This window comes from Tsuneonella sp. HG222 (assembly GCF_053819185.1).
Window position 1 is genome coordinate 55,122 of sequence record NZ_JBSOQZ010000002.1, and the last position, 443,622, is coordinate 498,743.

Below are 443,622 nucleotides of genomic sequence, written 5' to 3' on the forward strand. Positions count from 1 at the left end.
TCCGCATGGGGGGCCCGCAGGGCCTGCTCGAGATCGCTTGCTAAAGCTCCAACCTCTTCGGCGAACTGGGCCGGCAGGCCTTCCACATCCCCTTCGTCGTCGAAATCGAGCACCGCCTCGACCCGGGCGGACAGCTCCATGAGGCGCGACAGCCAGCCCTCGACCGCACGCGACAGGCTGCCCTCGGCCAATCCCAATGCCGAGCGCCGCTGGATTTCAGTCTCGGCCATGACGAGGTCCGCCAGCCCCTCGACCTGCAACAGGTCCATCCGCCCATTGGCGAAGGCGCGGCGCGTAAACTCGCCCGGCTCCGCCATGCGCAGCCCATCTTGGGCCGCCAGCGCGCGGCATACGGCATCGACCACCGCGCGTCCGCCGTGAAGCTGCAGCTCGGCGCAGTCCTCCCCCGTTTCCGAACTTGGCCCGGGAAACCACAACACCAGCGCCCGGTCGAGCAATTCGCCATCCGCATCGCGCAGCGAGGTGAGCACCGCGCGGCGCGGCTGCGGCAGGCGACCTGTCAGCGCTTCGAGCGCGTGGCCGGCGCGCGGGCCGCTGATCCTGACGACGGCGATCGCGGCCGGCGGAGCGCCGCTGGAAAGCGCGAAGATCGTGTCCATGCCTGCAGCGCGACCGCTCGGCCCCTCAGTCGTCCGACTTCTTACTGCCCGTCGCTGCGGCGGAACTGGCCTTCCCGGCTCCTTCCATGAAGCTCTGGAACACCTTGAGCCCGAACTGCCCCATTGGTGCCAGCTGCTTCGCGTAATCCTCCAGCTCACCCATGTTGGAGACGCCCTTCATCGCCTTCGCGATCGAATCGACGTAGACCGCATTGGCCTTCTCCACGTCGGGCAGGCCCATGAAATGGCGCGCCTCGTCGGGGGTACAATCGATCTCGATATGCATCTTCATGGCGGCACTCCGGAACGGGGTTCGTGGCGGCGCGTAGGAAGTACGCGAGCCGGGAGGACCTATATGCGCGCAGCCATCGCCTTTTCCAACCACGCCCGGCGCAGCGCGGCGTGATCAACAGCGCGATATGGCGCAGTCCGGGCGACACCTTCGCCCGCTACCTCGCCCCGGTCGTCCTGCTCGGACTGGTGGCCGCCGGCGCGCTCTGGCACCCGGCGCGCTGGACGCTGCTGCTGACGGTGCCGCTGCTGCTGATCGCGCTGTGGGACCTCGTGCAGCGCCGCCACACCCTGCGCCGCAACTATCCGCTGATTGCCCGGGTGCGCTGGATAATGGAAGACCTGCGCCCCTTCGCCCGTGCCTACATCGTCGAGGGCGATCTCGACGGCCGGCCGTTCAACCACGACGAACGTGCGCTGGTCTACGCCCGCGCCAAGGGTGAGCTCGATTCGCATCCCTTCGGCACCGAGCTCGACGTCTATTCCAACGAGTACGAATGGCTCGCCCACTCGATCGCGCCGAACGAGGCGGCCCCGGCCGAGTGGCGCGTCACCGTGGGCGCGGGCCGCTGCTCCCAGCCTTACGATGCGTCACTGTTCAACATCTCCGCGATGAGCTTCGGCTCGCTCTCCGCCAATGCCATCCTGGCGCTCAACAAGGGCGCGGCGAGCGGCGGCTTCTACCACGACACCGGCGAGGGCGGCCTGTCGCGCTATCACCGCGAGCACGGCGGCGACCTGGTGTGGGAAATCGGCAGCGGCTATTTCGGCTGCCGCGACGCCCAGGGCCGGTTCGACCCCGCCCGCTTTGCCGAGAAGGCGGCGCTTCCCCAGGTCAAGATGATCGAGATCAAGCTGAACCAAGGCGCCAAGCCAGGCCACGGCGGGGTGCTGCCCGGGGCCAAGGTCACCGCGGAAATCGCGCAGGTGCGCGGCGTGCCCCAGGGCCTCGATTGCATATCGCCGGCGGCGCATTCCGCCTTCTCGACGCCGATCGGACTACTCGAATGGGCCACGCAGTTGCGTGAACTGTCGGGCGGAAAGCCGGTCGGCATCAAGCTGTGCATCGGCCAGCAGCACGAGGTCTTCGCGCTGATGAAGGCGATGCGCGAAACCGGAATGCGGTTCGATTTCATCAACGTCGACGGAGCCGAGGGCGGCACCGGGGCGGCGCCGGTCGAACTGTCGAATTCGATGGGCATGCCGCTGCGCGAAGGACTTATCCTGATGCGCAATGCGCTCGTCGGGACCGGGCTGCGCGGCGATGTGAAGATCTCCGCGGCGGGCAAGGTTCACTCCGGCGCCGGCCTGGCGATGAACATCGCGCTCGGTGCCGACTGGTGCAACGCCGGGCGCGCCTTCATGTTCGCGCTGGGCTGCGTGCAGTCGATGCGTTGCCACACCGACATGTGCCCCACGGGGGTCGCCACGCAGGATGCGCTGCGCCAACGCGGCCTGGTGGTGATGGACAAGGCCGAACGGGTCGCCCGCTTCCAGCGCCATACGCTGCATTCGCTGCGCGAGATCGTGGTCGCCATGGGCCTGGACAATCCGTGGCAGATCCGTCCCGACTTTCTGAGCGAACGGATCAACGGCGCGAAGTCGGATTCGATCGACCGAATCTACCGCTTCCTCGAACCGGGCGAGTTGCTCGATGCGCCCGAGAGCACGCAGTATTACGAGTCGTGGCAGGCTGCCCGCGCCGACAGCTTCAGGTGCGTGGTAGGCTGTGATTCAATTGGAATCAGGAAACTCAAGAAATTAGAATAAAGTTTCTTGACTCGAATCTTTTATAACTGAGAAAGATTCTAGAAGAATGAAACTTTTCATGGTAAGTCACTGGCATCTTTCCGGGACCAGCGCATGCCACACGAAGACGAGATTGAACGCAATCTGTTTGCATTCCAGTCGCAAGTGCCGGGGCTCATCGACGAGTTTCGAGATCAATATGCCGTAATCAGGCAGCAGGAAGTTGTCGGAATCTATGCGAGGCTTAGCCAAGCGCTGTCTTCGGCAGGTGAGCGTTTTGCCGACGGGCTATTTTCCATACAAAAGGTAACAGACAAGCCAATCGATTTGGGCTTTTTCTCGCATGCCTCTGATTCGAGGTGATGCCGGAGGCGATAAGCCCATCATCCGCGTAGCTTTGATCCCCGCCCTCGCCCGGCCAAGTGAAGTTGATGCGAAATCTCAAATCAATTCGCTGGAAATGCTCGAATGTCGAGCACTTCTGGATACTGGTGCGGATGGGACATCAGTCAGCCGATCTGCCGCGCAGGCAGCCAAACTCCGATCCTACGGTAAAATGCCAGTGGTGGGGATTGGAGGACAGAATTATCACCGTACTTGGGGACTTTATCTCGGCCTCTTTTCTGGGGGCAACTCGCCACCGTTCGTGATCTCCGAACCACTTCTCGCAGTAGAAATCCCCGACAATAATTGGTTCGAAGTCATCATAGGGCGCGACATCCTTAACAAGGGCACATTCATCATGCGTCCTGGAGGAACGTTCGAATTCGAATTGCCGGACGAAACGTAGCCGCCCGGCTGAATCCGATCATGCCTACTGATTCATCGTCGCGAAGAAGTCCTCGTTGGACTTCGAATCCTTCATCTTGTCGAGCAGGAACTCCATCGAATCGATGGTGCCCATCTGCATCAGGATGCGCCGCAGGACCCACATCTTGCTGAGCTGTTCCTTGGGAACCAGCAGCTCTTCCTTGCGGGTACCGCTCTTGCCCACGTCGAGCGCCGGGAAGATGCGCTTGTCGGCCACCTTGCGGTCGAGCACGATCTCGGAGTTGCCGGTGCCCTTGAACTCCTCGAAGATGACCTCGTCCATCCGGCTGCCGGTGTCGATCAGGGCCGTGGCGATGATCGAGAGGCTGCCGCCCTCCTCGATGTTGCGCGCCGCACCGAAGAAGCGCTTGGGGCGCTGCAGCGCGTTGGCATCGACACCGCCGGTCAACACCTTGCCACTGCTGGGCACCACGGTGTTGTAGGCCCGGCCCAGGCGGGTGATCGAATCGAGCAGGATCACCACGTCGCGCTTGTGCTCGACCAGCCGCTTGGCCTTCTCGATCACCATCTCGGCTACTTGCACGTGGCGCGTCGCAGGTTCGTCGAAGGTGGAGGAGATGACCTCGCCCTTCACGCTGCGCTGCATGTCCGTCACTTCTTCCGGTCGTTCGTCGACCAGCAGGACCAGCAGGAACACCTCGGGGTGGTTGTCGGTGATCGCCTTGGCGATGTTCTGCAGCAGCACCGTCTTGCCGGTGCGCGGCGGGGCGACGATCAGGGCGCGCTGACCCTTGCCCTGCGGGCTGATCAGATCGATCACCCGCGCGCTCTTGTCCTTCACGGTCGGGTCGACGGTGTCGAGCACCAGCCTCTCGTCCGGATAGAGCGGCGTCAGGTTGTCGAAGTTGGTCCGGTGACGCACGGCATCGGGATCGTCGTAATTGACGCTGAGGAGCTTCGTGAGGGCAAAATAGCGCTCCCCATCCTTGGGGGCGCGGATCTCGCCCTCCACCGTATCGCCGGTGCGCAGGCCCATTTTGCGAACCTGGTTGGGCGACATGTAGATATCGTCGGGCCCGGCGAGATAGTTCGCCTCGGGGCTGCGCAGGAAACCGAAGCCGTCCTGCAGGACCTCGATGGTGCCCTGGCCGATGATTTCCTCGCCATCCTCGGCGACTTCCTTGAGGATCGCGAACATCAGATCCTGCCGGCGCATCGTGCTGGCGCCCTCGATCTCGTATTCCTCGGCCATCTCGACCAGTTCGGCCGGCGCCCGCTTTTTCAGTTCCTTGAAGTGCATGATCGGTATTCCAGTGTCATTCGTTGGGAGCCGGCGGGTCCATATGGGCTTGGAGAAAGCTGACCTGGCCGCTCGGTGCGGCGGCCTATGCCGGTATCGCGGAGATAGGCGCGGCCCGCCAGAGCGTCAATTCGCAATCGGTGGGGCTGGCGGCACGGCCCGTCTCATTGCCCAGTCGGTAACCGGCGCGGCCGGCTCAGAACGGCTTCACGATCACCAGGATGACGATCACCGCCAGCAGCACGCCGGGCGCTTCGCCCCACATGCGCAGCTGCCGTTCGCTCAGCGGGCGTTCGCCGGCTGCCATCGCCTTCGACTTGGCGACCATGAAGCCGTGATAGCCCGACAGCGCGACGACGAAGAGCAGCTTGGCATGAAGCCAGCCGAGACCCGGAGAGCCCGAGAACAGCCCGAGCTGCCAGGCAAGCAGCAGGCCCAGCAGCCAGGTCACGCCGATCGACGGCGTCAGGATGACCTTGCGCAACAGCGCGCTGCGTTTGGCCCAGAGCGCTTCCTCGGCCGAACCGGGCGCCGCGCCGCTCATGTAGATCATCTGCCGCGGCAGCATGAACAGGCCGGCCATCCAGAAGACCATGAAGATCACGTGGCCGGCCTTGAGCCAGAGATAGGTCATGCCGAAGACTTCCTGCATGCGCGCCGTTTAGGCGCTGGACGGGGCGCCGTCACCCCTCTCCTCGCACGACCGCGAGCAGCCGCTCGACGTGTGGGATCGGCGTTTCCTTGTCGATACCGTGGCCCAGGTTGAACACGTGAGGGCGGCCCTGGAAGCACTCGATCAGGAAGCGCGCCCGCCGCTCCAGCGCTTCGCCGCCGGACAGGAGCAGCAGCGGGTCGAGATTGCCCTGCACCGGCATTCCGGCGGGCAGCGCGTGCATCGCCCAGACCGGGTCCAGCGTCTCGTCGAGGCCGACGGCGTCCACCCTGGTTTCGCGGGCATAGGCCGGCAGCTTGGCGCCCGCGCCCTTGGGAAACCCGATTACCGGCACACCGGGATTACGCGCCTTGACCGCGGCGGTGATCGCAGCGTTGGGGGCGATCACCCAGCGTTCGAACTCGTCGGGCGCGAGCGATCCCGCCCAGGAATCGAACAGCTGCACCGCCTCGGCCCCGGCTTCGATCTGACCGCACAGGTATTCCACCGTCACGTCCGCGATCGCGTCGATCACTGCGCCGAACGCAGCCGGATCGCGATAGGCCATTGCACGGGCCTGGTGCTGGTCGCGGCTGCCCTGGCCGGCGATCATGTAGGTGGCAACGGTCCACGGGCTGCCGGCGAATCCCAGCAGCGTGGTGGCCGGATCGAGCCTGGACCGCACCAGGCGAACGGTTTCGTAGATCGGGGCAAGCCGCTCGGGCGCCGGGCGCAGCGAATCGAGCGCTTGATCGACAAGCTTCGGCGCAAGCCTGGGTCCTTCGCCGGCCTCGAACCACAGGTCCTGGCCCATCGCGAAGGGCACGATCAGGATATCGGAAAACAGGATCGCGCCGTCGAACCCGAACCGTCGCAGCGGCTGCACGGTGATCTCGGCCGCCGCCTCGCTGTCGTAGACCAATTCGAGGAAACCGCCCTTCTCGGCCCGCAATGCACGGTACTCGGGCAGGTAACGCCCGGCCTGGCGCATCAGCCAGATCGGGGGCCGTTCGGCCGTTTTGCCGAGCAGGGTATCGAGGAGTGGGCCGGGCATCTCGAAGGGGTCCAATCAATAAAATAATAGATTCTTATAAGGTTTGTTGGAGTCTGTTGGCCCTGTGGAAATCGGGGACAGCGGCGCCCTGCCAAATTTCCCGCGCGCTGAACAGGGCGGGATTTCGCCCCCGACTCGTGGCCGGAGCGGAGTCAACGCAAGGTTTTCCCCGCTGTCAGACCGCTGTGCGAAATGCGTCCCTTGCCAAGGATAAGTGCTCTGCCGAATCGCGGGGCAGTGGGGGTGGATCGTCATCCCGAACTTGTCCCCCCTCCCCTCCCGTGGTTTATGCCGCATCTTGTCCACATGGCCCGGCTGCACCTCCACCTCCTTTCGGACTCGACCGGCGAGACGCTGGAGATGATCGCCAAGGCGGCGCTCGCCCAGTTCGACGACACCGATATCAACCGGCACTTCTGGCCGATGGTCCGCAGCCGGCAGCACCTCGACCGGATCGTCGCCGAACTGGCGCGCAATCCCGGCCTGGTGCTCTACACGCTCGTCAACGCCGAGACACGCCTGCATCTCGAGGAACGGTGCCGCGCGCTCGGCCTGCCGCACGTCGCCGCGCTCGACGCGGTGACCGCCGCGCTGGAGGATCGGCTCGGGCAGGAGGCGCGCGGGCGGCCCGGGCGCCAGCACGCGATGGACGAGGCCTATTTCGCCCGCGTCGACGCGATCCAGTTCACCATCGCGCACGACGACGGGATCGGCTGGGAAAACTGGGAGGAGGCCGACATCCTGCTGGCCGGCGTGTCACGCAGCTCCAAGACGCCGACCAGCATCTACCTCGCCAACCGCGGCTACAAGGTGGCCAACATCCCGCTCGTGGTGGAAAGCCCGCCGCCTCCCTCGCTGTTCAGCCTGCGCCATCCGCTGGTCGTCGGGCTGACCACCGCGCCGCGGCGGCTGATCGAAATACGCCGCAACCGCCTTCTGTCCTTGAACGAGACCACCGAGACGTCCTACGTCGATGAGGACCGGGTCGAGAAGGAAGTGGCCTATGCCCGGCGGCTGTTCGCCGACAACGGCTGGCCGGTGATCGACGTCAGCCGGCGCTCGATCGAGGAAACCGCCGCCGCGGTGATCCGCCTGATGGGCGAACGCGGCGATGGCGCCGATGCGGACCAGGGAATAAAGCCGATATGATAATCCTGGCCTCCAAGTCCGCCTCGCGCCGCGCAATGCTCGGTGCCGCCGGCGTCGCCTTCGACGTCGTGCCTGCAGCGATCGACGAACGCGCGCTCGAGGCCGAGCTTGGCACCGTACCTCCCTCCAGCGTTGCCCTCGCCCTCGCCGAGGCCAAGGCCCTGTCGGTCGAGGGGGCCCGCTGGCCGGTATTGGGCAGCGATTCGGTCGTCTCGGTGGAGGGCCGGCGCTTCGACAAGCCCGAAAGCCGCGGCCAGGCGGTCGAGCACCTGCGGTTCTTCTCCGGCAAGACGATGGATCTGCACTCGGCCGCCGCGCTCGCGGTGGGCGGCCATCTGCGCTGGAGCCATGTCGCGCAGGCGCGGCTCAAGGTGCGCGACCTGTCGGAGGATTTCATCACCCGCTACCTCGCGGCCGAATGGCCCGAAGTCAGCCAGTGCGTCGGCGTCTTCCGTATCGAGGCGATGGGCGTGCAACTGTTCGAGAGCATCGATGGCGACATGTTCACCGTGCTCGGAATGCCGCTGCTGTCCGTGCTGGCGGCCCTGCGCGAGCTCGAAGTCCTCCCGGCGTGACGAAGCCCTACGCCGAGGTGATCGGCGATCCGGTCGCACAGTCCAAGTCGCCCGCGATTCACGGCCACTGGCTCGCCCAGGCGGGAATCGAGGCGGATTACCGGGCCTGTCCGGTCGCGCCTGGCGGGCTCGCCGCCTATCTCGCCGCGCGGCGGGCGGACCCGGCGTGGCGCGGGTGCAACGTCACCATGCCGCACAAGGAAGCGATCGTTCCCCTGCTGGACCGGCTCGATCCGCTCGCCGCGCGTATCGGCGCGGTCAACACGGTCGTTCCGCTGGACGGCGAACTGGTCGGGTTCAACACCGACAGCGAAGGCTTTCTCGAGCCGATCCGCGAAGACCTGTCCAAGACGCATTATTTCCGCATGGCGCGGGTCCTGGGTACCGGCGGGGCCGCTCGGGCGATCGTCGCCGCGCTGGCTGCGGAGGGCGTCGTGATCGTCCTGGCCGGGCGTGACCCTGCCAAGGCCGGCGCGCTGCTGGCGGAGATCGACCCGGCGAACGAGCATCATGCGACCGACATCGCGCATTTCGCGCAAGCGACCGACTTCGCCTTCGACGATCGCGAGGGCTGCTTCGATCTCGTCGTCAACGCCAGTCCGCTGGGCATGGCGGGCCAGCCGCCGCTGGCCTTCGACCTGAGCCATGTTCCGCCCGGTTCGATCGTCTACGACATCGTCACCCACCCGCTCGACACGCCCTTGCTGCAGCAAGCGCGTGCCGCCGGGTTCCGGACGGTCGACGGGCTGGCGATGCTGATCGGCCAGGCCGCCGCCGCGTTCGAGAAGTTCTTCGGCCGGCCGCCGCCGCGTGACGCCGGCGACGCCTCCCTGCGCGCGTTGCTCGCGCGGTGAGCCACCCCTTCGTCCTGGGGCTGACCGGCTCGATCGGCATGGGCAAGTCGACCGTCGCCGCGATGTTCGCCGAACTGGGCGTGCCCGTTTTCGACGCCGATGCCGAGGTCCGCCGCATGCAGGGCGCGGGCGGCGAACTGCTCGCGGCAATCGAGGCCGCCTTTCCCGGCACGACTGGCGCCGCAGGAGTCGACCGGCCGGCCTTGGGCGCGGCGGTGTTCGGCGATCCGCGGGCACTGGCGCGGCTCGAAGCCATCGTCCACCCGGCGGTAAGGGCGGCGCGCGAAACCTTTCTGCTCGAGCACGCCGGCGCGCCGCTCGTGGTGTTCGACATTCCGTTGCTGTTCGAGAAAGGCGGAATCGAGGAGGTCGACGCGGTGGCGGTCGTCTCCGCCCCGCCCGATGTCCAGCGCGCCCGGGTGCTCGCCCGGCCCGACATGAGCCCGGGCCGGTTCGCCGAGATCCTTGCGCTGCAGTTGCCCGATGCGGAAAAGCGCGCCCGAGCCGACTTCGTCATCGATACGGGTACCACGCATGCACAGACGCGGGCCTCGGTGGAGCGGCTGGTCGAACGGCTGACGACGGGCTGAAACACGCTTGCAAGCCGGCGCCCGCGGTCCGATAGACAGGGCGATGCGGGAAATCGTGTTCGATACGGAAACGACCGGCCTCGATCCAAGAACGGGCGACCGGATGGTCGAGATCGGCTGTATCGAGCTGATGAACCGCGTGCCCACCGGCCGGACGTTCCACGCCTATTTCAACCCCGAACGGCCGATGCCGCTCGAGGCGGAACAGGTTCACGGGCTGTCCGACGCCTTCCTGTCCGACAAGCCGCGGTTCCACGAATCGGCTGTCGGGCTGCTCGAATTCATCGCCGATTCGCCGCTGGTGGCGCACAACGCCTCGTTCGATTTCGGCTTCCTCAACTGCGAGCTAGCCGCCTGCGGCCACGGTGAGGTTTCGCTCGAACGGATGGTCGATACGCTGTCGATCGCCCGCCGCCGGCATCCCGGGGCCAAGCACAGCCTCGACGCGCTTTGCGCCCGTTATGGCATCGATCGCAGCCACCGGGTCAAGCACGGCGCCCTGCTCGACGCGGAACTGCTTGCCCAGGTCTACGTCGAGCTGACCGGCGGCCGTCAGATCGGCCTCGAGCTTGCCGCCGAGCGGCGGGAAACGGTGATCGAGGTGGTGCACTTCACGGCAGTTCGCCGCGCGTTCCGCGCGCCGCGTCCGCACAGTGCCTCGCCCGAAGAGATGGCCCGGCACAAAGCGTTTGTCGAAACGTTGAATTCACCGCTCTGGGCAACCTGACCTTCGTCCGGGTCGCCCAGTAAAGAACCATAAAAGCAGGAGACCCCAACAACATGGATATTCGCGTGTCCGGCCACCAGATCGATACCGGAGCCGCGCTCCAGGAACATGCGTCCGAGCGCCTTGGTGGGATTGTCGAAAAGTACTTCAGCCGCGCGCTTTCATCGCAGGTCACTTTTGGCAAGGCGCCTTCGAATGCGTTTGCCTGCGACATCGTCATGCACGTCAACCATGGCTTGATTCTCAAGGCGCATGGTCAGGCGCACGACGCGCACCAGTCGCTCGACCAGGCGGCCGACAAGATCGAAAAGCAGCTGCGCCGCTACAAGCGCAGGCTGAAGGACCATCATGAGCAGGCCGTTCACGCCGCGCGCGAGGAAGATGCCGCCTATCGCATCTTTGCCGACGAGCCCGAAGCGGAAGAAGTGGTCGATGCCCTTCCGGTCATCGTCGAAACGCGGGTCGATATTCCCGAAGTCACCGTATCCGACGCGGTCATGATGCTCGACCTCAGGAACACCAACGCGCTGTTCTTTAAAAATGCTGGTTCCGGACGGCACAATATGGTTTATCGCCGGCCCGACGGCTCGATCGGATGGGTTGAACCGTCCTAAGGCGCCAGCAGCGCATCGCCGAGGATAGCATGCAGGGCGGCGCCAGCAACGGACCGGGCGCGTGATGCGCCGCGGTTTCCACGATGATTCAGGTTGATAGATGAACGCGCATTTTTTCCTCGATCCGACTGCCGTCGCGTTTTCCGACGCGACGACGAGGGACGCGATCCTTGAAGCGGTGGCGGCTGCCTTCGCGCGCAGTTATGCGCTCGATGAGGCGAAAGTGCTCGACGGTCTGCAGGAGCGTGAGAATCTGGGCAGCACCGGGTTCGGCCGCGGCGTAGCCATCCCCCATGCCCGGGTCGAAGGGCTGCGCCGTCCGGTCGCGGTCCTGCTCAAGCTTGCCGAACCGGTCGATTTCGCCGCCGCCGACGGTCTGCCGGTCGATCTCGTGTTCGGCCTCGTCTCGCCGGAGACCAGCGGCGTCGGCCACCTTCACGCCTTGGCGGCGATCTCGCGCCTCGTGCGCGATGAGCGTATCCACGAAGCGCTGAGCCAAGCAACCGATACCGAACAACTTTTCGGCCTCATCAGCAATGCCACGGATCGCAGCGCTGCCTGACGGCGTGCCGGCGCGCGACCCCACGGGCGCCGAACTGCATTTCCGCGCGCTGGAGGCACTCTATGCCTCCGCCCCGGTCAACGCCCTGTTCGCTTCGCACCTGAGCATCGAGCACGAAGGGCAGGCCCGCATCGCGTTCGACGTGGACGAGCGGTTTCATCACGCCGCGGGTGCATCGCACGGCACGATCTACTTCAAGATGCTCGACGACGCGGCCTTCTATGCCGCCAATTCGCTGGTCAGCGATCGGTTCCTCCTGACGACGGCGTTCAACCTGCACTTCACCGCCCCGATCCGCAGCGGCCCGGTGATCGCAGAGGGCAAGTGGATCAGCGGTAAGCGCCGGGTCTTCGTTGCCGAGGCACGCCTGATCGACGCCGAGGGCGAGGAACTCGGGCGTGGCACCGGAACGTTCATGCGCTCGAAGATCGCACTGTCGGGCTTGCCCGGCTATCGCGCCAGGCCCTGAAAGTGGACGACAGGCTTCCCGCGCATCTCGAAGTCAGTGGATTGATTCGCGCCGTCGATGCTGCTGGCGGGTTCGGTACGGTTATCGCAAAAGGTGAACGCGACGCCGGGACATTGCTCGTAATATGTTGCGAAAAAGGCACAAACGCCAAGTTGTACGAGCGAATGCCGCAGCGTGACGGGAGCAGAAGCTGGGTACTCGCCAAGACCGAAAATATTGAAAATCCGACGGAATTTGCAGAATATTGGCAGAGCCGCAGGGTGCAGGACCCCGATCTCTGGGTGATTGAACTGGATATCGCGAATGCTGAACGGTTCATCGGTTTGCCGGGAACTCGCGATTGACGCACTGCAGCATGACGGTATGGGGGCCGCCATCTTCCAACAGCGCAGGCAACTTGGCGGCGCCGGATTTCCCGGCCGTCTTCGGTTAGCGCGCAGACGGGGGACGGCCGGCAGGTTTTTCGCCGCGCCACGCTGACATGATCCCCCTGGCCTGACGGTCGCCCGGGATCAGGCGTGGCCGCACCCTGCGTCGGGGCGTCAACCGCCTTGAGATCAGCGTTCATGATTCTCGCTCTTCGCAAGTCGGCCGCCGTGGCGGTCGCAACGTTTTTCTTCTTCGCGCTGACCGGTGCCGACACTTCGCTGGCCCGGGCGCAGGAAAATCCTTCGGCTGCAGTCGTTGCCGCCGTCGAACTCCAGGTCTCCGACGCGCCGCGCTTCGTCGCCGAGCCCGTCGTCCAGGCGGTTCCGCTGGAGCCCGCAGAGGCCGCTACCGACATTCCCCTGACGCTGGGCGAACTCGTGACCGACATGCCGGTCGACCAGGAACTGTCGCGCGATATGCGCTGCCTGGCCCAGGCGATCTATTTCGAGGCCCGCGGCGAGCCTCTCGCCGGGCAACTGGCAGTGGGCCGGGTGATCGTGAACCGCGCCGAATCGGGTGCCTTTCCGAGCGATTACTGCGGCGTCGTCACCCAGCGGGGCCAGTTCTCCTTCGTGAAGGGTGGCCACATTCCCGAACCGTCCTTCGGCAGCGCCGCCTGGCGCAAGGCCGTGGCCGTGGCGCAGATCGCGCATCGCGAGCTGTGGGACAGCCCGGTCAAGGACGCACTCTACTTCCACGCCACCTACGTCCGTCCGCGCTGGTCGCGCACCAAGGTCGCCCGGGCGACGATCGACCGGCACATCTTCTACCGCTGATCGCCGTCTCCGGCGGAAGGCTGGTCAGTCCCGCAGGTCGACCCAGACCGGGGCATGGTCGCTGGCCTTCTCCCGCCCGCGATACTCCTTGTCGACCCCGGCGGCGACCAGCCGGTCCGCCGCTTCGGGCGAGAGCAGCAGGTGATCGATGCGGAAGCCGTGGTCGCGCTGCCAGGCGCCGGCCTGATAGTCCCAGTAGGTCCACACCCCGCCGCGCGGATTGAGCGTGCCGAGCGCGTCGGTCCAGCCGTCGGCCAGCAACCGGGCATAGGCGGCGCGCGATTCGGGCTGCATCAGCGCGTCGTTCGCCATCGCCGAAACCGACCAGGTGTCGCGATCCTCGGGGATGACGTTGAAATCGCCCAGCACTACAGTGGGCTTCTCGCGCGCGGCAAGTTCGCGCATCCGCGTGCGCAGGCGGCCCATCCAGGCGATCTTGTAGTCGAACTTCGGCCCCGGCTGCGGGTTGCCGTTGGGCAGGTAGAGATTGACGATCCTGACACCCTTGACGTCGCATTCGATGAAGCGCGCCTGCTCATCCTCAGGATCGCCGGGCAGCCCCTTGACCACTTCGAGCGGATCCTCACCGTCGGCCAGGATGGCGACGCCGTTGAATCCCTTCTGGCCGTGCCAGATGGCGCGGTAGCCGATCTTCTCGAAGTCCGCGGCGGGGAAGCCTTCGTCCTGCGTCTTGATCTCCTGCAGGCAGGCGACCGCGGGCCGGGTTTCCTCGAGCCATTCGAAAAGGCGCGGAAGCCGCGCCTTGATGCCGTTGATGTTGAAGGATGCGATGCGCATCCAGCGCTTCTAGATGCCGAAGCTGGAACCGCAACCGCATCCGGCCGCGGCGTTGGGGTTTTCGACCTTGAATGCTGCCCCGCCGAGCGATTCGACGAAATCCACCACGCTACCGGCCACCAGGTCCAGGCTAATTGGATCGACGACCAGGCGCACGCCTTCGGTCTCGCTGACCGAATCGTCCCCCTCCGCCGTGTCGGCGAGGTCGAACTTGTACTGGAAGCCGGAACAGCCACCGCCCTCGACCGACAGCCGCAGAATCGCAGGCTTGCCCTGCCGCTGCGCAATCCACTCGATGCGCTTGGCGGCTGACGGTGACAGGGTGACGGATGCGCTCATGCCCTGCGATGTAGGGACCCTCCGGCCCCGGCTCAAGCGTTCTGGATGTAAAGCCGCATCTGCTGGGCTTCGGCCGTCACCTCGTCCATCCGACTTTTCACGATGTCGCCAATCGAGATGAAGCCGATCATATCCGGCCCCTCCACCACCGGCAGGTGGCGGATTCGGCGATGGGTCATCAACCCCAGCGCTTCGTCCGCCGACGTCGCGGCGCGGATCATGACGGCGGGTGACGTCATTACCTCGCCGACTTCGCGGTCGAGGCACAGTGCCCCTTCCTCGGCGAGGCGGTAGAGAACATCGCGTTCGGAGAAGATGCCCACGACTTCGCCCTGGTGCAGGACGGGCAGGGCGCCGATGCGCTTCTCGGCCAGCAACTTTACGGCGTCACGCACGCTGGTGGAGGTGGTGCAGGTGATGATCGAGCCAGCGTCCCGCGCGGCGATCAGGCGGGCAATGTCCATGGCATTCTCCCTTATGTCGTGCCGCCACTATGCCACAGCATCGCCCAATGCGCCAATCGCGCCGTTGCCAAGGGCTCGCCGGGCGGGCATCAGGCGCGCGTGATCAGGCCCTCCCCCCTCGACAAGCCCGACGAGTCAGCCCACGCTTGGCGCCGCTACCGCCGGCTGATGATGTGGATGGCCGGCTTCACGCTGGTGGTCGAGGTGGTGGTACTGACGGTGCTGGCCAGACAGCCGGGCGAGGTGCCGATCCATTTCTACATCGCGACAGCGCTGGGCATCGGCATCATGATGCTGCTGATGGGCGCGCTGATGGGGCTGGTGTTCCTGTCTAGCGGGACGGGGCACGACGAATCGATCGACCGGGCGACAGATCAGAGGGACGACCTCTAGCCGCATCCGCGTAGGCGAAATTCCTCGACCGGCACACCGCCGATCAGATGCTCCTGTATGATCCGTTCGAGCACGGGTTCGGTGCACGAATGATACCATACACGGTCCGGCCACACGACCGCCACCGGGCCTGCCGCGCAGATCTGCAGGCAATCGGCCTTGGTCCGCTGAATGCCGCCGCTGCCGTCCTCTCGCCGGGGTCCGGCCAATCCCAGTTCCTTCAGCCGCCGCTTGAGGAATTTCCAAGCCTGTTCGCCCACCGTGCGGCTGCAGCATTCCTGCTTCTCGGACATGGCGCAGATGAAGATGTGCCGTTCGATTGTCTCGCCGCCGATCTTGCTTAGCGCGGCTTGGGCCCGCTCCAGATCGGCCCGCTCGGGGACGGTCGGCGGAGACTCGGTCGGCGGACCGGAGACGGTCAGCCTTTCTTGCCAGCGATCCGGGCGATCTCGGCCTGGACCAGCCGGTCGACGATCGGCGGCAGATTAGCTTCGAGCCACTGGGCCAGCATCGGGCGCAGCATATCACGCACCAGGCCTTCGAGCGAGGTTTCGCCCGAGCGAACGATCTGCGGCTGAGCGCCGGGCTCGGCCAGCATGGCCAGCGCGGCGAGCGATTCGCGCATCGCCCCGGCGGTCCGCTCGGTGGTCAGCGGGGCTTCCGGCTGGCTTGCGGCGGTATCCTCTTGCAGTTCGGAATCGAGTTCGAGATCGAGGATTTCCTCGGCCTCTTCATCGTCGACCGGCTCGGGATAGGTATCCGCCACGCCCGCGCTCTCGCGGCGGCGGCGCTCCACGCTGGCCATTTCGCGGTTGTCGCGGGCGATTACCTTCTTGATCGATTCGAGAATCTCTTCGACCGTCGGTTCGCCATCCTGCCGCATCAGTTCGAGTATCCCGTGTTCGGAGCCAACTGCTGTTCGGGCGGAATGTCCGCATCGGGCGCGGGGATGTCAACGGTGCGGGTGCTCTGGGTCACCGGATCGGGCTCCATGTGCCAGTCCCAGATGATCCGGCTGACCCGCTCGTAGTTGTCGACCGGGTCGTAGAGCGGACCGGTATCGCCCAGGCCCAGGTCGCGGGCTTCGGCCCGGCCCATCGCGGCGAGCAGCTGGAATCCGGCGACGTAGGCGTTGCGCCGCGCGGTCACGAGCTGGACTTCGGCGCGCAGCAGTTCCTGCTGGGCATCCAGGATGTTCAGGATCGTGCGGTTGCCCACGCTGTTTTCGGCCCGCACGCCCTCGAGGCTGAGCGAAGCGGCGTCCACCGCGGTCTGGGTGGCGGAAATGATCTCGTTGGCCGAGCGCCACGAGGCATAGGCCGAACGCACGTCGGCAATCACCCCGCGCTCGGTCGCCACGACCTGCTCCAGCGCGGCGGACGCACGGGCCTGCGCCTGGCGCTCGAAGGCTGCCGGACGGCCACCCTGGTACAGCGGCACGGTTGCGCGCACTCCCGCCTGGGCCGAGCTGTTGGAGTTGGCGATGATCGTACCCAGCGAACTGGGCACGGAGCCGAGGTAGTCCGAATAGTTGCCGCCGACGAAGACCGAAACGCTCGGCAGGCGGCTCGCCCCGGCGACCCTGATGTCGTAGCCCGCGGCCTTGGCCCGTTCCTGCGCAGCGAGCAGGTCGGGGTTGTTCTGCAGCGCGACGTCGACCGCTTCGGCGGTGCTTTCCGGCAGGCCGGGCAGCGGCGGCGGGGGCTGCAGGCTGTCGGGCGCCTTGCCGACCAGTGCGATATAGTCCTCGCGCGCCGCGATCAGGCTCGCCTGCGCGCTGCGCAGGTCGCCCCGTGCCAGGGCCAGGCGGGATTCGGACTGCGCGACGTCGGTCCGGGTCAGGTCGCCGATCTCGAACCGGTCGCTCGTCGCCTGCAGGTTGACGTCGAGCACCTGGACGTTGTTGCTCGACAGCCCGACCAGCGCTTCGCCGCGGATCACGTCCATGTAGGCCGCCACCACGGCGAGGAAGAGATCGCTCTCGCTACCGCGCAGGTCGGCGCGGCCGGCCAGGACCCGGGTTTCCGCCGCGCGGATCGAGTTGCGCGTCGCGCCGCCCGAATAGATCGGAAGCGAAACGGACGGGCCGATCGACAGCTGGCGCTTGGGGCCGGGCCCGTCGTCGCTGTCGTAGAGGAACTCGGTCAGCGAAGCGTTGGCGCTGGCCGATGGCAGGGCGTCCGCGCGTTCGATGACGACGTTCTCGTCGACCGCGCGCTGGTTGGCCCGCGCTGCTTCCAGCGAGGGATTGTTCTCATAGGCGAGCGCGAGCGCCTCCTTCAAGGTGTCGGCCTGGGCCGGCGTCGCGACAAGGCACGCACCGGCCAGCAAGGCTATGCGACAGGCCCGGGCATGCACGATCAGAAGCTCCAGCGTTTCGGCCTGGCGAATTCGGTCAGGACCGGCATGCCGATTTCGGCCAGCGGCAGGAGGGCGAGCGCCCCCGCGGCCTTGCGGCCGGTCACCAGCCGGGTCAGACCATTGCGCACGGCCCCGCCGACGACGCGGGCGCCGTCTTCAAGGCGCTTCACCAGCGCTGCCGGGATCTCCTCGGCCGCACCGTCGATCAGCAGCAACGTGTAGCCGCCCTTGCGCGAAGCCTCGCAGGCCTCCGCCGGGGTCACGACGTCGAGCGAGCCCACGAGCGGGCGGACGAGCGCGGCGAGGTAGCCGCTGCCGCCATCGACCAGCAGCGCCTTGTCGGCGATGGTCGGCGCGGCTTCCTGCAGGATCTGGCCGTGGACCAGCGGGGCGGCCAGCGCCTTCCCGTCGGCGAGCGGAATCGCCCGGTCCATGTAGGCGATCGAGCGCGCGGCTTGCGGGACGTGGTCTTCGCGCGGCACGGCGGCCATGCGGGCGAGCACGTACGGGGCGTTGACGCCGCTGGTCCGCAGCTGGCTGTCGATCATCGCCTTGCGGGCGGCGGCCAGGTCTGTCCGCGGGTGCTCTTGAACGGTTGTCACCGGGGCTGAATCTCTCGTCTGTCCAACGCGCGCCGAGCCTTAGGGCAGGCATGCGCCACGGGCAATGGCACGGTTGTCGCAAGTTGTCTTTTGCAACCGATGCGAAGCGCTTTGACCACAGCGGGCGCGCGCGCCTATGGCGCGGCGAAATCTGCCGACAGGAGCCTTTCACCGATGAACGACATGGTCACGATCCGCGAGGACGACCTGATCGAGAGCGTGGCCGATGCGCTGCAGTTCATCAGCTACTACCACCCGATGGACTACATCCGCGCGCTGGGCGATGCCTACGAGGCGGAGCAGGGTCCGGCGGCGAAGGACGCCATCGCGCAGATCCTGACCAACAGCCGCATGTGTGCCGAAGGGCACCGGCCGATCTGCCAGGACACCGGGATCGTCAATGTCTTCGTCAAATGGGGGCAGGACTGCCGGCTCGAGTCCCGCCGCTCGCTGCAGGACGTGGTCGATGAAGGCGTGCGGCGGGCCTACAATCATCCCGAGAACAAGTTGCGCGCCTCGGTCCTGGCCGATCCGGCCTTCACCCGCCGCAACACGCGCGACAACACGCCGTGCGTCCTGTCCGTCGAGATGGTGCCGGGCGGCACCGTCGCCGTCGACGTGGCTGCAAAGGGCGGGGGCAGCGAGAACAAGTCGAAGTTCAAGATGATGAATCCGAGCGACAGCATCGTCGACTGGGTGCTCGAGATGCTGCCGCAGATGGGCGCGGGCTGGTGTCCGCCCGGCATGCTGGGGATCGGCATCGGCGGCACCGCCGAACATTGCGTCAAGCTCGCCAAGCAGAGCCTGATGGAGCCGATCGACATGGCGCAGCTCAAGGCGCGCGGCCCGCAGAGCGACCTCGAGGCGCTGCGGATCGAGATTTTCGACAAGGTCAACGCGCTGGGCATCGGGGCGCAGGGGCTGGGCGGGCTGGCGACGATCCTCGACGTCAAGATCATGGACTGGCCGTGCCACGCGGCGGGCAAGCCGGTGGCGATGATCCCCAACTGCGCGGCCACCCGCCACGCGCACTTCACGCTCGACGGCACGGGGCCGAGCTATCTCGAGGCGCCGAAATTGTCGGACTGGCCCGAAGTGCACTGGAAACCCGACGCGGCGGCCAAGCGCGTCGATCTCGACAGCCTGACCCCGGAAGAGGTGGCGGGCTGGAAGGCCGGCGACCGGCTGCTGCTGAACGGCGCGATGCTGACCGGCCGCGACGCGGCGCACAAGCGGATCAAGGACATGCTCGCCAAGGGCGAGTCGCTGCCGGTCGATTTCCGCGGCCGGGCGATCTACTATGTCGGCCCGGTCGATCCGGTCGTCGGCGAGGTCGTCGGCCCGGCCGGCCCGACTACCGCGACGCGGATGGACAAGTTCACCGACACGATGCTCGAACTCGGCCTGCTGGCGATGATCGGCAAGGCCGAACGCGGGCAGGGCGCGGTGCAGGAAATCGCCCGGCACAAGGTCGCCTACCTGATGGCCGTCGGCGGCGCCGCCTATCTCGTCAGCCGCGCGATCAAGCAGGCCCGCGTCGTCGCGTTCGAGGATCTGGGCATGGAAGCGATCTACGAATTCACGGTCGAGGACATGCCGGTGACGGTCGCGGTCGATTCGGCCGGGAACAACGTGCACGCGCTCGCACCGGCCGAGTGGAAGGCCAAAATCGCCGCCGAACAGCTGTCCGGCGCCCTCTAGGAGCGCTCGATCCGCATCGACCAAGCGCCGAATCGCCTCGACATCCGCGCTGGCGAACCCGCCCCCGCCCCGTCTATGGCGCGGTGATGGACTACGAAAACCTCGACGAGGGGCCGGCCCGCGTTCCGTTCGCCGCCGTGCTCGCATCGATCGTCGGCCTGTGGGTCTGCTACTTCATACTCCTCACCCTGCGCTCGCTGGCGATGGACCTGGGTTTCGAGGAGGAGATGATCTGGCGCCGCGCCCTCGTGTGCCTCGCGGGGGTGCCGGTGATGATCGGGCTGTGGCTGGTCCTGCGGCTGTTCGACCACCGGCCCTTGTGGACCAAGATCACCGCCGCGCTGCTGCTGTCGCTGCCGGTCGCCGTCATGCTGGCGCAGGTCAACCAGATCGTCTTCCGCCCGGTCGAGGAGCGTGCCCTCAGGCGCATGGCCGAGCAGCAGGGCCTGCAGGTCCGGCGCGACGATTCTTCCGGCGACCTCCTGGTCGAAAAGGCGCTGCCCGAAACGCAGGGTGCTGTCACGATCAGCCGCCAGTCCGAAGAGATGCGCGTCTGGCAGAGCATCGCCGAGATCGGGTTCGGCCGGTATTACCTGCTGCTCGCCTGGTGTGCCTTCTATCTCGCCATGCTGACGACCGAGAAGACCCGCGTGGCGGAGCGGCGCGAGGGCCAGTTCCGGCGCGCCGCCAAGGCGGCCGAGCTGCGCTCGCTGCGATACCAGGTCAATCCGCACTTCCTGTTCAATACGCTCAATTCGCTCTCGGCCCTGGTCCTCACCGGCAGGACCGCGGCGGCCGAGCGGATGATCCAGACGATGAGCACCTTCTACCGCCGCAGCCTGGCCGACGATCCGACCACCGACGTGCCGCTGCGCGAGGAGTTCGACCTGCAGCGCCTCTATCTCGACATCGAGACCGCGCGGTTCCCCGATCGTCTCGAAGCGAAATACGACCTGCCCGACACCCTCAGCGGCGCCCTGGTGCCCGGGATGGTGCTGCAGCCGCTGGTGGAGAATTCGGTAAAGCACGCCGTTGCGCCCACCGCGGGCAAGGTGACGATCACCCTGTCCGCGCGCGAGGAATACGGCCGGCTCGTCGTCACCGTGGCCGACGATGGCGGCTCGCTGGCAAAATCGTCCGAGCCGCGCCCGGGCTTCGGCATCGGGCTGGGCAACGTGCAGCAGCGCCTGGCGGCCCGCTTCGGTGACGAGGCGAGCGTCGTTTCGGGCCCGACTTCGGAGGGATACGCCACGCATCTGCGCCTCCCCCTTCTCGGCGAAATGAGGAATGCGGCATGACCGTGATGGACGAACAGGGTAAACGCGAGGACGCGGCGACCGGACCCCTGCGCACGCTGATCGTCGACGACGAGCCGCTCGCGATCGAGCGGATGCAGGTCCTTTGCGCCGAGATCGAGGCGCTGAACGTCGTGGGCACGGCCAGCGACGGCGAATCGGCGCTGCGCCTGGCCGCCAAGCTCGCGCCCGACCTCCTGCTGCTCGACATGACGATGCCCGGCCTCGACGGTCTCGAAGTCGCCCGGCAGATCGCCGAGGCGGGCAATCCTCCGGCGGTGATTTTCGTCACCGCGCACGAGGATTTCGCGGTCGAGGCGTTCGATCTCGACGCGGTCGACTACGTACTCAAGCCCGTCGCGGCGGACCGGCTGGAGCGCGCGGTGTCGCGGGCCGTGGCGCGCGGCGGCAGCAGGCGGCGGGGGGAAAGCCAGTGGCTGCAGGAATTCTGGGTGCCGCACCGGTCCGAACTGCTGCGCATCGAGGCGGCCCAGGTCGACCGTATCGACGCCGAGCGCGACTACGTCAGGCTCCATGTCGGATCGGGCGACGGTGCGCGCAGCTACCTGCTGCTGCAGACGATCGCCGGCCTGGAGGAAAAGCTCGATCCAGACGAGTTCATCCGCATTCACCGCTCGACGATCCTGCGTCGCGAGGCGATCCGGGGGCTCAAGCACGAGGGCCTCGGGGTGTGGGCGGCCGAACTGGAAAGCGGCCAGACGCTGCGCATCGGGCGGACCTATCTGCGGCGCGTCAAGTCGATGGCGGGCCGCTGACGGCTTGGTTCTGGTGGGGAGCGCCGCGACCCGAGGGACTGGGGGCGAGCCGCGGCGCAGGACCGACAATCGGCGTTAACCGCGCAAACCTCGCCTCCGTTTCGACGGGCCGCGCTGCGGCCGCGACGGGCGCCGTGCGGGGCGACGAACAGCATTAAACGGCAGGCGAACGGTTGATTGCAAAGCCCGGAAGGCGTCAGGGTGGCGCGATGCTCCTTGTTGCGCTCGTCTTTGCCCTCGGCACGGCCAATTTCGCCTTGCACAAGGCGGTGCTTGAAAGCGGACATCCCGCCATCGAGCATCTGGCTCCGGCCGTTCGCAAGCTCGGCGGGCGCGGGACGCTTGCCCTCGAATTCATCCTCCTGCTGGCGGCGCTGCTGGCAGTCGCGGGCGGCGCTTCGCTGTGGGGATGGATCTACCTCGGCTATTCGCTGCTCAACGGTCTGGGTGCCTGGCTGATCCTGGCAAAGCGGCGCTGACAGTCGGCGGGCGGGAACCGATAACGCCCATCGCGCGCTTGCACGCCATGGGGAACAAACCGACCGTCTGGCTGATCTGCAACGAGGCCAGCGGCAGTAACGATGAAGCCGTCGTAGGGGACCTGTGCGACCGGCTCGCACCCGACCGGGTTTTCGCGGTCCCGCGCGACGAATTGCCGAGCAAGGACATGCTCGCCGTCGACGGGCCCGATGTCCTGGCGATCTTCACCGGTGACGGCACGGCGAACGCCGCGCTGAAGCTGGCTGAGGGGTTCGGCGGCAAGATCCTCGTACTTCCCGGCGGAACGACCAACCTGCTGTCGCGCTCCTTGCACGGCGAGGGCTCCACCGTGGACGCAATCCTCGCAGGCTTCGAACAGGGCACTTTGTGCGAAGTATCGCGCAAGGTCATCCAGACGTCGCAGGGCTTCGCCCATTCCGAGGTCCTGGCAGGCCCAGGCGCCGCATGGTCGGACGTTCGCGAGACTCTGCGCGAGTTCGATGTGGCCGGGATCGCAAGAACTGCCGGGGAAGCGATCCAGCAGACGACAGACGGGCCCGCCGTCGTGGTCGCCGAACCGAAGATCGGCAGCATCGAAGGCTATCCGGCCCTGCTCCTGACCGCGACGGGCGAGAAGATGCAGGTCGACGGCTATCGCGCAGAAGACGTGGGCGAGGTCCTCCAGCAGGGCCTCGCGCTGCTGATGCGCGATTTTCGGGGCGGCCCGCATGACGAACTGGGGTTGCACTCGCGCGTGCTCCTGCACTCGGAAGCCCCGATCAACCTCATGATCGACGGCGAACGGGCGACCGGCCAGCAGGAGGAATCGATCGCCTTGCGGACCGCGGACCTTGTCTTCCTTGCATTATGTGGCGCGGCCGAGAGTTGAACCGCGGCTTCGCATCGGCCACAGCCCCGGTATGATCCGGCTGTTTCACATATCCGACATTCACTTCGGCCTCGAGCATGAGGGCGCGGTGGCCTGGGCCAAGGAATGCATCGAGCGCGAGCGGCCGGATGCAGTCTGCATCACCGGCGATCTGACGATGCGTGCCCGGCACCGCGAATTCGCCGCAGCCTGCGACTGGATCAGTTCGCTCGACCTTCCGGTCACCGTCGAGGTGGGCAATCACGACATGCCGTACTTCAACCTGATCGAGCGGTTCGTCGATCCCTACCGCCGCTTCCGGGCCATCGAGGCCGTCGTCGAGAAGGAGATCGACCTTCCCGGTCTGGCGATCGTGCCGTTGAAGACCGCGACCCGGGCACAGTGGCGTTTCCCCTGGTCGAACGGTTGGGTGACGGACAGGGCCCTGCGCCAGACACTGGCCGCGATCGACAAGCAACCGCCCGGCACCCGTGTGATCGTCACCGCCCATCATCCGCTGACCGAGCGCGATCCGAAGGGCAAGCTGCTGACGATCAACGGCACCCGCGCGATGGAGGCCCTCGCCGAAAAAGGTGTCGTCGCCGTCCTGAGCGGGCATGTGCACGATGCTTTCGACCTGGTGGTCGAAACCGCCGCCGGTCCGTTGCGGATGATCGGGGCGGGGACCCTTTCGCAGCGCATCCGCTCGAGTCCGCCGAGCTTCAACGATCTGCGGCTCGATGGCGCGGGCATCGAGGTCGCGGTGCGCAACCTGGGCGATGTCCCGACGTCTGCCATGCAGATCGACAAGGTGCCCGAAAATGCGCTCCCGCCGCGTGAGGCCGGGGAGCCGGTTGCCCCGGTGCACACCGTTCCGCCGGTCGATCCGCCGGTCCACTAACGAAAAGGGCGGCCCCTTGCGGGACCGCCCTTCGCATCTCCGCCGTCGCGGAGAGTATTCGTTTAGCGCTTCGAGAACTGGAAGCTGCGGCGAGCCTTGGCGCGGCCGTACTTCTTGCGTTCGACGACGCGGCTGTCGCGGGTCAGGAACCCGGCGGCCTTGACCGCGGCGCGCAGTTCGGGTTCGAACTTGGTCAAAGCCTGGCTGATGCCATGCTTGACCGCGCCCGCCTGGCCCGAGAGCCCGCCGCCCTTGACGGTGGCGACGACGTCGTACTGACCTTCGCGGTCCGCAACCTGGAATGGCTGGTTGATCACGAGGCGCAGCGACGGACGGGCGAAGTAGACCTCCTGCTCGCGTCCGTTGACGACGATCTTGCCGCTGCCCGGCTTGAGCCAGACACGCGCCACGGCATCCTTGCGGCGGCCGGTGGCGTAGGAACGGCCCTGCGCGTCGATTTCCTTCTCGCGCAGCGGGGCGTTGGAAACCGGAGCGACGACATGCTCGGTGCCGTCTTCGGCGGGAGCGGCCGCGGCGGTGGCGCCGTTGCCGGCGATGTCCTTGAGGTCGGCGAGATCCGACACGGTGTTCTTTTCGTCAGCCATCACTTGGCCACCTTGTTCTTGCGATTGAGCGAAGCGACGTCGAGCACTTCGGGCTTCTGCCCGTCGTGCGGGTGCTCGGTGCCGGCGTAGAGGTGCAGCGCGCGCATCTGGTCGCGGCCGAGCGGGCCGCGCGGGATCATGCGCTCGACAGCCTTCTCGAGGACACGCTCGGGGAAACGGCCGGCGAGGACCTTGTCGGCGGTGACTTCCTTCAGGCCGCCGGCATAGCCGGTGTGCTTGTAGTAGGTCTGCGTCTTGAGCTTGTTGCCCGTGAACCGCACCTTGTCGGCGTTGATCACGACGACGTGGTCGCCGCAATCGACGTGCGGGGTGAAGCTCGGCTTGTGCTTGCCGCGCAGGTGGTTGGCGATGATCACCGCGAGACGGCCGACGACGAGACCGTCGGCGTCGATCAGGTGCCACTTCTTGTCGACCTCGGCCGGCTTGATCGACCGGGTCTGCTTGCTGAGCGCCTTCATGGCTTGAGTACCCTAGTTTATGAAATACATCCGTGCGGCCGATTCGATGACCGGTCGCGGGGAGCGCGGCATTTGTGCGCCGATGGCTCCGAAGTCAAGGTATCCGGCGGGTTTGCGGAGAGGTAAAATAATACCTCCAGCGCCGGGGCGGCAATTGAGGCCGGTCCGGCCTAGCCGCCCGCGGCCAGCACCCCTGCGCCGGTTTCGAGCGGGGCCAGCGTCCAGGTTTCGCGCGTCACCCGGCTCTCCCCCTCGATCGTGGTGGTGATCTCGCGCTCGGCGCGCTGCATCACGCCCGAGGCCGCGTCGGCTTGCGCCTGGAACTCGACCTTGACGATCCCGCCAGCACCGTTCGGCAGCTGCAGCGCCCGCTCTTCGACGCGGTGCGCCGCGGAGGGCGCGAAGAGATCGATCGGCAGGCGCGACAGGAAGCTTGCCGCCGAGGTGTGCACCAGCGCCATGAAGCGGGCCGCTTCGGCCTGGTCGCCGGCATCGAGCTGCGCCTTGGCCAGGACCGCGCGGGTCGCGGCGAGCGCCTGTTCGACGCCCGCGGTGGGGACTGTCCTGGCGACGTCGTCGATCAGGCCGGAGGCATCGAGCCGCAGCGGGAACAGGCCCTGCTCGACCCTCTGGCGCTCCAGCCCGGCCAGTTCGGCCAGCCGCGCGGGCGCGTCGACCTCGACGGCGGTCTGCGCTCCGGTCAGCACGAACCCCTCGGGATCGCGGGAGAAGCGCACCGCGAACGCGCGTTCGACCATGAAACGGTACCCGGTCCCCAGCGGCCGTTCGAGCAGGCGGGTGAACTGCATCGGCCTCGCCGGAGGCAGGAAGGCGTCCGCCGGGGTCGGCCGGGCCAGGGCCCTGGTGGCCCCCGTGCCGACGAGCATCGACACGGCGGCCCACCGCAGGAACGAGCGGCGCTGCGCGAGCGCGGGCAGCGAGAGAGAATGCGCCGGCGTCATCGGCGGCCGGCCACGTGAGCGGCCCATGCCGTGGCCGCAACCAGCAGCGCACCCACCAGCTGGTGCAGCACGGCCAGCCACAGCGCCACTCCGGTCAGGACCGTTGCGATGCCCAGCAGGATCTGCACCCCGAAGGCCGAATGAAGCGCCACGGAGGCGCGGCGATTCAGCGGGCGCACCCGCCGCGCCAGCCAGACCAGCATCGCCACGGCCACCCAGGCCCACCAGCGGTGGAGAAAATGGGTCAGGAACGGGTCGTGCGTCGCGGCCCAGAGAACGTTGCCGGAGTATTCGGGCACCAGCCGCCCGTTCATCAGCGGCCAGGTATCGCTGGCCAGGCCCGCGTTCAGCCCGGCGACCCAGGCGCCCAGCAGCAATTGCACGAACAGGACCCCCGACGTCCCCGCCGCGAGCCCGGTCAGCCGTGCCGGATGCTGGGCTGGATCGCGCTCCAGCGCCTTCATGTCGAGCGCGACCCAGACGAGCAGCGCCAGCGTCAACAGCGCGGTCAGCAGGTGGATCGAAAGCCAGAAGTGGCTCACGTCGGTCGAGGTTTCGTTGATGCCGGAGCGGACCATGAACCAGCCGAACACGCCCTGCAGGCCGCCGAGCGCAAGCAACCCGACGAGCGGCGCCTTGTAGCCGCGCGGGATCGCGCGCCGCGCCCAGAACCACGCCAGCGGCAGGGCGAAGGCCAGCCCGATCACCCGCCCCAGAAGGCGGTGCAGCCATTCCCAGAAATAGATGAACTTATAATCCGCCAGGGTCATCCCGGCCGGCCCGTTGACCTGGCGATATTCGCCGATGCGCTGATAGGCGGCGAATTCGGCCTGCCACTGCGCTTCGGTCAGCGGGGGGATCGCGCCGGTCACCGGCTTCCATTCGGTGATCGACAGGCCGGATTCGGTCAGCCGGGTGATTCCGCCCACCGCGACCATCATGACGACGAGCGCCGCAACCACGAATAGCCAGTGTGCGATGGCGCGCGGACGCAATGCCGCGCGTTCGGACCGGTTGCCCAGGGGCAGGTTCTCGGTTGCGGCGACCATGGCTGGCGTTGCGATTTGCCCGTGAAGCGGGCGAATCGCAAGTTAAAGCGCGGTTTTCCGGCCACGCAGCGCTTGCGCGACGATACACCGTCACATATCTAGGCGTCCGGAATGGCCGTTTCCCTCTCCAAGATTCGCCACCGGTTCGACCGGTTGGGCATGACGCTTTCGTGCCTCTGCGCGGTGCACTGCGTGGCGAGCATCGCCATCGTCTCGGCGCTGGGCGTGGGCGGCACCTTTCTGCTCGATCCGGCGATCCATCGCTGGGGCCTGGTCGTGGCGACCCTGGTTGCCGCGGTCGCCATCGGCCTGGGCGCAATCAAGCATCGGCGCGCCGCGCCGTTCGTCACCGCGATGACCGGCCTGTCGTTCATGGGCGGGGCGCTGGCGGTGCCGCACGGTATCGAGGAAGCGGTCCTGACGGTGATCGGCGTGACGCTGGTGGCCATCGGTCACGTGCTCAACCTGCGCGAGGCGCGCTAACCCCCCGTCCGCCCGCGCGGCAATTCCCGCCCGTCGTCATTCATCGCCCGGCGTGACCTCGACGGCAGGCGCGCTGCGCGTGTTGGGCCCGTGAAACACCGCTTCGACATTGTTGCCGTCGGGATCCAGCAGGAACGCGGCGTAATAGCCGGGGTGGTAGTGGCGTTCGCCCGGCGGACCGTTGTCAGTCCCCCCGTTCGCCAGCCCCGCCTCGTACCAGCGGCCCACCGTCTCCCGGTCGGGCGCCTGGAAGGCAAGATGGACGTGGGTGCCCTGGCCCGCGTCGATCCATAGTTCGTCGGCCGAAAGATACGTCTCGGTCACCGTGCATTCCACGCCCAGCACCGCCAGCGTGGCGCGGTAGAAGGCGAACGTCGCGTCGGTATCGCGTGTGCGAAGATGGATGTGGTCGACCAGGCGGCCGCGCTTGTAGGTCATGCGTTAGGGTCCTTCCTTCAGCAGGAAATGACATCGACCCGTCCGACGTTCCCGCGCCTGCGCCGGACCGGCTCGCAGCGCGGACATGAAACATTTGCTGCAACCCCGGAACGGAACAGCCTTCCAGGCGATAGCGAGTCATCAAGAGTGCAACTGGAAGGATGAAGACCATGGCGAGCGAAGAATTCACCGACGCGATCATGCTCCTTCGCGCGGACCACGCAGAGGTCGCGGACCTGTTCGACGAATTCGAGGATACCGAGGACGACGAGCGCAAGCGCGAGATCGCCGAGACGATCTGCACCGAACTGAAGATCCACGCGATGATCGAGGAAGAGATCTTCTATCCGGCGTTCCGCGGCAAGATCGACGACGACATGCTGGACGAAGCGGTGGTCGAGCACGACGAGGCCAAGGTCCTGATCAACGACATCATGGACGGCGGCCCGGAGAACAAGTTCTACGAGGCCAAGGTTACGGTCCTGAGCGAGCTGATCGAGCACCATGTCGAGGAAGAGGAGCAGCCGCACGAAGGCATGTTCGCCAAGTGCCGCGACACCGATGTCGATCTCAAGGCGCTGCTCGAACCGATGCTGGCGCGCAAGGAAGAGCTTTCCGCCCTGGCCGAAAGCGAAGGCCTGCCGCCCGCGAAGCTGAGCGCGGTCGACGCAGGCGCCTAGCCCGACCGGCCAAGGTTGCAAGACGGGGGCATCGCGCTATCTGGATGGCATGGGCCCCCTTCTTTCCCTGACGGTCAACGGCGAGCCGCGCCGGTCCAGTGCCGAAACGATCCGCTCGCTGGTGACCGAACTCGGCCTCAAGCCCGAGAAGGTCGCGGTGGAGCGTAACGGAGTCATCGTGCCGCGTTCGACCCACGCTCAGGCGTCGCTGGCCGACGGGGACGTACTCGAGATCGTGCACTTCGTCGGCGGCGGCTGACGCACGCGGGCATGGCAAGCGAGCCCGCGACATGTTCGCGCCGCACCGGCGGTTAGTTTCTTGCGCCGCATCAATGCGGAGCCTACCTCGCCCGGCATGGACATGCAGACCACCACCACCGCTTCCGACACCTGGACCGTTGCCGGCCATACATTCACCTCCCGGCTGATCGTCGGCACCGGCAAGTACCGCGATTTCGCGCAGAATGCCGCAGCGGTCGAGGCGAGCGGCGCCGAAATCGTCACCGTGGCGGTGCGCCGGGTGAACATTTCCGATCCCACCCAGCCGGTGCTGATGGACTACATCGATCCGGCGAAGATCACCTATCTGCCCAACACCGCCGGCTGCTTCACCGCCGACGAGGCGATCCGCACGCTGCGCCTGGCGCGCGAGGCAGGCGGCTGGGACCTGGTCAAGCTGGAGGTGCTGGGCGAAGCGCGCACGCTCTATCCCGACATGCGCGAGACCTTGTCTGCCTGCGAAGTGCTGGCGAACGAAGGCTTCAAGCCGATGGTCTACTGCGTGGACGACCCGATCGCCGCGCAGCAGCTCGAAAGCGCGGGCGCGGTGGCGATCATGCCGCTGGGCGCGCCGATCGGCAGCGGGCTGGGCATCCAGAACCGCGTGACGATCCGCCTGATCGTGGAAGGCGCCAAGGTGCCCGTGCTGGTCGATGCCGGGGTCGGCACGGCGAGCGACGCGGCGGTCGCGATGGAACTGGGCTGTGACGGGGTGTTGATGAACACCGCCATCGCCGAGGCGAAGGATCCCGTGCTGATGGCCCGCGCGATGAAGCTGGCCGTGGAAGCGGGCCGGGCGGCCTATCTCGCCGGGCGCATGGCGACCCGAAAGTATGCCGATCCCAGCAGCCCGTTGGCCGGGCTGATCTAGCCGAACATCCGCGCCAGCCAGGTTCGCGCCCGCGGTTCGGCCGGGCGCAGGCCCGAGGCCTGGATCAGGTAATTGCCCAGCAGGGCCGCCTGTTGCTTCGTCATCAACAGGCGCAGCATGTCGGGATCGAGCCGGCGGCCGTCCTCGACCGTTTTCACGCTTTCGAGCCGCAGCAGGATTTGCGCCGGCGTGTCCTGATGCGTCCATCCGACGAGAGCGCCATGGTTTTCCATCGACCAACTCCTTCGCGACCGCGCGGCGAAAGTGCGCCAATTGTGCAGGGCCGCCAATTCCCGCCGCTGGTGCAATCCACGAAAAGTTTGCCGCCCTTTACCGAACGCTAACCACAATCGGTGACATTCGCCCCCAGACACAAACGGGGGCACCTATGGCCAGGACCGGGACTGCATCGCTGACGATCGCCGAACTGCGGGAATTCGCCAGCTTCACCGAAGCCGAACAGCTGTTCATCGAGCGCAGCCTCGACATCGCACTGGCGCGCGGCGACGCCTTCAAGACCTGGTCGCACGACGGCGACGGCTCGGCGATTCGCGGCCAGTACCTGGCCTATCGCGAGCTGCGCCTGCTGGCCGACAAGGTGCCGTGCGAAACGACGCTGGACGGGCTGATCGATTTCATGGGTCCGCTGATGCGGATCACCGCGCAGGACCTGGCGCTGGAGCGGATCGAGTGCTTCTCGGCCTACCGCTTCCTCTACGAACGCCTGCTGGGCGCGAAGGCGCGGCCGTGGCTGCCGGCCGCATTCTGCGCCGCCGCGGCGCTGCCGCAGATCCGCCCGGCGCGCCGCAAGATGCTGCTCCAGTCGCTCAGCGAGGCCGCCGCCACCGCGCCCGGCTGGTCGGAGCGCGAGCCGCAGTTCTACCCCGAGAGGGTCGAAGCCGAAGCGGCCTGACGCCGCCGCCCTTTTCCGTTGGCAGCGGGTCTTCCCGCGCTATAGCCGGGGCATGACGGACCCGCGGCCCGCAAGCACCCGACTCCCGACCCTCGGCGGCCTGAGCGCCTGGAGCGTCGTCGTCCCCGTGGTCGCGGTGGCCGCGGTCCTGGCGATCGAGCCGGCCGGCGCCTGGCTGACCATCGTGCTGGCCGTGCTGCTCGGCGGTTCGATCATGGCGGCGGTCTATCACGCAGAAACCGTGGCGCATTACCTGGGCGAGCCGTTCGGCACGCTGGTTCTCGCGCTTGCGGTCACCGTCATCGAGACGTCGCTCATCGTGTCGATCATGCTGAGCGAGGGATCGGGCGCGCAGACCCTGGCGCGCGACACGCTGATCGCGGCGATCATGATCACGATCAACGCCATCGTCGGCCTGTGCCTGCTGGTCGGCGGCGGGCGGCATCACGAACAGAGCTACACCCAGTCGGGCGTGAGCGTGTCGCTGGCCATGCTGGCGACGCTCGCCGTGCTCACCCTGGTGCTGCCCAACTTCACCGTCAGCGAGCGCGGCCCGTTCTACACCGCCGAGCAGCTGATCTTCGTCTCGGTCATCTCGCTGCTGATCTACGGCACCTTCGTGGCCGCGCAGACCATCCGCCATCGCGACCATTTCCAGCACGATCCGGGCGCGCAGGTCCACGCGCCGCACGGCCCGGTGACGCGCAGCAAGGCCGCCGCCGCCGGCCTCGCGCTGGTGGCCGCGCTCATCGCCGTCGTTCTGCTGGCCAAGACGCTGTCGAGCTCCATCGAGGCGCTGGTCTTCGCCCTGGGGGCGCCGCAGGCTCTGGTCGGAATCCTGATCGCCGCGCTGGTCCTCGCGCCCGAGGGGTTCACGGCCGTTGCCGCGGCGCGGGCCAACAAGGTCCAGACCAGCCTCAACCTCGCGATCGGATCGGCGCTCGCCACGATCGGGCTGACCATTCCCGCCGTTGCGGGCACGGCGCTGCTGATGGGGCTCGACCTGGAACTGGGCCTGTCGATGCGCTCGATCGTGCTGCTGGCCCTGACGCTGCTGGTGGCGACCCTGACGCTGGGCACCGGTCGCACCACCATCGTCCAGGGCATCATCCACCTGGTGATCTTCGCGACCTACCTGTTCATCACGATCTTCCCCTGAGGGCGATCACCCCTTGTAGAGCGCGTCGAGCCGGGCCTGGTATTTGTCGCGGATCGGCCCGCGGCGGATCTTCATGCTCGGGGTCAGCATCCCGTTCTCGGTCGTGAAGCCTTCGTCGGCAAAGGCGAACTGGCGGATCTTCTCGATCACCGAAAGCTCGCCGTTGACCCGGTCGATGGCGCTGCGCATCGCGCCGCGGAAGGCGGGCAGGTTCTGCAGCGCGACCATGTCGAACCGCTCCCCCTGCGCCTGCGCCCATTCGGCGGCCCATTCGCAATCGGGCACGATCAGCGCGACGATGTAGGGCCGCTTGTCGCCGCTCACCATCGCCTGCGCGATTTCCGGCTGCAGGGTGAGCATCGATTCGAGCCGCTGCGGGGCGATGTTGTCGCCCTTGTCGTTGACGATTATGTCCTTCTTGCGGTCGGTGATGACGATCCGGCCCTTGTCGTCGAAATGGCCGATGTCGCCGGTGTGCAGCCAGCCGTCGACAACAGTGCGCGCCGTCGCCTCGGGATCGCGCCAGTAACCCAGCATCACGCATTCGCCGCGGGCGAGGATTTCGCCGTCGTCGGCAATTTTGACCTGCACTCCCCGCACCGGAGGCCCGACGGTGGACAGGTCGACGCCGACCGAGGGGCGGTTGACGCTGATCAGCGGCGCCGCCTCCGATTGGCCGTAGCCTTGCAGCGTGACGAGGCCCATCGTCTCGAAGAACGTCCCGATCTCGGGGTTGAGCGGTGCGCCGCCCGAAACCAGCGCCTTGATGCGCCCGCCGAAGCGCGCCTGCACCTTGGGTGCGATGGTGCGGGCCAGCAAGCGCTCGACCGGCCAGTCGAGCATCGAGCGCCGCCCGCTCGCCTTGTTTTCGGACAGGGTCAGCGCCCGGTCGAGCAGCCAGTTGGCGAGCTTGCCCTGCTTCTCCACCGCCTTGACCATGCGGTCGCGGATCAGTTCAAACAACCGCGGGACGACGACCATGATCGTCGGTCGCGCCTCCTCCAGATTGCTCGCCAGCTTGTCCAACCCCTCGGCGAACCAGATCTCCGCGCCCATGCCGATCGGCAGGAACAGGCCCGCGGTATGTTCAAGCGCATGGCTGAGCGGCAGGAAGGAGAGGAAACGCTCCTCGCCCCAGCCGAAATCCTCCACCAGCACGCGCGCGGCGGCATCGACGTTGTGCAGGATTGCGCCGTGCGGCAGCTGCACCCCGCGCGGGGCGCCGCTCGTGCCGCTTGTGTAGATTATGCAGGCCAGATCGCGCCGGCCCACGCTCGCCATGCGCGCATCCACCGCGGCGCGCGCCGGGGCAGCATCGCCGCTCGTCAGGTTCGCCCAGACATGGCACGCGAACGCCCCGGTCTGCCCGGTCCTCAGCGGCTCTATGCCCACGATGTGTTCGGCTTGCCCGGACTGGATCATCGCCTTGACCAGCGGCGTCGCCAGCTTCTGTGTGGAAACGAGTGCCGCCCGCGCGCCGGAATTCTGCAGAATGTGCTCGTGGTCGCGTTCGGTGTTGGTCGTATAGGCCGGCGTGGTCACGCAGCCCGCGGCCATGATCGCCAGGTCGGCAATCGCCCACTCGGGCCGGTTTTCCATCACCAGCATCACGCGGTCGCCGTCGGTCAGGCCCATCGAGCGCAGCGATTCGGCCAGCAGGCAGACGGCGTCGGCTGCTTCGCGCCACGTCATCGGTTGCCACTGGCGGTCGCGCTTGGCGACGAGGAACGGCTTGTCGCCCAACTCGTCGGCCCGCTGCAGGAACAGCGTGACGAGGTTGGGGGCGGCTTCGAAATCGCTCAGCTGCAAGGGCCCGCACTCTCCTTCCAAACGTGGACGCTCTGGCGGCGTCTCTGGCGCGACGGCTTAGGCGGGGCGAGGTTCCCGGGCAAGCTACTCCGCGGCGACTGCCCCGTCGCTGCGCGGGTCCGCCGCGCCGGCCCAGCCGTTCGGGCCGTGGACCGCCAGATTGATCTTCAGCGGCAACTGGCGGGCGGTAACCTGCGCATGGCCCAGCGCGACGAGCCGGGGGATCATCGCCTCGAGATAGCTGCCCTGCTCGACCGCCAGCGCATCGCCGGGCGAGAACAGCACCGGCAGGGCCGCGGCATCGGCGGGCGAAAGGCCGAAGTCGAGCACGCCGATCAGCGCGCGCGCGACCTGCACCGGGATCGTCGCCCCGCCTGCCGCGCCGACGGCCATGACGAGCTTGCCGTCGGGCCCGTAGACCAGCGTCGGGGCCATCGAACTGCGCGGCCGCTTGCCGCCTTCGACCCGGTTGGCCACCGGCTTGCCGCCCTGGTCGGGCACGAAGCTGAAATCGGTCAGCTCGTTGTTCAGATAGTAACCGCCCACGACGATCCCCGAACCGAAGGTGCCCTCGATAGTGGAGGTATAGGTGACCGCGTTGCCCCAGCGATCGATCGCGACGAAGTGCGAGGTACCGCGCTCCTCCGGCTCGTCGCCGTCGGCCAGCGACAGCGCCACGCCCGGCGGGCTCCCTGCTGCCGGCGTCGGCATCGTGCGGTCGGCGGCGATCGCCTGGCCGCGCTGCGCCAGATAGGCCGCATCGGTCAGCCCGGCGACCGGAACGGCGATGAAGTCGCTGTCGGCCAGATACAGCTCGCGGTCGGCATAGGCGAGCCGCTGGGACTCGGCGAACAGGTGCCAGAAGGTCGCGGATTGCGGCCCCAGCGCCTTGAGGTCGAACCGTTCGAGCTGCTTGAGGATCGCATAGACGGTCGTCGCACCCGAGCTGGGCGGACCCATGCCGCAGATGCGATAGACGCGGTATTGGCCGCAGACCTCGGGCCGCTCCTTGGCACGGTAGGACTGCACGTCGGCCACGGTCATCGCGCCCGCGCGGGTCGTCTCGGCCGCCGTTTCGGACGCGATCGCCGCGGCGTTGGCGCCGGAATAGAACCACACCGGGCCTTGCGCGGCGATCTGCCGCAGGGTTTCGGCCAGCGCAGGGTTGCGCAGCCGCGTGCCGACCGGGCGCGCGGTCCCCGCCGCATCGTAATATGTCGCGGCGAGATCGTCCTGGTGCGCCGCGCGGTCCTTCGAGCGGAGCAGGAATTCGCGCCCCCGCTCGGTCAGAGTCCAGCCCCCGTCTGCCAGGGCGATGGCCGGCGCGAACAGCGCGGACCAGGGCAGCTTGCCGTACCGGCGGTGTGCCTCCTCGGCGAGCCGGATGTTGCCCGGGACGCCCACGCTGCGGCCCGAGATCACCGCCTGCATGAAGCCGAGCGGCTTGCCGTCGGGGCCGAGAAACCACTGGCCGTCGGCCCCGGCGGGGGCGGTCTCGCGCCCGTCGAGCGTCGCGACTTCGCCGGCCGGCGTGCCGCGCACGAAGAACCCGCCGCCGCCGATGCCCGAGCTCTGCGGCTCGACCACCGTGAGCGCGAGCATCGTGGCGATCGCCGCATCGGTCGCGCTGCCGCCCTGCCGCAGCATGGCGGCGCCGGCTTCGGAGGCGCGCGGATCGGCCGCGCTGACCAGTCCGCCGCTATCGGCTGCCGGAGCGGTGGGGGTGGGGAGGGTGGCGCAGCCCTGCAGCAGGAGCAGGGAAGCGCAGGCGAACGTCAGGATGCGAGGCGACATTCCCGCCCTGCTATTCGCTCCCGACGGCCTCGGCAATGGTGGCGTAGCCGTCACGCGCCATCAGCCGTTCGAGCCCGTTCACCATGCGGCGGGCGATTCCCGGTCCTTCGTAGACCATCGCGCTGTACAGCTGCACCAGGCTGGCCCCGGCGCGGATGCGGGCCCAGGCGTCCTCGGCCGTGGCGATGCCGCCCACGCCCACCAGCGGGATCGTGCCTGCCGTCGCCCCGCGGAAGTCGCGCAGCCGGGCCAGGGCCAGGTCGCGCAGCGGCGCGCCCGAAAGCCCGCCGGCCTCGCCCGCATGGTGCGAATGCAGTTCGGGCCGCGAGATGGTGGTGTTGGACACGATGAGCGCGCCGAGCTTGCGGTCGCAGGCGAGCCGCGAGATCGCCACCACGTCGGACAGCTCGAGGTCGGGCGCGACCTTGAGGAACACCGGGGGGCCATGCTCGCCGCGCGCCTCGAGCACGGCATCGAGCAGTTCGGCCAGGGCGCCGGCGTCCTGCAGCGCGCGCAGGCCGGGGGTGTTGGGGCTCGACACGTTGATTGCCAGATAGCTTGCCAGCGGGGCCATCGTCCGGGCCATCGCGGCATAGTCGGCAATCCGGTCGGCCGAATCCTTGTTGGCACCCACGTTGACGCCGACGATCCCGGCACGGCCCTTGCGGGCCTCCAGGCGCTTCGCCGCGGTGTCGCCCCCGCCGTTGTTGAAGCCCATGCGGTTGATGACCGCGCGATCCTCGACCAGCCGGAAAAGCCGGGGCTTCGGGTTGCCGGGCTGGGGCAGCGGCGTGATCGACCCGACCTCGGCAAAGCCGAACCCGAGGGCGAGCAGCGCGTCGGGCACCTCGGCGTCCTTGTCGAATCCCGCCGCCATGCCGACCGGGTTGGGGAAGCCGAGACCGGCGACCTCGACCGCCAGCCTGCCCGCTTTCGGGGGGCCGCCGATCCCGGGCCGCAGCTTGAGCGCCGCCAGGGCCAGGCCGTGGGCCTGCTCGGCTTCGAGGGCGAACAGCGCGGGGCGGAGGAGCCGGTAGAGCATTGCGCCGGGCTATGGCAGCGGGGCCAAGTGGTGTCGATTGGCAACAGTGTGTGACAATCGCTGTCAGAATGGCCGCCGGGCGTTTGTCACGGAAAATGTGTCGCTTTTCTACAAGCGCGACGGACCCGGGTGCGCCTATCAGCGCGCTGCGACCCGAAGGGCTCGATGCGAATCGAGTTCTTTTACTTGGATTGGGGCGGCTCCAGCGTGGGCCGCCCCATTTTTTTGGCTCGTCGCTGGCGCTGCGTGCAAACGACTCGCAACAACGGGTTTTCGATTGCAACCCGAGCATCCGTCCCTAGGTGAACCGGACCAAATCCGTCCGATTTCAACCGAAGGGCTCCGATGCGCCTCTCTTCCATGGCCGATTATGCCGTCGTCGCGATGAGCGCGGCCGCGCGCCATTGCGGCGGGGCTCGCACCAGCGCGACCGCGCTGGCGCACGAGACGGGCCTGCCGCTGCCCACAGTGCAGAAGCTCGTCAGCCTGCTCAGCAAGGCCGGACTGCTGCGCAGCGTGCGCGGCGCGGGCGGGGGGCTGCAACTGGCTCGGCCCGCGGCGGCGATCACCCTGGCCGATATCGTCGAGGCGGTCGAAGGCCCGATCGCGCTGACCGCCTGCGTCGAGACCGGCCGGCACGACTGCGCGCTGGAGGGCAGTTGCAACGTTCAGCCGCACTGGGGCCAGGTCAACGCCGCGATGCGCGGGGCGCTTGCCGGGGTGTCGCTGATCCAGCTCGCCCAGAAGGGGCCGGAGGTGCCGGCATGAGCGAGGACATCGACGTGACCGACCGCGCCGCGCGCGACGCCGCTGCCAAGGCGGCCGACTACGAGCACGGCTGGTCGAGCGAGATCGAGACCGACTACGCCCCCAAGGGGCTGAGCGAGGACACGGTCCGCTTCATCAGTGCGAAAAAGAACGAGCCGGAATGGATGCTCGACTGGCGGCTCAAGGCGTTCCGCCTGTGGCAGACGATGGCCGAGCCGGACTGGGCCAAGCTCGGCTATCCGCCGATCGACTACCAGGACGCCTACTACTACGCCGCGCCGCGCAAGAAGCCGACGCTCGGATCGCTCGACGAACTCGATCCCGACATCAAGGCGGTCTACGACAAGCTCGGCATCCCGATCGCCGAGCAGGAAGTGCTCGCCGGCGTCGAGGGCGCGCGCAAGGTCGCGGTCGACGCGGTGTTCGACAGCGTCTCGGTCGCCACCACCTTCCGCGAGGAGCTCAAGCGCGCGGGCGTCGTGTTCCTGTCGATCAGCGAGGCGATCCGCGAATATCCCGACATGGTCCGCAAGTGGCTGGGCAAGGTCGTGCCGGTGCGCGACAACTACTTCGCCACGCTCAACAGCGCGGTCTTCTCCGACGGCACCTTCGTCTACATTCCCGAGGGCGTGCGCTGCCCGATGGAGCTCAGCACCTATTTCCGCATCAATGCCGAGAACACGGGCCAGTTCGAACGCACGCTGATCATCGCCGAAAAGGGCTCCTACGTCAGCTATCTCGAGGGCTGCACCGCGCCGATGCGCGACGAGAACCAGCTCCACGCCGCCGTGGTCGAGCTGGTCGCGCTGGAGGATGCGGAGATCAAGTATTCGACCGTGCAGAACTGGTACCCCGGCAACGCCGAGGGCGTGGGCGGGATCTACAACTTCGTCACCAAGCGGGCGCTGTGCCAGGGCGCGCGCAGCAAGGTATCCTGGACCCAGGTCGAGACCGGCAGCGCCGTCACCTGGAAGTACCCGAGCTGCGTCCTCAACGGCGAGGACAGCGTGGGCGAGTTCTACTCGGTCGCGGTGACCAACAATTTCCAGCAGGCGGACACCGGCACCAAGATGATCCACAACGGCAAGGGCAGCCGCAGCACGATTATCTCCAAGGGCATCAGCGCGGGCAAGTCGAACAACACCTATCGCGGCCTCGTCCGCGTGGCCGCCAATGCCGACGGCGTGCGCAACTTCACGCAGTGCGATTCGCTGCTGCTGGGCGATAGATGCGGGGCGCACACCGTGCCTTACATCGAGGTCAAGAACCCGACCGCGCAGATCGAGCACGAGGCGACCACCAGCAAGATCAGCGACGACCAGCTGTTCTACGCCATGCAGCGCGGGCTGGGCGCGGAGGAGGCGGTGGCGCTGATCGTCAACGGCTTCGCCAAGGAAGTGCTGAAGGAACTGCCGATGGAATTCGCCGTCGAGGCGCAGAAGCTGCTGGCGATTTCGCTTGAAGGGAGCGTGGGGTGACCGAGCGCAAGACCCTCAAGCTCAAGCTCGGCGAAGCGGCCGAGGCGCCGGCCATCAAGAAGAAGGGCCGCGGCTGGGAAATCAGCGAGAAGCGGCTCGACACGCTGCATGAGCGCGCGCGCGACATGCGGCGGCATTCGTCGGAGGCGCACAAGGCGCTGGCCGAGCGGTTCACCAAGGCCGATCTCGGCAAGTACGCCTTCAAGCGGCACGCGGTGGTCGGCAGCGCGATCGTCGACTTCAACTGCCACGTCCTGGGCATGGCGATCGACATCGACGAGGAAGGCGAGGACGAGACGCTCGCCAAGCGGCGCGACAAGAGCCTCGAGGCCGTCGGCATCCGCGTGATGCGGATCAAGGCGGCTGACATCATCGAGAACATCGACGAGGTGCTCGAGCGCATAACGCTAGGCATGCGCAGCCGGATCGCCGACCGCAAGGAAGCCGCCCGCACCCACCGCGAGGCCAATCCCAACCAGAACTACGAGCGGCCCAACCGCCGCCCGCGCCCCGAAAGGAGCGACCGATGAGCCGCACCGCCTTCGCCGCGCTTTCGCTCCTGCTCTGTGCCACGCCCGTGACCGCGCAGGTCGAGGGGCAGACCCCCGCCGAGCTCGAACGCAAGGCGCGCATCTGCCTGACCAGCGGCGCGCCCGGTGCGCCGCGCGAAAGCCTGCTGGCCGCGGTCGTCGCGCTCCGCACGCTATGCGCGCCGCAGATCACCCGGCTGCGCAAGGCGCGGCTCGATGCGGTGGACGCCGCCTATCCGCCGGACGAGCGCATCACGCCCCGCCAGCGCGAGGCGCGCGAGGATGCGCGCGACGACGCCAAGCGCCGCCTCAACGGCGAGATCGCCTACGCCGTCTCCAACTTCACCGGACTGAATTCGTAATGCTCAAAATCGACAACCTTCACGCCACCGTCGGCGGGACCGAGATCCTCCGCGGCCTGACCCTCGAGGTCGGCGCGGGCGAGGTCCACGCGATCATGGGGCCCAACGGCGCGGGCAAGTCGACGCTGTCCTATGTGCTGGGCGGGCGTCCGGGCTACGAGGTGACCGGCGGCTCGGTGACCTTCGCCGGCCAGGACCTGCTTGCTCTCGAACCGCACGAACGTGCCGCTGCCGGCCTGTTCCTCGGCTTTCAGTACCCGGTCGAGATTCCCGGCGTCTCCAACGTCCAGTTCCTGCGCGAGGCACTCAACGCGCAGCGCACGGCGCGTGGGGAAGCGCCGCTGTCGGGCGGCGAGTTCCTCAAGCTGGCCAAGGAAAAGGCCGGGCTGCTCAGGATGGACATGGACATGCTCAAGCGGCCGGTGAACGTCGGCTTCTCGGGCGGCGAGAAGAAGCGCGCAGAGATGGTCCAGATGGGCGTGCTCGATCCGCAGTTCGCCGTGCTCGACGAGACCGATTCGGGCCTCGACATCGACGCGCTCAGGATCGTGGGCGAGGGGATCAACGCGATCATGCGCCAGCCCGGCAAGGGCGTGCTGCTGATCACCCACTACCAGCGCCTGCTCGATTACGTGCAGCCCGACCGGGTCCACGTGCTGGCCAGGGGCCGCATCGTCACCAGCGGCGGGCCGGACCTGGCGCGGCAACTTGAAACCGAGGGCTACGAGAGCATCGCCGGGGCCGAAACGGGGGCCGTCCCCGCGTGAGCCATATGCCGACCATCCGCGACGAGGACTGGCGCTACGCCGATCCCGAGGCCCTGGCCGACCTCGCGCCGGCCGACCTCGACGTGTGGCACGAAGCCACGCTGGCGCCGGGCGAAACGCGCGCGAAGGACCTGATTCTCGACGATGCGCATCCCGGCATCCACCGCGTGCGGCTGGACGTGGGCGAGGGCGCGCGGGCCGAGATCTTCGCACTGGCTTCGGCGAGCGCCTATACCCGGCTGGAAGTCGAGGTGCGGCTGGCCCGGGGCGCGCATTTCCAGTTCGGCGGGGTGACCATCGGCGGCGGGGACGCGACCCGCGAGTTCGTCACCCGCGTGACCCATGCCGAGCCCGACGCCACCAGCGACCAGGTCGTGCGCGCGGTCCACTGGGGCACCGCCACGGGGAATTTCCTCGGCAAGCTTTCGGTCGAGCGCGATGCCCAGAAGACCGACGCGGGGCAGAACTTCAAGGGCCTGCTGCTCGAACGCGGGGCGACCGCCAACGCCAAGCCGGAACTGGAAATCTATGCCGACGACGTGAAGTGCGCCCACGGCGCCGCGATCGGCCAGATGGACGAGACGGCCGCCTTCTACATGGCCGCGCGCGGGTTGCCGCCCGAGGCTGCGCGCAAGCTGTTGGTCCGCGCCTTCATCGCCGACGCCTTCGCCGCGCATTCGGATCCGCAAGCGCAGGAAGCGCTGCTCGATGCGGCGCTGCGCGCGCTGGGGGACATGGCGTGAACGTCATGGCGACCATGAGCCGCAAGGCCGACTTCCCGGGTCTGGTGACCGCTTCGGGCGAGCCGTGGCATTATCTCGATTCGGCCGCCACGGCGCAAAAGCCGCGCGCGGTGATCGATGCGGTGACGCGGGCGATCGGCGCCGACTACGCCACCGTCCACCGGGGCGTCTACGGCCGCTCGGCCGAAATGACGCTGGGCTACGAAGCGGCGCGGCGGCGGGTCGCGGCCTTCATCGGCGGCGCGGAGGACGAGATCGTCTTCACGCGCGGCGCGACCGAGGCGATCAATCTCGTCGCCTACAGCTATCCCGAAAAAGGCCGCGTGCTGCTCTCCGAGCTGGAGCACCATTCCAACATCGTGCCGTGGCAGCTCGCCGGCTGGCAGGTCGACGTCTGTCCGCTGACGGCGGACGGCCGGATCGATCTCGACGCCGCCGAAGCGATGCTGACGTCCGAGCACACGATGGTCGCCTTCGCGCACGTCTCGAACGTGCTGGGCTCGGTGCTCGATGCCGGGCGCGCCGCGCGCATCGCCCATGCGGTGGGCGCCAGGCTGCTGCTCGACGGGTGCCAGGCGGTGCCGCGCCTGCCGGTCGACGTGGCGGCGCTCGACTGCGATTTCTACGCCTTCTCGGGGCACAAGCTCTACGGGCCGACCGGCATCGGCGCCTTGTGGGGCCGGGGCGACCTGCTCGCCGCAATGCCCCCGTGGCAGGGCGGCGGGGCGATGATCGACCGCGTCACCTTCGCCAAAACGACCTTCGCCGCGCCGCCCGCGCGGTTCGAGGCCGGGACCCCGGCGATCGTCGAGGCGATCGGCCTGGCGGTGGCCTGCGACTACGTCGCGTCGATCGGCCTGGAGACGATCCATGCGCACGAGGCCGGGCTGGTCGCGCTGCTGCGCGACGAGCTGGGGCGGATGAACGACGTCACGCTGTTCGGGCCCGGCGACAGCGCCGGGATCGTCAGCTTCGCGCTCGACGGGATTCACCCGCACGATCTCGGCACCATTCTCGACGAGGAGAACGTGGCGATCCGCGCGGGACATCACTGCGCGCAACCGCTGATGGACCGGCTCGGCGTGCCCGCCACCGCGCGGGCGAGCTTCGGGCTCTATTCCGATGAAAACGACGTCGCGGCCCTGGTGCGCGGGATCGAACGGACCAGGAGGATATTCGGATGACCGACACAATCGGCCAAGGGGGCAAGCCCTTCACCATCGAGGAAGTCGATGCCGTCACGCCGCCGCCACGGGGCCGCGTGGAAAATGCGCCGGCGGATGCCGGCGGCGCCGAACCTGCGGCCGAGAAGCTCGAGCGCAAGAAGGACTATCTGGAAGGTTTCCTGTCGCACAAGCCCGCCGCGGTCACTCCGGGCGAGCCGGGCGGTGACCTGTACGAGGCGGTGGTCGAGGCGCTGAAGGAAATCTACGATCCGGAAATCCCGGTGAACATCTACGACCTGGGCCTGATCTACGGCGTCGAGGTCGATGCCGAGGGCGGGGCGCACGTGACCATGACGCTGACCACGCCGCACTGCCCGGTGGCCGAATCGATGCCCGGCGAGGTGGAACTGCGCGTCGCCAGCGTGCCGGGCGTGCGCGATGCCGAGGTCAATCTCGTGTGGGATCCGCCCTGGGGGCCGGACAAGATGACCGACGAGGCCCGGCTCGAACTGGGCATGCTCTGAGCGCGCCCATGCAGACCGTCATCGACCAGCGCCCCGTGCCTTCCGCGCCGCACCTGACCGTCGCCGCGGCGGACTATGCCGATCCGCTCGACGCGGCGGACGTGGTGCTGCTGACCGACGCCTATGCGCGCGATCCGATGGGCGGCGGCGTGCCGCTTGCGCCCGAAGTCACCAGTCGCCTCGTGGCGGGGCTGGCCGCGGCGCCCGGCGCGTTCTCGCTGATCGCCCGGGTCGACGGTCGGCCGGCCGGGATCGCCAACTGCATGGCGGGGTTCTCCACCTTCGCCGCGCTGCCGCTGGTCAACGTCCACGACATGGGCGTCCTGCCCGAATATCGCGGGCGCGGCGTGGGCAAGGCGCTGCTCGACGCGATCGAAGGCGAGGCACGGGCGCGCGGGGCGTGCAAGGTCACGCTGGAGGTGCTTTCGGGCAACCGGCCCGCCCAATCGCTCTACGCCGCACTGGGTTACGGCCCCTACGCCCTTGAAGCGGAGGCCGGGACCGCCCAGTTCTGGGAGAAGAAACTGCCATGACCACCCAAACCACCCTCCGCCCCGCCCCCAAGGCCGCCGTCGCCCTGACCCCCTCGGCCGAGGCGCGTGTCGCGGAGTTGATGGCGAGCGCGCCCGAGGGTGCGATCGGGGTCAAGCTGTCGACCCCGCGCCGGGGCTGCTCCGGGCTCGCCTATTCGGTCGATTACGTGAGCGAGGAAGCCGCGTTCGACGAGAAGATCGAGACGCCCGGCGGCACGTTCTACATCGATGGCGCCAGCGTGCTCTACCTGGTGGGCAGCACGATGGACTGGGTGGAGGACGACTTCGCCGCCGGCTTCGTCTTCACCAATCCCAACGCCAAGGGCGCCTGCGGCTGCGGCGAGAGCTTCACCGTCTGAGGCCGAGCCGTTCGTTTCAGGTGCGGACTGGCGGGCAGATCCCGTCGGCGGCGAGATTGGCGAGCAGGGCCCGCTCCAGCTCGTCCGACCCATCCGGTTCGCTGGCAAGCCCGCCGTCTGCGCCTTGCGCCATGCGGCCGATGAAGCGGCCGACGCGGGTCGCCGTGTCGTTCATGGCGGCTGCGAGTTGGGCGGCGCGTTCGGGGCTGAGCTGGGCGGAGAGCGCGGCGTACCCCTGGAGGTAGTTGCCGACCCCCTCCACGAACAACCTAGGCCACGCGGGCGAATTCTCTGCCGTGCCGGGCGTCAGGTCCTTGAGGCGGAACAGCAGTTCGGCCTCCTCGCGGCTCACCGCGACGGTGCGCTCGCCCCCGGCGGCGAAGAGCGTGCGGCGCAGGACGGTGCATTCGGTATCGGTCACGACCCCCGCCCCCGGAGCGCCGCCGGCACGGGTCGGACCCTCCCCGGTGGCCGCCGCGCGGTCGATCTCGGCGAGAACCACGCGCTTCGGAAGCTCGGGGACATTGTGCGCCCGCTCGCAGACACGCACGAGCAGTTCCAGACCATCGGGCGAGGCGACCCGGCCGCCGGGCGCAATCCGCGCGGCGAGCCATTCGCCCTGTTCCTCGGTGACGTAGTCCCTCGGCTCCCACCCGGTAAGCACGAACCGCGCGATCTCGCGGATCATGAATTCGCGCCATTCGGCGGGCCTGCGGCCCGGCGCGGCGTCGAGCGCGAGGATCGCCTCGGCTTCGGCCAGCTCGATCTGTTCGTCGCCCCGGCCTTCACGGCGCAGCGCGAGGATGTCCGCGGCGGTGACGGTACCGGCGGCAGCCGCCTGGTCGGCGACCTGCGGGAAATGCACGCTCATCCGGTTCCGGCCCTCTCGAGTAAGGGCTCGGCAATGGCGGCATTTGCTTAAGCCGAGGTTACCTGCGCAAGGACTACCGGCGGCGCAGCGCGGCGATGCAGGCGGCGCGGTCGACGTCGAGCCCGTCGCTCGCCCGGCGGGCGTCGAGATAGGTCGCCACCGGCTCCGCATTGGGCCGCAGCGGATAGAGGAAGACGTCGAGCACGCAGGCCTCGCTGGCGAACTGCATCTTGCGCACGTCGCCTTCCTTCACGTCGAGCCGGGGCGGACCGAAGAGGTTGGCGAGCGCCGTGCCGTTCTGTTCGATCACCTGCTCGGTGCCCGGGACGCGCAGGATCTGCGGCACGACGAAGCCCTGCGGCGCGGGCTGCTGCGGGCGGCTGGGCGGCACGACGCGGGCCTGCGGCGGCGGCGGGCCGGGATCGCGCGGGCCCTGCGTCGGGGTCGTCGCGCAGGCGGCGGCAAGCGGCAGCAGGAGCAGGGCGGCACTACGCATGGGCCAGTCTCCGGCGGCCATGGACGAGATGGGTCGCGGCGGCGGCGCCGAGAACCGGAGCGAGGAAATTGACCAGCGGCACGGCCAGCAGCGCCACGATCGCCCCGCCGAGCAGGAACTGCTCGAGCCTGGGGACGGGCGCGGCGACATCGCGCGACGGGCGGTGGCGCTGCCAGACCATGTCGACCAGCTCGCGGCCGAGCAGCCAGGCGTTGACCGCCCAGAACACCAGCGCGGGGCCGACCCCGGTGAACAGCAGCACCAGCGCGAAGGGCAGGGCGACCAGGTTGGCGATCACCGCCCGCGCGGCGCCGCCGAGCGCGTTACGCACGTCTTCGGACAGCGGCAGCTTGCGCGCTTCCTCTGCCGCGCGGGGATAGGACCGGCGCTCGACCGCGACCACGACCTCGTCGGCGAACAATTGCAGCACGGCCAGGGCGACCAGGCGGAAGAGCAGCCACGAGGCGACCACCACCAGCAGCACCGCCACGAGCGCGCCGGCGCCGGTATCGCCCAGCCCCAGCCGTTCCAGCCCGGCTTCGAGCGCGAAGTAGCCGCCGGTGCCGAGCACCGCGAAGACGGCCAGCGTCGCCAGCACCGTCTTGGCCAGCACGCGCAGGACCGCGCGCTCGCCCAAGGCGCCGAAGCCGCGCGCCAGCGATGTGGGAAGGAGCGTCACCCGCGTGCCAGTGCCGCACGGCCGCGGCCCAAGTCAATGGCGCCGCTTGGCCTTGCGTCCATCCGCCGCTAAGGCGCGCCGGTCCGCTCCACCGACAGGAAACTTCATGCCCGACCCCAGCAACGATCCGCGTTACGACGTCATCGCCATCGGCAACGCCATCGTCGATGTCATGGCGCCCTGCGCCGACGAGCTGATCGACGAACTCGGACTCAACAAGGGCGGGATGACGCTGGTCGACGCGGACGGGGCCGAAAGCCTCTATGCCGCGATGGGTCCGGCGCGCGAGATTTCCGGCGGCTCGGCCGCCAACACGCTGGCCGGCCTTTCCGCGCTGGGCGCGCAGTGCGCCTTCATCGGCCAGGTGGCCGACGACCAGCTCGGCGCGGTCTTCGCGCACGACATCCGCGCGGTCGGGATCGATTTCGACACCCCGATGCGCGACCAGGAACCGCCCACCGCGCGCTGCCTGATCTTCGTGACGCCCGATGCGCAGCGCACGATGAACACGTTCCTTGGGGCGAGCCAGTTCCTCCCCGCCAGCGCGCTGGACGAACGGGCGATCGGCGCGGCGAAGGTGCTCTACCTCGAAGGCTACCTGTGGGACCCCGAAGAGCCGCGCGCCGCGATGCGCCGCGCCATCGAGGCCGCCCGCGCGGCCGGGCGCAAGGTCGCCTTCACGCTGTCGGAAGTGTTCGTGATCGATCGCCACGGCGACGATTTCCGCGCCCTGATCGACGAGGGCCTGATCGACATCCTCTTCGCCAACCACACCGAGCTGGCGGCGCTGACCGGCGAGCAGGACTTCGAGGCCGGGCTGGCCGCGATTGCGCCCAAGGTGCCGACGCTGGTCGTGACCCGTAGCGCCGATGGCGCGGTGGCGCTTCAGGCCGGCGAGCGGGCGGAAGTCGGCGCCGAACCCACCACTGTGGTCGACACCACTGGCGCGGGCGACCTGTTCGCCGCGGGCTTCCTTTATGGCCACGTCAACGGCGAGCCGCTCGAAACATGCCTGCGCCGCGGGGCGATCTGCGCCGCCGAGATCATCAGCCACTACGGCGCCCGGCCCGAAGCCGACCTGCAGAAGCTGATGGCCGAAAAGCTCGGCTAGAGGCTCTTGCCGCGCCCCTCGCTCCGGTCCATCTTCCGGGCCGAGGGAGGATGGGCATGACGCACAAGGTTTCGCTCGAGGATCGCCGCGAGATCGACGATCTCATGGCGCGCTGCTGCTGGGCGCTCGATACCGGGGATTTCGAAGGCTACGCGGCGACCTTCGCGTCCGACGGCTGGCTACGGCACTGGCCGCAGGGGCAATGCGTGGGACGCGACGGCCTGAAACGCGCCACCGATTCGCTGTGGTACGACCGGCCCGACCATTACCTCGGCCGCCAGCACCGTTTCTCCGCCGTGCTGATGCAGCATGAAGATGCCGACATCCGCATCAAGGCCTTCTGGTCGATCCTGCAGCACGACGTGAAGACGTTCGAGAACCGCGTGTTCGGCATGGGCACCTGGGACACGCTGGCGGCCAGGGGCGAGGACGGCGAATGGCGCTTCGCCAGCGTCGACGTCGACCTGTGGATCAACGGCCAGGTGCCATGGGTCGGCGAAGACCGCGCCTGGTCCGTCCCGCCGGCGCGGGCAGCCGAATAACTTGACCGACGGCACGCGCGAGGGATTGCGGGCCTTCGGGCTCGTCACGCTCGGGCTGTGCCTGGCGGCGCTGGTGATCGACGGGCTCGATTACCAGCTCCTCGCGCTCACCGCGCCGCTGATCATGTCCGAATGGGGGCTGGCGCGGGCCGATTTCGGCTCCGCTATGGCCGCCGCGCTGTTCGGCATGGCCTTCGGCGCCGCCGGCGGTGGCTGGCTCGGCGACCGGATCGGGCGGGTGCGCGCGCTGGCACTCGCGGTGGTCCTGTTCGGAGTGGCGACGATGGCGGTCAGCCGGGTGGACGACGTCGCGGCGCTGGCGCTGCTGCGCGTGGTCGGCGGGATCGGCTTCGGCGCTGCGGGGCCCAATGCGCTGGCGCTCACCAGCGAATGGACCGCGCTGCGCTGGCGCACCCACGTTGTGGCCCTGCTCGCGGTGGGGACCCCGGCCGGCGGCATGATCGGCGCGGCCATGCTGCCGGTTCTGCTGCCGACATTGGGCTGGCGCGGGGTGTTCGGCGCGCTGGGCACGGTGGCGGTGGTGCTCGGCCTGGTCCTGCTTGTCGTCCTGCGCGAAGCTTCGGGACGCGGCGGCACGGGCCCAGCTTCCCCAGCGGCGGGCGAGCGCACCGAACGGCTGCTCTCCGAGCGTTACTGGCGGCTCAACCTGGGGACCGGGCTCAGTTTCGCGGCGCTGACCGCGATCGTCTATGGCCTGGGCGCCTGGATGCCCTCGTTCCTGTCGGCCGCCGGCTTCACGCTCGACCAGGCGCTGGCGGCGAGCTTCGCGTTCAACGCCTGCTCGATCCTCGGAGCCTTCGCCGCCGGATGGCTGGCGCGGGCGCAGGGCTCGCGCCGGGTCATGCTGGCCAGCGCCGTGCTGACCGCGCTGCTGCTGGCGGCCTTCGGACTGACGCTGGATGCAGCATCCGGCGCGCGTGCCCTCATCTACGGCCTAGCCGCCGCCATCGGCTTTGCCGCCAGCCTCGGCATCACCACGCTCTATGCGATGGCAACCCTGCTCTATCCGGGCGAGGTCCGCGCCCGGGGGATCGGCTTGGGGATGACGAGCGGGCGGATCGGCGGCATCGCCATGAGCTTTGCCGGGGGATACCTGCTCGACCTGGCCGGGGGCTCGGCGGCGGTGCTGTGCGGCGTGCTCGCGGCCTGCGCGCTGGCCGCCACCAGCGCCGGGTGGCTGGTGCGCGACCACATCGTAAAATCTTAGGAATTGCCGGCTAGCCTCCGCGCCAGAAGGGGCTTTCAGGTGTTCCAGACCGCAATCCACCCGCCGGTGCTCGACTTGCGCCGCCCAGAAGGCGCGGCCGCCCTCGCGCGTGGCTGGCAGCACCTGGCCGACCGCGCCAGCTTGCCCACGCAGGATGCCGCTTTCGTCGCCGCCTTGCGCCAATCGCTGCTGATGGGCGACGAGCTGGCGCTGTTCCAGATCGAGAGCGAGAACCGCTACGACGCGCTGCTGCCGCTCGCCCGCAAGGCCGGCCGCCTGGCGCGCTGGCGGCTGGCGGGTGACGACGAGGTGTTCGAGCCGGGCGATGCGCTGTGCCGCGATTCGGTCGCCGCGCGGAGGCTGGCGGACCTGGTGGCGCAGGAGACCCGCCCGCTGATGCTCGCCCGCGTACCGGCCGGGTCGGCCTTCGTCCCCGCGCTGGTCGAGGCGATGAAGGGCCGCGGGCTGGTCAGCATCCGGCCCGCGACTCCCTGTCCGACGATCGCGCTGGACGAAAGCTGGCACGAGCCGGAAAGCCGCTTCACCTCGCGCCGCCGGTCGGATTTCCGCCGCGCCGCGCGCCGCGCCGCCGAGTTCGGTGCGCTCGCCTGCGAAAGCGTCTCGCCCGGGCCGGAGGAGTTCGATCCGCTGTTCGACCAGGCGATCAAGGTCGAGGCCGCGAGCTGGAAGACAAAGGCGGGCACGGCGATCCTGTGCGATCCGGTCAAGGAGGCGTTCTTCCGCGCCTATCTGAAGGATGCGAGCGAGCGCGGCGCCTGCCGGATGGCGTTCCTGCGGCTGGGCGACCGGATCGCCGCGATGCACCTGGCGGTCGAGCTGTGCGGGCGCCACTGGCTCTACAAGATCGGGTTCGACGAACGCTTCGCGCACGGCTCGCCCGGCACGCTGCTGATGCTCCATGCGATCGGCGATGCGGCGCGGCGGGGGATGCGCTCGTTCGAGCTGATGGGCGATTCGGAGCCCTGGATCGCCGACCTGTGGACCCGCGACGAGCGGCCGTGCTGGCAGGTCAGGACCTATCCGCGCAGCCTGCCGGGGGCGGCGGCCTGGCTGGCGGACGCCGGGCGCTGGCTGCAGGAGCGGGTGGTCCCGGTACCGGCCAAGTGAGCGCCCTTCGCGCGCGGCTGTCGGCGGCCCGCCATGCCCTGCCCGAGCTGGTCGAACGGACCGTGCCGGTCGCCGGCGCGGCGGAAACCGCGCGTGCGATCGCCCGGCTGGAGCGGCGCGGCTATGCCACCACGGCGGGTTATTTCCATGCCGACGGGGCGCCGCCCGTGGCCGTGGCCGCCGCCTGCCACGCGCTGGCCGAAGCGCTGCGGGCGCGGGGCCTGCCGACCCTGATGGCGATCAAGTCCAACGCCCTCGACCACGACCGCACCTTGCTGCGGGCCATCGCCGCGACCGGCGTGCCGCTGGTATTCGATGCGATGGCGCCCGAGCACGCCGATCGCATCCATGCCCTCGCACACGAATTCGCCGCCGGGCTGGCGCTTCCCGCGCGCTGGCGGCGCAGCCCCTCCGACGCCGCTGCCCTGCGCGACACGCCGTGCCGGGTGCGGCTGGTGCGCGGCGAATGGGCGGACCCGGACCGGGACGCCGAGGATCCGCGCGGCGCCTATCTCGCGCTTGCCCGCACCCTTGCCGGACGCAGCGCTCCCGTGGGCGTGGCGACGCACGATCCGGCGCTGGCCGGGGAGGCGCTGGCGATTCTCCTTGCCGCGGGCACGCCGTGCGAACTGGAGCAGCTGCGCGGCCTGCCGCGCCGCCGGACCGAGGCGCTCGCGCGGCGGCTCGGCGTGCCGGTGCGGCTCTACTGGCCGTGCGGCCCGGGCTGGTGGCCCTATGCGGTCGACCAGGCGCTCGCCCGCCCGCACCTGCCGCTCTGGGCGCTGCGGGACGCGCTCAGGCTCTAGCGCTTGCTCCGCGCCAGTTCGCGCCAGCCGATATCGCGGCGGCAGAACAGGCCCGGCGCATCGATGGCTTCGACCGCGTCGTAGACCTTGCGCCGTGCCTCGCCGATGTCAGGCGCCCGCGCCGTCACGTTGAGCACGCGCCCGCCATTGGCGACCAGCCGGCCGCCGTTTTCGGTCGTTCCCGCGTGGAACACCAGCGCGCCGTCGCGCTCGGCCTCGCCCACGTCGATCGGGCTGCCCTTCTCGGGCGTGCCGGGATAGCCGTTGGCGGCCATGACGACCGTCATCGCGGTGTCGTCGGAAAACTTCGGCACCGGCAGTGAGGCCAGCCGGCTGGTCGCGGCGGCATAGAGGTATTCGCCCAGGTCCTCCTCGAGCCGCATCATCAGGACCTGGCATTCGGGATCGCCGAAGCGGCAATTGTATTCGACCAGCTTGGGCCCTTCGCGGGTCAGCATCAGGCCGGCATAGAGCACGCCGACGTAGGGCATCCCCTCGTCCGCCATGGCCCTCACGGTCGGGCCGATGATCCGGGCGATCGCCTCGCCGCGGATCTCCGGGGTCAGGATCGGCGCCGGGCTGTAGGCGCCCATGCCGCCGGTGTTGGGGCCGGTGTCGCCTTCGCCCACGCGCTTGTGATCCTGCGCCCCGCCGAACGGCAGGATGGTCGCGCCGTCGGTGATGGCGAAGTAGCTCGCCTCCTCACCCTCCATGAATTCCTCGATCACCACCTCGGCCCCGGCTGGTCCAAATTGGCCGCCGAACATCTCGCCCAGCGCCGCTTCGGCCTCCTCGCGCGTCTGGGCGATGACCACGCCCTTGCCCGCGGCAAGCCCGTCAGCCTTGAGCACGTAGGGCGGCTCGAAACCGCCAAGCGCCTCGCGCGCCTCGCCAAGCGAGGTCGTGCGGACATAGCCGGCGGTGGGAATGCCGGCCCGCTGGCACAGATCCTTGGTGAAGCCCTTGCTGCCTTCCAGCTGGGCGGCTGCCTTCGACGGGCCGAACACCGCGATACCTTCGCTGCGCAATTCGTCGGCCAGACCCGCCACCAGCGGCGCTTCGGGTCCGACAACGACGAAATCGACATCCTTTGCGTGGCAGAATTTCATCACCGCGGCGTGGTCCGCCGGGTCAAGCTCGACCAGCTCGGCATGGTCTGCGATGCCGGGATTGCCCGGCGCGCAGTAGAGCTTGCCGCCGTCTGCGGCGATGAAGCGGGATTGCGCCAGCTTCCACGCCAGCGCATGTTCGCGCCCGCCCGACCCCAGCAGAAGGATGTTCATGCCCGGCTCTCCTGAAATCGACGCCATTGGTAACGCGGGGCTCGTAGCCAAGGGGCAGGCCGGGGACAACGCCGCGCCTCTGACCATCACCGAGATTTCCGCTCGGCTCAAGCGGACGGTCGAGGATGCATTCGGCTTCGTGAAGCTGCGCGGCGAGCTGTCCGGGGTGAAGCGCGCCGCGTCGGGCCACCTCTACTGCTGCCTGAAGGACGAAGGCGCGCGGATCGACGGCGTGATGTGGCGCGGCGGCGTGGAGCGCCTCGGCTTCCGCCCGGAAGACGGGATCGAGGTCGTCGCCAGCGGCAAGCTGACGACCTATCCCGGGCGGTCGAACTACCAGATCGTCATCGAGCGCATGGAGATCGCGGGCGAGGGCGCGTTGCTCGCCCTGCTGGAGAAGCTGCGCCAGCGGCTCACGGCGGAAGGCCTCTTCGCGCCCGAGCGCAAGCGGGCGCTGCCCTATCTGCCGTCGGTCATCGGCGTGGTCACTTCGCCCACCGGGGCGGTGATCCGCGACATCCTGCATCGCCTGGCCGACCGTTTTCCCAGCCGCGTCCTGGTCTGGCCGGTGCTGGTCCAGGGGCAGGGGTCGGCCGAGCAGGTCGCCGCCGCCGTGCGCGGGTTCGGCGCTTTGGCCGAAGGTGGGGCCGTGCCGCGCCCCGACCTGCTGATCGTCGCCCGCGGTGGCGGCTCGATCGAGGACCTGTGGGGCTTCAACGAGGAGGTCGTCGTCCGCGCGATCGCCGAATCGCCGATCCCGGTGATCAGCGCCGTGGGCCACGAGACCGACACCACGCTGGCCGATCATGCCGCCGATCGGCGGGCGCCGACCCCGACCGCCGCGGCCGAGATGGCGGTGCCGGTCCTGCGGGATCTTGCCGCGGCGCTCGACGAGTTCGGGTTGCGTCAGCGCAAGTGCGCGCTGCGGCCGGTGGCGCTGGGCCGCGAGCGGCTCGAAGCGCGGGTCGCGCGCATCCCGCGGCCCGACCAGATCGCGGCGCGCAAGGCCCAGGCGCTCGACGACCTCGGCGAACGCCTGCGGCGCGGGCTGGCCGACCGTGCGGCGCAGGCGCGCCATGTGTTGCAGGACGATCGCCACCGCCTCTCGGGCGCTCTGCTGCGGGCGAACTTGCGCAGCGGGCAGGACCGGCTCGACCGGGTCCGTTCGCCCCTGCCCATGCTGCAGCGGCAAATGGCCGAGGGGGCCGAGCGGCTTGCCGCGCTCGATCGCCTGCGCCTCTCGCTTGATCCGCACTCCCCGCTCAAGCGCGGCTATGCCATGGTGAGCGCGCCCGGCCGCCCGGTGGTGTCGAGCAAGGCGGTGGCGGCCGCCCAGCCCGCCCTTACGCTTCAGTTCGCCGACGGCATGCTCGACGTTTCGACGAGCACGCTGCAACCGCCCGCGGCGCTCAAGGCTCGGCCCGTCCCATCCCGCCCCCGGCCCGCGCAAGACGATTTGTTCGGCTGAACCGGAGTTGCTAAGGTCCTTGCCATGCTGATGAATTCCGGCCGCAGCCCGGCCACCCTGATGTACGGTCCCAACGGTTTTCGCGTCATTCGACCGGGCCATTTCGTCGCCTGCGCGGTAAGCGGCGAACCGATCCCGCTGGAAGAACTGCGTTACTGGTCGGTCGACCGGCAGGAAGCCTACGCCAGCGCGAAGATCGCCACGCGGCGATTGAGCGGAGGGGCATGAGCGGCACCGGTAGCGCGGTCCGCTTCCTTCTCGGCGTTGCTGGGTTGGCCCTGCTGGGCAGTTGCGCCGGTTCGCCCGAGCCTGCCCCGCGGCAGGCGCCCCCGGTCGCGGTGGTGCAGCCCATCCCCTTGCCGGCGCCTTCTCCGGCGCCGCAGGGACCCGCCACCTTCGAATATGCCGGCGAGCTGACGCAGGGGGGATGGCTGCGCGGCCGCGCGCCCGCAGGAACGGTCTCCGCACGGCTCGATGGCCAGGCGCTGCTGCTGGATTCCGCGGGCCGCTTCTTCGCCGCCTTCGACCGCGACGCGGGGCCCTCGGCCCGGCTCGTCGCTACGCTGGCCGACGGGCGGACCATCGCCAGCACGCTGAGCATTTCGCCGCGCGCCTGGAACATCGAGCGGGTCGACGTGCCGATGCGCCCCGGCAGCGGGCCGACCGAGGCGTTCATGGCGCTGCGCCGCCCCGAACTGGCGCAGATCGCCGCCGCGCGCGCGGTCGACCATCCGGTCGATGGGTGGACCCAGCGTTTCGTCTGGCCTGTAAAGGGCCGCATCTCGGGCCGGTTCGGTTCGCAGCGGGTGTACCGCGGCGGCGAGGCGGGAAGCTATCATTCCGGGCTCGACATCGCCACGGGCGGGAGCGGCACCCCCTATGTCGCACCGGCGGACGGCGTCGTCGTGCTGGCGGCGCAGAGCCCCTTCACGCTGGAGGGCAACCTGCTGATCATCGATCACGGTGGCGGGCTCAACAGCGCCTTCCTGCACTCCTCGAAGATTGCGGTCTCGCTCGGCGATCGGGTGCGCCAGGGGCAGTACATCGGCAATATCGGAATGACCGGTCGAGCGACGGGGCCCCACCTGCACTGGAGCCTCAAGTGGCGCGACGCGCGGCTCGACCCCCTGCTTTTCCTGGGGCCGATGGATTAAAGCCATACCGCGCCGCATCATTCTTTCCCGGCCGACCGCAAACGATGCAAGTTTGCAACAAGGTTGATCGTTGCAATTGTAACATTGTTGCAAAAGCCATGGATTCGGTCGATTTGTGACAGTCGTTCGTCCGGTCGCAGGTGACTGTTGCACATTGGTGACATGCACGAATCAATGTCTGCCCGCCGACCGAAGTGCTTTGACCGGACGGTCGATTATCCCGCATTGCGGCACATCATTTTCCGGATGGGATTCGTGTGTTCGACGCGCGCGGATGGGGCCAGGGAGGCCACTTGCCGGGAAATTGTTCAAGGTCCGCCGCAGTTCCGGTGGCGGCCTTCAGAAAAGGGACTGGAACGTGATCAACACCAAATTCTCCATGCTTAAGGCTGGCGTTGCTCCGCTCGCGGTCGGCTTCGCTCTGTTGAGCGCGCCTGCCTTTGCGCAGGAAGCCGTCGACTGCGAAACGAACCCGAACGCTCCGAGCTGCGTCTCCGAAGACGACGGCAGCGCGAACGTCATCATCGTTACGGGCTCGATCGTCCGCAACCCGGCCGCCGCCTCGGCGTCGCCGATCACCACGGTTTCGGCCGACGACCTGCAGACCCGCGGTGTCTCGACGATCGCCGAAGCGGTGCAGACGCTCAGCGCCAACAACGCCGGCACGGTGCAGCCGAGCTGGTCCTCGTTCGGTTTCGCGACCGGCGCGAGCTCGCCCTCGCTGCGCGGCTTCAACAACGCCTACACCCTGACGCTGTTCAACGGCATGCGTTCGGCGCTCTACCCGCTGGGTGACGACGGCTACCGCAACTTCGTCGACATCAACTCGATCCCGTCGTCGATCGTCGACCGCGTCGACGTCCTGCTCGACGGCGCCTCGGCGACCTACGGTTCGGACGCGATCGCGGGCGTGGTCAACGTCATCGTGAAGCGCCAGATCGAAGGCCTGCACCTCAATGCCTCGTTCGGTCAGACGACCGAATACGGCGACGCGACCGAGTACAAGGCAAGCGCGACCTACGGCTACGGCGACATCGACGATCAGGGCTTCAACGTCTATGGTAACTTCGAGTACCAGAAGAACGGCCGCCTGCTGATGCGCGACCGTCCGGAGTTCAACAAGTCGTACCTCGGCGACCTCAGCGGCATCTGCGGCACCGCCGCCCAGGGCTGTCTGACCAGCAACATCGTCAACGGCATCCAGGGTGACAACAGCTACCTGGGCTTCGGTTCGACCTATGCCCCGGCGTTCCGCCCCTACACCGGTGCCGGCACCGGCGTGCAGGGTCCGTACCAGTACGGCCCGGCCGGCTGCCTCGACCTGCCCTCGATCACGCTGACCCAGGCGCAGTTCAATTCGGCTCCGGCCGCACAGCAGGCGGTTATTCCGACCAACCGCACGCTCTGCCAGCAGGATCTTTCGGACTTCACGTACAACTCGCCGACGCAGCGCCTGGGCGGCAACCTGAAGGCCACCTTCTCGCTGGGTGACCGGGCCGAAGCGTTCTTCATGGTCAACTACATGAACGTGCAGACCAGCGGCTACAGCACGCCGCTGAACTACACCGGTTCGACCGCCGCCGGCGGCCCGACCGTGACCGTCTCGCAGATTTACCTCCCGGCCTATATCTGTCCGCAGGGCGTCGCCTCGATCACTGGCGGCATCCTCTCGGCCACCGGTTGTAATGCGCAGAACGGCACGCTGAACCCGAACAACCCGTTCGCGGCGCAGGGTCTCCAGGCTCGCCTGGTCGGCCGTCCGGTCTCCTCGCGCGGCACGGACACCGAAGCCACGACCATCCGCTACAGCGGTGGCATCGACGGTTCGTTCGGTGACTGGAACTATAACGTGGGCGTCGCTGCCTCGGAAGTGGTGCTCGAGCGTACGCAGTTCGGCTACATCTGGCTGCCGGGTCTGTTCACCGCGGTCGCCAACGGCGGTTACAACTTCGTCAACCCGCTCGCCAACACGGAAGCGCAGACGCAGCTGGTCCTGCCGGACAACTTCAACCGGTCGAACTCGAAGGAAACGCAGGTCGTCGTCTCGGTCAACCGCGACTTCTTCGAACTGCCGGGCGGCTCGCTCAACGTCGCCGTCACGGGCCAGTATCGCTACGAAGCGATCCACAACCCGAGCGCCAATCCGCCGAACGCCGCCAGCCCGAACCAGCGCTACTACTCGATCAACGCCGTGGGCGTGGACGGTAGCCGCGAAGTCTGGTCGGCCGGTTACGAAATCTCCGCCCCGATCTCGGACTTCCTCCGGGTGAAGGCGCAGGGTTCGTACGAGAGCTACTCGACCGGTCAGTCGAAGTTTTCGCCGAAGTTCGAAGCGACGGTTCAGCCGATCGAGGAACTGAAGTTCCGCGGCACCTACTCGCGCGGCTTCCGCATTCCGAGCTTCTCGGAAAGCTTCGCCCTGCCGACGACCGGCTTCGTGTCGGCCAACATCAACTGCACCCAGGCCACGTACGCTGCGTTCTGCGCCGCGCACGCCAGCAACCCGTCCTACTACTCGGGTGGCTACAACTACGGTCTGACCTCGTCGGGCAACCTGAACCTCAAGCCTGAGACTTCGGAAGCCTTCACGATCGGTGCGGTCGTCCAGCCGATGCGGAACATCACGTTCACCGCCGACTTCTGGCAGACCGAGATCAAGGACGCGATCGTTCCTGTGACCGCTGGTCTCGATGTGTTCCAGCAGTACTACTCCAACAACGGTGTCGTTAACATTCCGGGCATCACCGTGACCCCGGGCGTTGCCGATCCGCAGAACCCGAACGCGCTGCCGCTGATCGGTACCGTCAACGGTTCGTACAGCAACTCGAACACCTTCCTGGGCCGTGGCATGGACTTCACCCTGGATGCGTCGTTCAACATCAGCGATTCGCTGCGCTGGCGTTCGTACGTCAACGCGTCGTACCTGATGCGTCTGCAGTCGACCCTGGCGAACGGCAATGTCGAGCGTTACGACGGCACGCTGGGCGCCTGCCACATCTCGTCCTGCTCGGGTGCTCCGACGTGGCGTGGTGTGTGGCAGAACACCTTCACCTACAATGACGACACCCGTCTGAGCCTCACGGCTTACTACACGGACTCGTTCAGCGACGTCGCGACCGATTCGGCCGGCGTCTACGGTGACTGCCAGGCGAGCGCCGACAACGGTCAGATCCTGACCTGGAACGACGGTTCGCCGGTGCAGTGCAGCACCCCGAGCACGTTCTACATCGACGGTCACGTGGAACACACGTTCGCCGAGAAGTTCACGCTTTATGCCGATGTTCTCAACATCCTCGGCACCAAGCCGGACTTCGCGCCGAACGCCGCCTACGGCATCTACGGTTTCGCCCCGTCGTGGCAGGACCGCCTGTTCGTGGGTCGTTTCCTGCGCGTCGGTGCGCGGGTCGATTTCTAAAGTTTAGAACTTCGAACAAGAAAGGGGCGGTCTTCGGGCCGCCCCTTTTTTTTGCGGCCTGTGTTGGTATGCGGGCGGCGGTGAAGGTTACTTCCTTCCCCATATCGCAGCTTCTGCGCTAACTCTGGAAACTGTCCTGAACCGGCCCTGCCGCCTCTTCCTCCTGACCTGCCTCGTCATTCTGCTGGTACCGGGACTGTGGGTTCGTTCCACGACGCAGCCGGAGCCCGATTTCTCCGGCAAGCTAGCTTTCGTGCCCCTCACGGAAGAGCGCGCTGCGCATGGGTCCTTGGCCGTTGCCGGCCTGTGGGAACTGGTCGGGCCCGATTTCCGCTTCGGAGGATACTCCGCGCTAGTGCCGCTGCCGGGAAGCCGGCTGCTGGCGCATTCGGATTCCGGCCAGCGGCTGGAATTCTGGCAACAGGACGACGGGACATTCGCTCACCGCTTCTCCTCGGCGCCTGATTCCGGCGACAAGCGCCTGAACGACTTCGAGGGCGGTGCGGCCGACCCGAAGAGCGGGCGCCAGTGGTACTCGCTGGAGATGGCCAACACGATCCGGCGCTACGCGCAAGACGGCTCGTACGAAGGCGAGATCGCCCCGCCGGCGATGGCGCGCTTTCCTCAGAACGGCGGCGCCGAGGCTCTGGCACGCCTGCCCGACGGCCGCTTCATCGTCCTGCAGGAAGTTGCGCGCTGGCCCCACATGATGAACCGCGTTGGGCTTCTATTCCCGGGCGATCCGCTGCTGGGCGGGGCACCGATCGAATTCACGATCAGGCCCCCGGCCGGCTACGATCCGGCCGATGCGGTGGCTCTTCCCGACGGCCAGGTCCTGATTCTGCTGCGGGCGCTGCGCCCCACCAGGCACGGCCTGTTCAGCAGCCGCATCATCGTGGCCGACCCGGCCGACATAGCCGAGGGCCAGGTATGGCCCTGGCGCGAGCTAGCGAATCTCGACGAGTTGCTTCCGCGCGAGAACTACGAAGGCATGACGGCCGTCAGCGACCGGGGACGCACGATCCTGTGGATCGTGTCGGACTCGAACCGCAGCGGCTTCGTCCAGCGGACGCTGCTCGCCAAACTGGAATGGAACGAATGCGCGGCCGCCCAAGCGGCCGACTGCATCGGGGTTAGGCCGCCTCAGCGACCTTCTTGAGCTCGCGCTTCACCTTCAGCGCGCGGGCGCTGAGCTTGATGTCGCTGGTCTTGAGCAGCCAGTTGTCGAGACCGCCATTGTGCTCGACCGAGCGCAGACCGTGCGTCGAGACGCGAAACTTGAAGCTCTTGTCCAGCTTCTCGCTCAGCAGGGTGACGTTCTGCAGGTTGGGCAGAAAGACTCGCTTGGTCTTATTGTTGGCGTGGCTCACGTTGTGGCCGACCTGGCGGCCCTTGCCGGTCAATTCGCAGATACGCGACATGGTTCGTCTCAACTCGTTTATCGGAAGCTATCCGGGAAAGCGGCGCGCATAGCGAGGGCCGTGCGAATCGTCAAGCATTCCGGCACCATTGCGGGCGCAATCGCACACGGGTAGCGCACCGGCATGACCCGCTGGCCCCTCCCCCCACCGATGGAACGCGCGCTCGCGTTGGCGCGCGATGCGGCCGCGGCGGGGGAGGTGCCGATCGGCGCCGTGGTCGTCAAGGACGGCGCGATCGTCGGCGAAGGGCGCAATGCGCCGCGCGAGACACACGACCCGACCGCGCATGCGGAGATCGCCGCCATTCGCCAGGCGGCCGCCGCCCTGGGCAACGAGCGGCTTGCCGAGTGCGACCTGTGGGTCACGCTGGAACCGTGCGCCATGTGTGCCGGGGCGATCGCCCACGCCCGCATCGCGCGGCTCTACTACGCGGCGCCCGATCCCAAGGGCGGCGCGGTCGCGCATGGCGCGCGGGTGTTCGACCACCCGCAAAGCCTCCACCGGCCGGAAGTCTATACAGGGATGGGAGAGGACGCTGCCGCCGCGCTGCTGCGGGAATTTTTCGCGGAACGGCGCTAGAGCCCGCGCCAGATCTTGATCGGCTGAGCGTCTGCCGGCCCCAAGGCGGACCGCTTGCAAGTTCGCGGCATGAAATCCGTGCCGTAGCAAAGCCGCATTCCCTCGAACCACCCGCGTTCGTTGACCTCGACACCGACCTGGTCGGCCCCCCATGCCGGATTTGCCGTGACGAAAGCCTGCCGCAGGTCCCCGGCGGTCGGCTCCCGGCGCGACAGGCGGTCGATATCGGGCCAGCGCAGGCTGTTCCACAGGATGCTCCCGACTTTGAAATAGGCCACCGGGCGCCGGACCATGCAACTGCCATGGCGGGCCCATTCGTGCGCCAGCAGGCGGGCGGACGGGGTCATGCAAAGATGTGGGCGTAGAGCGTCGCCCCGCAGCGGGACTTCGGTGCGGCACCACTGCGGCGAAACGCGCGCTCCCTCAGGCCATAGGCCGTGCAGGACCATGCCGAAGCGCCCGCCCGCGCCCGAACACTGGCGCGCGTCCGCTTTGGAGCCCTTGCGCGTCCGGCAGTACTCGGGCGACCAGCTGACGGCGAGCGTGTAGCCCGTGACCGGTGCCCGGCGCTCGGCACCGCGATCCATGCGCGGCACCGCGATCTGGCCTTGCGGCACCTGGCATTGATAGGCTTGCGCGGACAGCGCCGCCGGCATCGCCAGCAGGGCCGCTGCGAAAAGCCGGATGCCGATCAATCGGCGGGGTCGGCGGGCGCAGTTTCGCGGTTGCCGGCGAACCAGGCCTTCGCATCCGGCTGGAAGAGATACCACACCGCAGCAGCCTGAAAGATCACGCCGAGTAGCGACAGGGCCTCGACCGCGCCCAGACCCCCGGCAAACAGCGAGGGCAGCTTGACGAGGCTGTAGGCGAAGAACAGGACCACGACCCACTTGGCGATCACGAACCCCTTGCGCGAGACCAGGTACCACAGGAGCAGCGAGATCAGGGTGCCGACGGCGATACTGCCGATGACGAGGCCGCTGCCGACTGCGATGCCGGATTCAGCAGCCTGCGCCTCTGCCTGCTCCATGATGGCACCGTAAGCGAGCACCGAAATGAGCAGCGAGACGACGATCGAGCCAAGATAAAACAGGTCGAACTTGCGAATGGAATCAGGCCGCATGACGTACAATCTCCCTCCCCGGAAAAGCGAAGTCTGCCCGATCCGGCCGACTCACGCAATCGGCGTGAAGTCGAGCCCGATATCCGCGGCCGGGGCGCTCTGCGTCAGGCGGCCGACCGAGACGTAATCCACCCCCGTCGCGGCAATCCCGCCGATTGTCTGCAAGGTGACGCCGCCGCTCGCCTCGGTCGGCACCCGGCCGGAGACCAGCGCCACGGCCTCCCGCAGTTCCTCGGGCGACATGTTGTCGAGCAGCAGGTGACTCGCCCCGGCGGCGAGCGCGGGCTCGATCTGGTCGAGCCGGTCGACCTCGCAGATCACGTTCTCGACCCCGGCGTCGATCGCCCGCCGCACGGCCTCGCCGACGCTGCCGGCGACCAGCACGTGGTTGTCCTTGATCATCGCCGCGTCCCACAGTCCCATGCGGTGGTTCTGCGCCCCGCCGGTGCGGGTGGCGTACTTTTCCAGGTGGCGCAGCCCGGGAATGGTCTTGCGGGTGTCGAGCAGGGTCGCGTGCCCACCCATTGCGCGCACATAGGCGCGGGTCATGGTGGCGATGCCCGACAGGTGCTGCACGGTATTGAGCGCGCTGCGCTCCGCAGTCAGCATGGCACGGGCGTTGCCGGCCAGCCGCATCAGGTCGGTCCCGGCAGGAACTTCGGCGCCTTCGCCGACGAGGATCTCGATCTCCATCGCCGGGTCGAGCGCGCGGAAGAAGGCGGCGGCGATCGGCAGGCCCGCGACGACGATGGCATCGCGGCTGTCCATCGCGCCCTGGAAACGCGCATCCGCCGGGATCACGCTCTCGGCCGTCACATCGCGCCCGCCGCCGGGCAGGCCCACGCCAAGGTCCTCGTCGAGCGTTTCGCGAACGAACCGCTGCAGGTCGAAGCCGGGTAGCTGGAACGCCGTCATTGCGGATCGGCCGTCAATGGACGAACCGGGCGACGACATCCCTGTAGCTGCGCGAGACCTTCACTTCGGCGCCGCTGTCGAGCACGAGGAAGCATTCCCCGTTGGTGTGCGGCTTGACCTGGCGCACCTGGTCGAGGTTGACGATGGTCGAACGGTGAACCCGCTGGAAGATTCGAGGGTCGAGCCGCCGCTCGAGATCCTTCATCGTTTCGCGCAGGATCAGCGAATTGTCGCCGGTGTAGATACACATGTAATCGCCCGCCGCCTCGATGTGCTCGATGGTGTCGACGTCGACCCGGAAGATCTGCCCGCGGTCCTTCACGTTGATCAGCTTCTCGTAGCGGCCGGTGCTCTCGTCGTCGGTGGGCATGTTTTCCATGGCGTCGGGCGCCACTTCGGCCAGAACGTCCTGCAGCTTCTTGGCCTCGTCGGCGCTGCGCTTCTCGGCCAGGCGGGTGCGCACCCGCTCGAGCGTGTCGGCCAGCTTGTCTTCGTCGACCGGCTTCATCAGGTAATTGACCGCATTGGCCTCGAACGCGCGGATCGCGTGTTCCTGGTAAGCGGTCACGAAGACGAACAGCGGCGGGTCGATCTCCATGACGCCCTTGACGACCGAGAACCCGTCGAACCCCGGCATCTGAATGTCGAGGAAGACCAGGTCCGGTTTCTCGGTCTTGATCTTGCGGATCGCCTCGCGCCCATTGGCGCAGGTTTCGATGATTTCCACGTCGGGAAACTTCTCGAGACGAAGGCGAAGTCCCTGAATGGCCAGTTTCTCGTCGTCGACGAGGATGGTGCGGATGGTCATGTGTCAAATCCCAAGGCGCGCTGTGCGGGCGCGGGTGTAACGGATGGAACGGCTTGCGGTTTCGCGGGCGCGACCGACGGGGTCTCCGCCGCCCGTTCGAGAGGGACCTCGATCACCACGGTGAAGCCGCCGTCGGCCGGCGTGCGGATCTCGAACAGGTGGTCCTCTCCATAGGCCTGGGCCAGGCGATCGCGGATGTTGGCAAGTCCAACCCCGGTCGATTCATGCTTGCCGAAGGTTGCTTGCGGCAATGTCGCCCGGCGGGAGCGGGCGCGCAATCCCGGGCCCGTGTCGGACACGGTCAGGCGAAGCCGGTGGCCGACGAGTTGCGCCGAAAGGCTGATCCGGGCGCCTTCCTCCTGCGGGCTGACGGCATATTTGATCGCGTTCTCGACCAGCGGCTGGAGCAGGAAGCTGGGGATCATCGCCACCGCCGCCGCCGGATCGATGTCGAAGACCGTGCGCAGCCGCTCCTCGAAGCGCATCCGCTCGATGTCGAGGTACAGCTTCAGGGTCTCCACTTCCTGCGCCACGGTCACCTTGGCGCCCGGCTCGCTGACCAGCGTATGGCGCAGGAAGCCCGACAGGCGGGTAAGCATCGCGTTGGCCGGCTCAGTTTCCTTCAGCAGCACGAGCGTGCTGATCGAATTGAGCGTGTTGAACAGGAAGTGCGGGTTGAGCTGGTAGCGCAGCATGGCGAGTTGGGCCGCGGTCGCCTGCGCCTCGAGCCGTTCGAGCCGCTCGGCCTGTTCCTCGACCTGCAGGAAATAGTTGATCGCATAATAGAGCGCCGACCAGGCTCCGAGCAGCGACAGTGGGAGGATGTAGATGCCCAGCACACGCTGGACGAAGCTGACCGTGTCGTCGGGCCGGTAAAGGCTGAGCGCCCAGGCGTCGATCGCGGCGAAGAGGCTGACGGCTACCAGCAGCAGGGCCGCCGTCGCCACCCAGGTTACGAGGGGCCGCAGGCGGATCAGATAACCGAAGATCACCGCCAGGATCAGGCTGATCGAAAGCCCGGTGATGGCTTCGATCAGGACCAGGACCAGGAAGCTCCAGGGCTGATCGTTGGCCATCGAGGAGACGCTGCGCAGCAGCATGGCGCCGCCCCACCCGGTGAGCTGCAGGTTCCAGAAGGCGCGGTTCTTGTCGGCGAAGAAAGGCGTCGGGCGGAACAGGTGAATGCCCGAATCGCCGGCCGGCGCGGCTGCGAAGCGGGGCCCCGATCGCTGGCTCTTCTGGCGCCGGAACAAGGCGGTCAGCGCGTTCAGGACTTGCGCGCCTCCGCGACCGCCTTGGCCAGTTCCTCTTCGCCCACCGCGCCGTCGATCACGCGGTCGCCGATGACCCAGCCCGGCGTGCCCCCGATGCCCAGCTTGGCGGCCAGTTCGTGGTTGTCCTGCAGGAACGGATCGAATTGCCCGGCCGCGATCGCCGCATTGGCCTTGGCGAGATCGACCCCGGCGGCCCGTGCGGCGGCGGCGATCGTCTCGGCCGTGGGATTGCCCAGGTCGAACATCGCGTCGTGGAAGGCGGCATACTTGCCTTGCTGGGCGGCGGCGAGCGCCATGCGCGCGGCATCCGCACTCTCGGGGCGCAGGATCGGGAATTCCTTCATCACGATCCTGAGATCGGGATTGGCGGCGACCAGCGCCTTTACGTCCGGCACGCTCGCGCGGCAGTATCCGCAGGCGTAATCGCTGAATTCGACCAGGGTGACGGCACCGTCCGGATTGCCGAGCACGGCACCGGGGAAGGCCAGCTCCAACTGGTCGCGCACGGGCTCGATCCGCGCCTGGCGCTGGCGCTGGTCCAGCACCCCCATCGCTTCGGGCAGAATCTCGGGATTTGCCATCAGGTAGGTGCGGGTCGATTGTCCCGCATACGGCGTCAGGCCCCAGAGCGCCGCTCCGGCGAACCCGCCGAGCAACCCGATGGCCAAGGTGAAGTACCAGCGCATCGCTCGCGCTTACTTGCGGTCCTTCTGTCGTTCAAGCCGCGCGCGGGCCTGCATCGCCACGTCCTGCGCGCGAATCCAGTCGGGCGAGTTCTCGGGCAGCGAGGCCATCGCGGCCTGCGAGTTGAGCAGCGCCTCGGGGGCATTGCCCGACATGATCTGCTGTTCGGAGCTGGCCAGCCGGGCGCGCGGAATGTCTCCCTTGCGGCCGTAGACCATGCCCAGCTGATACCAGGCGAAGGGATTCTCGCGATCCTTCGCCAGCGCCGCGCGCAGCACCGTTTCGGCCTCGTCGAGATGCTGGCCGTCCTCGGTCGCGACCAGCGCGTGGCCGAAGGTGCCGGCGATGAGCGGATCGTTGGCGGTCAGCTGGGTCGCCTCGCGCAGCGGCCGCAAGGCATCGTCGGGCTTGCCCGATTCGAGCAGGATCTGGCCCTTGAGCTCGAGGAAATAGGGATCGTGCCCGTCGACCGCGAGCAGCGCGTCGATTTCCTCGATCGCCCGGTCGAGCCGGGCATCCTTGTGATAGGCATAGGCGCGCGCGTAGTGCGCCGGCACGGTCTCGACATAGTCTGGGTACGAACGCAGCGTATCCTCCGGCTTGGCGAGATAACCGTAAAGCTTCGCCTTGGCGCGCTGGAAGCGGTCCTCGATCTCGGCGGTTTCGCGCGGCGCCGACACGCAGGTGCCGGGCTCGACCGGGTCGGTCATGGCGATACTGGCGACGAGGTCCGCAGCGGGGGGATCCCACGCCGGATCGTCCTTCAGCTCTTCCTCCAGCGTCACGGCGCGGTCGCCGCTCATCGGGTGGGTGCGTGAATAGGTCTGCTCGTCCGCCTGGCTGTAGCCGCGGCGCATCTCATAGCTCTGCAGCTTGCGGAAGAACGCGACTGCGCCCTTGCCGCTGATGCCCGAGCACTTGAGCAACTGGACGGCGGCCGCATCAGCGGAGGATTCCTGCGCCCGGGTGAAGGTCAGCAGGCTGCCGAGCGCGACCTGCTGGCCCAGCGCCATCGCGGCGGAACCCGCCTCGGGCGCGCCTGCCGCCATCGCCGCGATCCCGGCGAGGATCGAGAGCACGTTGATCTTCATCGCATTGCCGTAGCCTTCGTAGAAGCGAAGGGCGTGGCCGCCGATGATGTGGCCCAGTTCGTGTGCCAGCACGCCCTGCACCTGGTTGGCGTTGTCGGCCGCGTTGATCAGGCCCGAATGGATGTAGATCGTCTGCCCCTGCTGGACGAAGGCGTTCATCGTGGGGTCGTTGATCAGCACGACGTCGACCGAGCCGCGCGGCATTCCGGCCGCCACCACCAGCGGGTCGACCATGTCCTGCAGCAGCGCCTCGGTTTCGGAATCGCGCAGGATGGACTGGGCGGCGGCCGGCTGGGCCCCGAGCAGGCATGCGGCGGCAAGGCAGGCGAGAAGGCGTGAGAGGATGCGCATGGCCGGGCTTCCGCTAGCGGTTTGTGGGCTGAACGGCGGCTGAAGGCGCGCCCTCCACCACCTCGGCGAGAAACGCCAGCAGGGCGTCGGACGTCCGGCGGTCACGGTCGAAGGGGCGGGCAAGGTGCATCACCACCTGGTTATGCCCGAGGCCGGGGATCTCTACCAGCCGCGCGTCGGCCCCCAGCGCGGCGAGCCTCACGGCCAGGACGCGCGAGTTGCGCGGTTTCACCGTCGTATCGGCATCGCCGGTCAGCAGCAGAGCGGGCGGCGCGTCGGCCCGGGCGAAGGAGATCGGCTGGGTGCTGGCAGGATCGGCGACGTGGCCGAACGCGGCGACGGCTGAAGGGTTGTCGAAGGGATAGAAGTCCGCCGGCCCGGCGAGCGCGGCCACGCCCTTGATCGTCCCTTCGGGCACTCCTGCCCGGCCGAGCCATTGCCGGTCGAGCGCGAGCATCAGGGCGTTATAGGCACCGGCCGAATGGCCCGTCAGGACGAGGCGATCGGCCCTGATCCCCAGTTGCCCGGCGTTGTCGAGCAGCCAGCGCACAGCGGCTGCGCTGTCCTCCAGCATCGCGGGAAAGCGTCCCTCGGGCCCCAGACGGTAGCCGACCAGCGCGGTGGCGTATCCGGCCTGCGCATAGCGCCGGGCGACGAAGGCGTAATCCGCCGGGTCGCCGCTACGCCAGCCGCCGCCGTGGATGAACACGATCAGGTCGGGCCGTTCCACGCCGATCGGGCGGTAGACCAGCAGGCGCTGCTGGCGGTGCGCGCCATACTTGGCGACAACCGGCGGGCCGGTTTCGACCTTGCGCGGGAAGGCGGCATCAAGGCGGTCGAGCGTCGCCACCGACTGGTTGCGCACCGCCCAGGCGTAAAGCGCGATACCGACCACCGCGAGGGCCGCCAGGGTGACGGCGCCCGCGATCAGCCAGGCCTTCATGCCTTTTCCTTGGTCGTGGAGACGATCTGCTCAGTCTCGCCGCCGGGCGTGAACCCGACCACGCGCAGGAAGTCCTGCCCGATCTCGTAGCTGGCGCCCATCCACAAGGGCACGCCCGAAGCCTCGATCAGCGCCTTGGCGGTGAGCTCGGGACCCGACAGGGTTTCCCCGGCCGAGGTGCGGATGAACACCGCGGCCACCCGGCCCGGGTGCTTCTCGATCGCCTCGGCATAGGCGGGCAGGTCGCCTTGGGTATCGTCGCCGATCAGCGCGAAGCGCACCGTGTCGAACATTTCCAGCAGGTGGGCGATGGTGTCGGTCTTGTGCCCCCCATGGCTTGCCGAGCCGAAGGTCGCGCGATTGAAGCCCCAGTCGCGCAGCATCAGCGGACCCAGCGGCAGGTTCTTGGCCTGCATGAAGGCGACCAGATAGGAGAACAGGTTCCACGGGCTCGAAGACACGTAGAAGAACGGCCGGTGCGTTGCCGGGATGCGCTTGCCTGCCCGGATTTCGCCGGGCGGCAGCGTGTGTCCCCCGCCCAGCGCACCATAGAAGGTGTCGGCCCCCGGCGCCGCGATCCGCTCCTCGGGCAGCTCGGCCAGGATCCGCTTCCAGTTGCGCAGCACGGTGCGCATGCCGCCGGTGATCCCGGTCTCGATCACCGTGTCGTCGATGTCGGAGATGACCGCCAGCCGGGCCTTGCGGCCGGGAACGAGGATATGCGCCTCCACGCATTGCGGCCCCTCGCGGTTGGCCCAGCGCAACGCCGCGGTCTCCCACACCGGATCGGGCGGCAGGTCCCATTCGGGTTCGAGTACCAGGTCGAAGCGGACGAAGCCTTCGCCGTCGGTCAGCCCCTCGTGGCGGACGAGCAGCCCGTCGGGGCCGGCGACTTCCAGCGTGACCGCTATGCCGGCTTCCTCGCGCGATGCGAACTGCGAGGCCAGGGTGCGCATCGCCTGCAGGCGTCCGGACTTGGCGAAGTCGCGCTCGCGCGCACGCAGCGCCCGGGCGGTGACGATCAGCCGGGTCCGGCTGCGGTAACCGAAATAGGGCTGGATACGGACCGGCGGCCCGAACAGGGTATCGAGTGGCATTGCCCCGGCCTTAGGCCCTTTCGGGCCGCGGGCAAATCTTGGAGCGGTCAGCCGACGATCCGCTTGCCCGCCTTCTCGACCAGGCCGTCGTCATGCGGCACTTCGCCGACGATTGCGATCCGGCCGTCGACGCGGCGGATCATCACTAGCGCGAACTCGCTTCCGTCGGTGGCCAGATCGGCGAAATCGACCGGGTCGAGCGCGCGCAGCGCGGCGACCAGCTTCTCGCGCGGATCCTCGGCGGGTTCCTTGCCGCTCTCGGCCTTGCGCAGCCGCCGTTCGGCCGCGACCACGGCCTTGAGGCCGCCGTCCGACGTGCGGAGGAATTCGCCCAGCCCGCCGCGCGGCAGGCCGATGCGGTGGGCGTGGCCCAGCGCGGTGGCGTACTCGGTCAGGCGCGTCTTGTCGTAATCCGCGCCGAACACGAGCTTGACCACCGGGGTCAGCGGCGCACGTTCCTGCACGGTCAGGCCCGCGTCGACCACGATCTCGTCGAAATCGGCGGGATTTTCCTGCGCGGCGAGCGAGAAGTCGTAAGCACGCCCGATGGCATCGTAGAGCGTCGCGCGGGTCCGGTCTTCGCTGGTCCGCGCCAGGTCGGCGGTCTCGCGCGCCACGGCGAGCCAGTCGCCCAGTTCCATCTCGGACGGATCGATCGCGGGAAGTTCCAGGCCGGTCTCGGCCTCGCCGAAACTGTCGGTCTCCGGCACGTGGGCGCCGGCGAAATCGTCGTCGGCAAAGCCCTGCGCGGCAAAGTCTTCACCTGAGAAGTCGTCTCCGGCATAGCCGTTCGTGGCATAGCCGGCCGGCGCAGCATAAGCGGCGGCAGCATCGACCTGATCGAGCTCGATGTCGCGGAAATCGTCCTCGCCGGGCGGCAGTTCGGGCAGCGCGGTGGCGCGCGGCTCGCTCTTGCGCAGGCTTGCGCCGATCGAAGTCAGCGACCCGAACGCCGGGCGCGGCAGATCCTCGCCTTCGTCGCCCCAGGTTTCGCCCTCGTCCTCGTCGTAATCGTCGTCGTCGTAGCTGAGGTTGAATTTCTTGGCGTAGTCGATCGGGCTTTCTTCGGATTCGTCATCTTCGTCCCAACCGGCTTCCGTGGTCAGTTCGAGCGGTTCCTCGTCGCCGGTATCGTTGGCCACCAGCGCTCCCGGGCCGTCGGCCCAGTCGGTCATCGGCGCGTCGTCGGCGCGGTGCGGGGCGATCTCGGGCTTCTGTTCCAGCGCCTGATCGACCTGCAGCAGCAGCTCGTCGGACGTATGCTGGTCGGCCAGTTCCTTCCAGTTGATCACGCCGTAGATGAAGTCGATCCGCTCGTCGTCGGTCGAGAATGGCAGCAGGATGCCACGATAGAGAATCGTCGACGCGCGCTGGTTGACGAATTCGGCCTCGAACCCGATCGGCGCCTGGTTGGCCAGGATCTGCATGTAATGGTCGGTGATGCGGCTGAGCAGCGAACGGCTCGGCACGTCGGCCAGCGTCCTGAGATTGCCCACGGTGACATCGCACTCCCCGGCGAGTTCCTGGCCCAGGAAAGTGATGCCCGGATCCTCGATGCCCGAGGTAAAGTCGAGCAGGACGCTATAGGGCCCGAAATCGGGCAGGTCGGCCGGATCGAACCCGTCGATGCCGGGGAAGTTGCGGTCTTCCAGCAGGCTTGCCCAGTGGTTGTAGGCACGCACCTGCATGCGCCGCTCGTCCTGGCCGATCGCGGCCGGCGGGGTATCGCGCACGACCTCTTCGTCGCCCGCGTCGAAGTCGCTGTTGTCCAGCGCTTCGAAATTGCCCCTCAACGTGTCCATGGCACAGATGCCCCCGGTGTCGTGTTACAGGACACGCTTGTGGCGCCGCGTGGTAAATTAACCGTTAAATGCCGGGGAAAGAGGCCGATTTCGGCAAAATTGCTGGCGTCATGGCGGCGCTCAATGCGCTACCGTTCCTTCGCCGATGCGCGGCATCGGGGCGAATATGCGCAGCACGATCAGCGCAAGCAGCAGCCAGGCTGCTGCGGCGAGCAGGGCTGCGGGCAGTCCCGAGACATCGGAAAATGCGCCCCACAGCCACGATCCGACCGCAAACCCGCCGAACACCAGCGCCTGGTAGATCGACAGGCAGCGACCGAGGATGGCATCGGGGCTGCGCAGTTGCATCGCCACGTTGAGGCTGGTCAGCGCGGAGACCTGCCCGGCCCCGGCGACGAAGCTGGCGACCACGGCCAGGGGAACGGTGGTGGCGAAGGCGAGGAAGGCCATCGCGGCGGCCGATGCGGCCATCGCCCCCGTCACGATCGCCTCCGGGCCGAAGCGGCGGCGCAGGCGCGAGATCCACAGCGCGGTCACGACCGAACCGACGCCGAAGGTGCCGAGGATTATCCCGAAGTCGAGCTCCGCGCCGCGCACCTGTTCGCGCACGACCAGCGGGATCAGCGACTGGTAGGCGGTTGCGCCAAGGCCGAAGGAGAACCCGCGCATCAGCACGCGGCGCACCGGGCTGGATCCGGCGCAGAAACGCAGGCCCTCGCCGATGGCGGGCAGCATCTTGCGGCGCTTCTCGGGCGCGGTGCGCTGCACCTTCCAGCGTAGCAGCACGATGATCATCAGCGAATAGCTCAGCGCGTTGACGGTGAAGGCCAGTTTCGGCCCCGAAAGCGAGAGCAGGATGCCGCCGATCGCCGGGCCCACGCTGCGCGCCAGGTTGAACGAGATCGAATTGAGCGAGATCGCCTGCGGCAGGTCCTCGCGCGGGACCTGCAGGCGTACCGACGCCTGCCATGCCGGACCGTTGAGCGCGAAGCCGCAGCCGATCAGCAAGGTCATCAGCAGCAGCGAGAGAGGCGTAACCGCATCGACCCAGGCCATGACCGACAAGGCGACCGAAATCGCCGCCATGCCGAGGTTCGCCGCCAGCATGACTGCCCGGCGATCGAAGCTGTCGGCGATCGCCCCGGCGAACACGCCCAGGAAGAGCACCGGTATGGCGACCGAGGCCTGGACCAGGGCGACGAGCAGGTGCGAAGAGGTGAGGTCGGTCATCAGCCAGGCGGCCGCGACCGACTGGGTCATGCTGCCGAGCGCGGAGACGAGATTGGCGGTCCACAGCGCGCGGTAGGCCGGCCAGCGAAACGGGGCGAGGGAAGAGCCGGCCGCGATCCTGCGGGCCGGTTCGCCGAAATTGCCTTCCGTGTCTGTCACTTGGGCCGCCTAGGCCGCGCGGCGCCGCCCGGCAAGCCGGTCGGGCGTCAGAGCATGTAGCGCATGCGGATCTTTTGCGACACGTCCTCGCCCGTCACCTCGAAGGCGGCGGCGGAGAATTTCGGCGGGCCCATCACGACCCGCGCATCGCGCGAAAAGCCGAAGCCCTCCTTCGGTATCATCAGCGCCTTGTCGACCCGGCCGTTGCCGTTCTCGTCGTGCAGCAGCGAGATCGCGTAGCGACCCGGCGCCACCCGGCCGAAGTCGAGAACCACCGTCTCGCCCGCCTTGACGGTCAGCGAGCGGGCCCTGGGGTCGGCTTCGCAATCGGGGAAATTCTTTGCATCGGTGGTGAGGCAGGCCTGCACCAGCCCCTTGGCGGAGCGCAGCCCGGTCACCGTCGCGCGCACGTCCGCCCCCGGTAGCCCGGCGCCCGTGACGAGCACGGCGGCGGCGGTCAGGCCGAGCGCGGCGAGAGCCCGCGGTCGGTGCCGCACAGCCTGTCCCAGAAGCGGAAGTAGAGCCCGAAATTGCATAGGTACTCGTCATGGTGCCGTTGATGGTGGCTCGCCGTTATCACCCATTCCCCTGCATTTGAATGAACGAGGCGCCGGGGAAACATCTCCCAGCCCATGTGATTGGTCACGCCCATCACGGTCATCACGCTGAGGACGACACCCAGCATCGCGAAATGGATGGGGATCAGGAACACGAGCACCGGGATGACGACGGCCCCCGTCAGCGCCTCGATCGGGTGGAAGCTCATCGCGGCCCAGGCGGTGGGCGGGCGGCTGGCGTGATGCACGGCATGGGCCAGGCGGAACCAGCGCGGGCGGTGCATCAGCCGGTGGGTCCAGTAAAACCACGTGTCGTGCGCAAAGAGGTAGGCGAGGACGGACAGCGGCAGCCAGGCGAGCGGATAGTCGTTCCACCCGGTGTAGACGCGGGTCCAGCCGTGCTCCTGCCAGCCCCAGGCGATCACGCCCGCAGGAATGCCGTAGATCGCCGCCGAGGCGAGCGACCAGCCGATCTCGCGCCGAATCTGGCGATCGAGCCCGGTGTAGAGCCCGGGCCGCACCCGCCGCGTAAGCCAGGCGAAGAGCCCGCTCGCCGCCAGATAGCGCACGCCGACGATCAGCGTCATGGCCAGGGCCGAATAGAGGATCGCGTTCACGCGCGGGCGATAGCAGCGCTTGACCCGGCTGCACAGTTTGCATGTTTACTTCGCCGCTCGCCGCACTTATCCGGCGCCGCGATGACACCGGCACGCACGATTATTATCACCCCGAAACCGACCCGCACCCGCGGGGCGGTCCGGGCAGTCGTGTCGATCATCGACTAGCCAGCCGGACACAGCCCTCGCGGACGATGCGGGGGCTTTCGGTACGCCAAGGCCAGTCCCCCGCGCCTCCGCTTCTTTAGGAGACGCCTTTCATGAATACCCATGCCAGACTGCCCGCCCGCCCCGCCGTGGGGATCGTGGGCGCCACCGGCCTCGTCGGCTCGATGATGCTCGACCTGCTGGCGGAGCGGGAATTCCCGCTTTCCAGCGTGCGTCTTTTCGCCTCGGCCCGCTCGGCTGGCAAGACGGTGCGCTTCCGCGACGGCGAGGTGACGGTCGAGGACGCCGTCACGGCCGACTACGCCGGGCTCGACGTGGTGTTCTTCTCCGCCGGGGGTTCGACCTCGCGGGCGCTCGCGCCCAAGGTCGCGGCGGCCGGCGCGGTAGTGATCGACAACTCCAGCGCGTGGCGGTCCGACCCCGAGGTCCCGCTCGTCGTGGCCGAGGTCAATCCGGAGGCGATGGCGGTGCGGCCCAAGGGGATCGTCGCCAATCCCAACTGCACCACGATGGCCGCCATGCCGGTGCTCAAGGTGCTGCACGACGCCGCAGGCCTCACCCGTCTGGTCGCCAGCACCTACCAGGCGGTGTCCGGTGGCGGGGTCGAGGGGGTGGAGATCCTCGCCGACCAGGTCGCGGCGGGCGCGGCCGGCAGCGCGGCGCTGGCGCGCGAAGGCGACGCGGTCGATCTCGGCCCGGTGCGCAAGTGGACGGTGCCGATCGCCTTCAACGTCGTCCCGCTCAACTACGTGCTGGGCGAGGACGGCTACACCGAGGAGGAACTCAAGCTGCGCGACGAGAGCCGCAAGATCCTCGACCTGCCCGATCTCGCGGTGTCCGGCACCTGCGTGCGGGTCCCGGTGTTCACCGGCCATGCCCTGTCGCTCAACTGCGCGTTCGAGCGTCCGATCGGCGTCGAACAAGCGCTCGATCTGCTCGCCCGCGCTCCCGGCGTGGTGGTGACCGAGGTGCCCAACCCGCTCGAGGCGACGGGCAAGGATCCCGTGTTCGTCGGCCGCGTCCGTCCTGACCGCTCGGTCGAGAACGGCCTGGCGCTGTTCGTGGTGGGCGACAATCTCCGGAAGGGCGCGGCGCTCAATGCCGTGCAGATCGCCGAAGTCCTGCTCGGCTAGCTTAGCCGGCTAGTCGAGTCCCCGACCCCAGGTGTGGCAGTCGGGATCGGACCCGACGACCAGGCGGCGCAGCGCGGTGCGGGCGAGACGTTCGGTCTCCGCCTTGCGCCGCGCGGCCGCCAGCGGGTGGCTCGGGGCGGGGCGGACGATCTCCGCGTCGTACTCGTCGCCCACGATCACGCCGCAGCAGTCGGGGCGGAAGTCCTCCCCGTCGAGGCAGGCACGGTCGAGCTCGGGCGGCAGGCCCCAGTAGAAGCGGTCGCAGAAATCGAGGTAGTCGGGCCACTTCCCGTCGCCCATCAGGTCGCCGCGTGCGGTCTTGATTTCGACGATGACGATGCGGCCCTTGGTGTCGATTCCCATCAGGTCGGCCCGCCGCCCGTTGCGCAGCGGCATCTCGGTCAGCGCCCAGATGTCATTGCGGGCGAACAGGCGGCAGACCCCGCGCACGACGGCCTTGGCCCGCCGGTCGAACTGGGGATTGCTGAGGGTGAGGGAAGACGAATCGGCCATGCGCCGAAACTGGAACAGACAGTGAACCCGGTCAAGCGCGGATGATCGGCGGTCGCGCGGTCAAGCGCTGCGCGGCGGGCCCATCGCGCCGCTCGGCGGCAGCAGCGCCAGCAGCGCGGAGCGCGCGGCCACGAACTCGCGCCACAGCGCCAGCGCGGCGGGGCGCGGATCGGCGCCGCGGGCATTGACGCCCAGCAGCGCGGCGATCCCGGGCTGCATCATCGCGGTCATGTCGTCGATCCCCTGTTCGGCGAGTTCGCGCCGCCATTGCGCGGTTTCGCGAATCAGCGCGGGGAAGTTGCGCACCTCGGTGCTCGGCCGCTCGACCTCGAACCCGGCAAGCGTCGAAACCACATTGGCCGCATCCTGCAAGGCCGCCCACTTACGGCTGGCGGCATTAGCGGCATTGGCCGCGGTACCCTGGCCGAACTGGCGCCCGGCCGGTGCGCGGTTGCTCGCGTCCTTGCGCGGGCCGGGCGTGAAAGGCGGCGTGATGGCGTTCATGGCTGCACGGTCTAGCCGTGCCAGCCTTGCCAATTCGCTAATTCGCGCGCGGTTTCACTCGGTCCCGGCGAAGGGGTCCGCGCCGCCTTCGGCGTCTTCCTCGTCCAGCCCCAGGTCGATGTTGGCCCCGTGCCCATCGGTCGTCAGCCGGTTGTTCTCGGCGCAGACGTATTCGCGGATGGGGAAGGAGTTATCGAGCTTGTAAGCGATCCGCGTGACGAACGGTTCGGTCAGCAGGTCCGGGTTGCTGAAGGTCATCTCCAGGATCATCTGCCCCGGCGCCTGCAGGTAGATCCGCTCGCGCAGGGTCGATTTTTCGGTGTGGTTCACCCCCGGCGCCAGCAGCGTCTGCGGGCTCAACCCGTTGGTATCGACGATCAGCGTGTCGCCCTCCCAGCGCCCGACCGAATTGCCCAGGAAGAACAGGTCGGGGTCCTCCGGAAGCGCCCGCCCGTCGACATAGACCCTGCGGGCCTGCTGGTAGGCTTCGGTCAGGATAGTCACCCGGCCGGGGGAGTAAACGAACTCGATCGGATAGGGCTGCTGCATCGTACCCGGCAAGCCCGGCGGCAGGCACTGCGCCTGCTGTTCCTGATTGGGGCCGTTCTCGCGGATCGATTCGAGGTATGCGTCGACCTTCGCCTGCGTAGCGGGGTTCCACTTGGGCGCCGCGCGCGAGCGGCCTTCGAACAGTAGCGTCCAGTCGGGATACCAGACCCCGTTCCAGTCGGGCCAGGCGGTGACTTCGTGGTAGGACATGGCATCGGGCACGACATAGGGGGCGGCCGGGGTCGCCGCGGCCGGGGCGGCGGGCGCCGGCGCCTGCTGCGCCGCGGCCTGAACCGGGCTCAACGCCATCATGGCCACCGCCGCCAAAAGCCTGGTCCGACCCTTCATCAATCCCTCCACATTCCCGTTTCGATTTGCGGCGCAAGTTGTTGCGCATTTTTGCTGCCGTCAAGAACGAGGTTGATTCCGTCCGGTTGAACATGGCAAAAAGGAAATGAAACTGCTCAGGACGGGTTCAGCCGGCCGGGAGCAAAGGAGAGGACATGACCCGCATTTCCAACCGCATAGCCCTGGCCGCTGCCGCCCTTGGCGGCGCCGCCATCCTGTCCCTCGGGGTGCCAGCCCTGGCGCACCATTCGACCGCCATGTTCGAATGGGGCAAGGCCAAGCCGCTGACCGGGATGACGGTGGAGAAGTGGGAATGGACCAATCCCCACACCTTCCTCTACGTCCGCGACGCGAGCGGCAAGAAGTGGGCCTTCGAAGGGATGAGCCCCAACCACCTCGTGCGCTACGGCTGGTCCAAGCGGTCGGTCGCGCCGGGCGACAAGATCGACCTGACCTACTACCCGCTGCGCGACGGCCGCCGCGGTGGCTTCAACGTCACGATCACCAAGGACGGCAAGTCGCTCAACCAGTTCGGCGAAGGCGGCTCGCGCGCGGCCCAGCGCAGCGGCAGCTAGCCGCCGCCCCCGCCGGGCGGAACGGGGCGCCAGCGCAAGAGATTGCGCTTGGCGCGCCGCACCGGCGTTGCTAGGCGCTCGTCCAGCACGCACCCGTAGCTCAGCTGGATAGAGCGCTGCCCTCCGAAGGCAGAGGCCACAGGTTCGAATCCTGTCGGGTGCGCCATAGCGAAAAGGGTCGTCCGCAAGGGCGGCCCTTTTGCGTTGGTGCGGACGGTGGGACTCGAACCCACACGAGCAAGGCTCAGGGGATTTTAAGTCCCCGGCGTCTACCATTCCGCCACGTCCGCGCGATGGCCGGACTAGCCGGACACCGCGCCGTGCGCCAGTGGTGCGCGTGCCGCCTACTTGGGTTCGTAGACGCAGACCAGAAACAGCGGGCCGCCTTCGGTCATGTCGGCATCGGCGCGGATCAGGCCGATGGCGTTGCCGGTCGGCTTGCCTTCGATCCACAGGCTGCCCGAATTGAGCTCCGCGCCCGAGAACCCGTCGGCCTGCGGCGGGTCGTAGGCGACGCCGCAGCTGCTGTTCTTGGTCTTGCTGCACGAGCCGCCGTCGAACGATTCGTCGAATAGCTTGGCGATCGCGCCTTCGGGCGGGCTGCCGGTCTTGCGGTTCACGCCGCCGAGCCGGTAGGCGATCTCCTCGACCGGGCCATCGCCCCCTTGCCGCATGACCAAGACGTAGGGCACGTCCTTGCCCAGCATCGTGAGGCCGGCGGGCATGTAGGCCGTGCGCCCCGCCTCGGGCGTGCCGGCCGGTTCGCCGTAGCCGGCCACGGCATCGGCCGGGGCCCTTGGACAAGGGTCTGCGGCAATCGCCGCGGCGGGTGCGAGCAAGGCGGCGCATGCCACCGGTACCAGGATATTCCGCATGATTCTCTCTCCCCCGTGGAATCCGCGCTTTCCAGCGGAGCGAGAATACACCCATTCGCGATGGGCGAAAACGGGTTTTGCGCAGCGACGGGAGTGAGTTCCGGCCCGCTCAGGCGTAGCGGCGCGAGGCGATCTCGGCGCCCTGCGAGAGTGCGGCGAGCTTGGCCCAGACGACCTCCGGATCGACGGTGTTGCTGCCCGCGTGGACCGAAAACCCGCAGTCGACGCCCGCCAGCACCCGCTCCGCGCCGAGCAGGTCGGCATAACGGCCGATCCGCTGGGCGATCAGCTCGGGATGCTCGATATAGGGGGACTGCGGCTCGATCATGCCGGGGCATAGGATCTTGCCCTCGGGCAGCGGATTTTCCTCGAAGAAGGCGAACTCGTGCGCGTGGCGCGGATTGGCGCCTTCGAGCAGCACGGTTTGCGGGCGGGCCGACCAGACGATGTCGGCAATGGCGGCCAGGTCGACGTCGCAATGGTGCGGGCCCGGGTAGTTGCCCCAGCACAGGTGCATCCGCAGCCGCTCGGGCGCGATGTTGCGCAAAGCGTGATTGAGTGCGGCGACGTTCATGGCGATGCGCTTGCGGAAATCCTCGAGGCTCAGGTCGGTGAACTGGACGTGGCGGCCCATCGCCAGGTCGGGGCAGTCGACCTGCAAGGTGATGCCGGCATCGGCGATGCTCTCGTATTCGTGGCGCAGCCCCTCGGCGAGCGCGAAGACGTATTCCTCGTCGCTGGCGTAATATTTGTTGGGGAAAAACAATGCCGTGACGCCCGGGCTGGCGGCGGACATGAAGGTCTCGTGCTCGCCCGCGATACGCCGCAGCCGCTCGGCATCCTCGCGCGGGGCCTCCATGTCGATGACCTCGATCGGTCCGGTGCAGGCGGGGGCGGAGCGCCTGGCGCGGCCTTTGTTTCCAAACACTTGCGCCTTGGCGCCGGGGAATTCCTCAAGGTCCTGGAACGCGTATTGCCCCGCCTCGCCGCCGAAGCCGGAGAGGCGGTGCTTGATGTAGGTCGCGTAGCTGGGCTTGGACATCTCGCCGTCGTTGACGACGGTAATGCCCGCCTCGACCTGCCGCCGGACGACGAATTTCGTCGCTTCCTCGACCGCCGAATTCATCGCTTCGGACGAAACTTCGTCGCCCCCTTCGCGCGCGAGCATCAGGTCGAGCAGATGCTCGGGCCGCGGCAGGCTGCCGGTGTGCGTGGTCTTGAACGGCACGTCAGGACAGCTCGGCGCGGACGATCCTGGCCCCTTCGACCATGGCCTTCATCTTGCCGAACGCGACCTCGCGCGGGAGATACTTGAGGCCGCAGTCGGGGGCGACGATGACCTTTTCGGCGGCGATGTGCGGCAGCGCCTTGCGAATCCGTGCGGCGACCACCTCGGGCTCCTCCACCGCGTGGTTCGACAGGTCGAGCACGCCCAGGATGATGGTCTTGCCCGGCAGGCTTTCGAGCACCGCGGTGTCGAGGTTGGACTGGGCCGTCTCGATCGAGATCTGCTGCACCGCCGACCCTGCCAGTTCGGGCAGGAAGCTGTACCCCTCCGGCCGCTCGTGAATCAGGTGCGCATAGCCGAAGCAGATGTGCAGCGCGGTCGTGCCGGTCACGCCCTCGAGCGCTGCCTCCAGCGCCTTGAGGCCATAGGCCCGCGCCTTGTCGGGCCGGGCCTGCATGTAGGGCTCGTCGAGCTGCACCACGTCGGCCCCGGCGGCGAACAGGTCGACGATCTCCTCGCGCACCGCCTTGCCATAGGCCACCGCGAGCGCTTCGGGATCGCCGTAGTAGTCGTCCTGTGCCTGCTGGCTCATGGTGAATGGCCCCGGCACGGTGATCTTGATCGCCCTGTCGGTGTGCTGCTTCATGAACTCGACGTCGCGCACCTGCACCGCGTGGCGGCGGCTGATCGGCCCGGTCACACGCGGCACGGGAACCGGCTCGCCGCTGCGGTCGAGCGCGGTGCCGTGGTTGTCCATGTCGACGCCGTTGAGCGCGGTGGCGAAGCGGTTGGAATAGCTCTCGCGGCGCATTTCGCCGTCGGTGATGATGTCGAGGCCGGCGCGCTCCTGCTCGTGGATCGCATAGATCGTGGCGTCGTCCCACGCCTCTTCCAGCATCTCGCCTTCGGGAATGCGCCACAGTTCCTTCTGCCGGGTGCGCGGCGGGAAACGGCCGGCCAGCTTGGCACGGTCGATCAGCCACTCGGGCTGGGCGTAGGAGCCGACGAGCGAGGTCGGCAGCAGGGGCAGCGCCATCAGGCGGCGGTCTTTTGGAGTTCCGACGGGCGCACGTCGTTGTTGGGCGTGTGATCGCCCGCCAGCCAGCGCTTGAGCTCGCTGTGCGCGTCCTTCTTGCGCATCTCGTTGATCTGCTCGACGTGCGGCGCGTCGTGGGTGAACTCCACGATCATGCCGTCGGGATCGACCACGTAGACGCTGCGGCAATAGCCGTGTTCGAGCACGTAGGTCGCCTCGAGGCCATTGTCCCTGATGCGCCTCTCGAGCTCGTCCTGCGTGGCCTTGTCGACGTTGAGCGCGACATGGCGGAACGGGCTGCTGGCGAGCTCGGGACCGAACTCGGCCTGGTCGTCGTCATGTGCGAACTGGAAGAACGCCAGCGCGCTGCCGTCGTTGAGGCCGAAGAAGCAGTGGCAGTAGGTCCGTTCCTTGCCGAACAGTTCTTCCTGCTCGCACCAGGTGGCGACCAGCGGCATGCCGAGGATGTCCTCGTAGAAATGGCGCGTAGCCTCGAGGTCCTTGGAGACATAGGCGGTGTGGTGCAGCCGGCTCGGCACGGAATTGGTCATGGGTCGCTCCTCTCGGGCCCCCGACTCTTTGCTCCGGGGCGCTTCGTTAGCCAGCTTATCATCTCGCGCTGACGAGGCAATGGACGCTAACGGCCGATAAGGTCGTTGTCGGCTCCCAGTTCGGGCGGCGGGACGACGCTCTCCATCTTCTCCCCGTCGAAGCGGATCGGATAGCGCACGGTGCGGAATGTGCCGCGTTCCCCCTCGCCCTCGACCACCAGGCCGTGGTGGGCGGCAAGCTCGCCCTCGACCACCTCGCGCGAGGAATAGACGGCCGAGTGCGGCACTTCGCGCGCGGTCAGGCGCTCCTCCCAGTAACTGCGCGGCTGCGCCTTGAAGAGCGGCGCGAGGTAGTCGACCACCGCTTCGTAGTTGGCGATCCGCGCCGGGCGGCTTGCGAATTCGGGCCGCTCGAGCATCTCGGGATGCCCGACCGCGTCCGCCAGGCCTTCCCAGAACTTGGGCGGGCTGGACATGTGCAGCGCGATCCAGCCCCCGTCGGCGCATTCGAAGACGTAGCTTTGCGACACGTGCGGGCGCGACCAGGGGCCCATGACCTCGTCCTCGCTGAGGTAATGCGTGAAGTCGTCGAGATTGAAGTAGCTCATCGCCTCGAACATGCTGGTCTCGACCAGCCGGCCCGTGCCGGTCTTTTCGCGTTCGTACAGCGCCGCGAGCACGCCCTGCGCGGCGAAGAACCCGGTCACCGCGTCGCCGATCGCCGGGCCGACCACGCGCGGATTGGCCGGATTGACCAGCAGCCGCAGGAAGCCGGTGCTCGCCTGGCTGACCGTGTCGAACGCGGGCCGGTCGCGCCACGGGCCGTCGTTGCCGAAGCCGGATATGCCGCAATAGATCAGCCGCGGGTTGAGCGCCTGCAGCCGCTCGGGCCCCACGCCCAGCCGCTCGGCCACACCGGGGCGGAAGTTCTGGATGAAGACGTCGGCGGTCGCCACCAGCGCGTCGAACGCGGCAAGGTCCTCCGCCTGCTTGGTGTTGAGCTCGACCGACTTCTTGTTGCGGTTGTAGGTCTGGTAATGCGGCGAATAGAGGTCGCCCTTGAAGGCGCGGAACGGATCCCCGGTGCCGGGCTGTTCGACCTTGATCACCTCGGCCCCCAAGTCCGCCAGCAGCATCCCGCAGGCCGGGCCGGTGATGAAGGTCCCCATGTCGAGCACGCGAATGCCTGCGAGCGGTTTGGCCAAGGTCTCGTCTCCCGGGGGTTTGCTGTTGACCCGCCCATAAAGGGGGCCCGATAGCGAGGGCAAGGAGAGTCATTCATGCGCATCGGCAAGCAGGACCAGAACTTCACCTCGATCTGCACATCGGATGCCGAAAGCATCACCGTGCGCGGGCACGACCTGGTGAACGACCTGATGGGGCAGATCGACTTCTCCAGCTATTTCTGGCTGCTGGTGACGGGGCAGATGCCCAATGCCGAGCAGCAGTATTTCCTCAACGCGGTGCTGGTGGCGCTGGCCGAGCACGGCCTGGTGCCGAGCGTGGTCGCCGCGCGCATGACGCTCGTCGCCGCGCCCGAGGCGGTGCAGGGCGCGGTCGCCGCGGGCTTGCTGGGGTGCGGCTCCGTGGTGCTGGGCAGCGCCGAGATCGCCGGCCAGTTCTACGCCGGCGCCGTCCAGGACCGGCGCGACAGCGGCGATGCGATCGAAGAGGTGGCGAAGCGCCAGATCCGCAAGTGGCGGGAGCATTCGAAAGCGGTGCCCGGCTTCGGCCACCCGCAGCACGCCGGGGGCGACCCGCGCGCCAATCGCCTGCTCGCCATGGCCGACGAGCGCGGCGTTTCGGGCGAGCACGTGGCGATGATGCGCGCATTGAAGGCCGCTCTGCCCGAGACCATCGGCCGCGACCTGCCGATCAACGTCAACGCCGCGATCCCCTCGATCATGCTCGACCTCGGCTGGCCGCTCCCGGCGCTGAAAGGCATCGGCCTGCTGTGCCGCACAGCCGGCCTGATCGGCCACCTGACCGAAGAGGCCGAGCGCCCGATCGGCTTCATCATGAGCGGCGCTGCGGCCAAGGCGATCGAATTCGATCCATCCTAACAGTCGTGACGATTGAATCCTTGCCAAGCTAACCGTCCCCTCGCAAAAAGGCAGGCAGGGAGAGACGGATGCAAGCCGCCGAATTCGATTTCGTCGTCGTGGGCGCGGGCTCGGCGGGAGCCTGCGTGGCGGCGCGGCTGGGGGAGAACCCGGGCACGACGACCTGCGTGATCGAGGCCGGCGGGCCCGACAGCCATCCGTTCATCCACATCCCGAGCTTCGTCGCCGCCGCGATCGGCCGCAAGGAAACCAACTGGCGCTTCGCCACGGTGCCGCAGCCGGGGATGGCGGGGCGCAGCATTCCGGTGCCGCGCGGCAAGGTCGTCGGCGGGTCGGGCTCGATCAACGGCATGGTCTATTTTCGCGGCCACCCGACCGACTACGACGACTGGGCCGACATGGGCGCGACCGGCTGGTCCTATGCCGAGGTGCTGCCTTATTTCACCCGCACCGAGAACAACGAGGAATTTCCGGCCAGCGTGTTCCACGGCCACGGGGGCCCGGTGAACGTCAAGGTGGTCGAGAACCCCAATGCGCTGAACTATGCCTTCATGGAGGCGCTGGGCGAGCTGCAGTTTCCCGCCTGCGAGGACTTCAACGGGGCCAATTCGGAAGGCTACGGCCGCCGCCAGGGTTTGCTGCGGGACGGCCGGCGCGAGAGCACCGCGCAGGCGATGCTCTGGCCGATGGTCGCCAAGGGCAAGGTGCACCTGCAGACCGGCGCGATGGTCGCGCGCGTGCTGGTCGAGAACGGCAGGGCGACCGGGGTGGAACTGGCCGATGGCCGCGTCATCCGGGCGCGGCGCGAGGTCATCCTGTCGGGCGGCGCGGTGCAGACGCCGCAACTGCTGATGCTCAGCGGCATAGGTCCTGCCGCGCACCTGAAGGAGATGGACATCGAGGTGGTGAAGGACGCGCCCGGCGTGGGCGCGAACTATCACGACCATCCGGCCAGCCCGATCCACATGGAGACGAAGGACAGCACGAGCTACGGCCTGTCGTGGAAGGTCCTGCCGCGCGATGCGCTGCACTTCTTCCAGTACCTGCTGACCCGCAAGGGGCCGCTGGCCGGCAACGTGTTCGAGAGCGTGGCCTTCCTGCGCACCGAGCCGGGGCTCGACAAGCCCGACGTGCAGTTCGTGTTCCAGCCCGCGCGCCGGCTGACCAATCCGAAGATCCCGTTCCCGCTCGGCCACGGCTACGCGATCAGCCCGGTGTGCCTCTATCCGAAGAGCCGCGGGACCGTGCGCCTCGGCAGCCCCGACCCCGGCGCCGCGCCGGTGATCGATCCCAGGCTGCTCGAGCATCCAGACGACATCAAGCCGCTGATCCGCGCGCTCCGGATTGCGCGGGAAGCCTTCGCGACGAAGCCGTTCGCGCGGTACGAAGGCGTCGAGGTCGCGCCCGGGCCGGACACCCAAACCGACGAGCAATGGGACAGGTACATCCGCGAGACCGGCTACACCGTACACCATCCGGTCGGCACCTGCCGCATGGGGTCGGACGCGGAGGCGGTGGTCGACACGGAACTGCGCTTCAACGGCATCGCCGGGCTGCGCATCGCCGACGCGTCGGTGATGCCCAAGATCATCGGCGGCAACACCAATGCGCCCTGCGTGATGATCGGCGAGCGCTGCGCGGATTTCGTGCTCGGCAAGCCGGCCCTGCCCGCCGCCGTGCTGCCGCCCGAGAGCGTGGCGCGCTACAAGCCCGGCGCGGCCAAACCCAAAGCGAAAAGGAAGGCAGCCTGATGGCCAAGGAGCACATGAAGTCCTGGCGGATCGGCGACGTCACCGTGACGCGCATCGTCGAGCTGTGGGACTTCCAGGACGACATCCGCATGACCATGCCCGAGGCGACCGAAGACGAGGTCAAGGCGCTCGCCTGGCTGCATCCGCACTACGCCACGCAGGACGGGCGGCAGCGCCTCAACTTCCAGGGCTTCGTGGTGCAGGCGCCGGGGCGGGTCATGGTGGTCGATTCCTGCATCGGCGCGGGGCGGCAGCGCGACTTCGACGTGTTCTGCGACCTGCCCGAGGGGTTCCTGGAGGACCTGGAGGCGCTCGGGCTGAGCCGCGAGGACGTCGACACCGTAATGTGCACCCACCTGCACTTCGACCACGTCGGCTGGAACACCTACAAGGATCCGGCGACCGGCGCGTACCGGCCGACCTTTCCCAACGCCCGCTACCTGTTCGGACGCACGGAGTACGATGCCTGGCAGCAGGTGATCCGCCATGACGGGGTGCACACCGACGGCCACCTGGTGGAGTGCGTCGACCCGATCGTGGAGCTCGGCCTGGCCGACTTCATCGAGGTCGACCACGAAATCGCCGCGGGCGATGGCTGGCGGATGTGGACCGAGGCCAGCCACGGCCACACGCCCGGCCACGTCCACGTGCGGATCAGCTCGAACGGCGAGGAAGGGGTCATCACCGGCGACCTGATGCACCATCCGATGCAGGCCGCCATGCCGCAGCGCGACGCGACCTTCGACATGGACAAGGACGCGGGGCGCGCCAGCCGGCTGCGCTTCGTGGACATCTACACCGACAGCGGCACGCTCGTGATCGGGGCGCATTTCGCCGACCCCACGGCCGGCCACCTGACGCGCGACCAGTCGGGCGCGGTGTGGTTCAAGGGGTTGGGGCTGTGATCCACGCCGCGGCGGACATCCCGCTCTACGACCTCGACATCTTCACGCCCGAGGCTGTGCGCAACGCGCGCGAGGTCGACGACGCGCTGCGCGAATTCGCCCCGGCCGTGCGCCTTGCCGACGGGACGGTGATGATCGCGCGACACGAACACGTCACCAAGGGCCTGCTGGACTGGAAGACGTTCTCCAGCGCCAGCCGCCCGTGGCATGACCCCACCAGCCCGCGGCCGGAAATCCTGCTGACCGACGATCCCCCGCGCCACACCCAGGTGCGCAAGGTGATCGCCGACGCGCTCAGCCCCCGCGCGCTCGAGCGGGTCAAATCCATCTTCGACCAACGCGCGAAGGAACTGCTGGCCCGCCTGCGCGACCGGGCAGGCGAACCGGTCGATGCCGTGGGCGACATCGCCCAGGCCTATGTCTTCCAGGTCCTGCCGGACATCCTCGGCCTGCCGGAACAGGGCCGCGAGCACATGCACGGCTTTTCCGAAATGGTCTGGGCCACGATGGGTCCGCCGGGGGAACTGTTCGACCAGGCGATGCAGCACGATTATTCGGCCGTGATCGACTGGCTCGAGACGCAGTGCGAGCGCTCGGCCCTCGATCCGGACGGGATCGGCGAGACCATCTATGCCGCCGCCGACACCGGGCAGGTGACCCAGGCGGAGGCCAAGCTGCTGCTGCAGACGGTGCTCAGCGCCGGGGCCGACACCACGTTCATCACGATGGCCAACGCGATTCGCGCCTGGGCGATGTTCCCCGACCAATACGCCCGGCTGCGCGGCGAACCCAGGAAGGTCCGCGCGGCGTTCGACGAATCGCTGCGCTGGGACGCGCCGAGCCGCATGGCCGGCCGGATCACCACGACCGACGTGATGATCGACGACATCCTCGTCCCCGCCGGGAGCCGCTGCGGCCTGATGTTCGCCGCCGCCAACCGCGATCCGCGCTACTGGACCGATCCGCAGGCCTACGACATCGATCGCGACACGAAGCACTCGCTCGGCTGGGGCTACGGCGTCCACGGCTGTGTCGGCCGCGTGCTGGCGACGATGGAAGCGCAGGCTCTGCTGGGCAATCTGGTCGAACAGGTCGAGGGTTTCGAGCTCGCCGGCGACTACGAACCGTGGATGACCACCGTGGGCCACGGGCCGATCCGCCAGCCGGTCAAGCTGAAGTTCGCTTGAGTTAATCATGGCGTCCGGCGGAAATCCTGCGCCCGTCACGCGGATCGACGCCATTCGTTACGCGCGGCACGAGCGCACCGCGGCGGCCAACTTCACGCAGGCGGTCGACGACCACGACCTGCCGATGCCGCTCGACTACTTCGTCTGGGCGATCCACCGCGACGGCCAACCGCCCGTCATCGTCGACACCGGCTTCGGCGAGGAGGCGGCCATGGCGCGCGGGCGGGTGATCACGCGGACAGTGCGCGAGGGATTGCAGGCTGCCGGCATCGACCATCTCGACGTCAAGGACGTGATCCTGACGCACCTGCATTACGATCATGCCGGGTCGTTCGGCCATTTTCCCAATGCGCGGTTTCACGTGCAGGACGCCGAACTGGCCTTCGCCACCAGCCGCCACGTGTGCGATGCGCCGACCCGCGCGCCGTTCGACGGCGAGCCGGTCGCGGACCTGGTGCGCAAGCTCTATGCCGACCGCGTGGTGTTCCACGATGGGGACGAGGAATTCGCGCCGGGGATCATGCTGCGGCTCGCGCACGGCCACACGGCGGGACTGATGGTGGTATGCTGCGAGACGGCGCGCGGCACCGTGGTGCTGGCCAGCGACGCGGCCCATCTCTACGCCAACCTGACCCGCGGGGTGCCCTTCCCGATCTTCGTGGACGAGGCGGACTATCGCCGGGCGCAGCAACGAGCGCTCGACCTGGCGGGGGGCTCGCTCGACCACCTGATTCCCGGCCATGACCCGCTGGTGCTGGCCTGTTTCCCGGGCGAGAACGACATCGCGCGGGTCGATCTCGCGCCGCACAGACCCATCATGGAGACGCAATGACTACCGTCGGATTTCTCGGGCTGGGCCGCATGGGCGCGCCGATGGCCGCCAACCTGCTGCCGCATGTGGAAACCCTGCTGGTGCACGACCTGTCGCCTGACGCCGTCGCCGGACTGGTCGCGCAGGGCGCACAGGCGGCGGGATCGGCCGCGGCGCTGGGCGAACGGTGCGACATCGTGTTCATGAGCCTGCCGACCCCGCCCATCGTCCGCAGCGCGGCGGAGGAGATCGTTTCGCAAGGAAGGCCCCGCATCCTGGTCGACCTGTCGACCTCGGGGCCCGCGCTCGCGCAGGACCTTCATGCGATGCTCGACCCGCTGAGCATCGCCAGTTTCGATGCCCCGGTCTCGGGCGGGATCCGCGGCGCGGAGCAGGGCACCCTGGCGATCATGGCGGGCGGACCCGAGGCGCAGTGGGCCGAGGTCGAAGCGCTGCTGCGGCATATCGGCAAGCCGTTCTACATGGGCTCGACCCCCGGGGCGGGCCAGGTGACCAAGCTGGCCAACAACCTCCTCAGCCTGGCGGCGATCGCCACCACGGCCGAAGCGATGACGCTGGGGATCAAGGCCGGGCTCGATCCGGCGCGGATGATCGAGGTGCTCAACGCCGGGACGGGGGCCAACTCCGCCACGCGCGACAAGTGGCCGCGCGCGGTCCTGCCGCGCACGTTCGATTTCGGCTTCAGCGCGCAGCTCAGCCTGAAGGACACGCGGCTCGCGCTGGAGGAAGCCCGGGCCATGGGCGTGCCGCTCCCGACCGGCGAGCGCCTCGCCAGCCTGCTCGACCGGACGCTCGCCACCTATGGCGACGATGCCGATTTCACCGCGATGGCCCGGATCGTGGAGGAAGACGCCGGGCTCGACCCGGCGCGAAGCGCCTAGGTCGCCGAGGATTTCACCTTGGGCGGGGTTTCGAAGCTGGCACGCTTGGAAGCCTCGGCATCCTTGCGGTCCTTGTACTTCTTGAACGCGTAGCCGCCCGCGGTCACCGCGATCAGCGCGGGAATGCTCGCGCGGCGCAGGATGGAGCCCGCCAGCGCACCGGCGACGATCCCGGTCGTGCCGCTCACGCCCGAAGTGTGGTCCGCGATCTGCTTGCCGGCGATGCCGCCGAGAATCTTGCCAATCATTCGATCTGCCTCCTTGTCTTTCCTTTAGAACATGCGTGCGGGGCGGCGGTTCCGGTACCATGGTTAAGCGGCTGGCCGCACCGCCGGGGAAGGAGTAAGCCGTTGGGATGCTGCTGATTGTCCTCGCCCTGGCAACCTCGGCCTTTGCCGACCCCCCACCCTCCGCCTTCGACGGGCGCTGCTTCTATCCCCCCGGCCTCGGCGATCCGGTTCCGCTCGAGGTGCGGACCACCTGCAACCGCGTCGTGACCGGTCCGCAAGGGGTCGATTTCCTCCAAACGGCGTGGGACGCGCGGATGCTGAGCTTCAGCGGCCGGTGGGAGGAAGACCGCCTGGTGGTCGAAACGGTCACCGAACGGTCGGGCAGGTCCTACGAGGCGCGGGGACTGTGCCGGATCTACCGGGCGGACGAAGAAGTTTCGGTAATAGCCTGCACTGCGGTGCAGGGCGCGCGTTCGTGGATCGGCAATTTCCGCGTGAGCGGCATCGACGGCTAGACGTCGTTGCGGATGGTCGCCAGCGCGCCGCCGTCGATCTCCCACTTGGCGCCGTTGACGTAGCTCGCCTCGTCGCTGAGCAGGAAGCTGACCACGTCGCCCACCTCGCGCGGCTGGCCGACGCGGTTGAGCGTGGCGACCTGGCCCAGCTTGTCCATCCCGGCCTGCACGTCGTCGAACATCTGCTCGAGCATGCCGACCAGCAGCGGTGTCTCGATCACCCCGGGCATCACGCAGTTCACCCGCACGCCCTTCTGCGCCACCTCGCTCGCGGCGGTGCGCGTGAGACCGACCGCGCCATGCTTGGCCGCATTGTAGGCGCAGGCGCCCGCGAGGCCCCGCTCGGATCCGATCGACGCGGTATTGACCACCGCGCCCTTTCCGGCGGCGACCATGTGCGGCAGCACGTAGCGCAGGCCGAGGAACATGCCGCGCAAGTTGACGCGCAGCACCTTGTCGAACTCATCCACCGGGTATTCGTGCGTCGGGGCCAGCGTGCCTTCGATCCCCGCGTTGTTGAAGAACCCGTCGACCTTGCCGAACGCGTCGAGCGCGGCCTGCGCGTAGCCCCTGACCTGCTCTTCGTCGGAAATGTCGGCCAGGTGGCTGACGGCGTCATGACCGGCGGAGCGGAGTTCGGCGGTCCGCTTCTCGAGGTTGTCCCGGTCGATGTCGACCAGCATGACCCGCGCGCCCTCGCGGGCCAGGATCTCGCAAGTGGCGAATCCGATCGCGCCGGCCGCACCGGTAACGATCATGGCCTTGCCTTCGTGGCGCTTGGTCACTGCATTTCTCCCGTCCAGACGGCCGCCGCGCTCATGCTACGGCGATGTCGTCGAATTCGATGTCGAGGTCCTCGGCCATGACCATCGCCGTCGCGCGGCCCGCGCCGAACACGCCGCCGCCGGGATGCTGGAACGGCCCGACCAGGTAGAGCCGGTCGATCCCGGGCACGCGGTACTGGCCCAGCTCGGGCGTGGGGCGATGGCTGCCCGACTGATAGGTGGTGGTGGCAATGCCGTGGAGGTCGCCGCGGAAGAAACTGGGGCTGGTGCGCTCCATGTCGACCGGCGAATCGCAGTGGTACTCGAGCACCACGTCGGGCACGTTCTCGATGTAGTTGCCCATTCGCGCGACGATGGAATCGGCGAATTCGCCCTTGGCCTCGTCCCAGCTGCGCCCGTCGGGGCGTTCGTAGGGAACGTAGTCCCAGGCGTGGAAGATCGCCTTGCCATCGGGGCATCGCGACGGATCGTGCTGGGTCAACTGGCCCACGCCCACGAGCGGCGTCGGGCTCATGTTGCCGTACCGCAACTCGTCGAACGCGCGGCGCATGTCTTCATAATTGGCCGGCATCAGCTCGTACATCACGGCCGACAACTCGCCTCCGTCGGGGCGCCTGGCCTTGAACTGCAGCGGCGCGTCGAGCGCGGCATGCACGGTGAAGCAGGCGGCCGGCGTGATGTGGGTGCGCAGGGCGTTCCGGGCCACGCCGGGCGCGACGGACGGGACCATTTCGGGCAGCAGGTGCGGGTGGATCGCGCCGATCACGCCATCGGCACAGGACAGCCGCTCGCCGCTGTCGAGCACGACGCCCGTCGCGCGGCTGCCGTCGGTCACCACCTCGCGGACCGGGCAATTAGCCCGTACCGCGCCGCCGTGGTCCTCGATGCAGGCGATCAGCGCGTTCGTCAGGCTGCCGGAGCCGCCGACAGGCACGCCGAAGCCGAATTTCTCGAGGAAGCCGAGGAACACGTAAGCGCCGATCCCGGTCGCCTTCTCGTCGGGGCTGACGAGGTTCTCGCCCGCCACGCGGCCGAAGTGGGCCTTGATCTTGTCGTGCTCGAACAGCTCTTCCATCAGGTCGAAGGTGCTCATGCCCATCGTGCGCATGATCTCCTGCCCCTCCGACGACTGGTCCATCATCGCGGTCTGCGCGCCCAGCGGCATGGGCGGAACGTAGAGCCCGGCCTGGATCATCGGCAGCCATTCGGCGGCCTGGCGGCTGAGCTCGAGGAAGGTCTCGGCGTCCTTGTGGCTGAAACGGCGAATGGCCTCGGCCGACTTCGCCGGATCGCGGTGCAGGGGAAGCGTCGTGCCGTCTTCCCACACGCTCATCATCGGCACATCGGGGAAGACGTAACGCAGCCCGTACTTGCGCTTGAGGCCCAGCTCGTCGTTCAGCAGCAGCGGATTGCCCTGGATGAAGATGTGACTCATCGAATGCTGGTCGTGCATGTAGCCCGGGCGGGTCAGCTCGCGGCTGACCACCCCGCCGCCGAACCAGGCGTTGCGCTCCAGCACCAGGACCTTGCGCCCGGCTGCCGCGAGATAGGCTGCGGCGACCAGGCCGTTATGGCCCGATCCGATGACGATGATGTCGGCGTCTGCCACTGATAATTCCTTAGATCATGGCGGAAAGCGCGATGTCGCTCAGTTTTCCGCAGCGTTCGATATTGGCGGCCTGGGTCATCACGCCCGCGCTGGTGAGCGCAAAGCTGACGTCGGCCGCGGGATCGACCCAGAACATCGTGCTGCCCGCGCCGTAGTTGCCGAAGGTTTCGGGGCTGGCGAGGCTGCCGAACAGGTGGTGGAACACGCCGGTGCCGCGCACCTGGAAACCGATGCCCTGGTTGGCCGGCGGCACCTGCCAGCCGGCGCCTAGTGCCACGCGCTCGTAAAGCTGATTGACCATCGTGCCGGTATGGACCTGCCTGGCCAGGCGGATCATCGCGGGCGAGACAATGCGCGCGCCGTCCAGTTCGCCGCCCCGGCGCAGCATTTCGGCAAAGCGGTAGAGGTCGCCGCTGGTCGAGGCGCAGCCGACGTGCGGCGCCTCTACCTCCGGGTCCTCGAACAGCGCGTGATCGCCCGGCAGGTTGCGCGACAGGTGCTGGATCGGCACCGTGCCGCGCATGTCGGGCTTCACGTGCCGTTCCTTCAGGTCGGCGCGCAGCCCCATGCGGGTGCTGTCCATGCGCAGCGGGGCGAACAGGTCTTCGTGCAGCAGCGTCTGGTAGTTGCGCCCCTTGGGGTCGGTGCGGACCAGCGCGGTGCCCATCAGCACGTGGTTGACCAGCGGCGAATAATCGCAGCGCGTGCCGGGGGGGACCTCGCCCGCGACATTGGCGATGCTCGCCTCGAACAGCTCCTGCAGCCGGTCGAGATACATGCCGGGTTGCGGCGTCCACACGCCCGGCATCCCGGCGGTGTGGGTCAGCAGGTGGTAGAAGGTCGCATCCTCGCGTGGGGCACCGGTGAATTCGGGCAGCACGTCGCGCACCTTGGTGGTCAGGGCGAAGCGGCCTTCCTCGATCGCCTTCATCACCAGCACGTTGGTGAACGCCTTGGTAACCGAGAAGATCGAGAAGACGTCGTCGTAGTTCAGCGGCCGCTCGCCCGCGCCGTCCTGCGCGCCGAGCGCCTCGGCGAACACGACGTCGCCGCCGCGCCCGACGGTCAGGACCGCCCCGAAGTAGTCGCCGCGCGCGATGTCGGCGCGGATGACCTCGCGCAGGGTATCGAGCCGTTGTTGCCAGATGTTCGCCATGTTTACCCCGCCGCGATGATGCCGCCGTCGATGGCGAGCATGGCCCCGTTGATGAACGCCGCCTCGTCCGACAGCAGGAAGGCGACCGCCTGGGCCACGTCCTCGGGCGTGCCGTTGCGCCGCAGCGGAATGTTCTTCGCCCGCTTTTCGTAGTCTTCGGCGCTGACGAAGCCGGTCGTCGCCGGGGTCGGCACGCTGCCCGGCGCGATGGCGTTGACGCGGATGCCGCGCGGGCCGAGCTCGCCGGCGAGGACCTTGGTCAGCCCCGCGATGCCCGCCTTGATCGTGGTGTAGGCGCCGGTGCCGGGCCGCCCGCGATAGGCCACCGGCGAGGAGTAGTTGATGATCGCCCCAGGCGCTCCCTCGTCGCGGTGCGCGAGGAAGGCCTGGACCCCCCAGAACACGCTCTTGAGCCCGGCCGAGAGCATCCGGTCGAGCGTTTCTTCGGTGACGTTCTCGATCGGTTCGTAGACCAGCACGCTGGCGTTGTTGATGACGGCGCGCAGCGGACCGGCGTCTTTCGCGAAGTGCCCGGCGACGTCGAAAAACGCCTGCCGCCGCCCCAGGTCCGCTTCGTAGGCGAAGGCCCGGCCGCCGAAGTCGGTGATCGCCTGCGCCACGCCGTGGACGGATGGGCCGTCGATATCGGCCAGCCCGACGACCGCGCCCTCGGCCGCGAGGTGCCTGGCGATGCCTTCGCCGAGCCCCCTGCCGGCCCCGGATATGAGCACCGGCCGGTCGATGAAGCGCTTGATCACGCTGTTCACCTTGCTCAGTCCATGCCGAACAGCTTGGCGGTGTAATGGCTGTCCATGTATTCGCGCATCGCGTCGATCTTGCCGTTCGAGACCTCGAACACCCAGCAGTAGTCGTTATCGTAGGTCTTGCCGTCGGGAAGCCCGCCGGTGCTGTTGGATTCGACGCAGACCCACGCCCCCGAGCCGTCCTCGCGGCTGAAGATGTTCTGCACGTGGACCTTCGGATCGCCCGGGTTGAACATCCCGCGCACCGGGGCGAGGAACTTGTCGATGATGTCCATGCCCACGTGCTTGCCGGCCCCGGCGATATCCTTGACCTTGGGCTCCCAGACCGACCCGTCGTGATAGAAGCGGCGCAGTTCCTCGAGATCGCCCGAGGAGAGCACTTCGAAGAAGTCGAGCACCAGCTGCTCGGCGGCGTTGGCGGCGGTCACGCTCATTTCGAAAGTCCTCTCGCTTCGTCGCTCGGCACGGGGAACGCCGGAATCTTCCCGCCCTCGTGGAGCGCCAGGTGGCCCTTGCGGCTGGCGAAGCGCCAGGCGCCGTCTTCGAAGACATATTCGTCGTCGAACCCGCCGACGAAGATACCGTTGGCCGACTGCGGCGGTTCGACCAGTTCGTGGTTCGACATCATCACCACGTAGTTGCTGCCCGTGGCGCGGGTTTCCGAGACCGCTTCGACCAGCACGTTGGTGACCAGATGCCGCACCAGGATCGGCGGGCGGTCGCGGAAGATCGCCTGGATCGCCGCGCGGCCGTGAAACGGAAAGCCCGGCTGGAACGGCCGGTCGTAGGTGCCGTCCTGCGCAAACAGCGCGGCCAGCGCGGCATGGTCGCCGAAATCGGCGTGGCGGGCGAAAAGCAGCGGCAGCTTGCCGCAATCGTGCTCGATGCGGAGGCGGGTGGTCTCGTCCATCAGCTGTTCTCCCCGGCGCCCTCGGCCTCGATCTCGGCGAAGGCCTCGTTGGCGATGCGGAAACTGTCGACCGCGGCGGGGATGCCGGCGTAGATGCCGACCTGCAGCAGCACCTCGCGGATTTCCTCCTTGCTGAGGCCGTTGTTGAGCGCGCCGCGCACGTGGACCTTCAGCTCGTTGTGCCGGTTGAGCGTGGCGATCATGGCGAGGTTGATCAGGCTGCGGTCGCGCCGCGGCAACCCTTCGCGCCCCCAGTTCCAGCCCCAGCAATAGGTCGTGACCAGTTCCTGCAGCGGGTCGTTGAACGGGCCCGACTTGCTCAGCGCCTTGTCGACATAGGCGTCGCCCAGCACCTCGCGGCGGATTTTCATGCCCTTGTCGTACATTTCCTGGTCCATCGTAAGTCCTTCAGAGAGCGGAATAGACGGCGTCGATCAGGCGCCGCGCGCGCGGGCCGTTGTCGCCCACCGCGTGCATCTGGTTGCAGCAATACGAGAAGCCGAGCTTCGCGTCCGGATCGCCGAAGCCGATCGATCCGCCCAGGCCATGGTGGCCGAAGCTGCGCATGTTGGGGCCCATGTAGACCGCCGCCGGCGTGTTCAGCAGCACGCCGTTGGCCTGGTGATAGGGCCGCTCCTGCAGCAGCTCGGTCTGGTTGTGACGTTCGGTAATCATCGCCTCGAGCTGCGCGTCGGACAGCAGGTCCACCCCGTCGACCGCGCCCACCGTTGCGCCGTAGATGCGCGCCACCCCGCGGGCATTGCCGTGACCCGATCCGCTGGCGATCTCGCAGGTGCGCCAGATCGGCGAGTTCATCGTTGTGTGCCAGGGCTCGTTCGGGTTCTGCAGGAAGGCGAACTTGCGCAGCACCGCGCCGTCCTGCCAGCCTTCCGGCGTGGTCGGCTGTTCGGGCATGGCGGTGTCCTTGGCCGCGAACAGCCGTGCGCCGGTGTTGGGCAGCACCTCGGCCACGTGGGCCTGCTGCTGTTCGTCCATCCCGCCGATGTAGTATTCGGCGTGAAGCGGCCCGGTGACGTTTTCCTTCAGGAACGGGCCGACCGTCATCCCGGTGACCCGGCGCATGATCTCGCCCAGCAGGAAGCCCTGGTTGTGCACGTGGTAAGCGGCGCGCGTGCCGGGCTGCCACAGCGGATGCTGCACCTCCAGCGCGCGGATGTAGCCTTCGTAATCGAAGAACCCGCCGGGCGTCATCACGTCGTCGGTCAGCACCGGAATCCCCGCGGTGTGGTCGACCGCCATGCGCACGGTGATGTTCTGCTTCCCGTTCTGCGCGAACTCGGGCCAGTACTGCGCGATCGGCCGGTCGGGGTCTACAAGCCCGCGGTCGATCAGCATGTTGAACGCGATGCCGGTCACGCCCTTGGCGACGCTCATCATGCACACGGTGGTGTGCTCGTCCCACTCCTGGCTGCGTGCCGCATCGGCCCAGCCGCCCCACAGGTCGACCACGGTCTCGCCGTCGAGGACCACCGAGCACCCGGCGCCCAGCTCCTCTTCCTGTCGGAAGTTCTCGCAGAAAGCCTCCACCGCCGGGCGGAAGCGTTCGTCGTATCGCCCGCGCAAGGCGTAGCTGCCGCCGCGCGCGTCGATGGTTTCGGAAAATTCGCTGAGCGCCAAGTCTCTCTCCCCGCCGAGCCTTCGCGACTCTAACAGCCGTTAGCGTAGGCGAGGCGGTTGCCCGGCGAAAGACCCTTTGCAGGCTAACGATAGCCCGCCATGCTGCTTTCATGGTCGATCATGACGTCATCGTCGTCGGCGGAGGGCCGACCGGGTTCGTCACCGCTCTGGGGCTGGCGCAGGCCGGCGTGCGCGTGTGCCTGGTCGAAGCCGCCGCGGGCATCGCCGAGAGCCCGCGCGCGTGCGTCTATCACTGGTCGATGCTCGACGGGCTCGAGCGGCTCGGCATCCGCGAGGAGTGCGAGCGCGTCGGCTACACCAAGAACGACTACCGCTGGCTGCACAAGGCGACCGGCGAGGCGTTCGAATACGACATCTCGGTCGTCGGGCGGGTGACGCCGTTCAACTACAACATCAACATGGGGCAGGACAAACTGGCCGAGATCGCCCGGCGGCGGCTGGAAGCGCTGGGCAATGCGCAGGTGATGTGGAACGCCCGCTTCACCGGCCTCGCGCAGGACGGCGATGGCGTCACGCTGTCGGTCGAGACACCCGGCGGACCGGAAACGCTGCGCGCGAAATGGGTGATCGGCGCGGACGGGGCGGGCAGCGAGGTGCGCAAGGCGCTGGGCCTCACCTTCGACGGGATGACCTGGCCGCAGCGGTTCGTGGCGACCAACATCCACCACGATTTCGAGAGCGGCGGCTACCTGCAGTCGAACATGGTGATCGACCCGCAATGGGGCGCGGTGATCGTCAAGATCACCAGGGAAGGCCTGTGGCGCTGCACCTACATGGAAGACGCCAGCCTGCCCGAGGAAACGTTTGCCGAACGCATCCCTGCCGCCTTCGAGCATCTGCTGCCGGGGCCCAGAACAAATGGGGGCGGCTATGACGTCGTGATGGCGTCACCCTACAAGATGCACCAACGGTGCGCGGCCAGCTTCCGCCAGGGCCGCGTGGTGCTGGCGGGCGACGCGGCGCACGTGACCAACCCGACCGGCGGCTTCGGCCTGACTACGGGCCTGTTCGACGCCTACGCGCTGTGGCCGACACTGGCAGCGGTCGTGCTGGAGGGGGCCGACCCGGCGCTGCTCGACACCTGGGCGGCGGAGCGGCGCGCGGTGTTCCTCGACAAGACCGACCCGCAGGCCCGCGCCTACAAGGACTTCGTGTTCCACGCCTGCGACGGCGACGGGGCGCGGCTGGAGGCGATGCTGCAGGGGATGCGCGCCATGGTCGCCGACCCGGAGGTGCGCTTCCAGCGGCTGATGTTCACCAAGGGCCTGGAGACGACGAGCCCGGCGGAGCGCTAGGCCGGCCCCGGCTGCGCAGTCGTTTCCAGGATCAGTTCGACAGTTTCGCCGGGCTGGTCCCACATCGGGAAGTGGCCGCTTCTCTCGAACCAGTGCAGCCTCGCACCGGGAAATGCCGCCTGCGCGCGCGCTGCCTGCTGCGGCAGGCACAGGCGGTCCTTGCGGCCCCAGCCGATCGCGATCGGTGCCGCGGACTGCGCGATGCCTTGCTGCACCGGGCCCGTGGCGAGATCCATCACCAGCGAATTGAACGTCTCCGTGTCGGCGAAGGACCTGAGCTCGCTGGCGACGACGTCGGGCTCGAGCGCCCACGGCCTGGCGGACAGCTGGGCCATCAGCATCGTGCGGCCTGCGGCGGTCCCGGCGATCGCGGGCAAGGCCGGGCGCAGCGCGCGAACGAGGGCGATGGAGGCGGTTATCGTCGTGCGAAAGAACGTCCGTTCCCAGCCTTGCCAGAAGCCGCCGGGATCGAGCGCCACCACGGCCCCCGACTTGCGGCGGCGGGCCATTTCCAGCACCAGCCGGGCGCCCATCGAACTGCCGACCATGTCGATCCCCGCCAGCCCCTCTCGCTCCAGCCATTCGTCGAGGCTGCGCGCCAGTCCGGCAAAGGTCCCGCTGTCCGGCTCCGCGGGCGAACGGCCGTGCCCCGGCAGGTCGATCGCGATCACCTCGCGATGCCGGGCAAGCTCGGGGGCGATCGTGCTCCACGAGTGAAGATTGCCGCCAAGTCCGTGAACCAGGAGGAGGGGCTTTCCGCGGCCGGTGCGCGCGTGGTGCAATGTCATGGTCGGTGAACGCCCCGCAGACGAACACGGGCATCGCGATGGGAAGCATCGGGTCGACCGGTGGAGCGCAGGGCTTGCCCGCGCAGTCCGGTCAGGCCTGCGCGCGATAGGCCTCGATCAATCCGGAGAACTCGCTCGAATCGGGAAAACGCTCGTACGAGCGCTGTGCCGGGATGGTGACCCACGGCAGCTTTTCCGCTGTCTGCGTTTCCATGAAGGGGACGAACCAGCCGGCATCGTCGAGCATCGTGGCCCTGACGTTCACGGCTCCTAGCTCCGGCGGCATGCGCGTGAACAGCCAGCTCTTGCACCAGTCGCAATGATGGTGCCGCGCCAGGTCGCCATGCATTCCGCCTTCCACCGGCTCACCCGCGACGATCTCGAGGGCGTCCGCCGGCAAGGTCAGCGTCGTCGAGAAGGCGCTGGCCGTCATGCGCTGGCAGCCCCGGCAATGGCAGACCCCGGTGACTAGCGGTTCCTGGGTGATGCGAAAGCGCACCTTGCCGCAGCGACAGCCGCCGTCCCAGGGCAGGGGTGGAACAGGCATTCCGGCCTCCATCAGGCAGTTCGATGACGAGGGGCAAACGTGGGTGCGCAGGCCGCGTTCCTGCCGGGGATCGGCGCCCCGTTCGATCGCCTCCCCGCGCGGGTCATGCTGAGCTCAGATATAAGCGATCGTGCGCAGCTCGATGCTTTGCCGCGGCGCGGCGTCGGGCGGCGTGTCGGGGTCCTCGAATGCCGAGTGGGCGGTGAACTGCACGGCATTCTCGTCACTGTCGAACAGCTTGAACACCAGCGCTTCCCACGGCTGCATGCGGGGCACCCAGTACCAGCGGTGATCGGGTCGGTGGGCGAGGTTGAAGCCCCACAGCGAGCGCCGCTCGAAGCTGCCGAGGCCGCCGACGACCTCGCTGTCGAACAGGTCCTCGCGCCGCACGGTGCGCGCGTCGCACACGGCGAGCGGCGTGCTCTCGACCGCGACGATCGGCCGCCAGACGTTGATCAGCATGAAGCGGCCTTGCAGGCGCCGCTCGGCCTCCTCGGGCGGGAGCATGTCGCGCGTGAAGTCGCTCACCGTGCGCAGGCCGTAGTCGACATGCGCGCCGTGCGCCGGCTGGTTGTGGCCGTGCGCGCCGGCCTTGTTGGTTCGGATCATCGGGCCGAAGCTGACGACCTTGTCGGCCCCGGTCAGGCGCTGCACGAGCGCTTCGGTCTGCGTGCAGTAGCGCGCCAGTTCGGCCTGATCGGTGAAGTCCGTCACGTCGGTCGGCTCGTCGGCGACGACGAAGCCGTTGCGCTCGAGCGCGAGGTCGCCGATCTCGGGGCGCACATCGTGGATGGTCACGCGGTGCTCGTCGACCGGCCAGTAGGACTTGTCCCGTTCGCCGGGATGGAAGGTCGCCTTCTCGCCGCGCACGACGTATTTCATCGTCGTCTCGACGTTGCGGACAGCAGTATCGCTCATGCCGGAACTCCTTCGCCGCGCCGGGCCAGAACGACCGGGTTGGTCTCGCGCACGAACAATGCCGCAAGGGCCGCCCCCGCCGCCAGCCCGAACTGGATCCAGATCGCAACGTCGAGGCCATAGGTGTCGGCCAGCCGCCCGGCGATCGGCGGGCCGAACACGCCGCCCGACAGCTCGCCGATCATGACCACCAGGCCCATCGCGGTGGCCGCCTGGGCGCGGCCGACGGTCTCGGTCGGGATCACGCCCATGAACAGCGGGAAGGTTCCCAGCCCCATCCAGCTGACGAACATCAGCGCGGCCAGCACGAAGACCGGCCCGGTGTAGAACAGCAGGGCGAGCGGCGCGATCGTCATCAGGCTGACGAAGGCGACCAGCGGCCACTTGCGGCCGATCCGGTCGGACAGCAGCGCGACCACGATGGCGCCGACCGCGGGACAGAAGCCGACCACCGTCATCACGTTCGACCAGGTCAGGTCGTCGTAGCCGCGCGGCCCGTCGAGATAGAGCGGCATGAAGATCGACCCGACCACGATCGAGCCGACGGCGCAGGCGCTGACCAGCGAGCAGGCGAGGATGTTGCGATGGGCCAGCAGGCCGAGCGGCAGCAGGCTGCGCGCCCCAGCGGCGTCGGCCGCTATCGGCGTGTGCGGCGGCTCGTCGACGAAGCGCCAGATCAGGAAGGCCAGGACCAGCCCCGGGATGCCGGCGACGAAGAACGCCGCGTGCCAGTCGAAGGCCGCGGCGATGCGCACCAGCGCGTAGGAGGCGAGCGCGGTGCCGACGATCGGGCCGAAGACGTTCTGGACGATGCCGGCGTTGAGCGCCTGGCGGCTGGGGCCGGAGGCGGCGGCCATGATGGCAAGACAGATCGGCAGGAACGGCCCCTCGGCCGCGCCCATGATCACCCGGGTCGCGAGCAGGCTCTCGAAGCTCCACGACAGGCCCGACAGGATTGAGCACGCCGAGAACAGCAGCAGCGCGCCGATCAGGAACGGCTTGCGCTTGCCGATCAGGTCGGACCAGCGGCCGATGGCGAAGGCACCGAGCGCCCAGGTCAGCGACAGGCCCGAGTTGGCCCAGCTGATCTGCTCGAAGCTGAGGTCGAGATCCTCGATCACGAACGGCGCGAGGAAGGTCAGCGCCATGCGGTCGAAATATGCGAAGCCGAACGCCAGCCCCAGCAGGATCAGCACCCGCAATTCGTAGCCGCCCCAGCCCCGCCCTTCGGCGCGGATATTCGTCTCCATTCGGCTCTCCTCCCGAGCCGACAATGCTGCGGGCTGTCCGCGGAGTTGGCAAGCACGATTACATATTGCGACAACTCTGCGACAACTCTGCGACAATTCTTCGACAAATCAGCCTGTTGCCATTTTGCGACAGATCGAGCGCATAAATTCGCAGGCGGTGCCGCCCGCTTGTCGCCTTCTTAACAGGCGTTAGGGTTGTGCTTGAGAGAGAGGAGAGAGCGGCCGAGGTCGCCGGCTGCATTCCCCGCACATAACCGGCCGGCCGGGCAACCGGCTGCCGGGCTCACTCGATGAGAGAAAAAACGAGTGGATCGAATAACGATCCGCCGATGGGAGAAGCACAAATGACTGTCAGGAAGTTTGGATTCGTTTCAACCCTGGCCCTCGCTGCGGCCTGGACCAGCCCCGTATTCGCGCAGGACCAGGCCGAGGAAGAGGCGTCCGACCGCCCCAACGAGATCATCGTCACCGCGGAATTCCGCGAGGCGCGGCTGCAGGATACGCCGATCGCCATCACCGCGGTCAATTCCGAGATGCTCGAGGCGCGCGGCCAGACCGACATCGCCCAGGTCGCCGCGCAGGCGCCGAACGTGTCGCTGACCCCGCAGCCGCAGAACGGCGGCTCGGGCCTCATCGCCTACATCCGCGGCGTCGGCCAGACCGACTTCAACTACGCGCTCGATCCCGGCGTCGGCATCTACGTCGACGACGTGTTCATCCCCACGCTGTCGAGCTCGCTGCTCGACCTGATGGATCTCGACCGGATCGAAATCCTGCGCGGCCCGCAGGGCACGCTGGCGGGCAAGAACTCGATCGGCGGCGCGATCAAGCTGTTCAGCGCCAAGCCGCGCGGCGACGGTTCGGGCTCGCTGCAGCTGACCTATGGCTCGTACAACCGGGTCGAAGTGCGCGGCATGGCCGACTTCCGCATCAACGACACGCTCGCGACCCGCATCTCGGGCGTGTTCAAGGGCCGCGACGGATACGTTGATCTTCTGGACTACGGCGTCGCGCACCCCACCAGCAACGTTCCGGCGAACAACGCCCGCGGCGCCTATCCCAAGGTCGGCACGCAGGGCGGCCAGTCGATCGGTGCCGGGCGCATCGCCTTCAAGTGGCAGCCGAGCGACCGGTTCGAATTCAACATCTCCGGCGACTACACCCGCGAACGGTCAGAGCCGCAGCCGACGGTGCTGATCGCCGCCGGCCAGCCGCAGAGCGCCACCAACCCGGTGTTCGATCCGACCAAGCCCTATCCGGCGACCGGCGCCGGCCCCGGCCAGCCCGCCTGGCTGCGCGGCAAGAACGGCCAGCCGATTCCCTTCGACTGCCGCTTCGTGCCGGCGGGCCAGTACAGCTGCGACAACCTGAGCACGGCGATCTACGACGGGGATCCGCGGTTCGTATCGTACGCCAACTTCCTCGACGCGACGCAGCCGACCACGCAGTCGCCCTTCAAGCCCTATTCCGCGCTGCAGAACCAGGACTTCAACGGTTGGGGCATCATGGGCAACGCGACCTATGACCTCAGCGACACGATGCAGCTCGTCGGCATCGGTTCGTGGCGCGAATACACCAGCTGGTTCGGCCAGGATCAGGACGCATCGCCGGTGGCGATCGCCCAGCTCGACAACCGGCTCGATCACCGGGCGTGGAGCGCCGAAGTGCGCCTCAACGGCGAGCTTGGCGGCGGCTTCGTCGACTACACGCTCGGCGGTTTCTACATGGACCAGGAAGGCAGCTACACCGCGCGCGTCGACCTGAACTATGCCGGCATCGACTTCATCCACGGGCCGGACCAGACGCCGTCGACCTCGAAGGCATTGTTCGCCAACGTGACGCTGCACCCGACCGAGGCGTGGAGCATCACCGGCGGCCTGCGCCGTTCGTGGGACGAGAAGACCTACACCTACTTCCGGCGCAATCCCGACGGGACGATCCCGGGCACGTGCGAGTTCTTCCTCGGCGCGCCCGTTGCCGGCCCCACGGGCATCGGCAACCAGCCGAACTGCCTGCTGGTCGGCATCTTCAACCTCGACGGCGAGTTCAAGGGCTCGCGGTGGGACTGGCGCGTCGTCACCGACTACCGCTTCTCCGACTCGCTGCTCGCCTATGCCTCGGTGGCCACGGGCTTCAAGGGCGGCGGCGTTAACCCGCGTCCGTTCTTCGGTCCTTCGACCGGCGAGTGCGGACCGTTCAACTACAACCCCGACGGCACGGTCATCCCGTCGCCGCCGTGCAACCAAGTCAAGCCGTTCAACCCGGAAACGCTCACGACCTACGAAGTCGGCTTCAAGAGCGACTTCCTCGACCGCCGCGTGCGGGTGAACGGCGCCGTGTTCTACAACGACTACAACGACATCACCTTCACCCTCTCGGCCTGTCCGTCGTCGCCGTGTCTGCGGCCGACCAACGTCGGCAAGGCCAAGGTGAAGGGTGCGGAGCTGGAAATCTCGGCCTACCCGGTCGACGGCCTGATGATCGACGGCTCGGCGAGCTACATCGACATCAAGTACGACAAGGCCTCGGTGGCGCCTGCCGGCCTCACCGGCAACGAGACGTTCCCCTACACTCCGAAGTGGAATTACAGCTTCGGCATCCAGTACGATTACGACATCGGGCCCGGCACCCTGGGCGCCCGGTTCGACGGCACCTATCGCTCGGAGATCTTCACCGAGACGGCGAACTCGCCGTGGAGCCGGATCGACGGCCGCTTCCTCGGCAACGGCCGCCTGCAGTACACCACGGAAGACGGTGACTGGCGGTTCGCGCTGGAAGTGCAGAACATCTTCGATAAGTACTACTTCCTCAGCGTCAGCGACATCACCAAGTCGCTGGGCGCGGTGACCGCTGTCCCCGGCCTGCCCAGGACCTGGTCGCTGTCGGTGAAGCGCGACTTCTAAGCCGCGCCAACCCGCGCCGGATCGCTCCGGCCTGCCATAGAAGGGGCGTGGACCTGCCGGTCCGCGCCCCTTTTTTTCGTCGCTGTCGGCGCATGGCAGGCGAGCCGCCGGTCCGCCACCGGGGAATCTTCGAAAAGGTTTCGCAGCGGCATTGTTGCATCAAAACGACAGCAGCGAGCCCGTTGTTCGAATCGTGCGCGATACACTTGCGTTACATTTGGATACGTTTATGAATGGCAGTGGGAGAGGTGTGTAGCGGCGGACGCAATACCGTCGCACCCCCGATAAAAATGCATGCTCGAAGGCCCGGCTTGCCGGGCAGGGTCGCTTAGTACCTGAGTAGATGTAACGGACCACGAGTCCACGGGAGGGAGATTACTGATGAAATACAAGAGCTTTGCTCTGGTGTCGTCGATCGCGCTCGCCGCATCGATGGCGAGCCCGGCCAGCGCGCAGGATGCTGCCGAAGGCCAGCAGGCCGACACCGGCCGGACCAACGAAATCATCGTCACGGCCGAATTCCGCGAAGCGCGGCTGCAGGACACGCCAATCGCCATCACCGCCGTGAACGCCGAAATGCTCGAGGCGCGCGGCGCGACCGATGTTGCCGCCATCGCGGCCCAGGCGCCGAACGTAGTGCTTAAGCCGCAAGGACAGGCGAGCGGCACCGGCCTCATCGCCTACATCCGCGGCGTCGGCCAGACCGACTTCATCTACGCCCGCGATCCCGGCGTCGGCGTGTACATCGACGACGTCTACATCCCGACGCTGCAAAGCTCGCTGATCGAGCTGATGGACCTCGAACGGGTCGAAGTGCTGCGCGGCCCGCAGGGCACGCTGGCGGGCAAGAACTCGATCGGCGGCTCGATCAAGCTGTTCGGCAAAAAGCCGACCGGCAACGACAGCGGCTCGCTCGAAGTGTCGTACGGATCGTTCAACGATATCCGCGTGCGCGGCTTTGCCGACTTCGGAGTGTCCGACACGCTGGCGGTGCGCATCTCCGGCATGTCGCGCAGCACCCAGGGCTATGTCGATCTCATCGACTATGGCCTCACGCACCCCAATTCCAACGTGAAGGCGAACCAGTCGATCGGCCAGTTCCCCACGATGGGCAAGGTCGGCGGGCGCAACCTGACCGCCGGGCGCATCGCGCTGAACTACGATCCGGTCGACAACCTCAACATCTACGTCACCGCCGACTATACCAGCCAGCGGGGCGATGCGGGCGCGGAAGTCCTGATCGCGGCCGGCCGGCCGACCGGCGGCGGATTCAGCTTCAACGGGACCGGGCAGAACCCGGCGGTGAGCTTCTCGCCCAATTCGACCACGCAGGTGCCCTGGCTGGTCGGCAAGAACGGCCAGGCGGTGACCGTGGGCTGCCAGTTCGTGCCTTATGGCGCCTATAGCTGCGACACGCCGCCGGCGGGATACGATCCGCGCTACATCAGCTATGCCAACTTCCTCGACGCCTCGCCGGTCTCGTCGCAGGCCCCGTTCAAGCCCTTCTTCGCCATCCCGCGCCAGACGTTCGAAGGCTGGGGGGTGCACGGCACGCTGACCTACGACATCAGCGACAACGCGCAGGTCGTGTGGATCTCGAGCTATCGCAAGTACGAATCGACCTGGGGCAACGACAACGACCTGACCCCGGTGCCGGTCCAGCAGCTCTACAACATCAACCGTCACCATGCCTGGAGCCAGGAGCTGCGCCTGAACTTCGAGGTGGCGAACGGCCTGCTCGACGGCACGGTCGGCGGGTTCTACTTCGACCAGTACGGCGAGTACGAAGCGCGCGTCGATCTCAACTACGTGAACCCGACGATCGACTTCATCCACGGCCCCGACGAAACCCCGTCGAAATCCAAGGCGGTATTCCTCAACCTAAACCTGCATCCTACCGACGCCCTGACGCTGACCGGCGGCATCCGCTATTCGGATGAATCGAAGGACTACGTCTATTACCGGCGCAATCCCGACTACACCGTTCCGGTATGTCCGCCGGGGCCGCCGAGCTTCGCGGTGCCCAACTGCCTGGTGGCGGGCTTCTTCGGCACGCTTGGGGCCTTTGCCGACACGCGCATCGACTGGCGCGGGGTGGCCAACTACCGCCTCAGCGAGGCGCTGATGGTCTATGTCTCGGTCGCCACCGGCTTCAAGGGCGGCGGCGTGAACCCACGGCCCTTCATCCCCGACCAGGCCCTGCCGTTCAATCCCGAGACGCTGACGACCTACGAAGGCGGCTTCAAGGCCGACCTCCTCGATCGCCGGCTGCGGCTGAACGGCGCCGTTTTCTTCAACAAGTACCAGGACGTGCAGGGCACCAAGCTGGCCTGTCCCGAATCCGCCCTGCCGCAGCCCTGCGCCCGGCCGGACAACATCGGCAGCGCCGAGATGAAGGGCTTCGAACTGGAGGCCTCGGCCGTCCCGGTCGAAGGCCTGTCGATCGATGCCTCGCTGGCCTATCTCGACTTCAAGTATACCAGCGCGCTCCAGCCGAACGGGAACCTGATCAACACCAGCATCCCCGGGACCGCGGTCACGCCGTTCACGCCCGAATGGACCTGGTCGACGGGCGTACAGTACGATTACGAGATGGGCTCCGGCTCGGTTCTCAGCGTCCGGGCCGACGGCAGCTACCAGTCGGACGTCTTCTCCAACTCGGAGAACACGCCCTTCTCGCGGATCGACAGCTATTTCCTGCTCAACGGGCGCGTCTCCTACACGTCGTCAGACGACAAGTGGCAGCTCTACGGCGAAGTGAAGAACATTACCGACAAGTACTACTTCCTGACCAAGGGCGAAGCGACCTCGGCCGGTACGGTGGTCGGCCAGCCCGGCCTGCCGCGCACGTGGACGGTAGGCCTGAAGCGCAAGTTCTGACGTCAGTCGGGGCTTGCTCAATTAGGGCGCGGATCCCCCGGGGTCCGCGCCCCTTTTTTTTTGGGTTCGGGCAGCGGGCACGAAAAGGCCCGCCGAAGCGGGCCCGAACGTCGTGGCTGCGCCTGGCGCTAGTCGGTGTTGAGGCGCTCGCGCATTTCCTTGCCCGGCTTGAAATAGGGCACGCGCTTGGCCGGAACGTCGACCGATTCACCGGTGCGGGGATTGCGCCCGGCGCGCGCCTCGCGGCCGCGGGTGGAAAAGGCGCCGAAGCCGCGCAGTTCGACCCGGCCGCCTTCGGCCAGCCGCTTGCCGATCTCGTCGAAGAAGATCGTCACGACCTGCTCGACCTCTTCTGGCCGTAAATCCGGGTTCTCGGCGGCCAGAGCCTGCAGGAGTTCCGATCTGATCATCGTAAGCTGTGTCCCTGTGCGGTTCCGCACGACCCATTTTCGCAAGCTTGCCAGACTACAGCGCGGAGCGCAACGCCTGTACAACATATGTTTATCGGATCGCGGTCAGGCCCGTTCCAGCAGATCGCGGGCCGCGATCCCCAGGCGCTCCATCCGGCGCCTTACAGTTGGCCATTCCTCATCCAGGAAGCGCCGCCTTTCCGTCTCCAGCAGCCGCGCGGCGGCACCTTCGGCCACGAACATGCCCACGCCGCGCTGTACCCGAACGAGGCCGTCGGTCTGGAACTGCTGGTAGGCCTTGGCCACGGTCAGCGGGTTGGCGCCCTGTTCGGCCGCGAATACGCGGACCGAGGGGAGCATGTCCCCCTCGCCGTACCGCCCTTCGATGATCGCCGCCGCGATCAAGTCGCGCAGCTTGAGATAGACCGGGCGGGCATCGTCGCTCATCGGTGCCTCAGTGCCATAATACAGCGGAGCGGGTCAACCCCCGAGCGCCCTCGAGGGTCCGGTTTCGCCTGCAACGAAACGGCTTCACATCGCTTTCGCTTCGTCTAGGGTGCGCGCTTTCCGGCCCGGCGGGGCGGGCAACGAAACGAAGTCAAGGGGACCGGTCGCAATGAAGGACATGGCACTGTGGAATGAAGGCGATTGGATCGCCGCGATCGCGGCGGTTTCGCTGTTCGCGATCCTGGCGGTCGGCGGCCTCATCGCCACGCGCAAGAGCGAGGAATTCGTCGGCCATCCGCGCGGCCTGTTCGTGCTGTTCTACGCCGAGATGTGGGAGCGTTTCTCGTACTACGGGATGCGCGCGCTGCTGATCCTCTACCTGACCAAGTTCTGGCTCTTCAACGACGGCAAGGCGAACCTGATCTACGGCGCCTACACCAGCCTCGTCTACATCACCCCCGTCCTCGGCGGCTACCTCGCCGACCGCTGGCTGGGCCAGCGCAAGGCGGTGCTGTTCGGCGGCATCGTGCTCGCCTTCGGCCACCTGTTCATGGCCTACGAGGGCATGCAGGGCGTGGCCGATCCGCTCGTCAAGCAATCCGACTTCGCGATCAACGTCTTCTGGCTGGCGCTGGCTCTCATCATCGTCGGCTCGGGATTCCTCAAGGCCAACATCTCCGTCATCGTCGGCCAGCTCTACCGCATGACCGACACCCGGCGCGACGCGGCCTATACGATCTTCTACATGGGCGTGAACGTCGGCGCCGCGCTCGGCACGATCCTGGTCGGATACCTCGGCGAGACGATCGGCTGGTCCTATGGCTTCGGCCTCGCCGGTATCGGCATGATCCTCGGCCTGATCATCTTCGTGATCGGCAAGCCCGCGCTGCGCGGCCGCGGCGAACCGCCGGTGCCGCTGTCGAGCCCGACCGAGATGAAGCTTTATGCCACTGGCCTGGCCGCGGTCGCGGTGATCTGGTTCCTGATCCAGTACCAGAACGTGATCGGCGGCATCCTCGCCTTCTTCGGCTTCGCGATGCTGGCGTACACTCTCTACGAGGCGTTCAAGCTGCCCAAGGAACCGCGCGAGAGGATGTTCGCGATCCTCTTCCTTATTGCGCTCAATCCTCTCTTCTGGGGACTGTTCGAGCAGGCTGGGGGCTCGCTGTCGCTCTACACCGAGAAGTTCGTCGATCGCGGCGGGGTGCCGACCAGCCTGTTCCAGTCGATCAACCCGATCTACATCGTCATCTTCGCGCCGTTCTTCGCCGGGCTGTGGCAATGGCTTGGCAAGCGAGGGTTGGAGCCGAGCGCACCTGCCAAGTTCGCGCTGGCGTTGTTCCAGGTCGGCCTCGGCTTCCTCGTCTTCGTTTGGGGTGCCGGCACTGGCGACCCGGCGGTGATGACCGGCGTCGTCTTCGTGTTCCTGATCTACCTGCTGCACACCACCGGCGAACTGTGCCTCAGCCCCGTGGGTCTGTCGGCCATGACCCGCCTCGCCCCGCTGCACCTCGGCAGCTTCATCATGGGCGCGTGGTTCTACATGACCGCGGTCGGCAACTTCGTGGCCGGCAAGATCGGCGAGGCGACCGGCGGGGAAGGGGGCGAGATGTCCAAGTCCCTCACGCTCGACATCTATTCGCAGATCGGCTGGATCACGATCGGGATATCGGTGGCGGTGCTGGCGGTCAGCCCGCTGGTGAAGCGCTGGATGCACGTCGACACGCTGGAGGACCGCGGCCTCGCCGGCACCGACGAGCTGGCCGAACCGCAGGCCGCCGGCGTCCACCCGGGCAAGGTCTGACGATGCGCAAGCTGATGGCCGCCTGCGCGCTCGCCGCGCTTCCCTCGCTCGCCGCGGCGCAGGACGCGCCGGCGGTCGATCGCAGCCAGGACATGGCCTGGCACATGGCGCAGCAACAGGCGCTCGCCTCGCGGCAGCTGTCCGACGGGTGGTCGTGGCTGCCGGGCGGCGTGCTGTGGAAGCGGGTCAAGGGTGACGGCTCCGGCGCGCATCCCGCGGTCAGCGACACGGTGAGCGTCCACTACGTCGGCACCTTCATCGACGGCGAGACGTTCGACAGCTCGCGCGCCCGCGGCCAGCCGGCGACCTTCCCGCTCGGCGGCCTGATCAAGGCATGGCAACTGGCGATCCCGATGGCGGGCGTAGGCGACACGATCCAGCTCGCGATCCCGGCCGCGATGGCCTACGGCCCCGTCGGGCGGGGCCCGATCCCGGGCGGCGCGACGCTGCTGTTCGACATCGAACTGCTGGGCATCGAGGGGCGCTGAGGGGCGTCATGCAATTGCGCTAGAGCCAAGCGCGCAAAAATCGGCTAGGGGGCTCCTCGTTTCGCTGTCGCGACCGTGCACGTCACGGTCGCATGCGGCGGCTTCCACGCGTTTCTACAGCGGAACCCATATCCTCCAGGCCGCGGCTTCGCGGCCCCATCGCGATTGAACGACATGCCCTTTGCCTCCTCTATTCCCGATATCCTGTCCGCCGCCCTTGCCGAGCGCGGCTACGAAGCCCCGACCCCGGTCCAGGCCGCCGTCCTCGAGCCCGAGGCCGCCGGCCGCGACCTGATCGTCTCCGCCCAGACGGGTTCGGGCAAGACCGTCGCCTTCGGCCTGGCGATGGAGGCGGAACTGCTCGGCGAAGGGGGCATTCTACCGCCGGCGCAAAATCCGCTCGCGCTGGTCATCGCCCCCACCCGCGAACTGGCCATGCAGGTCGGCCGCGAACTCGCCTGGCTTTACGGCAAGGCCGGCATTCGCATCGCCGGGTGCGTCGGCGGGATGGATCCGTCGAAGGAGCGGCGCAACCTGGCCCACGGGGCGCATATCGTGGTCGGCACGCCCGGCCGCCTGCGCGACCACCTGGAGCGCGGCGCGCTCGTCTTGTCGGACCTGCGCGTGGCGGTGCTCGACGAAGCGGACGAGATGCTCGACATGGGCTTTCGGGAAGATCTCGAGGAAATTCTCGACGCGACCCCCGATGGGCGCCGGACGCTGCTGTTCTCGGCCACCATGCCGCGCCCGATCGTGGCGCTGGCGACCCGCTACCAGCGCAACGCGCTGCGCATCGAGACGCTGGGCGCCGACCGCGGGCACGGCGACATCGCCTATCAGGCGGTGACCGTCTCGCCGTCCGAAATCGAGAACGCGGTGGTCAACCTGCTGCGCTTCCACGAGGCGGAGACGGCAATCCTGTTCTGCGCCACGCGCGACAACGTCCGGCATCTGCACGCCACGCTGGTCGAGCGCGGCTTTGCCGCGGTGGCCCTGTCGGGCGAGCACTCCCAGTCGGAACGCAATCACGCGCTGCAGGCATTGCGCGACCGCCGGGCGCGGGTCTGCGTGGCGACCGACGTGGCCGCGCGCGGCATCGACCTGCCCAGCGTGACGCTGGTGGTCCATGTCGAGGTGCCGCGCGACGCCGAGGTCCTGCAGCACAGGTCGGGCCGCACCGGGCGCGCAGGCAAGAAGGGGACCGCGGTCCTCGTCGTGCCCTATCCGCGTCGCCGCCGGGTGGAATCGATGCTGCGCGGCGCGCGGATCGAAGCCGAATGGCTCGAAGCGCCCACGCCCGAGATGATCCGGGCCAACGACCGCGAGCGCCTGCTCGCCGATCTCCTGGCTCCGGTCGAGTTCGACGACGAGGACCGCGCGCTGGCCGAGCGGCTGATGGCCGAGCGCGAGCCGCAGGACATCGCCGCTGCGCTCGTCGCCGCGCACCGCGCGAAGATGCCGCAGCCCGAAGAGATGATCGCCAACACGCCCGAGGCGCGGCAGGCCGACAAGCAGCAACGCCACCGCCCCGGTTTCGAGGACTGCGTATGGTACCGGCTCGAGGTCGGCCGCCGGCAGAACGCCGATCCGCGCTGGATCCTGCCGCTGCTGTGCCGCCGCGGGCACATCACCCGCAACGAGATCGGCGCGATCCGCATCGGCCCGAACGAGACATTCGTCGAGATTCCCCGCACGCTGGCGGGCAAGTTCGATGCCGCGATCGCGCGGACGGCCACCTCGGAGGATCCCGAGGACACGATCCGGATCGAGAAGTCCGAGGGCGGCCCGCGCGAGCAGGCGCGCGACAATCGCCGCGACGGCCCCAAGCGCGAGGCCACCGGGCGCGGCGCGCCCGGGCGCAATTACGCCAAACCGAGCCCGCGCGTGCACCGCAAGGGCCAGTCGAACGAAGGCCCGGCCCCGCGCGACGGTGGCGGCGGCAAGCCGTTCAAGCCCAAGTTCAAGCCGAAGGGCAAGCCGAAGCGCGACTGATTCCGGGCGGCGTTTCTTCTACGCCCGCGCTTCCTCGATCCCTGCGCTGTTATGCCGCAGCGCGCTCAGCACCGTTTCGACGATGTGCGGCGCGTTCAGCCCGGCCTCGTCGTATTGCTTGGTGGGGTCGTCGTGGTCCTGGAACGTGTCGGGCAGGCGCATGGTGCGGATCTTGAGGCCCGCATCGAGCAGGCCTTCGTCGCTGGCGAGCGTCAGCACGTGGGCGCCGAGGCCGCCGATCGCCGCTTCCTCCACCGTCACCACGACTTCGTGCGTCGTCATCAGGCGGCGAATCAGCGCGCTGTCGAGCGGCTTGGCGAAGCGCAGGTCGGCGACGGTGGTCGAAAGGCCCTTCGCCTCGAGCTGGTCGGCCGCCTTGAGCGCTTCGGCCAGGCGCGTGCCGAGCGAGAGGATGGCCACCTTGTTGCCTTCGCGCACCACCCGGCCCTTGCCGATCTCCAGCTTCTCGAGCGTGGCCGGCATCGCGACTCCGGTGCCGCTGCCGCGCGGATAGCGGAAGGCGATCGGGCCGGCGTCGTACTCGGCGGCGGTGTAGGTCATGTGCGCCAGTTCGGCCTCGTCGGCCGCGGCCATGACGACGAAGTTGGGCAGGGTGGCGAGATAGGTCACGTCGAACGAGCCGGCGTGGGTCGCCCCGTCCGCTCCCACCAGGCCCGCGCGGTCGATGGCGAAGCGGACCGGCAGGTTCTGGATCGCCACGTCGTGCACCACCTGGTCGAAGGCGCGCTGCAGGAACGTGGAGTAGATTGCGCAGAACGGCCGCATGCCCTGCGCTGCGAGGCCCGCGGCGAAGGTCACCGCATGCTGTTCGGCGATGCCGACGTCGAACGCGCGGGCAGGATGCGCCTGGGCAAACTTGTCGACCCCCGTGCCGCTCGGCATAGCCGCGGTGATGGCGCAGATGCGCTCGTCGGTCTCGGCCAGCGTGGCGAGCGTTTCGCCGAACACGTTCTGGTAGGCCGGCGGGCCGCCGCTCGACTTCTTCTGTTCGCCGGTGATGACGTCGAACTTGACCACGCCGTGATACTTGTCGGCGCTGTTCTCGGCCGGGGCGTAGCCCTTGCCCTTCTTGGTGACGACGTGGACCAGGATCGGCCCCTGCTCGCTGTCGCGCACGTTCTCCAGCACCGGGATCAGGTGGTCGAGATTGTGCCCGTCGATCGGGCCGACGTAGTAGAAGCCCAGCTCCTCGAACAGCGTCCCGCCCGTCGCCATGCCGCGGGCGTATTCCTCGGCCTTTTCCAGCCCGTGATGGACGCGGCGGCTGAACTTGCGGGCGATCTTGGAGGCCAGGCTGCGCAGGCCGAGGTACTCGCTGCTCGAGACCATGCGCGCGAGGTAGGCGGACAACCCGCCGACCGGCGGGGCGATCGACATGTCGTTGTCGTTGAGGATCACGACCAGCCGGTTGCCCGCCTGTTCCGCGTTGTTCATCGCCTCGTAGGCCATGCCCGCGCTCATCGCGCCGTCGCCGATCACGGCGATACCCTTGCCCGGCTTGCCCGACAGCTTGTTGGCCACCGCGAACCCAAGCGCCGCGCTGATCGAGGTGCTCGAATGGGCCGCGCCGAACGGATCGTATTCGCTCTCGCTGCGCTTAGTGAACCCGGACAGGCCCCCGCCCTGGCGCAGCGTGCGGATGCGATTCCGCCGCCCGGTGACGATCTTGTGCGGATAGGCCTGGTGGCCCACGTCCCACACCAGCCGGTCGGCCGGCGTGTCGAACACGTAGTGGATCGCGACGGTGAGCTCGACCACCCCGAGGCCCGAGCCGAGATGCCCGCCGGTGCTGCCGACGGTGTCGATCATCTCGGTGCGCAATTCGTCGGAAAGCTGGCGGAGCTGGCTCTTGTCGAGCTTGCGGAGATCAGCGGGACTGTCGACCGTATCGAGCAACGGCGTTTCGGGACCTGATTTCATGCGATACGGCTTACACCGGGGAAAGCGGCCTGTCGATGAAACCTCGCTGACATGGCAGTGAGGATTTCCTGACGGCGTTGACTCGCGCCGCACGCGGGAGTTTCATCGCGCCGGGCGCCATCCAGGGAGTTTCGCCATGACCTTACCCGCAGCCGCTCGCCCCGTCGCATTCATCCTCACCGCCGACCGCGCAAAGGCCGTACCGTTCTATCGCGATACGCTCGGCCTGCCGATGCTGGCGGAGGAGCAGTTCGGCGTGGTGTTCGACCTGGGCGGAGGCGCGACGCTGCGGCTGACCGACCTCGCCGGGCACGAGCCCGGCCCGCACACGGTGCTCGGCTGGGAAGTGGACGACATAACGGCGGCAATGGCCGATCTCGCCGCGCGCGGCGTGACATTCCAGATCTACGAGGGCTTCGGCCAGGACGAGCACGGCGTGTGGCAAAACGGCGATACCCGCATCGCCTGGTTCAACGATCCGGAAGGCAACAACCTCTCCATCGCGCAGCACGGCTGAGGCATGGCGGCAGGCTTCGCTACCCGTTTGGCGCGCGAGGCCGATCTGCCTGCGATCGGCGCGCTGATGGAGCTGGCGATCGAACACCTACAGCGCCCGTTCCTCGATCCGGCGCAGATCGCCGCGAGCCATGCGGGGATGGGCCTCGACACCACGCTGATCCGGGACGGGACCTATTTCGCCGTCGAGGAGGATCGCATGCTCGTGGGTTGCGGCGGATGGAGCCGCCGCGCCACGCTCTACGGTGGCGACAGGGCGTCCGCGTTGCGCGACGATCGCCTGCTCGATCCCGCGCGCGAGCCGGCGCGGATCCGGGCGATGTACACCCATCCGGTCCATGCCCGGCGCGGGATCGGCAGGTTGATCATTACGCTGTGCGAGGACGCGGCGCGCGCCGAGGGTTTCGTGCGCGCGCGGATGATGGCGACCCTTGCGGGCGAGCCGCTCTATGCCGCTTGCGGATACCGGGTGGTGGAGCGCGTCGACCGGCTTGTGCCCGAAGGTGTCGCCGTCCCGGGGGTGATCATGGAAAAGGCGCTCTAGCTCAGCCGGCGCATTCGTTGCACAGGCCGCGCAGTTCGACCACCGGGCGCACGTCGGAAAAACCGGCCTGGGCGCCCGCTTCGCGCAGCGTCCCGGTCAGCTTGTCGTCGTCGATATGGGCGGCCTTCCCGCAGTCGTCGCAGATGAGGAAGATGCAGTCGTGCCGGCAGCCGGGGTGGCTGTTGGCGAGATAGGCGTTGGCGCTCTCGATCCGGTTGGCCAGGTTGGTGCGCACGAACAGGTCGAGAATGCGGTACACGCTGTTGGCCGCCACCCGCTTGCCGCGCCGGCGGCCAAGGTCCTCGGCAATGTCGTAGGCGCTGACTGGCCGGTCCTGGCCCGCCAGCGCTTCGAAGGTATCCTGCCGCAGCCCGGTCCACTGTTCGCCCGCGGCGGTCAGCACGCGCTCTGCTTCGTCGACGAGCTTGTCGCCCGAGTGTTCGTGGTGATTATGGCCGGCCATGAGCGGGATATAGGGTTGCGCGGGCCGCCTGCCAATCAGCCGCTGATGAAGGCGTCCCGATACAGCGATGGGTACATCTGCTTGAACGCCGCCACCTTGGGCGCGTCCCAGGCGCGGATGTAGCCGTGGTTGGGATTCTTCTTGGCGAAGTCCTGGTGGTAGGTTTCGGCCGCGTAGAACGGCCCGGCTTTCACCACCGAGGTGCGGATCGGCTTTTTCCAGACGCCGCTCGCCTTCATCTGCGCGAGATAGGCAGAGGCAACTGCGCGCTGCTCGGCATTGAGCGGCACGAGCGCGGCATCGTACTGCGGGCCGCGATCGGGCCCCTGGTTGTTCTTGAGGGTCGGATCGGCGACCACCGAGAAGAAGATCTGCAGCAACTGGTCGTAGCGGACGACCTTGGGATCGTAGACCACCTTGACCGATTCGCGGTGTGCGGTGCGGCCGCTCGACACGGCTTCGTAATCCGCATCCGCCTTGCTGCCGCCTTCGTAGCCCGAGATGGCGCTGGTCACGCCCTTCGTGTGGCTGAACACGGCTTCCACCCCCCAGAAGCACCCGCCCGCGAAGATCGCGGTCTTAAGGCCGCCGGCTTCCTTGGCGATCCGTTTGGCCGCAGGGGCCTGGACCGCCTTTTCGGCGGCGATGGCGGGGGCATTGCAGGCGCTGAGGGCAAGTGCTGCGGCAAGGAGCGGGAGGACTATACGCATCTGCACGTCATAGCAGATTGGGCAGGATCTGCGTAGCCAAACCGATGGCGGTCACCCCGAAGCCGAGGAAGAAGGAACGATAGGTTTCGGATGTGAACAGGCCCATGGCGGAGGTCTTTCGTGTTGCGATGAAAGACCGGGCTACCCGGGCAGCGGTTGCCGAAGATTGAATGCGCCGTCACCTGACGTTCAGAAACGCGGCAACGAAGATGAACCGTTTTCCGCTTGCGACGACCCGCCGAAATCAGTGCCGGAAATGGCGCCTTCCGGTGAAAACCATCGCCAGTCCGGCCGCATCGGCCGCGGCGATGACCTCGTCGTCGCGCATCGAGCCGCCCGGCTGGATCACGGCCGTCGCGCCCGCTTCGACCGCGGCGAGCAACCCGTCGGCAAAGGGGAAGAACGCATCCGAAGCAACGGCGCTGCCGGTCGTGCGCGGAGCATCCCAGCCATAAGTCTCGGCCGCCTCGCGCGCCTTGATCGCCGCAATGCGGGCCGAATCGCGCCGGTTCATCTGCCCCGCGCCGATGCCGGCGGTGGCGCCGTCGCGGGCATAGACGATGGCGTTGGATTTGACGTGGCGGGCAACCGTCCAGGCGAACAGGCAATCGGCGAGCTCCTGCCCGGTCGGCGCCCGCTTCGTGACGACCTGCAGGTCGCCCGCCGTTATCGCGCCGTTGTCGCGGCTCTGGACCAGGAGGCCGCCGGCGATCGGCTTGATCTGCAAACCGCCGCGGCGCGGGTCGGGCAGGTCGTCGATCAGCAGCAGGCGCAGGTTCTTCTTGGCCGCGAAGGCGGCGCGCGCGGCGTCGTCGGCACCGGGGGCGACGACGACCTCGGTGAAGATCTCGCAGATCGCCTGCGCCGTCGGCCCGTCGAGCGGGCGGTTGACCGCCACGATCCCGCCGAAGGCCGAAACGCTGTCGCATTCGAGCGCCTGATGCCACGCGTTCAGCAGCGTTCCGGACTGTGCCACGCCGCAAGGATTGGCGTGTTTCACGATCACCACCGCGGGGTCCTGGTCCTTGAACTCGGCACACAGCTCGAGCGCGGCGTCGGCATCGTTGTAGTTGTTGTAGCTGAGCTCCTTGCCCTGCACCTGCTCGGCCTGCGCCAGCCCGGCGATGTGCGGGCCGACCGGAGTGTAGAGCGCCGCCTTCTGGTGCGGGTTCTCACCGTACCGCAGTTCGGCCAGCTTGCGCCCGTTGACCGCGATCATGTCGGGAAATTGCTGGCCCTGGTCGGCGAAGGCGAACCACTGGCTGATCATCGCATCGTAGGCGGCGGTGGCGGCGAACGCCTTGGCGGCCATGGCCTTGCGGAAATCAAGCGTGGTCGCTCCGTCGTTCGCGGCCAGCTCGGCATAGAGCGCCTCGTAGTCGGCCGGGTCGGTCACGATGGAGACGTATCGATGGTTCTTCGCCGCCGAGCGCACCATGCTGGGCCCGCCGATGTCGATGTTCTCGATTATCGTCGCGCGGTCTGCGCCGCGCATCACGGTCTCCTCGAAGGGATAGAGGTTGACCACGACGAGATCGATGGCGCCGATGTCGTGCGCGTCCATCGCCGCGGCGTGCTCGGGATCGTCGCGCACCGCCAGAAGGCCGCCGTGGATCAGCGGGTGGAGCGTCTTGACCCGCCCGTCCATCATCTCGGGAAAGCCGGTCACGTCCGACACGTCGCGCACGTCGAGACCGGCCTCGCGCAGCGCCCTAGCGGTACCGCCGGTGGAGATCAGCTCGACCCCGGCCTTCACCAGCTTGCTGCCGAGATCGGCCAATCCGGTCTTGTCGGACACCGACAGCAGCGCCCGCTTGATGCTTACCTGGGTCATGCCATTCTACCTGATCTTCTTGAGCAGCCAGGAGAAGCTCCCGCCGCTGCGCTGCTCCATGCCTTCGATCACCAGCTGCTGCACCGGCACCGGGCGGCCGTCGCCGTCGACCCAGATGCTCTCGTCGAGCGAGAGCCTGCCGCCGGGCGCGAGGAACTGCCAGTAAGAGCCGTCGGCCAGCGCGAGATGCGCTCCGCGCCCGTTTTCGGTCAGGCTGGCGTCGACCGAGGGGCCCAGGTGGAACCGGATGGCGTAGGCGATCTTGCCGCGCTTGGCCTTCCCGGCAGGGACCAGCAGATCCTCGCCGCGCAGTTCGCTGCCGTCGTCGCGCAAGATCAGGATCCGGCGGTGCACGAGCCCGTGGCGGCTCACGTAGCCGTCATGGCTCGCCTCGATGCGCGTTGCCGCGGCGCTGGCGGTTTCGGCCATGCGCCGGTCGACCTCGACCTCGGTCACCCCGGTCCCCAGCTTGCCGTTGATCAACACCGAGGTCGAGTTGGTCTCGCCCAGCACCAGCGTGGAATGCGCGGCGGTGGCGCGCAGGCCCTGCTCGATCCGCATCGGAACCAGGCCGCCCGCGCTTGCCGCGCCGCCGCAGTTGACGATCAGGCGATTGGCGCCGTGCGAGAACTCGAACGCCAGCGTCGAGGCGCAGCCGTGCCGCGTGTGCCGCGCAAGCGGCGGCGGCGCGGCATCCAGGACCAGCACTGCCTTGCCGGCGGCGACCCGCTGGTAGCCCCACTGCCGCGCATCCTTGAGCGGGCGGGTGCGGACCTTGCTGGCGGTCACCAGCGCGCGCAGCCGGTCCTGCGCGACCGCGCCCGAGCCCTGCCAGCTGCCCAGCGTGCCATCGGCATGGATGACCGTCAGCAGCGGCGGAACCAGCATCTTCAGCATGGCATCGAGCGCCTGCGGCGGATCGCGGCGTACGGCGCGATAGCACGCCCCCAAGCGCGTCAGCAGGGCGATCGCCTCCATCTGGTCGAGCGGGCTGCGGCTGAGCACGCCGCCGTCGTCGCCCACCAGTTCGCCCAGCGCGCGCACCAGCCCGGCCTCGCCGTACAGGCGGCGCGGCTTGCCTTCGGGCATCAGCAGTCCGGCGGCGACGATGCCGCACCAGCCGGCCACTTCGGCCAGCCGGTCTTCCGCTTTGCCGACGTTGCGGTCCAGCCAGCGCGCCGTTTCGCTCGCCGCCCCCAGCGTCCTGGCGCGCAGCCGCTTGTCGTTACCGCCCAGCAGCAGCGGGGCGAAGACCAGCCAGTTGAGCAGGCGATGACCGGCGTGGCCTACCTTCCACGCCGCGCCCTTGTGCGGGCCGGGGTTGTCCTTGAGCCAGGCGGCGAGCACACGTTCCGCGGTCTGCGTGCACTGCGGGCGCGGGGCGCAGGCTTCGAGGTCCGCCAGCCAGGCGAAGGTGTGCACGGCCCGCTCGAACGGGGGCGTCGGGCGGGCGGACTGCGAGAAATCGAGCTGCGCAATCGGCGCCTTCACGCCGTGGATCAGGAAATGCCCGGCGCGCAGCGCTGTGCCGCCGACCGGATCGCCCGGCAGCGGGTTCTCGACCGTCGCCAGCAGCCGCGGCGCGGCCTTCTTGCGGAACGGGGCGGCGAGCGAGTGGCCCGGCACGCCCAGGCGATAGGCCAGGCGGATGATCCGCTCACCCGTGGTGACCTCGGGCGGCACGAAGTCGGTCACGACGAGCGCCCGGCGCGGTTCGATCACCTCGCTGCGCTCCGCCTCGGCCGATTGCTTCGCCGGGGCGGGCGCGCGGCGGGCCAGCGGTTCGTCGCGCGAATCGCCCAAGGGTATGGCCAGGCCTTCCGAAAGGTCGGCGGTATCGGCCGAGCCGGGCGCTTCGCTGCCCAGCGGCAGCAGCTCCTGCACGGCCCGGTCGCTCACGCCGCCCGCCCTTTCAGCGCGGCGATATTGGCGGCGTATCGATCGGGCCCGCCCCTGAACGTCGCGGAGCCGGCGACCAGCACGTCGGCCCCGGCATCGACACATTGCCGTGCGGTCTGCGCGTCGACCCCGCCGTCGACCTCCAGGTGGATGTCCCGGCCGGTCTTGTCGATCATCTTGCGGACCGCCTCGATCTTGCGCAGTTGGCTGGCGATGAAGCTCTGGCCGCCGAACCCGGGATTGACGCTCATCACCAGCACAAGGTCGATCTCCTCGATAAGGTAATCGAGCATCTTGGCGGGCGTTCCGGGATTGAGGGAAATCCCCGCCTTCTTGCCCAGCCCCTTGATCGCCTGGACCGTGCGATGGACGTGCGGCCCGGCTTCGGGATGGACGGTCAGGATATCTGCGCCGGCTTCGGCAAAGGCCTCGAGCCAGTGGTCGACCGGGCTGACCATCAGGTGGACGTCGAACGGCTTGGCGGTGTGGGGCCGCAGCGCCTTTACTACCGCCGGCCCGATCGTGAGGTTGGGCACGTAGTGTCCGTCCATCACGTCGACATGGATCCAGTCGGCCCCCGCCGCGTCGATCGCGCGCACTTCCTCGCCCAGCCGGGCGAAGTCGGCCGACAGGATCGAGGGGGAGATGAGCGGTTCGGGCATTGCGTTCGCCTTGCGCCTTACCCGTGCGCGAGTCGCGGATAAAACCGCGAGCGGGTGTTTTCCACCGTGGCAAGGGCACGGAGCACCCCGAAACGGGCAGTTCAGAGCCGGTTAAGCGCGATTTTGCTGTATGGTGCGCGACACGGGGCCAATCTTTCGACCAATCGCTTACGCGCAACGCCGCCCCGGCGCGCCTGAAATTTCGACGGAGTCAGTTCCAGTTATGAACCGCAAGACCGCCTTTCGCACTCTCGCCGCCGCGCTGGCCCTGTCCGGGCTGGCCGCTGCCGGAGCGGCGCCAGCCGCGGTGACCTATCGCAACGAGATCGGCAACGATCCGGGCCGTTGCAGCGGCTCCGGTCCCGCGGTCCGCGTGACGGTGAACGGCGTCAAGGCGACGAGCGGCAAACTGCGCGTGCAGCTTTACCGCGGCACCGCGTCGGATTGGCTGGCCAAGGGCAAGTGGATCAACCGGATCGAGGTGCCCGCCCGCGCTGGAACGATGACCGTCTGCATGCCGGTGCCTGCCGCCGGGACCTATGGCATCGCGGTGCGCCACGACGTGAACGGCAACGGCAAGTCGGATCTGACGAGCGACGGCGGTGGCATGTCCAACAATCCGTCGATCAACGTCTTCAATCTCGGCAAGCCGAGCGTGTCGAAGACGGCGTTCCAGGTCGGCGGATCGGTCAAGTCGATCGCCATCGACATGCGTTACATGTGATGCCGCGCCGCTAGCTGGCGGACCAGTTCGAGGTCGTCCGGCTTGTCGACGTCGATCGCGGCGCGCCCGTCGCTCGCTTCCACGAGCGCGGCGGTCACGTCAATCCGCTCGCCCAGCCGTGCGATGGCCTGGGCCATCGTCAGCTTGCCGCGCCAGTAGCTCCACAGCGTGCTCAGCCCCAGCCGCACGGCGATCCGCCAGGGGCGCTTGCGGTCGGCCTCGACCTGCCGCCAGGTCGCGATCGCGCGGCCGGCATTGGCCGACGACAGCAGGAACAGGTTGCAGCCCGACCATTGCCCGTCGGCCATCGTCAGCCAGGTGCGCCGCCCCTCGGGCGCAGCCGCCTCGACCGCTGCGCGCCGCGCGAGCATCAGCGATACGTCCGCCGCCGGAGGCGTGCCGGCGACCAGCGCGCGCAGCCATTCGGGGCGCAGCAGCGCGTGGTCGGCCGTGGTGACCAGCAGTGGCGCGGCATAGCGCTCGAGCGCGATGGCGACGCTTTCGCTCGGGCCGCGCGCCGTTGGCAGCAGCGTGGCGCCGAGCCTGCGCGCCTCGGCCTCGACCGCCGGGTGATTGGCCGACACGGCGATCTCGGGCGCACCGAAGTCCCGCGCCGCCGCGACCACCCGCGCCAGCAGGGTCTCCCCCTCGACCACCGCGAGAACCTTGTGCGGAACGCCCTCGCCCGCGGCCACCGTATCGGGCGCGCCGGGGCGGCTGCCCGCGAGGATCAGCACCGGCGGGGTCACGAGGCCCGCTTTCGCGCGCGCCACACGGTCCACAGCACGCCCGGGGCGGCGAGGACCGGGTGCCGCTCGCGCCACGGCGTCATCGCCACCGCGATGCCGGTGTGCCGCTCCAGCTTCCACGCGCCGTACCGCGCCGCGCCCTCGAACGTGGTGGTCGCGCGGACCAGCCGCGCCAGGTTCAGCGATTTGCCCAGCCGCCGCCGCGTGCGCCACCAGCGCAGCGTGCGTTGCCGCGCGCGCTCGTCCAGGCGCGGGGCGAGGGTCGCACCGTCGTCGGCGAAGGGAATGCCGGCCGACGCCCAGGCGGCGGGCAGCAGGCCGGCAAAATGGGCCGGGTTGGCGGCCAGGATCGTCGCCTCGCGCCCGGGAGTCTCCACGCGCAATTCGGCGCGATAGGTCGCGCGGAACAGCGCGGCCCAGTACTCGGCCGCCTCCCCGCGCTCCGGCCCGAGCGCCGCGGCGAGCCGGGCGGCGGTGCGCGCGGCATCGGCCACGGCTTCGCGAACCGCAGCCGCGGCAGCTTCGTCCCGCGCCCAGATCAATGCGCTCGGCTGCACGAAACGGGCCCAGATCGTGGTGTCGATCGTCTCGCCCCTCGCGGCGGCGGCGAACTTGGCGAGCGACATCGCGGCGATCTTCGCGCGCAGCGTTTCCTCCCCCGCACGCCATTCGCGATAGGAGACGCGCGGCCACAGGCCCTTCTCGGGCGCGCCGGGCAGCAGAACGTAATAGTCGAGCACGCCTTCGAGCGAGCCGGTGCGCAGGTTCGAGCCGTAGAACAGCACGGCCAGCGCGCCAGCTTCCTCGCCCAGCTTGCGTGCCATTGCCGCGACTTCCGGCCGGACCTCGCGCGCCAGCATCGCGGCCACGCGCGTTTCGAGCGCTTCGTTCACGGAACCACGAAGCGCAGAACCGGGCCCTGCGAAACGCGATACGCGCCCGCCGGAAAGGCCTCCCCGTCGAGAATGAACGGCGCGCCCATCTCCATCCCGAATGCCTCGAGCAGATGCCAGTGAAACCCGTGCCGCCCGGGCGGCTGCGGCTGCTTGCCGACGGCGATGAGCGGCACCCAGGCAAGGCTCCGGCGCGCCGGTGAATCGAGCGCCACGAGCTTCAGCCCATCCTTCCAGGTGCCGAAAGGCTTGAGGCCGAGGGCGAAATTCTCCAGCGTGGAGGCGAGCATGACGAACCGCTCGTCCGGGCCGGGGAGCGCGGTGCCGTCGCCGGCGGTCAGGCGCATCGGCACCTGCTGGCGCCACAGGTTGGCGTTGCTGGCAAAGAACGCTTGGCCGAGCGCCCAGAAGGTCGTGACCGCGACCGCCAGGGCGTTGAAGGCGCCCCAGCGGTGCGCCCGCTGGCCCAGCGCGATAGCCCGGGTGAACAGCCCGGCGCCGAGCATGAAGCCCTGGACCCGCGCGTTGGGGTCGCCGGCCTCGGCCACCACGAGCGGGTGCCGCTCGGCGAAGGATCCGCGCTCGGCAGCCGCCAGGGCATCCGCCAGCCGCCAGTCGGCCGGAGCCCCTAAGTCCGCGGCAAGGGCATTGGTCTTGCCCTTGGGCAGGACGATCAGTGTCGGCCAGCGATCGCCGAAGATGCCGGCGCCCGCGGTCAGCACGTCGCGCACCGTCCCGTCGCCGCCCGAAATGGCGAGGTAGTCGAGCCCCATGGCGGCGAACCGCTCGAGAACGCCCGTCAGTTCGCTGCGCTTTTCGGTGCTTTCGAGAACGATCTCGGCGCCCGGCGACTGGCCCTGGACCCGTCCCTTGTTGCGATGGCTGCGGGCATTGCGGATGACGCCCACCAGCGGGCGGCCGGCGATGCCGCGCGGTGCCGCACGCGCGGCTGCGCCCGATTGCGGCCGGGGCAGGCGGTCGAACGTCGTGATCGGGGCGCTCATCGCGCCACAGCGCTTACCCGCGCGCCGCCCGCGCTGGCTAGTCTTTCTTCGCGCCACGCGCTAGGCGGCAGGCCGCATGTCCCCTGCCGTCCTCCGAACCGAGACCCCCGGCCAGCCCGCCGTCTCCATCGAAACCGTCGGCGCCAATCCCTGCCGGATCTGGGGCATGGACACCGGGGAGCGCGTCCGCCGCATCGCCGCCAAGGCGGGGCTGGGCGGGACAGGCGCACCGGTCGTGCTGGCGAATGCCGACCACGTGTTCGACCCGGCCTGGCTGAGCCACCTGGCCGACAATCCCGGCACGGCCCTGACCCTGGGCGGCGTGCCGGTGCTGGCCCATGCGCGCGACGAGCACGAGGCGGCTGCGGTCCGGGCGGCAATGCGCGGCGCAGGCGCGCTGCCCGCGGACGTTTCGGCGATTGCATACGAGAGCGGCGCAGAGATCGAGAACAAGGTGCTGCGCAAGCGCGAACGCCCGTTCGTGCTCGAACTGACGGCGCAGACGCGCCGCGCGGCCGAGCGGGCGAGCTATTTCGGCGCCTACAAGGGCGTGACCGATGTGCTCACCAAGTACCTTTGGCCCGAACTGGCGTTGTGGCTGACACGGGGCGCCTGCCGCCTCGGCCTGTCGCCCAACGCGGTGACGGCGATCGGCTTTGCGCTGTGCGTCCTCGCCACGGTCCTGTTCGCCCGGGGCGAATACTGGTGGGGCATGGCCGCCGGCTTCGTTTTCATGGTGCTCGACACGGTCGACGGGAAGCTAGCCCGCTGCACCATCACGTCCAGCAAATGGGGCGACGTGTTCGACCACGGCATCGACCTGGTGCATCCGCCCTTCTGGTGGTGGTTCTGGGCGACCGGGTTGGTCCATTGGGGGCTGGGCCTGTCGGACACCCTGTTCTGGTGGGTCCAGGGCACGCTGATCGCGGGCTATGTCCTGCAGCGCGTGATCGAGGGCCTGTTCATCACCCGGTTCGGCGGGATCCACATCCATGTCTGGCGGCGGTTCGACAGCCGGTTCCGCCTGGTCACGGCGCGGCGCAACCCGAACATGGTGATCCTGTTCTTCGCCACGCTGGCGCAGCGACCGGACATCGGCATCGTGCTTGTCGCGGTCTGGACCGCGATCAGCTTCGCCGTCCATCTGATACGCCTCGGCCAGGCGATCCAGCGCCAGCAGCGCGGCCAGGCGATCACCTCGTGGTTGGCGGCGGAAGGAGCCCCTGCATGAACGCGACGATCGCAAAGTTCGGCTGGCCGGCAACCCTGGTGCACGAATTCGCGCACTGGGTGGTCCTGCTGCGCCCCGCGCAGCCGGCGCTCGGCAGCCTGATCCTCGCGGCGAAGCACGAGGCGACCGCGTTCGGCGACCTTCCGGCCGAGGCCCATGCGGAGCTCAAGGCGGCGACCGCGGCGATCGAGCGCGCGCTGCGGGATTTCACGCGGTACGAGCGGATCAACTACCTGATGCTGATGATGGTCGACCCGCACGTCCATTTCCACGTCATCCCGCGCTACGAGGGGACGCGGTTGTGGCAAGGGGTGGAATTTGCCGACGCCGGCTGGCCCGGCGTGCCGCAGCTCGGGCAGGCGGTCGCGCTCGAACCCGAGCAGATCGCGCAGATGGCTGCCGCCATCAAGGCCGCGTTCTAGCCGCCGGTCACCTCGTCGAACAGGGCGGCGTGCAGGTCGATCGAGCGTTCGATCTCGTAGTCCGCCACCAATTCGGGCGCGACGGCGGGCGCCTTGCCCTCGAGGACCGTCGTCAGCGCCTCGGCGAAGGCGGCATCGTCGCCCACCGGCACGGGGGGCAGGTTGCCGATGGTGTCGAACAGCGTGACGAGCGCGGGCGAGCAGGCGGTGGCGGCAACCGGGCAGCCGCGCGCGATCGCCTCGATCACCGCGGCCGGCAGGCCTTCCCAGCGCGAGGTCAGCGCCAGCACGCTCGCCCGGTCGTATTCGTCCTCCATTGCGCTGGTGAAGCCGGAAAACTCGACGCGTTCCGCCAGGCCGAGGGCCTGCACCTGCGCTTGCAGCGCCGCCTCCTCGGGCCCGGTGCCGCAGATCCGGCAATGCCACGGGCGGTCGGCAATGCGGGCGAGGGCGCGCAGCAGCATGGCCTGGTCCTTCTGCGGTGACAGACGGCCGGCGGACAGGATGATCGGAGGGCCGGCAGGACGGCGATGGACGACCGGCGCGGCCAGCGTCCGGACATAGGGGTTGGGGAGGAACCGCGCGCGCTGCGCGATGTCCGCCCCGAACGGCGCCAGCTCGCCCACGCCGCCCGGCGAAAGCACGACGACCTTGTCGGCCAGGGCGAAGGCGCGGCGATAGAAGCCGATGCGGCGCCTGCGTGCTCGATCCGACATGCCGGGCTTCAGGATCGGGTTGGTGATCTTGGGCACGAAGCGCACGGCGCCGCGCTCCCCCATCAGCGCCATTGCCAGCGACGCGGCGACGTGGGTGTGATTGCCCGGCGAGTGGAGCACGCGCGGCCGCGCCTTGCGCAGCCACGCCGCCAGCGCCGGGACAGCGGCGATCAGCCGCATGCCGCGCGGCAGGGCGCCCGGCGAAGGCAGGGTGACGACTTCTACTTCTGGCGAGAGCAGCTCGCGGATCGGCCCGCCGTCGCGCGTGACCAGGATCGTCACGCGCCGGCCGCGCGCCGCCAGGCCGTTGGCGACGAGCACCGCGACCCGCGCGACGCCCCCGGTACCGAACTGATCGAGCAGAATCGCGAGGTCCGGGCGCGGGTCGTGCGTCATCGCGCGGCCCATAGTCGCGCGATGGCTTCGCGCAAGGTGTGACAGGCTTCGTTGCTTGCGCCCGTCAAGCCGGTCGTCCAAAGGCAGATGCCATGCCCGCCAAGGCCGAAGACAGCGCAAGCCCCGGCAAAGAGCCCCCTTCGCTGCTCCGCAGGATGCTGGCGAACACCGCCTGGCTGCTGGGCGGGAAGGGCTTCGGCGCCGTCTGCAGCCTGATCTACCTGGCGATCCTGGCGCGGTCGCTGGGGCTGAAGGATTTCGGGCACTTCTCGCTGATCTTCGGCGCGGCGCAGGCACTGATCGCGCTCGCCGGGTTCGAGAGCTGGCGCATCGTGGTGCGGTACGGCGCGGCGCACGTCCACGCGAAGGACTGGGCGGCTTTCGGGCGGCTCGGGCTGCTGGCGGGCCTGCTCGACCTCATCGGCGCGATCCTGGGCACCGCCGCGGCATGGGTCATCATCTACGGCTTCGGGGAAAGCCTGGGGCTCAACCCCGACTACGGCGACGTGGCATTCTGGTTCACCTGCGCGATGCTCTTCGCGCTGGTCTCCGCGCCGACCGGGATCGTCCGCGCGCTCGACCGGTTCGACGTCGCGGTCTACGTCGAGGCGCTGGTCCCGACCGGGCGGCTGCTGGCGGCGCTGGCGATCTGGCTGACCGGGCCGACGCTGGTCAAGTTCCTGATCGCCTGGGCGCTGGTCGACCTGATCGAGGCCGCGGCCTACTGGTTCATGGCGCGGCGGCTCTGCCCTGAGGCGATCACCCCGCGCCATCTGGCCGGCTGGCGCAAGGCGCAGGGCGAAAACCCCGGGATCCGCAAGTTCTTTGTCGTGAATTATGCCAGCGCCACGCTCGACGCGGCGTTCAAGCAGGGCCCGCTGCTGGCGGTCGGATACCTGCTGGGTACCCGCGCCGCGGGCCTGTTCCGCATGGCGGCGCAGCTCAGCCAGGGGCTCGGCAAGGTCTCCACCCTGCTGACCCGCGCCGCCTATGCCGAGATCAACCGCGCGCGGGTCGCGGCCGATCTCAGCGACTTCCGCAAGCTGGTGATCAGCACCTCCGCGCTGGCGGCGGGCGCCGGCGCGCTGGTCGTGCTGCTCGCGGTCCTCCTCGGCCGCCCGATCCTCGACATCATCGGCGGGGCGAACTTCCAGGCGGCCTACGTGATCCTGATCCCGCTGACCGTGGCCGCCAGCCTGGAACTCGCCAGCGTGGCGTTCGAGCCGGTCCTGCACTCGACGGGGCAGGTCCACCGGGCGCTCATCGGGCGGATGATCGGTGTTGCGGTGATGACGCTGGCCATCGCCCTTTCGGCGGGGAGCGACGATCCGTCGCTGATCGGCTGGCACGTGGCGCTGGGCGCGGTGGCGATGACTGCGGCGCTCGGGCTGATGACCTGGGGCGCGCTGCGCCGGTTGACGCCCGGCGAGCCTAGCCCCGCGGTGCCCCCCGCCTGATCCAGCTGTCGGTCAGCAGCGTCGCATCCTCGATGTCGTTGAGATAATCGACCTCGGCCCAGTCCGACCCCTCGATCGAACAGGTGCCCACCTTGCCGCCGGCGGCCAGCGTGTCGATCACCTTGAGATACCAGTGGCTGACGCCCTCCGGCGTGCGCATGGCCTGGCGCACCGCCTCGCGAAACAGCTCGGCCCCTTCGCCGCGAAAGGCCAGGAAGCCGATCGATTCGGCATTGGCCTCGGCGGCGGTCAGCGTCTTGCCGATGCGCAGCAGACGCCCGTCGTCGCCGCGGCGCACCTTCATGTCGTCGCTGTCGTAAGTGTCCTTCACGTCGATCGTCACCGCGATCGGCCAGTCGGAGCCGGCCTGGACCCGGTGCACGATCTCCTCGGATACCAGCGTGTCGCCGTTCAGGATCAGGAAGTCGCCAGCCGCCATCCGGTCGCGCACGATCCAGCACGAACCCAGGTTGTCGGCCACCTTGTAGAACGGGTTGAAGTGGATGACGATTTCGACGTCCCGGCGGCGTAGAGATTCGACATGCGCCTCGACCATATCGGTCATGAAACCGGTCACCACGTCGATCCGCGTGACCCCGCCGCGGGCCAGCATCTCCACCTGCCAGGCGATCAGGCTCCGGCCGGAGAACTCGATCAGGCACTTGGGCCGTTCGGCGGTGAGCGGCAGCAGGCGGCTGCCCTGGCCGGCTGAGAGCAGGATGGCGTTGGCGATCATCGCCGGGGCCATAAAGGGCGCACGGCCGCGCGGCAATCGCCGCCATCTGGCGGGCCGGAGCGGTCGGCGCTAAGGTCCCGCCATGCTGACCGAACGCCTGCTCGAAGAATCGCGCGCCATCGCGCCGCGCATCACCGCCCTGCGCCGGGCGATCCACGCCGAACCGGAACTGGGGTTGGAAACGCCGCTGACGCTGGCCAAGGTGCGGGCGGAACTCGCCGACCTGCCCCTCGAATGGCGCGAAGGGACGACCTGCACCGGCGCCGTCGCGGTGCTCAACAAGGGCAAGGCCGGGCGCAGCGTGCTGCTGCGCGGCGACATGGATGCCCTGCCGATGGACGAGCTGACCGGGCTCGATTTCGCCTCCACCATTCCGGGCCGGATGCATGCCTGCGGGCACGATACCCATACCGCGATGCTGGCCGGCGCCGCGCGCGTGCTAAGCGCCCGGGCCGACGAGCTCCCGGGCGAGGTGCGCTTCATGTTCCAGCCGGGGGAAGAAGGGTTCCACGGCGCGCGCTTCATGCTGCGTGAGGGGCTGCTGGGCGGCGAGGGGAGCGACATGGCGCTGCCCGACGCGGCCTTCGCGCTCCACATCATGCCCAATGCGCCGCACGCGGCGGTCGGCGGGCGCGCAGGCACGCTGCTCGCTGCAGCCGACATGATCGACATCGCGATCGAGGGGCGCGGCGGCCATGCCTCGATGCCGCACGACACGCGCGATCCGGTGCCGGTCGCCTGCGAGATCGTGCTGGCGCTGCAGACGATGATCACCCGCCGGTTCGATGCGGCGGAGGCGGCGGTGGTCACGATCACCCGGCTCGACGCGGGCAGCGCGCACAACATCATCGCCGACCGGGCAACCCTGCGCGGAACGATGCGCACGCTCACGCCCGGCACGCGTGCCGCGGTGCAGGCCGACATCCGCCGCGTGGTGACCAATATCGCCGCCGCGCACGATTGCGTGGCCGAGGTCACGATCACCGAAGGCTTCCCGCCGACGATCTGCGATTCTCGCGCCGTCGACCTGGCGGAAAAGGTCACGACCGGCATGGGCGGCCAGTTCCTGCGCCTGGACGCGCCGATCATGGGGGCGGAGGACTTCTCTTACGTCATCGAGAAGGTGCCCGGCGCCATGTGCTTCCTGGGCGTCGCGCCAGACGGGGCCGACTGGAAGACCTGCTGCTCCATCCATTCGAGCCGGATGATGGTCGACGAAACCGTCCTGCCGCGCGGGGCCGCCTTCCTGGCAGGCTGCGCCACGCACTTTCTGGCCCACGGATGGGATTGAAAAATCGGCCGATTCTAACCTTCGATAGGTTATAATCCGGTAAATCCGCTGTGCCGCGTTAAAAGTTCGGCAAGAGGTAGCATGGCATTTCCGTCTCGGGACCGAACCCCGCATCCCTGGTGCGGGGCGAGATGGAAAGTGTCGTTCGATGACGCAGACTGCGAGCGAAATCCGGTCGTTCACCGATTATCCGCCCTCCGCGGCGGAGGCTGAGCAACGAGAAGCGGCGCGGTTCACTCCGCTGATCCGCTCGGCCAAGCTGGTGAGCGCATCGGGCGAATTCCTCTGCGTGGTGAGCGACGTCTCGTCGACCGGGGTGTCGATGCGGCTGTTCCACGACCTGCCGGCCGATCGCGCGCTCGAGCTGGAAATGCCCAACGGCGACCGCCTGCCGCTCGAACCGGTCTGGCAGAAGGACGCGCGCGCCGGCTTCCGCTTTCTGGAACGGGTCGATCTGGGGCGCCTGCTCAAGGGCAAGGGCGAATGGCCCAAGCGGCCGATCCGCCTGAACCTGGAGATGCCGGTCGAGCTATCGGGGCTGACGGGCCGGTTCCGCGCGCAGCTCAGGAACATCTCGCTGCAAGGCGCGCAGGTGGAATGCGACGCCCGGCTGGCGATCGACCAGCGGCTGCGCCTGTCGAGCGAATGCCTGCCCGAGATCGAGACCAAGGTGCGCTGGCGCCACGACCGGCAGTTCGGCCTGGTGTTCGACAGCCTGCTGCAGTTCGCCGACCTGGCGCGCACCGCCGCGTTCGTGCAGGGCGTCCATCCGGCCGGACTGAACGCCTGAAATTTCCGCCGGTTCGGACCGGCGCGTTAACTTCGCCATAACCATTTTCCTTCACTCCCCGTGAAATCAACTGACGGGGGCGTAGATGACCTTTTCCGGTAAGACTTCTGGCGAGATCGCGGTCGATGTTGCGATCATCGGTGCGGGCCCGGCCGGCCTGACCGCCGGCTACCTGCTGACCAAGCAGGGCAAGACGGTGGCGATCATCGAAAAGGATGCGACTTACGTCGGCGGCATCAGCCGCACCGTGGAGCACGAAGGCTATCGCTTCGACATCGGCGGCCACCGGTTCTTCTCCAAGAGCCAGCAGGTCGTGGACCTGTGGAACGAGATTCTGCCCGACGATTTCATCCAGCGCCCGCGGATGAGCCGCATCTATTATGAGGGCAAGTTCTACAGCTATCCGCTGCGCGCCTTCGAAGCGCTGAACAACCTGGGCATCCTGCGCTCGACCGCCTGCATGGCGAGTTTCGCCTGGTCGCAGCTGTTCCCGATCAAGGACATCCGCAGCTTCGAGGACTGGACCAGCAACCAGTTTGGCAAGAAGCTCTATGGCATCTTCTTCAAAACCTACACCGAGAAGGTCTGGGGCATGCCCTGCAACGAGATGAGCGCCGACTGGGCCGCCCAGCGCATCAAGGGCCTCTCGCTTTGGGGTGCGGTGGTCGACGGGCTCAAGCGTTCGCTCGGCCTCAACAAGCGCCCAAACGACGGGCAGGCGGTCAAGACCCTGCTCGAGACCTTCCGCTATCCGCGGCTCGGCCCGGGCATGATGTGGGACGCCGCGCGCGACAAGATCGTGGCCAGCGGCAAGGGCCAGGTGCTGATGGGCCACGCGCTCGAACAGCTCGCCAGCGACGGCCAGGGCGGCTGGCGCATGACCGCGAGCGGGCCCGAGGGCAAGGTCGTGGTCCGCGCGAAGGATGCGATCAGCTCTGCGCCGATGCGCGAGCTCGCGGCGCGGCTTCACCCGCTGCCCGAGACCACGCTCAATGCCAGCCAGCTCAAGTATCGCGACTTCCTGACCGTGGCGCTGATGGTCGAGGGCGAGGACCTGTTCCCCGACAACTGGATCTACATCCATGACAGCAAGGTGAAGGTCGGCCGTGTGCAGAACTTCCGCTCGTGGTCGCCGGAGATGATCCCCGACGAGAGCATGGCCTGCGTCGGACTCGAATACTTCTGCTTCGAAGGCGACGGCCTGTGGTCGATGGCCGACGACGAGCTCGTCGCGCTGGCGACCCGCGAGATGGAGATCCTCGGCCTGGTCGATCCGGCCAAGGTCAAGGGCGGTGCGGTCGTGCGCCAGGAGAAGGCCTATCCGGTCTACGACGAGGACTATGCCGCCAACGTCGCCGCGATGCGCCACGAGCTGGAGGACCGCTTCCCGACCCTGCACCTCGTCGGCCGCAACGGGATGCACCGTTACAACAACCAGGACCACGCGATGATGACCGCGATGCTCACGGCCGAGAACATCCTTGCCGGCAGCCGCGTCTACGACACCTGGTGCGTCAACGAGGATGCGGAATACCACGAGGCTGGGGACGAAGGGGCCGAGAAGGTCATCCCGGCGAAGGAAATCGCGCAGGGCGATGCGACCGTGACCCGTGAGCCCACGCCCGACCAGGCCGCGGCGCTCGCCTCGGTGCGCGCCGTGCCCGAACGCATCGTGCCCGCCCGGCGCGAGGCGGCGTGATGGAGGCCCTCGTTCGCCGTCTGCTCGGCGACACGTTCCTGCGCTACTTCGCCTCGAGCGGGATGGCGCTGGGGGTGGACATCGCCTGCTTCACGGCGCTGGTCTTCGCCGGCACCCCGGCGGGGCTGGCGTCGGCGATGGGCTACATCGTCGGCATCGGTGCCCACTGGCTGATCGCCAGCCGCGCGGTGTTCGTCGGCGACGTGGCGGAGCGCGGCGCTGCCCGCACGCGGCAGAAGGCGATGTTCGTCCTGTCCGCGCTGGCCGGGCTGCTGCTGACCACGCTCATCGTCACCGCGGGGGCGGCGGCCGGCTTCCACCTGGCGCTGACCAAGGGTATCGCGATCGGCTTCAGCTTCACCGCCAACTGGCTCATCCGGCGGCACTTCGTCTTCCGCCGCGCGGTCGTCGCCTGATCGGTCGGCAGGGCGCAGGGGTAAGCGCCCCCGTGCCCGCAATCGCAACGCTTCGTTAACCATGTTCGGCCAGACCATGAAGCCGGACAACCTGGGGGTTTCATGGCCGATTATCTCGTCACCGGCGGTTCGGGCTTTCTCGGATCGCTGCTCGTTGGCAAGCTGCTCGACGACGGGCACACCGTTACCAGCATCGACCTCCTGCCCTCGGAGCTTTCGCATCCGCGCCTGAAGGCCGTGGTCGGCGACATCCGCGACCGGGCCGCGCTCGATGCGATCTACGCTGCCGGCGTTCCGCAGGCGGTGTTCCACTGCGCCGCGCTGCTGGCGCACGGATCGATCACCGAGGCCGAGCTGCGTTCGCACAACGTCGACGGCACGCGCACGCTGGCCGAGGCGACCGCCGAGGCGGGCGTGCCCAAGGTCGTCTACCTTTCGAGCAACTGCCTGTGGGGCCACGGTTTCGACCGCCCGGTGCGCGAGGACGACAAGCCCGAGCCCTGCGAGCCTTATGGCCAGACCAAGTGGGAAGGCGAGACCATCTTCCAGAGCTTCGGCAACCGGTTCGAGACGGTCGCCATCCGCTGCCCGACGATCATCGACGAGGGGCGGCTTGGCCTGCTGGCGATCCTGTTCGAGTTCATCGCCGACAACAACCGCATCCCGATCGTCGGCAGCGGCGAGAACCGCTACCAGTTCATCTACGCGGCCGACCTGATCGACGCGATGCTGCGCGCCGCGCACTGCCAAGGCAGCCACGTCTTCGGCATTGGCTCCGACGCGGTGCCGACAATGGCCGGCGCTTTCCAGCACGTGATCGACGGGTCCGACAGCCGCTCGCGCCTGCTGCGCCTGCCCCAGATGCCGATGATCGCGGCCATGAAGCTCGCCCACCTGCTACGCATCTCGCCGCTCGGGCCCTATCACTATCGCATGATCGCCAGCTCGTTCGTGTTCGATACCGCCGCGATCAAGCGCGTGCTCGGCTGGCAGCCGACGCTGACCAACGGCGAAATGCTGCTCAAGTCCTATCGCTACTATCACCGCAACCGGCAGGAGATCGCCGCCCGCAAGGATGTCTCGGCCCACCGCCAGGCGACCAAGATGGGCGTCATCCGGGTGCTCAAGTTCCTCTCGTGACCGCGGCGGAACTCTCGCTGCCGGGCGAGGCCGCCGCTGCGCCGGCGCGCGCATACCGGCTGCCGCCGCTGTGGCTGGCCTGGCTGGCGCTGGCGATCTGCCTGACGCTGCTCGCGCTCCCTGCGCTGCGCAGTTTCACCACGCAGGACCCGGACGACTACATGCGCCTGCTGCAGGTGCGCGACTGGGTGAACGGCCAGGGGTGGTTCGACACCCGGCAATACCGCTTCGATCCGCCGCGCGGGGCGGACATGCACTGGGTCCGGCTGGTCGACCTGCCGATCGCTGCCGTGCTCGTGATTGCCAAGCAGTTCCTCGCCCAAAGGCCCGCAGAGATCGTCGCCATGACGGTGGTGCCGCTGCTGCAGATGTATGTCGCCATGCGCCTGCTGGCCGCGATCGTTGGCGAACTGGGCGGCAACCGCACGGCGCGGCTCGTCGCTGCGGTGCTGGTCCCGGCCTTCCCTCTGTTGCTGACCAATTTCGTGCCTACCCGGATTGACCATCACGGCTGGCAGGCGATCGCCGCGCTGACAGTCGCATGGTGTCTGCTCAAGGACAGCTATCGCCACGCACTGGCAGCGGGCGTTGCCGCCGCCGCGGGGCTTATCATCTCGCTCGAATCCATTGCTATGACGGCGGTCTTCGGCGGCCTGTTCGCGCTACGTTACTGGCTGTGGGGCAAGCGCCAGCACGAGGCATTCCTGGCGGGGCTGGCGGTCGCCCTTCCGGTCCTGTTCGCCGTTTTCCGCCCGCTGTCGGAAATCGGCACCGCCTTGTGCGACCTGCCGACCTGGCCGCACTTCCTGGCCTTCGGCGGCGGCGCGCTGGTCGCCGCGTTGTCGCGCGTACTGCCGAGGCAGGATAAGGCCACGGGCCGCCTGCTGGCGACCCTGCCGGTCGGCGCGGTGGCTGCCGCGGCGCTGTTCGTGCCGCTGGGCATGTGCGTGATCTCTCCGCTCGAGCTCGATCCCTTCCTGAAAAATAACTGGTTCGACAACATGGCCGAAAGCGCCTCGATCGCCGGGCAGTCGGTGTCGATCGCCACGATGACGCTATGGACCATCGCGCTCGCGCTCGTCGCCGGGTGGAGCGCATGGCGCACCGGCGCGACCGACGATCTGCGCATCAAGCGCGCGCTGTTCACCGCGGCGGCGCTGGGTGCGGGCGCCTTCTCGCTGCTGATCATGCGCGCCGGGCTGACGGCGCAGTTGATGACCGTTCCGCTGGCAGCGCTGCTGATCGTGCGGCTGTGGCCCAGGGCGCGCGGCCTGCGATCGCCGGCCACCCGCATCCTCGCCACGCTGGCGCTGATCGGGTTCGCCACGCCAATGTTCGCCAGCGCCGCGACCAAGCGGCTCGACCGCTCCAGCGCGCTGACGCAGACCCAGGTGCCAGGCACGGTGGGTTCGCAGCGCTGCGACTTCGACCGGCTCAATGCCGTGCCCGCCGCGCGCATGTTCGCAACGATCGACCGTGGCCCGGAACTGCTCGCCCGCACGCCGCACAGCGCGGTGATGAGCGGTTACCACCGCAATCGGGAAAAGATGATCGAGACGATCAAGGGATTCGCCGCGCCGCTTGCGGAGAGCGAGGCGATCATCCGCGCCAACAATTCGGACTACGTGGTTGCCTGCACCAGTTCGCCCGACCTGTGGGTCGCGGCCAAGGCCGGGTCGGACAACCTGGCCGACCGGATCATCGCCGGACGGGTGCCGGCGTGGCTCGAACCGGTGAAGGGTTTCGAGGAGGGCGCGCTGAAGCTCTACCGCGTGCGCTGACCGGACCTACGCGGCGCGGAAGGTCATCGCATCGCCGTTCATGCAGTACCGCAGGCCGGTCGGCTTGGGACCGTCCTTGAACACGTGGCCCAGGTGGCCGCCGCAGTCGGCGCAGTGCACCTCGGTCCGCGGGTAGCCGAGCTTGAAGTCGGTCCTGCTGCCCACGGCGCCTTGCAGCGGCTGCCAGAAGCTGGGCCAGCCGGTTTTCGAATCGAACTTCGTCGCGCTCGAATAAAGTTCGTTGGCGCAACCGGCACACAGGAACGTGCCCTTGCGCTTTTCCTTGTCGAGCGGCGAGGTGAAGGGGCGCTCGGTCGCCTCATGCCGCAGGACCTGATACTGGTCCGGGGTAAGGCGCTTCTTCCATTCCGCGTCTGTATAGCTGACCTTGAAGGTCTTGGCCTGCGCGGGCGAGGAGCCGCAGGCGGCGAGGAAGGTCGCGCCCGTTCCGGCGCCGAGCCAGGCGAGCAGGGTGCGGCGGGTGCTTGCAGTGTGGGTCATGACAGTCCCTCCTACGGGGTGGTGCGCGAACCGTTCCTGAACAGGGCCGCCACGAGCGCCGCGAGGCCCAGCCTTCTCCTGACCTTTTGCGGGCCGGACTTCATCACCCTCTTGCGGAACAGCCGCGCACCCACGCGGATCGCGATCGCCACCCACAGCGCCTGCCAAGCCAATGCCACCAAGTGCGGCCAGACCTGCGGCGACTGCGCGGCGCGCGCCAGCATGGCGAAGGGGCTGGACAGCGGGAACGCCATGGCTGCCCATTCGACCGGCTCCCCGCTGTGGGCCATCGCGTAGCTGGCGAAGAAGAACAGCAGGACCTGGCCCATGGTGACCGGCATCGACAGCGTCTGGACGTCGCGCACGGTGGTCGCGAGCGAACCGATGGCCAGGAACATCGTGCCCAGCAGCAGGTATCCCATGGCGAAGTAGCTCACGCCGAACAGGATGAACAACGGCCAGCCCACACCCGGCTCGGGCAGGCCGGCAGGATCGAACATCCCGCCCATCAGCCCGCCCATCTCGGACACGCCGAACAGCCCGGCGATAACCGTCGCCCATACGGAGATGCCGACCAGCGAAACCGCCAGCATGGCGAACAGCTTGCCCATGAAGACCGCGTCCATCGGGATCGCCGCGGCCAGGATCTCGATGATCTTGTTCGCCTTCTCCTCGACCAGGTTGGACAGGACCATGCCCGCCAGCAGCATGATCAGCAGAAACAGCAGCGTTTGCCCGGCCTGCGCTGTCCTGAGCAGCGCGCGGGTCGTGTCGGCATTGCTGGTCTGGCGCGGCTGCATCGCCACGTTGGGAAAGGTTTGCGGACCCTTGCCCTGCGCAGTCGCCGCGATCAGCCCCACGTCGCCGCGCCAGTGGTCGAGCCGTTCCGCCGGACCCGTAAGCAAGGGGCGCTCGATCGTGCCGGTCAACACGGCGGCGATGTTGCGGTCGGGACTGTCGAGGCCCGCCACCGCATCGTAGGTCTCGCCCGGCGCCGGGACGGCGACTTCCACCATCTCAGGCAAGTCGAGATGGCCGAGACTTACCAGCGAATCGCGCGCTGTGATCATCGCCAGGCCTTGCCCGGCTTCCATCGCCACACCGATGCGCGGGACTCCCGTGCTTTCGGCCAGCTGACTGCCGACCCCCCCGGCCAGCAGGCCCACGATGATCGGAAACAGCGGCCCTAGCAGGAAGAAGAAAAACGTGCGGCTGCGGATCACGGCCAGGAAATCGCGCCGGGCGATGACCAGCGCGGCGGCCAGCATCGACAGGCGCGCCTTGGGGGCGGGATCGCTCATCGTGTGAACCCTCCGGCGCTCTCGGCCGGAGCCTCCTCGGCCAGGGCGCGCGCGGCCGCCTCGCCGGCGATGGCCACGAACGCGTCGTGCAGCCCCGCCCGTTCGATGGAGAGCGAGAGGATGCCGGCTTCGCCTTCGATCAGCGCGCGCAGCAGCGGCTCGATCCCGCTATCGGGCAGCGGGAAGTGCCAGAAATTGCCTTCCTCCCTGCTGCCCGGCGGCAAGGCAGCGCGCCATGGGCCGTCGCGGGTCGCCGTCTCCAGCCGGACTTGCGCGGGGATCCGGTCGCGCGCGGCATCGACCGAACCGGCGTAGGGGACCTTGCCCCCGGCGATGATCGCCACGTCGTCGCACAAACGCTCGGCATGGGCGATGACATGGGTGCTGAAGATGACCGTGGTGCCCTTGGCCGCGAGATCGCGGATCAGCCGTTCGAGCTTGCCCTGGTTGAGCGCGTCGAGCCCGCTGAACGGCTCGTCGAGGATGACGAGGCGCGGCTCGTGCACCAGCGTGCCGAGCAATTGCACCGTCTGCGCCATGCCCTTGGAGAGCTGGCGGATCTGGCGATCGAGCGCATGGCCCAGGCCATGGGCTTCCATCATCGCGCGTCCGCGCTTGCGGCCCTCGGCCAAAGGCAGACCGCGCAGCGCGCCCATGAAGGCGATCGCCTCGTCCGCCTTCATCGACGGGTAGAGCCCGCGTTCCTCGGGCAGGTAACCGATCAGCCGGGCGATGTCCTGCGGCCGTTCGTGGCCCAGCACGCGGCGCATTCCCGAATCCGGATCGATGATGCCCAGCAGCATCCTGAGCGTAGTGCTCTTGCCCGCGCCGTTGGGGCCCAGGATGCCGTAGATCGCGCCTTCGGGCACGCTCAGATCCACCCCGTCGACCGCCAGCGTGCCGTCGAACCGCTTGACCAGCCCGCGCGCCTCTATCGCCAGAGAAGCTGTGCCCGCGTTGCGGGCGGGGTCGGTCTGGCCTAGCGCTGCATGCATTGTGGCTGCGGCTGTAGGCCGCGCGGCTTAACGGGAGCAAGGCGGAACTTGGTTAACGGGGCGGCGACCCACGATCTGAAGCAGGCTCTGGCCGCGCAGGCGCGCGCGCTCGGGTTCGTCGCCTTCGGCGTCGCCGCCGCGATGGACGATCCCTTGCGCGGCCGGCGGCTCGACCAGTGGCTGGGCGAAGGTATGCACGGCGAGATGGAGTGGATGGCCGCGCAGGCCGACGTGCGCCGCGGCCCCAACGCCATGTGGCCCGCCGCCCGCAGCGTGATCGCACTTGGCATGAGCTACGCGCCCGAAATCGATCCGCTCACGCCGGGCGAAGCGAAGATCTCGGTCTATGCCCAGGGCCGCGACTATCACGACACGGTCAAGAAGGCGCTCAAGGCCCTGGCGCGCTGGCTGGTGGCCGAAGCTCCGGGAACCGAGCTCAAGGTCTTCGTCGACACCGCGCCGGTGATGGAAAAGCCGCTGGGCGAGGCGGCCGGCATCGGCTGGCAGGGCAAGCACACCAACCTCGTCAGCCGCGAGCACGGCTCGTGGCTGTTCCTCGGCGCGATCTACACGACCCTGGCGCTGGAGCCCGACGCGCCGCACCCCGACCGCTGCGGCAGTTGCGACGCCTGCCAGCGCGCCTGCCCGACCGATGCCTTTCCCGCGCCCTACCGCCTCGATGCGCGGCGCTGCATCTCCTACCTGACGATCGAGCTCAAGGGCCCGATCCCGCACGAGTTCCGCGAGGCGATCGGCACGCGCATCTACGGTTGTGACGACTGCCTGGCAGTGTGCCCGTGGAACAAGTTCGCCGATGCCGCCGCCCGCCACGCCGCCTTCGTCCCGCGCGCCGACCTGGTGGCGCCGGACCTGGCCGAATTGCTGGCGCTCGACGATGCCGGATTTCGCGCGAAGTTCTCCGGTTCGCCGATCAAGCGCGTCGGACGCGGCAGGTTCGTGCGAAACTGCCTGATCGCGGCCGGAAACACTGGGAATCGAGCGCTCGATCCGCAAGTAGCGGCACTCTGCGACGATCCTGACCCGGTGATTGCGGAGGCGGCGCAGTGGGCGCGCGCGCGCCTAAAGTAGGTCCTTGAGCGGCATGTCGCCGTCGAGGAGCAGCTCGGGATCGACCGCCAGATTGGCCTCGACCAGCTTGCGACCCTGTGCGTAATCCTTGGTTTTATTGACGCAATCGAGTGCGATGACCCGCCCCTCGCGCATGTAGACGACCGAGAAGCTGCGGCTCGCCGGGTCGCCCCGCAGCACGGTTGCGTCGTGCCCCGCCGACAGGCCGACCGTCTGCAGCCGCAGATCGTACTGGTTCGACCAGAACCAGGGTGTGGCGCGGTAAGGCTCCGGATTCCCGCAGATATCCTTGGCCGCGGTGGTCGCCATGTCGTGCGCGTTCTGCACGCTCTCCAGCCGGATGACCGAGCCGTTGGCGAACGGATTGGCATGCGCCGCGCAGTCGCCCACCGCATAGACGCCGGGCAGGCTGGTGCGGCACAGGTCGTCCACGTCCACCCCGTTCGCGCCCGCCGCCCCGGCGATGATCAGCGGCCCGACGCTGGGGACGATGCCGATGCCGACGACGACCATGTCGCATTCGATCACCTCGCCGCCCGCGAGCCGCACCCCGGTCACCCGGTCGCCGTCTCCCTCGATCGCCTCGATCGTCGCATTCGTCCGCAGGTCGACCCCGTGCGCACGGTGCTCGGCTTCGAAGAATCGCGACAGGTCCTCCCCCGCGACCCGGCTGAGCACGCGGTCGAGCGATTCGAGCAGGATCACCTCGCAACCGAGCTTGCGCAGCACCGCTGCCGCTTCCAGCCCGATATAGCCGCCGCCGATCACCACCGCGCGGGTCAATCCCGCCCCCAGTTCGCTTCGCATCCGGTCGACATCGGCGCGGTCGCGCACCGTGTGGATGCCGCCCAGATCGGCTCCGGGACACGACAGCCGCCGTGCGTCGCCGCCCGCGGCCCAGATCAGCGTTCCATATCCCATCGTCTCGCCGCCGGTCATCGTCAGGACCCTGGCTTGCGGATCGACCTTGGTGACGGCGATGCCGAGGCGCAGATCGATCTCCTTGTCATGCCAGAAACCCTCCGGCCGGATCATGATCCGTTCGAACGGCTTCTCACCGGCAAGGTATTCCTTGGAAAGCGGCGGCCGTTCGTAGGGCGGATTGGCGTCGCGCCCGATCATCGTGACGGATCCGGTAAACCCTTGTTGTCGCAGGGCGATTGCCGTCTGTGCCCCGCCATGGCCGGTGCCCACGATCACGATGTCCGCGCTCTTCATCACCCGTGTGCTTGGGCAATTCCGTGCGTGCGTCAAGGTATTCGGCGGTCTTTCCCGGCCCTGTCAGCGGCTGCGGGAGAGGTGTCCGCGATAAGCGTGACAGTCCGGCACGCCGGGCCTATGGCCCCGCCGTGCAAAGTCCGCGCGTCTCGGTAGTGTGCATCTTTCTCGATCAGGAAGCCTTCCTGGGCGAGGCGATCGACAGCGTGCTGGGGCAGGAATTCCACGATTTCGAGCTGTTGCTGATGGACGACGGATCGTCCGACCGGAGCACGCGGATCGCGCAGGACGCGGCGCGGATGGATCCCGCGAGGGTGCGCTATCTCGAGCATCCGGGCCACGCCAATCGCGGGATGAGCGCTGCGCGCAACCTTGGCCTGGCCAATGCCCGGGGCGAGTTCGTCACGTTTCTCGACGGCGACGATCGGTTCAGGCCCGGCAAGCTGGGCGAACAGGTCGCCCTGCTCGACGCGCACCCGGAGGCGGGGATGATCTGCGGCGGCTACAACCGCTGGCGCGAGTGGGACGGCGGGTTCGACGAAATCCATCTGTCGGGCCCGGGCAATGGCTTGTCGTTTCCGCCCGAGACGACCTTGTCCGTCTACCCGCTGGGCTGGTCCAAGAATCCCACGGAGACGATGATCCGCCGGTCGATAGCGCAGGAGATCGGGGGCTACGAAGATACGTTCCGCGGGCTTTATGAGGACCAGGCTTTCTATTCGAAGGCGTTTCTGGCCACTGGGGTGCTGTTCACCGACTCCGTCTGGCTCGATTACCGGGCTCACGCACGCAGCAACACGGCGCAGATCCAGTGGCACGAATTCGTCGCTACGCGGCAGCGTTTCCTCGACTGGTTCGAGGCCTATCTGCAGCCCAGGGATGTCGTCGGAAAGTCCGCCATCCTCGCCAGGCTGCAGGCCGAACGTCGCGCGACGAGCGGCTTGCTGCGCCCATGGCTGCGCAGCACGGTCCTGCGCGCATGGCTCAAGGTCAAGCGGGCTGCCGGCTCGCACGATCTCTATCGTCGGCACAGTCACGGTACCTGATGCCAGCCCACGGTGACGGCCGAGCTCCGGGTTGGTAGGAAGCGTCATGGCAGCGCCCCGGGTATCGATCATCTGCATCTTCCTGAACGAAGGGCGCTTTCTGGCAGAGGCGATCGAAAGCGTGCTGGGTCAAGACTTCCGCGATTTCGAACTGATCCTGGCCGACGACGGCTCCACCGACAGCAGTAGCGAGATCGCCCGCGGCTATGCCGCCCGTCATCCGGGCCAGTTGATCTACGTCGATCATCCGGGTCACGCGAACCGCGGCATGAGCGCCACCCGCAACCTGGGCCTGTCAAAGTGTCGGGGAGTGTTCGTCGCGGCGATGGACGGCGACGATCGGTGGCTGCCGTGCAAGGTCGGCGAACAGGTCGCGCTGCTCGATGCCAATCCTGCCGTCGGGATGGTCTGCGGCGGATACAGGTTCTGGCGCAGCTGGGACGGCGGCGAGGACAGCGAATATTTTTCCGGTCACCGCTTCGACCGCGCCTCCAATCCGCCCGAAGCGCTGCTTGCCCTCTATCCGCTGGGCCGCGCGCTCAACCCGACGGACGCGATGGTCCGCAGGGACATCGTCGAGCGGGTCGGCGGCTGGGAGGACACGTTCCCTGGGCTTTACGAGGACGTGGTGTTCCATTCGAAGGTCTTTCTGGAGAGCGGCGTCATCTTCGCGCGCCGTATCTGGCACGACTACCGGACCCATGCCGCAAGCTGCACCCAGTCTGCCGAACCGGGCGCGGACGGCAGGTGGCGTGTCCGTTACTTCGACTGGCTCGAGGCTTATCTTGCCGAACATCCGGAGCGCGACGATCCCCGCATCCATCGTGCCATCGCCAGGGGACGGCGCGAACTGCGCTACCCGGCTGCTTTCGGGGCCTACTATGCAGCGCGGCGGCTGGCGGGAAATGTGGCCCGGAAGACCGGCCTCATCCATCTGCTGCGGCGGGAGGCGACGCGCTAAGGCGTTTTCGCCGCAGTGCCGAGAAAAGCACGCCGCATCGCGCCAAGCGCCCTGGCCCGCAGGCCGAAAAGGGCCGCCGCGCGCGGGATCGCGGTCTTCAGGGCGAACCGCCAGCCGGCATCGCGGCGCAGGATTTCGACCCTCGGCACGTCGAACCGCCCTCCTTCGCGCCGAACGAAGCCTTTTCGCAGCGAGAAACCCGCGAGGTAGCCTGCTTCATCCAGCGCGTGGTGGGTACGGACATCGTTGCTGCCATAGGGATAGGCGAAGAAGCGTGGGCGGGGAAAGCCGAGCGCCTGCAGATCGTCGGCGGCGCCGCGAGTTTCGGCTTGCAGGTCTAACCCTTCGACTGTCGTGAGATCGACATGGTGCCGCGAATGACCGCCGATCTCGATCCCCTCGGCGCGAATGTTGTGCAGGCCGTCTGCGTCCAGCAACCTCAGCTCGCCTGCCCCGCGTTCCATGTCCCATGCGTTCGCCCGCCCGATGCGCCGGGTCACAGCGAAGGCGATTGCCTGGATACCGCGCGGGGACAGGATGTCGCGCGCGGTGTCGAGCAGTTCGGCGTAGCAGTCGTCGAATGTCACCATCACTGCCCTGCGCGGCAGCGGCACGCCGTGCGCAAGGTATTCGATCAGGCGATCGGGGCCGACGAAGGAAAAACCCCTGCGCGCAAGCTGGTCGAGTTGCGCCGCCAGTTCACCGGGAGGGACGCCGTAATCGCGCAGCAACGGATTTTCCGACAGGTCCTGGACTGCGTGATAGCACAGTATGGTGAGCCTGCCGCGACGCAGCAGGTCGCCCAGAATGTCGAGCAGCTTCATTGTCACCCGTACCGAGCCGTGTCCTGCCTGCGGGTGTCTTTCGGCAATCCAGCTGCCAAAACGTCCGGGCGCGCGCAGAGCCCACCAGCCGGCCCCTATGGATCGTCCGCACGGGTTGTCATTCTCTGCTGCGGAAGGCGAAAGGGCGGGCACCGATCAGGCCATCGTCGTGCGGAAATAATCGAGCGAACCGAGGGGCCCCGCCTCGACGACCCTGCCGCCATCGAGCACGACACCGAACTCGCACGCCGCAAGAGTGCTCTTGCGATGGCTGATGATCAGCGCACTGCGGAAATGTCGGTGCTCTTTGAGCAGGGCGATGATCTCGCTTTCGGACATTGCGTCGACCGCGCTGGTGGCTTCGTCGAGGATCAGCAGATCGGGCCGCCGCACCAGTGCGCGGGCAAGGCCGATGCGCTGCCGCTGCCCGCCCGAAAACGACTGCGCGCCAAGCTCGACCCGGGTCTGAAACCCCTTGGCGGTGTTCTCGATGAAACCCAGCGCGCCTGCGGTTTTCGCCGCGAGCCGTATCTCGTCCCAGGTCGCGTCGGGTTTGCCGTAAGCGATGTTGTCGGCGATCGTGCCGTCGAGAAGATCGATGTCCTGCCCCGCGATGCCGACGTGCGAGAGCCAGTCATCGGCGGCGAAATTCCCGACGTCTTGCTCGCCCAGGCGAATGCGGCCCGTGGTCGGCTCGATCAGCCGGCAAAGAAGGCTGACGAGGGTCGACTTGCCCGAGCCGGAAGGGCCGATCAGCGCTGTCGCCGCGCCCGGTGTAATCGTGAAGGTGGCATCGTGGAGCGCGGCGAAACCGTCCGGATATTCGAACGAGACACCCTCGAACCGGATGGGTGCGTCGATCGCACGGACCTCATGCGTCGCGGCCGCCGGCCGAGCGGCCGGTTCCTGCGCCAGCACCCAGCTGACTTCGTCGACCGCGGGGGTAAGAGCGGCTATGTCGACGCGCGCCCGGCTGACCACCTGTGCCAGCGGCTGGCAGCGGCTCAGCAGCACGAGAAAGGCGATGACCGTGGGCAAGGGGGTTTGCAGCGCGACCGCGGTCATCATGATCGCGACGAAGACCAGCAGGACCAGAACCTCGATCAGCGGGCCCGCGGCGGCCGACACCGTGTAGACCCGGTCCATTTTCTTCCGCACGGCGACCGAGGTGGCGGCGAACCTGTCAAGCTCGCGCTCCTGCTGACCGAAGACCCGGATTGCCCGCATCCCCCCGATCAGGGCGAAAATCCGCTCGCCCATCGACTTCTGGGCATTCGAGATGGCCGGGCTCAGCTTCCGCTGACGCCACTCGAGCGCCATCAGGCAGCCCTGGATCGCGGCCGCCCCGGCAACCGCCACCAGGGCGAGCGGAGCACTGATCTGAAAGAGAATGACAGCGAACACCGCCAGCATCGCCAGGGCCGGGACGATCTTCAACGCTTGCCGGAAGGATTGCGCCGCATTCCAGCTTTCGTTGAGGACGATGTGGAGCAACCGCGCGCGCTCGTGGCGCAGGTGAAAATCGTAATCCAGCGCCAGCAGCTTGGTGCACAGCGCCTGGCGGACATCGTTCGCGAGGCGGCTGTAGAGGTGGAAGATGTAGCTCTCGTTCAGCCCCTGGACGATGCCCTTCAGCAGGATGAAGCCGATCATAGCGGCGCCGAACACGAGCAGCCGGGTCTCCCGGTCCTGGCTCGCGAGCACCTTGCCCACCTCCGCCAACGGCCCCGGCAGCTCCGCCGGTATCCCCCCGGGCGTAAGCATCCCCAGCAGGGGGATGATGAAGGTGATGCCGATCCCTTCGAAGATTCCCGCGGCCAGGCCGGCCAGCGCCACCAGCGGCAGCGTGTAGGCGCTGCGGCGCAGGAGCGGCGCCAGCGGCCCGCCGACGAGCTGGGCGCCCCGGGTCCGTAACCGCGCGATCGGAGATGCGGGGGGCATGCGATTCAACAGATACCCCGCCCGTAACTCTCGCTGCGCCTGGAAGCGGCCGATCTTACGAGCGCGCGGGCGGCAACGCAATCGACCGCCCGCACCTGTCTGTCTCGCCCCGGGACTGCAACCGGATCGGTGCGGTCTGTCGCTTGTGTAGGTATAGCTACCTACGTAATAGCCCAGAGCGGCCCTGGACGGCTGCGGCAGCGCGGGACTTCATCGCCGCATGGGAGCTCAGGACTCCATTCCGGTTTCCGGTGCCCCCGATGCCCTGCGGCATGGCGGCGCCTCTGCGCCCCATTCCGTCGCGGTGGTCATTCCGGTCTACAATCGGGCGGCGTACCTGCGCGATGCCTTGGCATCAGTCGCCGCGCAAAGCAGGCCCGCCGATGAGGTCATCGTCGTCGACGACGGCTCGGTCGACGATCCGGAGACCGTTGTCGCTCAGTTTCCAGGCGTGCGGCTGCTGCGGCAGGACAACCTCGGACCTTCACGGGCGCGCAATGCGGGGCTGGCCGCCGCGCGCGCCGACTATGTGTTGTTTCTCGACAGCGACGACGTGCTGCTGCCCGATGGCATCGCCGCGTGCCTGGCATGCATGGCGGAAAACCCTGGTGCGGCGGTCGCCTATGGGGCGCACTTGCCGGTCGACCAGGATCTCGTCGCCACGGGCGGCCCGCGCTTCATCGCGATGGCCCGCGATGCCTATCACGACCTGCTGGAAGGCAACGGGGTGCTGATGCTGGGCTCCGCACTGTTCGACCGCACGGCGCTGCTGGCCGTCGGCGGGTTCGACGACAAACTGAGCCTGGCGGAAGACTACGACCTTTACCTGCGCCTTGCGAGGAACTATCCGTTCGCCTGCGATCCCGCCCTGGTGGCGAAATACCGCGCGCATCCCGGAAACCTGTCGGCGCGCCATGCGGCGATGATGGAATCGGCCCTCGCCGTGCAGGAGCGCCATCGGCCGAGCGAATCGGACGGAGCAGGGATGCGGGCCTACCGCAAGGGCCAGCGCGCCCTGCGGATGATCGTGGCGAATTCCTGGTCGCTAGCCCAAGCCCAGGACCCGACTGGGGAGACGCCGGGCAAACTGGAAGCCTACCGCGCGGCGCCGTTCGCGGCTTTCATCGCCAGCCTGTGGCAGATCGTACGCAAGCTACTGCCGGCCCGGGCCATCCAGTTCATCAAGAGCCGCCTGTCGGGCTATCTGCCGACCTTGCAGAAGCTGGATTTCGGCGATCTCGCACGGCGCCGGCCCGTGGGAACGGCGTTCGGCCGCGACCGGGGGACGTCGATCGACCAGTTCTACATCGACAAGTTCTTCCAGCGCCACGCCGGCGCGATGCGCGGGCGGATCGAATGGCTGCGCCCTGAACCTGCCCCCGCCCTGCCGGAAGGCAATTTCGCTTATACGTTCGAAGCCGAGCCGAGCGGGGCAAATCGGGTGCGCGAAGTCGCGGCGAAGTTCGAGTACGAGCCGGCATCAGCGCCCGATGGCCATGACTGCATCGCCTGGCATCACGGTGCGCACGATCCGCTCGAACTGGAGCGCCTCATTGCCCGCTCGCGCGTGCGTCTCAATCCCGGGGGGGTGCTGCTGGCGACGCTGCCGGGTGTCGCGGGGGGCGTGCAAACGGCCGGAGCCGATGGATTCTGGGCGCCCACTCCCGACGGCGCAAGGCGTATGTTCGAGCGGGAGTTCGGCGAGGGGAACGTCGAGGTCACGTCGTTCGGAAACGTCTATGCCGCAACCAGCTTCCTGCAGGGCCTGGCGGTGGAGGATATCGATGCCGCCTGGCTCGATGGCGTCGATCCCGCTTTCCCGTTAGTCCTGGGCATCGCGGCACGCCGGCCGGCGTAGCCATTGAGGAAACACATACCGTGACGGTCAAGAGTTTCGCGCGGCGGGTCCTTCCGCCACAGGTTCGATCCGCCCTGAAGCGGCTGTCGCAGTGGGACAAACCCGCCACGGGCAAGGTCGACTTCGGCGACTTCGGGCAGGTTAGGCCGATCAGCCCGCACTTCGGCTACGACCGCGGCGCGCCGGTGGATCGCCACTACATCGAAGGCTTCCTTCGGAAAAATGCCGCCGACCTGAAGGGCCGGACGCTGGAGATAGGCTCCGACGATTATTGCAGAATGTTCGGCGCGGGGATTACTCGCCAGGATGTCCTGCATGTCGACGAAACCGCCGTGGGCGCCACCATCATCGGGGATCTCAGCCGGCCCGGAACGCTGTCGCCCGGGACGTTCGATTGCCAGGTCGTCACGCAGACCCTTCATTTGATCTACGATGTGAAGGCGGCGGTCCAGGAACTGCACGACGGCCTTGCCCCCGGCGGGGTTCTCCTCGCGACGGTGCCGGGCGTCGCGACCGTATGCCGGGATGAATTCCGCGATATCTGGTACTGGTCGATGACGAGGCACAGCGTGTTGAAGATCTTCGGCGAGGTCTTCGGCGAGACGAACTTGCAGATCGAGACGTTCGGCAATGTCTATGCCGCGGTCTCGTTTCTCGAGGGCCTGGCCGTCGAAGACGTCGATGCCAGCCGGCTCGACGTCAAGGACGAGAGCTACCCGATGATCATCGGCGTGCGCGCCGCGAAGGCGGGGTGACGCGGCCGCTCCGGCCGGCGACCCGTCGCCCTCCCGTCGCCTAATCCCAGCCTAGCGCTGCAGCACGTTGCGCGCCTGGCTGGCGATCTGCGCCAGCATGGCCGGAGCCACCGGCACCGCCCCTTGCGCGCGGCCGACCATCGCCCGGAACTGGCGGATCGCCGGTGCGCGCTTGTCGGCCCAGTCGGCGACCAGGTCCATCGGATCCTTGCGTCCGGCCCTCTGCCGCGCGACGCCGCGCAGGAAGTCGGAGCGCATCTGCTGGAAATCGCGCGCCAGGCCGGCAACGAGCAGCCGCTCCCACGGGTCCGACGGGCTCATGACCGCGGCGACCGACTGGGCCCAGTCGAGGCCAAGCCGGGCGCCCAGGTCGACGAAGGCCTGCGCCAGCTTGGTGGGGGAAACGCCGGTGTCGCGGGCGAGACAAGCCAGCCCGATGCCGCCATCGGTGGCGAACAGCCGGGCGACCATCCGGGCGCACGCATCGGGCGCGCCCAGCCCGCCCAGTTCCTGCGCGATCCGGTCCGCATGTTCGCGCGTGTCTTCGGCCAGCAGCGCTTCAACGTTGCGCTCCAGTTCCGACACTCCGGCCCGCAAGTCGGCGATCGCCTTGGCGGGCGAGGCAGCACCGCCGGCACGCAGGAGGTCGGCCATATGGCTGCGCGTGGCGAGCGCCGTCTGGTCGAACAGCAGCAGGCGGGCATCCTCGGGCATGGCGGCCGTGTCGAGCGCGTCCCAGACGGCATCGAGGCCGAGGAGCTCGCAGGTCGCGACGAAGGCGGCGGCGACATATGCCAGGCTCGCGCCTTCCTCTTCGGCCAGTTCGAACGGATGGACGAGGCCCAGGCGGTTGACGATCTTGTTCGCCACCACCGTGGCAACCAGTTCCGTCCGCAGCCGGTGGTTCAGGATCTGCTTCTTGTACGGGCCCTGCATCTGCGGCGGGAAGTCACCCAGCAGCAGGGGTTCCGCCGCAGGATCCGCCGGCAGGTCGCTCGCCTCGATCGCGTCCTGCAGGGCAAGCTTGGCGTTCGACAGCAGCACCGCGAGTTCGGGCCGCGTCAGCCCGCGGCCGTCGGTGGCCCGCCGGGCAAGAGCCTCGCCCTCGGCCAGGCCTTCGGTGCGCCGGTCGAGGTCGCCGATGTCCTCCAGCGTCTCGATGAGGCGCGTCTGGCTGGCAACCGCCCTGGCGCCCCCGGTCTCGGCGATTGAAAGCGCCAGCGCCTGCAAGCGGTTGTCCTCGAGCACCAGTTCGGCGACCTCGTCGGTCATCGCGGCCAGAAGCTTTGTCCGCTTGGGTTCGGTCAGCTTGCCGGCCACCTTGGCGGCCTGCAGCGCGATCTTGATATTGACCTCGTTGTCCGAGCAATCGACCCCGGCCGAGTTGTCGATGAAGTCGGTGTTCACCCGCCCGCCGCTGCCGCCCGCGCCGGCCAGCGCGAACTCGATGCGGCCCGCCTGGGTAATGCCCAGGTTCGCCCCTTCGCCGATCACGCTGGCGCGAACGTCGAGGGCGCTCACGCGCAGTGAATCGTTGGCCGGATCGCCGACTTGCGCGTCGGTTTCCTGGCTCGAGCGGACGTAAGTGCCGATGCCTCCGAACCACAACAGGTCGACGTCGGCCTTGAGCAGGGTGTGGATCAGGCTTTCCGGGTCGAAGTCGCGTTGCTCGGTGCCCAGGGCCGCGGCGGCTTCCGCGCTCAGGGTAAGCGACTTCTCGGTCCGCGCGAAGATCGCGCCACCCTTGCTGAGCAGCTTCGCATCGTAGTCGGCCCAGCTCGACCGCGGCAGGCCGAACAGGCGCTCGCGCTCGGTCCAGCTTGTGGCCGGGTCGGGATCGGGATCGATGAAGATGTGCCGGTGGTCGAAGGCGGCGACGAGCTTGAGCGACTTGGACAGCAGCATGCCGTTGCCGAACACGTCGCCCGACATGTCGCCGCAGCCCACCACCCGCACGGGCTGCGTCTGCACGTCGATGCCCGCTTCGAGGAAATGCCGCTGGACGGAAAGCCAGGCCCCGCGCGCGGTGATGCCCATCGCCTTGTGATCGTAACCGTTCGAACCGCCGCTGGCGAAGGCGTCGCCCAGCCAGAAGCCCTTCTCTTCGGCGATCGCGTTGGCCACGTCGGAGAACGTCGCCGTGCCCTTGTCGGCGGCGACCACGAAATAGGGATCCTCGCCATCGTTGGGCAGGACGCACTCGGGATGCACCACCCTGTCGCCGTCAAGGTTGTCGGTGACCGACAGAAGCGTGCGGATGAATAGCTGGTAGCTCGCCTTGCCTTCCGCGAACCACGCGTCGCGATCGACCGCCGGATCGGGCAACTGCTTGGGATAGAAGCCACCCTTGGCCCCGGTCGGGACGATGACGGCGTTCTTGACCCGCTGCGCCTTCATCAGGCCGAGGATCTCGGTGCGGAAATCGTCGCGCCGGTCGGACCAGCGCAGGCCCCCGCGGGCGACGGGGCCGGCACGCAGGTGGATGCCTTCCACCCGGCGCGAATAGACCCAGATCTCGCGCCAGGGCACGGGCTTGGGCAGCCCGGGGACCAGCGCGGAATCGAACTTGTAGGCCAGCGCCTCGCGCGCCGCGGGCGCGAAGGCGTTGGTCCGCAGGATGGCGGAAACCGTCCGCCAATAGAGCCGCAGCAGGCGGTCGTCGTTGATCGCCGCGACCTGCGACAGGCCGTAGCGGATCGTTTCTTCCGCCGCGGCCACGGCGGCCGCGCGGTCGCCATCGAACGTGGGGTCGTGGCGGGCCCGGAACAGGGCGATCAGGCCCCGGGTCACGTCGGGCGCACGGCGCAGCGCGTCGACCACCGTGTAGATCGTATAGGCGATCGCCGATTGGCGCAGGTAACGATAGAGCGCCCGCAGCCAGCCGGTCTCGCGCGCGTCCAGGCCGACCGCGATGACCAGGCGGTTGAACACGTCGTCCTCGGCCAGCCCGTTGATCACGTCGGCGATCGAATTCTCGATCGCGCCGGCGCGGGCCATGATCGCCTCGACTTCCTCCGGCGTGGAAAGGCCGAGCTTGAAATCGTGGATGGTGACCCGTTCGGCGCCGGTCAGTTCGCTCGGCAATTCCGAGATGACGCTGAAGCCGAAGTTCTCCAGCGCCGGCACCGCGGCGGACAGCGGCATCGAATTGCCGAGCTGGTAAATCTTCAGGCGCAGTTCGCAGGGATCGTCGGTGCCCATGCGATAGAGCCGCACATCGCGGCCCATCGGGGTGTCCGGATTGCCGGGCTGCAGCGTGCGCAGCCGCTCGATGTCGTCGGCCGCGCCCGAGGCACCGTACAATCCGCGATAATGCTGCGGGAAGGTTTCCGCGAACCGGCTGGCGAGGGCGGCGGCGCGCCCGGGCTCGAAGCCGTCGAGTTCGGCCTCCACGGCCTCACCCCAGCCGCGCAGCATTTCCTGCACGCGGCGGTCCACGGCCTTCCCGTCGGGCACGTTCTCATGGCCCCTGAAGTCGAGCACGAAGCGCAGCAGAACCAGATTGCCGCCTTCGACCATCAGGCTCCAGTCGAGCGTGTCGGCCTCGGTTTCCTCCTCCAGCAGGTCCTGGATCCGCAGCCGCACCTGGGTGGAGAGCATGTCGCGCGGCAGCCAGACGAATGCGAAGAGATGCCGCCCGAGTGCGGACGTGACCAGCGCGGCGCGCGGGCGCGGCCGGTCGGTCAGCGCGATCATCGCCGTGGCGACGCGGGCGATGTCCGGCTCGGCGAAACCGATGACGAGATCGTGCGGCAGCGCGGTGAGCGCGTGGACGAGGGCCTTGGCGTCGTGGCTCGACGGAGGGAACTCGAACCGGTCGATCATCGCGGCCAGCTGGCGGCGAAGGACGGGCACCTCGCCCGGCGGCGTGGTGAGGGCGGCGCTGGTCCAGACCCCGGCGTGGATCGAGAGCGCTTCGACGCGGCCGTCCTCGATCAGCGGGACGATAAACAGGTCGAGCGGGACGCGGCGGTGGACCTTGCTCAGCCGGTTGGCCTTGATGATGAGCGGCGCGACGGTACGCCCGCCGTCCTGCCGGTCGAACCAGTCGAACGCCCGGTCGTAGCTTTCGTCGGCCAGGAGATCGCGGGCGCTCTTGCGGCAGATGCCGAACATCGCCGAGCGGCTGCCGTCGCGGTGGCGGGTCAGGTGGCCGAGCTGGGTCAGCATTCCCTCGCCGAGCCAGCGCAGGAGCGCGGCGCCTTCGAGATCGGCCAGCCGGTCGGCATCATCGAGGATCGCGGCCCGCATTCGGGGCCAATCGGCGACCGCGGCGCGCACGTCGACCAGCGCCTTTTCGAGCGCCTGCTCCAGCTTGCGGCGCTCCTTGGCATCGACCCGCGCGGTTTCGAGATAGATCATCGATTCGCGCAATTCGCCCGCGCCGTTCTCGCCATCGGGCAACGACACCAGCCGGCCCGATTTGTCGCGCCGGACGGCCACGATGGGGTGGACCAGCAGGTCGATCGCGAGGCCGGTCGAGGAAATCGCGGCGGCGATGGAATCGACCAGGAAGGGCATGTCGTCGTTGACCACGGCGATCCGCATGAAGCGCCGCTCTTCGTGCGCGGTGCCGATGAGGATCGACGGTTCGTCGGGGGTGCGGACCCGCGCGGCAGCGAACAGGAAGGCGGCCGCTTCGGCCATGTGCTCGTCGCCGGGAGCGGCCTCGCCGGGCAGGACGGAGGCGGTCATCCGGTTCTGCAGGTCGCGGGCCAGCGCGGCCTGTCCCTTGGTCAGCTTGGTGCCTGATCCCTCGTCGGTCGTGGCTTTCCCGGATCGCGCCGCCATCGTCATCCTCACATCGTTACAATTGAAACGATAACCTGTCGGTCGCGCCTCTGCACCGCTCGCGGTTGTGGTTCAAGGGCAATCTGCCGGTCAACCGGCCTGTGGTTGGGAGAACCGATGGCCCTGGCGGTTTCTCATTGGCCCAGCGCCTGCATCGTAAGCTCGAGCGAGCGCCGGCGCTTGGCGGGGTCGAACGTCGCCCCCGAAACGATGATCTCGTCCGCCGCGGTTCGCTCGACAAAGCGGCCGATCCGCTCGGCCACGGTCTGCGGCGAGCCGACCGCGCGGGCGACGGCCAGTCGTTCGAGCATGGCCTGCGAACTCTCGGGCAAGGACTGGCGATAGTTCGGGATGGGCGGCGGCAGCTTGCCCGGATTGCCGGTGCGCAGGCGCACGAACGACTGCTCCTGGCTCGACATGAGCAATTCGGCTTCCTCGTCCGTCTCGGCGGCCAGCACGCCCATCGCCGCCATGACGTAAGGGCGGTCGAGCGCGGCCGAGGGCCTGAACTGCTCGCGGTAGGTCTGCAGCGCTGCGTCGAGATGATCGGGCGCGAAGTGGCTGGCGAAGGCATAGGGCAGGCCCAGTCGCGCGGCGAGCTGGGCGCCGAACAGACTGGAGCCGAGCATCCACAGCTCGATCTGGGAGCCATGGCCGGGCGTCGCCGTGATCGGCAAGTCGATGTCGCCGGTCAGCAGCGCGCGCAGTTCCACCACGTCCTGCGGGAAGAATTCGGCCGCCCGGCCCAGGTCCTTGCGCAGCGCCTGTCCCAGGATCGGCGCGGCACCCGGCGCGCGGCCGAGGCCGAGGTCGATGCGCCCGGGAAACAGTCCGTCGAGCGCGCCGAACTGCTCGGCGATGACGAAAGGATTGTGGTTGGGCAGCATGATCCCGCCCGATCCGATGCGGATGGTCGAGGTGCAGTGCCCGACATGCGCCAGCACCACCGACACCGCGCCGCCGGCAACGCCCTCGGTCGCATGGTGCTCGGCGACCCAGAAGCGCCGGTAACCGGCCGCTTCGGCGGTATGCGCCAGCTCGCCGGTTTCGCGCAAGGCGTCTCCCACCGTGGCGCCTTCGCGAACGGTGACGAGGTCGAGGACGGACAAGGGAATCATGGGGCCTCCGATAGCGAGTCGACGGTGCGCAGCAGCAGCGCGATGTCGCCGTCACGCGACAGGCGGTGGTCGCCCTGCTTGACCAGCGTCACCTGGACGTCGGCGGATGCAAGGCAGGCGGCGAGGCGCAGGGAAATGGCGGGCGGCACATCAGTATCGTCTTGCCCGTGGAGCAGGCGCACCGGCCCGGCGAAATCGATCGGAGCGTCCAGGACCCGGTTCGCCTGACCGTCTGCCCAGAACGCCGGGTGGGTCGGTGTCGGTTCGGGTCCGTAGGGGTTGTTCTCCAGCACCGTCTCGCCGCCAGCCAGCCTGGCCTTCTGATCCGGGTCGTAGCCCCAGTCGGTGAAGTCCGGTGCGGCGGCGATGCCCACCATACCCCGGACCCGGAGGCCTAGCGCCCCGGCCACCAGCAGCATGAGCCACCCGCCCATCGACGAGCCGACGAGTACCACGTCGCCCGCTATCCTCGCTTCGATCAGGCCGACAACTTCGTCGCGCCAGCGCGAGAGCGTTCCGTCCGCGAAATCGCCTCTGCTCTCGCCGCAGCCTGAGTAATCGAGCAGCAGGCACTCGCGGCCGGTTTCGCCCGCGTGGTGCCACAGCGCGGCGGCCTTGGTGCCGGCCATGTCGGACATGTAGCCAGGCAGGAAAACGATCGCCGGACCTTCGCCAGCGCGGTGCCGGAAGGCAATCTCGCGTCCGTCGGGAAGGGTGTGGAACCGGGTTTCACTCACGCCGGCTAGATGGTCGTGCGCCGCGCCGCGTACAAGGCCGCGGTCAGAATGCCCTGTCGTGGGCCAGGACCCGGAAGGTCGCGAACAGGATGGAGATATCGCGCCAGATGGTCCACCCGGCGAGGTACTCGAGGTCGGACTGCAGGCGCCCGGTCAGGTCCGATTCCTTGTCGGTCGCGCCGCGGAAGCCGCGGATCTGCGCAAGGCCCGTCAGGCCTGGGCGCAGCGAGTGACGATGCCAGTACCGCTCGTCGACTTCCCAGAACAGCTTCTCCCCCGCGAGCGAGCCGATCGCATGGGGGCGCGGACCGACCAGGCTCATGTCACCCTTGAGCACGTTGAAAAGCTGGGGCAGCTCGTCGATGCTCGACTTGCGCAGAAACGCACCGATCCGGGTGACCCGGACATCGCCCTTGCTGGCCGAGGTGTTGCCGTCGGCATCCCCCCGGGCCACGCTCATCGAGCGCAGCTTGTGGATCGAAAAAAGCTGGTTGCGCCGCCCGATACGCCGCTGGTTGAACAGCACCGGCCCCCCGTCCTCCAGCTTAATGAGCACGGCCGCTACCGCGAGGATGGGCAGCGCCACCAGCAGGGCGCCGAGCGAGACCGCGATGTCGAGCGTGCGCTTGAGGATGCGCGCCCGAAAGCCGAGCGGGCCGGTAGCCACCAGCAACGTTGCCAGGCCATCGGGCTCGCGCCGGATCACGCCGAGTGCGCCGATCTCGTTCATGTAGTCGCTGGTCACTTCGCCGTGAATCCCGGCGCCCTTCAGCACCATCGCCCAGCGCACGCGGTCGCCGTCGGGGCAGGTAATGAGTACCTGGTCCATGTTGGCGACGTAACGGGCGAAACGGTCGAGCGAGTGGGGATCGTCCAGCCGCGGCTCCAGACCCTGCTCCGCAGCGTTGATCCGGTAGGCATCGGGCAGGTTCACCGGCGGGCCGCCGGCGTTGATCACCAGCAGATTGAGCGGGTTGGGCCCGAACACCCGCTGTGAAATCGATACCAGCACACGCCGGGACAGCATGATGAGCACGATCATGAAGACCGAGGCGATCACGAACCCGAAGCGAGAGAACTCAGCGTTGATACGGGCGAAGAAGGCGAAAAAGTTGAGCAGGCCGCCCGAAATCAGGAGAGCCGTCAGTGCTCGCTGCATTCCCTTGCGCCAGTCGCGCAGCGAATCCTGCGAATAGGTGCGATTGTACATCGCGATGGTGAGATAGATCGGCCACAGCAGATTGGCCGGCAGCATGAAAGGGGTTTCGAACGGCTCGCCGACGTAGATCTGGCTGGCCATGACGAACGCCAGCAGGATGATGCAGACGTCCACGAAGATCTGCGCGACGTAAAACTGCAGCCGGCGCTTTTCGAGCGGACGCGCCAGCCCATTGGCCGGCGCCCGCGCGCGGACCCCCGCATCCTGAGCGATTGGCGATGGCGCGTTCATGTCCATAATCAGCGTGACGCACGGCTCCTAGCGCTTGGTGGCGACCTGCTGCAACTACGCAAAGGTCCGCCGGGCAGGACGCAGCCGCTCGTGTTACGTTCCCGACACGGTCAGCGGTTCCCTCGCTGCGACAAGGCCTTGCGCGCGATCTCCGCCAGTTCCTGAGCCAGCAAGGTCTCGGCCGCCTGGCTGTTGGCGAGGAGCATGCGGTGGGTCTCGGCAAGCCGGCGCACGAGGCGGTCGAGCCGCTCTCCTCGCCAGCATGCCAGCTGGACCTTGAGATCGCCGGCATCGCGCCAGAACACCCGGTGCGCACGCTGTTCGGCCTGGATGAACGCCGAAACGTTGCCGCCCCGCCCGAGCCGCGCTGCGAGGCCGGCGAGCTGCGCGGCGCGCCGCTCGAAGGCGAGCAGAAGCCCGACGGGATTGAGCGACACTTCGCGCATCCGGTGAAATTCGTGCGGGATCGCGGCGGCCTCGCCCGAGAGGACGGCATTGACCAGCGGCATGAACCCGTCCTCTTCGGTGCTTGCCCCGATCGCGTCGAGCGCCGCGCTGTCGACCAGCCGCGGCGACTGGGCCGATGCATCGAGATAGAGCGCCAGCTTTTCGAGCTCGGAGCGTGCCAGCCGCAGGTCGAGCCCGGCCGCGCGCGCCACGCGCTCGCAGATGTCGTCGCTCACCCGCAGGCCGAGCGGGCCGCACATCTGGCGCACCTCGTGGGCGACGCTGCGCAGATCGGGCGGGTAGAACATGGCGACGAGGCCGTCGCCGCGCTTTTCCAGCAGCTTGGCGGTGCGGGACTTGTCGGTCGACGAGCTGGCGACCACGACGACCGGGCAGGCGCCGTCGCCATCGCCCGCATCGAAGGTGTCGAGCAGGTTCTTCACGGCATCATGGGCATCGTCGCCGTTGCCGCGTACCCAGATATGCCGCGCCCCGCCGAACAGCGAGGTCGAACGCGCCTCGTCGGCCAGTCGCACCGGGTCGGAGCGCAGATCCCCGCCCGACAGCTCGACCCGCTCGCCGGGATCGTCGAGCAGTGCCACCAACGCCTCGGCCGCGGCGGAGGCGCCGGATTCGTCGGGGCCGCAGAAATAGGCCACGCGGGCATCGCGGGCCGCGCGCGGCGCATGTTGCTTGAAGTCCTTCTGGGTGACCTTCACGAAGCCGCGCGCAAGGTCAGCGCAAGCCTGGCGATGATGCGGTCGGCCACTTCCCTCGCCAGGTTCTCGAGCGCGGTGTCCTCGGCGGCGATGGTGGCGTATTCGCTCGAGACCACGTCGATCCCGGCGTCCGACCCGGCGGTCGAATCGACCACGATGGCTTCGCTGGACAGGTCGACGAGTTGATAGCGGGCGCGCAGGGTGCGCCGTTCGCGCCCCACGCTGTCATCGGTCAGCAGGCCGAGGCCCTCGAGCTTGTCGTCGAGCACGACGTCGAGCCGATAGCGCGGGCTGAGCGACTGCCCCGACTGGCCGAGCCGGTCGTTGAGCGCGTTGCGCACCAGCCAGCCCGCCTTGCCCTCGATCGGTGCGACCTCGACCGCGGCGAGGCCCTGGGCGACCTGCCCGCTGCCTCCGCCGTCGTACATCGGCGCGAGGCCGCAACCGGAGAGCGAGACGAGCAGGAGAAAGGCGAGCGCTTTCCTCATGTCACGATGTTAACCAGCCGGTCCGGCACCACGATCACCTTGCGAACTTCCGCCCCATCGAGCGAACGCTGGACCTTCTCGCTCGCCAAGGCAAGCGCCTGGAGCTCGGCTTGCGGCAGGCCCTTGGCGACGGTCAGCGTGTCGCGCAGCTTGCCCTTGTGCTGCACGGCAATGGTCACCTCGTCGTCGACCAGCAGGGCGGGGTCGGCCACGGGCCAGTAGGCATCGGAAATGAGGCCCGTACCGCCCGTCGCGGCCCAGGCTTCTTCGGCCAGGTGAGGCATCATCGGGGCGACGAGGAGCAGGATCGTGCGGATTGCCGCGTTGCGGCTGGCGCCCGGCGCGGCCTTTTCGGCGGCGCTGGTCAGTTCGTAAATCCGCGCCACGGCCTTGTTGAACGACAGCGCCTCGATATCCTCGCCAACCGCGAAGACGGTCTTCGCAACCTGCCGATCGAGCGCTTGATTAGTGCCCTGAGCACCCGGTTCGTACTGCCCGAACAGCCGCCACAGCCGCTGGACGAAGCGCCAGCAACCCTCGATGCCCGCTTCCGACCACGGCAGGTCGCGTTCGGGCGGCGAATCCGACAGCATGAACCAGCGCACCGCGTCGGCGCCGTAGGTATCGACGATGGTATCCGGGTCGACGGTGTTCTTCTTCGACTTGGACATCTTGATGACCCGGCCGACTTCCACCGGCGCACCGTCGGCCCGGAGCGTCGCGGCGGTGCCGCTGCGTTCGATCTCGGCGGGGGTGAAATAGACGTCGCGGTCGCCTTCGCGGCGGCTGTAGGTCTCGTGCGTCACCATCCCTTGCGTGAAAAGGCTGGCGAAGGGCTCCTTGACCGCGATCTCGCCGATCCGGGCGAGCGCGCGGGTCCAGAAGCGGGCGTAGAGCAGATGCAGGATCGCATGCTCGATGCCGCCGATGTACTGGTCGACCGGCAGCCATTTCGCCACCATCTGGGGGTCGAACGGCCGGTCTGCCGGCTGGCTGGCGAAACGCAGGAAATACCAGCTGGAATCGACGAAGGTGTCGAGTGTGTCGGTCTCGCGCTCGGCCGCACCGCCGCAGCTCGGGCACTCGACGTGCTTCCAGGTCGGGTGGCGCACCAGCGGGTTGCCGGGCACCGAGATGTCGACATCCTGCGGCAGGACCACGGGCAGCTGGTCCTTGGGCACCGCCACCACGCCGCAGGCCTTGCAGTGAATGAAGGGGATCGGCGTGCCCCAGTACCGCTGGCGCGAAACGCCCCAGTCGCGCAGCCGCCAGACGGTCTTGCCGGCACCGCGGCCCTCGCCCTCGATGCGGCGGACCACCTCGGCTTTTGCCTCGGCCACCGACATACCGTCGAGGAACCCGGAGTTGACGCAGACCCCGTCGCCCGCCTCGGCCTCGGTCAGCGGCGCGTCGGCCGCTTCGGGGGTGGAGGCGATGACCCGCACGATCGGCAGGCCGTATTTGCTGGCGAAATCGAAGTCGCGCTGGTCGTGGCCCGGCACCGCCATGATCGCACCGGTGCCGTAATCCATCAGCACGAAATTGGCGATGAAGACCGGCAGCCATTCGCCGGTGAACGGATGCTTCGCGCCGATCCCGGTGTCGAAACCCAGCTTCTCGGCGGTCTCGAGCTCGGCCTCGGTCGTCCCGCCCTGGCGGCAGGTTTCGATGAACTTCGCCGCGTCGCAGTTGGTTGCCGCCACGCCCTGGGCGAGCGGGTGGTCGGGTGCCACGGCGACGAAGCTCGCGCCGAAGATCGTGTCGGGCCGGGTGGTGTAGACCTCCAGCGTCTCGCCGTTCGACAGGTCGAAGGCGAACTGCAGGCCGGTGCTCTTGCCGATCCAGTTCTCCTGCATCAGGCGCACCTTGTCGGGCCAGTGCTCGAGCTCGCCGAGCCCCGCCAGCAGCTCGTCGGCGAAGTCGGTGATCTTCAGGAACCACTGCGCCAGCTTGCGCTTCTCGACCGGGGCGCCGCTGCGCCAGCCCTTGCCGTCGATCACCTGCTCGTTGGCCAGCACGGTCTGATCGACCGGATCCCAGTTGACGGTGCTTTCGCGCCGATAGACCAGGCCGGCTTCGAACAGGTCAATGAACAGCGCCTGCTCGTGGCCGTAATAGTCCGGGTCGCAGGTCGCCAGCTCACGGCTCCAGTCGAGCGCGAACCCCAGCCGCTTCAACTGCGCCTTCATCGTGGCGATGTTGGCATAGGTCCACTCACCGGGGTGAACCTTCTTCTCGATGGCCGCGTTCTCCGCCGGCATGCCGAAGGCGTCCCAGCCCATCGGGTGGAGCACCTCGTGCCCGGTCATGCGCTTGAAGCGCGCCAGCACGTCGCCCATCGTGTAGTTGCGCACGTGGCCGATGTGGATGCGCCCGCTGGGATAGGGGAACATCTCGAGCGCGTAGAAGCGCGGACGCCCCTCCGCCTCGGCGCGGGCGTCGTTGGCGCGGAAAGTCTGCGCTTCGTCCCAGGCACGCTGCCAGCGGCCGTCAGCCTGTGACGGATCGAATCTTTGGTCGGACATTCAGGCCCCCTAGGGCAAACTAGCCGATGTCGGAACGGCGCAGATCGCGGGCCTTGGTGAGGATGATGTCCTCGAGCTTCTGCACCGTGGCGGCCTGCACCGGGGCGGCCGTCCACGCGCCGCCCTGGTTGACCTCGCGGCTGGCGGCGACGCGGATCGCATCGGCGCGCAGGTCCTGGTCGAGGATCGAGACCGAAACCTTGACTCGCTCGCCCGGATTGCGCGGGTTGGCATACCAGTCGGTCACGATCACGCCGCCGGCGCTGTCGGCTTGGGTCAGCGGCATGAAGCTGAGGGTCTCGAGCGTGGCGCGCCAGAGGTAGGAATTGACGCCGATCGTGGTGACGGAGGCCGACGCGACCTCGGCCGCGCGGCTTTCTTCCTTGCGGCCGCAGCCGGCCAGCGCCAGCCCAAGCATGCCGACGATCGCCAGGCGGCGGGGCAGCGGGCGAAAAGCGGCAGAGAGTGTCGGGAAAGCCATCGTCGGTCCTGTCAAACGGTTCGTGCCCCCGCGGGGCCGGTGAGCGCCTCTATAGCCTCGTCGCCAGCGGCGGCAAGGTGGCGCGGCCAGGCACGCCCTGGGCCCCCGAATGGCCCGCCGCGGCGTGAACCCGGGCTTAACCCGCGCCGGAAGTGACGGGCATGGGTCGGGAATCTGTGGGTCTGGCGCAACACTCAAAAAAAACAGCCCGCTATTTCACGTTTGGGGTGGTCATGCCGGGAACCGCGCCTATCGTGAACAGTCGACGGTGTGGAGAGTCGCGAGTCTCTCCGCCCTTGTCATGGGGAGTCGGTCAGCAGCCATTAAGGCGCGTGACCATTAGGAATCGGCACCGATCGGTTCTCGCAAGAGGAGGCTGGAAGCAGTCATGGACAGGCGACGCAAAGGCAGCAGGACGGGTGGCATGGCCGCCGGCGTCGCGCTTGGTGCGTTCGCTCTGGCTGCGCTGCCCACCGCCGGTCTCGCGCTCGACGCACTCGACGCCGGGCCCGGCCGCATCGTCTCCAGCATTGCCGCTTTCACCCCGGCCTCGGTCGATCCGCGCGTCGCCGCGCTGGTGGCCAAGACCCGCGCCGACAAGCGCATGATCCGTTTCACACCCGCCGGCATGGCCCAGCGCGAAAACCGCTCGGTCACCGTGGCGGTCCGCGTCGACCAGGAAGCTGCGCAGGCCATCCAGGTCCGTTCGGCGATCGCCGCGGCGATGGATCAGGTGGCCGGCAGCCCGGCTGCGCTGCGCATCGCGCCCACGCGCTACAACCTGGGCGTTTCGCGCGGGCTCGAAAGCTTCGCCCAGCCGTCGGTCCTCAACCGCAAGCTGTCTGATGCCGAGATTCCCGATCTCGCCACCTTCCGTCCCAGGCCCGGCGCGCAGGACAAGCCGAGCCGGCTGGCCCCGCGGATCGAACTCGACCAGGAAAACACCGCCGGCACCGCGCCGCGCACCCGCGATGCGCTGGGCTCGCAGTCGGTCGACGTCGGCGGCAGCTATCGCCTGACGCGCAACCTCGATGTGACCGCGGGCATCCGCTACCAGCAGGAACGCGACCGCCTGGCGCCGCTGGCCGATCCGACGACCAAGGACAGCCAGGCCGTCTATATCGGCACCCAGTTCAAGTTCTGATATCGGGAGGCGGGGGCCCAGTTGGCTGTCCGCTCTCCATCTCCGGCATCGGCAAGACCCCGCTTCGGCGGGGTTTTTCTTTGCCTTTGTCCCCCGCCCGCGTAAGCGCCGGGGTGGAGAGAATGCCAGCGAAAGGAACAGATATGTCACGCGTTGCTGTCGTAACCGGAGGCACCAGGGGTATCGGCCGGGCCATCTGCGAAGCGCTCAAGGAGCAGGGGCGCACGGTCGTCGCCAATTACGCCGGTAACGAGGAGAAGGCCCGCGCCTTCACCGACGAGACGGGTATCGCCGCCTATCGCTGGAACGTGGGCGATCACCAGGAAACGCTCGACGGGTGCGCCCGCATCGAAGCCGAAGTCGGCCCGATCGAGATCGTGGTCAACAACGCCGGCATCACCCGCGACGGCACGCTGCTGCGGATGAGCTACGACGACTGGACCGACGTGCTGCGGATCAACCTGGGCGGTTGTTTCAACATGGCCAAGGCGACCTTCGCCGGCATGAAGGAGCGCGGCTGGGGCCGCTTCGTCAACATCGGCTCGATCAACGGGCAGGCGGGCCAGTATGGCCAGGTCAACTATGCCGCCGCGAAGAGCGGGATCCACGGTTTCACCAAGGCGCTGGCGCAGGAAGGCGCGCGCTTCGGCATCACCGTCAACGCGATCGCGCCCGGCTACATCGACACCGACATGGTCGCCGCGGTGCCCGAAGCGGTGCTGGAGAAGATCGTCGCCAAGATCCCCGTCGGCCGCCTGGGCCATGCCGAGGAGATCGCCCGCGGCGTCGCCTTCCTGACCAGCGACGATGCGGGCTTCGTGACGGGTTCGACCATGAGCATGAACGGCGGGCAGCACATGTACTGATGGCGGGCCTGGGCGGCGGCCTTGCCGTCGCCGTTTCGCCGCCATCAATCGACGATGTAGCCCACGACCTTCCAACCCTCGGCATCGCGCACCAGCGTGAGCGTCTCCAGCGTGTCGGCCTTGTTGGCGAAGGTCGTCTCGAACTTTACCATCTGGTAGCTCGACGGCGGCGCGGGGACCATCTCCTCGCTCACCACCTTGCGCGACACGACCTTGCCCAATGGCACCCGGACGCTCTCGTTGGTATCGGCCCAGACCTTTGCGCTGTTGAGCGTGCGGAAGGCCGGGCCGGTCTTCGCGTAGCTTGCATCCCACTCGCCGGCGTCGACCAGCCGGAGGAAAGCGAGGGCCGCGGCGACCTGGGGCGAGGCGGCCAGCATGGCGGGATCGGTCGTCGCGCGCGGGGCGAGCGCGGCCTCGCGCGGGGCTTCGACCGGTGGCGAAGCAAGGAACAGGATGGTTGAGAGCAAGAGCGACATGATGATGAGTCCTCCGATGATCGAGGCGCGAAGGGGTCGCGCCTTTCGGTCACCGGCGGGTGGCAGGGCGCGGGGGGCGGCGTCTTCCCCCATTTCCTTGTCCGCAAGGAATTGGGGGTGTTGTTCCTCCACCTCGAACAGCAGCCGCGCCGCCTCGCGGCTGCTTGGTACTTCCATCTTGCGGCGGGCGTGACGCAGGCGTTCGTTGATCGTGTGGATCGACAGGCCGAAGTGGCGCGCCATCGCCTTGGCGTCATAGCCGCGCACGACCAGCCGGAGCGTTTCCTTCTCCTTCTCGGTCAGTGCCTCCACGCCCTCGTCCATCGCCTCCTGGTCTAGGTAAGCCCCGCGCCGCCAGCCACCCCAAAAAGTTTGGGTCCCACGCGGCGGATGGGCTATCCCTGCGCCCATGAGCGAAACCCGCATCGAAAGCGACACCATGGGCGACGTCGCCGTCCCGGCCGATCGGCTGTGGGGCGCGCAGACGCAGCGATCGAAGGACAATTTCCGCATTGGCGGCGAGCGGATGCCGGCCGCGATCGTCCATGCCCTGGGCACCATCAAGGGCGCCGCGGCGCGGACCAACCGCGAACTCGGGCTGCTCGAAGGGCGGCTGGCCGAGGCGATCGAGGCGGCCGCGGCCGACGTCGCGGCAGGCAGGCTCGACGCCGAGTTTCCGCTGGTCGTGTGGCAGACGGGTTCGGGCACGCAGTCGAACATGAATGCCAACGAGGTTATCGCCAACCGGGCGAACCTGTCGCTCGGCGGCAAGCTGGGCGCAAAGAGCCCCGTCCATCCCAACGACCACGTCAACATGAGCCAGTCGTCGAACGACACCTTCCCGACGGCGCTGCACGTCGCGGCGGTCGGTGCGCTGAACGGGCGGTTGCTGCCGGCGTTGCGGGCCGTGCAGGCGGACCTGGCAGGCAAGGCCGCCGGCTGGGACCACCTGATCAAGATCGGGCGCACGCACACGCAGGATGCCGTGCCGCTGACGCTGGGGCAGGAATTTTCCGGTTACGCCCGGCAGGTGGAGGCGGGCATCGCGCGGGTCCAGGCGGCGCTGCCGGGGCTCTCCGAACTGGCGCAAGGCGGCACGGCAGTCGGCACCGGGCTCAATGCGCCGGCCGGGTTCGCCCAAGGCGTTGCCCGGGCCATAGCCGAGGCGACGGGCCACCCGTTCGTTTCCGCGCCCAACAAGTTCGAGGCGCTGGCGGCTTCCGACGCGCTGCTCTTCGCCCACGGCGCGCTGGCGACCGTTGCCGCCAGCCTCAACAAGATCGCCTGCGACATCCGCCTGCTCGGTTCCGGCCCGCGTGCCGGGCTGGGCGAACTGGCGCTCCCGGCCAACGAGCCGGGCTCCTCGATCATGCCCGGCAAGGTCAACCCGACCCAGGTGGAGGCGCTGACGCAGGTCTGCGCCCGGGTGTTCGGCAACCAGGGCACGATGCAGTTCGCCGCCAGCCAGGGCCAGTTCGAACTGAACACCTATCGCCCGGTTCTCGGCTACACCTTCCTGCAATCGGCCGACCTGTTGGCCGATGCGGCCATCAGCTTCACCGAGCACCTTCTGGCCGGGCTCGAACCGCGCGAGGACAACCTGGCGCAGGGCGTGGAGCGCTCGCTCATGCTCGTCACCGCGCTCGCACCGACGATCGGATACGACCGGGCGGCAGCGATCGCCAAGGATGCCCATGCGCGCGGCGTGACCCTGCGCGAGGCCGCGGTCGGCAACGGTGCAGTAAGCGCAGAGGATTACGACCGCATCGTTCGCGCCGAGGCCATGCTCGGCCCAGACAGGTGACGGGCACGCCCTATCACCCGCCGGTCAAGCGCTCGGTCGAGATCGCCGGACACAAGACGTCGATCAGCTTGGAGCCGCTCTTCTGGGATCTGCTGCGCGATGCGGCGGCGGCGCATGGGGTGCCGCTCAATGCGCTGGTCGCGCGGATCGATGCCGAACGAATCGAGGCGGATACGCCGCCGGGCCTTGCCGGGGCGATCCGCCTCTGGATCGTGGCCAACGCCGGGGAAGGCGAACGGCGCTAGATTGCCTCAGTAGTTGGCGGGCGGGTCACTCGCCGGGAAGCTCTCGTCGCTGGCCTGGTCTTCCTTCGTCCATTCGCGGCCCGGGGAATCGGCCATCGCGTGAGGGCCGGCATCGCGCACCTTGGTGGTGTTCTCGTCGTTGCCCTGGCCATTGGCGAATGCGGCCGGGCCGATATTCTTTTGCTCGAGGTAGCGGTAACCGACGTATCCCAGCGCGCCGAGCGCGAGCATCTTGAGCAAAGCCATGAACGGTCTCCTTTTCGAATCCGCCAACGCGCCCGCTGGGAATTGGTTCTCGCCCATTGACGAAAGCCGGGCCGGCCAGCAGACGATGCGGCCATGACGACCCGCAAGCCCATCAAGAAGGCCGTGTTTCCCGTCGCCGGGCTCGGTACGCGCTTCCTTCCGGCCACCAAGGCAATTCCCAAGGAATTGCTGCCGATCGTCGACCGGCCGCTGATCCAGTACGCGGTGGACGAGGCGCGCGAGGCGGGGATCGAGCAGATGATCTTCGTCACCGGGCGCGGCAAGACGGCGATCGTCGAGCATTTCGACGTGGCGTATGAACTCGAGGCGACGATGGCGGGGCGGGACAAGGACCTGTCGGCGCTCGATGCCACCCGCTTCACCCCGGGCGACATCATCACCGTGCGCCAGCAGGTCCCGCTGGGCCTCGGCCATGCGATCTGGTGCGCCCGCGCGATCGTGGGCGACGACCCTTTCGCAATCATCCTGCCCGACGAGCTGATGGTCGGCGCGCCGGGCTGCATGGCCCAGATGGTTGCAGCCTACGAGGAGGTCGGCGGCAACCTGATCAGCGTGCTCGAGGTCCCGCGCGATGAGGTCTCGAGCTACGGGGTGATCGCGCCGGGCGAGACCGTGTCGGCCACGCTGACGCAGGTCCTCGGCCTGGTCGAGAAGCCGCCGGTGGACAGTGCCCCGTCGAACAAGATCATCTCCGGCCGCTACATTCTGCAGCCCGAGGTCATGCGCGTGCTTGAGGCCCAGGAGAAGGGTGCCGGGGGCGAGATCCAGCTGACCGACGCGATGGCGCGGATGATCGGCGGCCAGCCGTTCCACGCGGTCACCTTCGCCGGGCGGCGGTTCGATTGCGGCAGCAAGACGGGGTTCGTCGAGGCCACCCTGGCGCTCGCGCTCGAACGCGAGGACATGGGCGCCGAGGTGCGTGCAATGGCCCACCGCCTGTTGGCAGAAGGCTGAAACGAAGAGAGGCGGCGGGTCGCCCCGCCGCCTCTGTTCCTGCCGTCCAAGCAGTGCTTAAATCAGGGATCAGTCGCCGCCCTGGCCACCGACGCCAGCGGCGAGCGCCATCTGCGGGGTGATCATGTAGGGACGCGGATCGACCGCATCGCCGTCGACGCGGACTTCGTAATGGAGGTGCGGGCCGGTCGAGCGGCCGGTCGAGCCGACGAAACCGATGAGGTCGCCCTTGCGAACCTTCTGGCCGGCGGCGACGTTGTAGCCCGACAGGTGGGCGTAGCGGGTTTCCATGTTACCGCCATGCTGGAGCTGGATGTAGTTGCCGTAGCTGGAATAGTATTCGGCCATCGCGACGGTGCCGTCGGCGGTGGCGTAGACCGGGGTGCCGGTCGGGGCGCCGAGATCGATGCCCTTGTGCGAGCGGCGGCCGCCGAGCACCGGGTGGGTGCGCATGCCGAAGCTGCTGGTCATGGTGGCGGCGGTCAGCGGCATTGCCGAGGGGACCGAGACCGACTGGACCGGGGCGAGAACGGAACCGGCCGGGGCTTCCGTCTGCTTCCAGCTGGCGAAGAGCTGGCTGAATTCCTTGTCACCGTTGCCGAGCGATCCGGTTACTTCGCCCTTCACTGAACCCGACATCTGGGTGGTGGCGGCGGTTTCCTGCGCGCTGGCCGGGGCGGTGGCGATGGCCATTCCGGCAATGGCGAGCAGGGCTGTAGCGCGGATAGTACGGTTGATGAGCATGCGACCTATTGTCCCGTCCATGTTTGTGCGGCCCCTCGCTTTGCGCCAGCAAGCCGCGATCCGGGCGAGGCCCGGAGAAAAAATTTTGAGATGGTCGGAACCCCCCGCCCGTCTCGTTGTTGAAGGTTTGACCGGGAAAAGGTTAATCAGGCAATGCCTGTATACCAATCGCGCGGTAAACCGCCTGCGAGACGCGCCGAGTCGTTGAATGGAGGCTTCAGCCGCCCTCCGAAATGATTTTCTACGAGATTTTGCCAAAATTCCCGTGGCGGTTCGTCGCGCTTGAGGCTCGTCTCGCGGAAATGCTTGGCCCCGATCGCTACATGGCGAATCTCGTCGTCAAGGATTCGCTGCAGGATTAGCGCCCCCGAAATGTCGCCCCCGGTCCGCACCCGCTCCATCATCTGCGGGGTCACGTCGAGTCCGCGGGCTTCCAGCACCAGCGGCACCACTGCCAGACGCGCGGCCAGGTCGTGCCGGGTGTCGAATGCCGCCTGCCAAAGCCCGTCGTGCGCCGGCAGGGCGCCATAATGCGACCCCAGCGAGCGCAGCTTCCGCTCGATCAGCGCGAAATGCATCGCCTCGTCGGCCGCGACCGACAGGAAATCGCCGACGAAAGCCGGCCCACCTTCGGCGCCGAAACGACCCGCCATGTCGAGCGCGAGGTCGATCGCCACGAACTCGATGTGCGCTAGCGAATGCCACAGCGCCACGCGGTTGCGTTCCGATCCGCCCTTGCCGCGCTTGGGCATTTCGGCCGGCGGGCGCAGCTCCAGCGCGGCGGGCCAGACGGGCCGGTCGGGCAGCAGAGCGACAAAATCGAACGCCAGCCGCCCGCGCCGCCAGTCGCGCGCCGTGGCCCTGGCTGCCTTGACCTTGGCCAGCGGCTCGCCGGCCAGCAGGGCGCCGCGGATCGCGGCCCCAACGCCCGGCATCATAGCGCCCGGGCCGCCTCCAGCACCTCCTGCGCGTGGCCTTTGACCTTCACCTTGCGCCAGATCCGCGCGATCCGGCCCTCGGCGTCGACGAGATAGGTCGTGCGGACCATGCCCATGTAGGTGCGGCCGTAATTCTGCTTCTCGGCCCAGACGCCCAGCGCGTCGGACAAGCCGCCTTCCGCCGCGTCGGAAGCCAGCGGGGCGACCAGACCGTGCTTCTGCGCGAACTTGAGATGCTTGGCCGGCGGGTCCTTGCTCACCCCCAGCAGCGCGGTCCCGGCCTTCTCGAATTCGCCGGCCAGCGCCGAAAAATCCAGGTTCTCGGTCGTGCAGCCCGGGGTGTCGTCCTTGGGATAGAAGAACAGCACAAGCTTGCGGCCGCGGAAGTCCGCCGGGCGCACCGTGCCGCCGTCGGCGGTCTCCAGTGCGATATCGGGCAGGGTGTCGCCCACGTCGGGAAGTTCGCTCATTCCGGTGTCTCCAGGGGTTCGCCGAAGGTGTCGGTCCAGGTTTCGGCCACGCAATGGCGCGCCTCGCGCACGGCTTGCAAGAGCGCCGGCATGTCCGGGACCCGGCAGGCGGCGGCAAGCACATCGCCCGCGGCGCCGGGCGGTACATCGCCATCGGGCGCTAATAGGCGGGCAGCGACGAGCAGGCGGCTAAGCAGATCATATCGCGCGCGGAAGTCGCCGGGCAGCAGTCCCTCGCCCATCAGCGCCTCGATCGCCGGCCCCAGGTCGGGGGAGAAGGCCTTGCGTTCGCGCAGTTGCAGGTAGTGGACGATGAACTCGCAATCGACGAGCCCGCCGCGCTGCAGCTTGGCATCCAGCGGTCCGGTGGGCCGCTTGTGCGCGGCCATTTCGGCCCGCATCTTGAGGACGTCGGCGCGCAGGACCGCCGGGTCGCGCGGTTGCATCAATTGTGCGTCGATAATCGCCTGCAGCTCTGCCCGGGCGCCCGGCGATCCGAACACCGGGCGGGCCCGCGTCAGCGCCATGTGCTCCCAAGTCCAGGCGTCTTCGCGCTGGTACTTGGCGAAGCTTTCGAAGCTGACGGCGAGCGGGCCCTGCCCCCCTTGCGGGCGCAGGCGCGTGTCCACGTCATAGAGCGCGCCCGCGGCGGTCGGTACGCTGAGCGCGGCGGTCACCCGCTGGCACAGGCGGTTGTAATAGAGCGAGGCGGTGAGCGGGCGAGCGCCGTCCGACTCCTCGCCGAACGCGCCGTTGAACAAGTAGATCACGTCGAGATCCGATGCGGAAGTCAGCGCACCGCCGCCGAACCGCCCGAGCCCGAGGACGACAAGCTCGCTCCCCGCAATCCGGCCGTGGACCCGGGCGAACTCGTCCGCCGCCGCCGCGGCGCCGACCTCGAAGGCCGCCTCGGCCAGTCGCGAAAGGCCGGCCGCGACGTCAATCGGATCGTGCCGCGCCTCGACCAGCTGGACGCCGAGCGCGAACCGCTGTTCGGCGACTACGCGGCGGATCGCGTCGAGCTGCCTTTCGTAGTCGGCGCCGCCTCCTCCTCCCGGGCCGCTCCCACCTTCGGCGCGCATCTGGGCGGCGATGTCCTGGACCGATCCCGGCAGGTCGAGCGCGCTGGCGTCGATCAATGCGTCGAGCAGGCCCGGCTGGCGGCCGAGTTCGTCGGCCAGCGGGCGGGCCAGCGTCACCACGCGCAGGACCTGGTCAAGCAGGCCGGGGCGCGCCTCGAACAGGCGGAACAGGTTGATCGCGGTCGGCACCTGCTCGATCACACTTTCCAGACGCAGCGTCGCCCGCTCGGGCTCGGGCGCGGCGGCCAGTGCCTCGGCCAGGACGGGGCGCAGGGCGGCGAAGGCGGCGCGGGCTTCTGCGCTGCGCAGAGTCCGCATCGTGTCGCGCCAGCGGTCGAAGCGGTCTTCGATCGCCGCCGTTCCTTCCAGCGGGGCGGCAGGCGGACGGGCGCGGTCCTGGTAGGTCCCCAACAGCGCGTCGTAGCGGGCGGCGACCTCGGCGGTGATGTCACGCAGGCCCGCGAGCAGTTCTTCGCCGCTCCCCAGCCCGTCGAGCAGGGCGACGTTCTCGATTCCCGCCGCGTCGCCGGGGAGCGCGTGGGTCTGCCGGTCGCCGACCATCTGCAGCCGGTGCTCGACCGTGCGCAGCCGGTCGTATGCCTGCCCCAGCAATTGCGCGTCGTCCGGATTGACGATCCCCTCGGCGGCCAGCGCGTCGAGCGAAGCGCGCACGCCGCGCAGCCGCAGCGCGGGCCGCCTGCCGCCGTGGATGAGCTGGTGGGTCTGCGCGAAGAACTCGATCTCGCGGATGCCGCCGCGCCCCTGCTTGACGTTGTAGCCCGGCCCCGGCTCGGCCGGTCCGCAATGGGTTTCCCGAATGCGCGCCGTCAGGCGGCGGATTTCCTCGATCGCGGTGAAGTCGAGGCTGCGCCGCCAGACGAACGGGGCGATCTGCTGCAGGAACTGCTCGCCTGCCGCGACGTCGCCTGCGCAGGCGCGCGCACGGATGAAGGCGGCGCGCTCCCACGCCAGCGCGGAACTCTCGTAATGGCTCAGCGCGCCGGCGAAGGGGATCGCCAGCGGGCTGACTTCCGAGGCCGGACGCAGCCGCAGGTCGACTCTGAAGACGTAGCCGTCGGCCGTCTGCGCGGTCAGCAGTTCGACGATAGTGCGGGCATAGCGCTGTGCCGCGTCGCCCGGATCGTCGCGCTCGCGGCGGGGAAGGGTGGCCGGATCATAGAGCAGGATGGGGTCGATGTCGGAACTGAAGTTGAGCTCGCCCGTGCCGTGCTTGCCCAGCGCCAGCGCGGTAAAGCCGGCGGGCTGCGCCTCGGGCACGCGGCGGCGGATGGCCTCGCTAATGGCGGCATCGAGCGCCCGGTCGGCGAAAGCGGACAGTTCGTGCGTGACCCGCAGCAGCGGGAACGCGCCGGCCAGATCGGCGATGGCCAGCGTGACCGCCAGCGCCAGCCGTTGCCGGCGCAGCGAGACATCGACCTGCTCGGCGGGCGTTTCGGACAGTTCGAGCGCTTGATCGACACGTCCCCGGGCAAGCAGGGCGGCAATGTCGGGCCGCCTGTCGAGCGCCTGGGCGAGGAACGGAGCATGGTTACGCGCCCGTTCAAGAGCGCCGGCCCAGTCCGCTTGCGTCTCGCCTGCCATCGGGCAACCCCTGCATGGCCGCGCGGCGCGGGGCAAGGTCTTGTGGCTTGCTGGCGCTTTTGCCAAGGGCGGGCGATGGCCAGTACCTTCCCCCGAACCCTCCCCATGCCCGCCGAATTCGCGCCCCAGGACTGGCTGTGGATCGCCTTCCCGCACCGCGCCGACCTGTGGGAGGAGTTCACCGTCCCCGCCCAGGAACAGATCGCTGCCTATGCGAACGCGGTCGCCGAGACGGGTCAGGAAGTACGGCTGGTGGTGCACGACGCCGCCAACGAGGCCCGGGCGAAGGCGTTGGTCTCCGCGCAGGTCAGGCTCGAGCGGCACCCCTATGGCGACATCTGGGTGCGCGACACCGGGCCCATCGTGCTGTTCGACGAGACCGGCCGCCGCTTTGCCCGCCGTTTCCGCTTCAACGGCTGGGGCGGCAAGTACGACGACATGGAAGGCGACCAGGAGGTTGGCGAATCGCTCGCCCGCGCGGCCGGGCTCGATCTTGCAGCATCCGACTGGGTGCTGGAGGGCGGTGCGATCGACAGCGACGGGACGGGCCTCGTGGTCACGACCGAGCAGTGTCTGCTCAATCCCAACCGCAATCCCGACTTTTCGCGGGCGGACATCGAGGCGCGGCTCAGGGCCGACCTGGGTTTCGATCGCATCCTGTGGCTCGGCCAGGGTCTCGCCGGGGATCATACCGACGGGCACGTCGACAACTTGGCGCGGTTCGTGGCGCCCAACACGCTGGCGATCCCGCTACCGACGGGGCACGGCGATCCCAATGCCGCCGTTTATGAAGATGCCCGCAATCGCGCGCGTGATTTCGGCGTTGCGGTGGTCGACGTTCCTTCGCCCGGCCTGGTCGAGGCGGCGGACGACGTCGAGCCGGCCAGCTACATGAATTTCGCCATCTGCAACGATGTGGTGGTGGTGCCGACTTACGGCACCCAGCACGATGCCGACGGAGTCGCGGCGATCGCCGCGCTCTTTTCCGGCCGGGCGACCGTGGGCCTTCCGGCCGACGCGGTCCTGTCGGGCGGCGGAAGCTTCCATTGCGCCAGCCAGCACGCGCCCGCCGCGCCGCGTTAACGACTTGTTAGGGATTACGGCGGAGAGTCGGCAAATGGCCCGCGCCGCTCACCTCAGCCGCCGTATCGCCGACCGCTCGGCCGACTTCGCGCGCGCGCTGATCGTATCGGGCTGCGGCCTCGCGCTGGTCCTCGCCGGCCGCGCCCTGCCGTTCTAGGCGGCCGCCAGCTTCCAGACCGCGCCCAGCGCCGATCCGCCGAGCACCGTGGCCGCGATCGTCCGCCAGGCCGTGGCTTCGACGCTGCCGAACGCGTGGCTGCCGGCGGCATTGCCCAGCCAGACAGCGGGATAGAGCGCCAGCGCCAGCGCGAATTCGCGCCAGGTGGCCAATTGCAGGATCAGCGCGATCCCCACCGCCGCACCTTGTGTGACCAGGAACACCACCATCATCGAAGCGCGCGCCGCCGAGGGCTGGACGCTTCGCCGCAGGTAGTACGGAATCACCGGGGGCCCCGGCATCGCGGCGAACCCGGTCAGCAGCCCCGAGGCGGCGCCGGTGGCGAGCGTTGCCGCCCTGCCGGGCACGCCCTCGGCCTTCGGAGGAACGAGGACGGCGGCGAAGGCGCCGATGGCGATCGCGGCGATCAGCAGGCGCGCGATGCCCGGCGAAATCGCTGCCAGGGCAAACACGCCGAACGGAATCGCCACCAGCGCCGCGCCCGAGATGACCAGCGCCGACTTCTCTGCCGCCGCGGCCGTCGCACGCAATCCCGCCAGGCCGACGAACAGCCCCAGCCAGTTGCCGGTAACCACCGCCTCGCCCGGAGCGAGGACCAGCGCCAGCACGGGGACGAGCAGCAGCGCCAGCCCGAATCCTGCAAGCCCGCGCACGAACCCCGCAACCAGCGCCGCCACGAGGGCCAGCGCCAGCTGCCACGGTTCGAGCCCGAGCAGCAACTAGGTCAGGTCCGGCGGGGTGGCCGCACCCTTGAGCAGGGCGATCGCATCGTCCAGCGACATGACCTTCTGGTGCTCGGCACCCAGGGTGCGCAGAGCGACGGTGCCCTCCTCGGCCTCGCGCTTGCCGACGACCAGCAGGTGGGGAACCTTGGCAAGGCTGTGCTCGCGCACCTTGTAGTTGATCTTCTCGTTGCGCAGGTCGGTCTCGACGCGGATCCCCGCGGCCTTGAGTTTGGTCGAGACCTCGTCGGCATATCCGTCGGCATCGGAGACGATCGTCGCCACCACAGCCTGGACCGGCGCGAGCCAGACCGGCAGGCGGCCGGCGTTGTGTTCGATCAGGATGCCGATGAAGCGCTCATACGAACCAAAGATCGCCCGGTGGAGCATCACCGGGCGGTGCTTCTCGCCGTCTTCGCCGACATAGCTCGCGTCGAGCCGTTCGGGCAGCACGCGGTCCGACTGGATCGTGCCGACCTGCCAGGTGCGGCCGATCGCGTCGGTCAGGTGCCATTCGAGCTTGGGTGCGTAGAACGCGCCCTCGCCGGGCAGTTCCTCCCAACCGTACTCGTCGGTCGCCATGCCGGCATCGACCACCGCCTGGCGCAGTTCGGCCTCGGCCTTGTCCCAGTCGGAGTCGGAACCGTAGCGCTGGGCGGGCCGCAGCGCGAGCTTGACCGCGTAGGTGAAGCCGAAGTCCTTGTAGATCCCGTCGGCCAGTTCGCAGAACTTGCGCACTTCGGCCACGATCTGGTCCTCGCGGCAGAAGATGTGCGCGTCGTCCTGCGTGAACTGGCGCACGCGCATCAGGCCGTGCAGCGCGCCGTGCGGCTCGTTGCGGTGGCAGCAGCCGTTCTCGTAGATACGCAAGGGAAGGTCGCGGTACGACTTGATGCCCTGGCGGAAGATCAGCACGTGCGCCGGGCAGTTCATCGGCTTCAGCGCCATCCACTGCGCGTCGTCGGACACCAGCGGCCCCTCGTCCTCGGTATTGGGCACCTCGTCGGGGATCACGAACATGTTCTCGCGATATTTGCCCCAGTGGCCCGACTGCTGCCACTGGCGCGCGTCCATGACCTGCGGGGTCTTGACCTCACGATAGCCGCCGGCGTCGATCTTGCGGCGCATGTAGGCTTCGAGCTCGCGCCAGATCAGATAGCCCTTGGGATGCCAGAAGACGCTGCCGTGCGCCTCTTCCTGCAGGTGGAACAGGTCCATTTCGCGGCCGAGCTTGCGGTGGTCGCGCTTGGCCGCCTCCTCCAGCCGGTGCAGGTGGGCATCAAGCTGCTTCTTGTTGAGCCAGCCGGTGCCGTAGATTCGCGTGAGCTGCGCATTGTTCTGGTCGCCGCGCCAATAGGCACCTGCCACGCGCATCAGCTTGAAGGCCTGCGGATCGAGCTTGCCCGTGCTCGGCAGGTGCGGCCCGCGGCACATGTCGAGCCACGATCCCGCGCCGTTCGGCGTGCCGGACCAGTAGACCGTCAGCTCCTCGCCCTCGGGCAGACCGGCGGCCCATTCGGCCTTGAACGTCTCGCCTTCGGCCTGCCAGCGTTCGATCAGCTGCTGACGGCTCCAGACCTCACGCACCAGGGGTTTGTCGGCGCGGATGATCTCGCGCATCTTCTCCTCGATCGCCGGAAGGTCGTCGACCGAGAAGGGATCGCGCGAGGCGGGGGCCATCACGTCGTAGTAGAAGCCGTCGTCCGTAGCCGGCCCGAAAGTGATCTGCGTGCCCGGCCACAGGGCCTGGACCGCTTCGGCCAGGATGTGGGCATAGTCGTGCCTCGCCAGTTCGAGCGCATCGGCTTCATCGCGGCTGGTCACGAGAGCGAGCTCGGCATCACCGTCGAACGGACGCGCGAGATCGCGCAGCTCCCCGTCGACCCGGGCGGCCAGAGCCGCCTTTGCGAGGCCAGGCCCGATCGCCGCGGCGACATCCGCCGGTGTCGATCCGGAAGGCATTTCGCGCACCGATCCGTCGGGCAGGCTGATCCGGAACATCTCACTCATCTCAATGCTTCTCGTATTCTGGGCGCGCCGCCCATGGCACAAGCAGCGTCGGACAGGAAGGGCGCGGCTTGCCGGAACCTTGCAGCCGGGTCTCGCGGCGCAAGCGAAAGCGCCCCGCGGGCCTTCACACTCGCAGAAAAAGCACCGATTTCATGTGTCGCGGGAACCATTTCGCACCTGCGTCATTGCGGGATTGGCCACCGGCAGGGACATAATCGGTCCCTCCAAGCGGCTCTAGGAGTTAACTTTTGTCCAGACGGCTGTTGCTCAATTGCAATGCTGGCGACGTCGAATGAAAAAGTTGCGTTGCAGGTGCGAAGAACATTTGCCTCGAATCGGTGTGGAACCGCTCTGCCCCCTTGGCGAGGCTCTTGGGGTCGGAGCCGTAGGGGATGATCTGCCCGTTGTGATCGAGGTTGCCGGCCATGAACATGCCCGGGGTGACCACTCGCGTGCCGACGGGCCGCGCCGCGCCGGGCACGCGGCTGGGGATTTCGAGCGGCCCGAAAGCGCGGCTGAAGGTCTTGTGCTGCTCGTCGGTGATGCGCGCATCGCGAATCGCCAGGACGCCGAAACGCGCCATCGCGCTCTCTACCGTGTCCACCAGTTCGGACGAGGGCGGCACGGTCAGATCGGCGCCCACGAGTTCGGCGGCGAACAGCGGGTGAAGCGGCCGGACTTCCATCACCGAATGCCCGGCTGACCGCGCATGGCGCGCGGCTCGGTTACCGATCCCTGATCCTGCGCGACCGGCCCGGGCATGGGGCGTCAGTCGGCGACCAGCGAGCCGATGAACTCCCGGCCGTCGGTATGCGTGACGTTGAAGACCAGCAGCATCTCTTCGCGGTTCGGGCCGGCCAGGGCGCCGGAGAACGCACCCTTGAAGCCGTAGGTCGTGTCGTCGATCGTGCCGTTGAAGCTGTCGCCTGCTGCCAGCGTGGCCGTGAGCGGAAGGACCGCCCGGACCGTGGCAACGCCGCCCACCGTCTCGACGATCTGAAGCGTGCCGGCGATTTTCTTGTCGCTGGCCGTCACCTTGAAGGTGGCCGGCGTCGCGCTGAAAATGCCGTCGGGGCTGACCTTCGGGGTCCCCCCGGTCACCTGCGCGGTGCCCGTGTAGAACAGATCCGCCGCGATCGCCGCGGTGGTCGTGACCTGGTTGAAGAACAGGGTGACGCGGTTGCTCCGCAGCAGTCCCGCCACTCCGTCGCGCGTGAAGCTGTCGACCCGTTCGTAGGATGCGCGGAGAATATGGGCGAACGGCAGCTCGAGCGCGATCGCATTGGTGCCCTTGCGGTACGTGCGCAGCATGGGCGTCGCGCTCGTCCGGTCGGCGGCGGCGAAATCGACCAGCACCGCCGTGTCGGGCCATTTGAACGACACGCTTTCGGGCGAAACGGCATAGGCGATGGAGCTGGCGCCGTTCTGGCGCGAACCGTCGTTCCACGTTTCCGCCCCGCCGGTGGGCGTGAAGAAGGCGTACGAATACGAGGTGTTCGACACCACGGAGGTGAACGCCGATGCGAAGCCGAAGGCGGTTGGCGTAGGGGTCGCCGTGGGCGTCGGCGACGGGGTGGGGGAAGCGGTCGGCGTCGGGGTCGGCGAAGGCGAGGAATCGTCCCCGCCACCGAAACACGCTGCGAGCAAGGTGCAGCTCGCCGCCACGCCCAGCATGAGACCGATCTTACGACCCACGAACCAAACTCCCATCAAGACTGGCGCCCATGCGGGCACGAAGGAAGCGTCCGCCTACCCGCCAATGCGAAAGTCCCGCAAGTCATTTGAGCCGGGTCGCCGATAAACGCGGGCGAGCGGCCGACGGGGCGGCCGCCCTTCAGCCGCGAATCAGCGGGGCAGTTCCGACTGGCCCATCAACGCCATGTCGACCGCGCGGGCGGCCTGGCGACCTTCGCGGATCGCCCAGACGACCAGGCTCTGCCCGCGCCGCATGTCGCCGCAGGCGTAAACACCCTCCTCGCTCGTCAGGTAGCTGTCGGTGTCGGCCCGGATGTTGCCGCGATCGGTCAGCGCCACGCCCGACTGGTCGAGCATCCCGGTCCTGCGCGGGCCGACGAAGCCCATCGCCAGCAGGATCAGGTCGGCGGGGATGACGAATTCGCTCCCCGGCACTTCCTCCAGCTTGCCCTGCGACCAGTCGGCGCGGACGCACTTGAGGCCGGTGACCTTGCCGTCCTCGCCGATCACTTCCTTGGTCAGCACCGCCCAGTCGCGCTCCACGCCCTCTTCGTGGCTGCTCGAGGTGCGCAGCTTCATCGGCCAGTCGGGCCAGGTCAGCGCCTTGTCCTCCATCTCGGGCGGCTTGGGCATGATCTCGATCTGGACCACGCTCTCGGCCCCCTGCCGGTTGCTGGTGCCCACGCAGTCGCTGCCGGTGTCGCCGCCGCCGATGACGATCACCTTCTTGCCGGTGGCGGTGAGCGAACCGCGGGGCGCGGCACGCACTTCGTCGTCGCCCGCGTTGCGCTTGTTCTGCTGGGTGAGGAATTCCATCGCGAGCCGCACGCCGGGCAGCTCCGCGCCCGGGATGTCGAGCGGGCGCGCGTCCTCGGCCCCGCCGGCCAGCACGATCGCGTCGAAGTTCTCCTTCAGCGACTTGAGCGAGACGTCGACGCCGACCTCGGTGCTCGTCTTGAACATCACCCCTTCGGCTTCCATCTGCACGGCGCGCCGGTTGATGAGGTGCTTTTCCATCTTGAAGTCGGGGATGCCGTAGCGCAGCAGTCCGCCGATCCGGTCGGCCTTCTCGAACACCGTCACCGAATGGCCGGCGCGGGCGAGCTGCTGGGCGCAGGCCAGGCCCGCCGGGCCGCTGCCGACCACCGCCACGCGCTTGCCGGTCTTCTCCTGCGGGACCTGCGGCTTGATCCAGCCTTCCTTCCAGCCGCGATCGACGATCGCGCACTCGATCGACTTGATGGTCACCGGCTGGTCGATGATGTTGAGCGTGCAACTCGCCTCGCACGGGGCGGGGCAGACCCGGCCGGTGAACTCGGGGAAATTGTTGGTCGAGTGCAGGTTCTCGAGCGCGTTGAGCCAGTCGTTCTCGTAGACCAGGTGGTTCCAGTCCGGGATGAGGTTGTTCACCGGACAGCCGTTGTGACAGTACGGTATCCCGCAGTTCATGCACCGCGAAGCCTGCTTCTTGAGCGCCTCGTTGTCATGCGGAACGACGAATTCGCGGTAGTGCTTCACCCGCTCGGCGGGGTCGGCATAGGTGCGATCCTGCCGGTCGAGTTCGAGAAAGCCGGTTTCCTTGCCCATCGTCCCCGCTCCTACTCGGCCGCGACCGAGGCGGCTTCTTCGCGCTCGGCTTCGAGTTGCTTGAGGGCCAGGGCGTAATCCTTGGGCATGACTTTCACGAACCTTGTCAACGTGTTGTCCCAGTCGTCGAGCAGCATGGCGGCGCGCTTGCTGCCGGTGTGGAGCTTGTGGCGCTCGATCAGGATGCGCAAGCGCTCGGCATCGTGGCGCAGCATGTCGCCCATGCCCATGTCCTCGACCCCGCGGCCGCGCTGCTGCGGGCGGTTTTCGCTGTCGAAGTGGTCGGATTCGTCATCGCTTTCGGCGCTGATTTTCATCAGCTCGACCTGTGCCAGGTTGCACAGCTGCTCGAACGTGCCATCGGCGTCATAGACGTAGGCGACCCCGCCGCTCATCCCGGCGGCAAAGTTGCGCCCGGTCTTGCCGAGCACGGCAACGACGCCGCCGGTCATGTATTCGCAGCCGTGATCGCCGGTCCCCTCGACCACCGCGACGGCGCCCGAATTGCGCACCGCGAACCGCTCGCCCGCCACGCCGTTGAAGAACGCCTCGCCCGCGACCGCGCCGTAAAGCACTGTGTTGCCTACGATAATGTTCTCGCTCGCCTCGCGGTCGACCCCGGCCGGCTGGCGCACCACGATGCGTCCGCCCGACAGGCCCTTGCCGACGTAATCGTTGGCATCGCCGGTGAGGTCGAGCGTCACCCCGTGCGCCAGCCAGGCGCCGAAGCTCTGTCCGGCCACGCCGGTGAAATTGATCCGCAGGGTGTCGGGCCTGAGCCCGGCGTGGCCGTACTTCTTGGCGATCTCGCCCGAGAGCATCGCGCCCACGGTCCGGTTGACGTTGCGGATCTCGCGGTCGAGCACCATCGGCTCGCCGCGTTCGAGCGCCGGGCCGGATGCGGCGATGAGGTCGTTATCGAGCGCTGCGGCAAGGCCGTGGTCCTGGTGCTCTGTCTGGAACAGCTCGCGCCCGGCGGGCGGCTTGACCTGGTGCAGCAGGCGCGTGAGATCCACGCCCTTGGCCTTCCACTGGCTGACGAGCTGGCGCGTGTCGATCCGGTCGACCCGGCCGATCATCTCCTGCACCGTGCGGAAGCCCATCTGCGCCATGATCTGGCGCAGTTCCTCGGCCACGAAGAAGAAGTAGTTGATGACGTGTTCGGGCTGGCCGGTGAAGCGCGCGCGCAGGACCGGGTTCTGCGTGGCGACGCCGACCGGGCAGGTGTTGAGATGGCACTTGCGCATCATGATGCACCCGGCCGCGATCAGCGGCGCGGTGGCGAAGCCGAACTCGTCTGCACCCAGCAGCGCGCCGATCGCGACGTCGCGCCCGGTGCGGATGCCGCCGTCGACCTGCACCGCGATCCGCGCGCGCAGGTCGTTCAGCAGCAGCGTCTGCTGAGTTTCGGCCAGGCCGATTTCCCACGGGCTGCCCGCATGGGTCAGCGAGGTCAGGGGTGATGCGCCGGTGCCGCCCTCGTAGCCGGAGATCGTGACATGGTCGGCCCGCGCCTTGGACACGCCGGCGGCGACCGTGCCGACGCCCACTTCGGACACCAGCTTGACCGAAATGCGAGCGACCGGGTTCACGTTCTTCAGATCGTGGATCAGCTGCGCGAGATCCTCGATCGAGTAGATGTCGTGGTGCGGCGGGGGGCTGATCAGGCCGACGCCGGGGGTCGAGTGGCGCACCTTGCCGATCGTCTTGTCGACCTTGTGGCCGGGCAGTTGCCCTCCCTCGCCGGGCTTGGCGCCCTGGGCCATCTTGATCTGGATGTCGTCCGAATTGACCAGGTACTCGGTCGTCACGCCGAAGCGGCCGCTGGCGACCTGCTTGATCTTCGAGCGCATCGAATCGCCGTTGTCCATCGGCTTGAAGCGGTCGGACTCCTCGCCACCCTCGCCGGTGTTCGAGCGCCCGCCGATGCGGTTCATCGCGATGGCCAGCGTGGTGTGCGCCTCGCGGCTGATCGAACCGAAGCTCATGGCCCCGGTGCTGAAGCGCTTGACGATCTCCTCGGCCGGCTCGACCTCGGAGATATCGATCGGCTTGTCGGCCGGCTTCAGGTCCATCAGCCCGCGGATCGTCAGCAGGTGTTCGCTCTGCTCGTTGATCGCCTTGGCGAAGGTCTCATAGTCGGCCCACTTGTTGCCGCGCACCGCGTGCTGCAGGCTGGCGACGCTGGTCGGGGTCCAGGCATGGTCCTCCCCGCGCAGCCGGTACTGGTAGATGCCGCCGACATCGAGCATGTGGGCAAGGATCGGATTGTCGCCGTACGCCGCGGCGTGGCGGCGCACGGTCTCCTCGGCCACTTCGCGCAGGCTCACGCCCTCGATCGTCGTCGCGGTGCGGGTGAAATACCTTTCGACAAACTCGCTCGACAGGCCGACCGCGTCGAAGATCTGCGCCCCGCAATACGATTGGTAGGTGGAGATGCCCATCTTGGACATCACCTTCATGATCCCCTTGCCGACGGCCTTGATGTAGTTCTTCTCGGCCGTGCGAGCGTCGATCTCGGGGAACTTCTCGCTCCGCAGGCACTCGATCGTTTCGAACGCGAGGTAGGGGTTGATCGCCTCGGCGCCGTAGCCTGCAAGCACGCAGAAGTGGTGCACTTCTCGTGCCTCGCCCGTCTCGACGACGAGGCCGGTCTGCATCCGCAGGCCCTGGCGCACGAGGTGATGGTGGACCGCGGCGGTCGCCAGCAGCGCGGGCATCGGCACGCGGTCCGCGCCCTGCGCGCGGTCGGACAGGATCAGGATGTTCCGGTCCTGCAGCACGGCCTCGGTCGCCGCCCAGCACATTTCCTTGAGCGCCATTTCGAGGCCGTCGGCCCCGCTCTTGGCGTCCCACGTCATGTCGATCGTCTCGGTGCGGAACGCGCCGTCCAGGCTCGCCTCGACCGACCGGATCTTCTCCATGTCGGTGTTGGTCAGGATCGGCTGGTCGACCTCGAGCCGCTTGTGCGTGCCGGCCTCGTGACCCAGCAGGTTCGGGCGCGGCCCGATCATGCTCAGCAGGCTCATCACCAGTTCTTCGCGGATCGGGTCGATCGGCGGGTTGGTGACCTGCGCGAAGTTCTGCTTGAAGTAGTCGTACAGCAGCCGGCTGCGGTCCGACAGGACGGCCAGCGGCGTGTCGGTCCCCATCGAGCCGATCGGATCGTCGCCATTGAGCGCCATCGGCTCGAGAAACTTGGCCAGGTCTTCCTGGGTGTATCCGAACGCCTGCTGCCGATCGAGCAGCGAGACGTCGTGCTCGCGCACGGCCTCGCGGTCGGTCTCGATCGCCTCGAGGTCCTCGAGCTTGTACTGCGCCTGCTCCAGCCACCGGGCATAGGGCTCGGCATTGGCGAGGTCGGCCTTGAGCTCCTCGTCCTCGATGATCCGGCCCTGCTCGAAGTCGATCAGCAGCATGCGGCCGGGCTGGAGGCGCCACTTGCGCACGATGTCTGCCTCTCGGAACGGCAGCACGCCGCTCTCGGAGGCCATCACGCACAGGTCGTCGCGGGTGACGCAGAAGCGCGCGGGCCTGAGGCCGTTGCGGTCCAGCGTGGCGCCGATCTGGCGCCCGTCGGTGAAGGCGACCGCGGCCGGCCCGTCCCACGGCTCCATCAGCGCGGCATGGTATTCGTAGAACGCGCGCCGCGCCGGATCCATCAGCGGGTTCTTGGCCCACGCTTCGGGGATCAGCATCATCATCGCATGGGCAAGGCTGTATCCGCCCAGGAGCAGGAGCTCGAGCGCGTTGTCGAGACAGGCGGTGTCCGACTGGCCGTGCGGGATGATCGGCCACAGCTTGTCGAGATCGGGCCCGAGCAGTTCCGATTCCATCGTCCGCCGGCGGGCGTTCATCCAGTTCACGTTGCCGCGCACCGTGTTGATCTCGCCGTTGTGCGCGATCAGGCGATAAGGGTGCGCGAGCCGCCAGCTGGGGAAGGTGTTGGTGGAAAAGCGCTGGTGGACCAGGCCGATCGCCGAAACGCAGTCGGGATCGCGCAGATCGTCGTAGAAGCTGCCGACCTGGTTCGCCAGCAACAGCCCCTTGTACACGACCGTGCGGCTCGAGAAGCTCGGCATGTAGAGCTGCTCGATCGCCGGCATCCGGTGCTTTTCGGCCAGCGCCTTGAGCGGATTCTGCGTCTGCTTGCGGATGACGATCAGCTTGCGTTCGAACGCGTCCTGGTCGGCGCAGTTTTCGCCCCGGCCGATGAAGCACTGGCGGATCATCGGCATCGATTCGAGGACCGCCTTGCCCAGTCCGTCGAGCGTGACCGGCACGTCGCGCCAGCCGATCAGGTGCTGGCCTTCCTTGGCGATGAACTTCTCGAACTGGCCGGTGATGAAATCGCGCGCCGCTTCTTCCTGCGGCATGAAGCACATCGCCACGGCGTATTCGCCCGGCGGGGGGAGCGTGAGGCCGGCACCTTGGGCCCACCTGCGATAGAGCGGATCGGGGATCTGCACGAGAATGCCGGCCCCGTCGCCCAGCAGCGGATCCGCGCCGACGGCGCCGCGATGGTCGAGATTGGCGAGGATCTCCAGCGCCTGGCCGACGATGGCGTGCGACTTGCTGCCCTTGATGTGGGCGACGAAGCCCACGCCGCAGGCATCATGCTCGTTGCGCGAATCGTACAGGCCTTGCGGCGGCGGGTAATCCATCAACTCAACGTCCTCGTGCTCGTCGTCTCGACTTTCCCTGGCCACGGCCGCAGCCGTAACGAAAGTCGCCCCTTTCTAGCTGAGGGCATCCGGAAATGTCGCGAAATTCTGCCTTGGGGAAACGAAGGTTCTTTTGCAAGCGCGAAGCCCCGCCGCGCCATGGGCGCGACGGGGACGGCAATTCAGGGGTAATCTGGTGTGGAAGAGCGCTGGCCGTTCAGGCCGCGCCGCTCATCCGTTGCAGCGTGGCGAGCGCGGCGCGCAGTTCACGCTCGGCGTCGCCGGGATCGGCGGGAGCCGCGTGCGCGGAGCTCACCGACGGGGGCGGATCGAACGCACGGACAGGGGCCGGCTCGGGCTGCCTGGCGGCGGGGAAGGTCACCGTGGTCTCGAAGCCGTCCTCGTCCTCGAATTCCGGATCTTCGATGCGGACGAACTCGGGCTTCTTCTGGAACGGGTTCTTCATCGCGAGCAGCGAACTGTAGTCGGAATCATCCGCCTCGGCTTCGTCGCCGTAGGCTGCCGCTACCTCGGCCTCGTAATCCTCTTCCCCCTCGCCATAGGCGAAGTCGTCGTCGGGCAGGGCGGGCTGGCCGGGCATCTCGAAGGAGGCCGAGTAGGCTTCGTCCTCGTCTTCTTCTTCGTCATCACCGAACGAAATGCCCTTCAGCGCGATCGGCTTGCGCGCCAGCAGAGGTTCGTCGACGGCGTAGGCGTCCGCCTCCGGCAGGTCGGGCTGGAAGGGCTGCGGGAACGCGGCCTGTGCGATCTCGGGCTGGGCAGGAGCGAAGAAGCTGGCGCGGGCGGCGGCAGCGTCTTCCGCCGCGGCAGCGTCGAAATCCTCGGGGCTCGCAGCGAATACCTGCACCCGGGCGGTATCGTGGCTCGCCGCTTCGCGCTGGGCGCGGCGCCGCTCGAGCGAGGCCCCGAGACGTGCTGCAAGCTGGACCAGGCCGAGATCGTCGAGCGGGCGGCCGTCGGCGACGGCGGCAGCCATCGCGGCGGCGAGCGGCTCGGGCGCCACCACCGCGAGGCGCGGAGGGACGGGCGCGGCGGGGGACTCAGGGCGGTCGGACTGCGCGGCCAGGGCCGGGTCGGCCGGCGCGCTCGGCGAACCAAACGGGCGCGCGGAGGCTTCGGTCGCCGGAGACCCGAAGGTTCCGGACGGGATATAAGGGTCTACGGGCTCGTCCTCGTCCATATCGAACGAGTCGGACATGAAATTGGGCACGCCCTGCTGCCGGCGCAGGGAGGGCGCCGCGAAGGGCAGGGCGTCGCCGGCGATGGCCTCGCCCAGCTCATTTTCGCCCAGTTCGTCCTCGTCCGGTTCGTCCAGGCCAGCCTCGTTGGCGAAAGCGCCGAGCGGGGCGAATTCCTGCCGTTCGGAGCGGTCCGTCCGCTCGGGGCCGGTGGTGGGGGTGCGGTCGGGAGAGTGGAAGTCGGAGCCGTTGGTCATGATCTCGTCCTGATCGGATTGCGGGTCGTCGTCTTCGGCATAGTCGCCCAGCTCGAGCGCCTCTTCGGGCAGGTCGAGCGGGATGCGCGCGTCGGACGCTTCGCCGGGCAGCGGCGCGTGCTGGAGGAATTCGCTGCGCCTGCCGTCTTCCGCGATGGCGAGGGCGCGGCGTTTCTGGCCGAAGACCGGACCCATAGCGTCGCCGAGTCCTTCCTCGCCCAATTCGTCGTGCGCCGAAATCGGCCGGAATTCGCGCGAATCCGCATCGACGAAGCGGGCCTTGGGCTTGGGCGCGTGGTTCTGCGCGACCTGGCGTGCGACAACGAGGCCGAGCACCGCCCCGCTTGCCGAGGCGGCGAGCGCCAGCACCGCGCGGGCGGTAAATCCGAGCGGCGGCGCGGCTTGCGGGACCAGCGAGGAAAGGCCGGTCACGGTAACCAGTCGTTCGAGCAGGATCGTCGGCAGAATCAGGCTGCCCAGCCCCAGCAGGGCGGCAAACCATAGCGCCACGATCGCCGGAAAAAGCGGATGCGTGCTGATCGGCGCCTTGTTGGCAGCCTTCGCCGGAAGTCCTTGATCGGCAATGGAGATCGCCACGAATAAATCCCTGTCTACGCCACGATCCGCCCTAGGCGGCGGCCCGTATCCGGCTTGAACCTGCCCGGTCTAGCAGCGCTTGGTAAACGTCCTGATAACGACGAACATTGCGCGCCCAGTCGTGATGGGCGGCGACGTGCGCCCGGCCCGCGCCGCGCATGACGGGCCATTCGGCGGCGGCATCGAGCAGGTCGGCCAGCGCCGCGGCGGCCCGCGCGGGATCGTCGGCGGGAAACAGCTTGCCGGTCAGCCCGTCGATGATCAGTTCGCGGTGGCCGCCCACGTCCGAGGCGGCGACGAGGGTGCCCTGCGCCATAGCCTCGAGCGGCTTGAGCGGGGTGACGAGATCGGTCAGCCGGCTGCGCTTGCGCGGATAGGCCATCACGTCGCACAGCGAATAGTACCGCTCGACCTCGTGATGTGGCACGCGGCCGGCGAAGTGGATCGCGAACGAGACGTCGCTCGCGGCAGCCTGCGCCCGTAGCGCGCCTTCCATCGGTCCGCCGCCGACCAGCAGCAGCCGCGCGCCGGGATGGCGACAGACCAAGTCGGGCATCGCCGCGATCAGGTCGTCGAGCCCTTCGTAATCGTAGAAGCTGCCGATGAAACCGATCACCGGTCCGGCCCCCAGATGCAGTGCGCGGGCGAGCGCCTCGTCGCGCGGGGGCGGCGCGCCGAACAGCGTGAGGTCGACCCCGTTGGGCATTATGCCGATCTTCCCAGCCGGCACCCCGCGCGCGACGAGATCGTCGCGCAGGCCGTGGCAGATGGTCATCACGGCGTCGGCCCCGGCGACCACCCGGTTTTCGAGCTCGCGGGTGAGCCGGTACTTGACCGATCCCTCGCGCCCCGTGCCGTTGCCCACTGCGGCATCTTCCCAGAAGGCGCGGATTTCGTAGACCAGCGGAATGCCCAATACCTTGGCCGCGCGCGCCGCGGCCATGCCGCACAGCGCGGGGGAATGGGCATGCAGGACATCGGGCAGCCATTCGCGGGCGAGCGCGACGGTCGCCTGGGCAAGGGCGGAAATCTCGCGCCATTCTCGCAGCGCGGCAGGGCCGGTCGCCAATCCCGGGGTGCGGTGGAAGGTGAGGCCGTCGATCTCCTCGACCGCCGGGCCCTGCTCGCTGTGCCGCTGGCCGGTGATCGCCCGGACCTGAAGGCCGGCATCCTGCTGGGCCCGCAGGATCGCCCGCGTACGGAAAGTGTAGCCGCTGTGCAGCGGCAGCGAGTGGTCGAGGACGTGGAGCACGCGGGTCATCGTGCAGTCGGTGTGCCACAGCAAGCTTAACGGCGCGTCAACCCGGCGGCGCTATCAGGCCGCATGTCGCGGCACCTGCGCCTTTCCGGGGATACGGCTTGATCGACATCGCCACCCTGCTGCTCACGCACGGCCTGATGGGCTTGGCGCTGTGGCGCCTGCTGTCGCGCGACGAGCTTGACGAGGAGGCCGGCCCCCCGGCCGCGCGCAAGCCCTGGCACCGCCCGGCCGATGCGACCGATGGGCCTCCCGAGGGACCGGTCGACGTGCCGGGTCAGGGCACGCGCTGATGCTCGACCTGTTTCTTCTCGGCTTCATCGGCCTTGTCCTCGTGCTCGGCCTCAAGCGTCCGTTCTTCTGGGTGCTGCTGTATATCTACATCGACATCGTCGCCCCGCAGAAGGTCGGCTGGGGGCTCGTCACATCGGTGCCGGTATCGCTGATCGCCTTCCTCGCGGCGTTTGGCGGGTGGATTGCGCTCGACCGGAAGGAGGGCAGCCGGTTTGCGTTCCGGCAGGTGCTCATCGGGGTGCTGCTGGTCTACTGCTACTGGACGACGATGCGGGCGGACTTCCCGGTGGAGGCGCTGGTCAAATGGGAGTGGGTCTGGAAATCGCTGTTGTTCGGCATGTTCCTGCCGCTCGCGCTGCGGACCAAGCTGCGGATCGAGGCGGCGGTGCTGGTGGTGGTGCTCTCGCTGGGGACGATCGTGATCAACGGCGGGATCAAGACGATCCTGGGCGGCGGCGGCTACGGCACCCTGGCGCTGCTCGCGCCGGGCGACAACGGGCTTTACGAAAGCTCGATCCTCTCGGCCTCGGCGATCAGCCTCATTCCGCTCTCCCTGTTTCTGGCGCGCCACGGGACGATCTTCCGGCCGGATTGGCGGGTTACCGTGTTCGCGGCGGGCGTGATCTTCGCCAGCCTGCTGATCCCCGTCGGCCTCGCCGCGCGCACCGGGCTGGTCTGCGCGGCCGTGGTGGGCCTGATGATCTGGCGGTCCTCGCGCCACAAGCTGCTGTTTGCCGGGCTAGCCGCGATCGGGCTGGTCGTTGCCGTCCCGTTCCTGCCCAAGAGCTACCTCGACCGCATGGGCACGATCGCCAACCACGAGGGCGATTCCTCCGCCTCCACCCGCGTGCAGGTGTGGCTCTGGACGCTGGACTACGTGAAGCAGAAGCCGCTCGGCGGCGGGTTCGATGCCTATCGCAGCAACAGTTTCACCTACTACACCCGCGCCGTCGAAGGCCCTCCGGGCAATCCGCAGGTCAAGTTCAAAAAGGTGACCGACAAGGCGCGCGCCTATCACAACTCCTATTTCGAGATGCTGGGCGAACAGGGCTGGCCGGGCCTGATCCTGTTCCTCTGGCTGCACCTGCTGGGACTGTGGCAGATGGAGCGGATCCGCTGGCGCTTCCGCCGCGAGCAGAAGGCCAATCGCGGTCAGGGCGGGGACTGGCGCTGGGGTCTGGCGACCTCGCTGCAGCAGGCGCACGTGTCGTACCTCGTGGGCTCGCTGTTCGTCGGCATCGCCTTCCAGCCCTATGCCTTCATCCTCGTCGGCCTGCAGATCGCGTTGTGGAGCTATATCCGGCGGACCGAATCGCCGCCGCAGCGCGCGCGGTTCACGCGGCCGCCCGAGGCGGGCGAGCCGGCGGTCAGCGTTTCCTGACCGCCCAGCGCTCGGAGCCCCAGCGGGCGACGAGCCGTTCCGCGGCCGCCTTCTCCGCGCCTTCCAGGGCGCGCCAAGCATGGCAGCGGCCGCGTGCGCGGAAGCAGGTTTCGCCGGTGTCGAGCCGTAGCGAGACCAAGCCCAGAGCCGCGTCGTCGAGGCCGATCGCGGTCGGCCGGTCGAGTTCGCCGATGTACATGAATGGGCGCGCGGCCGGCTGGCGCGGCGCACGGCCGGCGATCAGGTCGAGCAGCACGCCGCGATAGTCGCTGATCGCGAGCGGGGCGCGCAGCCCGCCGAGCGGGCGGTTGCTGGCCAGGAAGGTCGCGAACTGGGCGCGCTCGATCACGTGGCCATGGCCCAGGAAGCCGTCCTCGAACAGCGCTTCGCCATGGTCGCCGGTGACGAGCATGATCGTGTCGTCCCACACCCCCAGCCGCTCGAGCCGGGAGACGAGTTCGCCGAGCGCGGCGTCGGAATGGGCCACCGCGTTCCAGTAGGTCCGCTCCACCCGTTCACGGTTGGCCTGCGTTATGTCGCCGCGCGCGATCGGCGGATGGGCGAAACGCTGGCCCACGCCCGGATGGTCGTAGGGAAAGTGCGGCGACTGGAAGTTGACGTAGAGCATCGTCGGCTGGCGCCAGCCCTCGGGAGCGCCCAGGCGGCGGTCGAACTCGCGCAGCAGCTTGCCCTCGTCGACCAGCAGCGAGCCTTGGGCGGCGAAGCTGAAGGCGCGCTCGCTCTTGAGGGTTTCGGCATCGACGAAGACGTCGGCATTGCCCCGCATGGCAACGGTCTCGGAAATCCCGCCGAAATCCTCCGGCTGGCCGGAGAAGACGCCGACGCGGTAGCCGGCCGCCTTGAGTTCGCTGAACAGGCTGGGGTCGCCCGACCGGGGGACGAGTTGGCCCGAGAAGATCGATTTGAGCGATTCGGTGGTGAAGCCGACGTGGCTGTAGCTGGGGGCGATGCTTCCGCCCCGGCGGGCGATCGCCTGCAGGTTGGGGGCGACGGGCTTGCCGTCGATGACCTTGGTCAGCGCGTCTGCCCGGGTGCTCTCGAGGACGACGATCACCACGTGCGGGCGGCGGCCGAGATCGCCGGCGGCGGGGCGCGGGGCGGGGATCGGGACGAGTGCCAGGTCGCCGCCGTAGCCATCCTCGTCCACGCCGTTGCCAGGCACGTCCAGCGCCAGCGGGTGGCGCCGGGAATCGAGCGGATGTGGGTCACGGTGGAGGCCGACGAGGCCGTAGCCGTCGCGGTCGAAGTCGGTCCCCAGCGCGCCGAGATTCATCGCGGCGTTCCATGCCAAGGTGCGGTTGAGTCCGCGGGTCGCGTCCTCGCTGAGCGGCGGGATTGTCAGCAGCCCGGCGGCCATCGCGGTGCCCAGCGCAGCGAGGGTTCGCAATCCCGGCGGCCCGCCGAAAGGCGCGGCGGACCTGTCAATGAATCGCCTGATCAGCTTGCCCAGCACCCACCATGTCCCACCGACGGCGAGCAGCGCCAGAATTCCCAGCGCGATCTCGTTCTTGCCGAACAGCAGCGCGTCCGACAGGCTTCCGCCGCCGAGCCGCTGGATCAGCGCGAAGTCGACCGCATCGCTGAAATAGCTGTGGAGCTGGTACTGCGCGGTCAGCGCCAGCAGCGAAAGGCCGAGGTAGACGAAGAGGAAGTGCAGCATCGTCGCGGCATCGCGCCGCCTTCCGGTCAGGCGGTCGACCAGCCACCAGGCGAGCAGCGCGGCGAGGGCCTGGGCCACGCCATAGCCGGCGGCAAAGGCCAGGATTTCGCCGGGACGGTCGACCGCGCTCGACATGCCGAAGCCGCCGGTGAAGACGCCGTATTTGCGGTCCGCCACGGCAAGCTCGAGCGCGCCGAGCAGGACGACCGCCAGCGGGATTGCAGGCCACGGGCGCAGGACGCGCGCCAGCCAGCAGCCGACCGTGTGATTCACCTTCGCCATCGCGCCGCCCTAGCATCGCCGTGGTTAATCAATCGGTGATCATGCGCCGCGCGCGCCGCGGGATATCGCGGGGGGCGGATTGTGGTATTCCGGGCGCTGCAAGGCGAGGAGACAGGGCGGATGGGCATCGTGGAAATCCTGGGCGTGGCGGCCAGCGTCAGCCTGCTGTCGGGCTGGCGGTTGTACCTGGCCGTGCTGGCCACCGGCATCGCCATGCGCAGCGGCGTGGTCCCGCTGCCCGAACACCTGGAAAGCCTGCAGGTCCTGGCCAATCCGTGGGTCATGGGCACCGCCGCGCTGGCGGCGCTGGCGGAATTCTTCGCCGACAAGGTGATGTGGCTCGATTCGATCTGGGATGCGGTGCACACCTTCATCCGCCCGGTCGGCGGCGCGATGCTGGCGCTGGCGCTGGTCGATCCGGGCGACCCGGCGACCCAGGCCATCGCCTTCCTGCTCGGCGGCGGGGGCGCGTTGCTGGCGCACGGCGGCAAAGCAGGCGCGCGCGCCGTGGTCAACACCAGTCCCGAACCGGTGAGCAACGTCGTGGTCTCGACCGCGGAGGACGTGGCGAGCGCCGGGTTGCTGTATCTCGCCTTCGCCAACCCGCTGGTCGCGGGCGGCATCGCCGTCGCGGTGCTGGCGCTCACGGTTTGGCTCCTAATCAAGGCGCGCAATGTCATCCGGCGGCTGTTCGGCGGGGCGCACGAGAGCGATCCAGCGTCAGATCGCTCTTAACCTCATCGGTTATCTTTTAGCTTTCCTACAGGCAATTCGGGTTACTATTAGACCGGACCTTCCGATTCGCAGCGAGGTCCGTGAATGTCCGATCCCACACCCATCGAAACGCCCGCAGGCTATGCTCCGGCCTATGCGGTCGGATATGCCGATCCGGCTGGCAACTATGCCGCCGTCACCGCCGCGCAGCCCCTGCCGGTCACGCTCGACGCGGTCGTCGCTTCCCCGCCGCCGCTGACGGGCGAGGCGACCGGCAGCATGATCGCCGGCCCCTTTGCCGCCGTTGCCGGCCGCGTGGTCAGCGTGACGCTCGATGGCTCGTGGCAGGGCACCGCCACCCTGCTGCGCTCGACCGACGGGGGCGCGACCCGGCAGGCGCTGCGCATCGCCGGCCAGCCCTGGGGGCAGTACGCCGTGCCCGGCACCGAGCAGGCCTGGCTCGAGACCGAGGACGGCGCCGCCTTCTACCTCGCCGTCGAGCTCACCTCCGGCACGCTCGCCTATCGGGTGTCGCAGTGAACGCGCTCGACGTCACCGCGCGCGGGCTGGCGGTTCGTGCGGCCACCCGGGCCAGCGTCCCGGCGCTCGACCGGGCGCGCACCATGGCGCTCGACCCCTCGGGCCTGGATGCCGCCATTCTCACCGCCGATCGCGGCATCTACGTCGAAAGCGATAGTCCGCCCGAAGCGATCGAGGCGGAATTCGGCTTCGCCTTCACCGACGCGGCCGGACGGCACTGGACGAAGCCGCCCGAACGCGTCTGCCAGGCCAGCGAGTACGGCATCACCGCCCACCACGAGTTCGGCGAATGGGGCGAACTGGTCGGTGACCCGGCGGACCAGGCGCCGCGCTTCCAGGCAGTGGTCGACCGCATCGCCGCCAACGGCGGCGGCACGTTGCGCTTCGACGGCCTGAAGGGCGCGGTGGTGCTGGGCGCATCGATTCGCATCCCGATCGGAGTCGGGCTGGACGGCGGCTCGGCGGTCTACGGCTACCAACCGGTCGGGCCGACGCGGACCCTGCGGTTCATGACCCATCCGCAAGGCCGCTATCACGACGGCACCGGCGCCCGGCGCACGATGGCTGCCGAAGGCAACTGCCGCCAGGGCGTGCTGTTCTGGTGCAACGTCGATCCCGCTGCGCCGTCCGACTGGGTCGTCCCCTATCCCGGCATCGGCTCGAGCACGTTCGAGAACCTGAGCCTCGACGGGAGCAGCACAAACGGCATCCGCGGGTTCCGCTTCGCCGGATCCTATCGCTTCCGCGAGATTCGCTGCGACGGCGTGTCGACGCTGATCGAGAAGGCCCCCTTGTACTGCGACAACGTCAGCATCACGCGCATCTATGCCGAGGTGCGGGCCAGCGGGACCGACTATCTGATCGACCTGCCGGGCCTGGGCGACGGGTTGGTGATCGACACCGTCTCGTCCGGCTATACCTGGTCGGGAACGGCCACCGGCCCCACCCGCGGGGTCCGCCTGGGCGCCTGCAACGGGGGCCGCGTCAGCAACCTGATCAACGGCTTCCACCATTTCGGCGGCGGCTGCGCGGTGCGCATCGAGACGCCCCACATCGAGATCGGGCAGATCGAGATCGACGGCGCCGACGTGACGCTGACCGGGGGGTATCTGGAGAACGGCAAGGACGCCCCGGTCCCGATCGTGCTGAAGAACACGGCCAGCATCAACAACAACTCCTGCCGCGTGACGGTGGAGGACACGCTGTTCGTCCACTTCGTCAACGGCTGCCCGGCCGCGCCCGAGGGATGGGCCGCCGTCCCGCAGCTCGACATCGACGTGCAGAGCAACCGCGTGCAGCTGGCGATGAACGGCGGCAACCGCCGGATGGTGACGATCATGGGCGGGATCGACCGCAAGCTCCACCATGCCCCTCTGGTCGGTGACAGCACCGGCGAAGGGGTGTTCCCCGCCTGGCGCACGTTCGGCGCCATGCTGGCGACCCAGCCCACGACGATCACTCGCAAGACCGTAACCGTGACCGGAGCAATGCCCAACCGCATCGGTGCATGGTACGGCCTGGCGGCCATGCCCCTGTCCGATGTCCCCGGCGCGCCGCCGATGACCTATCGCGGGGCGACCGGGACCAACCGCTACATGGCCCGCCCATTGTACGACGAGGAGCGCCGGCTCGGGCGCAACGCGGTGAGCGAGCAGACGGTCACCTTGCCGGTGACCGCCGGGCAGGGACCGCTGCCAGGGTTCTGGATCGACAACATCAGCGTGCCGACGCGCGGGGCGGTGATGTGGGAGGTACTGCGCGACACGGGCAACACCGGGCAGTTCGACCGGCGGGCGCTGGTGCCTGGGATCGACCTGGACGTGATGATCGACGACGGCAACGCGATCAACAGCTTCGCCTGGCACGCGTACGGTCCGGGTCCGGCCCCGGAGCTGAACAACAGCGGGCACACGGGGCGCTTCGCCTATCACGACGGGGTGCTGACGATCATCGACAGCCTTGCCGCGAGCTATCCCACCGTCGGCACCTGGATGGCCGGTGACACGATCCGCTGGCCGACCACCGCGCCCGATGGCAACAACATGAAGACGGTCTCCGCCACCTGCCGCCTGGGCGGCGCACCGGGGGTGTTCGACGTCCAGCTCGTCTCCACCGTCAGCCCGTCGACCTGACGGGTCAGCGGTTGGCGGCGATCCAGTCCTCGACCACCGGGGCGATCCGGGTGCGCCACTTGCTGCCGTTGAAGATGCCGTAGTGCCCCACGTCGGGGGCGAGGAGGTACTTCTTCCTCGCCTCCGGCAAGTGCTCGGCCAGGGTGAGCGCGGCCCTGGTCTGGCCGATGCCCGAGATGTCGTCGTTCTCGCCCTCGATCGCCAGCAGGGCGGTGTCGCGGATGGCGCCCGGGTCGATCGGCTTGCCGCGATGGACGAACTTGCCGCGCGGCAGCGAATGGTTCTGGAACACCTCCTCGATCGTCTCGAGATAGAATTCGGCGGTCATGTCGCAGACCGAAAGATATTCGTCGTAGAACCGCTTGGTCGCGCCGGCGCTTTCGGTGTCGCCCAGCGTCAGGTGTTTGAACATCTCGTAGTGGCTCATCATGTGGCTCTGGATGTTCATCGACAGGAAGCCGGCGAGCTGCAGGAATCCGGGATAGACCTTGCGCCCCGCGCCGGGGTAGCCGACCGGGACCGTGGCGATGACGTTGGCCCTGAACCACGATAGCGGGCGGTCCATCGCCACGTCGTTGACGCTGGTCGGGCTGGCCCGCGTATCGACCGGGCCGCCCATCATCGTCAGGCTTTTGGGCCGGCAGGGATCGCCGTCGGCGCCCATGATCGCCGTGGCAGCGAAAGCCGGGACCGAAGGCTGGCACACGGCCAGCATGTGCGTCCCCTCGCCGATAAAGCGCAGGAACTCGATCAGGTAGTCGATGTAGTCGTCCAGATCGAAAGAGCCTGCCGAGAGCGGGACCATCTTGGCGTCGGCCCAGTCGGTGACCCACACCTCGTGGCGTTCCACCATGCGCCTGACCGTGCCGCGCAGAAGGGTGGCGTAGTGCCCGCTCATCGGGGCGACGATCAGCAACCGGGGCGCATCCTTGGGCAGGCCGGCGCGGCGGAACATCCGCAGGCTGCCGAACGGCTTTTCGAAAGCGACCTTTTCCTCGACCTTGCGGGTCTTGCCGTCGATCTCGACCGCATCGATGCCGAACTCCGGCTTGCCGCGATCCTCGTAGACGTGGGCGAACACCTCGAGCGCGCTGGCCATCGCCGGGCCCATCCCGAAGTAGCCCATCGGCAGCGCGGGGTTGCTGAGCATGCGCGCACCGATGGCGGCAAGGTTGCTGGCGCCGGCCATCAGCGCGCGCTGGAATTCATAGGCTTGATAAAGCAAGTAGGCTGTCCCCGTTGGGTTGGCGGTGTTCCGCCCGACGATCCAGAGCGCACCGTGCCGTGAAACCGGCGATGTTGCAATGCGGCAAACGCCTTTTGGTGCCCGCGCCTCACCAATGCCCTTCAATCGGCCGCGCGCTTGCGCTAGGCGCCGCGGCCATGGCCCGCCGCCCGCAGAAGCCCGACGTCGAACCCGCCCGGTCGCTCGGGCCGCTGCGGATGATTTGGCGCGCCGCGGCGCAATACCCCCGCATGGTCGTGCTGGCGCTGATCGCACTGGGCGTGACCGCCGCCGCCACGCTGGCGATCCCGGCCTACTTCAAGGTGATCATCGACCGAGGCTTCGCGCGGGGCGGCGACGTAGCACAGATCGCCCATGCATTCGAACTGATGCTGATGATCGTGCTGGTGCTGGCAGTCGGCACCGGCCTGCGGTTCTATTTCGTCTCGCTGCTGGGCGAACGCGTGGTGGCCGACATCCGCCTGGCCGTGCAGCGCAACCTGCTGCGCCAGTCGCCCGCCTTCTTCGAGGAGAACTCGCCGAGCGAGATCTCCAGCCGTATGACGGCCGACACCGCGCAGATCGAGGTGGTCGTGGGCACGACGGTGTCGGTTGCCCTCAGGAACGCCATCCTGGTGATCGGCGGGGTCGCCTATCTGCTGGTCCTTGCCCCCAAGCTGACCGCGGCGCTGGTGGCCGTGGTTGTGGTGGTCATCCCCCTGATCGCGCTGTTCGGCCGGCGCATTCGCGGCGTCTCGCGCGAAAGCCAGGACCGGGTGGCCGACATCGGCTCGATGACCTCCGAAGTGCTCGGCGCGATGAAGATCGTCCAGGGCTTCAACCAGGAGACGCGCGAGCAGGGCCGCTTCGCCGACATCGTCGAGCGCACGTTCGACACCGCCCGGCGGCGCATCACGCTGCGCGCGATAATGACGGTGGTGATCATCGCCTTCGTCTTCGGCTCTATCACGCTGCTGATGTGGCGCGGTGCGGTGCAGGTGGCCGAAGGGCAGATCACCGGCGGCACGATCGCTGCCTTCGTGCTGACCGGGGCTTTCGTCGCCGGCGCGTTCGGCGCGTTGACCGAGGTTTACGGCGACCTGCTGCGCGGGGCAGGCGCGGCAAGCCGGCTGAACGAACTGCTGCAGGTCCGCCCCGAGATCGCCCCGCCCGCCCGGCCGACCGCGCTGCCCGAGCCGCCGCGCGGGAGCCTGGCGTTCGACCATGTCACTTTCCGCTATCCCACCCGCCCCGAAGTCGCCGCGCTGGCCGACTTCACCCTGACGGTGGAGCCGGGCGAGACCGTCGCCATCGTCGGCCCCTCGGGCGCGGGGAAGTCGACCATCTTCCAGCTGGCCGAGCGGTTCTACGATCCGCAGCTCGGCACGATCCGGCTCGACGGTGTGCCGCTGACCGGTGCCGACCCGGCCGACGTGCGCCGCCGCATGGCCCTGGTGCCGCAGGACGGCACGCTGTTTGCCGCCAGCGCGCGCGACAACTTGCGCTACGGCGAATGGGATGCGAGCGAGGAGGCGATCTGGCAGGCGGCCGAAGCAGCCAACGCGGCCGATTTCCTGCGCGCGCTGCCGCAGGGTCTCGACACCTTCCTGGGTGAAGGCGGCGCGCGCCTCTCGGGCGGCCAGCGCCAGCGGCTCGCTATCGCCCGCGCGCTGCTGCGCGATGCGCCCATCCTGCTGCTCGACGAGGCGACCAGCGCGCTCGACGCCGAGAGCGAGCGGCTCGTCCAGCAGGCGCTGGAGCGGCTGATGGCGGAGCGCACCACGCTGGTCATCGCCCACCGCCTCGCCACCGTCCGCGCCGCCGACCGGATCGTGGTGATGGACGAGGGGCGTATCGTCGAGCAGGGCAGCCATGCGGTGCTGCAGGCTGCGGGTGGCCTCTATGCGCGCCTCGCCGCGCTCCAGTTCACCGACGGCGAGATCGCCTGAGCCGGTCTCAGGTCCGGTTCATCGACCAAGCCGCAAAACGAACCGACGAATGGCGCCGCAGCGCGCCCGCCCTGCGCTATGGGGCATGGAACACTATCCAAGGGGTCCGATCCGCACATGATCCGCACAATCCTCGCCGCCGGCGCAGCCGCCATCGCGCTTGCCCATCCCCTCGTCTCGGGGCCTGCCTTTGCCCAGGAGCAGCGCGAGCTGCCCGAGATCACCACCGGCACCTGGGGCGTCGACCTGACCCAGCTCGACCCGTCGGTCGATCCGGGCGACGACTTCTTCGACTACGTCAACGGCAAGTTCCTGCGCGACAATCCCATCCCGCCGGCCTTCACCTCGATGGGCGTGACCGCGATCATGCGCGACGACACGCGTGCCAACGTGCGCAAGCTGGTGGACAAGCTGATCGCCGACAATCCCGCGCCCGGTACCAACGAGCGCCGCGTGGTCGATGCCTACCAGGCCTACATGGACGTGGCGGCGATCGACGCCGCCGGCATGGCCCCGGCGCAGCCCTATCTCAAACGCATCGCCGACGCGCCCGATCTGGCCGCGCTGATGGCGCTTTCGGCCGAGCCGGGCTTCCCCGCGCTCATCGCGCCGGGGGTCACGATCGATCCGAAGAACCCGATGCAGTACGCTGCCTCGATCGGTTTCAACGGAATGGGGCTGCCCGGGCGTGAGTACTATCTCGAGCCGACCGAGAAGAACCGTGCGATCCAGCAGGCCTACCGCGACTATCTCGGGTTCGTGCTCGGCAAGGCCGGTTACCAGGATCCCAAGGCCGCGGCCGAGGCGGTCTACGCCTTCGAGCACAAGGTCGCCGAACTCGAATGGGCGCCCCAGGCGCTGCGCAACCGCGACCTGACCTATAACGTCCTGACCGCCGCCGAGCTCAAGGCGCTGGTTCCCGCGTTCCCGACCGATGCCGTGCTTGCGGCAGGCGGACTGCCCGGCCAGGCGACCTTCCTCGCCAACCAGATGCCCCCCACGGCCGAGGAAATCGCCACTCTCAAGCTGACCCCGGAATATCTCGCGGGGATCGGCGGGGGCCTGCCGGCGATGATGAAGCTGCTCACCGAAACGCCGCTGCCGACCCTGAAGACCTATCTCGCCGCGCACTTCATCGACGGCGCTGCGGCGATCATGCCGAGCGACATCGACAATGCCCGCTTCGCCATGTTCGACAAGATGCTGAACGGGCGCCAGGAACAGCAGCCGCGCTGGAAGCGCGCGATAGGATATGTCGAGGGTTCCATCGGCGAATTGCTCGGCCAGAGCTACGTGCAGACCTATTTCCCGCCCGAGAACAAGGCGGCGATGATCGACCTGATCGAGAATCTGCGCAAGGCGATGGCGCTGAACATCGCCGACAGCGATTGGATGACCGAGGCGACCAAGACAGAGGCCCAGGCCAAGCTGGCCGCGTTCGATCCGCGGATCGGTTACCCCGATACCTTCAAGACCTATGACGGTCTGGAGATCCGCGCCGGCCAGCCGCTCGCCAATGCGATGCAGGCGGCCAAGTGGTACCGGGCCGACAGCGTGTCGCGGATCGGCAAGCCGGTCGACCGGAAGGAATGGCCCTACGTCCCGCAGACGGTCAACGCGTCGTACAGCCCGAGCATGAATTCGATCACGTTCCCGGCCGGGTACCTGCAGCCGCCGAACTTCAACATCTCGGCCGATCCGGCCGTGAACTACGGCGCGATCGGGGCCACGATCGGGCATGAGATGGGCCACGGGTTCGACGACCAGGGCTCGAAATACGACGGTACCGGCGCCCTGCGCAACTGGTGGACCGACGTGGACCGCGAGGCATTCGAGAGCCGCGCGGGCGATCTGATCAAGCAGTATGACGCCTATTGCCCGCTCGATGACGGCAAGTTCTGCGTCAACGGCCGCCTCACCCTGGGCGAGAACATCGGCGATCTCGCCGGCGTGGAGATGGCCTATCGCGCCTACAAGCTCTCGCTGGACGGCAAGGAAGCCCCGGTGATCGACGGGCTGACCGGCGACCAGCGGTTCTTCCTCAGCTACGCGGTGGCGCACCGGGGCGTGTGGCGCGACGAGCTTTTGCGGCAGATCATCCTGACCGATCCGCACTCGCCCGATCGCTATCGCGTCAACGGCATCGTGCGCAACGTGGATGCCTGGTACAAGGCGTTCAACGTCACGCCCGACGATGAGCTGTATCTCCCGCCCGAGAAACGCGTTCACATCTGGTAGTCGCGCAGCAAGGAAATCGGACGAGCGGGGTAGCGGGCCGTTGACTTGCGGCCCCGTCTCGTCTTGAGCGCCCGCCAATGGGACTGACCCTCACCGCAATCCTGCTCGGCATCGTCGAGGGCCTGACCGAGTTCATTCCGGTTTCCTCCACCGGGCACCTGATCCTCGCCACCGAGCTGTTCGGCTGGGATGCCGAGGAATGGGCGATGTTCAACGTCGTCATCCAGCTCGGCGCGATCCTGGCGGTGGTGTACCAATACTGGGGCACCTTCTGGGGCGCGGCGCGGGGCGTGCTGAAGCTGGAGCCCCAAGGCCTGCGCTTCGCGCGCAACGTGTTGCTCGGCTTCCTGCCTTCGGCGATCATCGGACTGATCCTGAAGGACCATATCTACGACATGCTGGCCAACCCGATGATCGTGGCCTGGGCCCTGCTGATCGGCGGCATCGCGATCCTGGGCATCGAGCGCGTCGTTCGCCCGGGCGAGGATGTCGCCGTGGCCGATCTGCCGCTGCGCCAGGTGCTCGGCGTCGGGCTCGCGCAGTGCCTGGCGATGATCCCGGGGGTCAGCCGCAGCGGGGCCACGATCATGGGCGCGCTCGGTATGGGAGTGGGCCGCAAGACGGCGGCCGAATTTTCTTTCTTCCTGGCGGTGCCGACCATGATGGGCGCCACGACGCTCGAACTGATCGACAAGGGCGAGCGGCTGACGGCCGGCGAACTGACCGTCGGCTGGAGCGAGATCGCGGTCGGTTTCGTGGTCTCGTTCGTCGTCGCGCTGGCGGTCATCCGCCTGTTCGTCGCCTATGTCAGCCGGCACGGCTTCGCCCCGTTCGCCTGGTACCGCATCGTGATCGGCGCCGCCGCCATAGCCTGGCTATCGCTACGCTAGAGAGCGCCGGAATACCCCGTATCCCCGGAACCGCAGCCCTCGGGCTTGGTTGAGTCGGCCTGAGATACAGGCAAATAATCATGGGTTTGTTGTTCATCATCGTCGCGGGCGCCGTCGCCGGCTGGGTCGCAAGCGTGATCTGGCGCGTGGAATCCTCGCGTGGGGTCTTCATCGAACTGCTCGCCGGGGTGCTGGGCGCCGGGCTGGGAGCCTTCATAATTTCGCCACTTTTCGACGAACCGAGCCTGGTGGCCGGAACCTATACCGTGTCTGCCGTGTTGTTGACGCTGGTGGGAGCAGCTTTCGTGGTTGCCTCGCTTAACTTGTTGCGCCCCGCCTACTTGCGCTAAGGGTGCGGCGACCGGGAGGAATCACGGTTCAACACGGGCCCGAAGCAACCAGCTCAAGGCCCGCACATGAAGGGGAATTTCAGTTATGAAGAAGATCATTGCGATCGCATCGGCCGCTGTGCTGGGTCTTGGTGTCGTTGCTTGCGACGGCCCGCAGGAAAATGCCGCTGAAGATGCCGGTGAGCAGGCTGCCGAAGTCGTCAACGAGCAGGCTGAGGCGATGGAAGACGCCGGCCAGATCACCGACGCGCAGGAAGACGCGATGACCGATCAGGCCGAAGACGCTGCCGACGCCGCCGAAGAGACCGGCGAAGCTGCCGACCAGGCCGCTGGCACCACCACCGATCCGACGTAGTCTTCGGATCACAGATGCAAAGAAGCGGCTCCGGGGAAACCCGGGGCCGTTTTTTGTTCAGGCGGGGTCGGCGTTCGAGCCGCGGCCGCCGCGCAGGAAATATTCCTGGGTGCCGCGATTGAGCACGTTGTCGACGTCGATCACGGCCGAATTGGCGTAGGTGAAGCCTGCGCCAAGATTGCGATAGAGCCGGTCGAAATCGCGCTCCACCGTCTGGCGAAAGAGATCCTCGAAGCTCTCGATCACGAAATAGGTCGGCTGAAGGTCGTCAATTACATAGTCGGTGCGCATGACCCGGTCGACGTTGAGCATGATCCGGTTGGGCGACTTCGCATCGAGCGCGAACACGGCCTCGCGCGGGCCGGACAGGATGCCGGCGCCGTAGATCCGCAGGTCGTCACCCTCCAGCATCAGGCCGAATTCGACCGTATACCAGTAGAGCGCGCCCAACGCCTTGAGCCGGTTGTGGCGCATCGCCTTCCAGCCGGCCTTGCCGTATTCCTGCATGTAGTCGGCGAACACCGGGTCGGTCAGCAAGGGGACATGGCCGAACACGTCGTGAAACACGTCCGGCTCCTGGATGTAGTCGAACGTCTCGCGCGTGCGGATGAAGTTGCCCGCCGGGAAGCGGCGGTTGGCCAGGTGCCAGAAAAAGACGTGGTCGGGGATCAGCATCGGCACGGGCACGACGCTCCACCCGGTCAGCCGGCCGAGCTCTTCGGACAGGTCTCGAAAGTCGGGCACGCCGCCGCGGTTGAGATGCAGTTTCTGCAGCCCGGCCATGAAGGCGCTGCAGGCGCGGCCGGGCAGGATATCCATCTGGCGGGCGAACAGCTCGTTCCAGATCGCGTCATCCTCGGACGAGTACTGCCGCTGATGCGGCTCCAGCCAGTCCTCGCCGATATGCTCCGGGCGCCTGAGCGGCGCGGTGAAGACCTCGTGCGGGACCGAGGGGATCGCGGAAAAGTCGCCGTCGGGGTCGATAACGCTGGCCATAGTTTCAGCTGAAACGTCTAGCACGCGGCCGGTTTCCCGGCAATTCGTCAGTCGGCCGTATCGGATTGCGCGGCAGCTTCGGGTGCGGACTCACCGCTCGCCTCGGCGGCGGGTTTCGGCTGGCGCCGCTCCTCGAGCATCGCTGCCGCTTCGTCCAGCGCGCGGGCTTCGCCCACGGTCACTCCGCCCGGCCCGGGATCAGTGTCGTTCTGGCCGCAGCCAGCCAGCCCGGCGGCAAGGGCAAGCGCGGCGGCAAGCGGGCGGAGCGCGAACGCCCCGCCCTTCGGGTCCGGATTGGCTCCGGCCCGGCTCACATGCCTTCTTCGGCAGCCGTCGTGGCGGCTTCCGCCGCGGCGGCGGCATCGGCGGCCGCAGCTTCGGCCGCATCGCCGGCGGCGGCGGTCGGGTCGGCAGGATCGGCCGAGGCGTCGACGGCGGCATCGGCTTCGGCGGTCTCGGCGACCGGGTCGGCGGCGCCGGCCATGGCTTCGTCGGCCGGCATTTCGACGGTGTCGGCCATCGCGTCTTCCGAGGCGTCGTCGGCGCTGCCGCAGGCGGCGAGCGCGAACGCAAAGGCCGAGGCGGCGGTAAGGGCGAGCTTCTTCATGAATCAATTCCTCTGGTCATCGGGGAGCGCGCGGGCGGTGCCCGCGGCCCGCCCTGCCTAGCCCAGCGCGCAGCGCGGGAAAACGGCAAAATTGTGGCCTCCCCAGTTTTTGCCTTGGGCCGGTTTCGCCCCGGGCGCCGTTCTGCCACAGGGCTGCGATGGCCGACGAGGACGCCCCGATCGAGCAGGCCCGCCAGGCGCTGCGCCGCCTGTTCGGTTTCGACGACTTCCGCGGCGTCCAGGCGCAGGTGGTCGAACGTGTGCTGGCCGGGCGCTCGACGCTGGCCGTCATGCCCACCGGCGCGGGCAAGTCGCTGACCTATCAGCTTCCGGCAACGATGTTGCGGGGGAGCTGCGTCGTGGTCTCGCCGCTGATCGCGCTGATGCACGACCAGCTGCGCTCTGCCCGCGCCAACGGCATCCGTGCCGCCACGCTGACCAGTGCCGACGCCGACTGGCGCGAAACGCAGGACGCCTACCGCGCTGGTGAACTCGACCTGCTCTACGTTGCGCCCGAACGCGCCAGCCAGCCAGCCTTCCGCGAGTTCCTGGCGAGCGCGCCGATCTGCCTGTTCGCGATCGACGAGGCGCACTGCGTCAGCGAATGGGGCCACGACTTCCGCCCCGACTATCGCCTGCTGCGCCCGCTGCTCGACAGCTACCCCGGCGTTCCACGCCTGGCGCTGACCGCCACCGCCGATCATCGCACACGGGCCGACATCCTCGACCAGCTCGGCATCGGCGAGGAAGGGCTGATCGTCGCCGGGTTCGACCGGCCGAACATCCGCTATGCCATCGCGCATCGCGGCAGCCTGACCGCGCAACTTGCCGGCCTGATGCGAGCCGAGCCCGGGCCCGGCATCGTCTACGCGCCCACCCGCGCCAAGGTGGAGACACTGGCGCAGCAGCTTGCCGCCGCGACGGGGCGGCCGGTGCTGCCCTATCACGCCGGGCTCGATCCGCGCGTGAGGGCCCACAACCAGTCCGCCTTCGTCGCATCGGAGGACATGGTGATCGTCGCCACGATCGCCTTCGGCATGGGGATCGACAAGCCCGACGTGCGCTTCGTCGCCCATGCCGGCATCCCCAAGTCGATCGAGGCCTATTACCAGGAAACCGGCCGGGCCGGGCGCGACGGGGACCCGGCGCAGGCGCTGATGTTCTGGGCAGCGGGCGATTTCGCGCAGGCACGCCAGCGGCTTGGCGAGGTGGACGAAGCGCGCCGCCAGGGCGAAGCGGCGCGGCTCGATGCGCTGGCCGCGCTGATCGAGACCGCCGGCTGCCGCCGCGCCGTGCTGCTGCGCCATTTCGGAGAGGACCCGCCCGAGCGGTGCGGCAACTGCGACAACTGCCTCGAGGCGCCTGCCGTGTTCGATGCGACCGAGCTGGCGCGCAAGCTGCTCAGCGCCGTCTACCGCACCGGGCAGAGCTTCGGCTTCGGGCACCTGCAGAAGGTCCTGACCGGCGCGACCGACGAACGGATCGCGCAGCGCGGGCACGACCGCCTGAGCGTGTTCGGCATCATAGAAGGCGAAGACGAGGCGCGAATGCTTCAGCCAGTCGCACGGGCCTTGCAGGCGCGCGGCAGCCTCGTCGCCACCGAGCACGGCGGGTTGCGGCTGGCGGGCGATGCCAAGGCCATCCTCAAGGGCGAACGGGCAGTCGAGATCGTCCAGCCGCCCCGTAAGGAGACCCGCCGCGGGCGCGACCGTACGCCCAACCCGGTCGGCAATCCGCTGTTCGAAGCGCTGCGCGACCTGCGCCGCGATCTTGCAGCCGAGGCCCAGGTCCCGCCTTATGTCGTCTTCCACGATGCCGTGCTGCGCGAGATGGCCGCCGCCCGCCCTGCCACGCTGGCTGCCCTGGGCTCCATCTCCGGCGTCGGGGCGAAGAAGCTGGAAGCCTACGGCGAGACCTTCCTGAAAGTCATCCGTCGGGCCTGAAACGACCTTCGCCGAGACGGCTCCCGGTTTCGCTTGACCGTCCCTCGCAGTGATATAAATATGATATCACTATTCTTGAGGGAGATTCGTCATGTCGATCGAAAACAGGGCAATGACCAAGAGCCGCGAAGGCCCCGCGAGCACGTTCAACGGCTATGTGATGCTGGCGCTGCTGCTGCTGGCGATCGGCTGGACGGTGTGGTCGTTCCTCACCTTCGCCGGCCTCAACGAAGCAGGGGTCTTCGTCGGCGGCTGGCTGGCCAGCGCGATCCTGTCGTTCGTGCTCGCGCTGCTGGTCGTGACGGGTTTCTACATGATCCAGCCCAACCAGGCGGCGGTGATCACGCTGTTCGGCGAATACAAGGGAACCGACCGCAAACAGGGGCTGCGCTGGATCTGGCCGTGGATGATGCGCAAGAAGGTGTCGGTCCGGGCGCACAACATCCATTCGGAGCGGGTCAAGATCAACGACCTGCGAGGCAACCCGATCGAGGCGGCGTGCAACGTGGTCTGGCGCGTGGCGGATACGGCGCAGGCGGTGTTCGACGTCGACGACTACAAGGCGTTCGTGAACATCCAGATCGAGGCTGGCCTGCGCACCGTGGGCGCGCGCCATCCCTACGACGACATGAGCGAGGACGACCTGACGACGCTGCGCGGCAGTGCCGACGTGGTCAGCGCCGAACTGCAGGCCGAGCTCAACGAGCGGCTCCACGTGGCCGGGATCGAAGTGGACGAGGCGGGGCTGACCCACCTGGCCTACGCGCCCGAGATCGCCGGGGCCATGCTCCGCCGCCAGCAGGCCGAAGCGGTGATCGCCGCCCGCGCCAAGCTGGTCATCGGTGCGGTCTCGATGGTCGAGATGGCGCTCGCCAAGCTGAGCGAGGACAACATCGTCCACCTCGACGACGAGCGCAAGGCGGCGATGGTGAGCAACCTGATGGTCGTGCTGTGCGGCGAGCGCGACGTGAACCCGGTGGTCAACGCCGGCTCGCTCTACCAGTAGTCGCTTGCCGAACGCGTCCGCCAAGAAGGCCTTTGCCCTCCGCCTCGATCCCGCGCTTCACGCGGCGATCGAGCGGGTGGCGGCGCAGGACTTCCGCTCGGTCAATGCCGAGCTGGAAGTCCTGCTGCGCGAGGCACTGGCGCGGCGCGGGATCAAGGTGCCGGTCGGCGAGACCGCACGCCGGGGCCGACCGCCCAAGGACGGGCCGGGCGGCAAAGCTTAAGAAGTCGTTTACCAGTTTCCGCTAAGCCGGCGGCATGGAAAACCAGCTCCCGGCTCCGCTCCATCGCCCTTCGCTGCTGCTGCTCGGCGCGGTCGCGGCCCTCGCCGTCGCCGCCATTCCCTTCGGTGCGCTACTCGCGCAGGGGACGGCGCCGTTCACCGTGGTGGAAACGGGCAAGGGCTTCGGGCGCCTGCAGGAAGCCGTCGATTCGATCGGCGGCGGCAAGGGCACGATCGCCATCGCCCCGGGCCGTTACGCCCAGTGCGCGGTGCAGGACGCGGGCGAGATCGCCTTCCTGGCCGCCGAACCGGGCGCCGCAGTGTTCGACGGGGTCGCCTGCGAAGGCAAGGCGGCGCTGGTGCTGCGCGGGAGGTCGGCCGAAGTCGCCGGCCTGGTGTTCCAGAACATCAAGGTGCCGGACTACAACGGCGCGGGCATCCGTCTCGAAAACGGCCAGCTGACGGTGGCGCAGAGCTGGTTTCGCGACAGCCAGCAGGGCATCCTCACCTCGCACGACGCTGGCATCCGCCTGATCGTCGACCATTCGACCTTCTCGCGGCTCGGCAACTGCGAGGACGAATCGGGCTGCGCGCATTCGATCTACACCGGTTCGATCGGCCACTTGCGGGTGACCGCCAGCCGCTTCGAGGAAGGCGCCGGCGGGCACTATCTCAAGAGCCGCGCGGCGCGCGTCGACGTGGCCGGATCGAGCTTCGACGATGCCCGTGGGCATGCCACCAACTACATGATCGACCTGCCCGACGGCGCGATCGGCCAGATCAGCAACAACCTGTTCGTCCAGGGCAAGGACAAGGAGAATTACTCCGCGTTCATCGCCGTGGCCGCCGAAGGGGTCGAGCAGCCGAGCACGGGGCTGACGATCGTGGGCAACGATGCCCGGCTCGCGCCTGGCATCAGCCGCAACACGGCCTTCGTCGCCGACTGGTCGGGCGAGGAGCTGAGCCTGGGCGAAAACGCCCTCGGCCCCGGCCTGACAAGCTTCGTACGCCGCTGAGCGGAACCCGGCGCGCCCCTTGTCGGTTTATCCGGCAAGGAGAACTGCAGACATGGCCGGTGGCTGGACCCGCGATGGCGCGGTGCAAGATCAGATCGACGACACGGTGACGGATGCGGTGACTGCCGCGCGTGCCCGTATGCCCACGGGCGAAAGCGCGACCCACTGCGATGCATGCGGCGAACCGATCCCCAAGGGTCGGCGCGTAGCCGTGCCGGGCGTGCGCACCTGCGTCGCCTGCCAGTCAGGGCGCGATGCGGCGGTCGTCCACTCGACCATCAACCGTCGCGGCAGCAAGGACAGCCAGTTGCGCTAGGCGTCGGTGTCGCGCAGGCGGACCTGACCGAAGGCCGGCGCAAAGCCGACCGAGGCCGCCGGAACGTCGTCCACGAATGGCATCACCTGGAAGTAATCCGCCAGCGGGCCATCGACAAACAACGCCGTATCTTGGCGAAAGCCCAGCCTGCCGTAATAGGCCGGATCCCCTACCAGCACGACGCCCTTCGCGCCGCGCTCACGCAGGATCGCGTCTCCCGCGGCGATCAACGCCTTGCCGATTCCGCAACGCTGCAGGCGGGGCACTACGCCGATCGGTCCTAGTGCGAACCAGCCGGGTTCCCCGGTCGCCAGCACCGCTTCGGACCACGCGGCATGGCCCGCCATGGCGCCGTCGATCTCGGCGACCAGAGACAGGCTGAGATCGCCAGCGGCGCGCAGAGCATCGACGATGTCCGGTTCGGCGCCTTCGCTGTGCCGATGATCGGCAAAGGCGGCTGTGTGCACTGCGTGGATGGCTGCCGCATCCCCGGGGCTTTCCACGCGCACGATCACAGGATGTGCCCCGCCGCGTCGCGTTTGGTCGCGAGGTAGCGGGCGTTGTGCGGATTGGCGCCCAGCGAATGTGGCACCCGTTCGATCACGCGAACGCCGGCGCTTTCCAGCGCCGCCACTTTGGCCGGGTTGTTGGTCATCAGGCGCACCTCGCGCACTCCGAGTAGTTCGAGCATCCGCGCCGCGACCGGGAAGTCGCGCGCCTCGTCGGGCAGGCCGAGCCGGCGGTTGGCTTCCAGCGTGTCGTGCCCCTGGTCCTGCAGCCGATAGGCGCGCAGCTTGTTGATCAGGCCGATCCCGCGCCCTTCCTGCCGCAGGTAGAGCAGCACGCCCCAGCCCCCCGCGCCTGCCTCGCCGGCCATCGCCGCGAGCGCTCCGTCGAGCTGCGGGCCGCAATCGCACTTGAGGCTGCCGAGCACGTCCCCGGTCAGACATTCGGAATGGAGCCGCACCAGCGGCGCACGGTCGGCGGACTGGCGGCCAAGGATCAGCGCGACGTGCTCGCGCAGGTCGTCGGGGCTGCGGAAGGCGACAATCTCGGCATCGTCCTGCGCCGCCACGGGCAGGTGCGCGCGGGTCGCGATGACAAGGTCGGTCGTGTCGCGCCATGCGGCAAGGTCGCCGGGTTCGACCCGTACCGCCTCGCGCGCGGGCGCAGGGTCGACCAGGAAGGCGGGCAGGACCCCGGCGAGCAGGGCCAACTCCATCGCCGCCTCGGCCTCTGCACGCCAGGCGATCGGGTCTGCCACGAAGGGGCCCTTGAGCGGGGCGTCGAGGTCGAGCGCCGGGTCCGCGATCGGGCGCGCGGCGGCCAGGTCGAGCGGTTCGGCCGCGCGGATCAGCACCGGGGTATGCGCATCGGCCGCCTCGGGCTGGTTGGCCAACTTCAGTGTGGCTGCACGCGCTGCGGAAATGAGTGCATGGCCCGCGCTGGCGCTGCCCGGCGCGGTTTCCACTGGCAGCAGCGGGGGCGCCTCGCCGATCGCCAGCGGCCAGCCGTGGCGCAGCGCGTCGATCGCCTGGGCCACGCGCCGGGCCGGGGATGGCCCCTCGCTCAGAGGTCGAGCTCCGTCACGATCGGCACATGGTCGCTCGGCTGGTCCCAGCGCCGGGTTTCCTCGACGAAACGATAGCTGCGCGCCTGCGCCTTGAGGTCGGGGCTGGTCCACATATGGTCGAGCCGCCGCCCCTGGTCCTTCTGGCGCCAGTAGCTGCGATAGGACCACCACGAATAGTTGCGCTCCGGCGCGGGAATGAAGGTGCGGCCCAGGTCCTCCCAGCCGTGCGCGTCGCGGAATCGGCCGAGCGTCTCGACTTCCAGCGGGGTGTGGCTGACGACCTTGAGCAGCGCCTTGTGGTCGTAGACGTCGCAGTCGAGCGGGGCGATGTTGAAGTCGCCCACGATCAGCGTTGGCCGGTCGATCGCCTCGGCCCAGCGCGTCATCCGCTCGAGAAAGTCGAGCTTCTGGCCGAACTTGGGGTTGGCCTCGCGGTCGGCGATGTCGCCGCCCGCAGGGATGTAGACGTTCTCGAGGATCAGGCCCTTGCCCTTGCCGTGCAGTTCCACCCCCACATGGCGGGCCTCTCCGTTGTCCTGCCAGTCGTGCCGACCGAACTCGGTGAACGGCACGCGGCTTACCGTGGCGACACCGTGGTAGCCCTTCTGCCCGTGGACCGCCTGGTGGACGTAGCCGAGGTCGGCCAGTGCCTTGCCCGGGAACTGCTCCTCGCGGCACTTGATCTCCTGCAGGCACAGCACGTCGGGCGCTTCCTGCTGAAGGAACCGCGCGACCTGATCGATGCGCAGGCGGACCGAATTGATGTTCCAGCTGGCGATTGAGAGCATGCGCGCGGCTTAGGGCGCGGGCGGCGCGCCTTCAAGGCGAGAAGGGCATCGGCCCCGGGGAGGGCGAGATCGGTTCGACCATCGGCCCGGGCATGCCCGGATACGAAAAACCCCCGCCGCGGGGGCATTGCGGCGGGGGTTCATCTTGAGCGTTCGTCACGCTATCACAAGCCGGCGGCATTTCGAGGCCAGGGCAACAGGGGGGAAACCCGCCTCCCGCCGTCTTGTTATGCTTTAATTACGCACCGCTGCCTTGCTGCGTAATGAATGGTCCGTTTCAATTTGTCGCAGCAGCGGGGCAAATCGGGGGCGAAGCGTTTAACCCGGGCGACGGGACGAACGGCGCGGATCGCGGAAGGTGAATGCCGAGTTGGCCACCGCCACGCCGTACTGCTGATTCGACAGACGCACGGTGGTCCGCTGGTTCTGCGCATCGAGCTGGACCCAGCTCGAAAGCTCGAGCCCGCCGGGCGCCGAGGCATCTTTGACGAAGACCATCGTGATCACGCCGTATTCCGGCTTCTTGGGATCGCGCACCTCGATCGAATAGACATTGGGATTGCCGGTCGGAACCAGCTTGCCGAACCGCTTCACGTCGCGGTTCGGGTCGAGCAGGGCGCCGAGCGGCGAGTTGCCGATCGGCCAGCGCTGGACCTGGTTGACCTCGTAGTCGACGAACGAGATCGCCTTGCCGTCGGACACCACGAGCATGTCGGTGCCCTTGGCGTATTCGAAGCGGATCTTGCCCGGGCGCTTGAGCGTCAGCACGCCGCGCAGCGACTTGCCGGACCGGTCGGTCTGGGTGAAATCGGCCTTCATGGTGGAAATGCCGCGCAGGGCGGAGACCACCTGGTCGAGCGAGCCCTGCTGCTGCGCCGCGACGGGCGCGGTGGGCGCCAGGAGGGTGCCGGCGGGCAGGGCAACGGCCAGCGCGCCGGCAATCGCGGCGCGCAGGGGTTTACGAATGGGTGAATGCAAGATCGTCATGCTCCCGTGCTTAGGTACGGGGCATTGAACCGCCACTGAACCCCGAAGGTTCCGGCGGTTAAGCTCACTTGATCTTGGCTTCCTTGAACTCGACGTGCTTCTTCGCGATCGGGTCGTACTTGCGGAAGCTCATCTTCTCGGTCGTGTTGCGCGGGTTCTTCTTCGTGACGTAGAAGAAACCGGTGTCGGCGGTCGAGTTGAGCCGGATCTTGATGGTTGCGGGCTTCGCCATCGTTCTATTCCCAAATGTCTCGTGAAGGGCGCGAGGCCCCGAAAAACCAAGGGCGGCACGCATGGCCGCCCATCCGGGCGCGCCATTGCGTCAGGGACGGGCAAAAGTCAAGCGCAAGCGGCTACCAGTCGACCTTGCCGCGGTTGGCCTTGACCGTGCCGCGCGCCTTCTTGGATTGCAGGCGCTGCTCCTTTCCCACCCGGTTGACCCGCGTCTTGGCGCGCGTCCTGGGCTCGACCAGCGCGGCCTCGACCATCGCGGCGAGGCGCTTGCGCGCGTCCTCGCGATTCGCTTCCTGCGTGCGGAAGCTGCGGGCGGTCAGCACGATCTCGCCCCGGGCGGTCATCCGCGTGCCGGCCAGCGCCTTGAGGCGAGCGAACACCGGCGGGGTCAGCCGCAGGGCGAACACGTCGAGCCGCACCTGCACCGCGGTCGCCACCTTGTTGACGTTCTGCCCGCCGGGGCCGGAGGCGGCGATGAAGCTTTCCTGCGCCAGCGCGAGGGCCCGTTCGACCGTCTCATCCATCGGTGAAACCGAGCGCGGCGAAGTCGGGCGGCAGGGGCGCGGCGGCGACCACCGGCGGTTTGCCCTCGCGCGGTATCTCGAGCCCGGCGGCGTGGAGCATCGTGCGGGACGCTCCCGCGCCGTCGCCGTAGATCGGGTCGCCGAGCAGCGGCAGGCCGATCCCGCTCGCCGCGTGGACGCGGATCTGGTGGGTGCGGCCGGTCTGAGGATGAAATTCTACCATCGCGCGGCCGTCGAATTCAGCAACGACGCGCCAATTCGTCAGCGAGGGTTTGCCCTTCTTCGCCGGGATCATCCGCCAGCCCTTTTCGGCGCTGCTGATCTTGCTGAGCGAGAGTTCCACCGTGCCTTCCGACTCGGCGGGAACGCCCGCCAGGATGCCGAGGTAGCGCTTGCCGACGGTCCGGTCCTCGAAGGCGCGGGAGAACCGCTTGAGCGCCTTGGGGTTGCGCGCCAGCAGCAGGCACCCCGAGGTGTCGGTATCGATCCGGTGGACCGCGACCGGGGGGCGCTGGAAGCCGAGCTTGAGGTTCTCGAGATGGTCTTCCAGCGACGCGCCGCCCGCCCGCGGCGTCTCGATCGGCAGCCCGCCCGGCTTGTCTATCACCAGCGCCTCGCCGTCTTCGAACAGGATGGGAATGTCGGTCATGCCAGTGCCTCCGCGATTCGCCGCAGTGCCTCTTCGAGCACAGCGTCGTCGGCGGCGAAGCTGATGCGGAAGCCGTCCTTTCCGCCGAAGGCGCTGGCCGCGACGACCGCGACGCCGTGTTCGAGCAGGTGCAGCGCCAGTGCGCCATCATCGGCGAAGCGGGCCATCAGCGCGCTCGCGTCCACGAAAACGTAGAACGCGCCGTCGGGCACCGGGCAGGACAGGCCGGGTATCGCGTTGACCGCGGCGACCACCATGTCGCGCCGGCGGCGGAAGGTCTCGCGCCAGTCGAGCAGGAAATCCTGCGGCCCCTCGAACGCGGCGACCGCCGCCGCCTGGCTGATCGAGGCGGGGTTGCCGCTGGAATTGCTCTGCAGTTTCGCCATCGCCGCGATCAGCCAGCGCGGCCCGGTGGCCACGCCGATCCGGAAGCCGGTCATCGCATGGCTCTTGCTGACGCCCGAGACGGTGCAGACCCGGTCGGCGAGATCGGGGCACAGGGCGGCCAGCGTGGCATGCGGTTCGCCGGTGTAGATCAGCGGGGCGTAGATGTCGTCGGACAGGACGAGGACCTGCGGGTGCCGGCGCAGCACCTCGCCGATTCCGGCCAGCATCTCGGCGGAATAGACCGCGCCCGTCGGATTGCCGGGGCTGTTGAGCATCAGCCACTGGGTGCGCGGGCCGATCAGCGCCTCGACCTCGGCCGGATCGAAACGAAAACCGCGCGCCGCATCGGTCCGCAGCGGCACCACGCTGCCGCCGCAGAACCGCACCATCTGCGGGTAGCTGACCCACCAGGGCGACGGCACGATGACCTCGTCCCCGTCGGACAGCGTCGCAGCCAGCGCTTCGAAGATCGCCTGCTTGCCGCCCGCGCTGACGATCACGTCGGCGGGATCGGCTGCGATGCCCAGGTCGCGCGCAAAATGCAGCGCGGCCGCCTTGCGCAGGCGGGCCGTCCCCGCGACCGGAGTGTATTTCGTGTCGCCCGCGTCGAGCGCATCCTTGGCCGCGGCGATGACGTGCGGCGGGGTGGCGAAGTCGGGCTCCCCGACCGAGAGCGAGATGATGTCGCGCCCGGCTTCGCGCAGGTCGGTCGCCCGGTCGGTCATGGCCGTGGTGGGCGAGGCTTCGATCCGGCGGATCGCCTGGCTGAGATGCGGCTGGCTCATGCCAGCGCCGCCTTCATCAGGCCGCGCACCGAATTGCCGAGCAGGAATCCACCCGCCAGGTCGCCCAGGCTCAGTTCGGCTTCGCGCGCCCGCCCTTCCTCCAGCAGCTTGCGCCGCAGCACGCCCGGCAACAGGCCGAGCCCGGCCGGCGGAGTGAGCAGCATCCCGTCCCGCTCGACGAACAGGTTGGAATGGCAGGCCTCGGTGACCAGCCCGTCGTCGCGCACGAACAGCGCCTCGTCCGCGCCTGCCCCTTGCGCCACGGCGCGGGCCGCTTCGTAGAAGCCGCGGTCGGTGGTCTTGTGGCGCAGCCGCCAGTCGCCGCTCACCACCGGCAGGGGCAGCGCGATGCAGCGTGCCGGATCGGGCATGGCCGCCCCGGACGATTGCGTGCCGAGCGGCTGGGCCTCCAGCGCCAAGGCGCCGCTGCGCGCGCAGATCAGCCGCACCTTGGCCGGGCTCTCCAGCTCGAAGCACAGCGCGTGAATGCGGTTGCGCGCCTCGTGCCGGTCGAAGCTGAAACCAAGCTCCGCCGCGCTCGCCTTCATTCTTTCCAGGTGCAGTTCGAGCAGCTCGATGCCGCTGTCGGGGTCGAAGCGCATCGATTCGATCAGGTCGTGCCCGCCGGCCCTGCCGCGCACGAACCCAGCCTTGATCAGGCACTCGCGCCATTCGCCCATGCCGTCGCTGTCGGCCACGATGGCCCCGCCCACGCCGAGCACGGCATGGTGCTTGTCGTTCTCCCCCGGGGTCAGGCGGATCGTGCGGATGGCGACGTTGAACGCGGCATCCAGGCTGCCGTCGGCGCCCGCCGGGCCGATCCGGCCGATGGCCCCGCAGTAAGGGCCGCGCGCATCGCGCTCGACGGCGTCGATCAGTTCCATGGCGCGGATCTTCGGCGCCCCGGTGATCGAGCCGCAGGGGAACAGCGCGCGAACCATGTCGACGGCGGATTTCCCCGGCGCAAGCCGGGCGCGCACCGTGGTCGTCATCGTGTGCAGCGTGGGATAGGTCTCGACCGCAAAAGGCGCTTCCACCCGCACCGTGCCGGCCTGCGCCACGCGGCTGAGATCGTTGCGCAGCAGGTCGACGATCATCAGGTTCTCGGCCTTGTCCTTCTCGGACGTCTGCAGTTCGGCCTTCTGCCTTTCGTCGTCGGCCGCGTCGGTGCCGCGCGGGCGCGTGCCCTTCATCGGCTTGCACTTGGCTTCCTGCCCCTTGAGGCTGAAGAACAGTTCCGGGCTGAAGCTCAGCAGCCAGTGAGCGCCGTCGAAGATCAGCCCGCCGTAGCCCGCGTTCGCCGCCGGGCGGATCGCGCGGTAGAGCGCCACCGGATCGCCGCGCGCCGCGCCCACCAGCCGCAGGGTGAGGTTGGCCTGGTAGATGTCGCCCGCGCGGATGGCTTCCTGCAGCGTTTCGAACGCCTGGAGGTAGGCGCCGGTCGAGATCGCCGGATCGAGCGGCCCGATCGAGGCCTGCCCCTGCCCGCCGCGTTCCGCCAGCCAGCCTTCGACGGCATCCGCCGCGATGGTCTGCGGCCGGTCGAACAGGCCGAACCAGACCAGCGGCCCGTCGGCACCGGTCCGCTTGCCGGCCAGCGCCATCAGCCGGTGCTCGAGCGCCAGGCCCGCCTCGTAGGCTATGTAGCCCGCTAGCGTGCCGCCGCTCGCCGCGCGCGCCGCATCGGCCTCGGCCAGCACGCGCGAGACATCCTCGGGCCGCCAGGCGACGAAGACTGCCTGCGGATGTTCGAACAGGTGCGCGCCCGCCGCGTCTTCGCTGCGGGCATCGTCGAGGAGAATGAAAGGCTCGCCGGACGGCATTGCGCCGCTCTAGCCGGAAATCGGCCCAAGTCTATTCCTTGACCGCGCGGTGCGCGGTGCGCCACATCCTGCGGCAGACCAACGGACGGAGCGGACATGGCCTCGATTTTCCTCGGACTGGCGGCAAACGGGGAGCGCCAGGCGCTCGAACTCGCGCGCGCCAACCGCCACGGGCTGATCGCGGGCGCGACCGGCACGGGCAAGACGGTGACGCTGCAGGGTCTGGCGGAGAGCTTTTCGGCCGAGGGGGTCCCGGTCTTCATGGCCGACGTGAAGGGCGACCTTGCGGGCATTGCGATGCCCGGATCGCCCACCTTCAAGCATGCCGCCTCGCTCGAGCAGCGCGCGCGCGACATCGGCCTGACCGATTATGCCTACAGCGACAACCCGGTGGTGTTCTGGGACCTCTACGGCACGCAGGGCCACCCGATCCGCACGACGGTGTCGGAGATGGGGCCGCTGTTGCTGGGCCGCCTGCTCGACCTCAACGACACCCAGCAGGGCGTGCTCGACATCGTCTTCCGTTTCGCCGACGAACAGGGCCTGCTCCTGCTTGACCTCGAAGACCTGCGCGCGATGCTGGCGCATACCAGCGAGAACGCCAGCGAGCTGTCGGCGCGCTACGGCAACGTCACCAAGCCCAGCGTCGGGACGATCCAGCGCGCGGTGCTCAGCCTCGACAGCCAGGGCGGGGCGATGTTCTTCGGCGAGCCGGCGCTCGAGATCACCGATTTCATCGCGGTCGACGAGAAGGGCCGCGGGCTGATCAACGTGCTGGCGGCCGACAAGCTGATGCAGAGCCCCAAGCTCTACGCGACCTTCCTGCTGTGGCTGCTGGCCGAACTGTTCGAGACCCTGCCGGAGGTTGGCGACCCCGAGAAGCCGAAGCTCGTGTTCTTCTTCGACGAGGCGCACCTGCTGTTCGACGATGCGCCCGGCGCGCTGCTCGACAAGATCGAGCAGGTCGTGCGGCTGATCCGCTCGAAGGGCGTGGGCGTCTACTTCGTCACGCAGAACCCGATCGACATTCCCGAGGAAGTCGCCGGGCAACTGGGCAACCGGGTGCAGCACGCGCTGCGCGCCTTCACCCCGCGCGACCAGAAGGCGATCCGCGCCGCGGCGGAAACCTTCCGCATCAATCCCGAGCTCGACGTGGCCGAGGCGATCACCCAGCTCAAGACCGGCGAGGCGCTGGTCTCGACGCTGATGGAGGACGGCTCTCCCTCGATCGTCCAGCGCACGCTGATCAGGCCGCCGCGCAGCCGGCTCGGCCCGCTCGACGCCAAGGAGCGGGCGATCATCCAGTCGGTCAGCCCCTACGGCGGCAAGTACGAGGAGCGGATCGACCGCGAGAGCGCGGAGGAAGTGCTGGCGCAGAAGGCGACCGATGCCGCCGAGACGGCCGAGGAAGTGGAGGCGACGAGCCGCACCGAGGTCGGCAAGCGCGAACGCAAGTCGACCAGCATCTGGGGCAAGGCGGCGAAACGCGCCGCCGGCGCGGCGCTGGGATCGGGCGCGTCGATCGCCGCCGGCGCGATCCTGGGCAAGAAGTCGCGCGCCAACCCGATGAAGACCGCCGCCAGCTCGGCCGCGGGCACGATCGCGACCGAGCTCGCCGGGCCTTACGTGGGGCGGTTCGTGCGCAACCTCATCGGCGGGCTGATGCGCTAGGCGCGGCGTCGGCCAGGCGCGGCGCGTTGACATCGAGCCAGAGGGCCAGCGCTTCGCTTGCCACCTTGCCGCTCGCGATCCGCTGCTTGGTGCGCGCCAGCACCCGGTTGACCGAGGCGCGCTGCGTATCGGGCAGCGTGGCGCGCAGGGCCTCCAGCTTGCCGATCATCGCCGGGTTCTTCGACCCGTCGGCCAGCGCGGCGAGGAAGCCGGGCTTGGACGAATCGTCGACCAGGGCCTCGACCTCCGCCCGCCGGGCGAGCGCGAAGTCGTAGGCCAGGTCGGGATGGATCGTGGAGACGCGGCGCAGGATTTGCGCGGCGTTGGTCGCGCCGACCTGCTCGCTCATCGCCAGGGCCAGCGCCTTGCGGGCGAGCGCCTCGTCCTCCGCCGCGCCGAGCAGCGCGAAAAGCGTGTCGCGCTCGGTGCTGGTGGCGGCCTTGCCGGCAAGCCCGCGCAGGAAGTCCCACTGGGCCGCATCGGCATTGCGCGCCGCGATGCCGAGCCAGGTCTGCTTCATGGGCCCGTCGAGCGCGCGCGGATCGGCCGCGAGCAGCGCCAGCCGCCGGTCGGCTTCGGCCGCGACGGTCTCCTCGCCCATTTCGCCCAGCAGCGCGATCAGCGTGGCCCGCAGTTCGGTATCGCGCAGGTTCTCGCCCGCGATCGGATCGAAGCCCAAGGCGCCGAGGCGCGGCGTCCAGTGGGTACCGACGACCGCGGCGAGTTCGGCCTTGTCGGCCTGCTCATCTAGCCCGGAGTAGAACTTGTCCCATTCCGCCAGCGCGGCGCTGGCGACCACCGGATTGGCATCGGCGGGGATCGCCGCCAGCAGGTCGATCGCCGGGCCGTAGGGCTGGTATCCCGCCTCTGCCAGGGCGAGGTTGTCGCGCATCAGGCCGTGCTGGTCGACGGGGTCGAACGCGGCGATCTTCGCGGTAAGCGCGGCCAGCATCTCGGGCGCATAGAGCGTGCGGAAATAGCTCATCTGCCCGCCGTTGACGATCACCGGACCGCACCCGGGCAGGTCGAGATCGCGGCTGCCGTCGAGCACGATGCGGTGGAGCGATCCGTCGGCCGCCTTCACGCTCATCGGGATCAGCCAGCTGTTGGGATTGGCCGCCACCCGGTCCTTCTCGTCCCGGCTGAACTGTCCCGGGGTCAGGCCGAGAACGCTGCGCCCGCCTTCGCACCGCACCGTCGCCGCAACGAGCGGGACGCCCTTCTGCCGGGTGAAGCTGTCGGCCACGGCGACCAGGCCCTTGGCCCCGGCCGCTTCCATCGCCTGCCACAGCTCCTCGGTCCGCGCGTTGCCGAACTGGTGCGCGCGCATGTACCGGCGCAGGCCGTCGCGCCAGACATCCTCGCCGGCGTAGGCCTCGAGCATGGTCAGGACCGCCTCGCCCTTCTGGTAGGCGATGGCATCGAACAGCTGGTCGGCTTCGTCGGCAGTGCGCGCCCGCACGATGATCGGGCGGGTGCTGGCCAGCCCGTCGGTCGCCATCGCGGTCTCGCGCCCGGCGACCTTGCCGACCGGGACCGACCATTCGGGCCGGAAGTGGTCGGTCGACTTGGATTCCATCCAGCTGGCGAAGCTTTCGTTCAGCCACAGGTCGTCCCACCATTCCATCGTCACGATGTTGCCGAACCACTGGTGCGCGACCTCGTGGCCGATGGTCGTGTACAGGTAGGCGATGCGCGAGGGGCTGGTGAGCCTGGGGTCGAGCAGCAGGCTGCCCTCGAAGGTCATGATCGCGCCCCAGTTCTCCATCGCGCCGAACTGCTGCGAGCTGCCCGGTGCGGCGACGTTGTCGAGCTTGGGCAGCGGGTAATCGACCCCGAAGTAATCGTTGAAATAGCCGACCAGCGGCAAGGTATACTCGAGCGCCGGGCGCATGGTGTCGCCGCTGCCGGCAGGCGCCACGATGCCCACTTCGATGCCGTCGGCCGCCTTGGCCGCCAGCCGCTCGAAATCGCCCTGCGCGTAGAACAGCAGATAGCTCGACATCGGCGGCGTGGTTGCGAAGCGGACGCGCTTGCGCCCATCGCCGAGCGCTTCCTCGCTCTCGATCGGCATGTTGCTCACGGCCATCTCGCCCTGCGGCAGCACGGCCGACAGGCTGAAGGTCGCCTTGTAGCTCGGTTCGTCGAACAGCGGGGCGAACTCGCGCGCGTCCGGCGTCTCGAACTGGGTGAACAGGCCGCGGGCAGGCTTGCCGGTGCGCTTGTCGGGATAATCCAGCGCGAAAAGGCCGCTCGCCTGGGTGCCGATCTTGCCGCTGTAGTCGATCGCCAGGCGATACTTGCCCGGCGCGAGGTCGGTCGGGGCGGTGAAGGTCGCGGTTTCCTTGCCCTCGTCGAGCGAGATGGCCATCGGGGTGGCCGTGCCGCCGGCCAGCGGGGTCAGCGTGGCCTTGGCGAGGTTCAGCTTGACGGCGTTGAGCGTGACTGCGCGGCTGGTTTCGAACAGCTCGAGATCGATCGCCGTAAAGCCGGTGAAGGTCAGGCGCTGCGCATCGGGCCCCACCTCGATCGCATAATGCGTCGGCCGGGCATTACGCGGCAATTCGCTGGTGACGCTGGCCGGCAGGGGGCCGGGCGCGACCACAATCGGCGGCGCAGCGGCGTCGGGAACGGTGGCACAACCGGCCAGCAGGGCCGCCGCGGCGGCCGTCGAGGTAAAGCGCATGCGACCCTCCGATAGGGAGTTGTTCTCTTCCCGCGCGCCTACACGGGCATGGGGTCGCAGGCGAAGCCGCCTATCGACAGCGGTTAACGTTTCATCGGTAACCGAAGTTCCGCGCGCAGCCCGCCGGTCGGCCGGTTGGCCAGCACCAGGCGCCCGCCGTGCTGCGAGGCAATGGCACGCGCGATCGTCAGGCCAAGCCCCGCGCCGCCGGTGGCGCGGTTGCGCGAGGCATCGCCGCGGGTGAACGGTTCGAGCATCGCGTCGATCTGGTCCGCCGCAATCCCTGGGCCGACATCGTCGACCACCACGACCGCCCAGGCGCCGTCCACGTCGAGCGAAATCTCGGCCTTCTCGCCATAGCGCACGGCGTTGCCGACCAGGTTGCGCAGCGCCCGCCGCAGCCAGGTGGCGCGCAGCGGCAGGACGATGCGTGGCCCGTCGGCCAGGGTGACCGGCTCGCCGGTGTCTTCGAATTCGGCCAGCACGTCGGCCACCACAGCGCGCAGGTCGGTCCGCTCGAGCGGATCGGCCGGACGGCCCACCCGGGCGAGCGAAAGGATGTCGTCGAGGGTCCCCGAAATGTCCTCGATCGACCGGGCCATCCGGTCGCGCTCGACCGGATCCTCGACCGATTCGATGCGCACCCGCAGGGCGGCGAGCGGAGTCTTCAGATCGTGCCCGATCGCGCCGAGCATCACGTCCTTCTCGTCGAGCAGGGCGGCGATGCTCTCTTCCATCGCGTTGTGCGCGGCGATCAGGCGGCGGGTGTCCTCGGGGCCGCTGGGTTCGAGCTGGCCGTTGGTCTCGCGCGTTTCGGCAAAGGTCTCGAGCCGCCTGGTCAGGGCCGCGAGCGGACGGGTGATGCGCCGCAGCAGCAGCGCCAGCCCGCCGACCAGGATCACGTAGAGCAGCAGCGTCTGCATGATGACCGAACCGAGCGCACGCGGCTCGGGCATGGGAACCGGAACGCGGGCGATCAGCCAGCCGTCCTCGCCCTGCTTGCGCAACCCCGCGACGATCAGATCGCCGTCCTTCCAGTCCTCGTCGCTGCGCCAGCGCGAGCGTTCCTGCAGCCGGCGCTGGACGTAGCTGTCCCTGTGGACCGGCCGGTGAAGCACCACCAGATCGCCCACGGTGACGCCCTGTTCGGCGAGTATCTCGGCCAGGACCGTTTCACGCCGCGGATCGGTGACCTCCCCGGGGCGCAACGGAGTCGCATCGCTGCTTTCGAGCCGCAAGCGGCGCCAGCGGCGGCCGGTTTCGCTCGATCCGCGGAAACGGTCCGAGCGGAAATCGACGCGCGGCTCGGCCACGAGCTGGAAGGCCAGGCCGTTCATCGCGCCGAATTCGCGGCGGCGCTCTTCCGCGCGCCACAGCAGCACCCCGCCGATGCCCTGCGCCACGAGCAGCGCAACGCCGACCGCCAGCAGCATCTGGCCCAGCAGGCTGCGCGGCAGCAGGCGCGCCATCAATCGCCCTCGGACGGGAGACGCCGGACGTCTGCCGCGAGCCGGTATCCGCCGCCCCAGACGGTCTGGATCAGGCGGGGCTCGCGCGTGTCCTCTTCCATCTTGCGGCGCAGGCGGCTGACCTGGTTGTCGACCGCGCGATCGAACAGATGCGCCTCGCGGCCCTGCACCATGTCGAGCAGGCGATCGCGGTCGAGCACCTGGCGCGGGTGGCTGAGGAAGGCGACGAGCAGGCGGAACTCGGCGGAGGAAATCGGCACGACGGTGCCGTCGGGCCCGGTCAGCTTGCGCTTGAGCGGATCGAGCTTCCAGCCGTCGAATTCGTAGAGCGCGTCCTCGTCGCCCGGCGGCGGCGGGCGATGGGAGCGGCGCAGGACCGAGCGGATGCGGGCCACCAGTTCGCGCGGTTCGAAGGGCTTGGGCACATAGTCGTCGGCGCCGATCTCGAGGCCGACGATGCGGTCCATCGGCTCGCCGCGCGCGGTGAGCAGGATGACCGGGATCTGCCGGGCTTCGCTCAGATGGCGGCACAGTGAAAGCCCGTCCTCGCCCGGCATCATGATGTCGAGCAGGACGAGGTCCGGCGTCTCCTCGCGCAGGGCGGTGCGCGCCTTGGCCGCGTCTTCGGCCTGGCGCACGACGAACCCCTGGCGGACCAGATAGTCCGCCAGGGGCTCGCGCAGGCTCGGCTCGTCATCGACGAGGAGCAGGCGGGTGGGCGCCTGTTCCGTGGTCACGATGTCATGCCCCCTCCAATCGTTCAGCTGGCGCTTTGGGCGCGTCGCTGCTGCCATTGCTGCCGCATCTGGTCGCGCTGCGTTTTGCGCTCCGCGGCGGTCACAGTGCCGTTCCTGTCGGCATCGGTGCTGTCGAAGCGGGCCAGCGCCGCGGCCTGGAATTCGGCGAGAGTGATCGCGCCGTCCTTGTCGGCATCGGCCGCCGTGCCGCCGCGCATCATCATGCCGGGGCCGCGGTGACCGCGCATGGCCATGCGCGCGCCGTCACGCTTGCCGCCGCGCTCGGCCCGCTGGCCGGCAGCCGCAGCGCCCTGTGCACGTTCGCGCTTGGCGGTCATTTCGGCGAACCTGAGCTGGCCGTTGTTATCGGCGTCGAGATGGTCGAAGCGGACCTTCTGGCGCGCCTCGCGGTCGGCGGCGTCGATCTTGCCGTCCTTGTTGGCGTCCATGCGCTCGAAGGCCTGCTGGCTGCGTTCCTGCACGGCGGCGCGGGTCATGTCGGGCTGCGGGGCGCGGTCCTGCGCCAGCGCCGGGGCGGCGCAGGCCAGGGCGGCGACGCCGCCGATCAGCGAAAGGGTGAACTTGGTCATGGGCTGCACTCCGGTATCGGGTTTATGGTAGAGCAACGGACCGCCGGACAGAAGGGGGGGGAGGGATATCGCCCGGCAGCCGTTGCTCTGTGCATTGGGGTCTACCCCCGCAATGTCGCAGGGATATGCCGCGCCCGGTCTAAAGTGTCGCGAATTGTCCAATGCTGGACGCCGCGTTCATGCGCCGGAAACGCGCACGACGCGGAAGACGGTCAGCGGCGGTCAACGGGGGCGGTGCTGCGTGTCCAAGCCGGCGGTGATGAACAGGCCGGTCGCCTCGCCCGCCACGTCGGCGGTATGCCACACGCCCGGCGGGTTGATTGCATATTCGCCCGGCCCGATCGTGACGGTCTGCGTGCGGCCGTCGGGAAATTCCTGGTGCAGCGTCATCCGGCCGGCGGTGCACAGCACGACCTCGTCGCCGGACGGGTGCATTTCCCAGCTCGTCCAGTCCTCGGCGAAGGTGAACATCGACACCAGCCGCCCCTCCGCGCCGTCGGCCGCGGTGCGGGTGCCGTAATCCATGTACCAGTCCATCGCCCGCTCGTCGTGCGGGAACTCCGGCTGGGTTTCGGCCGTGGCGCCCCGGCCCAGATGGATCGGGTGCGTCTCGAGGCGGTGCCCGCTCACAGCGGCCGGCAGGCTTCGGTCAGCCACTCGAGGTCCTCGCCCGCGAGGCGCGGCGCGAGCACTTCGTGGACCCGGGCGTGGTAATCGTTCCACCACTGCCGCTCGGCGGGCGAAAGAAGCGCTTGATCCACAAGCGTCCGGTCGATCGGGACCAGGGTGAGCGTCTCGAAGCCGAGCCATTCGCCCTCCGCCCCCGCGATCTCGCGCGGCTCGACCAGCACCAGGTTCTCGATCCGGATGCCGTACTCGCCGGTCTTGTAGTAGCCCGGCTCGTTCGACAGGATCATCCCGGCCATCAGCTCCTGCCCGGTGCCGGCCTGGCCGCCCGCCGCCTTGGCGATGCGTTGCGGCCCTTCGTGGACGGCCAGGAAGCTGCCGACGCCGTGGCCGGTGCCGTGGGCGTAATCCAGCCCCGCCAGCCACAGGAACTGCCGCGCCAGCGTGTCGAGCTGCGACCCGTTGGTGCCCTGCGGAAAGGTCTGCATGGCGAGCGCGATGTGCCCCTTGAGCACGCGGGTGAACCGGTCGCGCACCTCGGCGCCCGGCTCGCCCGGCCCGATCCACACGGTCCGCGTGATGTCGGTCGTGCCGTCGGGATACTGGCCGCCCGAATCCACCAGGTAGACGCTCGAGGGTTCGAGCGGGCGGTTGGTCTCCTCGCTCACCCGGTAATGGACGACCGCCCCGTTGGGGCCGGCGCCGCTGATCGTGTCGAAGCTCAGGTCCTTGAGCAGCGGATCCTCGGCCCGGAACGCCTGCAGGCGGCTTGCGGCCGACAGCTCGTCGACCCCGCCCTTGGGCCCTTCGACCGACAGCCAGCGCAGGAACCGCGTCACCGCCGCGCCGTCGCGCGCCTGCGCGGTGCGATGCCCGAGCTGCTCGGCCTCGTTCTTGATCGCCTTGGGCAGGATGGTGGGATCGGTCAGCGCGACCGCTTCGGCGCCGGCGCCTTCCAGCGCGGCGAAGATCGCCGCCACGGCACGGTCGGGATCGGCGGCGACGCGCTTGCCTGCCAGCGCCTGGAGCGCCCCTTCGAATTCCTCGCGCGGGCGGATCGTCACCGCGTTGCCGAGATGCGCCGCGACCGCGGGCGGCACCTTGTCCGGCGCGATGAACCATTCCGCCGTTCCGTCGGCATGGGCCAGCAGGAACGAGAGCGCGACGGGCGTGCGCTCGACATCCGCGCCGCGAACGTTGAGCAGCCAGGCGACCGAATCGAGCGCACTGATCACCGCCGCGTCGAGCTTCTTCGCCTTGAGGAACTCGGCGACTTCGGCCCTCTTCTCGGCGCTCGAGCGGCCCGCGTATTTCGTTTCGTGCACCATGGCCGGGGCTTCGGACGGGACCGGCCGGTCGTCCCACACCGCGTCGATGGGATTTGTATCGACCGGCACGAGCTCGGCGCCGACCTCGGCCAGCGCCTTGGCCGCAGCCTTCGCCCAGCCGCGCGTGTGGAGCCAGGGGTCGTAGCCGATCCGCGCGCCTTCGCCCGCGTTGTCGGCCAGCCATTCGCCGATGCTCTCCTGCGGGACGGAGCGGTATTCGTAAAGCCGGCCGTCGACCTGGTCGCGCACCTGCAGGGTGTAGCGCCCGTCGACGAACATGGCCGCCTTGTCCTTGAGGACCGCGGCGGTCCCCGCCGATCCGCCGAATCCGGTCAGCCACGCAAGGCGCTGCGCATAGGCGCCGACGTATTCGCTCATGTGCTCGTCGGAGATGGGAACGACGAAACCATCGAGCCCGCGCCGGCCCAGTTCCTTGCGCAAGGCATCCAGGCGGGCTTCGTGGGTATGCATCAACATCGGTTGCGGTCCTTTCGCCTGCAACTATAGAGCCGGGCGATGGCCCTTACCACTCCCCCGGTCGCCGCGAAAAAGCCGTTCCGCGTTTCGCATCACAATTTCACCCTCGACGACGATTACGCCTGGCTGCGCGATCCCGGCTATCCCGAGGTCAAGGATGCGGAGATCCTGGCCCACCTGAACGCCGAGAATGCCTGGTTCGAAGCCCGCATGGGCGACCGTCAGGGCGAGGTGGACGCGCTGTTCAAGGAAATGCGCGCGCGGATCAAGGAAGCCGACACCTCGGTCCCCCAGAAGGACGGCGACTGGCTCTACTGGATCGAATACGAGGAAGGCGCCGAATACAAAAAGTGGTGGCGCAAGCCCGTCGCCGGCGGTCCCGACGAACTCCTGCTCGACGAAGTCGCGATGGCGCAGGGCAAGGAGTATTTCCGGCTCGGGGCGCTGTCCGTTTCGAAAGACGGGCAACTGCTTGCCTACTCGATCGACGACAACGGGTCGGAGCGCTACACCGCCCGGATCAAGAACCTGGCGACCGGCGAGCACCTGCCGGACGAGATCCCCGGCACGCTTTCGGCGCTGGTCTGGGTCGAGGGCGACACCGGCCTGGTCTATTCGCTGGCCAACGAGAACTGGCGCACCGACAATGCGCGCATCCACCGGCTGGGCACGCCCAATTCGCAGGACGTGGAGCTCTATCACGAGGATGACGAGGGCTTCCGCGTCTCCTCCTCGCTCAGCGCGCAGGAAGACTGGCTGATCATCTCGGCCGGCGACCACGAAACGTCCGAATGCTGGCTGGTGCCCAGCAGCGACACGACCCAGCCTCCCCGGCTGGTCCGTCCGCGCGCGAAGGGGGTCGAGTACGACGTCGACGTGCGCGACGGCACGGTGTGGGTCCACACGAACGACACGCACGAGAATTTCCGCCTCGCCACCGCCCCGCTCGCCGAACCCGCCAACTGGCAGACCCTGATCGAGGGCTCCGACGCGTTCTACCTGACCGGTTTCGAGCTGTTCCGCGATTTCTACATCGTCGACGGCCGTCTCGGAGGCCTCGACCGGGTCGAGGTGCGATATTACGACGATCCTGCGCGGATCGAGCCCATCGACTTTCCCGAAGCGACCTACAGCGCCGGCCTGGGCTCCAACCCGGAATACGAGCAGACCGTGCTGCGCGTCTCCTACGAGAGCATGATCAGCCCGGCGAGCACCTACGACTACGATGTCGCCGCGCGCCACCTGACGCTGCTCAAGCGGCAGGAACTTCCCAGCGGCTACGACCGCTCGCTCTACGCGACCGAACGGCTCGAAATCGCCGCGCGCGACGGGACGACGATCCCGGTCTCGGTCATGTACCGCAAGGACCGGCAGGCGGGCGGCCCGCTCCATCTCTACGGCTACGGCGCCTACGGGATCTCGATCCCGCCGGGGTTTTCAACCACGCGCCTCAGCCTGGTCGACCGGGGCTTTGCCTATGCCATCGCCCACATCCGCGGCGGCGACGACATGGGCCGCGCGTGGTACAAGGCGGGCAAGCTGGAAAGCCGGATCAACACCTTCACCGACTTCGTCGACGTGGCGAAGGGCCTGATCGAGCGGGGGCTGACCGCCGAAGGAAAGATTTCGATCTCCGGCGGCTCGGCCGGGGGCGAACTGATGGGCGCGGTGGTCAATTCCGATCCCGCGCTGTGGGGAGCGGTCGTCGCCCACGTGCCGTTCGTGGATGTGCTGGCGACGATGCTGGATGCCTCGCTGCCGCTGACCCCGGGCGAATGGCCCGAATGGGGCAATCCGATCGAGGATGCCGCCGCGTTCGAACTCATCCGCAGCTACAGCCCGTACGACAACGTGCGGGCGCAGGACTATCCGCCGATGCTCGTCACCGCCGGGCTCAACGACCCGCGCGTGACCTACTGGGAGCCCGCCAAGTGGGTCGCCCGCCTACGCGAGATGAAGACCGATACCAACGAACTGCTGCTCAAGACCAACATGGGCGCCGGGCATGGCGGCAAGTCGGGACGGTTCGAATCGCTGCGCGAGACGGCCGAGGAGGTCGCCTTCATCCTGTGGCAGATGAAGGTCCCGCTTTGACGGCGTCCTGGACCCTGGAGTTCACGGCGAGGCCCGAGCACATCGACGTCAACGGCCACGTCAACAACACGGTCTGGCTCAAGTGGATGGAGGACCTGGCCACCGCTCACTGGCGGGCGGTCGCGCGGCCGCAGGACGTCGATGCCTATGCGTGGTTCGTGACCCGCCACGAGATCGACTATCGCGGCAACATCCGCGAAGGCGAAACCTGCACCGGCACGACCGAGATACGCGAAGGCCCCTCGGGCGCGCGCTTCGACCGGTACACCACCTTCCGTGACGGAACGGGCAGGGTGTTGGTCAGTGCGAAGACGACCTGGGCGATGATCGATGCCGCAAGCGGTCGGCTCCTGCGGGTACCGGCCGATGTGGCCGCCCCGTTTCTGCCTACCGGCTAGGCGGCTTCCGCCGATTTGCGCCGTTCAGTCCGCCGCTGGCTGAAAACCCGCATGCGTTCGTTCACGGTGCGGTTGCGCCCGGTCTGCTTGGCTTCGTAGAGCAGGCGGTCGGCCCGCTCGTAGAGCTGCGCGAAGGTCGCATTGGGCATCGCGTTGCGCGGCACCTCGATCAGCCCCATGCTGGCGGTGACCATGCGGTCGAGCCCCGCGACTTCGTTGGCGATCCGCGCCGGGATGCCCTGCCGGCGCCGCTCTGCCCGCTGGGTAACGTCCGCCCCGCGCATCAGGATGAGGAACTCCTCGCCGCCGAGGCGGAAGGCGAGCACGTCGTCGTCCGGATCGAGGGCGCGCGCGGCGGCCTGGATCACCTTGTCGCCCATGCCGTGTCCGTGCGTGTCGTTGACCGACTTGAACCGGTCGAGGTCGACGATGGCCAGGGTCGTGAAGCCCTCGGCGCGCAGCAGGGCGAAGCGGTCCTCCAGCATCCGGCGGTTGTAGAGCCCGGTCATCGGATCGCGTTCGCTCAGTTCCTCCAGCACGCGGGCTTCGTCGACAGCCATGTCGCGCTGGCGGCGCAGCGAGAGGAAGCGGTCGGCCACGCCCAGCGCGATGATGATGACCTCGATACCCATCGCCACGAACATCGTGTGATCGAGCGAGGACGGGCCCACGTAGACGCCGAGGCCGCGGAGCAGCCGTTCGGCCGACGCGATGATGATCGGCGCCCAGGCCGCGGCCAGAAAACGGCCCGAGCGGCTGCCGCGCAAGGCGGCGCGCAGGATTATGATGCTGTAGACGGGGATGACGGGAAGGAAGCTGTAGAAGTAGAGCTGGTTGTCGATCGGCTGCGTCGCATCGAGCTGCAACGCGGCGAACCCCGGCACCAGCACCGTCCACCAGGCAGTGAAGGTCAGGACCCTGGCCGAGGTGCGCGACAGCGCGTCCTCCTCCAGAAAGGCACGGATGAAGAAGCCGGCCAGCCCGACTCCGATCGCCCAGGATAGCGGCGAGGCGACGGCCATCAGCGTGATCGGAACCTTCGCCACCAGGGCGATCAGGCCGCCGGCGAACAGCAGATAGGCGATCATGGCGATCACCATCCCGGCGTGGAGCAGCACGAAACGTTCGCGCAGCACGACGTAGAAATTGATGTCGAACAGCAGCGGCGTCACCAGCATGCCGAGCACCAGCGTCAGGATCGCGATGGCGAGAAGCGACCCTTGCGAGCGGTAGTCGCTATGCGAAATGCGCGCCTCGCTCTGCACCGTCAGCGAATGCGGCCGTTCGATGCGCACGACCCAGAAGGCATTGCCGGGCGGCGCTTCGGGCATGGCGAGGCGGAAGACCGCCCCGTCGACGACCGCTTCGGCATCTTCGGGGGTGTATTGCCGGGACCGGACGTTGCCGTCTCTGTCGACGGCGGCGATCTCGATGGCCCGGAAAACGGTGATACGGCTGGAGAACTCGGTCGCGGGCTTGCCCAGCTTGCCGGCGGGAAACTTCAGCCAGGCGACGGGCGCGCCGTTGCTCCAATCCCCTTGGCGGCATGTCCACTCGACGCGGGCGAGGTCGCGCATTTCGAGCGAGGTATCGGACGAGGCATGGCAGGCTGCTGCCTGCGCGGCGGGCAGGGGTGAAGGGGATGCGGCGAAGGCCGGGCGCGCGCAGGCGAGCAGGCTGGCAAGCGCCAGCAGCGCACAGATCCGCACGAAGTCCCAACCCGCCATCGTCTCGCGTTAACGCAGCGGGCCTTAAATACGGTTAACCGACCGGCAGGTAAGGAAACTTACGGTCCCGACAGGCCGGCGCGGCCTCAGCCGATCGCGTCCTCGATGGCCAGCACCTCGTAACCCAGTTCCTCGGCTACGGCGGGGTAAGTCACCCGGCCGGCATGGACGTTGAGCCCCTGCGCCAGGTGCGGGTCCTGCCGCATCGCTTCCTGCCAGCCGAGATCGGCGATCTTGAGCGCGTGAGGCAGGGTGACGTTGTTGAGCGCGTAGGTGCTGGTACGGCTGACCGCGCCGGGCATGTTGGCGACGCAGTAATGGACGACCTCGTCGACCACGTAGGTCGGGTTGTCGTGAGTGGTCGCCCGGCTCGTTTCGAAGCAGCCGCCTTGGTCGATCGCCACGTCGACCAGCACTGCGCCCGGCTTCATGCACTTGAGCATGTCGCGAGTGACCAGCTTGGGCGCCGCGGCCCCGGGGATCAGCACCGCGCCGATGATCAGGTCCGCCTCGCACACCGCCTCTTCCAGGTTGGCCTGGTTGGAAAAGCGGGTCTTGGCGCGCGCTTCGAAATGCGTGCCGACCTTTTCGAGCACTTCGGGGTTGCGGTCCATGATCGTCACGTCGGCGCCAAGGCCCGCGGCCATCTGCGCGGCGTTGAAGCCGACCACGCCGCCGCCGATCACGGTGACCTTGCCCGGCATCACACCCGGTACGCCGCCCAGCAGGACGCCGCGCCCGCCGTGCGCCTTCTCCAGCGCGGTGGCGCCGGCCTGGATGCTCATCCGCCCGGCAACCTGGCTCATCGGCTTGAGCAGCGGAAGCGTGCCGCCCGGCCCGGTGACGGTTTCGTAGGCAATGGCGGTTACGCCCGACTTGACGAGTTCCGCCGTCTGTTCGGGATCGGGTGCGAGGTGGAGATAAGTGTACAGAATCTGCCCGGGGCGCAGCATGGCGCGTTCGTCGGCCTGCGGCTCCTTGACCTTCACGATCATTTCGCATTCGGCGAACAGCTTGTCCGGCGCGTCGACGATGGTGGCGCCGGCGGCCTTGTACTCTCCGTCGGCCGAGCCGATGCCCAGGCCCGCGCCCGTTTCGATCCAGACCTCGTGGCCGTGGCGCACGAGTTCCTTGGCACTTTCCGGCGTGAGCCCGACGCGGTATTCGCGGTTCTTGATTTCCTTGGGGCAGCCGATGCGCATGGAACGGTTCTCCTGACTGTGCGGGCCGTTACAGTTGCAACCTCTTTTGCGCAATGCCCGGCTGCTTTTCGATACGGTTTCGGAGGGCAGGCCAGCAAGCGGCCGGCGCTGTCATGCGCCCGTAACAAAGCCGACTTACCGGCCGCGATCGACACGCGGCGGACACATCCGCAACAGGAAGTTGAAACATGGCGAACAGAACAGGCGTCTCGATCCTAGCCGTTGCGGCCGCGTGCAGCTGGGCCGTGCCCGCCGCCGCGCAGAACGGCGACGCGGCGATCCGCGAGGAGCTGGCCGCCATGCGGGCGCAGATGGCGCAGATGGCGGCGCGCATGGAATCGCTGCAGGCGCAGCTCGACCAGGCCAATGCCAAGGCGAGCGCGGCCGAGGCAGCTTCGGCCAACGCGGTCACGGTCACGGTCGCGGCTGCGGCCAAGGAGGCCGCACCTACCACCGAAATTAGCTGGAAAGGCGCCCCGGAATACAAGTCCGATGGCGGCTGGACCTTCAAGCCGCGCGGCCGGATGCAGATCGACGCCGGTACCGTAGGCAGCCCCGCCGGCATTACCGACAAGAGCACCGGCTTCGGCAGCGAGATGCGCCGCGCCTATCTGGGCTTCGAGGGCAAAGTCCCCGGCGGCTTCGGCTACCGCGCGGAAATCGACGTGGCGAACAGCAGCGTCGAGATTACCGACTTCTACCTGACCTACCAGGCGTCCAGGGCGCTGACCCTGACCGTCGGCCAGCAGAAGCCGGCATTCGGTCTCGAGGAATTGACCAGCGACCTGTTCACCTCGTTCACCGAACGGGCCGCGATCAATAACGCGTTCGGTTACGAACGTCGGTTGGGGATCAGCGCCGCCTATGCCGCAGGCGACGTGATCGTGCAGGGCGGCGTCTTCAGCGACAATCTGGCCGACCTCAACAACGACGAGAACAACTCTCTGGGGTACAACGGCCGCGTCGTCTTCGCGCCCAAGCTTGGCGGCGGCCAGCTTCATCTTGGCGGCTCGGCGCATTTCCGCGACCTCAACGACAGCGCGACCTCCGTCCGCTACCGCGTCCGCCCGTTCATCCACACCCCCGACATCCGCTTCATCGACACCGGTTCCATCAACGCGACAAGCGAGAGCGGCTACGGGCTCGAAGCGGCCTATATCACCGGCCCCCTGCACCTCACCGGCGAAACGCATTGGCAAAGCGTCGAGCGAGTCGCTGGCCCCAACCCCACCTTCTTCGGCGGCTATGCCGAGGTGGGGTATTTCCTGACCAGGGGCGATACCCGGGGCTACAAGGGCGGCACGTTCGACCGGATCAACCCGAAGAACCCGGTCGGGAGCGGCGGGATCGGCGCGGTGCAGGTCAACCTGCGCTACGATTACCTCGACCTCAACGATGCCGGCATCGTCGGCGGCAAGCAGGACGGCTTCGGCGTGGCGATCGTGTGGACGCCGACCGCCTATACCCGTCTGATGGCGAACTACGGCCGCATGGAGTATTCTGATGCGGCCATTCCCGCGGCCGGCGGCGAGCGCAGTTACGGCGTCGATGCTTTCGGCGTCCGCGCCCAGGTCGATTTCTGATTTGTCACACCACTGTCACCAACCGCGCCTAGCGCGCGGCAACTCCAACAGGGATCACCCCGATGAAACTGACCAAGACCATCGCCTTCGCCACGATTTCCGCCCTCGCCCTTGCTGCCTGCGGTAGCGAGTCCGCCGGCGGAACGCGCGATTCTGTACGCGCCGTGGGTTCGAGCACCGTCTATCCCTTCGCCAAGGCTGTGGCCGAGGCCTTCGCCAAGGACAACGCGGGCTTCAAGTCGCCGCTGATCGAATCGACCGGCACCGGCGGCGGGATCGAGCTGTTCTGCTCGGGCGTGGGCGCCAACACGCCCGACATCGCCAACGCCAGCCGCCGCATGAAGGCGAGCGAGTTCGAAAAGTGCAAGGCCAACGGCGTGACCGACGTGCTGGAAATCCAGGTCGGCCTCGACGGGATCGCCTTCGCCAGCGCGAAGGGCGGAATCCAGATGAACCTGACGCCCGAAATCGTCTACAAGGCGATCGCCGCCAAGCCGTTCGGCAAGGACCAGACGGCGAAGACCTGGAAGGACGTCGACCCGTCGCTCCCGGCCGAGCCGATCCTCGTCTACGGCCCGCCCTCCACCTCGGGCACGCGCGACGCGCTGAAGGAACTGATCCTGACCGTGGGCTGCGACAGCGACCCGGCGATGAAGGCGCTGAAGGACAGCAACAAGGAGCAGCACGAGCAAATCTGCACCGAAGTCCGTTCGGACGGCGTCTATGTCGACCAGGGCGAGCAGGACAACCTGATCGTGCAGAAGATCGAGAGCAATCCCCGCGCAGTTGGCCTGTTCGGCTACTCCTACCTCGAAGAGAATGCCGACAAGCTCCAGGGCCTGCCTATGGGCGGCGTGATGCCGACCTACGAGGCGATCTCGACCTTCGAATACCCCGGCGCCCGCCCGCTCTACATCTACGTGAAGAAGGCGCACCTCGCGGCCATTCCGGGTCTCAAGGAATTCGTCGGAGCCTGGGCTGGCGCTTGGGGCAAGGACGGCCTGCTGGCGAAGATCGGTTTCATCTCCTCGCCCGATGACGTGCAGGCCACCAACCGGGCCGTGATCGACGGCACCACCGCGATGACCGGCGAAGGCCTCAAGTAGGCCCACTCGCCACACCCGACGGCGGCGCGGAGCCAGTCCCCTCAGCCCGCGCCGCCGCCCCCATCATTCCATGAGCGACCGGCGCCGAGGCACTGTGGGGGGCGGATCGCCCTTCGCCGGCGCTTAGTCGAACAGGGCCAGGTCGATGCTCTCGCCCACGGCCTTCAGTCCCGCGTCGCTGCCGTGGAGGTGGTCGCCCATGTGATAGCCCTCGCGCATCTGGCGCGGGTCGGCCGGGTCGGCGAAGGCGGTGTCGAGCCGGACCACGGCGTCGAACGCGCCGCCGTTGACGATCCAGTCGTTGATCGCCTGGCGCGCGGCCTCGCCTTCCTCGCTCCAGTATCCCGCGCCCTTGTAGGGGCCGATCGGGCTGCCGATGACCTTGATGCCCTTCTCGTGCGCGCGGGCGATGAGCTGCCGGTAGCCCGCGATCATCTGCTCGGTCGAAATCTTCGGCTGGTCTATCGTCAGCCTTGGCGGGCCGCTGTTGGCCCGCTGCGGGCCGAAGGCGTTGCCGATGTCGTTCACGCCTTCGAACACGATCATGTACTTCACGCCGGGCAGGCTCAGCACGTCCTCGTCGAAGCGGGCCAGCGCGCTCTCGCCCATGCCGGGGCTGAGCACGCGGTTGCCGCTGATCGCCTGGTTGGCGACCGCCCATTCCTTGCCCGCCGCCTGCAGCCGGTCGGCCAGCACGTCGGGCCAGCGGCGGTTCTTGCCGGGCGAGGCGCCGACGCCGTCGGTGATCGAATCGCCGTAGGTGACGATGGTCCCCCTGGCGTCGGGCGAGAAGACCTCGACCCCGGCCAGAAAGGCGCGGAACTGCTTGCGGTCCACCGGTTCGAACGCCTTGCCGACGAAATTGCCCGGCGGGCTGACGGCCAGTTCGTCCACCCCCGTCAGGTGGCAGGTGCAGGGCCCGGTCTTGTTCGGCAGGAACAGCTCGACCTTCATGCGCGCGAGATCGGGCAGGTCGATCGCCACCTCGTCGGACACGAAGGGCGCGCCGCGCGGGATCACCGCGTCGCCCGCGCCGCCGAAGGTCAGCACGCGGCCGGTCCCCGGCACTTCCTTGCCCGCATCGTCGATCTGCGCGATGCGCGCCGCGCCGATCGTCAGCGGGGCGGGGCCATAGCGATTGGTGAACTTGACCCGCAACTTCGTGCCGCCCTCGGTCACCCGGATGACCTGCGTCAGGGTGACGTTGTCGTACTCGGCGGCGGCAAACGGGCCTTCCGTTCCCAGCGGGGCGTGCGGGGCGGCGGTCCACGACGCAACCCACTGGGCCGATGCGGGCGCTGCCGCCAGCATGGCGGTGCCGGTGGCGGCGGTCAGGAAAGCGGTGCGCATCGTCGGTCGTCCCCTCATTTCGTCCAGATCCAGTATTCCGGGCCCCAGCGATCCTCGAGCTCGGCCAGGCATTCGACGTGGATGTCCCGCACGCGCGCGGCGGGCATGAACTCGGCCGGGTCGATCTCCTCGATCTTGAGAGTCGATTTGTCTTCGTAAAGGTGCTCGCCCTTGAGCCGGGCATTCTCGTCGTAGGGCCAGATGAACGCCTGCAGCGAGTGGACGAGGTAAAGCCCATCGTCCTTCAGGCCCGCGTGGCCGACCTTGGCCAGTTCGGCCCCGGTGCTCATCTGGTGGAACCACATCTCGTCGGCGATGCCCCAGTCCGCCACCGCGACCTTGTCGCCCGAATTCCACAGCACGATTTCGCCGATGCCGGCATAGAAGTCGTGGACGCCCTGCGTTCCGTGGACCTGGAACGGCGTGTCGCCCCAGGTGATGTGATAGACCGGGTCGGGCGCCATCATGTCGGGCGCGGTGATCTCCTCGAACATGCCCGCCCCTTCGAGGTGGACGTGGCGGCAGTAGTTCTTGAGGATCGCCTTGTGCAGCGGGTCGGACACCTTGTCGTACAGCGCGATGGACGGGTCCATGCAGCGATAGACCTCGGCCTCGTACTTGCTAGCCATGCTTGCCTCCCTCTCTCGCCGCCAAGGCTGCCACATTCGCGGACAAAGTCAAACGCGCGCCGCAGGGCGAACGAAAAGGGGCGCCGGATCGCTCCGGCGCCCCCTTCGGACACGGTTGTTTCGCGCGAGCTAGAAGTCGACGCTCACCCGCCCGTAGACATAGCGGCCGTTGAACCCGGCCGGCGAGAACGCGCTGTAGGGCAGGAAGTAGCCGTTGAGGCCGTAGTTCTGCCCGTTGACCACGCCGTAAAGGACCCGGTCGGGATAGCTGTCGAGCACGTTGTTCGCGCCGACCGCCAGTTCCATCGCCTCGAGCACCTGGGCGCGGACCTCGAGGTCGGCCACCCACTGCGGCGAAAGGCGCTGGTCGCGGGCGGCGTCGACACCCGGGATCAGCACGCTGCCGTAGCGATTGGCGCGGGCGGTCAGGCCGAAGATGCCCGAATCCCAGTCGAGCCCGAAGTTGACCTTGTTGCGCGGCTGGCCTTCGGTCAGGCGCAGGCTTTCCTGGCGCCCGAACAGGGTCAGGCCCGGCAGGGTCGGCAGGACCGCGACACTGGTGATCGAGGTCTTGTTCCAGTTGTAGCCCGCCGTCAGGTTGAAGCGCCCGGCGCCGAAATCGGGCACGCGATAATTCGCCACGACCTCGAGACCCTTGGTCTTGGTGTCGATGCCGTTGATGAAGAAACGGGCCGAGGTGACGTTGTTGAACCCGGCAGCGCACAGCAGCTTGGTGACGGGGCCAAAGCAACGCGGCGTCGCCGGAGTGGTCGTGGGGTCCTGCAGCGTCTCGGTTACCACGATGCGGTCATCGATCTGGATGTTGTAATAGTCGGCGGTGATGTTCAGCCCGGGAATCATCGAGAAGGTGAGACCGCCCGACCAGTTGAGCGACTCCTCCGCCTTCAGCGGCTTGGAACCCAGAGCCACCGCAACAGGATCGTTCACGGGCACCGTGAGGATGTCGACGAGCGTGCCGTTGACGTTGTTGGTCGAGGTGGTCGAGTAATACTGCTGGTGCAGGCTCGGCGCCCGGAAGCCGGTGGAGATAGAACCGCGCAGGGCGATCCCGTCAACCGGTTCGAAGCGCGCCGCTGCCTTGCCGTTCAGCGTATCGCCGAAGTCGGAGAACTTCTCGTAACGGCCGGCGAGTTGCAGCGTCAGCATGTCGGCAAAATCGGTCTCGATTTCCGAGTAGACCGCCCAGCTGTCGCGGCTGGCATCGGTTTCGTTTGCGGGGCGGAAGCCGGGAAAAACCTGGGCGCCCGCGGCACCGAAGAAGGGGGCCCCTGCGAAAAGTCCGCCGGCATAGCTCTGCAGATCGCCCGACTGGATCTGGAAGTTCTCGTCGCGGTATTCTGCGCCCAGCGCGAACGATGTGCCCGTGCCGATGCCGATCTCCAGATCACGCTGCAGGTCGAAATTGACCGTGGTCTGCTTGGCCACCAGCTTGCCCGCGTCGAAGGAGTTCTGGCTGGCGTTGCCGAAGCTGACGTTAAACGTGTCGATGACGCCGAACTGGAAGGCGTTCGACCCGGTGACCGCCGAAAGGTCGAAGTTCCACGAACCGAGATCGCCGCGCAGGCCGCCGGCCAGCGCAAAGTCCTCGATCTCGCTGGTGATCAGCGGCAGGAAACCGTCGGCGAAATAGGGCACGAAGGTGGTCGTGGAGGCGGAGAAGTTGCGGTTGCGCGCGTCGTTGGCGCGGCGATAGAAGCCCGCGCTGTTGCCCTCGCGCAGGCCGTAGCTGCCGAAGCCGTAGAGCTCCATCGAGGGCGACAGGTCGTAGCCCCAGTTCATGAAAAAGTTGAAGTCCTTGGTCTTCGGGTCGCCGAACCGGTGGTTGAACCGGTCGAAGGTCTTTTCGCGCGGGTCGGCGGTATTGGTGGCGATGTTGGGGTACTGCTGACGCGGATCGGCGGCCGACCGGTCGGTGAAGTCGCGATCCTGATATTGCGCGGTCAGGTTGAGGTACCCGTCCTGCCCCAGGCCGACGCCGAAGTTGGTCGCCAGCGTCAGGGTTGCGCCGTCACGCCGCTTGCGCTCCGGCCCTCCCTCGAGAAGGTAGACCCCGCCGGCACCGGCAGTGGTGTCGAGCGTCGGCTGGCCATTGGCGCCATAGAGCGGCGCACCTTGCTGCAGCACGTCGTCCATCGTGGTGATGTACTTGCCGTAGGTCGCCTGAGCGCGCGCGCCGGTGCTCTTGCGCAGCTGGACGTTGATGACGCCGGCAATCGCGTCCGAACCGTATTGCGACGAGGCGCCGTCGCGCAGCACTTCGATCCGCTCGATAGCGAGCGGCGGGATCGTGTTGAGGTCGACCGCCGCCGAACCGCGCCCGACCGAGCCGTTCATGTTGAGCAGCGCGGAGGTGTGGCGGCGCTTGCCGTTCACAAGGACCAGCGTCTGGTCCGGCGCGAGGCCGCGCAGGGTGGCGGGACGCAGGGCGTCGGTCCCGTCGGTCAGCGACGGCTGCGGGAAGTTGAAGCTGGGGACCAGCTGGTTGAGCAGCTTGTTGACCTCGGTGTAGCCGGAATCGGTCAGCGCCTCGCCGCCGATCACGTCGATCGGGACCGGGCTGTCGGCCACCGTGCGGTCGCTGCGCCGGGTGCCGGTCACGATGATCTGGTTCTGCGGGATTTCCTCGCCTTCGACGGACGCTTCGCTTTCGACCCCGTCCTGGGCGAACGCGGGTTGCGAAAACGCGACACTGGCTACGATAGCGGTAGCTGCGCTGGCGAGAAACACGGACCGATGACGCATTGCGGTAATCCTCTTGGTGGAAGAGGAAAATTACGCGCGCGAAGGATTCCGTAACAGATACGAAAAGTTAGACAGGGCCGAATTCGCAGCCGTGTTGCACTTTCGTGACATGTGACTTGGAGGCCACATTGTCGGGGAGCAGCCTAGAGCGGGTTGCCGTCGCGGTCGCGGTAGATCTCGCGGCGGCCGACATGGTTGGCCGGGCCCACGAAGCCGTCTTCCTCCATGCGCTCGATCCACTTGGCTGCGGTGTTGTAGCCCACGCCCATCTGGCGCTGGAGCCACGAGCCGCTGGCCTTCTGTGCCTCGAACACCACCTGGCAGGCCTGGCGGTACTTGCGCTCTTCGGGATTGTCGCTCGCGGTAAGGTCGTCCTCGAAGCCGAACATCCCGCCGTCCTCGGGTTCCTCGGTCACACTGTCGACGTAGTCGGGCTCGCCCTGCGCGCGCCAGTGGCTGGCCACCCGCTCGACCTCCTCGTCGCTGACGAACGGGCCGTGCACGCGGGTCAGAGCGCCGCTGCTCGGCTTGTAGAGCATGTCGCCCTTGCCAAGCAGCTGCTCTGCTCCCTGCTCGCCCAGGATCGTCCGGCTGTCGATCCGGCTGGTCACGTGGAAGCTGATGCGGGTCGGCAGGTTGGCCTTGATGACCCCGGTGATGACGTCGACCGACGGACGCTGCGTGGCCATGATCAGGTGGATGCCCGCCGCGCGGCTCTTCTGGCTGAGGCGCTGGATCAGCACCTCGATCTCCTTGCCCACCGTGACCATGAGATCGGCCAGCTCGTCGACGATCAGCACGATCTGCGGCAGGACGCGGTAGTCGAGCTGCTCTTCCTCGTAGAGTTCCTCGCCCGTTTCCGGGTCGAAGCCGGTCTGGACCCGGCGGCCGAGCGGCTTGCCCTTGGCAATGGCCGAGCCGACCCGCTCGTTGAACCCGCCGATGTTGCGCGCGCCGATATCGCTCATCATGCGATAGCGCCGCTCCATTTCCTCGACCGCCCACTTGAGCGCGCGAACCGACTTGGCCGGGTCGGTGACGACCGGCGAGAGCAGGTGGGGAATGTCGTCGTAACTCTTGAGTTCGAGGATCTTGGGATCGATCAGGATCAGGCGCAGCTGGTGCGGCGTGAAGCGATAGAGCAGGCTGAGCAGGATTGCGTTGAGGCCGACCGACTTGCCCGAGCCGGTCGTGCCCGCGACCAGCAGGTGCGGCATGGCCGCCAGGTCGGCGACGATCGGCTCCCCGGCGATGTCCTTGCCCAGGATCATCGGCAGCGCGCCCTTGTGGCCTTCGAAAGCTTCCGACGCGGCCAGCTCCTTGAAGCTGACGGTCTGGCGGTCGGCATTGGGAAGCTCGATGCCCATCACCGTCTTGCCCGGGATCGAGGATACGCGCGCGCTGATCGCGCTCATGTTGCGGGCGATGTCCTCGGCCAGGCCGATCACCCGGCTGGCCTTGATGCCGGGGGCCGGCTCCAGCTCGTACATCGTCACCACCGGTCCGGTGCGAACCGCGTGAATCTCGCCCTTGACGTTGAAATCGTCGAGCACGGTTTCGAGCAGCCGGGCGTTGCGCTCCAGCGCCAGCTTGTCGAGCTTGGCGGCCTTGTCGGGCGGGGCCTCGTTCAGCAGGTCGAGGCCGGGCAGTTCGTAATCGGCGAACAGGTCCTTCTGGCTCGCCTGCTTGCCGGGTTTCATCGCCGGGCGGGCTGCGGCCTTGGCATCGACGATCTCGGTCGGCCGGCGCGGGGCCCGGTCGGCTTCGTCCTCGTCCTCGGCCTCCACCTGGCGGACGCGGCGCTCCTTCTTGGGCTTGAACGGGTTCTCCTCGCGCGGGAGCGAGGGGATGCGGCGAAGCGCGTCGGGCAGGGTCAGCAACTGCACCCAGTCGAACGCGAAGACCTTGCCGACCAGCGTGGCGCCGCCCGCCAGGCAGGCGAGGCCGGCGGCCAGGATGACCCAGACCTGGGCGCCTTCGGGCAGGCGCCCGGCGATCGCCTCGATGCTCCCGGCACCGAGCAGGCCGGCAAGCCCGCCCCAGCCGGCCGGCAACCCGGAGCTCTCGCCGGTGTCGGTCATCAGCGAAAGGACGGTGCCGAGCAGGGCCATGCCGATGAACAGCAGCAGCAGCGGGACCCACCACTTGCGGCCGTGCGGGGTCTCCTCCTCGTCGGCGTCGCGCCACAGCTTGCGTGCGGCGACCCAGCTGAGTGCCAGCAGCAGGACCGAGACGACACCGAAGCCGAGCAGCGCCATGTCGGCCGCCCAGGCCCCCGGGCCGCCCATCCAGTTGGCGATCGGCCCGCCCGCGGCGGTCGAGAACGAGGGGTCGGTCTGTTCGTAGGACAGCAGCGCCAGCGCCAGGAATCCGGTGAAGGCATAGAGCGCCGCGCCGCCGGCCATCTGCATCGCGCGCCGGAACGCACGGCGGAACGCCGCGCGCCAGTCGGCCGGTGGGGCCTTCGCTGCTCTGGTTGCCATCGTGCCGATCCCTTGTCCGGGCGGAAGAATCGCAGAGCCGGGAGTCCCGGTCAAGAAAGTCCGTCGATCGCCGCCCAGCGTGGCCAGGCGAGGTCGCGCGCGCGCTCCGCCGTCATTCCGCCGAGTGCGATCACCGGCATGCGGGCGCGGGCGGCCAGCAGTCGAAAGCGCACCGGGCCGAGCGCGGGGGTGCCGGCATGGGAGCGGGTAGGGAAGGCGGGCGAGAGCAGCACGGCGTCCGCCCCCGCGCGGTTAGCGGCGGCCAGTTCGCGCAGGTCGTGGGCGGTCGCCAGGGTCAGCAAGTCCCGCGTGGGATAGAGCGCGCGTGCCGGGCCGTAGATCCCGTCGGCCCCCCATTCGAGCGCGGTCAGCGCGCTGTCGGCCAGCACGCAGACATGGCCCCGCGCCCGGGCGATGCGCCGCAGCCCCTGCCACCGCGTGAAGCGCTCGGCATCGGCCAGGTGATAGTGGCGGTAGATGAAGCCCGAGCCGCGCGGCCGGCGCAGCAGCGCGCGCTCCAGGCGGGCGTCGTTGCGTTCGTCGGACAGGAGCCAGAGGAACGGCAGAGGCTGGCGCGCGGGCATCGGGGCGCTATAGCGCGGCCCGATGGAAACCGCAGCCTCCCGTCTCGCCGCCGTCGAAGAGCGGATCGCCCACGCCTGCAGGATCGCCCGGCGCGAGCGGGACGAGGTCACGCTGGTGGCGGTCAGCAAGATGCACGACGGCGCGTTGATCGAGCGCTTGATAAACGCCGGGGCACGCGTGTTCGGCGAGAACCGCGTGCAGGAATCGCAGGCCAAGTGGCCGGCTCTGCGCGAACGGCACCGCGAGGTCGAACTGCACCTGGTGGGGCAGCTGCAGTCCAACAAGGCCGACGACGCGGTGGCGCTGTTCGACTGCATCCATTCGCTCGACCGGCCGAGCCTGGTATCGGCGCTGGGCAAGGCGATGGACCGGGCCGGGCGCCGGGTGCCATGCATGATCCAGGTCGATGTGGGGCAGGAAGAGCAGAAGGGCGGCTGCGCGATTGCCGACCTGCCCGCGTTGCTGGCCGAGGCCCGCGTGGCGGACATCCCGGTCGCCGGGCTGATGTGCGTGCCGCCGCTGGGCATCGAACCCGCCCCGTTCTTCGCCCTGCTCGACAAGCTGGCGCGCGACAACGGGTTGGCCGCGCGCAGCATGGGCATGAGCGGCGACTTCGAGACCGCGATCATGCTGGGTGCCACTCACGTGCGCGTGGGGACCGCGCTGTTCGGCGAGCGCACGGCCGCGACCGATTGATACACCTGCTCGATTGACTGGCACAAACCGCCCTGCAAAACTCAGGCCGGATTTTGGGAAGCGGGGCCCGGCCTCGCGAGAGGGAAACATCGCCATGACCATGCAGTCGAACCTGCGCCGCATCCTGCTGCTTCCGGCCGCCGTGCTGCTGGGCCTGGCCCAACCGGCCGCGGCGCAAGAGGCGCACGATCACGCCGCGATGGAGCCGGCCCCGGCAACGGGCGCGAGGAAGACGGTGCGCTGGTCCGACCCGGCCGCCTGGCCGGGCGGCAAGGTCCCGGCGGCGGGCGACGCGGTGGTCATCGCGCGCGACATGGATGTGCTGCTCGACGTCGAGCCTGCCCCGCTGCGCAGCCTGACGGTCGACGGCAAGCTGACCTTCGCCGACACGCGCGACATCGAACTGCAGACCGACTGGATCTACCTGCGCGGCGGCGAGCTGCAGATCGGCACCGAGGCCAAGCCCTACAAGCACAACGCCACCATAACCCTGACCGACAAGGTGCCGGGCGAAGACGTCAACACGATGGGCGACCGCGGCATCCTGGCGATGCGCGGCACGCTCAACCTGCATGGCGACCGCGGCAATTCCTGGACCAAGCTCAGCCGCACCGCGGACAAGGGCGCCACGACCATCGCGGTGCTCGACGCCTCGGGCTGGCGCAAGGGCGACACGATCGTGCTCGCTTCGACCGACTTCAACCCGCGCCAGGCGGAACGCCGCACGATCGCGGCGATCGAGGGCAACGCCATCACGCTCGACCGCCCGCTCGACTACATGCACTTCGGCGAGATCACGTTCGGCGTCGACGAGCGCGGCGAGGTCGGCATGCTGACCCGCAACATCAAGATCCAGGCGTCCGAGGACGCCGACAGCAACTATTTCGGCGGGCACATCATGGCCATGGTCGGCTCGAAGATGCACGTCTCGGGCATCGAGCTGAACCGCATGGGCCAGCACCTGCACCTCGCCCGCTATCCGATCCACTGGCACCTGCTGGGCGAAGGCAAGAGCCAGTACATCAAGAACTCGTCGATCCACGACACCTACAGCCGCTGCGTGACGGTGCATGGGACCAACAACCTGACGGTCGAGAACAACGTGACCTTCAATACCGTGGGCCACTGCTTCTTCCTGGAAGACGGGATCGAGACCGGCAACCAGTACGTGCGCAACCTGGGCATCCAGACCAAGTGCCACCCGACCCTGCCGTGCGAGCCGACGAACCTGACCCTGGCGCATCAGGGCACCGCGGGGCAGGCCTCGAAGAACATCCTGATCCCGTCGGACAACACCGCCAGCACGTTCTGGATCACCAACCCGGGCAACATCTACCGCGACAACGTGGCCGCGGGGTCGGATTCGATCGGCTTCTGGATCGCGCTGCCGCAGCATCCCACCGGCCAGTTCGAGGGTTCCGAGCTGAGCAAGGCCACCTGGCCGCGGCGGATGCAGCTGCGCGAGTTCAAGGGCAACGTCGCGCATTCCAACTTCGACGGGATGATGTTCGACCGCGGCCCTGCGCCCGACGGCAAATTCAACGTGGGCGGCGCGGGGCACATGAGCCATGCCGACCCGGCCGATCCCAAGAGCCCGCTAGTCCCTTCGGTGATCGACGATTTCACCGCCTACAAGAACCGCAACGGCGGCATCTGGGCGCGCGGCGAGATGCACCTGTTCACCAACCTGAAGCTGGCCGACAACGCGATCGGCTATACCCACGCATCGGGCGCGGCGAACCGCGCGCCCTACACCTCCAAGGTGGTGGATTCGCTGTTCGTGGGCGAGACGGCCAACGTCGGCAATCCCGAGCGGGCCGAGGAAATCGCCTATGGCCGCAGCCTGCCCGCAGTCGCGGCGGACTTCCCGATCCGCGGCTACGAATACTACGACTACCTGCACGAGGTGGTGAACACCAAGTTCGTCAACTACGTGCCCAACGACCTGCGCGACGCGGGGGCATTGTCGTACCTGCTGTTCACCAGCTTCGGCATGAGCACCGAGAATTCGGTCGAGGGGCTGACTTTCGAGAACGCCAAGCCGGTCAGCTTCCCGCCGCTGCAGAAGCGCTGGGCGAGCGATTGGGGCGGGCGCGCCGCCTATCGCAGCGCCGCCTTCAAGGACAAGGACGGTTCGGTCACCGGCACGCCGGGCGCGACCATCGTGATCGACAACGGCATCGCCGCGCAGGAAGGCGCCTGCGAAATGAAGGCGAGTTGGAACGCCGCGGTGTGCAAGGGCGACATGGGCCGCTTCCACATCAGCGGGGACTTCCCCGATTTCGGCAACCGCCCGATCGCCGAGCCGGTCATCCTGGTGCGCGACGGGCGCCGCTACGAATACGGCGGCGAGACCACGATCGGCAGCGGCGCCGAAGTGACGATCGAGACCGGCCGCGACGCGATGGCACTGTCGCTGCGCGAGATGGACAAGGATTCGTTCGTGATCGCCCGCCTGCCCGGCTTCGAAACCGCGGCCGAGGGGGCCGAAGTCGCCAGCCTCGACGCCCTGCGCGCGGCAGGCGGAACCGCCTGGTTCAAGGACAAGGACGCGCTGTGGGTCAAGCTGGTGGTCGAGGACCCGGCGCCTGACGGCGACGTCCTGGTCCGCGTCGGCGAACTGCGCGCCCAGGCGACGGTCGAGGTCAGCCGCGCCAAACCCGCTGTCCTTGCCGGGCGATAGGCGCGCGCCCGCACAGGCGGGGCGGGCCTAGCCGCCCTCCTGGGTGTCGCTCTGATCCGACCGCTCGTCGCCCGCGGCGATGAAGCTGATCTTGCCGTTGGGCTCGAGGATCGCCCAGGCCACGTCGCGTACCCGCGCGATGCCCGCGAGGCGCATTTCGCTGAACAGCTCGTTCTGGGAAATCCGCTCTCGGCGCATGTTGGCGGTCAGCATCCGGCCGTTGCTGACGATCACCCGCGGCTCGCCTTCCAGCCACCGCTCGGTTTTGGGGAACAGGAAGGTCACCCAGCCGAGCGCCAGCGTCCAGAAGGCGAAGGTGCCGATCGCCAGCGCCGCGCCGGTCAGGCTGAAGTCGTTGTGCGTGATGCCCTGCTGGATCAGATCGCCGATGACCACCAGCGAGACCAGCTCGAACGGCGCCAGCTCTCCCAGCTCGCGTTTGCCGAGCAGGCGCAACAGTAGGTAGACGATGGCGAACATCACCGTTGCGCGCAGAACGATATCCATCAGGGAAGGACCTTCACGCGCACGGCGATCCGGCCGATCTCGCGCTCGCCGTCGAACAGCGCCACGTCGCCGCGGTTGCCCAGGAACAGATCCGGGTTGACCTGGCCGTCCAGCTTCAGGTGGATCGCTTCGCCGCGCGCGAGCGGGCCATAGTGCAGCTTGAAGAGCTTGTCGGAAAACTCCTCTTCGCCCGCCTGAGGCATCGATGTGTTGATGGTGATGCTGCGCCATAACGAGGGGGACAGCGCGATGGTGGCATCGGCCAGATCGGCGTGCGCCGTCACATCCACCGTGGTTTCGAAGAACATGCCGCTGCGCAGGATGGCGGGCGTGCTGACGGAGAGGTCTGCCAGCTCGGTCTTCGCCACCAGGGGCGGCGAGCTTTGCCCGCCGAACGCGCCCGCGAGCGCGACCACCAGCAAAGAGCCCAGCAGGCCGAGCGCCACCGCGCCCCGCGGCAGGCCGCGGGCGGGCGTAACCTCGCGCTCGGAAATACCGTCGGGCGCGATTCCTGCTTCAGGTCCAAAACCGTCTTCAGGCGCGGTGCCGACGTCAGGTGAAGGGCCTGCCATGCAGCGCAGAACGAAACGCTATCGCGCCAGTTCCACCACCGGCTCGCGGCGTTGGCACAAGCTTAAATCCGCGCAGCCTCAGGCGGCGTGCAGCACCCCGCGATAGGGCGCGTCTTCCAGCGCCCGGCCGGCGCCGCGCGCGACGCACATCAGCGGATCGTCGGCGATGGTCACCGGCAGGCCGGTGGCCTCGGCGATCACCGAATCGATCCCGGCCAGCAGCGCTCCGCCGCCAGTCATCACGATGCCGCCCTCGACGATGTCCGCCGCGATCTCCGGCGGCGTGGCCTCGAGCGCCTCGCGAACGGTCCAGACCACCTGGTTGACCGTGTCGCGCAGGGCCTCGACGATCTCTTCCTGGTTGATGAAGGTCTCGGTCGGGCGGCCGCGCACCACGTCGCGCCCGCGCACCGCCATGGTGCGCGGCTCGCCGCTGATCGTGGCGGCGCCGATTTCCAGCTTGATGCGCTCGCTCGTCGCCTCGCCAATGATCAGGTTGTGGTTGCGCCGCACCCAGCTGGCGATCGCTTCGTCCATCTGGTCGCCGCCGATGCGCGTGGAAAGGGTGACGGCCAAGCCGCCGACCGACAGCACGCCGACCTCGGTCGAGCCGCCGCCGATGTCGACCACCATGCTGCCGAACGGCTCGGTCACCGGCAGGTCGGCGCCGATCGCCGCAGCCATCGCCTCGTCGATCAGGCTGACCTGGCGGGCGCCGGCATTGGAAGCCGCATCGCGGATCGCGCGGCGCTCCACGCTGGTGGAATTGGCCGGCACGCACAGGACGATTTCGGGGCTGCCGCGCAGGCGCACGCCGGCATTGGTCTTGGCCTTTGCGATGAAGTGGCGGATCATCTCCTCGGCCACTTCCAGGTCGGCGATGACGCCATGACGCAGGGGACGGATGGTCTCGACGTTGTCGGGCGTGCGGCCCATCATCAGCTTGGCATCTTCACCCACGGCCCGCACCCGGCGCATTCCCTGCAAGGTCTCGAGCGTGACGACCGAAGGCTCGGCCAGCACGATCCCGTGGCCCTTCAGGTAAACGACAGTGTTGGCCGTCCCGAGGTCGATCGCCAGATCGGCCGCGCGGAACGGGAATAATCCCATGAATGACATTGCGAGCGTACGTCCCTTCCCCTGGCGCAATTGCGCCTCACCCAACCGCCGTCGCGGGCGGAACCTGTCGCTCAGGTTAACCATCGACCCCGGCCCTAGGCCTAATCGACGCGCGGTGCGAGTCGGGCGTCGAAGCGAGAGTTTCTTGGGGATGAGGCGCATCGCATGCTAACGATGGCCTAACCTGGGAGAGCACGATGACCCTATTCGACCGCCGCCGATTCCTTGCCGGTTCCGCCACATTGCCGCTGCTGGCGGGATGCGTGGCGAGCGGCGTTGCCGAGGCGCAGGACGGCGCCGGTTTCGTGACAAGGCCGATCCGCGGGGTCGAATTGCCGGTCGTGGGCATCGGCACCGCGCGGCGCTATTCCGATCCTGCAACCGAGGAAGACTGGGCGACGCTGCGGGCGACCGTCGCCCGCTTCGCCGAGCTGGGCGGCAGGGTGATCGACATGGCCCCGTCCTACGGCAAGGCGGAGGAGGTGGTCGGCCGGATCGTTGGCGAACTGGGCCTGCGCGACAGGCTCTATCTTGCCACCAAGGTCGATGGGGCCGACCCGGCGGCGAGCCGCGCGGTGCTCGACCGCAGCTTCGCGGCGCTGCGCACCGACTACATCGACCTCATCGCCGTGCACAACCTGCGTGACGTGGCCAACTCGCTCGCCCTGTTGCGCGATCTGCGGGCGGCCAAGCGGATCGGCGCGCTGGGCATCACCACCAGCTTCGATCCGCAGTACGAGGATTTCGCGCGGGTCCTGCGAACCGAGGAAATGGACACGATCCAGGTCGACTACGCGCTCGACAACCGCAACGCGGCCGAGGCGATCCTGCCGCTCGCGCGCGACCGGGGCGTGGCGCCGATGATCAACCTGCCGTTCGGCCGCAGCCGCCTGTTCGAGGCGGTGGCCGGCAAGGAGCTGCCGGGCTGGGCGGCGGAAATCGGCGCGGCGAGCTGGGCGCAGGTGTTCCTCAAGTATGTCGTCTCGCACCCTTCGCGGCCGATCGCGATCCCGGGCATGGCACGGGTGGCCTATGTCGACGACAACCTCGGCGCGGCCCGCGGCGCCATGCCCGACGAAGCGATGCGGCGGCGGATGGAAGCCTACTTCGACGCGCTCTGAGCGAGCTCAGGCCGCTTCCGCGCTGCGCTGGCGTTCGTCGCTCGCGGCGTCGAGCAGGGCACGCTCGATCGCGCGCAGGCGATCGGCCGTCTCGACCTTCCCGCCCAGCAGGTCGGTGACGTAGAAGGTGTCGATCGCCCGCTCGCCATAGTTGGTGACGTGGGCCGAATTGACCATCAGCCGGCTTTCGAACAGCGCGCGGGCCAGGCGGTTGAGCAGGGCCGGCCGGTCGCGCGCGGCGACCTCGATGACCGTGAAACGGCCCGAGGCCTTGTTGTCGAACGTTACCCGCGGGCGCACCTCGAAGCTGTCGGCCCGGTTGCGCGCGAGCGGCCGCTTGGCGAGCTGCGGCACCAGCTCGATCTTGCCGGCCAGCGCATCCTCGATCGCCGTCCTCAGCCGGGCAAGCTGGCTGTCCTCGCGGAAGGGCTTGCCGAGCGGATCCTGCACCAGGAAATTGTCGACCGCCTTGCCGACCCGGTTGGTGTGGATGCGCGCGTCGATGATGTTGCCGCCGGCCAGGTGGATCGCCCCGGCGATGCGGAAGAACAGGCCGGGATGGTCGTCGCCGATGACGGTCACCAGCGTGGCGCCGCGCGCGGGATAGTATTCGGTGCTGATCGTCAGCCGAGCGTCGGTATCCTTGGCGTTGGCATAGACCGGCAAGTTGCGGGCGATGATGTCCTCGGGCTCGGCGATCCAGTAGGCGTCGTCGAACCGGCTCTCGAGCTGGTCGATCAGCTCGTCCCGCGGGCCGAGCAGGTCGCGCACGCGCTCCTTCTTGGCGGCCACGCGCTGCTCGCGGCCGTGCCGCTTGTGGCCGAGCCGGAGCTGCTCCTCCGCAAGTTCGAACAGTTCCGACAATAACTGCCGCTTCCACGAATTCCAGATGCCCGGGCCGACCGCGCGGATGTCCACCACCGTCAGGACCAGCAACTGGCGCAGGCGCTCCAGGCTCTCGACCTCGGCAACGAAGTCGAGGATCGTCTTGGGATCGGCCAGGTCGCGCTTGAAGGCGGTGGCGCTCATCAGCAGGTGCTTGGCGACCAGCCAGGCGACCGTCTCGGTCTCGTCCTCGCTCATGCCCAGGCGCGGGCACAGCTCCATCGCAACCTGCGCGCCCAGGACCGAGTGGTCGCCGCCACGCCCCTTGGCGATGTCGTGCAGCAAGGTGGCGACATAGACGATCCGGCGGCCCTGGATCTGCTGCAGGATCTCGCTCGACAGGGGATGGTCTTCCCGGTGCTCGCCGCGCTCGATCGCCGCCAGCAGCCCGATCGCACGGATGGTATGCTCGTCGACCGTGTAGTGGTGGTACATGTCGAACTGCATTTGCGCGCCGACCTTGCCGAAATCGGGCACGAAGCGGCCGAACACCCCCGCCTCGTTCATCCACCGCAGCACGGTCTCGGGGTCCTTGCGGCCGGTCAGCAGCGAGAGGAACAGCGCGTTGGCACGCGGATCGTCGCGCACCTTCTGGTCGATCGCCTTCACGTCGCGCGCGGCCATGCGCATCGTTTCGGGGTGGACCTCGAGCGAGTGCTCCTCGGCCAGCTGAAACACCTCGATCAGGCGCACCGGATCCTTCTGGAACCAGTCGTCGCTCGGCGCGCCGATCTTCCCGCCGAACACCCGGTAGCCCTTGAGCGATCGGGCCCTCTGGCGGAAACCGGCGAGCAGGCCGCGGGCCTTCTTCTTCGACGCCATTTCCTCGTCGATGTGGGCCAGGAATACGCCGGTGAGATGGCCCACGTGGCGCGCCTGCAGGAAATAGTACTGCATGAAGCGCTCGACCGCGCTCTTGCCCGGGCGGTCGGCGAACTGCATCCGCCGGGCGACCTCGCGCTGCAGGTCGAAGGTCAGCCGGTCCTCCGCCCGGCGGGTGATAGTGTGCAGGTGGCAGCGCACCGCCAGCAGGAAGTTCTCCGCCCGGCGGAAGGTGCGGTATTCCTTCTGCGTGAACAGCCCGGCGTCGACCAGTTCGGCCGCCACCTGCACCCGGTGCAGATATTTACCGATCCAGTACAGCGTCTGCAGGTCGCGCAGACCGCCCTTGCCGTCCTTCACGTTGGGCTCGACGACATAGCGGCTGTCGCCCATGCGCTTGTGCCGCTCGTTGCGCTCGGCCAGCTTCTCGGACACGAACTGCGCCTGGGTTCCGGGCACCACGTCGTTCCAGAACCGGCGGGCCGCCTCGTCGTACAGCGCCTGGTCGCCCCACAGGTAGCGGCCTTCGAGGATCGCGGTGCGGATCGTCAGGTCGCCCCTGGCCATGCGCACCATTTCGTCGAGCGAGCGGCTGGAATGGCCGACCTTGAGGCCCAGGTCCCACAGGTAATAGAGCAGCGCCTCGATCACCTGTTCGCACCAGGCGGTCGCCTTGCCGGGCGTGAGGAAGGCGATGTCGACGTCGGAGTGCGGCGCCATCTCGCCGCGCCCGTATCCGCCCACCGCCACGAGCGCGAGGCGTTCGCCCGACGAGCGGTTGGCCGCCGGATAGACATCGGCAATGACGTGGTCGTGCATCACGCGGATAAGCTGGTCGACCAGAAAGGCCTGCCCGTTGGCGCACTCGTGCCCGGCGCTCGGCTTTTCGGCGAGCCGCCGGGCCAGCTCCGCACGGCCGTGGTGCAGGGCGTTGCGCAGCAGCTCCACGACCCGGGGGCGCGCGGCGGGCATGCCCCGGTCGGCCACGGCCTGCGCCACCGCGGCGGCAAGCGCGCGGCGGTCGATCACGTCGCGCTGGTTGGCGATGCTCCGCATGTCGTTCGACATAGGGCAAAGCGCCGTTCATGCAATCCGGGCCGCGCCCTTCGCCAGGCCTGAATCGCGGCGCCAAGTCTTTAACGGGGCGCGCGGCTGTGCCAAAGGGGCGGCAACAAACCGGGGTGAAGCCTTACCGATGCTCGATTTCCTGATGCCCGCCAGCCAAGCGATCCAATGGGAGTCCCTCGGTCTCAAGCCCGGGATCGAGCTCGGCTTCTTCACCCTGCGCTATTACTCGCTGGCCTATCTCGGCGGCATCCTCGCGGCCTACTGGCACCTGTCGAGGATGATCAAGGCGCCCGGCGCACCGATGGCGCAGCGCCATGTCGACGACCTGTTCTTCTACGTCACGCTGGGCGTGATCCTGGGCGGCCGGCTGGGCTACGCGGCGTTCTACAAGCCGGAACTGTGGCTCGGCTGGTCGAGCGACCAGTTCATCGCGTGGGACCTGCTGCGGCTGTGGGACGGCGGCATGAGCTTCCACGGCGGCCTGATCGGCACGCTTGTCGCCATCGGCTGGGTCTGCTGGCGCGCGGGCCTGAACTTCATCCGAGTGTGCGACTACGTGTCCGTCAACATCGGCTTCGGCATGCTGTTCGGCCGCCTGGCCAACTTCATCAACGGCGAACTGTGGGGCCGGGCGGTCGAAAGCCCGCTGGCCTGGGCGATGGTCTTTCCCGGCGGCGGCAATGTCGCCCGGCACCCGAGCCAGCTTTACGAGGCGGCACTCGAAGGCCTGCTGATCATCGTCGTCATGCTGCCGCTGTTCTGGAATACCCGGGCGCGGTTCCGCCCCGGCGTGCTGGTCGGTACGTTCGCCGCGCTCATTTCGACCGCGCGCTTCGTGGTCGAATTCTTCCGCCAGCCGGACGAGCAACTGACCCGCTTCGCCTACGAGACCGGCCTCAGCATGGGGCAGTGGCTGTCGATCCCGCTGATCCTTGCCAGTATCGCGATGATCGTCTGGGCGCTGCGCCGCCCGCCGCTCGCATCGGGCACGGCGGCTCCCGCCGCCGCGTGATGGACGGCCCGCTCGCGGAAACATTCCGCCGGCTCATCGCCAACACCGGGCCGATCAGCCTGACGCATTACATGGCCGAGGCGAACGCCCGGTACTATTCCAAGTCCGATCCGCTGGGCGAGGCGGGCGACTTCATCACCGCGCCCGAGATCAGCCAGATGTTCGGCGAACTGATCGGCCTGTGGCTCGCCGACATGTGGATCCGCGCAGGCCGCAGCGGCCCGGCGCTCTATGTCGAACTCGGGGCCGGGCGCGGCACGCTCGCCCGCGATGCCCTGCGGGCGATGAAGCGCTATGGCCTGGAGCCCGAGGTCCACTTCGTGGAAGGGTCGGTGGCGCTCAAGGAAATCCAGCTCCAGGCAGTGCCCGGCGCGATCTTCCATGACGATCTCAGCCGCGTGCCGATGGACGGCCCGCTGCTGCTGGTGGCCAACGAGTTCCTCGACGCCCTGCCGATCAGCCAGCTGCTCAAGACCGCCGCCGGGTGGCGCGAACTGGTGGTCGTGCCCGAGGGCGAGAAATTCGCCTGCATGGCCGGCCCCCGGCCGATGGACGCCGCCGTGCCGGAAGCGCGCCGTTCGCTGCCCGAAGGCACGCTGATCGAGACCTGCCCCGCCGCCGCGGCGATCGTCTACGAGGTCGCCGGGCGGCTCGCGGCGCAGGGCGGGGCGGCGCTGTTCATCGACTACGGACACGACGAGGATCGCACCGGCTCGACCTTCCAGGCGGTCAAGGCGCATCGCAAGGTCGACCCGTTCGCGGATCCCGGCGAGGCGGACCTGACCGCGCACGTGGATTTCGCCTCTCTCGCCCGGATTGCCGAAAGCCGCGACGCGCGCTGGCTCGGCACCGTGCCGCAGGGGGCGTGGCTCAAGGCGCTGGGGATCGAGGGCCGGGCAGAGGCGCTGGCCGAGTTCGCCCCGCAGTACCGGGACGAGCTCCACGCCGCGATGGACCGGCTGACCGCGCCCGATCAGATGGGTGATCTGTTCAAGGTGATGGGCCTCGCCGCGCAGGGGTGGCCCAACGGGGTCGGCTTCGACTAGGCTGGGACGGATGGTCGCCCGCCCGCCAGAATCCGGTCACCGCGTTTCCAATGCCTCGCTCGCCGTCGCCACCTTTTCGACCGCGGTCGAATGGTACGACTTCACGCTCTATCTCTATTTCTCGACCGTGCTCGCGCGGGTGTTCTTCGGCGGCGGCGAAGGGGCGCTCGTCACCACGTTGATGGGCTTCGCGCTCGCCTACCTGATGCGGCCGGTCGGCGCGGCGGTGTTCGGCCATATCGGCGACAGGTACGGCCGGCGGCCGATGCTGCTGATCTCGATGGCGATCATGTCCTTCGCCATGCTGCTGACCGCGCTCCTGCCCACCTATGGCCAGGTCGGCATCGTCGCGGCGTGGCTGCTGTTCGCCCTGCGCTGCGTGATGGGCCTGTCGGTCGGCGGCGAGTACACCGGGGTCATCGCCTACCTGCTCGAAGGCGCAAATCCCCGGCGGCGCGGGCTGATCGCCAGCCTGGCGGCCGCGTCGAGCGAGGTCGGCGCGTTGCTGGCTGTGGGTGTCTCGGCCCTGACGGTCAGCCTGACGAGCGAGGCGGAGCTGGCGAGTTGGGGCTGGCGCATTCCTTTCCTGCTCGGCGCCGTGCTGGCCGGAGGGGTGTGGTTCGCCCGCCGGGCGATGGAGGAATCGCCCGACTGGCTCGAGCTTCACGCCAACGATGCGCTCCATGCGCGCCCGCTGCACCACGCGATCACCCACCAGCGCCCGGCGCTGCTGCGTGCCTTCGCCATTTCCTCGCTCGGCTCGATCACCTATTACGTCGGCATCGGCTACGTGCCCGCGTTCCTGGAAACCACGGCGTCGGTGGGCGAGGAGGCGGCGCTCTGGCTGTCGACCATCGCCGCCGTCGCGGTGATTCTGGTCACGCCGCTGGTCGGGTTGCTGAGCGACCGGTTCGGCCGCAAGCCGGCGCTGGTCGCGCTCGCGCTGCTCAGCGCGGTCCTGCCGATCTCGCTCTTCACGCTGATGGCCAGCGGCTCGACCGGGGAGGCGCTGCTGGGCGCGGTGGTGCTGGCGCTGGTCGCCGGCGGGGTCAGCGCAGTGGGCGCGATCGCCTGCGGCGAGCAGTTCGACCACGCCAGCCGGGCGAGTGGGCTGGGCATAGGCTACACCCTGGCGACTGCGGTGTTCGGCGGGCTCACCCCGTGGGCGGCGCAGTGGCTGGTCGAGCGCACCGGATGGCCGCAGGTGCCGGGGATCATGATCGCCGTCGTGGCGCTCGCCGCGCTGCCGATCTTCCTGCGCCTGCGCGAAACGCGGCCCGGGCCAGCCGCCGAGTCCGCCGCCTAGTCGCAGTCGCAGACCGAGGAGATCGCGAACCGCAGGTCGGCGACCAGGCCGCCTGGCTCGAAATGCCGCTCCCACGATCCGCCGAGCTGACCGGTGATGCTCATTTCGACCAGGCGCGAGCCGAAGCCCGGTTCGGGGTCGGTGAGGGGCACCTTGCCGCCATGTTCGACCCAGTGGAGATGCAGTTGCTCGCCGCCGTCCTCCAGCGTCAGGTCGACATGGCCCCCCGGGTTGGCCAGTGCGCCGTACTTGGCCGAGTTGGTCGCCAGTTCATGAAACACCAAGGCAAGCGGCGTGGCGGCGCGGTTGCTGACATTGCAGTCGTGACCCGAAATCCGCACCCGCGCCGCCTCGCCTGTGCCATAGGGAGCGAACAGCTCGGTGAGCAGTCCCTGCAGGCTGTCGCGCGCGCCCCCTTCGTTCGAACGGACGAAATCGTGCGCCCGGCCGAGCGCGCGGATCGTGTCGGTCAACTCGTCGGCAAAGGGCTTGTGCTCGGGCCTGCTGCGCGCCGACAGGCTGACGAGCCCGGCCACGACCGCGAAGATGTTCTTGATCCGGTGCGACAGCTCCTTCGCCAGCAGGTCGCGCGATTCCGACAGGCGGCGCGTCTCGTCGATGTCGGTGAGGGTGCCGAACCACTGGGTGATCTGCCCGTCGGCGTCGCGCATCGGTACGGCGCGGCTGATCATCCAGCGATAGTCGCCGTCGTGCCGCAACAGGCGGTTCTCGTGCTCGAATGGCGTCCCGTCGGCCACCGACTTTTCCCACGCCGCGCGCATCGTGGGGTAATCGTCGGGGTGAAAGAAATCCACGCCGCTCTTGGACAGGTCATCCTGCTCCACGCCGACATATTCGAACCAGCGGCGGTTGAAGTAGTTGGGCCGTCCGTCGGTCCCGGCGGACCAGGCGATGTCGGGGATGGAATCCGCCAGCGCCCTGAAGCGGGCCTCGTTGGCGTCGTGCTCGCGCGCGGAGGCAAGTTCCTCGCGCTGCCCGCGCAGCCGCCGCATCACGCTCGCGGCAAGGACCTCGAGCCCGTGGCGCTGAAGGTCGGTCAGCCCGTGCGGCCGGGGCTCGCTGTCGATCACGCAGAGCGAGCCCAGCGGCGTGCCGTCGTGCGCGATCAGCGGCTGGCCCGCATAGAAGCGGATGTGCGGCGGCCCGGTCACCAGCGGATTTTGGGCAAACCGCGCATCCTCGCGCGCGTCAGTCACGACCATCGCGCTGCCCAGCAGCATGGCATGGGCACAGAACGAGGTGTCGCGCGGGGTTTCCGTGGCATCGAGCCCGTCGCGCGCCAGAAAGAGCTGGCGGGTTTCCTCGACCAGGCTGACGAGCGCGATCGGCGTTTCGCACAAGTGCGCGGCGAAGCGCGTGATGGCGGAAAGTTCCGGATCGTCGACCAGCGCGTCGACGCCGTAGCTGGCGATGACGCGGGCACGCTCCGCCTCGCCGCAATGCGAGGCAGCAGGCGGCGTCCCGATGGGCCAGGCAGCTTCAGGCGATTTCATTGGCGATCCCGTCTGATTCGTCATTTAGCCGAAGCGAATGTTCGCGAAAAGGGGGGGCGCGGCAGGGCCTTTGCTTTCATGCGCAACCGGTTTGCGCCGTGCACCCCGCCCGGCTATGCGCGCCGGGGTAAAGGAACCTGTCATGCGCGCCACTCCCGATTTCGACTTCGGCCTGTCCGACGAAGCCCAGATGATCCGCGAAACGGTCGCCCGTTTCGCCGACGAGCGGATCGCTCCGCTGGCCGAGGCGATCGACCGCGAGGATCGCTTCCCGCAGGAACTGTGGACCGAGATGGGCGAACTGGGCCTACACGGCATTACCGTGAAGGAAGAGGATGGCGGGCTGGGCCTGGGCTATCTCGAGCACGTCATCGCGGTGGAGGAAGTGAGCCGCGCCAGCGCTTCGGTCGGTCTGAGCTACGGGGCGCACTCCAACCTGTGCGTCAACCAGATCGCCCGCTGGGGCAACGCCGAGCAGAAGGCGAAGTACCTGCCGCGGCTGATCAGCGGCGAGCACGTCGGCGCGCTCGCCATGAGCGAGCCGGGCGCGGGTTCGGACGTGGTCTCGATGAAGCTGAAAGCCGAAAGCGTGCAGGGCGGCTACGTGCTCAACGGGACCAAGTTCTGGATCACCAACGGGCACCATGCCGATACGCTGGTGGTCTACGGCAAGACCGACGCCGATGCGGGCAGCAAGGGCATCACCACCTTCCTGATCGAAAAGGGCATGGGCGGCTTCGCCCCCGGTCAGAAGATCGGCAAGATGGGGATGCGCGGCAGTCCGACGAGCGAACTGGTGTTCGACGACTGCAACGTACCGGACGAAAACGTGCTGGGCGGCGTGGGCCAGGGCGTGAAGGTCCTGATGAGCGGGCTCGACTACGAGCGCGTGGTCCTCTCGGGCGTGCAACTGGGCATCATGCAGGCCTGCCTCGACACGGTGATCCCCTACGTCCGCGAACGGACCCAGTTCGGCAAACCCATCGGCGCCTTCCAGCTGATGCAGGCCAAGGTTGCCGACATGTACGTCGCTCTGCAGTCGGCCCGCGCCTATACCTACGCTGTGGCCCGGGCGTGCGACGCGGGGCGCACCACCCGGTTCGATGCGGCCGGCGCGATCCTGCTGGCATCGGAAAACGCCTTCCGCGCCGCGGGCGAGGCGATCCAGGCGCTGGGCGGCGCGGGCTACACCACCGACTGGCCGGTCGAACGCTATCTGCGCGATGCCAAGTTGCTCGACATCGGTGCCGGGACGAACGAGATCCGCCGGATGCTGATCGGGCGCGAACTGATCGGGGTGTGAGCCGGCAGACGGCACGCGACACTTAGTTACTCGACAAGCCCCGTCTAATTCCGGACAGTGCCCTCCTGAATCCTTGGGAGGGGAAACCGGATGAGACTTCTGCCTGTCGTGCTGGCCGCCGCCGCCAGCTTCGCCCTTGCCGCGCCGGCAACCGCGCAGGACAAGGCGCGCCTGACGTGGGCGACCATGCACAGCCCGGCGATGGAAGGTAACGTCGAAGGCAACAGCGCCGAGCGCACCGTGCTCGTCGTTACCCCGCCGGGCTACGACCAGAACCCGGCCAAGCGCTACCCGGTGGTCTATTTCCTGCACGGCTACTGGGCCACGCCGCAGATGTACCAGGACATGGCCAAGTTCGAGGAAGCCGTGCAGGGCGCGGCCGAGGCGGGCAACGAGGTGATCCTCGTCATGCCCGACGGACATTCCAAGCTGAGGGGCGGGTTCTATTCGAATTCGCCCACGGTCGGGAATTACCAGGACATGGTCGGCAAGGATCTCGTCGCCTGGGTCGACAAGACCTATCGCTCGATTCCCACCCGCGCGGGCCGTGGTCTCGCCGGGCATTCGATGGGCGGCTACGGCACGCTGCGCATCGGGATGACCTATCCCGAAACCTTCGACAGCCTGTTCGCGATGAGCGCGTGCTGCCTTTCGCCCATGAGCGTGACGCCCGAAGCGATGGCCAAGGCAAAGGCCATGACCGACGAGGAGGCGGCCAAGGCGGACTTCGGGGGCCTTGCCGGTATCTCCACGCTGGCGACCTGGGCACCCGATCCCGCCAACGCGCCGCTGTTCATCGACACCTCGATGACCGACGACGGCAAGGTCGATCCGCTGGTCAACGCCAAGCTTGCCGCCAATGCCATGCTCGCCTGGGTGCCCAGCCACCTGCAGGCGCTGAAGAGCTTCGATGCCGTGGCGCTCGACATCGGCGACAAGGACTTCCTTCTCGCGCAGAACGAACAGCTGCACGAAGAACTGACCCGCTTCGGCGTTGAGCATACCTGGACCACCTACGACGGCGACCACGGCAACCGCATCGCCGCGCGTATCCGCAGCGAACTGCTGCCGTTCATGGCCAGGCACCTGGAGAAAGCCCGCTGATGCGTTTCCTCGCCGCCGCCTTCGTTCTCGTCTTTTCCGCCGGTGCGGCGCTGGCCCAGGATGCCGGCCCGCCCGCGGCAGGCGGGCCCGCGCGCCCGGCCTTCGTCAACATCACCGCGCCGGCCCCGGCCATTCCGGCCGGGGTCACCGTGGAAGCGCCCAGGGTCCACGGCAAGTCGCTGGAGGGCAATCTCGAGGGCAACAGCGCCGACCGCGAGGTCATGGTCGTCCTGCCGCCGAGCTACGGCAAGGAGCCGGACCGGCGCTATCCGGTGGTCTATTACCTGCACGGCTTCGCGATCGACGGACGCAATTTCTACAACTACATGAACGTGCCCAAGGCGGTGGCCGACAATGCTGCGGCCGGGCGCGAATTCATCGTCGTGGTGCCCGACACGCTCACCCGCATGGGCGGCTCGATGTATTCCGATTCGGTCACCACGGGCAACTTCCGCCAATGGATCGCGACCGAACTGGTCGCCTATGTCGACGCCCATTACCGCACCATCGCCAGGCCCGCCGGGCGCGGGCTCGCCGGGCATTCGATGGGCGGATACGGCACCTGGGTCACCGCGATGAGCTATCCGGGCGTGTTCGACGCGATCTGGGCGCAGAGCGCCTGCTGCGTCACCCCGCGCGGCGAGACGGTCGAGACCGCCGCGGCGATGGGCAAGGTGCCCTTCGCGCAGGTCGACCAGTCGGGCTTCGGCATGCGCGCGGGCCTTGCCTCGATGACCGCGTGGAGCCCCAACCCCAAGAACCCGCCGTTCCATGCCGATTTCCCGCTCGGCGCGGATGGCAAGGTGGACGAACTGGTGATCGCCAAATGGGCGGCCAACTCGCCGCTGGCGATGGTCCCGGGGCACATCGCGGCGCTGAAGAGCTACAAGGCGATCGCCAGCGACGTCGGCGACAAGGACGGGCTCGCTGCCCAGGACCAGGCGATCAGCGAGCAGATCGCGGCCTTCGGGATCGCCAATTCGTTCGAAGTCTATCCCGGCACGCACACCGACAAGATCGGCCAGCGGTTTTCCGACCTCGTCCTGCCGTTCATGGCGCAGCACCTGGCGATGAAATAGCGCGCCCCTTGGCCTACCGGGCCGGGGCGTCTAGTCACGCCTGAAACCGGATATTGGGAAGGACCAAGGCGGCGTGAGCGCTCCCGTACTAGGCACAAGGCTCGATCTCGAAAGCGCCGAGGCTAAGGCCCGCAGCAGCCACAACCGCGCGCTGGCGCAGGACCTGCGCGCCAGGGTGGCGGAGGCCGCGCTCGGCGGGTCGGAGAAATCGCGCGAGCGCCACACCAGCCGGGGCAAGTTGTTGCCGCGCGAACGGGTGGAGCGGCTGCTCGACCCCGGCTCGCCGTTCCTCGAGATCGGCCAGCTTGCTGCCAACGGGATGTACGAAGGCGACGTGGCGGGTGCATCGATGATCGCGGGCATCGGTCGCGTTTCCGGCCGGCAGGTGATGATCGCCGCCAACGACCCCACGGTGAAGGGCGGCAGCTACTATCCGATGACGGTCAAGAAGCACCTGCGCGCCCAGGAGATCGCCCGCGAGAACCGGCTGCCCTGCATCTACCTGGTCGACAGCGGCGGGGCCAACCTGCCCTATCAGGCCGAAGTCTTCCCCGACCGCGACCACTTCGGGCGCATCTTCTACAACCAGGCGCAGATGAGCGCCGAGCGCATCCCGCAGATCGCCTGCGTGATGGGCAGCTGCACCGCGGGCGGCGCCTATGTCCCGGCGATGTCGGACGAGTCGGTGATCGTTCGCGGGCAGGGCACGATCTTCCTCGCCGGTCCGCCGCTGGTGAAGGCCGCGACGGGCGAGGAGATTTCGGCCGAGGACCTGGGCGGGGGTGACCTCCACGCGCGAAAATCGGGCGTGGTCGATCACCTGGCCGAGAACGACGAGCACGCGCTCACGATCGTGCGCGACATCGTCAGTCATCTTGGCCGCAACGAAGGCGCAACGCTGAATTCATCGCCTCCGCGAGCGCCGAAATTCGACGCCGAGGAGCTCTATTCGATCATTCCCGAAGACGTCCGCGCGCCCTACGACGTGCACGAGGTGATCGCGCGCCTCGTCGACGGGTCGGAATTCCACGAGTTCAAGGCGAACTACGGCAGCACGCTCGTCTGCGGGTTCGCCCACATCTGGGGCATGCCGGTGGCGATCCTCGCCAACAACGGCGTGCTGTTTTCGGAAAGCGCGGTGAAGGGTGCGCACTTCATCGAACTGGCCTGCCAGCGGGGCATTCCCCTTTTGTTTTTGCAGAACATTTCCGGCTTCATGGTCGGCGGAAAGTACGAGGCGGAGGGGATCGCCAAGCACGGCGCCAAGCTGGTCACCGCGGTCGCCACCGCGCAGGTGCCCAAGATCACCGTAGTCATCGGCGGCAGCTTCGGGGCGGGCAATTACGGAATGTGCGGCCGGGCCTATTCGCCGCGCTTCCTGTTCACCTGGCCCAACGCGCGCATCTCTGTGATGGGGGGCGAACAGGCGGCCAGCGTGCTCGCCACCGTCCACCGCGATGCCGACCGCTGGACGCCCGAGGAAGCGGAAGCCTTCAAGGCACCGATCCGCGAGACCTATGAAAACGAGGGCAATCCCTATTACGCCACCGCGCGGCTGTGGGACGACGGGGTGATCGACCCGGTACAGACGCGCGACGTCCTGGGCCTGGCGCTCGCGGCGACGCTCGAAGCCCCGATCCCGGACCAGCCGAAATTCGGCGTGTTCCGGATGTGACCGGGCCCTCGGTCCTTTCGCGCATCGCCCGGCGCGCGATCCTCGCGCTCTACCGGTGGAAGGGATTTCGCATCAGCGGGGAACGGCCCGCCGTGCGCAAGTTCGTCTTCCTGGGGGCGCCGCACACGTCGAACTGGGACTTCGTTTATTTCCTCGGCGCCATCGACGAACTGGGCCTGCGGCCGAGTTTCATGGGCAAGCACACGCTGTTCAAATGGCCGATGACGCGCTTCATGCACGATATGGGCGGCATCCCGGTCGACCGCGGGCGGCGCGGATCGAACTACGTCGAGCAGGCCGCCGCAGCCATCGCCGCCGCCGATGACATGGCGCTGGTCGTCGCGCCCGAGGGTTCGCGCAGCAGCGATGGCTCGTGGCGCACCGGCTTCTGGCACATCGCCCGGGCCGCCGGGGTCCCGGTGGTGCCAGCGTGGTTCGATCTGGCCACGGGACGGGGCGGGCTGGGTGAGCCCATCTGGCCGAGCGACGACCTCGAGGCTGACCTGGCGCGGATTGCCGCCTTCTATCGCAGCAAGATGCCCGCTTGCGCCCGGTGGGACCGGCTGGCGGACCGGGCGGGGACTTCCCCGCGTGACGTTGCGGCCCTAGGGTCCGCCCGATGACCGGGGCCACCGATGACCGTTCCGAAGAGGAGTTCCGCCTCACCATTCAGCTCGTCCTCGCTGGGCGGCGCTGGCGCTCGCTGCTCGACGAGCAACTGCGTCCGCTGGGGCAGTCGAGCGCGCGGATGGAGGCTCTTTCGGCGATCCGCAATTCCACCGACGGGTGTGCCCAGGTCGACGTGGCCCGGCGGCTGCGGATCGAAGGGCCGACCCTGACCCGCATGATCGACACCCTGGAGCGTGACGGCCTGGTCGAACGGCTCGTCGCGGCAGGCGACAGGCGGACGAAGCGGCTGCGCCTGACCGGCGAAGGCGAAGCGACGCTCGACACCATCTTGGCAACGGCCACGGCCTTCCGCGCCAGGATGCTTTCCGGCATCGACGAGGGCAACCTGGAAGAAGGCAACCGCCTGCTCGAGGCGTTCCTCGATCGGCTCGATGCCGGCCTTCCGGGGGATGACGCCTGAGCCTCGCTTGATCGCAGCGCCCGCTTGCCTAACTAGGCGGGACAGCGATTCTCCACGAGACAGGCCATGACCACCCACAAGACCCGCATGCTCATCATCGGCTCCGGCCCGGCCGGGCTCAGCGCCGCCATCTATGGCGCACGCGCGGGCATGGAGCCGATCGTGGTGCAAGGCATCCAGCCCGGCGGCCAGCTGACCATCACCACCGACGTGGAGAACTATCCCGGCTTCGCCGAGGTCGTCCAGGGCCCCTGGCTGATGCAGCAGATGGAGGCGCAGGCCGTCCATGTCGGCACCCGGATGATGTGGGACACCATCGTCTCGGTCGATATCGAGAACGGTTCGCCCTTCAAGGCGATCGGCGACAGCGGCGACGAGTACGTCGGCGACGTGCTGGTCATCGCGACCGGCGCGCAGGCGAAATGGCTGGGCGTGCCGGGCGAACAGGAACTGGGCGGCAAGGGTGTGTCCGCCTGCGCCACCTGCGACGGGTTCTTCTATCGCGGCAAGAAGGTGGCGGTGATCGGCGGCGGCAACACCGCGGTCGAGGAGGCGCTCTACCTCACCAACCACTCGGAAGACGTCACGCTGATCCACCGGCGCGGCGAATTGCGGGCCGAAAAGATCCTGCAGGACCGGCTGTTCGCCCATCCGCGCATCTCGGTCCGCTGGAACGAGCGGGTCGAACGGTTCCTCGGCGACCCCATGGCCGGCGGGCTGACCGGCCTCAAGCTGATCAACACGCTCGACGGGAGCGAGAGCGTGTTCGAATGCCAGGGTGCGTTCGTCGCCATCGGCCACGCGCCCGCGACCGAACTGTTCAAGGGCAAGCTGGCAATGGACCCGGGAGGCTATCTGCTGGTCCAGCCCGGCACGCCGAAGACCGACGTCCCGGGCGTTTTCGCCTGCGGCGACGTGATGGACCAGATCTACCGCCAGGCGGTGACCGCAGCAGGCACGGGGTGCATGGCGGCGCTCGACGCGGAGCGTTTCCTGTCCGGCCTCTCGCTCGACCTTGCGGGCCACGCGGAGAAGGCGCCCGAACCGGCCGAGTGAATTCGCTCGGCCGACACTGGTCAGGGACGGCGCAAGGGAACATTTTGTGCCGCCGCGTCGTTGGGGCCGCGTGATGGAGGGGGACCTTTCGAGGAGGCCCCGATGCAACAAGATAATCTGACAATCGTCCTGCTGGTCGGCGCCGCGGTGGTGCTCGGCCTGATCTTCTGGATGATCGCGCGCCGCCGCAACACGGCCGCCCTGCGTGACCACTTCGGTGACGAATACGACCGGGCGGTCGAGGTCAACGGCGGCGTTTCCAAGGCCGAAGCCGAACTTGCCGAACGCGAGAAGCGCGTCGCCGCGCTCGAGATTCGTCCGCTCCAGCCGCAGGAACGCGACGCATTCGTCACGGAGTGGCAGGATGTGAAGGCGGTGTTCGTCAACAGCCCGACCGAAGCGGTGCATCATGCGGACCGCCTGCTGGCCAAGATCATGAACACCCGGGGCTTCCCGATGGCCGACTTCGACCGCCGGTACGAGGACCTGACGGTCGACCACGGTGATGTCGCCCGGCATTATCGCAACGGGCACGACATCGTCGAGCGCCACGGCCAGGGCAATGCCTCGACCGAGGACTTGCGCCAGGCGATGATCCACTTCGAAGCGCTGTTCGACGATCTCGTCAACGAGGTCGGCGGAGTGGAAGACGCGCAGCCCGTGGAGCGCAAGGTCGCCCGCCCCGCCGAGACCCGGCGGGCGATGGACCTCGACGGCGATGGCGATGCCGATCTCGTCACGCGCGGCCGCGATGCCGATCGTGACGGTGTAATCGAACCCGACGAGAAGACGACTTACCGCACCTGAAATCGGTGGGGCGGCATCCCACGATTTCGTTGCTTCCGGACGTTTCGACTTGCGATGTGCCTTGGCCCCCGGCAGCGTACCCCGCATCGTTCGGGAGAGACAAGATGCCACACCGCCGGGTCACTGCGACCGCCTTGGTCCTTCTGTTGGCCGCGCCGGCCTTGGCGCAGGACGATTCGGCCGCGGGCAACTGGCAGAAGGTTGTCGCCTGCGCACAGGACAGTTCCGAAAAGCGCCGGCACGACTGCATCGATCGCGTGCTCACCGAAGCTGGGGTGTTGAGCGATGCGAAACGGGCCGAGACGACTGTTCGCGACGAGCGGCAGAATTTCGGCCTGTCAGGTGTCCAGCAGGCCGAAGTCGCGCGCAAAGCTGAAGCGGCCAATGCGCCCGCCCCGGTGCCTTCGGCGGCACCTGTTCCGCCTACCCCGCCGGTCGCAGCCGCATCACCTCCGGCGGGGCCGACCACGCCGGCCGCGCCGGCAACGGCTGCCGCGCCGCTGGAGGCCATCAACACCACCGTCGCCAAGGCCTTCGACCCGGGCAACAAGCTGCTGGTGATCATCACCGAAGACGGTCAGGTCTGGCAGCAATCCGAAAGCAAGAACATCGGGCTCCCCCCGAAGGCAGGGACGGCCTTCACGGTCGAGAAAGGCGCGCTAGGCGCATTCAACTGCCGGATCGGCAACGGGCGCAGCTTCCGCTGCCGGCGGCAAGGCTAGACGGACGAAAGCGAGGCGTCCGGAGGCGGTGGACCGCCCCCGGAGCGCCAAGCTTAGCTACATCGCGATCTTGGCGCCGACGTAGAACGCCCGCCCGATCACGTCATACGCACCCGGATCGGTCTGCCCGCTGGCGGTGTTGTATGCACCGACACGGCCGGTGGTCAGGGTGTTGACCCCGACCCTCGGCGGCTTGCGGTCGAACAGGTTGTCGACCCCGGCCCGAAATTCGATGCCGTCCATCGCTTCGACCCGGGCCGACAGGCCGAACCAGTCGTAGGCGGCCGTGTCCTCCTGCGTCGCCGCCGGATTGAGCACCTTGGCGACGTTGCGCGTCCTGGGCAGGTGGCGCCAGCTCAGCGCGATCTCGCCCGGCCCGAAGTTGTAGCTGGCGGTCGTGAACGACTTCCAGCGGAACTGCGAGCCGAACGGCGGAGTAAGGACGTTCACCGTCCCCGACGAGTCCGCATAATCCAGCACCGGCGAGGTGGCGGTGAGCTGGAAGTCGTACTTTTCGAGGTAAGTGAAGTTGGCGTTGATGGCGAACGTGCCGCTGTCCCCGTTGAGGCCCGGAACCGGGATCGCCCAGTCGAGAGTTGCGTCCACACCGGCCGTGCTCACCAGGCCCAGGTTGCGATATTGCGCCGTGGTGGATACCCAGCCGCCATCGTTCGGCCGGCGCAGGATGAGCTGGCAGAACTCGTTGTTGACGTCGTAGTTCGGGTTCGTGCCGTTGGCGTTGAAGCACTCCTGATAGACATACGCGGTCGTTGCCGGCGCGATCGCCTTCTTGATCTTGATGTTGTAGTAATCGACCGTCAGCGCGAAGCGTCCCAAGTCGGTCATGCCCGGCGTCCGCAGCACGAAGCCGGCAGTGATCGTGCGTGCCTCTTCCGGTGTCAGCCCGATATTGCCGATCGTCTGATCACGGCCGAGCGGCTGGATCGGGTTGAAGTTCGGCGAGAAGAACGTGCTGTTCACCAGCGTAGATCCGGCCGGCATGCCCGGCAGCTTGTTGCACAGGTCGATGACTTTTTGCCGGTCCGGGTTGCTGGCGACGTTGCCGTAGGATGCGGAGGTCAACGTCGAGCATGCATCGGCATCGGGCCATGCCACGGTCGAGAAGGTGCCCGGCGTGAACAGCTCGGCCACGTTGGGTGCGCGGTTCGCTATTTGGTATCCGCCGCGGAACGAAAGGAAATCGGTCGCTTCGAGGTTACCGGTAACCTTCCAGGTCGAGACGCTGCCCGCGGTATTGTAGTCCGACAGGCGGTACCCGGCGTTGATGTCGAACTGCTGCACGAACGGCAGATCATGAAGCACGGGGATCAGCAACTCGCCGAAGATTTCCTTGACCTCGACCTTGCCCTGGGTGGGCTTGGTCACGAACAGGCCGATCGGATTGGTATTGATGTTGTTGCCGCTGAACCCGTCGTCGGGGTCGAACTTGTAACTGTTGTCGCGATAATCGGCACCGATCGCGGCTTGCAGCGGCCCCGCCGGCAATTCGAAAAGCGAGCCCTGAAAGCCGATTTCGACCTGGTTCTGCGTCAGCGTGGTGATGTTCTTCAGGTTCGCGCTGATGATGTCGATGCAATCCTGTGACAGCGCGACCTGGGTGAAGGGGTTCACGCCGCTGGTGCATTTCGCATCGGTGCCGAGGCGGAAGTTCTGTGACAGGAAATTCACGCCGTAGTTGGGTGCGCTGACAAGCGCCTGAAGGCGCGACTGATCGACCACGTTGCGCATCAAGACCTGTTGGATGGTCTTGCCGTGCGACGCGAAGGCATCGAAGGTCCAGTCACCGAGGCCGAGGTTGCCGCGCACACCCGCCAGCATCTCGTAGCTGGTGTTGGTATTTTCGGTCGTAACCGCAGCGACGCCGAATAGCGGCTGGACGAGCTCCCACGGATCGTTCGGGCTCGGGCGGCTGCGCAGCACGTTACACAGCGTGGTCGGCACGGCGTGGCTGACCGCCGCACCGCAAGTCGCCGAATCGAAAGGCACGGCGGTGCCCCATTGCAGGTACGACGCGGTCGCGTTGCCCTGGCTGGTCTCGGTTTTGATTTCGTTGAAATTGCCCTGGACATAGCCGGTGATGTCGTCGGTCACATCGTAGTAGGCATTGGCGAACAGCGAATAGCGCTGCAGCGGCAACGAGAGGTAGGATTCCGACTGGTTGTTGACGAGGTTCTTCGCGATCACAGTCCCGGCAGCATTGCGGATATTGATGTAGCGATAATCGGGGTAGCCGGCCGAGCCGGTATAGCCTGGCGCGGTGATCCCGCTGGTCTGCCCATAGACGTTTGAGAAGACCGTGCTGTTGCCGGTCGGTGAGGGGTTGAAGAACAGGTACACCGACTGCTGCGTGCGCACGTCGCCCGGCGCATATCCGGGAACGCCGGCAAAGGCGGCATCGATCGCAGCCTGGGTCGGCGGGTTGTTGAGGCGGGGATAGAACGCCGTGTTGTTGGCCGCCGGCGCAAACTGGTAGCCGAAGAACTGCGGAAATGTGCCGGCGACGTTCGAGTCCGGATCAGTGAACTGTTCGCGGAAAAACGACCTGTCGGTCGCCTCGATCACCGAGCGTTTGGCAACCCCGATGCCGACCATCGCGTTGCCGCGTCCATCGGCGAAATCCGATCCGACCAGGGCCGAAAGTTCGTATTCCTTGCCATCGCCATGAGTGTTGAAGCCGAACTGGCCATCCAGCGTGATGCCGGTGAAGTGGCGCTTCAGCTTGAAGTTGACCACGCCCGATACGGCGTCCGCGCCGTAGGTTGCGCCGGCACCACCGGTGATGACCTCGACACCGTCGAGCGCGGCCTTGGGGATGGTGTTGATGTCGATCAGCAGAGCGGCGTTGGCCGGCTGGGTGCGGCGCCCGTCGAGCAAAACCAGCGTCCGGTTGGCCCCGAGGCCGCGCAGGTTGACCGTGGAAATGCCGGGACTGGAAGTCGGGTTGGGCTGGACGTCACCCGCGCTGGTCGCCTGGTTCTGTCCGGCGACGAACTGCGGCATCCTGGTGAGCGACTGATCGAGCGAAACCGACGCGGAGTTCTCGAGCATTTCCTGGCTCACCGTGACCAGCGGACTTTCGGAATCGTAGTCGCGCCGGGCGATGCGCGATCCGGTGACGATGATCGCTTCGCCCGAAGTCTCGAGCGAGGGCGTTTCCTCTTCGGGAGCCGAATCCTGCGCAAGAGCGGCCGGTGCAAATGCCAAGGCGCAGACTGCTGTCGAACCGGCCATCGCGGCGCGGAACGTACGGAACGCATTGTAATTGGTAGGCATATTTCCTCCCCAGGAATGAGCCCGTGTCGAAGCCGGGCTGTCCTCAGGAGAATATCGGCAATTTTCACCCTTACAAATTAATTCGTATGCTAACTATTAGGGCTGCATCAGTCCTCTTCCGGGTGCGCTTTTTTGGACACGGACCCGGAGCTGGCCTCGCTTTCGGGCGCCGCTCGGCCACGTCTTTAGGCACCGGCCGTCATGACCGGCGCTAAGGAATTTGCAGATCAGACGTCCAAATTCGCCACGTTGAGCGCGTTGTCCTGAATGAACTCGCGGCGCGGTTCGACCACGTCGCCCATCAGACGGGTGAAGATCTCGTCCGTCACGTCGGCGTCCTCGACCTTTACCTGCAGCAGTTCGCGGTTTTCCGGATCGAGCGTGGTTTCCCACAGCTGCTCGGCATTCATTTCGCCCAGCCCCTTGTAGCGGCTGATCGACAGGCCCTTGCGCCCGGCGGCAAGCACCGCGCCGAGCAGTTCGCTTGGGCGGGTGATCGCGCCGTCGACGGGCGCGGGGGGGAGGTCGAGATCCACGTCGTCAGCCGTTTCCGCTTCGGGTTCCGGCTCTTCGCCCAGCCGGGAGAAGCGCGCGGGCCGCGCGAAGGCATCTGCGTGTTCGGCAGCCAGACGGTGGAGCTTGCGCGCCTCGGTGCTGCCGAAGAATCGCTCCTCGATCTCATGCACATCGGTCACCCCGCGCCAGGTGCGGCTGATGCGCACCATCCCGTCCGAGCCGGTCTCGGCGGTCCAGGCAGCCTCGGTATCGCCCATGCCGAGCCGCGAAGCCGCCTGCGCCAGCCGGTCGGCGCGCGTATCGGGCGAAAGCTCGGGTTCGAGCGCGCCGGCGAGCGCCATCTGCTCCACTATCACGCCGTCGTACTTGCGTGGCGCGAAGGCGATCAGGTTGCGCAGCCGCAGCGCGAATTCGACCAGCGTGCGCAGATCCTCTCCGCTACGAGCACCGCCGGCCGCTTCCAGCACGCGGCCCTGCAGCCCGTTGTCGACCAGGTGGCGGTCGAGCGCGGCCTGGTCCTTGAGATAGACCTCGCTGCGGCCCTTGCTCACCTTGAACAGCGGGGGCTGGGCGATGAACAGGTGCCCGGACCGGATGATGTCGGGCATCTGGCGATGGAAGAAGGTCAGCAGCAGCGTGCGGATGTGCGCGCCGTCCACGTCGGCGTCGGTCATGATGACGATCTTGTGGTAGCGCAGCTTGTCGAGGTTGAACTCGTCGCGCAGCCCAGTGCCCATCGCCTGGATCAGCGTGCCCACTTCCTTGCTGGAGATGATCCGGTCGAAGCGCGCGCGCTCGACGTTGAGGATCTTGCCGCGCAGCGGGAGGATCGCCTGATACTGGCTGTCGCGGCCCGACTTGGCTGAGCCGCCGGCGCTGTCGCCCTCGACCAGAAACAGTTCGCTCTTGGCCGGGTCGCGCTCGCGGCAATCGGAGAGCTTGCCGGGCAGGCTGGCGATGTCGAGCGCGCCCTTGCGGCGGGTCAATTCGCGCGCCTTGCGGGCGGCCTCGCGCGCGGCGGCGGCATCGATGATCTTGTGCACGATCGCCTTGGCGTCGCCCGGATTTTCCTCCAGCCACTCGTTCATCTTGTCGCCCATCAGGCTCTCGAGCGGCTGGCGCACTTCGGAGCTGACCAGCTTGTCCTTGGTCTGGCTGGAGAACTTGGGATCGGGCAGTTTGACCGATACGATCGCGGTCAGCCCTTCGCGCATGTCTTCGCCCGAAAGGGTGACCTTTTCCTTCTTCAGCAGGCCCGACCGCTCGGCGTAGTTGTTGAGCGTGCGGGTCAGCGCGGCGCGGAACGCGGCCAGGTGCGTGCCGCCGTCGCGCTGCGGGATGTTGTTGGTGAAGCACAACACGTTCTCGTAGTACGAGTCGTTCCATTCGAGCGCGACGTCGATGCCGATCCCGTCCCTGTCGGCAGAGACCGAGATCGGTTCAGGCACCAGCGGCACCTTGTTGCGGTCGAGGTACTTCACGAAGGCCGCGATACCGCCTTCGTAGTACAGGTCGTGTTCGGCCACCTCGGCGTGGCGCTTGTCGCGCAGGAGGATGTGCACGCCCGAGTTGAGGAACGCGAGTTCGCGGTAGCGATGCTCGAGCTTCTCGAAGTCGAACTCGGTGACATTCTTGAACGTGTCGGTGCTGGGCATGAAGGTCACGCGGGTACCGGTCCGCTCGCGCCCCGCGGGGCCCTTGATCTCGAGCGGCGATACGGCGTCGCCATGCTCGAAACGCATCCAGTGTTCCATGCCGTTGCGCCAGATGACCAGCTCGAGCCACTCGGACAACGCGTTGACCACCGACACGCCCACGCCGTGCAGGCCGCCGGAGACCTTGTAGGCGTTGTCGTCGCTGGTGTTCTCGAACTTTCCGCCGGCGTGGAGCTGGGTCATGATGACCTCGGCGGCCGACACTCCTTCGCCCTTGTGCATGTCGACCGGGATGCCGCGGCCGTTGTCTTCCACCGACACCGATCCATCGGGATTGAGCTCGATAAGCACGAGGTCGCAATGGCCCGCCAGCGCCTCGTCGATCGCATTGTCGCTGACCTCGAACACCATATGGTGCAGGCCCGATCCGTCGTCGGTATCGCCGATGTACATGCCCGGCCGCTTGCGCACGGCATCGAGCCCCTTGAGCACCTTGATGCTGTCGGCGCCGTAATCGTTCTTGTTGGGGGCGTTGGCGCCCTCTGCCGGGATGTTGTCGTCCATGCCGAGCATATAGGGTTTCGGGGGCCGAATCCCAAGTTTGCGCGGCGCATTTTGCACAAGCGCGGACGACCGCTATCACCTTCGGGCAAGACGGTGATTCTGGGGGGAATTTCGATGCGGCGGGTCGCACAGGGAATCGCGCTTGGGCTGGCGCTGGCCGCCGCGCCCCTGGCCGCGCAGGGAACCGGCCACGAACGGCTCGATGCGCTGATCGCCGAGGCCGAGGCGGCCGATGCGAATGCCGACCCCGCCGAGTATCACGCCAAGTTCGTCGCCGCGCTGGAGGAAGCTCGCAAGTTCTACCAGCCTGGGTCGCCGCAGATTGCCGAGCGCGATCTGGGGGTGGCAACCGGGCTGGCGGCGCAGCAGAAGTTTGCCGAGGCCGGGCCGATGCTGGCGCGGCTGATGCCGGTGCTGGAGGCCAACCAGCCGGCGTTCCGCAAGGGGCTGATGGATGCGCTGAGCCTGCAGGGCTACATCGCGACCTTCACCGGCGACCATGCGACCGCCGTTGCGGCGATGGGCAAGTCGCTGGCGATCCATCGCGAAGCGGCCGCGGGAATGCCCAACGTGGAGCTTGCCAAGGCGCTGTCGAACATGGCCGGCGTCCTGCGCGAGGCTGGCAACCCGGCGGAAGCGCTGCCTTACAACACCGAGGCGCTGGCCATGCTGCCAATGCTCGATCCGCCGCCGCCCGAAGGGGCGCTGTGGTATGCCAACCGCGCCGCCTACCTGCGCGAACTGGGGCGCGACGAAGAGGCGGTGGCGACGTCCTACGATGGCCTCGCCTATGCCGAGAAAGCGCTGCCCGGCGGCCACCCGCTGATCGCCAACCTCCACGCCAATCTCGGCGTTCTCCTGATCCGCCAGGGGCGGCCGACCGCGGCGCTGCCGCTGACCCGCAAGGCCTTCGAACTGACCGAGGCGGCCGCCGGCGGCCCCAACCAGAACAGCGCCACGATGCGCGCCGCCTTTGCCACCGCGCTGGTCCAGGCGGGCCGGTTCGAGGAAGGCGCGGCGTTTCTCGAATCGGCACTGCCGATCATCGACTCGCAGCTCGGGGCCGAGAGCAACCGCGCGCTGCAGGTACGCGAGGCGCTGGCGCGCGCCTATCTACGGCTCGGCCGGCTCGACGAGGCACGCGGCATTCAGGCGGGCGTCGTGGCGGCGCGCGATGCACGCCTGCCGCCCAATCACGTCGGCCGAATGGAGGGGCGCCAGGTGCTCGCCACGATCGACCTCGCGCGGGGCGATCCGGCGGCGGCCGAAGTGGCGTTGGCGGCAGGGGTCGCCCTGCGAGCGGCGGCCATGCCGGCAAGCCATCCCGACCTTCTCAGCGAACGCGCGCAACTGCTGCTCGCCCGCAGCCGTGCAGGATCGCTTCCGCCCGACGGTCTGGCGAGCGACGCCCATGCCTTGTTCAAGGCGCTCGTGGATGCGGCGAACCTGGGCCCGGCCGGGATGACCGTGCCGATCCGCGCGTCGTTCGGCTACCTGGCCGAAGTGCTGGCCCGCGCGGGGGATGCGGAGGGTGCTTTCCGCGCCCAGCAATGGACGGCCCGTACCAGCGTGGACGACGCGGCGATCGCAGCCGAGATGGCGCGTCTCGAACAGGCGGGCGGCGCGGCGGCGCGCAGCCTGGCCGAGCGGCGTGCGCTCGTCGTCGAGCGGTCGAGCCTGCTCGCCGCCGCCGAAACCGATGTCGCGAATCCGTCGGGCAAATTCGACGTTTCGGCCGCGAACGCGCGCATTGCCGCGATCGATGCAGCCCTTGCGGCCCTCGATCGGCAGGTGGTGGCCAGTGGCGGCCGCGTCCCCGCCTTTACCGCGAGCTCGATAGCCCAGGTGCGCGCGCAGCTGGGCGCGGGCGAGGTCTTCCTGCAGGCAAGCGACGTGGGCGACGGCTACGCGATCACTGCGGTCGATCGAACGGCCCACTGGCAGTACCTTGTGCCCGGGAAAGAGACCGACATCCGCGCCATGGCCGCCAGGCTGCGTGGCTCGCTCGATCCGGAGCAGAGCGGCAAGCCTTTCGACAGGGCGACCGCGGCCGCGCTCTACGCGGCGGTCGTACGGCCCGACCTCGCCGCTGTGTTGCGAGAGGCGCGGCACCTGAAGGTCAGCGCCAACGGGGCGCTCGGTGCGGTGCCGTTCGGCGTTCTCGTGCCCGACCAAAGCGGCACGGACTACCTGATCGACCGGCTGGCGGTGACCCGGCTTCCCGGCGTGCCGCGCCGTCAGGGCCGCGACAGCGCGCCGCCGGTCCCGCAACTCGTCGGCCTGGGCGACATCGGCGACCTCGACTTGCCGGCCGGGGAGACGATTACGCGCGGCGCACGGTCGATCGATCTTGCCGCGCTGCCGCGGCTGCCCGGCGCGGCCGGCGAGCTGGCGGACCTCGCCCGGGTGCTCGGCGTGCGCGAGCCGCTGATCCTGACCGGCGAGGAGGCGACCGAAGCGGCGCTGCGGGCCGCCGACGTGGCCCCCGGCTCGGTGCTCGCCTTCGCCACCCACGGCCTGGTCTCGGGCGAAGTCGAAGGGCTGCGCGAGCCGGCGCTCCTGCTGGCGGCGGCGGGGAGCGACGATGGGCTGCTGACCGCAAGCGAGATCGCCCGGCTCGACCTCCCTGCCCGCTGGGTCCTGCTTTCGGCGTGCAACACCGCAGCCGGCGCGGGCCCCGATGCTCCGGGCCTGTCAGGCCTGGCGCAAGCCTTCATCATGGCCGGGGCGGAGGAGATTCTCGCGACCCACTGGCCGGTGCGCGACGACATGGCGCGGCTGGTCGCGACCGGGACGCTGGCCGCGGCCGCCGGCGGAGCCGCGCCTGCCGAGGCGCTGCGCCGCAGTGTGCTCGCGGCGCGGGGGAGCGGCCGCCCCCAAGCGTCCCATCCGGCGCTGTGGGGCGCGTTCGAACTGGTGGAATAGCGATCCAACTGATTGGCTAATGTCGCGCCTTGCCGACCTGAGCAGGGGATGACCCCGCCGAAAAGACGGGGCGCGGCGGTCCGGGAGGAGAGAGAGGGGGAGCCGCCGCGCCCCGTACGGGTCTTCGGCTGAAGTCGGCGTCCGATCAGGCGATCGTCGCAGACAGCATCGCGCCGCTAAGGGTGGCGGCAGCGAGGAAGACCAGGATGTGCGATGCGAAATGTCGCATGCCGTTGCTCCTGTTCTGGATTGTCGCCGGCTGGTGGCAAGGGGGGAGAGGGGGCGCCGACCAGCCGGCTCGGAGGGGCAAATAGTGTTGCGCCCTTTTCAACTCAAATGCGAAAAACGCCAGTGCTGTTGCGTTTGACGCAACGCCCAAGTCAGACCCAGAACAGCGGGAACGGGTAGCGGGCGGCGTGTTCGAAATACGAGTTGAAGATCTTCTTCGCGAGATTTTTCATGGCGTTGTCCTTTGTTTCGTGCGGTGCCTTGCGGCGTTCGCTGACTGTCCCCAGGCGCCCGTGTGACGCCTGGGGCGACGATCTCCTTTCGGAAGAGCATCCAGTTTGTATGTTCTGCTTACAATTGTGCGGTGCACCATCGCATATTGCAATTGCGAAAAGTCGACGCGGTGTTGCGCTCTTTGCATCGATGGACGGGTGGATCGCTGCCTATGGACAGCCGTCGGGCGCATCCCGTAACGGACCGCATGGCAGCCGCGCATCTCCCCGATTCCATCCTCCCGGATTCGATCCTCATCGTCGACTTCGGGAGCCAGGTTACACAGCTCATCGCCCGCCGCGTGCGCGAGGCGGGGGTTTATTCCGAGATCGCGCCTTTCACCCAGGCCGAGGAGGCGTTTCACCGTCTCAAACCCAGGGGCATCATCCTGTCGGGCTCGCCCGCCGGGGTGCCAGAGGAAGGCAGCCCACGCGCGCCAGAGATCCTGTTCCAGGCGGGCCTGCCGATCCTCGGGATCTGCTACGGCCAGCAGGTCATGAGCCACCAGCTCGGCGGCGAGGTCCGGCCGGGGCACGAGACGGGCGAAGGCGGCGAATTCGGCCGCGCCTACCTTACCGTTACCAAGGACTGCGCGCTGTTCGACGGGCTGTGGCAGGTTGGCGAGCGGCACCAGGTGTGGATGAGCCACGGCGACAAGGTCACGCGGTTTGCCCCGGGCTTCGAGATCGTGGCCGTGAGCGACGGTGCCCCCTTCGCCGTCATCGCCGACGAGGAACGCCGCTTCTACGGCACCCAGTTCCACCCCGAGGTGGTCCACACGCCCGACGGCGGCAGGCTGATCGCCAACTTCGTGCACCGCGTCTGTGGCCTGGCCGGCGATTGGACGATGGCCGCCTACCGCGAGACGAAGGTCGCGCAGATCCGCGAGCAGGTCGGCAGCGGCAAGGTGATCTGCGGCCTGTCGGGCGGGGTAGACAGTTCGGTCGCCGCGATCCTCATCCACGAGGCGATCGGCGACCAGCTGACCTGCGTCTTCGTCGACCACGGGCTGCTGCGCCTGAACGAGCGCGAACAGGTCGAGCGCATGTTTCGCGACCATTACAACATCCCGCTGGTGGTGGTGGACGCCGAGGAGCGCTTCATGGCCGGGCTGGCCGGCGAGACCGACCCCGAGAAGAAGCGCAAGTTCATCGGCAAGACCTTCATCGACGTGTTCGAGGAAGAGGCCGCGAAGATCGGCGGGGCGGATTTCCTGGCCCAGGGCACGCTCTATCCCGACGTCATCGAGAGCGTCAGCTTCACCGGCGGGCCTTCGGTCACGATCAAGAGCCACCACAACGTGGGCGGCCTGCCCGAACGGATGAACATGCAGCTGGTCGAGCCGCTGCGCGAGCTGTTCAAGGACGAAGTGCGCGAGCTGGGCCGCGAGCTTGGCCTGCCCGAGATCTTCGTCGGCCGCCACCCGTTCCCCGGCCCTGGCCTGGCGATCCGCATCCCGGGCGAGGTGACCAGGGAACGCTGCGACATCCTGCGCAAGGCCGACGCCATCTATCTCGAGGAAATCCGCCGCGCGGGTCTGTACGATGCGATCTGGCAGGCCTTCGCCGTGCTGCTGCCGGTCAAGACCGTGGGGGTGATGGGCGACTATCGCACCTACGACAGCGTTTGCGGCCTGCGCGCGGTGACCAGCACCGACGGCATGACCGCCGACGTCTACCCGTTCGACGCCAGCTTCCTGACCGGCGTCGCCACCCGCATCGTCAACGAGGTCCAGGGCGTGAACCGGGTGGTCTACGACTATACCAGCAAGCCGCCCGGCACCATCGAGTGGGAATAGGCGTTCGGTGGCCATGAGCGTCACCGAAAAGCTTCGCCGGCTGCAGGCGGTCCTGCTCGAGCGGTTCGGCCCGCATCGCCGCGCCGCCAAGGACTACCACGCACCCGAATGGTCGCTGGTGCAGGGCCTGATCGGCTCGCGCATGCCGAGCGAGGTGTCGAGCGCGGTGGCCGACCGGGTCCTGGCCGAGCATGGGACCTGGGATGCGGTCGCCGCGCTATCGCCCGCGGCGTTGGCCAAGGCGCTGAAGGGCGTGCGGTTTCCCAACCAGTCGGCCAAGCGCGTCCACGGCGTGCTCGGCGCAATCCGCGAGAAGGTCGGCAAGGTCGATCTGTCCTGCCTGAAGGCGATGGAGACCGAGGCGGCGATCGCCTGGCTCGAAGCCTTGCCCGGCGCCGGGCGCAAGATCGCCGCGCAGGTGGTCAATACCACCACGCTGCGCCGGGCGGCACTGGTGCTCGACACCCATCACCTGCGGATTCTCGCCCGGCTCGGACTCATCGCCGAGAAGGACGACACCGCCGACGCCTACGACGCGATCATGCCGCAGCTCCCCAGTGAGTGGGACGCCGAGACGATCGACGAGCATCACCAGTTGATGAAGGAGCTCGGGCGCGAGATCTGCACACCCAAGGCGCCGCGCTGTCCGGAATGCCCGGCGCTGGATTTCTGCCCCACCGGCCAGGCTCTGGTCGCCGCCCTCTAGTCGGTGCGGCGCGCTTCCGGCGGGTTTCGCCGCCTGGACCGGACTGGCTTGCGGAACGAGTGCTCTGCCCACGGCGTTGAACCGTCATGAGCCGCGCCCGGCGCGGACGTTTCAGGAAAAGAGGCTGCCATGACGAAGATTATCGCACTCGCCGCCGCGTGCGGCGCCATCGCGCTGGCCGGCTGCGCCACGCTGGAAGAGGAGGCGGTCGACGCCACCTCCGATACCTACAATGCCACGCTGCTGGGTTCGAACCAGGTGGGCGGGGGCGATCCCGACGGCTACGGCAAGGCGGAGATTTCGATATCCGACGCGTTCGGCCAGGTCTGTTACGAGATCAAGGACGTGCGCGGCATCGACACGCCCACCGCGGCGCACATTCACTTCGGCAAGGCCGGCACCAACGGTCCGCCGGTCCTGGCCCTGACGCAGTCCAACGAAGGCACCTGGCAGGGCTGCAAGGACGGCGCCGAGTGGACTCAGAACCGCCTGCAGGGCAACCCGCAGGACTTCTACGTCAACATCCACACCGCCGCCTATCCCGCCGGGGCGATCCGCGGCCAGCTGGTCGACTGATCGGTCTGCAACAAGCGAAGAGCCGTCGCGGGGTCAGCCCTGCGACGGCTTTTTCGTGAGCGCGCGAAACAGGCCCAGCGCGAACAGCACGGACGGGATGGCAAGGGTCAGCAGGCCGGTGTTGCTATTCAATCCGGGCACGACCCACCAGTAGAACGCCAGCGCGGCCAGCAGCATGGCCCCGCCGCCGAGGTAAGCGGAGACGGGCGCGCCCGACAGCGGATTGACGAACAGGCTTTCGTAATTGCCGCCGGGCTCGGGCGTCTCTCCATCGGCCAGGTAATCCCTGCCCAGCACGCCGGCGTAATAGGGCAGCAGCGCGAGCATCAGCAGGCCGTTGAGCGCCACCAGCGCAATCGCCAGCAGCGAGAGCGTTGCGCTCCCCTCGATCAGGATCGAGATGAACAGCCCGCAGATATTGACCGGCAGGACCGCCGCCAGCGCGAAGGGCGTGGCGCGGTTGAACAGCAGCAGCAGCCCGCCGAGCAGGTGGATGAACTTGGCGACCGCCAGCAGGCCGCTTTTCTCGAACGCGGTCATCACCCGTACCGCCATCGGATCGTTCCACTGCGCGTCGCCCAGGAACGGCATCAGGTTCGGCAGGAAATAGTCGAGCGCGGTGACGACCAGGATCGCCCCCATCAGAAGGCGCAGCAGGTCCAGCGGACGGGTCATGCCTGCGCCTCCCTGGCTTGCGCGGCGGGAGCCGGCTTCTCGCCGAAAGGCAGCCGCATCTGCGCATCGCGAGCGAACATCGCCTTGTAGTGATCGATGTAGGCGGCGCAGAGGAACAGGTTGCAGCTCAGCACCGACCAGCCGTAGATCGCCGAACCGGTCCACCAGCCCTGCAGTTCCGTATCCCAGTACCACACGGTGAAGCTGACCGGCAGCACCGCGATCAGGAACAGCGGCAGGCGCCAGCCAAGCAGCACCACCACGCCCGCGGCCAGCTCGGTTGCCTTGACGAAATCGAACAGCCCGCTGTCGAGCAGCGCCAGGAAGGTTTCCATGCTGAGCGGCCGGTTGCCGATCGGTTGCGGATAGAGCCGGATGAAGTGGTTGAGCCCCGCAGGGATCATCCAGGCAGCGTAGATCAGCCGCACGAACCAGGTCGCGTATTTCATGAAGCCCTCCCCCGAAGTCTTCGTGCCCGCACGCCGTGTGCGATGCGGAACGGAAGCTACGCCCGTCGAGCGGGCTTTGTAAATGCCGCACGTATCGCCTATCTGGCAGCCTTGGCTTTACGGACCGCACGCTGTCGACGCGGCGGCCCGGTGCGAAAGGATCGACATGAAGCGCTTCGCCCTCCCGCTCGCCCTCGGCCTGGCCCTCGCCCTGCCGCTGGCCGCCTGCCAGAACGCCGGCGGCGGCGATGTCGTCGCCGCGGCCAGCGAGATCGCCTGGCGGCACGGCGATGTCGATGATGCGCTGGCGGAAGCCAAGGAGGCCGGCAAGCCGGTGCTGCTGTACTGGGGCGCCGTCTGGTGCCCGCCGTGCAACGAGATGAAGGCCGGTCTGTTCAAGGAAGCCAGCTTCATTGCCGAGACCGAGAACTTCGTCCCCGTCTACCTCGACGGCGATACCGACGGCGCGCAGGAATGGGGCGAGCGGTTCGGCATCAGCGGCTATCCCACGGTGATCATCCTGCAGCCCGACGGCACGGAAATCACCCGTATCGCCAGCGCCAACATGGCCGAAAGCCTGCCCAACCTGCTGCAGGTGGCGGCCAGGCGCACGACCTCGATCGAGACACTGCTGGCCAAGGCCGAAAGCGACACCGCCAGCCTGACGGCGGACGACTGGACGATCCTGGGCGGCTTCGACTGGCTCAACGATCCCAAGCATTTCGGCGATCTGCAAAAGGCCGGAACGCTGCTGGCGCAGCTGGCCGAAAAGGCGCCCAGCCCGCAACTGCAGCGCCAGTTCGGCCTGCTCGGCATGGTCGTCGCGGCGGACGAGGACGAGGAGGGCAACATCGTGCTCACCGCCTCGCAGCAGGCGCGCGTGCAGGCACTGCTCACGCCCATGCTGGCTGATCCGGCAGAGGTCATGGCGAACCGCCAGCAGCTCACCTATTACGCGCCCGGCCTCGTCAACGCTCTGCCTGCGGGTGCCGAACGCGATGCGCTGGCCACCTCGCTGCTCGCCGCGGGCGAGGCGATTTACGGCAATTCCAAGCTGACGCTGACCGAGCGGGTCAACGCGGTGCGGATCGATATCGACCTGGCCAAGGGACGCGCCGACGGCACCGTGCCCAAGGACGTGCTGGCCAAGGTGCAGGAGCGCGCCCGCTGGGCCGATGCGCAGGCCAAGGACAAGATCCTGCGCCAGGCGGTGATCGACGATGCGGCCTATCGGCTGTGGGACGCCGGCGACAAGGCCGGGGCGCGCAAGCTGGTGACCGCCGAGCTCGAGCGCTCGGAGCAGCCCTACTACTACATGTCGAGCCTGGCCGACTTCGCCGAGAAGGACGGCGACAAGGCGGGCGCCGTCGAATGGTCGCGCAAGGCTTATGAAGCGAGCCAGGGCCCGGCAACCAGGGTGCAGTGGGCGATCAACTATTCCAACGCCGCGATGCGCAACCTGCCCAAGGACAAGGCGGCGGTCGAAAAGGCGGCCGAGGCTGTCATGGCGGAGCTCGGCAAGATCGAGGACGGCTACTACCAGCGCACGCGGGTGAAGGTCGACGCCTGGGGCAAGAACCTTGCCGAGTGGGCGGAGGCCAACGGCGGAAGCACGGTGCTCGACGGGCTGCGCACGCAGATGGCGACGGTATGTGCCAAGCAGGGCGCGCAGGCGGCCACCTGCAACGCCTGGTCGCGCGCCTGAGCGAAGTCGCTCTCCGGCCCGCGCGGCAGGAGGATTGCGCCGCTCTTTCGCGCCTGATCGCGCAGCTAGGCTATGACGCCGAACTCGGCGATGTCGCGGTGCGGCTGGCGGCGATGGAGGCCGAAGGACGGGTGGTGCTGGTCGCAGAGATCGACGGCCGCGTGGTCGGCTGCCTCAGCACATCGGTGATGCAGGTCCTCCACCGGCCGGCGCCGGTCGGCCGCATCTCGATGATGGTGGTGGATGAAGCGCTGCGCGGACAGGGTATCGGCGCCCGTCTCGTCGCGGCGGCTGAGAGGCACCTGCTCGCGCAGGGCTGCCGGATCGTGGAGGTGACGAGCCACGTCTCACGCGAACGCGCGCACGCCTTCTACGAAGCCTTGGGCTACGAGAAGACGAGCGTGCGGTTGGCGCGCGAACCCTGAAGGTCCGCTACTACCGGATAGGACTAGGGGCTGGTCGGAATGTCCAGATCGTCGTCGGAGACGATCACGATCAGGCCGACGGCTGCGGCGAGCAGCGCGATGTACAGCAGGAACGACCCGCCGCCGAGAGCCTCGGCCTCGGCAACGTCGCTCGAAGCGCGGACGGGCGCTGCGTGCGCAGCCACGGACCCGAACGCCAGCGAGGCGGCGATTAGGGGTGCCATGACTTTTTTGGCAGGAAGCATCGGTATCTCCTCATTCGTGTTGCGGGCATCGAAGACCCGCCATTACGCAATCGAACGCCGTTTCGCAGCAAGATGCCGCTTTTGCAAGTATTTCGTGGGCGCCAAAGTGCTTGAGCGATTGTTTCAAGGACTGACGGGTTCGTTATCGCTATCGCGCGTGAACAGAAGGGCAAACGGCACCAGCGCGGCGACCAGCAGCGCGACGATCACCCAGTTGCCGACAAACCCTTCGCTCGCCTCGGCGGACGAGGCTTCGCGAGCAGGCGCGGCCTGTGCGGCGATGGGCGAAAGGGCCATGGCGGCGGCGGCTGATGCAGCCAGGGCCGAGCGGACAAGTATCATTGCAGTCTCCGTCGAACTTCGTCGATCCGGGCCCGCCCTGCCACGGCCACCGGCTTGCAGGAAAGCGCTTTTTTGTGCGGCCGGGCCTACCAGGCGAAGCCTTGCGCGACCGCGCGCTTTTCCGCCGGGGTCGACTTGCGGCCGAGCACCGCGTTGCGGTGCGGGAAGCGGCCGAAGCGGGCGATCATCCGGTGATGTGCGCTAGCGAAGGCCGTGATCTGCGGATCGCCCAGCGCGGTGAACCGGGCAAGACTCTCGCGCTGATCGAGGATGTACTCGCTGTGCATCAGCGGCATGAGCAGGAACTGCCGCTCCTCGGTGCTCAAACCGCTGGCCCAGCCTCTATGGAGCGCTTGAGTCACAAGCCGGCGGGCCAGCGGATCGCTCGCAAAGGCCAGCGGGCTCTCGCGGTGGATGTTGCGCGGGACCTGGTCGAACAGCAGAATCGCTGCGCGCGCGGTGTCCGGATTGGACAGGAAAGTCGCGGCCGGCTGGTGCCGCAGCGCCTGCCACAATCGCCCGTACCTGCGCCGCAATTCCTCGTCGACGGCAGGGGGCGAAGCGAACTGCTCGCCCGGCTCGAGAACGTGAAACCAGAAGTGCAGCAGGTCCGCCGCCCAGGCGCGCCGGGCGGCGGTCACCAGGTTCAGCCGACCTTGGTGTAGGGCACGAAGTCGCTCAGGAAAACGGAGCCGGTGTAGAACCCGTTGTAGCGGTCGATCGTCCGCATGGGCTCCATCGCGCACAGCTGCGAGCCGCTGAACCGGTCGAGCACCAGCACGTCGTTGGAATCGAGCATGTCGGGATCGCGCGGACGCGCCACCCAGATCGTGTCGCCAGCGCGATAGATCAGCGCGGTCTCGTCGATCACCTGCAGCGCGTTCGAGCCGCGCATGGTCGAAATGCAGTTGGCCGGGGAGCCGGGGGCACGGCCTTCGAGCAGGCGGGCAAGCTTGGCCTCGCCCTTGTCGCGCGCGGACTGGGCGTCGGCAGCGGCGCCGGTCAGCGCAAGGGCGGCAACAGCAGCGGCAAGGAATAGGTTCTTCATGATCGTTCTCCTGCCTTCAATAGTGCGCCACGCAGGATGAACCGAAGCTTACCCTACGCGGCAATTCCGTCGGCCGGCCCGCCCTTGAGGACGAAGCGCCGGTCGCAATAGCCGCAATCGACGTATCCCTTTTCGTCGATCTCCAGCCACACGCGCGGATGGCCCAGCGCGGACGCTGCATAGCCCGCACCGCCACGGATCGCCCCGGCGCCGTCGCAACTGACGCGGGTGGTTTCGACCAGGGTGGTTTCGGGCGCATCGCTCATGCCCCTGCCGTTATCGCCAAGCGAAGTCTGGCGCAATGGCGCTTGCAGTCCTAAGGCCCGCGGCATGACAGACACCGGCCCTGCCATCGAGATCCGCGACCTGGTCAAGGAATATGCGCCGTCCGCCGGCGCGCCGCCCAAGCTTGCGCTGAAGGGCGTCAGCTTCGACGTACCGCAGGGCGGGATTTTCGGCCTGCTGGGGCCCAACGGGGCCGGCAAGTCGACGCTGATCAACATCATGGCCGGCCTCGTCAACAAGACCGGCGGCACGGTGCGGATCTGGGGCCACGACATCGACCAGGATCACCGCAACGCAAAGCTGTCGATCGGGATCGTGCCGCAGGAAATCGTCTTCGACCCGTTCTTCACCCCGTTCGAGGTGCTTGAGAACCAGGGCGGGATGTACGGCGTGGCCAAGGCGCTGCGCCGGTCCGACGAGCTGCTGCGCGCGGTCCACCTGGCCGACAAGCGCAACTCCTATTCGCGCACCTTGTCGGGCGGCATGAAGCGGCGCCTGCTGATTGCCAAGGCGATGGTCCATTCCCCGCCCATTCTCGTGCTCGACGAGCCGACCGCCGGGGTCGACGTCGAACTGCGGCGGCAGTTGTGGGAACTGGTGAGCGAGCTCAATGCCGGGGGCGTGACTGTGGTCCTGACCACCCACTACCTCGAAGAGGCCGAGCAGCTGTGCGACCGCATCGCCATCATAAACCACGGCACGCTGATCGCCGACAAGCCGACCCGCGAGCTCGTGGGCATGATGGGCGAGAAGGTGGTCGAGGTGACGGTCGACCGAGACATCGCCGCGTTGCCCGCCGACCCGGCGTTCAACAAGTGCGAGAAGACCGGCGAACGCACGATCGCGATCACCTTCGACAAGGCCAAGGTCAGCGCCGGGCAGGTGCTCGCCAGGGTCCAGGCGCAGGGCTTCGCGATCGAGGACGTGACCACGCGCGAAGCCGATCTGGAGGACGTTTTCGTTCAGCTCACCAGCGGAACGGCGCAGGCCGCCTGAGCCTGTCCGCCATTGCCCCCGGCCCCATCGGAGAAGCCGGGTGGAACCGCGTTATGGTGCCGTATCAGTCGATCCGGTAGTGGATCGGCTTGAAGCTGCCGCCATTGGATGCATAGGCCGAACATGCGGTCAGCCCGATCACGCAGTCCATTTGCGCGACCATCCGGATGCTGTCGCCCGGGCGGGAGACCGGGGGATCGACGCTCACCTTGCCGCTTGCCGGATCGACCGGGACATTCATGAAGACATTGAACGCAACCGGGATCGCGTCGGCCTCGATCCCCCAAGGCACAAGTGCCTCGGCGAGGTTGCCGAAGCATCCGTGGTGAACCGGATGCTCGGGATAGAAGTGGCGGAACGTCGCCTCGCTGCACGGGGTCAGCAGGAAGTCGTGGCAGCCGACCGTATCTTCCTCGATCCGCAGCATGGGGCGCGACCTGTTCGACCACAGCGTGTTGCCCGTGGTCAGGCGGATCGTCTCCTCGTAGTCGAACGTCCGCCCGTTGGAGAGGACCTCGCGCACGTCGCCCTGAGCAAAGGCGAGCAGGTCGGCGACCTGGCAGCCCTCGGGGTCGATCACCGTGAGCGATCGGCCGGCTACCAGTTCGAACGCTGTCCCGCTGCGCGGCGGAATGACCACGATCCCGCTCAAGTGCGCGGGTCCGTGTGGATGGTGCAGAAGGTCGCGAGGGGTGAAGATTTGGGCATCGCTCCTTAACGCCGATCGCGCCGGATGGGTCCGGCAGGGCGGTGTGCCTGCCGTTCGCGCTCTTCAGTAGGACAGCTTGGGATACCAGTCGCTGCCCCGGCCTTCCGGTGTGAGGTCGAGGACGGGCCAAACCGTCGCCAGGTCGGGCCCGCCGCGCGGGTCCTTGCCCGGGTCGGTCATCTCGCCGGTCATTTCCCCCTTCCAGAACAGGCGGACGGTTTCGCCCTCCTTCCGGAAGACGGCGAGCACGGGATATTCCCAGCCCGTTTCGGGGTCCAGCCCACCGAAATCGAGCGCGTAACTGTCGCCGCAGGTCTGCGCGAACTTCAGATGGTGCCATCCGCGCTCCTGCGCGAAGGCGATCTGGCGCTCCACCGGACTGCGGCCGAGGACATAGAGCGCCGCGCGTTGTTCGATATCGGCAGCGTTCGCATCGAGCGGCCCGAGGAGGTTGGTGCACATCGGGCAGGGCCGCTTGCGCTCCGGCCCGTACATCCAGAAGTAGGTAATCAGTGTATCGTGCTCGCCGAACAGCCCGGCCAGGGCGACCTCCTCGCCGTTGCTGTCGATGAAGCGATAGTCGGCGGTAATGGCCGGCCCCGGCGGTAGGGCGCGCCGTTGCTCGGCCACCGCGTCGATGCGGCGCTGCAGCGCGATCTCCTCGGCGAGAAGGGCCGTGCGGGCCTTGGCATAGGCTTCGCTTTCGCCTGCGCGCGGCTCGCGCTTGGCGGCCAGCGCTGCGGTATCGGCTTCCATCGTGTCAACTCCTGCAGCTGTCTTGGAACGAAAATCCGCGCATGGCCCGGCTGTTCCGACAAGAGCCGCTTGCCCGCCGCGGCGCGCCCGGCCATGACCCGGCCATGGCAGCACAGGAAAGCGACATCCTCGTCATCGGCTCCGGGGCCGCCGGCCTGACCGCGGCGCTTGGACTGGCGCAGGAGCACAAGGTCACCGTCCTCGCGAAGGGTCCCCTCACCAGCGGCAGCACCGCCTGGGCGCAGGGGGGCATCGCCGCGGTGCTCGACGCGGGCGATACTTTCGAGGACCACATCCGCGACACGATGGTGGCCGGGGCCGGCCTCAATCGCCGCGAAACGGTCGAGTTCGTGATCGAGCAGGCACCGGCCGCGATCGAGCGGCTGGTCGAACTCGGCGTGCCGTTCAACACCGCAAGGAACGACCAGGGGTTGCCGAACCTGCACCTGACGCGTGAGGGCGGGCATTCGCACCGCCGCATCGTGCATGTCGACGATGCGACCGGCTGGGCCGTGCAGGCCGCGCTGCTCAAGGCGGCCGAGGAAAATCCGAACATTACCCTGCTGCCCGAGCAGACCTGCATCGACCTGATCACCGGGCGGCACGAGCAGCGCTATTCCGGCTCCGGGCGCGTGTGGGGCGCCTATGCGCTCGACGTCGCGACCGGCAAGGTCCGGGCCCACACCGCCCGCGCGACGGTGCTGGCATCGGGCGGGGCGGGCCGCGTCTACCAGTTCTCGACCGCTCCGCGCGGCGCGACCGGCGACGGGATCGCCATGGCGTGGCGCGCCGGCGCCCGCGTCTCCAACATGGAGATGATGCAGTTCCACCCGACCTGCCTCTACAACCTCGAGGTCAAGAACTTCCTGATCACCGAGGCCGTGCGCGGCGAGGGCGGCATCCTCAAGCATCCGGTCACCGGCCATCGCTACATGCCCGACTACGACGAACGGGCCGAACTTGCCCCGCGCGATATCGTGGCCCGCGCGAACGACGACCAGATCAAGCGCTACGGCCTCGACTACGTCCACCTCGACATCAGCCACCGGCCGCCGGAATTCGTGAAGGAGCATTTCCCCACGATCCACGAGAAGCTGCTCGGCCTAGGCATCGACATGACGAAGGAACCAATCCCGGTCGTGCCGGCGCAACACTACACCTGCGGCGGCATCCTGATCGGGCTCGATGCGCGGACCGACCTGCCGGGACTGTGGGCCGCTGGCGAGTGCACCGAAAGCGGCCTCCACGGGGCGAACCGGCTGGCATCCAATTCGCTGCTCGAATGCTTCGTCTTCGGCGAGGCTGCTGCGCGCGACATCCTTTCATCCTGGGGCGATCTCGCGCCGCCGCCCGCGATCCGCGAGTGGGACGAAAGCCGCGTGACCGATTCCGACGAGGAAGTGGTCATCAAGCAGAACTGGACCGAAATCCGCCGCTTCATGTGGAACTATGTCGGGATCGTGCGCACCACCAAGCGCCTCGAACGCGCGGCGCACCGGACCGAGGTGCTGCACGACGAGATCGACGATTATTATGGTCATTTCCGCGTCACCACCGACCTGATCGAACTGCGCAACCTGCAGCAGTGCGCCGACCTGATCGTGCGCAGCGCGCTCAAGCGCCACGAGAGCCGGGGGCTGCATTATATCCTCGATTATCCCGACACCGATCTCGTCGCGACCGACACCGTGCTGGTGCCCTAGGCGGCGGGAGCGCGGCGGGACCCATGGGCCTGCATCGTCGTTGACGCGGCATGACCTGCCGCCTCCTCCTCGCCGCCGCCGTCCTGGCGCTCGCCGCCTGCTCTTCCGAAACGCCTAAGGGCCCGGAATCCGAAACCGGTTCCGAAACCGAGGCTGCCGCCCCCGTCGAACGGGGCGGGGCTCCGGGCCGCGCCTTCGCCTATACCAAGCTGTCCGAGTGCAAGACCGTGCGCGAGGAGACCGAGGAAGGGCAGTTCCTCGAGCAGGATTGCCCGGGCATCGGCGGCTATGCGCTCAAGTCCACCGTCGGCGACCTGCGGGCCAACCTCGAGGTCATCGGGGCGGGCGGTAAGGGCACGAGCCTCGACCTGTCGCGCATCGGCGGGGGCGGTTTTTCGGCGGTGGGCGAAACGCTGGAATGGCGCGGACCCGCGGGCGATCCGCTGGCGCCCGACGCGCTGATCGTGCGCTATAATGTCGTCGAACAGCCCGAGACCAACGAAGAGGTATCCTACCTGCTGGTCACGAAGCTGGGCGACACGCCCTGCGTTGTCGCCAAGGTGCCGCCGGGGCCCGGCCAGAACGCCCGCGCACGCGACCTTGCGGACCAAGGCGGCACCTGCATCGCTGGTTGAAAATTCCCCCGAAAGCCCCATCTCGATTCCGGAATTGCGCCGCCGGATTCGAAAGCTTCAAGGCCATCCGGGGACAAAAAAAATTTTGGAGAAATCGTTTTGACCCTTGCGCCGCGCGCCGGCCTAGGAAGTCCGCCGCGTCGCGCCGTATGGCCCGGCTAACACACCGCGCCCATCGAGCCACAGACAGGGTTAATCCGCGATCAACCCTCTTGCGCGCGAATCCTGCATGAATCACTATGGCTAGTAGTTGGCTTATGGGGGTCACCTACAAGACCTAGATTCTCCGGGCACTTGGAAACGACTCGCGCCAAGGGGAATCCGGCCGCGGGCAACCCTTCCGGGGCGTTGTCCGGGGACAGTCGGGGGATAAGTTTTTACCCGCCGGAGCTTGCGGATTGCTAGGGTGGTCACTCGCCCCGCGATTCGAACATAGGCGGAACATCGCGCTCCTGCGGGAGTCGCTCGAACTGGTATCGGGGGATTGCGGACAATGGAATTTCGGAACGGGGACGATGCGGCAATGAGCCTTGGCGAACTGGACATGGGCATCACGGTCAAGGAACCGGCCGCACCCTCGAAAAAGGCAGTGAAGATGGACACGAAGGACGCAGGCAGCGATTCGCTGGTGGTCGAGGCGGCGGCGCAGGCAATGGCCGGCGCCATGAAGGCGGCCGTCAAGGTGGAGGACGATTCCAAGTCGGTCCGGCCGCGCCGGTTCGACGTCGTCACCGATTCGTCGCGCGACGCCTTGCTGACCGAATTCGGCAAGGACACGCTGACCGACCGCTACCTTTTGCCCGGGGAGGATTACCAGGACCTCTTCGCGCGTGTGGCCGATGCCTATGCCGACGATGCCGAGCATGCCCAGCGGCTGTACGACTACATCTCGAAGCTGTGGTTCATGCCGGCGACCCCGGTGCTGTCGAATGGCGGCACGGGCCGCGGGCTGCCGATTTCCTGCTATCTTAACTCGGTCAGCGACAGTCTCGAAGGGATCGTCGGCACCTGGAACGAGAACGTCTGGCTGGCCAGCCGGGGCGGCGGCATCGGCACCTACTGGGGCCATGTCCGCGGGATCGGCGAACCGGTCGGCCTCAACGGCAAGACCAGCGGGATCATTCCCTTCGTCCGCGTGATGGACAGCCTGACGCTGGCGATCAGCCAGGGTTCGCTGCGGCGCGGTTCGGCCGCCTGCTACCTCGACGTCTCGCATCCCGAGATCGAGGAGTTCCTCGAGATCCGCAAGCCGTCGGGCGATTTCAACCGCAAGGCGCTCAACCTGCACCACGGCGTGCTGATTTCCGACGCCTTCATGGAAGCGGTCCGGGCGGGCGAGAAGTGGCAGCTGCTCAGCCCCAAGGACGGGTCGGTGCGCAGCAAGGTCGACGCGCGCAGCCTGTTCCAGAAGCTGGTCGAGACCCGGCTGGCCACGGGCGAGCCCTACATCGTCTTCTCCGACACGGTGAACCGGATGATGCCGGCGCACCACCGCGAGCTCGGCCTCAAGGTCTCGACCTCGAACCTGTGCTCCGAAATCACCCTGCCGACCGGCGTCGACCACCTGGGCAACGATCGCACCGCGGTCTGCTGCCTCTCCAGCCTCAATCTCGAGACCTGGGACGAGTGGAACGCCGACAAGCGCTTCATCGAGGACGTGATGCGTTTCCTCGACAACGTGCTGCAGGACTATATCGACCGCGCGCCCGAAGAGATGGCCCGCGCCAAGTATTCGGCCATGCGCGAACGCAGCGTCGGCATGGGCGTGATGGGCTTCCACTCGTTCCTGCAGATGAAGGGCATCGGCTTCGAAAGCCCGATGGCCAAGGTCTGGAACCTGAAGATGTTCAAGCACATCTCGGCCAAGGCCAACGAGGCATCGATGATGATGGCCGAGGAACGCGGGGCGTGTCCGGATGCCGAGGAAATGGGCGCGATGGAGCGCTTTTCCTGCAAGATGGCGATCGCGCCGACCGCGTCGATCAGCATCATCTGCGGCGGCACCAGCGCCTGCATCGAACCGATCCCGGCCAACATCTACACCCACAAGACGCTGTCGGGCAGCTTCGTGGTGAAGAACCCCTATCTCGAGAAGCTGCTGCAGTCGAAATCGAAGGATTCGGTCGCGGTGTGGAACTCGATCCTCGAACGCGGCGGTTCGGTCCAGCACCTCGATTTCCTCTCGCCGGAGGAAAAGGCCGTCTACAAGACCAGCTTCGAGATCGACCAGCGCTGGCTGCTCGAATTCGCCGCCGACCGCACGCCCTTCATCGACCAGGCGCAGAGCCTCAACCTGTTCATCCCGGCCGACGTCGACAAGTGGGACCTGGCGATGCTGCACTTCCAGGCCTGGGAAAAGGGCATCAAGTCGCTCTATTACCTGCGCTCGAAGTCGGTCCAGCGCGCCGGGTTCGCCGGGGGCGTGGAGGCGGACAACACGAAGGACGCCGCGCAGTACAACCTGACCGCCGGCGAGCCGACGGACTACGAGGAATGCCTCGCCTGCCAGTGATCCTGCGGGCGCGAGCTTCACGGACAAGGGCAGCCGATGCGCTGCCCTTTTTCGTTTATGGGGCTGGGTTCTTGTCTGGCCAGCCTCAACTGTGTTAGGTGAATGACACACTATGGAGGCCGAACGTGAACGCTCGCCAGATCATCCGCCTCGGTTGCATTGGCGCACTGGCGCTGGGGCTCTGCGCATGTGCCGCCCAAACCCCCGCGACCGTTGCGCATGGGGCGGACACACCGGGCTTCTGGTGGGGCCTGTGGCACGGGTTCGTCTTCCCCTGGGCGTTTATCGGCTCGCTATTCAGCCCGAAGATCGCAGTCTACGCGGTACCGAACACCGGGGGGTGGTACGACTTCGGCTATTTCGTGGGGGTGACCGTCCTTGGCGGAGGTTCGGTCTTCAGCGCCAAGAAGCGCCGGCGCTAGCGCCCGTCAGGCCTCGCGCCGCAGGAAGAACGTGAAGGGCGGCGAGCCGCGCAGGTCCATCAGGCCGAGCAGAAGGTCCGGCCCGGCGCTGCGGAAGTGGTCGATGATCGGCTGGCGGTCGTAGATCATCGCCGCGCTGGTCTTTCCGCGGTATTCGATCCGGCGGAGACGCGCCGCGGGCTTGCGCGTGGTCATCAGGTTGGCCGAGGCGATGAAGACCTGCTTGGTCCAGTCCCAGCGCTGCGGGCGCATGCCGGTGGCCACCCCCAACGGCAGCCAGCGCGGGTCGATCGCCTCGATCCTGTGGCCCAGGCGGAACAGCAACGGGTGGACGGTGTCGGGATCGATGAACTCCTTGCCGTACCAGCCGTAGGCTTCGAGCAGTCCGTCGAGCGGGTGACCGGTGGCGATCCCGCCGCCTTTCCAGCGGCCGGTCATTTCCTCGAACGACACCGTCGGCAGACTGTCGAACAGAGCGAGCGCATCGGCCGCGGCCATTCCCTCGCGCGCGGCCCTGACCACGAGGGCGGCGGCTTCACGCTGGTCGAGCAGATCGTTCATCGGGTGCGAGATAGCCGCGCGCGGGCCGAGGGCAAAGAAAAACGCCCCCGCCGCAAGGGCAAGGGGCGTTTCCGGCAGCGTTAGGCCACCTTGTGGGTCAGGAAGATCAGTCGCCCTCTTCCTCTTCCATCGCGTAGGCATTGGCCCCGGTCGCGCTGAGGCGGACCTGGTCGCCCTCGATATCGGCGACGAGGCCGATCGGAATATAGTGGTGGTGGCCCGAATGCGCGCCCTCGGCGCCTTCGATCTGCGCACCCGAATCATTCTTGGTCAGCTTGATGCGGTGTTCCTCGACCGAATCGACGGTCCCCACGTGGACGCCGTCGGCGCCGATGACTTCCATGTGCTCGCGAATCTGGCTGGTGTCGGTCACGGGGATTCTCCTGTTTTTCCGTTCGGTTGATCAAGTTTCGATGGCGTGGCGGGGTCCGGCCGCTGCGACGGAACGGCCCTCGGGCGCCACCAATTGCAAAATACCACGATTCGGGATTACCATCACCCGGTTCGCCGGGGAGAGAAACGCATGTCAGGCCTTGCCCGTTCCATCGCACTTGGTGCCGCCGCACTGGGACTGTCGCTGCCGTCGGCAGCCTGGGCGAACGACTTCTGGGAGGTCAAGCGCAGCGCGAGCGGTGCGTGCTCGATGGCCTCGCTGCATAACAACCCCGACGGCCGCCTGCCGCTGACGCTCATCGCATTCGTGTACGATCCTTCGCTCGCGGCGCTCAGCTTCTTCGGCGCCAGCCCGCGGTGGGGCGACGCCTCCGGGCAGGACGGCAATCCGCAAAGCTTGCATCTCAAGTTCGATGGCGCCGGGCATGACGAATGGATCGTCGAGCAGGCCGCGCTGCGCAGGGTCGGCAGCGACCGCCGGGTGCTCGTGGGCGACTGGGGGAGCGAAAACTCCGACGAACTGGCCAAGGCGCTGACAACCTCGCAAAGGCTCACCGTGACCTACGGCGGGGCCGAGCTCGGCACCTTCGACCTGTCCGACGCGAATGCCGCATACGGCGACCTGCGCAAGTGTGCCGCGCGGGGGTAATTCGCGCGCCGTAATCGGCGGCCGATCCGCGCCGCACGGCACAATTGGCAGGCGTTCTCAAACGGTCGCGTGGGCCGGTCGGCAATTTTTAACCAATCGCCCGTACACCCCACGCACATGGGTGCACCGATCATCAAGGCGAACAAGTACCACGGGGTGGGCGATCTCGGGATGTCGCGCTACGCGGTGCTGTATACTGCGCAGCTCGGCTGGCTGATCCTCGGCTGGTATCTGCTCAAGCATGCGTTCTGGCCGTCGACCTGCCAGCCCGACACCGTCATCAAGTTGATGTCCTGTTCGATCCGCCTGCCGGAGAACCGGGGCTGGGTCGAAGCCGCGCTGCTGACCTGGCTGTGGTCGACGCCGATCCTGCTGCTGCTGGACGTCTCGCGCCGTTATCGCGCGTGGATGGAGCGGCGCAGCAAGTAATCCGCCGACAGCGCGCCCCGGATCAGGGGCGCGGCTACGGACCTCCGGCCTGGCGCTGCAGGCGGGCTTTCTCTTCTGGATCGACCTCCGCGAAGCCTTCCTGCTTCTCGCCGGTCGCGTCGCGGGCGGTGCCTTCGCCGGCCTCTTCCTTGCTCTCGCGCTTCTGCTTGGCCTCGCTGCGTTCGCCCTGGGCGGCGGCACGCGCCGCGTCCTCGCGCGGGCCGGTGCGCGGAGGCTCGCCGGGAGCCTCGCCCGCCACGTTGGTGACGTCGCGGGAATCGTCGGGTTCGTATTCGCCCATGCTCACGGAAATGCTCCTTCGGAAAGTCTAGCGGGCGGCCACGCCGGCGGGGGATTTGTCGCCCGCCGCCGCCACGGCCGGCAGGTCGACACGCGGGCGGGCAAAGCCTTCCTGGCGGGCGCCGGTCATGTCGCACAGGGTGCGGCTGTCGGCTGCGCCGGTCAGGCCTGGGCGGCGCGCATCACTGCGGGGGGTGGGCGCGAGCTGGATGCCGCGCTGTTGTTGCTGGGGATGGGTATGCCACATGTTTCTGGACCTCTCTCAGCGACATAATTCTCCGTGAGAAATCAGGTTCCTGCAGTTTGCGACGAACGGATTGCGAATGCGCCGAGGTGTTTTCCCCAGCCGCGGGCACGGGCGCCGTTCACCCCCGGCTCCCTTGGCCCTAGCCTCGCCAGGTTGAGTCGCGCGAAGCCAGAAATATTCGCGCCGACGGATTCCCTTTTTCGCCCCCGATCGCTATATCTGGGGGCACGCGTGAACCGGAGATACCAGATGCCGCTGCTCGAAGCCCGCAAGACCTACAAGCCGTTCGAATATCCGTGGGCTTACGAGTTCTGGAAGCGGCAGCAGCAGATCCACTGGATGCCCGAAGAAGTGCCGCTGGGCGAGGATTGCCGCGACTGGGCGCAGAAGCTGTCCGAGCATGAGAAGAACCTGCTCACGCAGATCTTCCGCTTCTTTACCCAGGCCGACATCGAGGTGCAGGACTGCTACCACGAGAAGTACGGCCGGGTGTTCAAGCCGACCGAGATCAAGATGATGCTGGCCGCCTTCTCCAACATGGAAACGGTGCACATCGCCGCCTACTCGCACCTGCTCGACACGATCGGCATGCCCGAAAGCGAATACGGCATGTTCCTCGAATACCAGGAGATGCGCGACAAGCACGATTACCTGCAGCAGTTCGGCGTCGATTCCGACGAGGACATCGCCCGCACGCTGGCCATGTTCGGCGGCTTCACCGAAGGGCTGCAGCTATTCGCCAGCTTCGCCATGCTGATGAACTTTCCGCGCTTCAACAAGATGAAGGGCATGGGCCAGATCGTCAGCTGGAGCGTGCGCGACGAGAGCCTGCACTGCGAAGGCATCACCAAGCTGTTCCACGCCTTCACCAAGGAACGCGACTGCCTGACCAAGGCGGTCAAGGAAGACATCATGGACATGTGCCAGAAGACGGTGCGGCTGGAAGACGCCTTCATCGACCTGGCGTTCGAGGCCGGCCCCGTCCCGGGCATGACCGCCAAGGAGATCAAGCGCTACATCCGCTACATCGCCGACTGGCGGCTGGGCCAGCTCGGCCTGCCGAGCATCTACATGGTCGAGGACCACCCCCTCCCCTGGCTTGCCCCGCTGCTCAACGGCGTGGAGCACGCCAACTTCTTCGAAACCCGCGCCACCGAATACTCCAAGGCGGCGACCAGGGGCGACTGGAACACCGTCTGGGCCAGCTTCGACCAGCGCCAGAAGGCCAAGGGCTCGGCCGCGAACGAGGTTGCCGAGGTCGAGGGGCCGGGGTTGTTTGGGGATGATGGGGCAGGGGTGCAGGCTGCGGAGTAGGCCCGAGCTAAGCGACGAGAGCTTTTAGTTGCATCTTCGCCAAGCCGCGCTGGCGTTGATGGATGCTGCAATTGCCCGCGAGTTGCGTTTTCTCAAGCATTCCGAAACCGATCTGCTTCAAATCCGCAGAATGGATTCGAGGCTGCAATTTTTCCAGATGGTGGCGTGTTACGCCCTGACGATCAATCTGGTGGCCTTCGTCGCCTTCGGTATCGACAAGGTGCAGGCCGGGGCTCGCGGGCGGCGGATTTCGGAAGACAGGCTCCTGAGTTTTGCCTTCATGGGCGGTTGGCCGGGTGCCTATGCCGGGCGGCATCTGTTCCGGCACAAGACCCGCAAGCAGCCGTTTTCCACCCTTCTGCACTCCATTGCCGTCATCGAAACCGTGGCGGTGGGCGGTCTCGGTCTCTGGCTGTTTTTGCGCTGAGATCCGGCAAAAAGCAGCTTTACGGTTTGGTCACCATCTTCGCGGCAACATCGCGGGGTGCCACACCACCCCGACTCCCCGGATGACACCCTGTCCCTTGGCAACATCGCGGTGTTCGCCATGCTGGCGTTCGGCGTTGCGTGGTGGGTTATTCCGGACAGCGAGCAAATCGGTGCGGAGGCGGCAGAGGCTGCGGTGGTGGATCAGACCACGGCGCCACTCAGCGCCTACGAAAGTTCTCCACCCGAGTTTGCCGCGTTCGATCAGGCATCGCGGGAGCCGAACGAGGTCGAGGCGAGCGTGACTTACCCGGGCTGCAACGAGGTCCGCGCCCTCGGCCTGGATCCGCTTTACGCCGGTCAACCCGGTTACAGGACGACGATGGACGGTGACCTCGACGGCATCGCCTGCGAGCCGATCCCCTAGCGCCCTTCGGGCCATCTTTCCTACTGCCGGAAGGCAATGCGAGGGCGGCGCCACCTGCTTTCTTCCGCAAGCGAGGCGGGAAAAGCCAGCCCCCGGCCCCTCCCGCAAGCGGAAGGGGAGAAGGTTGTCCTCCTTCCGCGGGCGGGATGAGTGTGCTCGCGGCAGGAAGTCGGCGAAGAACGGGCCGACCGGCATCTGGCGGCTGAACTTCGCGCCGGGCTGGCCGCGCGCGAGAAAGCGCCAGAGCGCGCGCTCCGACCTGAAGCCTCACCCCCGCCCCCGCACTGCAACCGGCATCAGCCCAAACCCCGCTTGCCCCACCAGCCCGATTAGTCCCGGCGTCTCGCCCAGCCCCGTCAGCCATTCGCCCGCGCTACTGCCCAGTGCCAGGGCGAACGCCAGTTCGGTGGCAAGGAGGAGGGCGAAGGCGAGGCCGCCCATCGCCAGCGCGTCGCGCGCATCGGCCACGTGGTAGCGGCGGGTCAGGCGGCGCGCGGCGAGCCAGCTGACGGCGAGCATGAGCGGGAGCTCGAGCAGGACCGCAGACACCTGCCCCAAGCGCGGGGCGAGCCACAGCACTCGTGCGCTGCCGAGCACGAAGCCGAGCGCGAAGATCGCGGCGAAATAGAGCGCGGCGGCGGAGGCAATGCGCGGCATTGTCATGGCTCCGGGGCCTAGCATCGTGCGCGCATGCCGGGGAGCGTGTTCGCGCAGTGCGAGAGGCGAGGCACAAACCATTTTCCTACACGCCGCCGATCTGCTCCATCCTGCGGGATGAAGCACTGGCCCGTCCCCCTTCCCCGCACCGCGCCGCTCACCCGCCGCCGCATCCCCATGTTCCATCCCGTCCCCGTCGGCCCGCGGCTCGACGGCTGGACGCCCGAGCGGCAGGGGCAGTTCATCGGGCACCTGGCGCAGACGCTGAGCGTGATCGAGGCGTGCCGGCGCGTCGGGATGGGGCGCGAGAGTGCCTATCGGCTGCGCAAGCGGCCCGGCGCGGCGGGGTTCGCGGCGGCGTGGGATGCGGCGCTGGGCAGGCCGTTCGAGCGGGTGGACCTGCGCAGTGCGAAGTCCACAGGACTCTCCGCCGGGTACCGCCACCGCGCGGGCCTGATCCGCGTGGTGATGGACCGCGGGCGGTTCGTCGCAAGTATCCGGAAAGACGACGATGATGCCCTGCTGCAGTTCCTTGCGCGGATCGACCGGGCGAGCGGGATCGACGGCTTTGGCGCGTGAAAGTCACACCTTTCCCGTTGCGGAAGGGCGGTCCACGCAAGGTCACACAACGGCCGTCGGCCGCCCCCGCGCTTGATCGCGCCGATCCGCACCCCATCTCGCCCCCATCGACAACCGGAGAGAGAACCCCATGCGTACCGAAGCCGAAGTTGCCGCCATGCAGTGTCCCGTCTGCCGCGTCCCGCTGGCCATGAGCGACCGGCAGGGGGTGGAGATCGATTACTGCCCGCAGTGCCGCGGCGTGTGGCTCGATCGGGGCGAGCTCGACAAGATCATCGAGCGCAGCGCGCCCGAAGCCCCCGCGCAGCGCGCCGCGCCCAGCTATGCCCAGCACGGCGGGGCGCAGCACGGCGGCTATGGCCACGGCAGCCACTCCAAGCCCTACAAGAAGCGCAAGAGCTTCCTCGAAGACCTGTTCGACTAGACGGTTGTTGCGGCGCGAGCGGTCTTGTCCGATGATCCGCCCGCTCCGTCGCAGCGGTGGAAACCGATGAGCCCGGGCATGCATTAACCTTTCGACCGACCCGAAACTGCGGGCGGCGGAAAGGATCCGATCATGAACAACCGGAACGACAGCAGCAACGCGCAGCCCGGCCAGGCCCAGCAGCAGGGCGGCGGCCAGGGCCAGCAGCAGGGCGACGACAACCGGCAGGAGCGGCAGAACCCGGGCCAGCAGAACCAGCAGGGCGGCCAGACCGGCCAGCCGGGCGACAGCGGCCGCTCGGGCCAGCAGGATGGCGGCAAGGCCGAAGGCGAGCGCCAGTTCGAACAAGGCGAGGACGGCTCGGGCCAGGACAACGGCCAAAGCGATCGCTCGGACCAGTCCGATCAGGGCAACCGCCGCTGACCGCTGAATTGAAGACACCTATCCCAAGGCCGTGACCCTCTCCGGCCTGAAGGGCGGTTCATCCAGGCGGGTGGGCCGCCCTTCTCCCTCCGGCAAGGGTTGCGAACGGTCGCCACCTCATTTGCCGATGAACAGGAAGCCCACCGCGGCCATGATGCAGCCGAAGGCGGCGAAGTGCCGCCAGGTCAGCGCCTCGCCCAGGAACAGCACCATGAACGCGCCGAACACCGTCAGCGCGATCGCTTCCTGCGCGATCTTGAGCTGGCCCGGCGTCCAGCCCGCGCCGTAGCCGATGCGGTTGGCCGGAACCGCGAGCGAATACTCGACCCCGGCGAGCAGCCACGAGATCAGGATGACCCAGCCCAGCGGACGGGCGTTGGCGACCTCCGGGCCTCCCTTCAGGTGCCAGTACCAGGCGGCGGTCATGAAGATGTTCGATAGCACGAGCAGGGCGAGCGTGGGCATGGCGCCGAGTGATAGAACCGCGCCGGCACGCCCGCCAGCGCCATCCTGCCCCGGGCCCGCGCCAAGCTGCCGGAACAAGCGCGGCCGCCATTCGCTTAGGCCTCGTTCCCCAAGGGAAAGGACCACAATTCAAATGGCTTACGAAAACGACACCTACACCCGTGACGGCGTCTCCAACGATACCGATACCGGCGACACCACCACCCTCAACACGCTGATCGGCACGCTGATCGATTCGGTAAACGGCTACCAGAAGGCTGCCGCCGACACCGACAACACCCGCTTCGCCGAGCTGTTCAACGCCCGCGCGCAGGAGCGCCAGGCCGCGGTCACCAAGTTGCAGGCAGCGGTCGCCCGCATGGGCGGCAACCCGGAAGACGACGGCACCACCGCCGGCGCTATCCACCGTGGCTGGATCAACCTGAAGGAAGCCGTCGTCGGGCGTGACGATGAAGCGATCGTCAACTCGGTCGAGAGCGGCGAGGACTATCTGAAGGAGAAGTTCGAGGCGGCCCTGCGCCATGTCGACCTTCCGGCCGATGCCCGCGCCGCAGTCGAGGAAGCCTGGACTTCGGTCAAGGCCGGCCACGACCAGATGAGCCAGCTCAAGCACGCGATCGACTGAGCGAACGAAATCGACCGGCCCAATTGAACCCGGGCCGGTGGTTGGGGCGGCGCGCACTCGGCGCGTCGCCCCTTTTCGTGTCAGCTACCGCACCAGGAGCTGCGCCTGCCGCGCCAACCCTCCGCCAGTCCTTCGCTGACCAGCGCGGACCCCAGGCTTTCGCCGTCGCGCATGACCACGCGCAGCGCTCGCCCGTAGAAGTCCCGCTCGCGGCCGGTCCCGTCGGTGATGGGGGCCAAGGCGAAGTCCTCCTGGTTGAGCAGGGCGGTCAGACGAAGCGCCGCGCGCCGGCCCAGTGCCGCCTCGCGCGCGCAGCCCGGCTTCGATACCTCCGGCGCATTGATGTCGGCCAGGCGGATCTTCTCGCCGCGCAGCCAGATGGTATCTCCGTCGACCACGCAGGTGATCCGCCGCCCCGCGCCGCACGGCTTAAATCGTTGGTCCACTCTGTTCGAAGCACCATGCGCAACGTTAGCGGGTTCCGCTGCAGCGGGCGCGATGGCCAGGTGCCCTGCCGCCGCCACCAACAGCGCGAACAGCGCCGGGGGAGACCAGGGCCGGAGGGAAATCGGTGCGCGCGACATCGCGGCACGATGCGGCACGGCCGCCTCAGGCTTACTCGGGTTCAGCCCTTAAGGGCGATTGCGCAGGGCCTACCTGCGGTACCGCGAGCGCGGCGGCGGGAACTCCACCGCTTCTGCTGCGTCGGTTTCCCGTAACAGCAGGAAGGAAGGACCCATGGATACCATCACCCGCGCCGACCGCGAACGCGAGCTGGAAGGGCTGCTCGCCAGGATTGCCGCGCATCCCGAACACGATCTGACTGAGGAGCGCGAGCGCGCCGCCGTGCTCCGCCGCACGCTCGAAGCCGGGCGGGAAAGCACCGCCGGCTGACACCTGTTTTGTCAAAGGAGAATATCATGACCAGACGCCTCGTTCCGCTGGCTGCCGCGCTCGGTCTCGCGCTCGCCGCCTGTTCCGATTCCGCCGAGGAGGAGCCGACGTATGAAGCCGACGCCGTAGACGAGAGCGGCGGCGACCTGATCGTCCGCGATGCCGATGAGCCCGGTGTAGCAGTCGATGTGCCCGAAACACCCATGACCAACGTCCCGGCGGCATCCGATACCGGCACCACCACGAGCGACACGGAAACCGGCCAGACGACGCCGCCCAGCGAGTGAGGACGAAGGGCTCGCAAATCACACGGCAAGATTTCAACCTCGCCGCCTGACCTGCCCGAACGCGAGTTAAACCCGCCCGCCATCGTGCGAGCGGAAAATCCGGTGGTGACTGAGCGACGCCTAGAGGCGGTCGGCGGTGCGGCGGTCGCTGCCCGAACGGCGCTGCTTCTTGCGGCGCTCCGAATGGACGATCGGTTCTTCGCTGACCCGGCGGTCGCTGCCGGCGCGGCGGCCCACGCGTTCGTCCTCGGTCGAGGCGGGTGTGCTGTCCATTGCAGCATTCCTTGTCCTGCCACCCGGTGCGCACCCGACCGGTGCGCCCGCCTTCGGGCAGTTCGCCGGTATCGTTAGCAACAAACCCGTTGCGATGTTGTTAAGGCTGATGTGCCGGTTGCCCTGAGGCATGACGCAAAATTAAGGGGCGGCGGTAAAGACCGCCGCCCCTTGCGACCCTCGTGCCGACCTTGGGGAGGGGTGGGAGGTCGGGCCGGCACGGGAGGGCTTTTCATGCTCTCGGGCAATGAGACCCCTGAAACGGCTTGAGGCTCCCAGCCTTGCGATGAAACGCGCGGTATCAGCGCCGGGAGGAGGCGGTTCATCCGGGGTTTAAGCGAGGTTCAGTTTGCGCGGCCTCCCCGGGCCTAGGCACGGGCGAAGCCAATCGCTAGACGCACCCCTCGAAACCCCCGGAGATTCCGACCGTGACGAAGGACAGGCAGATGCTCGCCAAGGCCGAGACGCTGATCGAGGCGCTGCCCTATTTCCAGCGCTACGCGGGCTGCACCTTCGTGGTGAAGTACGGCGGCCATGCGATGGGCGATCCCGAAGCGGCGCAGGATTTCGCCGAGGACATCGTTCTGCTCAAGGCGGTCGGCATCAATCCGGTGGTGGTCCACGGCGGCGGCCCGCAGATCGGCGCGATGCTCAAGAAGCTGGGCGTGGAAAGCACCTTCGTCGACGGGCTGCGGGTGACCGACAAGCAGACCGCCGAGATCGCGGAGATGGTTTTGTCCGGGGCGATCAACAAGGAGATCGTCGGCTGGCTCGCCAAGCAGGGCGGCAAGGCGCTCGGCATCTCGGGCAAGGACGGCGGTCTGGTCACCGCGCGCAAGGTCACGCGCACCAACAAGGATCCCGACAGCCAGATCGAGAAGATCGTCGACCTGGGCTTCGTCGGCGAGCCCGAGACCATCGACACGACGATCCTGCGCACGGCCAGCGAGGCGGGGATGATTCCGGTCGTCGCGCCGATCGCCGCTGGGGCCGACGGGCACACCTACAACATCAACGCCGATACCATGGCCGGCGCCCTTGCAGCGGCCCTGGGCGCGGCGCGGCTGTTCCTGCTGACCGACGTGACCGGCGTGCTCGACAAGCAGGGCAACCTTTTGTCCGATCTCACCCCGGCCGACGTCGAGCGGCTGCGGGCCGACGGGACGATCAGCGGCGGCATGATCCCCAAGCTGGAGACCTGCGTCCATGCGGTCGAGGCCGGGTGCCAGGCGGCCGTCATCCTCGACGGCCGGGTCGGGCACGCGATGCTGCTCGAATTCTTCACCAGCCGGGGCGCGGGCACGTTGATCAGTAAGGGGTGAATTGCCCCCGGCCCGGCCAAAAGAGGTCGGGCGCTTGAACGCCGGCACTGTCCTAGTCTAACAGGACACCTTGCACGCTTTGCGAAAGGCCATCGATGTACGTGGTAATCGATATCGTCGGAATCCTGATCCAGGTCGTGGTGATGCTGGTGATCATCCAGTTCGTCATCGGGCTGCTGTTCGCCTTCAATGTGGTTAATTCCTCGAACCAGTTCCTGGTGCAGGTCTACCGCTCGATCAACTCGCTGCTCGAACCGGTCCTGGCGCCCATCCGGCGCATCATGCCCGAAACGGGTGCGATCGATTTCTCGCCGCTCGTCCTCGTGGTGGTGCTGCAGATCATCATGCGGATCCTGATCGGCGTGGCGGCCGGCTGATCGATGTCCGCGCGGATCATCGACGGCAAGGCCTTCGCCGAAGGCCTCCGTTCGCGGATCGGCGGATACGCGCGGGATTTCGAGGCCAAGGCCGGGCGCAAGGCGGGGCTGGCGGTCGTGCTGGTGGGAGAGGATCCGGCGAGCCAGGTCTACGTGCGCAGCAAGTCCAGGGCGGTCGAGGCGGCAGGAATGGCTTCGTGGGAGTTCCGCATGCCTGCCGATGCCGCCGAAGCGGACCTGCTGGCCAAGGTGCGCGAGCTGAACGCCGACCCTGCCGTCGACGGCATCCTCGTGCAGCTGCCGCTGCCGGACGGCCTCGACGACCAGAAGGTCATCGACACGATCGACCCCGACAAGGATGTCGACGGCTTCCATATCGTCAACGCCGGACGGCTCGCCGTCGGGCAGGAGGGGTTCGTCCCCTGCACGCCGCTGGGCTGCATGATGCTGCTGCGCGACGTGCTGGGCGACCTCACAGGCCTGGAGGCGGTGGTGATCGGCCGCTCCAACATCGTCGGGCGGCCGATGGCCCGGCTGTTGGCCGATGCGAACTGCACGGTGACCGTTGCGCATAGCCGCACCCGTGACTTGCCCGCGGTCGTCCGCCGGGCCGACATCGTCGTGGCGGCGGTGGGCCAGCCCGAGATGGTGCGGGGTGACTGGATCAAGCCGGGCGCCACGGTCATCGACGTCGGGATTAACCGCGTCGGCGTGGCGGGCGAGAACCACCGCCTGGTGGGCGACGTCGACTTTGCCGGGGCGAGCGAGGTGGCGGGGGCCATCACCCCGGTTCCCGGCGGCGTGGGCCCGATGACCATCGCCGTCTTACTGCGCAACACGCTCGTCTCGGCCTATCGCCGCGAAGGGCTCGAACTGGCGAAGGATGCCCTGTGACACGCACGACCCTGCTCGCCGCCGCGTGCCTGCTGCTCGGAGGATGTGTAATGAACGGATTGCCCGGGGCGAACGAAAGCGGGCCGGAGCGCGAGCTGCGCAACCGACTGCTGGGTGCCGAGCGGGCCGACCCCAGCAAGGTCATCGCCGCAGAGCTTGCCTTTGCACGGGCGGCGCGCGAGATCGGGCAGTGGACCGCTTTCCGCCAGTTCGCCACCTCCGACGCGGTCATGCCTGCGCCCAATCCGCGACCGGTGGCCGAGGTGCTGAAGGGCCGAGCCGACCCTGCCCAGGTGATCGTCTGGGAGCCCGACCTCGTTTGGGCGAGCTGTGACGGCAGCCACGCGCTGTCGACGGGCCCTGCAACCTATCCCGACGGGTCGAAAGGCCGGTTCGCGACGATCTGGCAACGCCAGGGGCGGAGCGAATACCGCTGGGTGCTCGACCAGGGATTCGACCTTGAGGACGGCTACGCCAAGCCCGACCTGATCGCCGCGCACATCGCCGATTGCCCGCCCGGCACGCCGGCCGCGGGCAACGCGACGACTTGGCCCGATCGGTCGAGCGGGCAATCGCGTGACGCGTCCCTTACCTGGGAGACGCGCTTCGCGCCCGATTGCGCGCGCACGTTCATCGTGCGGGCCCGGGTCGAGGGCGAGATGCGCGAGGTCTTCCGGCGCGAGGCCGCAGCGCCGCCAGTGCCTGCCGGGCGCGACCCGGTGACCTGCCCCGCCCGATGAGCGAACTGTTCATCTCGGCCTTTATCACGCTGTTCGTGGTGATCGACCCGCCCGGCTGCGCGCCGATCTATGCCGGGCTGACGGCGGGTGCGAGCCCGGCGCAGCGCACCAGCATGGCGATCCGCGCCTGCGTGATCGCCAGCGTGATACTCATCATCTTCGCACTGTTCGGCGAGGACCTGCTCGGCGCGCTGCATATCGAGCTCGACAGCTTCCGCATCGCCGGCGGGCTGATGCTGTTCCTCATCGCGCTCGACATGGTGTTCGAGAAACGCACCCAGCGGCGCGAGGAGCGGGCCGAAAAGGTCATGGCGACCCCCGAGGTGGAGGACGTGTCCGTTTTCCCCATGGCCATGCCGATGCTCGCCGGGCCCGGTGCGATCGCCTCGGTCATGCTGCTGGCGGGCGGCGCCAAGGGCGTGGAGGGTACGCTCGTCGTGCTCGCGGCGCTCGGCGTGGTCATGCTGATGACGGTCGCCGCGCTGATCGCCGCAGGGCCGCTGATGAAGCTGGTCGGCGCGCGGGTGGAAGCGGTCATTACCCGCCTGCTCGGCGTGCTCCTCGCGGCGCTGGCGGCTCAGTACGTGACCGACGGGCTGCGAGGTTCCTTTTCCGTATGAATCAGCCCGTTCGGATCCCTACTGGCAGCGCGAAGGGAGAACCCTCTTAGGCGGGTTCGACAAGCACTACTGCAAGGTCACTTTCCCCTCGTCGGGGTCGCTGAGGCCAAAGAACTGCATAAGCTGGACCAGCAGTTCGCAGCGGGTCGCCACGTCGGGCGCCTCGAGAAGGGCCTGCTTGGCGGCCGCGTCGAACGGGGCGATCTGGCTGACGCCGTTGATCAGCGCGAGATCGTCGAGCTGGGCGACCGAGCCCCAGTCGACCGAATAGCCCTGCCGCTCGGCAAAGGCGCGCGCCTCGCGCTCGAAGCTCGCTCGCTCGACCGCGCTCAGCGATTCGAATTCCGGATCGTCGAACAGTTCGCCCTCGACCTGGCGGAAGGGCGTGGAGACGGGCAGTTCGCGCAGCAGGCGGAAGCGCGCCTCGCCCTCGAGCACAATGTTGTAGCGCCCGTCCTCCAGCGCCTCGACATCGCCGATCTTGCCGACGCAGCCCATGGCGAAGAGCGGTGCGCCCTCGCGCGGCGCCTGCGGCTGGATCACCGCGATACGCCGGTCCTTGGCCAGCGCCGAGCCGACAAGCGCGCGGTAACGCGGCTCGAAGATGTGCAGCGGCAACTGCAGGTCGGGGAATAGGATGACCCCGTGCAGCGGGAAGATCGAGAGCTTCTGCGCGCTCAACGCGTCACCCGAACAGCAGCAGCGAAAGCTTGCGCCGCTGCGCCGCGACCCAGGGGTCTTCCAGCCCGACCGCCTCGAAAATCTGCAGCAGCTTGGCCTTGGCAGCGCCCTCGTTCCATTCGGGATCGGTCCTGATCGAGCCGAGCAGCGCCTCCACGGCATCATCGCGCTGGCCCGCGGCGAAGGCGGCTGCGGCGAAATCGAGTTGCGCCTGGCCGTCGGCCGGGCGCTCGGCGGCGGCGGCACGCAGGGCTTGCAGCTCACCCTCGTCGACATCGCTTCCGGCCAGCTCGAGTGCGCTCGCCGCCTGCACCAGGAGGGGATCGGCGCGCAGGTCTTCCGGCAGGGCGCCCAGCGCCGCGCGTGCCTCGTCCTTGCGGCCAGCGGCGAGCAGCGCGCGCACCAGGCCGGACTGCACCCCGGCATCGCCCGGCATCATGTCGGTCAGCTGCGCGAATATGCCCGCAGCCCGCTCGCCGTCGCCTTCTGCCAGCACCTGCTCGCCCATCGCCACCAACGCGGACAGGTCCTCGCCTTCGTCGGCCCCGGCGCCGCCCTTGACCGGCAACTGGCCGAGAAGCTGGTCGAGCGCTACCCTGAGCTGCGATTCGGTGCGCATCGGCGTCAGGTCGGCCACCGGGCGGCCCTGGAAAATGGCGTAGACGGTCGGGATCGACTGAACCTGGAACTGCGCGGCGATGAAGCGCTCTTCGTCGACGTTGAGCTTGGCCAGCATCACGCCCTTGTCGGCATATTCGCCGCAGACCTTTTCCAGCACCGGGGTCAGCGCCTTGCAGGGGCCGCACCATTCGGCCCAGAAATCGAGCACCACGATCTTGTCCATCGACGGCGCGACGACCGCCTGCTGGAAGCGTTCGACCGCCTTCTGTTCGTCGAGATTGAGACCCATGCTGGCCAAGGGGATGCTCCTGCTGCCCGGAGTGGAATTTGCCGGCCCCATGTGGGCCTTCGCGCCCGATTGTGAAGGGCGCGGCGCATATCGGCAAGGGGCGGTGATTTCCTCTTGCCCGGCCCCCGGGCGGCTGCTAACCGCGCGCTTCCCCGGGGATGCCACGGCATCTCCAGCGTCAGTGAGCGGGCGTAGCTCAGGGGTAGAGCATCACCTTGCCAAGGTGAGGGTCGGGCGTTCGAATCGCCTCGCCCGCTCCATTTTCCCGATCGGATCGCGGTGGACCAGGCGGCATGTGCCGCACTGGCCCCGCCGCGCGTTGCGCGCTCGACTTGGCGCGGCTGTGGCGATAGCCCGGCGGCGAAAGGAATTCGCGCATGGGGACACTCGACGGACGGACCGCGCTGGTCACCGGGGCGGGGCGCGGCTTCGGCCGAGCGATCGCCCAGCGGCTGGCGGCAGAGGGGGCGGCGGTCGCCCTGCTCGCCCGCAGCAGGGACGAGGTCGATGTGGCCGCCCGGGACATTCGCGCGGCCGGCGGCGCAGCCATCGCGCTGACGGGTGACGTCACCGATCCACGCTCGGTCGACAGCGCCATCGCGCAGGCCTCGCTCGAGCTCGGGGCGATCGACATCCTCGTCAGCAATGCCGGCGTGCCGGGCCCCTTCGGACCCTTGTGGGAAGTGGACGCCGATGCCTGGTGGCAGGCGCAGGCGGTGCACATCCGCGCCCCCATGCTGCTGCTGAACCGCCTTCTGCCCGGCATGATAGAGCGGGGGCGGGGCCACGCGATCTGCGTTTCGGCCAAGGCGGCGCGGATCGTCGCGCCCAACCTCTCGGCCTATTGCACCGGCAAGATCGCGCAGAACCGCATTGTCGCCGAAGCGGCGGCCGAACTGGAGGGGACGGGGGTGGCCGTCTTCGCGATCGATCCCGGCTTCGTCTTCACCCAGCTTGCGCGCGAGACTATGGACGACCCGGCGGCGCAGAAGCATCTGTCAGGGATGGTCGATCGCCTCCGCCAGAAGGCGGACGAGACCGGAGCCGACGGCGACCTTGCGCGCTGCGCCCAGCGGGTGACCGACCTCGTCTCGGGCCGGTACGACGAGCTGTCGGGCAACTACTACGAACTGGGCGACGATCTCGAGGTGGCGCTGAAAGAACGGCGCGCCGCGCACGGGTAGGTCAGCGGCGCACGGTGGTGTCGGCCACGCCGTCGCCATCGGCGTTCACTGCCGCGGTGCGGGTGCCGACCGGCGCGGCGGCCATCGGCGCCGCGGCAATGCCTTCCGCCTTGCCCTCGGCACGGGCGGCGCGGATCTCGGCGTCGACGACCTTGTTGCGCTGGCGCCAGTGGTCGTAGCTCCAGCGGATCTGGCCATAGGCGAAGACCATCAGCAAGCCGCCCATGATCGCCAGGTTCTTGAGCGCCATCGCGCCCTGCATCGGATCGGCGAACTGGTTGTGGAAGAAGAAGATCGTCAGCGCGACGAAGCCGAACAGGATGATGGACACGAACCGGGCGAGCACGCCCAGTAGCAGCATTAGCCCGGCAACCAGTTCGAAGATTCCCGTCGGCAGCGCCCAGCTGCCCATCAGCCCGACGCTGTCGAGCATTGCGGCGGCGCCCGAGGGGTCCAGCACCTTCTGGATGCCGGACAGGATGAAAATGACGGCCAGCATCATGCGGCCAAGGGCTGCGGCAATCATCGACATGGCGTGTCTCCCCAGTTGCGGCCGCTAGGGCCTTGCGTGGGATGAACGCACGATAAGGCGGAACGTGCCGGGAACCGCGCGCCCGCGCCCGGCGCTCAGAGCTTGGGGAGCGTCACGCCGCGCTGGCCCATGTATTTGCCGGCGCGCATGGCATAGCTCGTCTCGCACGGCTCGTTGCCCTGCAGGAACAGGAACTGGCAGGCGCCCTCGTTGGCGTAGATCTTGGCCGGGAGCGGGGTGGTGTTGGAGAATTCGAGCGTGACGTGTCCCTCCCACTCGGGTTCGAGCGGGGTGACGTTCACGATGATGCCGCAACGCGCATAGGTGCTCTTGCCCAGGCAAATCACCAGCACGTCGCGCGGGATGCGGAAGTATTCGACCGTGCGCGCCAGCGCGAAGGAATTGGGCGGGATGATGCAGACGTCGGTCTGCTTGTCGACGAAGCTGTTGGCGGCAAAGTCCTTCGGATCGACGATCGCGCTGTCGATGTTGGTGAAGATCTTGAACTCGTCCGCCACCCGCGCGTCGTAGCCGTAGGACGACAGACCGTAGCTGATCACCCCGTCGCGCTTTTGCGCCTCCACGAACGGCTCGATCATGCCGCTCCGCTTCGCTTCCTCGCGGATCCAGATGTCGGAGAGAATCGCCATGACCGAAGGATTTGCGGAGCGGGGGGCGCGGGGCAAGGCTCCGCTTGACTTATCCCCCGGCCAGCAGGCTCGCGTTGCCCCCGGCGGCGGTGGTGTCGATGGTGGTCACTCGCTCGGTCGCGAAGCGGGGGAGGTAGTGCGGGCCGCCGGCCTTGGGCCCGGTGCCCGACAGTCCTTCGCCGCCGAACGGCTGGCTGCCGACGACCGCGCCGATCTGGTTGCGGTTGACATAGAAGTTGCCGACCCTGGCCCGCGCCTCGACCAGCCGGCGCACGCTGTCGATCCGGCTGTGCAGGCCCAGCGTCAGTCCGAAGCCGGTGGCGTTGATCTGGTCAATGACCTTGTCGAGTTCGCCCGCCTTCCAGCGCACGACATGGAGGATCGGGCCGAAGTTTTCGCGCGCCAGATCGGCGATTGACCCGATTTCCACGATGGCCGGCGCGACGAACGTGCCCGATCGCGAGGAATCGGGCAGTTCACGTTGTGAAACGGCGCGATCCAAGCGCTTCATCGACGCGACGTGTGCATCGAGATCGGCCTTGGCCTGGGCGTCGATCACCGGGCCGACATCGGTCGATAGCTGGGCCGGATCGCCGATGGTCAGCGTCTCGAACCCGCCACGGATCATGGCCAGCACGCTGTCGGCAATGTCTTCCTGCAGGAACACGACGCGCAGCGCGCTGCACCGCTGCCCGGCGCTCTGGAAGGCGCTTGCCACCACGTCGCGGGTGACCTGCTCGGCCAGGGCCGAGCTGTCGACGATCAGCGCGTTCTGTCCGCCGGTCTCGGCGATCAGCGTCGCAATCGGCCCCTCGCGCGCGGCGAGCGTACGGTTGATGATGCGGGCCGTTTCGGTCGAGCCGGTGAAGGCCACCCCGGCGAGCCGGGGATCGCCGGTCAAGAGGGCGCCGACCTTCCCGTCGCCCGGCAACAACTGGAGCACGTCGCGCGGAATTCCCGCTTCGTGGCAAAGGCTCACGGCAAAGGCCGCGACCAGCGGGGTTTGCTCCGCCGGCTTCGCCAGCACGGCATTGCCCGCCGCCAGTGCGGCGGCGAACTGGCCGGTGAAGATCGCCAGCGGGAAATTCCACGGGCTGATCGTGGCGAAAACGCCGCGCCCATGGAGCCGCAGGTAGTTGTCCTCTCCGGTCGGTCCGGGAAGCGGCGTCGGGCGCGCGAAATGCGCGCGTGCCTCGGCGGCGTAATAGCGCAGGAAGTCGACCGCTTCGCGCACTTCGAGGACGGCATCGAGCAGGGTCTTGCCGGCTTCGCGCTGGCACAGGCTGAGCAGCTCCGGCGTGTGCGCCTCGTAGAGCCGTGCCGCCTCGTCGAGCAGTTCCGCGCGCGCCGCGCCGCCCAGCGAGTCCCAGCCCGGCTGGATGGCCTGCGCGGCGGCAAATGCCGTTTCGACTTCCTCGGCCGTTGCGTCGCGGCACTCGCCCACCTTCGTGCGGTCGGTGGGGGAGGTGACGGGCGAGGGATCGCCGCCGCCGCCGCTCGTCGGCGCGGCTGCCCACGATCTGCCTGCGAGGTCGGCGAGTTGCGCCAGCAGGGGCTCACGCACCAGCGGGTCGGCAAGGTCGACCCCGGCACTGTTGACGCGGCCGGGGAAGATGGCCGCCGGCAGCGGGATCGCGGGATTGCGCCGGGGAGACAGCGCCGCGAGATCCCTGACGGGGTCGGTCGTCAGTTCCGCCACCGGCACTTCGGCATCGGCCATCCGGTTGACGAAGCTGGAATTTGCCCCGTTCTCAAGCAGGCGACGCACCAGGTAGGCGAGCAGGTCCTTGTGGCCCCCGACCGGGGCATAGATGCGCACCCGCGTGGGGCGCTCTTCGCTTTCGGCGAGAACCTCGTAGACGTCCTCGCCCATGCCGTGCAGCCGCTGGAATTCGAACTCCCGCCCGGCGGCGAGCGCCTTGATCGCCCCGATCGTGTAGGCGTTGTGCGTGGCGAAGGCCGGGTAGATCACGTCCTCGGCATTGAGCAGCCGGCTGGCGCAAGCGAGGTAGGAAACGTCGGTCGCCACCTTGCGGGTGAACACCGGGTAGTCGGCAAACCCGCCGACCTGCGACAGCTTGATCTCGCTGTCCCAGTAGGCGCCCTTGACCAGCCTCACCATGATCCGCCGGTTGTAACGCCGGGCGAGCGCGACGACCCAGTCGACCAGCGGCACGGCGCGCTTCTGATAGGCTTGCAGGGCGAGGCCGAATCCTTCCCATCCGCCGGCGAACAGGGCGTCATCGGCGGCGAGAGCCTCGATGATGTCCATCGACAGTTCGAGCCGCTCGGCTTCCTCGGCATCGATCGTGAAGTGGATGTCCGCTTCGCGCGCCATCAGGGCGAGGTCGCGCACCATCGGGATCAGCGCCGCCTTCGCCGCTTCGGCATGGAAGAAGTCGTACCGGGGATAGAGTGCCGAGAGCTTGACCGAGATGCCCGGGCTCGCCTTGACGCCGCCCTTGGACTCTTTCGCTAGGCGCCTGATCGCCGCCTCGTAGCTGGCGCGATAGCGTTCGGCGTCGGCGAAGGTCATCGCCGCTTCGCCCAGCATGTCGAAGCTGTGCGCCAGGCCGGCCCGCCGCTCCGGCGCCGCGCGCTTTAGCGCCTCGTCGATCGTGCGCCCGAAGACGAACTGGCCGCCCAGGATGCGCATTGCCTGCAGGGTGGCCTGGCGGATGACCGGTTCGCCCATGCGGTTCATCGCGCGCTTGAGCGTCCGCGCCATGCCCGCGGCCTCCTTGCCGCGCAGCACTTCGCCGGTCAGCATGAGCGAGAAAGTCGCGGCGTTGACGAAGGTGGAGCTGCTTTCGCCCAGGTGCTCGCCCCAGTCGATACCCGCCAGCTTGTCGTGGATCAGCGCGTCCGCCGTCTCGGCGTCGGGCACGCGCAGCAGGGCTTCGGCAAGGCACATCAGGGCGATGCCTTCCTCGGTGGCGAGGCCGTAGCTCTGCAGGAAGGCGTCGAGCCCCGCCGCCTTGCGCCCACGGGCGCCTTCGATCAGCCGGGCGGCGAGTGCCGCGGCCTCGGGCTGCAGCGCGCTGGCGGCGGCCGCTTGGCGCAGGCGCTCCTCGATACAGGTTTCCTCTTCGAGGCGATATGCCTGGCGGAGCGCGGACCGGTCGATCATGCGCCGCCCCTGCACCCGGTTTCATCCGCAATCAAGTCAGGCGTCGGGCGCGACCCACTCGTAGCGAAACGCGTCGCCGTCGCGCCTCACGCGGCCTGCGCTGGTCCGGCGGAAATGGGCTGGAAAGCACAGCAGGTCGTCATCGGCGGCGCGGTCCATCGTACGCTTGCGGGTCTGGCTGGCGGCCGCGCCGTCCGTGTCGAATGCGAACGGCAGGTCATGGCGGATGAGCTGGACAGGATGGTGGATCACGTCGCCCCAGAACAGCGCCGGAGCGCCGCCCGCCTGGGCGCTGATCGTACAGCAACCGGGCGAATGGCCGAACGCCGGCTCCATCCACACGCCGTCGGCGATCTCGCCCACCGCCACGTGATCCTCGTCGACGATCTGTCCCTGCCCGGCTTCCATCACCGGCACGATCGAATCGAGGAAGCTTTCGAGATGCACCGCCTCGCTCTCGGGCTGCGCCTGGAAGTATTCGAAGTCCTTGCGGCCGAACAGGTACCGGGCGTTCTCGAAAGTCGGCACCCATTTGCCGTTGTCCAGCCGGGTGTTCCAGCCGACGTGGTCGAAGTGCAGGTGGGTGCACATCACCAGGTCGATATCGCCCGGTGCGAAGCCGGCACGGCGCAGATTGCCCAGGTAATCGGTCTGCAGGTTGTTCACCTCGGGGATCAGGCGATGCTTGTCGTTGCCGTCGCAGGTGTCGATCAGGATCGTCTGGCCATCGATCTCGATCACCCAGGAATGGACCGAGAAGGTCATCAGGCTGGTCTCGGGGTCGGCGTTGACCTCGTCGGGCTGGTCGTACCAGGTCAGCAGCCGCTCCATGTCCGCGCGGGTGACGCCGGGCAACTGGCCCAGCAAGGGCACGGGGCTGTCCATCTCGTGCACTTTGTGCACCCGCATCCGGCCCAACTCGATCGGTGTCATTGCTCTCTCCCTTGCGCTGTTCTACCGGGTCGCTGCAAATTTGGGAGGGTTAATGAGACAGGGAAGCGGCACGGCCGACCAGCAGATCCATGCCAACGGCACGGTGGCCGACGCGATCGCCGCGGTGCTCAAGCGCGAGGGTGTTGAAATCGTCTTCGGCTACCCCCGCAACCAGATCCTGGAAGCGGCCGCGCGGATCGACATCCGCACCGTGATCGTGCGGCAGGAACGCACCGGACTGCACATGGCCGACGCGGTCAGCCGGATGAGCAAGGGCGGCCAGATGGGCGTCTTCGTGATGCAGCAGGGCCCCGGCGCGGAAAACGCGATGGGCGGGGTGGCGCAGGCCTTTGCCGAAAGCGTCCCGGTGCTGGTCATGCCGCAAGGGTACGCCCTGTCGCAGATGCATGTGCCCTACAATTTCAACTCGGTGCGCTCGATGGCTACCTATGCCAAGCATGCCGAACCGCTGACGAGCGGCATGGACGTCGCCCCCGTCATGCGCCGCGCGTTTTCCATGCTGCGGAACGGGCGCCCCCAGCCGGTGGTCATCGAACTGCCCTACGACGTGCTCGACCGGCCGTACGAGGGCGCGCTCGACTATGCGCCGGGCAAGGTCGTGACCTCGCAGCCCGCGGCGGCGGAAATTGCGCAGGCCGTCGACGTCCTGCTCTCGGCCAAGAACCCCGCGATCTATGCCGGCCAGGGTATCCACTGGTCCGAAGCGTATGACGAACTGCGCGCGCTGGCCGAACATCTCGCGATCCCGGTGATGACCAGCCTGCCGGGCAAGAGCGCGTTCGACGAGACGCATCCGCTGGCGCTCGGATCGGGCGGCAACGGGATCAACGGGTGCGTGGCGAAATGGCTGGCCGATTGCGATGTGCTGTTCGGCATCGGCTGCTCGTTCACCGCCACGCCGTTCGGCCTCGCCATCCCGCAGGGCAAGCGGGTCATCCACGCGACATTGGACCCGCTCGACATCGACAAGAGCGTGCCCAGCGAGGTGGCGCTGGCGGGCGACGCGAAACTGACCCTCGCCGCCATGCTCGAAGAGGTGAAGCGGCGCGAACCGGCAGCGCGCGACAGTGCGCCGGTGGCCCGGGCGATCAAGGACTGCGAGCGCACGTGGCTTGCCAAGTGGGAAGCCAAGCGCAGCCAGGACACGGCGCCGCTTTCCCCTTACCGCGTCCTGCGCGACCTGTACGACACGGTCGATGTCGACAACACGATCATCACCCACGACGCAGGCAGCCCGCGCGACCAGCTCGTCCCGTTCTGGAAATCGACGACGCCGCACAGCTACATCGGCTGGGGCAAGTCGACCCAGCTGGGCTATGGGCTCGGGCTGGTGATGGGTGCCCGGCTGGTCGACCCGGATAAGCTGTGCATCAACGTCTGGGGCGACGCGGCGATCGGGTTCACCGGCACCGACCTGGAAACCGCCGCGCGCGACAACATCCCGATCCTGTCGATAGTGCTCAACAATCACGCGATGGCGATCGAACTGCCGATCATGCCGGTGGCGACAGAGAAGTACCGAGCGACCGATATCTCGGGCGACTACGCGCTCTTCGCCCGCTCGCTGGGTTGCCATGGGGAGCGCGTGACCGAAGCGGCCGAGATCGTACCCGCCTTGCAGCGGGCTCTCGCAGCGATCGAGCGTGGCCAGCCTGCGCTGGTCGAGTTCATCACCGAGCAGGAAACGCAGATCTCGAAGGGCTAAATGCGGGCAGTCGCGGCGGCGGCGCCGCGCTGCCGGGCCGTCACGCCGCCAGTGGCAGTTCTGCCAGGTCGTTGTCCGAAACGGCGCGCGCCCGCGCGTGGTCGGTATCGAACATCGCGGTGGTGAGCAGGAAGGCCAGGATGATCATCCCGAATTCGCCACCGTCCTCGATGAACGCCTCGGTATCGGTGCGCAGCAGCGTGTGCGGACCCCAGTCGGTCATGGCATCGACGACGATGCCGAAAAAAGCCGCGCCCGCGATGCAGCCGACGATCAGCAGCGATTGCAGGATCGGCCGGGGGCGCGACTGGCGCAGGGAAAGGGCCAGGCCCGTCAGCCAGACCACGCCGACGAAGCCGAACAGCAGCGGCTCGCCGAAGTAGTTGACGTCCATCGGCAGGTCGCTCGGCAGGACAGCGCCGAGGGCAGGGGCGATCCAGAAGCCGAACTGCTCGTGCCATTCGAGCGCGTTATCGGTCGCGAGGTAGGCGAACAGCAGCGCGTTCACCAGCAGGATCGGCGAGCGGTCGCGGCGCCACATCAGGAACAGCATCGTCGCCACCGCCGCCATCAGGGCGTATTCGAGGCACTCGCCGAAGCTCCAGTCCTGCGACAGGAAGAACTGCGCGGGCAAGCCCTGGCCGGTCACGTCGCCATACCGGCTGGCGACGTCGAGCCCGACGAGCACGCCGGCATAGGGCAGGATCAGCAGGGCGGCGCGGACGAGCGCGGGGGCGGCGAGGATCTCGCGAAGGAGGCCCGGCAGTTCGCGAACATAGGTTCCGAGGCGCACGACGATGTCCTTCCAAATGCGGCGCGGTCTGGGGAGGCCGCGTTCGAAGGGCATACGCTCCCGCGCTGAATTTGGCGGTTAACGCAGATGGTTTACATCGGACCCGGCCCGCGACGGGACAGTCGCGTCATTGCCCCTTAACATGGGCGGGTGTAGAGGCGCTGGCATGTCCTCGATACGCCCGTGGCGCGATATTGCGCGCCGCCAGTCCCGCCAGATCATGGTCGGCAACGTCCCCGTGGGGGGCGATGCGCCGATTACCGTGCAGACCATGACCAATACGCCCACCGAAGACGTGGGGGCGACGATCGACCAGATTCGCCGCTGCGAGGATGCCGGGGCGGACATCATCCGGGTCTCGTGCCCGACGGCGGAATCGACCGCGAACTTCGACCAGATCGTGAAGGCGAGCCGCATCCCGATCGTCGCCGACATCCATTTCCACTACAAGCGCGCATTGGAAGCGGCGGACGCGGGCGCCGCCTGCCTGCGCATCAACCCCGGCAACATTGGCTCCTCCGAACGGGTGGCCGAGGTGGTGCGAGCGGCGAAGGCCAACGGTTGCGCGATCCGCATCGGGGTCAATGCCGGAAGTCTCGAGAAGGACCTGCTCGAAAAATACGGCGAGCCCTGTCCCGAAGCCCTGGTCGAGAGCGCCCTCGACCATATCAAGCTGCTGCAGGACCACGATTTTCACGAATACAAGGTGGCCGTGAAGGCGAGCGACGTGTTCCTCGCCGTGGCCGCCTACATGGGCCTGGCCGATGCGGTGGATTGCCCGCTGCATCTGGGCATTACCGAGGCGGGCGGTCTTATCGGCGGGACCGTGAAATCGAGCATCGGCATCGGCAACCTGCTGTGGGCCGGGATCGGTGACACGATCCGCGTGTCGCTGAGCGCGGAGCCGGAACAGGAAGTGCGCGTCGGCTTCGAAATCCTCAAGAGCCTGGGGCTGCGCACCCGGGGCGTGCGCATCGTTTCGTGCCCCAGCTGCGCCCGGCAGGGCTTCGACGTGATCCGCACCGTCCAGGCACTGGAAGAGCGGCTGCAGCATATCAAGACCCCGCTTTCGCTCTCCGTCCTGGGCTGCGTGGTTAACGGGCCCGGCGAAGCACGCGAGACCGACATCGGGCTGACCGGTGGCGGCGCAGGCAAGCACATGGTCTATCTGTCCGGCGTGACCGACCATCACGTGCAGGACGCGCAGATGCTCGACCACATCGTCGACCTGGTCGAAGCCAAGGCCGCGGCGATCGAGGCCGAGATGAGCGACGCAGGCCAGGCGGAAGACCAGGCCGAGGCGGCGGAGTAGCCCTGCTCCACGTCGTCCATCACGCCGATTACATGGCCCCCAGGCCGCAGCGGGGGAGCTTTCGGTTCGACAAGTACAGGCTGGTCATGGTCGCCCTGCGCGAGGCCGGCTATCCGCTGACCGAGCACGCCCCCGAGCCGATGCCGCGCGAATGGCTCGAAGCGGTGCACGATCCGGACTATGTCGCGTCGGTTTTCACTCAGACCGTTCCGCCCGACAAGGAGCGGCGGATCGGCTTCCCGGTCACCGAGCACATCGCGCAGCGGGTCGCGCACACCAACGGCGGGACCTGGCTCGCGGCGCAACTGGCGATCCGCCACGGGTATGCCGCCAATTCGGCGGCCGGGAGCCATCATGCGCTGCACGACACCGGCGCGGGGTTTTGCGTGTTCAACGATCTCGCCGTCACGGCCAACAGGCTGATTGCCGAGGGCGCGGCGCGGCGCGTGCTGATCGTCGACTGCGACGTCCACCAGGGTGACGGCACCGCCAGCCTCATGGCCGGGCGCGAGGACGTGTTCACCCTGTCGCTCCATGCCGAAAAGAACTTCCCGGCCCGCAAGGCGCGCTCGTCGCTCGACGTGGCGCTGCCCGACGGAACCGGCGACGGGGCATACATGGCCGCGCTCGCTGCGCACCTGCCGCCCGCCATCGAGAGCTTCGCACCCGAGATCGTGCTTTACCAGGCCGGGGTGGATCCCCACGCGGACGACAAGCTCGGCCGGCTCGCACTAAGCGATGCCGGCCTCGCCGCGCGCGACACCTTCGTCGTGCATGAGGCGCGTCGCCGCGGGTTGCCGGTGGCGAGTGCGCTGGGCGGTGGATACGGCGACGATCCCCGCATCGTGGCAGGGCGCCACGCAGCCTCGATGATCGCCATGGCCCGCGCCAACGCCGATTTTACGCCGCGTTAAGGGCAGGCGCGATACCGTCGGCGCGATGAAAACGCTCGTTGCCGCCGTGTTGCTGACCGGGGCCGCCATCGGCTGGCTCGGACCGGACTTCAGCGCGCCTTCCGAGGTGGTGGCGCCGCACAAGCTCGATACGCCCGCCTCGACAGAACCGGCCACACCGAAGGCGCCCCAATGGTACGGAGGCGCCATGGTCCTCCAGCGCGAGGAGGACGGGCACTTCTACGCGCAAGTGCGGATCGACACGCGCGACTACCGGATGCTGGTCGATACCGGCGCGAGCATGGTCGCCCTGACGGGCGAGGACGCACGCGACCTGGGGCTGGACTGGAATCCCGACAAGCTCGAACCCGTGGCCCGGGGCGCCGGCGGCATCGTATACGGCGTGCCGATCGTCCTGCCCGAAGTGGCGGTGGGCGATTACGCGGTCAAGAACGTCGAAGCGGTGATCATTCCCGAGGGCCTGCCCTTTTCGCTGCTTGGCCAGTCTTTCCTCTCGCACATCGCCACCGTGCAGATGTCGGGCCCCACGCTCACCCTGGGCGGGTAGGCCCATGGGTGCGCCCGGACTTCTGCCCCGGCGCTGGCGAGACGGCGATACGTCGGTCGCCCTGCTGGAAGCCATCGCCGGCATTCTCGAGACGCCTCCGATCACGCCCTCCGAAAGTGGGCCGGCAATCTTCGCCGAGCTTGGTACGAAGCAGGTCCTCCCGCTGCTGCTGGCCGCAAAGAGCCTGTTTCGCCAGCTAGGCCGCGGGCGGTTCCTGCTGTGCGGGGAGCATTCGCTGACCGGGGCCGACAGGGCGATCCTGGCCCATCACCTCGGCGATCCGCAATTTCTGCCCGCCGAAGGGAGCGGGTTTCCCGCAGGGCTCCCCTGGCACGCATTGATCGCCGCCCTTGGCGCGCGGCGCGGCGAATATTGCCTCGTGCTTTCGCCCGGCACGGTGACGCTCGGCGCCCTGCCGCAAGTGGAACAGGCGATGGCGGCAAACCGAAGCCTCGCCAGCACGGCGTTGCCGGGGGCGCTGCTGGGATTTTCCGCGGGCGGGCCGACGGCGCCGGAGCCGGAGCGGTTCGTCGCCGCTCTGGGCGAGGATCGTTTGGCTGTTGCGCAGCAACGCCTGCTCATGGCGCGCGAAATAGCGCCCGTCAGTCTGGGCGACGACTGCGCGCTGGTGGATGGCGGCGACCTGGCGACAAGCTGCGCGGCGATTGCGGCGCTCGGATGAGGCGCTCGCGACATTCAGCGCCGGCACAGGAAAAACCTGCTACGGAGCGCTCATGACATTCAGCACCGACCGGCGGACTTTCCTGGGCCGTGCGGCCGCGGCGGCGGGCGTGCTCGCCCTGCCCGCGCAAGCACGAGCGGCCAGCGCCCGCGATGAGCAGATTTTCGCGATTGCCAAGCGCGAGCTCGAACGGGCCGGCGCCGTTCTGTGGCGGCGCGACATCGTGGGCATCGCGGATTTCGCCGCGCATTCCGCGACCCCGCGGTTTCATTTCGCCAACCTCGAAGCCGGAACGGTCACCAGTTTCCGCGTGGCCCACGGCACGGGTTCGGACCCGGAGCACGACGGGATGCTCAACTGGTTTTCGAACGAGAACGGGTCGAACGCGACGAGCCGCGGCGCCTACGTGTCATGGGAATGGTATGTCGGGCGCTACGGCACTTCGATCCGCCTCGGCGGGCTCGACCCGGACAATTCCAATACCCTCGACCGCGCGATCGTGATGCACGCGGCCGATTATGCCAAGCCCGAGCACGTCGACCGTTGGGGCCGGCTCGGCCGCTCCAACGGCTGCCTGGCGATGGCGCCGGACGATTTCCGCTGGGCGCTGACCCAGCTGTCCGGCGGCCGGCTGATCTACGCCGATCGGCTCAACCTGGCGTGATCTAACGGCGCCCGGCCGGCGTCCACGGTGAGACCGTGTAGTAGGGCGCCTGGTAGAACGAGGCGATCACGGCCGAGATGCATCCGTCGTTGACCTTGAAGGCTTCGAGCAAACCCCATGACTGCGGTTCCTGGAAGGTCGCCTTCGTGGGCGTTCCGTCGGTCAGGTTGTAGGTGTCCAGCACCCCCTTGTGATCGATGAAGCCGCGGCCCAGGGCGATCTGGCGCGCTTCGTCGACGAAGATGATCTCGCGCCGCACGCGGTCGTTGAAGGCGTATCTGCCCGACTTGAAGCCGCCGAGGATGTCGGTGAACAGCATCATGTTTTCCCACCGCGTCGCCTCGGGCTTGAAGCAGGTGCCGCGGATCTCCCCGTCGTTCTTCTGCAGCGTGTCGAAATAGCCGTTGGCGTGGGCGATCAGAGCGTCGCGGTTCACGCGCTCGCTTTCCGGGACGACGGTATCGATCAGCGGATCGAGCGTGAATTTGGCGATCGGGCCGATCGGGGTCGGCGGGCTCGACAGGTTGCGCGCCGTCGAGATGATGTGCTCCGCCTCGGAAATCCGGCCGCCGGCTAGCTTGAGCCGCACGCCGAGGAAGCCCTCCACCGCGCGCTGGCGAATGGGCATGAAGATCACGGCTTGCTGAGTGGTGGGGTCGGACAGCGTGAGCACGGGGCCGGGCGCTTCGGTCACGGTGTCCCACGTTCCGTCGGGGAACGGCATCTCGACGTTGTTTTCGGTGTAGCGAACCTGCGGAGCGAAGGGCGCCTTTGCCGGGTCGTGGGCGAGATAGGCGGCGCGATAGGCGTCGGCCGCGGCTTCCAGGCAGGCCTTGTCGCAATTGCCGACGGCATCCTGCGCACTTGCGCCGGTGCAACCGGCGAGAACCAGCGCGGCGAGCGCTCCCAACGTGATCCGCATTTCCCTCTCCTCCAAGAACCTCAGGCTACCGTGGCGCCGGGCAATTCTTCCGCGTCCCACCAATAGCCGTGAACCTGCGTGGCGGAGCGGAACGGCAGGTAGACCCGCCCCACCTCGCCGTCGCCGAGCCGCCGCGCGTCGGCGATGACCAGTTCGGTGCGCATTTCCGCTAGGTTGCTCGCCGTGCCGATCAGGTAGCCGTCGCCTTCCTCGGTCGAACCGCGGCGCGGCACGAAGGTGCATTCCTGCAGGCTGTGCGTGTCGCCCGCGAAGAAGCTGTCCATCGCGCCGGTTTCGAAGTCGAAGCGGGCGTAGCTGTTCGTCACCCGGCCCTGCAGGTTCCCGCCCCGCGCCTCGTTGAAGGACTTTGAGGGGTCGGCCCACGGCGCGAAGCCATAGCGCTGCCGCAGGCTGGTGAAGCGGTGGTCGACCTTGACGAGATCCACCACAGGCATGGGGAAAAGGGTCTCTTCCTCCCAGGTATCCTTCTTCGATGACAGATCGAAGGTATACTTGCGAACAAAGGCCACGGCCTTCTGCGGCTCCCACGGGCTGCCGTCCACGTTGGGGAAGAACGGGAAGAAATTGCCGTTCCAGAACGGCGCGTAGAGGGTGACCTTGTCGCCGTCGGAATGGGCGTTGAACACGTGCATCAGGCAGCGTTCCGGGCCGTGGAACCAGCGTATGTCCTTCGCGTCGCCGTTGCGCGGAAGGATGCCGATCATGCTGGGTTTCGCCTTGTCCCAGCCCCAGTGAATCTTGCCGGCCTGCAGGCGCTCCATGCTGGTCACATATCCGCCGAACGGGAAGATGACGTGGTCCTGGGTCAGCGCGAAATCGTGGATCACCGAGACGTAGGGGACCTTGAGCCGCACCTCGCGCGTGACCTCGCCGGTCTTGCTGACCGTGTAGAGGAACAGATCGTCGCTCGCCGGGCCGGTCGCCTCGTAACCGAACGCCACCATCTCGCCGGTGACGGGATCGATCTTGGGGTGGGCGGTGAACGTGCGGCCGCGCCATTTGCCGCCGAAATCGTGCGGCCCGATCGTTTCGAGGGACAGGGGATCGATCTCGTAAGGGAGCGCATCTTCCTTCAGCGTGAAGAGCTTGCCCGCATGGACGAGCGGCGCGGTGTTCGAGACGGTCGCGTCGAGCCCGCGCACGTCTTCCTCGTGCGTAAAGGGATTGCGGTAATAGCCGAACTTCTGCCGCCCGGCGGCGAGGTTCGCCTCGAACCGCGGGGTGCGCACGAAGCGGCCCTGGTAAGCGACCTTCCCGTCCTTGAAGCGGAAGCGGCTGATGTACCCGTCGGTATGCAGCGGCGCATCGTCGGGAAACTTGGGTGGATAGAACCACTCCCCGCCGACGCGGACGAAATGGCCGTCCATGTCCGCCGGGATCGTGCCCGACGTTTCGCAATCGGCGATTTCGCCCTCGAACCGCTGGGCGGCAAAGAAGCCCTGGTTCTGCGGCCCTGCGAAGCGTGCGACCATTTCCCCTACCTCTCCCAAAATTCAAATCGGCCTAGAGCCACAGCCCGGCCATGCGCAAATCCTGCGGCGAAAGGGCGGCAATGCCCGCGCCGCCGCGATGACCGGGTGGCGAATGCCATTCCGGCAGGCTTCCCCCGGGATCGACCATCGGCGCATCGGCGAAGAAAGTCAGCACCGGGCGCGGGTTTCGCACGGCGATTGCCGGGATCGGCAGGGTGGCCAGCACCCCGCCGATCAGAATGCTGCGCCGGTCGCAGTTCACGCCGCTTCCAGCGCCTTGCTCTTGGCGAGGCCGATATCCTCGCTGCGGGCGAAGTTGCCGTGCAGTCCGAAACGCAGGCGGATCGGCACGTTGATCGTGGCGACGGGGCCCTTCTCGATATCCAGCGCGTCGAACAGCAGCAGGTCGCTGCGGTGCTCTTCCAGCCGGTTGCAGACCATCACGATCCACCCGTCTCCCTCGGCCGCGTTTGCGCTGCGCGGGATGAAGCACGGTTCCTGCAGGCTGGAGACCGGGCCGCACCACCAGTGCTGCTCCGTGCCCGTTTCCAGGTCCTTCAGGAACAGGCAGTTCATCAGCGCACCCCCGGCGCTGCCGCCCTTGAGTTCGACCGGGCGGCGCATGTCCATTTCCAGGAACCAGCCGTAGCGGTTGCGGCGCCCGGTGTAGCGGTCGTCGATGCGGGGGAACTCGGCGGCGGTATCGGTCAGCTTCTCGACCGCGTCGAACTGCTCGCCGTTGCTCGCCAGATCGACGGTCCAGTCGCTCAGGAAGCTCATCGCCTCCATCCCGTTGAAGGGTTCGCCGTGCATGTCGGGGAAGAAGGGGAACATGTTGTTCTTCGCCTCGCACGTCAGGAAGTGGACTTTCGTCCCTTCCTGCCAGGCGTTCAGCACGTGGCTGGCGAAGCAGTTGTCCCGTTTGAACCAGCGGATGTCCTCGTCCCGCAGATCGTCGCGCCGGGGGATGACGCCAAGGTAGACCGGGCGCGTGGTGTCGAACATGAAGGCCGGCTTGCCCTGTTCCAGCTGTTCCCAGCTCCCGGTCGAGGGGACGATGTGCAGCACGAGGTAATCGGGCGTGATCGCGAAATCGTGCATCATGCAGTAGTAGGGGACCTTGAACCACTTCTCGCGCACGAGCTCGCCGTCCGGGCTGACTTCGTAGTAGGCCACGTCGTCGGTGTGCATTCCGCTCGCCGCGTAGCCGATGGCGACCATGTTGCCGGTGTCCGGGTCGATCTTGGGGTGGGCGGTGAAGGTCTCCCCGGTCATCTTGCCACCGAATTTCTCGAACCCGACGGTCTCCATCGTCGCGGGGTCCATGACCAGCGCGGGGCTGTCTTCCTTCAGGGCCCACAGCTTCCCGCCATAGAGCCAGGCGTTGGTGTTGGCGGTCGAGCGGATGCGGCCCTTGACGCTCTCGTCATCGGTCAGCGGGTTGCGATAGGCGCCGAACAGCGCCTTCCCGGCGGCCTTCTCCAGCTTCCACTTGTCGGTGTGCGCCCAGCGCTGGCGAAAGTCGCACTGGCCGTCATGGAAGTGGAAGCGGGTGATCATCCCGTCGCCGTTGAAGGCGATGTCGTCACCCAGCCGCGGCGGGAACTGCGGATCGGGCTGGACGCGGAAGAACGCGCCGTCGAGCTCGGGCGGGATGGTGCCGGTGTGCTGCAGATCGGCGATATCCGCCTCGATCCTGCTCGGCGTGTTGAAGCCCGTGAAACTCGGGCTGTCGGGAAACTGGGCCATGGTTGCGAGTCCTCTCTCCTTGCGCCGAATTGTATGCTTCACTAACAATTGCGCAAGAGAGGGGATGGCCGAGAATGCCGACGGCGGCTTTGACCGAGGACAATGACGACGACATCGGCGGGATTGCCGACATCGTCGGCTTCCATATCCGCCTGGCCCAGGCGGCGGTCTATCGCCACTTCACCGAAACCTTCACCGATCTCGACCTCACGCAGAAGCAGGTCAGCGTGCTGTGGCTGGTCCACGATCACGCGGGCATGAGCCAGATCGAAGTGGGCAAGCGCCTGCGGATGGACCGTGCCACCACGATGACCATAGTGAACCGCCTGCAGGACCGCGACTTTTTGCGGCGCGAACGATCGGCAAGCGACGGCCGCAAGCAGGCCCTCTACCTGACCGATCAGGGCAGGGCCGCGCTGGCCGGCGCCAAATCGTGCATCGCCGAACACGAAGCCTGGCTGAAAAGCCGCTTCAGTTCGGACGAAGTCAAGAAACTGGTGGAAATGCTCGCGCGAATCCACGAATGATCGACCCTTCCAGGGAGAGGAACTGAAACGAATGGCCGGACCTGCCACGGGCTCCAACCCGATTTCCGTGATCAACGACACGCCGATGCATGCCCGGCAGTGGCTGGTGGTCATTCTGATGGTGCTGCTCAACGCGCTCGACGGGTTCGACGTGCTGTCGAGCGCCTTCGCCGCGCCTGGCATTTCGGCCGAATGGGGCATCGAGCGCGCCGCGCTGGGCGTGGTCCTGTCGGCCGAACTGGTCGGCATGGGCTTCGGTTCGGTCCTGCTGGGCGGCGCGGCCGACAAGTTCGGGCGCAAGAACACGATGATGGTCTGCCTGGTCTTCATGGCGGCGGGCATGTGGATGGCCGGCCACGCGAACGGCGTGACGCCGATGGTGGCCTTCCGCTTCATCACCGGTATCGGCATCGGCGGCATGCTGGCGGCAACCAACGCGGTCACCGCGGAAAGCACCAACACCAAGTGGCGAAAGGCGGCGATCGCCGTCTACGTGGCGGGCTATCCGCTGGGCGCCATCATCGGCGGGATCGCGGCGTCCGAATGGCTGCTCGATGCCTATGGCTGGCGCGGCGTGTTCGATTTCGGCGCCATCGTCACCGCGGCGCTCATTCCCATCCTGTGGTTCACCGTGCCGGAAACCGCGGCATACCATGCGACCAAGGGCAACCTCGACGGCGTGAACAAGACGCTGCATGCGTTCGGGAAGCCGCCGGTCGACAGCCTGCCCGTGGGAGCGGTCGGGGCGACCAAGCCCAAGGTCACCGACATCCTGTCCAACCCGCGGCTGCGCCCGGTCACGCTGCTGCTGGCGTTCGGCTACATGTTCCACACGATCACCTTCTATTACATCCTCAAGTTCGCGGTGCAGATTGTGGCCGATTACCCGCCGGGATATCCGCCCAGCGATGCGGCCACGGTGCTGACCTGGGCCAACGTCGGCGGCTTTTTGGGCAGCGCGCTGTTCGGCTTCGTGATGGCCCGGTTCGGCATCCGCTGGCCGACCGCGCTGGCGCTGCTGCTCGGCTCGATCGCCGTCGCGGCCTTCGGCCTGGGGCGCGAGACGCTGTCGGGCTGGCAGTGGGCGACGGTCATCACCGGCTTCTTCACCAATGCCGCGATCAGCGGATACTATGCGGCGTTCGCCCGCGGCTTCCCGGCCTATGCCCGGGCGACCGGAACGGGCTTCGTGCTCGGCGTCGGCCGCCTCGGCGCAGCGGGCAGTCCGCTGATCGCCGGCGGGCTGTTCACGCTGCTCGGGAATTCGGAGCTGCTGACCGTCTCGATCATCATGGCCATGGGCTCGATCGCGTCGCTCCTGCTGTTCCTGAAGCTGCCGGAGCGTGACGGCGACGACCTCGTAAACGAAGAACGGGCGGCCTGACCGCCGCGGAAGCTGGAGTACTGCCGACAATGAAGACCCGTGCCGCCGTTGCCTTTGCCCCCAAGCAGCCGCTCGAGATCGTGGAACTCGATCTCGAGGGGCCGAAGGCGGGCGAAGTGCTCGTCGAGATCATGGCGACCGGCATCTGCCATACCGACGCCTACACGCTCGAGGGGCTCGACAGCGAAGGCATCTTTCCCTCGGTGCTCGGCCACGAGGGCGCGGGCGTGGTGCGCGAAGTCGGGGCGGGGGTGACCAGCGTCAGGCCGGGCGACCACGTGATCCCGCTCTACACGCCCGAATGCCGCCAGTGTAAGTCGTGCCTGTCGGGCAAGACCAACCTGTGCACCGCGATCCGCGCGACGCAGGGCAAGGGACTGATGCCCGACGGGACGAGCCGCTTCTCCTACAAGGGGGAGACGATCTTCCACTACATGGGCTGTTCGACGTTCTCGAACTTCACCGTGCTGCCGGAAATCGCCGTGGCGAAGATCCGCGAGGACGCGCCGTTCAAGACCAGTTGCTACATCGGCTGCGGCGTGACCACCGGCGTGGGGGCGGTAACCAATACCGCCAAGGTGCAGGTCGGCGACAACGTGGTGGTGTTCGGGCTCGGCGGGATCGGCCTCAACGTCATCCAGGGCGCGAAGCTTGCCGGCGCGAACAAGATCATCGGCGTCGACATCAATCCCGCGCGCGAGGAGTGGGGCCGCAGGTTCGGCATGACGGATTTCGTCAACACCACGGGGATGAATCGCGACACAATCGTCGCCAGGATCGTCGAGATGACCGACGGAGGGGCCGACTACACCTTCGACTGCACCGGCAACACCGAAGTCATGCGCACCGCGCTCGAAGCCTGCCATCGCGGCTGGGGCACCTCGATCATCATCGGCGTGGCCGAAGCGGGCAAGGAAATCGCCACCCGGCCGTTCCAGCTGGTGACCGGCCGCAACTGGCGCGGGACGGCGTTCGGCGGCGCCAAGGGGCGGACCGATGTGCCCAAGATCGTCGACTGGTACATGGACGGGAAGATCGAGATCGATCCGATGATCACCCACGTCCTGAGCCTGGAAGAGATCAACAAGGGCTTCGACCTGATGCACGCGGGCGAATCCATCCGCTCCGTCGTGGTATACTGACGACAGAATCGGACTTTCAGACTTTCACAAGTCCGAAAGTTTCGTCTATGTGATAAGCAACCGCAGCGCGCGGACGATTCCGCACGCCGCCGGAGAGGAGAAGAGGCCATGTTCAATCACGTCTTTCTGGGCACCAACGACATCGAGAAATCGCGCAGCTTCTACGACAGGGTCATGGGCGCGCTCGGCTTCGAAGGGCATCCGCTGCCGCACGGCACCGTCTATCCCAGCGCCGAAGGCTCGTTCATCGTGGCCAAGCCGGCCGATGGCCAGGACGCGACGGTTTCCAACGGTCACACGCTCGGCCTGAAGGCGAAGAGCTATGACGAGGTCGACGCCTGGCACCAGGCCGGGCTCGAGGCCGGCGGTACCGACGAAGGCGCGCCCGGCTTCCGTGCCGCCAGCCCGGGCAACATGTACGGCGCCTACCTGCGCGATCCCGACGGGCACAAGATCTGCGTGTTCACCCCCAACGTGGGTGACCGGTAACGGCCATGTTCACCCATGTGAGGGTCGGCAGCAAGGATCCGGCCGCGTCGATAGCCTTCTACGACGCGGCCTTCGCCGGCCTGGGCATCACCGGGCAGTACAAGGGCGATATCCACGCCATGTACGGGTCGCATGAAACCGGCATGTTCATGGTCGGCCCGCCGGCCGACGGCGAGGCGACCCATGCCAATGGCGGAACGATCGGCTTTCAGGCGAAGGACCGCGCCGCGGTCGACGCATGGTATGCCGGGGGCATGGCGAACGGGGGCACCGACGAAGGTCCTCCCGGCGAACGCCCCTATGCAGACCCGCCGATCTACGGCGCCTATATGCGCGACCCTGCAGGCAACAAGCTTTGCGCGTTCTGCCCGCCGGGCGTGTGACCGGACGCGGATCGCCATGCCTGTCGCCACGTCGCTGATCCTGTTCGCCTGCTGGTGGCTGCCCGTGCTCCTGCTGGCGCTGGCGCTCAGGGCGAGCCGGCAGACGACGCTGGACTGGCGCTGGTTCGGCTTCGCGGCGCTCGCCTATGCGCTCTATTCGCTGGCCGGGTACTGGACCCTGCCCGAAGGTGTGGGACAGATGCCCGCCGAAGCCCGCTGGTACAGCCGGTCGGCGCAACTCGCCACGGGAGCGGCCCTGATCGCGCTTGCCTGGGGGCGGCACCCGCTGCTGACCCGCCAGGGGCTGGGGCTGGTCGCGCGCCAGGCGCCCGGGACGCTGGTGTGGTCGATCGGGGGTATCGCGCTGCTGGCGCTGATTGGTACGCTTCCGGGCGGTTTCGATCCGGCCGCAGCCGACCCCCCGCAAGGGGCTTTCGGCTGGGTCTATCATCTAACCCTGCCCGGCATCGAGGAAGAGGTGATGTATCGCGGTCTGCTTCTCTCCGCCCTGGCGGTCGCGCTCGGCGGGACGGGGAAGGCGCTGGCCTGGGCGGCGGTCATGAGCACGATCGTCTTCGCCCTCGCCCACGGGATATTTCCCAACGGGGCGGGGATCGGCTTCAACCCCCTCCTGCTCGCGCTGACCGCGGTCGCGGGGACGATCCTGGCCATCATGCGGCTCAAGAGCGGCAGCCTGCTGGCGCCGATGGTCGGCCACAATTTCATCGGCCTTACCGGCCGGCTCGCCTGAGAGGATAGAATGGAACGGGTCAGTCAATCGAAGTGCTTCGGCGGCTCGCAGGGGGTCTACACCCACCAGAGCGCCGAGACGGGCACGCCGATGACCTTCCAGGTCTTCCTCCCCGACCACCGCGCCGGGGAGAAGCTGCCCGTGTTGTGGTGGCTCTCGGGCCTGACCTGCACGCACGAAAACGCGATGATCAAGTGCCACTATCATCGCGCCTGCGCCGAAAACGGCATCGCGCTGATCGGGCCCGATACCTCGCCGCGGGGCGATGATGTGCCCGATGACGAGGCGTACGATTTCGGCAAGGGCGCGGGCTTCTATGTCGATGCGACGCAGGATCCCTGGGCCGCCAGTTTCCGCATGCGCAGCTATGTCGAGCGTGAACTGCCGGCACTGATCGAAGCGGAGTTCCCGATGCTGGACATGGCGCGCCAGGGAATCTCGGGCCATTCGATGGGCGGCCACGGTGCGCTTACCGTCTCGCTGCGCAATCCCGGGCGGTTCGCCTCCACCAGCGCATTCGCGCCGATCGTCAGCCCGCTCAACTGCCCGTGGGGCGAAAAGGCGCTGACCGGCTATCTCGGAGGCGACCGCGCGGCATGGCGCGAGTACGATGCCTGCGCGCTGATCGAAGACGGTGCGCGGCTGCCCGACCTGCTGGTCGATCAGGGCACCGCCGACCAGTTCCTCGACGATCAGCTAAAGACACGCTTGCTGGACGAGGCGTGCCGCAAGGCGGATATGCCCGCCACGATCCGGATGCAGGAAGGCTACGATCACTCGTACTTCTTCGTATCCACCTTCATCGACGACCATGTGAAGTGGCACGCGGAGAGGCTGAAGTGAGTTCCAAGTCGGAAAAGATCGGCGCGATAATCGCCGAACATCACCATCGCGAAGGGCCGTTGCTGCCCATCCTGCACGCCGTGCAGGATGAGTTCGGCTGCGTCGACGAGGAGAGCGAGGCGCTGATCGCCAAGGGGCTCAACCTGAGCCGCGCCGACGTGCACGGGGTGGTCAGCTTCTACCACGATTACTCGACCAAGCCCGAACCGCGCCCCGTCGTGCAGATCTGCCGGGCCGAGGCGTGCAAGGCGCGCGGTGTCGAAGAACTGATGGACGGCGCGCGGGCGGCGGCCGGTGACCGGGTCAAGCTGCACACCGTCTATTGCCTGGGCCTGTGCAGCCAGGGGCCGGCGGCGCGCGTGGGCGACCGGCTTCACGCCAGGCTCGACGGGCCGAGGCTCGAAGCGATCATCGGAGGCGTGTCATGACCCTGGTGAGGATTTCCGACGACGCGCTGGCGCGGGCGCTGGGCGCCGACGAACTGGCCACGGCCTTCGAGAGCAGGGGCTGCGAGGTGCACCGCGTGTCGAGCTGGGGCATGCAGTGGCTCGAGCCGATGGTGGCGATCGACGGCAAGGGCTGGGGCCCTGCCACGCTGGAGGATGTCGACGACATCCTGGAAGGCGGCGCGGCCGAGATCGCCATCGGCACGATCGAGGACCACCCGTTCATCGCCCGGCAGCAGCGGCTCACGTTCGCCCGGGCGGGCAAGACCCGGCCGACCAGCATGGACGACTACACCGCCACGGGCGGCTGGCAGGGTCTGACCCGAGCGCGCACGATCGGCGGGGCGCAGATCATCGAAGAGGTTACCCGATCCGGCCTGCGCGGGCGCGGCGGAGCGGGTTTCCCCGCAGGCATCAAGTGGAAGACCGTGGCGGGCGCCGCGGCGCCGCAGAAGTACATCGTCTGCAATGCCGACGAAGGCGACAGCGCGACCTTCGCCGACCGCATGGTCATGGAAGGCGATCCCTTCCAGCTCCTCGAGGGCATGGCCATCGCGGGCGCGGCCGTGGGGGCGGACCAAGGCTACATCTACATCCGCAGCGAGTATCCGGATGCCATCCGGAAGTTGAACCAGGCGCTCGAACTGTGCCGCGACACCATTGCCCCGTTCCGCTGCGAAGTGCGGGTCGGCGCGGGAGCATACGTCTGCGGCGAAGAGACCTCGCTGCTCAACTCGCTCGAGGGCAAGCGCGGCGAAGTTCGCGCGAAGCCGCCGCTTCCGGCGCTCGAGGGCCTGTTCGGCATGCCGACGGTGGTCAACAACGTGCTTACGCTGGCGGCCGTGCCCCACATCCTGGCCGAAGGCGGGGCGGGACATTACGAGGGGCTCGGCATGGGCCGCTCCAAGGGCACGATGCCGATCCAGCTCGCCGGCAACATCAAGCACGGCGGGCTATTCGAGGTGGCGTTCGGCATCTCGCTGGGTGAACTGGTCCACGAAATCGGCGGGGGAACCGAGAGCGGGCGGCCGGTCAAGGCGGTGCAGGTGGGCGGGCCGCTCGGCGCCTATCTCCATCCCGACCAGTTCGACATCGAGTTCGACTACGAAGCCTATACCGCGGCCGACGCGCTGATCGGGCATGGCGGGATCACGGTGTTCGACGATACCGCCGACATGGGCGCGATGGCGCGCTTCGCGATGGAGTTCTGCGCCGCCGAAAGCTGCGGCAAGTGCACCCCGTGCCGGATCGGCTCGGTGCGCGGGGTCGAGATCATCGACCGCATCCGCGCCGGCGGCCGCACGCCCGACATCATCGAGCGGGCGCCGCAGATGCACAACGCCCCGCGCCACGGCCGCAGCGCGGGCGACGAGATCGCCCTGCTGACCGACCTGTGCGACACGATGAAATTCGGCAGCCTGTGCGCGCTGGGCGGCTTCACGCCCTATCCGGTGATGAGCGCGCTCAAGCACTGGCCGGAAGATTTCATCGGCGGCGAGACCCTTCCTGCCGAGGCGGCGGAATAGGATGATCCTCGGCGTGGTCCTCGCAGGCGGTCTGTCCACCCGCTTCGGCAGCGACAAGGCACTGGCCGAACTGGCCGGGCGCACGCTGCTGGCGCGCGCGGTCGACGGCCTGGCGGGCTTTTGCGAGCACGTGATCATCGCCGGGCGCGACCACGGCCCCGCGCCGTGCATCCCCGACTGGCCGCGCGCCGGGATGGGTCCGCTCGCCGGGATCGCCGCCGGGCTGCACCATGCGGACGACGAGGGCTATGCTACCGTCCTGACCTGCGGCGTCGACAGCGCCGACCTGCCCGAAGACCTGCTCGACCTGCTCAGCCCGGCCCCCGCCTTTCTCGCCGACCAGCCGGTCGTCGGGCACTGGCCGCGGGGAGCCGTAGGCGAGATCGAACGTATCCTCGAGAGCGGCGAGCGGCATTCGATGCTGCACTTCGCCGAGGCGATCGGAGCACGCCCGGTGAAAACCGCGCACGAACCTGCTAACATCAACACACCGGCGGATCTCGCCGCCGCGGAGAAGCGCCATGGGTTATGAACGGCAAGAAGATTTCGGCACGCCGAAGTCGCTGAGCGAGGAAGCGGTCACGCTGACCATCGACGGGCGCGAGGTCACCGTCCCGGCGGGCACCAGCGTGATGCGCGCCGCAGCCGAGATCGGCGGGTCGATCCCCAAGCTGTGCGCGACCGACAACGTGAAGGCCTTCGGCTCGTGCCGCCTGTGCCTGGTCGAGATCGAGGGCGCGCGCGGCACGCCCGCAAGCTGCACCACTCCGGTCATGCCGGGCATGAAGGTGAAGACCCAGACGCCGCGGCTCGACAAGCTGCGCAAGGGCGTGATGGAGCTGTACATCTCCGACCACCCGCTCGACTGCCTGACCTGCAGCGCGAACAACGACTGCGAGTTGCAGGACCAGGCCGCGGCCGTGGGCCTCCGCGACGTGCGCTACGGTTACGAGGGCGACAACCACCTGGCGCTGTCGACCGACCACTCGAACCCCTATTTCGACTTCGACCCCAGCAAGTGCATCGTCTGCAGCCGCTGCGTGCGCGCCTGCGACGAGGTGCAGGGCACCTTCGCGCTGACGATCGACGGGCGCGGCTTCGCCAGCAAGGTTTCGGCCGGCCAGGCGGACGACGATTTCCTGTCCAGCGAATGCGTCAGCTGCGGCGCCTGCGTGCAGGCCTGCCCCACCGCCACGCTGCAGGAAAAGAGCGTCAAGGCGATCGGCAAGCCGGAACGGGCCGTGGTCACCACCTGCGCCTATTGCGGGGTCGGCTGCACTTTCCGCGCCGAGATGCGCGGCGAACAGCTGGTGCGCATGGTGCCGTGGAAGGACGGCAAGGCCAACCGCGGGCATTCCTGCGTCAAGGGCCGCTTCGCCTATGGCTACGCCAACCACCAGGACCGAATCACGAGCCCGATGATCCGCGAGAGGATCACCGATCCGTGGCGCGAGGTCTCGTGGGACGAGGCGTTGGCCTTTTCCGCGGGCCGGATCAACGCGATCAAGGCGGAGCACGGGCCGATGGCACTGGGCGGGATCACGTCCAGCCGCTGCACCAACGAGGAGACCTACCTCGTCCAGAAGCTGATCCGCGCGGTCTTCGGCTCGAACAACACCGACACCTGCGCGCGCGTCTGCCACAGCCCGACCGGCTACGGCCTGAAGACCACGTTCGGCACCAGCGCCGGCACGCAGGACTTCGATTCGGTCATGCACACCGACGTGGCGCTGATCATCGGCGCCAATCCGACCGACGGGCACCCGGTCTTCGCCAGCCGCCTCAAGCGCCGGCTGCGGCAGGGCGCCAAGCTGATCGTGGTCGACCCGCGGCGGATCGATCTCGTGCGCAGCCCCCACATCGAGGCGGCGCATCACCTGCCGCTGCAGCCCGGCACCAACGTGGCCGTGCTGACCGCGATGGCCCACGTCATCGTGACCGAGGGCCTGGCGAACATGGAGTTCATCCGCCAGCGTTGCGACGTCGAAGCGTTCGAGGACTGGGCCGCCTTCGTGTCCGACGAACGGCACAGCCCCGAAACACTGGAAGCGGTCACCCGCGTCCCCGCCGAAGACCTGCGCGCCGCTGCCCGGCTCTATGCCACCGGCGGCAACGGGGCGATCTACTACGGCCTGGGCGTGACCGAGCACTCGCAGGGTTCGAGCACGGTGATGGCGATCGCCAACCTGGCGATGGTCACCGGCAACATCGGCCGCAAGGGCGTGGGCGTGAACCCGCTGCGCGGCCAGAACAACGTGCAGGGCGCCTGCGACATGGGCAGCTTCCCGCACGAACTGCCGGGCTATCGCCACCTGTCGGACGGCGCGACGCGCGAACTGTTCGAGAAGGACTGGGGCGTCAGCCTCGATCCCAACCCGGGCCTGCGCATCAACAACATGCTCGATGCCGCGGTCGATGGCAGTTTCAAGGCGATCTACATCCAGGGCGAGGACATCCTGCAGTCCGATCCCAACACCCAGCACGTCGCCGCCGGGCTCGAGGCGATGGACTGCGTGATCGTGCACGACCTGTTCCTCAACGAAACGGCGAACTACGCGCACGTCTTCCTGCCGGGTTCGACCTTCCTCGAGAAGGACGGCACCTTCACCAATGCCGAGCGGCGCATCCAACCGGTCCGCAAGGTGATGGAACCGGCAAACGGCGGCTATTCGGACTGGGAGGTGACCCAGCTGCTCGCCAATGCGCTGGGCGCGAACTGGACCTACACCCACCCCAGCCAGATCCTGGCCGAGATCGCCCGCCTGACCGGCAGCTTCGCCGGCGTCTCGTGGGAGATGCTGCTGGAACGCGGATCGGTCCAGTGGCCGGTCAACGAGAAGTTCCCCGACGGTTCGCCCGTCATGCACATGGAAGGCTTCGTGCGCGGCAAGGGGCTGTTCGTGGTGACCGACTACGTCCCGACCGACGAGAAGACCGGGCCGCGCTTCCCGCTGCTGCTGACCACCGGGCGCATCCTGTCCCAGTACAACGTCGGCGCGCAGACGCGGCGCACGGCGAACACCGTCTGGCACCCTGAGGACATGCTGGAAATGCACCCGTCCGATGCCGAGAACCGCGGGCTGAAGGACGGCGACTGGGCCAAGCTGAACAGCCGTACCGGCGAAACGACGCTGCGCGTGACCGTGACCGACCGCGTGGCGCCGGGCGTGGTCTACACCACGTTCCACCACCCCGCGACGCAGGCCAACGTGGTGACAACCGACTATTCGGACTGGGCGACCAACTGCCCCGAATACAAGGTCACCGCGGTCCAGGTCATGCCCAGCAACGGGCCGAGCGACTGGCAGGAAACCTACGAATCCTGGTCCGAGAAGTCGCGCCGCATCCAGAGCGGCGTCGATGCCGACGGGGCGATGGAACCGGCCGAATGAGCAAGGATTACAATGCCACCCTGCGCCGCATGGCCAACCAGATCGCCCTGAACTTCACGGCGATCGGCCATGACCGCGCAGTGCTGGCGACGGCCGACCACATCGAACAGTTCTGGGACCCGCGGATGAAGGCGGCGATTTTCGCCGACGACTGGAGCCAGCTGAGCGAGACCGCCGCCGCGGCGATCGCTCACCTGGCCGAAGGCAACAAGCCCGCCTCGCAAACCCGCGCGACCGAGTTCGCCAAGCACGGCGGCATGTACAACTCCGATGCGGGGTGAGACGGTCCAGGTCGGTCCCGACGGATCGACCCGGCCCGTATCGCGCGAATGGGTGCCCGAGGTGCCCGTTGCGCTGGAGTTCAACGGCCTCAGCTACGCCGTGATGATGGCGACGCCCGCCGACCTGGAGGATTTCGCCCGTGGCTTCGCACTGACCGAAGGGCTGGCGGGCAGCGCGGCCGACCTGACGGACGTGGCGGTGGCTGAAACCGATCTGGGCTGGATCGTGCGCGCGCAGCTCGCCGGGCTGGGCATCGACAAGCTAACCGAGCGTGTCCGCACCCGCGTGGCGGAATCGAGCTGCGGACTGTGCGGAATCGAGAACCTGGAGGCGGTGGGGCGGCCGCTGCCACCGGTTGCGGCGCACGCAGAGTTGGACCCGCGCGCGATCTTCGCCGCGCTGGGCACGCTGCGCGATCACCAGCCGCTGACCCGCGCGACCGGCGCGGCCCACGCCGCTGCTTTCTGCGCACTGGAGGGCACGATCCGCACGGTGCGCGAGGATGTCGGCCGCCACAACGCGATGGACAAGCTCGTCGGCGCGCTTGCGGCGGCGGGCGAGGATCCGGCGGCAGGCTTCATCCTTTCGACCGCGCGCTGTTCGTACGAGATCGTCGAAAAGGCGGTCCGCGCGGGGGCGACGCGGCTGGTCACGGTGTCGCTGCCCACCAGCATGGCGGTCGCCCGGGCGGCGGCGGCGGGGCTGAGCCTGTGGTGCCTGGCGCGCGACGACAGCGTGCTGCGGGTCGGCCAGCCGGAATAGGCCTTCCCACGGCTCGGTACGCGCTGCTATCAGCCAATTCTTGCAATCGATTCGCAACAAGGAGCATCCCCCCATGCGCAAGACCGCCCTTTATGCCGCCGTCGCCGGCGCCGCCCTGACCCTCGCCGCCTGCTCGGGCGGAACCGAGGAAGCCCCGCCGGCCGAGGACGTGGCCGCCGATGCCGCGACCGGCGCGGCGGCTGCGACGCCTGCCGCCAGCGCCGTGCTCGATGCCAACAACGCCACGGTCGAGGAACTCGCCGCCGCCCCGGGCATGACGCCCGAGATCGCCGCCGCGGTCGTCGCCGGCCGGCCCTACGCCAACGTCACCGCCTTCAACACCAAGCTGATGGAAACGCTGACCGCCGAGCAGGCAGAAGCCGTGCGCGCGGGCGTGTTCGTGCCGATCAACCTCAACACCGCCAGCGAGGAGGAAATCCGCCTCATCCCCGGCATGACCGACAAGATGGTTCACGAGTTCGAGGAATACCGCCCCTACGCCGACATGGGCGTGTTCGACCGCGAGATCGGCAAGTACGTCGATGCCGCCGAAGTCGCGCGCCTGCGCAGCTACGTCACTCTCTGACGGGCCTGCAGCACGACCCTGACGAGCTCGATCGCGGCCAGGATCCCGATATGGATCCAGGCCGTGGTCGGCTCGAAGGCCGACAGCACCCAGTGGACGAACACCAGGATCGCCGCCGGGTAGACCAGCCGGTGCAGCGTCTTCCATGATCGCTTGAGGCGCCGGACCGAGGCATCGTTGGATGTGACCGCCAGCGGCACGAACAGCGCCAGCGCGACCCAGCCGGCCAGCAGGTAAGGCGTTGCAGCCTCGGCCCAGACGATTGCCGCATCGGCCTTGCGGACGAGATAGATCGCCGTGTGCCCGGCGGCATAGGCGAAGCTGGCCACGCCCAGATCGCGCCGCCGCAGCAGCAGCCACCGGGTCCACGGCCCCGTGCCGAACACCAGGCGGATCGGGGTGACCGCCAGCGTCGCCATCAGCAGCCAGGCCGCCCAGTCGCCGCTGTCGCCGATGATGTGGCCGTAGCCGTAGGCGTCGGGCGTTGCGAAATAGCGCCACAGCATCCACCCGCCGGGCAAGGCGAGCAGGAGCCAGAGCAGCATGCGGCCTTTCATCGGCTCAGCCGGAACACCGCGTGCTCGGCGCGCCAGTTCGCGCCGCTGCCGCCGATCTCGCGGCCGCCGGTGAAATACCAGGCATCCTCCACCTTCACGCCCATGTCGCGCAGCAGGGAGCGGAAATCCTCCACGGTGACGTGGTGGATGTTCTGCGTTTCGTACCAGCTGACGGGCAGGTGGCGGGTGACCGGCATGCGCCCGTGGCGCAGCAGCGAGACGCGCATCCGCCAGTAGGCGAAGTTGGGGAAGCTGACGAAGGCCTGCCGCCCGACGCGCAGCAACTGGCCGAGCATCCAGTCGGGCCGCGCGGCGGTCTGCAGCGTCTGGCTCAGGATCGCGACGTCGAACGCGCCGTCGGGATAATCGGCCAGGTCGCGGTCGGCATCGCCCTGGATCACCGAGAGCCCGCGGGCGACCGCGCGCTCGACCAGTTCGGGATCGATTTCCATCCCGCGCGCGTCGACCCCCTTGCCGCCCTGCAGTTCGGCCATCAGCTCGCCCTCGCCGCAGCCCACGTCGAGCACCCGCGCCCCCTGCGGCACGTGCTCGGCGATCTTGGCGAGGTCGGCGCGCAGGGTCATCAGAGGAAGCCCCTGACGACGCGGTCCAGCGCCGGGACATTGAGCAGGAAGCTGTCGTGGCCGTAGGGCGCGGAAAGCTCGACGAAGCTGACCGGCGCCGCCACCGCGTTGAGCGCGTGGACCACGTGGCGCGATTCGGTGGTCGGATAGAGCCAGTCGGTATCGAAGCTGACCAGGCAGAAGCGGGTGCCGCTGGCCGCGGCGAAGGCATCGGCCAGCCGCCCGCCGTGCTCTTCGGCGAGGTCGAAATAGTCCATCGCCCGGGTGATGTAGAGATAGGAATTGGCATCGAACCGGTCGGTGAAGCTGACGCCCTGGTGCCGCAGGTAGCTCTCGATCTGGAAGTCGGCATCGAAGCCGAAGCTCTTGGCCTCGCGGTCCTGCAGGCGGCGGCCGAACTTCTCGGTCAGCCCTGCTTCGCTCAGATAGGTGATGTGCGCCGCCATGCGCGCGACCGAGAGGCCCTTCTCCGGCCCCTTGCCCTTGCCGTAGTAATCGCCCCCGTTCCACAGCGGGTCGGCCATGACGGCCTGGCGGCCGACCTCGTGGAAGGCGATGTTCTGGGCGCTGTGCCGGGCGGTCGTGGCGATTGCGAGCACACGGCTGGCGCGTTCGGGGAAATTGGCCGCCATGCTCAGGGCCAGCATCCCGCCCATCGACCCGCCGACGACCGCGTGGAGCCGGTCGATCCCCAGCGCATCGAGCAGACCGACCTGCGCGCGCACCATGTCGCGGATCGTGATGACGGGAAAACGCATGGCCCAGGGCGCGCCGTCCTGCCCCGCGCTTGCCGGCCCGGTCGAGCCCATGCAGCCGCCGATCACGTTGGCGCAGATGACATGGAAGCGTGCCGTGTCGATCGGCTTGCCGGGGCCCACCATCCGTTCCCACCACCCCGGCTTGCCGGTCATTGGGTGGGCGCTCGCCACGTGCTGGTCGCCGGTCAGGGCGTGGAACAGCAGGATCGCGTTGCCCTTGTCGGGCGCGAGCTCGCCGTAGGTCTCGTAGGCCAGCGTCACGCCCGGCAGCGCCTGCCCGCTGTCGAGCGGCAGCGGCGCGTCCAGGGTCAGGGTCTTTCCCGCAAAGGCATTGGCAACGGGCATGGCGGCGCGAGGGATGGGGGCTGCCGCAAATGCTGTCAATCGCCGCGCTGAGACGCTATGCGCGCCGCCGTGACGGACGCCCAAGCCCCGACGACGCCGCAGATGAAGCCCTGGATCGCGGCGATCCATGCCTACGTGCCCGGCAAGTCGGCCGGGGCGGACGGGCGGCCGCTGGTGAAGCTGTCGGCGAACGAGAATCCGCTGGGCACCAGCCCCCTGGCGCTCGAGGCCCGCGCCGCGGCGGCGGGGCCGGCCGACTATCCCGATCCGGACAGTAAGGCGCTGCGCGCCGCGCTCGGCGAGCTGCACGGGATCGATCCGGCGCGCATCGTCTGTGGAACGGGGTCCGACGAGCTGCTCAACCTGGCCGCCCAGGCCTTTGCCGGCCCGGGCGACGAGGTGATGTTTCCGCGCTACTCCTTTGCCGTCTACGACATCGCCGCGCGGCGCTGCGGCGCGACGCCGGTGGAGGTGGACGACACCGATTTCGCCGCCGATGTCGACAAGCTGCTCGCTGCGTTGACCGAGCGGACGCGGTTGGTCTACCTGGCGAACCCGAACAACCCGACCGGCAGCTTCCTGCCGCGTTCGGAAGTCGCGCGCCTCCATGCCGGCCTGCCGCCGCATGTCCTGCTGGTCGACGACCAGGCTTATGCCGAATTCCTCGCGCCGGACGACGACGACGGCGGGCTGGCACTGGCCGCAACGCACGAGAACGTCCTCGTCACGCGGACCTTCTCCAAGATCTACGGCCTGGCCGGCGAGCGGGTGGGGTGGGGCACCGGCGCCCCGGCCATCGTCGCCGCGCTCAACCGGATTCGCGGCCCGTTCAACGTGACGGCGAGCGGTCAGGCCGCCGCGCTGGCGGCGCTCGGCGACCAGCCGTTCGTCACCGCGACGCGCGAGCACAACCGGCGCGAACGCGCGCGCTTCGTGGGCGAGATCGAAGCGCTGGGGAACCACGGCCTGCGGGCCTTGCCGAGCGAGGGCAACTTCGTGCTCGTCCTGTTCGAAGGGTCGGTCAGCGCCGAGGATGCGCTCGCCGCGATCGCGCAGGCGGGGTTCGCGGTGCGCCACCTGCCCGGCCAGGGCCTGCCGCAGGCGCTCAGGATCACCATCGGCACCGCCGCGCAGATGGACGCGGTGGCCGCAGCGCTACGGGAGCTGTGCCGGTGAGCTTCCAGCGCGTCGCCATTATCGGCCTCGGCCTGCTGGGCGGCTCGATCGGCCTCGCCGTGGCGGAGCATCTGCCGGGCGTTGCGACCACGGGCTACGACGCCGACCCCGCCGTGCGCCGCCGCGCGGCGGAACGCGGGCTTGTCGGCACGGTGTGCGAAACCTCGAGCGAGGCGGTCGCCGGGGCCGACCTGGTGATCCTGTGCGTGCCGGTCGGCGCCATCGGCCCTGCAGCACGCGAATTCGCCGCCGCGCTCGCCCCCGGCGCGCTGGTCAGCGATGTCGGATCGACCAAGGCCTCGATCTCCAGGGTTCTGGCGGAGGCCCTGCCCGGTCATGCGATCGTTCCGGCGCACCCGGTGGCCGGGACCGAGCACTCGGGCCCCGACGCGGGCTTCGCCAGCCTGTTCCATCGCCGCTGGTGCATTCTCACCCCGCCGGCCGGGGCCGATCCCGCGCAGGTCGAAGGGCTGGCGAAATTCTGGCGCGCGCTGGGCTCGATGGTCGAGGTGATGGATGCCGCGCACCACGATCTCGTGCTGGCGGTCACCAGCCACATCCCGCATCTCATCGCCTATACGATCGTGGGCACCGCCAGCGATCTGGAGGGCGTGACGCAGGGCGAGGTGATCAAGTACTCCGCGGGCGGCTTTCGCGACTTCACCCGCATCGCGGCCAGCGATCCGACCATGTGGCGCGACGTGTTCCTCAACAACCGCGAGGCGGTGCTCGAGATGCTCGGCCGCTTCACCGAAGACCTCACCGCCATGCAGCGCTCGATCCGCAGCGGCGACGGCGATGCGCTGTTCGACCTTTTCACCCGCACCCGCGCGATCCGCCGGTCGATCATCGAGCAGGGGCAGGACGACGCGCGGCCCGATTTCGGGCGCGGCGACCACGCGGAGTGAGCAGCTAGCTGTTCACCGCGTTGATCGCGCTGTGCACACGCTCCTCGATCTCCTCGCGCGGCAGGCCGGGCGGGATGGCCGGCATGAAACGCACGGTGATCGTACCGCGCCGCTTCCAGGTGCGGTGATAGAGCGGCCCGCTGTTGACCGCGATCGGCACCACCGGCAGGCCGAGCATCTTGTAGATGCCCGCGAAGCCCGAACGCAGCGGGGGCCGGGTGCCGTGGGGCACGCGGGTGCCTTCGGGCAGGATGGCGAGGTTGCGGCCGGTCGCGATGTGGACCTTGGCCTCGGCCATCATCTTGCGCAGGCCCTTGGCGCCCGCCTCGCGCTGGACAGCAATCCCGCCATAGGCCCTGGCCGCCGCGCCCCAGCCGGGAATGGCGAACAGTTCTTCCTTGCCGAAGGGCACGGGGTTTTCGATCAGCGTGGGCAGGTCGATCGCATCGAAGAAGCTCTCGTGCTTGACCGCGAACAGCGCCTGGCCGGGCGGCCGCTCCCCTTCGATGCGCACCTCGATGCCGAGTACGTGGACCACCAGCCAGCGGTGATAGCGCGACCAGCCGTTGGGAAAGCGGCGCAGGAAATCGCCCGGCACCAGCCAGTAGGCGACCAGTGTCGCGAGCACGAAATAGACCGAGCCGAGGTAGAACGCGGCGTAAAACAGGAGACTGCGCAGCACGCTCACCCGTTCGCCAGCCAACTTGCCAGGAGCTTGTGATATTCCAGGAACAGCATCCGCAGAGAGGGTTCGGACGGTACCGCGTCTTCCACCACGGTCACGTCTGCCGGCAGGACGGGGTCGAGTTCGGCGGCGGCGCGGCGCATGTGCCAGTCGCTGGTGACGAGGCGCAGCGAGCGGTACTTGCCCTCGCGGATCCACTGCGCCGTCTCACGCGCGTTGCCGCGGGTGTCGAGCGCCGAGAACCCGAGCTTGACGCAGCAGTCCATCTCCTGCGCGGACAGTTTGTACTCGGCGGCGAATTCGGCCGGCTTGACCTCCGCGTCGACGCCGGTGACGAGTAGCTGCTTCGCCGCGCCCCGGCGCAGCAGTTCCACGCCCCGGTCGATCCGCCCGACCCCGCCGGTCGGCACCACGATCACGTCGGTCGTCTCGCGCACCGGCGCGGGTTGCGGCAGCTGGAAGGCGAACCAGACGAAACCGGCCAGCCAGATCATCAGCAGGAAACCGGCAATCCGCCCGATCACAGCATTCTCCTCAGCGCACCCAGCACGGTAATGCGCGCCGTCAGCATGGCCAGAAAAACGCCGATAACCGGGATTGCGCCCAGCACAACCCAGTCGAAGGGCCCCAATCCCCCGCCGGCCACCATGCCCGATCCCAGCGCGGCGAACTGGCGGCCGAGGAGGAACACGGCAATCAGCCCCAGGAGCAGGCCGATGACGCCGCCGACCGCCGCGTCCATCGCGATCGAGCGCTGGAAGATGCGGGCGATCTGCTGGTCGGTCCCGCCCAGCAGATGAACGATCTCGATCGTCTCGCGATTGGAGCCGAGCGCGCTGCGCGCAGCCAGCCATACCGCCGCGGCGCTGGTGGCCGCGAGCAGCAGGACGAGGCCCATGGCGAGCCACTGCAGCGAGCTGATCGCCTGGAACACCGGGGCCAGCCAGCCGGCCTGGGCATCGACCCGTGCCGAAGGAACCGATGCGCGCAAAATGTCGGCCACCTCGGCGAGCCGCCGCCCGGTGACCGGCCCGCGCAGCCGGGCATCGATCAGGGCGGGGGTGGGGACCGCCTCGTCGCCCGATCCGGCGAGATCCCCCAACCACGGCTCGATCAATGCGTTCAGTTCGTCGTCGGGCACGCGGCGCACGTCGGCCACGTCCTCGCGGTTGGAAAGAATGGCGACCGCGATTTCGGCCTGCCGGTCGCGCTCGGCCGGCGCGGCCTCGACGACCTGCACCGTTATGCCGCCTGCGATCTCCGCCTGCGCGCTGGAGGCGAGGTTGGCGAGCGCCAGCCCGGCCGCCGCGGCGACGACCGTCAGCGCGATCATGATCGCGATCACCCAGGGCATCGGCCCGGCGAGCCGCGCCTGCTGCAGGATGCCCGACCGCTCGCCCCCGAAGCGCGGCTGGTTGCGGCGGATGATCGCGGCGGCCCCGGCCATCAGGCCTGCCCCTCGTCGAACGCGGGCTGGCGGCGCGGGGGATAGCGCAGGGCGCCGGTCGGATCGTGCAGGCGGCCCTTGTCGAGCCGCATGATCAGCGAATCCGGCACCTTCTTCAGCAAGTGGACGTCGTGGGTGGCGACGACGATCGTCGTGCCGAGGCGATTGAGCGCCTCGAACAGCCGCAGCAGCTTGAGCGCCATGTCCGGATCGACGTTGCCGGTCGGCTCGTCGGCGACCAGGATCTCGGGCCGGGCGATGACCGCGCGGGCGATGGCCACGCGCTGCTGCTCGCCGCCCGACAGGGTCGCCGGGCGGGCGTCGGCGCGGTGCGACAGCCCGACCCAGTCGAGCATGTCGGCCACCGGCTTCCTGACCTCGCTCTCGGGAATGCCCGAGACCCGCAGCGGAAGCGCCACGTTGTCGAACGAGGACAGGTGGTCGACCAGCCGGAAATCCTGAAACACCGTGCCGATCCGCCGGCGAAAGGCGGGCAGGCGGCCGCGCGGCAGGGTGATCACGTCGGTCCCGAACATGCGGATCATTCCGCGCGACGGGCGCTGCGCCAGATAGAGCAGCTTGAGCAGCGAAGTCTTGCCCGCGCCGCTCGCCCCGGTGAGGAAATAGAAGCTGCCGGGATAGAGCGTGAAGGACACGTCGCTCAGCACTTCGCGGTCGGTGCCGTAGCGCAGGCCGACGTTGTCGAACTGCACGATGCTCCCCTCCGGCTTGCTCATCGCGGCAATCCGGGCCGCGGAATGACCGAAACGGCGGGAACAGGGCTCATGCGGAAGGCGCTATAGCCTTTGATCGATGTGGAAAAAAGCCACGCCGGGGCGCTGTTCACGGCCCCGCACCTTGTTGCCTTGGCACGCGGGGGTTTAGGACGGCGTTCGGGATGATCATTTCCTGCCCAGCCTGCACGACCCGCTATGTCGTGCCCGATAGCGCCGTCGGCGTCGAGGGACGGACCGTGCGCTGCGCGAAGTGCCGGCACTCGTGGTTCCAGGACGGGCCGCCGACTGAAGTCAGGGCCAGCCCGGGCTTCGAGACGCTGGCGCCCGAACAGCCCGCTCCCCCGGCTCCCCGGTCGGCACCGGCACCGGCACCGGCATCGCCTCCACCGGCCACCACTCAGCGCGAAGAGATCGTCGAACCCCAGCCTGAGCCCGCGCCGCAGCCGGCTGCGTCGCAAACATCCGTGCCGGCCTACGAGGAGGAGCCCGCGCCGGTCTTTGACGAACCGCGCGCCGCCCGTCAGCCAATGCCACCGCCGCCGATCACGGACGACGTGTCACATTTCGACCGCGAGCCGCCTTTCCGCCCGCGGCGCAACGTGCTCAAGCTGTGGACCTATGCCGGAGTGGTCTTCGCGCTGGTGGCGGCGGGCCTCGTCGTCGCGGTCAGCTATTTCGGACTGCCCGACTGGGTCCCGGTCAGCCGCCCGACCTTCGCGCGCGGGCAGGCCGAGCTGCAGCTCGATTTCCCGCCCGACCAGCAGGAACGGCGCCAGTTGCCCAACGGAACCGAGTTTTTCGGCGCGAGCGGCACGGTGACGAACATCGGCGGCACTGCGCACGACGTTCCGCCGATCCTGATCGTGCTGCGCGATTCGCGCGACCGGATCGTGTACTCGTGGGAAGTCTATCCGCCCAAGCGCACCCTCGCGCCGGGCGAGAGCATGACGATCAACGAAGCGGTGACCGACGTACCGCGCGCGGCCAAGGTGGCCGAGATCGGCTGGAAGCCGTCCTGATCGACGGGGATGCCGCGCCGCCGGCTTGTTTCACCAGGGGACCGTTAAAGGCAATCGTTGCGCAGCAGCGCGGCAGCCACATTGATAGGCGCGAGGCGCTTGCAGGGGTGTGACCCCTTTGCTAAGGGCGCGCACCTACCCCGGAGGAGCCGGCCTTAACGGCTCCTTTTTCACGTGCGGTCGTGGCGGAACTGGTAGACGCGCAACGTTGAGGTCGTTGTGGGCGAAAGCCCGTGGAAGTTCGAGTCTTCTCGACCGCACCATGAAATTCTCAGGCAGACATGATTTCGCCTTCGGGCGCTCGGCCTGTGCCATGCGGCGCCTGCGATCCGGTCAGCCGCCGCTGGCTGCCCGCTCCACCGTTATGCTGGCCTGCAGGTCGGTCGGGCGGATGACGGGCTTGGCCGGCGCGGCGGCCACCAGTTTGACCCAGAGTGTGTCGCCGTTGCGGAACCAGGCCGTCTCCTTCGCCCGGCGCAGTGCGTCCATGCTTGCCTGTTCCCGTCCGGAGGCAGCCTCGGCAAAGCCGGGCAGGGCGAACATGACCCACGAGCCTGCGTCCATTTCGGCTAGGCTCAGGGTGACTTGCGGCCGTTCGGTCCTGACCTCGATCTCGCTTCCGGCGCGCACAGTGCTCTGGTCGCCGCTGATCCGGAATTCCTTGCCGCCGCGGACGAGCGATATGGGCGCCTGCGGAGGGCGGCGGGTGAACAGGGCGGCGCGCTGGGCTTTGACGAGCGGCGTGTCGGGCGCATTGGGGCTTAGCGAGGCGAGCAGGGCGAACCGGGCAGTGCGCGATTCGAGGTCGACCGCGGCCGGAAGCTCTCCCCTGCTGTCCGACAGGTTCAGCCGGCCGATGTCGCCCGTGCAGACCGCGGCGTTCCAGTCGGCATGGATTGCGCAGGTGCCGTCGGTGGCGACGCTGTCGTTCTCGCCGTCGTGCAGCAGCACCTGCGAGTTGGGGATGCCGGTCACCGATCCGTCGAGATCGCGGAAGGACAGCGTCCGGTAGGCATTGCCCCCGCGGTTGTCGTTGTCGAACCGGGCATCGTACTTCGGGAAATAGACCGGCTTGGCATCGACGAACCTGGCGCCGCTGATGGTGCTTCCGGTGCTGAGCCCCGCGCTCGTGAACATGAGGAACGACAGCGCGCCGGTCTTGCGCCGCGCGTTGTCCTGGAAGTTGACGAAGGTGCTGTTCACCACGTCGTCGCGGTAATCGTAGTACTCGTAGCCGCGGATGGGGAAATCCGGGATGGCGGGCTTGGGCAGGCTGCGCCCGTAGGCGATCTCCTCGGGCGTAGTGGGATTGCCGATGTTGGCGGTCTCGCCCACGACCAGCGCGTCGACCAGCCGCGAACTGAACGGCAGGCTGCCGATATCGCCCGCCGCCTGCGTCATGCCGATGGCGTTGTCGGCAAGCTTCAGGTCGCTGTACACGTAGAGATCGCCCCGGCCCCACAGGCCGCCGTTGCGGTTCTTCCAGGCGGTCAGGCTCTCGAAGTGCGTCTCCAGCACGTCGCTTTCCAGATCGTTGGGATCGGTCAGGGGCAACAGCGGGATGGAGGCCAGCCCGAAGGTGTTGTCCTGGTCGATGTGCCGGTCGATCAGGAACCCGTCGAAGTTGGAATGGGCGGTGTTGCCCCTGAATTCGCGCAGGGGTGTCCGGCGCGGCCACGTTCTGGCACTGACGTCCGTTCCGGCGAAGGCGCCATTGGGGTGCTGGGGTATCGACAGCCAGAAGCCGACCTGGTCGGACCCGGCGGCCACATTGTTCACGTAGCTGTTGTCCGGGTTGGTGATCCAGAACGATGCCACGGTGTTGTCCGACGGCAGCAGGGTATTCCCGCCGTGGAAGCTGGCCTGCCGCGCGGCCGCGGCATTGGCGTACTGCGCCGTCTTCTCGCCGTTGGCCGCCAGGTTGGTAGGCACGCAGTCCAGCGTGGGATGGCACTTGGTCTGGATCGCCAGGTTGCCGATGAAGGCGTTGCCGCGTTCGATGCCGTCTTCCATGAAGAAGCAGTGGCCCACGGTGTCGAAGGTCACGTTGTTCTCGATCCGCAGGTCGTTCGTGCCGTGGACCGTCACGCAGCGGTTGTAGGTGTCGTGGATCGCCGTGTTCCTGACGTACATTCCCCCGCCGTCGCCCAGGATATGGAAGTGGATCGGATAGCGCGCCAGCGCCAGGTGCTGGCCCATCCGGTTGAGCTCCACGCCCGAGATCTGCATCCTCGACCCCGGCATCGCCATGATGTGGCCGCCGACATAGCTCTTCGCCGCGTCCTCCGAGGCCTGGATCTTGATGTTGCGGCTGATCATGGCGACCTCGCCGCGTTCGTCTACGCCGAAAGTGATCTCGCCGAAATGCATGTATTTAAGCGGTTCGGCGAAGCTGAGCGTGTTGCCCTCGACCCGGGTGATCGTGCGCCGTTCCGCCTGCCGCGGATCGAAGTCGGTCGAGGCGAGGACGATCTCGTCGCCCGCGCGCCAGCCGGACGCGTCGAGCACCTGGATGCTGGTCGACCCCCTCTGCGCGGTCGTGGAAAGTTTCGACCAGGTATTGGTGGTGGTGCCATGCGCGCCCAGCGTTCCGCGCAGCATCATGATGCCGCGGTCGCCCATCGTGTTCACATCCTCGCCCGGCACCTTGTCGGTCAGGGTGATCGTCGCCTTGTGGCTGAATGGAGCGGCTTCGGTGCCGATCTGGATTTCGCCGCCCGGAACGTGGATCCACTCGGTGGTCAGCGCCAGGTCACGCTCGTCGACGAAGGTCAGCTTGCCCTGCACGGTCAGGCTGCGCAGGTCGGGCGGGCTGATGTCGAGCAGGACTTCGGTGCCGCGCGGGATGGTCACGGCCTCGCCGGCCGCTGGCACCTTGCCCGAAGGCCAGGCCGACGCGTCGGACCATTTGACCGTTCGCGCCGTCGCCGCCGGGGAAGGCTCCTCGATCGCGCCATGGCTATGACCCGCTCCATCCTGCGCGGCGAGGGCGGTGCCCATGGCGCACAGCAAAGGGGCGGCAGCGAGGCGCATGAGTCTGGGCAGGCGAAACTGCATGGCCGGATATCCCTCTCCGAAGACGGTCGGTCCCCGTGTGTATTCGTTATTCCCGCCAAACTATGAAACGGACGGACTTTTTTGCCAAGCGCGCGAAACGTGGAGAGACGGAGTAACCCGCAAATCCCATGTGTCGTGGAGCCGCCGCCTCCGACCGGACACCGTGCGAAACCGATATGCAGCGGTCCACCGGCGGCGCCCATTCGAGGCTGATTTTGCAGATAATCCGCTTGCCAAACATATTTTTTCGCAAGCGTGCATCCGCCGGGCACCTGCCCACGTAAATAACGGGTTGAGCGAACAAATTTGCTCGTAATGTCCAGTGCTTGTGCGTGCTCGGGGGCATCGTTGCAGGGGGCTAGACGGGGGAGTTCATGCCGCACCTTTGCCCTTCATACATCAGCGGACCTGCCTGCGGTTCTCCACCCCGGCCCCGCACCTCGCGTGCCGCATTGTCAGCAAATCGCTGAGCGCGTGGTTGCCGATTTCAAATATTTGACAACCTCCGCATCGGGCAACCGTCGGCGCGCCACGGGAATTTTCGTTACCTCGTCCGTCCACGTCGGCGCGCTTCTCGCTCTGCTGCATTCGACCGTCGAAGCCCCTGCCGGCCGCGCGGAGACGATAACCGCGATCGATATTTCCTCGCCGAAGCCTGCCGAGCCCGAAACGCCCAAGCAGGCGCAACCGGTCGAAGTGCCGCCCCAGCCGCTCGAACCCATCGTCCTGCCCCCGCCGTTCATTCCGAGCGAAAACGAAGTCGTCGCGGCCCTGCTCGAAGAGGCGGCAGCGACGCCCCTGAGCGGCGGGTGCGATCTGACCGCGCCGGTTCAGGCCGCCTTGCAGCTCAATCCGGACCTCGAACTGGAGCTGCCGACGATTGCCGACGAACGGCTCTCGGTCGCCCGCGCGCTCGCCGTGTGGAAAGACGCCTGGGCCGAGCCCGACGAGCGGCTGCCGGAAAAGGCACTCGCGAGCATTCGCGACACGATGCGCCAGACGATCCTGGCTGCCAGCGACGACTGCCGCATGCAGGTGCAGACCGGACCCCGGCTCGTCTACCTGACGCACGACGCCGAGACGGTCACCCTCGCGCTCGGATCGGGCGAGTGGACCTGGCAGGAAGTCGCCGACACGGCCGACCCCGAATTTCAGTTTCCCGGAGCTTCCGTCGCTCCCCAGGAATGGACGCTTCTCGAAGCTGTCCCGAGGTTCCTGCGAACCTCCTTCGACGGATCAAATGGCTCGAAACCCAAGGCGCGACCAATTGAACAACGATCACGCCTTGATCGGCAACAGGAAAAGGACTGAACCATGAGGAATTGGAAGACAACCTTGGTGAGCGGCGCCGCCGCTGCATCACTCTGCATCATGTCGAATGCCCCGGCATTCGGCTCGAGCCACCGGGAAGCGCCCGCGATCACCAAATCGCCGAAGATCGACAACACCGACTTCTACATGTTCCGCAGCTACGAACCGGGCCGCGCAGGCTACGTCGTATTCGTCGCGAACTTCCAGCCCGGCCAGTTCCCCGGCGCCGGGCCGAACTACTTCACGATGGATTCCGACGCACTGTACGAAATCCACATCGATAACGACGGCGATGCCAAGGAAGACGTCACGTTCTCGTTCAAGTTCGACAACGCGCTGGTCAATGGCGGCAAGACGCTCAACATCGGCGGCAAGAACGTGACCGTTCCGCTGCGCTACGTCGGCCCGGTAACCGCCGTGGGCGATGCCGATCTCAACGAGCTGGAGAGCTTCACCGTCTCGATGATCGAAGGCGACCGTCGCAGCGGGACCCGGCAGGTCGTGCAGAACACCTCGGGTGGCCGGTCGAACTTCACCAAGCCGCTGGACAACGTCGGCCAGAAGACGTCGCCCAACTACAACCAGTATGCGACCTCGACCGTCAGCACGATGAGCGTTCCGGGCTGCGCCACGAGCGGCGGGCGTGTCTTCGTCGGCCAGCGTGAAGAAGCCTTCGCCATCAACCTTGGCGAGACCTTCGACCTCGTGAACTACGTGCCGATCGAAGGCGACAGCGCTCCTTTCGCTGGCGACCGCGGCGGCTTTCCCGGCGGCATCACGCAAAGCCGCATGAACGACGATCTGGTCGGCAAGGCCAACGTCACCAGCATCGCGATCGAAGTGCCGATCGCCTGCGTCGTGGGTAGCGGAAACGGCGTCATCGGCGGCTGGTCGACCACCAGCAAGCTGCAGACCGAGGTGCTCGATCCCTCGCCCACCTATGCAAAGGCCAGCACCGGCGGCGGCGCTTACGTCCAGACCTCCAGGCTCGGTATGCCTTTGGTCAACGAAGTGGTGATCGGGCTCGACCAGAAGAACCTGTTCAACGCCGCCCAGCCCACGCAGGACGGGGCACTGGCTGACTTCGTCACCAACCCGACCTTCCCGGCCATCCTGGACTCGCTTTTCCGGGCCCCGGTCAACGCGACGCTCGGGACCAACATACCGAACCTCGCGCCGTCGAACTTCCCGCGCGCCGATCTGGTCGCGGCGTTCCTGACGGGCATCAAGACGCTAAACCAGCAGAAGACGGTCACGCCTTCGGAAATGCTGCGGCTCAACACGGCCGTCGCGCCGACTCCGCGGGCGAACCAGAGCACGTTCGGCGTTGCCGGCGACGATCTTGCCGGCTTCCCCAACGGGCGCCGTCCGGGTGACGACGTGACGGACATCGTGCTGCGCGTGGCGATGGGGCGGCTGTGCCACCCCGTGCCGATCAACGGAACGCCGACCGACCTAGGGCTGTGCAAGCCCGAGGACGCTCCGGTCGGGATGGTTCCGTTCACCGACGGTGCTCCGATCTCGGCGCGTGACCTGCAGAACGGTTTCCCGTTCCTCAACGGCCCGATCCCCGGTTCGCCCAACGAAGCCCGGGCGGAGCGCGCCGCGCAGCCGGCCCAGCCGTAAGCAATGGGGCGACATCGCCCTTGGATGACCGTTGGGCGAGCGATCGCACTTCTGTCCGTCGTCGTCGTCGCGTCATGCGGCGACGACGATCGGGCAGCGCCGGAAAGCTTCGGCGAGACGAGTGACGAAAGTTCGCCGATGGGATTGCGGCCATCGCCGACAGCGGAACCGGTCGAGCTTACGCCGGGCAGTGTTCCCCCTCCTGCTCCGACCGAAGAGCCGGTCGACTTCTAGGTTGTCGATGTCCAGGGTACGGGCGGCGCCTCGCAAGGTGCCGCCCCTCTGCCTTTCCTGGGCTGCGCGCCACCGGCGGCGCGAGCGCAATCATGCTGTCTTGATCGGCCGCTAACATGGCGACGGCGAACTTGCGCGCATGCTAGGATGAAGGCACAGTCACTCACCATGACCCCGAAGCAGGCGCGGCTCGGCGTCGACATCTTTACCGCGCTGGTCGTCGCCTCGGTCGCGTTCGCGCTAGCCAGCCTGACCTGGCGTCTGCAGGGTTACTCCGGTCAACCGGCCGCAATGGTGCCGGCATCAGCGGGATTCGACAGCGTGGACGTGGCGCCGATCCTGGCGCTTGCCCCCTTCGGCAATCCCGCCAACGTGTCGATCACGGCTGACGCAGCAGGGCTCGAACTGCGCGCGGTGTTCGCGGCCGTACCGGCCAGCGCCTCGGTCGCTCTTATCGCATTGCCCGATGGACAGGTCGTCCCCTTCGCGATCGGAGAAGCGACGCCGGCAGGCGTCATCGAATCGATCGAGCCCGAAAAAGTGACGCTAAGGGCAAACGGCGGCCTTCGGTTCCTCGGCTTCAATCCGCAAAATGCGGCACCGGCTGCTGGGGCTGTAGCGCCCCCACCGGCGGCGCTTCCCTCCGTCTCGACCCCATCCGCGACTGCTCCGCGCCCCGCGCCCACCGCCGGTGCGGCTGCCATACGGGCGCTCATCCCCGGGGCGGCGGTTCCCCCCGCTCCGCCCAGCCCGGCTCCGACTGGCGCCGCGCCCGGCAATGGAAACACAAATTGACCGTTCGATTCCCTTCACCTTCGGTATTCGTTCGGCGTGCGTCGGCCCGCTCCGGCGCGGCTTCGGCTAGCCACGGCATGATGTATCGGTTGGCGTCCAGCGCCACCATCCTCGCCGTCGTATTGGCGTCGGCTGTTCCGCTGCAGGCGCAGAACGCGCCGGCTGCGACGGCCGATGTCGTGGTGAACATGCGCGACGTGGACATTCCCGACGTGGCGCAGCAGGTCTCGCGGATCACGGGGCGCACGATCATTCTCGATCCCGCGGTCCAGGGGAAGATCAACGTGACCTCGGCCGTGCCGCTCAGCCCGGGCGGCGTGTGGCAGCTGTTCGTGACGGCCCTGCGCGGCCAGGGGTTCGCGGTCGTCCAGACCGGCCGGGCCTGGCGGGTCGTGCCGCAGGCGACCGCGGTGCGCGAGCCGGTGCGCCAGGGCAGCTCGGCCCAGATCGTCACCCGCCTGATCCGGCTGCGCAGCCTCGATCCGGAAGAAGCGGTGCGGGTCTTTCGCCCGCTGATCGCGCAGTTCGGCAGCATCGAGGCTGTCAGCAACCCCGATGCCATCGTGGTCACCGACTTTGCCGACAACGTGGCGCGCATCGCGGCGCTGGCCAACACGCTCGACCGCGGCGGCGGCGGCGACGTGTCGACCGCGCTGATCGAGCTGCGCGAAGGCTCGGCGGTGGACGTGGCCACGGCGATCCAGGCGGTGTTCGGCGACAAGGAGGGGGTGCGCGCGGTCGCCGACGAGCGCAGCAACGTGGTGCTCGTGCGCGGCAGCGCGGCCGAAGTGGCGGAAGCGCGGCGCATCGCGGTCAGCCTCGACCGGCCCAACGGCGAGGCCGCGACCGTCAGGGTGATACGGCTGCGCTACAACGACGCCGAGACGGTGACCGAGGTCATCAGCGGCCTGCTGGGCGAACAGGGCGCCGCGGCCAACCCGGTCGCCAGGACGCTGGGCTCGCTCGCCCAGAGCCGCCTGGCCGGCAGCACCTCGGCAGCGGCGCGCGCGGCGGGCTCGGCGAGTTCGACCTTGGGCGGGTTGCCTTCCGCCGCCGACGCGCCTGCCGTGGGATCGGGCCTGAGCGTTCGCGACAGCCGGGCCGGCAGCGACACGCCCGCGCCCGGCTTCGCGACCGAGGACTTCGCCATCCAGGCGGCCCCCGATCTCAACGTCATCGTGCTGCGCGGCGCGCCTTCGAAGATCGCGCCGATCGAGGCGCTGATCTACGAACTGGACGTGCGCCGCCCGCAGGTGATGATCGAGGCCGCCATCGTCGAGGTGACCGGCGACCAGTCGGAGCAGCTGGGCATCCAGCTCGGGCTGGGGGCCGCGGCCGACTATCCGATGAACACCGGCGGGAGCTCGTTCTCCAACCTTGGTCTCTCGCTGCGCCAGGTCCTGGGGTTCTTCGGCGTGCCGGCGGCCGGCCTGATCGCCAGCGACGGGGTATCGGGCGCCATCGGCAGCCGGGGCGACTTCGGCCTGCTGGTCCAGGCGCTGGGCACCTCGTCCAAGGCCAACCTGCTGTCGACCCCGAGCATCACCACGCTCGACAACGAGGCGGCCGAGATCGTGGTGGGCCAGAACGTGCCGTTCCGGACGGGCAGCTACCTGACCGAAGGGGTCACCACGACGCCGTTCACCACGATCGAACGGGCGGACGTGGGCATCACCTTGCGGGTCGTCCCGCGCATCCACGAGGAAGACACGATCCGGCTGGAGGTCGACCAGGAGGTCTCCTCGCTGGTCACCGGCGTGACCGGCGCGGCCGACCTGATCACCAACCGCCGCTCGATCCAGACGACGGTGCTGGCAGACGACGGCGAGACGATCGTGCTGGGCGGGCTGATCAGCGACGACCAGATCCAGTCCAAGAGCCAGGTGCCGGTGCTGGGCGACATCCCGATCGTGGGCGAGCTGTTCAAGAGCCGGGTCAACCGCAAGACCCGGCGCACGCTGTTCGTGTTCCTCAAGCCCACGATCCTGCGCGACGGCGAATCCGTCGCCGCCGCCGCCGCACGCCAGTACGGCCGCGTGCGAGGCGCCGAACTGGGCCTGGACGAAAACCGCAGCCTCCTGCTCGACCCGCCAAGCGCCCGCCTCCCCGCCGAAATCGACGGGATCTACTGAGCGGAGCTATCTGGTTTCGAAGCTGAGGCTCGAGAAGGTCGTCGCGTAATCGACCTTCGTGTTGTTTGTCAGAACGTCGGCCCAAACCACGTTCATCTGCCACTGACCGCCGCGCGGAATGGCCATGGCGATGCGCCCGCCGGCGCCGGTACGCGCCGTGGACACAGGTTCGGCATCGTTCTGCAGATCGGTCAGTTTGACCAAGGCGCCCCCCAACGGTTTGCCGTTGTAAAGCACCCTGACAGGGAGCCGGTCGCCGGTCTCCAGCAGCAGCGGGTGCTTGTCGGGGACGATTTCGAGCTTGAGGTTCGCCGGGCGCGTCACCTGGCGGATGTCCTCGGCATCGACCGGCCCGACCTGCACGATGGCCTTGGCGCGCCGGCTATAGATTTCGCGGCCGTTGGCCAGCCGGTTCCCCTTCGCCTTCCGATCGCGCGCAATCGGAGTGAGGCCCTCAGTGGCGACGTAGTCGTCGAACCGCACCGCCGGCAGGTCGCTCTCCGCAGTGGCGGATTGCAGGCCGAACACATAGGCGCCCGGCTCGGCCAGGGGCACGATGGCGTCGAAACTGCGCTGGCCCAGCCGCAGGTCCTTCATGCGATCGACCAGACCGTCGGGCCCTGCCGTCTTGAACAGCACCACATGCTCTGCCCCGACACCCCAACGCTCGCGCGCGCTGCCGTGGCCGACATAAAACGAAACCGGAACGACGCCGGGGCGGTCCGTCACGAAGCGGGAGGGCTGAATCCAGAAATCGTGGGCAGCCGCCGGGACGACAAGCAACCCGGATATGGCCACCGCGAAAATCTTGCGTCCGCAGAGGGATTTAACTAGTCTCATTCGGGCAGACCATGGCGCTCTCGCTGCGGGTTGGCAAGGCGGGAGAAAGTCGGTTCGGCTGCACAGATCACTGCTCGTAATAGCGTTCGCTGGTCTTTGGGCTGCGCCTGCCCTGGCGCATGAAGCCAAATCGCTACAACTGGGATTGACGGGCGGCTTTTTGCACCCGTTGCTGGGGCCAGATCACTTGCTCGCGATGATCGCCGTGGGTCTGTGGGGCGCGTTCCTCGGGCGCCCGCTGGTCTATCTGCTGCCGATCATCTTCCCCAGCGTGATGACCCTGGGTGCGATCATGGCGATGGCCGGCCTGGTGCTGCCACCGGTCGAGGTCGGTATCGCCCTTTCGGTGTTGCTGCTCGGCCTGGCCGTCCTGTTCGCTTATCGGGCGCCGGTCTGGCTGGCGTCCATTCTGGTCGGACTTTTCGGCCTGTTCCACGGCTACGCCCATGGGACCGAATTGCCGTCGATGGCCGATCCGATCGCCTTCAGCCTCGGCTTCGTCCTGGCCACGGGGATGCTGCACGTATTCGGCATTGCGCTGGGCACGGTCAGCAAGCGCAAGGGCGGCGAAATGGTGGTGCGCGGCGCGGGGGGTATCATTGCCCTGGCCGGCATTTATTACCTCGTCGCGGCGCTGGGTTGACCAACGCCGTCATCGCGCCGGGCATGCTCATGGCGGTGCTGGCTCTGGCGCTGGGCTTTCACGATGCGCGGCGGGCCGGGATCGGATTGCTGTTAGCTGTCGCCGCGACCCTGCTCGCGGTTCTGATTTCGTCCCATCTCCGCCTGACGCCGATCGTCCTCACCGCTTGCTGGCTCAGCCTGATCGCCACGACAGGGCTTGTGTATTGGCCGCGCGCCTCCGCGAGACATGCGTCGGCGGTGCTCTACCTGGCCTGCGCGAACGCGGGGCTGTGGAGCGGGCTGGTGGTCGCCGCGGAAGACGCAACATCGCGTCTGCCGCTCGTGTTTGCTCCGTTGCTGCTGGTGGTGCCGGCCAGCCTGTGCGTCAGACGGGATTGGGCGATCGCGCCGCGGGTGCTGGCGAGCTGGCTGCTTGCCGTCGCGGTTCTGGCGGCAGCGCTTCCCTTGCTGGTTTCCCATCCCGGGTACGTGCCCGACCACCGGATGTGACGGCGACGGCGTCACGCGCTAGAGCGACTGGAGCTTGGCTGTCCCGATAATCGATCCGGTCGGCGCGGCGTGAGGGGCGCCGGCGATATCCTCGATCGTAATCGCCAGCGTCGCCTGCTCGTTGAGCAAAGCCCGGACTTCCGGAGAAATCTCGATCGTCATGCGGTCTTCGCTCAAGAGACCCAGCGAGTGCGGCGCCTGCCCTTCGGGAATGATCCACAATTCGGGAAGCTTGCCTTCGGGTGCCGAAGTATCGATCCGGAGCCTGAGCGTCGTCGACTGCGGGTCGAACACTGCGCTCAGCAAGGGAGCGCCATCGACGCCGCTTATCTGCGACACGATCTGCGTCTCGTAGTTGTCCCGCGGCGGCTCCACCTGGCGCACGCTTGCCATCGTGAATCCCAATGCGATGGTCAGGGCAAGGGAGGCAGCCATGGCCGCAAAAGCGGTCCTCTTCCAGGCTGAGGTACGATCGACCGCCGTGGCGCGCGCAGGGCGCAGGTGGAAATCGCCTATTTCCCCTTCGATCCGGTCGAACATACCCGCTGGCGGCTCCTGTTCCTCCAGATCATCGTGCCAGTCATCGATCCGCTCCTGCCAGGCTCGCACTTCCCGTGCGAAACCGGGATTGGCGAGAAGCAGTCGCCGCGCTTCGGAGCGTTCTGCGCCGTCGAGCAGACCGAGGGCAAACTCCGCCGCCAATGCGCTCTGCTCGGGCGTCAAGGGAACCCGCTCACTCATCATCGAACTTCTGTCGCAATTTCAGCAGAGCCCTGCGAACCGTGCTCTTTACGGTACCAAGGGGCTTGTTCTCTCGCTCCGCAAGCTGGGCGAAGGTCAGCCCCTCGAAGTAGATTCGCCTGATCTGCACTTCCTCGTCTGAACCTAGCCCAGACAAGAGGGTGATCGCCTTTCGCTCCGCCTCTTCCCTCACCAACCGTTCGTCAGCGCTCTCCGCGCCGTCGGCCAGCGCGTGCTCGCTCTCGGAGATCGGCTGAGACGTTCCACCCTGCTTGCGATGCCAGTCGATCGCCGTGTTGCGCGCGATGGTGCCGATCCATGTCATCGGCTGTGACCGTGTGGGATCGTAACTCGAAGCCGCAAGCCATACTTTGACGTAAACCTGCTGAAGAATGTCTTCAGCGGCCGAGCGGCGGCCCGTCAAGTGGAGACAAAGCGCAAAGATTTTCGGTGCAGTGGCACGGTAGAGGCGCAAAAAGGCCTGTCGGTCCTGTTGTCCCACCAGGCACAGGTCCACCTGCAATTGCGTGGGATCTGAAGCGCCTGACATTCAGGCGTTCTTGCAATTCGGAGCCAAGACGCACCATTCCAGTTTAGACGGTCCAGCAGGATCTCCGGAGCCGATCCTGAACGTCGATCCATGTTCAATCGTTCCCGGATTGGAGAATGCAGGCGCATGATCCCGGCGCTGACCTTTCGGCACAACTTCTGGATACCTTTAGCCTAAGGCGTCGATGGTCATTTCGCCGCCAGCGCGACTGTAGCGGGGACCTTGCGCCGCATCGCGCATTGGCGCAAAATATGTCGAGAATGATCGACAACGATCCTCGTTGCCAGGGTCGAAGCCCGAGCGACGTTCGCCCCGAAGAATTGAAGTACAGTTGGCGGCGTTGCAGTGCCGGATTATCAAGGACAATCGCTTCCGCCGCCGGGCGACCGGCTCCTATTCGTGGCGCAGCGCTTCGATGGGGTCGAGCTTGCTGGCACGGCGGGCGGGGAAGTAACCGAAGACGATGCCGATCAGCGCCGAGATGACGAAGCTCAGGACGTTGATGAACGGGTCGAACACGTACGGCAGGCCGAAGGCGCTTGAGAGGCCGTAGGACAGCGCGAAGCCGGCGATGATGCCCACGATCCCGCCGAAGCAGCACAGCACCACCGCCTCGGTCAGGAACTGCAGCTGCACCTCGCGGGCCAGTGCGCCGATGGCGAGGCGGATGCCGATCTCGCGCGTGCGTTCGGTCACCGATACGAGCATGATGTTCATGATCCCCACGCCGCCCACGACCAGGCTGATCGCGGCGATCGCGGCGACCATGATGGTCAGCGTGCCCACCGTGCTCTGCACGGTCTCGTTGATCTTGGCGGTATCGATGATGTCGAAATCGTTCTCCTGCCCTTCGAGCAGCACGCGCCGTTCGCGCAGCAGGTCGACGAGCGAGCCGGTCATCGTCGGGGCATCGTAGGCACTGTCGTAGGACACCGCCATGTAGTCGATCTTGTCGTTCCCGGTGAAACGGCGCTGCACGTTGGTCAGCGGCATGAAGATCGCGTTGTCGTCGTCCCCGCCGCCGCCGACGGAGCCGCGCGTGGCGAACACGCCGATGACCTGGCACGGCACGTCGTCAAGCCGCATGCGCTCGCCGATCGGGGTGCGGTTCTCGAGGAAGATCTCGTCCTTCACTGTGGGCCCGATGATGCAGACGTTGGCGCCGGCCTGCTCCTCGGCGGACGTGAACCGGCGGCCCTCGGCCAGCTCGATGCCGCGCGCGTCGAAGAAGGCGTTCTCGACCCCTTCCACCCGGCTGCTCCAGTCCTGCCCGTTGTGGACCGCGGTGACGTTGCGCTGCACCTGCCCGGCGACCGATTTCACGCCGGCAATCTGTTCGCGCACGGCGGCGACGTCGCGCTCGTCGAACGGGGTTGGTTGCTGGCGGTCGACGCTGACCGGGAAGACGAAGAACACGTTCGAGCCGAGCGAGCTGATCTGCTTCTCGATATCGGCCGTCACCCCCTTGCCTAGCGTGACCATGGTGATCACCGCCATCACGCCGATGATGATGCCCAGCGTCGTCAGGAAGCTGCGCAGCAGATGGCGGCGGATTTCGCGCAGGGCGAGGAGGAACGTGGTGCCGAGCATCAGGCCCCTGCCGCCGCCTTGCTGCGCTGGCCGCGCTCGACGCGCTCGACCAGCCCGTCCTTGAAATGCACGATCGTCCTGGCGAAGGCCGCCATGTCCGGTTCGTGGGTCACCATCAGGATCGTAATCCCGCCTGCGTTGAGCTCGGCGAGGAATTCCATGATCTCGACCGACCGCTCCGAGTCGAGGTTGCCGGTCGGTTCGTCGGCCAGCAGCACGGCGGGGTCGGTCACCAGTGCGCGGGCGATGGCGACGCGCTGCTGCTGCCCGCCCGACAGTTCGGCCGGCGTGTGGTCGGCCCAGGGTGCCAGGCCGACTCGGTCCAGCGCGCGCATCGCGGCGGCGCGGCGCTCGTCCTTGCTCTCGCCGCGATAGAGCAGCGGCAGCTCGACGTTCTCGGCCGCGCTCGTCCGCGCGAGCAGGTTGAAGCCCTGGAACACGAAGCCGAGGTACCTGCGGCGCAGCAGCGAGCGCTGGTCGCGCGTCAGCGACTGCACCTCCGCGCCGAGGAAACGGTAGACGCCCGAGGTCGGGGTATCGAGGCAGCCGAGGATGTTCATCGTCGTCGACTTGCCCGAGCCGGAAGCGCCCATGATCGCCACGAAGTCGCCGCGCCCGATAGTCAGGTCGACGCCGCGCAGCGCCTGGAAGGCCGCCGCCCCGGTGCCGAACGTCTTGCTTATGCCGGCCAGTTCGATGATCGGCGCGTCGCTCACCCCGCGTCTGCAGCCTGTTCGGACTTGATCGCGGTGACGACCTTCATGCCCTTCTTCAGGGTGCTGGACGTGACCACGGTGTACCGCCCGTCGCTCTGGCCGGTCACGACCTCGTGTTCCTTCAACGTGCCGTCGGCCTGCAGGACGTGGACGGTCTGGGTGCTGCCGGCGCCGATCGTCGCGCGGCGCTCCTCGCGCCCCAGGCCGAACTGCTCGTCGCCACCGTCGTTGAGCTGGACGCCGCCGGCTTCCTCCTTCTTGGGCGGTGCGAAGCGCAGGGCGCCGTTGGGCACCAGCATGCGCACGCCCGTGCTGGCCGTGGCGATATTGGCCGTGGCGGTCATCCCGGGGCGCAGCAGCCCCTCGGCATTGCCGACCGCCAGCCGCGCTTCGTAGGCGATGACCGAATTGGTCTGCTGGGCGCCGGATTGCTGCTGCTGGCTGGCGCTGGCGGTATTGGTCGAGGCGAGGTCGATCCGCTCCACCGTGGCGGGAAACTGGCGGCCGGGATAGGCGTCGACGGTGAACGTCGCCTTCTGGCCGGCATCGACCTGGCCCACGTCGGCCTCGTCGATGTCGACCCGCAGTTGCATGGCGGAAAGGTCCTCGGCGATGACGAACAACGTGGGCGTGTTGAAGCTGGCGGCGACCGTCTGCCCCGGCTCCACCTGACGGGCGAGAACGACCCCGGCGACGGGCGAGCGGATCACCGCCCGGTTGCGGTTGGTGTTGGCGGTGGAAAGCTGGGCCTGCTGTGCCGCGACGTTGGCCTGCGCCGAGGCGACCGCTGCCCGGTCGCGCTTGACCGCGGCCTCGGCATTCTCAAGCTCGCTGCGCGACGGGACCTTGCCGCCCGACAGGCGCCACACTTCCTGCAGGCGGGCGAGCTGCGCGCGATCGACGTCGAGCGTTGCGCCGGCCTGCGCCACCGAGGCGCGGGCGGCATTGAGGTTGGCCTGGGCCTGCCGGATCTGATCGTCGATCACGTCGGTGTTGATCTGCGCCAGGACCTGCCCGCGCGCCACGCGATCGTTCACGTCGACATAGATGCGGTCGATCTTGCCCGAGACTTCGGATCCCACGTCGACCTGGTTGGTCGGCCGCAGGTTGCCGGTGGCGGTGACCACGATGTCGAGCGAGCGTTCCGCCACAGGCTCGGTGATGTACTCGGGCGCCTTCTCGCCCTTTGTCGCGAAGTACAGCACGAGAAGGAGCACCAGCAGGGCGGGGACCCAGTACTTGGCCCAGCGGCGCCAGCGCGGCTTCTGCCTAGTGCCGAGAAACTCGTCGACGCTCATCGTTTCGCTGGCGGGCATGTCGCTCATGGCAGGGTCTCGAGGATGGGAGGGATCGTCACGTCGGCGCCCGGCGACCAGCCGCCGCCAAGCGCCTGGACCAAGCGAACGTAGGCGCCGGCCCGCTCGGCTTGGGCGGAAATCTCGGCGTTGCGGGCCGACAGCAGCGAATTTTCCGCCTGCAACAGGGTGCGGAAGTCGGTCAGCCCTGCCTGGTACTGGCTGCGGGCGAGCAGCGCGGCGTTGGCCGAGGCATCGCGCCCTTCGCCCTGAATCGCCACGCGCCGGCGCGCGCTGTCGAGGTCGACGGCCGCAGTCTCGACATCCTCCAGCGCGCGCAGGATCTGCTGCCGCCAGGCGGCGAGCGCGCCTTCCGCCGCCGCTTCCGCACCGCTGATCTGCGCGCGGGTGCGCCCGCCGTCGAAGATGAGCTGGCTGACGCCGGCGAACAGCCCGCCGGTGATGACTTCGAACAGGTTGCCGATGCCGAAGGCGCCGGTGCCGATGTTGCCGGTCAGGCGGACGAGCGGCAAGAGCTGCGCCCGGGCGACCCCGACCCGCGCCGCGGCGGATGCGAGACCGGCTTCGGCCGCCCGCACGTCGGGGCGGCGGCGTAGCACTTCGGCTGGGGCCTCGAAGCCGGCGAGGGCGGGGGGATCGGGCACGAAGGTGCTGCCTTCCAGCAGCGACAGGACGCGGCCGGGCGGTTCGCCGATCAGCGTCGAAATCGCGTTGGCGCTGGCGGCCAGGTTGCTTTCCAGGAGCGGCACGGTCGCGGCGGTGGCGGCGCGCTGGCTGCGGGCCTGCTCGACGTCGAGGCTCGATACCAGCCCGGCCTGGTTGCGCCAGCGGGCGATCTGCAGGTTGTCTTCCTGATAGGCCAGCGTGTCGCGCGCGATGGCCAGCTGCGTGGCGGTCGCACGCGCCTGGATCGTCGTCAGCGCGACCTGCCCGGCCGTCAGCCGCTGGAGGTCGGCCAGCGAGTACCCCGCGCTCAGGAGATCGGCCCGGCTGGCGGCGACGCTGCCGGAGATGCGGCCGAACAGGTCGGCTTCCCAGCTTGCATCGGCGCCGAGCGAGAATTGCAGGTCGTCCCGCGCCAGGTCGCCCACGTCGCGTTGCACGCCGCCGCTGGCCGACACCTGCGGCAGGTAGCCGGCCCGGGCCTGCGCCAGCTGCGCGCGCGCCTGACTGAGCCGCGCGGCAGACTGGGCTAGGTCGAGATTGCGGACCATCGCCTGCTCGACAAACTCGGCCAGCAGCGGATCGCCCAGCCCGGTCCAGTACCGCGCGATGTCGAGCGGGACCTGCGGCAGGTCGCTCTCGGCCCAGTCCTGCGGCACGGCGAGGCCGGCGTTCGGGGGCAGGGGGGTGGTCGTCGTCGCGCATCCGGCCAGCGCCAGCGCCAGCGCGACGGCCGTTCGCGAACGGAAACTGCGGCAGATGCCCACGATACCCCTCACGTCCAGATGCCCCGTCCTTGCGTGTTGCGCAGCTAATACAGCGCGGCGCCCTGACAAGGCAAGCGCCGCCCAGCGGCCGACATTATTCGACCGGCGTGCAACGGGGGGGAACGCGGCTGGGGCGGGCGGGAGCTCTTCGCGCGCGATGCAGCAAGCTTGCCGAACCGGCGGCTTGTTCGCCCCGGCAGCCCTGTCAGTCGCCTGCCTTCATTTCCTCGTCGAGCATGTCCTGCCCGTGGCGGATCATCGATTCCGCGATCCGCCACAGCACGGCCTTGTCCTCTTCCGACAGGTCGGCTGTGAGCCGCTGGTCGCGCTCGACCACGAAGCCGATCATGCGCTTGTGCAACTCGCGGCCTTCGGGCGACAGCGCGATCTCGATTTCGGGACCGCCGGGCTTGCGGTTGCGGGTCAGCAGGCCGCGGCCGACCATCGCCTTGACCGCGCGGCTCAGCTGGCCCCGATCCTGCATCAGGGCCTCGGCCAGGCCATTCAGCGAATGCGCCTTGTCTGCGCCCAGTTCGACCATGATACGCCATTCGATTTCGGACAGGCCGAAGCGGTGGCGCTGGGCCAGGATGCCGGCGCGGCGCATGACCATGAACAATCGCACCAGCCGAAGCGTCACCAGCCCCGCGTACGGGTTGTCCGCCGCCTCGCCGGTTGCCGGGATGTCCGCGTCTTTCATTGTCCCTCCACTGGCGCGGATCATAGCAGTATTGTCGTTGTCAAAAAGACATTTCGCGCGAGGACCGCGGCGCGAATAGACCCGCGGTCAGTGCGAGGCAATGCGCTGTGCGCCGGAAGGGACCCTCGACCCGGCACGGTTGACGCTGTCCAAGGGGTTTTGTGGAGTGCGCCAGCCAGCCCCTCAATGCTCAGCGCGCCGCCAGGTCCTGCGCGTCCATGCGCTTGACGGTCTCGCGGTAGGGCCTGAGGCCGAACCAGGTGGCGATGAATGCCAGCGGCAGGAAAATCACGTGCAGCAGCACGATCGACCAGCGCAAGTCGGCTGGCGAGGTGAAGATGAAATCCGTCGTCGCCCCGGTGATCACCGGCGAAAGGCCCTGGCCGATGACCGTGTAGATGAACAGGTACAGCGCCATCACCTGCCCGCGGATCTGCCCCGGCGTCACGATCAGCATGACCGCGTTGATCATCGGTCCGTTCATCCCCAGCAGCAGGTAGCCGACCGCGTGCAGCGCCAGGCTGAGTTCGGGGGTGGGCATCAGCGGCATGAGGATGGCGAAGGGCATGGCCAGCGCCCGCGTCCACAGGATCAGGCGATAGGGCGCATCGACGTGGCCGCGCCGCTGCATGGCGTCGACCGCCCGGGACCCCAGCCACAGCCCGGAGAGCATGGCACAGAGAGCCACCACCCCCCCGATCGTCCCGTAGGTGGCCGGGCCCCAGCCATAGGTCCGTTCGAAGAACGCGGCGCCCCAGGCGCGGCTGCCGCTGTCGAGCGCGCCCATCGTCAGCCCGATGAACAGCGGGCCGTAGACGGCGAAATGCTGCCCCATGTACTTGATCGCGCCGGCGATCGGCACCTTCGACACTTGGGCCCGGGAGTGGCGCCGGGGCGGCTCCTTGATCGCGGCGAGGGCCAGCGCGACCAGCACGCCGGGCAGGCCGACGCCGATCAGCACGGCCTGCCATGGGCGGACCTCGCCGACCAGCGGCAGGGTCGGCGTGCCGATCGCGGCGATGACGCCGATCATGATGCCGCCAAGCAGCAGCGAGAGCCCGCTGCCCGCCACGTTGCCGATCTGCAGCCAGTAGATCGCCCCCGGCAGCTTGTCGCGCGGGAACAGGTCGGAGACCATCGAGTAGGCCGTCGGGCTGTTCACCGCCTCGCCCGCGCCCACCATCATGCGCGCGGCGAACAGTTGCGTGAAGTTGCTGGCGAGCCCGCAGGCCGCGGTGGCCAGGCTCCAGACGGTGATCCCGATGGCGATGATCCACTTGCGCGTCCAGCGGTCGATCAGCGGCGACACCGGAATGCCGACGAGCACATAGACGAAGGCGAAGGCGGGGCCGAGCAGCAGGCTGGCCTGGGTGTCGGTCAGATCGAAGTCGCGGATGATCTGCTGGATCAGCAGGCCCAGGATCCCCTGGTCGAGCAGGGCGAAGGTGGTGGTGAGCGCCAGGACGCCCACCGTGGTCCAGGCCTGCCGCGGCGGCGGATAGGGCTCGGCTGCGCCCGCGCTCGTAGCCATGCTCGCTCCCCTCGGTCCGAGCGGCAGCTTGCTAGCTTCCGGCCATGGCCGCAATCACCAAATTGTCGCGTCGGATCAGGGCGTGGCGACGGTGGCGTCGAACGCGAAGTTGACGGTTACCGAGGTGCCGTCGGCGGCGCCCTCGGGGACACCGGAGGAAATGCCGAACGCACTCCGGTCGATGGTGGCCGAACCCTCGGCGCGGCGCCGCGTGCCGTCGCCGGTCAGGCGAAAGGTCAGCGGCTGCGACTTGCTCACGCCCTTGAGCGAAAGCGTGCCCTGCGCCGCGTAGCGCCCCGGGCCCACGCGCCGGATGGAGGTGCTGCGCCATGTGGCGGTGCCGGTGCCGAGACCTTCGGCGCCGTGCAGCATTCCATCCTGCGTCGCGTCGCCCAGCGTCGCCCCGGCGAGCCGGACGGTCACGGCGATACTGCCCGTTTCCGGCTTTTCGGGATCGAGCGCGATCCGCGCCGACCAATCGGGGAAGGTGCCGCGCAGCGCCTGCCCGTCATAGCGCGCCTCGAAGCCCAACCTGCCGCCCGGGGCGACCGTCCATTCGGTCGGCGCGGCAGCGTCCGCTTGCTCTTCGGCCGCCTCGGTCGCTTCGGGTTCGAGTTCCGCCGCGGTATCGTCCACCGCCTCGCCCGGGGCGGCCGCTGCGACGCCAGCCGGAGCGGCCGAAGGTGCACGCTGCGGCGGGGCGCCGGGATAGCCGCCATTCGCGACGACCTGGCTGGCCACGGTCATCCCGGTGCCGAAATAGATGCCGATCACGGCCAGCGCCAGCAGGCCCGCACCCAGTGCGGACCCGGCCGGCCCCATCCTGCCGAGCAGCCCGTCCTTCAGCAGCAACTGGTGGCGCAGGGCGCCGGCGACATGCAGCGCGACCAGCGCGAGGCCGATCCACGCCAGCGTCTCGTGCGCGCTTTCGAACAGTTCGCCCATCGCCAGGGGCAAGGGCAGATGCGGCCAGGGTATCGCGCCGAACAGGATCGTCGGCACGCGGATCTCGGCGGTCGAGACCAGCGCCCACCCGGTCAGCGGCGCGCCGATCATGAACACGTAAAGCAGAACGTGGACCGTGCCCGCCAGCGTGCCCTGCCAGCCCTGCTCGGCGGCCGGCGGCGGACGATGGGTCAGCCGCCAGCCCAGCCGCGCCAGGCTGAGCAGCAGGATCGCGATCCCGACCGATTTGTGGAACTGGTAATAGGCAAAGCCGCTCGCCCCCTTGGGCATCGCGAAGCCCAGCGCGAGCTGAAACGCCAGCGCCAGCGCAATCGACCAGTGAAGGACGATCGCGCCGGTGGAATAACGGCTACTCGTACTCAGTGAAGCCCTCCGAATTGATCGGGTTGCGGTCGTTCTCGGCGCACTGGAACTCGATCAGCTTGCCGTAGCGGTCGCGGCGATAGCGTTGGACTGCGACGAAGGGTTCTTCAAGTGCTTCGGGATCCACCATCGTCATCTCGTTGACGAGGATGTCGGGGTTGGCCGGGTCGAGATGAATCCGCTCGGTCAGGCGGAAGCTGTCCGAATGGGGAATGCCGGTGTCGATCTCGAGCTCGCCGTTGATGCCGACCGTTTCCACCACCAGCGTGTCGCCTTCCCAGCGGGCGATCGAATCGCCCATGAAACTGGGATCGTGGTCCGGATCGTGGACGCGTCCGTCGGTCCAGATCGTGCGGGTCTGCATCCAGGCTTCCTGGTTGATCGTGATCCGGCCGGGCGCGAAGATGAATTCATAGGGATACTGCCCCAGCCGCATGATCCGCGGCATCCCCGGGGGGCTGCAGTTGGAACGCGAGCGCCGCACCACGCCATCGTTGGCGCGCGCATCGGCCAGCCACTTTTCCCGTTCGGCCTTGAATTCGCCCTTCAGCTTCGGCTGGGCGGGCGCGGTATCCTCCGCCCCGCGGCTGAACATGGCGAACCAGATGCCGCCCCAGTCGGGCAGGGCGTCGAGCGCGGCGTACTGGCCCTTTGGATTGGCCGCGCCCGAACCTTCCGTCACGCCTTCCGGCACCGGCGACTGGGTCGCGGCGCCGAGCGACTGGGCCGCCAGCGGGGAGGCCAGAGTGAGCGCAGCCAAAGCCGCGAGCGAGGCGCGCCTCATCCCTTGACGTCGCCCAGGGTCTGCCCGTTGGCGAGCTTGACCCCGACGTAGGATCCGCCCTTCGCGCCGCTGCGCAGCGGGTGGACGTACAGCGTGACCTTGTCGCCCGGCTTGAGCGAGGTGCGCTTCCAGCCTTCCTGGATCAGGTTGTTGGGGCTGGTCATCTCGATCGCCCACTTCTCCACGCCGGCAGCCGACTTGAAGTCGGCCAAGATGAAGCTGTGCGGGTTCTGCCACTTGAACTGCGTCACCGTTGCTTCCATCGCGATGGTCTTCTTCATGTCGAACATCGAATAGGAATGGTGCGCCGAAGCGGGCACGGCGGCCGCCGCGAGGGCGGCGAAAGCGATGGTAAGGGACTTCTTCATGGTCGCCTCCTTCACAGGCGGGGAACGTTGACCGGCTCACCGTTCTTCGGGAGGCCGGAATCGAGAACCTTGCCGCTGGCCAGCTTCACATCGAGGAAGAGGCCGCCGGACTTGCCGTCGCGCAAGGGATTGAAGCGCACGGTCACCTTGTCGCCGCGGGCAAGCGACGAACGGCTCCACCCCTGGCGCTTCAGGTTGTTCGGGCTGTTGAGTTCGAGCGACCAGTGCTTGCCGCCCGGCGCATCGAGTTCGATGAACGCGTGCGGATTGGTCCACTGGAACGCGCTGACCGTGCCTTCCACGGTCATGATCTTCTTCTGGTCGAACATCGCGAAGCTGTGATGCGCGGCCGCGGGAACACCCGCAGCCAGCACCGCCAGCGCGGCGAGCGTAATTTTCCTATTCATCGGCGACTCCTTCGATTTCGCTCTTGCCGCGCTCTTCGGCGGTATCGCGGCCCAGATTGGTTCCGGGCAGGTTGCGGTTGTACTGCAGGATGCAGACCGCCTCGTTGATGTCGGTGTAGTCGGCGCGGTCGAATTCCTTCACGCTGCGCCATTCGCCTTCCCACATCTGCGGGTCGGTCATGATGTATTCGATGCGCATCTTGGCCGGGCTCGGCATCGAGATGCGCTCGACCATCGCAAACTGGTCGGAGATCGGGATTCCGCGGTCGATGTAGTGATTGTCGGTCTCGAAATAGCGGGTTTCGACGACCAGTGTGTCGCCTTCCCAGCGGCCGATCGATTCGCCGTTATAGCTCGGCACGACCAGGTCGGGATCGGACGGCGCGCGCCCGTCGAGGAAGATCGTGCGGACCGAGTTGTTGAAGCCGGAGATCATGTAGATCGCGGTGGGCAACTGGATGAACGCATGCGGCCAGACGCGCGTCATGATCATCGGCATACCCGGCGGGTAGCACTGCCCGATCGCGTCACGATAAGTCTCGTTGCGCGCCTCGTACTTTGGGCCCTCGATCAGCGCCTCGCGCCCCTCGGCGCCGAACTTGGGATAGGGCGGGCCGAACAGGAACTTGGAGAAGCCTTCGCGCAGGTCGATGAACCAGGTGCCGGTCACATCGAACGGCGCGGCGGGGCGGGCCTTCTTGATGTTCTCGGGCGCGAGCGCGCCGAGATAGCCGGGGTGCTTGGGCACCATCTCGTTGTAGCGTTCGGCCGGGATCGGCGTGAGCGGACGCACCACTTCGGGCTGTGCCGGAAGGTCGCCTTCGGCAGGGTAGGCCTCGCGCGGGGCGTCCTGCGCCACCGCGGGTGTCGCCAACAACGCTGCAGACAAGAATAGCTTTGCGAATGGTCGCACGAATCCCCTCCGTTCACCCACCTTTTTGACTTTGACACATTGCTTATCGCTGAACGTGGCGGCTGTCAGCCCAAATCGTGCTGCAGCAGCCAGTTTTCGATAACCCCGGCCACGGCGTCGCTGTTCTTCTCCAGCTGCATGGCATGGCCGTTGCCGCGAACGCCCTGTTCTTCCAGCCGAATATGCTCTGCTTCGACCCCCGCCTGGCGCAGGAAGGCGACCGTTGCGTGGTTGTCCGCCGCCATCCACGACGCTTCGGCGGTCACCACCACCAGCGGGAAGCCGCGGGCGAGATTGGGCAGGCGCCGGGCGGGCTCGGCCTGGACCTTGTAGGCGACCAGTCCCTCGCCCGGGGAAGGCCGGTCCTCGCTCGCCAGGACCTCGCCTTCGCCCAGCGGCGGATCGTAGGTCAGCGGCGCGCGGCTGATGCCGTAGGGGAGGGGACCGGATATCGCCTCGAACGGGGGGCCGAGCGGTTCGACCGCGACCAGTCCGCGCACGAGGTCCGGACGGGCATCGGCGATCAGCCAGCCGGGCGGTCCACCGGCCGAATGGCTGAGCAGGATAGCGGGCCCGATGCGGTCGAGCAGTTCGGCCCCGGCGCGCTGGGCATCGATCTGCCATTGCGCGGGATGGGCCAGCGTCGGCCCGGTCCCGGCGAGGAAGCTCAGGAAGGCCGGATCGTCCATCCGCCCGGTGCCGGGCCACTGCGTATGCAGCCGCGCCTGTGGATAGTTGTCGGCGAAATCGCCGGGCCGGGTGAACAGCCGCTCGAGGAAGACGGTCGGGCCGGGTCCTGCCATCTCGCCCTGGAAGGCGGGCTGGAACGGGCTGCGGCCGTGCTGCGGGCGGTCGACCACGTAGACCGCCCATCCGCGCCGGACGAACCAGTGGACCCAGCCTTCGCGCCCGTCGGCCGTGCCCAGAAAATCGGTCCCTTGCCCGCCGCCGCCGTGGATCATCACGATCGGCGTTGCGTGGCGCAGGTCGCGCGGGATCCAGTACTCATTGTACTGCTGCCCGCGCATCGCCGTGCCGGCGACGGGATGGTCCACCAGTTCGCCGCCGGTCCAGAAGAACCCTTGCGCCGCCAGTTCGAGCGGTTTCCCCGCCCCGGCGGCGTGCAGCGCGGCGGGGCGCACGTCGCGCGCCATCAGTGGATCTGCCCCTTGCGGCCCTTGATGTCGATCGCCACCCGCTCGCTCGGGTCGGCGTCGGCCCAGCGCGAACCGGGCCGGATCGTGTCGCCGATCACCTTGTAGGGCCAGAGCATCAGCAGGGCGCCCGAATCCGGGTTCTCCGACAGCGCGCGGACCGCCGCATAGTCCTTCTGCCGCTGCTCCGGGTCGCGTTCCATCAGCATGCGCTTGTTCTCGCTCGCCGCCGGGGTGACGACATCCCAGAACACCCGCCGCCGCTCGTCGGAAAAGCGGTCGAGCACGCTCTCGTCCGCCTCGCCGCGCAGGATGGCGCCGATCAGGTCGGCGGCGATCATCCCGGTCCAGATGCCCGACGTCAGGCCCAGCCCGCCGCACGGGTTGGTCGCGTGCGCCGCATCGCCGACCAGCACGACGTGGCCCTTGCGCAGCGTCTCGCCGGCGCGCTGGTGGAGCATGTAGGGGCTCGACGAGACGAGCTCGTAATCCTTCGATCCCTGCATGAAATGCTCGTAGCGCTGGTGGATCCGCTCCTCGTAGGTTTCGACCGGCAGGCTCGCATCCTCCATGTAGGTGCAGCGCCACAGGCCGTCCCGGTCGAGCTGGGCGATGACCGCCATGTTGACCGGATCGCAGACGAAATTCGCCTGCTGGTAGCCGAGCCGCGCGAAGTCGAACTTCACGTTGGTGGCGACGAAGCGTTCGGGCCAGGTCATCCCGGCGAAGTCGATCCCGGCGAGCTGGCGCACCGCGCTGCGCGCCCCGTCGGCGGCGACGAGCCACCGCGCGGCGAGGGTGCGCTCCCCACTCGGCGTGGCGGCGGTGACCGAGACGCCCTCCGCGCCGTCGTCCAGCCCGGTGACCTCATGGTTGAACAGGACCTCGACGCCCAGCCGCAGCGCATGGGCCATCGCCACCCTGGCGACAGCGTCCTGCCCGGCGTGGAGCTGGTAGTCGTAGGGAATGCCCGGCACCGGCTCCTGCGTGACGACGGAGGAATAGCCGAACTCGGGAATGTGCGTGCCGAAGGTCCAGTTCTGGAAGCCGATCGCGTTCAGCTCCTCGAGGATGCCCAGTTCGTCGAGCACGCCCAGCGTGGAGGGGAAGTAGACCGCGGCGCGCGGGCTTTCGACGATCTGCGCTTCCTTTTCCAGCACCGTCACCCTGGCGCCGGTCTGCGCCAGCGCCAGCGCCGTCAGCATCCCCACGGGGCCTGCGCCCACCACGATCACGTCGACCCTCTCGCCCATCGGATTCCTCTCGTTATGCCCCGCAGCCTAGCAAGCGGGCGGGCAAGGGCAATTCCTAACGGACATTGTCAGGATTGCGACTGTACCTGTCGCGCCGGTCCCGGCGCGGCGGGTCTAACCCGGGGTGCCGGGGCCGGGCGCTTGCCGCCGCGGCGGCGCGGCATATAAGCGGACGCAAGAAGCCGGCGGCAGGGGAACGAGCGGGTGAAGCTTCTCTACATCGAGGACAATGCCGATGCCGCCGCCGACTGCACGGCGCTGCTGGCGCGCAACGGAAGCCAGGTCATCTGGGAGATGCGCGGGGCGGACGGGCTGCGCCGCGCCGCCGCCGAGCCGTTCGACGCGATCATCCTCGACCGCATGCTGCCCGACATGGACGGGCTGCAGATCGTCCAGCGGCTGCGCGAAAGCGGGGTCGATGCGCCGGTGCTGATGCTTTCGGCGCTCGGGCGCAGCGCCAACCGGGTCGAGGGGCTGGAGGCCGGCGTCGACGACTATCTCGCCAAGCCTTACGAGCCCGAGGAGCTGCTCGCCCGGCTCAAGGCGCTGGTCCGCCGGGCCGAGGGGCGCACCCACAGCGCGATCATCATCTACGGCCAGTTCGAATGCCACGTGAAGGCACGCACCGCCTTTCGCCGCAACGTGCACATCGCGCTCAGCCCCAAGGAGTTCGAGCTGTTCCGCTACTTCATGGAGAACGCGGGCGAGGTGCTCACCCGCGACATGCTGCTGCGCGACGTGTGGAAGATGAACTTCGATCCGCAGACCAACGTGGTCGACGTCAACATCGGCCGCCTGCGGCGCAAGCTGGAACAGGGCTTCGAAACCCCGGCGCTCGAAACGATCTGGGGCACGGGATACCGGCTGACCACGGGTGAATGACGCGTCGTCTCCGGTGCCGGCCGACAGCGGCCGGGGCGCCGATGCGCGCCGGTCGATCTTCACGCGGCTGGTGCGCTGGGCCATCGTCATCACGCTGGCGGGCGCGGCCGCGCTCCTGGCGCTGACGCTGGGCGAAAGCTGGCGCGCGACCGAACGCTCGCTCGCCGCCACGGTTGACACCGACATCGCCGGTCTGGCCGACATCTACGCCAGCGGCGGCGAGCGCGAACTGCTCGCGCGCCTCACGGACCGTTCGGCCCTGGTCGGGATCGAGGGGCGCCCGGCGCATTACCTGCTCGCGCGCCCCGACGGCACGCGGGTGGGGGGCAACCTGTCCCGCTGGCCCGGACTCTCGGCGCGCAGTTCGGAACACGGCTTCATCGACCTGCCATCGGGCCAGCCGGTCTACGCCCGGGCCACGCTGCTCGCGCCCGATCTGCAACTGCTCGTCGCCCGCGACTATTCGCGCGACACGGCCCTGCTGCAGCGGCTTGGCCTGACCTTCGCGGCGGCGGCGCTGGGCATCGCCCTGTTCGTCTGGCTGGTCGGCCGCTCGGCGGCGACGAAGCTGTCCCGCCGCGTGGCGCGGATCAACGAAGGCTTCCGCGATTTCGAGCGCGGCGCACAGCCCGCCGCGGCCGCGCCCCAGCCGCGCGACGAGATCGGCGAGCTGGCCGAGCATTCGGCACGCTCGCTGCAACGGCTGTCCTCGCTCGCCCGGACCCACCGCCACATGTCGGACCAGATCGCCCACGAGATCCGCACGCCGCTGACCCACCTCGATGCGCGGCTGGTGGCGACGATGCGCGACCTGCCCGAAGGAACCGACCGCAGCCCATTGGAGGCAGCGCGCGAGAACGTGCGCGGGATCGTTTCGATGCTCGATTCGCTGCTCGACATCGCCGCCAGCGAGGCGCGGGTGGGCGACCCGGCCGGGCTCAGGCGCTTCGACCTGTCGGACCTCGCCGAGAACATTGGCGAGCTCTACGCTGGGAGCGCGGAGGATGCGGGCATCGCGCTCAGATGCGCGGTCGAGCCGGGGGTCGCGATGCTGGGCGATGCGACCCAGATCAGCCGGCTCATAACGAACCTGCTCGACAACGCACTCAAGTATGTGCCCGCCGGGGGCCGGATCGTGCTCGCGGTGGGCCCGGGCCCGGTCATCTCGGTCAGCGACGACGGGCCCGGCGTGCCGGAAGCGCTGCGCCCTACGGTGTTCGACCGGTTCCGCTCGGGCCCGCCGGTGGAAGGCAAGTCCAGCCACGGCCTCGGCCTGGCGCTTGCCCAGGCCATCGCGCTGCGGCACGGTATGGCGATCGAACTGGTACCGTCGGCCAAGGGGGCGCATTTCGTGGTCAAGCCGCACGCGGGCTCGCCCGGCATGGGAGCCATCGCCTGACCCGCCTGTTCGCCTTGATCGCGCCGCTCGTCGTGGCGGCCTGCGCGGCAGGACCTGCGGGCACATTCGTCCTGCCTTCGCCGAGCGGCGATGCCCTGACCGACAGCGCGCTGTTGCTCGCCGCCGGCGAGGCCGCACCCGATGCCGCGGCGCGCGCGCCGGTCCTCGCCCGGCTCGATGCTGCGGGCGTAAGGCCGCTGCCGGACGCGGGCGACGATCCGCTGGGGCAATGGCGCCGCGAAGCCGCCGCTGCCGGGACGGGCGAGGTCTATCGCGGGCGGGCGCTCGGCCCGGCCTACCGCCGCGCCCGGCTCGCGCCGGGGGAGACCGTGCGCCTCGAACAGATATTCCTCGCCGGCGAGCGGGCGGAAATCGCCGCCGCGGCCAACGGCGGGACGGCGCTGACCCTATCGGTGCGCGACCGCAAGGACGCGGCGGTCTGCTCCGCCCCCTTCGCCCCGGCCGCCCGCTGCCGCTGGCTGCCGATGTTCACCGAGCGGTACGCGATCGAACTGGCCAACAACGGCAAGGCCGCTGCCAGCGTCTACCTGGTTTTCAAGTAGGTTGGTGCGTCAGGAGAAGTCGTCGCTCTCCACGCGCAGTTCGCCCGGACCGTAGAGATAGGACGGGTCGAATTCGCAGAACCGTTCCAGCTTGCGCCTGTCGGCGGCATGGACCCGCCCGTGGCGGAACGAGGCCAGGTCCTGCTCGCGCAGCAGCTTGAGCGCGCGGCTCATGTGGACCGGCGTCGCGCCGCACATGCTGGCGAGCTGGATCTGCGTAAGGGGGATGGTGAAGCCGCCCTTCTCCGCCAGGCCGACCATTTCCAGCCGGTGCCAGATTTCACAGAAGACGTGCGCGGCGCGCTGGGCCGCGTTGAGTTCTTCCAGCTTGAGCACCCACTCCCGGTGGATCGCCGCGTCGAGCAGGGTCGAGAACCAGAACAGGCGTGCCAGGTGCGGCTGCTGCTCGAGCACCTGGCGCAGGTCGCGATGCGCGACCTGCCCGACCCTTACTTCTCCCAGCGCGACGACGTTATGATCGAGGCGCTTCAGGGCGAAGGCGTGGAGATCGACGAAATCGCCCGGGACCTGCAGGCCGACAATGTGGAGCTTGCCCTTGCGTACGATCACCCGGGCGATGAAGCCTTCGATCAGAAGCGTGCTGCTCTCGCACAGCTCCCCGCGCGTGGCGATATGTTCGCCGTCCGCGAAAACGCGGTCGGGCCCCACGATCGTTTCCAGCGTGTTCTTTTCCGCCGGGCTCAGCGCGTTGCGCAGGCGGCCTTGCAAAAACCGCCCCGTGCGCGGGTAGCGCACCAATTCGTCGGCCATTGCCGTCCGCTCCCTCTGACGACCCCCTGAGTCCACTTCGCCGAGTGGCTACGCATTCCCTCCCGAATAATCAGGATTTCCCGCCGCGCGCAAGCGGCAGACGCAGCTCGAGCAGAAACTCGTCGTCGCGGTGGCTGCCGACCATGAAATCGATGTCGGCGATCTTGGCGAAACCGTAGCGGGCGTAGAAGCGCTGCGCGCCAAGGTTTTCGCTCCAGACCGACAGCTGCACCGCGTCCGCTTCCCGCCGTGCGGCTTCGGCCAGCACCCATTCCATCAGCGCTGCGCCGATCCCCTCGCCGGTGCGGCCGGGCAGGGTGTAGAGCTGCTGCAGGGCGAGCGGCCGGACAGCGTCGGAATGCTCGGCATAGCCGCTCGGAAACCGCACTTTGCAGAAACCCGCCAGCGTTCCGTCGGCGTCGTAGGCCAGGCGATGGTCCAGCGCGGGGTCGGCCAGTTCCTGCGCTATCGCCGCCGGGGAATAGGCCTGCTCGACAAAGGCGGCCAGATCCTCGGGCGCGTAGAGATGGCCGAAGGCGGCGACGAAGCTGTCGCGCCCCAGCGTGGCGAGGGCCTCGGCATCGGCCGGCCCGGCGGCGCGCAGGATCATCGCTCCGCATCCAGGTCGCGGCTCATGCAGATCGAGAAATCGTCGGCCTGGTAATCGCCGAAATCCTCGCACGGCGTGAAACCGTGTTTCCGGTAAAGGTTCTGTGCGGGAACGTACTCCGCCGGGCGCCCGGTCTCCAGGCCCAGCCAGCCGTAGCCGCGTGCCCGCGCCTCGGCGATCAGGTGCAGCAGGATGGCCTCGCCCGCGCCCTTGCCGCGATAGTCGGGGGCCGCGCGCATCGACTTGAGTTCGCCCTTGCCGGGATCGATTTCCTTGAGCGCGCCCACGGCGGCCAGCGTATCGCCGTCCCACGCCGAAAAGAACGTTACGTCGGGCTGGCGCAGCCGCTCGATCGGCATCGCGTGCACCTTGCAGGGGGGCGAGATGCGATGCATCTCCTCCAGGTGCATTTCGAGGAGCGCGGCCACCGCGCCGCCGGTCAGGTCGTCCTCGACGATGCGATACTGGGTCACTCGAACTTGTCCCTCTTGCGTCTGCCGAAGCGCATGTCGCGTTCCAGCCGGCCGCGCAAGGCGGCGTAGAACGCCTCGAGGAATTCGCGCTCGTCGCCACTGCCGGCGGTCCAGCCGAACTTGGCACAGATCGTCTCGGTCACCTGTCGCAGCGCTTCGGGCCGCCCTTCGCGCAGGACGCGCTCGAGCACCTGCAGCTCGCGCTCGCCGTAGGTCGCGAGCGATGCCTCGGTGAAATCGTAGCCGGGCTTTTCCGCCGCGCCGAGCGACAGGGCGCCCGCCAGCCGCGTGCGGCGCGATTCGATGACCCAGGTCCCGGCGATCAGGTCGCCCGCGCGCAGGGCGTCGCGGTTGAAGAACGGGAACAGCGCGAAGGCCAGCACCCAGATGGCCGCCGCGACGCCGGCCACGCCCTGCTCTCCAGCAAGGCCACCGGCGACGAGCACCAGCGGCAGGAACAGCTCGGCATCGCGCATCAGGTTGCGGGCGATCACCGCCTCGGCGGTCAGCCTGGCGCTGCCGCCGGCGATGGGCCGGGCGGCGACGCGTATGCCCAGTGCCCGCTTGCCCGGCGTGGCGCCGCGCGGGCCCAGCTCGAAGGCCAGGAAATAGGCGTAGCGGCACAGGAACAGGCCCAGGATGAGCACGATCATGACCGCGGACGCCGCCGGCGAAGATCCGGCGTCGGGGACATCGAGGTTCATCCCGATGGACAGCAGGATCAGCACGGCGGCGAAGAAGGTCCCGAAGATGAGCGTGAGGTCGAGCGACAGCGCGGCGAAGCGTGCGCCCCGGCTGGCGATAGTGACGGGCAGCGCCACGCCTTCGGGCGTCGCCAGCTCGCGCAGCCGCTTGCCGGCGCCCGCCACGCTCCGCGTGCGCGCCATCAGCGGGCGCCCCTGCGGCCGGAGAAGGCGAAGTAGGCCAGCCAGCAGGCCAGCATCCCGCCGCCGATGGCGAAGCGCGCCGGGGTCGGCTGAATGAGCTGGCGGGCGAACCCCTCGAGCAGCCCGGCGATCACCAGCATGACGACGACGCCCGCCATGACGCTTGCCGCGCGGTGCCCGGCCTCCTGCGCCGCGGCCAGGATCGAGCGGGCCCCGGGAAAGGCCATCGACCGCCCGACATGCAGCCCGGCCGCTCCGGCGAGGACGATGGCGAACAGTTCGGTCGTGCCGTGAACGGAAATCCAGGCGGCGAAGTCCGGCCCCAGGCCGCGGCTTTCGAACAGCCACCACATCGCGCCCAGCACGGCCATGTTGTGGACCAGCAGCAGCAGCGTGGGCACGGCGAAGGCGAATCCCAGCGCGAAGGCCATGATCGCCACGCCGGTGTTGTTGGAGAACAGGTAGGCGGCGAACACCGCCAGGCCGCTCTCGTCGCTGCCCGCCAGCGTCCCGGCCAGCGCCTCGCGGCTGGCGCCGGGCTGGCGCGCGTCCTGGAAGCCCGAGGGGACGAGCGCGTAGTACCAGTCCTCGTCGCCCACCACGAGCAGCCAGCCCGCCACGGTGCCCGCAACCGCCACCGCCAGCGCGATGCAGATGTCGAGCCACAGCGCGCGCACCGCCCGCGCCCAGCCGCCGCCGAAGAAGCGCGCCAGCCACGTCCCGAAGCCCATCCGCGGCCCGTGGATCTGCAGCGCGGCGCGGCGCACCAGCGCCTCGAGATAGTCCAGCGTCGCGGCATCGAGCGAGGTCTCGCGCGCCACCGCCAGGCTCGAGGCGGCCTGGCGATAGAGCACCGGCAGGTCGAGCAGGTCGGCATCGGAAATGCGCCCCGGGCGGTTCTTCTCCAGCGCCGTGACCACCTGCTCCAGCCGCCGCCAGTCGGTCTCGCGCGCCAGGCGGAAGCGGTCGGAGCGCAGGCTGGCCGCCTCGACGTCGGGCGGCGGCGGGGGCGGCTCGCGGCGCAGGAAGGGGAGCGAAAGCGCCATCAGCCGATCGCCTCGGCGCGCTTGGTTTCCAGGTAGCGGTCGATCAGCTTGTAGGTCAGCGCCTGCCACGAGGCCTCGATCACGTCGACGCCCAGCCGGCGCAGCCGCTGCAGCACCAGCGCCCGCTGCCGTGCGAGGCCGTCGGCCGCGACGGCGGTTGCGACGTCGGCGAGGGTCGCGGGCTCCGCGCCGGACAGGCGCGCAAGCTCGGCGTCCTCCATCGTCACGAACAGCACCAGGTGGCGGCGGACCAGCCGCTCGACGCTCTCGACCATCAGCTCGGCCGAGGTCGGGTCGGTGAAATCGGCCATGATGACGACCAGCGAGCGCCGCTTGAGCGCGGTGGCCAGGGTGGCAAGCGCGAGGGTGAAGTTGGGCTCGCGGGTAGAATAGTCGAGGCCTGCTGCGGCCTGCTGCAGGCGGGGGAAGGCCCGGGTATCCTGCGCGAACGGGGTCAGCGGGCCGGGCCTCTCGGCAAAGCCGTAGAGCGCGACCCGGTCGCCCCCGCGCAGCGCGACATAGGCCGCGGTGAGCGCCGCCGACACCGCCCGGTCGATCCGGGGCAGCCCGTCGATCGGCTCGCTCATCGACGCCCCGCAATCGAGCGCGAAGACGATCTGGTTGTCGCGCTCGGCCTCGTTCTCGCGCGCCAGCAGGCCGGTGTGCCGGGCGCTCGCCTTCCAGTCGATTTGCCGCCGGTCCATGCCCGGCGCGAACTCGCTCAGCGCCTCGAACTGGGTGCCCTCGCCGCGGATCCGCCGCGCCACCAGGCCGAACTGCGCGTCGCGCAGGTAAGCCTGCAGCACCGGCGAGCGGACCGGCGAGAGATCGGGCCAGACGCGCACATCGCTCTCGATCGCACGCGTCGCCTGTCGCCGCGCGAGGCCGAGGGGCCCGCGCCAAGCGAGCCACAAGCGCTCGACCCGCCCGGTCCCGCGGCGCTGCGGCACCAGGGTGAATTCGCCGCGCCACACGCCGTCGGCGGCATCGGGGGCAAGGGCGATCTGCGCGGTGCCGTGCGGGCCGAGGCGCGGGTCGAAGCCCAGCGCCGCGCGCGGGGGCCGGCGGCCCGGGCGCCCGGCGGTGCGGTGGGAGAACTCGGCGAGCAGCGGCGCGCTCAGCGGCTGGCCGATCTCTCCGTCCTCGGGCACATCCAGCCGGACCGCGATCAGCCTGCCGGCGAGCCATCCGTCGAGCGCCACCAGCACCAGCAGCACCGCGCCCGCCAGCGGCACCAGCGGCCAGCCCCGCGGGGCCACGGCAGCCACCACCAGCGCCAGCGGCGCGGCGATCGCGAGCAGCGCCAGGGTCCGGGCGGTGGGGGCGATCACCTACCTGGGCGCCTCGACCTGCTCGATCAGCCCGCCGACGAGGTCCTCCACGCGGCGGCCCTCGATCTCGGCCGCGGGGGAAAGGATGAGCCGGTGGCGTAGCGTGCTTGCCGCCAGCGCCTTGACGTCGTCGGGCAGCACGTAGTCGCGCCCGTCCAGCGCGGCGCGCGCGCGGGCGGCCGTGGCCAACAGCACTGCTGCGCGCGGGCTGGCCCCGCTGTCGAGGTCCGCGCTCTCGCGCGTCGCGCGCACCAGGGCGACGGTGTAGTCGATCACCTCGGGCGCCAGCGTGACCGCGCGCACCGCCGCGTGGGCCGCGGCCAGCTTGCCGGTATCCGCCACCGCGGCGATCCCGAAGTCCGCCGGCGCCTGCGGGCCGCTGCGCTCGCCGAAGCGGGCGACGATGCGCGCCTCTTCCTCGGCGCTGGGATAGGGCACCAGCAGCTTGAACAGGAAGCGGTCGAGCTGCGCCTCGGGCAGCGGGTAGACGCCCTGGTGCTCGATCGGGTTCTGCGTGGCGACGACCATGAAATGCTCGGGCAGCGCATGGCTCTGCCCGTCGAGCGTGACGCGCCGCTCCTGCATCGCCTCGAGTAGCGCGGCCTGGGTCTTGGGCGGCGTGCGGTTGATCTCGTCGGCCAGCAGCAGCTCGCGGAAGATCGGCCCGCGCGTCAGGGTGAACTGGCTGGTCTGGAAGTTGAACAGGTTGGACCCCAGGATGTCGCCCGGCAGCAGGTCGGGGGTGAACTGGATGCGGCCGAACTCAAGCCCCGTGGCGGCAGCAAAGCATTGCGCCAGGAAGGTCTTGGCCGTGCCCGGCGGCCCTTCCATCAGCACGTGGCCCTGCGCCAGCAGGGCGATCAGCAGGTGGTCGATGGCTTCGTCCTGCCCCACGATGGCCTTGCCGACCTCGCCCCTGATGGCCTGCGCCAGCGCGCCGACCCGTTCGAGTTCTTCGCTCATCGCGAGATTGTCCTTTCGATGGATTTGAGCGCCTGTGCGGCGCGGAGGATTTCGGCGGGCCGGTGCGCTTCGACCAGCGTGGCCGCTGCGCGGCTCGCAGCTGCGGCGTCCATCCCGCGGCGTTCGAGCGAGCGGGCGATGGAGGCTTCGCGCACCTCCGGCTCGAGGCGGTCCGACAGGCCCAGCGCCTGGCCGATCCGGCGCATCAGCAGGGCGGCATAGGGTGGTCCGGCCAGGCGCATCCGCCGCGCGCGTTCGATCATCGCCGCCCCGTCGCGCGCCAGTTGCGCCTTTCCGCCGGCCAGCGCCGGTTCGTCCGCCCGCGGCGGCCCGAAGCGGACGAAGCCACGCCAGCCGATCACCAGCGCGGCCAGCAGCAGGGTGAGCGTGACGGCAAGGAACGGCGGCTCGAAGGCCAGGGTCAGCAGGTTCTCGCTGCGGGCGAGGCCGGGCAGGGTCAGGTCGAACACGACCGGCAACCGGTATCCGTCGAGCGCCGCCTCGACGAGATCGACCGCCAGCCGCGCCCGCCGGGCATCGGCCAGCCCGGCGTTGTTCACCAGGTCCGGCTCGGCCACGACGATCAGCGGCCAGGGGTTGTCGGCATCCTCGTCGAGCTCGGGCATCGCGCGCCCGGTCCACTCGGACAGTATTTCGTAGGCCCCGCCATCGTCGCGCCAGGCAACGAGCGCACGGCCTGTGGCCCCTTCCACCAGCGGCACCATCTCGGCGGAGCGGATCGACTGCACCTGCGCGGGCAACGGCAGCCGGCCGTTGTCGTCGCCGGCCCGCCAGTTTGCCTGCCGGGCGATTTTCACGTCGAGCGGATCGAGCCCGACATTGTCGGCCCATTCGGGCGATTCGGCATCGTCGAGCAGGACGACCCAGTCCTTCGGCGTGTTCTTCAGGCCGAAATTCGAAGCTTCGAAGCCGAACCATTTCGGCAGGATCAGCAGGGTCGGGCCTTGCAACCTGCGCGCCGTGAGCAGGGGCGCTAGCTCCTCGGCATCGGCATACTGGGTGGGCGTAAGGACCAGCAGGGACTCCTCGTCGAGCCGCCCGGGCGTGCGGGAGAGCGCGACGTCATGCCCTTCGCGCTCGAGCAGGGCGACCAGCGCGGCATAGCCGTTGATCGCTTTGCTGGCCGCATGACCGGAGCCGGACGAGCGCTCGCCCCCGGTCCAGCCCGAGCCCAGCGCATAGAGGAACAGCAGGAAGGCCGCAGCGCCCACCGCGACCAGGCCGAGGACGACCTTGGGATCGAAGGGCGAAGACCGGCTCATGCCGCCGCGTGCCCGAGCGGCCCGAGCGCGAATTCGGCGTAGGCGGCGCGCGCGGCCTGCCAGTCGCCCGCGTCCAGCGCGCGCAGGGCGAACAGGCTGCGCTCCACCCGCGCGGCGATGGTGCCGAAGGCGGTGCGCGCCGTGGCGGGAAGCGCGGGAAGGGTGGAGATCTCGCGCGCGGTGCTCGATGGATGGAGCAGCCCGGGCCGCGCCGCGTCGATCTGCGCGACCGAGCGCTGCAGCAACAGGTGCGTCGCGCCGGCGAAGTCGCCGGCCTGGGCGAGGCGGTCGGCATCCTCCAGCAGGCCCAGCGCGGCGCCGCGTTCGGGTTGCCAAACGGCCTCGGTGGTGGGCGCTTCCGCCTTGCGCTTCAGCGTGGGGCGCAGGTTCGTCCAGACGAGCCAGCCGAGTGCGGCGACAGCCAGCGCCAGCAGGATCCACTTGCCCACGTCCCACGACAATCCGACCAGGCGGAACACGCTGTCGAGCGCGCGGGCCACCGGCTGCAGCACTTCGCCCAGCCATTCGAGCAGGCGTTGCAGCCAGTCGGGCGGGTCGGGCGCCTTGGGCTGTTCGAGCGGGGTGAACTGGATCGAGCCGTCCGCGCGGACAGCTTCCCAGTTGCGCAGGAAATCGCGATCCCCCTGATCCGTCGCCATTTTCGAGTGGTTGCACGGCCAAGGGCACGGCGCAAGCTTGCCACGGCGCGCGCCCGTGGGCAGGTGGGTCGGCATGACGCAAGCGACCTGGAGTCTGGCGATCCACGGCGGAGCGGGCACGCTCTCGCCCGACACCATTACCCCTGAGCAGGGCGCCGCGGTGCGCGCCGCGCTGGCGGCCGCGCGCGATGCCGGGGCGGCCGTGCTGGGCGCCGGCGGCGCGGCGCTCGACGCGGTCGAGGCGGCGGTGCGGCTGCTGGAGGACGACGAGCAATTCAACGCCGGGCGCGGCGCGACGCTGACCTATGAAGGCGGGGTGGAGCTCGATGCGGCGGTGATGGACGGCCGGGCCCGCGCGGCGGGCGCCGTGGCCGGCGTCTCGTCGGTGCGCCACCCGGTCGCGCTGGCGCGCAAGGTGATGGAAGCCGGGCCCCACGTCTTCCTCGCCGGTGCCGGGGCGGAGGAATTCGCCCGCCTGCACGGCGTCGAGCCGGCGCCGGACGGCTGGTTCGTCACCGAGCGGCGCCGGGCGCAGTGGGAGGAATTCCGCGCCCGCAAGACCGGCTGGTTCGATGCCGACGTGAAGTACGGCACGGTCGGCGCGGTGGCGCGCGATGCCGGCGGCCACGTCGCGGCGGCGACCTCGACCGGCGGGCTCACCGGCAAGCGCTGGAACCGGATCGGCGACAGCCCGGTGATCGGCGCGGGCACCTGGGCCGATGATCGCTCGGGCGCGGTGAGCTGCACCGGTTCGGGCGAGTACTTCCTGCGCGCCGCCGCCGCGCATCTCGCCTGCGAACGGATGCGGCTGCTGGGCGAAGGGGCGCAGGCCGCGGCCGACGCCGCGCTGGCCGAAGTCGCCGGGCTGGGCGGGGACGGCGGGCTGATCCTCGTCGCGGCCGACGGGACCACCGCCTTCGCCTTCAACACGCCGGGCATGTACCGCGCCCGCTGCGACAGCTCGGGCCTGCGCGAAACGGCGATCTTCGCCGGCGAGTAGGGCTCAGCCCCGTTTCATGGCCTGGCGGTAGGTGCCCAGCATGCGCAGTTCCTTGCAGTGGAACGCCAGCTCGTCCAGCGCCCGGTCGACCGCCGGATCGCCCGGTGCGCCGACGATGTCGGAATAGAACATCGTGGCCGAGAAGCTGGCGCCCTGCTGGTAGGATTCCAGCTTGGTCATGTTGACGCCGTTGGTCGCGAACCCGCCCATCGCCTTGTAGAGCGCGGCGGGCACGTTCTTCACTTCGAAGACGAACGTCGTCATCGCCGTCCCTCCCTCAAGGGCGGCCGGATCGAGCGCTTCGTTCGCCAGGACGACGAACCGCGTCGTGTTGTCCGCGGCGTCGGAAACGTCGAATTCTACCGTCTTCAGGCCGTAGAGATTCGACGCGATCTGCGGGGCGACGGCGCACAGGGCAGGGTCGCCCTGCTCCTTCACGAAGGCCGCGGCACCCGCGGTGTCGGGATAGGACATCGGCACGATGTTGCGCTCTCTCAACCACTTGCGCGTCTGCCCCAGCGCCTGCGGATGCGAATAGGCGGCCTCGAACGGCCCCTCGCCCAGCGCCATGATGGCATAGCGGATCGGCAGGAAATGCTCCCCCACGATCTTCAACCCACTCTCGGGCAAAAGGAAATGGATGTCGGCCACGCGCCCGTGTTGCGAGTTCTCGATCGGGATGATCGCGCAGCCCGCGCGCCTCGTTTTCACCGCGTCGAGCGCGTCCTCGAAGCTGAAGCATGGCAGGGGCAGGCAGCCGGGCGCCCATTCCTGCGCCGCGCGGTGCGAATTGGCGCCCGGAGCGCCCTGGAACGCGACCGCGCGCGACGGCTCTTGGGCGGCGGCGGCGGCCATCCGTTCGACCAGGGCGAGCGCGGGTGCGGGGAAGCTGTGCATGGCGCTGCGGCGGGTAGCGGCGCGCGCCCCGTGGGACAAGCGTGCAGTGCGGCCAGCCCAAGGGCGGATGGGGGGCTTGCGAAGGCGGGCCGGGGACACTAGAGCCGCGCCGAAAGTTACCAGGGCAGATTCACCACTCCGATGACCGACCGCCTCAACACCATCTTCGGCTGGATCCTCTTCTCGGGGATCGTCGCCCTCGGCCTCAACAGCCTGTTCTCGCATATCCTGCGGGCCGACGATCATCACATGCCGGAAAATCCTGGTTTCGTGATCGAGGCTCCCGAAGAAGGCGAAGGCGGCGGCGCGGGTCCGGATCTGGGCACGCTGCTTGCGGCGGCAGACCCGGCGGCGGGCGAGAAGGTCTTCGCCAAGTGCGTAAGCTGCCACACCATCAACTCTGGCGGTGCGACCGGGATTGGCCCCAACCTGTTCGGGATCGTAGGCCAGCCGATCGGCAAGCACGCCCCCGGGTTCGCCTATTCGTCCGACCTGGCCGGGCATGGCGGCAACTGGGACTACGCCAATCTGGATCACTGGCTTGCCAGCCCCAAGGCCTTTGCCAGCGGCACCAAGATGAGCTTCGCCGGCCTGTCGAAGCCGGAAGATCGCGCCAACGTGATCGCCTATCTCAAGGCCAACGGCGGCGGGCCTGACTACCCGGCTCCCGCGGCGCCTGAAGCCGCTCCGGCCGAGGACGATCCGGCGGCAGCGGCGGGCGATGCAGCCGCGACTCCGGAAGCCGAAGGCGCGGCGGCCGCAGGCGCGGTCGCGGCCGACCAGCCGGCCGATACCGAAGCCACCGGCGCGACCGCCAACTAGGCCTGCCGCATCGGGGGCGGCGTCAGCGCCCCTTGAACCCCTGTGCCACCACGTACCATTCGGACGAGCCCTTACGGCTCGCCGGGGGCTTGGCGTGCTTGACCGTGCGGAAGTGCTGCTTGAGCAGCGCCAGCAGCTCCGCATCGGTTCCGCCGGCCAGCACCTTGGAGACGAAGGCGCCGCCTTCCTCCAGCGTCTCGATGGCGAAATGCGCCGCGGTCTCGACCAGGCCCATTGTGCGCAAGTGATCGGTCTGCTTGTGGCCGACGGTGTTGGCCGCCATGTCCGACAGCACCAGATCGGGCGCGCCGCCGAGCGCGTGCTCGATTGCGCCGGGCGCCTCGTCGGCCATGAAGTCCATCTGCAGGATCGCGACGCCTTCGATAGGCTCGGTTTCGAGCAGGTCGATCCCCGCGACCGCCGCCTTGGGCGCCCGCTTACGCACGACCTGGCTCCATCCGCCGGGGGCAATGCCCAGGTCGATCACCCGCTTGGCTCCCTTCACGAGCCCGAAGCGGTCGTCGAGCTCGATCAGCTTGTAGGCGGCGCGGCTGCGATAGCCGTCGGCCTTCGCCTGCTTGACGTAAGGGTCGTTGAGCTGGCGTTCCAGCCAGCGGACCGACGATGCGGTGCGGCCGCGCCCGGTCTTGACCCGGCGATCCGAGTCCTTGCCGCCCCCGCGGCTCACGACTCGCTGCCGTTCTGAACGCGCCGCAGAGACGCGCGGGCGTGCTCTCCCTCGACGTCCGCCGCCATCAGGCTGCGCAGGATGCCTTCGCGAATGCCCCGGTCGGCCACCCCGAGGCGTGGCGCGGGCCACAGGTCGATGATCGCTTCCAGGATGGCGCACCCGGCTGTCACCAGGTCGGCCCGGTCGTTGCCGATGCAGGGCAGCCGGCGCCGCTCCGCAGGCGTCATCTCGGACAGATCGCTGCAGATGCGGCGCATCGAATCGGTCGGCACGATCAACCCGTCGACCGCGCTGCGATCGTATTGCGGCAGCCCCAGATGCACGCTGGCGAGCGTCGTGACCGTTCCGCTCGTGCCCAGCAGGCGCAGGTCGGGAGTCTGGCTCGGCGCCACGCGTTCGGCGAATTCGGCGAAACTGTCGCTCACCAGCCGGCGCATCTCGCCATACCGGGCGGCGCGCTTCTCCGGCGATCCGCCGTCCTGCTCGTGGCCGACTGTCTCGGTCAGCGAGACGACTCCCCAAGGGACCGACTGCCAGTCGACGATGCGCGGCACCGGGCCGCCCGGTTCGATCAGCACGAGTTCGGTCGATCCGCCGCCGATGTCGAAGATCATCGCCGGGCCTATGCCGTCCTCCAGCAGGATGTGGCAGCCCAGCACCGCCAGCCGGGCTTCCTCCTGCGCGCTGATGATGTCGAGCTGGATTCCGGTCTCGCGCCGTACGCGTTCGATGAAGGCAGCGCCGTTGGTCGCACGGCGGCACGCCTCCGTCGCGACAGACCGGGCGAGGTGGACGTTGCGCCTCCGCAGCTTGTCGGCGCAGATGCGCAGCGCGCCCACGGCGCGGTCCATCGCCTCGTCGCTCAGCCGACCGGTCTGGGCAAGACCTTCGCCCAGCCGCACCACGCGGCTGAACGCGTCGATCACCACGAAATTTTCGGACGTCGGGCGGGCGATCAGCAGGCGGCAGTTGTTGGTGCCGAGGTCGATCGCCGCGTAGGCCTGGCGATAGTGTCCGCTTGGCGGACGACGCCAGCCTTCCGACGGGCCTTCGCCGCTTTGCTCCTCGCGAGCCGCCGCCAGCGGCTCTCCGGGCGGTGAATGGTCCGCCATGATACTCAAGCCTTCTTTATCGTCTTCGGCCGCCCCGCGGGCGCCTGACCTGACGCGAGGCTAGCCGAGGCTTGGAGTGGGGGCAAGGCGCGCGCATCGTGAGCCCCACCGGGCGGGTTGACGCGGGCGAACGCTGCAACTAGATGCCCGCCCTTCGTTGCCCCGTCCTCTAACGGTAAGAGAGCGGACTCTGACTCCGTCAATCAAGGTTCGAATCCTTGCGGGGCATCCAGCCACATCCCATTGCCTCTCAAGGGCCGCGGTCCTAGGCCAAGCCTCATGACTGAAGAAGAAAAGAAAGAGCGCGATCTCAAGGCGCGCAAGTTCTATCGCGCCGAGCAGGAAGCCGGGTTCGCCGAGGCCGCTCCGCACGAAACCCCGCAGACCCGCCACCCCGCCTACCGGCTGGCATTTCGCGACACCGACTTCCTCCTGCGCGAGGAATTGCGCCCGGTCCGCTTCCAGCTCGAACTGCTCAAGCCCGAAATGCTGCTCGACGAAGCCGGCGTCGGCTCCACGCTCGTCATGTACGGCTCGGCCCGCATTCCGCCGCCCGAGGCGGTGGACACCGCGCTCGCCGGGGCGAAGGAACTGCCGGATGAAGACCGCATCGTGGTCGAACGGCTGGCGGCCAAGGCCAAATACTACGCCGAGGCCTACAACTTGGCCCGGCTCGTATCGGAAAAGTCGATCATCGAGGACGGCAAGCGCCAGTTCGTCATCTGCTCGGGCGGCGGACCGTCGATCATGGAAGCGGCCAATCGCGGTGCGAGCGATGCGGGGGCCGAATCGATCGGGCTCAACATTATCCTGCCGCACGAACAGGCGCCCAACCGCTACGTCACGCCCTACCTTTCGCTCAACTTCCACTACTTCGCGCTGCGCAAGATGCACTTCCTCCTGCGCGCCCGCGCAGTGGCCGTGTTCCCCGGCGGGTTCGGCACGTTCGACGAGTTCTTCGAGCTGCTCACGCTGATCCAGACCGGCAAGATGAAGGCCATGCCGATCCTGCTGTTCGGCAAGGAATTCTGGACCCGAGTGATCGACTGGGAAGCCTTCGCCGAGGAAGGCGTGATCTCGAAGAAGGATCTCGACCTGTTCCGCTGGTGCGAAACCGCGGAAGAGGCCTGGGAGCATATTGCGGCGTTCTACAAGATCGATGCGCCCAACTGGCCCACGTTCTAGCCGGATACTTCAGCGCACCGCCTGGTGCCCCATCGGCCCGGCCCCACTGCCGAAGCCCGGCGCAGACCGCAGTGCCTCGCGCACGAAATCACGCGCACCCTCGATCGCCGCCTCGAGCGATTCGCCGCGGCCCAGCAGAGCGGCGATGGCGCTCGACAGCGTGCAACCCGTGCCGTGCGTGTGGCGCGTGAGGATCCGTGCCGCGGTCCAGATGCGGTCGGGCTGACCGGGACGCACCAGCCGGTCTTCCACCTCAGGACCTTCGGCATCGCCACCCTTGGCGAGATAGGGCACGCCGCGCGCCAGCAGAACCCCAGGCCCGCCCAGCGCCGCCAGTTCGGGCACGTTGGGCGTGGTCAGCGTGGCGATCTCCATCAGCCAGCCGAAAGCCTCCACCGTGGCCGCATCGGCAAGCACCGCGCCGCTGGTCGCGACCATCACCGGATCGAACACGATCGGGACGCCCAGATCCTCCAACCGGTCGGCAACGACTTCGGCCACGTCGGCGCTGCCGAGCATGCCGATCTTCACCGCGTCGGCACCGATGTCGTCCAGGCAGGCGTCGATCTGCCGGGCCACGAAGTCGGGCGAAAGCGTCTCGACGCCGGTCACGCCGCGCGTGTTCTGCGCGGTGACGGCGGTGATCGCTGTCATCGCGTAGCCGCCGAGCATCGTGATCGTCTTGATGTCGGCCTGGATGCCCGCGCCGCCCGAACTGTCCGAGCCGGCGATGGCGAGAATGCGGGCCGGGCGGGACATCTGCGTTGTCAGGCCGCGGCGGCGCGCACCGCGTCGCAGATCGAATCGACCACCTGCTCCACCTGCCCCGCATCGTCGCCTTCGGCCATGACGCGAATCTTGGGCTCGGTGCCCGAGGCGCGAATGACCAGCCGCCCGCGCCCGGCCAGAACCGCCTCGCCATCGGCGATCGCCTGCTGGACGCGCGCGTCGGAAAGGGGGTCGCCGCCCGAAAAGACCACGTTCTTGAGCAACTGCGGGACCGCGTCGAACAGATGGAGCACCTCGCTCGCCGGCTTGCCCGCGCGCACCAGGGCGGACAGCACCTGCAATGCGGCAAGCGTTCCGTCGCCGGTGGTGGCGTGGTCGAGCAGGATCATGTGGCCCGATTGTTCGCCGCCGAGGTTGTAGCCGCCTTCGCGCATCGCCTCGAGGACGTAGCGGTCGCCCACCTTCGTGCGTACCAGATCGAGCCCGCGGCCCGCCAGATGGCGTTCGAGGCCCAGGTTGCTCATCACCGTGGCGACCACGCCGCCGCCCCTCAATTGCCCGGTATCGGCCAGTTCCCCGGCGATCAGCGCCATGATCTGGTCGCCATCGACGACTTCGCCCTTCTCGTCGACCACCAGCAGGCGATCGGCGTCGCCGTCGAGCGCGAGACCGATGTCGGCGCCCGAGGCGACCACCGTCTCGCGGATCTTCTCGAGCGAGGTGGAACCGACGCCGTCGTTGATGTTGGTCCCGTTGGGCGAGACGCCGATGGCGATCACCTTGGCGCCCAGCTCCCACACCGCGGTCGGCGTGACCTGATAAGCCGCGCCATGCGCGCAATCGAGCACGACTGTCAGTCCGTCGAGCCGGATATCGTCGGGCAGCGAGGACTTGACCGCGTGGATGTAGCGACCGGCGGCATCGTCGATCCGGCGCGCGCGGCCCACGTCCTTGCCTTCGGCCAGCGGAACGTCTTCTTCCAGCGCCTTTTCGATCGCCAGCTCGTCGGCATCGGACAGCTTGAAGCCGTCGGGGCCGAACAGCTTTATGCCGTTGTCGGCAAAGGCGTTGTGGCTGGCGCTGATCATCACGCCCAGGTCGGCGCGCATCTCGCGCGTGAGCAGGGCGATCGCGGGGGTCGGCAGCGGCCCGGTCATGATTACGTCCATGCCCACGCTGGTGAAACCGGCGACGAGCGCGGTTTCCATCATGTAGCCCGAAAGCCGGGTGTCCTTGCCGATCACCACCCGATGCTTGTGGTCCCCGCGCAGGAAATGGCGCCCGGCCGCCTGGCCGACCTTCATCGCGGTTGCCGCCGTCAGAACCCCGGCGTTGGCCCGTCCGCGGATTCCGTCGGTGCCGAAGTACTTGCGTGCCATGGACCCTCGAATTGAAAAACTATGCCGTGCCGCACGCATTGGCGCGTTGCAGCGCGCTTGTCACGGGTGCATGGCACCCCCGTCCGAAACCGCGAGCGCTTGTACGCGTTGGACGGGAAACGAACCCACAAAACAGGAAGGACGGACCCCCATGGCTTTTTCACTCATCGACCTGCCTTACGACAGCGAGGCGCTGGCCCCGGCGATCAGCGCGGAAACGCTGAGCTATCACCACGGCAAACATCACAAGGCCTACATCGACAAGACGAATGCCGCGATCGAAGGCACGGACCTGGCCGACAAGAGCCTCGAAGAGGTGGTCGCCGCCGCGCGCGGTTCGAACCAGGGGCTGTTCAACAACGCCGCGCAGAGCTGGAACCATGGCTTCTACTGGTACTCGCTGGCGGGCAGCAGCTCGGCGCCCTCGGGCGAACTGGCCGGGATGATCGATGACGCATTCGGATCGATGGACGAGTTCAAGACCAAGCTGGCCGATCGCGGCGTGGGCCATTTCGCCAGCGGCTGGGTCTGGCTGGCCGAGAAGGGTGGCAAAGTCTCGATCGAGGAAACGCATGACGGCGACACGCTGGCCGACAGCGGCTTCAACCCGCTGCTCACGCTCGACGTGTGGGAGCATGCCTACTACCTCGATCACCAGAACGCCCGCCCGGCCTATCTGAAGGCAGTGATCGACAATCACCTGAACTGGGATTTCGCGGCAGAGAACCTCGCGCGCGGATCGGCCTGGAAGTACCCCGGCTAAGCCCCGCGAACACCGGATCGCAAAGGCCCGTCCCGCCAGCGCGGGGCGGGCCTTCTGCTATTGCGAGGCCAGGTCCTCGTCGGCCTGCAGGTCCATCGGGTTGTTCGTAAACAGCGGCTCGCCGAAGATGAAGCCGATCAGGTTCGGCTTGCCGAGGTGTTCGATCAGCGCGGTGACCGTCAGCAGGATCGGGACCGAAAGCAATGCGCCCGTCACGCCCCAGATCCAGGTGAAGTAGCTCAGCGCCAGCAGGATCATCACCGGGTTCATCGTGAAACGGGCGCCCAGGATCGAGGGCGTCACCACGTTGGATTCGACCGCATGCAAGCCCAGGTAGGCCACGGCCGGAATGATTCCGACCCAAGGCGAAGTGGCTGTGCCCAATCCGAAGACGGCCAGCAGGACAACCATGGACAGCGGGCCGATGTAGGGCAGGAAGTTCATCAACATGGCCAGCCCGCCCCACATGACGGGGTAGTCCACGCCCATAACCCAGGCGCCGACAGTCACGATGACGCCGACCCCGAAGTTGATCAGCGCCACGGTGAGAATGTAGGCGGCGACCCGGTCCTGCACATCGCGGATCACCCGGGCGGCCTTGATGCTGGCGCCGAAGCTGGCGCGGTCGAGCAGCAGGCGGCGGCGCATCCGCACCCGCGCCTCGATCATGAAGAAGGTCATAAGGAAGGTCAGCAGCACGCCGAGTACCGCGGTCGGCGTGGCGAAGGCGACCTGTTCCAGCATCGAGGGGCTTTTCAGCACGACCTCGCGCTCTTCCTCGCGCCCGGCGATCTCAAGGAGCTGGTCGTTGAGCTGCGAGAGCCAGAAGAAGTTGCGCTTCAGGTGTTCGAAATGCTCGCCCACCTGGCGCAGGATCTGCGGCGCCTCGTCGAACAGGCCGAGGGCTGGCCGGAACACCGCCGTCAGGGCCAGCAGGACGATCGAGATGAACACCATCAGCGCGAGCAGCGACGAAAGGATGTTGGGCAGGCCCCAGTGGGCCAGCTTGTCGGCCAGCGGAGACAATACGATCGTCAGCACGATCGCCGTCACCAGCGGAAGGAACACCACCGCGCCGATCGACAGCACGAACGGCAGGGCAAGAAACAGGCCGGCGGCAAGCAGCAGGACCAGCGAGGAGATCAGGCGCAGTTCCTGCGCGGCAAAGGTCAGCGCCCGGCGGCGCGGAGGGAGTGATGCCAGGGGATCGGTCGGGTCGTCGCTCATTTTGCGTTTCGGCGACGGAGTGTGCCGCGCGCTCTAGCGTGTTGCAACGGTTTCGCCGTTGCCGGCGGCTACCTCGTCGAGTTCCTCGAGGATGGCGCGATGCGCGGCCGGATCGCCAATAGAGCGCTCGGGGATTGTCCCCTCCTCGATCATCGTCGTCAGCGCGGCGCGCGCCCGGCCAACGCGGCTCTTGATCGTGCCCACGGCGCAGCCGCAGATATTGGCCGCTTCCTCGTAGGAAAAGCCGCCGGCGCCGACCAGCAGCAGAGCCTCGCGCCGCTCCGGCGGAAGCGTCAGCAGCGCGCGGTGCATGTCGGACAGGTGGATCGGCTCCTCCTGCCCGGCCGGTGCGGTCAGGATCCGCTCGGCTACGGTCTCGTCGTATTCGCCGCGAAAGCGGTTGCGGCGCATGTCGGTCAGATAGGCGTTACGCAAAATGACGAAGGTCCACGCGCGCATCGACGTGCCGGGCTCGAACCGCTCTTGCGCGGCCCAGGCTTTGAGCAGGGTCTCCTGCACAAGATCGTCGGCCATGTCGGGCCTGCCACACAGGCCGCGCGCGAAGGCACGAAGATGGGGAACCACCTCGGTCAGTTCGCGCTTGAACGCACGCCTGTCGTCGGCGCTACGCTTCGGCAGCTCGTTGGCGACCTCGTCCTTGGCCATTATTCCCCGGCGTCCAATTTCGAGAGCAGGTCCTGGAAAGAATCCGGCAACGGTTCGTCCACGACAGAGTCGTACAGCCTCTTCAGGCCGTGCGTCCACTCCGCGTCGCGTGACGACGGCTTTTCCTTTGCAGACGCCGGCGCCTGCTTTTCTTTACGTGTACCTGCCATGTGAACTGGTCAGCCCGTCCCCGAAAAAACTAAAATTCCGCCCGCTTGCTCGACCCTTCTGTTGCAAGCTTGCATCGGTCCCACACCCATCGGGCGCGCAACTGGAACGATATCATCTTCATTCGGTTCCCATCAGGACCGCCGGTCGAAGTTTTGGTTGATAACAGAAAGAGTGGCGCACAGGCGTGCAGAAGCCAAACACGCCTGACGAAACCGGCCGGAGAACCGCTTTGCAGAAGATGGAGCTTTCCCAGCGGAGGACACGGCATTGGCTCGTGCGCCATCCGCGCGGGATGCCCCTGGCCATCTTTGCGCTGGTAACCGCCATCACCTTGCTCAGCGTGTTCGCGATCGAGCGGGGCCAGGACCTGCGCGCCCGGGCCGAACTGTCGGGCCGGGCGGTCGAGATCGCCGCCGCACTCGAAAGGCGTGCCAATGCCAACAGCGCCTACCTGCGCGCCGGCGCTGCCCTTCTTGCGACGCTCGACGAGATTTCCGCCCAGCGATTCCGCGCCTTCGTCGGCGAGTTGCGGCTCGATTCGGATTACCGCGGCGCCGAAGGGATCGGTTGGGCGCAGATCGTCGGCCCGCTCGAGACAGAAACATTCGAGCAAGAACTCGTGGCAGAGGGTTCGGGCATCGCGCGCATCCATCCCGCGCTTGCGCCGGGCCAGGCCTATGCGGTCCCCGTCACCTATCTCCAGCCCGACACGGTGCGGAACCGCCGGGCGCTGGGTTACGACATGTATTCCGATCCGGTCCGCCGGGCCGCCATGAACGAGGCCCAGCGTACAGCGCGCCCAACCGCGAGCGGCCGTGTGGTGATGCAGGAGGGGGGGCCACAGAGCGAGCCCGGATTCCTCATCTACATGCCGGTGTTCCGGCCGGGTGAAGCGGGGCGGGAACTGCGCGGCTTCATCTACAGCCCCTTCAATGCGGACGACTTCCTGTCTTCCGCGCTGGAACTGGAAGACGTCGGCTCCTACGGCGTGAAATTGTACGACGGGGAGGCAAGCCCGGCGAACTTGCTTGCCAGCAACGCTGTCGACGATGCTCTCGGCGCGACCCATTCCGAGCCGCTGTTCATCGCCAACCATGCCTGGACACTGGAGCTCGTATCGCCGCAGCGCTCGACCTTGTCGGGCCTGTCGATGATGACACTGATCTTCGGCCTGCTCGTGGCCAGCCTGCTGATGCTGGTGATCCGGATGCTGACCCAGCAGGCAACCGAAAACGATGCCGCGCTGCGCTGGTTTCAGGAACAGGCATCGATACGAAATTCCCTGACGCGCGAGCTCAATCACCGGGTCAAGAACACGCTGGCCAACGTGCTCTCGATCATCCAGCTGACCCGCCGCAGGGCCAGTGGGCTGGAGGAATTCGCTGACGGGCTCGACGGGCGTATTCGCGCGCTGTCGGCCACGCACGATCTGCTGACCCAGTCGGACTGGGGCACCACGCCGGTGCGGGCGGTGGTCGACGCCGAACTGGCGCCATACCTCCAGCCCGGCGACAACCGCGTCGAGGTCTTCGGCGGGGCGATCGACCTTGCGCCCAACGATGCCCTGTCGCTCGGTCTGGCCGTCCACGAACTGGCCACGAACGCGGCCAAGTACGGCGCGCTCAGCGTCCCCGGCGGCAAGGTGCGGATCGCCTGGGACAAGACGAGCGCCAACCGTGTGCGTCTGGAATGGCGCGAAAGTGGCGGCCCGCCGGTGCCGGAGACTCCGGCGCGCGGATTCGGGACCGACCTGATCGAGAAGATCGTGGCGCATGAGCTTGGCACGCCGGTCGACCTGGAATTCGCCCCCGGCGGGGTAATCTGCGTGCTGACGATCCCGGTGCGCGAGCCGACGCCGTTCTCGATGCGCGCCGGCGCGCGCTAAGCAGACATGAAAAACCCCGCCGACAAGGGCGGGGTCTTTCGTTGTCGCCAAGGGCGGACCCGTCAGCCCAGGGGGCGGCTCGATCCGAAGAACAGCGCTTGGCTGATCGCCGCGCGGACAGTCGATTCCTGGAACGGCTTGGTGATGAGATAGGTCGGCTCGGGCCGGTCGCCGGTCAGCAGGCGTTCGGGATAGGCGGTGATGAAAATTACCGGCACGCTGCCGATCGACAGAATGTCGTCGACCGCGTCGAGACCCGAGGAGCCGTCGGCGAGCTGGATGTCCGCCAGGACAAGCCCGGGCATCTTTTCCTGCACGACTTCCTGGGCCTGCGTGCGCGTGGCCGCAGTGCCGCAGATGTCGTGCCCGATCGCACGGACAAGATCTTCGAGTTGCATCGAGATCAGCGGCTCGTCCTCGATGATCAGGACGCTGGTCGTATTCTCGCGGTCGATCTCCTCGATCGCCTCGTTCACCAGGCGGCCGATATCGTCCTCCGCCACGTCCATGATCTGGGCCGCTTCGGCGTTGGAGAAATCCTCCACGGTCGTCAGCAGCAGCGCCTGCCGGTTGAGCGGGGTGATCTTGCGCAGTTGATCCTGCGCCGCGGCCTCGTGCAGCCCCTGATCGTCGGGATCCTCGCCCACTTCGAGGTAGGCGCTCGACCACAATTTGTTGAACGCGGCATAGAGCGGAACCCGGCCGCCGCGGAGTGAATCGGCCAGGTCCTGATCGGCAAGGGCCGCTTCGAGGGTAGCCTTGACGAAAGCATCGCCGGTCGACTGCGAACCCGTAAGGGCACGGGCATAACGGCGAAGAAACGGAAGATGTGCGGCGACTTCGGCACCGATAGACATGAAAACCCCTTCCCGGAATCAATCAGGCTGCCTTGGAACGGACCAATTCCGTTCAGGTTCCGGCAGGCCCCGCGCTATCCGGGATTATTTTCGGGAAAGCCAAGAAAAAAGGCCTCCGCGCTTTTTTGCGCGGAGGCCTTTCGGGATCGTATCACCAGCCGCTTGGACGGGAGGGGGGGTCTCGGCGGTGACAAAGGGATAATGTCCGGCCCGGATTACAGTTCCCGGTCAACGCGATTTTTTTTCGAGTAAACTTGAGGGATCGCGGACCCGTTCAGCCCTTTCCCCGCAGGCGCGCGAACAGACCGGTTGTCTTGCTGCCGGCAAGCACTTCGACCAGCGCGGCCGGGTCGTAGGGCTTCTCGAACACCGGACCCATTTCGGCGACCTGTTGCGGGATTTCATTGGGAGAACCAGTCGAAAAGACGATCCGGGGCGGCTTGGGGCCGAGCAGGTCGACCAGCTCGGCAATTGCCCATCCGTCGTCCCGATCGGCCAGGTGCACGTCGATGATCATCGCATCGGGGCGCTTCTTCTCGAGTTCGGCCATCGTCGCCGCGGTAGTCGCGCATATGACGACTTCTTCCGCGCCGCCTTCGTGAATCAGCGCATCCTCGATCGCCAGCGCGAGGACCGGATCGTCCTCGACAACGAGGACCCGGCCAAGAGTGCCCGCCCGTTTCGTCGCCCTGGGCTTGCCGGCCGGTGCCTTCATGCAGAAAATCCTCTTGGGGCCTCGCGGGAAAAGCCGCGCAAGGCGAAACGGAAACGAGGCGCCGGTGCGCGGGGTTCCCGCGTAATCTACGGGATCAGAGCGATTTTTCGTAGATGTTGTATTCCTTGTTGACCCGGCTTTCGATGGCGTCGGCAATGGCGACCATCCCCTGGTTGTCCTCCAGGATCCAGCCGATTTCGCCGCGCGTTGCGCCGTAGCGGGCAATCGCATTGAGGCGGATGCGCTCGATCATCATGAAAGCGAGCTGGCTCGCCATCCGGCTCGACTGCAGGCGCTTGACCACGCCCATCAGCGGGACCCGCATCGTGCGCACGCGCGGCTTGCGCAGCCACCACAGCAGCTTGGCCCAATTGAAGGGAAACAGGCTGCCGCCCATGCCGATCAGCTTCTCGTTGAGGTCGGGCAGCACCATCATGAAGGCGACCGGCTCCCCGTCGAGTTCGGCAATCATGTTGAGATCGGCCCGGATGAGCGGGCGCTGCTTCTTGGCCGCATATTTCTTCTCGCGCTCGGTGAAGGGCACGAACCCCCAGTTGTCCGACCAGGCATCGTTGAGGATGTCGATCACGATGCCCACGTCCCGTTCGTAGTGGCTGAAATCGACCGGGCGGATGACGATTCGCGGGTTTCGCTCGCCCGAGGCGATGATTCGCTGGATGAGCTCGGGGAACGGGCCGGTGATGTCGAGCTCGTAGGTCGCCAGGGTCTTGGCCCGCGAGTAACCCGACCCCTCGATCCAACCCTGATACTTGGGATCGTCATGCCCCATCATGACCGTGGGCGGGTGGTCGTGGCCGCGCACCAGCAGGCCCGGCTCCTCCCAGATCGACATGGATAGCGGGGCGAGCACGCGGGTCATCCCCTGTTCCCTCAGCCATTCCTCGGCCCGCGCGATCAGGGCCTTCGCGACCGCCTCGTCTTCCGCTTCGAGCAGGCCCCAGTTGCCGGTGCCCGGACCCATTCCCTGTTCGGGCGGCTGGGCGATCGCGAGTTCGTCGATATGGGCGGAGATGCGGCCCACGACCGCCCCCGCGCGGCGGGCGAGGAAATACTGCACGCGCGCGTGATCGTGGAACGGGTTCTTGCCCGGCGTCAGCAGTTCGACCACTTCGCTGCGGAGCGGCGACACCCAGTTGGGATCCGATCCATTCAGGCGATAAGCGAGATCGACAAAGGCATTGAGGTCGGCCTTGCCGGACACCGGGGTGATCTCTATCTGCTCGCTCACGTTCAGGCCTCGTTCCGCCCGGTGCGGGCATTGCAGGTGGTGCCGGCGAATTGTCACGCCGGGCTGCAATTCGCAATGGGGGGCGACGGCACCGGGCCGGGCACTTGACCCGCCCGTTTGCGCGCACGGCGGCGCGAGACTAGGAAGCGACTATGGCGACGATGAACACCATTGCCGAAGGCGAACCCGTGTTCGCGCCGCGCACCGCGAAGCGCGTCCTTTCGGGCACGCCAGACGACAAGGCGATGTTCAAGGCCGCCGCCGAACTGACGCGCGACATCGCCGCCCACAAGCCGGCGATCTACTGGGCCGACATGCTGGGCAGCGCACTCACCGGCTATGCCGCGCTTGCCGGGGCGATCCTGCTGCGCGGGTGGCCGGCCTGGGCGAGCGGCGTGGTGGCGGCGCTGTTGCTGTACCGCGCGCTGCTGTTCATCCACGAGATTTCGCATTTCCGGAAGAACGAAGTTCCCGGCTTCGTGTTCGGCTGGAACGCGCTGGTCGGCGTGCCGCTGCTCATGCCCTCGCTGATGTACGAGGCGGTGCACACGCTCCACCATGCGCGCACCCGCTATGGCACGGCGGAAGATCCCGAATACCTGCCGCTGGCGCTTATGAAGCCGTGGTCGCTGCCGCTGTTCGTGCTGGTTGCGCTGCTCGCCCCGATCGGGCTGGTCGTGCGCTATGCCCTCCTCGCACCGCTCTCGGCAGTGATCCCGGCATTGCGCCGGCATGTGTGGGAGCGGTTTTCGGCCCTGCAGATCAACCCGGCGTTCCGCCGCCGGCCGCCCGAAGAGCAGCATCGCCGCTCGTTCTTCTGGCAGGAGGTTGGCGCAAGCCTGTGGGCCATCGCCCTGCTCTCGAGCGTCGTTTGGCTGGGCTGGCGGCCGCTGCTGATTGCGCTGGCGGTGTTTTCCGGGGTCGCGGTGCTTAATCAGTTGCGCACCCTCGTCGCCCATCTCTGGGAAAACGAGGGCGAGGCGATGACGGTGACGGGGCAGTATCTCGACAGCGTGAATGTGGAGCCGCCCCTGGCCGCGATCTGGGCGCCGGTGGGCCTGCGCTTCCACGCACTGCATCACCTGATGCCCTCGCTCCCCTACCACGCCCTGCCCGAGGCGCACCGCCGCATCAGCAACCACCTGGGGGCCGGATCGACCTATTCGCAGTCGATCCACCCGGGCATGGGGCCGCTGGTCATGCGTATTGCCCGCTCGACGATGCGCCGCACCGGCGGCTGAGGGACGGACAAAGAAAAAGGCCCCCCGCCGCAGGGCAGGGGGCCTTTCGCTATTTTGGCGCGGTAGGCGCTTAGTTGGTTTCGACCGTGGCGCTGCTGCCGTCGGTCGTGACGGTGGCGTCGCCAGCGTCGACGGTGCCGCTCACGCCGTCGGGACCGACGGTGACCGACGTGCCGTCTTCGACCGGGGTCGCGGCCGGGTCGACCACGGCGGTTTCGGTCGCGACCGGAGCCGGCTCGACAGTGGTGGTGCTGGCGTCAACGGTGGTCGAAGCATCTTCGGGGGCGCTGTCGCAGGCGGCCAGGCCGAGGGCGGCGGTGGCGGCGAGGGCGGCGAGGGTAAGCTTGTTCATGCGATTATCTCCTTCCAACGGCGATATCCCGCCAAGACTCGTGCCGGGACCGTTGGTTCCCGGAAAATGGCAAAATTGTGGCAAACCGCAATCATAAAAAGATCAAGGAATTCAACGGTTGATCAACGGTCCGTCTTATTCTTCGGTTTTGATGAGGACTGTTTCGCCAACCAGCAGGAACAGGAAGAACGGCGCCCAAGCAGCGAGAAGCGGCGGATAGCCGCCGAAACTGCCCATGGCGAGCGCGGCGTTGTCGACCACGAAATAGGCAAACCCCAGCGCCATCCCGATCACGGCCCGCGCGAAAAGGTGACCCGACCGGGCGAGCCCGAAACCGGCGACCGCGCCCAGCAGGGGCATGAGCAGGGCCGACAGCGGGCCGGACAGCTTGTGCCACCACTTGGCCTTCAATTCGGACGTACGCCGGCCCTCCGCGTCGAGCGCATCGATCGAGCGCGAAAGCTCCGCCAATCCCTGCGCGTCGGGATCGATCTTGCCCAACCGAACCTGGGCGAGCGAAAGGTCGCGGGCGACGACGACCGAACCGGGCTCCTGGGCGGTCTCGGCGGTCCGGACATCGAACACCGAGGGCTGGTCCAGCTTCCAGCCGGGCGCGGCGAAGACGGCGCGCTCTGCGCGCAACTGGCGCACGATCATCCCGCGTGGGTCGCGTTCGTAGAAGGTCACGCCGCGCATTTCCCCGCCGGCCGCGGCAGAGGCCGCGAGAATGCCGTTGCCTGAGGTGTAGTAGACGTTGGAGCGTACCGCGCTCTCCTTGGGAACGGGGCCGAATTCGACCGCGTCCCAGGCCTTCAGCTCCGCAGTGGCGCGGGTCACGACCAGTTCGTTGAACGCGAACGAGGCAGCCGAGACGATGCCCGCGGCAAGCAGAAGCGGGGCAAGCACTTGGTGAGCCGACATCCCCGCCGCCTTCATCGCGATGACTTCGGAGTTCTGATTGAGCGTGGCGAGCGTGATGATCGTCGCCAGCAGCACCGAATAGGGCAGGAACCGGGCCACGAGCTGCGGTATGCGCAGACCGACGTAGCGCAGCAGCTCTCCCTCACCGTTGCCTGGATAGGCCAGGATGTCGCCGCTGGTGGACAGCAGGTCGAGCATCATCAGGACCAGAACCAGCATGACCAGCACTGCCAGGATGCGGACGACGAAGGTCTTGGCCAGGTACTTCGTCAGCGCGGCCGATGGGAAGAAATCAAGCAGCAACGGGCACCAGCTCCTGATCGTCCGCGTCGGGATCGAGGCCCGCGCCCCGCTGATGTCCGCGCCGCCTGATCAGCTTGCGGACCCGCTTGGCGATCTTGGCATAGGCGGTCTCGAGCGCGCCGATCGCCTGCCCGCCGGGCACGAAGGCGACGCGGTAGAACATCCAGCCGATCAGCGCCGAGAACAGCACGAACGGACCCCACAGTGCGAGGTAGGGGTCGACCCGGCCCAGCTCCGCCACCGACTGCCCGTACTGGTTCACCTTGTGATAGGCGACGACCATAATGATCGACACGAACACGCCCAGCGCGCTGGTCGATCGCTTCGGCGGAATGGCCAAGGCGACGGCCAGCAGCGGCAGCATGAACATCATCACCACTTCGACCATGCGGTAGTTGAAGTTGGCCTGGCTGCCGATCTTCGCCGGTTCCGGCGCGTTGTCGCCCCAGCCCAGCTTGAGCAGTTCGGGCAGCAGGTATTCGCGGCTTTCGTCGCCCCGCGCGCGGAAACGCTCGATCGCCGGCAGGTCGATCGGCAGGTCGTGCTGGCTGAAGCTGAGCACGCGCGGGTCGGCGTTGGGCGGATCCTGCACGATGGTGCCGTCGAGCAACCGCAGGATGATGGTGTTGCGGTTTTCCCGGCTCGACAGGAACTGCCCCTCGCGCGCCGAGATCGAGAGGACCTGGCCGCTCTTGTCGGAAAAACGGGCGAAGATGCCCATCAGCTTGCGGCCTTCGTCCTCGCTGGCATCGATGCGCAGCGCCATGCGATCCTTCAGCGTGGTGAATTCGCCCACCTTGATCGATGCACCCAGCGCGCCCGAGCGCAGTTCGAATTCCTGCTGTTCGTAGGAATAGCGGGCCAGCGGCTGGAGATAGCCGACGATGGCGAAGTTGACCGCCACCAGCACCAGCGTGATCAGATAGGGCACCCGCAGCAGCCGGGTGTAGCTCCATCCGACCGCGCGCATCACGTCTAGTTCGCTCGACGTGGCCAGCTTGCGGAAGGCGAACAGGATGCCCAGCATCAGCCCCAGCGGAATGGCCAGGCCGGCATATTCCGGCATCAGGTTGACGAGCATCCGGAACACCACGCCGACCGGTCCGCCTTCGGTGGAGACGAACTCGAACAGGCGCAGCATCTTGTCGAGGATCAGCAACGAGGCCGCGATCAGGAACACCGCGAACATCGGCACCAGCACGAGGCGCAGGATGTATCGGTCGAGGGCGGTGATGAACTTCAAGCGGCGCGGTCGCTTTGCGGGCTGAGGGGGCGGGCAGACGGGCTCGCGCGGCTGTAACAGCGCTTTCCCGTCAGGTCATGCAATGAAATGCGCCAGGGCGCGGAAGGTTCAAGCCTTCTCCAATGTGCATTGCAGAGGGTGCTGGTTCTGCCGGGCGAAATCCATCACCTGGTTCACCTTGGTCTCCGCCACTTCGTAGGGGAACACGCCGCACACCCCCACGCCGCGCTGGTGGACGTGGAGCATGACCCGGGTGGCCTGCTCCAGATCCATGCGGAAGAAGCGCTTCAGCACCAGAACGACGAATTCCATCGGCGTGTAGTCGTCGTTCAGCATCAGAACCTTGTATTGGCTCGGCTTCTTGGATCTGGCGCGGGTCTTGGTAGCGACGCCGACCTGACCGTCCCCGTCGGAGACCCCGATCCCGTCGTCTGGCGGGTCATCGCCCGCCGCGCGGGTGGCGGGCAGGCGCAGGGGTGTGAAGGGGTGATTCAGGGTCATCTCGCTTGCGAATATCGTAACGAACGGGCTGGCCGCAACCCTTGCTCAGCGCAGGAGCGGCGCGGGGCCGGGAAAAGGGAACGGGCCGAATGCTCGAAAGCATCCGGCCCGTAGTGCCGCTCCTGGGAGAGGAGAGAGAGGGAGCGGCGGAGCTGGTCTGAGCTCAGGCGGCCTTCGAGAGCTTCTCGGCGGCCAGGCTGACGCGGCCCGAAATCGGGGCGAACGCATCGGCATAGAGCTTCATCATGTCGTCGCTGGCCTTCGAAGAGAAGGAGACGAAGGTGTCGAAGTTGCGGCGGGCGAGCTTGCCCTGCAGCTGGAACAGTTCGGTCGGGCTCTTGACCGAGGCCATTTCCTTGACGTCGGCAGTGACGGTTTCATAGGCCGACTTGGCCTCTTCCACCATCGACTTGCCCATGCCCTGCATGCCGGCCGAGAGGATCTTGCCGCTCTCGACCATGGCTTCGACGTTGCCCTTGGCGAAGTCGGTCATCTCGCCGGCGTAGACGGTGCTCTTTTCGTAGGCGGCCTTGGCCTTGCTCTGCATGTCGCCCATGGCGTCGGAGAAGGGCTTGGAGAAATCGGGGGTCTTGGCAGTAGCCATGATCTTTTCCTTGAGTTGCGAAATCGAGGGAATGGGTTTGGTAACGGCGGCGACGGCTGGCTTCGCCACAACGGCGACGGCCATCCGGGCCTTCTTGATCGGTGCCCTGGCAGCGGCGACCTTGGCGGGCGCTTTCTTGCTGACCGGGGCGGACTTGGCGGCAATCGCTGGCTTTCTGCCCTTGGCCTTGGCCCGAACCGGGGCCTTGGCCTTTCTGGCAGTGGGCTTGGCAGCGGCCTTTTTCGCCGGAGCGGGGCGGGCTGCGGCTTTCACCGCGGGCTCGGCCTGCTTCGGCGCCGGGGTCTTGTCCGGGGCCGCGGCAACGGGCTCTTCGGCCTTGGCCGAGACGGCGGGAGCGGGATCGCTCTTCACCAGCGTGGCTTCAGCCTTGGGCGCGGGTGCAACCGGTTTGGCTTCAGCCGCGGCTGCGGCGTAAGCTTCTTCGGCGCTGGTCGCAGCTTTGTCGGTCGACTCGGCCATCTCGTCCTCGCATCCATGCCGAGCAGGCGCGATTGCCGGCTCTTGTTGCACTGCACAAAATATGCATTGCAAACGCGAAGTCAAGGAATTTTTGTGCAGTGCACAATCGACCGGTCGAGGATGACGCCCTTGGCTATTTCTCGCGGGGGTCCGCTTCGCCCATTTCGGGATAGAACAGCGCGCGGTTGCCGATGCGTTCATTGAGGATGCGGCGTTCCTGGATGTACCAGCGCCCGTCGATCTTCACGTACTTGTCCTCGTAATGGCCGAACTCGGAGACGAAGAACGGGCCGCCCTCCACGTCGTGGTTGACCCCCAGCCACATGCCCACGTCGTGCGCGGTATCGGGCCCGGTGAAATCGATCCGCTGGTTCATGTGGATGTGGATCATCCGCGGGCGGAACGTGGCGTCGGCGGGGAGCTTCTTGCGCCCGGTGCCAAAGCCCTTGAGGTTCTCGTAGATCGCCTCGCGGCCGCGCTCCACGCCGCCGGCCCAGTACATCACCGCGTCGGGCGCGAAGGTTTGCGCGTAGGTGTCGAGATCGCCCGCATCGAGCGCGATGAAATAGGTGTTCAGCAGGTTGACGATCGAGACGTAGTCGTGCGCCCGGCCTTCGGGCACCTCAGGCGGGAACGGGCTCACGGCCTTGGGCTGGGGCGTCTTGGCCCAGTCGGTCACGCCCGGCGCGCCGAGTTGCGCCGATGCGGGCGCCAGCGGCAGGGCCGCGCAAGCCAGTACGATCGCCAGTCTCTTCATCCAATTTCTCCCTTCGCGGCGCGATCGGTTGCCGGTCCGCGCATCCCGCCGGGCAGTCTGCCCGACATCGTTCGACAGGTATAGTGCGCGCCGGCCGCGGGTAACGGGAAATCGCTTTACGGAAACGGGGCTCTCAGCGGGTCGCGACGTAGCGGCCCGGTGCGCTCTCGATGCAGGGATCGCCCTTGCCGCCCGGCCGCCGCTTGCCGTCCGCCTTGACCGTCTCCGCGTCGAGCGCGGCGAGCCACGCGCGCCAGTGCGGCCACCAGCTACCGGGATGTTCCGTGGCGCCCGCGACGAATTGCTCCAGGCTGTCCGCAGCCGCCGCGTTGGTCCAATACTGGTACTTGCCCGAACCCGGCGGGTTGACCACCCCGGCGATATGCCCGCTTCCGGCCAGCACGAAAGTCACCGGCCCGGCAAGGATTCCCGTCAGCTTCCACACGCTTTCGGGAGGCGCAATGTGATCCTCGCGCCCGGCCTGCACGTAGGCGGGCGTCTCCACCAGGCCGAGGTCGATCGGCGTGCCGTCGGCACTCATGGCCTCGGGCTCGACCAGCCGGTTGTCGCGGTAGAGGTCGCGCAAGTAGGCCTCGTGCCACTTGGCCGGCAAGTTGGTGACGTCGCTGTTCCAGTGCAGCAGGTCGAAAGCGGGATAATCCTCGCCCAGCAGGTAATGGTTGACCACGTAGTTCCAGATCAGGTCGGTGCCGCGCAGCAGGTTGAACGTCGCGGCCATGTAGCGGCCGTCGAGAAAGCCGCCCTGGCTGGCCTGGCGGATCATCGCCAGTTGTGTTTCGTCAACGAAATGGCGCAGGTCGCCGGCTCGCTCGAAATCGACCTGGGCGGTGAAGAAGGTCGCGCTGGCGACCTTGGCGGCCTCGCCGCGCCGCGCCAGGATCGCCAGCGTGGCGGCCAGCGTGGTGCCCGCGACGCAATACCCGATCGCATGGACGGACGGCACGTCCAACCGCTCGCGCACGTGATCGATCGCCTGCATCTGGGCGCGGACGTAATCGTCCCACACGACCTCGGCCATGCTCTCGTCGGCAGAGCGCCAGCTGACCATGAAGACGGTCAGCCCCTGGTCCACTGCCCACTTCACGAAGCTCTTCTTCGGATTGAGGTCGAGGATGTAGAACCGGTTGATCCACGGCGGGAAGATAACCACCGGGATCGCCGCGACCTCGGCCGTGGCCGGGCTGTACTGGATCAGCTGGAACAGCTCGGTCTCGAACACAACCTTGCCCGGGGTCGCCGCGATCGTCTCGCCCAGGCGGAACTGGCTGGAATCGGTGTGGGTCAGCTGGCCCTTCTCGAGATCGGCGGCAAGCCGCTCCATCCCGCGCACAAGGTTCGCCCCGTGGGTCTCGAGCGTGCGTTCGAGCACGACCGGGTTGGTCAGCGGAAAGTTGGCCGGGCTGATCGCGTCGAGCACGCTCTTGGTGGCGAACCGCAGTTGCTGCCGCTCGCCATCGTCGATCCCGCCGACTTCATCGACGATCTCGGCCAGCCGCTCGGCGAACAGCAGGTAGGTCTGGTGGATCAGCGCGAAGACCGGCTGGTCGCGCCAGGCCGGATCGGCGAAGCGGCGGTCCTTGCGGGGCAGGGCCGGGTCGCTTGCGGCCTCCCCGGTGCCCCGCGGACCCATGCCGTACTGCGCGAGGATGTCCTCCCACAGGTCCATCCCTTCCTGCCATAGGGCCTGCTGGCGCTGCACGTCGAGCATCGGCATCTGCTGGTACCAGGTCTGCATCAGCCCCAGCCATTGCGCGGGATCGGCGAACAGCGGCACGGGAATCTCGGCCGGCGCGCTGTTCCCCGGCGCGTGAACGTCAAGCCACATGGCCTGCAGCTTCGCGGCGGATTCCCCCCATTCGGCAAGTGCCTGCGGGTCCGGGATTGTCGCCGCGACGACGGCCTGCGCCGCCTCGCTCTGCATCCGCAGCATCTCGGCGAAGATGTCGGCGGCGTCGTTCGGGGCGGGGCTGTCGGTCTCGCTCATGATCTCTCGTTAACTGCGGCGCGTGACGGTTGCGAGCAATCAATTGCGTGTCTTGCGCGATTCCGCCAATGATAAGTTGCGCGGCAATGGTGCCGCCTACAAGTTCCAGCAAAGGTCCCATGGACAGCGATTTCTACCGCATCAAGCGCCTGCCGCCCTACGTCATCGCCGAAGTCAACGCGATGCGTCACGCAGCACGCCAGGCGGGCAGGGACATCATCGACCTTGGCATGGGCAATCCCGACCTGCCGCCGCCGCGGCACGTGATCGACAAGATGTGCGAAGTCGCGGCCAAGCCCGATGCGCACGGCTATTCCCAGTCCAAGGGCATTCCGGGCCTGCGCCGGGCGCAGGCAAATTATTACCAGCGGCGTTTCGGGGTCGAGCTTGATCCCGAGCGCGAGGTGGTCGTCACCATGGGCTCGAAGGAAGGGCTCGCCAGTCTGGCCACCGCGATCACCGCGCCCGGCGACGTGATCATGGCGCCCAACCCGAGTTATCCGATTCACACCTTCGGCTTCATCGTCGCGGGCGCCTCGATCCGGTCGGTGCCGACGACGCCCGATGCGAACTACTGGGCCGCGCTCGAGCGGGCGATGCGCTTCACCGTGCCGCGCCCCACGGTGCTGATCGTCAACTTCCCGTCCAATCCCACCGCCGAGACGGTGGACGTCTCGTTCTACGAAAAGCTCGTCGACTGGGCCAAGGAGAACAAGGTCTGGATCGTCTCCGACCTCGCCTATTCCGAGCTCTATTTCGACGGCAAGCCGACCGCATCGATCCTGCAGGTGCCCGGCGCCAAGGACGTCGCGGTCGAATTCACGTCGATGAGCAAGACCTTCTCGATGGCCGGCTGGCGGATCGGCTTCGCGGTGGGCAACCAGCAACTGATCGCCGCGCTCACGCGCGTGAAGTCCTATCTCGACTACGGCGCCTTCACGCCTATCCAGGCGGCCGCCTGCGCTGCGCTCAATGGCCCGCAGGACATCGTCGAGCGCAACCGCGAGCTCTACCAGAAGCGTCGCGACGTCATGGTCGAGGCGTTCGGCCGCGCCGGCTGGGAAGTGCCTCCCCCGCCGGCCAGCATGTTCGCCTGGGTGCCTTTGCCGCCCGCATTGCGCGAGATGGGCAGCCTGGAATTCTCGAAGCAGCTTCTCACCCACGCCGATGTTGCGGTGTCGCCGGGCGTTGGCTTTGGCGAGATGGGCGAGGGGCACGTGCGCATCGCCATGGTCGAGAACGAACAGCGGCTGCGGCAGGCTGCCCGCAACATCAAGCGCTACTTCCAGCAGATGGGGCTCAACAGCTCGGCGGCCTGACCGCCCGCGGGAAAACTTCGCCCAGCCTTGCGATTCCCGGCTTGCGCCCGCCGCGCGAAGCTGTTGCGATGCGTCGTCGGGGATGGAGACAGGGTTGTGAAGACCTTTGGACGGGTTTCGCCGCAGCGCGACCCGCCGGAGCGCTGGGATCTGCGCAGGCTTGGCTGGCACCTGTGCCGCGGGATCGGCGGGCGCCAGGCGGACTGCCGCCACGTTCTGCTGGTCGATACGCGCGGTGTGGGGCCGACCGGGCGGCGCGAGCTTGCCCCTGCCGATGCTCCGGCCTGGCGCCTGCTGATGATCGGGGTCGAGGAACCCGCCGAGCGCGCCCACCTGCTCACGACCGGGGTGGCGGAGGCAATGGGCATCGAAGTTTCCCTCGGCGAGCTAGAGGCCCGCGCCCGGCGCGTGGATGAGATGTTCGATCGCCTCCCGCGCCAGCGGCGGTTCGGCCCGCTGACGCTCGACCTGGTCCACCGCGACGCTCGTTGCCAGGGGCGCTGGCTCGCCCTTCATCCCCGCGAGTTCGAGGTGCTCTGGCGTCTGTCCGATGCACCCGGCGTGCGGGTCAGCCGCAAGCAGTTGCTCGCGGACGTCTGGCGTCTTGCGCACGAACCGGAAACCAACAGCCTCGCGGTCCACGTTTCGCGCCTGCGGGCCAAGTTGGCGCAGCGCGGATGCGAGAACCTGATCCAGACCGATCCGCGCGGCGGCTACCGCTTGACCCACGACCGACTCGCTGCGCCTGCCCTCGACCCTGCGGCCGATGACGGTCTCGACCGCTACCTCCGCACCAGCCCGTTCTGGCCCCTGGTCGAAGAACCGGCATTGAATGAGGAATCAGGGGTATCCCTGCATGAGGTCCGGCGATACCATTGCCTTGCTAAGTAAATCCACGGGAGAGGATTCGAATGGCCACCAGCGCCCAAGGCCGCACACTGGACGTCACCACGTTCCTCGACCGGGCGATGACCCCGTTCCATCGCCGGCTGCTGTTGATCTCGTGCCTCGTCACCTTCTTCGACGGGCTCGACTTCTCGCTCATCGCCTACACGCTGCCCTACCTGCGCGAAGAGATGGGCCTGTCCGACGTGATGACCGGTTACGTCAGCTCGGCGGCGTTCCTGGGCCAGATGATCGGCAGCCTGGTGGGCAGCTACATCGCCGACATCATCGGCCGCCGCCCGGTCATCCTGTGGTGCACGATCCTGTCGGCGATCCTTACCTTCGTCACCGGATATGCGAACACTCCGGAAATGCTCATCGGCCTGCGCTTCATCGGCGGGCTGGCGATCGGCGGCCTGCTTGCCCCGGCCTGGTCGCTGAACATCGAATCCATGCCTGCCGGCAAGCGGGCTACGGCGGTGACCATTATCATGCTGGGCTTTTCCGCCGGCGGCGCTGCCGCGGGGCAAGTGACCAACTTCATCGCCCCGGTGTACGGCTGGGAAGGCGTGTTCTTCGTCTGCGGCGCGGCTACGGGGGTGCTTGCCATCGCGCTCCAGTTCACCTTGCCGGAAAGCGCCCGCTGGTTGGTCGCGAAAGGGCGTCCCGCGGCCGAGGTCCTTCCGCTGCTTAGCCGGTATGACCCTGCGGTGGCGCAGGCCGGCTATACCGAACTCGTCCTGTCCGACGAGAAGAAGTCGGCCGGGGAATCGCCCTGGGCCAAGTCGGCCGCGCTGTTCAAGGGCGCGCTCGCGTTCATCACCCCGGTCATCTGGTTCACCTATTTCTGTTCCAGCTTCGCGATCTACCTGAAGGCGAGCTTCGGCGTCCTGTTCATGGAAGAGCTTGGGATCGAGCGGATGACCGCGGCCAACCTCGCATCGATCGGCGGGTTGATCGGGGCGGTCGGCGGGGTGGTCCTGCTGATGTTTACCGAAAAGCGCGGGCCGATCTGGATCGCGCTCGCGCCGCTGATCGGGGTGCCGCTGGCGTTGCTGATCGGTTCGGGCTGGATCGATGGGGGATCGCTGTTCATTCCCATCATCCTGATCGGCGGGATCACTATCGGCGTGGGCCACGCGGCGGTAATCTCGATGACCAGCGTCTACTATCCCAGCTCGATCCGTTCGACCGGCGGCGGCTGGGCGAGCTTCATGGCTAAGTTCGCCGCGGTCGCCGCGCCGATCGTCGGCGGGTACTGGTTCCTCGGCAGCCGCGATGCGGTGCTTCATGGCTACAGCTTCACCGCGCTGTGCCTTGCCGGCGTGGTCATCGGCATCCTGTTGCTCGCCGTGGGCGCCAGGCGACTCATGGCCGAGAAGGAGGCCGAGCGCGTAGCCGATGCCGGGCTCGCTGCGGAGCCGGCCGAATAATGCCCGCCCTCCGTTCCCTCGCCGCCAATTCTCCCAGCCGCCGCGCCAACTGGCGCGCGCTCGGCATCAGCAAGGAGGATATGGAGAAACCGAAGATCGCGGTGGTCAATTCCTCGTCCGAATTGGCTATCTGCTATGCCCACCTCGACGGCATCGCGGCCATGGTGAAGGAGGAAATCCGCGCGGCCGGCGGCCTGCCGTTCGAGGTCCGGACCGTGGCGCCGAGCGACTTCATCACCGGCGCGGGCAAGCAGGGCAGCTACATCCTTGCCGGGCGCGACATCATCGCCAACGATATCGAGGTGCAGGTCGAGGCGGCCATGCTCGACGGGATGATCTGCCTGACGAGCTGCGACAAGACTCCGCCCGGCCACCTGATGGCCGCCGCCCGGCTCGACATCCCGACGATCCTCGTCATCGGCGGCTATCAGCAGGCGGGCGAGATCGATGGCGAGCCGGTCGACGTGGAGGACCTGTGGTCGGGCACCATCGCCGAACGCTTCGGCAAGGCGCCCAAGTTCCCCATTGCGCAGATGGCCGAGAACGCGATCATGGGGCCCGGCGTCTGCGCTGGAATGGCGACGGCAAACACCATGCACTGCGTGGTCGAGGCGCTCGGCATGTGCCTGCCGGGCCATGCCCCCGTACGCGGCAATTCTCCCAAGATGCAGGCCAACGCCCGCGAAGCTGCGAGGCGAATCGTGGAAATGGTCGGCGAAGACCTGCGCCCGCGCCAGATCCTGACTGAAGGCGCCTTTCGCAATGCCGTGGCCACCGTGCTCGCGGTGTCGGGCTCGATCAATGCCATCAAGCATCTCCAAGCCACGGCGATCGAGGCGCAGAGCGGGATCGACGTCTTTGCCCTGTGGGAGGAGATGAGCGACGTGCCGGTCCTGTCCGCCGTGCGGCCGACCGGCGACGTGCGGATCGAACGGTTCGAGGATGCCGGCGGCGCCCGCGCGGTCCTCAAGCGGCTCGAAGGACGGATCGACATCGAAGCACTGACCTGCAGCGGCAAGACCCTGGGCGAGAACCTGGCGGGCTACGCCATTCCCGGCCCGGAGGTGATCCGCCCGGTGGACGATCCGGTCGGCAAGGGGCCCAGCATCGCCATCCTGTCGGGAAGCTTCGCCGAAACCGCGGTGGTGCGGCTGGGCATCCGCGACGGGTCGCGGCCCGAGGAATTCTCCGGTCCGGCCCGCGTGTTCGAAGACACGCCCAGCTGCATGCAGGCGATCCAGGACGGCGTGATCCAGCCCGGCGACGTCATCGTCACGCGCAACCAGGGCCTCCGTGGCGGCCCGGCGATGGGTGGGGGTGCCAGTCTCATTCTCTTCGCGCTCGACGCCGCGGGCCTCGCCAAGTCGACCGCCTTCGTAACCGACGGGCAGCTCTCCGGGCTGTGCCTCAAGGGGCTGACGGTGGCCGAGGTCCACCCCGAGGCTGCAACCGGCGGTCCGATCGGCAAGCTGCGCGATGGCGACATCGTGACGATCAGCGTAGCCAACCGCAGCATCGACCTCGAGGTTGCGCCGCAGGATCTGGCGAACAGGGAAGGGCCGGGCTTCCGCACGCCGGCCAGCGGTTACCTGGCAAGCTTCCGCGACACGGTGCAGGACATGAGCACCGGCGGCGTCCTCCTGCCACCGAGCTGTTGAATTGAATGATCAAGAGCGGTGCGCGGTGACAATGTTTTGAACAGTGCAATTCTTCACACGAGCAAATCTCAAAACTCGAACAAACTGAAGCGCAAGGTCAGTCGTTACGTGCCTGCGGCGAGATGCACCGAAATGAAGCAAATCGTTAAAAATCAGTAAGACTCTCTACCTAACTAAAGGTAAGTCTTCTCCATCGGCAATAGTGCCGGACGAGCGACTCGCAAGAGATGCGGGCTTGCTACAGGAGAGCTGAAATGGCGATTGAAAGTTATATCGTTGAAGAAGGTCCAGGTCGGGGCCGCGGGCATACGCAACACGGTAACGGTAAAGGTCTCGGGCACCTCAAGCACGGGGATGAGGCCATGTCCGACGGCTATTACACGATGGCGATTACCGGGATCGACCATGACAATCCCACAGGCGTCAGCGAGACCAGTCCACTCAGCACGCTGGCTGACGGCTCGCAAATGAATACCGAAGTGCGCGAGGGCCGGATTGCTACGGTCGACGGGCCGGCAGGCGGGGACGACAACGGGGCCTTGCTTCTCGAAACCGACAGCAACAATGGTCGTCTACGGGTAAACACCCTGCTTGACTCTGATCAGCAGGTCTCTCTGGGCGATCTCGACCAACTTTCTTTCGAATACTATGTCGACAGTTCGGATCGCAGCGACGTGACGCCCGTCTTGCGCTTGTTCATCGATGCCGATGGCGACCTCGCCACCACGGCCGACCGCGGCGAGCTCGTTTTCGAGTACGCCTATCAGGGCGATGGACCAGTTACTCAGGACACCTGGCAGACCGCAGACCTCGCGGGCGACGACTGGACCGCCTGGCAACGTTCCGGCGGGGAGAATCGCGATCAGATCGTCAATATGACGGAATTGAGTGACTGGGCGGACGCCGACGGCTTTACTCCGGCTGGTGGGCTCAACTTCAACGAGGACAGTATCGTCCTCGCATGGTCGGTCGCTTATGGCTCCGGCAATGGTACCGGCGTGCTGTATCTCGACGATCTTCAGGTCGGCGGCGTACAGTATGATTTCGTAGTCTGACGAGCGTACCGGCCGCGCCCAACCGCGCGGCCGGTACAGCCTTTTAGATCGGCGGTATGCTGGCGGGACCACGGCGCAGGCGCTAGAGGCCTTCTTCGGGCACGGAGGCCGCGTCAGGAATGTTTTTCGAACTCGAGCGCGCGCGGATCTTCTTCGACACAGTCGGGCCGCAGCTCGAGCGGACCGCGCAGGGCGTGCGCGAACGGCCCACGCTGATCGCGCTTCACGGCGGGCCGGGCTACGACCACACCACGCTGCGCCCGTGGTTCGACCGCTTCGCCGACACCCACCAGGTGCTCTACATCGATCACCGCGGCAACGGGCGCTCGACCGGCGATTTCGCCGACATGCACCTGGAACGCTGGGCGGCCGACATAAAGGACATCTGCGACCGGCTGGGCATCGTGAAGCCCGTGGTGATGGGGCAGAGCTTCGGGGGCATGGTGGCGATGCGCTATGCCGCTGACTATCCCGAACATCCGGCGAAGGTCATTCTGTCGTCAACCGCGCCGCGACTGCTGCTCGAGGAATCGATGGCCATGTTCGCCCGCCTGGGTGCTTCGCCCGAGGCGCTGGACGTCGCCCGCCGCAACCTGACCGAGCCGGACGAAGCGGTCAGCACGCGCTATGCCGAGCTTTGCCTGCCGCTCTACAACAAGAGCGCCGCGCTGACCTCGGGGATGCCCGAGCGGCGCACCCCGGTGACGCTGCACTTCTTCCGCAACGAGTTCCGAACCATGGACCTGCGCTCGCACGTGGCGCGAATCGAGGCGCCCACTCTGGTGCTGGCCGGCGGCCTAGACCCGATCACGCCTGTCGCCTGCGCGCGCGAACTGGCCGGGGCTATCGGCCCCAACGCGCGGCTGGAGGAATTCCCCCACTGCGGCCACGGCGTCTACCGCGACGATCCCGAAGGCGCCGAACGCGTCCTGCGGAAATTCCTTGCCGCCTAGGCGCGCACCGCGAACAGGATCGCGTTGTTGATCGCGTAGACCGTGCCTTCGGGCCCCACCAGCGTGGGGGTGTAGGCCTGGCCGAGACCGTTGGTCAGCTTCACGCTCTGGGTCAGGGTGTTGGTGGTCAGGTCCCAGCGATAGAGGATGCCATCCTCGTTGTTCGCCAGCACCGACTTGCGGGCAGGATCGGCGGCCATCGTATTGATGCACCACTCCTTGCGAGAGTTAGGCGTGTAATAGTCGTTCGTCGGCCCCAGGATGGTCATCACCTCGCGCATGCACTGCACGCTCGGCGTCACCGGATCGGCTTGCGAGGTGCGCGGGTCGAGCACGGCCAGGCGGTTCAGCCCGTCGCCCGTCCCGGCCTGAAAGTAATTGTTGTACTTGAGCGCCAGCAGGTAGGTCGACGGGCCGGTGTAGGACGGCACCATCGCAATCGGGATGATCGTGGGCGACACGTCCCAACCGAAGCTGCCGGGCGCGCCGGCGGAATTGAGCAGCGAGTCGAACTGCAGCAGCCAGCCGCGCGCGTTGTGGGTGCCGAACACGCCCTCCAGCACGCCGTAGAACACCCGGCCGTCCGGTCCGACGACGGGTGAGGACGTCCCGTTGTCGTTCAGCCGCGCCTGGCCGCCGGTACCCGGATCGATCAGCTCGACCTTCGCCTTGGTCACGAGGGTCGTCGCGTCGAGCGCGAGCAGCATCCCTGTCTGGTTGGTGGCCGCCGAACCGCCGCGATTGACCGCGATGTAGACCGTGCCGCCATCGTTGGAGATGGCGGGAGCGCAGTTGGTCGCGGGCTTGAGGATCGTGGGATCGCCGGCAGCGGCCGCCGCGCCGACCCACTTCATCGATCCGTCGATGCCAATGCGTGCGATGCCGCTGACCAGGTTGGCCGGATTGGCGCCCGTGACCTGGAAGCCGAAGAACAGATTGCCCGCGGCGTCGGCCGTGAGCGGCGTATTGACGAAGACCGTCGCGTTGTAGGTCGCCGGCGCCGCGTCGTAGGCGGAGGCGCCGTAGAAGGTCTGCGGCAAGGCGATAAGACCTGGCAGGTCGGCATCCTGGCGCGCCATGATCCGGCCGCCGGCCGCGGGGTAGTAGAACCGGCCCTGCGCGGTCAGCAGAATGTTCATCGGCGGCGTCCAGTTCGACGGGGGCAGGGCGTAATCGGTCGCCGCCTGCCAGACGAGCGAACCGTCGCTGCCCTTGTGCGCCTCGACCCTGAAGCCGCCCGTGGCGCCGGTCTTCACCGGGATGATCACCGTGTCGCGAATGGTCACGACTGGCGAGCCGTAGTGCGTCAGCAGGCCTCCGCTGGCGGTGTACTGGGGGGCCACGTCGACCGGCGTCTGCCAGGCGACCTTGCCCAGGTTCTGGCTCGCGATGGCGCTCAGCGCGGTGTGCTGAGCGTCGCGGCCGTAGCCGTACCAAGCCGGGCCGACGACAGGGCCGGCGGTCGCCGTCGGGGTGGGCGTCGGTGTCGGCAAAGGGCTGGGCGTGGGGGCGGGCGTGCCGCCGCCTCCGTCTCCGCCCCCGCACCCCGCCAGGATGGCGGTGGACGACAGCATGGCCAGCGTATGGCGCCGCGAAACTGCGCCGGCGCTGCCTTTTTCGGTGTGACGACCCATGATTAGCTCCCTCTTTTTCCCTGGCGCAGCCTGCACCTGCTCCGCACCGCGTGCAAGGGGTGGGGCGACGAACGGCGTTCGTCGATCCACGGGCGCCGTTGGCCGAGAATGGAGCCTTTGCGCGGCGTAAACCGAGGGTCCGCCGGGCGAGCGGCGGGGGCGGTCCTACTCGGCGGCTACGGCCGTCGTGCCGGCTGCCGCAACGGCGCCGTCGTCATGCAGGTGAGCGCCTTGCGTGCGCAGGAGGGCGCGGACTTCCGCCACGTCGACCTCGCGCGGCTGGATGCCCCGGTTGGCCGCCACCGAAGCCGCCACGCCCGCCGCATGGCCGGTCAGCCAGCACTGCGGGATTTCGCGCATGAAGCCATGGCTGTTGGCATCGCAGCTCATGTGCCGCCCGGCGGCCAGCAGCCCGTCGAGATTGCGCGGGACGAGGCTGCCGTAGGGCACCGAGACGACCGGGAACTTGGGGCTGATCGACGGGCTGACGCCGACTTCGGTCGCGGCGGGGTTGTCATTGCCCCAGTTGCTGCGCTCGATCCGCTCGATCCCGCCCAGGCGCCGAGTGTGACGCACGCCGAGCTGGCTCGCGCTCTGCAGCGAATAGGCATTCTCGAACCCGGGCGCGTTGCGGCGGAAGAATTGGCAATGCCCTTCCATCAGCCGGTGGCTGCGGATTTCGACCTCGGTCATGTCGTCCACGTCCAGCGCCGAAAGGCCGGACTGGCGCGGTCCCAGGAACAGCGCGATGTCAGGGCGCCAGCTGACGTAGGGCGTTTGGAAAAAGCCCAGCTCCTTGCGCCCCTGTTCGATCAGCGCGGCGAGCTGTTCGGGGTAGAGCACCTTCCAGTTGATCCAGCGGTTCATGTCGACCCCGCCGATCACCCATCCGGTATTCATCGAGTGGTGCACGTCGCCTTCCTCGATGTCGGTATCGAAGGCGGCGCCGGCGCGGGCGAACATGTCGCCGTCGCCGGTGGTGTCGACCACCACCTTGGCCAGGATCGCCTGGCGCCCGGCCTTGCTCTCGAAGATCACGCCCCTGGCGGTACCGTCCTCGACGATCGGGCGCGCGGCCCAGGCGTGGAACACGATCCGCACGCCGGCCTCGAGCAGCATCTCCTGGTTGAGCAGCTTCATCCGCTCCGGATCCAGCGTGGGCGCCCACTGCACGATGCCGTGGAACGCGGTGGTCCGCTGGCCCCAGTAGGCGACCTTCTTTTCGTCCTTGCTGCCCCAGTCGGATCGCGGGGGGCCGGCCACACCCTCGGGCGGCATGCGCTCGATGAAATGGCGAGCGAAACCCTGGATGACGTGGTTGCCGTCCCAGTCGGTCATGCGGTCGATCCACATGACGAGCCCGCCGGTGGAGAGCCCGCCCAGGCAGTTGTAGCGCTCGACCAGCGTGACGTCAGCCCCGGCCTTCGCCGCCGCCCAGGCCGCCGCGCAGCCAGCCGGGCCGCCGCCCACGACGACCACGTCGGCGCTGTGATAGACATCGATTTCGCGCGCCTCTTCGGTCACGCTCCCCTCGCGGCGCGACGGCGGCAGGGCCCGGCCGGAGCTTTCGAACACGTCGGAGCCCAGGAAGCGGGTCTCGCTGTGCCCTTCGACCCGCTGGAGTTTCACATCTTCTGTCATGCTTAGCTGGCTAACGGTTTGCGCGCGTGCGGGCAAGCGAATGGAGCGTTGCATCCCTTGTGTCCATGGGCTAGGCGCCCGCCTTCCGGCCCGATGGCGGAGTGGTTACGCAGAGGACTGCAAATCCTTGCACGCCGGTTCGATTCCGGCTCGGGCCTCCAACTCCCTGTTCGTTTCAAGCTCGAAACAGCACCAACGGCGTGACGGGTCGCTGCCTCCCGCGGCGGTAAACGACATTGGCAACGCACGAACGTTTGGGGTTGAGCGCGTCCCCTGTTAGGGGCCCGCCCGCGATGATCTCGATTGACAACATTACGGTGCGCCTCGGCGGGCGCGCGATCCTGCAGGAGGCTTCTGCCGCCATTCCGGCCAATGCCCGGGTCGGCCTGATCGGCCGCAACGGCGCGGGCAAGTCCACGCTGATGAAGGTCCTGATCGGCGAGCTCGAGCCCGACCACGGCTCGGTCGACAAGCCCCGCCGGGCGCGGATCGGGTACATCGCGCAGGAAGCCCCCAGCGGGCCGGGCACGCCGTTCGAAGCGGTGCTGGCCGGCGACGCCGAACGCGCCAGCCTGATGGCCGAGGCCGATGCCTGCACCGAGGACATGGAGCGGCTGGGCGACATTCACGAACGCCTGCTGGCGATCGATGCCTACGCGGCGCCCTCGCGGGCCGCGATCATCCTCAACGGCCTCGGTTTCGACGAGACGATGCAGACGCAGCCGCTCGACAGCTTTTCCGGCGGCTGGCGGATGCGCGTCGCGTTGGGCGCACTGCTGCTGTCCGCGCCCGACATCCTGCTGCTCGACGAGCCGTCCAACCACCTCGACCTGGAAGCGACGCTCTGGCTCGAGAGCTTCCTCAAGTCCTACCCCGGGACGATGATCGTCATCAGCCACGAGCGCGACCTGCTCAACAATGTGGTGACCGACATCCTGCACCTGCAGGACGGCAGGCTGACGCTCTATTCGGGCGGCTACGATTCGTTCGAGGTGCAACGGGCGGAACGGGCGGTGCAAATTGCGGCCGCCAAGGCGGCGCAGGATGCCCAGCGCGCAAGGCTGCAGGATTACGTCGCGCGCAACAGCGCCCGCGCGTCCACCGCCAAGCAGGCGCAGTCGCGCGCCAAGATGCTCGCCAAGATGCAGCCGATCGCCGCGCTGATGGAAGACCCGAGCCTGAGCTTCGACTTCCCCAGCCCCGACGAACTGCGCCCGCCGCTCATCACGCTCGATCTCGCTGCGGTCGGCTATGACGAAACGCCGATCTTGCAGCGCCTCAACCTGCGAATCGACCCCGACGACCGGATCGCGCTGCTAGGCCGCAACGGCAACGGCAAAACGACGCTCGCCCGCCTGCTCGCGGCGCAGCTTGCGCCGATGGAGGGGGCCATGCAGGCCTCGGGCAGGATGCGGGTGGGCTATTTCACCCAGTACCAGGTCGAGGAACTGTCGAGCGACGGCACACCGCTCGACCACATGACCCGCGCCATGGAGGGTGGGGCGCCCGGCGCGGTGCGCGCTCAACTGGGGCGGTTCGGCTTCTCCGGGCACAAGGCGACCACCAAGGTCGGCAAGCTTTCGGGCGGCGAGCGGGCGCGGCTGGCGCTGGCGCTCATAACCCGCGATGCGCCGCACATGCTGATCCTCGACGAACCGACCAACCACCTCGACGTCGATGCGCGCGAAGCGCTCGTCCAGGCGCTCAACGCGTTTGACGGGGCGGTTATCCTGATCAGCCACGACCGGCACATGGTGGAGCTGACCGCCGATCGCCTCGTGCTCGTCGAGGACGGGACGGCCCGGGAATATGCCGGCAGCATCGAGGATTACATCGATTTCGTCCTGGGGCGGAACCAGCCGAAGGCCAATTCCGGCGCGAAACCGAAGAAGAACCGCCAGGGATCGGTCAAGGAGCGCGAGGCCGCGCGGCTGGCCCGTAGCGCCGTCACCGCCGCGGAAAAGCTGATTGCCCGGCTGCAGGACAAGCTGGCGACCATCGACGCGGCCCTGGCCGATCCCGCCGGCAACGGCGACGGACCGCTGGTCGATCTGCTGCGCGAGCGGGCGACGCTTGCCGCCGAGCTGGAAGAGGCCGAGCTGCAGTGGCTCGATGCGCAGGAAAACCTGGAGAAGGCGGAAGCCTGACCGCCGGTGCGTACCCGCCTCAGCGTCTGCCTGCGCAAGCAGCGCTTCCGTTCCGAAGGGGAGGCCCTTGGCGCTGCGCACGCCGCTCCGCTGGGGCTGAGGCACTATCGCTGCGACCGCTGCGGCAGCTTCCACCTGACCAGTCGGCGCAAGGGCAAGCGCATCCCGCGTCCCGCCGCATCGCAGGGAGTAGTGGGATGAGCAGGCTGATCCTGTTCAACAAGCCCTATGGCGTCCTCTCGCAATTCACCGACGAACGGCAGGACCAACCTCGCCCGACGCTGGCGGATTTCATCGAGGCGCCGGGCTTCTACCCTGCCGGCCGGCTGGATTTCGACAGTGAAGGACTGCTCGTCCTGTGCGACGACGGACAGCAGCAGGCGCGGATCGCCGACCCTCGCTTCAAATTGCCCAAGACCTATCTGGCGCAGGTCGAGGGCGTGCCTGACGATGCGGCGCTCGAATCCCTTCGGCGCGGCGTGCAATTGCGGGACGGGCCGACCCGCCCGGCCACGGTCGAGCGGATCGAGGCACCGGACCTGTGGCCGCGCGATCCCCCGATCAGGGTGCGCAAGTCCGTGCCCGACAGCTGGATCCGGCTGACGATCAGCGAAGGCCGCAACCGTCTGGTGCGCCGCATGACCGCGGCGGTCGGCCATCCGACGCTCAGGCTGGTTCGCTGGTCGGTCGGCGAGTGGACCCTCGCGGGGCTGGCGCCGGGGGAATGGCACAAGGCCTGACCGAGCGCGTCAGTCGTCCTCGGCAAGCGCCAGGCAGCCCCGATTGATCAGGTCGACGATCAGCTCGGCAAGGGCCGGGGATGCGGCGATGCCGGGGTCGATCTCGATTTCGGGGGCAGCACACAGTCTCTGGGCGAGGTCCGCCAGGTCGCCCGCGCAGCGCCACGTTGCGCCGTCGACAAACAGGAGGATCGACTCGTCGACCTGCCGGATGAAGGCGTAGCGGCTGGCCGGGTTGCGTTCGAGCCATGCGCCGCCAGCGGTTAAAACGCGCAACTCCTCCGGCGTCATCGGTTGGTCCGGCCGCCAGTCCAGGAGATCGTTCTTCGGCGCGGTCGTGTATTCGCCGAACCATTCCGCGAACCCGCTCCGGTCCGCCAGGGCGCCGACCGCCAGGGCCTGCAGGCGATCCAGCGCCTCGGCGGAAATCTCGCCCGGGTTCGCCTGCCGGGCCGGATCGGGATCGGCATAGCGATCGTCCTCGCCGAGCGCGTCGAGGACCCGGTCGGTCCAGCCCGACAGCAGGTCGCCGCGCGACGGCGCGCGAAAACCGATCGAATAGGTCATGCAGTCGTCGCCCACCGCCACGCCTTCGTGCGCGACGCCGGGAGGGACGTAGAGGATGTCGCCGGGCTCGAGGATCCATTCCGCCACCGGCTCAAATTCGGCCAGCAGGCGCAGGCCATCGTGCGGCAGGAGTGGCGCCGTATCGTCGCACAGCGCACCGATCCGCCAGCGGCGGCGCCCCAGGCCCTGCACCAGGAACACGTCGTACTGGTCGAAATGCGCGCCCACGCCGCCCCCGTCTACCGCATAGCTGACCATCACGTCGTCGATCCGCCAGTTGGGGACGAAGCGGAACGGCTCGAGCAGGGCGGCAACCGCGGGGACGTGATGGTCGACCGCCTGGACCAGCAGGGTCCACGGGCATTCTCCCAGCTCGCCGAACCGGTCGGGCGCAAGGGGCCCATGCTCCAGCGTCCAGCTTGCGGGGCCCTCGTTGCGGATGAGCCGGGCTTCGATCTCCGGCTCGCAGGCCAGGCCCGCCAGTTCGTCGGGCTCGAGCGGGTTGGTCCAGTGCCGCCACGGATTGCGGATCAGCAGCGGCTGCTTCTGCCAGCTCTCTCGCAGGAACTGCGCCGAATCGAAATCGAGGAACTCGGGCATCGCTGCCACTGAAGGATCGCCTGGCTGCATGGCGCGGGTGCTAGCGCGGATTGGGCGAAAGGCAACTCACACCCCCCGGCTTGATCCCGCCCGTCAGCCCGGCAAATATCGTGCCCGCTGCCTCGCCTGGCATATTTTCCGGCTTGGCAGCGCGGCCCTTGCGCGCCTAAGGGCCGCGCGAGCGCCGCTTTAGCTCAGTTGGTAGAGCATCGCATTCGTAATGCGGGGGTCACAGGTTCGAGTCCTGTAAGCGGCACCACCACTCCCCGGCACCCTCAGACCAGCGCGACGACCTCGCCGGCCAGCCGCTCGACTTCGGCAGGGGAGTGGCTGACGAGTAGCGTGGACAGCGCCAGGTCGTCGCGGATGCGTTCGAGCAGGCCGACCACTTCCTCCGCCCGCGCGGCGTCGAGCGAAGTCAGCGGTTCATCGAGCAGCAGGAAGCGGGGCGCGCTCGCCAGTGCGCGGCCGATCGCTACGCGCTTGGCCTCGCCGCCCGACAGCGTGCCTGGATAGCGCCGGGCCAGGTGGGCGATGCCGAGAAACTCGAGCGTTTCGGCCGGGTCCATCACGGCGCCTTCGCGCTGGCCATAGGCGAGATTGGCGAGAACCGTGCGGTGCGGGAACAGCCGCAGGTCCTGGAAAACGTAGCCCGCCCGGCGCCGCTCGGGCGAAAGGTCCACGCCGGCCGTATCGTCGAACAGGGTTTCGCCGCCGATCCGCGCATGGCCGCGCAGTGGGCGGCGCAGGCCGGCGATGCAGTCGAGCAGTGTCGTCTTGCCGCAACCCGAGGGGCCGGTGATCGCCACGAGGCTGGCCGCTGTCGCGACCCGCACCGTGCGCTCGGCTTCGCCCGCGCGATAGGTCAGCGCAATGTCAAAGGACATGGGCGCGCCTGCCGTGGCCGCGGCGGACCAGCAACTCACTCGCCAGCAGCGCCGCCAGCGAAAGCAGCACGGAGACGATGGCCAGCCGGGTGACCAGCGCCTCGCCGCCGGGAGTCTGCAACCCGGAATAGATCGCCAGCGGCAGCGTCCGCGTCTCGCCGGGGATATTGCTGGCGAAGGTGATCGTCGCGCCGAACTCGCCCAGCGAGCGGGCGAAGCCCAGCATCGTTGCCGCCATGACGCCCGGCAGGCTGAGCGGCAGGGTGACGGTCAGGAAGGCGCGCCAGGGTGTCGCCCCGAGCGTGCGCGCGGCGCCGACCAGGCGGCGGTCGACCGCCTCGATCGACAGGCGCATGGCGCGTACCATCAGCGGTAGGGCCATGACGGACGCCGCCAGCGCCGCCCCGGTCCAGCGAAACACCAGGACGAGCCCGAACGTCTCCTCCAGCCAGCGGCCCATCGCCCCGTTGCGGCCGAACGCCAGCAGCAGCAGCCACCCGGTGACCACAGGGGGCAGGACGAGCGGCAGATGCACCGCCGCGTCAAGCAGCAGGCGCCCCGGAAACCGCCTTCGGGCCAGCAGCCAGGCGAGCGCATAGGCCACCGGCAGCGTCAGCAGCACCGACACCACGCCGACCTTGAGCGACAGGGCGACGATGCCCCATTCCGCGCTCGACAGGCCCAGCATCAGGGCGCGAGGAAGCCGTGGGTCGTCAGGATCGCGCGCCCCTTGGGACCGGCCAGCCAGGCGCGGAAGTCCTCGGCATCGCCGCTCTTCGCATCCGCCAGGCGGGCGATCGGATAACGGATCGGCGAGTGCAGGTTTTCGGGGATACCGGCGACGACCACGACCAGGTCGGACGCCTTCGCATCGCTGGCGTAGACGATGCCCAGCGGCGCCTCGCGCCGTTCGACCAGCGCGAGCGCCGCGCGCACGTTCTCGCTGGCGCTGATCCTGTTCTCGACGGCAGGCCAGAGCTCGAGCCGGCCGAGCGCCGCCCGGGCATAGCGGCCGGCTGGCACGCTGTCCGGATCGGCCAGCGCCAGCGGCCCATTGCCCAGGCGGGCAGTCACCGCATCCGGAAGCAGTGCGAGCGCGGTGGCATCGCCGGCCGGCGCGATCACCACAAGGCGGTTGCCGGCGATGTCGGCGCGGCTAGCCGGATCGATCAGCGCCTTTTCCGCCAGGCGGTCCATCCATTCCTCGTCTGCCGAGATGAACAGGTCCGCAGGCGCGCCGCCCAGCACCTGGCGCGCAAGCGCGGACGTGCCGGCGAACGAGAGGACCGGGTGCGGATGGCCTTCGCGCGACCATTCCAGCGCCGCCTGGGTCAGCGCTTCCTGCATGCTCGACGGAGCGAGGACCAGCGGCCCCTTGGACGGGGCATCTTTGCCGCAGGCGGCCAGGGCGAAAACGGCCAGCGCCGCGAGAATGAAGCGAAACATGGCGCAAGCTATATCTTGCGGTATATATCTCGTCCAGCGATGGGCGAACTCAAACTCAAGGTGCAGCTCTACTGCGGCGGGGAGGTGGCGATGGGGCCGGGGAAGGCCGCGCTGCTGCGCGCCATCGCGGACACGGGATCGATTTCCGCTGCGGGCCGCAAGTTGGGGATGAGCTATCGCCGGGCATGGCTGCTGGTCGACACGATGAACCGCTGCTTCCGGCAACCGCTGGTCGATGCGCGCGCCGGAGCGGGTGCGCAGGTCAGCGCGGCGGGCGAAGCGGCGCTGGCAGCCTACGAGGCGATCCTGGGCGAGGTCGAGGGCAGCTCGCGAGGCCGCCCGTTCCTTGCTCTCGAAGCGATGCTGCGGGCTGACCCCGGCTAGGGCGCGATCAGCACCTTGCACTGGCCGGTGCGACGCTTCAGGCTTTCGTAGACCGCGGGCGTATCGGACAGCGCGATTGTGTCGGTCACCAGCAGGCGCGGCTCGATCGCGCCCTGCGCCAGCGCCTCGAGCGAAGCTTCGTATTCGGGAACGGTGAAGAACGCGCTGGTGACGAGCCTCACCTCCTTGGTCAGCATGGCGAAGGAATTGAACGTGTCGGGCTTGGTGCACAGCCCCAGCAGCAGGATCGTGCCGCGATTGCGGACCTGATGGACCGCCTGCTCGATCACGCCGGGGATGCCGACGCATTCGAACACGATGTCGGCCTTGCCGCCAAGGGCGCGCTCGGCGCTACCGACGGGATCGGCCGGATCGACCACGAAGACGTCCGCCCCCATGTCGAGCGCGCGCTGCTGCTGATCCTCGACCACGTCCTGCACCGCCACCCTGGCCGCGCCCATGCGCTTGCACCAGAAGGCGACCGCCAGCCCGATCGGCCCGGCGCCGAGCACGAGCACGGTATCGCCCCGTTGCAGGCCGGACAGGTTCACCCCGTGCAGCGCCACGGCCAGCGGCTCGATGATCGCGCCGTCGGCCAGCGAGAGGTCGGTGTTCAGCTTGACGCACTGGTTGGGCCGGACGACGGCGAATTCGGCGTAGCCTCCGCCCTGGAGGCCGAAGGAAGCGCACCATTGAACTTCGCCCGTCCTGCAGTGCTCGCACTGGCCGCAGGACTTGAGCGGGATGACCGACACCAGATCGCCGCTCTTCAGGCCCGATACCTCGCGCCCGGCCTCGACCACCTCGCCGGCGAATTCGTGGCCCAGCACGTCGCCGTGCTTGCAGCCGTAGGCCGCATCCTCGGTCATGTGCAGGTCGCTGCCGCAGATCCCGCAGCGCCCGACCTTGACCACGACCTCGCCCGCATCGGGCATGGGATCCGGGATATCTTCGAAGGCAAGCGGCGCGTGCAGCGCCTGGAAGGTGACGGCCTTCACGTCACTCGGCCGAGATGCGCAGGACCGGCTTGACCACCTCGCCCGATTCGCTCGCCTCGATCCCGGCATTGATGTCGTCGAAATCGAAATAGCGGATCAGCCGGTCGAACGGGAAGCGGCCCTCCTGGTGATAAGCGATCAGTTCGGGGATGAAGCTGTGCACGTCGCTGTCGCCGCCGAGGATGCCGACGACCCGCTTGCCGCCGCCCATCAGCGCCGCTTCGCTGAGGTTGAGCATGGCCTCGGGCGGGCCGGCGCCGACGAGGCCGAGGATGCCCTTGGGCGCGATCTGTTCGAACGCGCCCTCGATCACCTCCTTCACCCCGGTCGTGTCGAAGGCATAGGCCAGACCCTCGGGCGCGATTTCCCCGACGCGGGCCATGGCGCTTTCGCCCGCCTTGACCGTGTGAGTCGCACCCAGTTCCTCGGCCAGTGCCAGCCGGGCGTCGTGCATGTCGACCGCAATGATCGGACTGGCGCCGGCGATCCTGGCGGCCATGACCGCGGCCAGGCCGACCGTGCCGGTGCCGAAGATAGCGATCGGCATCCCCGCGCGAACTTCCATGCTGCGCAGCACCGCGCCCGCGCCGGTCATGAGGCCGCAGCCCAGCGGGGCGAGGCGTTCGAGCGGCAGGTCGGCGGCGCTGTCGGGCACTCGCACGACATTGCGCTGGTGAGCGATCGCATGGGTGGCGAAGCTCGACTGGCCGAAGAAATTGCCGCCGATGGGTTCGCCGTCCCGCGTCAGCGTGGGCGACCCGTCGGCCCGGCGGCCCGAGAAGTTGTGCGGCCCGAAGTTGTAGCAATAGGTCGGCGCGTCGACGGCGCAGTTGGGGCATTCGCCGCACGAATTGAAGCTGACGATCACCCGGTCGCCCGGCGCCGCGGCGGTCACACCGCCGCCGACCTTCTCGACGATTCCCGCGCCCTCGTGGCCCAGCACGGCGGGCAGGGGCGTGGGCAGCTGCTGGTCGCGCACTGCCATGTCGGTGTGGCAGATGCCGGTGGCGACGATGCGGATCAGCAATTCGTCGTCACGCAGGTCGTCCAGCTCGACATCGGCGATGTGGAATTCGCTGCCCTGTCCCGGGCAGATGGCGGCGCGTGCCTTGGTCGTCATAGTCTCTCCCGAGGGTTTCGCATCGAGGGTCCGATGCCTGGCTTAGCTAGTCGGCGATTGGTTTGACCGGGCCGAGTTGCATCCCGCCGTCGATCATCACGTGGGCGCCCGTCATGTAGCTGCCCGCATCGCTGGCGAGCAGCAGCGCGAGCGGCTTGATCTGGTATGTCTCGGCCATTCGGCCCACCGGCACCAGTTCGTCCCACGCGGCCTTCGCGGCCGGGTTCTTCTTGACCCAGCCGTCGCCGATGTTGGTCACGAAGGGGCCGGGCGCGATGGCATTCACGCGGATGCCATAGGCGGCAAGCTCGTAGGCCGAATGGCGCATGAAGTGCTTCACGCCCGCCTTGGCCGCCATGTAGGGCACCCCCACGATCGCCTCGTTCACCTCGGCCGCGTTGGAGCTGGTAATGACGATCGAGCCGCCCCGCCGCCCGGTGGGGCCGTGCTCGTTGGCCTTCATTACCCGGGCCGCCTCGCGCACGGTGTGGAACACCCCGGTCAGGTTGATGCCGATCGACTTGTACCACGCCTGCGGATCGTAGGCGTCGATCTGACCGGCGGGATTGCGCGTGCCCTCGGGCGTCCAGAACCCGTTGCCGACATCGAGCCCAGCATTGGCGAAGGCGATGTCGCACCCGCCGTAGGCCGCCACGTGGGCATCGAAGGCGGCCGCGACCTGGGCGAGGTCGGCCACGTCGCACGGGTCCCAGCGCGCCTCGTAGCCTTCGGACACCAGCCGCGCCGCCTCGCGCTCGGCGCCAGCCGCGTCGATGTCGGTCAGCGTCACTTTCGCGCCCGCCTCGGCCATCGTTTCGGCATAGGCGAGGCCGATCCCGCTCGCCGCGCCGGTCACTAGCGCCGAACGGCCGGCAATGTCGAACTGGTCGAGCGTTCTCATGTGGCCCGCATCACAGGTAGAGCTTCTCGTTGACGGGGATTCCCTGCTCGCGGCAGTACTCCTCGTAGTGGTTCATCATCCACCACACGTCGGCGGTTTCGACCAGATTGGCGTTCTCGTCGTAGAACTCGATCGGCCCTTCCATCCAGCCGAACAGCTTCACGCCATCGGGATGCTCGGTCACCAGTGTATGGCTTTCCCCCGGCACTTCGAGGATCAGGCCGCCCGGCGTGCCGACCCAGTCGTATTCGAGGTAGCGGACGCTCCCTTCGAGCACGACCATCGTGATCGTGCCGCGGTGGAAATGCGTCCCGATGACGCCAGGCCCCTTCATCCACAGGATGTTGGAGAACAGGTTGCGGCGGACGTCGAAGCTCAGGTGCTTGATCGCCGCATTGGGGCCGAACGGGACCCACGGGCTGTCCACGTCGGTCTGCGCGTCGATGTAGCGCCCGCCGGGAGAGCGGCGCTCGACCAGGCTGCGATAGGCGAAGGGAACGTCGACGATCTCCGCCTTGTCGGACGGCGGGGCTTTCATCTGGGTGGCCATAATCGAATCTCCTTCTAGCGGATCAGTGAATCGAGATAGGCGCCGCCGATCCCGTTGCTTTCGTAGTGGGCGCGCGCATCCTTCATGTAGTCGAACACGTCATAGTGGCCGACCGACTTGCCCTCTTCGTCGAGCCACATCAGCGGGCCCGAGACGACGAAGAACACCATCATCGGGTCGTCGTGGACATAGGACACCAGCGTGTGGCTTTCGCCCGGCGTCTCGAAGATGAAGTCGCCCGCGGTCGCGGTCCACTCGTGCTCGAGATAGCCCCACTTGCCGCTGATCGTGTAGGCCCAGATCGGCTTGGGGTGATAATGCCGGTTCACGATGCAGGGCTGCTTGGCCATCAGCACGTCGGCCCACATGTTCAGCGTCGGGCTGATCCAGACGGGCTTGGAGTAGACGTCCTCCACCATCGGGCGGCCGATCGGCACCCACAGCCGTTCGTCTCCTTCGGCGATCTTGCTCATGTAGGCTTCGGGCAGGGCGCCCGGGCGGAAGGCGTGCGGGACCGGCTTGGTGCCGGCCCAGGGTTCTGTCGTGGGGGCTTCGGGCATCGAGTCTCTCCTTGGATGGCAGGCTAGGCGTTTGCGGCGCGGCGCTGCAAGACCGCCGGGGCGGATTCGAGCAGGAACAGGCTGCACACGAATGCGGCGAGGGTCAGCGCGAGCAGCAGCCAGACGGGCGCCGCGAGGCCGTAGATATCGGCCAGCCAGCCGGCGAGCGAAGGGCTCAGCACCCCGCCCAGGACCTCGCCCACGCCGCCGACGAAACCGGCCAGGCTGGCGGTCAGGCGGGGGTCGACGCTTTCGGCCGGGACGGTCGCCATGAACAGCGGGAACATGCCGTTGAAGAACCAGCCGATGAAGAAAATCATCGCCATAACGAGTGTAGAACCCGACCAAATCAACGCGCCGATCGGCAGGATGGCGCCGATAAGGCACGAAACGAGAAAGACCGGCTTGCGACCGTAGCGATCGGACAGACCGGCCAGGACAAAAGCGCTGATCGCGCTCGACACGCCCAGCACAGCCATGACGCTGCCCATCTCGCCCGGCGTGTAGCCCTTCAGGTTGACCAGGAAGAGCGGCAGGAACGACCATGCGACGACCAGGTAGCTGACCAGCAGCACCGCGATGGCCGCGCACAGCAGCACGTTGCGGTGTGCGATGGCCTCGCGGTAGGAAATCGCCGGCGCGGCGTGCCCTTCGGCGGCGAGTTCCTTCGGCGGCTCGCGCAGGGTCATCCAGATCAGTGCGGCGGTGATGAGCCCCGGGATTGCCGCGAGGTAGAACCCCGTGCGCCAGCCCCAGGTGGTCGCGAGCCAGACCAGCGCCAGCGGCGCGACCGTGCTGCGCATCAGGCTGGAGCCCAGGTTCTGGCCCACGCCCATACCCAGACCGCGCCGCTCGGGCTTGAGCTCGGTGGCGATCATCGCGTGGCTGACCGGCATGACGCCGCCCTCCGCCGCGCCCATCAGCAGGCGCGCGGCGAGCAGGGCGAGGAAGCCGCCCGCCAGCCCAGACAGGAATGAGCAAGCACAGAACAGCACCGTGCAGGCGAGCAGGATCGGCTTGCGGCTGCCCAGCCGGTCGCTCAACGGCCCGACCGTCAGCCCGGCCAGCGCCCAGGTGAGCGAAAGGCCGGACGCGATCATCCCGACCTGCAGGTTGGAGAGCTGCAAGTCCGGCTGGATCTGCGGCATCATGAAATTGGCCGCCTGCCGGTCGAAGAACAGGATCCCGAAGTTGAGGCTCAGCAGCAGGACCAGCCACGTCTGGTAGCCGTCCGACCGGCGCGCGTTGGCGAGCGTGGGCACCAGGTCGCCCTAGGCGGCCTGGAAGCTCTGCCCGCGCTTGCGCAGGGCAGCCGGCGCCGTTTCGACCAGGCCCATCGCCACGAAGCCGCTGATCGTGGCGAGGATCATCAGCAGGTACAGGAAGGTCTCGTTGCCGAAGGCATCGTTGAGCAGCCCCGCGACCGGCGGCCCGAACACGCCGCCCAGCACCTCGCAGGCACCCATCGCCAGGCCCAGCACGGTGGCATGGTGGATCGGGCGGAAGGTCTCGGAAGGAATGGTCGCCATGAAGATCGGGAAGGTGCCGTTGACCATCCATCCCACGAAGAAGATCGGGATCAGGATCGTGGCATAGTGCGATAGACCGAACGCCCCCGTTCCGGCAAAGTCGGCCGGATCGAGCAGCAGCACGCCGAGCGGGCCGAGCAGCGAGAGGAACGGCAGGAAGACCATGACCGGCTTGCGGCCGATCCGATCGGACAAGCCGGAGACGACGAAGCTGTAAATCGCCGCGGCGATGCCGAGCGAACCGACCAGCCACGACATCGAGAAGGCGTCCATCCCGCGCTCGGTGACCAGGAAGTTGGGCATGAAGGCCCAGGTAATCACGAAGTGCGCCACCATCAGCACGCCGACCACGACGCAGACCCACATGTTGCGGACCTTGAACGCCTCGGCGAAACCGATGCTCGCATCGTGGCCGTCGGCCGGCTTGGGGGCGGGCCTTGGCTCCTTCAGCAGGAACCAGATCATGGCGGCGCTGACCAGACCGGGCAGGGCGGCGAGATAGAACGCCTCGCGCCAGCTGAATGCCGTGGCGAAACCGACAAGGACAACGGGCGCCAGGAAACTGCCGAGCAGGTTCGACCCAAGGTTCTGCGCCACCCCCTGGGCAAGTCCGCGCCGCTCGGGATCGACTTCGCTCGCCACCATCGCGTGGCTGATCGGCATGACGCCGCCTTCGGCCGCGCCCATCAGCAGGCGGGCGGCGAAAAGGAACACGAAGCTGGTCGCCAGGCCCGACAGGAAGGAGCAGATCGAGAAGGCCACGGTGGCGATGATCAGCAGGATCTTGCGCTTGCCCAGCGTGTCCGACAGCCGCCCGACGAAGAACGCCGCGATCGCCCAGCTGAAGCTGAGGCCGCCGGCCAGCAGGCCGATCTGCGTCTGCGACAGCGACAGGTCGCTCTGCACGCCTACCGGCATCAGCACGTTGAGCGCCTGGCGATCGAAGAACACGATGCCGAAGTTGAGGCTCAGCAGCAGGACCAGGAGGGTCTGGTAGGCCGGCGAGTTGGTCAACCAGTTGCCGCCGGCCGGGACGTCGCGCTCGATGATCTGGGTTTCGTCGGGAACGGACATCGTGGATCCTTGAATCAGAGGAAGGAGCGGACTGGTTCGCTGCCGTCCCAGTCGCGGCTGGCTTTCCAGAAGCGGGTGAAGGTCTCGTCCATGCCCGGGGTTACGGGCAGCAGTTCCAGGAAGCCCCACTGCACGCCGTTGCCGTCGTCGAGGTAGACGACCTCGCCCCCGGTCGGCACCGCGGCGCGGAAGGCTTCGGCGTATCCCCGCGACTGGTATTCGCGGCTGGTCGCATCGACATCGGCGCAGGCCAGGCCGAAATGGTGAAAGCCGTAGCCGCGATGCTCGATCGTTTCCCTGTAGACGCTGGGATTGCCGTCGAGCGGCTGGATCAGTTCGATCAGCATGTGGCCGGCAAAGCCCATCGCTATCGTGATATCGGCGGTGGATTCGGCGCCCCGGTAGATCTGCCCGGGCACGAGGAAATGCGGCAGGACGAAGAACGGCCCGGCGCCGGTGTTCTCCACCCAGTGCCCGATGGCCGCGTGCAGGTCCTCGACCACGAAAGCGGTCTGCGCGATCCCGCCCATCGGCTGGCCGTAACCCAGCTCGTCAGCCATCCCGTCTCTCCCTTGCCTGCATGGCTCGCCAATCGACGCGACAAAGTCAATCTCGCCGTGCTAGGATGAGGAAGGCCATCAGGTTCCGTTCGCCATGAGCCTGTCGAAGGGCGAACTTGCACCTGGTCGCGAAATCGTGCTTCGACAAGCTCAGCACGAACGGATTTTTCGGGAGAGAATGATGGCCACCATGCTCAAGCCGCGGATCGAATGCAGCGAAGCCGAATGGCAGGCGCGGCAGGAGCTTGCAGCTTGCTACCGGATCTTCGCCCACCTCGGCTGGTGCGAATCGATCTACAACCACATCACACTGCGCGTTCCGGGTGAGGACGATGCCTTCCTCATCAACCCCTACGGCCTACTGTGGGAGGAAGTGACCGCCAGCAACCTCGTCAAGATCGATGGCGAGGGCAACAAGGTGGGGGACAATCCCTATCCGGTGAACCTGGCCGGGTTCACCCAGCACTCCGTGTTCCACAAGAACCTGCCCCACGCCCATGCGATCGTCCACACGCACACGCCCGATACGATGGCGGTATGCTCGACCGAGGGCGGGCTGGAGGCCTCGAACTTCTATTCCTGCTTCTTCGATGGCGCGATCGGCTATCACGATTTCGAGGGCATCACCGTCCGCGCCGAAGAGGGCGAGCGGCTGGTGCGGAACATCGGCAACCACTTCATCCTGATGCTGCGCAACCACGGCCCGGTCGTGATGGGGCGCACGATCCCCGAGATGTTCCTGATGTATTACATGCTGCAGCGGGCCTGCGAGATCCAGGTCAAGACCGCCAGCATGGGCAAGCCGATCGTCGTGCCGCGCGAGGTGATCGAAACGCACCAGCGCGACCGCGACAAGCAGTTGACGACCGATTTCGGCAAGCTCGATTTCGAGGCGTGGACGCGCAAGATCGATACCATCGACCGGAGCTGGCGAGACTGATGGCGGGGATCAAGACCTGCCCCAAGTGCGGCGGCCGGATGAGCGAAGGCTTCGTGGTCGACGCGGATCATGGCAGCAACAAGGTGACCCAATGGGCGGCGGGCGCACCGGTGCGCAGCTTCTGGACCGCCACGAAGATGAGAGGCGTCAAATTGCACGAAGTCGTCTCGTGGCGCTGCGACAAGTGCCACTACCTGGAAAACTACGCGCCGGGCTGAGCTCATGACAGCAATGACCGTCAACCAGCGGCCCGTGCGCTTCGATATCGACCCGCAGACGCCGCTCCTGTGGGCGCTGCGCGACGCGGCCAACCTGACCGGCACCAAGTACGGCTGCGGAACGGGCGACTGCGGCGCGTGCATGGTCATGGTCGACGGCGAGGCGCTGCGATCGTGCCTGATCACTCTGGCCGAAGCCGAAGGGCGCTTCATCACCACGGTCGAGGGCCTGAGCCGCGACCGCAGCCATCCGGTGCAGCAGGCGCTGGTGGCCGAGCAGGCGATCCAGTGCGGTTTCTGCACGCCGGGCATCGCGATTTCCGCCGCGGCGCTGCTGGCGCGCAACCCTGCCCCCGGCGAGGAGGAGATCAAGGCGGCGATCCCCAACCTGTGCCGCTGCGGCGTCTATCCGCGCCTCGTTCGCGCGGTGCAGCGCGCCGGGCGCGTGGGGCTGCGGCAGGAACGGCTCAGTGCCGCGCCAGCGCCCGGCATCGACCCGGAGGACGCGGCAGCCGCTGTACCGGCCATGCGTCCGGCGGAAGACTGACCGCTCGCGTCCCTGCCGGGTCGGGCAGGCGGATTGCCGCTCGCCGATCCTAGAACTTGAACCGGGCGCCGACGCGGGCGGTCAGCGGCTTGCCCGGCTGGATGTTGTTGTTCCCGTGGGCGCTGCCGAAATAGTCGGCGTCGAACAGGTTCTCCACGTTGAGCTGCAGCGTTACCGCCTCGGTCAGGTCATAGAAGGCGGCGGCGTCGAACCGCACGTAGGATGGCATGGCGACCGCGTGGTCCAGCGCCGCCCACTGCTTCGACTGATGGATCATGCCGGCGCCCAGCGCCAACCGCTCCGTAAGCGCGAACCGCCCCCAGGCACTGATCTGGTGCCTGGGCAACTGGTGCAGGCGCGTGCCGGCCACGGCCTGCGCCGTGGTGCTGCGGATCCCGCCGTCGAGATAGGTGTAGCCCAGCGTCAGGTCGATGCCCGGGGCAAGGGTCCCGGCAAGGCTGGCCTCGAAACCCTCCACCCGGGTCGATCCGGTGAGGACCACGAAGCCGGGGTTGGCCGGGTCCGGTGCCTGGGTGTTCGACCGGTCGAGGCGAAAGGCGGCGGCGGTCAGGAACAGTTCCGGCGCGACGAGCCACTTGGCGCCGATCTCGTAATTGCGGAACACCTCCGGCTTCAGCAGCGCCTGTACCGGCGAGATGAGGCTGAACTGGTCTCCGGACTGCGGCAGGAAGCTTTCCGAGTAGCTGGCGTAGAGCGACAGGGCCTGGCTCGGCTTGACGATCACGCCGAAGCGCGGATTCCACCGTTCGTCCACGCGGGCGCCGGCGGTCGACGCGACGAGATCGGCGGTCTCCAGGTCGAAGCGTTCGTAGCGCACGCCGCCGACGAGCTGGACGATCCCGAAATCGACCTGGTCCTGGATGTAGGCGGAAAAAACCGAGAGGTCCGAAGTGGAGGAGCGTTGCAGGCTGACGGTGGGAAAGGGGACGGTCAGACGCTCTTCCAGCGGCACCGTCACGCTCGTCGCTCCGTTGAAGCGTGCCTGGTTGCGGATCGAGGCGCTCTGCTGATCCGTCGCCTCGACGCCGAACAGCAGGGTGTTCTTGGCGCCGCCCATGTCGAACTCGGCGACCAGGTTGGCCTGGCCGATCAGGTTCTCGCGCGCGAGCCCGCTCTGGTAGCCCGACAGGGTCACCGTTGTGGCGGTGGCGCTGGAAGGCACGACGTTGGAGTAGAACAGATCGTAATTGCCGTATTGCACGGTGGCGTTGGCGCTGAGAGCGTCGGAGAACCGGTGGGTAAGGCGAGTGCGCGCGATGTGCGCCGTGGTCTCGGCATTGTTGAAGTCCGGATTGCCGAACAGGGTATCGTCGTAGCCCCTCAGCGGTTCGCCGTTCAGCGAGGGATTGCCCCTGTCGGTCAGGCGCCTGTCGTCATCGTAGGAATAGGTCGCGGTAAGCCGCGTGTCGGGACCGAGATCGGCGGCGAACGTGGGGCTGATGCCGATGAAGCGGCCGCCGTAGTACTGCCGGTTGCTGTCGAATTCCTCGTAGATCGCATTGAGCCTGCCCGCGACCCCGGCCGCGAACGGCGCGTTGACGTCGCCGGCAAGCGTCCAGGCGCCATGGCTGTCGGCGGAAGCGGCGAAGGAGCCGGACATTCCGGCCGTGTTGGCCTGCTTGCCGACGCGGTTGATCGCCCCGCCCCCCGCGCCGCGCCCGAAGATGAGCGCATTCGCGCCCTTGAGCACTTCGACGCGCTCGATGTTGTACAGGGGGCGATAGTACTGCGCATCGTCGCGCAGCCCGTCGATGTAGAAGTCTGCCGTGGTGCCCTGTCCGCGGATGAAGACCTGGTCGCGGTGCCCTTCGCCGGTCTCCAGCGAAACGCCCGGCACATATTGCAGCGCTTCGTTGATCCCGCGCATGGCCTGGTCGTCCAGTTGATCGCGGGTGATCACCGTCACGGTCTGGGGGACGTCGATAAGCGGCGTAGGCGTCTTGGTGGCGGTGGATCCGTCTTCCTCGGCATAGCCACCGATCGAGGCAGTCACCAGGATATCGACCGGCAGATAGTCGCTCGGCGCGGGCGCATTGCCCTGGGCAGCGCTGGAGAGTCCGACGAGCGCCGCGGACGAGAGAAGAACGATGCGCGAACCGCGCGAACCTAGAGCCAAAATGACCTCCCTGCAGAAGTTTTGAAAACGATTCTCAATAGCCAGCTATTGCGAACGATTTGCAAACGCAAGGACGTTTTGGACGAGTCTGCATTTTTGCCAGCGGGCGCCAGTCGTGAACGCCGTCGCGTCGGCCTGCCCACCAAGCCACATCCAACGCTTTGTTGCTCAGGGGAACGGCACCGAGCGCACCTGAGCCTTGCCTCGGCAAGGCATTTCTGCAAACGGCGCAGGCTTGACTGGCTTGCGCCGCGCAGCCGCTGAAGGGACGCCGAGCATATGGACAGCAGCGAGCTGGCCCGCGAACAACGCGGGGCGAAGCTGATGCGGCGAGTGACGCGGGCGATGGGGCCGGCGGGCGTTTTCTTCCAGGGCTTTCTCGAGCATCCCCGCATGGTCGGCTCGATCATTCCCTCGTCCGATCACACGATCGCGAAAATGCTGGCGCCGGTGAAGTGGGACGAGTGCAAGGTGTTCGTCGAATACGGTCCGGGCGTGGGCACGTTCTGCCGCCCGGTGCTGGACCGCCTGCCGCGTGACGGCGCGCTGGTCGTGATCGACACGAACCCGCTGTTCATCGACTATCTTACGCGCACCGTTGGCGACAGTCGTTTCCATCCGGTGCTGGGTTCCGCCGCCGACGTCGAGGACATCCTGAAGGCTCTCGGGTTCGACAAGGCCGACTACGTCCTCTCGGGGCTCCCGTTCTCGACCCTGCCCGACGGGGTCGGCCCGGCAATCGCCGCCGCCACTCACCGCGTGGTTCGCCAGGGCGGCGCTTTCCTGACCTATCAGTTCAGCGCGACCGCGCGCGATCTCACCGCGCGGCATTTCGGCCGGATCGAGACGGGGTTCGCATGGTGGAACATACCGCCATGCCTGCTGTGCTGGGGCTGGCAGGACTAGGCAGCCCCGGGGCCGGACCTACTCGAACGTTTCGGCAATCTCGCCGGCACTCGTTCCGGACAGCTGATCGTGCACCGCCGACAGCACGGCGAGGAAGCCGGTCACCCACAGCGCATTGATCAACGACGATATGATGGCGTTGACGAAGTGGCCGGCCTCGGGGCCGAGCGCCGCCACCAGGACCGCGACGAGCATGGAAATGACCATCGTCACCACCAGCAGGACAACCATCAGAAGAAAGTAGAACCCGAAGACCCTGAAGGAATTGCCCTTCGTGATCCGCCACGAGCGGCGCATGGCGACGATCGGATTGTTCGTCTCTTCCTTGACCAGCACGGGGGCCACGAGCGAGAATTTTACCATCGCGTAAGCCATCGCGGGTATCAGCAGCAGGATCGCGACGAAGGCCAGTTCCGCGATAGCCAAAGCGGAAATTGTCGCCACGATGGTGAAGATCAACGCGATCGCAAAACCTGCGAGAAGACAGGCGCCGAGATAGGGCAGAACCTTGCGCGCACCGATTGCCAGCGCCTCGCCCACTGTCGGCCGCCGAAAATCGGTCAGCAAGGCAAGCATGCCCAGCATCCCGGTTCCCTGCACGAAGAAGAGGATGATCAGCAGCCACCAATAGCTGGCATAGAAATCGCCCATTTGCGCATAGGCAGCTTCCATGCTTTCGGGATCGCCGATGGCACTGCCCGTGTCCGGCATCGCCAACATGAACACGACATAGGGCAGGAAGAAGAAAACGCCGGCCACAATCGACACGACCTGCCTGTTGGCAGACAGCAGCGCCATCGCCTCGTTCCACGCCCGGTTCATTTCCAGCTTCACGAACCACCCCTTCGTTGATCGACCCCTTGATAAACCTGCCGCTCCTCGCCACGCAATCGCTCATGTCCGGCACTCCCCAGTCTGGTATCGAATGGAAGCACTCGGCAGAGGCCGTCGACTATCGGGACGCGCTGGCCGCGCAGGAGGCGCGCAATGCCGCCATCGCCGCCGAAAGCGCCTCTGAGATGATCTGGCTGCTCGAACATCCTCCCGTCTACACGGCGGGGACGAGCGCGGATCCGGCCGAGATGATCGATCCGCGGTTCGACGTGATCGAGACGGGCCGCGGCGGACGCTACACCTATCACGGGCCCGGGCAGAGGGTGGCTTACGTCCTGCTCGATCTCGGCAAGCGCGGGCGCGATGTGCGCTGTTTCGTCCACGCGCTGGAGGGGTGGGTCATCGACACCCTGGGCGATTTCGGCGTGCCGAGCTGGCGGGCGGAGGGACGCGTCGGGATATGGACGCGCGACGTGGACGGACGGGAGGCGAAGATCGGCGCCATCGGCGTCCGGATCCGGCGCTGGGTGACGATGCACGGGTTTGCCGTCAATCTCGACCCGGATCTGGATCACTTCGCCGGGATCGTGCCGTGCGGCATCGCCGAATACGGCGTGACCAGCCTCGCCCGGCTGGGAAAGGCGGTTGCGCCCGGCGCGTGGGATGAGGCATTGCAGCGCCGCGCGGACGATTTCCTTGCCGCGCTTGCCAAGCCGGAGTGTGCCGTTTGACCTTTATCCGCATCGCTTTTGCCGGCGCCGTCCTGCTGCTTGCCGGGTGCAACGACACCGCGCCGCCGGAAGAGGGCGGCCTGAAGGGCGAAGTGCTGGAAGGGACCATCAGCGACGCGATGGTCCCGCTCGACCAGGTCCGCTCGCGCGCGCCGCTTGCCGAGCCGGGTGGGGACGGGGAGGGAACCTCGCCTGCCGCGCCGGGCCGGACGAGCACCCAGGCTGCCGAGGTCGACGCGGCGCAGCCCACGCCCGAACCTGCAGAAACTCCGGCCGAGCCGGAAACCGAAGAAGCCGAGTAGCTAGTCCGCCCGCGCGAGCAGCTTGCGCGCCTGTTCGAGGTGCGGCTGGTCGATCATCCGCCCGTCGAGCTGCAGCGCGCCCGCACCGGGATTGGCCGCGAAGGCCGCGACGATCGCGCGCGCTTCGGCCAGTTCGCCTTCGGTCGGGGTGAAGGCCGCGTTGATGATCTCGACCTGCCCGGGATGGATCGCCAGCATTCCGGCAAATCCGTCGGCACGGCTCTCGTCGGCCACGCGCCTGAGGCCGTCCATGTCGCGGAAGTCGGCATGGAGTGTGTCGATCGCCAGCACGCCGCGGGCATGGGCGGCCAGCACGACCATCGAGCGGACCATGCGGAAGGTGTCGGTCCAGCGGCCGTTCGCATCGCGCTTGCGGCTGGCCCCGAGCGAGGCGGACAGATCTTCCGCTCCCCAGGTAAGGCCGGCGAGACGCGGTAGCTCCGTGGCCGCGTAGGCCGGAATTCCCAGGGCCGCGGCGGGGGTTTCGCTGACCAGCGGTAGGATGCGGGTCGAATTGGTGGCGACCCCGTTGCGGCCTTCGAGCTCGTAGAGCTCGGCGGCAAGGATGCGCAGTTGCTCCGGCCCGGCGGCCTTGGGCACCATGATGCCCGCCGGCCGCGAGGGCATGACGGCGGCGAGATCCTCCCGCCAGAGCGGCCCGTCGAGCGGATTGATCCTGACCCAGCGCTGCGCGGCCCCGCCGCCCCCGTGCTGCAGCCAGCCCGCGGCGAGCTGCCGCGCCTGGACCTTGGCCTGCGGGGCGACGGCGTCCTCCAGGTCGACGATCAGCACGTCGGCGCCCAGTTCGGCCGCCTTGGCCAGCTTGCGGTCGCTGTCACCCGGGACGAACAGCCAAGAACGCATCGGCATGGTCGGCAATCTCCTTTGCGACGATTCCTATAGCCAAGCGCGCCGCCACCGCTAGGGCCGCGGCATGCCCTCTCGCATTCCCCCGCGCTGGTTGCTCGTCGCCATGCTGCTGGCCGGCAACGCCGCGCTGGCGGTCGGGCCGTGGTTCGTGCGCGTGGCCGACAGCGGGCCCATTTCGGCGGGGTTCTGGCGGGTCGCCCTGGCCGCACCGGCCCTGTTCCTGCTGGCGCGCTGGCAGGACGGGGCGGGCGCGCCGGCCGTACCGCGCAAGCTTGCCTGGGCGGTGGCGCTGGGCGGCGTGCTGTTCGCCCTCGACCTTGCCAGCTGGCACATCGGGATCGGCTACACGCGCCTCGGTAACGCGGCCCTGTTCGGCAATTCTGGCAGCCTGATCCTGATGGTCTGGGGCTTCGTGGCGTGGCGCCGCTGGCCCGCGGCGCGCGAATGGATCGCCGTGGCGGCCGCGGTCGGCGGCGTCGCAATCCTGCTCGGCCGCAGCTTCGAACTGTCGCTGCAGACGCTGTACGGCGACCTGTTCTGCCTCCTCGCCGGGATGCTCTATGCCTTCTACCTGCTGATCCTGCAGGATGCGCGCCAGGCGCTGGGCGCCTGGCGGCTGCTTGCCCGGGCCAGCGCGGCGAGCATTCCCGTACTGCTGATCGCGGCGCTGGCGCATGGCGAGCCGGTCTGGCCGCAGAACTGGGGGCCGGTCGTCGGCCTGGCATTGTCCAGCCAGGTGATCGGGCAAGGGCTGCTGGTCTATTCGCTCCGCCATTTCCCCCCGCTGGTGATCGGTCTCGCGCTGTTGACCCAGCCGGCGGTGGCGGCGGTCGCGGGCTGGCTGGCGTTCGGCGAGACGCTCGGCCTGGTCGACGTGATCGGCATGGCACTGGTTGCCCTCGCCCTCGTGATCGCGCGCGCTTCGGGGGAATCGACGCCGGTTCCGGCTGCTGTTAAACATCCGTGAGGGGAGTTTAACGGGGGGGGTATCACATGCAGCAAGACGGCAAGGGCTGGGAAACCGGCTACGAGTGGAAGATCATCCTGATCCTCAGCCTGACGTTCGGGCTGGTCGGGCTCGACAGGTTCATCCTGCCGGTGCTGTTTCCGGCCTTCATGGACGAGCTCGGGCTGACCTATGCCGACCTCGGCAACCTGGTTGGCATCCTCGCCGTATTCTGGGGCATCTCGGCTTTCGCGATGGGCTTCCTGTCCGACCGGGTCGGGCGCCGGAAGGTGCTGATCCCCGCAGTGATCATCTTCTCGCTGATGTCCGCCCTGTCCGGCGTGGTGGGCGGTCTGGTCAGCCTGCTGCTGGTGCGCGCGATCATGGGCCTGGCCGAAGGGCCGGTCGCATCGATCGGCGTGGCCGTCGCCGTCGAAGCCTCGCACCCGAAGCGGCGCGGCATGAACAACGGCATCTTCCAGTGCATGATCAGCCTGATGGGCAATGCCGTGGGCCCGATCATCGCCACGCAGTTGCTGCTGGTCACGGACTGGCGCACCGTGTTCATGCTGGTCGGCATTCCCGGCCTGATCATGGCGGCCGTAATGTATTTCGTCGTGCGCGAGCCGGCGGCGCCCGCCCCGGTCGAAGGCGGCGCCACGGTGGTCCGGCCGAGCTTTGCCGACCTGTTTCGCCATCGCAACGTGGGGCTGGCGATGATCACGCTGATGTGCGCGATGGGCGGCATCTTCGTGATGGGGGCCATGATGCCCAGCTACCTGACCGACTTCCTCGGGCTGTCGGTGCAGGAAATGGGCTTCGTCACCTCGGCCATCGGCTTCGGCGGCGCGCTGGGCCAGTTCGCGATGCCGACGTTGTCGGACTTCATCGGCCGCAAGATCACCATCCTGATCTCCTATATCCTGGCCGCCGTGTTCATCTGGTTCTTCGTGCGGGCAGGGGCCGACAACCTCGGGGCATTGTTCTGGCTGCTGTTCTTCGCTGCCCTGTTCAACTTCTCGGCCCTGGCAACGCTTGCCGGGCCGGTCGCGGCGGAGGCGGCTCCTGTCGGCATGATCGCATCGGTCGCCGGCCTGGTCATCGGCGCGGGCGAGATATTCGGCGGCGGTGTGGCGCCGATGATCGCCGGCCAGATCGCGGCCGGCAGCGGGATCGAGAACGTGTTCACTTTCGTGATCGCCAGCCTGATCCTCGGCTTCGTGGTGGCGCTGTTCCTCAAGGAAACCGCGCCGCGCAAGGTGGAAGGGCCGGTCGCGCTCGTCTGACGGGCAGAGCACCCGAATTGTCCTCGTGCCGCGCGGCTGGTAGCAGGCGCTGCATGAGGACAATCGCTTCGAAATTCATGCTAGCCGCAACCGCATCCTGGCTTGCCGGCTGCGCCACGGTGCCTGCCGCGCCGCCCCCCGCCACCGCCGTTCCCGCCGAGGTGATCGCCATGCCGACCGATGCCCAGGTGAACGAGGCGTTCGAAAAGGTTGGGCGCAGTTACGTCGATATCCTGACCGCGCTCGACCCTGTTGCAGCGACCGGGCTGGGCGACCACGAGCACGACGCAGATCTGCCCGCCCTCGGGCCCGAGGCGCGGGCGACCGAGGCGGCGATGTACCGCAACCTGCAGCAGGCGCTCGGGCAGATCGACCCGGCCCGGCTGACCCGCGAGAACCAGGTCGACTACGCGCTCCTGAAGAACAGGCTCGCCTACGACCTGTGGGATCTGGAAGTGCTGCAGACCTGGGCGTGGAACCCGCAAGTCTACAACAACACCGCGGCGAACGCGCTCTATTCGCTCGTGGCGCGCGACTTCGCCCCCTGGCCCCAGCGGTTCGAGAACATCGTCGCGCGGATGGAGAAGATCCCCGCCTATCTCGAAGCTTCGCGCCAGCAGCTCGATCCGGCGCGCGTACCCAAGATTCAGGCTGAAACGGTTTCGCGCCAGAACGCCGGTCTGATGGAAATCGTCGACGCGGCGCTGATGCCCGAGGTCGCGCGCAGCGGCGTCGAACGGACGCGCTTCGATGCCGCTCTCGCCGGCCTGAAGACCGCGGTGACTGTCCAGCAGACTTGGCTCGACACCGTGCTCGTGCCCAACGCCCGCGGCGACTTCCGGCTCGCGCCCGAGCTGTACGACCAGAAGATGCGCTTCGCCCTCCAGCGCGACATCCCGCGCACCGAGCTCAAGGCGAAGGCCCAGGCGGCTTACGACGAGGCCCGCGCGCAGATGGAAACGGTCGCCCGGACCTTTCCCGAGTGCGACAAGGGCAATCAGCAGCAGGCGATCGAATGCGCGCTGGCCAAGTCCTATGCCCGGCGGGCGACCCGCACGACCCTGGAGGACGAGGCGCGCGCCACGCTCGCCACGGCGACCGCCTTCACCGCCGAACGCGGCTTCGTCGCCATGCCGAGCGGCCCGGTGCAGATCATCACCATGCCCAAGTTCCAGCAGGGCAATGCCGTCGCCTATGACGACGCGCCCGGCCCGCTGGAGCGCGACCAGCCCAATTTCTACGCCATCTCGCCGATCCCGGCCGAATGGAGCGACGCCCAGGCGACCAGCTTCCTGACCGAATACAATTGGTACATGCTCCATGAGCTCTCGATCCACGAGGGCGTGCCGGGGCATTACCTTCAGCTCGACCATGCAAGCCGTTTCCCCGGCATGCTGCGCGCCGTCCTGCAATCGGGCCCGTTCGTGGAGGGTTGGGCGGTCTATTCCGAGCGGGTGATGGCCGAGGAAGGCTATCTCGGTGGGCGCGAAACCGTCGATGGCCGCCTGTTCGAACTGACGATGCTCAAGATGCGCCTGCGCTCGATCGTGAACACCCTGCTCGACATCGGCATCCACACCGAGGGTATGACACGCGAGCAGGCGATGGAGCTGATGACCGTCGGCGCCTTCCAGCAGGAGCGCGAGGCAGCCGGCAAGTGGGTGCGCGGGCAGCTCTCGTCGGTCCAGTTGCTCAGCTACTTCAGCGGCTACGAGGAACACCTGGAGATGCGGCGCGAGGCGGAACGGCGCTGGGGCAAGGACTTCGACCTGCGCAAATACCACGATGCCGCGCTGGCCCACGGCTCGCCGCCGGCGAAGTACGTGCGCGCGCTGCTGTTCGACCTGCCGATCGAGTAGGGGCGGGCGCGATCAGGCGAAGGCCCGGCTGAACCCCACGTAACGGGCTTCGACATCCTGCAGGTCGGGCCCTTGCAGGTTCAGGCGCACCTGTTCGATCAGCAAGTCGCCCTGCTGCGCCAGCAGGCGGCGGCGCCGTTCGTCCTCGATCGGGGCGGCCGCGTGCCGCAAGGTGTCGAACATGACCAGTGCCGCAGTGTGGCTGGTCGCCACGGCGCTGCGCATCGCGCCGAAGCCGCGCTGAAGGTAGTGATCGAAATCGTCGGGCAGCGGGATGACCCGGTCGGCGGCATCGCCCTTGCCGTCCTGGTCGCGGTCCAACTTGATCAGTTCGCGCGCGCCGAGTTCCGCCGTGGCGGCGCCTAGCCAGTGCATCGCCGTGATCGCGGTGAACGGATCGTTGATCCCGGGGCTGAGCGCACGCAGGCCGATCTCCACCAGCTCGTCGATCAGGAATTGCGAGTCCTGCTTGGGCGTGCGGGTGGCGCCGAAGCTGAAGCAGCCTTCCAGGTAGGGTTGTGCCTCTTCATCACCGCTGCCGTCGTCGGGCACCATGCGCGCCAGAGTGCTGCCGCGATGGACGAAATCGCCGGTCCGGACCTCCAGCGCGATCCGCGCGGAGTGCCCCTGTGCCGCATCGCACAGGCCTTCGAAGTCGATGATCTGCACATATCCGATGCGGGTGGCGCGCACCTGCTGCCCGCCCTTGGGCGCCTCGGGTGCCTTCAGGCCCGTATTCTCGTCCGGAAACGAGGATCGGATGCCCTTCAGCAGGCGCCGGCCGATCCCTTCCAGCACGGTGTTGATCCGGATCGAGCTGGGCACATGGTTCAGGAAAAACACCAGCACGGCGACGGAGACTGCCATAAGGCCATAGGCGATCAGCAAGGACAGTTGCGGAACGAAGCCGGGCAGGGTCGTGCTGGCGGCGTCGGCCGCATTGCTCGCCACCTCGTCCTCGGCCCGCACGGTGCGCAGGACCGTCAGTGCATAGACGAAGGTGCCGATGAAGGTTGCCAGCGAAAGCTGGTTGCCCTTGTCCTCCATGAAATTGGTCAGGAGGCGCGGGCCGTATGTGCCGCTGGCATAGGCGACCGCGGCGATCGTGATCGAAAACACCGTCGAGGCCACGCCGATCATCGACCCGGCGATCACCGTAAGCATGTTGGAAGCGGAATTGGGGCGCGCGGGGACAATCCACTGGGTATCGTTGAGCGCTTCGGAAAAGCCGTGCCGGTCGAGCCAGACCATTGCGAGTGCAAACGCGACGGCCAGCACCGAAAACAGTGCCGGCCAGAACCAGTAGTTCGCGTTTAGCCGGCTCCACAGCCAGCTTAGGTCTGCCCTCATGCGAGGGATAACGCGCGAGTTCGCGGGGTGTGCCTAGGCCCGCCCCAGGTCGCCCTTGCCGACGGTACCGCTGGCCATCTCGAGCATCCGGTCGAGGCTGCGCTTGGCTTGCAGGCGAAGGCCCTCCTCGATCTCGATGCGGGGTTCGAGATCGCGCAGGCAGGCGTAGAGCTTCTCCATCGTGTTGAGCGCCATGTACGGGCAGATGTTGCAGTTGCAGTTCCCGTCCGCCCCGGGCGCGCCGATGAAGGTCTTCTCCGGAATCGCCTTTTCCATCTGGTGGATGATGTGCGGCTCGGTCGCCACGATCAGCGTGTCGCCGGGGAAGGACTTGGCGAATCCGAGAATGCCACTGGTCGAACCGACGTAATCGGCGTGGTCGATGATGTGCGGCGGGCACTCGGGGTGCGCCGCAACCGGCGCGTCGGGATGCTCGGCCTTGAGCTTGAGCAGTTCGCGCTCGCTGAAAGCCTCGTGCACGATGCACACGCCGGGCCAGAGCAGCATGTCGCGGCCGAACTTGCGGTTGAGATAGCCGCCCAGATGCCGGTCGGGGCCGAAGATGATCTTCTGGTCCGCCGGAATCTGGCTGAGGATGGTCTCCGCGCTCGAGCTGGTGACGATCACGTCGGACAGCGCCTTAACCTCGGTCGAGCAGTTGATGTAAGTCAGCGCGATATGGTCGGGGTGCGCCTCGCGAAAGGCGCGGAACTTCTCCGGCGGACAACTGTCCTCCAGACTGCATCCGGCATCCATGTCGGGCAGGACGACGATCTTCTCAGGGCTCAGGATCTTGGCGGTGTCAGCCATGAACTTGACGCCGCAGAACGCGATGACGTCGGCGTCGGTGTCGGCCGCCTTGCGGCTCAGTTCGAGGCTGTCGCCGACGAAATCGGCAAGGTCCTGCAATTCCGGCTTCTGATAGTAGTGCGCCAGGATGACCGCGTTGCGCTCCTTGCGCAGACGATCGATCTCGGCGCGCAGATCGGCGCCCGTGGGAAGTCTGGTTTCGATGCTCATGCCTGGGGCAACCTTTCAACGAGCGCTTGGCTCCGCAAAAGGTCCCTACATCGGCGGGAAGAACGCTTCCATAGGCCTGTTTGCCCCCGGCGTGCCCGCGATCACCGACTGGGTGAACGCGATGCCCCAGTCGCTGTAGGCGACGAGGTCGGCCACGATCTGGATCGCGACGAAGGTCCCGATCCCCACCAGCCATGCGGGATGGACCCGGCCGTAGCGGCGCTTGTCGGCCAGCATGCCGATCGCCGGGAAGATCATCGGCACCAGGATGGAGCCGACCCACCAGGCATAGGGAATGAGGAACGGCATCGGCAGGATGCGGCCGAGACCGGGTCCGGTCAGGATGGCGAAGGCGCAGAACATCAATCGCCGATGCCAGCCGGTGTTGGCACGCACCGCGATGGCGGCCACGACCATTGCTATCACGCCGGCGAGCTGCAGCGTGTTGCTGAACATGAACTGGTTCTGGTCGAAGAAGGGCGGCCCGCCCGCCGATTGCAGCGAGGCGCGGGTTATCAGGACCCCCATGATCGCCACCAGCGGCAGCCAGGCGGCGGCGATCCAGCCGATCCTGCGGTGTAGCCGGTTGTTGCGCGCGTAGATCAGGGCGTTCTGCGCGACATAGAGCCCCATCCAGCCCATCATCACCCAGGCGTGGAAGTGGACCAGCCAGGGCGCGCCGAAGCTGGATCTGCCCAGCGCCGCGTTCATGCCGAAGCCGACCACGTTGGCGCCCGCCATCACGCAGGCCATGATGAAGAAGAAGCGCGCCTCGCTCTCTGCAGGACGCGAAAAAGGAATGGTTGCCATCGCCGTTTCCCCCCGGCGAGGATGATAATTGTTTATCGCAACATTGGCAATCGGCCGCTTACTGGGCGACGTCCCCGTCGAAAGCGACCTCGACCTTTACGTCGCCGTAGCCGGCAACCTGCAGCGGGATGGTCAGGTTCTGCCGGATCGCTTCCTTCGCCGCAGTCTTGGCCAGAGCCAGGATTTCCGCGTTGCGGGCAAATTCGCTCGCCTTGCGTTCCGCCTGGGCCGAGTTGTTGCGGGCCAGATCCTGCGCCGCGCCGCCGGTGACGAAGTTGCCGTCGGTAAACAGCCGGGCCGACTTTTCGTCGAGGTTGGGGATCGAGGTCTGGAGCGGGGGAAGCTGGACGCGCAACGTGTCGCTACCGTCGTCCCATTGCATCCGGTCGCGGCCGACACTGGCGAGATTGACGCGGTACTCTACTGTTGCCGGGACGATCATCGCCTGGCGGCTCTTGAGGACCGGCAGGCCGAGCGGACCGCGCTGATCGGTGCTTTCGGCCACGACCTCGAAGCGGCTGGAGAACACGGTGAGCGAATTCTGCTTCTCGAACGCCAGCATGGCGCTTGCCACCGGATCGCCTTCCGCCTGGTAGAAGAAAGCGCGCCAGGCCAGCCAGGCGGCGACGGCAAGCATCACGATGAAGAGGAGCCAGGGGACCATCTGCACGCGGGCGAGGGCCGGCTCGCGCCGCGCTTCGGGCAGCGGGCGGAGGGTTTCGCTTGCGGGGCGGTTCAGGGTGTCGTCGACCATATGTCCAGTGAACGGGCGACCTGCCCCCGACGTTCCAGATCGAGCAAATGTGCTTCGACCGAGAGCCCCGCCGCGGGCCAGAGGAATTCCGCCACCCCCTTGTACATGACCGGCACCAGGTCGGCGATCGCCTGCGGCCGTTCGCCCAGCAGACGCAGGATCTGCCGTTCGCGCTGGCGGCGATGCCCGATCATCCCGCGCACGAGCTGGCGCGGATTGCCGACCGCGGGGCCATGCGCGGGATAGTAGATCCGGTCGTCGCGCGCATGGAGCTTGTCGAGGCTGGCCATGTAGGCGGCCATGTCGCCGTCGGGCGGGGCGACCACGGTGGTCGACCAGCCCATCACGTGGTCGCCGGTGAACACGGCTCCGGCCCCTTCCAGCGCGAAGCACAGGTGGTTCGAGGTGTGGCCCGGCGTGGCGAGAGCGGTGAGCGTCCACCCGGGACCGGATATACCCTCGCCGTCGGCCAGGATGCGGTCGGGAGCATAAGTAGTGTCGAACGGCGCGTCGGCGCGGGGTCCGGCGTTCTCGAGCACCAGCGGCGCGCAGCCGACAACCGGCGCGCCGGTGCGTTCGGCAAGCGGGGCCGCCGCGGGGGAATGGTCGCGGTGCGTGTGGGTACACATGATGGCCACGACCTTGGCCTCGCCGATGGCGCGCGCGAGGGCATCGAGGTGGGCTTCGTCGGCCGGCCCGGGATCGATGACCGCCAGCCCCTCGTCGCTTCCGACGAGGTAGGTTTGGGTGCCGGTATAGGTGAACGGCGAGACGTTGGGCGCCAGCACCCGCCGCACCAGCGGTTCGAGCTGCTCCGTCTCGCCGGTCGGCCAGGGTTGCGGGGGCATCGCCATCGCCTGCATATGGCGGGCGGGAGACGATATGCAAACGACCGAACCGCTGATCCTGGTGCTGGACGAAGGCACGACCTCGACCCGGGCGATGTTGTTCACCGCCGGCGGCGAGTTGCGCGGCCAGGCGCAGCGTGAGCTCACGCAGCATTATCCGCGGCCCGGCTGGGTGGAGCACGATGCGGCCGAGATCTGGCACCATACCCTGGCTTGCGCGCAGGAGATGGTCGCGGCGGCCGGGGGTGCGGGACGCATTGCGTGCCTGGGGGTGACCAACCAGCGCGAAACCGTGGTCGCCTGGGATCGGGCGACGGGCGAACCGCTTTCGCGTGCAATCGTGTGGCAGGACCGGCGAACGGCCGAAACCTGTGCCGCCTTGCGCGATTCGGGCGCGGAGGATGCCGTCCGGCGCCAGACCGGGCTCATGCTCGACCCCTATTTCTCGGCCACCAAGATGCGCTGGCTGCTGGACAACGAGCCGGGCGTTCGTGCGGCGGCGGATGCCGGCACCCTGGCTTTCGGGACGGTCGAATCCTGGTTGGTGTGGAAGCTGACCGGTGCCCACCTGACCGATGCCGCCAACGCCAGCCGCACGCTTTTGCTCGCCCTGGATGGAGCGACCTGGGACGAAGGGCTGTGCGACCTGTTCGGGGTGCCGCGCTCCGCCCTGCCAGAGGTTGTCGACAACGCTGGCCAGTTCGGGACCACTACACTTTTCGACGCGCCGATCCCGGTCACCGGGCTGGCCGGCGACCAGCAGGCTGCGACGATCGGGCAGGGCTGCCTCGCGCCCGGCGACACCAAGGCGACCTTCGGCACAGGCGCGTTCGTCCTGGCCAACATGGGTGGGC

443 protein-coding genes and 7 tRNA genes (2 of these 450 running past the window's edge) are annotated in these 443,622 nt (G+C 67.9%); 213 read left to right on the forward strand and 237 right to left on the reverse strand.

Features of this window, described 5'->3' with window-relative positions; translation table 11 throughout:
• Both mnmE and ACWPMZ_RS11790 read right to left on the reverse strand, forming a co-directional pair.
• Positions 1-620, reverse strand: partial view of a tRNA uridine-5-carboxymethylaminomethyl(34) synthesis GTPase MnmE gene (gene mnmE, locus ACWPMZ_RS11785; protein WP_455704256.1) — the start only. Its footprint begins 655 nt before the window's first position; the window shows 620 of its 1,275 coding nt (coding positions 1-620); the start codon lies at positions 618-620; its stop codon lies beyond the left edge, outside the window.
• A 25-nt stretch (positions 621-645) separates the two neighbouring features.
• Entirely contained in the window at positions 646-912 is a 267-nt protein-coding gene (locus tag ACWPMZ_RS11790) for a DUF6489 family protein (protein WP_455704257.1), read from the reverse strand.
• Positions 913-1,022: 110 nt separating this feature from the next.
• Here ACWPMZ_RS11790 and ACWPMZ_RS11795 point away from each other — a divergent pair, with 110 nt between their 5' ends.
• The 3 genes from ACWPMZ_RS11795 (at position 1,023) to ACWPMZ_RS11805 (ending at position 3,450) form a co-directional block, all read left to right on the forward strand.
• The gene (locus ACWPMZ_RS11795) at positions 1,023-2,681 is read left to right on the forward strand and encodes an FMN-binding glutamate synthase family protein (RefSeq protein WP_455704258.1); all 1,659 of its coding nucleotides are present in this window, start codon (positions 1,023-1,025) and stop codon (positions 2,679-2,681) included.
• 93 nt (positions 2,682-2,774) lie between these two features.
• Positions 2,775-3,023 (forward strand): hypothetical protein, encoded by a 249-nt coding sequence (locus ACWPMZ_RS11800; protein WP_455704259.1) that lies wholly within the window; start codon positions 2,775-2,777, stop codon positions 3,021-3,023.
• Complete coding sequence (locus ACWPMZ_RS11805; RefSeq protein ID WP_455704260.1) at positions 3,004-3,450, forward strand: aspartyl protease family protein; 447 nt, start codon at positions 3,004-3,006, stop codon at positions 3,448-3,450. Before ACWPMZ_RS11800 ends, ACWPMZ_RS11805 begins: the two co-directional genes overlap by 20 nt.
• Before the next feature lie 24 nt (positions 3,451-3,474).
• Here the strand turns inward: ACWPMZ_RS11805 and rho are convergent, their stop codons facing one another.
• The 3 genes from rho to hemE all read right to left on the reverse strand — a co-directional run bounded on the left by rho (position 3,475) and on the right by hemE (position 6,437).
• Positions 3,475-4,731, reverse strand: coding sequence for a transcription termination factor Rho (gene rho / locus ACWPMZ_RS11810; protein ID WP_455704261.1), 1,257 nt, complete (start codon positions 4,729-4,731; stop codon positions 3,475-3,477).
• 196 nt (positions 4,732-4,927) lie between these two features.
• Positions 4,928-5,383 (reverse strand): CopD family protein, encoded by a 456-nt coding sequence (locus ACWPMZ_RS11815; protein ID WP_455704262.1) that lies wholly within the window; start codon positions 5,381-5,383, stop codon positions 4,928-4,930.
• A gap of 31 nt (positions 5,384-5,414) precedes the next feature.
• Positions 5,415-6,437 carry a uroporphyrinogen decarboxylase gene (hemE, locus tag ACWPMZ_RS11820; protein WP_455704263.1) on the reverse strand — a complete coding sequence of 341 codons (1,023 nt, stop codon included), beginning with the start codon at positions 6,435-6,437 and terminating at the stop codon, positions 5,415-5,417.
• Between the two features lie 306 nt (positions 6,438-6,743).
• Between hemE and ACWPMZ_RS11825 the strand changes: the two genes are divergently transcribed.
• From ACWPMZ_RS11825 to ACWPMZ_RS11870, 10 genes are all read left to right on the forward strand, one after another.
• Positions 6,744-7,586: a pyruvate, water dikinase regulatory protein gene (locus tag ACWPMZ_RS11825; RefSeq protein WP_455704264.1), complete on the forward strand. Its 843-nt coding sequence runs from the start codon at positions 6,744-6,746 to the stop codon at positions 7,584-7,586.
• On the forward strand, positions 7,583-8,161 hold the full coding sequence (locus tag ACWPMZ_RS11830) for a Maf family protein (RefSeq protein ID WP_455704265.1): 579 nt from the start codon (positions 7,583-7,585) through the stop codon (positions 8,159-8,161). The genes ACWPMZ_RS11825 and ACWPMZ_RS11830 overlap by 4 nt, the downstream gene beginning before the upstream one ends.
• Complete coding sequence (aroE, locus tag ACWPMZ_RS11835) at positions 8,158-9,015, forward strand: shikimate dehydrogenase (protein ID WP_455704266.1); 858 nt, start codon at positions 8,158-8,160, stop codon at positions 9,013-9,015. Before ACWPMZ_RS11830 ends, aroE begins: the two co-directional genes overlap by 4 nt.
• Positions 9,012-9,605, forward strand: a complete 594-nt coding sequence (gene coaE, locus ACWPMZ_RS11840; RefSeq protein WP_455704267.1) for a dephospho-CoA kinase — start codon at positions 9,012-9,014, stop codon at positions 9,603-9,605. The genes aroE and coaE overlap by 4 nt, the downstream gene beginning before the upstream one ends.
• Positions 9,606-9,648: 43 nt before the next feature.
• Positions 9,649-10,332 carry a DNA polymerase III subunit epsilon gene (dnaQ, locus tag ACWPMZ_RS11845; protein ID WP_455704268.1) on the forward strand — a complete coding sequence of 228 codons (684 nt, stop codon included), beginning with the start codon at positions 9,649-9,651 and terminating at the stop codon, positions 10,330-10,332.
• A gap of 53 nt (positions 10,333-10,385) precedes the next feature.
• Positions 10,386-10,946, forward strand: a complete 561-nt coding sequence (gene hpf, locus ACWPMZ_RS11850) for a ribosome hibernation-promoting factor, HPF/YfiA family (protein WP_455704269.1) — start codon at positions 10,386-10,388, stop codon at positions 10,944-10,946.
• A gap of 100 nt (positions 10,947-11,046) precedes the next feature.
• Entirely contained in the window at positions 11,047-11,508 is a 462-nt protein-coding gene (locus tag ACWPMZ_RS11855) for a PTS sugar transporter subunit IIA (protein WP_455704270.1), read from the forward strand.
• Complete coding sequence (locus ACWPMZ_RS11860) at positions 11,483-11,977, forward strand: PaaI family thioesterase (protein ID WP_455704271.1); 495 nt, start codon at positions 11,483-11,485, stop codon at positions 11,975-11,977. Before ACWPMZ_RS11855 ends, ACWPMZ_RS11860 begins: the two co-directional genes overlap by 26 nt.
• A 2-nt stretch (positions 11,978-11,979) precedes the next feature.
• Entirely contained in the window at positions 11,980-12,321 is a 342-nt protein-coding gene (locus ACWPMZ_RS11865; RefSeq protein ID WP_455704272.1) for a DUF1491 family protein, read from the forward strand.
• A gap of 222 nt (positions 12,322-12,543) precedes the next feature.
• Complete coding sequence (locus ACWPMZ_RS11870) at positions 12,544-13,182, forward strand: cell wall hydrolase (protein WP_455704273.1); 639 nt, start codon at positions 12,544-12,546, stop codon at positions 13,180-13,182.
• Between the two features lie 24 nt (positions 13,183-13,206).
• On the opposite strand, the gene xth is transcribed toward ACWPMZ_RS11870, so the two are convergent.
• The 3 genes from xth to ACWPMZ_RS11885 are packed head-to-tail and all read right to left on the reverse strand — an operon-like array spanning position 13,207 to position 14,783.
• Entirely contained in the window at positions 13,207-13,980 is a 774-nt protein-coding gene (gene xth, locus ACWPMZ_RS11875) for an exodeoxyribonuclease III (protein ID WP_455704274.1), read from the reverse strand.
• Between the two features lie 9 nt (positions 13,981-13,989).
• Positions 13,990-14,319: a HesB/IscA family protein gene (locus ACWPMZ_RS11880; protein ID WP_455704275.1), complete on the reverse strand. Its 330-nt coding sequence runs from the start codon at positions 14,317-14,319 to the stop codon at positions 13,990-13,992.
• 32 nt (positions 14,320-14,351) lie between these two features.
• Positions 14,352-14,783 (reverse strand): CBS domain-containing protein, encoded by a 432-nt coding sequence (locus tag ACWPMZ_RS11885; protein ID WP_455704276.1) that lies wholly within the window; start codon positions 14,781-14,783, stop codon positions 14,352-14,354.
• Positions 14,784-14,882: 99 nt separating this feature from the next.
• Between ACWPMZ_RS11885 and ACWPMZ_RS11890 the strand changes: the two genes are divergently transcribed.
• Entirely contained in the window at positions 14,883-15,176 is a 294-nt protein-coding gene (locus tag ACWPMZ_RS11890; protein WP_455704277.1) for a hypothetical protein, read from the forward strand.
• Here the strand turns inward: ACWPMZ_RS11890 and ACWPMZ_RS11895 are convergent.
• From ACWPMZ_RS11895 to ACWPMZ_RS11910, 4 genes are read right to left on the reverse strand one after another with little or no spacing between them, the layout of a single operon-like run.
• Positions 15,173-15,541: a (2Fe-2S) ferredoxin domain-containing protein gene (locus ACWPMZ_RS11895; RefSeq protein WP_455705142.1), complete on the reverse strand. Its 369-nt coding sequence runs from the start codon at positions 15,539-15,541 to the stop codon at positions 15,173-15,175. The two genes, ACWPMZ_RS11890 and ACWPMZ_RS11895, sit on opposite strands and share 4 nt — an antisense overlap.
• A gap of 53 nt (positions 15,542-15,594) precedes the next feature.
• The gene (locus tag ACWPMZ_RS11900; RefSeq protein ID WP_455704278.1) at positions 15,595-16,059 is read right to left on the reverse strand and encodes a DUF2497 domain-containing protein; all 465 of its coding nucleotides are present in this window, start codon (positions 16,057-16,059) and stop codon (positions 15,595-15,597) included.
• The gene (locus ACWPMZ_RS11905) at positions 16,059-17,537 is read right to left on the reverse strand and encodes a TolC family outer membrane protein (protein ID WP_455705143.1); all 1,479 of its coding nucleotides are present in this window, start codon (positions 17,535-17,537) and stop codon (positions 16,059-16,061) included. Before ACWPMZ_RS11905 ends, ACWPMZ_RS11900 begins: the two co-directional genes overlap by 1 nt.
• On the reverse strand, positions 17,537-18,139 hold the full coding sequence (locus tag ACWPMZ_RS11910) for a protein-L-isoaspartate O-methyltransferase family protein (RefSeq protein WP_455704279.1): 603 nt from the start codon (positions 18,137-18,139) through the stop codon (positions 17,537-17,539). The genes ACWPMZ_RS11905 and ACWPMZ_RS11910 overlap by 1 nt, the downstream gene beginning before the upstream one ends.
• A gap of 174 nt (positions 18,140-18,313) precedes the next feature.
• Here ACWPMZ_RS11910 and ACWPMZ_RS11915 point away from each other — a divergent pair, with 174 nt between their 5' ends.
• The 6 genes from ACWPMZ_RS11915 (at position 18,314) to ACWPMZ_RS11940 (ending at position 24,160) form a co-directional block, all read left to right on the forward strand.
• Positions 18,314-19,840, forward strand: coding sequence for a fumarate hydratase (locus tag ACWPMZ_RS11915; RefSeq protein WP_455704280.1), 1,527 nt, complete (start codon positions 18,314-18,316; stop codon positions 19,838-19,840).
• 86 nt (positions 19,841-19,926) lie between these two features.
• The gene (locus ACWPMZ_RS11920; RefSeq protein ID WP_455704281.1) at positions 19,927-21,138 is read left to right on the forward strand and encodes a sensor histidine kinase; all 1,212 of its coding nucleotides are present in this window, start codon (positions 19,927-19,929) and stop codon (positions 21,136-21,138) included.
• Positions 21,135-21,911, forward strand: coding sequence for a LytR/AlgR family response regulator transcription factor (locus tag ACWPMZ_RS11925; protein WP_455704282.1), 777 nt, complete (start codon positions 21,135-21,137; stop codon positions 21,909-21,911). Before ACWPMZ_RS11920 ends, ACWPMZ_RS11925 begins: the two co-directional genes overlap by 4 nt.
• Before the next feature lie 209 nt (positions 21,912-22,120).
• Positions 22,121-22,390 (forward strand): hypothetical protein, encoded by a 270-nt coding sequence (locus ACWPMZ_RS11930; RefSeq protein ID WP_455704283.1) that lies wholly within the window; start codon positions 22,121-22,123, stop codon positions 22,388-22,390.
• A 47-nt stretch (positions 22,391-22,437) separates the two neighbouring features.
• The gene (locus tag ACWPMZ_RS11935) at positions 22,438-23,280 is read left to right on the forward strand and encodes a diacylglycerol kinase family protein (RefSeq protein WP_455704284.1); all 843 of its coding nucleotides are present in this window, start codon (positions 22,438-22,440) and stop codon (positions 23,278-23,280) included.
• Positions 23,281-23,311: 31 nt separating this feature from the next.
• Positions 23,312-24,160, forward strand: a complete 849-nt coding sequence (locus tag ACWPMZ_RS11940) for a metallophosphoesterase family protein (protein WP_455704285.1) — start codon at positions 23,312-23,314, stop codon at positions 24,158-24,160.
• 62 nt (positions 24,161-24,222) lie between these two features.
• On the opposite strand, the gene rpsI is transcribed toward ACWPMZ_RS11940, so the two are convergent.
• From rpsI to ACWPMZ_RS11960, 4 genes are all read right to left on the reverse strand, one after another.
• Entirely contained in the window at positions 24,223-24,765 is a 543-nt protein-coding gene (gene rpsI, locus ACWPMZ_RS11945; protein WP_455704286.1) for a 30S ribosomal protein S9, read from the reverse strand.
• Positions 24,765-25,244, reverse strand: coding sequence for a 50S ribosomal protein L13 (gene rplM, locus ACWPMZ_RS11950; RefSeq protein ID WP_455704287.1), 480 nt, complete (start codon positions 25,242-25,244; stop codon positions 24,765-24,767). Before rplM ends, rpsI begins: the two co-directional genes overlap by 1 nt.
• Positions 25,245-25,414: 170 nt before the next feature.
• On the reverse strand, positions 25,415-26,206 hold the full coding sequence (locus tag ACWPMZ_RS11955; RefSeq protein ID WP_455704288.1) for a hypothetical protein: 792 nt from the start codon (positions 26,204-26,206) through the stop codon (positions 25,415-25,417).
• Positions 26,203-27,255, reverse strand: a complete 1,053-nt coding sequence (locus tag ACWPMZ_RS11960; protein WP_455704289.1) for a COX15/CtaA family protein — start codon at positions 27,253-27,255, stop codon at positions 26,203-26,205. The genes ACWPMZ_RS11955 and ACWPMZ_RS11960 overlap by 4 nt, the downstream gene beginning before the upstream one ends.
• A 111-nt stretch (positions 27,256-27,366) precedes the next feature.
• Between ACWPMZ_RS11960 and ACWPMZ_RS11965 the strand changes: the two genes are divergently transcribed.
• Complete coding sequence (locus tag ACWPMZ_RS11965) at positions 27,367-27,738, forward strand: MerC domain-containing protein (RefSeq protein ID WP_455704290.1); 372 nt, start codon at positions 27,367-27,369, stop codon at positions 27,736-27,738.
• 36 nt (positions 27,739-27,774) lie between these two features.
• Here the strand turns inward: ACWPMZ_RS11965 and ACWPMZ_RS11970 are convergent, their stop codons facing one another.
• Positions 27,775-28,176, reverse strand: a complete 402-nt coding sequence (locus tag ACWPMZ_RS11970; protein WP_455704291.1) for a VOC family protein — start codon at positions 28,174-28,176, stop codon at positions 27,775-27,777.
• A gap of 170 nt (positions 28,177-28,346) precedes the next feature.
• On the opposite strand from ACWPMZ_RS11970, the gene ACWPMZ_RS11975 reads away from it, so the two are divergent.
• The 3 genes from ACWPMZ_RS11975 to ACWPMZ_RS11985 all read left to right on the forward strand — a co-directional run bounded on the left by ACWPMZ_RS11975 (position 28,347) and on the right by ACWPMZ_RS11985 (position 30,006).
• Positions 28,347-28,856 (forward strand): hemerythrin domain-containing protein, encoded by a 510-nt coding sequence (locus tag ACWPMZ_RS11975; RefSeq protein ID WP_455704292.1) that lies wholly within the window; start codon positions 28,347-28,349, stop codon positions 28,854-28,856.
• 49 nt (positions 28,857-28,905) lie between these two features.
• A complete protein-coding gene (thiS, locus tag ACWPMZ_RS11980) occupies positions 28,906-29,115 on the forward strand; it encodes a sulfur carrier protein ThiS (protein ID WP_455704293.1) in 210 nt (69 codons plus the stop codon).
• Positions 29,116-29,217: 102 nt separating this feature from the next.
• Positions 29,218-30,006 (forward strand): thiazole synthase, encoded by a 789-nt coding sequence (locus tag ACWPMZ_RS11985; protein WP_455704294.1) that lies wholly within the window; start codon positions 29,218-29,220, stop codon positions 30,004-30,006.
• On the opposite strand, the gene ACWPMZ_RS11990 is transcribed toward ACWPMZ_RS11985, so the two are convergent.
• Positions 30,003-30,239 (reverse strand): hypothetical protein, encoded by a 237-nt coding sequence (locus ACWPMZ_RS11990; protein WP_455704295.1) that lies wholly within the window; start codon positions 30,237-30,239, stop codon positions 30,003-30,005. The two genes, ACWPMZ_RS11985 and ACWPMZ_RS11990, sit on opposite strands and share 4 nt — an antisense overlap.
• A 155-nt stretch (positions 30,240-30,394) precedes the next feature.
• Here ACWPMZ_RS11990 and ACWPMZ_RS11995 point away from each other — a divergent pair, with 155 nt between their 5' ends.
• Complete coding sequence (locus tag ACWPMZ_RS11995) at positions 30,395-30,919, forward strand: hypothetical protein (RefSeq protein WP_455704296.1); 525 nt, start codon at positions 30,395-30,397, stop codon at positions 30,917-30,919.
• A gap of 52 nt (positions 30,920-30,971) precedes the next feature.
• Positions 30,972-32,078: a calcium:proton antiporter gene (locus tag ACWPMZ_RS12000; protein ID WP_455704297.1), complete on the forward strand. Its 1,107-nt coding sequence runs from the start codon at positions 30,972-30,974 to the stop codon at positions 32,076-32,078.
• A gap of 6 nt (positions 32,079-32,084) precedes the next feature.
• Here ACWPMZ_RS12000 and ACWPMZ_RS12005 read toward each other — a convergent pair whose 3' ends face one another.
• The 3 genes from ACWPMZ_RS12005 to ACWPMZ_RS12015 all read right to left on the reverse strand — a co-directional run bounded on the left by ACWPMZ_RS12005 (position 32,085) and on the right by ACWPMZ_RS12015 (position 36,723).
• Entirely contained in the window at positions 32,085-33,887 is a 1,803-nt protein-coding gene (locus ACWPMZ_RS12005) for an AMP-dependent synthetase/ligase (protein WP_455704298.1), read from the reverse strand.
• A gap of 84 nt (positions 33,888-33,971) precedes the next feature.
• Positions 33,972-35,681, reverse strand: coding sequence for a gamma-glutamyltransferase (gene ggt, locus ACWPMZ_RS12010; RefSeq protein ID WP_455704299.1), 1,710 nt, complete (start codon positions 35,679-35,681; stop codon positions 33,972-33,974).
• 10 nt (positions 35,682-35,691) lie between these two features.
• Positions 35,692-36,723: a quinone-dependent dihydroorotate dehydrogenase gene (locus ACWPMZ_RS12015; protein ID WP_455704300.1), complete on the reverse strand. Its 1,032-nt coding sequence runs from the start codon at positions 36,721-36,723 to the stop codon at positions 35,692-35,694.
• Positions 36,724-37,068: 345 nt separating this feature from the next.
• Here ACWPMZ_RS12015 and ACWPMZ_RS12020 point away from each other — a divergent pair, with 345 nt between their 5' ends.
• From ACWPMZ_RS12020 to ACWPMZ_RS12065, 10 genes are read left to right on the forward strand one after another with little or no spacing between them, the layout of a single operon-like run.
• Entirely contained in the window at positions 37,069-37,491 is a 423-nt protein-coding gene (locus tag ACWPMZ_RS12020; protein ID WP_455704301.1) for an RrF2 family transcriptional regulator, read from the forward strand.
• Entirely contained in the window at positions 37,488-38,969 is a 1,482-nt protein-coding gene (sufB, locus tag ACWPMZ_RS12025; protein WP_455704302.1) for a Fe-S cluster assembly protein SufB, read from the forward strand. Before ACWPMZ_RS12020 ends, sufB begins: the two co-directional genes overlap by 4 nt.
• Entirely contained in the window at positions 38,966-39,499 is a 534-nt protein-coding gene (locus ACWPMZ_RS12030) for an endonuclease domain-containing protein (protein ID WP_455704303.1), read from the forward strand. Before sufB ends, ACWPMZ_RS12030 begins: the two co-directional genes overlap by 4 nt.
• Positions 39,496-39,861: a hypothetical protein gene (locus ACWPMZ_RS12035; protein ID WP_455704304.1), complete on the forward strand. Its 366-nt coding sequence runs from the start codon at positions 39,496-39,498 to the stop codon at positions 39,859-39,861. The genes ACWPMZ_RS12030 and ACWPMZ_RS12035 overlap by 4 nt, the downstream gene beginning before the upstream one ends.
• Positions 39,861-40,628 (forward strand): Fe-S cluster assembly ATPase SufC, encoded by a 768-nt coding sequence (sufC, locus tag ACWPMZ_RS12040; protein ID WP_455704305.1) that lies wholly within the window; start codon positions 39,861-39,863, stop codon positions 40,626-40,628. The genes ACWPMZ_RS12035 and sufC overlap by 1 nt, the downstream gene beginning before the upstream one ends.
• A gap of 5 nt (positions 40,629-40,633) precedes the next feature.
• Positions 40,634-41,371, forward strand: a complete 738-nt coding sequence (locus ACWPMZ_RS12045) for a SufD family Fe-S cluster assembly protein (RefSeq protein WP_455705144.1) — start codon at positions 40,634-40,636, stop codon at positions 41,369-41,371.
• A gap of 5 nt (positions 41,372-41,376) precedes the next feature.
• The gene (locus ACWPMZ_RS12050) at positions 41,377-42,555 is read left to right on the forward strand and encodes an aminotransferase class V-fold PLP-dependent enzyme (protein ID WP_455704306.1); all 1,179 of its coding nucleotides are present in this window, start codon (positions 41,377-41,379) and stop codon (positions 42,553-42,555) included.
• Positions 42,552-43,061, forward strand: a complete 510-nt coding sequence (locus ACWPMZ_RS12055; protein ID WP_455704307.1) for an SUF system Fe-S cluster assembly protein — start codon at positions 42,552-42,554, stop codon at positions 43,059-43,061. Before ACWPMZ_RS12050 ends, ACWPMZ_RS12055 begins: the two co-directional genes overlap by 4 nt.
• Before the next feature lie 8 nt (positions 43,062-43,069).
• Entirely contained in the window at positions 43,070-43,594 is a 525-nt protein-coding gene (locus ACWPMZ_RS12060) for a GNAT family N-acetyltransferase (protein WP_455704308.1), read from the forward strand.
• Complete coding sequence (locus ACWPMZ_RS12065) at positions 43,591-43,953, forward strand: HesB/IscA family protein (RefSeq protein WP_455704309.1); 363 nt, start codon at positions 43,591-43,593, stop codon at positions 43,951-43,953. The genes ACWPMZ_RS12060 and ACWPMZ_RS12065 overlap by 4 nt, the downstream gene beginning before the upstream one ends.
• A 16-nt stretch (positions 43,954-43,969) precedes the next feature.
• Here the strand turns inward: ACWPMZ_RS12065 and ACWPMZ_RS12070 are convergent, their stop codons facing one another.
• The 3 genes from ACWPMZ_RS12070 to ACWPMZ_RS12080 all read right to left on the reverse strand — a co-directional run bounded on the left by ACWPMZ_RS12070 (position 43,970) and on the right by ACWPMZ_RS12080 (position 45,999).
• Positions 43,970-44,824 (reverse strand): hypothetical protein, encoded by an 855-nt coding sequence (locus ACWPMZ_RS12070; RefSeq protein WP_455704310.1) that lies wholly within the window; start codon positions 44,822-44,824, stop codon positions 43,970-43,972.
• A 73-nt stretch (positions 44,825-44,897) separates the two neighbouring features.
• A complete protein-coding gene (locus ACWPMZ_RS12075) occupies positions 44,898-45,320 on the reverse strand; it encodes a hypothetical protein (protein WP_455704311.1) in 423 nt (140 codons plus the stop codon).
• Positions 45,313-45,999, reverse strand: coding sequence for an EI24 domain-containing protein (locus ACWPMZ_RS12080; RefSeq protein WP_455704312.1), 687 nt, complete (start codon positions 45,997-45,999; stop codon positions 45,313-45,315). The genes ACWPMZ_RS12075 and ACWPMZ_RS12080 overlap by 8 nt, the downstream gene beginning before the upstream one ends.
• A 106-nt stretch (positions 46,000-46,105) precedes the next feature.
• On the opposite strand from ACWPMZ_RS12080, the gene ACWPMZ_RS12085 reads away from it, so the two are divergent.
• The 5 genes from ACWPMZ_RS12085 to ACWPMZ_RS12105 are packed head-to-tail and all read left to right on the forward strand — an operon-like array spanning position 46,106 to position 50,814.
• The gene (locus ACWPMZ_RS12085) at positions 46,106-47,110 is read left to right on the forward strand and encodes an adenosine kinase (RefSeq protein ID WP_455704313.1); all 1,005 of its coding nucleotides are present in this window, start codon (positions 46,106-46,108) and stop codon (positions 47,108-47,110) included.
• A 56-nt stretch (positions 47,111-47,166) separates the two neighbouring features.
• The gene (locus tag ACWPMZ_RS12090; protein WP_455704314.1) at positions 47,167-47,652 is read left to right on the forward strand and encodes a nuclear transport factor 2 family protein; all 486 of its coding nucleotides are present in this window, start codon (positions 47,167-47,169) and stop codon (positions 47,650-47,652) included.
• Between the two features lies 1 nt (position 47,653).
• Positions 47,654-48,880, forward strand: a complete 1,227-nt coding sequence (locus tag ACWPMZ_RS12095; protein WP_455704315.1) for an MFS transporter — start codon at positions 47,654-47,656, stop codon at positions 48,878-48,880.
• 39 nt (positions 48,881-48,919) lie between these two features.
• Positions 48,920-50,008 carry a GNAT family N-acetyltransferase gene (locus tag ACWPMZ_RS12100; RefSeq protein WP_455704316.1) on the forward strand — a complete coding sequence of 363 codons (1,089 nt, stop codon included), beginning with the start codon at positions 48,920-48,922 and terminating at the stop codon, positions 50,006-50,008.
• A complete protein-coding gene (locus ACWPMZ_RS12105; RefSeq protein ID WP_455704317.1) occupies positions 50,005-50,814 on the forward strand; it encodes a proline dehydrogenase in 810 nt (269 codons plus the stop codon). Before ACWPMZ_RS12100 ends, ACWPMZ_RS12105 begins: the two co-directional genes overlap by 4 nt.
• On the opposite strand, the gene purD is transcribed toward ACWPMZ_RS12105, so the two are convergent.
• Positions 50,811-52,097 carry a phosphoribosylamine--glycine ligase gene (gene purD / locus ACWPMZ_RS12110; protein ID WP_455704318.1) on the reverse strand — a complete coding sequence of 429 codons (1,287 nt, stop codon included), beginning with the start codon at positions 52,095-52,097 and terminating at the stop codon, positions 50,811-50,813. The genes ACWPMZ_RS12105 and purD overlap by 4 nt on opposite strands.
• On the opposite strand from purD, the gene xseA reads away from it, so the two are divergent.
• The 5 genes from xseA (at position 52,096) to ACWPMZ_RS12135 (ending at position 59,293) form a co-directional block, all read left to right on the forward strand.
• Positions 52,096-53,565, forward strand: coding sequence for an exodeoxyribonuclease VII large subunit (gene xseA / locus ACWPMZ_RS12115; RefSeq protein WP_455704319.1), 1,470 nt, complete (start codon positions 52,096-52,098; stop codon positions 53,563-53,565). The two genes, purD and xseA, sit on opposite strands and share 2 nt — an antisense overlap.
• A gap of 24 nt (positions 53,566-53,589) precedes the next feature.
• On the forward strand, positions 53,590-53,793 hold the full coding sequence (locus ACWPMZ_RS12120; RefSeq protein WP_455704320.1) for a DUF2093 domain-containing protein: 204 nt from the start codon (positions 53,590-53,592) through the stop codon (positions 53,791-53,793).
• Positions 53,790-54,719, forward strand: a complete 930-nt coding sequence (locus ACWPMZ_RS12125) for a peptidoglycan DD-metalloendopeptidase family protein (protein ID WP_455704321.1) — start codon at positions 53,790-53,792, stop codon at positions 54,717-54,719. The genes ACWPMZ_RS12120 and ACWPMZ_RS12125 overlap by 4 nt, the downstream gene beginning before the upstream one ends.
• Positions 54,720-55,077: 358 nt before the next feature.
• Positions 55,078-58,134: a TonB-dependent receptor plug domain-containing protein gene (locus tag ACWPMZ_RS12130; protein ID WP_455704322.1), complete on the forward strand. Its 3,057-nt coding sequence runs from the start codon at positions 55,078-55,080 to the stop codon at positions 58,132-58,134.
• A gap of 253 nt (positions 58,135-58,387) precedes the next feature.
• Positions 58,388-59,293, forward strand: coding sequence for an esterase-like activity of phytase family protein (locus ACWPMZ_RS12135; RefSeq protein ID WP_455704323.1), 906 nt, complete (start codon positions 58,388-58,390; stop codon positions 59,291-59,293).
• Here ACWPMZ_RS12135 and rpmB read toward each other — a convergent pair.
• A complete protein-coding gene (rpmB, locus tag ACWPMZ_RS12140) occupies positions 59,268-59,555 on the reverse strand; it encodes a 50S ribosomal protein L28 (protein ID WP_455704324.1) in 288 nt (95 codons plus the stop codon). The two genes, ACWPMZ_RS12135 and rpmB, sit on opposite strands and share 26 nt — an antisense overlap.
• A gap of 123 nt (positions 59,556-59,678) precedes the next feature.
• On the opposite strand from rpmB, the gene tadA reads away from it, so the two are divergent.
• Positions 59,679-60,134 carry a tRNA adenosine(34) deaminase TadA gene (tadA, locus tag ACWPMZ_RS12145; protein ID WP_455704325.1) on the forward strand — a complete coding sequence of 152 codons (456 nt, stop codon included), beginning with the start codon at positions 59,679-59,681 and terminating at the stop codon, positions 60,132-60,134.
• Here tadA and ACWPMZ_RS12150 read toward each other — a convergent pair.
• The 13 genes from ACWPMZ_RS12150 to ACWPMZ_RS12210 form a co-directional block, all read right to left on the reverse strand.
• Positions 60,131-60,829: a ribonuclease T2 family protein gene (locus ACWPMZ_RS12150; protein WP_455704326.1), complete on the reverse strand. Its 699-nt coding sequence runs from the start codon at positions 60,827-60,829 to the stop codon at positions 60,131-60,133. The genes tadA and ACWPMZ_RS12150 overlap by 4 nt on opposite strands.
• Positions 60,826-61,257: a hypothetical protein gene (locus tag ACWPMZ_RS12155; RefSeq protein ID WP_455704327.1), complete on the reverse strand. Its 432-nt coding sequence runs from the start codon at positions 61,255-61,257 to the stop codon at positions 60,826-60,828. The genes ACWPMZ_RS12150 and ACWPMZ_RS12155 overlap by 4 nt, the downstream gene beginning before the upstream one ends.
• 51 nt (positions 61,258-61,308) lie before the next feature.
• Positions 61,309-62,172: a carboxylating nicotinate-nucleotide diphosphorylase gene (nadC, locus tag ACWPMZ_RS12160; RefSeq protein ID WP_455704328.1), complete on the reverse strand. Its 864-nt coding sequence runs from the start codon at positions 62,170-62,172 to the stop codon at positions 61,309-61,311.
• Positions 62,173-62,185: 13 nt separating this feature from the next.
• Positions 62,186-62,980 carry a LytR/AlgR family response regulator transcription factor gene (locus ACWPMZ_RS12165; RefSeq protein WP_455704329.1) on the reverse strand — a complete coding sequence of 265 codons (795 nt, stop codon included), beginning with the start codon at positions 62,978-62,980 and terminating at the stop codon, positions 62,186-62,188.
• On the reverse strand, positions 62,977-64,164 hold the full coding sequence (locus ACWPMZ_RS12170; protein ID WP_455705145.1) for a sensor histidine kinase: 1,188 nt from the start codon (positions 64,162-64,164) through the stop codon (positions 62,977-62,979). Before ACWPMZ_RS12170 ends, ACWPMZ_RS12165 begins: the two co-directional genes overlap by 4 nt.
• 83 nt (positions 64,165-64,247) lie before the next feature.
• Positions 64,248-64,940: a DsbA family protein gene (locus tag ACWPMZ_RS12175; protein ID WP_455704330.1), complete on the reverse strand. Its 693-nt coding sequence runs from the start codon at positions 64,938-64,940 to the stop codon at positions 64,248-64,250.
• Between the two features lie 9 nt (positions 64,941-64,949).
• Positions 64,950-66,380 carry a M48 family metalloprotease gene (locus ACWPMZ_RS12180; protein ID WP_455704331.1) on the reverse strand — a complete coding sequence of 477 codons (1,431 nt, stop codon included), beginning with the start codon at positions 66,378-66,380 and terminating at the stop codon, positions 64,950-64,952.
• Positions 66,381-66,393: 13 nt separating this feature from the next.
• Positions 66,394-67,323 carry an alpha/beta hydrolase gene (locus tag ACWPMZ_RS12185; RefSeq protein WP_455704332.1) on the reverse strand — a complete coding sequence of 310 codons (930 nt, stop codon included), beginning with the start codon at positions 67,321-67,323 and terminating at the stop codon, positions 66,394-66,396.
• Entirely contained in the window at positions 67,320-68,420 is a 1,101-nt protein-coding gene (locus ACWPMZ_RS12190) for a phosphatase domain-containing protein (protein ID WP_455704333.1), read from the reverse strand. The genes ACWPMZ_RS12185 and ACWPMZ_RS12190 overlap by 4 nt, the downstream gene beginning before the upstream one ends.
• A 47-nt stretch (positions 68,421-68,467) precedes the next feature.
• Positions 68,468-70,222: a PAS domain-containing protein gene (locus ACWPMZ_RS12195; protein WP_455704334.1), complete on the reverse strand. Its 1,755-nt coding sequence runs from the start codon at positions 70,220-70,222 to the stop codon at positions 68,468-68,470.
• A gap of 120 nt (positions 70,223-70,342) precedes the next feature.
• Entirely contained in the window at positions 70,343-71,611 is a 1,269-nt protein-coding gene (locus tag ACWPMZ_RS12200) for an MFS transporter (protein WP_455704335.1), read from the reverse strand.
• Between the two features lie 47 nt (positions 71,612-71,658).
• On the reverse strand, positions 71,659-72,108 hold the full coding sequence (locus tag ACWPMZ_RS12205; protein ID WP_455704336.1) for a DUF2141 domain-containing protein: 450 nt from the start codon (positions 72,106-72,108) through the stop codon (positions 71,659-71,661).
• Positions 72,069-72,755 carry a sterol desaturase family protein gene (locus ACWPMZ_RS12210; protein WP_455705146.1) on the reverse strand — a complete coding sequence of 229 codons (687 nt, stop codon included), beginning with the start codon at positions 72,753-72,755 and terminating at the stop codon, positions 72,069-72,071. Before ACWPMZ_RS12210 ends, ACWPMZ_RS12205 begins: the two co-directional genes overlap by 40 nt.
• Before the next feature lie 290 nt (positions 72,756-73,045).
• On the opposite strand from ACWPMZ_RS12210, the gene ACWPMZ_RS12215 reads away from it, so the two are divergent.
• Complete coding sequence (locus ACWPMZ_RS12215; RefSeq protein WP_455704337.1) at positions 73,046-74,086, forward strand: aspartate-semialdehyde dehydrogenase; 1,041 nt, start codon at positions 73,046-73,048, stop codon at positions 74,084-74,086.
• Between the two features lie 9 nt (positions 74,087-74,095).
• Here the strand turns inward: ACWPMZ_RS12215 and ACWPMZ_RS12220 are convergent, their stop codons facing one another.
• From ACWPMZ_RS12220 to ACWPMZ_RS12230, 3 genes are read right to left on the reverse strand one after another with little or no spacing between them, the layout of a single operon-like run.
• Positions 74,096-74,599 carry an MmcB family DNA repair protein gene (locus tag ACWPMZ_RS12220; RefSeq protein ID WP_455704338.1) on the reverse strand — a complete coding sequence of 168 codons (504 nt, stop codon included), beginning with the start codon at positions 74,597-74,599 and terminating at the stop codon, positions 74,096-74,098.
• Between the two features lie 60 nt (positions 74,600-74,659).
• On the reverse strand, positions 74,660-75,103 hold the full coding sequence (locus ACWPMZ_RS12225; RefSeq protein ID WP_455704339.1) for a hypothetical protein: 444 nt from the start codon (positions 75,101-75,103) through the stop codon (positions 74,660-74,662).
• Between the two features lie 54 nt (positions 75,104-75,157).
• Positions 75,158-76,000 carry a hypothetical protein gene (locus ACWPMZ_RS12230; RefSeq protein ID WP_455704340.1) on the reverse strand — a complete coding sequence of 281 codons (843 nt, stop codon included), beginning with the start codon at positions 75,998-76,000 and terminating at the stop codon, positions 75,158-75,160.
• A gap of 155 nt (positions 76,001-76,155) precedes the next feature.
• Between ACWPMZ_RS12230 and ACWPMZ_RS12235 the strand changes: the two genes are divergently transcribed.
• Both ACWPMZ_RS12235 and ACWPMZ_RS12240 read left to right on the forward strand, forming a co-directional pair.
• On the forward strand, positions 76,156-76,575 hold the full coding sequence (locus ACWPMZ_RS12235) for a DUF6152 family protein (RefSeq protein ID WP_455704341.1): 420 nt from the start codon (positions 76,156-76,158) through the stop codon (positions 76,573-76,575).
• Between the two features lie 89 nt (positions 76,576-76,664).
• Positions 76,665-76,741, forward strand: a tRNA-Arg gene (locus ACWPMZ_RS12240).
• A 39-nt stretch (positions 76,742-76,780) separates the two neighbouring features.
• Here the strand turns inward: ACWPMZ_RS12240 and ACWPMZ_RS12245 are convergent.
• The 6 genes from ACWPMZ_RS12245 to ACWPMZ_RS12270 all read right to left on the reverse strand — a co-directional run bounded on the left by ACWPMZ_RS12245 (position 76,781) and on the right by ACWPMZ_RS12270 (position 81,470).
• A tRNA-Leu gene (locus tag ACWPMZ_RS12245) sits at positions 76,781-76,865 on the reverse strand.
• 54 nt (positions 76,866-76,919) lie between these two features.
• Positions 76,920-77,450, reverse strand: coding sequence for a hypothetical protein (locus tag ACWPMZ_RS12250; RefSeq protein WP_455704342.1), 531 nt, complete (start codon positions 77,448-77,450; stop codon positions 76,920-76,922).
• Positions 77,451-77,559: 109 nt separating this feature from the next.
• On the reverse strand, positions 77,560-78,678 hold the full coding sequence (locus ACWPMZ_RS12255) for a cobalamin-independent methionine synthase II family protein (RefSeq protein WP_455704343.1): 1,119 nt from the start codon (positions 78,676-78,678) through the stop codon (positions 77,560-77,562).
• A 1-nt stretch (position 78,679) separates the two neighbouring features.
• Positions 78,680-79,714, reverse strand: a complete 1,035-nt coding sequence (locus tag ACWPMZ_RS12260) for a 5-methyltetrahydropteroyltriglutamate--homocysteine methyltransferase (RefSeq protein WP_455704344.1) — start codon at positions 79,712-79,714, stop codon at positions 78,680-78,682.
• Positions 79,714-80,265, reverse strand: coding sequence for a VOC family protein (locus tag ACWPMZ_RS12265; RefSeq protein ID WP_455704345.1), 552 nt, complete (start codon positions 80,263-80,265; stop codon positions 79,714-79,716). Before ACWPMZ_RS12265 ends, ACWPMZ_RS12260 begins: the two co-directional genes overlap by 1 nt.
• Before the next feature lie 86 nt (positions 80,266-80,351).
• Positions 80,352-81,470, reverse strand: a complete 1,119-nt coding sequence (locus ACWPMZ_RS12270) for a CaiB/BaiF CoA transferase family protein (protein ID WP_455704346.1) — start codon at positions 81,468-81,470, stop codon at positions 80,352-80,354.
• 75 nt (positions 81,471-81,545) lie between these two features.
• On the opposite strand from ACWPMZ_RS12270, the gene ACWPMZ_RS12275 reads away from it, so the two are divergent.
• The 6 genes from ACWPMZ_RS12275 (at position 81,546) to ACWPMZ_RS12300 (ending at position 87,884) form a co-directional block, all read left to right on the forward strand.
• Positions 81,546-82,328 carry a citryl-CoA lyase gene (locus tag ACWPMZ_RS12275; RefSeq protein ID WP_455704347.1) on the forward strand — a complete coding sequence of 261 codons (783 nt, stop codon included), beginning with the start codon at positions 81,546-81,548 and terminating at the stop codon, positions 82,326-82,328.
• Positions 82,329-82,396: 68 nt separating this feature from the next.
• Entirely contained in the window at positions 82,397-84,079 is a 1,683-nt protein-coding gene (locus tag ACWPMZ_RS12280; RefSeq protein WP_455704348.1) for a GMC family oxidoreductase, read from the forward strand.
• A complete protein-coding gene (locus ACWPMZ_RS12285; RefSeq protein ID WP_455704349.1) occupies positions 84,079-84,984 on the forward strand; it encodes an MBL fold metallo-hydrolase in 906 nt (301 codons plus the stop codon). The genes ACWPMZ_RS12280 and ACWPMZ_RS12285 overlap by 1 nt, the downstream gene beginning before the upstream one ends.
• A complete protein-coding gene (locus ACWPMZ_RS12290) occupies positions 84,981-86,171 on the forward strand; it encodes a cytochrome P450 (protein WP_455704350.1) in 1,191 nt (396 codons plus the stop codon). Before ACWPMZ_RS12285 ends, ACWPMZ_RS12290 begins: the two co-directional genes overlap by 4 nt.
• A gap of 7 nt (positions 86,172-86,178) precedes the next feature.
• The gene (locus tag ACWPMZ_RS12295; protein WP_455704351.1) at positions 86,179-87,003 is read left to right on the forward strand and encodes an N-acyl homoserine lactonase family protein; all 825 of its coding nucleotides are present in this window, start codon (positions 86,179-86,181) and stop codon (positions 87,001-87,003) included.
• A complete protein-coding gene (locus ACWPMZ_RS12300; RefSeq protein WP_455704352.1) occupies positions 87,000-87,884 on the forward strand; it encodes an NAD(P)-dependent oxidoreductase in 885 nt (294 codons plus the stop codon). Before ACWPMZ_RS12295 ends, ACWPMZ_RS12300 begins: the two co-directional genes overlap by 4 nt.
• Here the strand turns inward: ACWPMZ_RS12300 and ACWPMZ_RS12305 are convergent.
• Positions 87,881-88,132 carry a hypothetical protein gene (locus ACWPMZ_RS12305; protein WP_455704353.1) on the reverse strand — a complete coding sequence of 84 codons (252 nt, stop codon included), beginning with the start codon at positions 88,130-88,132 and terminating at the stop codon, positions 87,881-87,883. The genes ACWPMZ_RS12300 and ACWPMZ_RS12305 overlap by 4 nt on opposite strands.
• 107 nt (positions 88,133-88,239) lie before the next feature.
• Here ACWPMZ_RS12305 and ACWPMZ_RS12310 point away from each other — a divergent pair, with 107 nt between their 5' ends.
• Positions 88,240-88,629, forward strand: coding sequence for a hypothetical protein (locus ACWPMZ_RS12310; protein WP_455704354.1), 390 nt, complete (start codon positions 88,240-88,242; stop codon positions 88,627-88,629).
• Here ACWPMZ_RS12310 and ACWPMZ_RS12315 read toward each other — a convergent pair.
• The 8 genes from ACWPMZ_RS12315 to ACWPMZ_RS12350 are packed head-to-tail and all read right to left on the reverse strand — an operon-like array spanning position 88,626 to position 95,491.
• Positions 88,626-89,414 carry an SDR family NAD(P)-dependent oxidoreductase gene (locus ACWPMZ_RS12315; protein ID WP_455704355.1) on the reverse strand — a complete coding sequence of 263 codons (789 nt, stop codon included), beginning with the start codon at positions 89,412-89,414 and terminating at the stop codon, positions 88,626-88,628. The two genes, ACWPMZ_RS12310 and ACWPMZ_RS12315, sit on opposite strands and share 4 nt — an antisense overlap.
• Before the next feature lie 31 nt (positions 89,415-89,445).
• Positions 89,446-91,023, reverse strand: a complete 1,578-nt coding sequence (locus ACWPMZ_RS12320) for a phytoene desaturase family protein (RefSeq protein ID WP_455704356.1) — start codon at positions 91,021-91,023, stop codon at positions 89,446-89,448.
• A 10-nt stretch (positions 91,024-91,033) separates the two neighbouring features.
• Positions 91,034-92,179, reverse strand: coding sequence for a serine hydrolase domain-containing protein (locus ACWPMZ_RS12325; protein WP_455704357.1), 1,146 nt, complete (start codon positions 92,177-92,179; stop codon positions 91,034-91,036).
• Between the two features lie 2 nt (positions 92,180-92,181).
• A complete protein-coding gene (locus tag ACWPMZ_RS12330) occupies positions 92,182-92,946 on the reverse strand; it encodes an SDR family NAD(P)-dependent oxidoreductase (protein ID WP_455704358.1) in 765 nt (254 codons plus the stop codon).
• A gap of 5 nt (positions 92,947-92,951) precedes the next feature.
• Entirely contained in the window at positions 92,952-93,377 is a 426-nt protein-coding gene (locus ACWPMZ_RS12335; protein ID WP_455704359.1) for a nuclear transport factor 2 family protein, read from the reverse strand.
• Positions 93,374-93,853 carry a nuclear transport factor 2 family protein gene (locus ACWPMZ_RS12340; protein ID WP_455704360.1) on the reverse strand — a complete coding sequence of 160 codons (480 nt, stop codon included), beginning with the start codon at positions 93,851-93,853 and terminating at the stop codon, positions 93,374-93,376. The genes ACWPMZ_RS12335 and ACWPMZ_RS12340 overlap by 4 nt, the downstream gene beginning before the upstream one ends.
• A complete protein-coding gene (locus tag ACWPMZ_RS12345) occupies positions 93,853-94,251 on the reverse strand; it encodes a carboxymuconolactone decarboxylase family protein (RefSeq protein ID WP_455704361.1) in 399 nt (132 codons plus the stop codon). The genes ACWPMZ_RS12340 and ACWPMZ_RS12345 overlap by 1 nt, the downstream gene beginning before the upstream one ends.
• A 10-nt stretch (positions 94,252-94,261) precedes the next feature.
• The gene (locus ACWPMZ_RS12350) at positions 94,262-95,491 is read right to left on the reverse strand and encodes a serine hydrolase domain-containing protein (RefSeq protein ID WP_455704362.1); all 1,230 of its coding nucleotides are present in this window, start codon (positions 95,489-95,491) and stop codon (positions 94,262-94,264) included.
• Between the two features lie 110 nt (positions 95,492-95,601).
• Here ACWPMZ_RS12350 and ACWPMZ_RS12355 point away from each other — a divergent pair, with 110 nt between their 5' ends.
• Positions 95,602-96,807 carry an FAD-dependent oxidoreductase gene (locus ACWPMZ_RS12355; RefSeq protein WP_455704363.1) on the forward strand — a complete coding sequence of 402 codons (1,206 nt, stop codon included), beginning with the start codon at positions 95,602-95,604 and terminating at the stop codon, positions 96,805-96,807.
• Here ACWPMZ_RS12355 and ACWPMZ_RS12360 read toward each other — a convergent pair.
• The 4 genes from ACWPMZ_RS12360 to ACWPMZ_RS12375 form a co-directional block, all read right to left on the reverse strand.
• Entirely contained in the window at positions 96,804-97,595 is a 792-nt protein-coding gene (locus tag ACWPMZ_RS12360) for an alpha/beta fold hydrolase (RefSeq protein ID WP_455704364.1), read from the reverse strand. The two genes, ACWPMZ_RS12355 and ACWPMZ_RS12360, sit on opposite strands and share 4 nt — an antisense overlap.
• 91 nt (positions 97,596-97,686) lie before the next feature.
• The gene (locus ACWPMZ_RS12365; protein ID WP_455704365.1) at positions 97,687-98,142 is read right to left on the reverse strand and encodes a GFA family protein; all 456 of its coding nucleotides are present in this window, start codon (positions 98,140-98,142) and stop codon (positions 97,687-97,689) included.
• A 114-nt stretch (positions 98,143-98,256) separates the two neighbouring features.
• The gene (locus ACWPMZ_RS12370) at positions 98,257-99,060 is read right to left on the reverse strand and encodes a CmcJ/NvfI family oxidoreductase (protein ID WP_455704366.1); all 804 of its coding nucleotides are present in this window, start codon (positions 99,058-99,060) and stop codon (positions 98,257-98,259) included.
• Positions 99,057-100,310, reverse strand: coding sequence for an MFS transporter (locus ACWPMZ_RS12375; protein WP_455704367.1), 1,254 nt, complete (start codon positions 100,308-100,310; stop codon positions 99,057-99,059). The genes ACWPMZ_RS12370 and ACWPMZ_RS12375 overlap by 4 nt, the downstream gene beginning before the upstream one ends.
• Positions 100,311-100,654: 344 nt before the next feature.
• Here ACWPMZ_RS12375 and ACWPMZ_RS12380 point away from each other — a divergent pair, with 344 nt between their 5' ends.
• Both ACWPMZ_RS12380 and ACWPMZ_RS12385 read left to right on the forward strand, forming a co-directional pair.
• On the forward strand, positions 100,655-103,213 hold the full coding sequence (locus ACWPMZ_RS12380; RefSeq protein WP_455704368.1) for a TonB-dependent receptor: 2,559 nt from the start codon (positions 100,655-100,657) through the stop codon (positions 103,211-103,213).
• A 381-nt stretch (positions 103,214-103,594) separates the two neighbouring features.
• Positions 103,595-106,093 (forward strand): TonB-dependent receptor, encoded by a 2,499-nt coding sequence (locus ACWPMZ_RS12385; protein WP_455704369.1) that lies wholly within the window; start codon positions 103,595-103,597, stop codon positions 106,091-106,093.
• A gap of 128 nt (positions 106,094-106,221) precedes the next feature.
• Here the strand turns inward: ACWPMZ_RS12385 and ACWPMZ_RS12390 are convergent, their stop codons facing one another.
• Both ACWPMZ_RS12390 and ACWPMZ_RS12395 read right to left on the reverse strand, forming a co-directional pair.
• Entirely contained in the window at positions 106,222-106,503 is a 282-nt protein-coding gene (locus ACWPMZ_RS12390) for an integration host factor subunit beta (protein ID WP_455704370.1), read from the reverse strand.
• A gap of 105 nt (positions 106,504-106,608) precedes the next feature.
• Entirely contained in the window at positions 106,609-106,950 is a 342-nt protein-coding gene (locus ACWPMZ_RS12395; protein WP_455704371.1) for a GntR family transcriptional regulator, read from the reverse strand.
• Positions 106,951-107,119: 169 nt separating this feature from the next.
• Between ACWPMZ_RS12395 and ACWPMZ_RS12400 the strand changes: the two genes are divergently transcribed.
• From ACWPMZ_RS12400 to ACWPMZ_RS12410, 3 genes are all read left to right on the forward strand, one after another.
• Complete coding sequence (locus tag ACWPMZ_RS12400; RefSeq protein ID WP_455704372.1) at positions 107,120-108,754, forward strand: peptide MFS transporter; 1,635 nt, start codon at positions 107,120-107,122, stop codon at positions 108,752-108,754.
• A 2-nt stretch (positions 108,755-108,756) separates the two neighbouring features.
• On the forward strand, positions 108,757-109,242 hold the full coding sequence (locus tag ACWPMZ_RS12405; protein ID WP_455704373.1) for an FKBP-type peptidyl-prolyl cis-trans isomerase: 486 nt from the start codon (positions 108,757-108,759) through the stop codon (positions 109,240-109,242).
• Between the two features lie 174 nt (positions 109,243-109,416).
• Complete coding sequence (locus ACWPMZ_RS12410) at positions 109,417-111,234, forward strand: DEAD/DEAH box helicase (protein ID WP_455704374.1); 1,818 nt, start codon at positions 109,417-109,419, stop codon at positions 111,232-111,234.
• Positions 111,235-111,252: 18 nt separating this feature from the next.
• On the opposite strand, the gene dxs is transcribed toward ACWPMZ_RS12410, so the two are convergent.
• Complete coding sequence (gene dxs / locus ACWPMZ_RS12415) at positions 111,253-113,175, reverse strand: 1-deoxy-D-xylulose-5-phosphate synthase (protein WP_455704375.1); 1,923 nt, start codon at positions 113,173-113,175, stop codon at positions 111,253-111,255.
• A gap of 136 nt (positions 113,176-113,311) precedes the next feature.
• On the opposite strand from dxs, the gene ACWPMZ_RS12420 reads away from it, so the two are divergent.
• Both ACWPMZ_RS12420 and ACWPMZ_RS12425 read left to right on the forward strand, forming a co-directional pair.
• Positions 113,312-113,692, forward strand: a complete 381-nt coding sequence (locus ACWPMZ_RS12420; RefSeq protein WP_455704376.1) for a VOC family protein — start codon at positions 113,312-113,314, stop codon at positions 113,690-113,692.
• Between the two features lie 3 nt (positions 113,693-113,695).
• Positions 113,696-114,235, forward strand: a complete 540-nt coding sequence (locus ACWPMZ_RS12425) for a GNAT family N-acetyltransferase (protein WP_455704377.1) — start codon at positions 113,696-113,698, stop codon at positions 114,233-114,235.
• A 1-nt stretch (position 114,236) separates the two neighbouring features.
• Here the strand turns inward: ACWPMZ_RS12425 and ACWPMZ_RS12430 are convergent, their stop codons facing one another.
• The 5 genes from ACWPMZ_RS12430 to rpe all read right to left on the reverse strand — a co-directional run bounded on the left by ACWPMZ_RS12430 (position 114,237) and on the right by rpe (position 119,803).
• Positions 114,237-114,698 (reverse strand): Fur family transcriptional regulator, encoded by a 462-nt coding sequence (locus tag ACWPMZ_RS12430; protein WP_455704378.1) that lies wholly within the window; start codon positions 114,696-114,698, stop codon positions 114,237-114,239.
• 35 nt (positions 114,699-114,733) lie between these two features.
• Positions 114,734-115,408: a peptide-methionine (S)-S-oxide reductase MsrA gene (gene msrA, locus ACWPMZ_RS12435; protein WP_455704379.1), complete on the reverse strand. Its 675-nt coding sequence runs from the start codon at positions 115,406-115,408 to the stop codon at positions 114,734-114,736.
• 244 nt (positions 115,409-115,652) lie between these two features.
• Positions 115,653-117,242, reverse strand: coding sequence for a bifunctional phosphoribosylaminoimidazolecarboxamide formyltransferase/IMP cyclohydrolase (gene purH, locus ACWPMZ_RS12440; protein WP_455704380.1), 1,590 nt, complete (start codon positions 117,240-117,242; stop codon positions 115,653-115,655).
• A gap of 6 nt (positions 117,243-117,248) precedes the next feature.
• Positions 117,249-119,141 (reverse strand): heparinase II/III family protein, encoded by a 1,893-nt coding sequence (locus ACWPMZ_RS12445; protein ID WP_455704381.1) that lies wholly within the window; start codon positions 119,139-119,141, stop codon positions 117,249-117,251.
• Positions 119,138-119,803: a ribulose-phosphate 3-epimerase gene (gene rpe, locus ACWPMZ_RS12450; RefSeq protein WP_455704382.1), complete on the reverse strand. Its 666-nt coding sequence runs from the start codon at positions 119,801-119,803 to the stop codon at positions 119,138-119,140. Before rpe ends, ACWPMZ_RS12445 begins: the two co-directional genes overlap by 4 nt.
• A gap of 223 nt (positions 119,804-120,026) precedes the next feature.
• On the opposite strand from rpe, the gene ACWPMZ_RS12455 reads away from it, so the two are divergent.
• Positions 120,027-120,527, forward strand: coding sequence for a DUF2141 domain-containing protein (locus ACWPMZ_RS12455; RefSeq protein WP_455704383.1), 501 nt, complete (start codon positions 120,027-120,029; stop codon positions 120,525-120,527).
• Here the strand turns inward: ACWPMZ_RS12455 and ACWPMZ_RS12460 are convergent.
• From ACWPMZ_RS12460 to ACWPMZ_RS12470, 3 genes are read right to left on the reverse strand one after another with little or no spacing between them, the layout of a single operon-like run.
• Entirely contained in the window at positions 120,518-121,276 is a 759-nt protein-coding gene (locus ACWPMZ_RS12460) for a nucleotidyltransferase family protein (protein ID WP_455704384.1), read from the reverse strand. The two genes, ACWPMZ_RS12455 and ACWPMZ_RS12460, sit on opposite strands and share 10 nt — an antisense overlap.
• On the reverse strand, positions 121,273-122,169 hold the full coding sequence (locus ACWPMZ_RS12465; protein ID WP_455704385.1) for a hypothetical protein: 897 nt from the start codon (positions 122,167-122,169) through the stop codon (positions 121,273-121,275). The genes ACWPMZ_RS12460 and ACWPMZ_RS12465 overlap by 4 nt, the downstream gene beginning before the upstream one ends.
• Positions 122,166-123,173 carry a diacylglycerol/lipid kinase family protein gene (locus ACWPMZ_RS12470; protein ID WP_455704386.1) on the reverse strand — a complete coding sequence of 336 codons (1,008 nt, stop codon included), beginning with the start codon at positions 123,171-123,173 and terminating at the stop codon, positions 122,166-122,168. Before ACWPMZ_RS12470 ends, ACWPMZ_RS12465 begins: the two co-directional genes overlap by 4 nt.
• A 76-nt stretch (positions 123,174-123,249) precedes the next feature.
• On the opposite strand from ACWPMZ_RS12470, the gene ACWPMZ_RS12475 reads away from it, so the two are divergent.
• Together ACWPMZ_RS12475 and ACWPMZ_RS12480 are read left to right on the forward strand one after the other, a co-directional pair.
• Entirely contained in the window at positions 123,250-124,404 is a 1,155-nt protein-coding gene (locus tag ACWPMZ_RS12475) for a CDP-alcohol phosphatidyltransferase family protein (RefSeq protein WP_455704387.1), read from the forward strand.
• Entirely contained in the window at positions 124,401-124,826 is a 426-nt protein-coding gene (locus tag ACWPMZ_RS12480; protein ID WP_455704388.1) for an HIT family protein, read from the forward strand. Before ACWPMZ_RS12475 ends, ACWPMZ_RS12480 begins: the two co-directional genes overlap by 4 nt.
• Here the strand turns inward: ACWPMZ_RS12480 and ACWPMZ_RS12485 are convergent.
• Positions 124,823-125,938: a glycosyltransferase gene (locus tag ACWPMZ_RS12485; RefSeq protein WP_455704389.1), complete on the reverse strand. Its 1,116-nt coding sequence runs from the start codon at positions 125,936-125,938 to the stop codon at positions 124,823-124,825. The genes ACWPMZ_RS12480 and ACWPMZ_RS12485 overlap by 4 nt on opposite strands.
• A gap of 92 nt (positions 125,939-126,030) precedes the next feature.
• On the opposite strand from ACWPMZ_RS12485, the gene ACWPMZ_RS12490 reads away from it, so the two are divergent.
• Positions 126,031-127,395, forward strand: coding sequence for a lipopolysaccharide biosynthesis protein (locus tag ACWPMZ_RS12490; protein WP_455704390.1), 1,365 nt, complete (start codon positions 126,031-126,033; stop codon positions 127,393-127,395).
• Here the strand turns inward: ACWPMZ_RS12490 and ACWPMZ_RS12495 are convergent.
• Positions 127,370-128,131 (reverse strand): phosphocholine cytidylyltransferase family protein, encoded by a 762-nt coding sequence (locus tag ACWPMZ_RS12495; RefSeq protein WP_455704391.1) that lies wholly within the window; start codon positions 128,129-128,131, stop codon positions 127,370-127,372. The genes ACWPMZ_RS12490 and ACWPMZ_RS12495 overlap by 26 nt on opposite strands.
• 82 nt (positions 128,132-128,213) lie before the next feature.
• On the opposite strand from ACWPMZ_RS12495, the gene ACWPMZ_RS12500 reads away from it, so the two are divergent.
• The 6 genes from ACWPMZ_RS12500 to ACWPMZ_RS12525 all read left to right on the forward strand — a co-directional run bounded on the left by ACWPMZ_RS12500 (position 128,214) and on the right by ACWPMZ_RS12525 (position 135,248).
• Positions 128,214-129,422 carry a M20 metallopeptidase family protein gene (locus tag ACWPMZ_RS12500; RefSeq protein ID WP_455704392.1) on the forward strand — a complete coding sequence of 403 codons (1,209 nt, stop codon included), beginning with the start codon at positions 128,214-128,216 and terminating at the stop codon, positions 129,420-129,422.
• Between the two features lie 148 nt (positions 129,423-129,570).
• Complete coding sequence (locus ACWPMZ_RS12505; RefSeq protein ID WP_455704393.1) at positions 129,571-130,212, forward strand: PilZ domain-containing protein; 642 nt, start codon at positions 129,571-129,573, stop codon at positions 130,210-130,212.
• Between the two features lie 85 nt (positions 130,213-130,297).
• Positions 130,298-131,911 carry an NAD(P)/FAD-dependent oxidoreductase gene (locus tag ACWPMZ_RS12510; RefSeq protein WP_455704394.1) on the forward strand — a complete coding sequence of 538 codons (1,614 nt, stop codon included), beginning with the start codon at positions 130,298-130,300 and terminating at the stop codon, positions 131,909-131,911.
• Positions 131,911-132,327, forward strand: a complete 417-nt coding sequence (locus ACWPMZ_RS12515; RefSeq protein WP_455704395.1) for a GtrA family protein — start codon at positions 131,911-131,913, stop codon at positions 132,325-132,327. The genes ACWPMZ_RS12510 and ACWPMZ_RS12515 overlap by 1 nt, the downstream gene beginning before the upstream one ends.
• 102 nt (positions 132,328-132,429) lie before the next feature.
• Positions 132,430-133,467: an NAD-dependent epimerase/dehydratase family protein gene (locus ACWPMZ_RS12520; RefSeq protein WP_455704396.1), complete on the forward strand. Its 1,038-nt coding sequence runs from the start codon at positions 132,430-132,432 to the stop codon at positions 133,465-133,467.
• The gene (locus tag ACWPMZ_RS12525) at positions 133,464-135,248 is read left to right on the forward strand and encodes a hypothetical protein (RefSeq protein ID WP_455704397.1); all 1,785 of its coding nucleotides are present in this window, start codon (positions 133,464-133,466) and stop codon (positions 135,246-135,248) included. The genes ACWPMZ_RS12520 and ACWPMZ_RS12525 overlap by 4 nt, the downstream gene beginning before the upstream one ends.
• Before the next feature lie 6 nt (positions 135,249-135,254).
• On the opposite strand, the gene msrB is transcribed toward ACWPMZ_RS12525, so the two are convergent.
• Genes msrB through ACWPMZ_RS12540 form a run of 3 tightly spaced genes read right to left on the reverse strand, consistent with a single transcriptional unit; the run spans position 135,255 to position 138,045 of the window.
• Positions 135,255-135,749 carry a peptide-methionine (R)-S-oxide reductase MsrB gene (msrB, locus tag ACWPMZ_RS12530; protein WP_455704398.1) on the reverse strand — a complete coding sequence of 165 codons (495 nt, stop codon included), beginning with the start codon at positions 135,747-135,749 and terminating at the stop codon, positions 135,255-135,257.
• A gap of 11 nt (positions 135,750-135,760) precedes the next feature.
• Positions 135,761-137,050: an ABC transporter permease gene (locus ACWPMZ_RS12535; protein ID WP_455704399.1), complete on the reverse strand. Its 1,290-nt coding sequence runs from the start codon at positions 137,048-137,050 to the stop codon at positions 135,761-135,763.
• A complete protein-coding gene (locus ACWPMZ_RS12540; protein ID WP_455704400.1) occupies positions 137,047-138,045 on the reverse strand; it encodes an ABC transporter ATP-binding protein in 999 nt (332 codons plus the stop codon). The genes ACWPMZ_RS12535 and ACWPMZ_RS12540 overlap by 4 nt, the downstream gene beginning before the upstream one ends.
• A gap of 48 nt (positions 138,046-138,093) precedes the next feature.
• Here ACWPMZ_RS12540 and queG point away from each other — a divergent pair, with 48 nt between their 5' ends.
• Positions 138,094-139,134, forward strand: a complete 1,041-nt coding sequence (gene queG, locus ACWPMZ_RS12545; protein WP_455704401.1) for a tRNA epoxyqueuosine(34) reductase QueG — start codon at positions 138,094-138,096, stop codon at positions 139,132-139,134.
• Here queG and ACWPMZ_RS12550 read toward each other — a convergent pair.
• Positions 139,126-140,352 carry an NAD(P)/FAD-dependent oxidoreductase gene (locus ACWPMZ_RS12550; RefSeq protein ID WP_455704402.1) on the reverse strand — a complete coding sequence of 409 codons (1,227 nt, stop codon included), beginning with the start codon at positions 140,350-140,352 and terminating at the stop codon, positions 139,126-139,128. The two genes, queG and ACWPMZ_RS12550, sit on opposite strands and share 9 nt — an antisense overlap.
• Positions 140,353-140,483: 131 nt before the next feature.
• On the opposite strand from ACWPMZ_RS12550, the gene ACWPMZ_RS12555 reads away from it, so the two are divergent.
• Positions 140,484-141,398 (forward strand): glycosyltransferase family 2 protein, encoded by a 915-nt coding sequence (locus tag ACWPMZ_RS12555; protein ID WP_455704403.1) that lies wholly within the window; start codon positions 140,484-140,486, stop codon positions 141,396-141,398.
• A 46-nt stretch (positions 141,399-141,444) separates the two neighbouring features.
• A complete protein-coding gene (locus ACWPMZ_RS12560; protein WP_455704404.1) occupies positions 141,445-142,359 on the forward strand; it encodes a glycosyltransferase family 2 protein in 915 nt (304 codons plus the stop codon).
• Here ACWPMZ_RS12560 and ACWPMZ_RS12565 read toward each other — a convergent pair.
• A complete protein-coding gene (locus ACWPMZ_RS12565; RefSeq protein ID WP_455704405.1) occupies positions 142,356-143,336 on the reverse strand; it encodes a polysaccharide deacetylase family protein in 981 nt (326 codons plus the stop codon). The genes ACWPMZ_RS12560 and ACWPMZ_RS12565 overlap by 4 nt on opposite strands.
• Positions 143,337-143,339: 3 nt before the next feature.
• On the reverse strand, positions 143,340-145,124 hold the full coding sequence (locus ACWPMZ_RS12570) for an ABC transporter ATP-binding protein (protein WP_455705147.1): 1,785 nt from the start codon (positions 145,122-145,124) through the stop codon (positions 143,340-143,342).
• Positions 145,125-145,344: 220 nt separating this feature from the next.
• On the opposite strand from ACWPMZ_RS12570, the gene ACWPMZ_RS12575 reads away from it, so the two are divergent.
• Together ACWPMZ_RS12575 and ACWPMZ_RS12580 are read left to right on the forward strand one after the other, a co-directional pair.
• Positions 145,345-146,982, forward strand: a complete 1,638-nt coding sequence (locus tag ACWPMZ_RS12575; RefSeq protein ID WP_455704406.1) for a glycosyltransferase family 2 protein — start codon at positions 145,345-145,347, stop codon at positions 146,980-146,982.
• Between the two features lie 20 nt (positions 146,983-147,002).
• Positions 147,003-147,737, forward strand: a complete 735-nt coding sequence (locus ACWPMZ_RS12580) for a methyltransferase domain-containing protein (RefSeq protein WP_455704407.1) — start codon at positions 147,003-147,005, stop codon at positions 147,735-147,737.
• Between the two features lie 51 nt (positions 147,738-147,788).
• Here ACWPMZ_RS12580 and ACWPMZ_RS12585 read toward each other — a convergent pair whose 3' ends face one another.
• The 8 genes from ACWPMZ_RS12585 to ACWPMZ_RS12620 all read right to left on the reverse strand — a co-directional run bounded on the left by ACWPMZ_RS12585 (position 147,789) and on the right by ACWPMZ_RS12620 (position 160,493).
• On the reverse strand, positions 147,789-152,528 hold the full coding sequence (locus ACWPMZ_RS12585; RefSeq protein ID WP_455704408.1) for an NAD-glutamate dehydrogenase domain-containing protein: 4,740 nt from the start codon (positions 152,526-152,528) through the stop codon (positions 147,789-147,791).
• Positions 152,529-152,662: 134 nt separating this feature from the next.
• Positions 152,663-153,646 carry an LLM class flavin-dependent oxidoreductase gene (locus ACWPMZ_RS12590; protein ID WP_455704409.1) on the reverse strand — a complete coding sequence of 328 codons (984 nt, stop codon included), beginning with the start codon at positions 153,644-153,646 and terminating at the stop codon, positions 152,663-152,665.
• Positions 153,643-154,383 (reverse strand): alpha/beta fold hydrolase, encoded by a 741-nt coding sequence (locus tag ACWPMZ_RS12595; RefSeq protein ID WP_455704410.1) that lies wholly within the window; start codon positions 154,381-154,383, stop codon positions 153,643-153,645. Before ACWPMZ_RS12595 ends, ACWPMZ_RS12590 begins: the two co-directional genes overlap by 4 nt.
• A gap of 43 nt (positions 154,384-154,426) precedes the next feature.
• A complete protein-coding gene (locus ACWPMZ_RS12600) occupies positions 154,427-155,833 on the reverse strand; it encodes a sugar transferase (RefSeq protein ID WP_455704411.1) in 1,407 nt (468 codons plus the stop codon).
• Between the two features lie 110 nt (positions 155,834-155,943).
• The gene (gene holA / locus ACWPMZ_RS12605; RefSeq protein ID WP_455704412.1) at positions 155,944-156,999 is read right to left on the reverse strand and encodes a DNA polymerase III subunit delta; all 1,056 of its coding nucleotides are present in this window, start codon (positions 156,997-156,999) and stop codon (positions 155,944-155,946) included.
• Entirely contained in the window at positions 156,996-157,487 is a 492-nt protein-coding gene (lptE, locus tag ACWPMZ_RS12610) for an LPS assembly lipoprotein LptE (RefSeq protein ID WP_455704413.1), read from the reverse strand. The genes holA and lptE overlap by 4 nt, the downstream gene beginning before the upstream one ends.
• Positions 157,484-160,012, reverse strand: a complete 2,529-nt coding sequence (leuS, locus tag ACWPMZ_RS12615) for a leucine--tRNA ligase (RefSeq protein ID WP_455704414.1) — start codon at positions 160,010-160,012, stop codon at positions 157,484-157,486. The genes lptE and leuS overlap by 4 nt, the downstream gene beginning before the upstream one ends.
• Before the next feature lie 19 nt (positions 160,013-160,031).
• The gene (locus tag ACWPMZ_RS12620) at positions 160,032-160,493 is read right to left on the reverse strand and encodes a DUF3576 domain-containing protein (RefSeq protein ID WP_455704415.1); all 462 of its coding nucleotides are present in this window, start codon (positions 160,491-160,493) and stop codon (positions 160,032-160,034) included.
• Positions 160,494-160,917: 424 nt separating this feature from the next.
• On the opposite strand from ACWPMZ_RS12620, the gene ACWPMZ_RS12625 reads away from it, so the two are divergent.
• Both ACWPMZ_RS12625 and phbB read left to right on the forward strand, forming a co-directional pair.
• Positions 160,918-161,637, forward strand: coding sequence for a hypothetical protein (locus ACWPMZ_RS12625; protein WP_455704416.1), 720 nt, complete (start codon positions 160,918-160,920; stop codon positions 161,635-161,637).
• Positions 161,638-161,780: 143 nt separating this feature from the next.
• Positions 161,781-162,503, forward strand: a complete 723-nt coding sequence (gene phbB, locus ACWPMZ_RS12630; protein ID WP_455704417.1) for an acetoacetyl-CoA reductase — start codon at positions 161,781-161,783, stop codon at positions 162,501-162,503.
• A 44-nt stretch (positions 162,504-162,547) separates the two neighbouring features.
• On the opposite strand, the gene ACWPMZ_RS12635 is transcribed toward phbB, so the two are convergent.
• A complete protein-coding gene (locus ACWPMZ_RS12635; RefSeq protein WP_455704418.1) occupies positions 162,548-163,306 on the reverse strand; it encodes a helix-turn-helix domain-containing protein in 759 nt (252 codons plus the stop codon).
• Positions 163,307-163,391: 85 nt separating this feature from the next.
• Between ACWPMZ_RS12635 and fumC the strand changes: the two genes are divergently transcribed.
• Positions 163,392-164,786: a class II fumarate hydratase gene (fumC, locus tag ACWPMZ_RS12640; RefSeq protein ID WP_455704419.1), complete on the forward strand. Its 1,395-nt coding sequence runs from the start codon at positions 163,392-163,394 to the stop codon at positions 164,784-164,786.
• Positions 164,783-165,031, forward strand: coding sequence for a ribbon-helix-helix domain-containing protein (locus ACWPMZ_RS12645; RefSeq protein ID WP_455704420.1), 249 nt, complete (start codon positions 164,783-164,785; stop codon positions 165,029-165,031). Before fumC ends, ACWPMZ_RS12645 begins: the two co-directional genes overlap by 4 nt.
• A gap of 6 nt (positions 165,032-165,037) precedes the next feature.
• Here the strand turns inward: ACWPMZ_RS12645 and ACWPMZ_RS12650 are convergent, their stop codons facing one another.
• Positions 165,038-165,277 carry a hypothetical protein gene (locus tag ACWPMZ_RS12650; protein WP_455704421.1) on the reverse strand — a complete coding sequence of 80 codons (240 nt, stop codon included), beginning with the start codon at positions 165,275-165,277 and terminating at the stop codon, positions 165,038-165,040.
• Between the two features lie 93 nt (positions 165,278-165,370).
• Here ACWPMZ_RS12650 and ACWPMZ_RS12655 point away from each other — a divergent pair, with 93 nt between their 5' ends.
• Positions 165,371-166,252: a UTP--glucose-1-phosphate uridylyltransferase gene (locus tag ACWPMZ_RS12655; RefSeq protein WP_455704422.1), complete on the forward strand. Its 882-nt coding sequence runs from the start codon at positions 165,371-165,373 to the stop codon at positions 166,250-166,252.
• 69 nt (positions 166,253-166,321) lie between these two features.
• Here the strand turns inward: ACWPMZ_RS12655 and ACWPMZ_RS12660 are convergent, their stop codons facing one another.
• The 4 genes from ACWPMZ_RS12660 to ACWPMZ_RS12675 form a co-directional block, all read right to left on the reverse strand.
• Positions 166,322-166,996 (reverse strand): M23 family metallopeptidase, encoded by a 675-nt coding sequence (locus ACWPMZ_RS12660; RefSeq protein ID WP_455704423.1) that lies wholly within the window; start codon positions 166,994-166,996, stop codon positions 166,322-166,324.
• 146 nt (positions 166,997-167,142) lie between these two features.
• On the reverse strand, positions 167,143-167,931 hold the full coding sequence (locus ACWPMZ_RS12665; protein ID WP_455705148.1) for a ferritin-like domain-containing protein: 789 nt from the start codon (positions 167,929-167,931) through the stop codon (positions 167,143-167,145).
• Positions 167,931-168,404: a peroxiredoxin gene (locus ACWPMZ_RS12670; protein WP_455704424.1), complete on the reverse strand. Its 474-nt coding sequence runs from the start codon at positions 168,402-168,404 to the stop codon at positions 167,931-167,933. Before ACWPMZ_RS12670 ends, ACWPMZ_RS12665 begins: the two co-directional genes overlap by 1 nt.
• Entirely contained in the window at positions 168,401-171,088 is a 2,688-nt protein-coding gene (locus tag ACWPMZ_RS12675) for a [protein-PII] uridylyltransferase family protein (protein ID WP_455704425.1), read from the reverse strand. Before ACWPMZ_RS12675 ends, ACWPMZ_RS12670 begins: the two co-directional genes overlap by 4 nt.
• Before the next feature lie 75 nt (positions 171,089-171,163).
• On the opposite strand from ACWPMZ_RS12675, the gene ACWPMZ_RS12680 reads away from it, so the two are divergent.
• Together ACWPMZ_RS12680 and ACWPMZ_RS12685 are read left to right on the forward strand one after the other, a co-directional pair.
• On the forward strand, positions 171,164-172,171 hold the full coding sequence (locus tag ACWPMZ_RS12680) for an agmatine deiminase family protein (RefSeq protein WP_455704426.1): 1,008 nt from the start codon (positions 171,164-171,166) through the stop codon (positions 172,169-172,171).
• A 34-nt stretch (positions 172,172-172,205) separates the two neighbouring features.
• A complete protein-coding gene (locus ACWPMZ_RS12685) occupies positions 172,206-172,328 on the forward strand; it encodes a hypothetical protein (protein WP_455704427.1) in 123 nt (40 codons plus the stop codon).
• Here ACWPMZ_RS12685 and ACWPMZ_RS12690 read toward each other — a convergent pair.
• The 8 genes from ACWPMZ_RS12690 to ACWPMZ_RS12725 form a co-directional block, all read right to left on the reverse strand.
• Positions 172,325-173,068, reverse strand: a complete 744-nt coding sequence (locus ACWPMZ_RS12690) for a TSUP family transporter (protein WP_455704428.1) — start codon at positions 173,066-173,068, stop codon at positions 172,325-172,327. The genes ACWPMZ_RS12685 and ACWPMZ_RS12690 overlap by 4 nt on opposite strands.
• Positions 173,069-175,081: a threonine--tRNA ligase gene (thrS, locus tag ACWPMZ_RS12695; protein WP_455704429.1), complete on the reverse strand. Its 2,013-nt coding sequence runs from the start codon at positions 175,079-175,081 to the stop codon at positions 173,069-173,071. It abuts the gene before it with no gap.
• A 241-nt stretch (positions 175,082-175,322) separates the two neighbouring features.
• A complete protein-coding gene (locus tag ACWPMZ_RS12700; RefSeq protein ID WP_455704430.1) occupies positions 175,323-175,766 on the reverse strand; it encodes a TauD/TfdA dioxygenase family protein in 444 nt (147 codons plus the stop codon).
• An 83-nt stretch (positions 175,767-175,849) separates the two neighbouring features.
• A complete protein-coding gene (locus tag ACWPMZ_RS12705) occupies positions 175,850-176,776 on the reverse strand; it encodes a hypothetical protein (protein ID WP_455704431.1) in 927 nt (308 codons plus the stop codon).
• Between the two features lie 150 nt (positions 176,777-176,926).
• Positions 176,927-178,363 (reverse strand): glutamate synthase subunit beta, encoded by a 1,437-nt coding sequence (locus ACWPMZ_RS12710; protein WP_455704432.1) that lies wholly within the window; start codon positions 178,361-178,363, stop codon positions 176,927-176,929.
• 11 nt (positions 178,364-178,374) lie between these two features.
• Positions 178,375-183,027: a glutamate synthase large subunit gene (gene gltB, locus ACWPMZ_RS12715; protein ID WP_455705149.1), complete on the reverse strand. Its 4,653-nt coding sequence runs from the start codon at positions 183,025-183,027 to the stop codon at positions 178,375-178,377.
• Between the two features lie 217 nt (positions 183,028-183,244).
• On the reverse strand, positions 183,245-185,080 hold the full coding sequence (locus ACWPMZ_RS12720) for a hypothetical protein (RefSeq protein ID WP_455704433.1): 1,836 nt from the start codon (positions 185,078-185,080) through the stop codon (positions 183,245-183,247).
• Between the two features lie 31 nt (positions 185,081-185,111).
• Positions 185,112-186,341, reverse strand: coding sequence for a TIGR04063 family PEP-CTERM/XrtA system glycosyltransferase (locus tag ACWPMZ_RS12725; RefSeq protein ID WP_455704434.1), 1,230 nt, complete (start codon positions 186,339-186,341; stop codon positions 185,112-185,114).
• A gap of 98 nt (positions 186,342-186,439) precedes the next feature.
• Here ACWPMZ_RS12725 and ACWPMZ_RS12730 point away from each other — a divergent pair, with 98 nt between their 5' ends.
• Positions 186,440-186,631, forward strand: a complete 192-nt coding sequence (locus ACWPMZ_RS12730) for a hypothetical protein (protein WP_455704435.1) — start codon at positions 186,440-186,442, stop codon at positions 186,629-186,631.
• The gene (locus tag ACWPMZ_RS12735; RefSeq protein ID WP_455704436.1) at positions 186,631-188,013 is read left to right on the forward strand and encodes a putative O-glycosylation ligase, exosortase A system-associated; all 1,383 of its coding nucleotides are present in this window, start codon (positions 186,631-186,633) and stop codon (positions 188,011-188,013) included. The genes ACWPMZ_RS12730 and ACWPMZ_RS12735 overlap by 1 nt, the downstream gene beginning before the upstream one ends.
• On the opposite strand, the gene ACWPMZ_RS12740 is transcribed toward ACWPMZ_RS12735, so the two are convergent.
• Positions 188,000-189,976 (reverse strand): LTA synthase family protein, encoded by a 1,977-nt coding sequence (locus ACWPMZ_RS12740; protein WP_455704437.1) that lies wholly within the window; start codon positions 189,974-189,976, stop codon positions 188,000-188,002. The genes ACWPMZ_RS12735 and ACWPMZ_RS12740 overlap by 14 nt on opposite strands.
• A gap of 120 nt (positions 189,977-190,096) precedes the next feature.
• On the opposite strand from ACWPMZ_RS12740, the gene ACWPMZ_RS12745 reads away from it, so the two are divergent.
• The 3 genes from ACWPMZ_RS12745 to ACWPMZ_RS12755 all read left to right on the forward strand — a co-directional run bounded on the left by ACWPMZ_RS12745 (position 190,097) and on the right by ACWPMZ_RS12755 (position 193,362).
• Positions 190,097-190,711, forward strand: a complete 615-nt coding sequence (locus ACWPMZ_RS12745; RefSeq protein WP_455705150.1) for a DUF4126 domain-containing protein — start codon at positions 190,097-190,099, stop codon at positions 190,709-190,711.
• Positions 190,712-190,795: 84 nt separating this feature from the next.
• Positions 190,796-191,230: a hypothetical protein gene (locus tag ACWPMZ_RS12750; protein WP_455704438.1), complete on the forward strand. Its 435-nt coding sequence runs from the start codon at positions 190,796-190,798 to the stop codon at positions 191,228-191,230.
• Positions 191,227-193,362 (forward strand): hypothetical protein, encoded by a 2,136-nt coding sequence (locus tag ACWPMZ_RS12755; RefSeq protein ID WP_455704439.1) that lies wholly within the window; start codon positions 191,227-191,229, stop codon positions 193,360-193,362. The genes ACWPMZ_RS12750 and ACWPMZ_RS12755 overlap by 4 nt, the downstream gene beginning before the upstream one ends.
• 4 nt (positions 193,363-193,366) lie before the next feature.
• Here ACWPMZ_RS12755 and ACWPMZ_RS12760 read toward each other — a convergent pair whose 3' ends face one another.
• Positions 193,367-194,587, reverse strand: coding sequence for a polyhydroxyalkanoate depolymerase (locus tag ACWPMZ_RS12760; RefSeq protein ID WP_455704440.1), 1,221 nt, complete (start codon positions 194,585-194,587; stop codon positions 193,367-193,369).
• 158 nt (positions 194,588-194,745) lie between these two features.
• Between ACWPMZ_RS12760 and ACWPMZ_RS12765 the strand changes: the two genes are divergently transcribed.
• The 5 genes from ACWPMZ_RS12765 to ACWPMZ_RS12785 all read left to right on the forward strand — a co-directional run bounded on the left by ACWPMZ_RS12765 (position 194,746) and on the right by ACWPMZ_RS12785 (position 200,369).
• Complete coding sequence (locus tag ACWPMZ_RS12765; protein WP_455704441.1) at positions 194,746-196,536, forward strand: ABC transporter transmembrane domain-containing protein; 1,791 nt, start codon at positions 194,746-194,748, stop codon at positions 196,534-196,536.
• A 117-nt stretch (positions 196,537-196,653) separates the two neighbouring features.
• Positions 196,654-198,774, forward strand: coding sequence for a M13 family metallopeptidase (locus tag ACWPMZ_RS12770; RefSeq protein ID WP_455704442.1), 2,121 nt, complete (start codon positions 196,654-196,656; stop codon positions 198,772-198,774).
• A gap of 77 nt (positions 198,775-198,851) precedes the next feature.
• Complete coding sequence (locus tag ACWPMZ_RS12775) at positions 198,852-199,664, forward strand: undecaprenyl-diphosphate phosphatase (protein WP_455704443.1); 813 nt, start codon at positions 198,852-198,854, stop codon at positions 199,662-199,664.
• An 80-nt stretch (positions 199,665-199,744) separates the two neighbouring features.
• Positions 199,745-200,014, forward strand: a complete 270-nt coding sequence (locus tag ACWPMZ_RS12780; RefSeq protein WP_455704444.1) for a GlsB/YeaQ/YmgE family stress response membrane protein — start codon at positions 199,745-199,747, stop codon at positions 200,012-200,014.
• Positions 200,015-200,099: 85 nt separating this feature from the next.
• Positions 200,100-200,369, forward strand: coding sequence for a hypothetical protein (locus tag ACWPMZ_RS12785; protein WP_455704445.1), 270 nt, complete (start codon positions 200,100-200,102; stop codon positions 200,367-200,369).
• 57 nt (positions 200,370-200,426) lie between these two features.
• On the opposite strand, the gene phhA is transcribed toward ACWPMZ_RS12785, so the two are convergent.
• From phhA to ACWPMZ_RS12800, 3 genes are read right to left on the reverse strand one after another with little or no spacing between them, the layout of a single operon-like run.
• Positions 200,427-201,365, reverse strand: coding sequence for a phenylalanine 4-monooxygenase (gene phhA / locus ACWPMZ_RS12790; protein ID WP_455704446.1), 939 nt, complete (start codon positions 201,363-201,365; stop codon positions 200,427-200,429).
• Between the two features lie 47 nt (positions 201,366-201,412).
• Positions 201,413-201,679 (reverse strand): hypothetical protein, encoded by a 267-nt coding sequence (locus tag ACWPMZ_RS12795; RefSeq protein ID WP_455704447.1) that lies wholly within the window; start codon positions 201,677-201,679, stop codon positions 201,413-201,415.
• Positions 201,676-201,972 (reverse strand): hypothetical protein, encoded by a 297-nt coding sequence (locus ACWPMZ_RS12800; RefSeq protein WP_455704448.1) that lies wholly within the window; start codon positions 201,970-201,972, stop codon positions 201,676-201,678. Before ACWPMZ_RS12800 ends, ACWPMZ_RS12795 begins: the two co-directional genes overlap by 4 nt.
• Positions 201,973-202,130: 158 nt before the next feature.
• Here ACWPMZ_RS12800 and recQ point away from each other — a divergent pair, with 158 nt between their 5' ends.
• The 5 genes from recQ (at position 202,131) to ACWPMZ_RS12825 (ending at position 206,475) form a co-directional block, all read left to right on the forward strand.
• Positions 202,131-203,915, forward strand: a complete 1,785-nt coding sequence (gene recQ / locus ACWPMZ_RS12805) for a DNA helicase RecQ (protein WP_455704449.1) — start codon at positions 202,131-202,133, stop codon at positions 203,913-203,915.
• 91 nt (positions 203,916-204,006) lie between these two features.
• On the forward strand, positions 204,007-204,921 hold the full coding sequence (locus ACWPMZ_RS12810; RefSeq protein WP_455704450.1) for an SPFH domain-containing protein: 915 nt from the start codon (positions 204,007-204,009) through the stop codon (positions 204,919-204,921).
• 4 nt (positions 204,922-204,925) lie between these two features.
• Positions 204,926-205,144, forward strand: a complete 219-nt coding sequence (locus ACWPMZ_RS12815) for a toxin-antitoxin system HicB family antitoxin (RefSeq protein ID WP_455704451.1) — start codon at positions 204,926-204,928, stop codon at positions 205,142-205,144.
• Between the two features lie 34 nt (positions 205,145-205,178).
• A complete protein-coding gene (locus tag ACWPMZ_RS12820; protein ID WP_455704452.1) occupies positions 205,179-206,159 on the forward strand; it encodes a right-handed parallel beta-helix repeat-containing protein in 981 nt (326 codons plus the stop codon).
• Positions 206,160-206,211: 52 nt separating this feature from the next.
• The gene (locus ACWPMZ_RS12825; protein WP_455704453.1) at positions 206,212-206,475 is read left to right on the forward strand and encodes a DksA/TraR family C4-type zinc finger protein; all 264 of its coding nucleotides are present in this window, start codon (positions 206,212-206,214) and stop codon (positions 206,473-206,475) included.
• Here ACWPMZ_RS12825 and ACWPMZ_RS12830 read toward each other — a convergent pair.
• From ACWPMZ_RS12830 to pabB, 9 genes are all read right to left on the reverse strand, one after another.
• Complete coding sequence (locus tag ACWPMZ_RS12830) at positions 206,472-206,990, reverse strand: GNAT family N-acetyltransferase (protein ID WP_455704454.1); 519 nt, start codon at positions 206,988-206,990, stop codon at positions 206,472-206,474. The genes ACWPMZ_RS12825 and ACWPMZ_RS12830 overlap by 4 nt on opposite strands.
• Positions 206,987-208,018: a GTP cyclohydrolase II gene (gene ribA / locus ACWPMZ_RS12835; protein ID WP_455704455.1), complete on the reverse strand. Its 1,032-nt coding sequence runs from the start codon at positions 208,016-208,018 to the stop codon at positions 206,987-206,989. Before ribA ends, ACWPMZ_RS12830 begins: the two co-directional genes overlap by 4 nt.
• A 26-nt stretch (positions 208,019-208,044) precedes the next feature.
• Complete coding sequence (locus ACWPMZ_RS12840) at positions 208,045-208,836, reverse strand: exodeoxyribonuclease III (protein ID WP_455704456.1); 792 nt, start codon at positions 208,834-208,836, stop codon at positions 208,045-208,047.
• A gap of 318 nt (positions 208,837-209,154) precedes the next feature.
• Positions 209,155-209,823, reverse strand: coding sequence for a LolA family protein (locus ACWPMZ_RS12845; RefSeq protein ID WP_455704457.1), 669 nt, complete (start codon positions 209,821-209,823; stop codon positions 209,155-209,157).
• A gap of 64 nt (positions 209,824-209,887) precedes the next feature.
• On the reverse strand, positions 209,888-210,055 hold the full coding sequence (gene rpmG, locus ACWPMZ_RS12850) for a 50S ribosomal protein L33 (RefSeq protein WP_455704458.1): 168 nt from the start codon (positions 210,053-210,055) through the stop codon (positions 209,888-209,890).
• 121 nt (positions 210,056-210,176) lie between these two features.
• Entirely contained in the window at positions 210,177-210,581 is a 405-nt protein-coding gene (arfB, locus tag ACWPMZ_RS12855) for an alternative ribosome rescue aminoacyl-tRNA hydrolase ArfB (protein ID WP_455704459.1), read from the reverse strand.
• Positions 210,574-211,230 (reverse strand): RluA family pseudouridine synthase, encoded by a 657-nt coding sequence (locus ACWPMZ_RS12860; RefSeq protein ID WP_455704460.1) that lies wholly within the window; start codon positions 211,228-211,230, stop codon positions 210,574-210,576. Before ACWPMZ_RS12860 ends, arfB begins: the two co-directional genes overlap by 8 nt.
• A complete protein-coding gene (locus ACWPMZ_RS12865; RefSeq protein WP_455704461.1) occupies positions 211,227-212,402 on the reverse strand; it encodes a pyridoxal phosphate-dependent aminotransferase in 1,176 nt (391 codons plus the stop codon). Before ACWPMZ_RS12865 ends, ACWPMZ_RS12860 begins: the two co-directional genes overlap by 4 nt.
• The gene (pabB, locus tag ACWPMZ_RS12870) at positions 212,399-214,225 is read right to left on the reverse strand and encodes an aminodeoxychorismate synthase component I (protein ID WP_455704462.1); all 1,827 of its coding nucleotides are present in this window, start codon (positions 214,223-214,225) and stop codon (positions 212,399-212,401) included. Before pabB ends, ACWPMZ_RS12865 begins: the two co-directional genes overlap by 4 nt.
• A gap of 96 nt (positions 214,226-214,321) precedes the next feature.
• On the opposite strand from pabB, the gene ACWPMZ_RS12875 reads away from it, so the two are divergent.
• Positions 214,322-215,896, forward strand: a complete 1,575-nt coding sequence (locus ACWPMZ_RS12875) for a helicase HerA-like domain-containing protein (protein ID WP_455704463.1) — start codon at positions 214,322-214,324, stop codon at positions 215,894-215,896.
• On the opposite strand, the gene ACWPMZ_RS12880 is transcribed toward ACWPMZ_RS12875, so the two are convergent.
• The 6 genes from ACWPMZ_RS12880 to ACWPMZ_RS12905 all read right to left on the reverse strand — a co-directional run bounded on the left by ACWPMZ_RS12880 (position 215,874) and on the right by ACWPMZ_RS12905 (position 223,810).
• Positions 215,874-218,582: a M1 family metallopeptidase gene (locus ACWPMZ_RS12880; RefSeq protein WP_455704464.1), complete on the reverse strand. Its 2,709-nt coding sequence runs from the start codon at positions 218,580-218,582 to the stop codon at positions 215,874-215,876. The genes ACWPMZ_RS12875 and ACWPMZ_RS12880 overlap by 23 nt on opposite strands.
• Positions 218,583-218,665: 83 nt before the next feature.
• Complete coding sequence (locus ACWPMZ_RS12885; RefSeq protein WP_455704465.1) at positions 218,666-220,051, reverse strand: ATP-binding protein; 1,386 nt, start codon at positions 220,049-220,051, stop codon at positions 218,666-218,668.
• Entirely contained in the window at positions 220,051-220,788 is a 738-nt protein-coding gene (locus tag ACWPMZ_RS12890; RefSeq protein ID WP_455704466.1) for a response regulator, read from the reverse strand. Before ACWPMZ_RS12890 ends, ACWPMZ_RS12885 begins: the two co-directional genes overlap by 1 nt.
• 23 nt (positions 220,789-220,811) lie before the next feature.
• Positions 220,812-221,378, reverse strand: coding sequence for a hypothetical protein (locus ACWPMZ_RS12895; protein ID WP_455704467.1), 567 nt, complete (start codon positions 221,376-221,378; stop codon positions 220,812-220,814).
• A gap of 222 nt (positions 221,379-221,600) precedes the next feature.
• A complete protein-coding gene (locus ACWPMZ_RS12900; RefSeq protein ID WP_455704468.1) occupies positions 221,601-222,035 on the reverse strand; it encodes a cupin in 435 nt (144 codons plus the stop codon).
• Positions 222,005-223,810 carry an aminopeptidase P family protein gene (locus tag ACWPMZ_RS12905; protein ID WP_455704469.1) on the reverse strand — a complete coding sequence of 602 codons (1,806 nt, stop codon included), beginning with the start codon at positions 223,808-223,810 and terminating at the stop codon, positions 222,005-222,007. Before ACWPMZ_RS12905 ends, ACWPMZ_RS12900 begins: the two co-directional genes overlap by 31 nt.
• Before the next feature lie 39 nt (positions 223,811-223,849).
• Between ACWPMZ_RS12905 and ACWPMZ_RS12910 the strand changes: the two genes are divergently transcribed.
• Both ACWPMZ_RS12910 and ACWPMZ_RS12915 read left to right on the forward strand, forming a co-directional pair.
• Positions 223,850-225,904 (forward strand): S9 family peptidase, encoded by a 2,055-nt coding sequence (locus tag ACWPMZ_RS12910; RefSeq protein WP_455704470.1) that lies wholly within the window; start codon positions 223,850-223,852, stop codon positions 225,902-225,904.
• Positions 225,901-226,302 (forward strand): acyl-CoA thioesterase, encoded by a 402-nt coding sequence (locus tag ACWPMZ_RS12915; RefSeq protein WP_455704471.1) that lies wholly within the window; start codon positions 225,901-225,903, stop codon positions 226,300-226,302. The genes ACWPMZ_RS12910 and ACWPMZ_RS12915 overlap by 4 nt, the downstream gene beginning before the upstream one ends.
• Here the strand turns inward: ACWPMZ_RS12915 and ACWPMZ_RS12920 are convergent.
• Positions 226,299-228,029: a sensor domain-containing diguanylate cyclase gene (locus ACWPMZ_RS12920; protein ID WP_455704472.1), complete on the reverse strand. Its 1,731-nt coding sequence runs from the start codon at positions 228,027-228,029 to the stop codon at positions 226,299-226,301. The genes ACWPMZ_RS12915 and ACWPMZ_RS12920 overlap by 4 nt on opposite strands.
• 86 nt (positions 228,030-228,115) lie before the next feature.
• A complete protein-coding gene (ald, locus tag ACWPMZ_RS12925) occupies positions 228,116-229,231 on the reverse strand; it encodes an alanine dehydrogenase (protein WP_455704473.1) in 1,116 nt (371 codons plus the stop codon).
• Positions 229,232-229,419: 188 nt separating this feature from the next.
• On the opposite strand from ald, the gene ACWPMZ_RS12930 reads away from it, so the two are divergent.
• Positions 229,420-230,814, forward strand: coding sequence for an OprO/OprP family phosphate-selective porin (locus ACWPMZ_RS12930; RefSeq protein WP_455704474.1), 1,395 nt, complete (start codon positions 229,420-229,422; stop codon positions 230,812-230,814).
• Between the two features lie 62 nt (positions 230,815-230,876).
• Positions 230,877-231,920, forward strand: coding sequence for a substrate-binding domain-containing protein (locus ACWPMZ_RS12935; protein ID WP_455704475.1), 1,044 nt, complete (start codon positions 230,877-230,879; stop codon positions 231,918-231,920).
• 123 nt (positions 231,921-232,043) lie between these two features.
• On the opposite strand, the gene ACWPMZ_RS12940 is transcribed toward ACWPMZ_RS12935, so the two are convergent.
• The 5 genes from ACWPMZ_RS12940 to ACWPMZ_RS12960 form a co-directional block, all read right to left on the reverse strand.
• Complete coding sequence (locus ACWPMZ_RS12940) at positions 232,044-233,270, reverse strand: SGNH/GDSL hydrolase family protein (protein ID WP_455704476.1); 1,227 nt, start codon at positions 233,268-233,270, stop codon at positions 232,044-232,046.
• 14 nt (positions 233,271-233,284) lie between these two features.
• Positions 233,285-233,899, reverse strand: a complete 615-nt coding sequence (locus ACWPMZ_RS12945) for a hypothetical protein (protein ID WP_455704477.1) — start codon at positions 233,897-233,899, stop codon at positions 233,285-233,287.
• Positions 233,900-234,028: 129 nt separating this feature from the next.
• Positions 234,029-236,662 (reverse strand): TonB-dependent receptor plug domain-containing protein, encoded by a 2,634-nt coding sequence (locus tag ACWPMZ_RS12950; RefSeq protein WP_455704478.1) that lies wholly within the window; start codon positions 236,660-236,662, stop codon positions 234,029-234,031.
• A gap of 143 nt (positions 236,663-236,805) precedes the next feature.
• Positions 236,806-239,145 carry a DNA translocase FtsK 4TM domain-containing protein gene (locus ACWPMZ_RS12955; RefSeq protein ID WP_455704479.1) on the reverse strand — a complete coding sequence of 780 codons (2,340 nt, stop codon included), beginning with the start codon at positions 239,143-239,145 and terminating at the stop codon, positions 236,806-236,808.
• Between the two features lie 50 nt (positions 239,146-239,195).
• On the reverse strand, positions 239,196-239,729 hold the full coding sequence (locus ACWPMZ_RS12960) for a thiamine phosphate synthase (RefSeq protein WP_455704480.1): 534 nt from the start codon (positions 239,727-239,729) through the stop codon (positions 239,196-239,198).
• Positions 239,730-239,751: 22 nt separating this feature from the next.
• Here ACWPMZ_RS12960 and ACWPMZ_RS12965 point away from each other — a divergent pair, with 22 nt between their 5' ends.
• Positions 239,752-240,426, forward strand: coding sequence for a YggS family pyridoxal phosphate-dependent enzyme (locus ACWPMZ_RS12965; RefSeq protein ID WP_455704481.1), 675 nt, complete (start codon positions 239,752-239,754; stop codon positions 240,424-240,426).
• A 94-nt stretch (positions 240,427-240,520) separates the two neighbouring features.
• On the forward strand, positions 240,521-243,109 hold the full coding sequence (locus tag ACWPMZ_RS12970) for a G8 domain-containing protein (RefSeq protein ID WP_455704482.1): 2,589 nt from the start codon (positions 240,521-240,523) through the stop codon (positions 243,107-243,109).
• A 27-nt stretch (positions 243,110-243,136) separates the two neighbouring features.
• Here ACWPMZ_RS12970 and ACWPMZ_RS12975 read toward each other — a convergent pair whose 3' ends face one another.
• The 3 genes from ACWPMZ_RS12975 to ACWPMZ_RS12985 form a co-directional block, all read right to left on the reverse strand.
• Entirely contained in the window at positions 243,137-243,616 is a 480-nt protein-coding gene (locus ACWPMZ_RS12975) for a DUF421 domain-containing protein (RefSeq protein ID WP_455704483.1), read from the reverse strand.
• Entirely contained in the window at positions 243,616-244,188 is a 573-nt protein-coding gene (locus ACWPMZ_RS12980; protein ID WP_455704484.1) for a hypothetical protein, read from the reverse strand. Before ACWPMZ_RS12980 ends, ACWPMZ_RS12975 begins: the two co-directional genes overlap by 1 nt.
• Positions 244,189-244,266: 78 nt before the next feature.
• Positions 244,267-245,307 carry a rod shape-determining protein gene (locus ACWPMZ_RS12985; protein WP_455704485.1) on the reverse strand — a complete coding sequence of 347 codons (1,041 nt, stop codon included), beginning with the start codon at positions 245,305-245,307 and terminating at the stop codon, positions 244,267-244,269.
• 197 nt (positions 245,308-245,504) lie between these two features.
• On the opposite strand from ACWPMZ_RS12985, the gene ACWPMZ_RS12990 reads away from it, so the two are divergent.
• Positions 245,505-246,428, forward strand: a complete 924-nt coding sequence (locus ACWPMZ_RS12990; RefSeq protein WP_455704486.1) for an aldo/keto reductase — start codon at positions 245,505-245,507, stop codon at positions 246,426-246,428.
• 6 nt (positions 246,429-246,434) lie between these two features.
• On the opposite strand, the gene ACWPMZ_RS12995 is transcribed toward ACWPMZ_RS12990, so the two are convergent.
• Positions 246,435-249,191 carry a [protein-PII] uridylyltransferase gene (locus tag ACWPMZ_RS12995; protein ID WP_455704487.1) on the reverse strand — a complete coding sequence of 919 codons (2,757 nt, stop codon included), beginning with the start codon at positions 249,189-249,191 and terminating at the stop codon, positions 246,435-246,437.
• 139 nt (positions 249,192-249,330) lie between these two features.
• Here ACWPMZ_RS12995 and lgt point away from each other — a divergent pair, with 139 nt between their 5' ends.
• Genes lgt through ACWPMZ_RS13010 form a run of 3 tightly spaced genes read left to right on the forward strand, consistent with a single transcriptional unit; the run spans position 249,331 to position 252,567 of the window.
• Positions 249,331-250,215: a prolipoprotein diacylglyceryl transferase gene (gene lgt / locus ACWPMZ_RS13000; protein WP_455704488.1), complete on the forward strand. Its 885-nt coding sequence runs from the start codon at positions 249,331-249,333 to the stop codon at positions 250,213-250,215.
• Positions 250,215-251,261, forward strand: coding sequence for a class I SAM-dependent methyltransferase (locus ACWPMZ_RS13005; protein ID WP_455704489.1), 1,047 nt, complete (start codon positions 250,215-250,217; stop codon positions 251,259-251,261). The genes lgt and ACWPMZ_RS13005 overlap by 1 nt, the downstream gene beginning before the upstream one ends.
• A gap of 10 nt (positions 251,262-251,271) precedes the next feature.
• Entirely contained in the window at positions 251,272-252,567 is a 1,296-nt protein-coding gene (locus ACWPMZ_RS13010) for an MFS transporter (protein ID WP_455704490.1), read from the forward strand.
• On the opposite strand, the gene ACWPMZ_RS13015 is transcribed toward ACWPMZ_RS13010, so the two are convergent.
• A complete protein-coding gene (locus ACWPMZ_RS13015) occupies positions 252,564-254,081 on the reverse strand; it encodes a sensor histidine kinase (RefSeq protein ID WP_455704491.1) in 1,518 nt (505 codons plus the stop codon). The genes ACWPMZ_RS13010 and ACWPMZ_RS13015 overlap by 4 nt on opposite strands.
• A gap of 142 nt (positions 254,082-254,223) precedes the next feature.
• On the opposite strand from ACWPMZ_RS13015, the gene ACWPMZ_RS13020 reads away from it, so the two are divergent.
• From ACWPMZ_RS13020 to ACWPMZ_RS13060, 9 genes are all read left to right on the forward strand, one after another.
• On the forward strand, positions 254,224-255,384 hold the full coding sequence (locus ACWPMZ_RS13020) for an isovaleryl-CoA dehydrogenase (RefSeq protein WP_455704492.1): 1,161 nt from the start codon (positions 254,224-254,226) through the stop codon (positions 255,382-255,384).
• Positions 255,385-255,474: 90 nt separating this feature from the next.
• Entirely contained in the window at positions 255,475-256,488 is a 1,014-nt protein-coding gene (locus ACWPMZ_RS13025) for an alpha/beta hydrolase (RefSeq protein WP_455704493.1), read from the forward strand.
• The gene (locus ACWPMZ_RS13030) at positions 256,488-257,567 is read left to right on the forward strand and encodes an alpha/beta hydrolase (protein WP_455704494.1); all 1,080 of its coding nucleotides are present in this window, start codon (positions 256,488-256,490) and stop codon (positions 257,565-257,567) included. The genes ACWPMZ_RS13025 and ACWPMZ_RS13030 overlap by 1 nt, the downstream gene beginning before the upstream one ends.
• A 73-nt stretch (positions 257,568-257,640) precedes the next feature.
• Entirely contained in the window at positions 257,641-259,242 is a 1,602-nt protein-coding gene (locus ACWPMZ_RS13035) for a carboxyl transferase domain-containing protein (protein ID WP_455704495.1), read from the forward strand.
• Entirely contained in the window at positions 259,239-259,865 is a 627-nt protein-coding gene (locus ACWPMZ_RS13040) for a 1-acyl-sn-glycerol-3-phosphate acyltransferase (protein ID WP_455704496.1), read from the forward strand. The genes ACWPMZ_RS13035 and ACWPMZ_RS13040 overlap by 4 nt, the downstream gene beginning before the upstream one ends.
• Positions 259,862-260,332, forward strand: a complete 471-nt coding sequence (locus ACWPMZ_RS13045; protein ID WP_455704497.1) for a MarR family winged helix-turn-helix transcriptional regulator — start codon at positions 259,862-259,864, stop codon at positions 260,330-260,332. The genes ACWPMZ_RS13040 and ACWPMZ_RS13045 overlap by 4 nt, the downstream gene beginning before the upstream one ends.
• 66 nt (positions 260,333-260,398) lie before the next feature.
• Positions 260,399-261,388, forward strand: a complete 990-nt coding sequence (gene trxB, locus ACWPMZ_RS13050) for a thioredoxin-disulfide reductase (protein ID WP_455704498.1) — start codon at positions 260,399-260,401, stop codon at positions 261,386-261,388.
• 102 nt (positions 261,389-261,490) lie between these two features.
• Entirely contained in the window at positions 261,491-262,195 is a 705-nt protein-coding gene (locus ACWPMZ_RS13055) for a hypothetical protein (protein ID WP_455704499.1), read from the forward strand.
• 104 nt (positions 262,196-262,299) lie between these two features.
• Positions 262,300-262,917 (forward strand): hypothetical protein, encoded by a 618-nt coding sequence (locus ACWPMZ_RS13060; RefSeq protein ID WP_455704500.1) that lies wholly within the window; start codon positions 262,300-262,302, stop codon positions 262,915-262,917.
• A 57-nt stretch (positions 262,918-262,974) separates the two neighbouring features.
• Here the strand turns inward: ACWPMZ_RS13060 and ACWPMZ_RS13065 are convergent, their stop codons facing one another.
• Both ACWPMZ_RS13065 and gyrB read right to left on the reverse strand, forming a co-directional pair.
• The gene (locus ACWPMZ_RS13065) at positions 262,975-266,211 is read right to left on the reverse strand and encodes a TonB-dependent receptor domain-containing protein (RefSeq protein WP_455704501.1); all 3,237 of its coding nucleotides are present in this window, start codon (positions 266,209-266,211) and stop codon (positions 262,975-262,977) included.
• Between the two features lie 227 nt (positions 266,212-266,438).
• Positions 266,439-268,946, reverse strand: a complete 2,508-nt coding sequence (gene gyrB / locus ACWPMZ_RS13070) for a DNA topoisomerase (ATP-hydrolyzing) subunit B (protein ID WP_455704502.1) — start codon at positions 268,944-268,946, stop codon at positions 266,439-266,441.
• 114 nt (positions 268,947-269,060) lie between these two features.
• On the opposite strand from gyrB, the gene ACWPMZ_RS13075 reads away from it, so the two are divergent.
• From ACWPMZ_RS13075 to ACWPMZ_RS13090, 4 genes are all read left to right on the forward strand, one after another.
• A complete protein-coding gene (locus ACWPMZ_RS13075; RefSeq protein WP_455704503.1) occupies positions 269,061-271,871 on the forward strand; it encodes a CHAT domain-containing protein in 2,811 nt (936 codons plus the stop codon).
• Positions 271,872-272,580: 709 nt separating this feature from the next.
• The gene (gene guaA, locus ACWPMZ_RS13080) at positions 272,581-274,170 is read left to right on the forward strand and encodes a glutamine-hydrolyzing GMP synthase (protein WP_455704504.1); all 1,590 of its coding nucleotides are present in this window, start codon (positions 272,581-272,583) and stop codon (positions 274,168-274,170) included.
• A gap of 13 nt (positions 274,171-274,183) precedes the next feature.
• The gene (locus ACWPMZ_RS13085) at positions 274,184-274,876 is read left to right on the forward strand and encodes an endonuclease III domain-containing protein (protein WP_455704505.1); all 693 of its coding nucleotides are present in this window, start codon (positions 274,184-274,186) and stop codon (positions 274,874-274,876) included.
• Positions 274,877-275,005: 129 nt separating this feature from the next.
• The gene (locus ACWPMZ_RS13090) at positions 275,006-275,452 is read left to right on the forward strand and encodes a CHRD domain-containing protein (protein ID WP_455704506.1); all 447 of its coding nucleotides are present in this window, start codon (positions 275,006-275,008) and stop codon (positions 275,450-275,452) included.
• 33 nt (positions 275,453-275,485) lie between these two features.
• On the opposite strand, the gene ACWPMZ_RS13095 is transcribed toward ACWPMZ_RS13090, so the two are convergent.
• Positions 275,486-276,127 (reverse strand): hypothetical protein, encoded by a 642-nt coding sequence (locus ACWPMZ_RS13095; RefSeq protein WP_455704507.1) that lies wholly within the window; start codon positions 276,125-276,127, stop codon positions 275,486-275,488.
• Complete coding sequence (locus ACWPMZ_RS13100; protein WP_455704508.1) at positions 276,124-276,576, reverse strand: hypothetical protein; 453 nt, start codon at positions 276,574-276,576, stop codon at positions 276,124-276,126. Before ACWPMZ_RS13100 ends, ACWPMZ_RS13095 begins: the two co-directional genes overlap by 4 nt.
• A gap of 166 nt (positions 276,577-276,742) precedes the next feature.
• On the opposite strand from ACWPMZ_RS13100, the gene ACWPMZ_RS13105 reads away from it, so the two are divergent.
• On the forward strand, positions 276,743-278,281 hold the full coding sequence (locus ACWPMZ_RS13105) for a thioredoxin family protein (RefSeq protein WP_455704509.1): 1,539 nt from the start codon (positions 276,743-276,745) through the stop codon (positions 278,279-278,281).
• Positions 278,227-278,706 (forward strand): GNAT family N-acetyltransferase, encoded by a 480-nt coding sequence (locus ACWPMZ_RS13110; protein ID WP_455704510.1) that lies wholly within the window; start codon positions 278,227-278,229, stop codon positions 278,704-278,706. The genes ACWPMZ_RS13105 and ACWPMZ_RS13110 overlap by 55 nt, the downstream gene beginning before the upstream one ends.
• A 23-nt stretch (positions 278,707-278,729) precedes the next feature.
• Here ACWPMZ_RS13110 and ACWPMZ_RS13115 read toward each other — a convergent pair whose 3' ends face one another.
• The 5 genes from ACWPMZ_RS13115 to ACWPMZ_RS13135 form a co-directional block, all read right to left on the reverse strand.
• The gene (locus ACWPMZ_RS13115; protein WP_455704511.1) at positions 278,730-278,951 is read right to left on the reverse strand and encodes a hypothetical protein; all 222 of its coding nucleotides are present in this window, start codon (positions 278,949-278,951) and stop codon (positions 278,730-278,732) included.
• A gap of 123 nt (positions 278,952-279,074) precedes the next feature.
• Positions 279,075-279,293, reverse strand: a complete 219-nt coding sequence (locus tag ACWPMZ_RS13120; protein WP_455704512.1) for a hypothetical protein — start codon at positions 279,291-279,293, stop codon at positions 279,075-279,077.
• A gap of 86 nt (positions 279,294-279,379) precedes the next feature.
• Complete coding sequence (locus ACWPMZ_RS13125; protein WP_455704513.1) at positions 279,380-279,934, reverse strand: DUF924 family protein; 555 nt, start codon at positions 279,932-279,934, stop codon at positions 279,380-279,382.
• A gap of 5 nt (positions 279,935-279,939) precedes the next feature.
• On the reverse strand, positions 279,940-280,341 hold the full coding sequence (locus ACWPMZ_RS13130) for a hypothetical protein (protein ID WP_455704514.1): 402 nt from the start codon (positions 280,339-280,341) through the stop codon (positions 279,940-279,942).
• A gap of 53 nt (positions 280,342-280,394) precedes the next feature.
• Positions 280,395-280,607 (reverse strand): zinc-finger domain-containing protein, encoded by a 213-nt coding sequence (locus ACWPMZ_RS13135; protein ID WP_455704515.1) that lies wholly within the window; start codon positions 280,605-280,607, stop codon positions 280,395-280,397.
• A gap of 64 nt (positions 280,608-280,671) precedes the next feature.
• On the opposite strand from ACWPMZ_RS13135, the gene ACWPMZ_RS13140 reads away from it, so the two are divergent.
• Positions 280,672-281,622: an ABC transporter ATP-binding protein gene (locus tag ACWPMZ_RS13140; RefSeq protein ID WP_455704516.1), complete on the forward strand. Its 951-nt coding sequence runs from the start codon at positions 280,672-280,674 to the stop codon at positions 281,620-281,622.
• Between the two features lie 64 nt (positions 281,623-281,686).
• On the opposite strand, the gene ACWPMZ_RS13145 is transcribed toward ACWPMZ_RS13140, so the two are convergent.
• Together ACWPMZ_RS13145 and ACWPMZ_RS13150 are read right to left on the reverse strand one after the other, a co-directional pair.
• Positions 281,687-282,274 carry a DUF1989 domain-containing protein gene (locus ACWPMZ_RS13145; RefSeq protein ID WP_455704517.1) on the reverse strand — a complete coding sequence of 196 codons (588 nt, stop codon included), beginning with the start codon at positions 282,272-282,274 and terminating at the stop codon, positions 281,687-281,689.
• 120 nt (positions 282,275-282,394) lie between these two features.
• Positions 282,395-283,087 carry a DUF899 family protein gene (locus tag ACWPMZ_RS13150; RefSeq protein ID WP_455704518.1) on the reverse strand — a complete coding sequence of 231 codons (693 nt, stop codon included), beginning with the start codon at positions 283,085-283,087 and terminating at the stop codon, positions 282,395-282,397.
• A gap of 104 nt (positions 283,088-283,191) precedes the next feature.
• Here ACWPMZ_RS13150 and nadB point away from each other — a divergent pair, with 104 nt between their 5' ends.
• The 4 genes from nadB to ACWPMZ_RS13170 all read left to right on the forward strand — a co-directional run bounded on the left by nadB (position 283,192) and on the right by ACWPMZ_RS13170 (position 288,359).
• Positions 283,192-284,790, forward strand: a complete 1,599-nt coding sequence (gene nadB / locus ACWPMZ_RS13155; protein ID WP_455705151.1) for an L-aspartate oxidase — start codon at positions 283,192-283,194, stop codon at positions 284,788-284,790.
• A 50-nt stretch (positions 284,791-284,840) separates the two neighbouring features.
• The gene (locus ACWPMZ_RS13160; protein ID WP_455704519.1) at positions 284,841-285,425 is read left to right on the forward strand and encodes a hypothetical protein; all 585 of its coding nucleotides are present in this window, start codon (positions 284,841-284,843) and stop codon (positions 285,423-285,425) included.
• A 493-nt stretch (positions 285,426-285,918) separates the two neighbouring features.
• On the forward strand, positions 285,919-287,937 hold the full coding sequence (locus ACWPMZ_RS13165; protein WP_455704520.1) for a ribonucleoside-diphosphate reductase subunit alpha: 2,019 nt from the start codon (positions 285,919-285,921) through the stop codon (positions 287,935-287,937).
• A 125-nt stretch (positions 287,938-288,062) separates the two neighbouring features.
• Complete coding sequence (locus ACWPMZ_RS13170) at positions 288,063-288,359, forward strand: hypothetical protein (RefSeq protein WP_455704521.1); 297 nt, start codon at positions 288,063-288,065, stop codon at positions 288,357-288,359.
• A gap of 6 nt (positions 288,360-288,365) precedes the next feature.
• Here ACWPMZ_RS13170 and ACWPMZ_RS13175 read toward each other — a convergent pair whose 3' ends face one another.
• Together ACWPMZ_RS13175 and ACWPMZ_RS13180 are read right to left on the reverse strand one after the other, a co-directional pair.
• On the reverse strand, positions 288,366-288,920 hold the full coding sequence (locus tag ACWPMZ_RS13175; RefSeq protein WP_455704522.1) for a DUF4334 domain-containing protein: 555 nt from the start codon (positions 288,918-288,920) through the stop codon (positions 288,366-288,368).
• A gap of 106 nt (positions 288,921-289,026) precedes the next feature.
• A complete protein-coding gene (locus ACWPMZ_RS13180) occupies positions 289,027-289,293 on the reverse strand; it encodes a DUF2171 domain-containing protein (protein ID WP_455704523.1) in 267 nt (88 codons plus the stop codon).
• Positions 289,294-289,443: 150 nt separating this feature from the next.
• On the opposite strand from ACWPMZ_RS13180, the gene ACWPMZ_RS13185 reads away from it, so the two are divergent.
• Together ACWPMZ_RS13185 and ACWPMZ_RS13190 are read left to right on the forward strand one after the other, a co-directional pair.
• Positions 289,444-289,962 (forward strand): hypothetical protein, encoded by a 519-nt coding sequence (locus tag ACWPMZ_RS13185; protein ID WP_455704524.1) that lies wholly within the window; start codon positions 289,444-289,446, stop codon positions 289,960-289,962.
• A gap of 117 nt (positions 289,963-290,079) precedes the next feature.
• Positions 290,080-290,391: a hypothetical protein gene (locus tag ACWPMZ_RS13190; RefSeq protein ID WP_455704525.1), complete on the forward strand. Its 312-nt coding sequence runs from the start codon at positions 290,080-290,082 to the stop codon at positions 290,389-290,391.
• A 34-nt stretch (positions 290,392-290,425) separates the two neighbouring features.
• Here the strand turns inward: ACWPMZ_RS13190 and ACWPMZ_RS13195 are convergent, their stop codons facing one another.
• A complete protein-coding gene (locus ACWPMZ_RS13195) occupies positions 290,426-290,698 on the reverse strand; it encodes a hypothetical protein (protein WP_455704526.1) in 273 nt (90 codons plus the stop codon).
• Between the two features lie 21 nt (positions 290,699-290,719).
• Positions 290,720-290,938 carry a hypothetical protein gene (locus tag ACWPMZ_RS13200; RefSeq protein ID WP_455704527.1) on the reverse strand — a complete coding sequence of 73 codons (219 nt, stop codon included), beginning with the start codon at positions 290,936-290,938 and terminating at the stop codon, positions 290,720-290,722.
• A gap of 249 nt (positions 290,939-291,187) precedes the next feature.
• Between ACWPMZ_RS13200 and ACWPMZ_RS13205 the strand changes: the two genes are divergently transcribed.
• From ACWPMZ_RS13205 to ACWPMZ_RS13215, 3 genes are all read left to right on the forward strand, one after another.
• Complete coding sequence (locus ACWPMZ_RS13205) at positions 291,188-292,252, forward strand: ribonucleotide-diphosphate reductase subunit beta (protein ID WP_455705152.1); 1,065 nt, start codon at positions 291,188-291,190, stop codon at positions 292,250-292,252.
• 28 nt (positions 292,253-292,280) lie between these two features.
• Positions 292,281-292,679, forward strand: coding sequence for a DUF1294 domain-containing protein (locus ACWPMZ_RS13210; protein ID WP_455704528.1), 399 nt, complete (start codon positions 292,281-292,283; stop codon positions 292,677-292,679).
• A gap of 120 nt (positions 292,680-292,799) precedes the next feature.
• Positions 292,800-293,105 (forward strand): excalibur calcium-binding domain-containing protein, encoded by a 306-nt coding sequence (locus tag ACWPMZ_RS13215; protein WP_455705153.1) that lies wholly within the window; start codon positions 292,800-292,802, stop codon positions 293,103-293,105.
• A gap of 267 nt (positions 293,106-293,372) precedes the next feature.
• On the opposite strand, the gene ACWPMZ_RS13220 is transcribed toward ACWPMZ_RS13215, so the two are convergent.
• The gene (locus ACWPMZ_RS13220) at positions 293,373-293,762 is read right to left on the reverse strand and encodes a hypothetical protein (protein WP_455704529.1); all 390 of its coding nucleotides are present in this window, start codon (positions 293,760-293,762) and stop codon (positions 293,373-293,375) included.
• Between the two features lie 117 nt (positions 293,763-293,879).
• Between ACWPMZ_RS13220 and ACWPMZ_RS13225 the strand changes: the two genes are divergently transcribed.
• The 3 genes from ACWPMZ_RS13225 to ACWPMZ_RS13235 all read left to right on the forward strand — a co-directional run bounded on the left by ACWPMZ_RS13225 (position 293,880) and on the right by ACWPMZ_RS13235 (position 295,188).
• On the forward strand, positions 293,880-294,341 hold the full coding sequence (locus ACWPMZ_RS13225) for a hypothetical protein (protein WP_455704530.1): 462 nt from the start codon (positions 293,880-293,882) through the stop codon (positions 294,339-294,341).
• A gap of 130 nt (positions 294,342-294,471) precedes the next feature.
• On the forward strand, positions 294,472-294,765 hold the full coding sequence (locus ACWPMZ_RS13230) for a TFIIB-type zinc ribbon-containing protein (protein ID WP_455704531.1): 294 nt from the start codon (positions 294,472-294,474) through the stop codon (positions 294,763-294,765).
• Positions 294,766-294,897: 132 nt separating this feature from the next.
• Positions 294,898-295,188, forward strand: coding sequence for a hypothetical protein (locus tag ACWPMZ_RS13235; RefSeq protein WP_455704532.1), 291 nt, complete (start codon positions 294,898-294,900; stop codon positions 295,186-295,188).
• A gap of 117 nt (positions 295,189-295,305) precedes the next feature.
• Here ACWPMZ_RS13235 and ACWPMZ_RS13240 read toward each other — a convergent pair whose 3' ends face one another.
• On the reverse strand, positions 295,306-295,653 hold the full coding sequence (locus ACWPMZ_RS13240; RefSeq protein ID WP_455705154.1) for a DMT family protein: 348 nt from the start codon (positions 295,651-295,653) through the stop codon (positions 295,306-295,308).
• Positions 295,654-295,786: 133 nt separating this feature from the next.
• Here ACWPMZ_RS13240 and ACWPMZ_RS13245 point away from each other — a divergent pair, with 133 nt between their 5' ends.
• A complete protein-coding gene (locus ACWPMZ_RS13245) occupies positions 295,787-296,278 on the forward strand; it encodes a PA2169 family four-helix-bundle protein (protein ID WP_455704533.1) in 492 nt (163 codons plus the stop codon).
• Positions 296,279-296,358: 80 nt separating this feature from the next.
• Here ACWPMZ_RS13245 and ACWPMZ_RS13250 read toward each other — a convergent pair whose 3' ends face one another.
• Positions 296,359-296,724: a thermonuclease family protein gene (locus ACWPMZ_RS13250; protein WP_455704534.1), complete on the reverse strand. Its 366-nt coding sequence runs from the start codon at positions 296,722-296,724 to the stop codon at positions 296,359-296,361.
• A 292-nt stretch (positions 296,725-297,016) separates the two neighbouring features.
• Between ACWPMZ_RS13250 and ACWPMZ_RS13255 the strand changes: the two genes are divergently transcribed.
• On the forward strand, positions 297,017-297,172 hold the full coding sequence (locus ACWPMZ_RS13255) for a hypothetical protein (protein ID WP_455704535.1): 156 nt from the start codon (positions 297,017-297,019) through the stop codon (positions 297,170-297,172).
• Positions 297,173-297,198: 26 nt separating this feature from the next.
• Entirely contained in the window at positions 297,199-297,459 is a 261-nt protein-coding gene (locus ACWPMZ_RS13260) for a hypothetical protein (protein WP_455704536.1), read from the forward strand.
• Between the two features lie 120 nt (positions 297,460-297,579).
• Here ACWPMZ_RS13260 and ACWPMZ_RS13265 read toward each other — a convergent pair whose 3' ends face one another.
• Positions 297,580-297,732, reverse strand: coding sequence for a hypothetical protein (locus ACWPMZ_RS13265; RefSeq protein ID WP_455704537.1), 153 nt, complete (start codon positions 297,730-297,732; stop codon positions 297,580-297,582).
• Positions 297,733-298,178: 446 nt separating this feature from the next.
• Here ACWPMZ_RS13265 and argB point away from each other — a divergent pair, with 446 nt between their 5' ends.
• The 5 genes from argB to ACWPMZ_RS13290 all read left to right on the forward strand — a co-directional run bounded on the left by argB (position 298,179) and on the right by ACWPMZ_RS13290 (position 301,685).
• Complete coding sequence (gene argB, locus ACWPMZ_RS13270; RefSeq protein ID WP_455705155.1) at positions 298,179-299,054, forward strand: acetylglutamate kinase; 876 nt, start codon at positions 298,179-298,181, stop codon at positions 299,052-299,054.
• A 95-nt stretch (positions 299,055-299,149) separates the two neighbouring features.
• The gene (locus ACWPMZ_RS13275) at positions 299,150-299,431 is read left to right on the forward strand and encodes a YggT family protein (RefSeq protein ID WP_455704538.1); all 282 of its coding nucleotides are present in this window, start codon (positions 299,150-299,152) and stop codon (positions 299,429-299,431) included.
• 3 nt (positions 299,432-299,434) lie between these two features.
• The gene (gene folD / locus ACWPMZ_RS13280) at positions 299,435-300,325 is read left to right on the forward strand and encodes a bifunctional methylenetetrahydrofolate dehydrogenase/methenyltetrahydrofolate cyclohydrolase FolD (protein ID WP_455704539.1); all 891 of its coding nucleotides are present in this window, start codon (positions 299,435-299,437) and stop codon (positions 300,323-300,325) included.
• On the forward strand, positions 300,322-301,065 hold the full coding sequence (locus tag ACWPMZ_RS13285; RefSeq protein WP_455704540.1) for a hypothetical protein: 744 nt from the start codon (positions 300,322-300,324) through the stop codon (positions 301,063-301,065). Before folD ends, ACWPMZ_RS13285 begins: the two co-directional genes overlap by 4 nt.
• Positions 301,062-301,685, forward strand: a complete 624-nt coding sequence (locus tag ACWPMZ_RS13290) for a MarC family protein (RefSeq protein ID WP_455704541.1) — start codon at positions 301,062-301,064, stop codon at positions 301,683-301,685. The genes ACWPMZ_RS13285 and ACWPMZ_RS13290 overlap by 4 nt, the downstream gene beginning before the upstream one ends.
• A gap of 66 nt (positions 301,686-301,751) precedes the next feature.
• On the opposite strand, the gene ACWPMZ_RS13295 is transcribed toward ACWPMZ_RS13290, so the two are convergent.
• Entirely contained in the window at positions 301,752-302,366 is a 615-nt protein-coding gene (locus ACWPMZ_RS13295; RefSeq protein WP_455704542.1) for an LON peptidase substrate-binding domain-containing protein, read from the reverse strand.
• A gap of 4 nt (positions 302,367-302,370) precedes the next feature.
• On the reverse strand, positions 302,371-303,276 hold the full coding sequence (locus ACWPMZ_RS13300; protein ID WP_455705156.1) for a tetratricopeptide repeat protein: 906 nt from the start codon (positions 303,274-303,276) through the stop codon (positions 302,371-302,373).
• A 185-nt stretch (positions 303,277-303,461) separates the two neighbouring features.
• Here ACWPMZ_RS13300 and ACWPMZ_RS13305 point away from each other — a divergent pair.
• Together ACWPMZ_RS13305 and ACWPMZ_RS13310 are read left to right on the forward strand one after the other, a co-directional pair.
• Positions 303,462-303,536 (forward strand) — tRNA-Gly (locus tag ACWPMZ_RS13305).
• A gap of 117 nt (positions 303,537-303,653) precedes the next feature.
• Positions 303,654-304,460 (forward strand): SDR family NAD(P)-dependent oxidoreductase, encoded by an 807-nt coding sequence (locus ACWPMZ_RS13310; RefSeq protein WP_455704543.1) that lies wholly within the window; start codon positions 303,654-303,656, stop codon positions 304,458-304,460.
• 1 nt (position 304,461) lies between these two features.
• Here the strand turns inward: ACWPMZ_RS13310 and ACWPMZ_RS13315 are convergent, their stop codons facing one another.
• The 4 genes from ACWPMZ_RS13315 to ACWPMZ_RS13330 form a co-directional block, all read right to left on the reverse strand.
• Entirely contained in the window at positions 304,462-304,992 is a 531-nt protein-coding gene (locus ACWPMZ_RS13315) for a DoxX family protein (RefSeq protein WP_455704544.1), read from the reverse strand.
• A gap of 95 nt (positions 304,993-305,087) precedes the next feature.
• Positions 305,088-305,642, reverse strand: coding sequence for a dCTP deaminase (gene dcd, locus ACWPMZ_RS13320; protein ID WP_455704545.1), 555 nt, complete (start codon positions 305,640-305,642; stop codon positions 305,088-305,090).
• 49 nt (positions 305,643-305,691) lie between these two features.
• Positions 305,692-308,772, reverse strand: coding sequence for a bifunctional proline dehydrogenase/L-glutamate gamma-semialdehyde dehydrogenase PutA (gene putA, locus ACWPMZ_RS13325; RefSeq protein ID WP_455704546.1), 3,081 nt, complete (start codon positions 308,770-308,772; stop codon positions 305,692-305,694).
• A gap of 36 nt (positions 308,773-308,808) precedes the next feature.
• Entirely contained in the window at positions 308,809-309,705 is an 897-nt protein-coding gene (locus ACWPMZ_RS13330) for an MBL fold metallo-hydrolase (protein WP_455704547.1), read from the reverse strand.
• A 52-nt stretch (positions 309,706-309,757) separates the two neighbouring features.
• Here ACWPMZ_RS13330 and ACWPMZ_RS13335 point away from each other — a divergent pair, with 52 nt between their 5' ends.
• On the forward strand, positions 309,758-311,431 hold the full coding sequence (locus ACWPMZ_RS13335; protein WP_455704548.1) for a thiamine pyrophosphate-requiring protein: 1,674 nt from the start codon (positions 309,758-309,760) through the stop codon (positions 311,429-311,431).
• A 40-nt stretch (positions 311,432-311,471) separates the two neighbouring features.
• Here ACWPMZ_RS13335 and ACWPMZ_RS13340 read toward each other — a convergent pair whose 3' ends face one another.
• Entirely contained in the window at positions 311,472-312,224 is a 753-nt protein-coding gene (locus ACWPMZ_RS13340) for a hypothetical protein (RefSeq protein ID WP_455704549.1), read from the reverse strand.
• A 166-nt stretch (positions 312,225-312,390) separates the two neighbouring features.
• Between ACWPMZ_RS13340 and ispG the strand changes: the two genes are divergently transcribed.
• The 5 genes from ispG to ACWPMZ_RS13365 are packed head-to-tail and all read left to right on the forward strand — an operon-like array spanning position 312,391 to position 316,343.
• Complete coding sequence (ispG, locus tag ACWPMZ_RS13345; RefSeq protein ID WP_455704550.1) at positions 312,391-313,536, forward strand: flavodoxin-dependent (E)-4-hydroxy-3-methylbut-2-enyl-diphosphate synthase; 1,146 nt, start codon at positions 312,391-312,393, stop codon at positions 313,534-313,536.
• A 32-nt stretch (positions 313,537-313,568) separates the two neighbouring features.
• On the forward strand, positions 313,569-314,450 hold the full coding sequence (locus tag ACWPMZ_RS13350) for a histone deacetylase family protein (protein ID WP_455704551.1): 882 nt from the start codon (positions 313,569-313,571) through the stop codon (positions 314,448-314,450).
• A 25-nt stretch (positions 314,451-314,475) separates the two neighbouring features.
• On the forward strand, positions 314,476-314,997 hold the full coding sequence (locus ACWPMZ_RS13355) for a retropepsin-like aspartic protease family protein (protein WP_455704552.1): 522 nt from the start codon (positions 314,476-314,478) through the stop codon (positions 314,995-314,997).
• A 4-nt stretch (positions 314,998-315,001) separates the two neighbouring features.
• Positions 315,002-315,679: a hypothetical protein gene (locus ACWPMZ_RS13360; RefSeq protein ID WP_455704553.1), complete on the forward strand. Its 678-nt coding sequence runs from the start codon at positions 315,002-315,004 to the stop codon at positions 315,677-315,679.
• Between the two features lie 52 nt (positions 315,680-315,731).
• Entirely contained in the window at positions 315,732-316,343 is a 612-nt protein-coding gene (locus tag ACWPMZ_RS13365) for a murein L,D-transpeptidase catalytic domain-containing protein (RefSeq protein WP_455704554.1), read from the forward strand.
• A gap of 1 nt (position 316,344) precedes the next feature.
• Here the strand turns inward: ACWPMZ_RS13365 and ACWPMZ_RS13370 are convergent, their stop codons facing one another.
• The 4 genes from ACWPMZ_RS13370 to ACWPMZ_RS13385 are packed head-to-tail and all read right to left on the reverse strand — an operon-like array spanning position 316,345 to position 320,507.
• Positions 316,345-317,265, reverse strand: coding sequence for a hypothetical protein (locus ACWPMZ_RS13370; RefSeq protein WP_455704555.1), 921 nt, complete (start codon positions 317,263-317,265; stop codon positions 316,345-316,347).
• Between the two features lie 20 nt (positions 317,266-317,285).
• Positions 317,286-318,758, reverse strand: a complete 1,473-nt coding sequence (locus tag ACWPMZ_RS13375) for a carotenoid oxygenase family protein (RefSeq protein ID WP_455704556.1) — start codon at positions 318,756-318,758, stop codon at positions 317,286-317,288.
• Between the two features lie 31 nt (positions 318,759-318,789).
• Complete coding sequence (locus ACWPMZ_RS13380; protein ID WP_455704557.1) at positions 318,790-319,020, reverse strand: hypothetical protein; 231 nt, start codon at positions 319,018-319,020, stop codon at positions 318,790-318,792.
• Positions 319,017-320,507 carry a carotenoid oxygenase family protein gene (locus tag ACWPMZ_RS13385; protein ID WP_455704558.1) on the reverse strand — a complete coding sequence of 497 codons (1,491 nt, stop codon included), beginning with the start codon at positions 320,505-320,507 and terminating at the stop codon, positions 319,017-319,019. Before ACWPMZ_RS13385 ends, ACWPMZ_RS13380 begins: the two co-directional genes overlap by 4 nt.
• 74 nt (positions 320,508-320,581) lie before the next feature.
• Here ACWPMZ_RS13385 and ACWPMZ_RS13390 point away from each other — a divergent pair, with 74 nt between their 5' ends.
• The 14 genes from ACWPMZ_RS13390 (at position 320,582) to ACWPMZ_RS13455 (ending at position 333,020) form a co-directional block, all read left to right on the forward strand.
• On the forward strand, positions 320,582-321,034 hold the full coding sequence (locus tag ACWPMZ_RS13390) for a MarR family winged helix-turn-helix transcriptional regulator (protein ID WP_455704559.1): 453 nt from the start codon (positions 320,582-320,584) through the stop codon (positions 321,032-321,034).
• 31 nt (positions 321,035-321,065) lie between these two features.
• On the forward strand, positions 321,066-322,418 hold the full coding sequence (locus tag ACWPMZ_RS13395; RefSeq protein WP_455704560.1) for an MFS transporter: 1,353 nt from the start codon (positions 321,066-321,068) through the stop codon (positions 322,416-322,418).
• Positions 322,419-322,447: 29 nt separating this feature from the next.
• Complete coding sequence (locus ACWPMZ_RS13400; RefSeq protein ID WP_455704561.1) at positions 322,448-323,560, forward strand: S-(hydroxymethyl)glutathione dehydrogenase/class III alcohol dehydrogenase; 1,113 nt, start codon at positions 322,448-322,450, stop codon at positions 323,558-323,560.
• A 108-nt stretch (positions 323,561-323,668) separates the two neighbouring features.
• Positions 323,669-324,049, forward strand: coding sequence for a VOC family protein (locus tag ACWPMZ_RS13405; protein WP_455704562.1), 381 nt, complete (start codon positions 323,669-323,671; stop codon positions 324,047-324,049).
• A 5-nt stretch (positions 324,050-324,054) separates the two neighbouring features.
• Positions 324,055-324,432: a VOC family protein gene (locus ACWPMZ_RS13410; RefSeq protein ID WP_455704563.1), complete on the forward strand. Its 378-nt coding sequence runs from the start codon at positions 324,055-324,057 to the stop codon at positions 324,430-324,432.
• 16 nt (positions 324,433-324,448) lie between these two features.
• Positions 324,449-325,183, forward strand: coding sequence for a CPBP family glutamic-type intramembrane protease (locus ACWPMZ_RS13415; protein ID WP_455704564.1), 735 nt, complete (start codon positions 324,449-324,451; stop codon positions 325,181-325,183).
• A 9-nt stretch (positions 325,184-325,192) separates the two neighbouring features.
• Positions 325,193-326,026, forward strand: coding sequence for an S-formylglutathione hydrolase (gene fghA, locus ACWPMZ_RS13420; RefSeq protein WP_455704565.1), 834 nt, complete (start codon positions 325,193-325,195; stop codon positions 326,024-326,026).
• On the forward strand, positions 326,023-326,454 hold the full coding sequence (locus ACWPMZ_RS13425; RefSeq protein ID WP_455704566.1) for an NAD(P)H-dependent oxidoreductase subunit E: 432 nt from the start codon (positions 326,023-326,025) through the stop codon (positions 326,452-326,454). Before fghA ends, ACWPMZ_RS13425 begins: the two co-directional genes overlap by 4 nt.
• Positions 326,451-327,998, forward strand: coding sequence for an NADH-ubiquinone oxidoreductase-F iron-sulfur binding region domain-containing protein (locus ACWPMZ_RS13430; RefSeq protein WP_455704567.1), 1,548 nt, complete (start codon positions 326,451-326,453; stop codon positions 327,996-327,998). The genes ACWPMZ_RS13425 and ACWPMZ_RS13430 overlap by 4 nt, the downstream gene beginning before the upstream one ends.
• Position 327,999: 1 nt before the next feature.
• A complete protein-coding gene (gene mobA, locus ACWPMZ_RS13435) occupies positions 328,000-328,530 on the forward strand; it encodes a molybdenum cofactor guanylyltransferase (RefSeq protein ID WP_455704568.1) in 531 nt (176 codons plus the stop codon).
• Positions 328,520-331,390: a formate dehydrogenase subunit alpha gene (gene fdhF, locus ACWPMZ_RS13440; RefSeq protein WP_455704569.1), complete on the forward strand. Its 2,871-nt coding sequence runs from the start codon at positions 328,520-328,522 to the stop codon at positions 331,388-331,390. The genes mobA and fdhF overlap by 11 nt, the downstream gene beginning before the upstream one ends.
• A complete protein-coding gene (locus ACWPMZ_RS13445; protein WP_455704570.1) occupies positions 331,387-331,671 on the forward strand; it encodes a formate dehydrogenase subunit delta in 285 nt (94 codons plus the stop codon). The genes fdhF and ACWPMZ_RS13445 overlap by 4 nt, the downstream gene beginning before the upstream one ends.
• Positions 331,661-332,434, forward strand: coding sequence for a formate dehydrogenase accessory sulfurtransferase FdhD (fdhD, locus tag ACWPMZ_RS13450; protein WP_455704571.1), 774 nt, complete (start codon positions 331,661-331,663; stop codon positions 332,432-332,434). Before ACWPMZ_RS13445 ends, fdhD begins: the two co-directional genes overlap by 11 nt.
• 73 nt (positions 332,435-332,507) lie before the next feature.
• Positions 332,508-333,020, forward strand: a complete 513-nt coding sequence (locus tag ACWPMZ_RS13455; RefSeq protein ID WP_455704572.1) for a hypothetical protein — start codon at positions 332,508-332,510, stop codon at positions 333,018-333,020.
• Here the strand turns inward: ACWPMZ_RS13455 and ACWPMZ_RS13460 are convergent.
• The 3 genes from ACWPMZ_RS13460 to metX are packed head-to-tail and all read right to left on the reverse strand — an operon-like array spanning position 333,005 to position 335,264.
• Positions 333,005-333,565 carry a sulfite oxidase heme-binding subunit YedZ gene (locus ACWPMZ_RS13460; protein WP_455704573.1) on the reverse strand — a complete coding sequence of 187 codons (561 nt, stop codon included), beginning with the start codon at positions 333,563-333,565 and terminating at the stop codon, positions 333,005-333,007. The two genes, ACWPMZ_RS13455 and ACWPMZ_RS13460, sit on opposite strands and share 16 nt — an antisense overlap.
• Positions 333,566-333,573: 8 nt before the next feature.
• Entirely contained in the window at positions 333,574-334,161 is a 588-nt protein-coding gene (gene metW / locus ACWPMZ_RS13465) for a methionine biosynthesis protein MetW (protein ID WP_455704574.1), read from the reverse strand.
• Positions 334,161-335,264, reverse strand: a complete 1,104-nt coding sequence (gene metX, locus ACWPMZ_RS13470; protein ID WP_455704575.1) for a homoserine O-acetyltransferase MetX — start codon at positions 335,262-335,264, stop codon at positions 334,161-334,163. The genes metW and metX overlap by 1 nt, the downstream gene beginning before the upstream one ends.
• 102 nt (positions 335,265-335,366) lie before the next feature.
• Here metX and hisC point away from each other — a divergent pair, with 102 nt between their 5' ends.
• Both hisC and ACWPMZ_RS13480 read left to right on the forward strand, forming a co-directional pair.
• A complete protein-coding gene (gene hisC / locus ACWPMZ_RS13475) occupies positions 335,367-336,440 on the forward strand; it encodes a histidinol-phosphate transaminase (RefSeq protein WP_455704576.1) in 1,074 nt (357 codons plus the stop codon).
• Positions 336,437-337,348 carry a prephenate/arogenate dehydrogenase family protein gene (locus tag ACWPMZ_RS13480; protein ID WP_455704577.1) on the forward strand — a complete coding sequence of 304 codons (912 nt, stop codon included), beginning with the start codon at positions 336,437-336,439 and terminating at the stop codon, positions 337,346-337,348. The genes hisC and ACWPMZ_RS13480 overlap by 4 nt, the downstream gene beginning before the upstream one ends.
• 4 nt (positions 337,349-337,352) lie before the next feature.
• On the opposite strand, the gene ACWPMZ_RS13485 is transcribed toward ACWPMZ_RS13480, so the two are convergent.
• From ACWPMZ_RS13485 to ftsE, 4 genes are read right to left on the reverse strand one after another with little or no spacing between them, the layout of a single operon-like run.
• Positions 337,353-338,036 carry a lysophospholipid acyltransferase family protein gene (locus tag ACWPMZ_RS13485; RefSeq protein ID WP_455704578.1) on the reverse strand — a complete coding sequence of 228 codons (684 nt, stop codon included), beginning with the start codon at positions 338,034-338,036 and terminating at the stop codon, positions 337,353-337,355.
• Entirely contained in the window at positions 338,033-338,557 is a 525-nt protein-coding gene (locus ACWPMZ_RS13490; protein ID WP_455704579.1) for a YdcF family protein, read from the reverse strand. Before ACWPMZ_RS13490 ends, ACWPMZ_RS13485 begins: the two co-directional genes overlap by 4 nt.
• A complete protein-coding gene (locus tag ACWPMZ_RS13495; protein WP_455704580.1) occupies positions 338,554-339,480 on the reverse strand; it encodes a cell division protein FtsX in 927 nt (308 codons plus the stop codon). Before ACWPMZ_RS13495 ends, ACWPMZ_RS13490 begins: the two co-directional genes overlap by 4 nt.
• Positions 339,480-340,217: a cell division ATP-binding protein FtsE gene (ftsE, locus tag ACWPMZ_RS13500; protein ID WP_455704581.1), complete on the reverse strand. Its 738-nt coding sequence runs from the start codon at positions 340,215-340,217 to the stop codon at positions 339,480-339,482. Before ftsE ends, ACWPMZ_RS13495 begins: the two co-directional genes overlap by 1 nt.
• Before the next feature lie 161 nt (positions 340,218-340,378).
• Between ftsE and ACWPMZ_RS13505 the strand changes: the two genes are divergently transcribed.
• Together ACWPMZ_RS13505 and ACWPMZ_RS13510 are read left to right on the forward strand one after the other, a co-directional pair.
• The gene (locus tag ACWPMZ_RS13505; protein WP_455704582.1) at positions 340,379-341,236 is read left to right on the forward strand and encodes a zinc-ribbon domain-containing protein; all 858 of its coding nucleotides are present in this window, start codon (positions 340,379-340,381) and stop codon (positions 341,234-341,236) included.
• A gap of 176 nt (positions 341,237-341,412) precedes the next feature.
• Positions 341,413-341,499, forward strand: a tRNA-Leu gene (locus ACWPMZ_RS13510).
• Between the two features lie 70 nt (positions 341,500-341,569).
• On the opposite strand, the gene ACWPMZ_RS13515 is transcribed toward ACWPMZ_RS13510, so the two are convergent.
• Positions 341,570-344,293: a G8 domain-containing protein gene (locus tag ACWPMZ_RS13515; protein ID WP_455704583.1), complete on the reverse strand. Its 2,724-nt coding sequence runs from the start codon at positions 344,291-344,293 to the stop codon at positions 341,570-341,572.
• A gap of 315 nt (positions 344,294-344,608) precedes the next feature.
• On the opposite strand from ACWPMZ_RS13515, the gene ACWPMZ_RS13520 reads away from it, so the two are divergent.
• From ACWPMZ_RS13520 to gspD, 4 genes are all read left to right on the forward strand, one after another.
• Positions 344,609-345,604 carry a hypothetical protein gene (locus ACWPMZ_RS13520; protein ID WP_455704584.1) on the forward strand — a complete coding sequence of 332 codons (996 nt, stop codon included), beginning with the start codon at positions 344,609-344,611 and terminating at the stop codon, positions 345,602-345,604.
• A 3-nt stretch (positions 345,605-345,607) separates the two neighbouring features.
• Positions 345,608-347,230, forward strand: coding sequence for a DUF4331 domain-containing protein (locus ACWPMZ_RS13525; RefSeq protein WP_455704585.1), 1,623 nt, complete (start codon positions 345,608-345,610; stop codon positions 347,228-347,230).
• Positions 347,231-347,632: 402 nt separating this feature from the next.
• A complete protein-coding gene (locus ACWPMZ_RS13530; RefSeq protein WP_455704586.1) occupies positions 347,633-348,259 on the forward strand; it encodes a type II secretion system protein N in 627 nt (208 codons plus the stop codon).
• Positions 348,260-348,336: 77 nt separating this feature from the next.
• Positions 348,337-350,391, forward strand: coding sequence for a type II secretion system secretin GspD (gene gspD / locus ACWPMZ_RS13535; protein WP_455704587.1), 2,055 nt, complete (start codon positions 348,337-348,339; stop codon positions 350,389-350,391).
• A gap of 6 nt (positions 350,392-350,397) precedes the next feature.
• Here the strand turns inward: gspD and ACWPMZ_RS13540 are convergent, their stop codons facing one another.
• The gene (locus tag ACWPMZ_RS13540) at positions 350,398-351,189 is read right to left on the reverse strand and encodes a DUF4198 domain-containing protein (RefSeq protein WP_455704588.1); all 792 of its coding nucleotides are present in this window, start codon (positions 351,187-351,189) and stop codon (positions 350,398-350,400) included.
• Here ACWPMZ_RS13540 and ACWPMZ_RS13545 point away from each other — a divergent pair.
• Positions 351,182-351,874, forward strand: coding sequence for a HupE/UreJ family protein (locus tag ACWPMZ_RS13545; protein ID WP_455704589.1), 693 nt, complete (start codon positions 351,182-351,184; stop codon positions 351,872-351,874). The genes ACWPMZ_RS13540 and ACWPMZ_RS13545 overlap by 8 nt on opposite strands.
• Positions 351,871-352,365, forward strand: a complete 495-nt coding sequence (locus ACWPMZ_RS13550; protein WP_455704590.1) for a hypothetical protein — start codon at positions 351,871-351,873, stop codon at positions 352,363-352,365. Before ACWPMZ_RS13545 ends, ACWPMZ_RS13550 begins: the two co-directional genes overlap by 4 nt.
• Positions 352,366-352,383: 18 nt before the next feature.
• Here ACWPMZ_RS13550 and ACWPMZ_RS13555 read toward each other — a convergent pair whose 3' ends face one another.
• The 15 genes from ACWPMZ_RS13555 to ACWPMZ_RS13625 form a co-directional block, all read right to left on the reverse strand.
• Positions 352,384-353,109: an anti-sigma factor gene (locus tag ACWPMZ_RS13555; RefSeq protein ID WP_455704591.1), complete on the reverse strand. Its 726-nt coding sequence runs from the start codon at positions 353,107-353,109 to the stop codon at positions 352,384-352,386.
• Complete coding sequence (locus tag ACWPMZ_RS13560; RefSeq protein WP_455704592.1) at positions 353,099-353,656, reverse strand: sigma-70 family RNA polymerase sigma factor; 558 nt, start codon at positions 353,654-353,656, stop codon at positions 353,099-353,101. Before ACWPMZ_RS13560 ends, ACWPMZ_RS13555 begins: the two co-directional genes overlap by 11 nt.
• A 393-nt stretch (positions 353,657-354,049) precedes the next feature.
• Positions 354,050-355,246: an ABC transporter permease gene (locus tag ACWPMZ_RS13565; protein WP_455704593.1), complete on the reverse strand. Its 1,197-nt coding sequence runs from the start codon at positions 355,244-355,246 to the stop codon at positions 354,050-354,052.
• Positions 355,246-355,962, reverse strand: a complete 717-nt coding sequence (locus ACWPMZ_RS13570) for an ABC transporter ATP-binding protein (RefSeq protein ID WP_455704594.1) — start codon at positions 355,960-355,962, stop codon at positions 355,246-355,248. Before ACWPMZ_RS13570 ends, ACWPMZ_RS13565 begins: the two co-directional genes overlap by 1 nt.
• Positions 355,959-357,287, reverse strand: a complete 1,329-nt coding sequence (locus ACWPMZ_RS13575; RefSeq protein WP_455704595.1) for an efflux RND transporter periplasmic adaptor subunit — start codon at positions 357,285-357,287, stop codon at positions 355,959-355,961. The genes ACWPMZ_RS13570 and ACWPMZ_RS13575 overlap by 4 nt, the downstream gene beginning before the upstream one ends.
• Complete coding sequence (locus ACWPMZ_RS13580; protein ID WP_455704596.1) at positions 357,284-358,720, reverse strand: efflux transporter outer membrane subunit; 1,437 nt, start codon at positions 358,718-358,720, stop codon at positions 357,284-357,286. Before ACWPMZ_RS13580 ends, ACWPMZ_RS13575 begins: the two co-directional genes overlap by 4 nt.
• 193 nt (positions 358,721-358,913) lie before the next feature.
• Positions 358,914-359,408: a MarR family winged helix-turn-helix transcriptional regulator gene (locus ACWPMZ_RS13585; RefSeq protein WP_455704597.1), complete on the reverse strand. Its 495-nt coding sequence runs from the start codon at positions 359,406-359,408 to the stop codon at positions 358,914-358,916.
• A gap of 190 nt (positions 359,409-359,598) precedes the next feature.
• The gene (locus ACWPMZ_RS13590) at positions 359,599-360,939 is read right to left on the reverse strand and encodes an MFS transporter (RefSeq protein ID WP_455704598.1); all 1,341 of its coding nucleotides are present in this window, start codon (positions 360,937-360,939) and stop codon (positions 359,599-359,601) included.
• A gap of 75 nt (positions 360,940-361,014) precedes the next feature.
• Positions 361,015-362,283, reverse strand: coding sequence for a cytochrome b/b6 domain-containing protein (locus tag ACWPMZ_RS13595; protein ID WP_455705157.1), 1,269 nt, complete (start codon positions 362,281-362,283; stop codon positions 361,015-361,017).
• Positions 362,255-363,052 (reverse strand): hypothetical protein, encoded by a 798-nt coding sequence (locus tag ACWPMZ_RS13600; protein ID WP_455704599.1) that lies wholly within the window; start codon positions 363,050-363,052, stop codon positions 362,255-362,257. Before ACWPMZ_RS13600 ends, ACWPMZ_RS13595 begins: the two co-directional genes overlap by 29 nt.
• Positions 363,049-363,420, reverse strand: coding sequence for a DUF6152 family protein (locus ACWPMZ_RS13605; protein WP_455704600.1), 372 nt, complete (start codon positions 363,418-363,420; stop codon positions 363,049-363,051). Before ACWPMZ_RS13605 ends, ACWPMZ_RS13600 begins: the two co-directional genes overlap by 4 nt.
• Before the next feature lie 11 nt (positions 363,421-363,431).
• On the reverse strand, positions 363,432-363,827 hold the full coding sequence (locus ACWPMZ_RS13610; RefSeq protein WP_455704601.1) for a DUF6152 family protein: 396 nt from the start codon (positions 363,825-363,827) through the stop codon (positions 363,432-363,434).
• Positions 363,820-364,701, reverse strand: a complete 882-nt coding sequence (locus ACWPMZ_RS13615) for a hypothetical protein (RefSeq protein WP_455704602.1) — start codon at positions 364,699-364,701, stop codon at positions 363,820-363,822. Before ACWPMZ_RS13615 ends, ACWPMZ_RS13610 begins: the two co-directional genes overlap by 8 nt.
• Positions 364,702-364,805: 104 nt before the next feature.
• Positions 364,806-365,894, reverse strand: coding sequence for an alpha/beta hydrolase (locus tag ACWPMZ_RS13620; protein ID WP_455704603.1), 1,089 nt, complete (start codon positions 365,892-365,894; stop codon positions 364,806-364,808).
• On the reverse strand, positions 365,894-367,147 hold the full coding sequence (locus ACWPMZ_RS13625; protein WP_455704604.1) for an FAD-dependent oxidoreductase: 1,254 nt from the start codon (positions 367,145-367,147) through the stop codon (positions 365,894-365,896). Before ACWPMZ_RS13625 ends, ACWPMZ_RS13620 begins: the two co-directional genes overlap by 1 nt.
• A 204-nt stretch (positions 367,148-367,351) precedes the next feature.
• On the opposite strand from ACWPMZ_RS13625, the gene ACWPMZ_RS13630 reads away from it, so the two are divergent.
• From ACWPMZ_RS13630 to ACWPMZ_RS13640, 3 genes are read left to right on the forward strand one after another with little or no spacing between them, the layout of a single operon-like run.
• On the forward strand, positions 367,352-368,029 hold the full coding sequence (locus ACWPMZ_RS13630) for a response regulator transcription factor (protein ID WP_455704605.1): 678 nt from the start codon (positions 367,352-367,354) through the stop codon (positions 368,027-368,029).
• Positions 368,022-369,428, forward strand: coding sequence for a sensor histidine kinase (locus tag ACWPMZ_RS13635; protein ID WP_455704606.1), 1,407 nt, complete (start codon positions 368,022-368,024; stop codon positions 369,426-369,428). The genes ACWPMZ_RS13630 and ACWPMZ_RS13635 overlap by 8 nt, the downstream gene beginning before the upstream one ends.
• 14 nt (positions 369,429-369,442) lie before the next feature.
• Positions 369,443-369,991, forward strand: a complete 549-nt coding sequence (locus tag ACWPMZ_RS13640; RefSeq protein WP_455704607.1) for a hypothetical protein — start codon at positions 369,443-369,445, stop codon at positions 369,989-369,991.
• A gap of 9 nt (positions 369,992-370,000) precedes the next feature.
• On the opposite strand, the gene ACWPMZ_RS13645 is transcribed toward ACWPMZ_RS13640, so the two are convergent.
• From ACWPMZ_RS13645 to ACWPMZ_RS13685, 9 genes are all read right to left on the reverse strand, one after another.
• Positions 370,001-370,762, reverse strand: a complete 762-nt coding sequence (locus ACWPMZ_RS13645) for a Crp/Fnr family transcriptional regulator (protein ID WP_455704608.1) — start codon at positions 370,760-370,762, stop codon at positions 370,001-370,003.
• 70 nt (positions 370,763-370,832) lie between these two features.
• Entirely contained in the window at positions 370,833-371,372 is a 540-nt protein-coding gene (locus ACWPMZ_RS13650; protein ID WP_455704609.1) for an N-acetyltransferase family protein, read from the reverse strand.
• Positions 371,369-371,845, reverse strand: coding sequence for a GNAT family N-acetyltransferase (locus ACWPMZ_RS13655; protein ID WP_455704610.1), 477 nt, complete (start codon positions 371,843-371,845; stop codon positions 371,369-371,371). The genes ACWPMZ_RS13650 and ACWPMZ_RS13655 overlap by 4 nt, the downstream gene beginning before the upstream one ends.
• Positions 371,842-372,732, reverse strand: coding sequence for an RDD family protein (locus ACWPMZ_RS13660; protein WP_455704611.1), 891 nt, complete (start codon positions 372,730-372,732; stop codon positions 371,842-371,844). The genes ACWPMZ_RS13655 and ACWPMZ_RS13660 overlap by 4 nt, the downstream gene beginning before the upstream one ends.
• Complete coding sequence (locus tag ACWPMZ_RS13665) at positions 372,732-373,778, reverse strand: stage II sporulation protein M (RefSeq protein ID WP_455704612.1); 1,047 nt, start codon at positions 373,776-373,778, stop codon at positions 372,732-372,734. The genes ACWPMZ_RS13660 and ACWPMZ_RS13665 overlap by 1 nt, the downstream gene beginning before the upstream one ends.
• Entirely contained in the window at positions 373,778-375,109 is a 1,332-nt protein-coding gene (locus ACWPMZ_RS13670; RefSeq protein ID WP_455704613.1) for a DUF58 domain-containing protein, read from the reverse strand. Before ACWPMZ_RS13670 ends, ACWPMZ_RS13665 begins: the two co-directional genes overlap by 1 nt.
• Complete coding sequence (locus ACWPMZ_RS13675; RefSeq protein WP_455704614.1) at positions 375,110-376,072, reverse strand: AAA family ATPase; 963 nt, start codon at positions 376,070-376,072, stop codon at positions 375,110-375,112.
• A complete protein-coding gene (locus ACWPMZ_RS13680; RefSeq protein ID WP_455704615.1) occupies positions 376,069-377,355 on the reverse strand; it encodes a DUF4350 domain-containing protein in 1,287 nt (428 codons plus the stop codon). The genes ACWPMZ_RS13675 and ACWPMZ_RS13680 overlap by 4 nt, the downstream gene beginning before the upstream one ends.
• Positions 377,352-378,014, reverse strand: a complete 663-nt coding sequence (locus ACWPMZ_RS13685) for a hypothetical protein (protein ID WP_455704616.1) — start codon at positions 378,012-378,014, stop codon at positions 377,352-377,354. Before ACWPMZ_RS13685 ends, ACWPMZ_RS13680 begins: the two co-directional genes overlap by 4 nt.
• Positions 378,015-378,087: 73 nt before the next feature.
• Here ACWPMZ_RS13685 and ACWPMZ_RS13690 point away from each other — a divergent pair, with 73 nt between their 5' ends.
• The gene (locus ACWPMZ_RS13690; RefSeq protein WP_455704617.1) at positions 378,088-379,014 is read left to right on the forward strand and encodes an isoaspartyl peptidase/L-asparaginase family protein; all 927 of its coding nucleotides are present in this window, start codon (positions 378,088-378,090) and stop codon (positions 379,012-379,014) included.
• 3 nt (positions 379,015-379,017) lie between these two features.
• Here the strand turns inward: ACWPMZ_RS13690 and ACWPMZ_RS13695 are convergent, their stop codons facing one another.
• Positions 379,018-379,911, reverse strand: a complete 894-nt coding sequence (locus tag ACWPMZ_RS13695; RefSeq protein ID WP_455704618.1) for a prephenate dehydratase — start codon at positions 379,909-379,911, stop codon at positions 379,018-379,020.
• 141 nt (positions 379,912-380,052) lie between these two features.
• Here ACWPMZ_RS13695 and ACWPMZ_RS13700 point away from each other — a divergent pair, with 141 nt between their 5' ends.
• Positions 380,053-380,733: a c-type cytochrome gene (locus ACWPMZ_RS13700; RefSeq protein ID WP_455704619.1), complete on the forward strand. Its 681-nt coding sequence runs from the start codon at positions 380,053-380,055 to the stop codon at positions 380,731-380,733.
• Between the two features lie 22 nt (positions 380,734-380,755).
• Here the strand turns inward: ACWPMZ_RS13700 and ACWPMZ_RS13705 are convergent, their stop codons facing one another.
• Together ACWPMZ_RS13705 and ACWPMZ_RS13710 are read right to left on the reverse strand one after the other, a co-directional pair.
• On the reverse strand, positions 380,756-381,421 hold the full coding sequence (locus ACWPMZ_RS13705; RefSeq protein ID WP_455704620.1) for an RlmE family RNA methyltransferase: 666 nt from the start codon (positions 381,419-381,421) through the stop codon (positions 380,756-380,758).
• Positions 381,418-382,536 carry a Ppx/GppA phosphatase family protein gene (locus ACWPMZ_RS13710; protein WP_455704621.1) on the reverse strand — a complete coding sequence of 373 codons (1,119 nt, stop codon included), beginning with the start codon at positions 382,534-382,536 and terminating at the stop codon, positions 381,418-381,420. The genes ACWPMZ_RS13705 and ACWPMZ_RS13710 overlap by 4 nt, the downstream gene beginning before the upstream one ends.
• Positions 382,537-382,694: 158 nt before the next feature.
• On the opposite strand from ACWPMZ_RS13710, the gene ACWPMZ_RS13715 reads away from it, so the two are divergent.
• A tRNA-Gln gene (locus ACWPMZ_RS13715) sits at positions 382,695-382,768 on the forward strand.
• A 47-nt stretch (positions 382,769-382,815) separates the two neighbouring features.
• Entirely contained in the window at positions 382,816-383,721 is a 906-nt protein-coding gene (locus tag ACWPMZ_RS13720; protein ID WP_455704622.1) for an LOG family protein, read from the forward strand.
• Positions 383,722-383,730: 9 nt separating this feature from the next.
• On the opposite strand, the gene thiD is transcribed toward ACWPMZ_RS13720, so the two are convergent.
• Together thiD and glmM are read right to left on the reverse strand one after the other, a co-directional pair.
• Positions 383,731-384,480, reverse strand: coding sequence for a bifunctional hydroxymethylpyrimidine kinase/phosphomethylpyrimidine kinase (thiD, locus tag ACWPMZ_RS13725; RefSeq protein ID WP_455704623.1), 750 nt, complete (start codon positions 384,478-384,480; stop codon positions 383,731-383,733).
• An 8-nt stretch (positions 384,481-384,488) separates the two neighbouring features.
• Positions 384,489-385,829, reverse strand: a complete 1,341-nt coding sequence (gene glmM, locus ACWPMZ_RS13730) for a phosphoglucosamine mutase (protein ID WP_455704624.1) — start codon at positions 385,827-385,829, stop codon at positions 384,489-384,491.
• Positions 385,830-385,980: 151 nt separating this feature from the next.
• Between glmM and ACWPMZ_RS13735 the strand changes: the two genes are divergently transcribed.
• Positions 385,981-386,592: a superoxide dismutase gene (locus tag ACWPMZ_RS13735; RefSeq protein ID WP_455704625.1), complete on the forward strand. Its 612-nt coding sequence runs from the start codon at positions 385,981-385,983 to the stop codon at positions 386,590-386,592.
• A 57-nt stretch (positions 386,593-386,649) separates the two neighbouring features.
• Here the strand turns inward: ACWPMZ_RS13735 and ACWPMZ_RS13740 are convergent, their stop codons facing one another.
• The 3 genes from ACWPMZ_RS13740 to ACWPMZ_RS13750 are packed head-to-tail and all read right to left on the reverse strand — an operon-like array spanning position 386,650 to position 388,655.
• Complete coding sequence (locus ACWPMZ_RS13740) at positions 386,650-387,819, reverse strand: AI-2E family transporter (protein ID WP_455704626.1); 1,170 nt, start codon at positions 387,817-387,819, stop codon at positions 386,650-386,652.
• A gap of 33 nt (positions 387,820-387,852) precedes the next feature.
• Entirely contained in the window at positions 387,853-388,485 is a 633-nt protein-coding gene (locus ACWPMZ_RS13745) for a sigma-70 family RNA polymerase sigma factor (protein WP_455704627.1), read from the reverse strand.
• Positions 388,485-388,655 (reverse strand): NepR family anti-sigma factor, encoded by a 171-nt coding sequence (locus ACWPMZ_RS13750; RefSeq protein WP_455704628.1) that lies wholly within the window; start codon positions 388,653-388,655, stop codon positions 388,485-388,487. Before ACWPMZ_RS13750 ends, ACWPMZ_RS13745 begins: the two co-directional genes overlap by 1 nt.
• Positions 388,656-388,930: 275 nt before the next feature.
• Here ACWPMZ_RS13750 and ACWPMZ_RS13755 point away from each other — a divergent pair, with 275 nt between their 5' ends.
• Complete coding sequence (locus ACWPMZ_RS13755) at positions 388,931-390,541, forward strand: CHASE domain-containing protein (RefSeq protein WP_455704629.1); 1,611 nt, start codon at positions 388,931-388,933, stop codon at positions 390,539-390,541.
• A gap of 62 nt (positions 390,542-390,603) precedes the next feature.
• On the opposite strand, the gene ACWPMZ_RS13760 is transcribed toward ACWPMZ_RS13755, so the two are convergent.
• From ACWPMZ_RS13760 to ACWPMZ_RS13770, 3 genes are all read right to left on the reverse strand, one after another.
• On the reverse strand, positions 390,604-391,398 hold the full coding sequence (locus tag ACWPMZ_RS13760) for a response regulator (protein WP_455704630.1): 795 nt from the start codon (positions 391,396-391,398) through the stop codon (positions 390,604-390,606).
• A 274-nt stretch (positions 391,399-391,672) separates the two neighbouring features.
• Positions 391,673-392,113 (reverse strand): response regulator, encoded by a 441-nt coding sequence (locus ACWPMZ_RS13765; protein WP_455704631.1) that lies wholly within the window; start codon positions 392,111-392,113, stop codon positions 391,673-391,675.
• Between the two features lie 94 nt (positions 392,114-392,207).
• The gene (locus ACWPMZ_RS13770) at positions 392,208-393,362 is read right to left on the reverse strand and encodes an N-acetyltransferase (protein ID WP_455704632.1); all 1,155 of its coding nucleotides are present in this window, start codon (positions 393,360-393,362) and stop codon (positions 392,208-392,210) included.
• A 161-nt stretch (positions 393,363-393,523) separates the two neighbouring features.
• On the opposite strand from ACWPMZ_RS13770, the gene ACWPMZ_RS13775 reads away from it, so the two are divergent.
• Positions 393,524-394,603, forward strand: coding sequence for a fatty acid desaturase family protein (locus ACWPMZ_RS13775; RefSeq protein WP_455705158.1), 1,080 nt, complete (start codon positions 393,524-393,526; stop codon positions 394,601-394,603).
• Positions 394,604-394,673: 70 nt separating this feature from the next.
• Here ACWPMZ_RS13775 and ACWPMZ_RS13780 read toward each other — a convergent pair whose 3' ends face one another.
• The 7 genes from ACWPMZ_RS13780 to ACWPMZ_RS13810 all read right to left on the reverse strand — a co-directional run bounded on the left by ACWPMZ_RS13780 (position 394,674) and on the right by ACWPMZ_RS13810 (position 401,769).
• Positions 394,674-394,955 carry a hypothetical protein gene (locus ACWPMZ_RS13780; RefSeq protein ID WP_455704633.1) on the reverse strand — a complete coding sequence of 94 codons (282 nt, stop codon included), beginning with the start codon at positions 394,953-394,955 and terminating at the stop codon, positions 394,674-394,676.
• Between the two features lie 135 nt (positions 394,956-395,090).
• A complete protein-coding gene (lptG, locus tag ACWPMZ_RS13785) occupies positions 395,091-396,179 on the reverse strand; it encodes an LPS export ABC transporter permease LptG (protein WP_455704634.1) in 1,089 nt (362 codons plus the stop codon).
• Positions 396,169-397,422, reverse strand: coding sequence for an LptF/LptG family permease (locus tag ACWPMZ_RS13790; protein WP_455704635.1), 1,254 nt, complete (start codon positions 397,420-397,422; stop codon positions 396,169-396,171). The genes lptG and ACWPMZ_RS13790 overlap by 11 nt, the downstream gene beginning before the upstream one ends.
• 108 nt (positions 397,423-397,530) lie before the next feature.
• Complete coding sequence (gene clpS / locus ACWPMZ_RS13795) at positions 397,531-397,923, reverse strand: ATP-dependent Clp protease adapter ClpS (protein WP_455704636.1); 393 nt, start codon at positions 397,921-397,923, stop codon at positions 397,531-397,533.
• Positions 397,924-398,086: 163 nt separating this feature from the next.
• Positions 398,087-399,007 carry a phasin family protein gene (locus tag ACWPMZ_RS13800; RefSeq protein ID WP_455704637.1) on the reverse strand — a complete coding sequence of 307 codons (921 nt, stop codon included), beginning with the start codon at positions 399,005-399,007 and terminating at the stop codon, positions 398,087-398,089.
• Between the two features lie 133 nt (positions 399,008-399,140).
• Positions 399,141-399,764 (reverse strand): nuclear transport factor 2 family protein, encoded by a 624-nt coding sequence (locus tag ACWPMZ_RS13805; RefSeq protein ID WP_455704638.1) that lies wholly within the window; start codon positions 399,762-399,764, stop codon positions 399,141-399,143.
• A gap of 133 nt (positions 399,765-399,897) precedes the next feature.
• The gene (locus ACWPMZ_RS13810) at positions 399,898-401,769 is read right to left on the reverse strand and encodes a PHA/PHB synthase family protein (RefSeq protein ID WP_455704639.1); all 1,872 of its coding nucleotides are present in this window, start codon (positions 401,767-401,769) and stop codon (positions 399,898-399,900) included.
• A 119-nt stretch (positions 401,770-401,888) separates the two neighbouring features.
• On the opposite strand from ACWPMZ_RS13810, the gene ACWPMZ_RS13815 reads away from it, so the two are divergent.
• The 6 genes from ACWPMZ_RS13815 (at position 401,889) to ACWPMZ_RS13840 (ending at position 409,072) form a co-directional block, all read left to right on the forward strand.
• A complete protein-coding gene (locus tag ACWPMZ_RS13815; protein ID WP_455704640.1) occupies positions 401,889-403,088 on the forward strand; it encodes an LL-diaminopimelate aminotransferase in 1,200 nt (399 codons plus the stop codon).
• Positions 403,089-403,184: 96 nt separating this feature from the next.
• The gene (locus ACWPMZ_RS13820; RefSeq protein WP_455704641.1) at positions 403,185-403,979 is read left to right on the forward strand and encodes a winged helix-turn-helix domain-containing protein; all 795 of its coding nucleotides are present in this window, start codon (positions 403,185-403,187) and stop codon (positions 403,977-403,979) included.
• Between the two features lie 20 nt (positions 403,980-403,999).
• Entirely contained in the window at positions 404,000-405,406 is a 1,407-nt protein-coding gene (locus tag ACWPMZ_RS13825; RefSeq protein ID WP_455704642.1) for an MFS transporter, read from the forward strand.
• Positions 405,406-407,064, forward strand: coding sequence for a dihydroxy-acid dehydratase domain-containing protein (locus ACWPMZ_RS13830; RefSeq protein ID WP_455704643.1), 1,659 nt, complete (start codon positions 405,406-405,408; stop codon positions 407,062-407,064). Before ACWPMZ_RS13825 ends, ACWPMZ_RS13830 begins: the two co-directional genes overlap by 1 nt.
• Positions 407,065-407,318: 254 nt before the next feature.
• The gene (locus ACWPMZ_RS13835; protein ID WP_455704644.1) at positions 407,319-408,119 is read left to right on the forward strand and encodes a hypothetical protein; all 801 of its coding nucleotides are present in this window, start codon (positions 407,319-407,321) and stop codon (positions 408,117-408,119) included.
• 119 nt (positions 408,120-408,238) lie between these two features.
• Positions 408,239-409,072, forward strand: coding sequence for an alpha/beta fold hydrolase (locus ACWPMZ_RS13840; RefSeq protein ID WP_455704645.1), 834 nt, complete (start codon positions 408,239-408,241; stop codon positions 409,070-409,072).
• Here the strand turns inward: ACWPMZ_RS13840 and ACWPMZ_RS13845 are convergent.
• Positions 409,069-410,706 (reverse strand): hypothetical protein, encoded by a 1,638-nt coding sequence (locus tag ACWPMZ_RS13845; RefSeq protein ID WP_455704646.1) that lies wholly within the window; start codon positions 410,704-410,706, stop codon positions 409,069-409,071. The genes ACWPMZ_RS13840 and ACWPMZ_RS13845 overlap by 4 nt on opposite strands.
• Before the next feature lie 165 nt (positions 410,707-410,871).
• The gene (locus ACWPMZ_RS13850) at positions 410,872-412,347 is read right to left on the reverse strand and encodes an FAD-dependent oxidoreductase (RefSeq protein ID WP_455704647.1); all 1,476 of its coding nucleotides are present in this window, start codon (positions 412,345-412,347) and stop codon (positions 410,872-410,874) included.
• Between the two features lie 87 nt (positions 412,348-412,434).
• Between ACWPMZ_RS13850 and ACWPMZ_RS13855 the strand changes: the two genes are divergently transcribed.
• The 4 genes from ACWPMZ_RS13855 to ACWPMZ_RS13870 all read left to right on the forward strand — a co-directional run bounded on the left by ACWPMZ_RS13855 (position 412,435) and on the right by ACWPMZ_RS13870 (position 415,234).
• Positions 412,435-412,508, forward strand: a tRNA-Cys gene (locus ACWPMZ_RS13855).
• Between the two features lie 132 nt (positions 412,509-412,640).
• Positions 412,641-414,494 (forward strand): ABC-F family ATP-binding cassette domain-containing protein, encoded by a 1,854-nt coding sequence (locus ACWPMZ_RS13860; protein WP_455704648.1) that lies wholly within the window; start codon positions 412,641-412,643, stop codon positions 414,492-414,494.
• Between the two features lie 6 nt (positions 414,495-414,500).
• Complete coding sequence (locus ACWPMZ_RS13865; RefSeq protein WP_455704649.1) at positions 414,501-414,695, forward strand: hypothetical protein; 195 nt, start codon at positions 414,501-414,503, stop codon at positions 414,693-414,695.
• Complete coding sequence (locus ACWPMZ_RS13870; RefSeq protein WP_455704650.1) at positions 414,692-415,234, forward strand: pseudouridine synthase; 543 nt, start codon at positions 414,692-414,694, stop codon at positions 415,232-415,234. The genes ACWPMZ_RS13865 and ACWPMZ_RS13870 overlap by 4 nt, the downstream gene beginning before the upstream one ends.
• A gap of 9 nt (positions 415,235-415,243) precedes the next feature.
• On the opposite strand, the gene ACWPMZ_RS13875 is transcribed toward ACWPMZ_RS13870, so the two are convergent.
• On the reverse strand, positions 415,244-416,401 hold the full coding sequence (locus ACWPMZ_RS13875) for a JmjC domain-containing protein (protein ID WP_455705159.1): 1,158 nt from the start codon (positions 416,399-416,401) through the stop codon (positions 415,244-415,246).
• A gap of 183 nt (positions 416,402-416,584) precedes the next feature.
• On the opposite strand from ACWPMZ_RS13875, the gene ACWPMZ_RS13880 reads away from it, so the two are divergent.
• Positions 416,585-416,660, forward strand: a tRNA-Thr gene (locus tag ACWPMZ_RS13880).
• Positions 416,661-416,676: 16 nt separating this feature from the next.
• Here the strand turns inward: ACWPMZ_RS13880 and ACWPMZ_RS13885 are convergent.
• The 3 genes from ACWPMZ_RS13885 to modA are packed head-to-tail and all read right to left on the reverse strand — an operon-like array spanning position 416,677 to position 418,734.
• On the reverse strand, positions 416,677-417,288 hold the full coding sequence (locus ACWPMZ_RS13885) for an ATP-binding cassette domain-containing protein (RefSeq protein WP_455704651.1): 612 nt from the start codon (positions 417,286-417,288) through the stop codon (positions 416,677-416,679).
• Positions 417,278-417,976: a molybdate ABC transporter permease subunit gene (gene modB, locus ACWPMZ_RS13890; protein ID WP_455704652.1), complete on the reverse strand. Its 699-nt coding sequence runs from the start codon at positions 417,974-417,976 to the stop codon at positions 417,278-417,280. The genes ACWPMZ_RS13885 and modB overlap by 11 nt, the downstream gene beginning before the upstream one ends.
• Positions 417,976-418,734, reverse strand: coding sequence for a molybdate ABC transporter substrate-binding protein (modA, locus tag ACWPMZ_RS13895; RefSeq protein ID WP_455704653.1), 759 nt, complete (start codon positions 418,732-418,734; stop codon positions 417,976-417,978). The genes modB and modA overlap by 1 nt, the downstream gene beginning before the upstream one ends.
• Before the next feature lie 39 nt (positions 418,735-418,773).
• Between modA and ACWPMZ_RS13900 the strand changes: the two genes are divergently transcribed.
• Positions 418,774-419,118, forward strand: a complete 345-nt coding sequence (locus tag ACWPMZ_RS13900; protein WP_455704654.1) for a winged helix-turn-helix domain-containing protein — start codon at positions 418,774-418,776, stop codon at positions 419,116-419,118.
• Here the strand turns inward: ACWPMZ_RS13900 and ACWPMZ_RS13905 are convergent.
• From ACWPMZ_RS13905 to ACWPMZ_RS13940, 8 genes are read right to left on the reverse strand one after another with little or no spacing between them, the layout of a single operon-like run.
• Positions 419,115-420,116 carry an alcohol dehydrogenase catalytic domain-containing protein gene (locus ACWPMZ_RS13905; protein WP_455704655.1) on the reverse strand — a complete coding sequence of 334 codons (1,002 nt, stop codon included), beginning with the start codon at positions 420,114-420,116 and terminating at the stop codon, positions 419,115-419,117. The two genes, ACWPMZ_RS13900 and ACWPMZ_RS13905, sit on opposite strands and share 4 nt — an antisense overlap.
• A gap of 1 nt (position 420,117) precedes the next feature.
• Entirely contained in the window at positions 420,118-421,236 is a 1,119-nt protein-coding gene (locus tag ACWPMZ_RS13910) for an NAD(P)-dependent alcohol dehydrogenase (protein ID WP_455704656.1), read from the reverse strand.
• A gap of 46 nt (positions 421,237-421,282) precedes the next feature.
• Positions 421,283-422,137: an SDR family NAD(P)-dependent oxidoreductase gene (locus ACWPMZ_RS13915; protein ID WP_455704657.1), complete on the reverse strand. Its 855-nt coding sequence runs from the start codon at positions 422,135-422,137 to the stop codon at positions 421,283-421,285.
• A gap of 10 nt (positions 422,138-422,147) precedes the next feature.
• Positions 422,148-422,687, reverse strand: coding sequence for a 2,4'-dihydroxyacetophenone dioxygenase family protein (locus ACWPMZ_RS13920; protein ID WP_455704658.1), 540 nt, complete (start codon positions 422,685-422,687; stop codon positions 422,148-422,150).
• Positions 422,688-422,701: 14 nt separating this feature from the next.
• Positions 422,702-423,247 carry a 2,4'-dihydroxyacetophenone dioxygenase family protein gene (locus tag ACWPMZ_RS13925; protein WP_455704659.1) on the reverse strand — a complete coding sequence of 182 codons (546 nt, stop codon included), beginning with the start codon at positions 423,245-423,247 and terminating at the stop codon, positions 422,702-422,704.
• A gap of 23 nt (positions 423,248-423,270) precedes the next feature.
• Positions 423,271-424,509, reverse strand: coding sequence for an MFS transporter (locus ACWPMZ_RS13930; protein ID WP_455704660.1), 1,239 nt, complete (start codon positions 424,507-424,509; stop codon positions 423,271-423,273).
• Positions 424,510-424,518: 9 nt separating this feature from the next.
• Positions 424,519-425,850, reverse strand: coding sequence for an MFS transporter (locus ACWPMZ_RS13935; RefSeq protein ID WP_455704661.1), 1,332 nt, complete (start codon positions 425,848-425,850; stop codon positions 424,519-424,521).
• A gap of 14 nt (positions 425,851-425,864) precedes the next feature.
• Entirely contained in the window at positions 425,865-426,410 is a 546-nt protein-coding gene (locus tag ACWPMZ_RS13940; RefSeq protein ID WP_455704662.1) for a VOC family protein, read from the reverse strand.
• A gap of 181 nt (positions 426,411-426,591) precedes the next feature.
• On the opposite strand from ACWPMZ_RS13940, the gene ACWPMZ_RS13945 reads away from it, so the two are divergent.
• From ACWPMZ_RS13945 to ACWPMZ_RS13955, 3 genes are read left to right on the forward strand one after another with little or no spacing between them, the layout of a single operon-like run.
• Positions 426,592-427,350 (forward strand): class II aldolase/adducin family protein, encoded by a 759-nt coding sequence (locus tag ACWPMZ_RS13945; protein WP_455704663.1) that lies wholly within the window; start codon positions 426,592-426,594, stop codon positions 427,348-427,350.
• Positions 427,350-427,568: a PF20097 family protein gene (locus tag ACWPMZ_RS13950; RefSeq protein ID WP_455704664.1), complete on the forward strand. Its 219-nt coding sequence runs from the start codon at positions 427,350-427,352 to the stop codon at positions 427,566-427,568. The genes ACWPMZ_RS13945 and ACWPMZ_RS13950 overlap by 1 nt, the downstream gene beginning before the upstream one ends.
• A gap of 4 nt (positions 427,569-427,572) precedes the next feature.
• Positions 427,573-428,115, forward strand: a complete 543-nt coding sequence (locus ACWPMZ_RS13955) for a (2Fe-2S)-binding protein (protein ID WP_455704665.1) — start codon at positions 427,573-427,575, stop codon at positions 428,113-428,115.
• A gap of 49 nt (positions 428,116-428,164) precedes the next feature.
• Here ACWPMZ_RS13955 and ACWPMZ_RS13960 read toward each other — a convergent pair whose 3' ends face one another.
• The gene (locus ACWPMZ_RS13960; protein WP_455704666.1) at positions 428,165-430,252 is read right to left on the reverse strand and encodes a TonB-dependent receptor; all 2,088 of its coding nucleotides are present in this window, start codon (positions 430,250-430,252) and stop codon (positions 428,165-428,167) included.
• Between the two features lie 279 nt (positions 430,253-430,531).
• Between ACWPMZ_RS13960 and ACWPMZ_RS13965 the strand changes: the two genes are divergently transcribed.
• Positions 430,532-431,158 carry a class I SAM-dependent methyltransferase gene (locus ACWPMZ_RS13965; RefSeq protein ID WP_455704667.1) on the forward strand — a complete coding sequence of 209 codons (627 nt, stop codon included), beginning with the start codon at positions 430,532-430,534 and terminating at the stop codon, positions 431,156-431,158.
• Between the two features lie 18 nt (positions 431,159-431,176).
• Here the strand turns inward: ACWPMZ_RS13965 and ACWPMZ_RS13970 are convergent, their stop codons facing one another.
• Positions 431,177-431,992 carry a glycerophosphoryl diester phosphodiesterase membrane domain-containing protein gene (locus ACWPMZ_RS13970; protein ID WP_455704668.1) on the reverse strand — a complete coding sequence of 272 codons (816 nt, stop codon included), beginning with the start codon at positions 431,990-431,992 and terminating at the stop codon, positions 431,177-431,179.
• 62 nt (positions 431,993-432,054) lie between these two features.
• Here ACWPMZ_RS13970 and lipB point away from each other — a divergent pair, with 62 nt between their 5' ends.
• On the forward strand, positions 432,055-432,723 hold the full coding sequence (lipB, locus tag ACWPMZ_RS13975) for a lipoyl(octanoyl) transferase LipB (RefSeq protein WP_455705160.1): 669 nt from the start codon (positions 432,055-432,057) through the stop codon (positions 432,721-432,723).
• The gene (locus tag ACWPMZ_RS13980; protein ID WP_455704669.1) at positions 432,720-433,025 is read left to right on the forward strand and encodes a hypothetical protein; all 306 of its coding nucleotides are present in this window, start codon (positions 432,720-432,722) and stop codon (positions 433,023-433,025) included. The genes lipB and ACWPMZ_RS13980 overlap by 4 nt, the downstream gene beginning before the upstream one ends.
• Here the strand turns inward: ACWPMZ_RS13980 and ACWPMZ_RS13985 are convergent, their stop codons facing one another.
• Entirely contained in the window at positions 433,026-433,895 is an 870-nt protein-coding gene (locus ACWPMZ_RS13985; protein ID WP_455704670.1) for an HpcH/HpaI aldolase/citrate lyase family protein, read from the reverse strand.
• A 64-nt stretch (positions 433,896-433,959) separates the two neighbouring features.
• On the opposite strand from ACWPMZ_RS13985, the gene ACWPMZ_RS13990 reads away from it, so the two are divergent.
• From ACWPMZ_RS13990 to ACWPMZ_RS14000, 3 genes are read left to right on the forward strand one after another with little or no spacing between them, the layout of a single operon-like run.
• Complete coding sequence (locus ACWPMZ_RS13990) at positions 433,960-434,862, forward strand: DMT family transporter (RefSeq protein ID WP_455704671.1); 903 nt, start codon at positions 433,960-433,962, stop codon at positions 434,860-434,862.
• 26 nt (positions 434,863-434,888) lie between these two features.
• Entirely contained in the window at positions 434,889-436,127 is a 1,239-nt protein-coding gene (locus ACWPMZ_RS13995; protein ID WP_455704672.1) for an MFS transporter, read from the forward strand.
• A gap of 53 nt (positions 436,128-436,180) precedes the next feature.
• On the forward strand, positions 436,181-437,986 hold the full coding sequence (locus ACWPMZ_RS14000; protein ID WP_455704673.1) for a DUF885 domain-containing protein: 1,806 nt from the start codon (positions 436,181-436,183) through the stop codon (positions 437,984-437,986).
• Positions 437,987-437,998: 12 nt separating this feature from the next.
• On the opposite strand, the gene ACWPMZ_RS14005 is transcribed toward ACWPMZ_RS14000, so the two are convergent.
• The 5 genes from ACWPMZ_RS14005 to ACWPMZ_RS14025 are packed head-to-tail and all read right to left on the reverse strand — an operon-like array spanning position 437,999 to position 442,768.
• Positions 437,999-439,336, reverse strand: coding sequence for a DUF2254 domain-containing protein (locus tag ACWPMZ_RS14005; protein WP_455704674.1), 1,338 nt, complete (start codon positions 439,334-439,336; stop codon positions 437,999-438,001).
• Between the two features lie 33 nt (positions 439,337-439,369).
• The gene (gene nadA, locus ACWPMZ_RS14010) at positions 439,370-440,356 is read right to left on the reverse strand and encodes a quinolinate synthase NadA (RefSeq protein WP_455704675.1); all 987 of its coding nucleotides are present in this window, start codon (positions 440,354-440,356) and stop codon (positions 439,370-439,372) included.
• 45 nt (positions 440,357-440,401) lie between these two features.
• Entirely contained in the window at positions 440,402-441,166 is a 765-nt protein-coding gene (locus tag ACWPMZ_RS14015; RefSeq protein ID WP_455704676.1) for a hypothetical protein, read from the reverse strand.
• Positions 441,167-441,224: 58 nt separating this feature from the next.
• Positions 441,225-441,920 (reverse strand): DUF4230 domain-containing protein, encoded by a 696-nt coding sequence (locus tag ACWPMZ_RS14020; RefSeq protein ID WP_455704677.1) that lies wholly within the window; start codon positions 441,918-441,920, stop codon positions 441,225-441,227.
• Positions 441,902-442,768 (reverse strand): MBL fold metallo-hydrolase, encoded by an 867-nt coding sequence (locus ACWPMZ_RS14025; protein ID WP_455704678.1) that lies wholly within the window; start codon positions 442,766-442,768, stop codon positions 441,902-441,904. The genes ACWPMZ_RS14020 and ACWPMZ_RS14025 overlap by 19 nt, the downstream gene beginning before the upstream one ends.
• 34 nt (positions 442,769-442,802) lie before the next feature.
• Between ACWPMZ_RS14025 and glpK the strand changes: the two genes are divergently transcribed.
• A protein-coding gene (gene glpK / locus ACWPMZ_RS14030) for a glycerol kinase GlpK (RefSeq protein WP_455704679.1) crosses the window boundary here: on the forward strand, positions 442,803-443,622 show its 5' portion. 650 nt of this gene lie beyond the right edge of the window; the window shows 820 of its 1,470 coding nt (coding positions 1-820); it begins with the start codon at positions 442,803-442,805; its stop codon lies off the right edge, out of view.

Coding starts and splice junctions, on each gene's coding strand:
- ACWPMZ_RS13200 (WP_455704527.1), bottom strand. CDS start 290,938: ATGTGGCATACCCATCCCCAGCAACAACAGCGCGGCATCCAGCTCGCG.
- fghA (WP_455704565.1), top strand. CDS start 325,193: ATGGAACGGGTCAGTCAATCGAAGTGCTTCGGCGGCTCGCAGGGGGTC.
- ACWPMZ_RS13735 (WP_455704625.1), top strand. CDS start 385,981: ATGGCTTTTTCACTCATCGACCTGCCTTACGACAGCGAGGCGCTGGCC.
- ACWPMZ_RS12495 (WP_455704391.1), bottom strand. CDS start 128,131: ATGATCGCCAACGCCATCCTGCTCTCAGCCGGCCAGGGCAGCCGCCTG.
- ACWPMZ_RS13310 (WP_455704543.1), top strand. CDS start 303,654: ATGGGGACACTCGACGGACGGACCGCGCTGGTCACCGGGGCGGGGCGC.
- ACWPMZ_RS12085 (WP_455704313.1), top strand. CDS start 46,106: ATGCCCGACCCCAGCAACGATCCGCGTTACGACGTCATCGCCATCGGC.
- ACWPMZ_RS12425 (WP_455704377.1), top strand. CDS start 113,696: ATGGCGGCAGGCTTCGCTACCCGTTTGGCGCGCGAGGCCGATCTGCCT.
- nadC (WP_455704328.1), bottom strand. CDS start 62,172: ATGACGGCGTTCCAGCTACCCGGCTTCGACCTGCAGCGGTTCGTTCGC.
- leuS (WP_455704414.1), bottom strand. CDS start 160,012: ATGTCCGACCAAAGATTCGATCCGTCACAGGCTGACGGCCGCTGGCAG.
- ACWPMZ_RS13355 (WP_455704552.1), top strand. CDS start 314,476: ATGAAAACGCTCGTTGCCGCCGTGTTGCTGACCGGGGCCGCCATCGGC.
- ACWPMZ_RS12845 (WP_455704457.1), bottom strand. CDS start 209,823: ATGACGATCTTGCATTCACCCATTCGTAAACCCCTGCGCGCCGCGATT.
- ACWPMZ_RS13965 (WP_455704667.1), top strand. CDS start 430,532: ATGGACAGCAGCGAGCTGGCCCGCGAACAACGCGGGGCGAAGCTGATG.
- ACWPMZ_RS12825 (WP_455704453.1), top strand. CDS start 206,212: ATGGCCGGTGGCTGGACCCGCGATGGCGCGGTGCAAGATCAGATCGAC.
- ACWPMZ_RS11960 (WP_455704289.1), bottom strand. CDS start 27,255: ATGGTCGCCGCAACCGAGAACCTGCCCCTGGGCAACCGGTCCGAACGC.
- ACWPMZ_RS12300 (WP_455704352.1), top strand. CDS start 87,000: ATGACTACCGTCGGATTTCTCGGGCTGGGCCGCATGGGCGCGCCGATG.
- guaA (WP_455704504.1), top strand. CDS start 272,581: ATGGCAGCCGCGCATCTCCCCGATTCCATCCTCCCGGATTCGATCCTC.
- ACWPMZ_RS12325 (WP_455704357.1), bottom strand. CDS start 92,179: ATGGCGAACATCTGGCAACAACGGCTCGATACCCTGCGCGAGGTCATC.
- ACWPMZ_RS13825 (WP_455704642.1), top strand. CDS start 404,000: ATGGCCACCAGCGCCCAAGGCCGCACACTGGACGTCACCACGTTCCTC.
- ACWPMZ_RS12950 (WP_455704478.1), bottom strand. CDS start 236,662: ATGCGTCATCGGTCCGTGTTTCTCGCCAGCGCAGCTACCGCTATCGTA.
- ACWPMZ_RS12420 (WP_455704376.1), top strand. CDS start 113,312: ATGACCTTACCCGCAGCCGCTCGCCCCGTCGCATTCATCCTCACCGCC.
- ACWPMZ_RS12550 (WP_455704402.1), bottom strand. CDS start 140,352: ATGAAGAGCGCGGACATCGTGATCGTGGGCACCGGCCATGGCGGGGCA.
- ACWPMZ_RS13690 (WP_455704617.1), top strand. CDS start 378,088: ATGACGCAAGCGACCTGGAGTCTGGCGATCCACGGCGGAGCGGGCACG.
- fdhF (WP_455704569.1), top strand. CDS start 328,520: ATGGGTTATGAACGGCAAGAAGATTTCGGCACGCCGAAGTCGCTGAGC.
- ACWPMZ_RS13860 (WP_455704648.1), top strand. CDS start 412,641: ATGATCTCGATTGACAACATTACGGTGCGCCTCGGCGGGCGCGCGATC.
- ACWPMZ_RS13945 (WP_455704663.1), top strand. CDS start 426,592: ATGGCCACCATGCTCAAGCCGCGGATCGAATGCAGCGAAGCCGAATGG.
- ftsE (WP_455704581.1), bottom strand. CDS start 340,217: ATGAGCAAGCCGGAGGGGAGCATCGTGCAGTTCGACAACGTCGGCCTG.
- ACWPMZ_RS13240 (WP_455705154.1), bottom strand. CDS start 295,653: ATGCCCACGCTCGCCCTGCTCGTGCTATCGAACATCTTCATGACCGCC.
- ACWPMZ_RS12470 (WP_455704386.1), bottom strand. CDS start 123,173: ATGAGCGCCCCGATCACGACGTTCGACCGCCTGCCCCGGCCGCAATCG.
- ACWPMZ_RS13685 (WP_455704616.1), bottom strand. CDS start 378,014: ATGGCGACGGATCAGGGGGATCGCGATTTCCTGCGCAACTGGGAAGCT.
- ACWPMZ_RS13710 (WP_455704621.1), bottom strand. CDS start 382,536: ATGGCGGACCATTCACCGCCCGGAGAGCCGCTGGCGGCGGCTCGCGAG.
- ACWPMZ_RS12670 (WP_455704424.1), bottom strand. CDS start 168,404: ATGAGCGAACTTCCCGACGTGGGCGACACCCTGCCCGATATCGCACTG.
- tadA (WP_455704325.1), top strand. CDS start 59,679: ATGACCCGCTGGCCCCTCCCCCCACCGATGGAACGCGCGCTCGCGTTG.
- ACWPMZ_RS12220 (WP_455704338.1), bottom strand. CDS start 74,599: ATGGCCGATTCGTCTTCCCTCACCCTCAGCAATCCCCAGTTCGACCGG.
- msrB (WP_455704398.1), bottom strand. CDS start 135,749: ATGACCCACACTGCAAGCACCCGCCGCACCCTGCTCGCCTGGCTCGGC.
- ACWPMZ_RS12685 (WP_455704427.1), top strand. CDS start 172,206: ATGGCCCGCGCCGCTCACCTCAGCCGCCGTATCGCCGACCGCTCGGCC.
- ACWPMZ_RS11830 (WP_455704265.1), top strand. CDS start 7,583: ATGATAATCCTGGCCTCCAAGTCCGCCTCGCGCCGCGCAATGCTCGGT.
- ACWPMZ_RS13335 (WP_455704548.1), top strand. CDS start 309,758: ATGAGACAGGGAAGCGGCACGGCCGACCAGCAGATCCATGCCAACGGC.
- ACWPMZ_RS13765 (WP_455704631.1), bottom strand. CDS start 392,113: ATGAAGGCACCGGCCGGCAAGCCCAGGGCGACGAAACGGGCGGGCACT.
- ACWPMZ_RS13800 (WP_455704637.1), bottom strand. CDS start 399,007: ATGGCCGAGTCGACCGACAAAGCTGCGACCAGCGCCGAAGAAGCTTAC.
- ACWPMZ_RS13695 (WP_455704618.1), bottom strand. CDS start 379,911: ATGCACAGCTTCCCCGCACCCGCGCTCGCCCTGGTCGAACGGATGGCC.
- ACWPMZ_RS12480 (WP_455704388.1), top strand. CDS start 124,401: ATGAACGCGACGATCGCAAAGTTCGGCTGGCCGGCAACCCTGGTGCAC.
- ACWPMZ_RS13025 (WP_455704493.1), top strand. CDS start 255,475: ATGAGACTTCTGCCTGTCGTGCTGGCCGCCGCCGCCAGCTTCGCCCTT.
- ACWPMZ_RS13675 (WP_455704614.1), bottom strand. CDS start 376,072: ATGAGCGAAGAACTCGAACGGGTCGGCGCGCTGGCGCAGGCCATCAGG.
- ACWPMZ_RS13585 (WP_455704597.1), bottom strand. CDS start 359,408: ATGAAAGACGCGGACATCCCGGCAACCGGCGAGGCGGCGGACAACCCG.
- ACWPMZ_RS12380 (WP_455704368.1), top strand. CDS start 100,655: ATGACTGTCAGGAAGTTTGGATTCGTTTCAACCCTGGCCCTCGCTGCG.
- ACWPMZ_RS13650 (WP_455704609.1), bottom strand. CDS start 371,372: ATGATCCTGCGCGCCGCCGGGCCGGCCGATGCCGAGGCCCTCGCCACG.
- ACWPMZ_RS12895 (WP_455704467.1), bottom strand. CDS start 221,378: ATGACCAAGTTCACCCTTTCGCTGATCGGCGGCGTCGCCGCCCTGGCC.
- ACWPMZ_RS13350 (WP_455704551.1), top strand. CDS start 313,569: ATGGCCCCCAGGCCGCAGCGGGGGAGCTTTCGGTTCGACAAGTACAGG.
- ACWPMZ_RS12820 (WP_455704452.1), top strand. CDS start 205,179: ATGGAAAACCAGCTCCCGGCTCCGCTCCATCGCCCTTCGCTGCTGCTG.
- ACWPMZ_RS12265 (WP_455704345.1), bottom strand. CDS start 80,265: ATGACCAATTCCGTGCCGAGCCGGCTGCACCACACCGCCTATGTCTCC.
- ACWPMZ_RS11800 (WP_455704259.1), top strand. CDS start 2,775: ATGCCACACGAAGACGAGATTGAACGCAATCTGTTTGCATTCCAGTCG.
- ACWPMZ_RS12710 (WP_455704432.1), bottom strand. CDS start 178,363: ATGGGCAAGGAAACCGGCTTTCTCGAACTCGACCGGCAGGATCGCACC.
- ACWPMZ_RS12015 (WP_455704300.1), bottom strand. CDS start 36,723: ATGCTCTACCGGCTCCTCCGCCCCGCGCTGTTCGCCCTCGAAGCCGAG.
- ACWPMZ_RS12230 (WP_455704340.1), bottom strand. CDS start 76,000: ATGAAGGGTCGGACCAGGCTTTTGGCGGCGGTGGCCATGATGGCGTTG.
- ACWPMZ_RS12340 (WP_455704360.1), bottom strand. CDS start 93,853: ATGGACGAGACCACCCGCCTCCGCATCGAGCACGATTGCGGCAAGCTG.
- dnaQ (WP_455704268.1), top strand. CDS start 9,649: ATGCGGGAAATCGTGTTCGATACGGAAACGACCGGCCTCGATCCAAGA.
- ACWPMZ_RS12775 (WP_455704443.1), top strand. CDS start 198,852: ATGGGACTGACCCTCACCGCAATCCTGCTCGGCATCGTCGAGGGCCTG.
- ACWPMZ_RS11940 (WP_455704285.1), top strand. CDS start 23,312: ATGATCCGGCTGTTTCACATATCCGACATTCACTTCGGCCTCGAGCAT.
- ACWPMZ_RS13830 (WP_455704643.1), top strand. CDS start 405,406: ATGCCCGCCCTCCGTTCCCTCGCCGCCAATTCTCCCAGCCGCCGCGCC.
- lgt (WP_455704488.1), top strand. CDS start 249,331: ATGCTCGATTTCCTGATGCCCGCCAGCCAAGCGATCCAATGGGAGTCC.
- ACWPMZ_RS12050 (WP_455704306.1), top strand. CDS start 41,377: ATGGCGACCATGAGCCGCAAGGCCGACTTCCCGGGTCTGGTGACCGCT.
- ACWPMZ_RS13005 (WP_455704489.1), top strand. CDS start 250,215: ATGGACGGCCCGCTCGCGGAAACATTCCGCCGGCTCATCGCCAACACC.
- ACWPMZ_RS13995 (WP_455704672.1), top strand. CDS start 434,889: ATGCAGCAAGACGGCAAGGGCTGGGAAACCGGCTACGAGTGGAAGATC.
- ACWPMZ_RS13720 (WP_455704622.1), top strand. CDS start 382,816: ATGACTGAAGAAGAAAAGAAAGAGCGCGATCTCAAGGCGCGCAAGTTC.
- ACWPMZ_RS13055 (WP_455704499.1), top strand. CDS start 261,491: ATGCAACAAGATAATCTGACAATCGTCCTGCTGGTCGGCGCCGCGGTG.
- ACWPMZ_RS11965 (WP_455704290.1), top strand. CDS start 27,367: ATGGCCGTTTCCCTCTCCAAGATTCGCCACCGGTTCGACCGGTTGGGC.
- ACWPMZ_RS12620 (WP_455704415.1), bottom strand. CDS start 160,493: ATGGCTTTCCCGACACTCTCTGCCGCTTTTCGCCCGCTGCCCCGCCGC.
- ACWPMZ_RS12235 (WP_455704341.1), top strand. CDS start 76,156: ATGACCCGCATTTCCAACCGCATAGCCCTGGCCGCTGCCGCCCTTGGC.
- dxs (WP_455704375.1), bottom strand. CDS start 113,175: ATGAAATCAGGTCCCGAAACGCCGTTGCTCGATACGGTCGACAGTCCC.
- ACWPMZ_RS12840 (WP_455704456.1), bottom strand. CDS start 208,836: ATGCTCTCAATCGCCAGCTGGAACATCAATTCGGTCCGCCTGCGCATC.
- ACWPMZ_RS11915 (WP_455704280.1), top strand. CDS start 18,314: ATGAACGACATGGTCACGATCCGCGAGGACGACCTGATCGAGAGCGTG.
- ACWPMZ_RS12520 (WP_455704396.1), top strand. CDS start 132,430: ATGGCCGATTATCTCGTCACCGGCGGTTCGGGCTTTCTCGGATCGCTG.
- clpS (WP_455704636.1), bottom strand. CDS start 397,923: ATGACCCTGAATCACCCCTTCACACCCCTGCGCCTGCCCGCCACCCGC.
- rpe (WP_455704382.1), bottom strand. CDS start 119,803: ATGCCCGAACCGCTCATCTCCCCCTCGATCCTGTCGGCCGACTTCGCC.
- ACWPMZ_RS11930 (WP_455704283.1), top strand. CDS start 22,121: ATGCTCCTTGTTGCGCTCGTCTTTGCCCTCGGCACGGCCAATTTCGCC.
- ACWPMZ_RS13515 (WP_455704583.1), bottom strand. CDS start 344,293: ATGCAGTTTCGCCTGCCCAGACTCATGCGCCTCGCTGCCGCCCCTTTG.
- ACWPMZ_RS13215 (WP_455705153.1), top strand. CDS start 292,800: ATGCTGGCGTTCGGCGTTGCGTGGTGGGTTATTCCGGACAGCGAGCAA.
- ACWPMZ_RS12975 (WP_455704483.1), bottom strand. CDS start 243,616: ATGGATATCGTTCTGCGCGCAACGGTGATGTTCGCCATCGTCTACCTA.
- ACWPMZ_RS12175 (WP_455704330.1), bottom strand. CDS start 64,940: ATGCGCTGGTACTTCACCTTGGCCATCGGGTTGCTCGGCGGGTTCGCC.
- ACWPMZ_RS11860 (WP_455704271.1), top strand. CDS start 11,483: ATGCCACGGATCGCAGCGCTGCCTGACGGCGTGCCGGCGCGCGACCCC.
- ACWPMZ_RS12985 (WP_455704485.1), bottom strand. CDS start 245,307: ATGTCATTCATGGGATTATTCCCGTTCCGCGCGGCCGATCTGGCGATC.
- ACWPMZ_RS12215 (WP_455704337.1), top strand. CDS start 73,046: ATGAATACCCATGCCAGACTGCCCGCCCGCCCCGCCGTGGGGATCGTG.
- ACWPMZ_RS12585 (WP_455704408.1), bottom strand. CDS start 152,528: ATGGCGGCGCGATCCGGGAAAGCCACGACCGACGAGGGATCAGGCACC.
- ACWPMZ_RS12020 (WP_455704301.1), top strand. CDS start 37,069: ATGCGCCTCTCTTCCATGGCCGATTATGCCGTCGTCGCGATGAGCGCG.
- ACWPMZ_RS12455 (WP_455704383.1), top strand. CDS start 120,027: ATGAACCGCAAGACCGCCTTTCGCACTCTCGCCGCCGCGCTGGCCCTG.
- msrA (WP_455704379.1), bottom strand. CDS start 115,408: ATGCGTATAGTCCTCCCGCTCCTTGCCGCAGCACTTGCCCTCAGCGCC.
- mobA (WP_455704568.1), top strand. CDS start 328,000: ATGATCCTCGGCGTGGTCCTCGCAGGCGGTCTGTCCACCCGCTTCGGC.
- ACWPMZ_RS13740 (WP_455704626.1), bottom strand. CDS start 387,819: ATGAGCGACGACCCGACCGATCCCCTGGCATCACTCCCTCCGCGCCGC.
- thiD (WP_455704623.1), bottom strand. CDS start 384,480: ATGTCCCGCCCGGCCCGCATTCTCGCCATCGCCGGCTCGGACAGTTCG.
- ACWPMZ_RS13660 (WP_455704611.1), bottom strand. CDS start 372,732: ATGGCGCGCACGCGGAGCGTGGCGGGCGCCGGCAAGCGGCTGCGCGAG.
- ACWPMZ_RS13220 (WP_455704529.1), bottom strand. CDS start 293,762: ATGCCGCGCATTGCCTCCGCCGCCGCGCTCTATTTCGCCGCGATCTTC.
- lipB (WP_455705160.1), top strand. CDS start 432,055: ATGTCCGGCACTCCCCAGTCTGGTATCGAATGGAAGCACTCGGCAGAG.
- ACWPMZ_RS13445 (WP_455704570.1), top strand. CDS start 331,387: ATGAGCAAGGATTACAATGCCACCCTGCGCCGCATGGCCAACCAGATC.
- ACWPMZ_RS13375 (WP_455704556.1), bottom strand. CDS start 318,758: ATGGTCGCACGCTTCGCAGGGCCGCAGAACCAGGGCTTCTTTGCCGCC.
- purH (WP_455704380.1), bottom strand. CDS start 117,242: ATGACCCAGGTAAGCATCAAGCGGGCGCTGCTGTCGGTGTCCGACAAG.
- ACWPMZ_RS13910 (WP_455704656.1), bottom strand. CDS start 421,236: ATGACGACCAAGGCACGCGCCGCCATCTGCCCGGGACAGGGCAGCGAA.
- ACWPMZ_RS11870 (WP_455704273.1), top strand. CDS start 12,544: ATGATTCTCGCTCTTCGCAAGTCGGCCGCCGTGGCGGTCGCAACGTTT.
- ACWPMZ_RS12090 (WP_455704314.1), top strand. CDS start 47,167: ATGACGCACAAGGTTTCGCTCGAGGATCGCCGCGAGATCGACGATCTC.
- ACWPMZ_RS12625 (WP_455704416.1), top strand. CDS start 160,918: ATGGCCGCCGGCGTCGCGCTTGGTGCGTTCGCTCTGGCTGCGCTGCCC.
- hpf (WP_455704269.1), top strand. CDS start 10,386: ATGGATATTCGCGTGTCCGGCCACCAGATCGATACCGGAGCCGCGCTC.
- ACWPMZ_RS12880 (WP_455704464.1), bottom strand. CDS start 218,582: ATGCGCTTTACCTCGACGGCCGCCGCGGCGGCCCTGCTGGCCGGTTGT.
- ACWPMZ_RS13185 (WP_455704524.1), top strand. CDS start 289,444: ATGTCAGGCCTTGCCCGTTCCATCGCACTTGGTGCCGCCGCACTGGGA.
- ACWPMZ_RS12875 (WP_455704463.1), top strand. CDS start 214,322: ATGGCCTCGATTTTCCTCGGACTGGCGGCAAACGGGGAGCGCCAGGCG.
- ACWPMZ_RS12860 (WP_455704460.1), bottom strand. CDS start 211,230: ATGACCGACATTCCCATCCTGTTCGAAGACGGCGAGGCGCTGGTGATA.
- nadA (WP_455704675.1), bottom strand. CDS start 440,356: ATGAGCATCGAAACCAGACTTCCCACGGGCGCCGATCTGCGCGCCGAG.
- ACWPMZ_RS12370 (WP_455704366.1), bottom strand. CDS start 99,060: ATGAGCGATACTGCTGTCCGCAACGTCGAGACGACGATGAAATACGTC.
- ACWPMZ_RS12355 (WP_455704363.1), top strand. CDS start 95,602: ATGGTCGATCATGACGTCATCGTCGTCGGCGGAGGGCCGACCGGGTTC.
- ACWPMZ_RS12125 (WP_455704321.1), top strand. CDS start 53,790: ATGAGCGGCACCGGTAGCGCGGTCCGCTTCCTTCTCGGCGTTGCTGGG.
- ACWPMZ_RS14005 (WP_455704674.1), bottom strand. CDS start 439,336: ATGAGGGCAGACCTAAGCTGGCTGTGGAGCCGGCTAAACGCGAACTAC.
- ACWPMZ_RS13120 (WP_455704512.1), bottom strand. CDS start 279,293: ATGATACTTGTCCGCTCGGCCCTGGCTGCATCAGCCGCCGCCGCCATG.
- ACWPMZ_RS12600 (WP_455704411.1), bottom strand. CDS start 155,833: ATGAACGCGCCATCGCCAATCGCTCAGGATGCGGGGGTCCGCGCGCGG.
- ACWPMZ_RS13625 (WP_455704604.1), bottom strand. CDS start 367,147: ATGGGCGAGAGGGTCGACGTGATCGTGGTGGGCGCAGGCCCCGTGGGG.
- fdhD (WP_455704571.1), top strand. CDS start 331,661: ATGCGGGGTGAGACGGTCCAGGTCGGTCCCGACGGATCGACCCGGCCC.
- ACWPMZ_RS14000 (WP_455704673.1), top strand. CDS start 436,181: ATGAGGACAATCGCTTCGAAATTCATGCTAGCCGCAACCGCATCCTGG.
- ACWPMZ_RS11880 (WP_455704275.1), bottom strand. CDS start 14,319: ATGAGCGCATCCGTCACCCTGTCACCGTCAGCCGCCAAGCGCATCGAG.
- gltB (WP_455705149.1), bottom strand. CDS start 183,027: ATGGATTACCCGCCGCCGCAAGGCCTGTACGATTCGCGCAACGAGCAT.
- ACWPMZ_RS12680 (WP_455704426.1), top strand. CDS start 171,164: ATGGCCAGTACCTTCCCCCGAACCCTCCCCATGCCCGCCGAATTCGCG.
- ACWPMZ_RS11805 (WP_455704260.1), top strand. CDS start 3,004: ATGCCTCTGATTCGAGGTGATGCCGGAGGCGATAAGCCCATCATCCGC.
- ACWPMZ_RS13225 (WP_455704530.1), top strand. CDS start 293,880: ATGAAGCACTGGCCCGTCCCCCTTCCCCGCACCGCGCCGCTCACCCGC.
- ACWPMZ_RS12635 (WP_455704418.1), bottom strand. CDS start 163,306: ATGGACGAGGGCGTGGAGGCACTGACCGAGAAGGAGAAGGAAACGCTC.
- ACWPMZ_RS13175 (WP_455704522.1), bottom strand. CDS start 288,920: ATGAACGATCTGCTCGACCAGCGTGAAGCCGCCGCCCTCGTGGTCAGG.
- argB (WP_455705155.1), top strand. CDS start 298,179: ATGCTCGCCAAGGCCGAGACGCTGATCGAGGCGCTGCCCTATTTCCAG.
- ACWPMZ_RS13940 (WP_455704662.1), bottom strand. CDS start 426,410: ATGGCTGACGAGCTGGGTTACGGCCAGCCGATGGGCGGGATCGCGCAG.
- ACWPMZ_RS12955 (WP_455704479.1), bottom strand. CDS start 239,145: ATGGCAACCAGAGCAGCGAAGGCCCCACCGGCCGACTGGCGCGCGGCG.
- ACWPMZ_RS13815 (WP_455704640.1), top strand. CDS start 401,889: ATGGACAGCGATTTCTACCGCATCAAGCGCCTGCCGCCCTACGTCATC.
- ACWPMZ_RS12045 (WP_455705144.1), top strand. CDS start 40,634: ATGCCGACCATCCGCGACGAGGACTGGCGCTACGCCGATCCCGAGGCC.
- ACWPMZ_RS13390 (WP_455704559.1), top strand. CDS start 320,582: ATGCCGACGGCGGCTTTGACCGAGGACAATGACGACGACATCGGCGGG.
- ACWPMZ_RS12075 (WP_455704311.1), bottom strand. CDS start 45,320: ATGCGTAGTGCCGCCCTGCTCCTGCTGCCGCTTGCCGCCGCCTGCGCG.
- ACWPMZ_RS13590 (WP_455704598.1), bottom strand. CDS start 360,939: ATGGCTACGAGCGCGGGCGCAGCCGAGCCCTATCCGCCGCCGCGGCAG.
- ACWPMZ_RS12540 (WP_455704400.1), bottom strand. CDS start 138,045: ATGCATGCAGCGCTAGGCCAGACCGACCCCGCCCGCAACGCGGGCACA.
- ACWPMZ_RS13020 (WP_455704492.1), top strand. CDS start 254,224: ATGCGCGCCACTCCCGATTTCGACTTCGGCCTGTCCGACGAAGCCCAG.
- ACWPMZ_RS12190 (WP_455704333.1), bottom strand. CDS start 68,420: ATGCCACTCGATACCCTGTTCGGGCCGCCGGTCCGTATCCAGCCCTAT.
- ACWPMZ_RS13990 (WP_455704671.1), top strand. CDS start 433,960: ATGCCCTCTCGCATTCCCCCGCGCTGGTTGCTCGTCGCCATGCTGCTG.
- ACWPMZ_RS13610 (WP_455704601.1), bottom strand. CDS start 363,827: ATGAATAGGAAAATTACGCTCGCCGCGCTGGCGGTGCTGGCTGCGGGT.
- ACWPMZ_RS12650 (WP_455704421.1), bottom strand. CDS start 165,277: ATGGCTTTGCTCAAGATGCTCGCGCTCGGCGCGCTGGGATACGTCGGT.
- ACWPMZ_RS12510 (WP_455704394.1), top strand. CDS start 130,298: ATGACCTTTTCCGGTAAGACTTCTGGCGAGATCGCGGTCGATGTTGCG.
- rpmB (WP_455704324.1), bottom strand. CDS start 59,555: ATGTCGCGTATCTGCGAATTGACCGGCAAGGGCCGCCAGGTCGGCCAC.
- ACWPMZ_RS14020 (WP_455704677.1), bottom strand. CDS start 441,920: ATGGTCGACGACACCCTGAACCGCCCCGCAAGCGAAACCCTCCGCCCG.
- ACWPMZ_RS13760 (WP_455704630.1), bottom strand. CDS start 391,398: ATGTCTATCGGTGCCGAAGTCGCCGCACATCTTCCGTTTCTTCGCCGT.
- ACWPMZ_RS13915 (WP_455704657.1), bottom strand. CDS start 422,137: ATGAGAACGCTCGACCAGTTCGACATTGCCGGCCGTTCGGCGCTAGTG.
- ACWPMZ_RS13265 (WP_455704537.1), bottom strand. CDS start 297,732: ATGGACAGCACACCCGCCTCGACCGAGGACGAACGCGTGGGCCGCCGC.
- ACWPMZ_RS12940 (WP_455704476.1), bottom strand. CDS start 233,270: ATGCGCACCGCTTTCCTGACCGCCGCCACCGGCACCGCCATGCTGGCG.
- dcd (WP_455704545.1), bottom strand. CDS start 305,642: ATGGCGATTCTCTCCGACATCTGGATCCGCGAGGAAGCGAAGCGGAGC.
- ACWPMZ_RS13415 (WP_455704564.1), top strand. CDS start 324,449: ATGCCTGTCGCCACGTCGCTGATCCTGTTCGCCTGCTGGTGGCTGCCC.
- ACWPMZ_RS13850 (WP_455704647.1), bottom strand. CDS start 412,347: ATGACAGAAGATGTGAAACTCCAGCGGGTCGAAGGGCACAGCGAGACC.
- ACWPMZ_RS12700 (WP_455704430.1), bottom strand. CDS start 175,766: ATGGAAGTCCGGCCGCTTCACCCGCTGTTCGCCGCCGAACTCGTGGGC.
- ACWPMZ_RS12765 (WP_455704441.1), top strand. CDS start 194,746: ATGGCCCGCCGCCCGCAGAAGCCCGACGTCGAACCCGCCCGGTCGCTC.
- xseA (WP_455704319.1), top strand. CDS start 52,096: ATGCCCGGCTCTCCTGAAATCGACGCCATTGGTAACGCGGGGCTCGTA.
- ACWPMZ_RS13165 (WP_455704520.1), top strand. CDS start 285,919: ATGGAATTTCGGAACGGGGACGATGCGGCAATGAGCCTTGGCGAACTG.
- ACWPMZ_RS12070 (WP_455704310.1), bottom strand. CDS start 44,824: ATGAGCGTGCATTTCCCGCAGGTCGCCGACCAGGCGGCTGCCGCCGGT.
- ACWPMZ_RS12745 (WP_455705150.1), top strand. CDS start 190,097: ATGGGCATCGTGGAAATCCTGGGCGTGGCGGCCAGCGTCAGCCTGCTG.
- ACWPMZ_RS13255 (WP_455704535.1), top strand. CDS start 297,017: ATGGATACCATCACCCGCGCCGACCGCGAACGCGAGCTGGAAGGGCTG.
- modB (WP_455704652.1), bottom strand. CDS start 417,976: ATGCTGGGCCTGTCGAGCGCGGAATGGGGCATCGTCGCCCTGTCGCTC.
- rpsI (WP_455704286.1), bottom strand. CDS start 24,765: ATGGCTGACGAAAAGAACACCGTGTCGGATCTCGCCGACCTCAAGGAC.
- ACWPMZ_RS13950 (WP_455704664.1), top strand. CDS start 427,350: ATGGCGGGGATCAAGACCTGCCCCAAGTGCGGCGGCCGGATGAGCGAA.
- ACWPMZ_RS12055 (WP_455704307.1), top strand. CDS start 42,552: ATGACCGACACAATCGGCCAAGGGGGCAAGCCCTTCACCATCGAGGAA.
- ACWPMZ_RS12800 (WP_455704448.1), bottom strand. CDS start 201,972: ATGAAGAAGCTCGCCCTTACCGCCGCCTCGGCCTTTGCGTTCGCGCTC.
- ACWPMZ_RS12920 (WP_455704472.1), bottom strand. CDS start 228,029: ATGGCGGGTTGGGACTTCGTGCGGATCTGTGCGCTGCTGGCGCTTGCC.
- ACWPMZ_RS11975 (WP_455704292.1), top strand. CDS start 28,347: ATGGCGAGCGAAGAATTCACCGACGCGATCATGCTCCTTCGCGCGGAC.
- ACWPMZ_RS12660 (WP_455704423.1), bottom strand. CDS start 166,996: ATGCTCATCAACCGTACTATCCGCGCTACAGCCCTGCTCGCCATTGCC.
- ACWPMZ_RS12305 (WP_455704353.1), bottom strand. CDS start 88,132: ATGATTGGCAAGATTCTCGGCGGCATCGCCGGCAAGCAGATCGCGGAC.
- ACWPMZ_RS11885 (WP_455704276.1), bottom strand. CDS start 14,783: ATGGACATTGCCCGCCTGATCGCCGCGCGGGACGCTGGCTCGATCATC.
- ACWPMZ_RS12485 (WP_455704389.1), bottom strand. CDS start 125,938: ATGACGCACGACCCGCGCCCGGACCTCGCGATTCTGCTCGATCAGTTC.
- ACWPMZ_RS13360 (WP_455704553.1), top strand. CDS start 315,002: ATGGGTGCGCCCGGACTTCTGCCCCGGCGCTGGCGAGACGGCGATACG.
- ACWPMZ_RS12980 (WP_455704484.1), bottom strand. CDS start 244,188: ATGGCAGGCCCTTCACCTGACGTCGGCACCGCGCCTGAAGACGGTTTT.
- ACWPMZ_RS12995 (WP_455704487.1), bottom strand. CDS start 249,191: ATGCGGAGCATCGCCAACCAGCGCGACGTGATCGACCGCCGCGCGCTT.
- ACWPMZ_RS12035 (WP_455704304.1), top strand. CDS start 39,496: ATGAGCCGCACCGCCTTCGCCGCGCTTTCGCTCCTGCTCTGTGCCACG.
- ACWPMZ_RS13235 (WP_455704532.1), top strand. CDS start 294,898: ATGAACAACCGGAACGACAGCAGCAACGCGCAGCCCGGCCAGGCCCAG.
- ACWPMZ_RS13530 (WP_455704586.1), top strand. CDS start 347,633: ATGACCCCGAAGCAGGCGCGGCTCGGCGTCGACATCTTTACCGCGCTG.
- thiS (WP_455704293.1), top strand. CDS start 28,906: ATGGGCCCCCTTCTTTCCCTGACGGTCAACGGCGAGCCGCGCCGGTCC.
- ispG (WP_455704550.1), top strand. CDS start 312,391: ATGTCCTCGATACGCCCGTGGCGCGATATTGCGCGCCGCCAGTCCCGC.
- ACWPMZ_RS13190 (WP_455704525.1), top strand. CDS start 290,080: ATGGGTGCACCGATCATCAAGGCGAACAAGTACCACGGGGTGGGCGAT.
- rpmG (WP_455704458.1), bottom strand. CDS start 210,055: ATGGCGAAGCCCGCAACCATCAAGATCCGGCTCAACTCGACCGCCGAC.
- ACWPMZ_RS13875 (WP_455705159.1), bottom strand. CDS start 416,401: ATGCCCGAGTTCCTCGATTTCGATTCGGCGCAGTTCCTGCGAGAGAGC.
- ACWPMZ_RS12390 (WP_455704370.1), bottom strand. CDS start 106,503: ATGATCAGATCGGAACTCCTGCAGGCTCTGGCCGCCGAGAACCCGGAT.
- ACWPMZ_RS12490 (WP_455704390.1), top strand. CDS start 126,031: ATGCCCGCCAAGGCCGAAGACAGCGCAAGCCCCGGCAAAGAGCCCCCT.
- ACWPMZ_RS12280 (WP_455704348.1), top strand. CDS start 82,397: ATGCAAGCCGCCGAATTCGATTTCGTCGTCGTGGGCGCGGGCTCGGCG.
- ACWPMZ_RS12250 (WP_455704342.1), bottom strand. CDS start 77,450: ATGCGGAATATCCTGGTACCGGTGGCATGCGCCGCCTTGCTCGCACCC.
- recQ (WP_455704449.1), top strand. CDS start 202,131: ATGGCCGACGAGGACGCCCCGATCGAGCAGGCCCGCCAGGCGCTGCGC.
- ACWPMZ_RS13840 (WP_455704645.1), top strand. CDS start 408,239: ATGTTTTTCGAACTCGAGCGCGCGCGGATCTTCTTCGACACAGTCGGG.
- ACWPMZ_RS13455 (WP_455704572.1), top strand. CDS start 332,508: ATGCGCAAGACCGCCCTTTATGCCGCCGTCGCCGGCGCCGCCCTGACC.
- ACWPMZ_RS13095 (WP_455704507.1), bottom strand. CDS start 276,127: ATGACCCGTCCGCTGGACCTGCTGCGCCTTCTGATGGGGGCGATCCTG.
- fumC (WP_455704419.1), top strand. CDS start 163,392: ATGAGCGAAACCCGCATCGAAAGCGACACCATGGGCGACGTCGCCGTC.
- folD (WP_455704539.1), top strand. CDS start 299,435: ATGTCCGCGCGGATCATCGACGGCAAGGCCTTCGCCGAAGGCCTCCGT.
- putA (WP_455704546.1), bottom strand. CDS start 308,772: ATGATCGACCGGTCCGCGCTCCGCCAGGCATATCGCCTCGAAGAGGAA.
- ACWPMZ_RS12910 (WP_455704470.1), top strand. CDS start 223,850: ATGGCCCTTACCACTCCCCCGGTCGCCGCGAAAAAGCCGTTCCGCGTT.
- ACWPMZ_RS12410 (WP_455704374.1), top strand. CDS start 109,417: ATGCCCTTTGCCTCCTCTATTCCCGATATCCTGTCCGCCGCCCTTGCC.
- ACWPMZ_RS12590 (WP_455704409.1), bottom strand. CDS start 153,646: ATGATTCCCTTGTCCGTCCTCGACCTCGTCACCGTTCGCGAAGGCGCC.
- xth (WP_455704274.1), bottom strand. CDS start 13,980: ATGCGCATCGCATCCTTCAACATCAACGGCATCAAGGCGCGGCTTCCG.
- ACWPMZ_RS12810 (WP_455704450.1), top strand. CDS start 204,007: ATGTCGATCGAAAACAGGGCAATGACCAAGAGCCGCGAAGGCCCCGCG.
- ACWPMZ_RS13775 (WP_455705158.1), top strand. CDS start 393,524: ATGAACACCATTGCCGAAGGCGAACCCGTGTTCGCGCCGCGCACCGCG.
- ACWPMZ_RS12560 (WP_455704404.1), top strand. CDS start 141,445: ATGGCAGCGCCCCGGGTATCGATCATCTGCATCTTCCTGAACGAAGGG.
- purD (WP_455704318.1), bottom strand. CDS start 52,097: ATGAACATCCTTCTGCTGGGGTCGGGCGGGCGCGAACATGCGCTGGCG.
- modA (WP_455704653.1), bottom strand. CDS start 418,734: ATGTTTCGCTTCATTCTCGCGGCGCTGGCCGTTTTCGCCCTGGCCGCC.
- ACWPMZ_RS12770 (WP_455704442.1), top strand. CDS start 196,654: ATGATCCGCACAATCCTCGCCGCCGGCGCAGCCGCCATCGCGCTTGCC.
- ACWPMZ_RS11855 (WP_455704270.1), top strand. CDS start 11,047: ATGAACGCGCATTTTTTCCTCGATCCGACTGCCGTCGCGTTTTCCGAC.
- lptE (WP_455704413.1), bottom strand. CDS start 157,487: ATGAGGAAAGCGCTCGCCTTTCTCCTGCTCGTCTCGCTCTCCGGTTGC.
- ACWPMZ_RS12500 (WP_455704392.1), top strand. CDS start 128,214: ATGCTGACCGAACGCCTGCTCGAAGAATCGCGCGCCATCGCGCCGCGC.
- pabB (WP_455704462.1), bottom strand. CDS start 214,225: ATGCCGTCCGGCGAGCCTTTCATTCTCCTCGACGATGCCCGCAGCGAA.
- ACWPMZ_RS11970 (WP_455704291.1), bottom strand. CDS start 28,176: ATGACCTACAAGCGCGGCCGCCTGGTCGACCACATCCATCTTCGCACA.
- metW (WP_455704574.1), bottom strand. CDS start 334,161: ATGACCCTGCGCGCCGACCTCGCCAAGATCGCCGAGCACGTGCCGCAG.
- ggt (WP_455704299.1), bottom strand. CDS start 35,681: ATGTCGCCTCGCATCCTGACGTTCGCCTGCGCTTCCCTGCTCCTGCTG.
- ACWPMZ_RS13075 (WP_455704503.1), top strand. CDS start 269,061: ATGCGGCGGGTCGCACAGGGAATCGCGCTTGGGCTGGCGCTGGCCGCC.
- ACWPMZ_RS13010 (WP_455704490.1), top strand. CDS start 251,272: ATGGTCGCCCGCCCGCCAGAATCCGGTCACCGCGTTTCCAATGCCTCG.
- ACWPMZ_RS13395 (WP_455704560.1), top strand. CDS start 321,066: ATGGCCGGACCTGCCACGGGCTCCAACCCGATTTCCGTGATCAACGAC.
- ACWPMZ_RS13780 (WP_455704633.1), bottom strand. CDS start 394,955: ATGAACAAGCTTACCCTCGCCGCCCTCGCCGCCACCGCCGCCCTCGGC.
- ACWPMZ_RS12930 (WP_455704474.1), top strand. CDS start 229,420: ATGGCGAACAGAACAGGCGTCTCGATCCTAGCCGTTGCGGCCGCGTGC.
- ACWPMZ_RS13130 (WP_455704514.1), bottom strand. CDS start 280,341: ATGAAGAACCTATTCCTTGCCGCTGCTGTTGCCGCCCTTGCGCTGACC.
- ACWPMZ_RS12000 (WP_455704297.1), top strand. CDS start 30,972: ATGACGGACCCGCGGCCCGCAAGCACCCGACTCCCGACCCTCGGCGGC.
- ACWPMZ_RS13835 (WP_455704644.1), top strand. CDS start 407,319: ATGGCGATTGAAAGTTATATCGTTGAAGAAGGTCCAGGTCGGGGCCGC.
- ACWPMZ_RS12960 (WP_455704480.1), bottom strand. CDS start 239,729: ATGCCCGCGCGCCAGCCTCTGCCGTTCCTCTGGCTCCTGTCCGACGAA.
- ACWPMZ_RS13315 (WP_455704544.1), bottom strand. CDS start 304,992: ATGTCGATGATTGCCGCAGCCCTTGGCCGCATGATGCTGGCCGTCATT.
- glmM (WP_455704624.1), bottom strand. CDS start 385,829: ATGGCACGCAAGTACTTCGGCACCGACGGAATCCGCGGACGGGCCAAC.
- ACWPMZ_RS12210 (WP_455705146.1), bottom strand. CDS start 72,755: ATGACGCTGATCGTCGGCGTGCGCTATCTGGCGGCGAGCGGGCTCTTC.
- ACWPMZ_RS12785 (WP_455704445.1), top strand. CDS start 200,100: ATGAAGAAGATCATTGCGATCGCATCGGCCGCTGTGCTGGGTCTTGGT.
- ACWPMZ_RS12195 (WP_455704334.1), bottom strand. CDS start 70,222: ATGGACACGTTGAGGGGCAATTTCGAAGCGCTGGACAACAGCGACTTC.
- ACWPMZ_RS13300 (WP_455705156.1), bottom strand. CDS start 303,276: ATGGGTCTCAATCTCGACGAACAGAAGGCGGTCGAACGCTTCCAGCAG.
- ACWPMZ_RS12065 (WP_455704309.1), top strand. CDS start 43,591: ATGACCACCCAAACCACCCTCCGCCCCGCCCCCAAGGCCGCCGTCGCC.
- ACWPMZ_RS13245 (WP_455704533.1), top strand. CDS start 295,787: ATGGCTTACGAAAACGACACCTACACCCGTGACGGCGTCTCCAACGAT.
- ACWPMZ_RS13065 (WP_455704501.1), bottom strand. CDS start 266,211: ATGCCTACCAATTACAATGCGTTCCGTACGTTCCGCGCCGCGATGGCC.
- ACWPMZ_RS12430 (WP_455704378.1), bottom strand. CDS start 114,698: ATGGCCGGCCATAATCACCACGAACACTCGGGCGACAAGCTCGTCGAC.
- ACWPMZ_RS13645 (WP_455704608.1), bottom strand. CDS start 370,762: ATGGCCGACGAATTGGTGCGCTACCCGCGCACGGGGCGGTTTTTGCAA.
- ACWPMZ_RS13805 (WP_455704638.1), bottom strand. CDS start 399,764: ATGAAGAGACTGGCGATCGTACTGGCTTGCGCGGCCCTGCCGCTGGCG.
- ald (WP_455704473.1), bottom strand. CDS start 229,231: ATGCGCATCGGCTGCCCCAAGGAAATCAAGAACCGCGAATACCGCGTC.
- sufC (WP_455704305.1), top strand. CDS start 39,861: ATGCTCAAAATCGACAACCTTCACGCCACCGTCGGCGGGACCGAGATC.
- ACWPMZ_RS12665 (WP_455705148.1), bottom strand. CDS start 167,931: ATGCCGGGCGTTGGGGCCGCGATCCGCGGCGCCCTGCTGGCCGGCGAG.
- ACWPMZ_RS12155 (WP_455704327.1), bottom strand. CDS start 61,257: ATGCGGCCTGATTCCATTCGCAAGTTCGACCTGTTTTATCTTGGCTCG.
- ACWPMZ_RS11900 (WP_455704278.1), bottom strand. CDS start 16,059: ATGCGGCAGGATGGCGAACCGACGGTCGAAGAGATTCTCGAATCGATC.
- ACWPMZ_RS13520 (WP_455704584.1), top strand. CDS start 344,609: ATGTCCAGTGCTTGTGCGTGCTCGGGGGCATCGTTGCAGGGGGCTAGA.
- ACWPMZ_RS13555 (WP_455704591.1), bottom strand. CDS start 353,109: ATGATGAGTGAGCGGGTTCCCTTGACGCCCGAGCAGAGCGCATTGGCG.
- gspD (WP_455704587.1), top strand. CDS start 348,337: ATGATGTATCGGTTGGCGTCCAGCGCCACCATCCTCGCCGTCGTATTG.
- ACWPMZ_RS12725 (WP_455704434.1), bottom strand. CDS start 186,341: ATGACCCGCGTGCTCCACGTCCTCGACCACTCGCTGCCGCTGCACAGC.
- ACWPMZ_RS13565 (WP_455704593.1), bottom strand. CDS start 355,246: ATGCTCGGCACCACGTTCCTCCTCGCCCTGCGCGAAATCCGCCGCCAT.
- ACWPMZ_RS13140 (WP_455704516.1), top strand. CDS start 280,672: ATGACAGACACCGGCCCTGCCATCGAGATCCGCGACCTGGTCAAGGAA.
- ACWPMZ_RS12515 (WP_455704395.1), top strand. CDS start 131,911: ATGGAGGCCCTCGTTCGCCGTCTGCTCGGCGACACGTTCCTGCGCTAC.
- hisC (WP_455704576.1), top strand. CDS start 335,367: ATGAAGCCCTGGATCGCGGCGATCCATGCCTACGTGCCCGGCAAGTCG.
- ACWPMZ_RS12885 (WP_455704465.1), bottom strand. CDS start 220,051: ATGGCGCGCCTGCTGCCGCGCAGCCTGCTGGGCCAGATGCTGCTGGCG.
- ACWPMZ_RS12780 (WP_455704444.1), top strand. CDS start 199,745: ATGGGTTTGTTGTTCATCATCGTCGCGGGCGCCGTCGCCGGCTGGGTC.
- rho (WP_455704261.1), bottom strand. CDS start 4,731: ATGCACTTCAAGGAACTGAAAAAGCGGGCGCCGGCCGAACTGGTCGAG.
- arfB (WP_455704459.1), bottom strand. CDS start 210,581: ATGGATGAGACGGTCGAACGGGCCCTCGCGCTGGCGCAGGAAAGCTTC.
- ACWPMZ_RS12965 (WP_455704481.1), top strand. CDS start 239,752: ATGGAAACCGCAGCCTCCCGTCTCGCCGCCGTCGAAGAGCGGATCGCC.
- ACWPMZ_RS14025 (WP_455704678.1), bottom strand. CDS start 442,768: ATGCCCCCGCAACCCTGGCCGACCGGCGAGACGGAGCAGCTCGAACCG.
- phbB (WP_455704417.1), top strand. CDS start 161,781: ATGTCACGCGTTGCTGTCGTAACCGGAGGCACCAGGGGTATCGGCCGG.
- ACWPMZ_RS13105 (WP_455704509.1), top strand. CDS start 276,743: ATGAAGCGCTTCGCCCTCCCGCTCGCCCTCGGCCTGGCCCTCGCCCTG.
- metX (WP_455704575.1), bottom strand. CDS start 335,264: ATGCCCGTTGCCAATGCCTTTGCGGGAAAGACCCTGACCCTGGACGCG.
- ACWPMZ_RS12675 (WP_455704425.1), bottom strand. CDS start 171,088: ATGGCAGGCGAGACGCAAGCGGACTGGGCCGGCGCTCTTGAACGGGCG.
- ACWPMZ_RS13545 (WP_455704589.1), top strand. CDS start 351,182: ATGGCCACCGCGAAAATCTTGCGTCCGCAGAGGGATTTAACTAGTCTC.
- hemE (WP_455704263.1), bottom strand. CDS start 6,437: ATGCCCGGCCCACTCCTCGATACCCTGCTCGGCAAAACGGCCGAACGG.
- ACWPMZ_RS12475 (WP_455704387.1), top strand. CDS start 123,250: ATGTCCCCTGCCGTCCTCCGAACCGAGACCCCCGGCCAGCCCGCCGTC.
- ACWPMZ_RS12990 (WP_455704486.1), top strand. CDS start 245,505: ATGACCCTATTCGACCGCCGCCGATTCCTTGCCGGTTCCGCCACATTG.
- ACWPMZ_RS12060 (WP_455704308.1), top strand. CDS start 43,070: ATGCAGACCGTCATCGACCAGCGCCCCGTGCCTTCCGCGCCGCACCTG.
- ACWPMZ_RS13290 (WP_455704541.1), top strand. CDS start 301,062: ATGAGCGAACTGTTCATCTCGGCCTTTATCACGCTGTTCGTGGTGATC.
- ACWPMZ_RS11920 (WP_455704281.1), top strand. CDS start 19,927: ATGGACTACGAAAACCTCGACGAGGGGCCGGCCCGCGTTCCGTTCGCC.
- ACWPMZ_RS13600 (WP_455704599.1), bottom strand. CDS start 363,052: ATGAGGCGCGCCTCGCTCGCGGCTTTGGCTGCGCTCACTCTGGCCTCC.
- ACWPMZ_RS12165 (WP_455704329.1), bottom strand. CDS start 62,980: ATGACCATCCGCACCATCCTCGTCGACGACGAGAAACTGGCCATTCAG.
- ACWPMZ_RS12575 (WP_455704406.1), top strand. CDS start 145,345: ATGGGAGCTCAGGACTCCATTCCGGTTTCCGGTGCCCCCGATGCCCTG.
- ACWPMZ_RS12655 (WP_455704422.1), top strand. CDS start 165,371: ATGACGACCCGCAAGCCCATCAAGAAGGCCGTGTTTCCCGTCGCCGGG.
- ACWPMZ_RS13015 (WP_455704491.1), bottom strand. CDS start 254,081: ATGAAATCGCCTGAAGCTGCCTGGCCCATCGGGACGCCGCCTGCTGCC.
- ACWPMZ_RS12365 (WP_455704365.1), bottom strand. CDS start 98,142: ATGCCTGTTCCACCCCTGCCCTGGGACGGCGGCTGTCGCTGCGGCAAG.
- ACWPMZ_RS13605 (WP_455704600.1), bottom strand. CDS start 363,420: ATGAAGAAGTCCCTTACCATCGCTTTCGCCGCCCTCGCGGCGGCCGCC.
- ACWPMZ_RS13150 (WP_455704518.1), bottom strand. CDS start 283,087: ATGGAAGCCGATACCGCAGCGCTGGCCGCCAAGCGCGAGCCGCGCGCA.
- ACWPMZ_RS12120 (WP_455704320.1), top strand. CDS start 53,590: ATGCTGATGAATTCCGGCCGCAGCCCGGCCACCCTGATGTACGGTCCC.
- ACWPMZ_RS13330 (WP_455704547.1), bottom strand. CDS start 309,705: ATGACACCGATCGAGTTGGGCCGGATGCGGGTGCACAAAGTGCACGAG.
- gyrB (WP_455704502.1), bottom strand. CDS start 268,946: ATGGACGACAACATCCCGGCAGAGGGCGCCAACGCCCCCAACAAGAAC.
- ACWPMZ_RS13505 (WP_455704582.1), top strand. CDS start 340,379: ATGATCATTTCCTGCCCAGCCTGCACGACCCGCTATGTCGTGCCCGAT.
- ACWPMZ_RS12865 (WP_455704461.1), bottom strand. CDS start 212,402: ATGAGCCAGCCGCATCTCAGCCAGGCGATCCGCCGGATCGAAGCCTCG.
- nadB (WP_455705151.1), top strand. CDS start 283,192: ATGGCAGCACAGGAAAGCGACATCCTCGTCATCGGCTCCGGGGCCGCC.
- ACWPMZ_RS13495 (WP_455704580.1), bottom strand. CDS start 339,480: ATGGCCGGGGCCGCCGCGATCATCCGCCGCAACCAGCCGCGCTTCGGG.
- ACWPMZ_RS13260 (WP_455704536.1), top strand. CDS start 297,199: ATGACCAGACGCCTCGTTCCGCTGGCTGCCGCGCTCGGTCTCGCGCTC.
- ACWPMZ_RS13100 (WP_455704508.1), bottom strand. CDS start 276,576: ATGAAATACGCGACCTGGTTCGTGCGGCTGATCTACGCTGCCTGGATG.
- ACWPMZ_RS12740 (WP_455704437.1), bottom strand. CDS start 189,976: ATGGCGAAGGTGAATCACACGGTCGGCTGCTGGCTGGCGCGCGTCCTG.
- ACWPMZ_RS13870 (WP_455704650.1), top strand. CDS start 414,692: ATGAGCAGGCTGATCCTGTTCAACAAGCCCTATGGCGTCCTCTCGCAA.
- ACWPMZ_RS12405 (WP_455704373.1), top strand. CDS start 108,757: ATGCGCAAGCTGATGGCCGCCTGCGCGCTCGCCGCGCTTCCCTCGCTC.
- ACWPMZ_RS11985 (WP_455704294.1), top strand. CDS start 29,218: ATGCAGACCACCACCACCGCTTCCGACACCTGGACCGTTGCCGGCCAT.
- ACWPMZ_RS13090 (WP_455704506.1), top strand. CDS start 275,006: ATGACGAAGATTATCGCACTCGCCGCCGCGTGCGGCGCCATCGCGCTG.
- ACWPMZ_RS13810 (WP_455704639.1), bottom strand. CDS start 401,769: ATGAGCGAGACCGACAGCCCCGCCCCGAACGACGCCGCCGACATCTTC.
- ACWPMZ_RS12750 (WP_455704438.1), top strand. CDS start 190,796: ATGTCCGATCCCACACCCATCGAAACGCCCGCAGGCTATGCTCCGGCC.
- phhA (WP_455704446.1), bottom strand. CDS start 201,365: ATGGCCAGCGTTATCGACCCCGACGGCGACTTTTCCGCGATCCCCTCG.
- ACWPMZ_RS13405 (WP_455704562.1), top strand. CDS start 323,669: ATGTTCAATCACGTCTTTCTGGGCACCAACGACATCGAGAAATCGCGC.
- ACWPMZ_RS12945 (WP_455704477.1), bottom strand. CDS start 233,899: ATGGCTAGCAAGTACGAGGCCGAGGTCTATCGCTGCATGGACCCGTCC.
- ACWPMZ_RS12535 (WP_455704399.1), bottom strand. CDS start 137,050: ATGAGCGATCCCGCCCCCAAGGCGCGCCTGTCGATGCTGGCCGCCGCG.
- ACWPMZ_RS13900 (WP_455704654.1), top strand. CDS start 418,774: ATGGGCGAACTCAAACTCAAGGTGCAGCTCTACTGCGGCGGGGAGGTG.
- ACWPMZ_RS11925 (WP_455704282.1), top strand. CDS start 21,135: ATGACCGTGATGGACGAACAGGGTAAACGCGAGGACGCGGCGACCGGA.
- ACWPMZ_RS14015 (WP_455704676.1), bottom strand. CDS start 441,166: ATGGCAACCATTCCTTTTTCGCGTCCTGCAGAGAGCGAGGCGCGCTTC.
- ACWPMZ_RS12570 (WP_455705147.1), bottom strand. CDS start 145,124: ATGCCCCCCGCATCTCCGATCGCGCGGTTACGGACCCGGGGCGCCCAG.
- ACWPMZ_RS13925 (WP_455704659.1), bottom strand. CDS start 423,247: ATGCCCGAAGCCCCCACGACAGAACCCTGGGCCGGCACCAAGCCGGTC.
- ACWPMZ_RS13400 (WP_455704561.1), top strand. CDS start 322,448: ATGAAGACCCGTGCCGCCGTTGCCTTTGCCCCCAAGCAGCCGCTCGAG.
- ACWPMZ_RS13160 (WP_455704519.1), top strand. CDS start 284,841: ATGACCTGCCGCCTCCTCCTCGCCGCCGCCGTCCTGGCGCTCGCCGCC.
- rplM (WP_455704287.1), bottom strand. CDS start 25,244: ATGAAGGCGCTCAGCAAGCAGACCCGGTCGATCAAGCCGGCCGAGGTC.
- ACWPMZ_RS13620 (WP_455704603.1), bottom strand. CDS start 365,894: ATGGCGCGCGACGTGCGCCCCGCCGCGCTGCACGCCGCCGGGGCGGGG.
- ACWPMZ_RS13205 (WP_455705152.1), top strand. CDS start 291,188: ATGCCGCTGCTCGAAGCCCGCAAGACCTACAAGCCGTTCGAATATCCG.
- ACWPMZ_RS12275 (WP_455704347.1), top strand. CDS start 81,546: ATGCGCATCGGCAAGCAGGACCAGAACTTCACCTCGATCTGCACATCG.
- trxB (WP_455704498.1), top strand. CDS start 260,399: ATGACCACCCACAAGACCCGCATGCTCATCATCGGCTCCGGCCCGGCC.
- ACWPMZ_RS12310 (WP_455704354.1), top strand. CDS start 88,240: ATGCTGCTGATTGTCCTCGCCCTGGCAACCTCGGCCTTTGCCGACCCC.
- ACWPMZ_RS13230 (WP_455704531.1), top strand. CDS start 294,472: ATGCGTACCGAAGCCGAAGTTGCCGCCATGCAGTGTCCCGTCTGCCGC.
- ACWPMZ_RS13085 (WP_455704505.1), top strand. CDS start 274,184: ATGAGCGTCACCGAAAAGCTTCGCCGGCTGCAGGCGGTCCTGCTCGAG.
- ACWPMZ_RS11935 (WP_455704284.1), top strand. CDS start 22,438: ATGGGGAACAAACCGACCGTCTGGCTGATCTGCAACGAGGCCAGCGGC.
- ACWPMZ_RS12375 (WP_455704367.1), bottom strand. CDS start 100,310: ATGGAGACGAATATCCGCGCCGAAGGGCGGGGCTGGGGCGGCTACGAA.
- ACWPMZ_RS12395 (WP_455704371.1), bottom strand. CDS start 106,950: ATGAGCGACGATGCCCGCCCGGTCTATCTCAAGCTGCGCGACTTGATC.
- ACWPMZ_RS12185 (WP_455704332.1), bottom strand. CDS start 67,323: ATGAAGGCCTGGCTGATCGCGGGCGCCGTCACCCTGGCGGCCCTCGCG.
- ACWPMZ_RS12970 (WP_455704482.1), top strand. CDS start 240,521: ATGACCATGCAGTCGAACCTGCGCCGCATCCTGCTGCTTCCGGCCGCC.
- sufB (WP_455704302.1), top strand. CDS start 37,488: ATGAGCGAGGACATCGACGTGACCGACCGCGCCGCGCGCGACGCCGCT.
- ACWPMZ_RS13370 (WP_455704555.1), bottom strand. CDS start 317,265: ATGCGGATCACGTTGGGAGCGCTCGCCGCGCTGGTTCTCGCCGGTTGC.
- ACWPMZ_RS13525 (WP_455704585.1), top strand. CDS start 345,608: ATGAGGAATTGGAAGACAACCTTGGTGAGCGGCGCCGCCGCTGCATCA.
- ACWPMZ_RS11825 (WP_455704264.1), top strand. CDS start 6,744: ATGGCCCGGCTGCACCTCCACCTCCTTTCGGACTCGACCGGCGAGACG.
- ACWPMZ_RS13985 (WP_455704670.1), bottom strand. CDS start 433,895: ATGCCGATGCGTTCTTGGCTGTTCGTCCCGGGTGACAGCGACCGCAAG.
- ACWPMZ_RS13045 (WP_455704497.1), top strand. CDS start 259,862: ATGACCGGGGCCACCGATGACCGTTCCGAAGAGGAGTTCCGCCTCACC.
- ACWPMZ_RS12385 (WP_455704369.1), top strand. CDS start 103,595: ATGAAATACAAGAGCTTTGCTCTGGTGTCGTCGATCGCGCTCGCCGCA.
- ACWPMZ_RS13135 (WP_455704515.1), bottom strand. CDS start 280,607: ATGAGCGATGCGCCCGAAACCACCCTGGTCGAAACCACCCGCGTCAGT.
- ACWPMZ_RS12180 (WP_455704331.1), bottom strand. CDS start 66,380: ATGCGCATCCTCTCACGCCTTCTCGCCTGCCTTGCCGCCGCATGCCTG.
- ACWPMZ_RS13665 (WP_455704612.1), bottom strand. CDS start 373,778: ATGGCGCTTTCGCTCCCCTTCCTGCGCCGCGAGCCGCCCCCGCCGCCG.
- ACWPMZ_RS13060 (WP_455704500.1), top strand. CDS start 262,300: ATGCCACACCGCCGGGTCACTGCGACCGCCTTGGTCCTTCTGTTGGCC.
- ACWPMZ_RS13680 (WP_455704615.1), bottom strand. CDS start 377,355: ATGAGCCGGTCTTCGCCCTTCGATCCCAAGGTCGTCCTCGGCCTGGTC.
- ACWPMZ_RS13460 (WP_455704573.1), bottom strand. CDS start 333,565: ATGCTGCTCTGGCTCCTGCTCGCCTTGCCCGGCGGGTGGATGCTGTGG.
- ACWPMZ_RS12345 (WP_455704361.1), bottom strand. CDS start 94,251: ATGGACCAGGAAATGTACGACAAGGGCATGAAAATCCGCCGCGAGGTG.
- ACWPMZ_RS12225 (WP_455704339.1), bottom strand. CDS start 75,103: ATGAACGCCATCACGCCGCCTTTCACGCCCGGCCCGCGCAAGGACGCG.
- ACWPMZ_RS12360 (WP_455704364.1), bottom strand. CDS start 97,595: ATGACATTGCACCACGCGCGCACCGGCCGCGGAAAGCCCCTCCTCCTG.
- ACWPMZ_RS13030 (WP_455704494.1), top strand. CDS start 256,488: ATGCGTTTCCTCGCCGCCGCCTTCGTTCTCGTCTTTTCCGCCGGTGCG.
- ACWPMZ_RS12735 (WP_455704436.1), top strand. CDS start 186,631: ATGCTCGACCTGTTTCTTCTCGGCTTCATCGGCCTTGTCCTCGTGCTC.
- ACWPMZ_RS12400 (WP_455704372.1), top strand. CDS start 107,120: ATGAAGGACATGGCACTGTGGAATGAAGGCGATTGGATCGCCGCGATC.
- ACWPMZ_RS13745 (WP_455704627.1), bottom strand. CDS start 388,485: ATGGCCAAGGACGAGGTCGCCAACGAGCTGCCGAAGCGTAGCGCCGAC.
- ACWPMZ_RS13885 (WP_455704651.1), bottom strand. CDS start 417,288: ATGTCCTTTGACATTGCGCTGACCTATCGCGCGGGCGAAGCCGAGCGC.
- ACWPMZ_RS13365 (WP_455704554.1), top strand. CDS start 315,732: ATGACATTCAGCACCGACCGGCGGACTTTCCTGGGCCGTGCGGCCGCG.
- thrS (WP_455704429.1), bottom strand. CDS start 175,081: ATGAGTGAGATGTTCCGGATCAGCCTGCCCGACGGATCGGTGCGCGAA.
- ACWPMZ_RS11815 (WP_455704262.1), bottom strand. CDS start 5,383: ATGCAGGAAGTCTTCGGCATGACCTATCTCTGGCTCAAGGCCGGCCAC.
- ACWPMZ_RS11955 (WP_455704288.1), bottom strand. CDS start 26,206: ATGACGCCGGCGCATTCTCTCTCGCTGCCCGCGCTCGCGCAGCGCCGC.
- ACWPMZ_RS13410 (WP_455704563.1), top strand. CDS start 324,055: ATGTTCACCCATGTGAGGGTCGGCAGCAAGGATCCGGCCGCGTCGATA.
- ACWPMZ_RS12905 (WP_455704469.1), bottom strand. CDS start 223,810: ATGTTGATGCATACCCACGAAGCCCGCCTGGATGCCTTGCGCAAGGAA.
- ACWPMZ_RS12935 (WP_455704475.1), top strand. CDS start 230,877: ATGAAACTGACCAAGACCATCGCCTTCGCCACGATTTCCGCCCTCGCC.
- ACWPMZ_RS13385 (WP_455704558.1), bottom strand. CDS start 320,507: ATGGCCCAGTTTCCCGACAGCCCGAGTTTCACGGGCTTCAACACGCCG.
- ACWPMZ_RS12335 (WP_455704359.1), bottom strand. CDS start 93,377: ATGAGCGTGACCGCCGCCAACGCCGCCGAGCAGCTGGTGCTCGACTTC.
- ACWPMZ_RS13700 (WP_455704619.1), top strand. CDS start 380,053: ATGACCGACCGCCTCAACACCATCTTCGGCTGGATCCTCTTCTCGGGG.
- ACWPMZ_RS11790 (WP_455704257.1), bottom strand. CDS start 912: ATGAAGATGCATATCGAGATCGATTGTACCCCCGACGAGGCGCGCCAT.
- ACWPMZ_RS13110 (WP_455704510.1), top strand. CDS start 278,227: ATGTGCCAAGCAGGGCGCGCAGGCGGCCACCTGCAACGCCTGGTCGCG.
- ACWPMZ_RS13575 (WP_455704595.1), bottom strand. CDS start 357,287: ATGAGCGACATGCCCGCCAGCGAAACGATGAGCGTCGACGAGTTTCTC.
- ACWPMZ_RS13275 (WP_455704538.1), top strand. CDS start 299,150: ATGTACGTGGTAATCGATATCGTCGGAATCCTGATCCAGGTCGTGGTG.
- ACWPMZ_RS13115 (WP_455704511.1), bottom strand. CDS start 278,951: ATGCTTCCTGCCAAAAAAGTCATGGCACCCCTAATCGCCGCCTCGCTG.
- ACWPMZ_RS11990 (WP_455704295.1), bottom strand. CDS start 30,239: ATGGAAAACCATGGCGCTCTCGTCGGATGGACGCATCAGGACACGCCG.
- ACWPMZ_RS12285 (WP_455704349.1), top strand. CDS start 84,079: ATGGCCAAGGAGCACATGAAGTCCTGGCGGATCGGCGACGTCACCGTG.
- ACWPMZ_RS11995 (WP_455704296.1), top strand. CDS start 30,395: ATGGCCAGGACCGGGACTGCATCGCTGACGATCGCCGAACTGCGGGAA.
- ACWPMZ_RS13920 (WP_455704658.1), bottom strand. CDS start 422,687: ATGGCCACCCAGATGAAAGCCCCGCCGTCCGACAAGGCGGAGATCGTC.
- ACWPMZ_RS12295 (WP_455704351.1), top strand. CDS start 86,179: ATGGCGTCCGGCGGAAATCCTGCGCCCGTCACGCGGATCGACGCCATT.
- ACWPMZ_RS13845 (WP_455704646.1), bottom strand. CDS start 410,706: ATGGGTCGTCACACCGAAAAAGGCAGCGCCGGCGCAGTTTCGCGGCGC.
- ACWPMZ_RS13955 (WP_455704665.1), top strand. CDS start 427,573: ATGACAGCAATGACCGTCAACCAGCGGCCCGTGCGCTTCGATATCGAC.
- ACWPMZ_RS13560 (WP_455704592.1), bottom strand. CDS start 353,656: ATGTCAGGCGCTTCAGATCCCACGCAATTGCAGGTGGACCTGTGCCTG.
- ACWPMZ_RS13935 (WP_455704661.1), bottom strand. CDS start 425,850: ATGTCCGTTCCCGACGAAACCCAGATCATCGAGCGCGACGTCCCGGCC.
- ACWPMZ_RS13750 (WP_455704628.1), bottom strand. CDS start 388,655: ATGGCAGGTACACGTAAAGAAAAGCAGGCGCCGGCGTCTGCAAAGGAA.
- ACWPMZ_RS12505 (WP_455704393.1), top strand. CDS start 129,571: ATGACGCAGACTGCGAGCGAAATCCGGTCGTTCACCGATTATCCGCCC.
- ACWPMZ_RS12260 (WP_455704344.1), bottom strand. CDS start 79,714: ATGGCGCTGCCCCTGCTGCCGACCTCGCTCGTCGGCTCCTACGCCCAG.
- ACWPMZ_RS13430 (WP_455704567.1), top strand. CDS start 326,451: ATGACCCTGGTGAGGATTTCCGACGACGCGCTGGCGCGGGCGCTGGGC.